A 461,373-nucleotide genomic window follows, 5' to 3' on the forward strand; every position below is an offset into this window, starting at 1 on the left:
GTGCCCAGCCACAGGCCGCCCCAGAACCATTGCGGCATCCCGGCGCCGGCCACGGCCAGCACCCCGATGGTGACCACGACCGAGAAGCCGACGATGCCGAGCAGCGGGTTGGGGAATCCGAACAGTGCGGCCTGCTCCGTCTCCATCACCGACCCGCAGGAGAGGATCGGGTTGATGCTGCACGAAGGGGTGTATCCGGGGTCGGTGAAGAGCTTGAACCGCTCGACGGTCAGGACGAACGAGGCGATCCAGCCACCGAGCCCGGCCAGGAGCAGCACCCAGGCCGCTCGCACGGGTGCCGCGATCATTCGGTCGCAGCCTCGATGACCGATCGCAGCCCGCCCTCGGTGAACAGCGCCGTCTGATCGACCTTCTGATCGTTGACGAACACCGTCGGCGTCGACTCCACGCCGCTGCCCAGCACATCCCGGGTGGTGTCGGCGATGAACTGCTCGTACGGCTTGTCGTTGATGCAGGTTGCCACCGCCGGGTCGGTGTAGCCGGCTTCCCGGGCGATCTCGATGAGCTCGTCGTTGCTGAGTCCGGCGGTGCCCTCGGCCGGCTGCTGCTCGAACATCGAGGTCAGCCAGTTCTGGTAGTTCGCCGGATCGGACTCCGCGACGCAGTAGGCGGCGTTCGCGGCCCGCGACGAGTACTGCGTGCTCGACGCGCCGTCCAGGAAGGAGATCACCTGATATTCGATCACTGCGCTGCCGTCCGCCGCGGCGTCGGCCAGGGCCTCGCCGTTGGCGGCCTCGAAGGCCTTGCAGCCCGGGCATTGCAGATCCTCGATCACCCGCACCTTCACCGGCGCCTCCGGATTGCCGACCAGGACCGAGCCGGATTCGGTGACCGCACCGGTCACTGCGGGGCGGGCACCACCGGTGCCGCTGTCGGAATTGCGCATCGCGATCCACACCCCGATGGCCGCGATCAGGATGATCAGCACACCCGCGACGGCGACCTGGGTGAGCAGCTTGCGCCGGCGGTCGGCTGCCTCGGCCGCCTTCAGGGGGTTCTTCGGGGTGGCCATCTGTAGTTCAACCCTTTCGGTGTCCGGCTACTCTTCGCCCGCGGGCGGGTTTTCCGAATGACATCATGCGCGGCGATCCTGAGAGTTTCCACAGCGCGTGCATCGCCTCGGCGCGTCCCGGCGTCAGGCGGTATCCAGTCGCCGCAGTTGTTCTGCCACATCGAACCGGGCCACGGGCCATTTCAGGTCCAGCCGGTCCAGTGCGTCGATCAGCAATTCGGTGACCGCCAGCCTGGCATACCACTTCCGGTCGGCCGGTATCACGTACCACGGTGCGTATTCGGTGTCGGTGCGGTCCAGCACGGCCTGATAGGCCTCCAGGTAGGCGGTCCAGTAGGCGCGCTCGTCGATATCGGCGGGACTGAACTTCCAATGCTTGTCGGGGCGTTCCAACCGTTCCCGCAGCCGCTGCTGCTGTTCGTCCAGCGAGATGAACATCGCGACCTTCACCACGGTGGTTCCGGCCTCGGTCAGTTCCTTCTCGAATTCGTTGATCCGGTCGTAGCGCGGTTCCCATACGCTCGGCGGTACCAAGTTGTGTACCCGGGCGACCAGCACATCCTCGTAGTGGGATCGGTCGAAGACGCCGAGTTGCCCGGCCCGGGGCAACTGTTTGCGGATCCGCCACAGGAAATCGTGCTGCTGCTCCTCCTCGGTCGGAACGCCGAACGAGGCGTGATCGACGCCCTGCGGGTCCACCGAGCCGATCACATGCCGGACGATGCCGCCCTTACCGGCGGTGTCCATACCCTGCAGGATCAGCAGCACGCTGCGGTCGTCGCCGGTGCGGCCACCGGCGAAGAGCTTCTCCTGCAACTCGGAGAGCACGTCGCCGCGTTCGGCGAGTAGTTCCTTGCCCGCCGCTTTGTCGCCGCTGAAGCCGGGCGTGCTGGACGTGTCCAGTTCGGCCACCCGAATCCCCTCGGCCTGCAATGCGTGCCGAGCCGGCTGGTCCCAGTGTTTGCCCATGCTCAATCCTTACACCCGATCGGTGGGAGCGGCCGCCTTCTCGGGCTGCCAGCAGGTCACTCCGGCCGGGTCGGCGATTTCGCTGCGATGCACGTACACCGGGTCGCGCCCGGCCCGCTTCTGTTCCTGGTAGTCGCGGAGCAGCCGGAAGGCGATCGTCCCGAGCGGAATGATGGCGACCAGGTTCACCAGCGCCATCACCCCCATGAAAACGTCGGCCAGGTTCCAGACCAGGCTCACCGAACCCAGCGCGCCACCGAAGACGGCCAGCAGAACCGCGATCCGGAATGCGGTGAGCACCTGTGGTCGCCCGGTCAGGAATTCGACATTCGATCGGCCGTAGTAGAAGTTCCCGATCATCGAGCTGAATGCGAGCATGAACACGATGAAGGTCAGCGCATGCCCCGCCCAGGTGCCCAGGGTGATCTCCAGCGAGCTCTGGGTCAGGTCGGCGCCGTGCCGTTCGGAGAGGTCCGGGTCGGTGCTCAGCACGATGAAGGCGGTCATCGAACAGATCAGCAGGGTGTCGAAGAAGACGCCGAGCGCCTGGACCAGGCCCTGCTTCACCGGATGGGAGACCTCGGCGGCGGCACCGGCGTTCGGGGAGGAACCCAGCCCTGCCTCGTTGGAGAACATGCCGCGCCGCACGCCCTGCTGGATCGCCATGCCGATCGCACCACCGGCGACCTCCCGGAAGCCGAACGCTCCGCCGACGATATCGGCCAGGACGGTCGGCAGCTGTTCGGCATTGAGCACCAGCACCGCGAGCCCCAGCAGAATGTAGAGCACCGCCATCAGCGGGACGAGGCGTTCGGTGACCCAGGCGATGCGGCGCACCCCGCCGAAGATCACCGCGGCCAGCAATCCGGCCAGCAGCATGCCCAGCAGCGGCGCGAACCAGGAACCGTCCGGATCGCCGAGCGACCCCTGGGTGGTGACCACGATGGTGTTCGCCTGCACCGCATTGAACACCAGCCCGAAGGTGACCGTGATGACCACCGCGAAGATCGCACCCTGCCAGCGGCGGCCGAGGCCGCGCTCCATGTAGTACGCCGGACCGCCCCGGTAGGTGCCGGGCTCGCGTTCGGGCACCTTGTACAACTGGGCCAGGGTGGATTCGACGAATGCGGAGGATGCGCCGAGCACCGCCATCGCCCACATCCAGAACACCGCACCGGGACCGCCGAGGGTGATCGCTGTGGCGACGCCGGCGATATTGCCGGTGCCGACCCGGGCGGCCGCCGAAATGGTGAACGCGCCGAACGCCGATACCGACCGCTTGCCGTCCGCCGCCGGCTTGCCGCGCTCGGTCACCGCCCGCAGCATCTCGGGGAACAGGCGCAATTGGACGACCCCGGTACGCACCGTGAAGTAGACGCCGGCGGCCACCACCAACGGGATCAGCAACCATGTCCAGAACAGATCGTTGACATCGACGATGAACGAGTTCAGGGTGTCCACCTCGGCAGGCTACCGCCGGGAAATGGGTTTCCGCGCTCAGTCGGGGCGGGTCGCGCTCACATATTGCATGAACCGGTGGATCTGCTGATCCACCTCGGTCAACCCGGCCGCCGCGAACAACTCCGGGAAGGTGCTCGCATCGAACAGCCGCAGCCCGCCGAGCCCGCCTGCGTATCTGCTCACGGTGCCGACCGGGCCGGGCACGGCGTAGCTGGTGCTGATCGCGATCCGGCCACCCGGGGCGAGCACCCGGATCATCTCCCGGGTGGCCGCTTCCGGATCCGGAATCAGGTACAGGGCGCCGAAACAGCACACCGCATCGAAGGTCGCATCGGCGAACGGCAGCCGCCGGGCGTCGCCGCGCACATATCCGACCCGCGGGCCGGAGTTGTCCCGGCGGGCCCGGTCCAGCATCGGTTCCGAATAGTCCAGGCCCACCACCCGGCCGGCGCCGCCGAGTTCCTCGCTCAGGTACCGGGCGAAGTTGCCCGGCCCGCAGGCCAGGTCGAGCACTTTCGCATTACCGCCGAGCCGCAGCTCGTGGACCGCATCCCGGCGGTCCCGGTCCGTGCTGCGGCCGCTGGCGAGGTAGAACAGCGCCGGCCGCCAGGCGCGCTCGTACACCGCGGCCAGGGCCGGTGCGTTCATGGTCCGCCGGGCGAGATTCATCGGCGCCCTTCGGGTGCCCGCTCCACCTCGATCGTCATCCCGGCGGCGCGCAGTCGTTCGGTGAGCGGCTCACCCATCGCGGTCGCCGGGGTGAGTACGCCCGCCGCCTGCGGCAGCCGTTCGCCGTCGAAGGCCAGGCACAGGCCGCTCTCGCCGAGCAGGACGGCGGTCGCCTGGTAGCCCGGATCGCCCTGACCGGCGAAGGTGGCGACATACTTCGCCCCGGAACTGGTGTGCGCGAAGGTCTTCATGGTGAACCAGCCGCTGCGCCGGGACTCCTCGCTGGGGCCGGTGCCGGGCTTCGGCAGTACCCGGTCCAGCAACCGGCGGCCGAACGAGACCCGCGAGAGCACCGCGCCGGTGGCCAGCCCGGCCACGATGCCGCCTGCGACCCCGGCCGCGACCAGCGGTGCGGCGGCCGACGATCCGGCGTTCATCACCTCCCGGTACCGGAACTGTTTTCCGTAGGCCCAGCCCAGCAGGGCATTGCTGCGGCGCACGATGCGGGTGTTGTGCGCGGCCATCACGAAGGTGGTGACCCAGCCGTGCAGGCTCGGGTCGATGTTCTCGGCGCGGGTCAGGGTCTGGTCGGATTGCCGGCCCACATCGGGTTCCAGGCTGCGGTCCGGGCTGAGCGTGTACGGGTGGGCCAGCAGTCGGGCACGGGCCGGGTCGGCGGCGGTGTCCTCCATCAGGGCCCGGCCGGAATCGATGGTGCCGCCACTCATTCCGCCCTTGAGGTAGGCGACCAGGGTGGTGTCGGTGAGTTCGCCGGTGTCGTCGGCGAGGCTGCGCCGGTAGATCTCGTAGACGCTCAGGTCCGACGGAATCGAGTCGTAGCCACAGGAGTTAACGATCCGGGCGCCGGATTCGACGGCGGTCTCCTGGTATTCGTCGATCGCATCGCGGATGAACAGTGGTTCGCCGGTCAGGTCGGCGTAATGGGTACCGGCCGCCGCGCACGCACCCAGCAGGGCCTTGCCGTAGCGCAGGTACGGGCCGACGGTGGTGACCACCACGCGGGTCCGGGCGGCCAGCGCGGCCAGCGATTCGGGATCGTTCGAATCCGCCTGGACCAGTTCCCAGTTCGCGGCGCCGGCGCCGAGCTCGGTGCGCACCGCGGCCAGCTTCTCCGGGGAACGCCCGGCCAGGGCGATGCGGGCGCCGTCGGGTGCCGCATCGACCAGGTATTCGGCGGTGAGTTTGCCGACGAAACCGGTCGCGCCGAAGAGGATCAGGTCGAATTCACGTGTATCGGACATCAGGTTCTTTCGTCGAGGGTCACGGCTTGGCGGTCTTGCGGGCGCGGGCCAGCGCCCGGGCGGCCTTCGGATGTCGCTCGGTCAGCCATCGGTGGTGGGCGCGGCCCAGTTCGGTGACCGGCGGGTCACCGTAGAGCCATTCCCGGGCGATGCGATGCCAATTCGCAGTGGCGCCGAGTTGGCCCAGCATGCCGAAGGTGAGAAAGTCCGCGCGCCGGGAGAACAGGTGCTCCGGCGGCAGGTTCTGCTGTTTCATCCCGGTGAACTCGGCGGCCCGCGGGTCCACCGCGAGCAGGAAGGCGCCGCTGGCCAATTCGGGAGTGATGGTCAGCTCTTCGTCGACCAGACACCATTCCGATGCCGAGAGGACGTATTCGAGGCATTCCTCGGCGCCGACCTGTTCCGCCGATTCGATCACCCCGCGCTGGATCATCAGTTGCTGCAGGTCTTCGGCCCGGTCCTCGGCGGCGGCTCGCAGGCAGGTCGCCTCGAACTGCACGTGTTTGGGGTCCATCCGGGTGAAGAGCCCGAAATCCAAGAAGGCCACCCGGCCGTCGTCGGCCAGCAATACGTTGCCGGGATGCGGATCGCCGCAGAATTCGTCGAAGGTGAACAGCGAACCCACATAGAAGCGGTAGATGATCTCCCCGAGCCGGTCGCGGTCGGCGGCCGGCAGCTGCTGTACCTGTTCGAAGCCGATGCCTTCGACGTACTCGCTGACCAGGACCCGGGTACTGGAGAACTCCGGTATGGACCGGGGCACCCGGATGAACGGATGCCCGTCGTAGAGTTCGGCGATCGCCAGCTGGGTGGCGGCCTCGGCCTGGTAGTCGAGTTCGGCCTCCATGTTCAGCCGCAGTTCGTCCAGGACCGCGGGGGTGATCCACGGCATGGCCGAGGTCAGGATCCGGCGCAGCATCGTCAGGTTCTTCAGATCGGCGCGCACTGCGACATCGATCCCGGGGTACTGCACCTTCACCGCCACCCGTCGGCCGTCGCGCAGGGTCGCCAGGTACACCTGGCCGATCGAGGCCGCCGCCACCGGCTCCGGATCGAATTCGGTGAAGACCGTGGTCAGATCGCCGCCGAAGTCCTCCTCGATCACCGCTTTCATCGCCTCGAAGGTCACCGTCGGGGCGGCATTGCGCAGCACGGCCAGCCGCTGCTGGAACCGTTCCCGGTGGTCCTCGGGAACCAGGTCGAGATCGAGTACCGACATCATCTGGCCGAGCTTCATGGCCACGCCCTTCATGGTGCCCAGCACCATGACGATGTGTTCGGTGGTGCGCAGCATCGACTCCTCGGCCATCTGCGCGCGCACCGCCTCGGATCTGCCGCGCATCGACAGCCGGGTGCGCTGCTTGCGCAGCATCGAACCGGCTGCCACCGCGCCCAGTTTGGTGCCGCGAGCGAGCCGAGAAGTCGGCACGTGCTTGGCCATCGAGGTACCTCCGTTGGTGCCGACGCGCGACTGGCCGTGGAGCTGCCCGCAACCGGTCGTTACGGGTGACTCATCACACAGCCATCGTGTGGGACTCAGCGTAGCCAACGAAGCCCGGATGTCGAAGGGGCCGGTACCCGTGAGTAGCTCAAGCCGGGGGCGGCTCCGGATCGGGCATCGCGTGCGACTTGGCGTTGAACAGGTCGGGGGAGCCGCCGTGCCGGACGATGCCCTCGATGGCGCTCCAGGTCATCATCGTGAGGTAGTCGATGACGGTCTCGCGGGACATCGTCTTGGTGGTGGTCCACCAGTGCGTGGCCAGCTGGATCCCGCCGACCACCACATACGACCAGAGCATCGCGCCGTCGGTCTGCACGCCCCGCGCACCCGCCCGGTCGACCATGGCAACGGTGACCACCTCGGCGAACAGCCGCTCGAACTCGGCCAGCGAGGACTGGTCGCCGGCAGAGTTGTTCATGATGAAGCGGTAGATCTCCGGATCGTCGTCGACGGTGCCGACATATTCGGTCAGCGCGGCGCGCACCAGCTGGTACTCGTCGGCGTCCAGGGTGATCGCGCCGTAGATCCGGGGCATCAGGGTGGTCTCGATGAACCGTTCCATGGTGGCGTGCACCAGGTCGTTCTTGTCCGCGAAGTAGCGGTAGAGCACGGTCTTGGAGACGCCGATCTCGGCGGCGATCTCATCCATTCCGGCCTGGCTGCCGCGGGCCCGGATGGCATTGAGCGTGCCGTCGACCAGCTCCTCGCGCCGGTCGATCTTGTGCTGGCGCCACCGGCGTTTGCGGCCGTCGACCGCGCCGCCACGCACCGGCGCCGCGCGTTCGGTGCGCTCGCCGATCTCGACAAGGTCTTCGGTGGACAGCGTGGGCCCCCTCGGTCGATCGGTTCGGGTCGGTCTCCAGCTTAAGCGGGTGATGGGTGTCGATGCCCACGTTTCGCCCAGGGTGCGGCATTTACCACATTTTCACCTTACGCGCTGGTTATCGGAAACGAACGATTCGGTGGCGTCCGGTGGGGAGCTCGACGGCGTGCCGGACGTGTCGCGGCGGACCGTTGCGGGGCACAGCAGAATGGGGCCATGGAGAAAGCTCCCGGCAACACGTCGGTCCTGCCGCCGCGCCCCGCGCCCGTCGCGGCGACCGGCTTCGCGATGCTGACCGACGAAGCCGCCAAACGGCGTGACCTGTGGAAGATGAAGGCCCTGGCCACCGGGCTGCTGCTGCTGGCCTCGGCGATCTATCTGTACTGCCGCTGGCTGGAGACCCGCGGTGGTGCCGGGGCCTGGGTCGGTTATGTGCGGGCGGCCTCGGAAGCGGGGATGGTCGGCGCCCTGGCCGACTGGTTCGCGGTGACGGCGCTGTTCCGGCATCCGCTGGGGCTGCCGATTCCGCATACGGCGATCATTCGGAAGAAGAAGGATCAGCTCGGCGCGAGCCTCGGCGATTTCGTCGGGGCCAACTTCCTCGCGCCCGATGTGGTGTCGGCGAAACTCGCGTCCGCGCAGATCTCCTGGCGGGTGGGCCGGTGGATGGCCGAACCGCGCAATGCGGCGCGGGTGGCGCAGGAGAGTTCGACGCTGCTGCGCGCGGTGGTCGGGGTGCTGCGCGACGAGGATGTCGAGCAGGTCATCGACAACACCATCGTCAAGCGGATCGCCGAACCGCAGTGGGGGCCGCCGATCGGCCGGGTGCTCAGCGAGCTGATCGCCGACAACCGGCAGCTGCCGCTGCTGGACCTGCTGGCCGAGCGGGCTCATCAGTGGGCGCTGGGCAGTCAGGAGACGATCGACCGGATCGTGCTGCGGGATGCGCCGCAGTGGGCGCCCAAATTCGTCAACGTGCTGCTCGCCGAGCGGATCTACCGGGAGCTGGTCGAGTTCACCTGGAAGGTGCGCTCGAACCCGGACCACGAGGTGCGGCTGGCGGCCAACCGGTTCCTGGAGGATTTCGCCGACGATCTGCAGCACGACGAGGCGATGATCGCGAAGGCCGAGAAGGTCAAGGCCGAGATCATGGGCCGGGACGAGATCACCGGCCTGGCCGAGGCGACCTGGCGGGCCGCCAAGCGGCTGATCCTGGAATCGGCCGACGATCCGGACAGCACGCTGCGCCGCAAGGTGGCCGAGAACGTGCAACAGCTCGGCGAGCGGCTGCGCGACGACCCGGAGATGCGGTCCAAGGTGGACGGCTGGATCGATCGGGGTGCCCGGTACCTGGTCGGCAACTACTCCGCGGAGATCACCACGCTGGTCACCGACACGGTGGCGCGCTGGGATGCCGAGGAGGCCAGCAAGAAGATCGAACTGCAGGTCGGGCGCGATCTGCAGTTCATCCGGATCAACGGGACCGTGGTGGGTTCGCTGGCCGGGCTGACCATCTACACCGTCTCCGATCTGCTGTTCCACTAGTTCGGTTGCCGAACGAGCGCTAACAAAAGTGCTTGCAATAGTTAGCACGCTGTCCTAGCATCGAATCCGTACAAGCCAGAAGGTGAGTGATGGCAGACCATTCCGAGGTTTCCGCTCAGCACCCCGAGCCTGCCGTGGACCCGTCCACGGAGGCCGGAGACAAGGCGGGCCGCGTCGTGCACGCGGCGCAGGACATCGGCGGTTTCATCCGAGCTCAGCGGGAATCCGCGCAGGTGTCCCTCCGTCAGCTCGCCGCTCTGGCGGGGGTGAGCAATCCGTACCTGAGCCAGATCGAACGCGGATTGCGCAACCCATCGGCCGAAGTGCTCACGCAGATCGCCAAGGCGCTGCGGGTGTCCTCGGAGGTCTTGTACGTACGAGCCGGATATCTCGAGCAGCGTCCGCACAGCCCGGTCCGGGATGCTCTGCTGGCCGACACCTCGGTGACGGAACGGCAGAAGCAGGTGCTGCTGGAGATCTACGAATCGTTCCGCAGGGAGAACGACGAAACCGGTTCAGGGGGGAACGTCCGGGACAGTGCAGTCCCGGGGCCGGGGTCCGCCTCGGACACGCCAGCAGACACTCCGTCACGCCAGGAGAACGAAGACACATGACCGAAAAGAACGCGACCGTCACCAAGTCGCTGTACGCCACCGTCGGTGCGGGTGACGCGCTGTACGCCGCCGTCAACGATGTGGTCGCCGAGGTGCGCGGCCGGGTCGGTGCCGCCGATGTGAACGCCCGGGTGGACGAGGCCCGCGAGCGCATCGCCGCGGTGCCCTCCGATGTCCAGACCCAGTTCGACTCGCTGCGCGAGCGGCTGTCCGGCCTGCCCTCGGAACTGCCCGAGGACCTCGCCGAGCTGCGCGAGAAGTTCACCACCGAGGAGCTGCGCAAGCTGGCCGACCAGTACTACCGCCAGGTCGTCGACATGTACTCCGACCTCGCCGAGCGTGGCGAGGAGACGGTGGAGCGGCTGCGCGCCAACCACCTCGTCGAGGAGCAGATCGACCGGGTCGAGGGGCTCTACAAGGACGCGTCCTCGCGGGCCGAGGAAGTGCTGGGCCGCTTCGGTGACCTGATCGGCCGCGCCGAGCAGGTCGAGGCCGATGCGGCTGCCGAACCGGTGGTGGAGGCCGAGGTCGTGGCCGTGACCACCGAGCCGGAGGCGCCGAAGACCGCAGCCAAGCCGGCCGCGAAGAAGCCTGCGGCCAAGAAGACCGCCGCCAAGAAGGCGCCGGCCAAGAAGGCTGCGCCGAAGAAGGCCTGATTCGCAGACTTCGAAACAGCGACCCCCGCACATGAGTCATGTGCGGGGGTCGCTGCTTCTACCATGGAGAAGTGACGTCTGTACTCATGCTGACCGGAACCATCTACTTCGTGCTGTGGGTGGTGGCCCTGGGGGCCGTCGTCTTCGCGTTGATCCACGCGATCCGGCAGCGTCCCGACGCCTTCACCGCGGTGGACAAGCTGACCAAGCCGATCTGGCTGGCGATCCTCGCCGGTGCGCTGCTGTTCCTGATCCTCACCCCCGGCCGGCTGGGGTTGTTCGCGTTCATCTCGATCATTGCCACCGGTATCTATCTGGCCGATGTGCGCCCGAAGGTGGACGAGGTGCAGCGCGGTCCGCGGTGGTAGCCGAACCGGATCGACCCTTGGCTTTGGTGTAAATCGGAGTTACCGTATCGGGTAGTAACACAAAGGAGTGTCCCGATGCGCGCAACGCTGCCGCCGGCCCTGTCGAAACTCACCGGCAAGGTCAAGACCGTGCTCGCGGCCCACCGAGCCGACCTGCGGACCCGTACCTACGCGACCGCAGCGTTCAACAAGCCGGCCGTGACGCCCGACGAGATCGCGGTGACCACTGCCGACGGCGCCCGGCTGCGCGTGCACGCCTACGGCCCGAAGGACGCTCCCGTGCTGGTCCTGGTGCACGGCTGGGCCTGCGCCATCGAGTACTGGAATCCGCAGATCAACGCCTTCGCCGGGGAATACCGCGTGGTCGCCTACGACCAGCGCGGCCACGGCGAGAGCCGGCACGGATACGCCGCACCCAGCATGAACGTCCTCGCCGACGATCTCGCCGATGTCCTCGATGCGGTGCTGCTGCCGGGCCAGCAGGCCGTGCTCGCCGGGCACAGCATGGGCGGGATGACCCTGCTGTCCTGGGCCGCCCGCTACCCCGAACAGGTCGAGCGGCAGGCAGCGGCGGTACTGCTGACCAACACCGCCGCACACAGCACCGTCGAGGTGTCCACCATGGTCCCCGGCTTCAACAAACCGCTGTCCTGGCTCGGTGGCCGTTCGGTACCGGCGCCGGAGTGGCTGGCCCGCGCCATCGTCGGGGCGCCGGTTGCGCTGGCGCCGATCGCGCCGGTGAAATGGCTGTTCGCCCGGCAGGTCGAAACCCTCGACGCTCCGCCGGACGTGCTGGAATTCGGGCTGAACATCATCCGTTCCTGCCCCGTGCTGATCCGGTCCCGGTACGGACTGTTGATGACCGAGCTCGCCCTCGGCGATGCGGCCCGGCAGCTCACGGTACCGACGGTCGTCCTGGCCGGTGCGCACGACGACCTGCTGCCCCCGCTGCATTCCGAGCGCCTCGCCGCCCTGCTCTACGACACCGGCGCCCTGGTGCGCCACCGTATCTTCCCGACCGGCCACCTCGGCAATGTGGAACGGCGCGACCTGTTCGACGCCGAACTCGCCGACCTGCTGGCCACCGCGCACGGGCGGCAGCGCGAGCTCGCCTACGCTTGATTCCGGACTGTCGGTACCGGCTCCGGGGACATGGCCATCGGCGAGCATGAGCTTCCCGGGCCGGAACCGCCCGCCGGTGCGCGCCACAACAACAACCGCAAGTGGCTCCCGGCGACCTTCCGGGAGCGCGCAGCCGACGATGCGGGGCCGACCGGGTGCCACGAGATCTCCGCCGGGGCCGATCTCGTCCACCGGCCGATCCATCGGCCGTCGCCGCGCGTGCGATCTGATCGGATATCGATGTGAAACAGGGCTGGGCTACCTGGCCGGCCGACTCGCCGAGTCGGCGACGGTGCGCTGCGGCCCCCGGTGCCGGTCCGTCGACGCCGAGTACGACCTGCGAGGATGTGCTTCATGAGTGCTCCATCCCCCGACGACCGCCGGATCGTGCTCACGCTGGGCTGCCCGGACCGGCCGGGCATCATCGCCCGGATCACCTCGTTCATCGCCGGATTCGGCGGCTCGATCGTCGAGGCGGGATACCACTCCGACTCCGACACCGGCTGGTTCTTCACCCGCCAGGCGATCAGTGCCGCCACCGTGCCGTTCGGGCTGGACGAGCTGCGCACCCGGTTCGCCGAGGTGGCGGCGGATTTCGGGCCGGAGACGGAATGGGATCTGCTGGATTCCGGCGCCCCGCGCCGGGTGGTGCTGCTGGTGAGCAAGGACGGGCACTGCCTGCACGATCTGCTCGGCCGGGCCGCGGCTGGGGAGCTGCCGGCGACCATCGAGGCGGTGATCGGCAATCACCCCGACCTGGCGGCGATCACCGAGGCGCACGGCGTGAAATTCCACCATGTTCCGTTCCCGAAGGATCCGGCCGAACGCGGGCCCGCATTCGAGCAGGTGCGCGAGCTGGTCGATGCGCACGATCCGGATGCCGTGGTGCTGGCCCGGTTCATGCAGGTGCTACCGGCCGCGTTGTGTGAACACTGGGCCGGCCGGGCGATCAATATTCATCACAGCTTCCTGCCGTCCTTCGTCGGTGCCCGGCCGTATCACCAGGCCTACGCCCGCGGGGTCAAACTCATCGGCGCCACCTGCCACTACGTGACCGCGGAGCTGGATGCGGGCCCGATCATCGAACAGGACGTGATCCGGGTCGACCACGCCGACGAGGTGCGCGACATGGTGCGGCAGGGCCGCGATATCGAACGCGTCGTGCTCGCCCGCGGCCTGCGCTGGCACCTGGAGGGCCGGGTCCTGGTGCACGGCCGCCGCACCGTCGTCTTCGAATAGCCGACCGCCCGAGAACCTTGCATCGAACTGTGTGGTCGTGCACCGCCGGCGATGCACGACCACACAATCCGATGCACCGCCGTGGCCGGCCGCTCGCCGTATGCGAATCAGCCCAGGTCGTAGAACGGTTGGGCGTAGCGGAACGAACCGGTGATCTGGGGCTCGTATCCGGAGAACGGGCGAATCTGGAAGTACGGCGCCCAGTCCGCGACATCGGGTGCGATGCCGAGCCGCTCGCCGGGCGCGAACCCGAATCGCCGGTAATACTCGGGCTCCCCGACCAAGCCGACCAGCGGTTCGTCCAGCGCATCCCCGGCACCGAGTGCGGCGTGCAGCAACGCCGAGCCCACTCCGTTGCCCTGGGCTTCGGCGACCACTCCGACCGGCCCGAGCGCGAGCACCGGGAACGGCCCGACCGAGGCGCGGGTCAGGCAGACGTGCCCCACCACCGCATCGTGTTCGACGGCCACCAGCGACAGCGTGGGAATCCATGCCTCATCGCTGCGCAGCCGGTGCACCAGCGCGACCTCCGGCGGCTCCCCGATCGCCGGATCGGCGGCGTAGTGTGCGGCGAACGCACTGCGGTGCACGGCGTCGATGGCCGCGACGTCCGCGGTGTTCTCGCGCCGGATCAGCACGGCAGCGGAGCCGTGGCAGGCGCCTCGGCGGGAGACAAGCGGTATCGGGTGGGCACCACATCAGTGTGCGGTAAGCCGCGACCGGGGGGCAATGCAATTCGCGGTAACCGGCCCGTAGGGTGCATTCCGTGAGCGAAACCGCAGCGCAGTCGCATCCGGAACGTACTCGGCAGGACGTGGCCGACCTGATCGATCACACCCTGTTGGCGCCGCAGGCGCAGCCCGCCGAGGTGGCTGCCTTGATCGCCGAGGCCCGCGAACTGGGCGTCTACGCGGTCTGCGTCTCGCCGTCGATGCTGCCGGTGCGGGCGCCCGGCCTGGTGGTGGCCACCGTGGCCGGCTTCCCGTCCGGTAAGCACCACTCCCTGGTCAAGGGGGCCGAGGCGCGGCTGGCCGTCGATCAGGGTGCCGCCGAGGTGGACATGGTGATCGATATCGGCGCGGCGCTGGCCGGGGACGAATCGGCCGTGGTCGCCGATATCGTCACGGTGCGGGAGGCGATCGGTGATCGGGCGGTGCTGAAGGTGATCATCGAATCCGCGGCCCTGCCCGACGAGGCGATCGTGCTGGCCTGCCGGGCGGCGATGCGGGCGGGCGCGGACTTCGTGAAGACCTCCACCGGCTTCCATCCGGCCGGTGGCGCGAGTGTCGAGGCGGTGCGGTTGATGGCCGAAACCGTCGAGGGGCGGCTGGGTGTCAAAGCGAGCGGCGGCATCCGTACCGCCGAACAGGCGGTGGCACTCCTCGATGCGGGCGCTACCCGGCTGGGGCTGTCGAAGTCCCGGGAAGTTCTGGCAGGTTGGGACTGAATCCGGGTTCGGCCCGGCGGGCCGGTGCTGCCGTCCCCACGGAATCTTCCGGTCAGCAGCGGAAGTCGGTTCCGGCGTTCGGGTCGGCGGCCAGTTCGGTGCGGCCTCCGGTCAGCTCGACCTCGATGCCGTCGTCGGTGACCTGGATCGAGGTGGGCTGCAGTCCCAGGGGGTAGCTCTGCAGGCTTTCGGTGAAGGTTTCGACGATGCTCTGGACGAGATCGGTGGGCAGGCCGATCCCGAGCAGGTGGGCCGATTCGGTCTCCACCGTGACATTGCCGTTCTCGATCACCGGCCGGACCTCCAGCTGGGCCAGTCCGCCGAGCACATCCAGGGTGAGCAGGCCGGTACCGGCCGAGGACGCGACTCCGCTGACCATACCGCCCAGCGTGCGGGTGATCCCGTCGTTGTCCCAGGTCACGTCGGCATGTGAACTGCCGATCGAACCACCGCCGCGACCCTGGTCGGCGACCTCGATGTCCTCGAATTCGGCATGCACCACCATGCCGACGGCGGGACCGAACCGGTTGTCCTCGCTGTCCACGGTGACCGAGTCGATCCGGCCGTCGAAATAGGTCAGCAGCATCGGTTTGGCGCCGAAGCCCACATCGATGCTGGACCCCATCTCCTGTTCGAACTGTCCGCTGATACAGCGGGAGATCTGCTGGCGCGCGTAGGCTTCCGCACCGACCAGGACGGTCACGATCAACAGGACGACCACTCCGGTCAGTGCGAGCAGCAGGGTGCGGCGGCCGACCGGCTTGCGGGCTGGGGTCTGCGTGCTCATGCCGACCGATTCTTCCGCAGCTTTCTGAGCGAGCTATGAGGGGCCGGTGAAAGCTCTCGGGCAGCAATTGTGACCTGAGGCACAGTCGGGCGCGTATTCTGGTCGGCATGGCTGGCGAGGCAGCACGCCGGGTTACGGGGACAGCGGACCACCGGTGGCGGGTACTGCTGCGGATGGCGGGCCGGCACTCCGGTTTCTTCACCACTCGGCAGGTGCTGCGGACCGGATGTGAGCACCGGGTCCGCGCCGGGCTGGACGACGGATCGATCGCCCGGGCCGGGGTGGGCATGCTGCGGTTGGCCGACTGGCCCGACGGACCACTCGACGAGCTGGCCATGTGGGCGGCCTGGTTCGACGGCGCCGCGGCGGTATCGCACCAGAGCGCCGCCGAGCTGCACGGGATCGGCCGCCTGCAGCCCCGGTTCCTGCATCTGTCGGTACACGCCGGCCGGGCTCCGGTGACGCCGCGGCTGGTGCTGGCCCGCCGCCGGTTGCCGGAACGGGAGGTCGAATCGGCAGGCCCGTTTCTGGTGACCACCCCGGTGCGCACGGTGCTGGACCTGGCCGAGAGCGAGATCGCCCAGATCGCGCTGGACGAGGTGGTGGCCGATGCCGTCGCCATCCACCGCTGTGCGGGCGCAGATCTGCGCGGTGCGTGCACGACCCTGCCACCCTGGGCGGCTGCCCGGCTACGGCGGGCCCTCGCCGAGAGCTGACTACCGTTCGGCGGGCGCTACGGCCGACCAGGGCACCGACAGCACGTTGTCGCGCATCCGACGCCGGTAGTGGTGGACGGGTAGTCCTTCGGCCCGTAGTTGGTCGGCGGCGGCCCGCCAGCGGATGCGGGGGCCGTACGGGGCCAGGGGTGCGGCGTGCGCCCAGGCGCGGTCGGCCGCGGTGAGCAGGTGATGGATGCGCTCGCCGGGGACATTGCGGTGGATCAGCGCCTTCGGCAGGCGCTCGGCGAGGTCCGACGGGGTGTCGACGGTGAACGGATCCCAGGCAAGGGTGAGCGACCGCGGCCCGGCGCGATCCAGCAGCACCCAGGCGCAGCGCCGGCCGAGCTCGTCACAGGTGCCGTCGACCAGCAGCCCGTCCGGCGCCAGATTGCCGAGCACGGTCCGCCAGGCCTGCGGCACCGCATCCTCCGGATACTGGCGCAGCACGTTGAACGCACGCACCAGTGTGGGCCGCAGCCCGGCCAGTTCGAATCCGCCGCGGGCGAAGCGCACCCCGTCCCGGTCCGGCACCACCCGCCCGGGATCGATCTCCAGGCCGACAACGCGAACATCCGGCCGGACCCGGCGCAGCCGCCCGGCCAGTTCCACGGTCGTCCACGGCGCCGCCCCATACCCCAGATCCACCACCAGCGGATCGGCCGCGGCACCCAGCCGCCCGGCGACGACATCGTCGTGCATCAGCCACCGATCACTACGCCGCAGCCGATTGACCCCGGTGGTCCCCCGGGTGATCGTTCCGACAGGTCTGCCCGCCCCGGTGCCCGGGTGTTCGGTTACCGGGCGCGTCCGGGACATTCTCTCGACCATCGAGGGGATCGTAGCGACCTGTGCACCGAGTGGGTTTCCGGTCGGTCGAACCACCCCACCGGGTGAGTACGCTCTGATCGTGGGGTCCCGAAACGTCATCTTGCTCGAACTCGTTGTTGTCGCGGCGAAACTCGCGATCGTGTCGATCGTGCTGCTGGGCCTGACCGTGCTGATTCGTCGGCTCGTGCACCGGATTCCTGCCGGTGCCGGTGAGACGGACAGGGAGGTGATCCTGTATGAGCAGTGGATGGTGAAGCCGGACAGTCGTACCTGGCAGGCCCGGCGGGCGCATCTGATTTCGTCATCACGGCAGGCGGTTTTCCGGAGTCGGTGATCCCGGTCGCCCGCCACCAGGACCCGGAGCGGGTGGCGCACATCATCCGGCGGCGCGCCGAACGCGTGGGTGCCGCAGTGGTCTGACCGAGGTCAGTTGCTTTCGGCCTGCGTTTCGCGGGCCAGCCACTTCTCGGTCTCCTCCTGTTCGGCGCGGAACAGATCGACCAGGTTGACCAGCATCAGCTGTTCCAGGCGGGGGCCGACCATGGGGATGTAGACCTTGGCCTCGGGGGAGAAGCGCATGGTGGCGCCGGTGTCGGTGCCGAACAGGCTGATGGTGCCGCGCAGGCTGCCGGGGCCGGCCGGGATCGAGGCGGAGAACTCGCCCTCGGTGTCGTCGCCCTCGTAGGGGCCCCAGCTCTCCTTGCGGGTGATCACCATGTCCTTGCGGATCACCGTCTGCGCGATCTCGGGCAGCATCTCCCGGGGCAGCACATGGTTCAGTACGACCTCGATACCGTCGTCGCTCACCTCATGGGTGACGATCTCGTTGTCGGGGGTGTACTTGCGCATCTCCGCGACGCGCGCCTCCCAGTAGTCCCGGTCGGTCAGCGCCGCGTACAGCTCTTCGGTGGTGTGCAGCGGGTACCGAGCGGAGTAGTCCAGTCGACGTGCCATGTCCGCACACGTTACCGGGGCGCCCGGAAGGAACTCCCCGGGACGGGGCAAACCGGGCGGCCCGATCGCCCCGGATCAGGAGGCGCGGTCGCTGAGCCAGCGGTCGGTGAACTCGGCCTCGCGGGCCAGCAGCTCCAGCAGATGTTCGGCCACCACGGCCTCGATCTTGGCCCCGAACAGGGGGATCTTCACCTCGATCGAACCGTCCACGGTGCCGACACTGGTGTCGCCGTCCGCGGTCAGCGTGACGGTGCCGCGAACCGTCGCGGGCGCACCCTCGACGCGGGCTTCGAACGACCCCGAGCTGCCGGAGAAGGTCTCAGTGCGGGGGATCACCAGGTCGCCCGGCCGGACCGCGGTGACCTGCGGAGGAAGCTGATCGGCGGGGATCGCCTGCACGACCTGCACCGTGACCTCGGTGCCGTCGGAGGCGAACGAATCGATGCGGGCGCCGGGGCCGCCCACTTCGGCGATGCGCGCCTTCCAGTACTGCTCGTCGGCGATCGCCGCGCGCACGGCATCGGCGGAATGGGCGTAGCGTGCCGTGAACGCCAGAGGTGTAGCCATGGGGCATACGCTACCGCCTGATCCCGGTGGGCCGGAGGCGGCAGCGGAGTGTGACCACGGAGGCACTCGGGGGTCAGGTGCATCGGGCACCGCCTGATCCCGGTGGGCCGGAGGCGGTGGCCGGGTACCGGTAGCGTGTGCAGGCGTGCGAACTTCACGGGTGGTTTCCACCGATCGGCTGTGCGAGTTGCTGGCAGGGACCGGCGCGACGGTCCGGGCCGCGGTGCCGCTGGCCGAGCTGACCACGCTGCGGGTCGGTGGCCCGGCCCCGGTTGCCGAGTGCACCGACACGGAGACCTTGGTCGAGACGGTGCGGGCGCTGGACGGTGCCGGTGTACCGGTGCTGTTGCTGGCCGGGGGATCGAACCTGTTGATCGGCGATGCCGGGTTCGACGGTGTAGTGGTGCGAATAGTCACCGACGGGGTCGAGATCGGTGCCGATACCGTGCTGGCCGATGCCGGTGCGAACTGGGATGCCGTGGTAGCGGCCACGGTCGCCGCCGGGCTGGGCGGTCTGGAATGCCTGTCCGGGATTCCGGGGTCGGCGGGTGCGACACCGGTGCAGAATGTCGGCGCCTACGGGGTGGAGATCGCCGGCCTGCTGCGCCGGGTACGACTGTACGACCGGGCGTCCGGCCGGGTCGAGTGGGTGGGGCCGGAGGCACTCGGCTTCGGTTACCGCACCAGCGTACTCAAGCACAGTGACGCCGCCGTGGTGCTGGCGGTCGAGTTCGCGCTGGATCCGAGTGGGGTGAGCGCGCCGCTGCGGTACGGCGAACTCGCCCGCGCGCTGGGCGCCGCCGAGGGGGATACTCGGCCGGCCGCGCAGGTGCGCGAGGCGGTGCTGCGCCTGCGGGCCGGTAAGGGCATGGTCCTCGACGCCGCCGATCACGACACCTGGAGCGCCGGATCCTTCTTCACCAACCCGGTGGTCGCGGCCGAGCGGGTCCCGGAAGTGCTGGCCGCGATCGCCGCACACGTCGGTGATGTGCCGGTGCCGACCTATCCGGCGCCGGACGGCACGAAACTCTCCGCGGGCTGGCTGATCGAACGCGCCGGGTTCCCGAAGGGGTTCCCGGGCGCCGACGCCCCGGCGCGGTTGTCCACCAAGCACACGCTGGCGTTGACCAACCGGGGCGCGGCAACCGCCGCGGACCTGGCGGCCCTGGCGGCGACGGTCCGGGACGGGGTCCGGGACCGATTCGGGGTACTGCTGGAACCGGAGCCGGTGAGCGTCGGCGTGCGGTGGTGACCGGGCCGCGGATTATCCGGCCGGCTGCCAGGGCGGCGTCTGCCCCCACTGCCAGACCGGCACGTCGGCGGCGTCGATCGGCGGTGGGTTCTCGCCCGAATAGATCAGTGCCATTCGGGTGCCCCATTCGATGTAGTAGGTGAACACCGCCCGGAATTCCGGATCGCTCGGCAGTCCCACCTCGTCGGCGGCGTCCTGCAGTAGTTCGACCCAGCGGCGTCGCTGCTGCTCGGTGATGCCGCGGCCGAGATGTTTGCGCGCCATCTGCGGATGACCGCCACGGTGCCGGGAGTACTCGGCGGGGCCGCCGAACACCTCACCCAGCCACTGCGCCACATGATGCGGATGCTTGTCGTCCATCTCGGCGAATACCGGTGCCAGGATCGGATCGACCCGGACCTGTCCGTAGAACACCTCGGTCAGCCTGGCCAGGGCCGGTTCGCCGCCTGCCCACTCGTACAGGCTGGGCGGCTCGGCGCCGCCGGAGGGTGCGCCACCGCTTCCGCCGATATCGGTGCTGCGGTAGTGCTGCATCTCCTCGATCGCCTCGATGTACGGCCGGATCTCGGCCAGGAACGGCGGGAACTGCGGTCCGGTGCGAAAGCCCTGCAGATGGTCCTCGGTCGAGGTCCAGCGGATCCGCAGGATGTACCGGTCCGGTTCCTCCTCACACTGCGTCAGCTCGTAGTCGACGCATTCCGGAGCCGCGGCCAGCGACTCGGCGGCCCGGCGATAGGCGTCCTCGAACGCGTCCCGCCGATCCGGAGCGATCCGATAGCGGATGTACTCGACCGTTGTCATTACCGAGCCCCTTTACAGTTGTAACAGTGTAATCATCTGCCAGTGTGCCCCGAACCGGCCGGTGCCGCAGCGTAATTTCGCAACGGCACCGGCACGCAGGGGTGATACCGGGTTCAACCGGCGAGTACGGCGGAAGACCGGGTCGGCCACCGCCGGTGGTTGCGGTCGATGACGAATACGTGGGTGTGCTGGTAACGCCCGGGGCTCACCTCGACGGCATCGGTGAGGATCGCCGGGTCGACGGCGCCGGCCTCGTGGATGTGGGTGATCTCGGCTGGATCGTGGCGCGGCCAGAGGAGCAGTGCGGCGGCGCCGCCGAGTCCGGCGAGCGTGGCGAGGGCAAGCCAGGTGCTGGTGAATCCTGCCGTGGTGGCCAGCCACCCGGTGAGTGGGTAGGTGATCAGCCAGGCGACATGGGACAGCGAGAACTGGGCGGCGAACAGGGCCGGGCGGTCCGCGTCCCGGGCGGACCGGCGCAGTACCCGGCCGGTAGGGGTCAGGACGATGCCGGTGCCCGCGCCGATCAGGGCCCATACCGTGAGTGCGGCCGCCCAGCTACCGGGCGTGGCGCCGGCGGCGGTGGTGGACAGCACGACCGCGGCAATCAGGCCGGTGACCAGGATCCCGGCGCCGGTCACCATGACCTGACGTTCGCTGCGCCGGTCCAGAATCCGGGGCAGGGCCAGGACGGCGAGCATGGTGCCGAACCCGTTGGCCGCCAGCAGCAGGGCGACGCCGGACTGGCTGCCGTCCAGCACATCGCGGACGTAGTTGACGGTATTGACCATGATCACCGACCCGGCGGCGGCGACCACCAGATTCAGGCCGAGCAGGCCGCGCAGCCGCGGCGTTGCGGCGAACAGGCGCAGTCCGGCGACGAGGCGTTCGGTGACGGCGCCCTCGGCAGCGACGGCATTCGGGATCCGGGTGGCCAGTACCAGGCCGGCGGACACGGCGAAGCCGATACCGGTACCGACGAACAGCCAGTGGAAGCTGATCAGGCCGAGCGCGAGCGCCGCCAGCATCGGGCTGAGCAGGGTCTCCATCGTGGCCGCTAGCTGTGCCGCCGACAGGGCGCGGGTGTAGTCGCGTTCCTTGGTCAGGATGTCCGGCAGCACCGCCTGATAGGTCGGGGTGAAGGCGGCCGAGGCGGTCTGCAGGAGGGTGATCAGGACGTAGATCTGCCAGATCTGGTCGACGAAGGGGAGTGCCAGTACGATCCCGCCGCGGATGGCGTTGAGCGCCATCAGGAACTGCCGGCGCGGCAGCCGGCCGGCGTAGGCGCCGGCGATCGGTGCCACGGTCACGTACGCGACCATTTTGAGGGTCAGCGCGGTGCCCAGCACCAGGGCGGCGTCACCGCCCGCCAGCTCGTAAGCGAGCAGCCCCAGGGCGACGGTGGTGAGGCCGGTGCCGAACAGTGCGGTGACCTGCGCGGTGAACAGCAGCCGGTAATCGCGGTGGGCGAACAGTGAGGTGGACAGCGGCGAGGTGAGCATCGGCACGGCCTTCCCGGTCTGCGTAGACTAATATCTTAGTATGAATGCAGATAACCGGGAAGTGCGGCCGGTTGTTCCCGACGACCAGATCGCGCTGGTGGTCGAGGTCTTCCGGATGCTCGCCGACCCGACGCGGGTGCAGATCCTCTGGGCGCTGACCGGTGGGGAGTGGTCGGTGAACGAACTCGCACACCGGCTGAACAAGCCCGCCGCCTCGGTCTCTCAGCACTTGGCCAAGCTACGGATGGCGCGTCTGGTCCGGACCCGCCGGGACGGCACCACCATCCACTACCGCCTGGAGAACGAGCACATTCGCCAGCTGGTCACCGATGCCGTGCACAATGCCGAACACGCGGGCCCGGGGGTGCCACCGCACCATCGCCCCGACCCCGCGGTCCGTTCGATCAGTCATCGGCTGCCGGGGGAATCCGGCTGATCGGCGAGGCCCGGCTGTGCGGATCGTCCGGGACGATGACCGGCCCCGTCCGGGCCGGCTGCGGGCAGTGGGAGCGGCGCTGCCCGCCCGCCGTCGACCGGTCCGGCCACGCGTCCCGCCGGCCGGGCGGGTACTCAGGACCGCCGGGCGACCCGGGTCGGTTCGGCCTGATCCCGCGGCTTGACGACGATGGTGTCGAGGTCGACGTGCGGCGGCCGGCTCGCCACGAAGCCGACCACCTCGGCGATGTCCTGCGCGTAGAGCGGTTCCATCCCCGCGTAGACCGCCGCGGCCCGCTCTTCGTCGCCGTCGAAACGCACCAGCGAGAACTCGGTCTCCACCGCTCCGGGGGCGATCTCGGTGAGCCGAACCGGCTTGCCGAGCAGTTCACCGCGCAGGGTGCGGTGCAGTACCGCCTGGGCATGTTTGGCCGAGGTGTAGCCGGATCCGTTGTCGTAGGCGTAGAACGCGGCGATCGAGGTGACCGTGACGATCAGGCCGTCGCCGGACGCGATGAGCTTCGGCAGCAGCGCCTTGGTGATCCGCAGGGTGCCCAGGACGTTCGTTTCCCACATCCACCGCCAGTCGTCCAGATCGGCCTCCGCGACCGGAGCCAGGCCCTTGGCGCCGCCGGCATTGTTGACCAGCACGTCCACCCGTTCGATCGCATCGGTGAACGCCCGCACCGACTCCTCGGAAGTGACGTCGAGCGCCAGCGCCGTACCGCCGATCTCGTCGGCGAGCCGCTGGATCCGGTCGAAGCGGCGCGCGCCCACGTAGACGTGGTAGCCCTGCTTCGCGAGTTCGCGGGCGGTGGCTTCGCCGATGCCCGAGCTGGCTCCGGTGACGACGGCAGTGCGAGTGCTCATAGGGGCGATCCTACGGCCGGGTGGCTAGCCTGATCCCATGGCCATTCGTGATGCTGTCAGCGCCGACGGAACCAGGATCGTCTACCGGGTGACCGGCCCGGAGTCGGGTCGTCCACTCGTCCTCTTGCACGGGTGGGCCGAGGACCTGCGCTGCTGGGGTGCCGCGGCCGAGGAGCTGGCCGAGCGGTATCGGGTCGTCGCGGTGGATCTGCGCGGCCACGGATACTCCGATGTGCCGGAAACCGGCTACGACGACCCGAAGAACTGGGCCGCCGATGTCGCCGCCGTGCTGGCCGCCGAGCGCATCGAATCCGGGGCGGTGCTGCTCGGCTGGTCCTACGGCGGCATCGTGCAGACCGACTATGTCGCGGCCTTCGGTACCTCGGCGATCGCAGGTCTGATCTACTGCGGTTCGCTGGCCCATATCGGCCGGGATGTGCCCGGCGCCGAACAGGGCACCGCCATGCAGAAGGCGATTCCGGGGGTGTTCGAGGAGAGCGCCGGCCGGGCCGTACGTGCCTTCGCGGTGTTCGGCAATGCCAATACCGGTCCCGGGCCGGACAAGGGTGTCGATGCCCAGCGGCTGTTCGGGGCGAGTCTGGCCACGCCGCCGGCCGTTCGGAAGGCGCTCTTCTACCGGACGGTGGACAACACCGAGACACTGCGTTCGCTGGATGTCCCGGTGCTCGTCCTGCACGGCACCGACGATCCGGTGGTCCCGGTCGCCAACGGCCGATACATCGCCGACAACGTCCCGGACTCGCGCAGCTCCTTCTGGGAAGGCGCCCAGCACGGGTTGTTCATCGAGGACCGGGAACGGTTCCTCGCCGAAGTGGACGGGTTCCTCGGCCGACTCGGGTGAGCCGCCACACCCGGGGCTGTGACTACTGTCACTGCGCCCGGTGGCAGCGTCGTCGGCGGATATCGGCCGTGCACTATAGAAGGTGTGAGTCAGCGTAGCTCGGAGTCGCGGGGTAGCTCGGAATCTCGGCCTCGTCGGATAGCGGTGTTGTCGGTGCACACCTCACCGCTGGCGCAGCCGGGTACCGGGGATGCGGGCGGTATGAACGTCTACGTCCTGCAGACCGCGCTGGAGCTGGCCAAACGGGGCACCGAGGTGGAGATCTTCACCCGGGCCACCTCGTCGGAGCAGCCGCCGATCCAGGAAGCCGCACCGGGTGTGCTGGTCCGGCATGTGGTGGCCGGGCCGTTCGAGGGCCTGGACAAACAGGACCTGCCGACGCAGCTGTGCCCGTTCACCGCGGAGGTGCTGCGGCAGGAGGCCCGACGCCTGCCCGGACACTACGACCTGATCCACTCGCACTACTGGCTGTCCGGCCAGGTGGGCTGGCTGGCCCGGGACCGGTGGCGGGTCCCGCTGGTGCACACCGCGCACACCCTGGCGGCGGTGAAGAACGCGGCGCTCGCGGACGGCGACACCCCGGAACCGGAGACCCGGGTGATCGGAGAGAAACAGGTGATCGCCGAGGCCGACCGGCTGGTCGCCAACACCGAGGACGAGGCCACCCAGCTGGTCGAGCTGTACGGGGCGCAACCGGCACGGATCGATATCGCACCGCCCGGCGCCGATCTCACCCGGTACCGGCCCGGAGACCGGCCGGCCGCCCGGCGGGAACTCGGCGTGCGCGCCGATGAACAGGTGGTCGCCTTCGTCGGCCGGATCCAGCCGTTGAAGGCACCGGATGTGCTGGTGCGCGCGGCCGCCGAGCTGGTGCGGCGCGACCCGAACCGGGCGCTGCGGGTCCTGATCGTCGGCGGTCCCTCCGGCACGGGCCTGGCCCGGCCCGATGCGCTCATCGAGCAGGCCGCCGAACTCGGGATCAGCGACCGGGTGACCTTCCTGCCGCCGCAGTCGCCGCAACGGCTGGTGCAGGTGTATCGGGCGGCGGATCTGGTGGCGGTGCCCAGCTACAACGAATCCTTCGGCCTGGTTGCCCTGGAAGCCCAGGCCAGCGGGACCCCGGTGGTGGCCGCCGATGTCGGCGGGCTCGGCACGGCGGTGCAGCATCGGCGCACCGGGCTGCTGGTGCCCGGGCATCGCACCCCGGACTGGGCGGACGCGCTCGGGCAGTTGCTGGACGATCCGGTCCGGCTGCGCGAGATGCGGCAGCATGCGGTGGCGCATGCGGGTGCCTTCTCCTGGGCGCACACCGCCGAGCGGTTGCTGGACAGCTACGGTGCCGCCACCGCGGGTCTGCGCGCCGAACGGCGCGCCGGCAGCTACGGCGACGGAGGCCAGGCCAGATCGCGGGCGCTGTTCCGGCGCCGGACGGGAGTACGCAAGTGAACGAGGTGCAGCAGACCGCGCAGGTGATCGACGACACCCTGCGCGACCGGGAGATCGAGTACACGCGGCACGGTGCGAACACCTTTGTGGTGGTGCTGCCGGGTGAGCGCAAGCTGAAGACGACCGTGATGCTCACCCTCGGCAAGCACGGGATGCGGATCGAATCGTTCGTCTGCCGCAAACCGGACGAGAACTTCGAGGGCGTCTACAAGTACCTGCTGCGGCGCAACCGCCGTCTCTACGCGGTGGCCTACACCCTCGACAACGTCGGCGACATCTACCTCGTCGGCCGGTTCGCTGCCGAATCCGTGACCCCCGACGAGCTGGACCGGGTGTTCGGGCAGATCCTGGAGGCCGTCGACAACGACTTCAACGTGCTGCTGGAACTCGGCTTCGCCGAATCCATCCGCAAGGAATGGAAGTGGCGGGTGGACCGCGGCGAATCCTTGAAGAACCTGCGCGCGTTCGAGCATCTCATCGAGGCCGAATCCGACCGGAGCTGATCGGCGATGGTGGTGCTGGCCCTGGATATCGGGGCCACCAAACTGGCCGCCGGAATCGCCGGAGCCGACGGCGCCGTGGCAGGAATACGGCAGGTGCCGGTGCCTGCCGAACAGGTGTGGCCGGCCTGCCGCGACCTGCTCCGGCAGGTGGCGGCGGGGGAGCAGGTCACCGCGGTCGGCATCGGCGCGGCGGGACCGGTCGATATCGCCGCCGGGACGATCGGTCCGCTCAACATGCCGGAATGGCGGGATGGCTTTCCGATCGCCGATCGGGTGGCCGAACTGTTCGGCGGCGCGGCGGTCCGGCTCGCAATCGACGGCGCCTGCCTGGCCCTGGCCGAACACCGTATCGGTGGACTGCGCGGCGTCGCCGACGGGCTGGCCATGACGGTGTCCTCCGGTATCGGGGGCGGTATCGTCTCCGGTGGCCGGGTGCTGTTCGGCCGGACCGGGAACGCCGGGCATATCGGCCATATCGTCGTCCCCGGCGACGACACCCCGTGTGGCTGTGGTGGCTCCGGTTGTGTGGAGGCGGTCGCGAGCGGCATGTCCGCCGCCCGCTGGGCCCGGCTCCAGGGCTGGCGCGGGCAGACCGGCGCCGAGCTCGCCGCCGATGCCCAGCGTGGCGACCCGATCGCCACCGCGGCCCTGCACCGCGCCGGAACCGCCCTCGGCGCCGCGGTGGCCTCGGCCGCCGCCCTGCTCGATATCGACCGGGTGGTGATCGGCGGGGGCTTCGCCGGGTCGGGCGAACCGCTGTGGAGACCACTGCGTGCGGCGGTCTCCCGGCATGCCCGGCTGCGCTTCATCGACGCACTCGAGGTGGCGCCGTCGCGGTTGGCTGCCGGTGCGACCTTGACCGGGGCCGCAATCCTCGCCGCCGGGCCGGATAGCGGTACGCGTGGTGCGTTTTCCAACTGAACCAACCGGCCCGCCGTGGCGTAGTCGCACGGTTGCCGAGTGGGCCTGATCGGCGGATCCCCCGAGGTGCGGCGCCGTACGTTCGTGCCAGAATAAGCGCATGACGTACACCCTCGTGCTGCTGCGCCACGGCGAGAGCGAATGGAATGCCCTGAACCTGTTCACCGGCTGGGTGGACGTGCATCTGACCGATAAGGGCATCGCCGAGGGCAAGCGCGCCGGTGAACTGCTGAAGGAGCACGATATCGCCCCCGATATCGTCTACACCTCGCTGCTGCGCCGCGCGATCAGCACCGCCAACAACGCGCTCGACGCTGCGGACCGGCACTGGATCCCGGTCGTGCGCGACTGGCGGCTCAACGAGCGTCACTACGGTGACCTGCAGGGCAAGAACAAGGAGCAGGTCCGCGAGCAGTACGGGCAGGACCAGTTCATGCAGTGGCGGCGCAGCTACGACACCCCGCCGCCGCCGATCGCCGGTGACAACGAGTACACCCAGGAAGGCGATCCGCGCTATGCGGGCATCGAGGTCCCCAAGACCGAATGCCTGAAGGACGTCGTCGAGCGGATGGTCCCGTACTGGGAGAACACCATCTCCAAGGATCTGGTCGCCGGTAAGACGGTCCTGGTCGCCGCGCACGGCAACTCGCTGCGGGCGCTGGTCAAGCATCTCGACCAGATCTCCGACGCCGATATCACCGGCCTGAACATCCCCACCGGTATCCCGCTGCGCTACGAGCTCGACGAGAACCTGCGCCCGGTCCGGCCGTCCGAATACCTCGACCCGGAGGCCGCCGCTGCCGGTGCCGCCGCGGTGGCGAGCCAGGGCGGCAAGTAGCCGATACGAAAGGGGACGGGGTCCCGGCCGCGGCCGGGACCCCGTCCCCTTTTCTGGATCACGCCTCCAGCTTGTATCCCAGGCCGCGGACGGTGACCAGGTGTTCCGGCTTCGCCGGATCCGATTCGATCTTCGACCGCAGCCGCTTGACGTGCACGTCCAGGGTCTTGGTGTCGCCGACGTAGTCGGCGCCCCAGACCCGGTCGATCAGCTGGCCGCGGGTCAGCACCCGGCCGGAGTTGCGCAGCAGGTACTCCAGCAGGTCGAACTCCTTCAGCGGCAGCGTCACCTGGTCGCCGTTGACGTGCACCGTGTGCCGGTCGACGTCCATCCGCACCGGACCGGCCTCGAGCACGCCGTTCTCCGCGCCGGTATCCATCTCGTCCCCGGCGCCGCGCCGCAGTACCGCCCGGATGCGGGCGATCAGTTCGCGCGCCGAATAGGGCTTGGTGACGTAGTCGTCGGCGCCCAGCTCCAGGCCGACGACCTTGTCGATCTCGCTGTCCCGGGCGGTCACCATGATCACCGGTACGCCGCTGCGGGTGCGCAGCTGCTTGCAGACATCGGTTCCGCTCATGCCCGGCAACATCAGATCCAGCAGCACGATATCGGCGCCGGATCGGTCGAACTCGGCGAGTGCGGACGGCCCGTCACCGACCACCGTGACCTCGAAGCCTTCCTTGCGCAGCAGGAACGCGAGCGGATCGGCCAGCGACTCCTCATCTTCGACGATCAACACACTCGTCATCTGCGTGCCTCCACACCGTTCGTTCTGCCCTCGGCGGTGATGCGCGGGGCGATGGTTTCCTTGATGGTCTCGCTGCCGGTGCCGGTCGACGCGGTGTCCTCCGGACCGGATTCGAGGTGGGCCGGGATACGCAGGGTGAACGTGGACCCCGTACCCAGCTTGCTCCACAGGGTGATCTCCCCGTTGTGGTTGGCCGCCACGTGTTTCACGATGGCCAGGCCCAGCCCGGTGCCGCCGGTGGACCGGGACCGCGCCTTGTCGGAGCGGAAGAACCGCTCGAACACCCGCTCCTGGTCCTCCTTGGCGATGCCGATCCCGCGGTCGGTGACCGCCATGGCCACATGCTCACCGCGCAGCGATCGGCTCACCGAGACGTGCGAACCGCTCGGCGAATAGGCGATCGCGTTCTCGACCAGATTGGACAGTGCGGTCACCAGCAGGGTCTCGTCGCCGAGGATCTCCAGGCCGCTGGGCCGATCGGTGCTCACCGTGATCCCGGCGGCCTCGGCGGCGGTGCGGGACCGTTCCACGGCCTGCTGCACCACCGAATCGACGTCGACGACGGCCAGGTCCGGGAGCTTCTCCGCGCCCTGCAGCCGGGACAGCGCGATCAGTTCGGTCACCATCTTGCCGAGCCGGCGGGATTCGGCCATCACCCGCCCGCCGAAGTGCCGGACCGCATCGGGGTCGTCCGCCGATTCCAGCATCGCCTCGGCGAGCAGGCTCATCGCGCCGACCGGGGTCTTGAGCTCGTGGCTGACGTTGGCGACGAAATCGCGGCGCGTCGCCTCCATCCTGGCCTGTTCGGAGTCGTCGTCGGCGAACAGCACGATGAAGCTGGTCTCTTCGCGGGACAGCCGCCGGGCCACGCCGCGCACCGCGATCCGGCTGCGGCCGGGCACCGGGTTCTTGGCGGTGAGGTCGAACTCGGTGGACTCACCGGAGGCCAGCGCCTTCTCCACCGCCGCCCAGGCCCGCTCGTCGAGCAGCCGGTTGCGCACCAAGCCGAGTTCCTCGGCCCGCGGGTTCACCAGCACCACGTCCCGGTACTCGTCGACCACGGCGATACCGCTCTCCGAGGCGAGCACGATCAGGTCCAGTACCTGCGACATCGTCAGCCCGCTCTCGTCCTGGCGGCGGGCCGCCTGGCGGGCGTTCACGTAGGGAATGAGCAGCCCGCCGACCGCCAGACCCACGACAGCCGCGAGGACTGCCATCAGCACGGCCTGCGGAACACTCACACTTGAATCGTACGAGGACGAACGGATGCACAAACGCCGGGTGGGTGAAGTTTCACGCAGGTCATCGTGCTTTGGCGTGACGTTGGCCGCCCGTTCACCCAGGTGTTGCTTCCCTCACCCCCGACTCCGCAACACCCGATCCGGTCCGGCGTGTCGTCCCTGGCCGGGACCGTTGCCCGCCCCTCGCACCGGCCGTCGGCCACCGGTCATGCTGCCGCGGTGAGCATCCCCGCGGCAGCGACCGGCGCAAGGTAGCGCAGTGGAACGGCAGGCTCGCCCCCGGCCGTCTCGGCGAGCCCCAGCGGCGTCCATGAGCCCGCGGCACGCTGTACTCCGTCAGTGGTCGACGACGAACGAAACCACGCGATCCGCGGTCTGCCGGGGCCACCCACTCAGGCGGCGAAGAATTCGTCGAGGTCGGTGGCGGTGAAGATGCGTTCGGCCCAGGTCCGCCGACGGTCGCCGTCCGCTGCCAGGACGGTCTCTTCGGTGCCGGTGGGCACGGGGGACCAGGGTACCCAGCGCATCTCGGGCCGGGGCGTCCAGATCGATGAGGTCCGCCAGATCCATGGCGGACCGCCACCGCCGCCCGTCGGTTCCGGCGTGCACGACCAGCGGAACCACTGCCGGCAGGGTCCGGGATTGCTTGTTGTCGCCGAGGTAGCGGCTCCAGATCAGCACCACGTACTCGAGTAGCCGGAATGCCATCAGCGGGTCGTTGCAGCTCTGGTGCTCGACGAGCACGAAGATGAACGCCTCACGACCGTCCACCCGTGTTCGGTACAGCACATCGGTGAATCGAGACCGGAGTTCGGCGGAGACCAGGCTTCCGGACACCAGTTCCAGCGAGTCCCAGTCGACCCGGCTGGTGAACGAGTCGGGCAGTTCCGACCGGATCTCGCCGACCACGTTCTCCCTGATCGACAGCACCCCACGGAAATACGGGTCGTGCGCATTGTTCGGCTTGTCGTCGGCCACGGCCGGTCTCAGCAGGCTCGGTAGAAGGCTTCGGTGCGCACCGCGAGGTCTTCGCCGACGGCGGGGTCGAGGTCCGGGGTGCCGGTCTCGCGCAGTCGGTCCGCCGCGGTCCGGTACTGATCGGCGAGATCGAGTGCGGTGGTGCGAACGGCGCCTTCGGACATGCGCTCGGCGCCGGTGCGGATGATCTGTTCGGCGGCGGCGTAGTCGTCGGCGATGCGGCCGGACAGTTCGGCGGGGTCGGTGTCGTCGCGCCGGTCGAACTGCTCGAGCAGACGGACGTGCACCGTACTGAGCTCGGTGTCGATCTCGGCCGCGACGGTGCAGTCCGTGGCGCCGGATGCGGCGATCGGGGCGGCCGGCGCCACGGACGGCACGGTCGGCGGCGTGGGCTCCGCCGCGTCCGGCTCGACGCCGATGCGGGCCGTGGTGACCGGCTCGGATGCGGCGGGCGGCGTCGTGGTGCGCGCAGGTGCGGCCTCGGCGACGGGAGCCGCAGTGTCGGTGTCGGTGCACCCGGACAAGCCGAGGCCGGTCAGCGCAACGGCGAGTACGGCGATCGAGAACGTGCCGATACGGATACTGCGACGGCGCACGGTGTCCCCCTGGACATTCGGTGACGGAAGGGTTCAGTCACCGGCATTGCGCTGGGCGTGGACCGTGGCGGGGTGGACCGCGACGATCCCGAGGCCTTCCCGGCGCCGGCAGTGCCGGGCCAGCTCCTCGTATGCCGGTGCGCCGAGTAATTCGGAGAGCTCCGGGCCATAGGATTGCCATACCGGCTTACTGCCGGTGTGCGCGTCGGGGGACCCGGAGCAGTACCAGTCCAGATCGAGGCCGCCCGGCCCCCAGCCGCGCCGGTCGTATTCGGTGATCACGGTGCGCAGGATCTCCACGCCGTCCGGCCGCTCCACCCATTCCTGGGTGCGCCGGATGGGCAGCTGCCAGCACACGTCCGGCTTCACTTCCAGTGGCTCGATCCCGCGGCGCATCGCCATCAGATGCAGCGCGCAGCCGGCGCCGCCCGGAAAGCCCGGCCGGTTCAGGAAGATGCACGCCCCGTCGTAGCGTCGGGTGCGCAGGGCCGGCTCGTCCTCGAGTTCGTCGACCTCGAGATAGCCGCGTTTGACGACCTTGCCCTGCTCGGAGGCCTCGTCCATCAGCTGCCAGTCCTCGGGTGTGAGCAGCTTCACCGCCTTGTTGAGGCGCTTGCGGTCGTCGGAATCGGAGAGGAACGCACCGTGCGAGCAACAGCCGTCGTCGGGCCGGTCGGCGAGGATGCCCTGACAAGCGGGCGTCCCGAAGACGCAGGTCCAGCGGGAAAGCAGCCAGGTCAGATCGGCGACGATCTGATGCTCGTCGTTTGCCGGATCGGTGAACTCGATCCACTCGCGTGGGAAATCCAGGTCGACCTCGGGGCTCGGATCCAGCTTCTTCCCAGGTCGGGGCCCGGTCTGTGGAGTCGCGCCTGCACTTGCGGTCACACCCCGAAACGTTAACAGTTCGCCTCTCCCGCTCTGCAGCGACCGGGCACCCAGTACCGTATTCATGTGCGGCTAGGTGTTCTCGACGTCGGAAGCAATACCGTTCATCTCCTGGTGGTGGACGCGCATCGTGGTGGGCACCCGCTGCCGATGAGCTCCACCAAGGCCACCCTCCGCCTGTCCGAGAACATGGATGCCGACGGGCGGATCACCGAAGTCGGCGCCGAGCGGCTGATCGGCACCGTCGCCGAGTTCGCCGATCTGGCCACCAAGTCGGGCTGCGAGGAGCTGATGCCGTTCGCCACCTCGGCGGTGCGGGAGGCGACCAACTCCGAGGAGGTACTCACCCGGGTGCTCGCCGAGACCGGGGTGGAGTTACGGGTGCTGACCGGCGTAGACGAGGCGCGGCTGACCTTTCTCGCGGTGCGCCGCTGGTACGGCTGGAGCGCGGGCCGGATCCTGAACCTCGACATCGGCGGCGGATCGCTGGAGATCTCCAACGGCGGCGACGAGGAGCCCGATGTGGCACTGTCGCTGCAGCTGGGGGCGGGCCGGCTGACCCGCGAGTGGCTGCACGACGACCCACCGGGGAAGCGCCGGGTGGCGGTGCTGCGGGACTGGCTGGAGGCCGAACTCGCGCCCCCGGCGAAACAGCTACGCGAGGCCGGTAAACCGGATCTCGCGGTCGGTACCTCGAAGACGTTCCGGTCCCTGGCCCGGCTGACCGGTGCCGCGCCCTCGGGGGCGGGCCCCCGGGTGCGCCGGACGCTGACCGCGTCCGGGCTGCGGCAGCTGATCGCGTTCATCTCCCGGATGACCGCCTCGGACCGGGCAGAATTGGAAGGCGTCAGTTCGGATCGGTCCCAGCAGTTGGTGGCCGGTGCCCTGGTTGCGGAGGCGAGCATGCGTGCACTGTCGCTGGACAGCATCGAGATCTGCCCATGGGCGCTGCGAGAGGGGCTGATCCTGCGCAAACTCGATATCGAAGCCAACGGTGAACGGCTGGTGCCGGCCGAGGCGCCGCCCGGGGTATCGGCGAACGGACGGAGAACGGTGTCGTCATGAGTGAGGACGCCAAACAGCTCTCGGTCGCCGAACTGCTCGCCCGCAACGGCCGGGAAGGCGGTTCGTCGAGTGGCCGGCGGCGCCGCGGTGGCCGCGGCGTCTCGGTGGCCGACCTGACGGGCGATATCCCGGCCGTCCCGAGCCCCGGTCATTCGCACGCGGCGCCGGAAGCGCCGGCCGAGCCGGCGGCCTATCCGCCGCCGGGCCCGGCCGAGCCCGACCAGTCGCCGATGTCGGGCCCGATCACCCGGTTCGACCCGCATGCCGAGCCGGCGGCGGGGGTCCCCGGTGATCCGTTCGGTCCGTACCGGGCCGAGGCACGCAGCGCCGAATCGCTCGGCTTGGATCCGGCCGCGGATTCGGGCTCCCGCTCGCGGCGGCGCCGGTCCGGCCGGCTCGGCGCGCCCGGCGAGGCAACCGGACCGCAGCCGGTCGATCCGGTGCTTGCCGGGCTGCTCGGGTCGGGCACCGGCCGGGGCGGCCGGCGACGTAAACCCGATCCGGTCGAGGACGCGCCCCCGCAGCCGGCGGTCCCGGAACCGGACGCGTCGAATGCGATGCCCAGCGGCCGGGCCGCCCGGCGGCGCGCCGCCGAGGCCGCCGAAGAAGCTCGGGCGGCGGAGGAAGCCCGGGCGGCGCAGGTCGCCGAGGACGCCCGCGCCGCCGAGGAAGCGCGTACCGCCGAAGCATTCCGGATCGCCGAGCAGGCCCGGGCCGAGGCCGCCCGCGCGGCCGATGCCGCGGCACCGGCGGCCTGGGCAGCACCCGCGTTCGGCGCACCGGCGGCCGATCCGGCGCCCGCCGATCCCCGTCCACCACTGGAACGCCGGGGGGCCGGTGGTGGCGGCCTGCCCGCGTGGTCCGCGCGCCGCCGCCGGCCGCCGGCCGATGCCGGGCCACCGGCGGGCGGATTCGCCACCCCTGCGTGGCCACCGCCGCCGGAACCTGTCGCGCCGCCCTTCCCGCCGCCGGGCCCGGCTTATCCGCCGCCCGGGCCGGAATCCGGTCCGCTGCCGCCGGTGGCCGAAGCCCATGGCAACACCGATGCGCGGACCGAGGTGTACCGCCCGATGCCGGGGCCGGGGCAGGACACGGAGCTGCTCGCCCGGCCGTCGGGGCAACCGGAGTTCCAGCCCGGCTACGGTGACCCGCAATCCGGTGATGCGGAGTATCCGGACTATCCGGAGTACGACTCCGGTGACTATCCGGTCGACGACTACGACGATTACGACGGCGATCGACCGGACGGATACGCCGATGATCCGGTCGGCTACGCGGATATGGATACCGATCCGGTCCGCCGGTCGCGCCGTGGGTTCGCCGGCCGGGCCGGGGGCACATTGCACCGGGGCCGGGCCGCCACCCGGACGGCGGGGCGCCGGGCGGCGGCGAAGCTCTCCGGTAGCCGGTCGGGTGCCCGCCGGGGCCGGGACCGGTCCGGGGCCGAGCCGGCCGAATCCGGTGCCGGGGGCCGATTGGCTCGCCTGACCGAGGCGATCGGCGGCGATTCGAACCGGGCGCAGTGGCTGATGCTCGCCGGGCAGGCGGTCGCCGCCGCGGTCGCCGGTATGTTGCTGTTCAAGGGGTTCGAAAAGCTCTGGGAGACGCTGCAACTGGTGGCGCTGTTCCTGTCGATGGCGGTGATCCTGGGCCTGGTCGCCCTTGTCCGGGTGCTGCGTCGGACCGACGACATGTTCAGTACCGCGATCGCGGTGGCGGTGGGCGTCTTCGTGACGCTGGGACCGCTAGCCTTTCTACTCAGTACCGGCTGAGTTCAGGGAGTGGCAGTGGGGAACATCGGACGCACGGACATATGTGTGGGGTTGTCGACGGCGTCGGTGTATCCCGAGAATGCCGAGGCGGCGTTCCGGTATGCCGCCGAGCTGGGCTACGACGGTATCGAGCTGATGGTCTGGGCCGAGCCGCTCAGCCAGGACATGGATGCGGTGGGTGAGCTGGTCCGGCAGTACGACCTGCCGGTGCTGGCCGTGCATGCGCCCTGCCTGCTGATCTCGCAGCGGGTGTGGGGCGCCGATCCGGTGGCGAAATTGGCCCGCAGCGTGCGCGCGGCCGAGATATTGGGCGCCGACACGGTCGTGGTGCATCCGCCGTTCCGGTGGCAGCGCCGCTATGCCGACGGCTTCGCCGGCCAGGTTGCGGAGCTGGAGGCGAACAGCCGGGTGCGGATCGCGGTGGAGAACATGTTTCCGATGCGGGCGGACACGTTGTTCGGCCGGCGGGATCGGGATGTGCGGCGGCTGGAACGGCGCGGTGGCCCCGGCCTGGCGGTGAGCGCATTCAGCCCGTCCTACGATCCGACCGATACCGGCTTCGCCCACTACACGCTCGACCTCTCGCATACCGCCACCGCCGGGGCCGATCCGCTGGAGCTGGCCGAGCGGATGGGTGCGGGCCTGGTGCATCTGCACCTGGCCGACGGCCGGGGCGCCGCGCACGACGAACATCTGATTCCCGGCACCGGCAGCCAGCCGTGCGTGCAGCTGTGCGAGCAGCTGGTGCGGACCGGATTCAGCGGCCATGTGGTGGCCGAGATCAATACCCAGACCGCCCGGACCACCGGTGCCCGGGCGACGATGCTGGCGCGGACCCTCGAGTTCGCCCGTACCCATCTGAACGGGGTGCCGCCGCGACCGCAGCCGCAGTCGTCGCCGGCCGATCTGTCGTAACGATCACACGTCCGAGACGGCCCGCGCGCCCGGCTTGTACGCTGTACGAAACCTTCTTCAGCGGACGAGCAGGAGTGACATGACCCAGGAGCTTTCCGTCGCTGCGGCTCCGGACGCCGCGGTGGACGCCCCGTTCGGCCGCGTGTGCGCGATGACCGAGCTGACCACCACCGACGCCACCACCGGCCGCTACGCCGGCGTGATCGATCCGATCTGGACCATCGGTTCGAAGGTGCACGGTGGCACGATGGTCGCGGCCAGTGCGGCGGCGGCCACCGCGTGGCTGGCCGAGCTCGCGCCGGCGACCGCGGATATGGCCCCGATCGCCGCGAGCTCCGACTTCCTCGGCGCACCCGACCCGGGCGAGGTGGAGTACGCGGTCCGGGTGCGCAAACAGGGCCGGCAGATCTGCCTGGCCGACGCCGAACTGATCCAGGGTGACCGCGTGCTGGTACGTACCGCCTTCACCTTCGGCCGCCCGGAGGACGCTGGGCCCCGGTGGGCCGAGCCGGGGCCCGACCTGCCGGTCGAGCCGGCCGCCGACGCGGTCGGCTACGGCGCGGACTCACCGATGGGCAGCGTCGTACACGTCGGGCAGGGCGCCCGGGTGTTCCTCGACGCGACGAATGCGGCCTTCCTGCGCGGGCAGACCGCCGATCCGGCGCTGCGGATGTGGATGCGTCCGTTCGACGGGGACGAAGTCGATCCGCGCACCCGGATGTACTTCGCCATGATGGCGGCCGATATGAGCCCGCCGGTACCGATCAACCTGGGCAAGTTCGGATGGGCCCCGACCGTGCAGATGACCACCTATCTGCGCCGCATCCCGGCGCCGGGCTGGCTGCGGATCATCGCCTCCTCGCGGACCGTGGGGGAGCGGATGTTCGACGAGGACCAGCTGGTACTGGACAGCACCGGCGCGGTGGTCGCGCAGAGCAGGCAGCTGGCGCTGATCCCGGCAGGATAGCCTTTTCTTCCATGACGAGAATTGCGGTGATCGGTGGTGGCCGGATCGGTGAGGCATTGCTCGCCGGTCTGCTGGAAGCAGGCCGGGAGCGCCGGGATCTGACGGTCGTCGAAACGGTGCCGGAGCGCGCCGAACATCTCGCCGAGCGGTTCGGTATCCGGGTGACCGGCGATATCGGCACCGGGATCGCCGGTGTCGATGTGGTGGTCGTCGCGGTGAAACCCGGCGATGTCGATGCGGTGCTCACCGAACTCGGCAAGGCGGAACAGGCCGAGGAGCGCGATCAGGTGGTGGTGTCACTGGCCGCGGGAGTGTCGACGGGCCGGCTGGAGACGAAACTGCCCGCCGGATCCGCGGTCGTCCGGGTGATGCCGAACACCCCGATGCTGGTCGGTCAGGGGATGAGCGTGATCACCCCGGGCCGGTACGCCACCGACGACCAGCTCGAGCTGGTCGCCGACCTGCTGGCCGGGGTCGGCCGGGTGACCACGGTGACCGAGGCGCAGATGGATGCGGTGACCGCGGTTTCCGGTTCCGGACCGGCGTATTTCTTCCTGGTGGCCGAGGCGATGATCGACGCCGGTGTCAGCATGGGCCTGACCCGGGACGTGTCGACCCAGCTGGTGGTTCAGACCATGATCGGGTCGTCGGCGCTGCTCGACGAATCCGGGCAGAGCGCCGTCGACCTGCGGGCCGCGGTCACCTCGCCGGCCGGTACCACCGCGGCGGCGCTGCGCGAGCTGGAACGGGCCGGACTGCGTTCGGCCTTCATGGAGGCGCTGCATGCCGCCAGGCAACGCTCGGTGGAACAGGGCGCATCCGATCAGTAACGGCCCGGCGGCCGGTCGGAGACGGGATTTCTCACACCCGTCGCAGTAACCCCACTGGTCCCGCTAAGCTCGATAGGAGCACGTGCGTGTCTGTTCCGCCGGTGGGGAAGCCGGCGGCGCGGACGTGCCGGAGGTCGATGGTGCTATGTCTTCGAACAGAATGTCTGCGAGTACAGGTTCGCAGGGACAACCGATGATCGGCGGTGGCACCCAGTTTCTGACGGTTGCCGAAGTCGCCGAGCTGATGCGGGTGTCGAAGATGACGGTGTACCGGCTGGTGCATTCGGGCGAACTGCCCGCGGTGCGCGTCGGCCGGTCGTTCCGGGTGCATGCCAAGGCGGTGCACGACTACCTGGAGACGTCCTACTTCGACGCCGGCTGACCCTGGTGGGCCGGAGGCGGTAGCGAAGTGTGACACCGCCTGAGCAAACAACGGTTGCTGCTGGATTCGGACAGTCGACACCGGCTGTCCGGGATGATCGACGTCCCGGTAACATGAACCTTCGGTTCGTGTCCGCCTGCCGGTGTCGGCCGCCACGCTGTGGCGCCGGGCAGCGACCGCATGACGATGCACGCGAAAGCGTGTGCCACTGCCGAGTAGAGAGAACGCGAGGAAACCCGATGGGTTCTGTGATCAAGAAGCGCCGCAAGCGCATGTCGAAGAAGAAGCACCGCAAGCTGCTTCGCCGTACACGGGTTCAGCGGCGCAAACTCGGCAAGTGAGCGGCACGCCTCGATTCTGCAGCGACTGAGCATCGCGGCGTTGCGTGTGCGACGGCCCGTCACCCCGGATACGGGGGGCGGGCCGTTTTCTTTTGCGGTCTGTCGGCGATCGGTTCTGCGCCCGGCAGTTCTCGGGATATTCTTGGTGGAACACACAACAAAGGGGGCTTTGCGTGGGGTCCGGTCCTATCGGTGGTGAGGCACGAGTGCGGCACACTCCGAAGGTTGCGCTGGTGACGGGTGCCTGCCGCTTCTTCGGTGCGAATGTCGCGGCTCGTCTCGCCCGGGAGCCCGGCGTCGAGCGGGTGCTCGCCGTGGACACCATGACCCCCGGCCGGGAACTGCGCCGGCGGCTCGGGAACGCCGAGTTCATCCGGGCCGATATCCGCAACCCGCTGATCCGGAAGGTGATCGACGGCAACGAGGTCGACACCGTCGTGCACGCCGCGGTGCTCGCCCGGCCGCCGGCCGGCGGCGGCCGGGCGGTGATGAAGGACCTCAACGTACTGGGGGCGATGCAACTGCTCGCCGCCTGCCAGAAGTCGGAGACGGTGCGCCGGGTGGTGGTCCGTTCCTCCACCGCGGTCTACGGCTGCAGTGCGAAGGATCCGGCCAAGTTCACCGAGGAGATGAGTGCGCGGCGCCCGCCCGGCGGCGCCTTCGCGCGCGATCTGATCGAGATCGAGGCGCTGGTCCGCGGCACCGCCCGGCGGCGCCCCGATGTGTCCGCCGCGATCCTGCGGCTGGCGCCGCTGGTCGGTCCCCGCCTCGCCGACCGCGGCGTGCAGTATCTGCGCTCCCCGGTCACGCCGACGGTGCTGGGCCGGGACGCGCGGATGCAGCTGCTACACGAGGAGGACGCGATCGCGGCGCTGACCACCGCCGCACTGCAGGCCCCGGGCGGCACGTTCAACATCGCCGGCGACGGGGCGCTGTCGCTGGCACAGGCGGTGCGCCGGTCCGGACGGATCGTCGTCCCCGTTCCACATCTGGTTTTCCGGTCCGTCGGGCGTACGCTGATGGGACCGGTGATGCGGGAGTTCAGCGGTGAACAACCCGATTATTTCCATTTCGGCTGTGGCCTGGACACCACGCGGATGCGGACCGAACTGGGTTTCGAGCCGCGCTGGACAACGGTACAGGCGTTCGACGACTTCATCGCGGGCGCAGCGTTGCGACCCGTCTTCGATCCGGCATGGATCGATGCCGCAGAACACAAACTGCTCGGCCTCGTCGGGGCCGGTACGGGAGCGCATTCATGAACGAGGGAGCGAAAGTCATCCGTCTCGACGATGTGAACGTCGAGACCCGGCAACGAATCGCACCCCGGCGTTGGCCGGAACCCGCACCGGGCGCCCGGCCGGCCACACCGGTGACCGATCTGCATGCCCGGCGGCCGGGGGCGGCGCCGATGCCGTCGGAGAGGGCGCTGTCCGATGTGCTGCGTTCGGCGCTCGGCCGGCAGATCGAACGCACCGCGGAGTTCGCCCGGCGCCGGCTCACCGGCGACTACCGCGTCGACGACTTCGGCTTCGATCCGCATCTGCTGGAATCGGTGATCCTGCCCGCCCTGCGTCCGCTGTCCGACTACTGGTTCCGGGTCGAGGTGTCCGGACTGGACAACATTCCGGCCACGGGCGGTGCGCTCCTGGTGTCGAACCACGCGGGCACGGTGCCGCTGGACGGCTTGATGCTGCAGCTGGCGATTCACGACCGGCATCCGGCGCACCGGGCGCTGCGGCTGCTGGCCGCCGACCTGATCTTCGAGATGCCGGCGCTGGGGGTGCTGGCCCGTAAGGCCGGGCACACCTTGGCCTGCCGTGCCGACGCCGAGCGCCTGCTCCGCTCCGGCGAGCTGACCGGGGTGTTCCCGGAGGGGTTCAAGGGCGTCGGTAAGAACTACGCCGACCGCTACAAGCTGCAGCGGTTCGGTCGCGGCGGATTCGTGGCGGCGGCCGTCCGCACCGGCGTCCCGATCATCCCCTGCTCGATCGTCGGTTCCGAGGAGATCTACCCCAAGGTTGCCGACCTCAAGCCGCTGGCTCGGTTGCTCGGACTGCCGTACTTCCCGGTCACGCCGCTGTTCCCGCATCTGGGTCCGCTCGGCGCGATCCCGCTGCCCTCGAAGTGGTACATCGAATTCGGCGACCCGATCCCGACCAGCGGCTACGACCCGGAGGCCGCCGACGACCCGATGACCATGTTCGACGTCACCGACCAGGTGCGCGAGACCATCCAGCACACCCTCTACAAGCTGTTGACCAAGCGCCGCAACGTCGTGATGGGCTGAGCGGGGCGGGTTGATTCTCGTAGGCAGGCTCAGCCTTCGTGTTTGCGGGTCACCGCCGCGGCCACCGCGCCGCCCGCGGCGCCCAGGGCCAGGGCGGTCGGGACACCGATCTTGGCGGCCTTGCGGCCGGTCCGGAAGTCACGGATCTCCCAACCACGGTTCTTCGCGACCTCGCGCAGGTCGGAATCCGGGTTGATCGCCACCGCGGTGCCGACGAGCGAAAGCATCGGAACGTCGTTGTGGCTGTCGGAGTAGGCGGTGCAGCGTTTCAGGTTGAGCCCCTCCCGGACGGCGAGGGTGCGTACGGCATGCGCCTTACCCAGCCCATGCAGGATGTCACCGACCAGCCGGCCGGTGAATCGGCCGTCCACGCTTTCGGCGACGGTGCCCAGCGCACCGGTGAGACCGAGCCGCTTGGCGATCACCTGGGCCAGCTCCACCGGCGTCGCGGTGACCAGCCACACCTGCTGACCGGCGTCCAGATGCATCTGGGCCAGGGCCCGGGTGCCCGGCCAGATCTTGTCGGCGATGATCTCGTCGTAGATCTCCTCGCCCAGTTCGGCCAGTTCGGCGGTGGGGCGTCCGGCGATGAAGGACAGGGCCTTCTCCTTACCGGAGGCCATATCGGAGGAGTTCTCCTTGCCGGTGACCCGGAACTTCACCTGCTTCCAGGCGACATCGGCCAGGTCGGAGGTCTTGAAGTACTTGCGCGCCGCGAGGCCACGGGCGAAATGCACGATCGATGCGCCCTGCACCATCGTGTTGTCGACATCGAAGAAGGCGGCGGCGGTGAGGTCGCGCGGCACCTCCGGTCCGGCCTCCGCGGCACCGGCGGCCAGTTCGGCATCGTGCAGGGTGAGTGCGGCGTCGGCGCTCGCCTCACCGGCCAGGTTGGCGCGCAGTTCCTCTTCGCTCGGACCGAACGGGCTGCGCGGGAACCGGGCCAGGCCGGACTGCCAGCGCACGGGCAGCTCGCCGAATCGCCCCGCGACGAACCCGGCCCTCGTCCCCTTCGATCGTTCCGGCACCAGTAGTACCCTCCGCTAGACCCATCGCTAGTCGCGCGAACCATGTCCACAGTAACCGGATTCGCCGACACTCTGCGTCCGCCCGGGAGAATGAATATCCGTCATGACGAATAACACACATACGGTGACCCTGTTGACGCGTGCCGGTTGCGGAATGTGCACCGTCGCATATGAGCAATTACTGACGATCTGCGGTGATTTCGGTCTCGAGGTGAGCACCGTGGATGTCGACGAAGCCGCAGCCGGCGACCCCGGCCTGCGGGCCGAGTACGGCGACCGGTTGCCGGTGGTGCTGCTGGACGGCCGGGAACACAGCTATTTCGATGTCGACGAGGCGCGGCTGCGGGCCGATCTGGGCGGCTGAGTCGTGGTGAATATCGTCCGATTCCGTCGCAGTGCTGGTCGCAGCGGAAAATGAGGCCAATTTCACCGACTTTGTGAACGCCTGCACAAGCGGTTACGGTGGGTGTCACGCAATCCGAACACCATGCATCCGATACCCGTACCCCGGCACCGGTGAGGTTCCGCTGCCGGTGGCCGACCGAGGGACCGGACCGCATCCTGGCCCGGAACGAGGAGCCGACGACGTGACAGAGCAGCAAGAGACGCCGGGTGGCGTCTCCATGGCTCTGCAGCGGGACCGGATCAAGGACATCCCGCAGGCCACGGTGACCCGGCTGGCCACCTATCTACGTGTCCTCGCCGGGTTCGCCGACGACGGTGTAGCCATCGTATCGAGTGAGGAGTTGGCTGTCGCGGCGGGTGTCAATTCCGCGAAGCTGCGCAAGGATCTGTCCTTCCTCGGTTCCAACGGTGTCCGGGGTGTCGGCTATGACGTGGTCCGCCTGCGCACCAGGATCGAGGATGTGCTCGGGCTCTCACAGGGACATCGGGTGGTGCTGGTCGGCGCCGGCAATCTGGGCCGGGCGCTGGTCGGTTACGGCGGTTTCCGGGCCCGCGGATTCACGGTCGTCGGGATCTTCGACAACGATCCGGGCGTGATCGGACTGTCCTGCGGCGGGCTCGTCGTCCGGGATGTCGCGGCGCTGGCCGAACAGGTCGAAGTCCTCGCGCCGACCATCGGGGTGCTGGCCGTTCCGGACGATGCCGCGCAGGAGGCCTGCGATCGGCTCGTTGCCGCCGGTCTCGTCTCGATCCTGAGCTTCGCTCCCGGTCGGCTGCACGCGCCCGACGGAGTCGAGGTCCGCCGGGTCGACCTGGCGCTGGAACTGCAGATGCTCTCGTTCGAAGCGGCGCGCCAGACGGCGGTGCTGCCGGACGTGGCCGCGCCCGTACCCGGCCGGGTCGGGCGCCGGTCGGCGCAGGCGCATCCGGCCCTCAAACATTCCGCGTCGGCCGAGCCTGCGCATCCCGCCCGGCGGCGCCGGGTACACCCGGAGTCGGAGTCGAGCACCAAGGGATCGGTGATCACCCCATGAGTGTCCTTCTGGTCGGAATCTCGCACCGCAGCGCGCCGGTCGCAGTGCTGGAGAAGGTCGCCGTCAGTGACGCCGACCGGCCGAAGCTGATCGATCGGCTGCTCGCCTCGACGCATGTCTCCGAGGCGATGATCGTCTCGACCTGCAACCGGGTCGAGGTCTATGCGGTGGTCGACGCCTTCCACGGCGGCCTGGGCGTGGTCAGCGAGCTGCTGACCGGACACTCCGGGATGGATCTGGCCGAGCTGAGCAAACATGCCTACGTCCGCTACAGCGAGGCCGCGGCCGAGCACCTGTTCGCGGTGGCCAGCGGCCTGGACTCGATGGTGGTCGGCGAACAGCAGGTACTCAGCCAGATCCGCAGCGCATATGCCTGCGCCGACGGTCGGCAGGCGGTCGGGCGCACGCTGCACGAGCTGGCGCAACACGGCCTCCGGGTCGGCAAGCGGGTGCACTCCGAGACCGGGATCGACCGGGCCGGGGCCTCGGTGGTGTCGGTGGCGCTGGACCGAGCCCGCGGCGTGCTCGACGACCTGGCGGGCCGCAATGCGGTGGTGCTCGGTGCCGGGGCGATGGGCGGCCTGGCCGTGGCGCATCTCGCCCGGGCCGGGATCGGCCGGATCACCGTGGTGAACCGGACCCAGGAGCGGGCCCAGCGGCTCGCCGAGACCGCGCGGACCATCCACGGTGCCGACGCCGAAGCGGTGCCGTTCGACGAACTGACCGCGGCGATGGCGAATGCCGATGTCGTGCTGACCTGCACCGGTGCCGTCGGTGCGGTGGTCAACCTCGCCGACACCCACCGGGCGCTGGCGCAGCGGGCCCGGACCGAGCTGGCCGAGGCACCGCTGGTGTTCTGCGACCTGGGGCTGCCGCGGGATGTGGAGCATGCGGTCGCCGGACTGCCCGGCGTGGTGCTGATCGACATCGAATCGCTGCAGCGGGATCCGGGTGCCGGAGCGGCCGCCGACGATACGGCCGCCGCCCGCAGCATCGTCGCCGACGAACTCGCCAAGTATCTGGCCGGACAGCGGATGGCCGAGGTCACCCCGACCGTGGCCGCACTGCGGCAACGGGCCGCCGAGGTGGTCGAGGCGGAACTGCTGCGGCTCGACTCGCGCCTGCCCGACCTGGCCGACCCGGCCCGGGACGAGGTGGGCCGGACGGTGCGCCGGGTGGTCGACAAGCTGTTGCACGCCCCGACCGTGCGGGTGAAGCAGCTGGCATCCACCCCGGGCGGCGACAGCTATGCCGAGGCATTGCGGGAGCTGTTCGAACTCACTCCGGGCGCGGTACAGGCGGTGGCCGCGCCGATGGAGGTCAGTGCGGTGGGCGAGCCCAGTCCGGACGGCCACCTCGCCTTCGGCGGCGAGATCATGCTCGCCGACGATTTCACCGCCGGACACCGTGGCGGACAGCCGCGCAGTGACGACCAGGGACAGGAATCATGACCGCAGTGCAGGAAGAGGCCACCGTGACCGGATCCGGCAGCCGCGCGCCGTGGCGAATCGGGACCCGCGGCAGTGTGCTCGCGCTGACCCAGGCCGGGACCGTCCGCGACGCGTTGATCGCGGCCGGGCAGCCGGCCGAGCTCGTCGTGGTCAAGACTCCGGGTGACCTGTCCTCCGACCCCGTGCAGAAGATCGGCGTCGGCGTGTTCACCTCGGCGCTGCGCGACGAGCTGGCCGCGGGCACGATCGACATCGCCGTGCACTCGTACAAGGACCTGCCGACCGAGCAGGACCCACGTTTCACCATCGCCGCCGTACCGCCGCGCGAGGATCCGCGGGATGCGCTGGTCGCGCGGGACGGCTTGGTGCTGGGCGAACTGCCCGCGGGTTCGGTGGTCGGTACCTCGGCGCCCCGCCGGGCCGCCCAGTTGCGCGCCCTCGGTCTCGGTCTGGAGATCGTCCCGCTGCGCGGCAATATCGACACCCGGATCGGCAAGGTAGCTGCCGGTGAACTGGATGCGATCGTGATCGCCCGGGCCGGGCTGTCCCGGGTGGACCGGCTCGACGAGGTGACCGAGGCCCTGGAGCCGGTGCAGATGCTGCCCGCGCCCGCCCAGGGTGCGCTCGCGGTGGAATGCCGCAGCGATGAACCAGACCTGATCGAGGTACTCGCCGGCCTCGACGACGCTCCGACCCGCGCCGCCGTGCTCGCCGAACGCACGCTGCTCGCGGAGCTGGAAGCCGGCTGTACCGCCCCGATCGGAGCCCTCGCGGAGGTGGTCGAGTCGCTCGACGACGACGGCCGCGTCATCGAGGAGCTGTCGCTGCGCGCGTGCGCCGCGGCGATCGACGGGTCCGACGTGTTGCGTGCCTCCACCGTGGGCGCGCCGCGGGACGCCGCGGAGCTCGGCCGGGCGTTGGCCCGCGAGCTGCTGGACCTGGGTGCTCGCGAGTTGCTGAGCGCCGCGGATCCGGCCGACGATGAACCGGGAACCGGTTCCCCTTCCCCGGCGGTGACCGCCCCCGCCGAAGACTTCACCAATCCCAGCCCGATGGAGAACAGCCGATGAGCAGCCGAGCCACCAAGAAGCAACCCGGTCGGATCCTTTTCGTCGGATCCGGCCCCGGCGACCCGGCCCTGCTGACGGTACGGGCGCGGGAGGCCCTGGCGAAGGCCACGCTGGCGTTCACCGATCCCGATGTCGACAAGGGGGTCCTGGCGCTGATCGGGACCGCGGTGGAGCCCGGCCCCGACGGGGAACGCCCGGTCGAGGTGCGGCCGGCCCTGGGCGAGCCGAACGAGGTCGCCAAGACCCTGACCGCCGAGGCCCGCAGCACCGGCCGGGATGTGGTGCGCGTGGTCGCGGGCGACCCGCTCACCACCGATTCGGTGATCGCCGAGGTCAACACCGTGACCCGGTCGCACCTGGTGTTCGAGGTGCTGCCCGGGTTGCCCACCGGATCTGCGGTGCCGAGCTATGCGGGTATCGCGCTGGGATCGGGGCATACCGAGGCCGATGTGCGAGGTGAGGTCGACTGGGCCGCGCTGGCGGCCGCGCCGAGTCCGCTGGTGCTGCACGCCACCTCCGGGCATCTGGCCGAGACCGCCAGCGCGCTGGTGGAGCACGGGATGGCCCCGCAGACCCCGGTCGCGGTGACCGTGCGCGGCACCACCCGGCAGCAGCGCACCATCGAGGCCACCCTGGCCACCCTGAACAGTGCGGCCTCCGAACTGGTCGGCCCGCTGGTGGTGACGGTCGGCAAGCAGGTGGACAAGCGTTCGAAGATGTCGTGGTGGGAGTCGCGGGCCCTGTACGGCTGGACCGTACTGGTGCCGCGGACCAAGGACCAGGCCGGCGAGATGAGCGAGCGGCTGGTCACGCACGGCGCCATCCCGATGGAGGTACCGACCATCGCGGTCGAACCGCCGCGCAGCCCCGCGCAGATGGAACGTGCCGTGAAGGGGCTCGTCGACGGCCGCTACCAGTGGGTGGTGTTCACCTCCACCAATGCGGTGCGGGCCGTCTGGGAGAAGTTCGGTGAGTTCGGGCTGGACGCGCGGGCCTTCTCCGGTGTGAAGATCGCCTGTGTCGGCGAGGCTACCGCGGACAAGGTGCGTTCCTTCGGGATCCGTCCCGAACTGCTGCCCAGCGGGGACCAGTCCTCCGAGGGCCTGCTCGCCGACTTCCCGCCGTACGACGACGTGTTCGACCCGGTCAACCGGGTGCTGCTGCCGCGCGCCGATATCGCCACCGAGACCCTGGCCGAAGGGCTCCGGGAACGTGGCTGGGAGATCGACGACGTCACCGCCTACCGGACTGTACGGGCATCCCCGCCGCCCGCCGAGACCCGCGAGATGATCAAGACCGGCGGCTTCGACGCGGTCCTGTTCACCTCGTCCTCGACCGTCCGCAACCTGGTCGGCATCGCGGGCAAGCCGCATGCGCGCACTATCGTCGCCTGCATCGGGCCGAAGACCGCCGAAACCGCGGTGGAGTTCGGCCTGCGCGTCGATGTGCAGCCCGAGACCGCCCAGGTGGGGCCGCTGGTAGAGGCGCTGGCCGAACATGCCGCCCGGCTGCGCGCCGAGGGCCTGCTGCCGCCGCCGCGGAAGAAGAGCCGTCGGCGCAGCAGCAGCACCGGCTAGGTGCCGCGGCACCGTCAGCTGCGGCTGTAGCGCAGCAGGCGGCGGACCAACCGGCAGGTGACGTCGGAGGGCGGTCGCAGCTCGATCTGCTCCGCGGTGCGGCGGATGGTGCCGTTGGTCGCCTGGCTCGGCAGGTACACACCGGAATCGAGCAGGGCGATGGTCAGGCGCATCGCCTTCAACCGGCGGTTGTGCATGACGTACCAGCTGCGCGGCCGGCCTGCCGGCAGGCGCTGCTTGGTGAGCGGTGCGTACGACTCGATGAACGAGCCGGGCCGGTCCAGGGGGCGGGGCCGGGGCCGGTCGGTGCGCGCCCGGCCGGACCGCTGCGGGTCATGGGATTGCGGGTCGAGGGCTCGGAGTTCGTTGTGCATATGCGTCCTCCCGTCGCAGTCGAGGCCGATCCGCCTCTTAGAACACGCTTTCGATTCTAACGGTGGGTACCGACAGAAAAACGGGTCGGCGTATCGTGCGGGTATGACCGCATTCGACCGCCCGCGGCGGTTGCGCCGGACTCCGGCACTGCGCCGGCTCGTCGCCGAAACCACCGTGCAGCCAAGGCATCTCGTACTGCCCATGTTCGTCGCCGACGGGCTGGACGAACCCCGTCCGATCGGGTCGATGCCCGGGGTGTATCAGCACACCATGGACTCGCTGCGCAAAGCCGCGGTCGAAGCGGTCACCGCCGGCGTCGGCGGGTTGATGCTGTTCGGGGTGCCGCGCCCCGAGGACAAGGATCCCACCGGCAGCCTGGCCAGCGATCCGGACGGCATTCTCAACCGCGGTCTGCAGGCGCTGTCGCACGAGGTCGGCGACGCCACGGTGGTGATGGCGGATACCTGCCTGGACGAGTTCACTGACCACGGGCACTGCGGAGTGCTCGGATCCGACGGTTCCGTCGACAACGACGCGACCCTGCACCGCTATGTCGACATGGCGCTCGCCCAGGCCGAATCCGGTGCCGACCTGCTCGGCACCAGCGGCATGATGGACGGCCAGGTCGGCGCGATCCGGCGCGGCCTCGACGCGGTCGGCCGCACCGATACCGGCATCCTCGCCTACGCGGCCAAGTACTCGTCGGCCTTCTATGGACCCTTCCGGGAGGCGGTCGGTTCCTCGCTGCAGGGGGACCGGCGGACCTACCAGCAGGATCCGGCCAATCGGCGGGAATCGCTGCGCGAACTGGAACTCGATCTCGCCGAGGGCGCCGATATCGTCATGGTGAAACCGGCCATGTCGTATCTGGACATCCTGCGCGAGGTCGCCGACCACGCCACTGTTCCGGTTGCGGCCTACCAGATCTCCGGCGAATACGCGATGATCACCGCCGCCGCCGAACGCGGCCTGATCGACCGACGCGCGGCCATTCTGGAATCGCTGACCGGGATCCGTCGTGCCGGCGCGGACATCGTCCTGACCTACTGGGCGAGTGAGGCGGCGCACTGGCTGTCGTAACGGCGAGCCGGTGACGATACCTTGGCCTGGTGAGCGAACCGCACGGAACCGGAAATACGGCACAGTTGTCCACCCCGGTGGACGTCGGCACCGCACGTCAACTCTGGTGGGGTGTGGCCGGTCTCGGCATCGTGCAGCTGATCGCCGCCGTTCCGCAGGTGCTTGCCGAGCGTCCCGATTTCACCCGGCAGATGCTCGATCGGATGCGCGAGCAGGATCCGGAATTCCCCCGGGCGGCGGCCGATGCGGCCGTCTGGTTCGCGCTCGGCTTCGCGGCGCTGCTCTGGGTCGGGCTGCTCGCGCTGACTGTGTTGTTCGCGCATCTGCTCACCAAGGGCAAGTACTGGGCCCGGGTGGTGCTGACCGTGATCGCCGCCTGGCTGATCCTCGGGGCGGTGGGTGCGCTCTTCGCGGTCGGCTCGGTGGGCGGGGTGGCCGATATCGTGTCCGGCGCCACCTCGATCGTGCAGGGGGTATCGGCCGCCGGTGCCGTCTTTCTGAGTCACCGTGCCGATGCCAACCGGTTCTTCCTGCAGAAACGTCGTTGACTCGGTGATTCGGCAGGGGCGGTTTTCGCTCCGTACTACCGCCGGGTATGGTGAGGGCTGTCACAACGGGCGGGTGGTCCGGGGGATCGGAGGCATTGATGCGAGTCGTTATCCAGCAACCGCACACCGTGCGGCGCGACCTCACGGTCATCGGCCTGCTGATCCTGTTCGCCGTAGCTACGGTTGCGGTGCTGCTGCTGACCGCAGTGGCCGCCTGATCGCACCGGTACCGGTTTGCGCGTGACCCGCATGGGCGGGGCTGTGAACGATTCCGATCTGCTGTTCGAAGAGCCGGGTGCCCGCTGGCGTTCGGTCGCCTACGGCCCGTTGCTCTGTGTGCTGGTGGCCTTGCTCGCCGAACCACAACACTGGATCGGCCTGGGCATCTGCGGCGCCCTCATCGCCGGATTCCGCGCCGTGCAGGTCTACGCCGGCCGTACCCACGCCACCGTCGAGCTCACCGGCGAGACCTTGCGGACCGGCGCCGAGGAACTGCCGGTCGCCCGGATCGCCGAGGTCGTCGCCGATCCCACGGTGACCGAGGAGGAGTCGGCCCGACTGCTGGGCGAGCTGTCCGATATTCCGCGCGGCAGGCACCCGATCGTCCTGCGGTTGCGGGACGACACCCTCGTCACCGCGTGGGCGCGCCGGCATCGCCAGTTGTCCGCCGAACTCGGCGCGCTGGTGAGCTGACGGTGCGGTATGCGCGGTACCGCGCCCCGGGTCTCCTAGGCTGAGCCGGGTGGAGCAGCGGGTGAAGCGATGGGTCGTGGCGGGCGTCGAGACAGCGGTCGCGGGACTGTGCCTGATCGGCACGGTGCGCAGCTGGGCCGCCGGCAGCCGGGTCACCGAGTTCGCCGCCGTCGGCGAACAACCCGCCTACGAGGCCGTGCGTTACGTGCCGTCGTGGCTGGTGCTCGCCTTCGTGCTGGCGGCCGTCGCCGGACTGCTGTCGATCGACGCCGTCACCCGGCTGGTGCGCGGCCGCAGATCCGCCGATCGCACTGCGGAACACACCGACCCCGCCCTAGGATCGGCGGCACCACCCGGGGCGACCGGGTGATCGGAGGTCATGGAATGCACAAGTTCGCGCTCGCCGCAGTCGCCGCCGCCTCGGCCGCACTGATCGTCGCCGCTCCGGCTCAGGCTGCGGCTCCGCAGGCTGCCGCGCCGGACCGGGCCGCCATCGTCCCGGTCGCCGGCCTGGTCCCGGAAACCGGCTCCGCGGGAATCCTCAACGGTCTCTTCTGCTCCCTGCAGTCGCTGTCCGCGGAGCTGCCCTGCCGCCACACCTGAGCGCATTCGGTCGGGCGTCGGCGTCGATTTGCGGCGTGTCGCCGGTGCGTCGCTGCGGTTCGGGTCACTCCACTACACCCTGTCGTCGGGCGCTTCGGGCGGTGCTGCGACACTGTGATACGTGAGTTCTTCTCCGCACGTGACCAGGGAATCGGTGCCGGCGTCGACGCAGCTCTTCGAACGGGCGGCCACGGTGATCCCCGGCGGCGTCAACTCCCCGGTGCGGGCGTTCCACTCGGTGGGCGGCACCCCGCGATTCATCGCCTCCGCGAACGGCTGCACGCTGGTCGATGCCGACGGGCACGACTACGTCGATCTGGTGTGCTCCTGGGGGCCGATGATCCTGGGACATGCGTATCCGGCGGTCGTCGAGGCCGTACAGCGGGCCGCGACCGGTGGGCTCTCCTTCGGTGCGCCGACCGAGGCCGAGATCGAGCTGGCCGAGGCGATCGCCGCGCGGGTGGCGCCGGTCGAGCGGGTCCGGCTGGTCAACTCCGGTACCGAGGCCACCATGAGTGCGGTGCGGCTGGCCCGCGGCTACACCGGTCGGAGCAAGGTGGTGAAGTTCGCCGGCTGCTACCACGGCCACGTCGACGCGCTGCTCGCCGACGCCGGTTCCGGGGTCGCGACCCTGGGCCTGCCCACCTCGCCCGGTGTCACCGGCGCCCAGGCCGCCGACACCATCGTGCTGCCGTACAACGACTTGGATGCGGTCGCCGCCGCCTTCGCCGAACACCCGGGTGAGATCGCCTGCGTGATCACCGAGGCCGCCGCCGGGAACATGGGCGCGGTCGCACCGCAGCCCGGCTTCAACGCGGGACTGCGCCGGCTCACCGCCGAGCACGACGCGCTGCTGATCATGGACGAGGTGATGACCGGCTTCCGGGTCAGCGCCGCCGGCTGGTTCGGCCGCGACGGCGTCGCCGGTGACCTGTACACCTTCGGGAAGGTGATGAGCGGCGGTCTGCCCGCCGCGGCCTTCGGCGGCCGGGCCGAGGTGATGAACCACCTGGCTCCGCTCGGCCCGGTGTATCAGGCCGGAACGCTGTCCGGGAACCCGGTCGCCGTCGCCGCCGGGCTGGCAACGCTGCGCGCGGCCGACGACTCGGTGTACGCGGCCTTGGACCGCAACGCGGAGCGGCTCGGCGAACTGCTCGGATCGGCCCTCACCGCGGCCGGGGTCGAGCATCAGGTGCAGTTCGCAGGCAATATGGTGAGCGTGTTCTTCGCCGATGCCCCGGTGACCGACTATGCCGCCGCCAAGGCCTGCGCCACCTGGCGTTACCCCGCTTTCTTCCACGCCCTGCTCGATGCGGGCGTGTACGCGCCGCCGAGCGCATTCGAGGCATGGTTCGTCTCCGCGGCGCTCGACGACGACGCGTTCGACCGAATCGCCACAGCTCTGCCCGGCGCCGCGGCTGCGGCGGCGGCAGCGACCGGAGAAGGATCCCGCGCGTGAGTTCCGACCACTCAGACCAGCAGCTTCCGGGCTCGTCGCTCAGCGACGACGAGCCGGTGGAAACGATCATCCATGTGCTTCGCCACGGTGAGGTGCACAATCCGAACGGCATCCTGTACGGCCGCCTGCCCGGGTTCTCCCTGTCGGTGACCGGCCGGTCGCAGGCAGGTGCGGTGGCTCGTTCGCTGCGCGATCACGACCTCGCCGCCGTGATCGCCTCGCCGCTGCAGCGTGCCCAGGAGACCGCCGCCCCGATCGCCGGTGCGCACGGCCTGATCGTCCAGACCGACGAGAACCTGATCGAGGCCGGTAACACCTTCGAGGGGCTGCGGGTATCGGTCGGCGACGGCGCACTGCGCAAACCGCGGCACTGGTGGAAGCTGCGGGATCCGTTCACCCCGTCCTGGGGCGAGCCCTATCTGCAGATCGCGCACCGGATGCTGGCCGCGGTGAACAAGGCCCGGGTCGAGGCCGCCGGCCAGGAGGCCGTCCTGGTCTCGCATCAGCTGCCGGTGTGGACGTTGCGCCGGTTCCTGCAGGGGCAGCGGCTGTGGCACGATCCGCGCCACCGGCAGTGCTCGCTGGCGTCGCTGACCTCCCTGGTCTACCAGGGGGACACCCTGGTAGACATCGTCTACTCCGAGCCCGCCGGGGCGTCGGATCCGGCGGTGCACGGCGCATGAAAAGGCGCTCGACCATCGGCAGCCGGGGCCGCGGGCTCCGGACGCTGGCGGCGCTGTGCGCCGGAATCGCCGTCCTGGTCACCGCGGGTTGCGCGACCGGCAGCGATGCGGTGGCGACCGGCGGTGGCAGTTTCGAATTCGTCTCGCCCGGCGGACAGACCGACATCTTCTACGATCCGCCGGCCGAGCGCGGCACCATCGGTGCTCTGTCCGGTCCCGACCTGATGACCGACGAGACCATCTCGCTGGATGATTTCGCCGGACAGGTCGTGGTGATCAATCTGTGGGGGCAGTGGTGCGGCCCGTGCCGTGCCGAGGCACCCGCCCTGGAGCAGGTCTACGAGCAGACCCGTGACTCCGGGGTCGCGTTCCTGGGGATCAACGTCCGCGACAATCAGCGCGACAAAGCCCAGGACTTCGTGGTGGACAACCAGGTCGGCTATCCGTCGATCTACGACCCGCCGATGCGCACGCTGCTGGCGCTCGGCGGCAACTTTCCCACCAGTGTCATCCCGACCACGCTGATCCTGGATCGTCACCATCGGGTCGCCGCGGTCTTCCTGCGTGCACTGCTGGCCGAGGACCTTCAGCCGGTGGTCGAGAGAATCGCTGACGAGGAGAAGATGTGAGCCGTCGCCGCCCCGGAAACCTGACCGCATGTCGTCCTCGGCGGGGTGCTCGCCGCGTGGGCGGCGCCTGGACCGTCGACGACCGATGGGCGGGCATCGCCACGGTGCCGCGCAGCGTCGCCGCCGAATCGTTGCTGGACCCGGACCGGTCGGCGGCCGAGAACTCCGGAACCGAGCGCACGCTGGATCGGCCCGGAACCGACGAGGAGCAGGTGTGAGAAAGCAGTACCGGGTGATCGCGTGATGGTGCAGGCCGCGGTGGGGGACACGTTTCAACAGACTGCGGCCACCGGGCCGTTGCTGCTCGCCCTGGGCGCCTGCCTGCTCGCCGGGCTGGTGTCGTTCGCCTCGCCCTGCGTCGTCCCGCTGGTTCCCGGATACCTCTCGTACCTGGCCGGGCTGGTCGGCGCCGAGGCACCACCGGCCACCGCGACCCAGGCATCCGGTGGATCCGGCGACACGCTCACAGCGGTACGGGCCGACAAGATGCGCGTCGCGGGAGCCGCGGCCTTGTTCGTCGCCGGATTCACCGTGGTGTTCGTGCTGGCCACCGCAACCGTGTTCGGCCTGATCCAGACGCTGAACGTGAACCGCGAGCTGCTGCAGCGCGTCGGCGGCGTGGTCACCATCGTGATGGGCCTGGTGTTCCTCGGCCTGGTCCCGGCCCTGCAGCGCGATACCCGGATGGAGCCGCGCCGGCTCACCAGCATCCTGGGCGCACCGTTGCTCGGCGGCGTCTTCGCCCTGGGCTGGACCCCGTGCCTGGGGCCGACGCTGTCCGGCGTGATGGCGGTCGCCGCCGGTACCGAGGGCACCACCGCGGCCCGCGGTGTCGTCCTGATCGTCGCCTACTGCCTGGGCCTGGGCCTGCCGTTCGTGATCCTGGCGTTCGGTTCGGCGCGCGCGCTGCGCGGCGTCGGCTGGTTGCGCCGCAATGCCCGCACCATCCAGATCATCGGCGGCCTGATGATGGTCGCTGTCGGCATCGCGCTGGTCACCGGGGCGTGGGACGTCTTCGTGTCCTGGGTGCGTGATGCCTTCGTCTCCGACACCACATTGCCCATCTGATGACCGTCACCGAAACTCCCGCCGCCCCCGCACCACGGCCACCGCACCGGCAGTCGCTGCCCGGCCGGGCGTGGGCGCTGATCCGCAACACCTGGCGTGGCCTGACCAGCATGCGCACCGCGCTGATGCTGCTGTTCCTGCTCGCCCTGGCCGCGATTCCGGGCGCCCTGCTCCCGCAGCGCAACCTGAACACCCAGAAGGTCGACGAGTACATCGCCGACCGGCCCACCCTGGGGCCCTGGATGGACCGGCTGCAGCTGTTCGACGTGTTCGCCAGTACCTGGTTCACCGCGATCTACGTGCTGCTGTTCATCTCGCTGGTCGGTTGCATCCTGCCGCGCACCTGGGACCATTTCCGCGCCATGCGGGTCCCGCCGGTGGCTGCGCCGCGCAATCTGGGGCGGCTGCCGCATCACCACAGCGAGACCGTCTCGGCGAGTCCGGCGGCTGCCCTCGACCGGGCCCGCGGCCGGCTGCGCGGCTGGCGGATCGCCGAACGCCCGGGCAAACGGGACGGGGAGCTGACCCTTTCCGCGGAGAAGGGCTATCTGCGCGAGTTCGGCAACCTGGTGTTCCATCTGGCGCTGGTCGGGCTGCTGGTCTCGATCGCCGTCGGCCGGCTGTTCGGTTACGAGGGCAATGTCATTGTGATCGCGAACAACGGGCCCGGGTTCTGCACCACCTCACCGGCGGTGTTCGATTCGTTCCGGACCGGCAACGTCAACGACGGCACCGGGATGACGCCGCTGTGCATCCGGGTCGAGGACTTCCGGGCCGACTACCTGCCGAACGGGCAGGCGGAGATGTTCACCTCCAATATCGACTACCAGGCCGGCGCCGATCTGGCGGACGGCACTTGGCGGGATGCGAAATTGCAGGTCAATCATCCGCTGCGGGTCGGTGGTGACCGCGTCTATCTGCAGGGGCACGGCTTCGCTCCCACCTTCACGGTGACCTTCCCGAACGGTGAGCAGCGCACCGAGACGCTGCAGTGGCGCCCCGACGATGCCACCACCTTCCTGTCCAGCGGGGCGATGCGGTTCGATCCGCCCGGCGGTCTGTACGCGACCGACGAGGAGCGGCAGGACAACCAGATCGCGATCGAGGGCCTGTTCGCGCCCACCGCGCGGTTCGAGGGCAGCCTGCTGACCTCGTCCTTCCCGACGATGGACGATCCGGCTGTCGCGGTCGACATCTACCGCGGCAACACCGGCCTGGACACCGGGCGCTCGCAGTCGCTGTTCGCGCTGGATCCGGAGATGATCCGGCAGGAGCGACTGGTCAAGGAAGCGCGGGTGAACCTGCGGCCCGGTGAGTCGGAGACCCTGTCCAACGGCACCGTGGTCACCTTCGACGGCGCCGAGGAGTTCGTGAACCTGCAGGTCTCGCACGATCCGGCCCAGCAGTGGGTGCTGATCAGCGCGCTGACCATGATGGCGGGCCTGCTGGTCTCGCTACTGGTCAAGCGGCGGCGGATCTGGATCCGGGCGTACCCGGCGCCGGAGCAGCCGGGTACCGTGGATCAACGACAAACCGTAGTAGAGATGGGTGGGCTCGCCCGCACCGACCAGGCCGGCTGGGGTGCCGAGTTCGACCGGCTACGGAAACGCCTGCTGGATGCGGGAACGGGAGACGACTAGATGGCCATCGACGAGACCCTGGCGGGATACAGCGATCTCGCCTTCAAAACCGCGATCGTGGTGTACGCCCTGGCGACGGTGCTGCTGCTGGTCCAATACGCATCGGCACGCACGAAACAGGTGGTGGACCGCGAACTCGTAACGGCCGGTGGTCCGGCGCCCGCCGAACCCGGCCGGGTCGTCCCGCCGCCTGCCCGGGATCGGGCCGAGCGGTACGGCAACATGGCCTACGCGGTGCTCGTCGTCGGCGTCGTGGTGCATGTGCTCTCGATCGTGCTGCGCGGTTTCGCCACCCACCGCTTCCCGCTCGGCAACATGTTCGAGTTCGTGAGCATGGCCGCCGCGGCTGCCGTCGCGATCGGCCTGTACTTCCTGCGGGAGCAGCGATACCGCGGCATGTGGGTGTTCCTGCTGGTGCCGGTGCTGATCCTGATGTTCCTGGCCGGCACGGTCCTCTACGCCGATGCCGCGCCGGTGGTGCCGGCCCTCAAGTCGTTCTGGTTGCCGGTGCACGTCACCATCGTCAGCGTCGGCAGCGGCGTGTTCCTGGTCTCCGGTGTGGCGAGCCTGCTGTTCCTGTTCCGGATGCGCCAGCCCGAAGGCCACGAGTCCGCCAATGCGCTGGGCGCCGTCGCCCGCCGCCTCCCGGACGCCCGCACCCTCGACCGCCTCGCCTACAAGACCACCATCATCGGCTTCCCGCTCTTCGGCGCCGGCGTCATCCTCGGCGCCATCTGGGCCGAGGCCGCCTGGGGCCGCTTCTGGGGCTGGGACCCCAAGGAAACTTGCTCCTTCATCGCCTGGGTCCTCTACGCCGCCTACCTGCACGCCCGCGCCACCTCCGGCTGGCGCGACACCAAGGCCGCCTGGATCAACATCGCCGGCTTCGTCGCCATGCTGTTCAACCTGTTCATCATCAACATGGTGATCAGCGGATTGCACAGCTACGCCGGACTGAACTGACGGCCCCGGCAGGTGGCTCGGACGCACATGTGGACCGCTGTCGGCTGGTTCAGGCGGTCCAGGTGCCGGTGGCGATGAACTTCTCCAGGACTGCTGAGGGGGCGGTCAGATCGAGGTGCTGGGCGGCGACCCAGTCGTCGTCGAAGTAGGTGCCGGCGTAGCGGTCGCCGCCGTCGCAGATCAGGGTGACCACGCTGCCGGAGCGGCCGGTGGCGAGCATCTCGGCGATCAGAGCGAAGGCGCCCCACAGGTTGGTCCCGGTGGATCCGCCGACGCGGCGGCCGAGTGCCGCGCTGACATGGCGTGCGGTGGCGATCGAGGCGGCGTCGGGGACGGCGATCATCCGGTCCACCACCTGGCCGATGAACGAGGGTTCCACCCGGGGGCGGCCGATGCCCTCGATGCGGGACGGCATGCCCGTCTGATAGCCGGCGTCGCCGGTTTCGTAGCCGCCGTAGAATGCCGAACCCTCGGGGTCGACCACGGCCAGTTCGGTGGCGTGCCGCCGATAGCGGATATAGCGGCCGATGGTGGCGCTGGTACCGCCGGTGCCCGCGCCCACCACGATCCAATCGGGTACCGGGTGGGTTTCCATGGCCAGCTGGTGGAAGATCGATTCGGCGATGTTGTTGTTGCCCCGCCAGTCGGTGGCCCGTTCGGCGTGGGTGAACTGGTCCATGAAATGGCCGTCGCATTCGGCGGCCAGCCGGGCGGCTTCGGTGTACATGTCCGGTGGCCGTTGCACGAAATGGCAGCGGCCGCCCTGTGCCTCGATGAGAGCGACTTTCTGCGGGGAGGTGCTCGCCGGCATGACCGCGACGAAGTCCAGCCCCAGCAGCTTCGCGAAGTATGCCTCGCTGACCGCCGTGGAGCCCGACGACGCCTCGACCACGGTGGTGTCCTCGGTGACCCAGCCGTTGCAGATCGCGTACAGGAACAGCGACCGGGCCAGCCGGTGCTTCAGGCTGCCGGTGATGTGGGTGGATTCGTCCTTGAGGTAGAGCTGGACGGGCCATTGCGCCGGCAGCGGGTAGCGCAGCAGGTGGGTGTCGGCGGAGCGCTGGGTGTCGGCATCGATCAGCCGGACGGCGTTGTCCACCCAATCGCGCGGGGCACTGCGGTCACAGAACCTGGTGCCGGAGGTCATGGCTGGTCGTCGGCGTCGGATTCGCCGCGCAACCGGGCACGTAGCTGCGCCTTGTCCTGGCGGCGGCGCGCATCGACGACCGCGATGTCCTCGTTGACCTTGGTACGCAGCTTCTTGAACAGGGTCAGCGACAGCGGCATCGCCACCAGAAGGGCGAACAGTGCCGCCACGACCAGCGGGATCTCCACGCCGATGAGGTTGAAGACCACCATGATCACCGCGGTGATGAGGGCGACCAGCGCGATCCGTGCGAGGGTGTACAGCACGAGATTGATCGCCAACCGGCGGCCGGCGCCGGACGAGTCCGGGGCGGTGGATCCTTGCTGGCCAGATGCGTCACTCACGCTTCCAGCCTAGGACAACGTGCCACGTTCCGGATCGCCGCGGTGGCCCCGGCGCCTACCGAACGGTCCGTTTTGTCGATTACCTCCTCTTTACCAACAGTAGGTGGTTCGACTAGGTGGGGGTGGCAGTGCAACGATGGCGCAATCTGATGAGGGAACTGTCGAGAACGGAGAGGTTAGCTATGACTGCGATCACCGTCGGCGGCCAGGACACTCTGCTGACACCCGGCCAAGTGGCCGCCCTGTTCCACGTAGATCCCAAGACCGTCACCCGGTGGGCACATGCCGGGCGGCTCGGTTCCCTGCGCACCCCGGGCGGGCATCGCCGGTTTCGTGAGTCCGAGGTGATGCAGCTGCTCAAGTCGCTCACGACCGAGGCGACGGTGCACTGACCCCGGGGCGGGGTGCGGGGCCGGGACGGCTCGCACCCCAACCGGCTCGAAGGCGACTGACGAACTGCGCTCACCCGGCTACCCTCGAAGGTAGGAGGTGAGCGACGTGACGTATTTGTTGGCACTCATCGCAATCGTGACCGTAGCGGTGCTGTGCTGGAAGGCGTTCGGTCCCGTGAAGAGCAGTGGATCGGCGCCCAGTTCACCCCAGCGCAGGCGAATCATGGGTCCGGATGACGACCCGGAATTTCTCTGGCGGATTTCGCGAGAGCAGCATCGACACGGGGACGAGTCCGGCCCGACCGACCGCTGACCGTCGACGGGGTGGCATATACCACACCCCCCGGGGTGTGCTGAAAATCCGGAATTTGTAACCTTTTCCGGTGATCACCGAGGCGCAGCAGACATCTGTCCCGACCACCTGGCGCGCGGCCGACGGCGGCGCCGTGACATTCTCCGAGGCCCGGTCGGCATGGACTGCGGCCGCCCGTGAGGTGCTGACCGAGACCGCCGGTGGATTCAACCGGTTCGTGGTCAACACCGAGCTCGCCGAACAGATCCAGGAACGGTCCGGTGTGCACACCCGGGTCAAATGGCAGCACTGGCTCGGCGTGGTCCTCGACCGCGTCACCGAACAGTGCCACAAGGACGGGGAACCACCGCTGAGCGCGCTCTGCGTGCGCCGCAACCAGACCGTCACGCCCAACTACCGCTACATCCTCGAGGTGGCCGGCCTGCCGGTGCCCGACGATCTGGAGATGCATGCCGCCGCCGCCCGGTGGCAGTGCTACCAGCGGCATGCCGAGGACATCCCCGCCGACGGCGGTCTGCCGACGCTGACCCCCAAGGTGGCCGCGGTGCGTGCCCGCACCACCCAGGATCTCGCCACCACCGAAGCGGCCGAGGCAGCCGAAGCGGCGGCTCGCCCCGAACCGGCGAAGAAATCCCGCCGGTCGACCGGCACCCCGAAACCGGAATCGGTCCGCAAGCCGGTCTGCCACACCTGTTTCGTGGAACTCCCGGCCAACGGCCACTGCTTCTACTGCGGTTGACGAGACGGTCGTGTCTTCGGCGCGATTTCGGGCTGCGGCACGCCTAGCATGAACGCATGCAGCTTGTGATTCGGTTGGTCATCAATGCGGTCGCCATCTGGGCGGCCGTGGCGTGGATCGACAAGATCGAGGTACTGACCCCGGCGGATTCCGGGAACTGGGGCAAGGCGCTGGTCCTGCTCATCGTGGCGGCGGTGTTCACCGCGGTGAACGCGGTGATCAAGCCGATCGTGAAGCTGCTTTCGCTGCCGTTCGTGATCCTGACCCTGGGATTGTTCCTGCTGGTGGTCAACGCGTTCATGCTGTGGCTGACCGCGAAGATCACCGAGCTGAGCGATTACGGCCTGCGCGTCGACGGCTTCTGGGCGGCGTTCTGGGGTGGTGTTGTCATCGCGCTGGTGAACTGGGCGCTGGGGTTGCTGGTCCCGGACGACAAGGACTGACGGGTTTCCCGGGCTCGTTCAGCCGAGCGCGACCGCTAGCCCGCTGAGTGCCGACCACGCGAGCAGGGCGAGTCCGGAATCGCGCAGCGAGGGAATCAGTTCCAGTCCGCCCCTACCGGCCCGGACGGGTGCGTTGGCGCGCACCGCCAGCGGTAGCGCCAGGAGCGCGACCAGGGCCCACGGGGTGCGGACCGCCAGCGCGAGGCTGATCACGAACGGCACGATCAGCAGGACCTGCTGCAGGGTGCGGGTGCGCGGGTCGCCCAGTTTGACGGCGAGGGTGATCTTCCCGGATTCGGTATCGGTGGGGATATCCCGCAGATTGTTGGCGACGAGGACGGCGCTGGAGAAGGCGCCGACGCCGACCGCCAGCAGCAGTCCCACCCAGTCGACCCGTTCGGCCTGCACGAACTGGGTGCCCAGCACCGCGATCAACCCGAAGAACACGAATACCGCGACTTCGCCGAAGCCGTTGTACCCATACGGTTTGCTGCCACCCGTGTAGAACCAGGCGCCCGCGAGGCAGAGCGCACCGAGCAGCAGCAGCCACCACGCCGTGGTCACCGCCAGCACCAGACCGGCCACGGCGGCCAGCGTGAGGCAGCCGATCGCGGCTGCCCGCACCGCCCCGGGAGTGGCCAGGCCCGAACCGACCAGTCGTAGCGGTCCGACACGTTCGTCGTCGGTACCGCGAATCCCGTCGGAGTAGTCGTTGGCGTAGTTGACGCCGACGATCAGCGCCAGGGAAACGAAAAGCGCCAGCGCCGCTTTCCACCAGACCAGGCCGTCGATCGAAGCGGCGGCGCCGGTCCCCGCGAGCACCGGCGCGATTGCATTCGGCAACGTGCGCGGCCGAGCCCCCTCGATCCACTGTGCAGCTGTAGCCATGATCGTCAGCCTACTGCGGCCGCCGTCGCGCGGCGCCACAGCGGGACGACCGGAGCAAATGAGACCGGGCTGCGGAGTCGGGCGATGTGCCAGGAGACTTCTGTGCCCGCGCAACCCCGTCGGGAGCGAGTCTTACGAGCGACGTTCCGGCCCGCCTCGCGAATCGGTACTCGAAAGCGCATGAGCCGAAGGCTCGAGTCTCGAGTGCCGATTCGCGAGGCAGAAGAGGGCCGGAACACGCGCAGGCGGAGCCTGCGCCGAATTACACAGCGTGCCGCTGCACCAGGTCGCCGACGCGCGGCAGCGCCTCGATCACGTGCTTCTTGGCGGAGCCACGCATCGAGTTGTACACCTTCTGCAGGGCCGGCCGGGTGGACGCCTCGGCACGGGCGTCGGTGACGGCGAGCAGGGCCTCGGCGACCTCGTCGGACTTGGCGGTGAGCAGGTCACCGAACTTGCCGGAACCGGAGGCGGTGTACTCCTGCCAGAACGGCTCGAGCTGGGCGAGCAGCTTGGGGGCCAGCGACTCCAGGGCGTCCGGGACGATCGAGGGGCCGATCTTCTTGACGGCCGCGTAGCCACCCTTCACTGCCAGGCCGGACGCACCGCCTTTGTCCGAGACCTCGGCGTCGAGAACCTCGACGGCATCGGCGAGAAACGCCGGGCGCTTGGCGTCGTCGAGCAGGGATTCAGACAGGGCTGCAACCACTTTCAGGTTCCTCCGGATCGATTCGTTGAACGAGCAGCCGTCACTATACGCATGGGTGTGAAGTTGCACGCAGGTGTGTCCTGGGTGACACCGGCGCAGCCGGGCTGTCTCGCATTGGCAATAATCGAGGCGTGACGTTCAATCCGAAGCTGTGGCGGCCCGTCTCGGGATTCGAGAATCTGACCGACATCACCTATCACCGCCATATCGAACAGGGCACCGTCCGCGTGGCGTTCGACCGGCCGGAGGTCCGCAATGCCTTCCGGCCGAACACGGTCGACGAGCTGTACCGGGTGCTCGATCATGCCCGGATGTCCTCGGATGTCGGCGCGGTGCTGCTGACCGGGAACGGGCCCAGCCCGAAGGACGGCGGCTGGGCATTCTGTTCCGGCGGTGATCAGCGGATCCGGGGCCGGAGCGGCTATCAGTACGCGAGCGGGGAAACCGCCGAGACGGTGGATCCAGCGCGGTCCGGGCGGCTGCACATCCTCGAGGTGCAGCGGTTGATCCGGTTCATGCCGAAGGTGGTCATCGCGCTGGTGAACGGCTGGGCGGCCGGTGGTGGTCACAGTCTGCACGTGGTGTGCGATCTGACCCTGGCCAGCCGGGAACACGCCCGTTTCAAACAGACCGACGCGGATGTGGGCAGCTTCGACGGCGGCTACGGCAGCGCGTATCTGGCCAAGCTGGTGGGCCAGAAGTTCGCGCGGGAGATCTTCTTCCTGGGCCGTACCTATACCGGCGAGGAGATGCACCGGATGGGCGCGGTGAATGCGGTCGTCGATCACGACCGGCTCGAGGACGAGGCGCTGGAATGGGCTGCCGACATCAACGGCAAGTCGCCGCAGGCGCAGCGGATGCTCAAGTACGCCTTCAACCTGGCCGACGACGGCCTGGTGGGGCAGCAGTTGTTCGCCGGTGAGGCGACCCGGCTGGCGTACCTGACCGACGAGGCGGTGGAGGGCCGCGACGCGTTCCTGGAGAAGCGGGATCCGGACTGGGCCCCGTACCCCTGGCACTACTGAGATGGGACCGAGATGGACATTCTGAGCAGCCGGATCATCCTCCGGCCGGCCGATTACCGCCGCACCCTCGAGTTCTACCGGGACGGCCTGGGGCTGGCGGTGGCGCGGGAGTACCCGGGCGGCACCGTGTTCTTCGCCGGGCAGTCGCTGATCGAGGTGGCCGGGCACGGTTCGGCGGACTCTTCGGCGTTCGGCGGGGCGATCTGGCTGCAGGTACGGGATGTCCAGGACTCGGCGGCCGAGCTCGCGGAGCGCGGCATCGCGATCGAGCGGGGGCCGGTACTCGAACCGTGGGGACTCTGGGAAATGTGGCTTCGTGACCCGGACGGCGTGGCGATCGTACTGGTGCAGGTTCCGGCCGATCATCCGATTCGGCGGGATTCGCGCTGGTCACCGGAGTGATCGGGGCGGTCGGGCGGGGGCCGACTTGCCCGGCGGGGCCGAGGCGAGCACGATGACATTCGAGCAAGCGACCGACCGCCGATGCCCGGACCGCTGTGCTGTGCGTCCTGTCCCACGAGTGAATCGCAGTAACGATGCTTGGTAATTCGGCGAATGCCCGGTCCTGCCCACCGACCCGTTCCATGGTGCCCGTTACGGGCATGACACGATCGAACGCGTGAGGGAGCACAGCTTGCGGGTCGGATGGTCGATTCCGGCGCGGGGCGAGGCTCTGGGTTTTTCGGGTGAGGTGACCTTGTGACCAGGACTCTGCGAACCCTGCCGATGCCGACCGGCTCCGGCGTGAGCGAAGTGCTACCGCACCTGCGGCAGGCGCTGTACGACAACGGCCCCGCCTGGCTGCCGCTGCCGACAGCCGATCGGCGGGAGGCGCGCCGGCTGCGGGATTCGCTGGCGCCCGGAGACCCCATCGACGACGAGGTGGCACTGGTGGTGACCACCTCCGGCACCACGGGTATCCCGAAGGGTGCCATGTTGACCGCCGCATCGCTGCGCGCCAGCGGAACCGCCACGCATGCCCGGCTCGGTGGCCCGGGCAGCTGGCTGCTCGCCCTGCCGACGCATCACATCGCCGGTATCCAGGTGTTGTTGCGCAGCATCCTGGCCGACACCGAGCCGACGGTGCTCGACGTGTCCGGCGGGTTTCTGCCGGAGGCCCTCGCAGGTGCGGTGTCGGCGATGCCCGGCCCGCGACGTTATACCGCCCTGGTGCCCACGCAGTTGATCAAGGCGCTGGAGTCGCCCGTCGCGGCGGCGGCACTGGCCGAATTGGATGCGGTGCTGGTCGGTGGCGCGGCCACCCCGATCCCGGTCTACGAGCGGGCACATGCCGCCGGAATCAACGTGGTCCGGACCTACGGGATGAGCGAGACCTGCGGGGGTTGCGTCTACGAGGGCGTTCCGCTGGACGGTACCGAGGTGCGGATCGAGGACGGCCGGGTGCTGCTCGGCGGTGCGACCATCGCGCACGGCTACCGCAATCTCCCCGATCATCCGGCGTTCGCCGAGCCGGGCTGGTTCCGGACCGAGGACGCGGGCGTGTTCACCGACGGCGTGTTGTCGATCAGCGGCCGGTTGGACGAGGCCATCACCACCGGGGGTCTGCTGGTGATTCCACAGGTCGTGGAGGCCGTTCTGGCCACGCATCCGGGGGTCCGGGAGTGCGTGGTGCTGGGCCTGCCCGATGAACGCCTGGGACAGCGGGTCGCCGTTGCGGTGGTGCCCGCGGCGGAGGAACCGCCCACGCTGGACGAACTGCGCGATCATGTCGTGGCCGAACTGGACTCGATCGCCGCACCGCGCGAGCTGGCCGTGCTGGCGGAGCTGCCGCTGCGCGGCCCCGGTAAGCCGGATCGGGCGCAGTTGCGCGAGCACTGGCTCGCCGACTCCCGGCACTGACTCTTCGCGGCAGCCTTATCGCGGCGTCTTTCCGGCGCCGCGGTGCTGTCGTGTCCGTTGTTGCGTGCTGATCGCTCCACTACCGAGCCGGTTCTGCGGGCTGTTGAGTCGTTTACGTGATGTACACGAATCCGGTTGTCCCTGGATGCGCCCGGACAGGCGGTGTGCCGAATGTTTGCCGAATTTCCCTAGGTAGATAGCCAGCTATGCGCTGACGCTAATGTGATGCGGCTGACAAACGCGGTTAACATGCGGAAACATCCAGTTATCCAACTATTCATGGTGATGATCGCCACTCGGAAGAAATTGGAAATTCGGCCGTCGCATCGATTAGCTTTCGAAACGTCGGCAGGCACAACAGCACTCGCCTAGTGCATCGCCGGACCGCAATACCGCGTTACCAGCCTGTGATTCACAGGCCGAAAGGAATTCGATCCCATGACTCGCAAGACTCTCGCTGTCGCCGGTGCCGTCGCCCTCGCCCTGGTGGGCCCTGCTGCCGTTGCCAACGCCGTCACCGGTTCGGCCACCGGTTCGGCCGCCCTGGGCGCGACCGGTTCCGCCGCCCTCGGTGCCACCGGTTCCGCTGGTGCCGGTGCTGCCGGCGCCGGTGCCACCGGCTCCGCTGCCGCTGCCCCTGCCGTGACCACCCTGGCCGCCACCGGTTCCGCCGGGTTGGGTGCGCTGTCCACCGGTTCCGCCGCGGCGCTCGCCGGGCTGGATCTGCTGGACACCGGTAGCTCCGCCTTCGAGGCGGGCACCGGTGCCGGTGTGAACATCATCGACATTCTGCTCGGCACCCAGGAGCTCAACGCTCCGGCCGAGTAATTCGACAGTCGAATCTGTCCGGCCGAACCCCCTCAGGCCGCACTGGAATGCGGTGGCATGCATATGCATGCCACCGCATTTCTTTTTGTTCCTTTCGGGTAATTCGTGAATCAAGATTTGCCGGTGTGATTGCGGCACGATTACTTGATCTTGTTTACGACGTACGAACGGAGTGATTTCCGTTGTGGCGGGCGGTATCTCGGGTTCGTGGCCCGCTGAGTGGGTGCTGGGCGCCGGAACGGGTGGTGCGGTTAACAGGGGTCGGCGCGAGCTCACCGGGACGGAGTCTGTCACGCTGGAGAGCGTGAATCCGTCAACAGCGCAGGCCGGGGTCGTGGTCGACGAACTCGTGCGCGGGGGAGTGCAGGAAGTCGTGCTCTGCCCCGGATCGCGCAATGCGCCCCTGGCGTTCGCGTTACAGGCCGCCGATGCGGCCGGCCGGCTCCGGCTGCACATGCGGATCGATGAGCGAACGGCCGGGTTCCTCGCGATCGGTCTGGCGGTGGCCGCCGGGCGGCCGGTTCCGGTGGTGATGACCTCGGGTACCGCCGTCGCCAATCTCGGTCCGGCGGTACTGGAAGCGAACTATGCGCGGGTCCCGCTGATCGTGCTCAGCGCCAACCGCCCCTACGAGATGCTCGGCACCGGTGCGAATCAGACCGTGGAACAGCTGGGCATGTTCGGCAGCCAGGTGCGGGCCACCATCAGTCTCGGGCTCGCCGAGGACGAAGCCGGTCAGCCGCCCTATCAGCGGCAGAACAGTGTGTGGCGGTCGGCGGTCTGCCGGGTACTGGCCGCGGCCCGCGGCACCCGCTCCGGCAATGCCGGTCCGGTGCAGTTCGACATCCCGCTGCGGGAACCGCTGGTCCCGGATCCGGTGGACGGCCCGGTACCGGCCGGCCGGCCCGGCACCCGCCCGTGGACCGCTACCCAATACGCCACCCTGGATGTCCCGCTGGATATCGATCTGTCCCCGGACACAGTGGTGATCTCCGGCCACGGTGCGGGACTGCGCCCCGAGCTCGCCGAACTGCCCACCGTCGCGGAGCCGACTGCGCCGATGCACGGCCCGGCGCTGCACCCGCTGGCGCTGCCGCTGCTGCGGCCGAAACAGGCGATCATCACCGGCCGGCCGACCCTGCACCGGCAGGTGTCCAAGGTGCTCGCCGACCCGGAAGTGACGGTGTTCGCCCTGACCACCGGGCCACGCTGGCCGGACGTGTCCGGCAACGTGGTCGGAACCGGGACCCGCGCGGTCACCACCGGCGCGCCGCGGCCCGAATGGCTGCAGCACTGTGCCGACCTGAACCGGCACGCGAGCGCGGCGGTGCGCGCCGAACTGTCCGGGCATCCGAAGGCCACCGGCCTGCATGTGGCGGCCGTGGTGATGGACGCCCTGCACGACGGCGATCAGCTGTTGCTCGGTGCTTCCAACCCGGTCCGCGATGCCGCTCTCGTCGCCTCGCCACGCCCCGGCGTCGCGGTCCGGTCCAACCGGGGCGTCGCCGGTATCGACGGCACCGTATCCGGTGCGGTCGGCGCGGCCCTGGCCCATCCGGGCCGAACGATCGCGCTGATGGGCGATCTGACCTTCCTGCACGACGCCTCGGGGCTGCTCATCGGCCGCGGCGAACCGCGGCCGGAGGACCTGACCATCGTGGTCGCCAACGACGACGGTGGCGGCATCTTCGAGCTGCTCGAACAGGGCGACCCGCAGTATGCCGGGGTTTTCGAGCGGGTCTTCGGCACCCCGCACGGTATGGACCTGGCGGCCCTGTGTGCCGCCTATCGGGTCCCGCACCAGCAGCTGACGACCGGGCAGCTGGCCGATGCACTGCGGGTACGCGGGCACGGGGTCCGGGTGCTCGAGGTGCTCACCGAACGGTCCGGGCTCCGTGAACTGCATGCCGCGGTTCGCGCCGGCATCGGGCCCGGCTACTCCTCTTCGGCGCCGCGCTCGTCGTCGTAGGGAATCTCGATCGCCTGCTCGACCACATCGGCGGGGTTCGCGCTGAAGGCGTCCCGGTCCACTGCTTCGGCCAGATCGCGGTCGGAGCCCGGGACCGAGGTGTCCTCTTCCGGGTAGACGTCGGCGGTCTGTTCGGCGTAGTCGGCCTCGGGGACCTCGTCCAGCGGTCGTGCCGATTCGTAGTCGATCATCCGGTGCTCCTTACTCGCGAGAGCCTGGGGACAACGGGCCTATATCGAGCTTGCGCCGTCCCGGCGTAATCGGCAAGCGCCGCCCGGATCAGAACTGTTCGATGCGGCAGCTGTCGTCGATCGGCCGGGTGATCGACCAGAGCGGGCGGAACCGGCAGGTGGCGATCTTCCATTCGCCGTCCTCGATGCGGTATTCGTCCTCGTACTCGCCGGTCGAGACGGTCTCGGTGTTCTCGATCAGGTTCACCTGGCGGAAGGCGAGCGTCCATTGGCCGGTGGCGGTGGTCGCGTCGGTGCCGAGGGTGATGTTCGGGTGCAGGCCGTGATGCATGTCGAGGATCACGTGTTTCCCGTCGACCCGCCGCAGCGCGATGGATTCGAAGACTGCGGCCATGCCGTCCGCGTCGGAGACGCCGAGCGTGCCGTAGTCCAGTACCGAACCCGAAGCGACGAAACAGGCCCGGAATCCGGTGGGGTCCTTGGCGTCGCAGGCCCGGAAGTAGCGATGTTTCAGGGCCCGGATCGATTCCAGTGCCACCAGCCGCGCCGGGCCGTCTACCAGGGACATCCTGCCTCCTCGATGCAGTCGCCGGCGGCGGATGTGCACTGGCCGCCGTCCGGCGACGGTAACGCGAAGCCGCGGAGCCGGCCGCCGGTGTCCCGGTCAGTGGAACACCGGGACGACCGATGAGTTCGGCCGGGTCGCGTCGTCGTAACCGGTGACGTCGGCGGCACAGCGGCGCCGGAACCTGCGGCGCCCCGGCAATCCAATGAGGAGAGTGGCATGCAACCCCAGTTCGACTTCGGATCCGCAGCGAAGGTGATGGCCGACGTGGTGGCGGGCATCGACGCCGATCGACTCACCGATCCGACCCCGTGCGCCGGGCTGACCGTCCGCGATGTACTCGCACATGTGGTCGGTCTGACCGAGGCGTTCCGGCAGTCGGCCACCAAGGAGTCGGTCGGGGTGTCGGCCGCACCGCAGACCGGCCCCGACACCCCGCTCCCGGAGGACTGGCGCACCCGGATCCCGGCGCAGCTGGAAGCGCTGACCACGGCCTGGGCCGATCCGGCCGCCTGGGACGGCGACACCGAGGCGGGTGGTGTGACCGCACCCGCCGCGGTGATGGCGGTCGTCGCCCTGGACGAGGTGACCATCCACGCATGGGACCTGGCCGTGGCCACCGGCCGGAAGATCGAACCCGCCCCGGAGGTGCTCGAGGTGCTGCACGAATTCCTCCGCGAGAACGACCCGGAGGGCACCCCCGGCCTCTTCGGTCCGGTCCTGGAGGTCGCCGCCGACGCCCCGCTCCTGCACCGCGTTCTCGCGCTGACCGGCCGCGATCCGGACTGGGCCGGCGCGAACTGACCGAGGTGCCGGATATCGACGCCGGTCGGTGCCTTCGCCCGATACGTCGGCTGCCGAAACGGCCGGCGGCCGATGTGGCGCCTCGTTCGTGGGGTCAGTCGGACATGGTCGTGGCGAAGTGCCCCGCCCGGGCGGCGGTGGCTGCGGCGGCCGCGGCGGTATCGGCGGCGTGTTCGTCGATGGTGTCGGCGGTGGTGAGCAGGCGGTAGTACAGCGGGGCCGATACTGCGGACAGGGTGGCCCGCGGGTCGGTGGCTGCCGGGAGTTCCCCCCGGGTGACGGCGGACTCGACGCAGGGTGCCCACTCGGTGATGCGGGTGTCGTAGAACCGGTGTAAGGCGGCAGCGGCCCGGTCGTCACAGGTCGCAGCGGCAATGAGGGCGCGGAAAAGGGATCCCTGGCGTGGGTCGGCGAGGGTGCGGGCCACGAGCCGGGCATTGGCCCGCAGGTCGGCGTCGAGGGAACCGGTATCGGTGCGCGGCAAGGACGTTTCGGCCATCTCGGTGAGCAGGTCGGCAACCAGGCCGGCGGGGGTGCGCCAGCGTCGGTAGACGGTGGTCTTGCCGACCTCGGCACGAGCGGCGACTTCGCCGAGGTCGAGCCCGGCGAACCCGCGTTCGGCGAGCAGGTCGCCGGCCGCCCGCAGTACCGCTGCCCGCACTCGAGCGGTGCGGCCGCCGGGGCGCTGTGCACCCGGGAGGGTGTTCCCAGTCATAACGGTCCTCCAGTTCCGTTAACTTGCCGATCAGTGTATCGTCGGCGAAGGTAATGAAACTACAGTTCCATTAGGAGTAGTGATGGAGTATCGGCGACTGGGTGATTCGGGGCTGCTCGTGCCCGCACTGAGCTTCGGGGCCGGCACCTTCGGCGGCCGTGGTGAGCTGTTCTCGGCTTGGGGGGATACAGATGTGGCGCAGGCTCGCAAGCTCGTCGACATCAGCCTCGAAGCGGGTGTCACGCTGTTCGACACAGCCGATGTGTATTCCGACGGTGCCTCCGAGGAGATCCTGGGCGCTGCGATTCGTGGCCGCCGCGATCAGGTGCTGCTGTCGACCAAATCGAGCCTGCCCACCGGTCCCGGGCCCAATGATGGAGGCTCCGGCCGGGCCCGGCTGATCCGCGCCGTGGAGGATTCGCTACGTCGGCTGGGCACCGACTACCTCGATCTGTTCCAGCTGCATGCCTACGACGCCGCCACGCCGGTGGACGAGACGCTCCGGGCGCTGGACGACCTGGTCCGCGCCGGCAAGATCCGCTACCTCGGTGTCTCCAACTTCGCCGGCTGGCAGCTCATGAAATCCCTCGCGGCCGCCGACCGACACGGGCTCACCCGGTACGTGGCACACCAGGTGTACTACTCGCTGGTCGGGCGGGACTACGAGTGGGAACTGATGCCGCTGGGCGTGGACCAGGGGGTCGGGGCGCTGGTGTGGAGCCCGCTCGGCTGGGGCCGGCTGACCGGTCGGATCCGGCGCGGGCAACCACTTCCGTCGGGTAGCCGGTTGCATCGCACCGCTGAGGCCGGGCCGCCCGTCGACGACGAGCACCTCTACGACATCGTGGACGTGCTCGACGAGATCGCCGCCGAAACCGGCCGTGCCGTCCCGCAGATTGCGCTGAACTGGCTGCTGACCCGGCCCACGGTCGCCAGTGTCCTGGTCGGGGCTCGCAATGAGGAGCAGCTGCGCCAGAACCTGGGCGCGGTCGGTTGGCAGCTCGATCCCGAACACCTGGCGCGGCTGGATGCGGTCAGCTCCCGGACACCGCCGTACCCGTACTACCCGTACCATCGGCTGCCCGACTTCGCCCGGTTGAATCCGCCGCTGGTGAGCCGGTAGGCCCCGGCGCGGATGGCGAGCCGGCCGGAACCCGGTGGTTAGGCTGGGCTGATCATGCTTGGTCTGCTGATCGTCCTCGCCGGGTTCGCGTTCCTGGATTCCCTGGACGTGCTGCTGGTGGGTGTCACCACGGCGATCGTGGTGGACAGCAGGCTGGGCCGGCGGTCGCCGCTTCCGGGCGGGTTGAGCTTCCTCGGCGGCGTGTTCCTGATCACCACCACCTTCGGTCTCTGCACCGTGCTGGGCATCGGATTCATCACCGACTACATCGATCTCGAGCTGACGCCGAAACTGCGCACCTGGGGTGAACTCGTCATCGGTGCCGTGCTGATCGCGGTCGCCTGCCTCCCCGCCGGCATCAAGGCCGAACCACCGGCCTGGACCGTGCGGGTACGTCGGCAGCCGTGGCTGCTCGCGGTGCTGGGGATGGCGATCGGGCTCGCTCAGGCGCCGACCGCCCTGCCCTACCTCGCTGGGTTGGCGATGCTGGCGACCCGGAACCCGCTACCGCCGCTGTGGCCGGCGATCATCGTGGTCTACTGCGTCATCGCACTGCTGCCGCCACTGCTCGTGCTGGCCGTGGCAACCCGGACGGGTGCCCGGGCCCGGCGGATTTATCGGGCGGTGGTGCGGGGGATGGCGAAATACGGGCCGGTGTCGGTGCGGATCATCTTCTTCGCACTGGGCATCGCGCTGCTGGCCGATGCGGCGATACACCACAGCCGGTTGTGAGAGTCAGTACACGTCGCGAACGTAGCGCTTCTCGGCGATCAGCTGCTTCTTGAACGCCAGCGCGCCGTCCTCGTCCAGATTCCCGTGGACCCGGGCAATGGTGAGCAGCGCCTCGTCGACGTCTCGAGCCATCCGGGCGGCATCACCGCAGACGTAGAAGTACCCACCGTCGCGCAGCCAGGTCCACAGTTCCGCGCCGTGCTCCACCATCCGGTGCTGCACATAGATTCGTTCGCGCTGATCACGGGAGAAAGCCAGATCCAGCCGAGTCAGGAATCCGGACCGGAACATGTCCTCGAGTTCGGCGCGGTAGTAGAAGTTCTGTGCGGCATGCTGGTCGCCGAAGAACAGCCAGTTGCGGCCGGTCGCGCCCTGGGCGCGACGTTCCTGCAGGAACCCGCGGAACGGGGCGATCCCGGTGCCGGGGCCGACCATGATCATCGGCGCCGTCGGGTCCAGCGGCGGCCGGAAGTGTGGCGCCCGCTGCAGGAAGATCGGGACCGATGCGTCGGCCCGGTCGGCCAGGAACGTCGAGCACACACCGCCCCGCCGGGGCGAGCCGTAGCGGACCACGCCGACCGTCAACTGAATCTCGTGCGGATCGACCAGCGGGCTGGACGAGATCGAGTACTGCCGGGGCTGCAGCTTCGGCAGCACATCCAGCCATTCCACCAGGTCTGCGGGCGCCGGGAAGTCGCGCAGCACATCCGCGGCCTGCCGATCCCAGAGATAGCCGGCCAGTTCGTTGCGGTTGTCCCGCCGCAGCAGTTTGGCCAGCTGTGGGTTCGGGTTGCGCTCGGCGATGAAGCCGAGCAGCTTCTGGCTCACCTTGGTGATGTCGTAATGGGTGCGCAGTGCCTCCGCGAGCGGCAGCTCACAACCGTTCAGCGCGACCGGCCGCTGCCCGTCCAGGCCGGTTGCGGCCAGCCATTCGGCCACCACCGCCGGGTCATTGCACGGGTACACCCCCAGCGAATCGCCCGCCTCGTAGCGCACCCCGTGGTCGGTGAGGTCGAACCCGAGGCGGCGCACTTCCTTGGCGCCGCCGGTGCTCAGCAGCTCGTTGCGGTGCAGGGTGGTAGGCAGCGGAGCGCGCCGGGTGAATCGTTCGGCCGGCGCGGCCGAGTCCGGCCGGGGGCGTTCCAGCACCACGGTGCCGGTCGCCGAGTGCGGCCGCAGCGCGGTTCCGGCGCCCGCGCCGGTTCGGGCGCCGGGCCCGGCGCCCGAACCCGGTTCGGTGCCGGCGGGCCGGGTGACCGGATCCGGTCCGGAAGCTGCCTGGCCGGACAGATCCGGTGCGTCGGGACCGGCTCCGGCACCCGATCCGGAACCGCCGAGCGCATCGAGCACGTCGTCGAGCCACCGTTCGGCGTCGTCGGCATAATCCGGCTCACAGTCGATGCGGGGCAGTAGCCGCTCGGCGCCGCGATCGGCCAGGGCGAGATCCAGGCGGCGGCCGTGCCCGCAGAAATCGTCATAGGCGGAGTCGCCCAAGGCGAGCACCGCATATCGGACCCCGGCGAAACGGTCGGCGCTGTCGGTGAGCCGGGACCAGAAATCCGCGCCGTTGTCCGGCGGTCCGCCGTCGCCGAACGTACTGGTGATCACGAGGACATCCCCGCGCAGCGCGGTCAACTCGGCGGAATCCATATCCAGCACGGTGGGTGCGAATCCGGAGTCGGACAGGCGGGCAGCGGCACCGGCGGCCAATTCCTCGGCATTACCGGTCTGCGAGGCCCACAGCACGGTCACCGGCGGGGCCGCGGCGGTCGCGGCCGGTTCGACAGCAGCGGCACGCGAGTACATGCCCGCCAGCAGCCCGTCCACCCACAGCCGCGTCGCCGACGACATCGGCGCGGTTTCCGGCAGCACCGGCCGGCCGGTCACCGGCACGGCCTGCAGCGCGGCGAGGTAGCCGCCGAGGTAGATGCGCTCGGATTCGCTGAGCGTCGGTGCCGTGCCCGCGTCCAGGCCCAGCACGGCGGCCAGCGGATGGGCGTCGACCGCGGTCGCCGGTACCGCCGCCGGGGGTGAGGGATTCGGCACCGCCACCCGGCGCAGCGCCACCGCGCATGCCTTGAACTCCGGCTGCAACGATTCCGGGTCGACGGCATCGCTGGTCACCGCGTTGACGGTCAGGTATTCGCCCTGCTCGTCGTTCCAATGGAACGGCGCGAAACAGTCGCCCGGCCGCACCCGGTCGCTGATCTGCACCGGCAGCACCGCCCGGCCCCGTCGGGAGGTGACCTCCAGCTGGTCCCGGGGCCGCAGACCGAGTCGTTCCGCATCCCGGGGATGCACCTCGACGAAGGGGGCACCGGTCAGTTTGGTGAGCTTCGCCACCCGGCCCGTCTTGGTCATCGTGTGCCACTGGTGCTGCAGCCGGCCGGTGTTCAACAGGAACGGGAAGTCGTCGTCGGGCAGCTCGGCGGCCGGTAGGAACGGACGCGCGAAGAACCGGGCCCGGCCGCTCGGGGTAGGAAAGGCCAGCCGCGGCACCCGGCCGTCGGCCTCGACCCGTTGCGGGCGGTGCGCACCGTCGTTGCGATACCGGATCGGGTTTCGCGGCTGCCCCGGTTCGGCACACGGCCACTGCATCGGCCCGTCACGCAGCTGGTCGTAGCTCATCCCGCGCAGGTCGTAGCCGGTGGCCGGGTTGGCGAAGCGCTGCAGTTCGGCGAATACCTCGGCACTGGATTCGAACTCGAAACCGGGAAACCCCATGGCGCGGGCCACCTGCGCGATCAGCAGCCAATCCGGGCGGGCGTCGCCGTGCGGCTCCGTCGACCGGTTCAGCAGCGTCACATTGCGTTCCGAATTCACCATCACCCCGTCCGCCTCGGACCACAAGGTGGCCGGCAGCAGCAGGTCGGCATAGGTGTTGGTGGCGGTCTCGGTATACGCGTCCTGGGTGACGACCAGTTCCGCCGCCTCCAGCCCGTCGATGACCGTGCGGCGATTGGCCACGCTCGCCACCGGGTTGGTGCAGATGATCCAGGCCGCCTTGATCCGGCCGTCGGACAGGCTGCGGAACATCTCGATCGTGCCCGGTCCGGCCTCGTCGCGCAGCGTGCCCGGGGCGAGCTGCCATTCGGTCTCCACGAACGTCCGGTCGTCCGGATCGAGCACGCTGCGCTGGCCCGGCAGGCCCGGGCCCATGTATCCCATCTCCCGGCCGCCCATCGCATTGGGCTGCCCGGTCAGCGAGAACGGGCCGCTGCCGGTGCGGCAGATCGCCCCGGTGGCCAGGTGCAGGTTGATCAGGGCGTTGGTGTTCCAGGTGCCGTGGGTGGACTGGTTCAGGCCCATCGTCCACAACGACATCCAGTTCCCGGCGGCCGCGATCATCTCCGCGGCCGTCCGGATGTCGGCCTCCGCCAGCCCGGTGATCTCGGCGACCCGGTCCGGTGGATAGTCGGCCAGGAAGGTGGGCATGCCGTCCCAGCCCTCGGTGTGCTCGGCGATGAACTCGGAATCGATGGCGCCGTTCGCCACCAGCAGATGCAGCAGGCCGTTCAGCAGCGCCACATCGGTGCCGGGCGCGATCTGCAGGAACAGATCGGCGCGCGCGGCCGTTTCGGTGCGGCGCGGATCCACCACGATCAGTTTCGCACCCTGCTTCAGCCGGTCCGCCATCCGCAGGAACAGGATCGGGTGACAGTCCGCCATATTGGCGCCGCTGACGAAGAACAGATCGGCATGGTCGAGGTCGTCGTAGGAGCCCGGTGGCCCGTCGGCGCCCAGCGACTGCTTGTATCCGGTGCCCGCGCTGGCCATGCACAGCCGGGAATTGGCCTCGATGTGCACGGTACGCAGGTACCCCTTGGCCAGCTTCGTCGCCAGGTACTGCGCCTCCAGCGACATCTGACCGGAGACATAGAGGGCGATCGCATCCGGGCCGTGCTCGTCCAGGATCGCCCGCAACCGGGTGGCCGCCTCGTGCACCGCCTCGTCGACCGGCAACGGCACCGGCACCTGGCCCCGTTCCGGCCGCCGATAGGCGGTCGCCATCCGGCCGGGCGCCGCCATCAGGTCGGCATGGGTGGCGCCCTTGGTGCACAGCCGGCCGGCATTCGCCGGGTGCAGCTTGTCGCCGCTGACCTTCGCGATCACCGGTGTGCCGGACTCGCTGCGGGTGGAAACGCTGATCCCACAGCCCACGCCGCAGTACGAGCACTGGGTGCGCACCGTGCCCGCGCCTGGTGTTCCCTCTGCTGCGGTCATGTCACCGATGATCCGCAGTCGGCGTTGCGCCGGGTTTACCCCGCGTTATCGTCAGATGACAAAGCACCTCACCGGCGGAAATTTTCCCGGTGAGCTGAGATATCCGCAGGTAGTCGACATGTCCGGCGCTGCCGGGTGTGATCGATGCGACTCGGTTCAGTCCAGTTTGTAGGCCCGGTGCAACGCCACGATGCCCCCGGTGAGGTTGCGCCAGCGCACCGCCGACCACCCGTTCGCCGCGATTCGGCGGGCCAGCCGGCGCTGGTTCGGCCAGGCGCGGATCGACTCGGCCAGATACACGTATGCATCCGGATTGCTGCTGACGGCGCGGGCCACGGCGGGCAGCGCCCGCATCAGGTACTCCATGTACAAGGTGCGCAGCGGTCCGAACACCGGGGTGGAGAACTCGGCGACCACCAGCCGGCCGCCCGGTTTCGTCACCCGGTACATCTCCCGCAACGCGGCATCGATATCGACCACATTGCGCAGGCCGTAGGCGATGGTCACCGCATCGAACGAATCGTCGGCGAACGGCAGCGCCGTCGCGTCCCCCGCCACCATCGGTACCTGCCGGAACCGGCCGGCGGCCAGCATTCCCCGGGAGAAGTCGGTCGCCACACACCAGGCACCCGACTTCGCGAGGTCCGTGGTCGACACACCGGTACCGGCGGCCAGATCGAGCACTCGTTCCCCGACCCGCAGATCCAGCGCCCGCCGGGTCGCCCACCGCCAATAGCGGTCCTGTCCCGCCGAGATCACCGTGTTGGTCAGGTCGTACCGCTTCGCCACGCCGTCGAACATCGACGCGACCTCGGCCGGTTCCTTCTCCAGAGTGGCCCGGCCCGGTTCCCGCTGCTCAATCGTCACGGAAGGTAGTTTACGGCGCAGGCCGGGCTACGCGGTGTCGGCGAGGTGCGCAGGAACTCCGATGACGGCGGCGTAGTGGTCCATGAGTTCGGCGCAGATCGCCGGCCAGGTGCGATGCCGGACCGATTTCCGGGCGGCGGCGCAGAAGCGAGCGCGGACCTGCGGATCCCGCAGGGATTGCACTGCGCTGGGCAGCAGTTCGGTGAATCGCTCCACCGGCAGCAGATAGCCGTTGCGGCAATGGGCGATCAGATCCCGCGGCCCACCGGCGTCGGGGCCGATCACGGGGACACCGGAGGCCAGGGCCTCCTGTATGCCCTGGCAGAACGTCTCGTGTTCGCCCGGATGCACCATGACATCCAGGCTCGCGTACGCGCGGGCCAGTTCCGCCCCGCCCAGTTCGCCGGTGAACACCGCATCCGGCAGCAGCCGGGCCAGCCGCTCCCGTTCCGGCCCGCCGCCGACGATCACCAGCGCGATATCGGGCCGGCCGGCCAGCGCGGCCAGCCGCTCCACATGCTTCTCCGGGGCCAGCCGGCCGACGAAGCCGACGACCAGCCGGTCCGGTCCCGCCCACTCGGCATGCCGGGCGCGATCCCGGGCGGCCGGGGTGAACCGGGCGATGTCCACGCCCCGGCCCCAGCGATGGATCCGCGGGATGCCGTGGTCGGCCAGATCCTGGGCGGCCGCCGAGGACGGTGCCAGGGTCCGGGTCGCCCCCTCGTGGATGCGGCGGGTCCAGGCCCAGGCGGCCCGGGTGGCCAGGCCCAGCCCGTAACTCTTGGCGAACCCGGCCACATCGGTCTGGTAGACCGCCACCGACGGCAGATCCAGCCGGGTCGCCGCGCCGAGCCCGCCGGCGCCGAGCAGGAAGGGGGAGGCCAGATGCACCACATCGGGATCGAAGCCCGCGATCGCCGCGGTGATACCGGGCTGCGGCAGGCCCACCGGCAGCGAACTGACCTTCGGCACCATCATCGCCGGCACTCGGTGGATCGGGAACCGGCCGTGCGCCCGGGGGGCGGGCGGCTGCCCGGCCACCGTATCCGGGGCGACGATCAGGGCATCGTGCCCGTGCTGATCCAAATGGTCGAGAACCCGCAGCACGGAATTAACGACACCGTTCATGTTCGGTAGGAAGGACTCCGCAACGATGGCTACCCGCACCCTCCCAGCCTGCGGTCCGCGTCCCACCGCCGGATCACACCGACATGAAGGTGCGGCAAAGTTCCGGCGAAGAGTCACCCGGCGGGCCGCGCCGCCCGCCGCCGCAGCAGCCACACCGTCGGCAGGGCCAGCAGCCAGGCCGCCACGATCACCGACAGCACCGGGACGATCGCCACACTGGCATCGCGTCCGGCCACCCGCACCAGATCCGGTTCGGACCGGCTGTATTCGACATTGATCCGCTGACCGGCGGTCAGTTCGGTGGGGTAGAGGATGCCGACCTTCGGATTGTGCACACCGTCCGGCGTCACGTACATCACCGCCGAGCGCAGCCGCCCGGCCGAGAGCACCTCGCCCGAGGTGACGCCCATATCGGATTCGATCAGCCGATCGTTGCGCCAGGCCGCCGCGAGCAGCAGTCCCATCAGCAGGCTCACCGCGGTGGCGACGCTCAGCACCGCGATACCGGTCCGCCGTAAGCGCATCGACCGCCCATCCGACTGACTGGTTTCCGACACGGCAACAGGCTACCCATCCGCTCCGCTAACCTGGGCGGCCATGTCCCGTAAATTCAGCTTCACCGTGCCATATACCGTCCCGGTCGAAGAGCTTCACCGGGCACTGGTCGACGATGCGGTGTGGCAGGCGCGATTCGCCGACGCCAGCACCGCCACCCTGGAACTCGCCCATCCGGCCGGCCCGGATTCGATCCGCATTCAGATGACCGAGAAACCCGGCCCCGACAAGATCCCGGGGCTGGTCCGCAAGGTACTCAAGAGCGATCTGGTGCTGGAACGCACCGACGATTGGGGTCCGCTGGCCGGTGAGGTGGCCAAGGGCACGTTCGAGGGACGCACCGGCGGGATCACCACCGCCATGTCGGGCAGCTACGAAATGCGCTCGACCGCCGAGGGCAGCGAGATCGAGGTCGTCGGCACCGTCTCGGTGAAGGTTCCGCTGGTCGGCGGTGCGATCGAGCCGCTGGCCGAACAGTTGCACCAGCGGGTGCTCAACAGCGAACGGAAGTTCATCGAGGGCTGGTTCGCGGCGCAGGCCTCCTGACTCCTGCCGCGCGGCGGATGCGGGCCGGTCCGGTTGGCGAAGGTCCGGACCGGCCGGCGTCCTCAGGCGAAGGCGGCCGGGCGGCGCGGCCGGGCCGGTCATGTGAAGGGCGGCCGATCGTCGAGCCGCAGCGAGCCGCGGCCTGCCGTCCGCCACAGCCGGGCGGTGAGGTCGCTGTCGGCGTCGGTGACCAGATTGCCCATCACCCGCACCGCGGTTCGTTGCAGCAGTTTCGACCGCATCACCGGCGGCCCGCCGGCCGGGACCACACCGGGCCGGGTGGCCAGGCCGGCCAGGCGGCGCGCCACCGAGAAGGTGCGGCCGTAGCGGTTCCGCAGCAGCTGCGGCCACACCTCGGAGAGATCCGGTTCGGCCAGCAGTTCGGCCAGCGCATGGCCGGACTCCAGGCCGTAGTCGATGCCTTCGCCGTTCAACGGGTTCACGCACCCGGCCGCATCGCCGATCAGGACCCAGTTCGGTCCGGCCACATTCGACACGGCGCCGCCCATCGGCAGCAGGGCCGACGCCACCGCCCGCAGTTCGCCGGTGAACTCCCATTCCGCCCGGCGCAGCCGCGTGTAGTGCTCCAGCAGCGGCTTCAGAGCGATATGCGCCGGTCGTTGTGCGGTCGCCAGCGAGCCCACGCCGATATTGACCTCGCCGTTGCCCAGCGGAAAGATCCAGCCGTACCCGGGCACCAGCTCGCCGTCGGCATTGCGCAGCTCCAAATGCGAGCTGATCCACTGATCGTCGCTGCGGCCGGACCGGATGTAGGCCCGGGCGGCGGTGCCGTAGGCGAACTGCCGGTGCCACTGCCGGCCGAGCAGCTTGCCGATCGGCGAACGGACACCGTCGGCCACCACCAGGGTCCGGCAGCGCACCTCCCGCGTCGTATCGCCGGTACGCACCCGGACCGCGGAGACCCGTTCGCCGTCGCGCAGCACCTCGACGACCTTGGCGCCGTCGACCGCGGCCGCACCCGCCTTCACGGCCGTCTCCCGCAGCTTGTCGTCCAGTTCGGTGCGCGCCACCGCGCTGCCGTAGGTGGGGAACGACCCGCCCGGCCAGGGCAGCAGCGCCTCCCGCCCGAAGCCGGCCATCCGCAGCCCGTGGTTCACGGTGTGCGCCCGCAGCCAGCCGCCGAGCCCCAGCTGTTCCAGTTCGGCCGTCGCCCGGGGGGTGAGACCGTCGCCACAGGTCTTGTCCCGCGGGAACACGGCGGAATCGAGCAGCAGCACCTCGTGCCCGGCGCGCGCCGCCCACGTCGCCGCCGCCGAACCGGCCGGGCCGGCGCCGACGACCAGCACTTCGGTTCCGGTGGGGAGCACGCCCCGATCGACTGCGGTGGCATCCGGTGAACCCATGCCTCAATACTGGCATTGCCGCCATCCGGCCGGTGCAACAGTGACGGTGTTCATCGGCAGCTCGGCGTCGACACGATAGGTTCTACCCATCGCGACGCACGTTGCCGGGCCCGGAACCGGGGGCCGGTTGCGGTGGACGGGCTCCGGGCCCGTGCGACGGTGCCCGAAGAAACGGTGGGAGAAGAAAGATGAGCACATCTGCTGTGAGCGATGAGAGCACGGTGGTGGCCGGAGTCGATCTCGGTGACCCCGAGCTCGCCGCGACGGTGCGGGACGGTCTGGCCGCGGTGGAACAGCTGCTCGTCGATGAACTGTCCGACGGCGAGACCTTCCTGCAGGAAGCCGCGCTGCATCTGGCCAGGGCGGGCGGCAAGCGGTTCCGACCGCTGTTCACGATCCTCACCGGCCAGCTCGGCCCCAACCCGGGGGACCCGGCGCTGATCACCGCCGGCACCGTGGTGGAGCTGGTGCATCTGGCCACCCTGTACCACGACGACGTCATGGACGAGGCACAGATGCGGCGCGGTGCGACCAGCGTGAACGCGCGCTGGGGCAACAACATCGCGATCCTCGCGGGCGACTACCTGTTCGCCCACGCCTCCCGGCTGACCTCCACGCTCGGCCCGGATGCGGTCCGCATCATCGCCGAGACCTTCGCCGAACTGGTCACCGGGCAGATGCGCGAGACGATGGGCGCCCAGCAGTCCCAGGACCCGGTGCAGCACTACCTGCGGGTGGTCTGGGAGAAGACCGGTTCGCTGATCGCCGCCTCGGGCCGGTTCGGCGGCACCTTCTCCGGCGCCGATACCGACCACATCGAACGGCTGGCCCGCCTCGGCGACGCGGTCGGCACCGCCTTCCAGATCTCCGACGACATCATCGACATCTCCTCGGCGGCCGAACAGTCCGGTAAGACCCCCGGCACCGACCTGCGCGAAGGCGTCCACACCCTGCCGGTCCTGTACGCGCTGCGCGAGGAGGGCGCGGTCGGCGACCGCCTGCGCACCCTGCTGGCCCGCCCCCTGGAGACCGACGCCGAGGTCACCGAGGCCCTCGACCTGCTCGGCCGCTCCCGCGGCATGGTCCAGGCCAAGGAGAAACTCCAGGAATACGCCGACCTCGCCGACACCGAACTCGCCGCCCTCCCCCCGGGCCCCGCCAACGACGCCCTCACCCGCCTGGTCCGCTACACCATCGAACGCGTCGGGTAACGACAAACACACCTCCGCCCCGGACCCACGCCCCGGCCCCAGGAACCCATTCGCGGCACCGGACGTTGTAGGTGCGTACCTCACTGGAACGGATGACACCGACACCTGAGGTGGCGACACCAGCAGTCACCGAAAAGGCATGCCGAGGCGACAACTGATCTCGTAAGAACATGGGTAACTCACCGGGTACGCCCAAAACGTTCGTCGCCACTTGGGTAGGACCTGTGACCAACCGATCACGGGACCGACTCGTATGGCCTGAATACGCGGAGAGGCGGGAAGGCGTGAATGGGGTCAAGACCTTCGGGCTGATGGTGGGGCTGTCGGCCCTCATCGTGTTCGCGGGCGCGATGTTCCGCAGCCCCACGATTCTGGTCATCGCCATCCTGCTGGCCGTAGGCATGAATGCCTACGCCTACTTCAACAGCGACAAGCTCGCATTGCGGGCGATGCACGCGCAGCCGGTCAGCGAACTGGAAGCGCCGGCCATGTACCGGATCGTCCGGGAACTGGCCACTACCGCCCGGCAGCCGATGCCGCGGCTCTACATCAGCCCCACCGCCTCGCCGAACGCCTTCGCCACCGGCCGCAATCCGCGGCATGCGGCGGTCTGCTGCACCAGCGGAATCCTGCAGCTGCTGAACGAGCGGGAGTTACGTGCGGTGCTGGGGCACGAGTTGTCGCACGTCTACAACCGCGACATCCTGATCTCCTCGGTGGCCGGCGCGCTCGCCTCGGTGATTTCCGGTCTGGCCAATCTGGCCTTCTTCGCCACCGCATTCGGCGGCCGGGGCGAGAACGGGCCGAACATCTTCGGTGTGCTGCTGGTCTCGCTGCTCGGGCCGATCGCCGCCACGCTGATCAAGCTGGCCGTCTCCCGGTCCCGGGAGTATCAGGCCGACCAGTCCGGCGCCGAGCTCACCGGCGACCCACTGGCGCTGGCCTCCGCACTCCGCAAGATCGAGCGCGGGGTGCAGGCGGCACCGTTGGCACCGGAACCGCAGATCGCCAGCGAATCGCATCTGATGATCGCCAACCCGTTCCGGCCGGGCGAGCGGATGGCGCGCTGGTTCGCCACCCACCCGCCGATGGCCGACCGGATCCGGCGCCTCGAGGAGATGGCCGGTCAGCGATAGTTCACGAACTGCAGGGCGATACCGAAGTCCTCGCCTTTGAGCAGTGCGATGACGGTCTGCAGGTCGTCGCGCTTCTTGCTGGTCACCCGCAGTTCGTCGCCCTGGATCTGCGCCTTGACGCCCTTGGGGCCCTCGTCCCGGATCGTCTTGGAGATCTTCTTCGCCTTCTCGGCGTCGATGCCCTGCACCAGGGTTCCGGTGATCTTGTGCACCTTCCCGGAAGCCTGCGGTTCACCGGCGTCGAACGCCTTCAACGAGATATCGCGGCGGATGAGCTTCTCCTTGAAGACCTCCAGGGCGGCCTTCACCCGCTCCTCCGACTCCGCCGTCAGCACGATCCGCTCTTCGCCGGACCATTCGATGCCCGCGCCGGTGCCCTTGAAGTCGTACCGGGAGTTCAGCTCCTTCTCCGCCTGGTGCAGCGCGTTGTCCACCTCCTGGCGGTCGACTTTGCTCACCACGTCGAACGACGAATCTGCCACCCTGGCTCCTAGGTCTGTGTTGGATTGCCGAGCTCCGCTCGGTGGAACGTCGCTCGTGAGACTCACTCCGGGCGGGGCGCTGCGGCGCGGATATTGCGTGTCGTATTCAACACTGCCGGGTCGGGGCAGGCTTCGGCAACCCGGGTGGCGGGAGCGGTGCCGGGCCGGTCGGTGCGCGCGGCGAGATCGCGGCACCCGGCGCTCGAAGATCGCGGCGCAGGGCTCTCACCAGCCGGTTTGCATCCGAGGGGCGGGTTCGTTGTATTCTCTTCATCGCGTCGGAGACGGTGCAACGGCAGGTTGTCCGAGCGGCCAAAGGAAGCAGACTGTAAATCTGTCGGTGAAAGCCTACGTAGGTTCGAATCCTACACCTGCCACACCGAGACCCCCGCGGATCAGATCCGCGGGGGTCATTTTTTTGTGTCGGCCACGCGACGGTCGCCGACTCCGCGGTCCGCGCGTCGTTCCGGTGTGGTCCGAGCCGAAAAAAAGGGCCGTCTACCTGCCGATTTGGCTGTTGTAGGTTGCTGTGTGTAATCTCGTTCAGGACGCCGGAGCACGGAGTCGCCAGTGATCGGGGCACCGATCCGGGCACTGTGCCTCCCAGTCATGCCCCCTTAGCTCAGTCGGCAGAGCGTTTCCATGGTAAGGAAAAGGTCAACGGTTCGATTCCGTTAGGGGGCTCGCCGGATTGCCGGTGGTGACCGACTCGGCATCGCTCCCGTCAGCGCGGAGCTGGGCGCGGTTTCCACCGCGTTTGTCCGCGTGGCGGTGTAGCTCAGTCGGTAGAGCAAACGACTCATAATCGTTGTGTCGCCGGTTCAAGTCCGGCCATCGCTACCAAAACCGATTAAGCCCAGACCGGAAAGAAGGCATATCGTGGCCGCGAAGTCCACCGATGTCCGGCCAAAGATCACCTTGGCCTGCGAAGAGTGCAAGCACCGCAACTACATCACCAAGAAGAACCGGCGTAACGACCCGGACCGTCTGGAGCTGAAGAAGTTCTGCCCGAACTGCGGAACGCACCGGGCGCACCGCGAGTCGCGCTGAGACAGGCTTTCCCGAAACCGGGGTCGGACATCGGTCCGGCCCCGGTTTCGTCGTTCCGGGACAGACGGTTCGAGCGAGGGGAGTTCGCCCCGGTCATCGTCGGGGTCGGTACAGTCGCCCCTGTGACGATCAACACCGGAACTGACGAAGCGGTTGCCGCCGGCGACACCGAGCCCTTCGATCCCGCCGAGCATGCGGCCGCCATGGTGGGCCACCACTATCGCGTCGACGACTACTACGAAGTCGGGCGGGAGAAGGTGCGGGAGTACGCCCGCGCGGTGCAGGACTACCACCCGGTGCACTGGGAGGAAGAAATCGCCCGGGAGTACGGCTACCGCGGCCTGGTGGCCCCGCTGACGTTCATCTCCCTGGTCGGCATCCTGGCCCAGCGCAAGCTGTTCGAAGAGGTCGTCACCGGCTACGACCTGAGCCAGATCATGCAGACCGACCAGGTGCTGGAATTCGCCCGGCCGATCGTGGCCGGTGACCAGCTCACCTGCGATGTGTATCTGCATTCCTTCCGGCGCGCTTTCGGCGGCGACATGATGGTGACCAAGAACATCGTCACCGACCAGAACAACGAGCTGGTGCTCACCACCTACACGTCGCTGGTCGGGCGCAGCGGTGGTGATATCGATCCGAACATGTCGGCTGCGGTGCGGCAGGTGCTGATGCACGGCCTGGGCGACGAGGAGCCCAAGCACCGCGCACCGGCCGAGGTGCCGGCCGGGCCGCCGCCCGTCCCCGAGGTCACCCAGCCGGAGCCGCAGCACAGCGGCCGCGCCCTGGCATTCGACAGTGTGACCGCCGGCGACGAGCTGCCCACCCGGGTGGTCCGGCTCACCCGTGGTGATCTGGTCAACTATGCGGGCGTCTCCGGCGATGCCAACCCGATCCACTGGAGCGCCGAGGTGGCGAAGCTGGTGGGTCTGGACGATGTGGTCGCGCACGGCATGCTCACGATGGGCCTCGGCGGTGGCTTCGTGACCTCGTGGCTGGGCGATCCGGGCGCGGTCAAGGAATACAACGTGCGGTTCACCAGCCCGGTCTTCGTCGGCTACGACGCGCCGGCCGAGGTCGAGTACAGCGGTAAGGTGAAGTCGGTGGATCCGGAGACGCGGACGGCCGTCGTCGCCATCGTGGCGAAGGCGGGCGGTAAGCGGATCTTCGGCCGCGCCACCGCGACCGTTCAGCTGTCCTGACCGTGCGGATCGGGCCGATTGGCACAATCCGCGGTCGGTAACGTACACTCGGGTTCTCTGGGGTCACCAGCTGCTGCGCGCTGCTTCTCTTCTGCGCTGTCGGAGAGGACGCGGCGCGCATGTTGTGTGATGCCCAGGGCCCGGGTAGCTGGGTAGCTGGATACAACTGAATACCGACTGTGGTCGGACTTCCGGTTCGCGCGAACCGGTTTCGCGGTCCGACCGAAGGGGCGTAGCTCAATTGGCAGAGCAGCGGTCTCCAAAACCGCAGGTTGCAGGTTCAAGTCCTGTCGCCCCTGCCCTGAATGCCAGCGATGAGAGCGAGGAGACGGCGTGAGTGACGAGCGGGACACTCGCAACGGTGACGACGCCGCCCGGCCGAGTGGCAAGCGGTCCACCCGCCGGGCGCGTACCGCGTCGAGCTCCACGCCGGCCGATACCGGGTCGGTCGCCACGATCGACCGTTCCTCGGCGCGTAAGGCGGACAAGACCGGGCCGGCCGGGACGGGTAACCCGTTCAAGCGGCTGATCAAGTTCCTGCGAGAGGTCATCGCGGAACTGAAAAAGGTGATCTGGCCGAACAAGAAGCAGATGGTCACCTATACAACTGTTGTTCTGGTGTTCGTGATCTTCATGGTCGCGTTCATCGCCGGGTTGGATATGGCGTTCATCAAGGGTGTCGACTGGTTGTTCGGCTGAGTCCGACGCCACTGACGCCGGTTACCGATCCCGGGCGCCGATGACGGGTGATCCGTCACCCCCGGCCGGGCACCAGAGGATGTACGTGACGACACAGGAAGCGAGTGCCGCAGTGAGCACCCCGGAGAACGACACAGACAACGAGTTCCCGGTCGACGACGCCGTGGCGGCGGAGACCGCTGTCGACGAGGTCGAGGACACCGCGGCAGCTGCAGCGCAGGACGCCGAGCCCGTCGAGGAGCCGGAAGAGGTCGACCCCGTCGCCGCGATGAAGGCCGCCCTCCGCCGCGCCCCCGGTGACTGGTACGTCGTGCATTCCTACGCCGGCTACGAGAACAAGGTGAAGACCAACCTCGAGACCCGCGTGCAGAACCTGGGCCTGGAGGACTACATCTTCCAGGTCGAGGTGCCGACCGAAGAGGTCACCGAGATCAAGAACGGCCAGCGTAAGAACGTCAACCGCAAGGTGCTGCCCGGCTACATCCTGGTCCGGATGGATCTGAACAACGAGTCCTGGGGCGCGGTGCGCAACACCCCCGGTGTCACCGGTTTCGTCGGAATGACCGGTGGCAGCATGAGCGCCAAGCCCACCCCGCTCACCATCGGTGAAGTGGTGAAATTCCTGCTGCCGGCCGCCGAGCAGCAGAAGAAGCCGGCCGCCGCATCCGGTGCTGCCGCCGCAGCCACTCCGGAGGCCCCGGCCGGCGCCGCGCCGAAGCCGGTCATCGAGGTCGACTTCGAGGTCGGCGAATCGGTCACCGTCATGGACGGCCCGTTCGCCACGCTGCCCGCCAGCATCAGCGAGGTCAACGCCGAGCAGCAGAAGCTCAAGGTCCTGGTGTCGATCTTCGGTCGCGAGACGCCGGTCGAACTGAACTTCACCCAGGTCTCCAAGATCTAGCGCTCCGCGGCGGCCCGCTCGGCGGCACAGTCTTACGGCAACCGTAAGGAACACAAAACCCAAGGAAGAAAGATGCCCCCCAAGAAGAAGAAGCTCGCCGGGATCATCAAACTGCAGATCCAGGCCGGCCAGGCGAACCCGGCTCCGCCGGTCGGCCCGGCGCTCGGTCAGCACGGCGTCAACATCATGGAGTTCTGCAAGGCGTACAACGCCGCGACCGAGTCGCAGCGTGGCAACGTCGTGCCGGTCGAGATCTCGGTCTACGAGGATCGGTCGTTCGACTTCAAGCTGAAGACCCCGCCCGCGGCCAAGCTGCTGCTCAAGGCGGCCGGTGTGCAGAAGGGCTCGGCCGAGCCGCACCGCAACAAGGTCGCCAAGGTCTCCATGGACCAGGTCCGCGAGATCGCCAAGACCAAGCAGGCCGACCTGAACGCCAACGACCTCGATCAGGCCGCGAAGATCATCGCCGGCACTGCGCGGTCGATGGGTATCACGGTCGAGCGCTGAGCAGAACTCCAGGTGGGAGGGCCGGCCAGGCCCGGAAACCACATCTGAACCACGAATAAGGAACAGCGAAACATGGCAAAGCGAAGCAAGGCGTACCTCGCCGCGGCCGAGAAGGTCGATCGCGACAAGCTCTACTCCCCGCTGGCCGCCGCGCGGCTGGCCAAGGAGACCGCCAGCACCAAGACCGATGCGACCGTCGAGGTCGCCGTCCGGCTCGGCGTGGATCCCCGCAAGGCCGACCAGATGGTCCGTGGCACCGTGAACCTGCCGCACGGCACCGGTAAGACCGCCCGTGTGATCGTGTTCGCCGCCGGTGAGAAGGCCGCCGAGGCCGAGGCCGCCGGCGCCGACGCCGTGGGCGCCGAGGATCTGATCGAGCGGATCCAGGGCGGCTGGCTCGATTTCGACGCCGCGATCGCCACCCCGGATCAGATGGCCAAGGTCGGCCGGATCGCGCGCGTCCTGGGCCCGCGTGGTCTGATGCCGAACCCGAAGACCGGCACTGTCACCAACGACGTGACCAAGGCCGTGAACGAGATCAAGGGCGGCAAGATCAACTTCCGCGTCGACAAGCAGGCCAACCTGCACTTCGTCATCGGCAAGGCATCCTTCGCCGACAACGCGCTGGTGGAGAACTACGGCGCCGCCCTGGAGGAAGTCCTGCGGCTCAAGCCGTCGACCGCCAAGGGCCGCTACGTCAAGAAGGTCACGGTTTCGACCAACACCGGACCGGGCATCCCGGTGGACCCGAACCGCACCCGCAACCTCACCGAAGAGGACGCATGATCTTCGACAGGTAGCACCTGAACAACCGTGAGGGCGGGAACGCAACAGCGTTCCCGCCCTCACGGCGTTTCTGCGGCCGGAATCAGCTGCCGGTCGGGTCCGAATCGTTCTTACGCCAGCCGAGCAGGACGGATTCGCTGTGTTGCCGGCCCCAGGGCAGGAACAGGGCGACGACGACGGCGCAGGCCAGGACCGCGAGGGTGGCGACGAGGGAGGCGGCGTGGGCGCCTGCCATGGTGGCGATCTTCATATCGGTGATCAGGTTCTCCCGGGCCGGTTCCAGGAAGGGCGGCAGATCGGAGGCGCGGATCTCCAGGACGCTGATCGGGCTGGCCAGAACCAGGCTCTTCTGGTCGTCGTCCATGATTCCGCCGGGCACGTTCTCCAGGATCGGGGCGACGCGGGTGGTGTAGAAGGACGCGACGATGGAGCCGAGGACGGCGACGCCGAGGGTGCCGCCGACCTCGCGGGTGGTGTCGTTGACCGCCGATCCGGCACCCGCCTCGTTCAGCGGCAGCGAGGACATGATCGATTCGGTCGACGGGCCCTGCACGATGGCCATGCCGAGCGCCATGGCGACCATCGACGGCAGCACATCGGTCAGATAGGCGCTCTCGACGGTGACATGCCGGACCAGATACAGGCCGAGTCCGGTGAGCAGCAACCCGAACACGATCACGGGCGTGCTGCCGAAACGCTGCGCCAGCAGGGTGGCGACCGGAGCGCCGATGGCGACCGATACCGCGAACGGCAATGACGCGATACCGAATTCGAGCGGCGTGTATTCCCGGACGCCCTGGAAGTATTGGGTGATCAGGAACAGGAAGCCGAACATCGAGAAGTAGGCGACAGCGATTGCCAGCGCGGGAAACGAGAATCGCCGGTTCCGGAACAAACGCATATCGAGAATCGGTGTGCGCGTGCGCAATTCCCAGAGAACGAAACCGGTGAGCAACACGGCGCCGATCGCCCCGGTGCCGAGCGTGGTCGCCGAGGTCCAGCCGTTGTGTGGTGCTTCGATGATGGCCCAGACCAGCAGGGTGATACCGGCGACGGACAATCCGATGCCGGGCAGATCCAGCCGGCCGACCTCGGTGGAGCGGGATTCCGGCACCCAGGCCAGGGTGGCGGCGAAGGCGATCACTGCGACCGGCACATTGATCCAGAACACCGAATGCCAGCTGAAGTGCTCGAGCAGCCAGCCGCCGGTCACCGGGCCGATGGCGATGGCGAACCCGGCCATGGCGGTCCACGCGGCGATGGCCAGGGCGCGTTCGCGCCGGTCGGTGAAGATGTTGATGATCAGGGCGAGGGTGGCGGGAAACACCGCGGCTGCGAACACACCCATGGCGGCTCGTGCCGCGATCACCTCGGTCATCGAACCGGCGAGGGCGCCGCCGATCGACATGACGGCGATCCCGGCGAGACCGATCAGCATGATCCGGCGGCGGCCGTACCGGTCGCCCAGATTGCCGAAGGCGAGCAGCAGACCCGCGAAGGTCAACGTGTAGGCGTCGACGACCCATTGCAGGCCGCTGACGCCGGTGTGCAGCTGGACGCCGATGGAGGGCAGCGCCACGTTGACGATCGTGTTGTCCAGTACGACCAGCAGTTCGGCCAGGCAGATGACGGCCAGGGCGAGAAACCGCAACGGTCGCCGGTCCAGCGTCTTCGGTGGAGCGACTTCGATGGTGGTCATGGTCGATAGTGAAACAGATTACTGTCACCGAACGTAACAGTCAGAATTGTCTTTCTGGTCACTTCGAAGCATATGGTGTGGTATGTGTCACGAAACTGGTACTCCCGGCTGTTGATCTGTACCCCGTTTTGGCAGTTCGCCGCCGGTGCAGGTACATTGGACCTCGGTCGTCGACGAGTTCGACTGCCACCCGATTTCGTTCTACCGAAGACCGTTGGTCGTCGATCCCGTTCGCGGGTTCGATCGAAGGTCCGGCGACATTGCCGGCGGCCCACGCAGGGAGGACCGAGGCATCGGAACCTACGCGCCGCCATGGCGTCGCGATCATGTTCTTCTGCGCCCCGGAACGCTCTGCGTCCGGGGCGTTCGTTTTGTCGCCGGCCGTCTGATCGGTAGTTCGGTACCCGAACCGACATCAGAGAGGAGGCGAAGTATGGCAAATCCCGAGAAGGTCGCCGCGGTTGCGGAGATCAAGGAGCAGTTCGAGACCTCCACGGCCACCGTGGTCACGGAATACCGTGGTCTGTCCGTCGGTGCGATCACCGAACTGCGCCGTGCGCTCGGTGCCGGCGCCACGTACTCCGTCGCCAAGAACACCCTGGTCAAGCGGGCGGCCGCGGAAGCGGGCGTCGAGGGCCTGGACGAGCTGTTCGTCGGCCCGACCGCCATCACCTTCATCAAGGGTGAGCCGGTCGACGCTGCCAAGGCGCTGAAGAACTTCGGCAAGGAGCACAAGGCACTCGTCATCAAGGGCGGGTACATGGACGGCGCTGCGCTGTCCGTGTCCGAGGTCGAGAAGCTCGCCGACCTGGAGTCCCGCGAGGTCCTGCTGTCCAAGCTGGCCGGTGCGATGAAGGGCAACATGTCGAAGGCCGCGGCGCTGTTCCAGGCTCCCGCCTCGCAGGTGGCCCGGCTGTCTGCCGCCCTGCAGGACAAGAAGCAGGCCGAAGGCGCTGCCGAGTAATACCCGTCCGGCGCGAGCGCCGACGTAGACATTCGATTACCGAAAGGAAACAACAATGGCCAAGCTGTCCCAGGATGAGCTGCTCGACGTCTTCTCGGAGATGACCCTGCTCGAGCTGTCCGAGTTCGTGAAGGCGTTCGAGGAGAAGTTCGACGTCACCGCCGCTGCTCCGGCTGCCGCCGTGGTCGCCGCTGCTCCGGGTGCCGCTGCCCCGGCCGAGGAGGAGAAGGACGAGTTCGACGTCATCCTCGAGGGTGCCGGCGACAAGAAGATCCAGGTCATCAAGGTGGTCCGTGAGGTCGTCTCCGGCCTGGGCCTGAAGGAGGCCAAGGAGCTCGTCGAGGGTGCCCCGAAGGCGCTGCTCGAGGGTGTCGACAAGGAGGCCGCCGAGGCCGCCAAGACCAAGCTGGAAGAGGCCGGTGCCAAGGTCTCGCTGAAGTAATTCACTTCCGGCATTGTGCGAACGGGTGGTCCCCTATGGGGGCCGCCCGTTCCTCGTTTTCCGGGACATGCGACTGTTGTGGGGAGCAGAACAAAACGGATGAGGTTACTCTTCGGTCATGTAGGGGTGTGCCCTGTCTCACCGATGGGTTACAGTGACCGGACCCACTGTGACGTGACGCACCGCCGGAAAACGCGCGCGGTACGCGGGGTGGGCTGCTCGCAGGGAAGCAATGGAGGTTGGCGTGGGCGTCGAGGTCAGGACCGAAAGCGTAACGAAGTCGTTCGGTTCCCAGCGGATTTGGCAGGACGTCTCCCTGACTCTGCCCTCCGGCGAGGTGAGCGCGCTGCTCGGCCCGTCCGGTACCGGTAAGTCGGTGTTCCTGAAGTCGTTGATCGGCCTGCTGCGCCCGGAGCGCGGGTCCATCTACATCGACGGCACCGATATCACCACCTGCTCCAACAAGGAGCTCTACGAGATTCGCAAGCTGTTCGGCGTGCTCTTCCAGGACGGCGCGCTGTTCGGTTCGATGAATCTGTTCGACAATGTCGCCTTCCCGCTCCGTGAGCACACGAAGAAGTCGGAGAGCGAGATCCGGCAGATCGTGATGGAGAAGCTGGAGCTGACCGGTCTGCTCGGCGCCGAGGGCAAACTGCCCGGCGAGATCTCCGGCGGTATGCGCAAGCGCGCCGGCCTGGCCCGCGCGCTGGTGCTGGATCCGCAGATCATTCTGGTCGACGAGCCGGACTCCGGTCTGGACCCGGTGCGTACCTCGTACCTGGCGCAGTTGCTGATCAACATCAACGCGCAGATCGACGCCACGATCCTGATCGTGACGCACAACATCAACCTGGCCCGGACCGTGCCGGACAACATCGGCATGCTGTTCCGCCGGCAGCTGGTCATGTTCGGTCCGCGTGAGGTGCTGCTGACCTCGGAAGAGCCGGTCGTCAAGCAGTTCCTCAACGGCCGGATGATCGGCCCGATCGGCATGTCCGAGGAGAAGGACGAAGCCCAGATGGCCCGCGAGCAGGCGCTGGTCGACGCCGGTCACCATCATGGCGGCGCCGAGGAGATCGAGGGGATCATCCCGCAGATGCGGGCGGAGCCGGGGATGCCGGTCCGGCAGGCGGTCATCCGCCGCCAGGCCCGGGTGCGCGAGATCATGCACACCCTGCCGCATGCCGCGCAGGTGGCGATCCAGGACTCGCTGGCCGATTCGGATTCCGAGGCCACCCAGGTGCTGCCCGCCTACTCGGAGGCGACCTTCGACAAGACCGTTCCGAACGGCCCGGTCAACGGCTGAATCTCCGGCAGATCGGATCGGGCCCCGGCGACCGCGCCGGGGCCCGATCCGTGTCCGGACCGTCCCGGCCCGGGCGGCTCGTCCGGGTGGTCCGGGGCGCCGGGTGCAGCCCGCGTAGCGGTGAGTTGCCTTCTGCCCGCCGGGGTCCGAGCACTTGACGCGGACTGCCGGATTCCGTCACTCTTGTCACAGCAGGGGTGTCCGGAGGCGGTTGCCCCCAGTGTTCGGACAGCGGCGCGGCCAGCGTCTGTCGGGTTCGGCGCGTTTGCCACGCGGAACACCGTGTGGATGGTATGTTGACACGCCCTTCTATAAGGGTGTAAGTTTGGACGTTGCGCTGGCTGCCTCCTGTCCATACCTCGATCTGCACACGTGAGTTCCACCTTCCGGTGTTACTTCCGCTGCTGCCTGTTCGGGTCTCGATCAGGTCGTGACCAGCAAGAATCTCAACGTAGCAGGCAAGCGACGGTCGCGGACCACCACGCGACGCGCGTGAGGTGCTGGAAGGACGCATCTTGGCAGTCTCCACCCAGACCAAGGCTGGAATCCCGGGGGCCCCGAAGCGGGTTTCCTTCGCGAAGATCCGAGAGCCTCTCGAGGTGCCCGGACTTCTCGACCTACAAACGGACTCGTTCGCCTGGTTGGTCGGTTCGCCCGATTGGCGCGAGCGCGTCGCGGCCCGCGGCGAAGCGGGCCTGGCGGGCGGACTGGAGGAGGTGCTCGAGGAGCTCTCGCCGATCGAGGACTTCTCCGGCTCCATGTCCCTGTCCTTCTCCGATCCGCGCTTCGAAGAGGTCAAGGCCTCCATCGAGGAGTGCAAGGAAAAGGACATGACCTACGCGGCGCCGTTGTTCGTCACCGCGGAGTTCATCAACAACAACACCGGCGAGATCAAGTCGCAGACGGTGTTCATGGGCGACTTCCCGATGATGACCGACAAGGGCACGTTCATCATCAACGGCACCGAGCGTGTCGTGGTTTCGCAGCTGGTCCGGTCCCCGGGCGTGTACTTCGATCACTCGATCGACAAGACCACCGAAAAGGACCTGCACAGCGTCCGCGTCATCCCGAGCCGTGGCGCCTGGCTGGAATTCGACGTGGACAAGCGCGACACCGTGGGTGTGCGCATCGACCGCAAGCGCCGGCAGCCGGTCACCGTGCTGCTGAAGGCACTGGGCCTGACCACCGAGGAGATCGTCGAGCGCTTCGGCTTCTCCGAGATCATGATGTCCACCCTGGAGAAGGACAGCACCCCGGGGCAGGACGAGGCGCTGCTGGACATCTACCGCAAGCTGCGTCCGGGTGAGCCGCCGACCAAGGAGTCCGCGCAGACTCTGCTGGAGAACCTTTTCTTCAAGGAGAAGCGCTACGACCTGGCCCGCGTCGGCCGCTACAAGATCAACAAGAAGCTGGGCATCCACGTCGGTGAGCCGGTCACCAGCTCGGTGCTGACCAAGGAAGACATCGTCACCACCATCGAGTACCTGGTGCGCCTGCACGCCGGGGACACCAGCATGACCGCGCCCGGTGGTCAGGAAGTGCCGGTCGAGGTCGACGACATCGACCACTTCGGCAACCGCCGCCTGCGCACCGTGGGTGAGCTGATCCAGAACCAGATCCGGGTCGGCCTGTCCCGGATGGAGCGGGTCGTCCGCGAGCGGATGACCACCCAGGACGTCGAGGCGATCACGCCGCAGACCCTGATCAACATCCGCCCGGTGGTCGCCGCGATCAAGGAGTTCTTCGGAACCTCCCAGCTGTCGCAGTTCATGGACCAGAACAACCCGCTGTCCGGCCTGACCCACAAGCGCCGCCTGTCGGCGCTGGGCCCCGGCGGTCTGTCCCGGGAACGCGCCGGCCTGGAAGTCCGTGACGTGCACCCCTCGCACTACGGCCGGATGTGCCCGATCGAGACCCCGGAAGGCCCGAACATCGGCCTGATCGGTTCGCTGTCGGTGTACGCGCGGGTCAACCCGTTCGGGTTCATCGAGACCCCGTACCGCAAGGTCGTCGAGGGCCGGGTCACCGACGAGGTGGTCTACCTGACCGCCGACGAGGAGGACCGGCACGTCCGCGCCCAGGCCAACTCGCCGCTGGACGCCGACGGCCGTTTCGTCGACGACCGCGTGCTGGTGCGCCGGGCCGGTGAAGAGGTCGAATTCGCCTCGCCGACCGAGGTCGACTTCATGGACGTCTCGCCGCGCCAGATGGTGTCGGTCGCGACCGCGATGATTCCGTTCCTCGAGCACGACGACGCCAACCGTGCCCTGATGGGCGCGAACATGCAGCGTCAGGCCGTGCCGCTGATCCGTTCCGAGTCCCCCGTGGTGGGCACCGGTATGGAGCTGCGGGCCGCGGTCGACGCCGGCGATGTGGTCGTCAACGACCTGGCCGGTGTGGTCGAGGAGGTCTCCGCCGACTACGTCACGGTGATGGCCGACGACGGCAGCCGCAAGTCCTACCGGCTGCGCAAGTTCAACCGCTCCAACCAGGGCACCTGCTCCAACCAGCGTCCGATCGTGGACGAGGGCCAGCGGGTCGAACAGGGCCAGGTCCTCGCCGACGGCCCCTGCACCGAGAACGGTGAGATGGCGCTCGGCAAGAACCTGCTCGTGGCGATCATGCCGTGGGAAGGCCACAACTACGAGGACGCGATCATCCTCAGCCAGCGGCTGATCGAGGACGACACCCTCACCTCGATCCACATCGAGGAGCACGAGATCGATGCCCGCGACACCAAGCTGGGCGCCGAGGAGATCACCCGGGATATCCCGAACGTCTCCGACGAGGTCCTCGCCGACCTGGACGAGCGCGGCATCATCCGGATCGGTGCCGAGGTCCGCGACGGCGACATCCTGGTCGGCAAGGTCACCCCGAAGGGCGAGACCGAGCTGACCCCCGAGGAGCGGCTGCTGCGCGCGATCTTCGGTGAGAAGGCGCGCGAGGTCCGCGACACCTCGCTGAAGGTGCCGCACGGCGAGTCCGGCAAGGTCATCGGCATCCGGGTGTTCTCCCGCGAGGACGACGACGACCTGCCTCCGGGCGTGAACGAGCTTGTCCGGGTGTACGTGGCACAGAAGCGCAAGATCCAGGTCGGCGACAAGCTGGCCGGCCGCCACGGCAACAAGGGCGTCATCGGCAAGGTGCTGCCGACCGAGGACATGCCGTTCCTGCCGGACGGCACCCCGGTGGACATCATCCTGAACACCCACGGTGTGCCGCGTCGTATGAACGTCGGCCAGGTGCTGGAAACCCATCTGGGCTGGATCGGCAAGGCCGGTTGGCAGGTTCAGATCGCCGGCGACGGCAGCCGGCCGGACTGGGCGCAGACGCTGCCGGAGGAGATGCTGGGTGCCCCGGCGGACTCCAATATCGCGACGCCGGTCTTCGACGGTGCCCGCGACGACGAGCTGGCCGGTCTGCTCGGCTCGACCCTGCCGAACCGCGACGGCGAGCGCATGGTCGACGAGAACGGCAAGGCGACCCTGCTCGACGGCCGCTCCGGCGAGCCGTTCCCGTTCCCGGTCGCGGTCGGTTACATGTACATCCTGAAGCTGCACCACCTGGTCGACGACAAGATCCACGCCCGTTCGACCGGCCCGTACTCGATGATCACCCAGCAGCCGCTGGGTGGTAAGGCGCAGTTCGGTGGTCAGCGTTTCGGTGAGATGGAGTGCTGGGCCATGCAGGCCTACGGTGCGGCGTACACGCTGCAGGAACTCCTGACCATCAAGTCCGACGACGTGGTGGGCCGAGTGAAGGTCTACGAGGCGATCGTCAAGGGCGAGAACATTCCGGAGCCGGGCATTCCGGAATCGTTCAAGGTGCTCCTGAAGGAACTCCAGTCGCTGTGCCTCAATGTCGAGGTGCTGTCGTCGGACGGCGCGGCCATCGCGATGTCCGACGGCGACGACGAGGACCTGGAGCGCGCGGCGGCCAACCTGGGCATCAACCTGTCCCGGAACGAAGCGGCCACCGTCGACGATCTGGCGAACTAGGCGTAGCGGCCGGGCCGGTACCCACCGGCCCGGCCACTCGCGCTCGACCTACTAGTGAACTTTTGCTCGTATCGGACCCGAACAGGGGAAAGGAAGTTACGTGCTAGACGTCAACTTCTTCGATGAACTCAAGATCGGCCTGGCCACCGCCGAGGACATCCGTAACTGGTCCTACGGTGAGGTGAAGAAGCCGGAGACGATCAACTACCGCACGCTCAAGCCGGAGAAGGACGGCCTGTTCTGCGAGAAGATCTTCGGGCCCACCCGGGACTGGGAGTGCTACTGCGGTAAGTACAAGCGTGTCCGCTTCAAGGGCATCATCTGTGAGCGCTGTGGCGTCGAGGTCACCCGCGCCAAGGTGCGTCGCGAGCGGATGGGTCATATCGAGCTGGCCGCGCCGGTCACCCACATCTGGTACTTCAAGGGCGTCCCCTCGCGCCTGGGTTACCTGCTGGACCTGGCGCCGAAGGATCTCGAGAAGATCATCTACTTCGCCGCGTACGTGATCGTCGCGGTGGACGAGGAGCTGCGGCACAACGAACTCTCCACCCTCGAGGCGGAGATGGAGGTCGAGAAGAAGGCCGTCGCCGATCAGCGCGACGCCGACCTCGAGGCCCGCGCGCAGAAGCTGGAAGCCGATATCGCCGAGCTGGAGGCCGAGGGCGCCAAGTCCGACGTCCGCCGCAAGGTGAAGGACGGCGGCGAGCGTGAGATGCGCCAGATCCGGGACCGGGCCCAGCGTGAGCTGGATCGCCTGGAGGAGATCTGGACCACCTTCACCAAGCTGTCGGTCAAGCAGCTGATCGTCGACGAGGTGCTCTACCGTGAGCTCGTCGACCGTTACGGTGAGTACTTCACCGGCGCGATGGGTGCGGAGTCCATCCAGAAGCTGATGGAGGGCTTCGATATCGAGGCCGAGGCCGAGTCGCTGCGCGAGACCATCCGCACCGGCAAGGGCCAGAAGAAGCTGCGTGCGCTCAAGCGGCTCAAGGTCGTCGCGGCGTTCCAGAACAACAACAACTCGCCGATGGGCATGGTCCTGGACGCGGTGCCGGTGATCCCGCCGGAACTGCGGCCGATGGTTCAGCTCGACGGTGGCCGTTTCGCCACCTCCGACCTGAACGACCTGTACCGCCGCGTGATCAACCGCAACAACCGCCTCAAGCGACTGATCGACCTCGGTGCGCCCGAGATCATCGTCAACAACGAGAAGCGGATGCTGCAGGAGTCGGTGGACGCGCTGTTCGACAACGGCCGTCGTGGCCGGCCGGTGACCGGTCCCGGTAACCGCCCGCTCAAGTCGCTGTCGGATCTGCTCAAGGGCAAGCAGGGCCGGTTCCGGCAGAACCTGCTCGGTAAGCGTGTCGACTACTCCGGCCGTTCGGTCATCGTCGTCGGCCCGCAGCTGAAGCTGCACCAGTGCGGTCTGCCCAAGCTGATGGCCCTGGAGCTGTTCAAGCCGTTCGTGATGAAGCGCCTGGTCGACCTGAACCACGCGCAGAACATCAAGTCCGCCAAGCGGATGGTGGAGCGGCAGCGGCCGCAGGTGTGGGACGTCCTCGAAGAGGTCATCGGCGAGCATCCGGTGATGCTGAACCGTGCGCCCACGCTGCACCGCCTCGGCATCCAGGCCTTCGAACCGCAGCTGGTCGAGGGCAAGGCCATCGAGCTGCACCCGCTGGTGTGTGAGGCCTTCAACGCCGACTTCGACGGTGACCAGATGGCCGTGCACCTGCCGCTGTCGGCGGAGGCGCAGGCCGAGGCCCGCATCCTGATGCTGTCCTCGAACAACATCCTGTCGCCGGCGTCCGGCCGCCCGCTGGCTATGCCGCGTCTGGACATGGTCACCGGTCTGTACTTCCTGACCCGGATCGACGAGGACGCGCCCGGCACCTACCGGGCCGCCGAAGGCGACGAGCCCGAGGTCGGCGTGTTCTCTTCGCCGGCCGAGGCGCAGATGGCGGTGGACCGTGGTGAGCTGACCATGCGGTCGCTGATCAAGGTGCGGCTGACCGACCAGCGTCCGCCGAAGGAGATCGAGGCCGAGCTGTTCCCCGAGGGCTGGCAGCCCGGCGACGCCTGGCTCGCCGAGACCACCCTGGGCCGGGTGCTGTTCAACGAGCTGCTGCCGCCGGACTACGCGTTCATCAACGAGCAGATGCCGAAGAAGCGGCAGGCCACGATCATCAACGATCTGGCCGAGCGCTACCCGATGATCGTGGTCGCGCAGACCGTCGACAAGATGAAGGACGCCGGTTTCTACTGGGCCACCCGGTCCGGTGTCACCGTCTCCATGTCCGACGTGCTGGTGCCGCCGAACAAGGCGGAGATCATGGAGCGCTACGAGGCGCAGTCCGATCAGATCGAGAAGAAGTACCAGCGTGGTGCGCTCGATCACCAGGAGCGCAACAACGCCCTGGTCAAGATCTGGCAGGAGGCGACCGAAGAGGTCGGTAAGGCGCTGCGGGATCACTACCCCGCCGACAACCCGATCATCACGATCGTCGACTCGGGTGCGACCGGTAACTTCACCCAGACCCGTACCCTCGCCGGGATGAAGGGTCTGGTGACGAACCCGAAGGGTGAGTTCATCCCGCGCCCGATCAAGTCCTCGTTCCGTGAGGGCCTGACCGTGCTCGAGTACTTCATCAACACCCACGGTGCGCGTAAGGGTCTGGCCGACACCGCGCTGCGTACCGCGGACTCGGGCTACCTGACCCGTCGTCTGGTGGACGTCTCGCAGGACGTCATCGTGCGCGAGAACGACTGTGGCACCGAACGCGGCATCACCGTGCCGATCGCGGAGAAGCAGGCCGACGGCACGCTGATCCGGGACGCGCACGTGGAGACCTCCGCGTACGCCCGGACGCTGGCCGCCGACGCCCTCGACGAGCAGGGCAACGTGGTCGTCGCCAAGGGTGCCGACCTGGGCGATCCGGCGATCGAGGCGCTGCTCGAGGCCGGTATCACCGACGTCAAGGTTCGCTCCGTGCTGACCTGTGCCACCGGCACCGGCGTCTGCGCCGTCTGCTACGGCCGTTCGATGGCGACCGGCAAGCTGGTCGACATCGGTGAGGCCGTCGGTATCGTCGCCGCCCAGTCCATCGGTGAGCCCGGTACCCAGCTGACCATGCGTACCTTCCACCAGGGTGGTGTCGCCGGCGACGACATCACCGGTGGTCTGCCGCGTGTCCAGGAGCTGTTCGAGGCCCGGGTCCCCAAGGGCAAGGCCCCGATCGCCGAGGTCTCCGGCCGGGTCCGGCTGGAGGACGACGACCGCTTCTACAAGATCACCATCATTCCGGACGACGGTTCCGACGATGTGGTCTACGACAAGCTGTCGAAGCGTCAGCGGCTGCGCGTGTTCAAGCACGACGACGGCACCGAACGGCTGCTCTCCGACGGCGACCACGTCGAGGTCGGCCAGCAGCTGCTCGAGGGTGCTGCCGATCCGCACGAGGTGCTGCGCGTCATGGGCCCGCGTCAGGTGCAGGTGCACCTGGTCCACGAGGTCCAGGAGGTGTACCGGTCGCAGGGTGTGTCCATCCACGACAAGCACATCGAGACGATCGTCCGGCAGATGCTGCGCCGGGTGACCATCATCGATTCGGGTGCCACCGAATTCCTGCCCGGCTCGCTCACCGAGCGCGCCGACTTCGAGGCAGCGAACCGCCGGGTGGTGGCCGAGGGCGGCGAGCCGGCTTCCGGCCGTCCGGTGCTGATGGGTATCACCAAGGCCTCGCTGGCCACGGATTCGTGGCTGTCGGCGGCGTCCTTCCAGGAGACCACTCGCGTGCTGACGGATGCGGCGATCAACACCCGCTCCGACAAGCTGATCGGTCTCAAGGAGAACGTCATCATCGGTAAGCTCATCCCGGCCGGTACCGGTATCAACCGTTACCGCAACATCCAGGTGCAGCCGACCGAGGAGGCCCGGGCCGCCGCGTACGCGGTGCCGTCCTACGACGACACCTACTACAGCCCGGAGGGCTTCGGTACCACCACCGGTGCCGCGGTCCCGCTGGACGACTACGGATTCAGCGACTACCGGTAATCCGGTAGCGCTCTCCTCGACTGTGGCCCCCGCTCTTCGAGCGGGGGCCACAGTTGTGTCCGCAGGCCGTAGCCTGGAAGGTATGGCAGGCAAGGAAATCGACCGGACCCGGGCGCGTGCCGCGTGGGCGACGGTCAAGCAGAGTCCGTTCATCACTGCGGTGGCCGCCGCACCGTTCGTGCTGGTGCTGGTGGGAGTCTGGTGGCTGCTGGGCGGGTTCGCCGCCTTCGTGCTGCTGCTTGTGATGGCGGGGGTGGTCGTGGTCGGCGGCAAGCTACTGCGCTGACCGGTTGATCGTCGGTGGTCGGTCGAGGGGCGGCCGCTCGGCTCGACGTCCTGGGGGGCAGCGCGGTACGCTCCAAATATACGGTTCCGTATATTTGGAGGTCGGTATGACGTTGCCACCGGGACAACGTGCGGTCGAGGGATTTCCGCGATTCGGCACCCATCTGCACCATCCGCCACCGCCGGTTCCGGCCGATCCGGTGCTCGAGATCATCGGCCCGGACGGGGAAGAGTTCACGCTGCCGCTGACCGAGGTCACCGAATCGACGCGGTGCCAGGTCACGGCCGACTTCCACTGTGTCGCCGGGTGGTCGGCGACCGGACTGCGCTGGGCCGGGGTGCCGTTCGAGGCATTCTTCCAGGACCTGGTGGCGCCGCGACTCACCGCACCGGAATCGATCACCCACGTCGAATGCGCAGGGGCGGACGGGGTCCGGTCGATCGCGCTGCTCGACGATCTCCGCGCCGAGGACGTCCTGATCGCCGACCGGTTGAACGGCCGGCCCCTGGACGGCGACCACGGCGCTCCGGTGCGGCTGGTCAGCCCGGGGCAGTACGGTTTCGTCAACATCAAGCATCTGTGCCGCGTCGAGTTCCACGCCGGCACCCCGCCGGTTCCCGACCGCTGGTCACCGCTGGCGTCGCATGCGCGCGCCCGGGTGTGGGAGGAGGAACGCCACCGGGTGCTGCCGGGCCGGGTGGTCCGGCCGGTCTACCGGATGCTGATCGGGCCGATTCGCGCATTGAGCGCCCGCGGTAGCCGCTGAGCGCGCTGCACCGGTCTCGGGTGCGCGGAGGTGGGTGGTCAGCGATCGCCCATGTCGAGCCGCGTGGGACGCAGCACCACGATGCCGGGGATGGTGGCCACGTACTCGCCCAGCGGCTGGTCCACCACCCGGTCGTATCGGTCCAGCGAGGAGGCGTTGCGGAACATCGGGCCATCGGGCGTCTGCCGCACGATGCCGACGTGGGTCACGTCCAGCCCGGCCGCGGGGGAGTAGGCGCCGAGGTAATCGCCGGTGCGCAGGGTGCCGAGCAGGTCGGCATCGACCGCTTCGGCCGGGATGAAGGTGATGTCCCGGGCTGTAACCGGCAGCCCGGGCAGATAGCGGCCGCCGTCGGGCTTCACGTTCAGCTGCTTGCCGACGGTGACCGCCGCGGGGCTCAGCTCGGCCGTGACATCGGTGGCGGCCGAGCCGGCGTAGGCCCAGTCGGTGAAGAAATGCCGGCGGTGCTGGAAACCGACCAGCCCGTTCCGATAGCGGGTGCGGACCACGGCGGATACGAATTCGTCGCGGGTGCGCGCCTCGGTGAGGGCATGGACGTAGTCGAGGTAGGTGAAACAGTCCAGGCCGCGGAAGTCGATCACCAGCTGTTCGTCCCGGGTGGCCGAGCCGACCAGCATGCCCGCCCGGTACGGGCGGCCCAGGAACAGCTCCGACAGGGTATCGATCAGTTCGGCCCGATCGGCGGTCCCCGCTTCCGCGCGCAGCGCCAGTGCCTCGTCCAGCAGCGCGGCGGTGGATTCGTCGAGCGGAACCCGATCGGGCCGGGCCTGCGCCGCCGCGGGCAGGGATCCACCGGCGAGCACCAGCACGATCAGCAGGAGGCGAACGATCAGGCGCACGGCGATCTCCTCACTCGGTCCGGGACGGCCACCAGCCTAGCGGCGGCGTCCACCGGGCCGGGGCGGGATCAGCGGCCCGGCCCGATCGGCGTCGTCGTGGCCACGGCATCCGGTGGTGGTACCCGCCGGACGCCCGGACAGGTCTTGCCGACCAGATGGCATTTCGCCTCGAAGCCCTGCGGGAGCCAGCTGCCCGCCCGGTACACCGGGTGCTCCGGGAAGTGCTTGTGGGCGGCCAGGACGAACAGCAGCACCGCCCACCGGGTGCGGATCAGCAATTGGTGCAGGGTGCCCTGACGATCCCGGATCCGGCAGCAGAATCCGGTCGGGTCGTGCAGGTCGACGGTATCCAGATCCCGCCAGTACAGCGAGAACGAGTGCACCGGGTTACCCAGGTGGATCCGCTGCTCGGAGATCATCACCCGGCCGGGATGGTCGGCGACCCAATGCGGTTGCGCGGCAGCGGTCGGCAACCACCACATCGGACTGGTCACGGTGCGGGTGTACGTCGGCGGCGGCAGGACGGCGGCCGGATTGCCGCCGGTGCGCCACCGATACCAGGTCGCCGAACCGTCACCGAGGCAGACCTCACCCGGATGCAACCGAGCGCGGGTGGGATGCGAACGCAGAACTCCCATCCGCCCGTTGCGCAGCAGATCGAGGATGCCGCTGGTGTACAGCAGGTGATCGTCGAACCAGCCCCAGCCGACCTGCGCCGCCAGTGCCCGATCGATATCGGCCAGCGGGTTCTCCATCGGCCCCTCCCACAGATCGTCGATGCCGCGCTCACCTTACCGGCGGCCGGCATCGACGACCGGTGCGGTCATGAGGAGCTCGATGCTGTGGATTCCGCCGGCCGGGGCCGAGCCGGTGCGGTGCGGCCGTGCGTGGTGTACAGGGTGAGGCCGACAAAGGTGAGACCGCCGACCAGATTTCCGAGCACGGTCGGGATCTCGTTCCAGATCAGGTAGTCGCTCACCGAGAAGTCGCCGCCGAGTAGCAGCCCGGAGGGGAACAGGAACATGTTGACGATGGAGTGCTCGAAACCCATGTAGAAGAACAGCATGATCGGCATCCACATGGCGATCACCTTGCCGGACACCGAGGTCGACATCATGGCTGCTACGACACCGGTGGAAACCATCCAGTTGCACAGGACGGCGCGGATGAACAGCGTCAGCATGCCGGCGGCCCCGTGGTCGGCGTAGCCGACGGTCCGGGATTCACCGATCGCCCCGAGTCGTTGCCCGACCTCGTTGGGATCCATATCGAATCCCATGGTGACGATGATGGCCATCATCACTGCGACGGTGAAGGCACCGGCGAAGTTCCCGATGAACACCAGACCCCAGTTGCGTAGCATCGCCCGGACAGTCACTCCGCGCCGCTTATCGATCAGGGCCAGCGGAACCAACGTGAAAACACCGGTGAGCAGGTCGAATCCGAGTAGGTACAACATACAGAAGCCGACCGGGAACAACACGGCTCCCAGCAACGGTTCACCGGTCTGCACCGTGATCGTGACGGCGAACGCGGCCGCCAGGGCGAGGATGGCGCCCGCCATGTAGGCGCGGATCACCGTGTCCCGAGTCGACATGAAAGCCTTCGCCTCGCCGGCGTCGACCATCTTGCCGACGAAGTCGGCGGGTTGCAGGTACGACATGGCACATTCCTTCCTCGAGTTCGAGCGCAGTCTGCGACATGCGCATGTCCCCTCGGTGACGTAGCGGATGCGCCCATGTTTCGGCCGAGTTCGCGTCCGCGCACCGAAAGTGCATGCCGAGTGTGTTGCACTGCGGTCACTTTCGGTGCCGTTTGTGAGGTCTGGGTTAACACCTGCGGCTCGGGGCGCGGAGGGTGCCCCTGCGGTGCGAGGCTGTCCGGTGAATCCGACCGGAGGAGTGCCGATGCAACCGATCATGAGCAGAACTGTCGCCGCGGATCTCGTCGTGGCGGCGCGGATCCGGAAGGGGCTGAGCTGGGCCGAGATCGCCGAGAAGATCGGGGCGCCCCTGGTGTGGACCACCGCGGCGCTGCTCGGTCAGCATCCGATGACCGCTGAGCAGGCAGCGTCGGTCTGCGGGTTGCTCGAACTCGACGAGGCCGTCGCCGAGGCATTGCGGCACCAGCCGGTCCGCGGCACCTCGGCCGCGGTGCAGGCGGACCCGGTGATCTATCGCTTCACCGAAGCGCTGGCGGTCTACGGCCCCGCACTGAAGGAACTGATCCACGAGGAATTCGGCGACGGCATCATGAGTGCGATCAACTTCAAGGTCGACTTCGCTCGCCGGCCAGATCCGGACGGGGACCGGGTGGTGGTCACCTTCGACGGCAAATTCCTCGACTACCGCTGGTGACCACCTACTACGCCGATCAGGGGGCTCCGGTGGCGTAGGCGATCGCGGCATCGATCGCGGGCTGTCCGCCGGCGGCGGCATACGCTGCCATCGCGCCGATGGCGGCGCCGGCCACGGTGGCCAGCGGGACGGTGATGAAGTCCAGGACGAACAGGCCGAGCGGGAAGCCGAGCACGAAACCGATGGCGCCGCCGATCACGGCGCCGGTGGTGATCTCCGGCTGCAGCCGTTCGGTCTCGGCGAAGAACCGGTCCGCGGCGCTGATATCGCGCAACGGTGCATCGGTGGCGCCGTCCGGGGTCAGCGTGAGCTCGGTGCCGGTCTCGTCGATCTCCGGGATCAGCGCCACCTCGTGCTCCTCCGCCCGCACCAGCATCGGCAGGGCGGCGACGATCTCGCCGTCCGCATCGGTGACGGCGACGATCTCACCGTCTTCGATCAGTTCGAAGCGCCCGGCATCCAGGATCGCCGACACTCCGTGCCGGTCCTCGGTCAGGCCCACCTCGTAGCCGACTCCGTCCACCACGCCCGTCAATTCGGGTGCCGTCGTCGCGGCCGGTTCCGGTGCGGGCCGGGCATGTGCGGTGGCAGGTCCGGCGGCGACGAGTGCCGCACTGACCAGTGCGACAGCGGTGAATCCGGAGAAACGCATCATCCTCTTCCTGTTCGGTGACCGACGCGGCTGCCACCGGGAAACGGCAGCACGGTCCGCGTCGCCGCGCGACCGGCACGGCGACTCGCGAACAAGATACCGGGGCCGGCCGAGATCCGATGCGCTCCGCCCGGATTCCGGCACCTGTGACAAAAACGTTGGGTGGTCAGCCGGGTGTGGTGAGGCGGCGGCGCCGCGGTTTCAGTTGCAGCGGCGGCAGCGGGGGCGCCGGAATGCGCTGCTCCGGCGGGTGTCCGGCGATATCGCCGAACCGGGTGGTGTCGTGCTCGGCCCAGGCGGTGCGGGCGGCGACGATCTCGGCATGGCTGCGGGCGACGAAGTTCCACCACATCACCAGTTCCTCGCCGAACGGTGCACCGCCGATGAGCACGGCGTGCGCGCCCGGTGCGCTGGTGATGGTCAGCTCGGCTCGGTCGCTGCCCAGGTAGAGCAGCGGGCCCGGGGTGAGCTCGTCGCCGGTGACCCGTACGGAGCCGTCGATCACCAGCAGGGCGTGCTCGAAGCCCGGGTCGAGCGGCACCGTGACGACTGCGCCGGGCGCCAGATGCAGGTCGGCACCGATGATCGGGGTGTAGGCGGTGGCCGGTGAGGTCACGCCGGCGAACGTGCCGATCAGCACCACGGCACGCAGCCCGTCGCGCCGGAAGGTCGGCAGGTTCCGGTGCTGTTCGAAGTGCGGTGCGATGCCGGTCCGGTCTCCGGGCAACGCGATCCACAACTGCAGGCCGTGCCCGGCCGGGGCCTGCCGGTCCGCGTATTCGGAATGTGCGATGCCGCGGCCGGAGGTCATCAGATTCAACTGGCCCGGCTCGATCAGCACATCCGAACCGACCGAATCCCGATGCCGGACGCGGCCCTCGAACGGCCAGGTCACCGTCTGCAACCCGATATGCGGGTGCGGATCGATATCCGGCGGGGCACCGGTCCTGGTCACCTTCGGGGAACCGAAATGATCGAGGAAACACCAGGCGCCCACGGTCGGCAGATCCCGCTGCGGCAGCACCCGCTCCACGAACACCCCGCGCACCCCGCCCAGCGGAACCTCGCGCGCCGGATAACGGCAGGTCACCGGACCTGGACCGGGCGCAGGACGGCACAGCGACTCACCCGGATTCGCCTCCAGATCGCTCACGGGTCACCTCGCTCCGCTCGGCGCCCCGTGCGCGAGGCGCGCTGTGCTGGTCGGTTCGCTCGCAGGCTCGCTCACGGGTCACCTCGCTCCGCTCGGCGCCCCGTGCGCGAGGCGCGCTGTGCTGGTCGGTTCGCTCACCGGACCACGCCTTTGCCCAGTACATGTGGATCCAGTTCGGGGTGCTTCTCCAGGTAGCGCACGATGAACGGGCAGTGCGCCTGGATCACCCGGCCGCGAGCGATCACATCGGCCAGTGCGGCGTCGGCGAGGGCACCGGCAAGGCCCTTTCCGGCGAAGGCATCGTCGACCTCGGTGTGGACGAAGTCGGTGATGTCGTCGCGTTCCACGTATTCGGTGAACCCGGCGAGTTCGCCCTGGTAGTGCACCTCGTACCGGTTCCGGTCGGCATTGTGGACGATCTCGACCCCGGGGATGTTTCCGGCCACGGCGGATTCCTTTCCGGATGCGACAGCGACACCCCGAATGCTACTGCGTGGCACACCCGGCGCCGGGCTACGTGACCCGCCGGGGTGGGGCGGGAATCCGTCCTCAGCCGGCGTTCCGCAGCTGCCGCGCCTGGAACGGCTCCTGGAGCAGGGCATCGGCGACGGCCAGGAAACGTTCCAGATGCGGGGCGCGCAGGTTCGCCTCCCATGCTCCGGTGTCCGTCCACTCCTCGAGCAGAGCGATCCGGGTCGGATCGTGCGGATCCTGGTACAGCTCGTAGGCCAGGCAGCCGGTGGCGGCGCGGGTGGGTTCGATGAGCCGTTCGAGCTCGTCGCGCAGTTCATCGGCTCGGTCCGGCCGGGCAGTGAAGCGCACGTTGAGCGTCAGGGTGGCGGCCGTGTCCGAGGTCGGCTCCGCACCGGAGTAGGCGGCGATCTTGTAGTCCAGGACTGCGACGGTCTGTTGCAGCCCGGCGATCTTGGCCAGGACATCGGACCGGGTCTGCCGGAACATCTCCAGCCGTTCCGGGAACGTCGACTCGCCCGCCCGCACCAGTTCCGCGTAGCGGACCATATCGGCGACCGGCATGCCGGTCCGACGGAGCTTGCCGATCAGGTCCAGCCAGTCCAGGTCCTGATCACTGAACCGGCGCTGACCGCTGTGGTCGCGGCCGACATAGTCCATCAGCCCGATCCGCTCGTACCAGCGGAGGGTGTCCCGGCTCAGGCCGGACCGCTCCGCTGCCTCGCCGATCGAATAGCGGGGGCGGTTCCGGTCGTCGACCCGAGTGGCTGTTTCGTTCATGCGCCTGACGCTAGCGACCTGGAGCGCACTCCGAGCAAGCCGATCGGGCGCCGATGTCGATCAGCGTGGGATGTGGAAGGTGCGCAGGTCGCCGGTGCCCGGGCCGATCTCCGCCCACGGCCGGTCGAACTGCAGGACGGCCAGCGCCGAGGTGGGGAACCTCCGGCTGAGTTCGACGGCGGCATCGCTGTCGTGGTCGGCGGTCAGGTCCCAGGCCGTCCAGGGCATGCCGGGGGAGTGCCCGACCACCAGCAGGGTGCCGACGGCGGCATCGGTGAGCTGCACCAACTCGATCAGGACGTCCGGCTCGGCGCCGTAGATCTCGTCGCAGTACTCGACGGGAGCCGTGATGCCGGTCGCGGTCAGCGTCTCCCGGGTACGGGTGGCCGTCGAACACCGCACGGCATCGATATCTGGATGGTGGGCGCGTAGCCAATCCCCGGCCAGCCCGGCCTGCCGGTGGCCGCGGGGCGCCAGCGGGCGGCCGTGGTCACCCACGCCTTCCGGATAGGCCGATTTGCCGTGCCGCATCAGGATCAGGGTCCGCACCATGGCTCCACAGTAGAAAACTGCAGCGGAATCGCCACCGCTGCCGCCCGGGTCGGTCACCTGCGGTCGAACACCCTCCGGTTTGCTGAGGCGGGACTCACACTCGAGGCAGACTGGGGGGTGCGTCACACTGGTGATGAGCCGCGCGACGTCAACAGCCCACAGATAGTTCGAGGATCAGCACACTATGGCCTACGTCATCACGCAGCGTTGTTGCAACGACGCCAGCTGCGTTCCCGAGTGCCCGGTCGATTGCATCCGGCCCACCCCGGACCAGCCCGAGTTCGCGACCGCGGAGATGCTGCACATCGATCCGGACACCTGCATCGACTGCGGTGCCTGCGTCGATGCCTGCCCGGTCGACGCCATCTTCTCCGAGGACGATCTGACCGCCTCGTTGGCGCGCTACCGCGATATCAACGCCGCCTACTTCGAGCGGCATCCGCTGGAAGCCGACTTCGACGCCCTGACCACGCCACCCCGGCCACCCAAGGAGCTGGGCACGCTGCGAGTGGCGATCGTCGGCGCCGGTCCGGCGGCCTGTTACGCCGCCGACGAACTGCTCCGCCGCAGTGACTGCGAGGTCGAGATGTTCGACCGGCTGCCCACCCCGTACGGGTTGGTGCGCGCCGGTGTCGCACCGGACCATCAGGGCACCAAGGGCGTATCCGGCATGTTCGAATCGGCGTTCCGGCGCGACACCCTGCAGTTCTATCTGAACGTGGCGGTGGGGGAGCACATCTCGCATGCCGAACTGCTGCAGCATCACCACGCGGTGATCTATGCCGTCGGAGCGAGCGACGATCGGCATCTGAACGTGCCCGGGGAGGAGCTGCCCGGCAGCCATTCCGCGACCGAGTTCGTGGCCTGGTACAACGGTCACCCCGACTATGCCGACCGGGAGTTCGATCTGTCCGGCGAGCGGGCGGTGATCGTCGGCAACGGCAACGTCGCGCTGGACGTGGCGCGGGTGCTCACCACCGACCCGGACGACCTGGCGAAGACCGATATCGCCGACCATGCCCTGGACGCGCTGCGCCGCAGCAATATCCGGGAAGTGGTGGTCCTCGGCCGGCGTGGACCGCTGCAGGCCGCCTACACCTCGCCGGAATTCCTGGCGCTGGCCCACCTCGACAGCGTGGACATCGTCGTCGACGAGGCCGACCTGGAACTGGATCCGGGCAGCCGGGCACAGCTCGACGATCCGGAGGCCGAGCCCGCCCTGAAATTGAAGTACACCCTGGCCGAGGAGTACGCGGCGGCGCCGCGCGACCCGGCTCACCGGCGGATCGTCTTCAGGTATCTGGCCTCCCCGGCCGCGCTGCACGGCACCGACCGGGTCACCGGGATCGAGTTCGTGCACAACGAGCTGGTGGAATCCGACGGACGGCTGGTGGCCCGGGCCACCGACCGCACCGAAACCCTGGACACCGGCCTGGTGCTGCGGTCGATCGGCTACCGCGGTGCGCCGGTGCCGGACCTGCCGTTCGAGGAGCGGGCCGGGACGGTGCCGAACGAGGCCGGCCGGGTGCTCGGCGAGGGCGGCACACCGCTGCCCGGTGTGTACGTCTCGGGCTGGATCAAGCGTGGTCCGCGCGGTGTGATCGGCTCGAACCGGGTGGATGCCGAACAGACTGTGGAACAGTTGATCGCCGACTTCACCGCCGGTGCGCTGGCTGCCCCCACCGCGGATCGGGCCGCGCTGCGCACGCTGCTGGAACAGCGGCAGCCCGACCTGGTGGACCGCCAAGGCTGGAAGAACATCGACGCTGCGGAGAAGGCCGCCGGGAAGGCGGCCGGTCGGCCGCGGGTCAAGTTCACCAGCCGGGACGACCTGATCAAGGCGGCCCGGGAGTAACGGACGGGTCCTGCCCCTGCCGGGTTACTCCGGCAGGGGCATGAGCCGCACCACGGTTGTCGTGATGCCGCCGACGACGAACCAGAGCCGCAGTACCGGATGGCCGTTGCGGTCGCCCGGTTCGTAGCGGCTGCGTACGCTCACGTGCTCGCGGGCCAGTACCGGCGCGACGTATTCGATGACGGCGCGATGCGGCCCGGCGACCAGCTTCGGGTAGTCGACCAGGTACTGCTCCACGGCCTGCCAGTAGCAGGCGTTGTTCACATGGTTGTACTGATCGATATCGGTGGCCCGCACCGGGAACGGCAGATCGGTATCGGATTCGGGCGGCGCCGGATCGGTGAGGTACGGCCGCCAGCGCAGCCGGTGCTCGCTGGTGGTCTGGGCCAGGTAGGCCAGGCCCTCGTCGCTGATCCGCGCGGGCAGGTTGTTGGCCTCGCTGATGTTGATCCAGAAACCCTCGGTCTCGATCAGCCCGCCGCTGTCGCTGGTGATCCGCACCCGCATGTTGGCCCAGCGGGTCGACATGCTGGCGCACCAGCGGCGCAGCTGCACCTGGTCCGGCCAGCTCACCGGCCGGATCACGTCGATGACGGTGCGGCGCACGATCCAGTTGGGGTCGGTGCGGTGCAGCATCGAATGATGCAGGTTGTCCCAGGCGATATCCTGCAGATAACGCGCTACGGCGTCGAGACGGAGGCGGTGGTACGGATCCACGTCGCCAGCCCGGACCGGCCACGCCGTGGCGAAGCCGATGCCCTCCTGGGGAAGCGGGGCGAGTGGCTGATCGAGTGACACTTGTGCTCCTCGCGCTGCACGCTCTGTGCGCGACTTCTTGCATGTTCTTCCGACCACGACTTTACGGGGCGTAGGTCACACTTGTTGCGGTGAGTCTCGAGAAGCAGGTCAACGGGTTGTGATCGGCGACAGCTCGCCGGTGCGGCCGGTACCCTGCTGGAATGGCCGGGCGGGATATGTCGGGCACCCGGTTCGGGTGCTACGAGCTGCGCCGACTGCTGGGTGTCGGCGGGATGGGCGAGGTCTACGAGGCCTTCGACGTGGACAAGCAGCGCCTCGTGGCGGTGAAGATCCTGAGCCGTGCGCTGGCCGCCGATCCGACGTATGTGGAGCGATTCCGCCGGGAGTCGTTCGCGATGGCCGGGGTATCGGAACCCCATGTCATCCCGGTACACGACTGGGGCGAATACGACGGGATCCTCTATATCGACATGCGGCTCGTCCGGGGCCGGGATCTGCGCGCGCTACTGCAGGAACGCGGCCGGCTGACCCCGGCGGAGGCCGTTTCGGTGGTCGAACAGATCGCCGCCGCACTGGACGCCGCACATGAGCAGAACCTGATCCACCGCGATGTGAAACCGGCCAACATCCTGCTCACCGGCGAATTGTTCGCTTACCTGGTCGATTTCGGAATCGCTCGTTCGGTCGAAGATCCCGCGCTGACCGGTACCGGCAATGCCGTCGGCTCGATGCCGTATATGGCGCCGGAACGGTTCGAGAACGTCCCGATGACCGGTGCGGTGGACACCTACGCCCTGGGCTGCGTGCTGTACGAGAGCCTGACCGGACGGGTCCCCTTCCCGGTGGACAGTCTGGCCGGGGTCATCGGGGCGCACCAGCTCGCGCCCCCGCCTGCGCCCGGCGCCGTATCCGCCGAGCTCGCCGCCTTCGACCCGGTGATCGCGCACGGGCTGGCCAAGGCGCCCGCCGATCGGTACCGCAGCCCGGGGGAACTCGCCCGGGCTGCCCGGGCGGCGCTGGCCCGGTCACAGCGTGCGGCGCCGCCGACCACCGCATACGCCCCCGCCGAGCCGCCCGGCACGCACCGTCCGGAGCACTGGCCGCAGGCATCGGCCCAGACACCTGCTGTCGGTGCCCCGCCCGCGCCGCCCGGCGCGAGCGGCGGGGCGGACGACCCCGCGCCCGGCGCTGCTGCTTCGGGCAGTATGCCGCCGGTCGAGCCACCCGGCCGCCGGTCCAGCGCGAATGCCTCGTCACCTGGTCACCGGTACCCTGGCTCGGCAGCCACACCGGCTGTCGACGCCCCGGCCCGGCACGCCGCCGATGGTGCCGGACAGCCGGGGCGGGCGGCGCCGCCGGCGGCCGCCGGGACGAACCGGGCGGCCGGGCCCGGAGAACCAGGCACCGGAGCACTACCCCGACCCGGTGCGAGCCAGGGTGCCGGTGGCGGTCGCGGGGTGTTGGCGCCGACTCGGGTGGAGCGGCCGGGCGTGGCGGGATCGGCGCCGCGGCGGTCGCTCGGGCTGTGGGCCGGGGCGGCCGGCGTACTCGCGGTGCTGCTGGTGGCCGGAGCCGTGGGCTGGGTCGTCCTGGACCGTGGGGGCGATACCGGGCGGCAGGCGGCGACGACCACGCGGGTGCTGCCGCCGCCGGTTCCGGGTTCGCCGGTCGATACGGACGTCGAGCCGGCGCCGGATCCGCCCTACGCCGACCCCACCGAGCGGGTGACGACCGGGCAGGACGCACCGGACCGCGGCCCGGCGCCCGCACCGGTGCCGGATCTGCCGCCGCTCACCGGTGCGGTCGACGGCGCCGACGGCCGGGGATTCGTCGGTGCCGGACCACGCTGCAATGCCGAAGATCCGGCGATGACCATCGCACGCACCACCGCATCCCAGGTGGTGATCTGCCGAACCGGAGTGGGCCGCTACTACTACAAGGGCGTCCGCGCCCGCGACGGGCTCGGCCTGGAGGTGGACGATCCGGTGCCCGGTAACAGCGGTGGTTTCATCGCCACCAATCCGACCGACGGCACCGAATACCGGCTGTCCGGTGCATCGCTGACGATCGTCCGCGACGGTGAGATCCTCGCCGCCGAGCCGGTTCTCGAATTCGCCTACCGCTGACCGCGCTGCAGCGATTTCGACCCGGCAGGGTGTCCACCGCCCTGGACGACCGGGTTTGCTGGTGCGAATCACCCTGATGCGCGACACGATTCACCTGGTCACCTGCCCGCGATGCGGTGCGGATCGCCCCGCATATCCAGCCGGAACCGGGAGCGCGCGGTACCGCCGAGGCCGCAGCGGTTCTCGAATTCCTGGAACCGGATGCCGAGCGGCGCATCGAACTGCTGACGCCGGGCGCGGATCTGCGCCCTGAGCGGTCCCGCGGCCGCCGCATCCGCACCGGTAGCCCGATGCGCGTCGCCGCCGAGGTCGGCGTCGGTGTGCCATTTCGGGCGGCGGCCGGGCGATCGACCGGGCTACCGGTGCGGGTGCCGATACGCGGGAGCCTTGGCGGTGCCCGCCGGGGTGACGGTGTGCAGCAGCGGCAGGGTGCGGTGCGGAATGACCGTGGACAGCACGATCACGCTGTGCGAGCGGGTGACCGAGCTGGTCCGGTCGATCTCCAGCAGTACCGCCTGCAGGCCCGCATGCGAATCGGCGCCGATCCGGCACAGCACGTCACCGGAACCGGTGGTGGCGTACGCCTCCAGGACGCCCGGGATGGTGTCGAGTTCGGCGGTGACGGTGTCCAGGGCGCCCTGGGCGATCTCCAGTGTCACGAAGGCCTGCACATCGAATCCGGCGGCGGTGACATCGATCTGCGGATCGTAGGAGGCGATCACACCGGCTGCTTCCATCCGGGCGATCCGGGCCTGCACCGTCGCCCGCGCGACCCGGGTGCGGCGGGACAGCTCCAGGATGCCTGCCTTCTGGTACTCGTGCATCGCGGTCAGGATGGCCAGGTCCAGTTCGTCGAGCTTCGCGGGTGTGCGGGTCATCGAGGGCTCCTCTGCCGGGCGGAGGTGAGCGGACGCTGTTCGAATTGTCCAGCATTTTCCTACCGTGCTGGGCGAGTGGCGCGGAGATTCGTCCGGCAGCTCGTCACGGTGTCCGGTATAGGTGATTCCTTCCGTTGTCGTCGCCGCCGGGCTAGGTTGGTGGCGACCGGGACGAGGTCCGAATCCGAACAGAGAGGTCGGCGGGATGCGCGCAGCACAGGTCAGCAAGCTGGCGGGACCGGAGGCGATCGAGGTCGTCGAGCTGGACGAGCCCACGCCCTATCCCGGCGGGGTGGTGATCGAGGTGGCCGCGGCGGGCGTGGCGTTCCCGGATGTGCTGATGACCCGTGGTCTGTACCAGATGAAGCCCGAACTGCCGTTCATCGTCGGCGGGGAAGCGGCCGGGGTGGTCCGGTCGGCGCCGGCGGGCTCGGACCTGTCTCCGGGCGACCGGGTGGTGGCGCTGACCATGCTGGGCAATGCGATCGCCGAGGTGGCCGTCGCGCCCGCCGAGGCGGTGTTCCGGCTGCCGGACAACATCTCCCTCGAGGCCGGTGCGGGCATCCTGTTCAACGACCTCACGGTGCACTTCTGCCTGCGCAACCGGGGCCGGCTCGCCGAGGGGGAGACCGTGCTGGTGCACGGCGCGGCCGGCGGGATCGGCACCTCGACCCTGCGGATGGCGCGCGCTCTCGGCGCCGGGCGGGTCGTAGCCGTGGTCAGCACCGAGGAGAAGGCCGAGGTCGCGCGCGCCAACGGCGCCACCGATGTGGTCCTGACCGACGGCTGGCTCGCCGCGGTGAAGGAGCTGACCGGCGGGCGCGGTGTGGATATCGTGCTCGACCCGGTCGGCGGCGACCGATTCACCGACAGCATCCGCTCCCTGGCCCCCGGCGGCCGGCTGCTGGTGGTGGGTTTCACGGCCGGGGAGATCCCCACCGTGAAGGTCAACCGGCTGCTGCTGAACAACGTCGAGGTGGTCGGCGCAGCCTGGGGCGAATGGGTGATGCGGAACCCGGGCTATCTGGCCGAACAGTGGGCCGAAGTCGCGCCCCTGCTGGCCTCCGGGGCGATCGCCCCGCCGGAACCGGTGCTCTTCCCGCTGGACCGGGTGGCCGAGGCCGTCGCTTCGCTGGACAACCGCACCGCCACCGGCAAAGTGGTAGTACAGGTGTCGTGAGGTGGCGCCGCCCGCTGCTGGTCGGATTGACCAGGAACGGGCCCGGTCTGCCGGTCGATGACGCCACCTTGTGCAGTGCGAGGTGAGCCGGTTGCCTCGGCTCGGCGGTGGCGTTTCCCTGGGGTATGACCATCGAGCAGGCAAGGGCCGCCGGACGGGTGACGAGCGACGCACTGCGTGAAGCGAGGCCGTCGAATGCCGAGCTGCGTACTCTCGTCGGTCTGGTGGACCACGACGACAGTGCCGATCCGTTCCCGGTGCTCGGCTGGGACGCCCTGGTGTGGGTGGTGGGTAACGCCACTCAGACGGCGCACTATTTCGAATCGGCGTTCGGGATGCGGCTGGAGGCCTACTCCGGTCCGGAGACCGGCAACCGCGATCACAAGGCGTTCGTGCTGCGCAGCGGCGCCGCCCGGTTCGTCGTGCAGGGCGCGGTGGACCCGGACAGCCCGCTGGTGGCGCACCACGACAGGCACGGTGACGGGGTGGTCGACATCGGTCTCGAGGTGCCGGATGTGGACCGCTGCGTGGCCTGGGCCCGCGCGCACGGGGCGCGGGTGCTGGTGGAACCGCACGACGAGTCCGACGAGTTCGGGACCGTCCGCTCGGCCGCATTGGCCACCTACGGCGACACCCGGCACACCCTGGTCGACCGGTCCCGCTACGACGGCCCGTACCTGCCCGGTTATATCGCCCGGCACAGCAGCTATCAGCCGCGGTCGGCCCGGCTGTTCCAGGCCATCGATCACGTGGTCGGCAATGTGGAACTGGGCCGGATGGACGAGTGGGTCGCCTTCTACCACCGGGTCATGGGCTTCACCAATATGGCCGAATTCGTCGGTGACGACATCGCCACCGAATACTCGGCGCTGATGAGCAAGGTGGTGGCGAACGGCAATCACCGGGTCAAATTCCCGCTCAACGAACCGGCCGTCGGCCGCAAGCGCTCCCAGATCGACGAGTACCTGGAGTTCTACCGGGGCCCGGGCGTCCAGCACATCGCACTGGCCACCGGCGACATCCTGGCCGCGGTGGACGCGCTGCGCCGGGAAGGGGTCGAGTTCCTGGCCACCCCGGACACCTACTACTCCGATCCGGAACTGCGGTCCCGGATCGGCCGGGTCCGGGTGCCGGTGGGCGAACTGCAGCGCCGCGGCATCCTGGTGGACCGGGACGAGGACGGCTATCTGCTGCAGATCTTCTGCAAACCGATCACCGACCGGCCCACCGTCTTCTTCGAACTGATCGAACGGCACGGATCGCTCGGCTTCGGCAAGGGCAACTTCAAGGCGCTGTTCCAGGCCATCGAGCGGGAACAGGCCACCCGCGGCAACCTGTGACCCTCAGGCGCCGGCCCGGCGGCGTACCGCATCGTCGGCCAGCGCCTTACCGGCCTCGCCGTAGAGGTGGAACACCTCGTCCGCGCCCCGCTCACGCAACTCGTCGATCTCCTCGGCATGGGTGACGACACCGGCGATCACCGCCTTGCAGTGGTCCTTGCGGACACTGTCCAGGGCGGCCAGATTGCCGCGCTGGTGCGGCATGGCCAGCACGATGAGTTCCACAGCGTCGGAGAGGTTGAGCCGCTCCCAGAAATCCGAGTCCGAAGCATCGCCGTGCACCACCCGGTAGCCCGCGGCGCACAGCTCGGCGACCACGGCGGGATCCTGTTCCACCCCGACAACGTCCATATCGTGTTCGGCGCGCAACCGGTCGTAGCTGCCGCGCCCGACCCGGCCCATGCCGAGTACCACCGCATGGGCGCCCTCGACGTGGATCGGGCGGTCGGTGTCGAGCAGGTCGGTGCGCTGCAGCCGGCGCAGCCGGGCCGAGTACCGGCGGTACAGGTCTTCGGCCCGGGAGTTCAGCACGGCCGATGCGGTGAAACTCATCGCGACCGTCAATGCGATCACGACCAGCCAGTCCTCCGACAGCCGGCCACTCGATACCGCGAGTGCGCCGACGATCAGGCCGAACTCGGAGAAGTTGCTCAGCGAGAGCCCCGCCAGCACGGCGGTCCGAGCGCGTAGCCGGGCACCCAGCAACAGCGCGGTGAACAGGGCACCCTTCAACGGGACCACCAGTAGCAGGGTTGAAGCGATGACGACGGCTTCGACGGTCGGCAGCGCGGTCAACCCGATGCTGAGGAAGAAGCCGACCAGGAACAGCTCCTTCACCGAGAACAGTGATTTCGCGAGCGGTGCCGCATTCGCCGCGGGTGCGATGAGCATGCCGAGCAGCAGGGCGCCCAGATCGCCCTTGACCCCCACCAGATCGAACAGGGCATAGCCGAGGCCGAGTGCGGCGAGAATGCCGAACAGCACCTGCATCTCGCCGTGACCGATCCGGTCCAGCACCCGGTGCAGCAGCGGGGCCGCCGGGATCAGCAACAGCAGCAGCAGGGCCCACAGGCTGGGGTAGTGGCCGGTCGAGGCGGTGATGTAGACGACCGCGAAGATGTCCTGCATGACCAGGATGCCGATGGCGATCCGGCCGTAGAGCGAGGCCGCCTCACCGCGTTCCTCCAGCACCTTCATCGCGAAAACCGTGCTGGAGAACGAGAGTGCGAATCCGAGCACCAGCAGATCGGACCAGCCGGTGCCGGCCAGCACCGACAGCCCGGTCAGCTTCAGCGCCCCGATCAGCGTGGCGATCGCCAGCGTCGACACGATCATGTGCGCGGTCGCCGAGCCCCAGATCTCCCGCCGGACCAGCGACCGGACATCCAGCTTCAGCCCGATCGTGAACAGCAGCAGGGTCACCCCGAGATCGGCGACGGTCTCCAGTTCCGGGGTGAGGCGATAGCCGAGGACGTTGAGGACGAATCCCGCGGCGAGAAACCCGACCAGCGGTGGCAGCCGGATCGCCATGGCGGTGATTCCGCCCACGAATGCGGCTACGACGAATGCGATTTCCATGTTCCCCCGTGGGTTGCGAGCTTCACCTGGAGAATATCGGGCGTACCGGCGGTTCGCCCGACCACACCGGATGCCGGCCCGGGCGGTTCCGACGGTCTGTGTGGCCGGTCGCACGAGCGGCGGCGGTAGTCGCCGAGCCAGTAGAGTTCATGGCATGCGGATCCCAACGGCGATCATCACCGGCCTGGTGCTGGTGGTCGCGCTGTCGTCGTGCGGGTCGGGGGGCGACTCCGATTCGGCCGAACAGTCGCTGCGGCCGCCGCCCAAGGTGGCTGCGCTCGGCCCGTTCGTCGGCGAGTGCGGTCACGTCACCGACGACGAGGTGGGCGAGATCGTCGGTGCTCCGGTCTGGTCCAGCATCAAGAACTCGACGGGCTGCCGCTTCCTGGCCGGCGGGTCGGATGTCACCTTCGCCAGCTACCGCGGCAGCCCGATCGACCGGGAGCGGGCCTGGGTGTCGAATGTCGGCCGCGCCCCGGACTCGATCGAGGTGGGAGGCCACCCCGGGTTCCAAGGCGCGAGCGTTCTGTCGGGCTCCGCAGTGTGTGATCTGGCGGTACAGCTCGACGACGACTTCTTCGAGTGGTCCCATGCCGGGGGATCGCCCGGTGATCCCTGTGGCAAGGCCAGGGAGCTGGCCGAACTGACCGTCCAGCGGCTGCAATGAGGGGGTCGACGATGCCGAAGGCGGCGCGCCTCGCGCTGGTGCTGGGCAGCTGTCTGCTGGCGGTCACGGCGACCGGCTGCGGCCGCACGATCGACGGAGTCGCGGTGCCCGCGGGCAGCTCGCAGCAGGTGGACATGAACTTCGACAAGCTGATGCGGGAGTGCGAGGTGGTACCGGCGGCCACCATCGGCGAGGTGGTGGCCGGCGTGCCCACCGCGTCGCCCGAGTTCAACGGGGCGGTGTGCATGTGGCAGGTCAACAATGCCCTGGTCACCTTGAACTGGTACGAGAACGGCACACTGAGCAACGAGAAGATCACCTACAAGAAACTGGGGTATCCGGCCACCAGCGTCGAGGTGGGCAGTTCGCGCGGGCTGCAGATCCGCCGGCCGGGCGATCCGGACTCGTGCGGGGTCACTGCCAGCGCACCGGATTCCGGGGTGGTCGGGTGGTGGGTGAACTATCTGCCGGGTACGTCGCATCCGGATCCCTGTGAGCCGGTGAAGAAATTGGTCGAGCTGACGCTGAACCGGGCGCGGTGAGCCGGGCGGCAGCACCCCGCTTTGCCGTTCCCGCAGCGTGCGGGTATCGTGGATCGCTGTGCCCGGGAAGTATCGGGCTCCGATCGTGCGTGAACGTAGGCCAGCGAGAGCGGCTGAACGTTCCAGCGTGCCCAGAAAAAGGGCCCTGACCTGCGTGCGACACGCCCGACCTCGGGACGAGAGGAACGTGGCCGGACGTGCGAGTGAAAGCTCGATGAACACAGTGTCAGCTCGTCGAATTTCGACGTGGCTGCGCGATGTTCATGAACCACACCTGAACCCAATTGAGGAAAGCCGGTCTATGCCAACCATCAACCAGCTGGTCCGCAAGGGTCGCCGCGACAAGGTCGCCAAGACCAAGACTGCGGCCCTGAAGGGGAGCCCGCAGCGTCGTGGCGTGTGCACGCGTGTGTACACCACGACCCCGAAGAAGCCGAACTCCGCGCTGCGTAAGGTCGCGCGTGTTCGCCTGACCAGCGCGGTCGAGGTCACGGCGTACATCCCGGGCGAGGGCCACAACCTGCAGGAGCACTCGATGGTGCTCGTCCGCGGTGGTCGTGTGAAGGACCTTCCCGGCGTGCGCTACAAGATCATCCGTGGTTCGCTCGACACCCAGGGTGTCAAGAACCGCAAGCAGGCTCGCAGCCGTTACGGCGCCAAGAAGGAGAAGAGCTGATATGCCGCGCAAGGGCCCCGCACCCAAGCGTCCGCTGATCAACGACCCGGTCTACGGGTCGCCGCTGGTCACCCAGCTGGTCAACAAGATCCTGCTGGACGGCAAGAAGTCCACCGCCGAGCGCATCGTGTACGGCGCGATGGAGCAGGCGCGCGAGAAGACCGGTACCGACCCGGTCGTCACCCTGAAGCGCGCGCTGGACAACGTCAAGCCGGCGCTCGAGGTGAAGCCTCGCCGTGTCGGTGGTGCCACCTACCAGGTCCCGGTCGAGGTTCGCCCGGGCCGCGCCAACACGCTGGCGCTGCGGTGGCTGGTCAACTTCTCGCGGCAGCGCCGGGAGAAGACCATGGTCGAGCGGCTGGCCAACGAACTTCTCGACGCCAGCAACGGCCTCGGTGCTTCGGTGAAGCGTCGCGAGGACACCCACAAGATGGCCGAGTCCAACCGGGCGTTCGCGCACTACCGCTGGTGATTGCCGACCGACCCGTCTCTTAAGAGGGAGATTTCCGTGGCACAGGACGTGCTCACCGACCTGAACAAGGTCCGCAACATCGGCATCATGGCCCACATCGATGCGGGCAAGACCACCACAACCGAACGAATCCTGTTCTACACCGGTGTGAACTACAAGATCGGTGAAACCCACGACGGTGCATCGACCACCGACTGGATGGAACAGGAACAGGAACGCGGCATCACCATCACCTCGGCGGCGGTGACGTGTTTCTGGAACGGCAACCAGATCAACATCATCGACACCCCGGGCCACGTCGACTTCACCGTCGAGGTGGAGCGTTCGCTGCGCGTGCTCGACGGTGCCGTCGCAGTGTTCGACGGCAAGGAAGGTGTCGAGCCGCAGTCCGAGCAGGTGTGGCGGCAGGCCGACAAGTACGACGTGCCGCGGATCTGCTTCGTCAACAAGATGGACAAGCTCGGCGCGGACTTCTACTTCACCGTGCAGACCATCAAGGACCGCCTCGGTGCCAAGCCGCTGGTCATCCAGCTGCCGATCGGTGCCGAGGACAACTTCGAGGGCGTCGTCGACCTGATCGAGATGAACGCGAAGGTCTGGACCGGCGAGACCAAGCTGGGCGAGAAGTACGAGGTCCAGGAGATCCCGGCCGATCTGCAGGAGAAGGCCGAGCAGTACCGCCAGGAACTGGTCGAGACCGTCGCCGAGTCGGACGAGGCGCTGCTGGAGAAGTTCTTCGGCGGTGAAGAGCTCACGATCGACGAGATCAAGGGCGCCATCCGCAAGATGACCGTCGCCTCCGAGCTGTACCCGGTGCTGTGTGGTTCGGCGTTCAAGAACAAGGGCGTGCAGCCCATGCTCGACGCCGTGATCGACTACCTGCCCTCGCCGCTGGACGTCGAGTCCGTGGAAGGCCACGTGCCGGGCAAGGAAGACGAGATCATCACTCGCAAGCCGAGTGCCGACGAGCCGTTCTCCGCGCTGGCGTTCAAGATCGCCGTGCACCCCTTCTTCGGCAAGCTGACCTACACCCGGGTGTACTCGGGCAAGGTCGAGTCCGGCGCCCAGGTCATCAACTCGACCAAGGGCAAGAAGGAGCGGCTGGGCAAGCTGTTCCAGATGCACTCCAACAAGGAGAACCCGGTTCCGACGGCGTCCGCCGGCCACATCTACGCGGTGATCGGCCTCAAGGACACCACCACCGGTGACACCCTGTGCGATCCGCAGAACCAGATCGTGCTGGAGTCGATGACCTTCCCGGACCCGGTCATCGAGGTCTCCATCGAGCCGAAGACCAAGTCCGACCAGGAGAAGCTGGGCACCGCGATCCAGAAGCTCTCCGAAGAGGACCCGACCTTCACCGTGAAGCTGGACGCCGAGACCGGCCAGACCGTCATCGGCGGTATGGGCGAGCTGCACCTCGACATCCTGGTCGACCGGATGAAGCGCGAGTTCAAGGTCGAGGCCAACGTCGGTAAGCCGCAGGTCGCCTACCGCGAGACCATCACCAAGCCGGTCGAGAAGCTGGAGTTCACCCACAAGAAGCAGACGGGTGGCTCGGGTCAGTTCGCCAAGGTGATCATCGCCGTGGAGCCGTTCGTCGGCGAGGACGGCGCGCACTACGAGTTCGAGAACAAGGTCACCGGTGGCCGCGTGCCGCGGGAGTACATCCCGTCGGTCGACGCGGGCGCCCAGGACGCCATGCAGTACGGCGTGCTGGCCGGCTACCCGCTGGTCAACATGAAGGTGACCCTGCTCGACGGCGCCTACCACGACGTCGACTCGTCGGAAATGGCGTTCAAGATCGCCGGTTCGCAGGCGCTGAAGGAAGCGGCCCGCAAGGCCGGTCCGGTCATCCTCGAGCCGATGATGGCTGTCGAGGTCACCACACCCGAGGACTACATGGGTGAAGTGATCGGCGACGTGAACTCCCGCCGTGGTCAGGTTCAGGCCATGGAGGAACGCAGTGGTGCCCGTGTCGTCAAGGCGCTGGTTCCGCTCTCGGAGATGTTCGGTTACATCGGTGACCTGCGGTCGAAGACCCAGGGCCGGGCGAACTACTCCATGGTGTTCGATTCGTACGCGGAGGTTCCGGCCAACGTGTCGAAGGAGATCATCGCCAAGGCGACCGGCGAGTAAAGCCTTCCCCGGGGCAGGTGGCACACTTGCCCCGGGGCAGCCGGGCGTCAGTACGACCCGCGACTTCCCGCAACCCGCGGGAAGAAGCATTTGACATATCCCGCACTGCTGCATCTGCACGCACCAACAAGTCCAGGAGGACATCAAAGTGGCGAAGGCGAAGTTCGAGCGGACGAAGCCGCACGTCAACATCGGCACCATCGGTCACGTCGACCACGGCAAGACCACGCTGACGGCTGCGATCACCAAGGTTCTGCACGACAAGTTCCCGGAGCTCAACGAAAGCTTTGCTTTCGACATGATCGACAAGGCTCCGGAGGAGAAGGCTCGTGGTATCACGATCAACATCTCCCACGTCGAGTACCAGACCGACAAGCGCCACTACGCGCACGTCGACGCCCCGGGTCACGCCGACTACATCAAGAACATGATCACCGGTGCGGCGCAGATGGACGGCGCCATCCTCGTGGTCGCCGCCACCGACGGCCCGATGCCGCAGACCCGTGAGCACGTGCTGCTCGCCCGTCAGGTCGGCGTGCCCTACATCCTGGTCGCGCTGAACAAGGCCGACATGGTCGACGACGAGGAGATCCTCGAGCTCGTCGAGATGGAGGTCCGTGAGCTGCTGGCCTCGCAGGAGTTCGACGAGGAAGCGCCGGTCGTGCGCGTCTCCGGCCTGAAGGCCCTCGAGGGCGACGAGAAGTGGGCCGAGTCGATCGTCGAGCTGATGCAGGCCGTCGACGACTCCATCCCGGACCCGGTGCGCGCCACCGATCAGCCGTTCCTGATGCCGATCGAGGACGTGTTCACCATCACCGGCCGTGGCACCGTTGTCACCGGTCGTGTCGAGCGTGGCGTGATCAACGTCAACGAAGAGGTCGAGATCGTCGGCATCCGGCCGGAGAAGACCAAGACCACCATCACCGGCATCGAGATGTTCCGCAAGCTGCTCGACCAGGGCCAGGCGGGCGACAACGTCGGTCTGCTGGTCCGTGGTATCAAGCGCGAGGACGTGGAGCGCGGCCAGGTCGTCATCAAGCCGGGCACCACCACCCCGCACACCGAGTTCGAGGGCCAGGCGTACATCCTGTCGAAGGACGAGGGCGGCCGCCACACCCCGTTCTTCAACAACTACCGTCCGCAGTTCTACTTCCGTACCACTGACGTGACGGGCGTTGTGACCCTGCCCGAGGGCACCGAGATGGTCATGCCCGGTGACAACACCGAGATGTCCGTCGTGCTGATCCAGCCGGTCGCCATGGACGAGGGCCTGCGGTTCGCGATCCGTGAGGGTGGCCGCACCGTCGGTGCCGGTCGCGTCACCAAGATCATCAAGTGATCTGCTGATCACCGATCACGGACGGCGTCGCTCCTTCGGGAGCGGCGCCGTTCGGCGTTTCCGGGGTGGTTTGCCCGAATCATCCGGTGTGACCTCAGTTACCTCACCGTGCTGCGATATTTCCTTCGGCAAATGTGTAGCGAACAATGGTGTCTTGGCGATCAACAACCAACAGTGGTCGCCGGCAGGGAGGACACGGTTCGGAGATGACAAGCAACGGGGTGTGTGTGGAGTGCGGTCGGGCAGGGATCCCGATCCTGTACGGATTACCGGTGGTGAAGGCGCGCGTGCTCGCCGCGGCCGGGCTGGTGCGATTGGGCGGTTGCGTCGTCGCGGCAACCGACCCGCACTGGGAATGCCCGTCCTGCGGCAACCGGTGGTTCGACCAGGAGGGGGCGAACCTGGCGTTGTACTCGTTGCTCTCCCGTCCGATCCGGGCGACGGCGGTCGCTGCGGCGCCGCTCGCCGCCGGAAGCTGATGGCGAGTACCGCCCACCTTCGTGAACTCGGAAAACAGGTCGAACCGCCGCCAGCAGGATTGTGATGCGTGGTGCGCGCACGGCGGCGGCTGAGTGCGGGGTGCTGCCGGAACGGCCGACGGGCGGGCTCCGGTGGATACAGACCGGCTCATCGAGTCCGATGCTACGGAGCGCTGTCGGATACCCCGGCGTCAGACACTCTCCAGCAGGTCGGCGACCTGGGTCGGGGTGGCGAGTTTGGCGCGGGTCTTCATCACCTTGGCCGTCATACCGGCGCCGACGACGCCGGTGAGGATGCCGTCCCGGGAGTAGTAGGCCAGGAACTTGCGGCCGTCGTCGGAGACAATGGTGACGTCGTCACCGGCGGCGGGGGTGCCCAGGGCCTGGATCTTCACGTCGTATTGGTCGCTCCAGAAGTACGGGACCCGGGCCGCGGTCGGCGCGGCGCCGCCGAGCAGCGCGGTGGCGACGAGCTTGGCCTGTTCACCGGCGCTGGTCCAGTGTTCGACGCGTTTGCGGTCGCCGGTCTCGTGCTGCCAAGCCGCGACATCGCCGACCGTCCACACATCGGGCGTACCCGTACGGCCGGACTCGTCGGCGAGCACGCCACCGCCCGCGGCCGGATCGGCCAGTGCGATACCGGATTCGGCCAGCCACTCGGTGACCGGTTCGGAACCGACACCGACCACGACCAGATCGGCGAGCACCTCGGTGCCGTCGGAGAGCACGGCGCCCCGGACCCGTCCGGCATCATCGGCGAGTAGTTCGGCCACCCCGGTCCCGCACCGCAGATCCACCTGTTCGTCCCGGTGCAGCCGGGCGACGAGGCCACCGACCTGCTCACCCAGCACCCCGGCCAGCGGCGTCGGTTGCGGTTCCACCATGGTCACCGGTACCCCGGCGGCCCGGAAACTGGCCGCCAGCTCGCAACCGATGAAACCGGCGCCGATCACCAGCGCCCGCTGGGCCGCACCGAGCTCCGTGCGTAGGGCGGCGGCGTCGTCATGGGCCCGGAGAACATGAACGCCGTCGAGCCCGACCCATGCGCCGGGGCGGCGTGGGCGTAGTCCGGTGGCGATGATCAGCTGCGCATAGTCCACCGTGCTGCCGTCGGACAGGGCGAGGGTGTGTGCCGCGGTGTCCACCCCGGTCGCGGCGACGCCGAGGCGGAGCTGGATGTCCTTGTCGGCGAAGAACTCCGCGGGCCGCAGGGTGGTGTCGTCGGTTTCGCCGCGGACGAACTGCTTGGACAGCGGCGGCCGGTCGTAGGGCGGCCGGTTTTCGGCGCCGATCAAGATCAGGCCCCCGTCGTAGCCGGCGCGGCGCAATTCCTCGGCGGTCCGCAGACCGGCCAGTCCGGCGCCGACGATCACGATGGGAGCAGGCATTCGGGTTCTCCTTCACAGTCGTTGTCGTTTTTCTACCAGCGGGGTCCGATGTTTTTCCGGTGATCACGGATTTGTGCCGGTGATCACCCGATGGGTCGGGCACCGCGATCGAACTGTGTCCCGCCAGGTATTGATCGGGTGGTCAATCAGGTCTATACCGAGGTCAGTAGCAATTTCGGGTCGAAGGAGGATCCACATGTTCACCGAAAGCCGCGCGCAGGATTTCCTCGCGGTCGTGCTCGGCGCGTTCACCGCGCTGTCGCCACTGTGGGTGGACACCAACACCGGCGCCCGCTGGTCGCTGATCGTGCTCGGTGTACTCATCGCCCTCACCGGCCTCGCGCAGATGATGCGGCCCAGCATGGCGTCCGCCGACTATGCGATGGGCCTGTTCGGCGTCCTGCTGTTCATCTCGCCGTGGGCGATGGACTTCACCGCGCACAGCGGGGCATCCTGGACCGCATGGATCGTCGGGGTGGTCACGGCCGTGGTCGCGGTGGCGGCCCTGCCGGCAATGTCGGAGCGTCTGCACCACATGGCGGCACCACATCACTGAATCCGGTGCCCGCAATCCGTCGCGCCGGGCGTCGGCGCCGCGCCGAAGTGGACGGCGACGCCCGGCAACTCATCCTGGACGCCGCGGAACGCCTGTTCGCGGCGCAGGGCTTCGACGCGACCTCGACGGCCGCGATCGCCCAGGCCGCCGCGGTCCCGAAGGGGCTGGTCTTCTACTATTTCCCGACCAAGGAATCGATCCTGTCCACGTTGATGAGCGAGCGGGTGCCCGCCTACGCGATCGAGGACATCGCACCGATGGTGCATCCGGGCGACCCGGCCGCCAGCCTCGTCGATCTGGATACCGCACTGAACCTGCGGGAGCACCATTCCTCGGTGCTGCGAGTGATCATGTGGCGGGAGGCCGATACCCACCCCGACGTCCGGCGGCAGTTGCGCGCACTGCGTGATCATCTGCTCGAAGTGACCGCCCGGGTGCTGCAGGCCAGCGCGCCCGGACCGGTGCAACCGGGAACACTGCGGGCCTGCGCGACCGCCTGGGTATCGGCGATGTTCGCCGTGGCGGGTACGGATCGACTGCATGCGCTGGACGGGGTTCCGCTGCCGACCGGAGAGGAAATACTCAATATTGCGAAGGTGGTCGCGGCCGGGATGACCGAACTCGGTTGAGTCGCCGAGTCGTTGTCCGGCCGGTGTTTTCGGCACCGCACGATTTGTGAACCGACACCGACCCGCCCGCCGGCCATGGCCCGCCCCGCCGGGTGCCGCCATTCTGATGGCAGCAACCGGAGGGGAGAATGGTGATTCACGTGCGCGCGTCGCACCCGCGTAAACGTACTTCGATATCGGACAATTGGTACTTGCAGCTGGGCACATCGATTCGACGATTCGCCGGCCGAACGACGGTCGGCATCGTGCTGGCCGCGGTACTCACCGGTGCCGGACCGGGCTGGGCCGCGCCACTGTATCCGCACCCCGATCCGGACCCGTTCTTCGCGCAGCCACCCGGCCTGGCCGAAGTCGAACCGGGTGCCGTGCTGGACACCCGGGCACTGCCGCCGCTGCCCACCTTCCCGGGCGCGCGGCTGACCCTGATCAAATTCCGTTCGACGAACTCGCAGGGCGGGCCGATCGCGGCCACCACAACGGTGCTCACCCCCGCCGGGCGCACTCCGAACGGGCCGCTGCTGTCGTATCAGCACATCATCAACGCCCTCGGTACTCGCTGCTCGATCTCCCGGGTGCTGTACTCCACCGATCCGAATGTGCAGGTCCGTGAGGCAGTGGCGCTGAATGCGGCACTGGCCCGCGGTTGGAGCGTCGCACTTCCCGACCATCTCGGCCCGACCTTCGCCTATGGTGCCGCCCGGCTCGGCGGGCAGATCACCCTGGACGGGATCCGCGCGGCCAAGCAGGTGCCGCAGCTCGCGCTCGCCGACAGCCCGACGGTGCTCGCCGGCTACTCCGGCGGCGGGATGGCCACGGCCTGGGCCGCCGCGCTCGCCCCCGACTACGCACCGGAGCTGGACCTTGCCGGCGCCGCAACCGGTGGGGTGCCGATGAACCTGGTGACCATGCTGGAGGCACTGAACTACAACTCCCATCCCGCCTTCGGCCTGGTGCTGGCGGCCGGGATCGGCCTGGAACGCGAATACCCGGACCGCTTCCCGATCAGCGCCTCGATGAACCGGGCGGGCCTGGCAGCCCGGTCGGCGGTGTCCGACGGCTGCACCAACGAGATCCTCGCGACCGGCGCGGGGCGCAGCATCCGCGATTTCGCCAGCAACACCTCACTCGTGGACGACCCGGAGGCCCGGGCCGTGGTGGAGGAGAACAGTCTGGAGCTCTTCGACGGGGTGCCCACGATGCCGATCTTCGAATGGCATTCGCCCACCGACCCGCTGATCCCGATCGCGGCGATCGAGAACGTCAACCGCCGCTACTGCGCCGCGGGCGTATCCCTGTTCGAGTACCACACCTTCTCCCCGGAGCACCTCAGCGCCGCCGTCCTGGGCCTACCGGCAGCCCTGCACTGGATCGATGCGCGCTTCCGCGGGGAACCGGCGCCCGCCAACTGCTGAGCGCACCCCGGCAGACGCCAAGACAGTGCATCGAGATGTGCGGTCGTGCATTGCCGACGATGCACGACCGCACACATCGATGCGCTGTTGGCGTCGTGCGCTCATTGCCGGGGCCAGCCGGGAGACACCGGGTGACGGCCGCCTTATACGGTGGAGCGGTGATCGTCGCGCTCATCGATTCCGGGCTCGGCCTGCTGCCGACGGCAGCATGGTTGCGCAGACTGCGGCCGGATGTGGATTTGTTGCTGCAGTCGGATCCCGAGGGCGCGCCGTGGGGACCGAAACCGGAGCAGTGGGTGGTCGAGCGGGTGCTCGGCGCCGCACGCAGTTCGCTGGCGCACGGGGCGGAGGTGATCGTGCTGCCGTGCAATACCGCCAGCGTCACCGCACTGGATCAGGTGCGGGCCGAAGTCGGCGCCGAGGTGCCGGTGATCGGCACGGTACCGGCCATCAAACCGGCCGCCGCCGTCTGCGCAAAGGTCGCTGTCTGGGCGACCGCGGCTACCACTGCCAGCCGGTACCAGGCCGATCTGATCGCGAAGTTCGGCGGCGACGCCGAGGTGACCGGCGTGGCCTGCCACGGCCTGGCCGATGCCATCGACCGCGGCGATCTGGTCGCCGTCCGGGCGGCCATCGCGGCCGCCGCCGCACACACCCCGGCCGACGTCGAGGGTGTGGTGCTCGGCTGCACCCACTATCCGCTGGTGATCGACGACATCGTGGCCGCGTTGCCCGACGGCGTCCGGCTCTTCGACAGCGCCCAGGCAGTCGCCGCCCAGACCCTGCGCCGGATGGACGCCCTGGACCGGCCCGCCACCGGAACCGGCCGGGTGCGGGTGCTGGCCGGTGGCCGGCCTGCGGACCTGCCGGCAAGTGCGCTGGCATACGAACCTGGGCGGCTGCTCGCCCGGACCGGCGGGTCGTCTGCCTGACCCGGGCCCCGATTCGGGCAGCCGGGGACCTGTCGTCACACCTCGAGGACCTGTGCCGCCTTACCGCAAAGTCTGACCAGATCGTCCACGTCAGAGGTCAGGATCGCGACCGGTCGGGTGGCGCGGAGTGCGGTGGCTGCGACCACGGCGTCGATGGCGTACCTGTCAGAACTCGATGCGCACGTGGTCGGTGACCGGGTGGGCCTGGCAGCCGAGGATGTAGCCGTTCTCGATGTCCTCGGGGTCGAGGATTTCGGCGTTGTCCATTTCGACTTTGCCTTCCAGCACTGTGCAGGCGCAGGAGCCGCATTCGCCTTCCTGGCAGGAGTAGGGCACGTCGAGGCCCTTGTCGAGCATGATGTCGACCAGGGTCTGTTTACGCGGCCAGCTCAGTTCGTGCACTTCGCCGTCGAGTTCGACCGAGACGGTGGCGGCGTCGGCCGCCTCGGCGGCGCTGACCTCGGCCGGCGCATGGTCGGCGAACGGGTCACCGGCCAGCGAGTTGAACACCTCGGCGTGGGTGCGGGTGCGGGGGACGTCCAGGGTGGCCAGGGCCTCGTGCACCCGGTCCATGAACGCCTTCGGCCCGCACATGAAGGCCTCGTAGCCGGTGTACGGGGCGGCCAGGGTGGCCAGGCCCTCGGCGGTGGGCAGGCCCTGCAGCGGTTCCAGCCAGTGGATGACGGTGCAGCGCTGCGGGTACTTGCCGGCCAGCTCGCGCAGCTCCCGGGCGAAGATGACCGACTCGGGGTCCCGGTTCGCGTAGACGAGGACGATCTTGCCGCTGCCGCGGGTCAGCGCCGACTTCATGATCGAAATGATCGGGGTGATCCCGCTGCCGGCGCCGAAGAGCAGCAGGTTCTCGTCCAGGTTCTTGGGGGTGAAGACGCCGGACGGCGGTAGCACCTCCACCTCGTCGCCGGCGGAGATGTTGTCGCACAGCCAGTTCGAGCCGTAGCCGCCCTCGGTGCGCTTCACGGTGACCTTCGGCAGGTCGTCGGTGTACGGCGAGCTGGCCAGCGAGTAGCACCGGGCTACCGAACCGGTCCGGTCGCTGGGGATCCGCAGGGTGAGGAACTGGCCGGGCCGGTAGTCGAACCGGTCCCGGTGCTCGGCGGGCACGTCGAAGACCACCGAGCGCGTGTCGGGCGTCTCGTCGATGACCGCGGATACCCGCAGTACTACCGAGCGCGAGCCGTGCGGAACCTCGATCGTGGTCATGTCGTCCTCTCGGGGCAAAACTAGAACGTGTTTCAGTTTGATGGTATGCCCGGTTCCTGCTGCCGGGCAAGCTGCACCTCCAGGCCGGCCATCAACACGTCCATGCCGAAGTCGTAGGAGTACCTGCCGCGCAGGTCCGCCATGTACCGGGTGGCCCGGGCCACCGCGTCCGGCAGGGTGACATCCGCGGGCGCGGAGCGGTCACGCGGATTCACCCGGCTGCGGCCGAACAGGTAGGTGTGGATGGTCGCATATGCGGCGAGCACATTGCGATCGTCGAATCCGGCATCGAACAGAATGGCCATCACCGCATCGATGAGGTCGAGCTGCTTGCCCAGCATCTGTTCGAGCAGAATGTCGCCGAGTCCGGGGTGGGTACGCAGTTTATCGTCTATCTGGTCGACGAGGTCACGCAGCCGCTGTTGCCACGGCCCGGATTCCGGTGGCGGGGTGCGCACATCTGCCAATGCGGCGCCCGCGACCAGGTCGAGGAGTTCCCGTTTGTCGGCGACGTAGTAGTACGGCGCCATCGGGGAGACGCCGAGTTCCCGGGAGAGCCGGCGCATCGACAGCTTCTCGACGCCGTCGGCGCGCACCACGCGCAGTGCCGCCGCCACGATCTCCGCCTCCGACAGCGTGCTGCCGCCGCCCCCGTTCGCGTGCATCCGCCCGACTCCCATGCCACCTCTACCGCCGCCGGACCCCGTGGCCCGTGTCGTTCCCGATCCACCTCTGCTCCCGGCAGTCTAGAGCGCCGCCGCGAGCCGTGGCCCGGGAAGCGTCGTCGCGGTGTTTGCGGAAATCCCTTCTTTTTGTCGGTCACTGACGTTATGGTGTGACCGCGGCAACACCCGCCGCCTGCGACCCTTCGTGGAGGTAGTCATGTCCGAATCGGAAATTCCCGTACCCGTCGAGGCGAACACCGCCGCATCGGCCGACGGCGCCGACCTGGTCGACGAGACGTTGATCGAAGAGGTCAGCATCGACGGCATGTGCGGCGTCTACTGATCGGGGCCGGCAGATGCTGGATCTGAATACCCGCTGGGCCCTGCACCCGAGAGTCGAACTGCGCGGTGAGCCGTTCGGGGCACTGCTGTACCACTTCGGCACCCGCCGCCTGTCGTTCCTCAAGAACCGGCGGCTCGTGGACCTGGTACGGGCCCTGCCCGAGCATCCCGATACGCGGTCGGCGCTGAGCGCACACGGCCTGGAATCGGCACCGGCCTTCCGCAAGGCGCTCACCCAGCTGGCCGATACCGACATGATCGTGCCCGCCACCGGTCCGGCACCGGCAGTGGCTCCGGTTCCGGCCGCTCCGGCTCCGGCCGGTCCGCCGGTGGCGCCGGGCACCACGCTGGTCGAGCATTTCGAGTCCGGGCTGGCCGCCCCGATCTGCCTGACCTGGGAGCTGACCTACGCCTGCAATCTCTCCTGCGTGCACTGCCTGTCCTCCTCGGGCCGGCGTGATCCCCGGGAGCTGAGCACCGCGGAATGCAAGGCGCTCATCGACGAGTTCGAGCGGATGAAGGTGTTCTACGTGAACATCGGCGGCGGCGAACCCACGGTGCGGCCGGACTTCTGGGAGCTGGTCGACTACGCCACCGCCCACCACGTCGGCGTGAAGTTCTCCACCAATGGTGTCCGGATCGACGAGCGGGCCGCCGCCCGACTGGCCGCGTCCGACTACGTCGATGTGCAGATCTCGCTGGACGGCGCAGATGCCGCGGTCAACGATGCGGTGCGGGGTCCCGGGTCGTACGACACTGCGATCCGGGCGCTGGAGAACCTGTCGGCCGCGGGTTTCCGGGACGCCAAACTCTCCGTGGTGGCCACCCGGCACAACATCGGCCAGCTGGATCAGTTCCGGGAACTGGCCGAACGATACGGCGCCACCCTGCGGCTGACCCGGCTGCGACCGTCCGGCCGCGGCGCCGACGTGTGGGACGATCTGCACCCGCTCCCGGAACAGCAGCGCGAGCTCTACGACTGGCTGGTGCGCAACGGTGAAGGAGTGCTCACCGGTGATTCGTTCTTCCACCTGTCCGCCTTCGGCAGTGCGCTGCCCGGACTGAACATGTGTGGCGCGGGCCGGGTGGTGTGCCTGGTCGACCCGGTCGGCGACGTCTACGCCTGCCCGTTCGCCATCCACGACACGTTCCGGGCCGGGAACATCCGGACCGACGGCGGATTCGCCGGGGTGTGGGAGAACGCTCCGTTGTTCGCGCAGCTGCGCGAACCGTCCGGTGGCGGTGCCTGTTCCGGCTGTGCGCACTACGACAGCTGCCGGGGCGGTTGTATGGCGGCGAAGTTCTTCACCGGGCTCCCGGCCGACGGACCCGACCCCGAATGCGTCCAGGGTTACGGCGAGGCGGCATTGGCGGCGCCGGGACGGGTGATCCCGCGTCCGGCGGTCGACCACTCCCGTCCGTCCCGGCGCAGCGGACCGGTCCCGCTCACGTTGTCGCCCGCCCGCCCGCCGGCTCGCGCATGCAATACGGGTGTTTGACCGGCGGTCCATCCTCCGGTCCGGGACGGGGATTGCCGGAGGTGTGCCGATGGCCGGCCGGGTGGCTCCCGGCCGGTCCGGCGGCGCCCGGCCGTGGCATTTCGACGGAAGGCGAATCCTTTTTTCTGCACCGATGATGTCTGTCCGCGCGGCAGCGCCTAGCATTCCTGAAATGCGCCATGATCGTCTGCCCGACGGCTTCGGGGTTCGGATCGATCCACGGGTACGCGCATACTCCGGGGGACGCATCCTCGTCGGCGGGACACCCGCCAGGTTGCTGCGGCTTGCCCCGGAGGCCGCCGAGATGATCGGCGACGGGTACCTGGAGGTGACCGGCCCGAAGTCGGCCGTCGTTGCTCGCCGCCTGCTGGACTCGGGCGTCGCGAACCCGCGTCCGCGGCTGCTGCCCGAACCGGAGGATGTCACCGTCGTCGTGCCACTGCACAACAACGTCGCGGGACTGACCCGGTTGCTCGCCGCACTGCGCGGCGCGAATGTGATCGTCGTCGACGACGGATCCGACGAGCCGGTATCGGCGCCGGCCGGCACCGGCTGCCGCGGCCGGGTGACGGTGCTGCGGCACGAACGGCAGCGTGGACCGGCCGCGGCGCGGAATACCGGGTTGCGGGCGGCGACAACGGACTTCGTCGCCTTCCTGGATTCCGATGTGGTCCCGCGCACCGGCTGGCTCGAGGTGATGCTGGGCCATTTCAGCGATCCGCAGGTCGCCCTCGTCGCGCCCCGGATCGTGGCGCTGGATCCGGAGTCGGGGGTGCTGGCCCGGTACGAGCACTCCCGTTCGTCGCTGGATCTGGGCCGCAAGGAGGCCGCGGTGCACTCCCGCGGTGCGGTGTCCTACGTACCGAGCGCGGCACTGCTGGTGCGGCGAGCGGCGCTGCTGGGCGCCGACGGGTTCGACGAGTCGATGACCGTCGCCGAGGACGTCGACCTGTGCTGGCGGCTGGAACGCGCGGGCTGGCGGCTGCGCTACGAACCGGCGGCCCGGGTCGCGCACGATCACCGGGTGGTGTTCGGCTCCTGGTTCGGCCGGAAGATGTTCTACGGCACCGGCGCGGCACCGCTGAGCAAGCGGCACGCCGGTATGGTTTCGCCGCTGGCCGTCCCGGCGTGGACGGTGCTGGCGAGCGTGCTGTTCGCCACGATGTCGAAATGGGGGGCGCTGGCCGGGTTGCTCACCGCCGGGCGGGCGCTGGTGCGGTTGCGGCGGGTCTTCGCCGACCTGGACAACCCGACCCGGATCGCTGCGATCTACCTGTCCCGGGGATTCTTCGCCAGTCTGTGGCGACTGGTTTCGGCGATGTGCCGGGACTACTGGCCGGTGACCCTGCTCGCGGCACTGACCTCCCGGCGGATCCGCCGGACCGCGTTGACCCTGGCGGTCGCCGACGGACTCGCCGACTGGTTCACCCATCGGGAGCCCGGTGGTCTGGATCCGGCCCGCTACGTGGTGATCAAACGCCTCGACGACCTCGCCTACGGCACCGGCCTGTGGCTGGGGGTCTGGCGGGAACGCAGCCTGACCGCGCTCAAACCCACTCCGCCGCCGGGTTAGCGGACCCACCACCGGATCGCGCAGGGCCCAGCAGCCGGGCATTCGCCAGATCGGCGGGCCGATTGTGCCGATGGTGGCGGTGTCCCCGGGGAGACGGCCCGACCGACCGGCGCGGGGAGCGGAACAGCGGTGCGGCAGAAACGAGGCGGTGTCGGCAATGCGCGGAGAACAACACGCCGACACCCTGATCGTCGGTGCCGGTTCGGCCGGTTGTGTTTTCGCTGCCCGGCTCACCGAGGACCCGGCGCATACGGTCCACGTCCTGGAGGCGGGACGGATGTGGCGGAGTCCGGCGGAACTACCGGCCGAACTGCTGGACCCGAGTGTGCTGCCGATCGGTCCGGCTGCCGAACATGTCCGGAGGTACGGCACCGAGCTGGTGCGCGGCAAGGTCGCCGGCGGTTCCGGCGCGATCAACGGCAGCTATTTCGTGCGTCCGCCCGCTGCCGATTTCGCTACCTGGAGCGCGTCGGCGGGCAGCGACGACTGGTCCTTCGACAAGGTGCTACCGGCCTTCGTGCGGCTGGAACGGGACTTGGACTACGGCACGGACCCGGGGCACGGCCGCGCCGGGCCGATCCCGGTGTGCCGAGTCCGGGAACCGGCACCGATCAGCGTTGAGTTCGCGGCCGGTGCTGCCGCACTGGGCTTTTCCGAGATCGCCGATCTCAACGCGCTGCCGGAGAGTGCGCCCGCGGCCGGATTCGGCCGGGTGCCCTGTGCGATGATGCCCGGCCGGCGGGCCGGTCCCGCGATCACCCACCTTTTCCCGGCACTGCACCGGCCGAACCTGCGGGTCACCGGCGACACGCAGGTCACCGGGCTGCGCTGGCGCCGCGGCGCGGTGGTGGGCGTCGACTGGGTTCGCGACGGGCGCCGCGGTACCGCATGGGCCGATCGGGTGGTGCTGTGTGCCGGTGCGATCGAATCAGCTGCGCTGCTGCTGCGTTCCGGTGTCGGACCGCCGGAACAATTGGGTGCGCTCGGCGTGCCGGTGGTCAGTCCGGTACCGGTGGGACGCTGGTGTACCGATCATCCGGAGGTCGGGCTGAGTTGGCCGGGCAGCTACGGCCGAGCGCCCACGGTGCCCCTGGAGTGTGTACTGGTGGCCGACGATGTGGAGTTACGTCCGTACACCACCGATTTCGGTGGTCCGGCGCGGCGCCTGGGCGTCGCCCTGATGCGGCCGGAGTCCGCCGGGACGCTCACCCTGGTACCGGCGGGCACCGGCGGGCCGGGGGCCGCCGATATCCGGATCGAGCAGCAGGCGGTGACCTCCGCTGCGGACCGGGCCCGGCTGCGGGACGGGGTGCGCACCGCGGTCGAACTGATTCGCTCCACCGGTGCGGAGGTACCCGGCGCCGAACCCGGCACCACCTTCGACGATGCCTGGCTGCGGGCCCGGCTGGGCACCTCGCAGCATCTTTCCGGCACCTGCCGGATGGGCCCGGCATCCGATGAGCATGCGGTGGTCGATCCGGCCGGGCGGGTGTACGGGGTATCCGGGTTGACGGTGGTGGATCTGTCCATCGTTCCGGTGCCCCTCGGCCGCGGTCCGCAGGCGACCGTGGCGATGCTGGCCGACCATCTGGCGCCGATATCGGGTCGCTGAGGCGCCAGCACATCGGCTGCCGTTGCGCGGCGTTTCGGGTCCGGTAGCGGGACGGATCACATCTCGGCGGGCCACTACCACGGTGTGACCTGGAGGACAAACCAGGACTTCCGCCATGTTGTGCCAAAAGTCGCCGGTACAGTCGGTAACGGAAAGAAAGGCAAATGGTCAGCAATCTCGCAGGCGGGCGGCCCGCTCGGCACGGTGGGGAGTCGGGAACCCAGCTCGGCGCCCTCGAAGACTACGCCGCACAGGCCCACGGTTATCTCTGTGCCGGTGGGGATCAGCTCACGCAGCTGGCCGGCCTGTTGCGGCCATTGGTGCTGGAATCATGGCTGCGCAGCGTGCGTGGCGGTATCGACCCGATGGAACCGCTGGACGGTCGCGGGCTCCGTGGCACCGATCTGGCGCGATACCGCGATGCGCACGCGATGGCCGGTCTGATGCCGCTGATCGACAAGCTGCTCGTGCAGGACGCAGCGCAATCCGGACTCATCGTGACCGTCGCCGACCAGTTCGGCCGGGTGTTGTCGGTACACGGTAAGGCGGATCAGCTGGCGGCGGCCGCCGAGACCGGTGTCCTCGCGGGTAATGATCTGAGCGAACGGCGGATCGGCACCAATGCGGTCGGCCTGGTGGTTCGGACCGGTCGGGCCACCTGGATCCACGGTCCCGAGCACTATCTGCACCGGATGCATCAGATCACCGGGGCAGCGGCGCCGGTGCACGAACCGGACGGCCGGCTGGTCGGGGTGCTGATGATCGCCGGTGGGGTCCGGGTCGCCAAACCGGAGATCCTCGCCCTGGTCAAGGCGGCAGCGACTGCGGTCGAGATGGAACTGGTGCTGCGGACGATGCGGGCCGGCCGTGACGGCGCCGGCCCGGCCGCATCCCGTTCCGATGACCGAGTCGAGCAACCGGCCCGGCTCGGTCTGGAGGTGCTCGGCCTGGGCCAGCCGCAACTGAGCGTCGCCGGGGAGCGGGTGGCGCTCTCCCAGCGGCACGCGGAGATCCTGTTGTTGCTCACCGAGCATCCGGAGGGGCTCGGCGCCGACCATCTGGCCCTGCTGCTCGATGACACCGACCTGGACAACGGCACCATCCGGGCGGCGATGTCGCGGCTGCGGTCGGTGGTGGGTCCGACCGTGTTCGGTTCCCGCCCATACCGTCTGCGGACGCACATCGCAACCGATGTGGAGGCGCTGCGGGCAGCGCTCGACTCCGGTGATATCGAATCTGCATTACGGTTGTACGCTGGCCCGGTGTTGCCCCGCTCCTCGGCGCCGGGCATCTGCGACCTCCGCGACGAGCTCCGGGTCCGGCTGCGGACCGCGGTGCTGGCATCCGGCGATTCCGGGGTGCTCCGCCGGTGGACGGCCGGTCCGGAGGGTCGTGACGATGCCGGCGCCTGGGCTGCGTACCGGGAGACGGTGGATCGTGATTCGCCGCTGTATGCGCAGATCGAGGCCAAGATCCGGGTGCTCGATCGCCGCCTGGGTGCGGATGCAACGCAGATGCAACGTTTCGGCTCATAGTCTCCCCGCCGTATAGTGCGGTAGCTCACAACGCGGCCATGATGTGGTCGCGGTTACTCGGCTGGGCGGGTCGTGCCCGCCGCCTGTGCCTTCCTGGACAATCGTCCGAACTTTTTAGAGGAAAAAGTTTCTTTTTATTAACTGAACGCCTAGTGTTCCCCATGCATGGAACGCAAGCCATGTGATGTACATGACAGCACTGCGGCGATCCGTTCGGGTCGCGGCCGTCGAGTTGGAGGCACCATCTAGAGCTGGACTACCCGCGCCGGGCGTCGTGGCCCGCCGCGTGGCGCCGGCGTCGATCCGGCGCCGATGTCGAACACACGATCTGTCGGGGATCTCACGCGTGTGGGGCGCTCGCCCGCCGCGTACCTGCCGAAACTTCCCTGGGTGCGGTGCACCCGCAGCCTGTTTTGTGCTGCCCGGAAAACCTTCGGCTGTTTGTTCTTTCGCGAAACGAGGAGGCTCTGGTGCACGGTACGGAGTTGGGTGGGTCCAGCGCGGATACGCAGATGAGCGGACACACCGCCACATCCGGCGCGGAGGTCGCGGCACCGGCGGCGACACCGTTTCCGCTCGCACCGGCGCAGCTCGGCGTCTGGTATGCCCAGCAGCTCGAGCCCGATGTGCCGATCAACATCGCCCAGTACGTCGACGTCTCCGGCGATCTCGATCCGGCGCTGCTGGAGGCGGTCGGTAACGAAGCCGCCCGGGACTTCGCCTCCCCGCTGCTGCGGATCGGCGAACGCGACGGAGTTCCGTATCAGTGGATCGACCGTGCCATCCATCTCGATCTGCCCGTCGTCGACCTGCGCGACCACGCCGATCCCGAGGCCGCAGCGCACGAGTGGATGCGCACCGACCTCGGTGCCCCGATCGATCTGTGCCGCGACGAACTGACCGCGGGCGCCCTGCTGCGGGTGGCCGACCGGCGCTGGTTCTGGTTCCTGCGCGCGCACCACATCGTGCTGGACGGCTACGGATCGCTGATCCTGGTCCGCCGGATGGCGGAGCTCTACACCGCCCGGGTCCAGGATCGGCCCGCACCCGAGTTCACCCCCGGTGAGCTGCCGGCACTGGTGGAAGCCGAATACCGCTACCGTGACAGCAGTCGTTTCGCCGCCGACCGGGAGCACTGGCTGCAGCGGATCGCCGATCTGGACGGGCCGACCAGCCTGGAATCGCGCACCGCACCGCGCGCCGCGACCAATCTGGTGGTCGGGGAGGCGCTGCCGGAATGGCTGGTGCGGCAACTGGAAACCCTGGCATCGGCACAGGATTCGACCTTCGCCGCGGTCCTGGTGGCCGCCTTCGCCGGTTATCTCGGCCGGTTCAACGACCGCGCCGATGCGGTGCTCAGCCTGCCGGTCACCGCCCGGACCACCGCGGCGATGCGGCGTTCCGGCGGCATGCTGGCCAATATCGTGCCGTTGCGGCTGCCCTCCGGCGCCGCCGACGACACCACCACCTGGGGTGATCTGTTGCGCGCCGCCCGGGTCGAGATGCTCGGAGCCCTGCGGCATCAGCGCTACCGGAACGAGGACCTGCGCCGGGACGCCGAGAACGACGGCCGACCGGCCCGGCGGGCGCTGTTCGGCCCGATGGCGAACTTCATGATGTTCAACACCGATCTGGCGCTCGGTGACACCACCGCCCACCACTATGTGCTGTCGACCGGCCCGGTCGAGGACCTCAGCCTGAACACCTACTACGGCGACCGGGGCCGGGTGCACCTGGACTTCGAGGCGAACCCGAATCTGTATGCCGCCGACGACCTCTCCCGGCATCACACCCGCTTCCTGCGGTACCTGGAACGCCTGGTGCAGGCCCATCCGTCCCGGCCGATGGCGTCGATCGAGCTGGCCACCGAGCTGGAACACGAAGTCAGTACCCGGATCTGGAATGCCACCGGGTTCGATGTGGCGGCGGCGGTCGCCACCCGGGGTGCCGCCGCGGCAACCCTGCCGGCCTTGTTCGAAGCCCAGTTGCTGCGCACTCCGGCGGCACTCGCCCTCCGTACCGCCGGATCCGGCCCCGCGGGTGACCTGACCTACCGGGAACTCGCCGAGCGCAGCAACCGGCTGGCCCGCCGGCTCATCGCGGCCGGTATCGGACCGGAAACCCTGGTGGCGCTGCATATGCGCCGCGGCACCGATCTGGTGGTGGCGATGTATGCCGTACTCGCCGCCGGCGCCGCCTACCTGCCCGTCGACCCGGACCACCCGGCCGAGCGCACCGCGCACATCCTGGCCACCGCCCGCCCCGGCTGCGTACTGGCCACCGGCACGGCGCTGCCCGACGACGCTCTCGCGGACCGGATACCGGTGCACGTGGTCGACCGGATGGACCTGTCCGGCACCGCCGCCGACCCGGTGTCCGATGCGGAACGGACCCGGCCGCTGCGCCCGGAGCATCCGGCCTACGTGATCTTCACCTCCGGCTCCACCGGGCTGCCCAAGGGCGTCGTCGTGGCCCATGCGGCGATCGTCAACCGACTGCTGTGGATGCAGGACACCTACCGGCTCGAGCCGGCCGATGTGGTCCTGCAGAAGACGCCGTTCACCTTCGACGTCTCGGTGTGGGAGTTCTTCTGGCCGCTGCAGATCGGTGCCACGCTGCTGCTCGCCGAGCCGGACGGACACCGGGACCCGGCCTACCTGCGGGCCGTAATCGCCGAATACGGCGTCACCGTAGCCCATTTCGTGCCGTCGATGCTGGAGGCGTTCCTGGCGCAGCAGGAGATCGCCACCCGGAGCTCGTTGCGGGCCGTCTTCGCCTCCGGTGAGGCACTGCCCGCAGCGCCGGCCCAGCGGCTGCGGCTGCTGACCGGCGCACGGCTGCACAATCTCTACGGCCCCACCGAGGCGGCCGTGGACGTCACCTACCACGAGGTGACCGATGCCGACCGGGTCGGTGTGCCGATCGGCGCGCCGGTGTACAACACCCGGCTCCAGGTGCTCGACGCCCGGCTGCGGCCGGTACCGGTCGGGGCCACGGGTGAGCTGTATCTGTCGGGGGTACAGCTCGCCCGGGGCTATCTGGCCCGGCCGGAACTGACCGCGGGCCGCTTCCTCGCCGACCCGTTCGGTCCTCCCGGCACCCGGATGTACCGCACCGGCGATCTGGTCCGCTGGACCACCAACGGGGAACTGGAGTACCTGGGCCGCACCGACTTCCAGGTGAAGCTGCGCGGTCTGCGGATCGAACTGGGCGAGATCGAGGCGGTGCTGGCGCAGGTCGACTCGGTGGTGCGCGCCGTGGTGCTGGTCCGCGACGACGACGGCCTGGGCGAGCAGCTGGTGGCCTATATCGTGGAAGCCGAACCCGGCACGGTCGGGGTCGATCAGCTGCGCGGCGCCGCGTTGCAGCACCTGCCCGCCTATATGGTGCCGGCCGCCTTCGTACTGCTCGACCGGCTGCCGGTGAATGCCTCCGGCAAACTGGACCGGGCCGCTCTACCGGCGCCCGTCCGGGCGACCGTGGCCTATACCGCACCGGCCACCCCGGTCGAGGAGGCCGTCGCGAGGGTGTTCGGCGAGGTGCTGGGCCGCGAACAGGTGGGCCGGGACGACGACTTCTTCGAACTCGGCGGCAACAGCCTGGTCGCGACCCGGGTGGCGGCGCGGCTGGGTGCCGAACTGGGCTGCCGGATCGGGGTACGCGAGCTGTTCGGGGCGCCCTCGGTGGCCCGGCTGGCCGAGCTGATCGAGGCGGCGGTACCGGCCGACACCGCGGAACTCCCGGTCCTGGTGGCCCGGCCGCGGCCGGACCGGGTGCCGCTGTCGCCGGCCCAGCAGCGGATCTGGTTCCTGAACCGATTCGATCCCGCCGCCGCCGACTACAACATGCCGTTCACCGTACGGTTGAGCGGTGCGGTGGACCTCGCGGCCCTGGCTGCCGCGCTCACCGATGTCGTCGACCGGCACGAGGTGCTGCGCACCGTGTTCCCGGCGGTGTCGGAGCAGTCCTCGGAATCGCCCGCCCACCAGGTGATCGCGGATACCGCACCGCTGTTCGGCCCGGCCGAGCCGATCCGGGCCGGCGAACTGGACCGTGCCTCGGCGGCCTTCGCCGCCCGCGGTTTCGACCTGGAACGGGAAGAGGCGATCCGGGCCAGGATCTTCGCGGTCGACGACGGCACGGTGGCCCTGGTCGTGGTCCTGCACCACATCGCCGCCGACGGCGTATCCCTGCGGGTGCTGGCCGCTGACGTGCTCACCGCCTATTCGGCCCGCCGCACCGGGGCCGCGCCCGGCTGGGCCCCGCTGCCGGTGCAGTACGCCGACTACAGCATCTGGCAGCGGGAACTGCTCGGATCACCCGGCGATCCGGACGCACCGCTGGCCCGCCAGCTCGCCTTCTGGACCGCCGAACTGGCCGGTGCGCCGGACCTGCTGGAACTTCCCGCGGACCGGCCCCGGCCGCCGGTCGCCAGCGGCCGGGGCGCGGTGTACCGGTTCACCGTGCCGGCCGAGCTGACCGCCGCCGTCACCGAGCTGTCCCGGGCGGAGGGGGTATCGGTGTTCATGGTGTGGCATGCCGCGCTGGCCGCCGTGCTGGCCCGGGTGTCGGCCGGCACCGACATCGTGATCGGCACCCCCGTGGCGGGCCGCGGCGCCCGCGACCTCGACGATCTGATCGGCATGTTCGTCAACACCTTGGCTTTGCGCACCGAGGTCGACCTCGCCGCCGGTTTCGACACACTGCTGGCCGGGGTCCGTGATACCGACTTGGCCGCGTTCGCGCATGCCGAGCTGCCCTTTGAACAGCTGGTGGAGGCGCTGGACCCGGCCCGCTCCACCGCCCGGCATCCGCTGTTCCAGGTGCTGCTGTCGTTCGACAATCTCGGCGAGGTGTCGGTCGAACTGCCCGGGGCGCAGGCCCGGGCCACCGCGCTGGATACCGGGCTGACCAAATTCGACCTGCAGCTGACCGTCACCGAGCCGGGGGTCGGCGGGACCGCCGGGGCGGGTCCGGGTATGCAGGCCGAGTTCACCTATGCCACCGACCTGTTCGACGAGCCGACGGTCGCCGCGCTCGCCGGCGCCCTGATCCGGCTGCTCACCGCCGCCACCGCGGCACCGGAGGTACCGGTCGGCGATCTGCCGCTGCTGGATCGGGCCGGCCGGCAACGGGTGCTGACCGCCTCCTGGTCGTCGGTGCCGGCCGCCGCCCCCGCGCCGGTGTTCGCGGCGTTCACCGAACAGGTGCGGCGCACTCCGGCGGCGGTGGCGCTGGTCGACGGCGACCGCAGCTACACCTACGCCGAACTGTCCGCCGAGATCAACCGGCTGGCCCGGGTGCTGATCGCGGCCGGGATCGGGCCCGAGACGGCACCGGCCGGCCCGGTGCCCGGTACGGCGCCGACCTGCGGTCCGGTTGCGCTCGGCATGCGCCGGTCGGCTGAATTCGTGATCGCGGCCTATGCCGTGCTCACCGCCGGTGGCACCTACGTTCCGGTCGATCCGGATCAGCCGGCCGCTCGGCGCGAGCACATCCTGTCCGCTGCCCGGGTGAGTTGCGTACTGACCCGGTCGGTCGACGGCTGGGACGGTACCGCCGACGTTCCGGTGATCGCGGTCGACACCATCGCGCGGGCAGCCTGGGCGAGTGAACCGGTCCGGGACAGCGAGCGGCTGCTGCCGCTGCATTCGGCGCATCTGGCGTACATCATCTTCACCTCCGGCTCCACCGGCCGCCCCAAGGGTGTCGCGGTACCGCATGCGGCGGTGGTCAACCAGATCGACTGGATCGCCCGCGAATACCGGATCGGCGCCGACGACGTGGTGCTGTTCAAGACTCCCGCGACCTTCGATGTGTCGGTCTGGGAGCTGTTCGCACCGCTGGCCCGGGGTGCCCGCCTGATCGTCGCCGAGCACGACGGACATCGCGACCCCGACTATCTCGCCGCCACCATCGCCGCACACCGGGTCACGATGACCTCGTTCGTGCCGTCGATGCTGTCGGTGTTCGCCGCCGCGGCCGATCCGGCGGCGCTGACCACGCTGCGGACCGTGCTCGTCGCCGGTGAGGCGATGACCGGTGCGGCCGCAGCGGCGTTCGCGCAGGTGTCCGCGGCACGGCTGCACAATCTGTACGGGCCCACCGAATTCACCGTGCACGCCACGCACGCTCCGGTCCCGCCGGGGCAGCAGGGCGCGGTGCCGATCGGGACCCCGGTGGCGGGTGCCGCCGCGCTGGTCCTGGACGAACGGTTGCGGCCGGTACCGGAGAACGTGGTCGGTGAACTGTATCTGGCCGGGGCTCAGCTGGCGCGGGGCTACCACGGCCGGTCCGATCTGAGCGCGCAGCGGTTCGTAGCCGATCCGTACGGTCCGGCCGGCAGCCGGATGTACCGCACCGGCGACCTGGTCCGCCGCAACCGGGTCGGCGATCTGGAATACCTGGGCCGCAGCGATTTCCAGGTGAAACTGCGTGGTCAGCGAATCGAGCTCGGCGAGATCGAGGCGGCGCTGCTGTCGGTGCCCGGGGTGCGGGCCGCGGCCGTGCAGGTGCACCGCCCGGCCACCGGTGACCTGCTGGTGGCCTATGTCGTCGGCACGGTGGCCCCGGCTGATCTGCAGGCCCGGTTGCGGGCCGAGCTGCCCTCGTACATGCTGCCCGGCGCCTACGTGCCGCTGGCCGAGCTGCCGTTGACCGCGTCCGGGAAACTGGACCGGCGGGCGCTGCCGGAACCGGCAGCAGTGACGGCCGAGTACCGGGCACCGCGGACCTGCGCCGAGCGGGCTGTTGCGGCGGTGTTCGCACAGGTGCTCGAGGCTGAGCGGGTGGGCCTGGACGACGACTTCTTCGCCCTCGGCGGCAATTCACTGGTGGCCACCCGCATCGTCCGCCGGCTCGGCAGTGAGCTGGGTATCGATGTCGGGGTCCGGCTGTTGTTCGAGCATCCGGGTGTCGCGGAGCTGGCGGCCCGACTGCCGGCGGCCGCTGCCGCTCGCCCGGCGCTGGTGGCGGGCCCCCGCCCGGACCGGATCCCGCTCTCGTACGCCCAGCAGCGGATGTGGTTCCTGAACCGGTTCGATGTCGGTTCGGCGGCGAACAACCTGACCGCAGCGGTCCGGCTGACCGGCGATCTCGACCGTGCGGCGCTGGCCGCGGCCCTCGACGATGTGATCGCCCGGCACGAGGCGCTGCGCACCGTGTACCCGGCCGTGGACGGCATCGGTCACCAGCGGATTCTCCCGCCCGCCGAGGCCGGGATCCGGCTGCTGGAAGATCGGGTGGCCCCCGGTGAGCTCGCCGCCCGGATCCGGGCGGAGGCCGCGGTGCCGTTCGCGGTCGCCGAGCGGGTCCCGGTCCGGGTGCTGCTGCTGCAGGTCGGCGCCGCACGGATCCCGGCGGACCCGGCAGCCGCGGCGGGCGGCACCGTCGGCGCCCCGGCCGGTGACGAGCATGTCCTGGTGGTTTCGCTGCACCACATCGCCGGTGACGGCTGGTCGATTGCGCCGCTGACCCGGGATCTGATGCTGGCCTACGCCGCCCGGCGCGGCGGTGTCGCGCCGCAGTGGCCTGCGCTGCCGGTCCAGTACGCCGACTACACGCTGTGGCAGCGGGCGGTGCTCGGCGCCGAAGACGACCCGGAATCGCTGCTCGCCGAGCAGATCCGGTTCTGGGAGGCCGAGCTGCGCGGTCTGCCGGATCTGCTGGAACTGCCCACCGACCGGCCGCGGCCGGCCGTCGCCTCGGGCTCCGGCGCCCGGTATGCGTTCACCCTCGGGGCGGCCGATCTCGCCGCCCTCACCGAGTTGGCCACCACCACCGGCACCACCGTGTTCATGGTGCTGCACACCGCCTTCGCCGTATTGCTCGCCCGGCTGTCCGGTTCCGGGGATATCGCGATCGGCACACCGGTGGCCGGCCGGGGCGAGGCCGAACTCGACGATCTGGTCGGGATGTTCGTCAACACGCTGGTGCTGCGCACCCGGGTGGCCGAGGACCGCACCTTCGCGCAGTTGCTCGCCGAGGTCCGCGATACCGATCTGCGTGCCTTCGGGCAGGCCGATGTGCCGTTCGAACGGCTCGTCGAGGTTCTGGACCCGCCGCGTACCGCGGCCCGCCACCCGCTGTTCCAGGTGATGCTGGACTACCGCAACACCATGAGCACCGGACTGGCGCTGGCCGGGCTACAGGCCGAGGCTCTCGACGCCGATACCGGCACGGCGAAGTTCGATCTACAGCTCTCCCTGGTAGAAGGCGGCGATGCCGCCGGTGCTCCGGTCCTCGACGCGGTCTTCGAATACGCCACCGACCTCTTCGACGCCGGCACGATCGCCGGATTCGCCGACCGGCTGCAGCGCATTCTGGCCGCGGTCTCGGCCGATCCGGATCGGCCGGTCGCCGGAATCGAGATCCTCGGTCCCGCGGAGCGGACCCGGCTGCTGCACGATCACAACCGGACCAGGCAGGAGTTGCCGTCGGGACGAACCCTGGTATCGCAGTTCGAAGCCCAGGCCGCCCGCACCCCGGACGCACCCGCACTCACCGTGGCGGGACACACCGTCGGCTATCGGGAGCTCGCCGGGCGGATCAATCGGCTCGCGCGGTTGCTGATCGCCCGCGGGGTCGGCCCGGGCAGCACGGTAGCGGTGGGGGTCCGCCGCTCCGAGGACCTGATCGTCGCCCTGTACGCGGTGATCACCGCGGGCGGTGCCTATGTGCCGCTCGACCCCGCGCATCCGGCCGAGCGCACCGAGCATGTGCTCGACGTCGCGGCACCGGCGTGCATCCTGACCCGGACCGGCGACGGACTCGACGCCGTCGCCCGGCCCGGGCGGCCGGTACTCGCCCTCGACCTGCTGGACCTGTCCGGTTACGCCGATACCGCGGTGCGCGACACCGATCGGCTCGCACCGCTGCGCACCGACGACCTGGCCTACGTGATCTTCACCTCCGGATCCACCGGCCGGCCCAAGGGTGTGGCGGTCACGCACCGGGCGATCGACAACCGGCTGGCCTGGATGCAGGAGACCTACCGGCTGACCGGCGCCGACGTAGTGCTGCAGAAGACCCCCGCCACCTTCGACGTCTCGGTGTGGGAGTTCTTCTGGCCGTTGCAGACCGGTGCCCGGCTGGTCGTCGCCGAGCCGGACGGGCACCGTGATCCGGTCTACCTGATCGGGCTGATCCGGACCGAGCGGGTCACGGTCACCCACTTCGTCCCGTCGATGCTGGCCGTCTTCGTCCGGGCCCTGGCCGATTCCGAAACGGGTGCCGGTCATTCGCTGCGTGCGGTGTTCTGCTCCGGGGAGGCATTGCCGGCCGCGCCCGCCCAGCAGTTGCGGGAACTGAGCGGTGCGGCTGTGCACAACCTGTACGGGCCCACGGAAGCCGCGGTGGATGTCACCTTCCACGAGGTGACCGACGCCGATACCGACACCGTGCCGATCGGTAGGCCGGTCTTCAACACGCGGGTGTACGTGCTGGATGCCCGGCTGCGGCCGGTTCCGGCGGGCGTCGCGGGTGAGCTGTATCTGGCCGGGCCGCAGCTGGCCCGCGGATATCTCGGCCGCCCGGCGCTGACCGCCGACCGGTTCGTCGCCGATCCATTCACACCCGGCGAGCGGCTCTACCGGACCGGCGACCTGGTGAAATGGCGCAACGACGGGTCGGCATCCGGTGTGCTCGAATATCTGGGCCGCACCGACTTCCAGGTGAAGCTGCGTGGTCTGCGGATCGAACTGGGCGAGATCGAGGCGGCGCTGACCGGCTTCGACGGCGTGGCCCAGGCCGTGGTGGTGCTGCGGTCCGACGAACGGCTGGGCGACCGGCTGGTCGGCTATCTGGTTCCGGTCGGGGCCGCAGTCGATCTCGGCGAGATCCGCACCGCCCTCGAGGCCGTCCTGCCCGGGTACATGGTGCCCGCCGCCTTCGTGGTGCTGGATTCCTTCCCGGTGAACGCCTCCGGGAAACTGGACCGGGCGGCGCTGCCGGCCCCGGCGGCCGAGGTCGCCGCCTACCGGGAGCCGGTCGGACCGGCCGAGGAGCAGGTCGCCGCCACCTTCGCCGAAATCCTCGGGGTGACCCGGATCGGCCGGGACGACGACTTCTTCGCGCTGGGTGGTAACTCGCTGACCGCGACCCGGGTGGTCGCCCGGCTGGAAGGCACCTTCGGCACCGAACTGCCGCTGCGCCTGCTGTTCGACCGGCCCACCGTGGCGGCCCTGGCGGCGGCCGCCGCCGACCGGCCGGGCGCCGCGCCCCGCGCGCCGTTGACCGCCGGGCCACGGCCGGAACGGATCCCGCTCACCCCGGCCCAGGAACGCATGTGGTTCCTGAACCGCTTCCTCGGCGACGCCGGTACCGAGGGTGCGGTGGCAGGGCCGGGTGCGGCAGCCGACAACATTCCGTTGGCGCTGCGCCTGACCGGCGCACTGGACGTCACGGCACTGCGGGCGGCCCTCGCCGATGTGATCGACCGGCACGAGGTCCTGCGCACCGTGTATCCGGACAGCGCGGACGGTGCCCGGCAGCTGATCCGCCCCGCCGCGACCGCGCTACCGGAACTGCCGGTGCAGTCGCTGTCCGAACCGGAACTGGCTGCGCAGCTGGCTGCCCTCGCCGCGACCACATTCGATCTGACCACCGACACACCGGTGCGGGCCGGGTTGTTCGCGATCTCCGCGGAGAACACCGCGCAGCGCCCGGCAGCCGACGCCGTCGAGCACGTACTCGTCCTGGTGCTGCACCACATCTGTGCCGACGGCTTCTCGCTCGGGCCGCTGGCCGCCGACCTGCTGGCCGCCTACACCGCCCGGCGGGCCGGCAGCACCCCGGACCGGCCGCCGCTGCCGGTGCAGTACGCCGATTACGCCCTATGGCTGGCGGAGAATTCGCGGGCGGCGACACAGCTCGGCTACTGGCGGGAGCGCCTGGCCGGGCTGCCCGAGGAGCTGGTACTGCCGTGGGACCGGCCGCGCCCGGCGGTCGCCAGTCTGCGCGGCGCAGCGCACCAGGTGCCGATCGATTCCGATCTGCACAGCGAATTGCAGGAGCTCGCCCGCAAACGCGAGACCACGCTGTTCTCGACCGTGCACGCGGCCCTCGCGGTCCTGCTGGCCCGGCTGTCCGGCACCGACGACATCGCGATCGGCACGCCGATCGCCGGCCGCGGCGAGGCCGCCCTCGACCCGATGGTCGGCATGTTCGTCAACACTCTGGTGCGGCGCAGCCGTATCGATGTCCGGACCCGATTCGAAGCGGTGCTGGATCGGGTCCATGCCGGCGACATCGCCGATCTGTCACACGGTGAGGTGCCGTTCGAACAGCTGGTGGCCGAGCTCGCGCCGGCCCGGGCGCAGAACCGGCATCCGTTGTTCCAAGTGGCGCTGACCTTCCAGAACTTCACGCTGCCGGAGCTGCGGGCGGCCGGAATCACAGTGGGGGAGTATCCCGTCGAGGTCACCGCGGCCAAGTTCGACCTCCAGTTCACCGTGGTGGAGAACACCGACCACGACGGGCGCGCGGACGGGCTGGCCATCGAGATCCGTTATGCGACCGATCTGTTCGATGCGGAGACGATCGAGGTGCTCGGCCGCCGGTTCACCCAGGTGCTGGCGGCGGTCGCGGCCGATCCCACCGTCGTGGTGGGTGATATCCAGCTGCTCAGCGCCGAGGAACAGCACCGGACCCTGCACACCTGGGCCTCGGCCGGTCCGTCGGTGGCAACGGGTGAGGGGACCATCGTGGACCGATTCACCGCGGCCGCCACCGCGTCGCCCACCGCGGTCGCGGTGCGCGACGGTGCCCGCTGCCTCACCTACGCCGAACTCGACACCTGGTCCAACCGATTCGCCCGGCGCCTGGTGGCCGCCGGTGTCGGTCCGGAAACCATGGTCGCGGTGGCACTTCCGCGTACCGTCGAACTCGCCGTCACGCTGCTGGCCGTCCTCAAGGCCGGCGGCGGCTATCTGCCGATCGACCCGAACTACCCGGCCGACCGGATCGAGTACGTCCTCGACGACGCCCGCCCGATCTGTGCCGTCGGAACGCCGGATACCGGCCTGCCCCGCGGTTGGTTCGGCGGACCGGTACTCGAACCCGATCCGGACGGGCTCACCGGCTACCTGCCGACCGGGCTGACCGACGCCGACCGGCGGGCGCCGGTGCGGCCCGAGCATCCCGCCTACGTCATCTACACGTCCGGGTCCACCGGCCGGCCCAAGGGTGTTTCGGTACCGCACCGCAATGTGCTCGAACTGCTGGACAACTCCGACCGGCACTTCGGTTTCGGCCCGGCCGACGTGTGGACGATGTTCCACTCCTACGCCTTCGACTTCTCGGTATGGGAACTGTGGGGTGCGCTGCTCACCGGCGGTTCGGTGGTGCTGGTCGACTACTTCACCTCCCGTTCCCCGGAACAGTTCCGCGAGCTGCTGATCCGCGAACGGGTCACCGTGCTGAACCAGACACCGTCGGCGTTCCATCAGCTGGTCGCCGCCGATGAGGTCGCGATGCCGGACGGCGACCCCGCCGGTCCCGCCGCGGAAGCGGACGACTTTGCCCTCCGGGTGGTGATCTTCGGTGGTGAGGCGCTGGAGCCGCAGCGGTTGTCCGGGTGGTTCGCCCGGCATCCCGGCACTCCGCGGCTGGTGAACATGTACGGCATCACCGAGACCACCGTGCACGTCTCCTACCGGGAGATCGGTCCGGACACCGGTTCGGCGAGCGTGATCGGCCGGGCCCTCACCGGACTGACCGTGCGGGTACTGGATTCGCGGTTGCGGCCGGTCCCGGTCGGCGTGCCGGGCGAGATCTACGTGTCCGGCGCCCAGCTGGCCCGGGGCTATCTGGGCCGGCCCGGTCTGTCGGCGGGCCGCTTCGTCGCCGATCCGTACGGGCCGCCCGGAACCCTGGCCTACCGTTCCGGCGACCTCGCCCGCCGTCGCGCCGACGGCGATCTGGAATACCTCGGCCGGGCCGATCAGCAGGTGAACCTGCACGGATTCCGGATCGAACTCGGCGAGATCGAGGCCGCGCTGCTGGGCAGTGCCGCCGGAGTACGCGAGGCCGCGGTCGCCGTGCGTACCGACCGGGCCGGGGTGTCGCGGATCGTCGGCTACGTGGTCGCCGATCCGGAGTCCTTCGACGCCCACGCGATTCGCGGCAGCCTGGCCCGGCGGTTGCCCGAGCACATGGTGCCCGCGGCGGTGGTTGCGGTCGAACGGATCCCGCTGACCGTCAATGGCAAGCTCGATCGGGCAGCGCTACCCGACCCCGTGTTCGAGGCAGGTGTCTACCGTCGGCCCGCCACCCCTGCCGAGGAACTTATCGCCGGCGTGTACGCCGAGGTACTCGGCCACACCGGCGAATCCCGTCCGGTCGGTGCCGACGACGACTTCTTCGCGCTCGGCGGTACCTCGCTGCTGGCCGCCAAGGCGGCGGCCAGGATCGGCGCCGCGCTGGACCGCCGGATCGGGGTGCGGTCGTTGTTCGAGGCGCCGCGGGTTGCCGAGCTCGCTGCCGAGGTGGACCGCGCGGCCCGGGCGGGCCGGCCGCCACTGGTCGGCCGGGCCCGTCCGGAACGGCTACCGCTGTCTCCGGCCCAGCAGCGGATGTGGTTCCTGAACCGGTTCGACCGGACATCGGTGGCCTACAACATCCCGTTCGCCCTGCGGCTGACCGGAACTCTGGACCAGGCCGCGCTGTTCGCCGCACTGATCGATCTGGTGGCCCGGCACGAATCGCTGCGCACCAGCTACCCAGAAATCGACGGGGAACCGGTGCAGCTCATCCGGCCCGCGGTCGACGCGACCCCGGAGCCGACGGTCGTCCCGGTCACCGAGGACGGATTGCCCGCCGCCATCCGGGAATTCGCGGCGACAACGTTCGACGTCACCACCGAGGTGCCGTTGCGGCTGTGCCTGTTCCGGATCACCGAAGGCACCGCACCCGGTGCCGAGTACGTGCTGGCCGGGGTGCTGCACCATATCGCCGCCGACGGTTCCTCGATCGCGCCGTTCGTCGCCGACCTGATGCGGGCCTACACCGCCCGCCTCGATGATCGGGCGCCGGGCTGGACCCCGCCGGCGGTGCAGTTCGCCGACTACGCGCTCTGGCAGCGGGAACTGCTCGGTGCCGAGGACGATCCCGAATCGGTGTCCGCCCGTCAGATCGCGTACTGGCAGCGTGCCCTGGCCGGGCTGCCGGATCAGCTGGTGCTCCCGGCCGATCATCCGCGTCCGGCCCGGCAGAGCCTGCGCGGTGCCGAAGTGGCCGGCACCGTCGATGCCGAACTGCATGCGGCGCTGCTCGCACTGGGCCGCAACCGGGGCGCGACCCTGTTCATGGTGGTGCATGCGGTCTTCGCCGCGCTGCTGGCCCGGCTGTCCGGCACCGGTGACATCGCCGTCGGAACCCCGAGTGCCGGACGCGGCGAAGCCGAGCTCGACGAGGTCATCGGGATGTTCGTGAACACGCTGGTGCTCCGTACCGCCGTGGACCCCGCCGCACCGTTCAGCGCACTGCTGGATACGGCGAGGGCATGCGATATCGACGCGATATCGCATGCCGATGTGCCCTTCGAACGCCTGGTGGAGTTGCTCAACCCGGAACGGTCCACCGCGCGGCATCCGCTGTTCCAGGTGGGTTATTCCTTCCAGAACCACGACCGAGGCCGGTTGGAACTGCCCGGCCTCGAGGTCGCCGAGCTCGAATTCGACGCCGGTGTCGCCCAGTTCGATCTGCACCTGTTCGCCGTAGACCGCTACGCAGCCGACGGCACCCCCCGCGGTATCGATCTGACCCTGCGCTACGCCACCGATCTGTTCGAGCCGGGCACCGCGGAACGGTTCGCCGAGGCGCTGCAGCGGCTGCTGCGGGCCGTTGTCGACGACCCGCAGACCCCGGTCGGCGATCTGGACCTGCTCGGCGCCGAGCGCGGCCGGCTGCTGCAGGAATGGAACGCGACCGGCCGGCCGGTCGCCGGCACCACCCTGGCGGAACTGGGCGCCCGGCAGGCGGCGCGCACCCCGGCCGCCCCGGCCCTGGTCGACGCCGGTACCGGGGAATCGCTGAGCTACGCCGACTTCGACGCCCGGGTGAACCGGCTGGCCCGGAGGCTGATCGCCACCGGGGTGGGGCCGGAGCGCACCGTGGTACTGGGCCTGCGCCGCAGCCCGGAACTGGTGATCGCGATGCATGCGGTGGTGCGGGCCGGCGGCGCCTACGTGCCGATCGATCCCGACCATCCGGCCGCGCGGATCCGGCACATCGTCGATACCGCCGCCCCGCTGTGCGCCATCGCCGGGGACACCGGTGCGCTGCCCTTCCCGGCGGAGCTGCCGGTGCTCGGGGTGGCCGCCGACCCGGTCCGGTATTCGGCGGCCCCGGTGACCGACGCGGACCGGCTCGCTCCGCTGCGGCCGGCCCATCCGGCCTATATCGTGTTCACTTCCGGCTCGACCGGAAAACCCAAGGGTGTGGCCGTGTCGCACGGCGCAATCGTGAACCAGCTGGCCTGGCTGCGGGAGCGATTCGACCTCGGGGAACGGGACCGGGTGCTGCTGAAGACCCCGGCGACCTTCGATCTGTCGGTGTGGGAATTCTGGTCGCCGCTGGTCACCGGTGGCCGGTTGATCGTCACCGCGCCCGGAACGGAACGCGACCCGGATCGGATGCGGGACGTGCTGGCCGGACACCGGGTGACGGTGTTGCACGCCGTGCCGTCCCTGCTCGGCATGCTGCTCGCTGCGGCAGGCGAGGCCGGGGCGCCGGTACCCGGTTCGCTGCGGGCCGTGCTGGCCATCGGCGAGCCGCTCACCGCGGTCGTGGCCGGCGAGTTCCGGCGGCGCAGCCCGGGCGCCCGGCTGTTCAACCTGTACGGGCCGACCGAGGCCGCGGTCTCGATCACCGAATACGAGGTGGCCGCCGACCCCGGGCACACCGTGCCGATCGGCACCCCGGCCTGGAACAGCCGTACCTACGTGCTGGACGGACGGCTGCAGCCGGTTCCGGTCGGGGTGGCCGGCGAGCTGTACCTGGCCGGCGCGCAGCTGGCCCGCGGATATCACGCCCGGACCGGGCTCACCGCCGGCCGGTTCGTCGCCGATCCGTATGCCGCGGACCCCGGTACCCGGATGTATCGCACCGGCGATATCGTGCGGTACCGCCCGGACGGCGCCCTGGAGTATCTGGAGCGGGTGGACTTCCAGGTGAAGATCGGCGGGTTCCGGATCGAGCTCGGTGAGGTCGAGAGCGCCCTGCTGCGCTGCCCGGGAGTGCGGGCCGCCGTGGCGGTGGCGCATCCGGTCGAATCCGCCGGAACCCGGCTGGTCGGATACGCGGCGGTTCCGGAGGTCGCCGACCCGGGCGCCGAATCCGCGCGGCTGCGTGCCGAACTCGCCGAGGTGCTGCCAGGCTATATGGTGCCGGCCGCGATCGTGGTGACCGAGGCGCTGCCGCACAACGCCAACGGCAAGGTGGATCGCACCCGGCTGCCGGAACCGGTCTTCGCCGAAGCCGAGTTCCGGGCGCCGGTCACCGACCTGGAGATCCGGGTCGCGGCCGCGTTCACCGAGGTGATCGGGGCGGCCCGGGCCGGCCTGGACGACGATTTCTTCGCCCTGGGCGGCAATTCGCTGATGGCGACCCGGCTGGCCGCCCGGCTCGGCGCCGCGCTCGGCACCCAGGTGCCGGTGGCGGCGGTGTTCGAAGCGCCCACCGTCGCCGCACTCGTCGACCGGCTGAGCCGTACCCCCGGCCCGGCCCGGCCGCCGTTGCGCCGCCGTACCGAGACCGGACCCGCTCCGCTCTCGCCGGCCCAGCAGCGGATGTGGGTGCTGCATCAGCTCGGCGGGACGAGCGCCGCCTACCACATCCCGGCCGCCATCCGGCTCCGCGGTGAGCTGGACCAGGCTGCCCTGCAGGCCGCGGCCGACGATCTGGTGACCCGGCACGAACCGTTGCGCACGGTCTACCCCGATCTCGGGGCCGGTCCGGTGCAGCAGGTCCGGCCACCCGGCGACGTGCGGCTGGACCTGACACCGCGTCCGGTGACCGATCCGGAAGCGGCGATCGCCGAACTGATCGCCCGCCCGTTCGACCTCACCACCACGGCCCCGATCCGAGGCGCGCTGCTGCGCCGCAGCGCCACCGATCACATCCTGGTCGTGGTCGTTCACCACATCGGTGCGGACGGCTATTCACTGGCACCGATGACCCGGGACCTGATGCGGGCCTATGCCGACCGGTGCGCCGGCCGAGCGCCGGGCTGGGCGCCGCTGCCGATCCGGTACGCGGACTACAGCGTCTGGCACCGTGAACTGCTGGGCTCCGCCGACGATCCGGACAGTGCGCTCACCACCCAGCTCGGGCATTGGACCACCGAACTGGCCGGGATTCCGGAGCTGCTCGCGCTGCCCACCGACCGGCCCCGGCCGAGCCGCCGGGAGATGCGCGGCGCGGTACTGGAATCGGTGCTGCCGCCCGACCTGGTCGACCGGCTCGGTGCGGTGGCCCGGGAACACGGCACCACGCTGTTCTCGGTGCTGCACAGCGCGTTCGCCGTGCTGCTGGCCAAGCAGTCCGGTACCACCGATATCGCCATCGGCGTGCCGACCGCGGGCCGCGGGGCCGACGAGCTGGAAGACCTGATCGGAATGTTCGTCAACACCGTCGTGCTGCGCACCGAAATCGATTCCCGCGCACCGTTCCACCAGCTCCTCGACCAGGCGACCCGGCGCAACGCCGCCGCCCTGAGCCACGCCGATGTGCCGTTCGAGCAGGTCGTCGAGGCGATGGGCCGCACCGGATCGAACGGCTACACGCCGCTGTTCCAGGTGATGCTCACCTACCAGAACATGCCGCCTGGCAGCATCGAACTACCGGGGCTGCTGGTCGAGCCGCTCGATCCCGGGCTGAACGAGGCGAAGTTCGATCTGCATCTGACCGCACTGCAGCGCTACGACGGCCGCGGCGCGGTCACCGGGCTGGACCTGCGGTTCGGTTATGCGGTCGACATCTTCGACGAGCCGACCGTGCAACTGCTCGCCGACCGGTTGCGGCGGGTTCTGGACGCGATCGCCGCCGATGCCTCGACACCGGTGCGCGCCATCGATATCCGGACCGAGGCCGAACGCACCACCCGGCGCGCGCCCACCATCGCGGATCTGCCGGCACTGGTCGGCTCCGCGGCTCGGATCGCACCCACCGCCGCAGCATTCGTGCACGGCGATCATGCGGTGTCGTACGCCGACCTGGACGCCAAGCTGGCCTCGGTGCGCAAGGCGATGGGTGCGGCCGGGAAACCGGAAGCACTGGTCAATGTGGCACTCGCCGGGCTGGTGCCCGGCGTGCTCGCCGCGCTCGGCGCGGGCGGGCTGTCCGCCGCGCTGCACACGCTGGTGACCGATGCCCAGGCGGTGATTGCCGGGCACTCGGCGGGATCCGACCCGGAAGGAGAACTGTGATGGTGCAGACGGAATCGGCGACCACCCCGCCCTCGACCACCCCGCCCTCGACCACGCCGCCCTCGACCGCGGCATCCCTGCTGCCTGTCGCCGCGCCGTCCGCCCTCGACGATGCGGAACGCGGGCTGCGGAGCTCGCCGACCCTGGTTGCGGAGTTCGCCGCCCGGGCCCGGCAGGATCCGGCGGGCGTCGCGGTGCAGACGGCCACCGGCACCCTGGACTACGGGGAGCTGGATCGCCGGATCGCCGCGCTCGCCGCCCGGATCGCGGCACAGGGCGTCGGCCGGGAATCGACCGTCGCGGTCTCGCTGCGGTATTCCCCGGACCTGGTGGTGGCGGTCCAGGCCGTCTTGCGTGCGGGTGCGGCCTTCGTGCTCGTCGACCCGGATGCCTCGCTCGACCGGATCCGGCGCACCATCGCGCTGACCACACCGGTGTTGCTGGTGACCGCGCGGGACGCCGAACCCGGGGCCGGTGCGGGGATCCCGATGCTGCGTCTCGACGACCCGGCACCGCGGACCGAGGCCGCGGAGGTGTTCGAAGCACCGCATCCGGACGATCCGGCCTGCCTGGTGGTGGGCGACGAGACCGGCCCCGCGGTGATCCTCACCCATCGGTCCCTGCACGCGAGCCTGAGCTGGCAGCGACGGCTGCTGGCGCTGGGCCCGGGTGACGCCGTACCGGCCTTCCGGCACCCTGCGGCCGCAGGCGAACTCGCCGGGCTGTTGCTGCCGCTGCACGCGGGGGCGCAGGTCGTCCCCGTCGAAGGCGTCGTCGAGGCGGCTACGCTGGCCGAACTGATTCCCGTCCACGGCCTCACCGCCGTGCATATCGATCCGGACACGCTGGCTGCCCTGACCACGGTGCCCGACGCGGCAGAACGCTTGGCGACGCTGGACGCCGTGCTGGTCTCCGGTGCCCCGTTGCCACCCGCGGTGGCCGCCGCCTTCCGCGATATCAGCGGGGCCACGCTGCACTACGGGTTCGGTGCGCCCGAACTGGCCGGGTTGGTCACCGCGCACGAGGTGACCGGCGCCGATATCAGTTTCGTGCCGATCGGCACCCCGGCCGACGATATGGAAGCGCTGATCCTGGACGAGTCGCTGCAGCCGGTACCACCGGGTGCTTCCGGCGAGCTGTACGTGTCCGGTGTGCAGTTGGCCCGGGGATATGCGGGCCGCACCGCGGCCACCGCGGCCCACTTCGTCGCCGACCCGGCCGGGCCCGACGCCGAACGGATGTTCCGCACCGGCGCCCGCGCCCGGTTGCGGCCGGGCACCGACGGTGGGCGGGCCGAACTCGAATACCTGGGCCCGATCACTGAACCGGCGGATGCCGCACCCGGTGTCCCGGGCGATCCGGCGGCCTTCGCCGACGAACTGGTGCTCGACGAATTCGAGGCGCAGGCCGCGGCGACCCCGTTCGATCCCGCGCTGGTCTTCGTCCCCGGCGACGGCCGGCCGGCGACCATCCTCACCTACGGTGAACTCGATCGGCGCAGCAATCGGCTGGCCCGGCATCTGATCACCTTCGGCGTCGGTCCCCGGGCGGCAGTGGTGCTGGACCTGCCGCGCTCGGTGCACTGGGTGGTCGCGGTGTACGCGATCCTCAAGGCCGGCGGCGCCTATCTGGCCCTGAACCCGGACGAACCGCTGGTGCCGACCGGGGCAACGGTCCTGCTCACTGCGGGCGCGCGTCGTTCCCGGGTGGAACTGTGCCCGGCCGCCATCGACCTGGACTCGATCGATCTGCTGGCCTACTCCGACGAACCGATTACGCCGAATGAACGCCGCGGCGCGCTGGCGCCGGAACATCCGGCCCGGATCGCCGGTGCCGAAGGAGTCGGGATCTCGCACGCCGCGATCCTGCGCCGGATGGCGACGGTCCGCGCCGACCACGAGTTCCGGGGCCGCGATGTCTATCTCACCACCGTCGACACCACCGGTGACGGTGCGCTGTGGGGCTGCCTGCTGCCGCTGCGGGTCGGGGCCACGGTGCTGCTCGCGGACGGAAACGCGCCGGTCGATCCCGACTACCTGGTCCGGGTGATCGAGGCCTACGGCGTGACCGCGGTGGATCTGCCCGCCGACCGGCTCGGCACCTTCCTGGACTCGGCCGGCGCCGCGGCGCCCCGGGTGGCCTCGATCCGCGACGTCTTCGTCGACGGTGCCCTGTCCGCCGAACTGGCCGAGGCATTCGGACGGGCTGCGGCATTCACCACCCTCAGCGGTGCCCGGTTGCACGAGCGCACGGTCCGGGGCCGGGGTGCCGGGCGGCACGGCGCCAGCATGCGAGCCCGGATCGGCGGCGGGGTCGGCCACCGGATCGCGGAACTGGCCCGGACCTACCGGGTGCCGCCGGCGGCGGTGGTCCGGGCCGGTCTGACCGTGCTGCTCGCCTGGTACTCGCCCGCCGGTACGCCGGCCGCGGGCGAGTGCCTGTCCGATCTGCTCCGCGGGGAACGCCGCCACTGCGGCCGCCCGGTCGATGCCGTGCCACTGCGGTCGGAACTGCTCGGCACGGTGGCCCTGACCTGCCCGGACACCGGAACCGAACCGTTTCCGGTGCCGGGGTTGGAGCTGACTGCCTTCGACGGACCGGTGGGCGCGGCGGATCTGCATTTCATCGTTTCCTCGGGCACCGACACCGACGGTCATCTCGGGGTCGAGATCGAGTACACCTGCGAACGTTTCGACACCTTCGCCGCCGCCACCCTGATGCGCCGGTTCGCTCGGGCGATCGGTCTGCTGGTCGGCGCCCCGGACGTGCCGTGCGGATCGCTCGACCTGCGGTCGCCGGCCGAGTCTCACCGCGCCGCCATGTGAAACAACCCCCACCAGGAAGGCAGGATCCATGGGCAACCCGTTCGACGACGAAACCGCTCAGTTCTACGTGCTGATCAACGAGGAGGGCGAGCATTCGCTATGGCCGACGTTCGCGGCCGTTCCCGGTGGCTGGACCATCGCCTACGGTGCCGCGACCCGGGCGGCCTGCCTGCAGTATGTCGAATCGCATTGGCTGGACATGCGGCCGAATTCCCTGGTGGCGACATCGATCACCGAACGGTGAGCCGGATCAGCCGATCGGGGCCAGCGGCGGCGGTTGCCAGCGGCCGTCGGCCGCCGCCGGTCCCGGTGCGTAGAGCCGCATCGTCAGGGTGACCGCACCGGCCGCCGGGATCGGCAGCCAGTTCTGCGGTGCGAACCGCGGGCCGGGATCGTCGTACTGGACGGCGATCTCGGCACTGCCGTCGGCGGCTGCGGCCACCGGAACGACATGGCCGACGGTCCGGACACCGGCCGGATGGGCGATCAACCGTCCCTCCGCGGTGTAGGCGGTGAGCGACCAGAGCGCGGCGGGTGGCAGTTCGCCGGCGGCGAACCGCAGCCGGTACCGGTCGGCTCGCCCGGTTCCGGGAACGGTGGTGGTCGCAGCCAGCAGGTCGCGTTCCGGTGGTGCGCCGAGCGCATGCGCCGCGAAATATGCCCGGCGCAGGTAGTCGGTCCCGTAGTGGCCCACCTGGTACCGGATCCGCCAGCCGTTGCCGGAACGCTGCGCCGGATCCGAATACTCGTCGATGAGCCGGTTGGCCTGTTCGGCCGCGGATGCCAGCGTGGACATCCGGCCGGTGTCGATCCGCAGTCCCGGGCCGATGCCGAGCCGGGCGAAGCGCTGCACCGCCGGAACGTCGCGGGGCAGTGGGGGATCGCCCGACATCAGCAGATTGACCCGGTCGAAATAGGTCCGGGCGTCCATCGCCCGCACCTGCTGGTCCGGTGGTGCCGTCGAGCGGTCGATCGCCTTGCGCCGCCCGGCGGTACCCGACCGATCGCCGCGCTGCCAGGCGCTCCACGGCACCAGGGCGATGCCGTCCTGGAACCTGCGGACCGCGGCGACATCGTCCGGGCCGTCGACCTGGATGTGCATCAGCAGCCAGGCCGATGCCGTGGGCATGCTCAGCTGCGTGAACCCGGTCGGTGCGGGCCCGGTCCGTTCCGGGCCGGTGAGCAGGTACGTGTACGGCGGCCCCTCGGCGCCCGCGACCACGCGCGGCTCCCGGGATCCGGGGTCGTGCACGGTGTTGGACCAGGCATCGATGAGCTGGAGCAGCCAGTACCGGTCCGGGTCGGTCGTCGGCGGGATTCTCAGCACCAGTGGCTCCGGCCCCAGGTCCAGCCACGACTGGGTGTAGAGCACGTCCCGGCTGAGCGGGACGGCCCCGCGGTCGTCCGGCTCCGCGAGTTCACTGTGATCGAGGGTGTTCACCGGGGCGCTCATCGAGCGCAAGGTGTCCATCGTGACCATCGGGTAGCCGAAGAGGTAGGCGTCGACGGCCGTGCCGAGCGGGTCGAATTCACCGGTCGGCCGACCGGCGCCGGACGGGTCGTCGATGCGGGAACAGGCGGTCATCGCGGTGCCGAGAGCCGCTGCGGCACCGGTGGCCAGGATCCGGCGCCGCGTCCAGGGCCGATCGGGCGGGATATCGGTGGTCATCGCCGGATCGCGTCCAGCAGGACGCTGCGCAGCACCGCGGCCACTCGCTCCCGGCCGGCCACCGGGTCGTCGCCGTAGGCCTGGCCGAATTCGATCACCATCGCGAATGCGGCATGCACCAGGAAGCGGGCCTCGGCCGCGGTGAGCTCCGGGCGGACCGCGCAGACCAGCCGGGCCCATTCCTGCACGCTGAGCCGTTGAATATTGCGCAGCACGGCACGTTCGGGGGCCGGTACGTGGCCGAACTCGGCGAAGTACACGAAGATGAGCGCCCGCTCGGTACGTGCATCGGCAACGAACCGATCGATCAGCAGCATCAGAGCGTGTGCACTGTCCTCGGCGGCCGCCACTGCGGGGCCGATCGCGCCCGAGACCCGCTCGGCGGCGCGCCGGAACGCCGCCGCCAGCAGATCGGATTTGCCGCGATAGAACCGATACACCGCAGATGCGGCGGAAAGCCCTGCTGCGGCGGCGATCTCCTCGACACAGACATTCGGGTAGCCGCGTTCGTGGAACAGTTCGACGGCCCGGCGCAACAGCAGTTCGTGTTTGAAGGAATCCGGAACCTCCGCCGGCGTCGCCGGTTCGGCGGCCGGCGCGGCGGCGGGCAGATCGGTGCCGGCGGCGGCCAGCCCGGCCGTGGTCAGCAGGGCGGTGACCGTACGAGCGGGCAGTGCGGCGTGGTGGTCGGCGAGGCTGAGGACCACACCCAGCTGTGCGGTGGCGAGCAACCGCAGATCGGCTGCGGGCAGTCCCGGGCGGCGACCGGTGAGCCGCGTTGCGAGCGCATCCAGCACCCGGGATCGGTATCCGCACAGCGCGGCCCGGTCGGCGCGGGTCAGATAGCGTCCCTCCCAGCGGATCAGCGCCACCGAAGCCCGGTTGTCCAGGGTCACGGCGACCAGTGCCGACATGACCTCCGCGAGATCGTCGCCGGCGTTTTCGGCCGCCTCGGCGAGCAGTCGTCCGACCCGCAGCACCTCTTCCGCGAACAGGGCGTATTTGCTCGGGTAGTGCCGATACAGTGCGGCCGAACTGATCCCGAGTGCGGCTGCGATGTCCTCCATGCTGACGCCGTGGTAGCCGGCCGCACCGAAGGCCGATGCCGAGATCGCCGCGATCTGTGCGCGCCGGTTCTTCGGCCGGCGTCTGACCCGCGGCGCCGACCCGTCGGGAACTGCAGCACGCTTGGTCCGAGTATCGTCGCCGACAGTCATGCAGACAGGGTATCGGTGCTCATTTCGGTGATCGGGGTCACGGTGTCGGTGTGTTGGTGAGGTCGGCGCCGAGGGCGTCCAGGGTCATTCGATGCAGAACCGGGCGGGCCTTGCCGACCGTCGCGGACGGTGCGCTGTGCGGGGTGGAGTTCATCAGCCCGAATGCGGCATGGGCCTGGATGCGGGCGGTGTCCTCGCCGAGTCCGGGGTCCAGTTCCCGGAGTACGTTCACCCAGACCTCCACGTACTGGCGCTGGGTGCGGCGCAGCCGGCGGCGTTCGGCGGCGGGCACATTGTCGAGGTCGCGATCCTGGATGCGGATGAGTTCGGGCTCGCCCAGGGCGAAGTCGAGATGGAAGTCGATCAGGGCGGCCAGGGCGTGGGCCGGGTCGGGGGCCGCCGCGGCGACGGCGCGGCCACCGTCCAGCAGTCGCTGGCTGACACCGACGAGCAGCTCCACCAGCAGGGCTTCCTTGTTCGGGAAGTGTCGGTACACGGCCGGACCGCTGATCCCGACGGCGGCGCCGAGGTCGTCCAGGCGCACCCCGAAGAAGCCGCGGTCGGCGATGAGTTTCGCCCCTTCGGCGAGGAGCTGGGCGCGGCGCTGCGCCTTGAGCTGCTCCCGGCGGGTGGGTGCGGCTGCTGCGGCATCCGGCACGTGGATTTCCTCCCGGGTCTGGACAAGTTGGTTAGTCAAGATTAACCTGAATTTCAGTTATCGGCGATTAACTCAAATGGCAGGATGGTGACATGTCCGCACCTGGCGAGAACCGGGCCGCGCACCGAGCACTCCTCGACGACCTGCACGACCGGATGGCCACCGCAGCGCTCGGCGGCCCCGCCCGCTCCCGGGAACGGCATATCGCGCGTGGCAAGCTGCTGCCCCGCGAACGGATCGACGAACTGCTCGATCCCGGCAGCCCGTTCCTGGAGATCGCCCCGTTGGCGGCGAACGGAATGTACGACGACGAATGCCCCGGCGCGGGTGTCATCGCCGGTATCGGCCGGGTCGCCGGTCGGGAATGCCTGGTGCTGGCCAACGACCCGACCGTCAAGGGCGGCACCTACTACCCGATGACGGTCAAGAAGCATCTGCGCGCCCAGGAGATCGCCGCGCAGAACCGGTTGCCGTGCATCTACCTGGTGGAATCCGGTGGCGGCTTCCTGCCCCGGCAGGACGAGGTGTTCCCGGACCGGGAGCATTTCGGCCGGATCTTCTACAACCAGGCGAATATGAGTGCCCAGGGCATCGCGCAGATCGCCGCCGTCCTCGGCTCCTGCACCGCCGGTGGCGCCTACGTGCCGGCGATGGCCGACGAAGCGGTCATCGTCCGTGACCAGGGCACCATCTTCCTGGGCGGCCCGCCGTTGGTCAAGGCGGCCACCGGGGAGGAGGTCACCGCTGAGGAGCTCGGAGGCGGCGCGCTGCATTCGCGTACCTCCGGGGTCACCGACCACCTCGCCGAGGACGATCGGGACGCGCTGCGGATCGTGCGCAATATCGTCGCCACGCTGGGGCCCAGTCCGGCGGCGCCGTGGCAGGTACTGCCCGCCGCGGAACCGGCGAAGCCGATCGACGAGCTGTACGACGTGGTGCCGGTGGATCTGCGGACGCCTTATGACGTGCACGAAGTCATCGACCGGATCGTCGACGGTCGAACCGTCTCAACCGGCACCGACGGTCGAACCGTCTCAACCGGCACCGACGGTGGAACGGGGTTCCAGGAGTTCAAGGCCGAGTACGGCAAGACCCTGGTCACCGGCTTCGCCCGGATCCACGGTCACCCGGTCGGCATCGTCGCCAACAACGGTGTGCTGTTCAGCGAATCCGCCATGAAGGGAGCCCATTTCATCGAGCTGTGCGACAAGCGCAAGATCCCGCTGCTGTTCCTGCAGAACATCACCGGGTTCATGGTCGGCCGGGACTACGAGGCGGGCGGTATCGCCAAGCACGGTGCCAAGATGGTCACCGCCGTCGCCTGCGCCCGGGTGCCGAAGCTGACCGTGGTGATCGGCGGATCCTACGGTGCGGGTAACTATTCGATGTGCGGGCGCGCGTATTCGCCCCGCTTCCTGTGGATGTGGCCGAATGCGCGCATCTCGGTGATGGGTGGCGAACAGGCCGCATCGGTGCTGGCCACGGTGCGCGGCGAACAGCTCGAGGGTAAGGGGGAGCCCTGGTCGGAAGCCGAGCAGGAGGAGTTCAAGGCGCCCATCCGGGAGCAGTACGAGACACAGGGCCACCCGTACTACGCGACCGCACGGCTCTGGGACGACGGCATCATCGCCCCGGATCGAACCCGGACCGTGCTCGGCCTGGCCCTGTCGGTGTGCGCACAGGCGCCACTGGAACCTGTCTCCTACGGCGTATTCCGGATGTGATTGCGATGCTGACCGATAACCGTCCCGTCTCCTTCGATACGGTGCTGGTCGCCAACCGTGGCGAGATCGCCGTCCGGGTCATCCGGACCCTGCGGGCCCTGGGCATCCGCTCGGTCGCCGTGTACAGCGACGCCGACCGCGACGCCCGGCATGTGCGGGAAGCCGACACCGCGGTGCGGCTGGGGCCGGCACCGGCCCGGGAGAGCTACCTCGATATCGGCAAGGTGGTCGACGCCGCGCTGCGCACCGGTGCGCAGGCGGTGCACCCCGGCTACGGATTCCTTTCCGAGAACCCGGCCTTCGCGGCCGCGCTGGCGGAAGCGGGTGTCGTCTTCCTCGGTCCGCCGGTCGGCGCGATCGAGGTGATGGGTGACAAGATCGCCGCCAAGAAGGCGGTCACTGCCTTCGGTGTTCCGGTGGTGCCCGGTATCGCCGAACCGGGGCTCACCGATGCGCAGTTGATCGAGGCCGCGGCCGAGGTCGGCTACCCGGTGCTGATCAAACCGTCCGCGGGTGGCGGGGGTAAGGGCATGCGCCGGGTGGTGGACCCGGCCGAACTGCCCGATGCCCTGGTCAGCGCCCGGCGCGAGGCCGCCGCGGCCTTCGGCGACGACACGCTCTTCCTGGAACGTTTCGTCGACCGGCCGCGGCATATCGAGGTGCAGATCCTGGCGGACACCGCCGGGAACGTGGTGCATCTCGGGGAACGCGAGTGCAGCCTGCAGCGCCGGCATCAGAAGGTGATCGAGGAGGCGCCGTCGCCGCTGCTGGACGCCGAGACCCGGGCCCGGATCGGTGCGGCGGCCTGCAATACGGCACGCAGCGTCGACTACGTCGGCGCCGGAACCGTCGAGTTCATCGTCTCCGCGGATCGGCCGGACGAGTTCTTCTTCATGGAGATGAACACCCGGCTGCAGGTGGAGCATCCGGTGACCGAGCTGGTCACCGGCGTCGACCTGGTGGAATGTCAGGTGCGGATCGCCGCCGGTCAGCATATTTCGGCCGCGCAGGACGAGATCGGGCTCACCGGCCATGCCGTCGAGGCCCGGGTGTACGCCGAGGACCCGGGCCGCGGTTTCCTGCCGACCGGCGGCCGGGTGCTGCAACTGCACGAACCGGCCGGCCCGGGTGTGCGGGTCGACTCCGGCCTGGCGGTCGGCAGCACGGTCGGCAGCGACTACGACCCGATGCTGTCGAAGGTGATCGCCGCCGGGCGCACCCGCGCGGACGCACTCGCCGGGCTGGACCGGGCGCTGGCCGAGACCGTCGTCCTCGGTGTCACCACCAATATCGAGTTCCTGCGGTTCCTGATCGCCGATCCGGAGGTGCAGGCCGGCCGGCTGGACACCGCGCTACTGGACCGGCGGGTCGCCGATTTCGAGCCCGCCGGTGCGGGTGACGCCGATTTCGTGGCAGCCGCCGCCCACCACTGGCTGCGCGGCTGGTCCGCCGCAGGAGCCGACCCGTGGTCGGTGCCGAACGGCTGGCGCCTCGGCGCACCCGCCGCCACCGTGCAGCGGCTGGCCGCCGGAACGGATACCCGGCACGTCTACCTGACCGGAACCCCGGACGCCGGCACGGTACGGCTCGACGACGGCGAACCGGTTTCGCTGACCGCCGAACGCGAACCCGATGGGCTCGCCGTCGCCATCGACGGGGTGCGGTTGCGGTACCGGGCCGCCGAATACGACGGCCAGCTGTGGCTGGCAGGTCCGGCCGGGGTCGCGGTACTGCGTGAACTCGTCGAACCGAGCGTGCGCGATGCCGATGAACACCGCGGCGACGCCGAGATCTGCAGTCCGGTGCCGGGATCGGTGATCGCGCTGCCGGTCGGCTCCGGCAGCGAGGTGGCCGCTGGGGATCCGGTGGTGGTCGTCGAAGCGATGAAGATGGAGCACACCCTGACCGCCCCGGTCGCCGGCACCCTCGAGGTGCTGGTGCAGGCGGGTGCGCAGGTGGCCCTGGACCAGCCGCTGGTGCGCATCGCGGCGGCCGACCTCGCAGGCGGCGAAACCGACTCCCGAGCAACCGATCCGGAAGGAACCCCAGCATGATCGAGTATCTGTCCACCGGGTCGCTGCCCGACGAATATCGGGAGCTGGCGCTCACCGTGCGCGACTTCGCGCAGCAGGTGGTCGCCCCGGTGGCGGCGAAACACGATGCCGAGCACAGCTTCCCGTACGAGGTCGTGGCCGGGATGGCCGAGATGGGGTTGTTCGGCCTGCCCTTCCCCGAGGAGTACGGCGGGATGGGCGGCGACTATTTCGCGCTCTGCCTGGCCCTGGAGGAGCTCGGCAAGGTCGACCAGAGCGTCGCGATCACCCTGGAAGGCGGCGTGTCACTGGGGGCCATGCCGGTGTTCCGGTTCGGCACCGAGGACCAGAAGCAGCACTGGCTGCCGCAGCTGACCAGCGGCCGCGCCCTGGCGGCGTTCGGGCTCACCGAACCCGGCGCCGGGTCCGATGCCGGCGGCACCCGCACCACCGCCGTGCTGGACAACGGTGAGTGGGTGATCAACGGCAGCAAGCAGTTCATCACCAATTCCGGCACCGACATCACCCGGCTGGTCACCGTGACCGCGGTGACCGGGCAGACCGGCGGGAAGAAGGAGATCTCCACCATCCTGGTCCCGGCCGACACCCCCGGATTCGTGGCCGAACCCGCCTACAACAAGGTCGGCTGGAACGCCTCCGACACCCATCCGCTCAGCTTCACCGATGTGCGGGTGCCGGAAGGCAATCTGCTGGGTGAACGTGGCCGCGGCTACGCCAACTTCCTGCGCATTCTCGACGAGGGCCGGATCGCGATCGCGGCCCTGGCCGTCGGCGCCGCCCAGGGCTGCGTCGACGAGAGCGTGCGCTATTCCAAGGAGCGGGAGGCGTTCGGCCGCCCGATCGGCGCCAACCAGGCGATCGCGTTCAAGATCGCGCGGATGGAGGCCCGCGCCCACACCGCGCGCACCGCCTACTACGACGCCGCGGCGCTGATGCTGGCCGGGAAGCCGTTCAAGAAGGAGGCCGCCATTGCCAAAATGGTCGCGAGCGAGGCCGCGATGGACAACGCCCGCGATGCGACCCAGGTGTTCGGCGGATACGGGTATATGAACGAATACCCGGTGGCCAGGCACTACCGTGACAGCAAGATCCTGGAAGTCGGCGAGGGCACGACGGAGGTACAGCTGATGCTGATCGGCCGGGAGCTGGGGCTGTGAGCGGGGGCGCATCGCGCCGGGTGGTGCAGCGGGGTCTGTGGTTCGAGGAGTTCGAACTCGGCACCGTCTACGAGCACCGTCCCGGCCGGACCGTCACCGAAGCCGACAATGTCCTGTTCACCACGCTGACCATGAACACCCAGGCGCTGCATCTGGACGCCGCCTTCGCCGATGCGCAACCGCCGTTCGAACAGCGTCTGGTCAATTCGATGTTCACGCTGTCCACCCTGGTCGGGTTGTCGGTCGCCCAGCTCACCCAGGGCACCCTGGTGGCGAATCTGGGCTTCTCCGATATCACCCTGCCGAACCCGATGTTCCACGGTGACACGCTCTATGCGGAAACCCTGATCACCGACAAGCGCGAGTCGAAGTCACGGCCGGGGGAGGGCATCGTCGGGTTCGCGCACACCGGGCGCAATCAACGCGGCGAGATCGTGGTGACGGCAGGCCGGACCGCACTGGTCCGGAAACGCCCGGCGGGTGATGCATGATGTGGCAGCCCCCCGGCCCGGCATGGCTGTTCTGCCCGGCGGACCGGCCGGAACGCTTCGGGAAGGCCGCCGCCGCGGCGGATGTGGTGATCCTCGACCTCGAGGACGGGGTGGCCGCGGCCGACAAGCCCGCCGCCCGGACCGCGCTGGCCGAAACCCTGCTCGACCCGGAGACCACGGTGGTGCGGGTCAACCCGGCCGGCACCGCCGACCACGCCGCGGACCTGGCTGCCCTGGCGGCCACCCCGTACCGGCGGGTGATGCTGCCGAAATGTGAATCCCCGGAGCAGGTGACCGGACTGACCGGCTACCAGGTGATCGTGCTGATCGAATCGCCGCTGGGCGCGCTGCGGGTGGCCGAATCAGTGGCCGCCGGCAATGCCGTCGGCGTGATGTGGGGCGCCGAAGATCTGGTCGCCGGCCTGGGCGGCGCCGCCAGCCGGCACGCCGACGGCGGCTATCGCGACGTCGCCCGGCACGTCCGGTCCACCAGCCTGCTGGCGGCGAAGGCGTACGGCCGGTTCGCCCTGGACTCGGTGTACCTGGACATCCGGGATCTGGAGGGCCTCGCCGTGGAGACCCTGGACGCGGTCGCCGTCGGTTTCGACGCGAAGGTCGCGATCCACCCGTCCCAGGTCCCGGTGATCCGGGAGGGGTTCGCACCGGCGCCCGAGGACATCGCCTGGGCACAGCGATTGCTCGCCGAGGTCCCGAATCATCGCGGGGTGTTCACCTTCGAGGGCGGCATGGTCGACGCCCCCGTCATCCGGCATGCCGAACAGATCGTGCGGCGAGCCGATCCGCTGCGCGCCCCTTCCCATGAGTCAGGACACCGTGCCGGGTAGTGCGCCCGGAGTACCAGTAGGAGGAGAGCCGGTGCAAGCACAGTGGGTGCCGACCGAGCAGGGCATCGCCCGGGCGGCGATCACCGATTTCGCGCGGTTCGCCGGGGCGCGCACCGGCGCCGAATACCACGATTACCAGGCATTGTGGCGGTGGTCGGTGGCGGATCCGGCCGAGTTCTGGCGGTCGGTATGGGACTACTTCGAGCTCGGTGAGATCGCCGGGGACGTCCTGGGCAGCCGGGAGATGCCCGGAGCGCAATGGTTCCCCGGTACCCGGGTGAACTACGTGGACCGGATCGTGGCGCAGGCCCGCACCGATCGGCCCGCGATCCTCGCCGTGCACGAGGATGCGGAGCCGGAGCCGATCTCCTGGACACAATTACTGGCCGACGTGGCCGCCTTCGCCGAAACACTGCGGGAACTCGGTGTCGGCGCCGGTGACCGGGTGATCGGGTATCTACCGAACATTCCCGAGGCGGTGGTCGCGTTCCTGGCGACCGCGAGCCTCGGCGCGGTGTGGAGTGCCTGCGGCCAGGACTATTCGCCGAAGGCGGCGCTGGATCGGCTGGGGCAGCTGGGACCGACCGTGCTGGTGACGGCCGACGGGTACCGGTTCGGCGGGAAGGCCCACGACAAGCGGGCCGATATCGCCGCGCTCCAGGACGGGTTGCCCGGGTTGCGGGCGACCGTCGCCGTTTCCCGGCTCGGCCACCAGGTCGCCGAGGCGATGCCGTGGCAGCAGGCCGTGTCCCGGGTCGCGGACCTGTCCCCGCAGGCGGTGGCCTTCGACCATCCGCTGTGGATCGTTTTCTCCTCCGGCACCACCGGCCTGCCGAAAGGCATCGTGCACGGGCACGGCGGGGTGCTGCTCGAACACCTCAAGGCGATCTCGCTGCAGTCCGACATCGGTCGCGCGGACACCTTCTTCTGGTACACCAGCCCCAGCTGGATGATGTGGAACTTCCAGGTCGCCGGGTTGCTGGCCGGGGCCACCATCGTCACCTACGACGGCAGCCCCACCTATCCGGCCCCGGATGCCCTGTGGCGCATCGCCGCCGACACCGGCAGCACCGTCTTCGGCACCAGCCCCGGCTACGTGCTGGCCTGCATCAAGGCCGGTGCGGTGCCGCGCGCCGAGCACGACCTGTCCGCATTGCGCACCGTCGGCATCACCGGGTCGGCGCTGCCGGTCAGCAGCGCCGAATGGCTGTCCGAGAACGCCGGCGAACGGGTGCAGGTGAACTCGATCAGCGGCGGCACCGATGTGGTGTCCGCGTTCATCGGTGGTGCGCCGACCGTCCCGGTGTGGCCGGGCGAGCTGTCCGCCCCGTACCTGGGCGTCGCCCTGGACGCGTTCGACGAGAACGGCGAACCGGTGCGCGGCGAAGTCGGCGAGCTGGTGGTGACCGCGCCGATGCCGTCGATGCCGGTGTCCTTCTGGCGCGATCCGGACGGGAAGCGGTACCACGACGCCTATTTCGACATGTTCCCGGGCGTATGGCGGCACGGGGACTGGATCACCATCACCGAACGCGGCAGCATCGTCGTGCACGGCCGCTCCGATTCCACCCTGAACCGGCACGGCATCCGGATGGGCAGCGCCGATATCTACCAGGTCGTCGAACAGCTCCCGGAGATCGCCGAGGCCCTGGTGATCGGCGCCGAACAACCCGACGGCGGCTACTGGATGCCCCTGTTCGTGGTGCTCGCCCCCGGCGCCGACCTCACCGACGACCTGAAGACCCGCATCGCGACCGCCGTCCGCACCGAAGTCTCCCCCCGGCACGTCCCCGACGAGATCCTCGCCGCCCCCGCCATCCCGCACACCCGCACCGGCAAGAAACTCGAGGTCCCGATCAAGAAACTCTTCCAAGGCGCCGACCCGGCCCGCGTCGTCGAACGCAGCGCAGTCGACGACCCGGACCTGCTCGACTGGTACGCGAAGGTGCAGCCGAAGCGGTAGGCGGGATCGCCGTGCGCGTTCTCGATCCCGATGTCGGATGTGCGGGCTATTCTCAGGTTCCGGTCGGGGGAAGGACCAATCGTGAGTTCACAGGGCCGCACGATCATGACAGTGCTGTGGACGCTGGTCGGAGTCTGGTCGGCTCTCGTCGTCTCGGTGATGATCTCGGTCGCTTTCGACGAAGAGCTCACGTCTGGTGAATCTACGGTGGATACCGTGGTCGGGACGACGGCCGCCACAGTAATCGCCATCGTGCCTCCGGCGGCGCTGGTCCTTTTGGTGCGCAAGGTATTACTACGTCGGAGCACCGATGAGGCGCCTGCAGTACTCGGGAACGCCGGCAGGTACCGCGCCGGGCAATCACAGGTCGGTGAGATGCCGCCGCGGCTGCAGGATTCCTGGCATCGGCTCCTGGGGGCGTGGGAGGTGCTCGACGAGCTGCGGGCAGACCATTGGGTGGCCGAAGCCGATATCCGCGGTCTGGAACAGTCGATTGCTCGGCTGCATGGCCTCGCGGTGGTCGACGGCCGGACAGACCGTCTGGGCGGGCGGCAGTCGATCGAAGTGGAACAGCAGATCCACCGCCTCGCCGCCCTGATGATCGGCCTGGCCGATGAAGTGGTGGAGCACCGGGCCGTTGTGGAACCCAGGGACCCCGTACCGACCAGATTGGCCGCCGCCGCACAGCGCCTGGCAACCGACCGGATTGCCTACCGCGAACTGATGGAACTCGGTAGCGGCCGAGTCACCTTCTGACCCTTCGCAGCGCGGGTCTCCGGCAGCACACGGGCCAGGGCACTGTTCGCGACAGGCGATCCCTACGCCCTCGACATGCCTTTCGCGTGGAGGTCCTCGGCGGTACCACCCTGGAGGAGGTCCGGGGCGATCATTCGGGGTCCCCGAAGACGTCTTCGATCCTGGAGGCCTCGGCCGCGCGGGCGGTCCATCGGTCCAGTTCGTCCGGGTCGTGGCAAGTGTTGATCCGGTCCGCTGCTTCGGGTGGTGTATCGACCTTTCGGGCGCGGAGGACGAGTTGGAGGGTATGGATCCGGGACCGGAGCCGTTCCTGTGCTTCGCCCTCGGCTCGCGCCTTCGCCCGCAGCGCCTCGGCGGTGTCGCCACGCAGGTCGTCGATGTTGATGTTCATATAGTTACTCCAGATCTCCTTGCCTCGGGTGCGGGTGAGGCCTTGGTCGACGAGGTCGATGTAGAGCTGGGCTGCCTCTCGGTCCGGGGTGCGCAGCATTGCCTCGGACACGGCCTTCAGTATGGCACCGATATCGGGTTCGTCGGCGTGCGTAATCGCTGACAGGGCGGCCAGTGGGAGGTCGTTCAGCGCGGTGTCGACGTCGATGACCGCGGGGACGTTGTGCGGTCCGAGGACCAGCGGGCAGACGACCAGACTCGACCAGGCCGGGTGGCCGAGGTGCAGCGGACCGGTCGCCCACTCGGCCGTTCGCTGTTCCTGGCAGACGACCACGAGCACGGTGGGGAGCCGGTACTTGTTGAGCAGGAATGCGAGGTAGTACGACCAGGCGGCCGGTTTCGACGGTACTTTGCGGCGCTGCGCTTCGATGACGACCAGGAACGGCCCGTCGACGGATTCGACCCGCAGGATCGTGTCGGCATAGCGCTCGACGGGCTTCGTCTCGGTCAGGTCGACCGACAGCAGCGTCACCGCGGTCGGATCCGGAAACGGCATGCCGAGGATCCGGAACATCCGGGAGAACGCGGCCGGATCCTCGCGGAAAATCCAGTGCATTGCCTCGTGGTTGGCGGTCACCATGCCGCCAAGCTACGCCGAGTCGAACTTACGTTCGAAATTCTGCGCAATTCGCCGCAATTCCGCATGTCGGGCGGGGTCGGCGTCGGCTCGACATGCGACCGGAAGTTCGGCGGCGGTGCCGGTGGTGCGGCATAGGCTGAGGTACATGGCATCTCTTACTGACCCTCGGGTGCAGGAGTTCCTGGCGCACGGCACCCGGACCGGCAAGGTGGCGTTCACGGCGGCCGACGGGCGCCCGCTGGTCACGCCGATCTGGTTCGTGGTCGACGGCGACGAGCTGGTTTTCAACACCGGTAAGGACACCGCCAAGGGGCGGGCCTTCGCCCGCGATCCGCGGGTGACGCTGTGCGTCGACCTGGAGGAGCCGCCGTACGCCCTGGTGCAGGTGCAGGGCACGGTGACCCTTTCGGAGGACCCCGCGGAACTGCTGCGCACCGCCACCACCATCGCGGCCCGCTACATGGGTGCGGACCGTGCGGAGGAGTTCGGCAAGCGCAATGCCGTGCCGGGCGAGCTGGTGGTCCGGCTGCGGCCGACCAAGGTGATCGCCTACTTCGATATGACCGGGTAGGGGCGCCCCCTAGACTGCCGGGCATGACAGTGCACTTCATCGGGGCGGGACCGGGGGCGGCGGACCTGCTGACGATGCGGGCGGTGCAGCTGCTGCGGAACAGTCCGGTCTGTCTGTACGCCGGCACCTATCTGGACCCGGAGGTGCTGGCGCACTGCGCGCCGGACGCGGAGCTGGTCGACACCCAGGGCATGAACCTGGATGAGATCGTCGACCGGCTGCGCCGGGCGCATGCCGCTGGACACGATGTGGCCCGGCTCTGTTCCGGTGACCCCTCCGTGTACTCGGCACTCACCGAGCAGGCCCACCGCCTGGACGAACACGGCATCCCCTGGGATGTCACCCCGGGGGTCCCGGCCTATGCCGCCGCGGCAGCCGCGCTCGGGACCGAACTGACCGTCCCGGAGGTCGCCCAGTCGGTGGTGCTCACCCGGGCCCAGGCCCGCTCGACCGTCATGCCGCCGGGGGAGACCCTGGACAATTTCGCCGCCACCGGCGCCACCCTGGTGCTGCACCTGGCGATCACCCGCATCGCGGACCTGGCCGAGCAGCTGATCCCGCGTTACGGCGCGCACTGTCCGGCTGCGGTGGTCTACCGGGCGAGCCAACCGGACGAGCTGATCCTGCGCGGAACGCTGGCCGACCTCCCGGAACAGGTGGCAGCTGCCGGACTCCGCCAAGCCGCCGTCATCCTGGTGGGACCGGCACTCGGCCGGGCGACGAGCTGTGTCCAATCGCACCTCTACCACCCGGACCGCATCCGCGCCTGATCGCCGGTGCGCCACGGCGGGGGACCTCGTCCCGGCCATCCGCGGACGCGGGTACTCGGGCGGACACGACCGTCTGCTATTTCCTATATGTCCGGTTCGCTGCGGCGTCACTCCGTTCGATGCCGAGTCGCGACGGGTGCGCCTCCGGAGTGTGTGTGTCACGGGTCTCACCAGCCGCCACGGCGCGGGCCCAGGGGCGACGTGTGGGGAAGGCGACAGTGTGTGCAGATGCCATCCGTCCTGCTACCTGTATCTATGCGATACATCTATGGCGGAGGTTGGTTGCTCACCGTACGCAACGGTAGATTGGTGCGATGGTTTGTCATGAGGGCTCGGGTCGAGCCGGCGCGATGCGGACGGGCGCGGTCGCTCGGATGTAACGAACAGGGCCTGGCCGGCAGATAGTGCCAATGGACTTTTTTGCCTGATTGATTGTTGTGAAGTGAGCTCGGCGCAGGCGCCACACCGTCTCGGTGGGAGCGCCCGCGTCCGGGTGTCGTCGGGGAGCGCTCGCGTGGTGTTCCGGAAGCGAGGTTACGGTTGAACCGGCTGGATTTCGGCGGAAACGGCGAAACTGGGCGTGAGCGCGAGGACTCGGCGGAGTACTTCCCGCTTTCTCCCGCACAGCTGGGTATCTGGTACGCGCAGCACGTCGACCCGCAGGTGCCGATCAACATCGCCCAGTACGTCGAACTGCGCGGTGACCTCGACGTGGCGGCGCTGGAACGCGCCAGCGCGGCGGCTGCCGCCGATCAGGGGTCCGGCTACATTCGGATCGCCGAGATCGACGGCGAGCCGATGCAGGCGGTCGACACCTCCCTCGACGACACCCTGATCCTGGTCGATCTGCGGGACGCCGACGATCCGGAAGCCGCGGCCGCGGAGTGGATGCGCGCCGAGTACAGCCGCCCGATCGATCTGGTCACCGGCCGGCTGTCGCAGGCCGCTGCGCTGCGACTGGCCGACGACCGCTGGTACTGGTACGCCCGCGTCCACCACATCGTGCTGGACGGTTATGGCGCGAACAACTTCGTCACCCGGGTCGCAGAGCTGTACACGGCCGAGACGACCGGCGCCGAAGCGACCCCGAACAAGGCCACCGACCTCCGGGCGCTCTACGACACCGAGATCTCCTACCGGGACAGCTCCCGGTTCGAATCGGACAAACAGTACTGGGCCGAACGGGTGGCCGGACTGGAGGAGGGCAGCTCCCTCACCGGCCGCTCGGCTCCGCCCGCCGCGGTCAACGGAATCTCCAGCGCCGCCCTGGACGAGGCCCGGGAATCGCTGCTGGCCGCCGCCGAAGCTCGGCACGACATCGCCGCCTCGGCCCTGCTGATCGGCGGCTTCGGCGCCTATCTCGCCCAGCTGACCGGGACCGAGGACGTCATCCTCAGCCTGCCGGTCACCGCGCGGACCACGGCCGCGATGCGCCGTTCGGGCGGTGCCACCTCCAACATCGTCCCGCTGCGCCTGCACGTCGGCTACGGGACCACGGTGGCCGACCTACTCCGGCAGGTGACCACAGCGGTATCCGGTGCGCTGCGCCACCAGCGGTACCGGCACGAGGACATCCGCCGCGATGCGGCCGGTGACGGTGTGGTGACCACGGAGTTCTTCGGTCCGTGGGTCAACATCATGCTGTTCAACAACGAGCTGCGTTTCGGCGACATGGTGGGCACCATCAACGTGCTCTCCACCGGCAGCATCGAAGACCTGGGCGTCAACTTCTACCAGTCGCACGGCGGTCGCTCGCATATCGACTTCGAGACGAACCCGAACCTGTACACCCAGGACGAGGCCGACACCCACCACGGCCGGTTCCTGGAGTTCTTCGACCGGTTCCTGGCCGCGGCCGCCGATCGGCCGGTCTGGGATCTCGAGGTCACCACGGCCGCCGAACGGCAGCGCTCGCTGACCGACTGGAACGATGCGGCGCACGACGTGCCGGTCAGCACCCTTCCCGAGCTGCTGGCCGCCCAGATCGCCCGTACCCCGGACAACATCGCCCTCGTATTCGAAGGCGATACCCCGGCGACCCTCGCCAACCAGACTCCCGGCCACCCCCCAACGACTCGCTCCGCGACCCTGACTTATGCCGAGTTCGGGGCCCGGGTGAACCAGCTGGCCCGGCAGCTGATCGCCGACGGTGTCGGCCCGGAATCGCTGGTCGCCCTCGGTATGCGCCGTTCGCTCGAGCTGGTGATCGGCATGCACGCGGTATTGCAGGCCGGTGGCGCCTACGTGCCGATCGACCCGGACCACCCGGCCGAGCGTACGGCGTACATCCTCGACAGTGCGGCACCGGTGTGCGTGCTCACCACCGCCGCCGACGAACTGGATCTGCCCGCGTCGGTGCGCCGCGTCGAGATCGACTCGCTGGACGTCTCGGCCCACTCCGACGCCCCGATCGAGCCCGGTGAACGCCTGGCCCCCTTGCGCCCGGACAACACCGCCTACGTCATCTACACCTCCGGCTCCACCGGCCGGCCGAAGGGTGTGGCCGTCTCGCACCACGCGATCGTCAACCAAGAGCTGTGGATGCTCGACGAGTACCGGCTGACCGCGGACGACGTGTATCTGCAGAAGACGGCGACCACCTTCGACGTGTCGCTGTGGGGCTACTTCCTGCCGCTGATGGTCGGCGCGAAACTGGTCGTGGCCGACCCGGATGGGCATCGTGATCCGCTGTACGTGGCCGAGACGATCGAGCGGCACGGGGTGACCGTCACCGACTTCGTGCCGTCGATGCTCACGGTGTTCGTTGCGCACGCAACCGCGCAGCAATGTGCCACGCTGCGCGCCGTCTTCGTCATCGGTGAGGCTCTGCCACCGGAGACGGCCGCGACGTTCCGGGAAATCAGTCCGGCAGCCGGTCTGCACAACCTGTACGGCCCGACCGAGGCCGCCGTCTCGGTCACCTACTGGGAGGCCACCGCGGCCGACACCACCACGGTGCCGATCGGTGTCCCCGAATGGAATGTCGACGTCTACGTCCTGGACGCCCGGCTGCGCCCGGCCGCCATCGGTGCCCCGGGTGAGCTGTATCTCGCGGGCCGCCAGCTGGCCCGCTGCTACCGCGGCCGCCCCGATCTGACCTCGGATCGCTTCGTTGCCAACCCGTTCGTCGCCGGTGAGCGCATGTACCGCACCGGTGACCTGGTCCGCTGGGCGGTGCGCGACACCCCGGCCGACGGTGTCCTGGAATATATCGGTCGCACCGACTTCCAGGTGAAGTTCCGCGGCCAGCGCATCGAGCTCGGCGAGATCGAAACGGTGCTGCTGGCGCATCCGACCGTCAGCCAGGCCGCGGTGCTGGTGATGGATACCGCCACCGGCCAGCAGCTGGTCGCCTACCTGGTGCCCACTCCGGGACAGACCGCCGACCCGGAGACGCTGACCCGGTTCGCCGCCGAACAGCTGCCCACCTACATGGTGCCCGCATCGATCATGGTGCTGGCCGCTTTCCCGCTGAACACCAGCGGCAAGCTGGACCGGAAAGCGCTGCCGGAACCGGTGTTCACGGCCGATGCGGCCGGTTTCCGGGCGCCGCGGACACCGGCCGAGGAGATCGTGGCCGGCATCTTCGCCGATGTGCTCGGACAGGAGCGGGTCGGCGCCGACGACAGCTTCTTCGACCTGGGCGGCAACTCCCTGGTCGCCACCCAGGTGGTGGCCCGGGTCGGCGCCGCCTTCGGGATCCAGCTCGGGGTGCGCGCGCTGTTCGAGACCCCGACCGTGTCCGGTCTGGCAGCGCGGGCCGAGAACGCCACACCCGCCGAGGTCACCCGCCCGGCGCTTACCGCCCGGCCACGACCCGATCGGGTGCCGCTGTCGCTGGCGCAGCAGCGGATGTGGTTCATCAACCAGTTCGATCCCACTGCGCCGACCTACAACCTGCCGTTCGTGGTGCGGCTGCGCGGCAATGTGGATGTCGACGCGTTGATCGCGGCGCTGAACGATGTGGTGGCGCGGCAGGAGTCGCTGCGCACGGTGTTCCCGGACGCCGACGGCGGCTTCCAGCAGGTACTCTCGGCCGACGAGGTGGATTTGGGGATCACCGTCGGCGCGATCGATGCGGCCGAACTCGATGCCGAGCTGGCCGAATTCGCGGCCACGGGTTTCGATGTCTCACACGAACTGCCGATCCGGGTGCGGATCTACCGGGTGACCGGTGCCGGAACCAACGGAACCCCGGACTACGCAGTCGTTTTCGTCGTACACCACATCGCCGCGGACGGTTTCTCGTTCGGACCGCTGTCCCGTGATGTCGCCGCCGCCTATCTGGCCCGTGCGGCCGGTGCGGCGCCGGGCTGGTCGGCGCTGCCCGTACAGTACCGCGACTACACGCTCTGGCAGCGCGAGCTGCTCGGCTCCGAATCCGATCCGGAGTCGATCGCCGCCCGGCAGATCGATTTCTGGCGGTCCGCCCTGGACGGCCTGCCCGATCAGCTCGAGCTTCCCACGGATCACCCCCGGCCGCCGGAACAGAGTTTCCGCGGTGCCCGCCTCGCGTTCGAGATCGATCCCGAGCTGCACGCGCGGATGGTCGGGCTCGCCCGCGCCGAGGGCGCGACGCTGTTCATGGTCGTCCATGCGGCCATCGCAGTCCTGCTGGGCCGGTTGTCGAGCTCCGCCGATATCGCGGTCGGGACACCGGTGGCCGGCCGCGGTGAGCAGGCCCTGGACGACCTGATCGGCATGTTCGTCAACACCCTGGTGCTGCGTTCGGATGTGGACCCGGGGCTGTCCTTCGTCCGGTTCCTGGAACAGATCCGGGAATCGGACCTCGCTGCGTTCTCCCACGCCGACGTGCCCTTCGAACGGCTCGTCGACGTGTTGAACCCGGCCAGGTCGCAGGCTCGGCATCCGTTGTTCCAGGTGATGCTCTCGTTCCAGGAGGTCTCGCACGCCACCCTGGAGCTGCCCGGTCTCACGGTCAGCGCCGACGAGCTGGAAGTCGACATCGCCAAGTTCGATCTGCAGTGGACCCTGACGGAGCGCTACAGCAGTGCCGGCGAACTTCAGGGGATCTCGTCCGAGGTCCAGTATGCGACCGATCTTTTCGACGCTGCCACAGTGCAGGGCTTCATCGATCGCCTGATGGTGATCCTGCGGACCGTCACCGCCGATTCGGCGGTCGCGATCGGCGATATCGATCTGCTCGATGCCGAGGAACGACGCAACGTAGCCGAACGCTGGGTCAGCCATACACCGGACAACCGCACCGGCCGTTTCGCCGACCCGGATACGACGCTGGTCGATCTCTTCGATTCGGCCGTGGCGAAATTCGCCGACCGGACCGCAGTCAGGTTCGGTGCCGACTCGTTGACCTACGCCGACCTGGATCGTTCGGTCAACGCGCTGGCCCGGACGCTGATCGCCGAAGGAGTGGGCCCGGAGTCCTTGGTCGCGGTGATTCTGCCTCGGTCGCTGGACCTGGTGGTCGCGCTGCTCGCGGTGGTCAAGACCGGTGCCGGTTATGTGCCGGTGGATCCGACCTACCCGGATGAGCGCATCGCCTATGTGCTGGCGGATTCGCGTCCGGCCGCGGTGATCGTGGATGCCGATGTCGACGTGGAATTGCCGTCCGGCACACCGATGGTCGTATGCGGGGCACAGCACGACACCGATGCCGCTCCGGTCACCGATGCGGATCGCCGGGCGCCGTTGTCGGCGGAGAACGTCGCCTACGTGATCTACACCTCGGGTTCGACGGGGCGGCCGAAGGGCGTGGCGGTCGCGCACCGGAATGTGGTGCGGCTGTTCGCGAATACCGATCACGATTTCGGTTTCGGACCGGATGACGTGTGGACGTTGTTCCACTCGTACGCCTTCGACTTCTCGGTGTGGGAGTTGTGGGGTCCGTTGCTGTTCGGCGGGACTCTTGTGGTGGTGGACTACTACACGTCCCGAGCGCCGGAGCAGTTCCTGGAGCTGTTGCGTACCGAGCAGGTGACGGTCCTGAATCAGACGCCGTCGGCGTTCTACCAGCTGGCGGAGGCGGATCGGAACGCCGCGAGCATGGACGTGGCTCCGCTGGCGTTGCGCTATGTGGTGTTCGGTGGTGAGGCGCTCGAGCTGCGCCGGCTCGCGGATTGGGTGGCGCGGCACGGTGACGGCACCGCACCGGCCGGGAACGGGGCGCCGGCGGGGCCGGTGCTGGTCAACATGTACGGCATCACCGAGACCACGGTGCATGTGTCGTACCGGGCGCTGGATGCGGCGACGATCGAGGCGGCGACCGGTTCCGTGGTGGGTCGCGCGCTCGGCGGGCTGAGCGTATTCGTGCTGGACAACCGGCTGCGGCCGGTGCCGGTCGGGGTTGCGGGGGAGATGTATGTCGCGGGGCCGCAGCTGGCCCGCGGCTATCTGGGGCGGCCGGATCTGAGTGCGGCCCGGTTCGTGGCGAATCCGCTGGCGGGGGCGGATGCTGCGGGTTCACGGCTGTATCGGTCCGGCGACCTGGCGCGGTGGAACCGGTTCGGTGAGCTGGAGTATCTGGGTCGCGCCGACGATCAGGTCAAGGTGCGTGGTTTCCGCATCGAACTCGGTGAGATCGAGTCCGCGGTGCTGGCGCAGCCCGGGGTGGCGCAGGCCGCGGTCGTGGTCCGCGAAGACCAGCCGGGTGGTCAGCGCATCGTCGCCTACCTCGTCGGCGCGGACGCCGCCGATCTCGACATCGACCAGGTGCGCGACGGCGTATCCGAGCAGCTGCCCGCCTACATGGTGCCGTCGGCATTCGTGGCGCTGGCAGCCATTCCGCTGACCGTGAACGGCAAGCTCGACCGCCGGGCGCTGCCCGCACCGGTCTTCGAGATGCGGGAGTTCCGGGCCCCGTCGACCCCGATCGAACAGACCATCGCGCAGGTGTTCGCCGATGTGCTGGACCTGCCGCGGGTCGGCGTCGACGACGACTTCTTCGACCTGGGCGGTAACTCGCTGATCGCCACCCAGGTGGTGTCCCGCATCGGGTCCGCACTGGATACCAGGGTGCCGGTGCGCATTCTGTTCGAAGCGCCTACCGTCGGTGCGCTTGCTGCCCGGGTCGAGAGCCAGGCCGGTGCCGGCGCTCGCCAGGCGCTGGTGGCCCGGCCCCGGCCCGACCATGTGCCGCTGTCGCTGGCACAGCAGCGCATGTGGTTCCTCAACCGTTTCTCGGCGGGGGCCGAGGACGGCTCGGCGGCCGTGAACAACATCCCGGTGGCGATCCGGCTCTCCGGTGACCTCGATGTCGCGGCGTTGCAGGTTGCGGTCATCGATGTGATCGACCGGCACGAGTCGCTGCGCACGGTGTTCCCGGAGACGGGTGGCGGTCCGGCCCAGGTCGTACTGGATGCCGCGCAGATCGTTCCGGACCTGACCCCGTACCGGGTGACCGAGGACAAGCTGGTCGAGCATCTGATCGATCTGGCCTCGATGTCGTTCGACGTCACCTCCGAGGTGCCGTTGCACGCCCGGCTGTTCGAGATCTCCGAGACCGAATTCGTGCTGGGGATGGTGGTGCACCACATCTCTGCCGACGGCTGGAGCATGGCGCCGCTGTCCCGCGACGTGATCGTGGCCTACGACGCGCGGACTTCCTGGGAGGCGCCCACCTGGTCGGAACTGCCGGTGCAGTACGCCGACTATGCGCTGTGGCAACGCGAAATCCTGGGCTCCGAATCGGATCCGAAGTCGCTGATCTCCGCCGAGATCGACTTCTGGAAACGCGAACTCGCCGACCTGCCGGATGAGCTCGTGCTGCCCACCGACCGGCCGCGGCCGTCGATCGCCACGTACCGCGGCGGCACGTACCGGTTCGTGATCTCCGACGAAACCCAGCGCGATCTGATCGAGCTCGGCCGCCGGTACAACGCCTCGCTGTTCATGGTGGTGCACAGCGCGCTGGCGGTGCTGCTCGCCCAGGCCAGCGGCACCTCCGATATCTCGATCGGCACCCCGGTCGCCGGTCGTGGCGAAGCCGCCCTGGACGACCTGATCGGCATGTTCGTCAACACCCTGGTGCTGCGCACCGAAGTCGACGGCAGCCGCAGCTTCGCCGAACTGCTGGATGCGGCCCGGGACACCGACCTGCAGGCGTTCGCGCATGCCGATGTGCCGTTCGAGCGGCTCGTCGAGGTGCTCAACCCGGCTCGTTCGCAGGCGCGGCATCCGCTGTTCCAGGTGATGCTGTCGTTCCAGAACACCAAGCAGGCGGCCCTGCAGCTGCCCGGCCTGTCGGTCAGCGGTGTCGACTACGACGCCGGACTCGCCAAGTTCGATCTGCAGCTCAACCTGACCGAAATCCAGGGCATCGACGGTGCGGCCGGTGGCATGTCCGCCGAGTTCTCCTACGCGCTGGACCTTTTCGACGAGGATACGGTTGCCGCGTTCGCGCGCCGGCTGGACCGGGTGTTCGCGGCGATCATCGCCGATCCGGAAGCGACCGTCGGTGATATCGATCTGCTGTCACCGGAGGAACACGCCCAGGTCCTGGTGGACTGGAACGACACCGTGCACCCGGTGCGGCCGGACACCCTGGTCTCGCTGTTCGACGCCCAGGTGACGGCCACCCCGGATGCTCCGGCGCTGGAGTTCGCCGCCGAGATCCCGGCCCACCCGTCGCCCGACCACCACCCCTCAACGACGCTCGATGAGCGGCTGGCCCACCCGTCGCCCGACCACCACCCCTCAACGACGCTCGATGAGCGGCTGAGTTATCGGGAACTGCAGCAGCGGTCCACCCGTCTGGCCCGGGCGCTGATCGCATCCGGCGTCGGCCCCGGCGACCAGGTGGCGCTGGCGATCCGGCGGTCCACCGAGCTGGTCGTGGCGATGTACGCGGTGCTGCAGTCCGGTGCCGCCTATGTGCCGCTGGACCCGGATCAGCCGGTCGACCGGATCGGCCACATCCTGGAGACGGCTCGCCCGCGACTGGTGCTGACCACGGTGCGCGACGACTTCACCGCCGGAGGTGAAGTCGAGGTGCTGGCCGTAGAGCAGATCGAATCCGCTGCCGGCCATGGAGATCGCGCGGGTACGCCGATCACCGACGTCGAACGGGTCCGCCCGCTGCACCCCGGGCACACCGCCTACGTGATCTTCACCTCCGGGTCCACCGGGCGTCCCAAGGGCGTCGCGGTGAGCCATGCCGCCATCGTCAACCGGTTGCGCTGGATGCAGCACGAGTACCCGATCGATGCGAACGATGCGGTACTGCAGAAGACTCCGGCCACCTTCGACGTGTCGGTGTGGGAGTTCTTCTGGCCGTTGCAGACCGGAGCCCGGCTGGTGGTCGCCAAGCCGGACGGGCACCGGGATCCGGTGTATCTGGCCCAGGTGATCGCCGACCGCGGCATCACCACGGCGCATTTCGTGCCGTCGATGCTTTCGGTGTTCGTGTCGACGCTGGGCGGCGGCAACGGCACCGCAGCCGCCCTGCGGCAGGTGTTCGCCTCGGGTGAGGCGCTGCCCGCGCCGACCGCGCAACGGCTGCGTGAACTGACCGGCGCCCGGCTGCACAACCTGTACGGCCCCACCGAGGCGGCGGTCGATGTCACCTACCACGAGGTGACCGATGCCGATACCGATTCGGTGCCGATCGGGCGCCCGGTGTGGAACACCAAGACTTTCGTGCTGGACGCGCGTCTGCATCCGGTGCCCGCCGGTGTCGCGGGTGAGCTGTATCTGGCGGGCGATCAGCTCGCGATCGGCTACCTGAACCGGGCCGACCTCACCGCCGACCGGTTCGTCGCCAACCCGTACGGTGCCGCCGGTTCCCGGATGTACCGCACCGGTGACTTGGTCACCTGGAGCGAAGCGGGTGAACTCGACTACCTGGGTCGCACCGACTTCCAGGTCAAGCTCCGCGGTCTGCGCATCGAGCTGGGCGATATCGAGGCCGCACTACTGGCGCAGACCGGCATCGCGCAGTCGGTCGTGCTGGTCCGCAGTGACGGGCATGCCGGTGACCAGCTGGTCGGCTACGTGGTTGCCGAGCCGGATGCCGTTGTCGATGTAGCGGCGGTCAAGACCGGGGTGGCCGAGGAACTTCCGGGGTACATGGTGCCCGCCGCCGTGGTCCTGCTCGACGAATTCCCGGTGAATGCGTCCGGCAAGCTGGATCGCAAGGCGCTGCCCGCCCCGGTGTTCGAGGCCGGGCAGTTCCGGGCGCCGGCCACCCCGATCGAGGAGATCGTGGCGGAGATCTTCGCCGAGCTGCTCGGCGCCGAGCGGGTCGGTGTGGACGACGACTTCTTCGCGCTCGGCGGCAACTCGCTGGTCGCCACCCAGGTGGCAGCCCGGCTGTCGGCGGCGCTGGACACCGAGGTCGGGGTGCGTGCACTGTTCGAGGCGCCCACGGTGGGCGGCCTCGCCGCCCGGGTGGAATCGCATACCGGTGGCCCGGCCCGGCCCGTCCTCGCCGCCCGGCACCGGCCGGAGCATCCGCCGTTGTCGCTGGCGCAGCAGCGGATGTGGTTCCTGAACCGGTTCGATCTCGGCACCGACGCCACCACCGATACCGGTACCTACAACATCTCCGTCGCCGTCCGGCTGCAGGGCCTGCTGGACCTGGCTGCGCTGCGCGGCGCGGCGGCCGACGTGGTCGGCCGGCACGAATCGCTGCGCACCATCTACCCCTCGCACGAGGGCGAGGCCTATCAGCAGGTGCTGTCCGCGGCCCGGGCCGTACCGGCGCTGGAGCTGGTGGAGGTCGATGCCGGCGAACTGGCCGGGGCGATCGAGGAATTCACCCGACGCGGCTTCGATGTGACCGCCGAGCCCCCGGTGCGGTTGCGGGTGTTCGAGGTCGGCGAGCGCGAACACGTGCTGGCCATGGTCGTGCATCACATTGCGGCCGACGGTTTCTCGATGCGGCCAATGGTCCGCGATGTGATGACCGCCTATGTGGCCCGGACCGCGCACGACGACCCGGGCTGGGCGCCGCTGGAGATCCAGTACATCGACTACGCGCTGTGGCAGCGCGAAACTCTCGGTGACGAGGCCGATCCGACCTCGCTGATCGCCCAGCAGCTCGACTACTGGCGCGGCGCCCTCGCCGACCTGCCCGACGAACTGCAACTGAGCAACCGGACCCGGCCGGTGGACACCGTGCACCGGGCCGGAACCCACCGTTTCGAGCTGTCCGGTGAGCTGATCACCGCACTCAACCGGGTCGCCCATGCGCACGGCACCACGCTGTTCATGGTGGTGCACAGCGCATTCGCGGCGCTGCTGGCCCGGCTGGCCGACTCCCGGGATGTCGCGGTCGGCACCCCCGTCGCCGGTCGTGGTGCCGCGGCCCTCGACGACCTGGTCGGCATGTTCGTCAACACGCTGGTGCTGCGCAGCCAGGTTGATCCGGCGCAGCCGTTCGAGGAACTGCTCGCCCAGGTACGCGAACACGATCTGCAGGCGTTCGCGCACGCCGATGTGCCGTTCGAGCGGCTCGTCGAGGTGCTCAACCCGGCCCGTTCGCAGGCGCGGCATCCGCTGTTCCAGGTGATGCTCGCCTTCCAGAATCTGGGCCGCACCTCGCTGGAACTGCCCGGCCTGACCGTCACCGAGCTGGATATCGAACAGCAGAGCGCGAAGTTCGATCTGCTGCTCACGCTGAGCGAGCTGCCCGCGGGCACTGCGGGCGACCACGACAACCGGATGGCTGCCGAACTGGTCTTCGACGCGGAACTGTTCGACACCCGGTACGCGGCCGCCTTCGCGACCCGGTTGCAGCGGATGCTGACGGCCGTCGCGGCCGATCCGGCCGTCCCGGTCGGCGATGTCGACCTGCTCGACGCCCGGGAACGCGATCTGGTGCTGAACCGCTGGAACGCCACCGAATTCGGGGTCGATACGGCGCTGGCCGCGCCCGCCGGCAATGCCGCCGCCACGCTGGTCTCGGTATTCGAAGCCCAGGTCGAGCGCACGCCGAAGGCGGTCGCGGTCACCTTCGAGGGCGTCAGCCTTACGTACGCCGAGTTCGCCGACCGGGTGCGCCGCCTGGCGCGCTGGCTGGAACGCGCCGGTGTCGGGCCGGAATCGTATGTCGCACTGGGTATGCGCCGCTCGATCGATCTCGTCGTCGGCATGTACGCGGTCAGCGCGGCCGGTGGCGCCTTCGTTCCGGTCGATCCGGACCACCCGGCCGACCGTATCGAGCACATCCTCGACACCGCCGGTCCGGTGTGCATGCTGACCTCCGGCGCGGATCTGGATACCGACCGGGTCCGGCAGGTGCGGATCGACCGGCTCGACCTGACCGAATTCTCCGGGGAACGGCTCACCGATGCGGACCGCCGCCGCCCGCTGCGGCCGGCCGACACCGCCTACGTGCTGTTCACGTCCGGCTCCACCGGCCGGCCCAAGGGCGTGGCCGTCAGCCACGAATCGATTGTCAACACCCTGGTGTGGACGCACGCCGAATACGGTTTCTCGGCCGACGATGTACTGCTGCAGAAGACCCCGGCCACCTTCGACGCCTCGATCTGGGAATTCTTCCTGCCGTTGCAGATCGGCGCCCGGCTGGTCGTGGCCGAGCACGACGGCCACCGCGACCCGGCCTACCTGGCCCGGGTGATCGCCGCCGAGCAGGTCACCATCGCCCAGTTCGTCCCGTCCCTGCTGGCAATGTTCGCCGCCGAGGACCTGGCCGCCGAATGCCGCTCGCTGCGGCATGTCTTCGTCGGCGGTGAGGAACTGCCGGCCGCGCTGGCGCAGCGGGTCCGGGAGCGGACCGGGGCACGGGTGCACAACCTGTACGGCCCGACCGAGGCGGCCGTCGACGTGACCTTCCACGAGGTCACCGATGCCGACACCGGTGTCGTCCCGATCGGTGCGCCGGTGTTCAACACCCGTGCCTACGTGCTGGATTCGCGGCTGCGGCCGGTGCCCATCGGGGTTTCGGGTGAGCTGTATCTGGCGGGCGCCCAGCTGGCGCACGGTTATGTCGGCCGGCCGATCCTGACCACCGAACGGTTCGTCGCCGATCCGTACGGCTCGGGCACCCGGATGTACCGCACCGGTGACCTGGTGGCCTGGACCGAGAGCGGCGAACTGGAGTACCGGGGTCGGATCGACTTCCAGGTGAAGCTGCGCGGTCTCCGGATCGAGTTGGGCGAGATCGAGAGCGCACTCACCGACCAGGAAGCGATCGATCGTGCCGTCGTGGTGCTGCGCACCGATGAGCACCTCGGCGACCAGCTGGTCGGTTACGTCGTGCCGCAGCCCGGACGCTCCGTCGACGCCGATGCCGCCCGCGACGAACTGCGCCGCCGGCTGCCGCAGTACATGGTGCCGGCCGCCGTCGTCGTGCTGGATGCGTTCCCGCTCAATGCCTCCGGCAAACTCGACCGTGCCGCCCTGCCCGCCCCGGTGCTGGAGGCGCGCGCATTCCGGGCGCCGGTCACCCCGGTGCAGCAGATCGTCGCGGGAGTGTTCGCCGAGGTGCTCGGCATCGACCGAGTCGGTCTCGACGACGACTTCTTCGAACTGGGCGGCAACTCGCTGATCGCCACCCGGGTCGCGGCGCGGCTCGGTGAAGCACTGGACACCCGGGTGCCGTTGCGCACCCTGTTCGAGGCCGCGACGGTCGCCGATCTGGCCGTGCTGGTGGAATCGGAGACCGGCCGCGCGGACCGCGCCGCACTCACCCCGCGCCCGCGGCCCGAGCTGGTCCCGCTGTCCCTGGCCCAGCAGCGGATGTGGTTCCTCAACCGCTTCGACAACGGAAACGCGGTCGACAACATCCCGATCGCGGTGCGGCTCACCGGTGAACTCGACGCCGGTGCCCTGGAGGCCGCCCTGGCCGACGTGCTGGGCCGGCACGAATCGCTGCGCACCGTGTACCCGGATGTGGACGGCACCGGTTACCAGCGGATCCTGCCGGTCGACGTGGTGCGGTTCGCGCTGGAACCGCAGCAGCTCCCCCTCGCCGAACTGCCTGCCCGCATCGCCGAACTCGCCGGCCGCAGCTTCGACGTCACCCGGGAGATCGGGTTCCGCGCCGAACTGCTCCGCACCGATGCGCGTGCCCATGTGCTCGTGCTGGTGCTGCACCACATCAACGGTGACGGTTTCTCGATGTGGCCGCTGCTGCGCGACGTGGTGGCCGCCTATGCCGAACGCACCCGCGGCCAGGTCCCGGCCTGGACGCCGCTGGAGGTGCAGTACGCGGATTACGCGCTGTGGCAGCGCGACGTGCTCGGTGACGACACCGATCCGGAGACCCTGGCCGGTAAACAGGTGGCCTACTGGACCGAGCAGCTGCGCGATCTGCCCGACCAGATCGAGCTGCCCGCGGACCGGCCGCGCCCGGAGACCGCGAGCAACGCCGGTGACCTGTACCGGTTCACGATCGATGCCGAGCTGACCGCGGCACTGAACGAGCTGGCCCGCAGCCGCGGCGTCACGCTGTTCATGGTGCTGCATGCCGCGCTGGCGACCTGGGCGGCCCGGCTGTCCAACAGCACCGATATCGCGATCGGCACCCCGATCGCGGGCCGTGGCGAACGCGCGCTCGACGACCTCGTCGGCATGTTCGTCAACACCCTGGTGCTGCGCAACACCGTGGAACCGGGCACCCACTTCGGGACGCTGCTCGACGAGGTCCGCAAGACCGACCTGGCGGCCTTCGCGCATGCCGATGTGCCGTTCGAGCGGCTGGTCGATGTGCTCAGCCCGACCCGTTCGCAGGCCCACCATCCGCTGTTCCAGGTGGCGCTGACCTTCGAGGCGGCCGGCGCCGCCGAACTGGGCGCGGTCGCCCTGCCCGGCCTGGAACTCGACGTCGTCGATTTCGATCCGGGCACCGCCAAATTCGATGTGCAGCTGACCGTCGCCGAACCCGGCGACGGCACCCTGGCGCTGTCCTGGAACTACGCCACCGATCTGTTCGATGCCGAGACGGTCGTTGCGTTCGCGGAACGGCTGGTGCGGATCCTGCGCGGTGTCACCGAGAACCCGGACACCGTCGTCGGCGACATCGATCTGCTCGGCGAGCACGAACAGCTCGACGTCGCCCGCAACTGGGTGTCCTCCGGCGCCGACGGCGGCACCGGTCTGTTCGCGGCACCGCAGACCACCCTCATCGACCTGTTCGACGCCGCAGTCGCCGCGCATCCGGACCGGGTCGCCGCCAAGTTCGGGATCGAATCGCTGACCTACGCCGAACTGGATCGGCGGGCGAATGTGCTGGCGCGCCGCCTGATCGCCGACGGTGCCGGGCCGGAGTCCTTGGTCGCGGTGATTCTGCCGCGGTCGCTGGACCTGGTGGTCGCGCTGCTGGCGGTGGTCAAGACCGGTGCCGGTTATGTGCCGGTGGATCCGACCTACCCGGATGAGCGCATCGCCTATGTGCTCGCCGACTCCCGGCCGACCAGCGTGGTGCTCGACTCCACCGTCCAGGTCACCGTGCCGCCGGAGCTACCGGCGGTCGTGCTCGACGGATTCGCCGTGGAGACCGGCAATGTGGAGGACGCCGACGATGCGCCGATCACCGATGCCGACCGCCTGGCGCCGCTCACGCCGGACCATGTCGCGTACGTGATCTACACCTCCGGCTCCACCGGCCGCCCGAAGGGCGTCGCGGTGGCACACCGGAATGTGGTGCGGCTGTTCGCGAACACCGACCGGGACTTCGGGTTCGGCCCCGACGACGTGTGGACCCTGTTCCACTCCTACGCTTTCGACTTCTCGGTATGGGAGCTGTGGGGTCCGCTGCTGTACGGCGGCACCCTCGTCGTCGTCGACTACTACATTTCCCGCTCGCCGGAACAGTTCCTGGAACTGCTGCGTACCGAACGGGTCACCGTCCTCAACCAGACCCCCTCGGCCTTCTACCAACTGGCGGAGGCGGATCGGAACGCGACCGGACCCGACGCCGCGCCCTTGGCGTTGCGCTACGTCGTGTTCGGCGGTGAGGCGCTCGAATTGCGGCGGCTCACCGATTGGGTCGCGCGGCACGGCGACGGTCGAACCGTCCTGACCGACACCGACGGTCGAACCGTCCGGTCCGGCACCGACGGTCGAACCGCCGAGTCCACCGGTCCGGTGCTGGTCAACATGTACGGCATTACCGAGACCACGGTGCACGTCTCCTTCCGGGCGCTCGATGCCGCCACCATCGCGGCAGCCTCCGGTTCGGTGGTGGGCCGGGCGATCTCCGGGCTGAGCGTCTACGTGCTGGATGCCCGGCTGCGGCCGGTGCCGGTGGGTGTTGCGGGTGAAATGTATGTTGCGGGCCCGCAGCTGGCCCGCGGCTACCTCGGCCGGCCGGATCTGACCGCGGCCCGGTTCGTTGCGAATCCCCTCGCGGGAACGGATGCGGCCGGCTCGCGGCTGTACCGCTCCGGCGACCTGGCCCGCTGGAACCGGTTCGGGGAACTCGAATACCTGGGTCGTGCCGACGACCAGGTGAAGGTGCGTGGTTTCCGCATCGAACTCGGCGAGATCGAATCCGCGGTGCTGGCCCAGCCGGGTGTCGCACAGGCTGCGGTGATCGTCCGCGAGGATCAGCCCGGTGACCAGCGGATCGTCGCCTACGTGGTGGCCGATTCGGAATCCGGTGACACCGCGCTGGATCTGGATGTGGTGCGCGACGGCGCAGCCGAGCAGCTGCCCGCCTACATGGTGCCCGCTGCTGTGGTCCGGCTCGAATGGATTCCGCTGACTGTCAACGGCAAGCTGGATCGAAAGGCGCTGCCCGCCCCGGCGGTGCAAGCGCGCGCGTTCCGCGCCCCGGTGACCCCCGTGCAGGAGGCTGTCGCGGCGGTCTTCGCCGAGGTGCTGGATCTGCCGCGGGTCGGCATCGACGACGACTTCTTCGATCTGGGCGGCAATTCGCTGATCGCCACCCGGGTGGTGGCCCGGATCGGCGCCGCCCTGGGTGCCTCGGTGCCGGTGCGCACCCTGTTCGAGGCCTCGAGTGTGGCGGCGCTGGCCGCCCGGGTGGAATCGCACACCGGCGTCGACGCCGGCCGCGCACCGCTGGTGGCCCGGCCGCGTACCGAGGGGGAGCTGCTGCCGCTGTCCTTCGCACAGCAGCGGATGTGGTTCCTGAACCAGTACGACACCGCGTCGGCCGCCTACAACATCCCGATCGCGATTCGGCTCACCGGCGCCCTGGACACCGAGGCGCTGGCGCTGGCGCTGGGCGATGTGCTGCGCCGGCACGAGTCGCTGCGCACCCGCTATCCGGAGCACGGCGGTGCGCCGGTGCAGCAGGTGGTTCCCGCCGAGGAGGTGGCGCTCAACCTGCAGCCGGCCACCGTCACCGAGGACGAGATCACCGGGCTGGTCACCGAATTCGTTGCCACCGGGTTCGACGTCGCCGAACAGGTGCCGGTCCGGGCACGGCTGTACCGGGTCTCGGCCGAACAGCACGTCCTGGTCGTGGTTGTGCACCACATCGCCGCCGACGGTTTCTCGGTCGGCCCGCTGACCCGCGATGTGATGCTGGCCTACACCGCACGGGCCGAAGGCACCGCGCCCGGCTGGCAGCCGCTTCCGGTGCAGTACGCCGATTTCGCCTTCTGGCAGCGCGAGGTGCTGGGCAACGAGGACGACCCCGAATCGCTGCTGGCCCAGCAGGTCGGTTACTGGCAGCGGCAGCTGGCCGGTGTGCCGGACGAGCTGGCGCTGCCGTTCGACCGGCCGCGCCCGGCCGTCGCCGCACTGCGCGGTGCGAGCGTGCGCCGCGAACTGCCCGCCGAGCTGATCGCCGCGCTCGACGAGCTGGCCCGGGCGCAGGGCGCCTCGTTGTTCATGGTCATGCACACCGCGCTGGCGGTGCTGTTGGCCCGGCTGTCCGGCACCGACGACATCGCCATCGGCACCCCGGTGGCCGGTCGCGGTGCGGCCGAACTCGACGATCTGGTCGGCATGTTCGTCAACACGCTGGTGCTGCGCACCGGCGTCCCGGCCGGCGAGTCGTTCACCGGCCTGCTGCAACAGAACCGCCGGACCGACCTGGACGCCTACGGCAACGCCGACGTGCCGTTCGAGCGCCTCGTCGAGCTGCTGGCCCCGGAACGGTCCCAGGCCCGCAACCCGCTGTTCCAGGTGATGCTGGCGTTCCAGAACCTGGACCGCACCGAGCTGGAGCTGCCCGGGCTGTCGGTGTCCGCGCTCGACCTGGACGAGAACATCGCCCGGTTCGATCTGCAGTTCACGCTCGCGGAGCAGGCGGGCGGCATGCTGCTCGACCTGAACTACGCCACCGAACTGTTCGACGAGGCCACCGTGGCCGGTATCGCCGAACGCTGGCAGCGGGTGCTCGAGGCCGTCGCCGCCGACGCCTCGGTGACCGCCGGCGGTATCGACGTGCTCGATGCCGCGGAACGTGCAGACCTGGTCGCCCGGCACGGCGCCCCCGCCGTGCCGCCCCGCACCCTGCCCGAGCTGCTGGCCGCGGCCGTCGCGCAGAACCCGGACGGTCCTGCGGTCGTGTTCCAGGGGACGACGGTCTCCTATCGGGAGCTCGACGAGCGGTCGAACCGCCTGGCCCGGCTGCTGATCGCCGAAGGTATCGGTGCCGAAGACCTGGTCGCGGTCGCGGTGCCGCGGTCCGCCGATTCGGTCCTGGCCGAATGGGCGGTCGCCAAAACCGGTGCGGCGTTCGTACCGGTCGACCCGAACTACCCGGCCGAGCGCATTGCGCATATGGTCACCGATTCCGGTTCGCCGGTGGGCCTGACCGTGGGCGCGGTGCAGGACGGGCTGCCCGATTCCTGCCGGTGGCTGGTGCTGGACGAACTGGCGGCCGACGATTTCGACGGCGGCCCGATCGATGCGGCCGAGCTGGTCCGGCCGACCCGGCCGGAGCAGCCCGCCTACGTCATCTACACCTCCGGTTCCACCGGCCTGCCCAAGGGCGTCGTGGTCACCCATACCGGCCTGGCCAACTTCGCCGAGGAACAGGCGCGGCGCTACGACCTGGATTCGGACACGCGGGCACTGCATTTCGCTTCGCCCTCGTTCGACGCCTCGATCCTGGAGCTGCTGCTGGCGCTGGCCCGCGGCGGTGCGCTGGTCGTGGTGCCGCCGGGGGTCTACGGCGGTGAAGAACTCTCCGAGCTGATCCGCGCCGAGCGGGTCACGCACGCGTTCATCACCCCGGCCGCGCTGGCCACCTTCGATCCGAGCGGCCTGGAATCGCTGCGGGTGCTGGTCGCCGGCGGCGAGGCGGTGCCCGCCGATCTGGTCACCAAGTGGGCGGTGCCGCTCGATGGTGGGAATGGGCCGATTCGGTCCTTCCACAACGGTTACGGGCCCACCGAGACCACCATCATGACCAATATCAGCGGCGCGCTGACCCCGGCCGATCGGGTCACCATCGGTGGTCCGACCCGGGGTATGCGTTCGCTGATCCTGGATTCGCGGCTGCAGCCGGTCCCGGTCGGTGTCGCCGGTGAGCTGTACATCTCGGGTATCCAGCTGGCCCGCGGCTACCATGCCCGTCCGGGGTTGACCGCCGACCGGTTCGTCGCCGATTCGTTCGTCGCGGGTGCCCGGATGTATCGCACCGGCGATGTGGTCCGGTGGACGGCCGACGGTGAAGTGGAGTACGTCGGCCGGTCCGACTTCCAGGTCAAGGTGCGTGGTTTCCGCATCGAGCTGGGCGAGATCGACGCCGCGCTGGCCTCGCACGAGACGGTCGACTTCGCGGTCACCGTCGGGCATAAGAGCGCTGCGGGCGCGGTGTCGCTGGTCGCCTACGTGGTGGCCGCCGCCGGCCGGGCGATCGACGTGCCGACGCTGACCGCGCACGTCGCCGACCGGCTGCCCGCCTACATGGTGCCCGCCTCGATCATGGTGATCGACCGGGTGCCGCTCACCCCGGTCGGGAAGCTGGACCGGAAGGCGCTGCCGGAGCCGGTGTTCGCCGCCGAGGCGGGCTTCCGGGCGCCGCGCACTCCGCTCGAGCACACCATCGCCGAGGTATTCGCCGAGGTACTCGGCCTGGACCGGGTGGGTGTGGACGATTCGTTCTTCGCCCTGGGCGGCGATTCGATCGTCTCCATCCAGCTGGTCTCCCGGGCCAAGGCCCGCGGCGTGGTCTTCACCCCGCGCAATGTGTTCGAGGAACGCACCGTCGCCGGGCTGGCGGCGGTCGCCGAGACCACCGAGACCGCGGCGGATGCGCCGGCCGCGCTGGCCGAGCTGCCCGGCGGTGGCGTCGGCGCGATGCCGCTCACCCCGGTGGTGCGGTTCATGGCCGAACGTCCCGGATCGTTCGGCCGGTTCAATCAGACTCTCGCACTGGAACTCCCGGCGGGAATCGACCGCGCCGGTATCGCCGCCACGGTCGGTGCGGTCATCGACCGCCACGACATGCTGCGGGCCCGGCTGTACACCGCGGACGGGCAGTGGCAGGTCGAGACCGCCGCGCCCGGCACCGTGGATGCCGATGCGCTGATCGACCGGACCGAATTCCCCGCGGACGCCACCGACGCCGAACTCGTCGACATCGCGTCGGCCGCCCTGGACGCCACCCTGGACCGGCTCGATCCGGCCGCCGGTGTGGTGATCCGGTTCGTCTGGCTGGCACCGGCCGGAGCCGGTTCCCGCACCGGCCGGCTGGTCGTCGCCGCGCACCACCTGGTCGTCGACGGCGTCTCCTGGCGCGTGCTGGTGCCCGATTTCGTCGCCGCCTGGGGACAGCTGTCCGCCGGGCAGCAGCCGGAGCTGGCCGCACCGGGCACCTCGATGCGGGCCTGGGCGCATGCCCTCGCCGACGAGGCGCGCCGCCCCGAGCGGGTCGCCGAACTCGACTACTGGCGGGCGGTGGCCGAAACCGCCGATCCGCTGCTCACCGAGCGGCCGATGGACCCAGCGGTGGATGTCTCCGGAGTCATCGAGAAACTGCCGGTCGAGGTGTCGCCCGAGGTCACCCGGGCCCTGCTGACCACGGTCCCGGCGCTTTACCACGGTGGCGTGAACGACGGGCTGCTCACCGCGCTGGCGCTGGCGGCCGCTCAGTGGCGTGCCCGGCGGGCCGCGGCCCGGCCGGGGTCCGGCGACGCGCTGCTGCTGCGCCTGGAGGGCCACGGCCGCGAAGAAGAAGTCGTGCCCGGTGCCGACCTGTCCCGCACGGTGGGTTGGTTCACCTCGATCTTCCCGGTGCGGCTGGAACTCGCCGGTATCGACCTCGATGCCGCTCTGGCCGGCGGCCCCGAACTCGGCGCCGCGATCAAGGCGGTCAAGGAGCAGTTGCTCGCCGTGCCGGACAAGGGCATCGGCTACGGCATGCTGCGCTACCTGAACGAGCAGACCGCCGCCGAGCTGCCCGAGCGGCTGCCCGGCCAGATCAGCTTCAACTACCTGGGCCGGGTTTCCGAGGGTGATGTGCCGGAGGCGCTGCAGGGCTTCGGCTGGATTCCGGCGCCCGAACTCGGCGCCCTGGGCGGGGCGTACGACCGCGATATGCCGGCGATGGCGCCCCTGGACGTCAACGCCATCGTGGTCGGCGACAAGCTCAGCGCCAATATCGGCTACCCGAGCACGCTGCTGTCCGATGCCGAGGTGCGCGAATTCGCCGACCTCTGGTTGGCCGCCCTGACAGCCGTCGCCCGGCACGCGGAGACCGCCGGCGCCGGTGGGCACACACCGTCCGATTTCGCCCTGGTGCGCAGCACCCAGCGTGATATCGAGGTGTTCGAACGCCGTTACCCGGCCCTGGTCGACCTGTGGCCGCTGGCCGCGCTGCAGGCCGGTCTGTTCTTCCATGCCCGGCTGGCGGCCACCTCGGTGGACGTCTACACCGCGCAGGCGGTGCTGCATCTGCGCGGGCGCGTCGACGCCGACCGGTTGCACGCCGCCGCGCAGGCCCTGCTGGACCGCTACGACACCCTGCGCACCGCCTTCGTCACCGACCACGACGGAAATGCCGTCCAGGTGGTGCTCGATTCGGTGCGAGTGGCCTGGGCCGAACACGACCGCAGCGAGAGCGGCGAGATCGCCGACCTGATCGAGGCCGACCGCACGGCCCGCTTCGATCTGGCCGCGCCGCCACTGGTCCGGTTCACGCTGATCCGGGTCGCCGCGGACGAGTGGCAGCTCGCCGTCTCCAACCACCACATCCTGCTCGACGGCTGGTCGATGCCGTTGCTGATGCGCGATCTGCTCGCGCTGTACGCGCTGCACGGCGACGCCGCCGCACTCCCCGCGGTGCGGTCCTACCGGCACTTCCTGGACTGGGTGGGCCGGCAGGACCATGCCGCCTCGGTGGCCGCCTGGCGGCAGGCGCTCGCCGGGATCGGCGAACCGACCCTGCTGGCCCGGCCCGACGCCGGCCGCGAGATCACCGATCTGTCCGGTGAGTACCTGTTCGAGCTGGACGAGACCGCCACCGCGCGGCTCACCACGCTCGCCGCCGATCTCGGTGTCACGCCGAACACGGTGCTGCAGGTGGCCTGGGCGATTCTGCTGGGCCGGATGACCGGCCGTGACGATGTGCTGTTCGGTACCACCGTGTCCGGGCGGCCCGCGCAGCTGGCCGGCGTCGAGCAGATGGTCGGCCTGTTCATCAACACCGTGCCGGTCCGGGTGCGTTACCGCGCCGGTGAACCGGTGCGCGAACTGCTCACCCGGACCCAGGGCGAGCAGGCCGATCTGCTCGACCACCACTATGTCGGCCTGGCCGAGATCCAGTCGGCCGCCGGGCTAGGCGCGCTGTTCGATTCGCTGGTGGTCTTCGAGTCCTACCCGGTCGATGCCGACGCGCTCGAGGCGCAGGCCAGCGATATCGACGGTATGGCGGTGACCGGCCTGGATGCGGCCGACGCCACCCACTACCCGCTGACCCTGATCGCCCAGCTGGATTCCCGGTTGCGCATCCGGGCCGGCTATCTGCGCGACCTGTTCGCCGCCGACGATGTGCGCCGCATCGCCGACCGCCTGGTGCGGGTGCTGGATGCGATCACCGCCGGCCCGAACACCCCGGTCGGCGAGATCGACCTGCTCGACGCCGCGGAGCGGGCGCAGGTCGTCACCGAATGGAACGACACCGCACACGAGGTGGACGGCACCGCGACGCTGGTGTCGATGTTCCAGGCGCAGGCCGAGCGCACCCCGGGCGCGGTCGCCCTGCGTTTCGAGGACGAGTCTGTCACCTACCGCGAGTTCGCCGACCGGGTGAATCGCCTGGCCCGCTGGCTGATCGACCGCGGTGTCGGCGCCGATTCGGCGGTCGCGCTGGGCATGCGCCGGTCCATCGACCTGGTGGTCGGCATGTACGCGGTGAGCGTCGCCGGCGGCGCGTATGTGCCGCTGGACCCGGATCACCCGGCCGAACGCACCGAGTACATCCTGGCCACCGCCGACCCGGTGTGCGTGCTGACCTCGGGTGCCGATCTCGATATCGACACCGCGCAGGTGCGGATCGATCTGCTGGATCTGTCCGGCTACGACGAGACCCCGGTGCGCGACAGCGAACGCCGGGCGCCGCTGCGGCCGGCGGATATCGCCTACGTCATCTTCACCTCCGGTTCCACCGGGCGGCCGAAGGGCGTGGCGGTTTCGCATGCCGCGATCGTCAACCGCCTGGTGTGGATGCAGTCGGCGTACCGGCTCACCGAGGCCGATGTGGTGCTGCAGAAGACGCCGTCCACCTTCGATGTGTCGGTGTGGGAGTTCTTCTGGCCGTTGCAGATCGGCGCCCGTCTGGTGGTCGCCAAGCCGGACGGTCACCGGGACCCGGCTTACCTGACCGAACTGATCCGCACCGAAGGTGTCACGGTCACCCACTTCGTGCCGTCGATGCTGGCCGTGTTCGTTGCCGAAGGAACTGCCGCGCAGTGTGATTCGCTGCGCATGGTGTTCGCCTCCGGTGAAGCCCTGCCCGGTGGCCCGGCGCAGCGTCTGCGCGAGCTGACCGGTGCGGCCCTGCACAACCTGTACGGCCCGACCGAGGCCGCGGTCGACGTGACCTTCCACGAGGTCACCGATGCCGATGTCGACAGCGTCGCGATCGGCGCCCCGGTGTACAACACCCAGGTCTACGTCCTGGACGACCGGCTGCGACCGGTTCCGGTGGGTGTCGCGGGTGAGCTGTATCTCGCGGGCGCCCAGCTGGCGCGTGGCTATGTGGCCCGGCCCGATCTGACCGCCGACCGGTTCGTCGCGAACCCCTTCGCGGACAACGGTGTCCGGATGTACCGCACCGGTGACCTGGTCACCTGGACCGCGGCCGGTGAGCTGGAGTACCTGGGCCGCACCGACTTCCAGGTGAAGCTGCGTGGTCTGCGGATCGAACTCGGTGAGATCGAATCGGCCCTGGCCGCACTCGACGAGGTGGATCGGTCGGTGGTCGTGGTCCGGTCGGATCCGCACACCGGCGATCAGCTCGTCGGCTATGTGATCGCCGCGCCCGGCCGCACCGTCGATGTCGAGGACGTCCGCGAAGAACTGGCTCGCAACCTGCCGGCCTACATGGTTCCCGCGGTGCTGATGGTGCTCGACGAGTTCCCGCTGAACGCCTCCGGCAAGCTGGACCGCAAGGCGCTGCCCGCCCCGGTGGTGGCCGCCGCGGAGTTCCGGGCGCCCACCACTCCGGTGGAGGAGATCGTCGCGGACACCTTCGCCGGTGTGCTCGGCGTCGACCGGGTCGGCCTGGACGACGACTTCTTCACCCTCGGCGGCAACTCGCTGACCGCGACCCGGGTCGCGGCCCGGCTCTCCGCGGCCCTGGACACCGACCTCGGGGTGCGCGAGCTGTTCGAGGCGTCCACCGTCGCCGGTCTGGCCGCCCGGGCGGAATCGCGGACCGGCAGCGGCCGGCGCGCCGCGCTGGCTCCGCGGCCGCGTACCGGCCGGATTCCGTTGTCGCTGGCGCAGCAGCGGATGTGGTTCCTGAACCGGTTCGACCCGGATTCCGCGGTCGACAACATCCCGGCCGCGGTGCGGCTGTCCGGCCTGCTGGATCGGCAGGCGCTGCAGATCGCGGTGGCCGACGTGCTGGCCCGACACGAGTCGCTGCGCACCTACTATCCGGAAGTGGACGGCACCGCCCACCAGGTGATCGTGCCCACCGGCCAGGTGATCCCGGATCTGACCCCGGTCGAGACGACCGAGGCCGAACTGCCGCAGCAGGTCGCCGAACTGGCCGGCACCGCCTTCGACGTTGCGGCCGCAGTGCCCTTCCGGGCGCGGCTGTTCGAGGTGAGCCCCACCGAGCATGTGCTCGCGCTGGTGGTGCACCACATCTCGGCCGACGGCTTCTCGATGGGCCCGCTCACCCGGGATGTGATGACCGCCTACAGCGCCCGCGTCGAGGGTGCGGAACCGGCATGGCGCCCCCTGGAGGTGCAGTACGCCGATTTTGCGTCCTGGCAGCGCGAGGTGCTCGGCTCCGAGGACGACCCGTCCTCGGTGATCGCGCAGCAGATCGGGTACTGGTCGCAGCAGTTGCGCGGTCTGCCCGAACAACTCGACCTGCCCGCCGACCGGCCCCGGCCCGCCGTGGCCAGCGGGCGCGGTGCCACGCACACCTTCCACATCGACGGCGAAACCCACGCCGCGCTGGTGGAATTGGCGCGCACCCGGGGCGCCACCACGTTCATGGTGGCGCACACCGCGCTGGCGGTGCTGCTGTCGCGACTGTCCGGCGAGGCCGATATCGCCATCGGCACCCCGGTGGCCGGGCGTGGTGAACGCGCCCTCGACGATCTGATCGGCATGTTCGTCAACACGCTGGTGCTGCGCACCGATGTGGCAGCCGGCCGGACCTTCACCGATCTGCTCGCCCAGGTGCGCACCGACGATATCGCCGCGTTCGGGCACGCCGACCTGCCGTTCGAACGGCTCGTGGAGATCCTGAACCCGGCCCGGTCGCAGGCCCGGCACCCGCTGTTCCAGGTGATGCTGGCCTTCCAGAACACCGGCAATGCGAGCCTGGAACTGCCCGGGCTCACCGTCAGCGCGGTCGACCTGCCCATCGACGTGGCGAAGTTCGATCTGCAGCTGGTGCTCACCGAGGACCAGGAGACGGCAGGGCCCGGTGCCGCCGGTCTCACCGCCGAACTGATCTACGCCACCGATCTCTTCGACGCCGAGACCATGGCCGCGTTCGGCCGCCGGTTCGCCCGCATCCTGGCCGCCGTTTCCGCCCGGCCGGAGACAGCTGTCGGTGATATCGACCTGCTCGACGAGCGCGAGCGGGAACTGGTGACCTCGGTCTGGAACGACACCGGGCTCGTCGGGGCGAGCAGCGTAGCCGGTGAGCTGGTCGCCGTGCCGCCGGAGACCGATTCGACGTTGCTGGATGTTCTCGACCTGGATCCGGCGAACACCGCACCCGCGGTGACGTTCGAGGGCACGACCCTTTCCTACGGTGAACTGGCTGCCCGCGCGAACCGGTTGGCCCGGAAGCTGATCGAGGCCGGTGTCGGCCCGGACACCCTGGTGGCCCTGGGCGTGCGCCGGTCGGCCGACCTGGTGGTCGGCATGCTCGCGACCCTGGCCGCCGGTGGCGGATACGTGCCGCTGGATCTGGATCAGCCCGCCGACCGCATCGGCTACGTACTGACCACCGCAGCGCCGGTCGTTGTCCTGACGAACACCGCCGATGCGTTCACGTCGGCGGTGGCGCCGAGCATCGTGCTCGACGACGTCGACCTGTCCGGATACTCCGATGCCGCACTGACCGACGCCGATCGCCGTGCGCCGCTGCGCGGTTCGAATGCCGCCTACGTCATCTTCACCTCGGGTTCGACCGGCCGCCCGAAGGGCGTGGCCGTTCCGCATGCCGCGGTGGCCAACCAGGTCCGGTGGATCACCGAGCAGTACGGCATCGATGCCGATGACGTCGTGCTGTTCAAGACCCCGCAGACCTTCGACGTGTCGGTCTGGGAACTCTTCGGCACCCTGGCCCGCGGTGCCCGCATGGTGGTCGCCACGCCGGACGGACATCGCGACCCGCAGTACCTGGGTGAGCTGATCGCCGCCGAGGGCGTCACGATGACCTCCTTCGTGCCGTCGATGCTGTCGGTGTTCGCCGGCGCCGTCGACCCGGCACAGCTGACCTCGCTGCGGACCGTGCTCGTCGCAGGTGAGGCATTCACCGGCGATGTGGTCGCGGCGTTCCGCCGGGTATGCGAGGCCGAACTGTTCAACCTGTACGGCCCGACCGAGTTCACCGTGCACGCCACCGCCGGCCCGGTCGGCCGGCAGGTGTCCGGCGCCGTCCCGATCGGCGGCCCGGTGCTGAACTCGCAGGCCTACGTGCTGGATTCGCGGCTGCATCCGGTGGCACCGGGTGTTGCGGGTGAGTTGTATCTGTCGGGCGTCCAGCTGGCGCGGGGCTATGTGGGCCGCGCCGACCTGACGGCCGACCGCTTCGTCGCCGATCCGTTTGCGGCGCCGGGCCGGTCCGCCGGTGCCCGGATGTACCGCACCGGCGACCTGGTGCGCTGGAATTCGGACGGTTCCATCACCTACCTGGGCCGCACCGACTTCCAGGTGAAGCTGCGCGGTCTGCGGATCGAGCTGGGCGAGATCGAGGCCGCGCTGACGGCCCTGGACGAGGTCGCCCAGTCGGTGGCCGTGGTCCGCTCGGACCCGCACACCGGCGACCAGCTGGTCGGCTACCTGGTGCCCGCCGCGGGCGCCCGGGTCGATGTGGACGTCGTCCGCGAAGAGCTGGCCGAGCGGCTGCCGTCGTACATGGTGCCGGCCGCGTTCGTGGTGCTCGACGCACTGCCGCTGAACCCGAACGGCAAGCTCGACCGTAAGGCACTGCCGGAACCGGTCTTCGAGGCCCGCGAATTCCGGGCGCCGCAGACGCCGGTGGAGGAGATCGTCGCCGATGTGTTCGCCGAGGTGCTCGGCCTCGCCGCGGACCGCCCGGTCGGCCGCGACGACGACTTCTTCGACCTGGGCGGCAACTCGCTGATCGCCACCCAGGTGGCGTCCCGGCTCGGCGCCGCCCTGGACAGCCGGGTCCCGGTCCGGGCGCTGTTCGAAGCGCCCACCGTGTCGGCCCTGGCCATCCAGCTGGAGGAAGCCGGCGGTACCGGGCGTCGGCGGGCGCTGGTCGCCGGGCCGCGCCCGGAGCAGATCCCGCTTTCGCTGGCCCAGCAGCGGATGTGGTTCCTGAACCGTTTCGACAACGCCACCGCGGTCAACAACATCCCGCTGGCGGTGCAGTTGACCGGGGAGCTCGATGTCGCAGCGCTGCAGCAGGCCGTCGCCGACGTGCTCGACCGGCACGAGGTGCTGCGCACCGTCTACCCGGAGACCGCCGACGGTCAGGGCGTGCAGGTCGTGCTGCCGTCCGGCGCCCACACCGTCGATCTGACCCCGATCGACGTCCCGGCTGCCGAACTGCACGACCGGATCGGTGCGCTCGTGCTCACCGGGTTCGACGTCACCGCCGAGGTGCCGCTGCGGGCCGAACTGCTGCGTGTCACCACGGACAGCCATGTGCTGGTGTTCGTGGTGCACCACATCTCCGGGGACGGCTGGTCGGTGCGGCCACTGGCCCGCGACGTGATGCTGGCCTACGCGGCTCGCTCCCGTGGCGAGGCTCCGGCCTGGGCGCCGCTGCCGGTGCAGTACGCCGACTTCGCGCTGTGGCAGCGCGAAACCCTCGGCTCCGAGGACGATGCCGATTCGCTGATCGCACAGCAGGTGGCCTATTGGTCGCAGCAGCTCGCCGGGCTGCCCGATCAGCTCGACCTGCCCGCCGACCGGCCCCGCCCCGCGGTGGCCTCCGGCCGGGGCGCGGTGCACGAATTCGGCCTGGACGCGGCGCTGGTGCGCGACCTGGACGCGCTCGCCCGGGGGCGCGGCGCCAGCCTGTTCATGGTGGTGCACGCCGCATTCGCCGCGCTGCTCGCCCGGTTGTCCGGCTCCGACGACATCGCCATCGGCACCGCCGTCGCGGGCCGTGGTGAGGCGGTGCTCGACGACGCGATCGGCATGTTCGTCAACACCCTGGTGCTGCGCAGCAGCGTGGACCCGGCGGACAGCTTCGCCGACCTGCTGGCCCGGACCCGGGAGACCGACCTGGCCGCCTTCGGGCATGCGGATCTGCCGTTCGAGCGGCTCGTGGAGATTCTCAATCCGGTGCGCTCGCAGGCCCGGCATCCGCTGTTCCAGGTGATGATGTCGCTGCAGAACACCGGCACCGCGAGCTTCGAGCTGCCCGGCCTCGCCGTGGCCGGGGTGCCCCTCGATGTGGTCACCGCGAAGTTCGACCTGCACCTGAACCTGGCCGACCGCCTGGACGAATCCGGCGCCGTCGACGGGATGACCGCCGAGTTCGCTTACGCGACCGAACTGTTCGATGCCGACACGGTGGCCGGTCTGGCCGAGCGGCTGGTCCGGATGCTGCGCGGTGTCGTGGCCGACCCGGCCGTCCGGGTCGGCGAGGTCGAGCTGCTCGACCCGGCCGAGTACCACGCGCTGGTGGTGGATCGCAACGACACCGCGTACCCGGTCGATTCCGCAGCTACGCTGGTGTCGCTATTCGGTGAGCAGGTGCGGCGCACCCCGTCGGCGCCTGCGGTCGAGTTCGAGGGTGTCTCGCTTGCTTATGCCGAGTTCGGTGCCCAGGTGAACCGGTTGGCCCGGTACCTGATCGAGCGCGGTGTCGGACCCGACACCCTGGTGGCGCTGGGTATGCGCCGGTCCATCGATCTGGTGGTCGGCATGTATGCGGTGCAGGCCGCGGGTGGTGCGTATGTGCCGCTGGATCCGGATCATCCGGCCGAACGCAACCGCTATGTCCTCGATCTGGCCGAGCCGGTGTGCGTGCTGACCCGGACTGTCGACGAGTTCGACACGGGTGCCACCGAAGCGGTGCATCTCGACGAGCTGGACCTCGACGGCTACCCCGATACCGAGGTCACCGATGCCGACCGGGCCCGCCCGCTGCATCCGGCCGATACCGCGTACGTGATCTTCACGTCGGGTTCGACCGGCCGCCCGAAGGGTGTGGCGGTTGCGCATGCCGCGATCGTCAACCGCCTGGTGTGGATGCAGTCGGCCTACCCCCTGACCGGTGCGGACGCGGTGCTGCAGAAGACCCCGGCCACCTTCGACGTGTCGGTGTGGGAGTTCTTCTGGCCGCTGCAGACCGGTGCGCGCCTGGTCGTGGCGAAGCCGGACGGGCACCGGGACCCGGCCTATCTGGCCGAGATCATCGGATCCGCGGGCATCACCACCGCGCACTTCGTGCCGTCGATGCTGGCGGTGTTCGTCGAAGAGGAACGTGCCGCCGAATGCACCGGCCTGCGTCAGGTGTTCGCCTCCGGTGAGGCGCTGCCGGCGCCGACCGCGCAGCGGTTGCGCGAGCTGACCGGTGCTGCCCTGCACAATCTGTACGGCCCGACCGAGGCCGCGGTCGACGTGACCTTCCACGAGGTCACCGACGCCGACACCGCATCGGTGCCGATCGGTGCGCCGGTGTTCAACACCCGGGTGTACGTGCTGGATTCGCGGCTGCGTCCGGTTCCGGCCGGAGTACCGGGTGAGCTGTACCTGGCCGGCGCCCAGCTGGCGCGTGGCTATGTGGCGCGGCCGGATCTGACCGCGGACCGGTTCGTGGCCGACCCGTTCTCCGCTACGGGGGATCGGATGTACCGGACCGGCGACCTGGTGGCCTGGAACGCTCGTGGTGAGCTGGACTACTTGGGCCGCACCGACTTCCAGGTGAAGCTGCGTGGTCTGCGGATCGAGTTGGGTGAGATCGAATCCGCCCTGACCGGGCAGGAATCCGTCGCGCAGGCGGTGGTCGTGGTGCGCTCCGACGAGCGGCTCGGCGACCAGCTGGTGGGCTATCTGGTTCCGGCGGCCGGTGCCGCTGTCGACCTCGACGCCGTACGCACCGAACTGGGTGCGGCGCTGCCCGCGTACATGGTGCCGACCGCCTTCGTCGTGCTCGACGCCTTCCCGCTGAACGCCTCCGGCAAACTGGACCGCAAGGCGCTGCCCGCCCCGGTGTTCGAGGCCAAGGTGTTCCGGGCGCCGTCCACCCCGATCGAGGAGATCGTCGCCGGGACCTTCGGTGATGTCCTCGGGCTGGCCCGAGTGGGCCTGGACGACGACTTCTTCACCCTCGGCGGCAACTCGCTGCTGGCCACCCAGGTCACCGCCCGGCTGGGCGCCGCGCTGGACACCCATCTCGCGGTGCGCGACCTGTTCGAGGCCTCCACCGTCGCCGCGCTCGCGGCGCGGGCCGAGCACAACGCCGGATCCGGCCGGGCCCGGCCGCGGCTCGGGGTCGCCGAGCGGCCCGAGCAGATCCCGCTCTCGCCGGCCCAGCGTCGGTACTGGTTCCTGAACCAATTCGACACCAGCACCTCCGCGGTGGACAACATCCCCCTCGCGGTCCGGCTCACCGGCGATCTGGACGTCGCCGCCCTCGAACAGGCCATCGGTGATGTGTTCGCCCGGCACGAGGTGCTGCGCACCGTCTACCCGCGCTCCGCGGACGGCCCGCACCAGCGGATCCTGCCGGTCTCGCAGAGCCGGCCCGAGGTGCGGCATATCGAGGTCACCGAGGACGACGTGGTGGGCCGAGTCATCGAGTTCGCGATGACCACCTTCGACGTCACCGAAGAGGTGCCGCTGGCCGTCGCGCTGTTCCGGATCGACCCGGCCGAGCATGTGCTCGCCTTCACCGTGCACCACGTCTCCGCCGACGGTTCCTCGATGGGGCCGCTGGCGCGGGATGTCATGGCCGCCTACGCGGCCCGCGTCCAGGGTGAGGCGCCGCAGTGGGCGCCACTGCCGGTGCAGTACGCCGACTACGCGCTGTGGCAGCGCGAGGTGCTCGGCGACGAACAGGATCCGGAATCCCTGGCGGCTCGGCAGGTCGCCTACTGGACCGGGGCCCTGGCCGGGCTGCCGGACCAGCTGGAGCTGCCCGCCGACCGCCCGCGTCCGCCCGCGCAGTCGTTCCAGGGCAATGCGATCCGGTTCGAGATCGATCCGCAGCGGCATGCCGGCCTGCACGAGCTGGCCCGGGCCAACAATGCCTCGCTGTTCATGGTCGTGCACGCCGCCCTGGCGGTGCTGCTGGCGCGGCTGTCCGGTACCGACGACATCGCGGTCGGCACCCCGATCGCCGGTCGCGGTGAACGTGAACTCGACGACCTGATCGGCATGTTCGTCAACACGCTGGTCTTCCGCACCGCGGTCGACCCGTCCGCGAACTTCGCCGACCTGCTCCGCGAGGTCCGCGAACGTGACCTGGAGGCGTTCGCCAACGCCGATGTGCCGTTCGAGCGCCTGGTCGAGGTGCTCAACCCGGCGCGTTCCACGGCCCGCAATCCGCTGTTCCAGGTGGGCCTGTCCTTCCAGAATCTGGCCGAGACCACCTTCCAGCTGCCGGGGCTGACCGTCGGCGAGGTGGGTTTCGATTCCCAGCTGGCCAAGACCGACCTGCACGTGACCCTCTACGACCGGTACGCCGACGACGGCAGTCCGGCCGAACTGGTCACCGAATTCGGCTACGCCGTCGACCTGTTCGACCGGGAGACGGTGCAGGGCTTCGCCGATCGGTTCGTCCGCGTCCTCGATGCCGCGATCACCGACACCACGGTGCCGGTCGGCGATATCGAACTGCTCGACGCGCCGGAGCGGGCACAGATCCTGGCCGGTTGGAACGACACCGCGCACCCGGTCGACCCGGCCGCGACGCTGGTGTCGCTGCTGGATGCGACCGCCGCCGCGGCGCCCGAGTCGGTCGCCCTGGTCGCCGACGAGGCTGCGGAGACGGGTCTGTCGAGCCTCACCTACGGTGAACTCGATGCCCGGGTGAACCGGCTGGCCCGGCACCTGATCGGGCGCGGTATCGGTGTGGAGGACCGGGTGGGGCTGGCCATCCGGCGCAGCACCGATCTGGTCGTCGCGATGTATGCGGTGGCCCGGACCGGTGCCGCCTATGTGCCGATCGATCCGGATCAGCCGGCCGAACGCACCGGTTACATCCTGTCGACCGCCGCACCGGCAGTGGTGCTGACCACCGATCGGGACGATTTCACGACGGATACGGCCCCGGTGCTCGCCGTGGATACGCTCGATCTCACGGATGTCCCGGCCGGTGCGATCGGTGCGGCGGAACGCCGCGGCACACTCACCCCGGCGAACACCGCATACGTGATCTTCACGTCCGGTTCGACGGGCAAGCCCAAGGGTGTGGCGGTGCCGCACGGCGCGATCGTCAACCAGCTGCTCTGGGAGACCGCAGAATTCGGTCTCGGTGCGGACGACGCGATCCTGCTGAAGACGGCCGCGACCTTCGACCTGTCGGTCTGGGAGTTCTGGACCGCCGCGGCCTGCGGCGGCCGGGTGGTCGTGGCGAGCCCGGACGGTCACCGCGATCCCGGGTATGTGAACGAATTGATCCGCAGCGCCGGTGTCACCACGCTGCATGTGGTTCCGTCGATGCTGGATGCGTTGCTGACCGAGTCCGGTGCCCGGATGCCGGGTACGTTGCGCCGGGTGCTGGCCATCGGTGAGGCACTGCCCGCGGCGACCGCGCAGCGGTTCCGCGCCGGCAACACCGCAGCCCTGTTCAACCTGTACGGACCGACCGAGGCCGCGGTGTCGATCACCAGCCACGAGGTCACCGAGGCCGACCGAGTGACGGTGTCGATCGGTGGCCCGGAGTGGAACAGCCGGGTCTATGTGCTGGACAGCCGGTTGCAGCCGGTTCCGGCGGGCGTCGCGGGTGAGCTGTATCTGGCGGGCGTCCAGCTGGCACGCGGCTACTACGGTCGCGCGGATCTGACCGCCGAGCGGTTCGTCGCCGACCCGTTCTCGACCACCGGCGAGCGGATGTACCGCACCGGTGACCTGGTGGCCTGGAACGGTGCCGGGGAGCTGGACTACCGGGGCCGGACCGACTTCCAGGTGAAGATCCGCGGTTTCCGGATCGAGCTCGGGGAAATCGAGGCGGCACTGCTGCGCCGCCCCGACATCACCGCCGCCGCCGTGGTCGCGCACACCGATCCGGTGCTCGGCGACCGGCTGGTCGCCTACGTGGTGTCCGAGGCCGGGATCGACAACCGGGATCTGCAGGCCGCGCTGGGTGCCGAACTGCCGTCGTACATGGTGCCGTCGGTGTTCACGGCGCTCGATGCGCTGCCGCTCAACGCCAACGGCAAACTCGATCGAAAGGCGCTGCCCGCGCCGACGTTCGAGAAGGCGGTATTCCGGGCGCCGGTCAGCCCGGTCGAACAGACGGTGGCTGCGGTCTTCGCCGGGGTGCTGCGGCTCGATGCGGACAAGCAGCTCGGCCTCGACGACGACTTCTTCGTCTGGGGCGGTAACTCGCTGCTGGCCACCCAGGTCGCCGCCCGCCTCGGTGAGGCGCTGAACACCCGGGTGCCGGTGCGCCTGTTGTTCGAGGCGTCCACCGTCGCCGAGCTGGCGCACCGGGTGGAGCTGCAGGCCGAGACCGGTGGCCGCACCGCGCTCACCGCGCGGCCCCGGCCCGAACACATTCCGCTGTCGCCCGCGCAGCAGCGGATGTGGTTCCTCAACCGGTTCGACACCGATTCGGCCGCCTACAACGTGCCGATCGCGGTACGCCTCACCGGCGATCTGGATGTCGACGCGCTGCGGGCCGCGATCACCGACCTGGTCACCCGGCACGAGATCCTGCGCACCGTCTACCCGCAGACCGAGGGCGGTGCGGCGCAGGTGATCCTGCCCGCCACCCAGGCGGTGCCGCAGCTGCAGCAGCGCACGGTGCCCGCCAACGGTGTGGAAGCCGCTGTGCTGGAATTGATCTCGACGGTGTTCGACGTGACCGTCGAGGTGCCGGTCCGGGTCGCGTTGTTCGAGGTGGTTGCGCAGCGACCGGCGGGCCCGGAGGCGGTAGCGGAGCGTGGCCACGGAGGGCCCTCGGGAGCGAAGCAGTTCGGCACCGCTGCTCCCGGCGAGGCGCGGGAATTCGTGCTGGCGCTGGTGGTCCACCATATCTCCGGTGACGGTTCCTCGGTGGCGCCGCTGACCCGGGACCTGATGACCGCCTACGCGGCACGAGTGTCCGGTGAAGTGCCGAACTGGGCTCCGCTGCCCGTGCAGTACGCCGACTACGCCATCTGGCAGCGCGAACTGCTCGGCGACGAGTCCGACCCGGATTCGGTCGCGGCCAAGCAGGTCGCCTACTGGCAGCGGGCGCTGGCCGAACTGCCGGACCAGCTGGATCTGCCGGCCGATCGGCCCCGCCCGGCGGTGCAGTCCTTCTCGGGCGGCCAGGTGCCGGTCCGCATCGATGCCGAAACCCATCGGGCGCTGGTCGAACTGGCCCGCGCCGAGGGCGCCACCCTGTTCATGGTGGTGCACACCGCGCTCGCGGTGCTGCTGGCCCGGCTGTCCGGTACCGACGACATCGCCATCGGTACCCCGATGGCGGGTCGCGGTGAGGCGGTGCTCGACGACCTGATCGGCATGTTCGTCAACACCCTGGTGTTCCGCACCCGGGTGCACGGCGACGAGGCGTTCACCGACCTGCTGGCCCGCCAGCGGGAGGACGACCTGCAGGCCTTCGCCAATGCCGATGTGCCGTTCGAACGCCTGGTCGAGGTGCTCAACCCGGTCCGTTCCACCGCACGGCACCCGCTGTTCCAGGTGGGCCTGTCCTTCCAGAACATCGGCCGCGGCCGCCTGGATCTGCCCGGGCTCAGCGTCGAGGGGCTCGACGTCGACAGCGGCATCTCCCAGTTCGACCTGCACCTGATCGCCTCCGACACCTACTCCGACGCCGGAACGCCGGAAGGTATCGCCGGCGTGCTGACCTACGCCGACGACCTCTTCGACCGCAGTACGGTGGAAGGCTTCCTGGACCGCTTCGTGCGGCTGCTGCAAGCCGTCGTCGCCGAACCCCGGGTCGCCGTCGGTGAGCTCGAGCTGCTGGAGCCGGCCGAGCGGACCGAGCTGGTGTCCGGTCGTAATGCGACCGCGCACCCGGTGGACGAGTCGGCGACGCTGGTCTCGTTGCTCGATGCGACGGTTGCCGCGGACCCGAAGGAAGTCGCGCTGGTCACCGACGACGGTGCCCAGCTGACCTACGCCGAACTGGACGCCCGGGTGAATCGCCTGGCGCGGCACCTGATCTCGCTCGGTGTCGGGCCGGAGGCGCGGGTCGCGCTGGCGTTGCGCCGGTCGGTGAACCTGGTCGTGGCCATGTACGCGGTCGCCAAGTCCGGTGGTGCCTACGTGCCGGTCGATCCGGATCAGGCCGCCGAGCGCACCGACTACATCCTGTCGACCGCGGCTCCGGTCACGGTGCTGACCGACGCGGACACCGGGTTCGAGACCGCGGTGGCGCCGGTGCTGCGGGTCGACGAACCGGCGCTCGCCGAGCTGCCGGACGGGCCGATCACCGATGCCGAACGCGTGGCCCCGTTGCGGCCGGAGAACACCGCGTACGTGATCTTCACGTCGGGTTCGACCGGCCGTCCGAAGGGCGTCGCCGTGCCGCACGGTGCGATCGCCAACCAGCTGCAGTGGAAGCTGGTGGAATTCGGCCTGGACGCCGCGGACGCGGTGCTGCTGAAGACTGCGGCGACCTTCGACCTGTCGGTATGGGAGTTCTGGTCGGCCGCGGTGTGCGGCGGCCGGCTGGTGATCGCGGCACCGGACGGGCATCGCGATCCGGCCTACCTGAACGAGCTGATCGCCCGGGAATGGGTCACCACCCTGCACGTGGTGCCGTCCATGCTGGACGCGCTGGTCACCGACGGTCTGCCGGATTCGCTGTGGCGGGTGCTGGCGATCGGTGAGGCCCTGCCGGGCCCGCTGGCGCAACGGTTCCGCACCGAACATCCGCGGATCGAGCTGTTCAACCTGTACGGGCCGACCGAGGCCGCGGTGTCGATCACCAGCCACCGGGTGAATGCCGCCGACACCGGTGCGGTGTCGATCGGTGTGCCGGAGTGGAACAGCCGGGTGTACGTCCTCGACGCCCGGCTGCGGCCGGTGCCCGACGGCGTCGCCGGTGAGTTGTACCTGGCCGGCGCCCAGCTGGCGCGCGGCTACTTCGGCCGGGCGGACCTGAGCGCAGACCGGTTCGTGGCCAACCCGTTCACGCCGGGTGAGCGGATGTACCGCACCGGTGACCTGGTGGCCTGGAACCGCAACGGGGAGCTGGACTACCGGGGCCGCACCGATTTCCAGGTGAAGATCCGTGGTTTCCGGATCGAGCTCGGTGAGATCGAGGCTGCGCTGCTGGCGCGGCCGGAGCTCGCGCAGGCCGCGGTGCTGGCCAAGTCCGATCCGCGGATGGGTGACCGGCTGGTCGCTTATGTGGTGCCGCAGCCGGACGCCGAGGTCGAGGTCGCGGCGGTACAGGCCGATCTGGCGGCGGAACTGCCGTCGTACATGGTGCCCGCGGCCTTCGTTGTCCTGGCTGCGCTGCCGCTGAATGTCAACGGCAAGCTGGACCGTAAGGCACTGCCGGAGCCGGAATTCGAGGCGCAGGCCTTCCGGGCGCCGTCGACGCCGATCGAAGAGCTGGTCGCCGGGATCTTCGCCGAGGTGCTCGGCGCCGACCGGGTGGGCGCGGACGACGATTTCTTCGCGCTCGGCGGTAACTCGCTGCTGGCCACCCAGGTTGCCGCCCGGCTCGGTGCGGCCCTGGATGCCCGAGTGCCGGTGCGGTTGTTGTTCGAGGCGTCCACCGTGGCCGCGCTGGCGGTGAAGGTGGAGCAGGGCACCGGTGGCGCCGGCCGCAAGGCTTTGGTGGCCGGTCCGCGCCCGGACCGGGTGCCGTTGTCGCTGGCTCAGCAGCGGATGTGGTTCCTGAACCAGTTCGATACGGGCTCGTCGGTGAACAACATTCCGGTCGCGGTCCGGTTGTCCGGTGAGCTGGATGTCGCCGCACTGCAGGCCGCGGTCGCCGATGTGGTGGCGCGGCACGAATCGTTGCGCACCGTGTACCCCGCCGCCGACGGAACACCGCATCAGGTGATCGTCCCGGCCGCCGACGCGGTGCCGGAACTGTCGCCGCAGGTCGTGCACCCGGATCAGCTGCACGACCGGATCGCGGCCGTCATCTCGGCCGGTTTCGACGTGGTCGGCGAGGTGCCGTTGCGCGCCGAACTGCTGCGCATCGACACCGGTGCCGCCGAACAGGCCGTCGAGCACGTGCTGGTGTTCGTGGCACACCACATCAGCGCCGACGGCTGGTCGATGGCCCCGCTGACCCGCGACGTGATGCTGGCGTATGCGGCCAGGTCGCGGGGTGTGGAGCCCGGCTGGGCACCGCTGCCGGTGCAGTACGCCGATTTCAGCATCTGGCAGCGCGAGGTGCTCGGTGACGAGTCCGATCCGGCGAGCGTGTTGGGCCGCCAGGCCGGTTACTGGAAGCAGACCCTGGCGGGGATCCCCGAAGAGCTGAACCTGCCGACCGACCGGACACGGCCCGCGGTGCAGTCGTACGCAGGTGGCAAGGTGCTGTTCCCGATCGAGACTTCGGTGCACACCGGGCTGAACCGGCTCGCCCGGGAGCAGAACGCGACGATGTTCATGGTCGTGCACACCGCATTGGCGGTGTTCCTGGCGCGTATGTCGGGTACCGACGACATCGTCGTCGGTACGCCGATCGCAGGCCGCGGCGAAGCCGAACTCGACGACCTGATCGGCATGTTCGTGAATACGCTGGCGCTGCGCACCGAGGTGCGGCCGGAGGCGAGCTTCACCGAGGTGCTCGCGGCCGCCAAGGAGGCCGACCTGGGTGCGTTCGCCCACGCCGATATCCCGTTCGAGCGGCTCGTGGAATTGCTGAACCCGGAGCGTTCGACTGCCCGGCATCCGCTGTTCCAGGTGGCCCTGTCATTCGAGAACATGCCCGAGAGTGGTTTCGAACTGCCCGGTCTGCAGGTCTCTGCGGTCGATTTCGATGTCGACACCGCGAAATTCGACCTGATGCTGACCGTCCGGGAAGCCGGAGCGGACCAAGAGGTCGGCGCCTATGCTGAATTCTCTTATGCGACCGACCTGTTCGATGCGGACACGGTGGCCGAGTTCGGTCGCCGCTTCCAGCGGCTGCTGGCCGGTGCCGTAGCAGATCCGCAGCAGCCGATCGGCGACCTGGAAATGCTCGGAGCAGCCGAGCTGGAACAGGAGCTGTACGGCTGGAACGACACCGCGCAGCCGCTGGAACCGGCCACCCTGGTCGCGGAGTTCGAGCGGCAGGCGGTCGCTACCCCGGATGCCGTTGCCCTGGTCGATCCGGCTGTCGGCACGACCGTCCGCTACCACGAGTTCGCGGCACGGGTGCACCGCCTTGCCCGGCATCTGATCGCGGCCGGGGTCGGTCCCGAGTCGCTGGTCGCGCTGGGTATGCGTCGCAGTGTCGATCTGGTGGTCGCGATGTATGCGGTGCAGGCGGCCGGTGGCGGGTATGTACCGCTCGACCTGGACCAGCCCGCCGAGCGGATCGGGCACGTCCTGGAGACGGCCCGGCCGGTGGCGGTACTCACCACCGCGGCGGACGGTTTCGACGGTGGTGAGCTGCCCACCCTGGTGCTGGACACCATCGAGCTGTCCGACTACGCGGATACGCCGGTCACCGATGCCGACCGCCGCCGGCCGTTGCACCCGCAGCATCCGGCCTACGTGATCTTCACCTCCGGTTCGACCGGCCGCCCCAAGGGGGTGGCGGTGCCGCATGCGGCTGTTGTGAACCAGATCCGCTGGATCACGGCCGAATACCGGATCGGTGCCGAAGATGTGGTGCTGTTCAAGACTCCCGCCACGTTCGACGTTTCGGTCTGGGAGTTGTTCGGGCCGTTGAGTGTCGGTGGCCGGATGGTCGTAGCGAGCCCCGATGGTCACCGGGACCCGTACTACCTCGCTGAGGTCATGGCGGCTCAACGGGTGACCATGACCTCGTTCGTGCCCTCGATGCTGACGGTGTTCGCCGGGAGTATCGATTCGGACGCGGCTGCGGGCCTTGCTGCGCTGCGCACCCTCCTGATCGCCGGTGAAGCATTCACCGCCGAGGCCGTCACCGCGGCCCGGCGATTCACCGATGCGGAGCTGCACAACCTGTACGGACCGACCGAGTTCACCGTGCACGCGACCTACGCGCCCGCGCCGGCCGAGGTGTCCGGCGCGGTGCCGATCGGCCGGCCGGTGTGGAATGCGAAGGCGTACGTACTGGATTCCCGTCTGCACCCGGTGGCACCGGGTGCCGCGGGTGAGCTGTACATGTCCGGCAGCCAGCTGGCTCGTGGTTACTTCGGCCGCCCGGATCTCACGGCGGACCGGTTCGTCGCCGATCCGTTCGGTGCCCCGGGTACCCGGATGTATCGCACCGGTGACCTCGTGCGGCGCAGTGCCGACGGCGCGCTGGAGTATCTGGGCCGGACCGACTTCCAGGTGAAGCTGCGTGGTCTGCGGATCGAGCTGGGTGAGATCCAGGCGGCACTCACCGCCCTGGACGATGTGGCCCAGTCGGTCGCTCTGGTGCGGTCGGACCCGAACACCGGTGACCAATTGGTTGCCTACGTCGTTCCCGCGGCCGGGGTCGATGTGGATATCGACGCCATGCGCACGCATCTGGTGGCGCAGCTTCCGTCCTACATGGTTCCGGCGGCCTTCGTGGTCCTGGATTCCCTGCCGCTGAACCCCAACGGCAAGCTGGACCGCAAGGCGCTGCCGGCGCCGGTCTTCGAGGCCGGCGAGTACCGGGCCCCATCCAGCGATGTGGAAGCGATCATCGCCGAGGTGTTCGCCGAAGTGCTCGGCGTGGAGGCGGTCGGTCTGGACGATTCGTTCTTCGCTCTCGGTGGCGACAGCATCGTGTCGATCCAGCTGGTCTCACGTGCGAAGGACCGCGGGGTGCTGTTCCGGCCCCGCGATGTATTCGAGAAGCGCACCGTGGCCGGGCTTGCCGAGGTCGCGGTGTTCGGCGACGACACCGGCGGCGCCGTCCTGGCGGAATTGCCCGGTGGTGGCGTCGGTGAGATCCCGATTCTGCCGATCATGCGGCAGATCCTGGACGGCGGATCCTCGTACCAGCGGTTCTCCCAGTCGGTGGCGCTCCGCCTGCCGAACGGCATCGACGCCGATACGCTGCATGCCACGCTCCGAGCGGTCTTCGACCACCACGATGTGCTGCGGTCACGACTCACCGGATCGGCAGAATCGGGGTGGCTGTTCGAGGCGTTGCCACCAGGTTCGGTCGACGTCGCGGAGCTGGTGCACCGCGTCGTCCTGCCGTCCGAGACAACCGATGAGCAGCTCAGCGCGCGGGCGAGCGCCGAATACGATGCAGCTATGGGCCGCCTCGATCCGGCTGCCGCGATGATGGTGCAATTCGTATGGTTCGCCTTCGAGGCTCCGGGCGCTGATGGCATCTCGGGTCGCCGGGACGTGATGCTCGTCGTGGGGCACCACTTCGTGATCGACGGGGTGTCCTGGCGGATCCTGGTCCCCGACCTCGGTTCGGCCTGGTCCCAGCAGATCGCCGGGCAGCCGATCGAGTTGCCGCCCAACGGCACGTCGATGCGCCGCTGGGCGCACAGCCTGGCCGAGCAGGCCGGAACCGATCAACGGCAGGCGGAGTTGCCGTACTGGCGGGAAGTGTGTGCCACACCGGATCCGCACCTGGGTTCGCGGCCGTTCGATCCGACGGTGGATACCTTCGACACTGTCGATCGAGTCCGGCTGACGCTGACTCCGGAGGTCACCGATGCGGTGCTCACCGCATTGCCGGGCCTGTACCACGGCGGCGTCAACGACGGTCTGCTCGCCGCGCTGGCGATGGCCGTCACTCGGTGGCGCGGTGAGGAATTCGGATCCGCGGCGCTGCTCCGGCTGGAGGGCCACGGCCGCCAGGAAGAGATCGTCGCCGGGGCCGACCTGTCGCGCACGGTCGGGTGGTTCACCACCGCCTACCCGGTGCGGATCGATCTGGCCGGGGCGGACCTGGACGAGGCCTTCGCCGGCGGCGAGGTGCTCGGGGACATCGTGAAGTCGGTGAAGGAACAGCTGCTGGCCGTGCCGGATACCGGCATCGGCTACGGAATGCTCGGCTACCTCGGCGATGAGCCGCATCCCGAGTTGTTCGGTGGTACCGGGGCCGAACCGGTGGGCCAGATCTGTTTCAACTATCTGGGACGGATGTCCGCGGGAGAAATTCCGCCCGAGGTCGCCGATCTCGGCTGGGTTCCGGTAGCAGACCTCGGTCGGCTCGACGCGGATATGGACCGGGACATGCCGGCCAACGCCACTCTCGACATCAACGCGATCGTCGAGGAAGGTGCCGACGGCCCGCAGTTGGGTGCGTCGATCGCCTTCCCGACCGGCTTGCTGGATCGGGACCGGGTACAGCAATTCGCCGATACCTTCGTGGCGGCGCTCACCGCGCTGTGCACTCATGCGAAGCGTCCGGAGGCGGGCGGGTTCACGCCGTCCGATATGCCGCTGGTGCCGGTTACCCAGACCGATCTGACGGCGTGGGAGCAGCGGTACCCGGGGCTGGCCGAGGTATGGCCACTGTCCCCGCTGCAGTCGGGTCTGTTGTTCCACGCCATGGTGAGCACCTCGACGGTCGATGTCTACACCATGCAGGCTGTGATCGACCTGCAAGGTGTCGTGGATTCCGACCGGCTTCGCGATGCCGCGCAGGCCCTGCTGGACCGGTACCCGAACCTGCGGACCGCATTCGTCACCGATTCGGCCGGCCGGCCGGTGCAGGTGATGCTGTCCGAGGTCGAGGTGCCCTGGCGGGACACCGATCTCACGGACCTGGCCGAGGAGCAGCGGATGCCGCGGCTGCGCGAACTGCTCGACGCCGACCGCGCCGAACAGTTCGATATGACCACGCCGCCGCTGATCCGGTTCGGGCTGTACCGCACCCGCGCCGACCAATGGCATCTGGCGATCACCGTGCACCACATCCTGGTCGACGGCTGGTCGATGCCGCTGCTGATGCGGGACCTGATGGTGCTGTACGCGGTGCGCGCCGACCAGAGTTCGCTGCCCCGGGCCGCGTCCTACCGCAACTTCCTGTCCTGGCTGTCCGGCTGGGACCGGGAGGCCTCGCTGCAGACCTGGGGCCGGGCACTGGCCGGGGTCGACGAACCCACCCAGCTGGCCCCGGCGCCGCGCGGTCCGGAGAACTACGAGATCGGCAAGGTCGTCCTCGAGATCGACGCCGAACGCACCCGCGCCCTGGCCAAGTACGCGGGTGAGATCGGGGTCACCGCCAACACGCTGCTGCAGACCGCCTGGGGTATCGTGCTCGGCCGGCTCACCGGCCGCCGCGATGTGGTGTTCGGCGCCACCGTCTCGGGCCGCCCGGCCGAGCTGCCCGGCGTCGAATCGATGGTCGGCCTGTTCATCAACACGTTGCCGGTGCGGATCACCGTCGACGACCACGCCACCGCCGAACAGCTGCCGCAGCGGGTACAGGCCGAACAGGCCGAACTGCTCAGCCACCACTATGTGGGGCTGTCCGATATCCAGCGGGTCGCCGGCGCCGGATCGCAGTTCGACACGCTGCTGGTGTTCGAGTCGTATCCGATGGACAAGGAGGCGGTCACGGCCGCCAGCTCCATCGACGGCATGACCGTGTCCGGGGTCGGGCTCGACGACGCCACCCACTACCCGCTGACGCTGGTGGTGATGATGGAGGCGACGATCGAGATCTCGATGCGGTTCCTGCGCAGCCGGTTCACCGAGGCGGAGGTGCAGACGCTGTCCGAGCGGTTGCTGCGGGTGCTCGACGAACTGCTGGACAATCCGGAGGGCCGGGTCGGCGATATCGACATCCTGGACGCCGAGGAACGGGCGGCGCTGCTCGCCGAATCCGGGGCTGCGGCCGCCGCGCCGACGGCCGAACCGGTCGCCCGCGTCGGCACGCAGACGGTGGCGAAGGTGCTCGGCGAGGTCGTCGAAGCCGATCCGCAGGCACCCGCACTGCTGCGCGGCGATGCCGAGGTGGCCTACAGCGCACTGGATCGCAAGTCCTCGCAGCTGGCCCGGGTGCTGATCGACCGGGGCGCCGGTCCCGGCGACGTGGTGGCGGTCGCGCTGCCACGCAGTGTCGATTCGGTGCTGGCCGCGTGGGCGGTACAGAAGGCCGGCGCCGCCTGCCTGTTCGCCGGTGATCTCACCGGTGTGGAGCTGGCCGCGGCCGGTGTCGGTTTCGGGCTCTGCACCGAACCACCGACCGGTTCCGCCGGCCAGTGGCTGGTGCTCGCCGACCTCGAAGCCGAGATCGCCGCGGCACCGGCCCATCCGGTGTCCTACGCCGACCGGGTCCGTCCGCTCGACGCCGACCACCCGGCCTTCGTACTGGCCGACGGCGCCGCACCGGAATCGATCAGCCAGGCCGAGGCGCTGGCCCTGGCCGAGCGGCTGCGCACCGACCACGGCATCGATTACGAATGCACCACCTACACCGCGCATGCCGCCGGCCGGGCCGCCGTCCAGGAATTCCTGGCCGTCGCCACCGCGGGTGCCCTGTCCGTGCTGCCGGACGGCTCGATCCCCGACGACCTGGCCGACGGCGAGGTCACCCACTGGTTCGTGGTTCCGGGCGAGCCGACGGACGGGGCCGACGGGGAAGTGGATGTGATCGTGGTCGAGTGATAGCTCCGGTGGGCCGGGTCGCCGGCCCACCGGAGCACTATGAGCGTGGCCGCCGGCGGAGTCGGACATTTGGCTCCGGTCTCGCCGTCCCGGTCACGGCGGCCGTGGACGTGGTGCCCTGCTCAGAGCGCGTCGACCACGACGACCTGCATGATCACCTGGATCAACAGCGGGCTGGTCCGGATGACGTTGTAGAAGATCGTGACGCCACCGAGGTCCCACTCGTATGCGTCGGGGATCTCGTCATCGCCGACTCGGAACGGAATCGCCCCGTTCCCCGGCGGCAAGGGGTCATCGAGAAGGTCCAGCAGCGCCAGACGAACATTCAACCGCAATTTCCCCGGTGGTCGTATCTGCTGCTCTGCTCGTGAACCTACTTCGATCAGGACCCTACGGGCGGTCGAAGAGGTCCTCCCGCAGCAAGTCCGCTCGCGTCAGCGTTCGGAATGCGGCGGGGTCGGCTTGGAACTCCTTCAGGCCCGCACGCATCTGCGCGGCGATCCCGCTACGGCGCTGCTCTTCGCGGAGACGCTGGAGTTCGGCACGCGCCTGCTTCAGTTGCTGGTACTCGCTCAGGCTGACGATAACGTCGACAGCACCATCCGGTCCGGTGATCACACGGTGTGGATCTCCTGCAGGCAGTGGACTCGCTGGGGCATTACCTGATGATGGGTGATCCCGCCGACAACAGCAGCCGCGATCGGTGCAGCCGGCCTGCACCCCTCGGCGAGCGCCGAGGGCTGTCAGGTCAGCGGGCCGTCGGCGGCGCGATGTTCCAGTGGTTCTGCAGGGCGGCGGCGATCTCCGGGAGCAGCGTCACCGGGATCCGGGCCGTTCGCAGCAACCCGCGGATCTCGTTGACCTGTTCGCGTTTACGCATGTCGTAGGCGCCCGCGACCGGTCCGGTGACCGGAGGGATAGACAGTAACACCAGCTCACCGTGCGGCTCGGCCCCGTCGGTGAGGTCGAGGGCCAGCGTCCAGCGCCCGTTCTCGTCCAGGCCGAACCGGCCCGCCCGGACCCGCTCCCACGGGATCGTTTCGGTGGTCAACGGGGTGCGCACCTGAATCGCCTGCTCGGTCAGTTCCACCACATCCCGCTGGAAGAGCAGCACCCCGGCGGTGGTCCCGGCGACCAGCCCGATCAGCAGGCCGGTGATCACCCGGGCCGGTCCGAACATGGCAACAACCAGCCCGGTGATGCCGATGCATACCGCCAGCCCCACCGCGCAATAACTCAGGCTGCGCCGCACCGGCACCACCCCGGCCCGCACAACGGCCATCCCCGCCTCCTGCTCGACTCGTCCGGCCCCAACGCTACCGGGCCCGGCGGCATGCTCCCTGTCGAACGGCAGGCTACTCCGGCTCCGGCGCCGCTATGCTGGGATCACGTGGGGGTCCGACACCGAAGGGAGGCGCCGTGACCGCGCAGATCGACCTGCCCATGAGCGGGATCCGTACGCGTGCCGACTTCGACGAGCTACCCGGGGTACCACGGGGCTGGGCCTGGGAGTTGCGATCCGGACGATTGGAGCTGACGTACATGCCGGTGACGGTCTGGCACTTCCGGATCGTGTTCATGGTGCTGGAACACTGGCTGCGCCGAGGCTATGAAATCGCAGGTGAGCAGTACGTAGCCGACAGCGGTTTTGCTCGCGGTGGCACCGGCAAGAACAACTTCGTTGCCGATGGGGTGGTGTTCCGGCAGGACTATCACCCGGACAAGAACAGCAGTACCCACGATGCGGCTGATATCCACGCGGTGATCGAGGCAGTCTCTCAGGACAGTGAAGATCACGATGCGATCGAGAAGCTCCGGGTGTACGCAATGCTGGGGATCCCGCAGTACTGGATCATCCGGGGCGACGTGGAGTCGGCCGATATCGACGGCTTCGTGACCATGTACGAGCTCGTCGACGGCGAGTACAAGCTGACCGGTAGCCGCCTGGTGAGTCAGCTGGGGGGCTGAATCGGTCGGGCCGAGTCGGCCTCCGGCCGGATCGGTACCGCCGGTGGGGCGGTCCGGTGCGGCTCACCTACGTTCGGGCGGATTCGCGCAGCGGTGACTCCGCCGTCCGGGTGCGGCAGCGGAATTTGCCGCACCCGGACGGGCGTGGAAGTCGTATTCCTCTGCGGTGCACGGTGGGCCGGGAAGCTGCCGTGGCCTACCGCTCAGGAACCGAGGGCGACGGCCGCTTCGGCGGTGTAGGCCAGGAAGGTCAGGCTTTCCTGGAAGTACAGCTGCACCGTCTCGGCATCGTGTGAGAGGTAGCCGATGGACAGGTCCTGTCCCAGCTGCAGGTCGAAGTCGCCACCGCGGGTGGTGAGGACGAAGGCGCCGTCGATAGCGGGGGCCCAGATGATCTCGCCCTCCGGCAGCAACCGCTCGATATGGGTGCGGATCGGATGGCCGTGGTCGGAGGTTTCGCTCACCGCCGTGTACAGGTCGGCGCTGAGCAGCACCGAGTACGGACCGTCGACACCGGCCAGGCGCAGCTCGGTCAGCGCCTGGGCGATCGCCTCGGGTGTGGCCAGCACATCGGTGGGGACCTTGATCGGGGCGTTGGATGCCGCCGCGCGCACACCGGTGATGTTCGCCGCCGGATACCCCTCGAAGATGGCGCGGTCCTCGGCGAAGGCGATCTGTTTGGCCGCATCCTTCACCGGATCCAGATCGGCATCCTCGGCGCCGCGTTCGATATCGTCGAGTTCGGCCCGGGACAGGGTGAACGGCACCCGCAGCTCGACCAGCGGCGCCGTCAGCCGCTGCTTCGCCTGGATACCGTCGGCCGGTGCGGCGATCGGGGCGGTCCGCCCCAGGTTGACGGCCGCATACGTGGCACCGTGCGGCCCGGATACGTCGACGACGCGGCGGCCGGCGATATGCCGCTTGAAGGTGCGGGTGGCCTCCTCCTCGATGGCCGCCCAGGCCTCGGTGGTGATCGGCGCGAGGGCGCGATACAGGTTGTTCATCCGTCAGGATCCTTTCATCGTGCCGATTCCGAGTGAGCCGTTCGTTTCGGCCGGTGCCGCGGTGGCTGCGGTGCTCCCGGCCGCACTGCGCTCGACCGGTTCGAACTCGGGGACGGAGACCGGTATTCCGGCGGCGGTGGTGGCCGGTGCGGGCGGTGGATCGTCGAGGAATTCCACGGTCGGGGTGAAGAACAGGGTTCCGGTGACCGCGATGGAGAAGTCCAGGATCCGGTCGTAGGCGGCCTCGTCGGTGCCGACGAACATCCGTGTGAGCATCTCCTCGGTGACGCTGGGTGTCGCCGCGTAGGCGATGTAGTAGGTACCGAACTCGCCGGAGCCGACGCTGCCGAACGGCATATTGGCGCGCACGATCTGGCGTTCGGTGCCGTCCGGGTCCACCAGCGTGTTGACGGCCACATGCGAATTCGCCGGCTTCACGTCATCGGGCAGTTCGTAGTCGCCCAGCTTGGTGCGGCCGATCACCCGCTCCTGTTCCTCGACGGACAATGCCCGCCACTGGTCGAGAGGATGGGTGTACTTCTGCACGATCACGTAGCTGCCCCCGGCGAAATCCGGGTCCTCGTCGCCGACCACCGTCGCTGCCGTGGCCGCCGGGCCCTCCGGGTTCTCCGTCCCGTCCACGAAGCCGAGCAGATCACGCTGTTCGAAGTAACGGAATCCGACGGTCTCGTCGACGACGGTCGCCACGCCGCGCAGCCGTTCCCCGATCGCCATCGCCAGCTCGAAACAGGCGTCCTGGGTTTCGGCCTTGATGTGGAAGAGCAGGTCGCCGGGGGTGGCCGGTGCCGAGTGCACCGCGCCGGAGAACCCCGGGAAATCGTGCAGTTCGGCCGGTTTCGGGCCGTCGAAGAGGCGGTCCCAGGCCTGCGAGCCGATCGAGGTCACGCAGGTCAGGCCCGCGCCGGGTACCCGGAACCCGACCGAGCGACGCAGCCCGGAGAGTTCGGACAGCAGATCGCGCACCGCCGCTTCGCCACCGTCGTCGATGGTGGCGACGAGGAAGATTGCGGCCGGTGTGAGCGGTTCGAGGAACGGCTGCGGCTCACCCATGCGCACCAGAGTAGAGGGCCGCGCCGACAAAATCCGCGCGGCAGGCCGACACTACTTCGCGACGGTGAGCAGGAAGGCGACGTTGTCGATCGCCTTGACACTGTGCCGGGCCCGGGGGACCACGATCAGGTCGCCGGCCGAGCCCTTCCATTCGTCGGTGCCCGCGATGAGCGTCAGCGTCCCGCTGAGCACCTGGATGGTGGCGTCCCCGGCATTGTCGTGCTCGGCGAGGCTCTGCCCCTCGGCGAGGGCGACGACGGTCTGCCGCAGCGCATGGGTGTGACCGCCGACGACCGTCTGGGAACTGCGTCCGCTGCTCGCCCCGGCGGCCAGCTTGAGCTGCTGCCGGGCCAGCGCCGTCAGCGATTTCTTGTCCATGGGGACCACCTTTTCCGCGCGTGTTCACCGGGCGCACCGGGTGAGCTCGCAGCGGCCCCGCCGTGGCCGATGGTGTCCGATTCGTCGGCCACGTCCGGTGGGCTGTACCGGAGCGGGACCGTTCTCTGCCGAGTATGCCCGACTGCCTCGCTCCATTAGGGCATTTCGGTGATCGCTCCGGTGGGGGCGGCGGTGCGGGTGGGCGCGGTCAGGAATTCGCGGGCCGCGGTGCCGGTCGGTTGCCGGCGGCCCGGGTGAAGCGCCGGATGCGGTAGCGCAGGCCGGTTCGCGATTCCGCCCAGGCCGGGTCGTCCGCCTGCCAGCCGCAGTCGAGCTCCGGCGCATAGGCGTCGCCGGACACGTCGGTGTCGATCTCGGTGACCATCAGCTCGGTGGCGTAGGGCAGGGCGGCCCGGTAGATCTCCCCGCCACCGGTGACCCATACGTCCGCTCCGGTGGTGAGCCGCAGTGCCTCGGCCACCGAACCGGCACGCTCGGCGCCGGTTGCCGTCCACTCGGGTTTCCGGGTCACCACGATGTTGCGGCGGCCCGGCAGCGGACGGAATCGTTCCGGCAGCGAATCCCAGGTGCGGCGGCCCATGATCACCGGATGGCCTGCGGTCACCTGTTTGAAATGCGCCATGTCCTCCGGAACCCGCCACGGGATGCCGTTGTCCGAGCCGATCACGCCGGTCGGCGTCTGAGCCCAGATCAGGCCGATCAGGCCGGAGCCCACGCCGTGTTCAGGTGGCCTGAGTGGCGACCCTACGTGCTTACGCTCTGCGGCCTCCTCCGCGCCTTGACCGCTCATACGGCGACCGGTGCCTTGATCGCCGGGTGGTGCCGGTAGTCGTGCAGCACCACGTCCTCGTAGGCGTAGTCGAACAGCGTCGGCGCCGCCCGCAGTTCGAGCTGCGGGAAGGAGTACGGCTCGCGAGTGAGCTGTTCACGCACCTGATCGACATGATTGTCGTAGATGTGCACGTCGCCGCCGGTCCAGACGAAATCGCCGGGCTCCAGTTCGCACTGCTGGGCCACCATCCGGGTCAGCAGTGCGTAGCTGGCGATATTGAACGGAACGCCGAGGAACAGGTCGGCGCTGCGCTGGTAGAGCTGGCAGGACAACCGGCCGTCGGCGACATAGAACTGGAAGAAGGCATGGCACGGGGCGAGCGCCATCCGATCCAGATCGGCCACGTTCCAGGCCGAGACCAGCATCCGCCGGGAATCCGGGTCGGTCCGCAGCGTGTGCAGGACCTGGGAGAGCTGATCGATGTGCAATCCGTCCGGTGTCGGCCAGGACCGCCACTGGACCCCGTAGACGGGGCCGAGGTCGCCGTTCGCATCGGCCCATTCGTCCCAGATGGTCACGCCGTGCTGCTGTAGCCAGCGCACGTTGGAGTCGCCGCGGAGGAACCAGAGCAGTTCGTAGACGATCGACTTGAGGTGGACCCGTTTCGTGGTGATCAGCGGGAAGCCCGCCGACAGGTCGTAGCGCAGCTGATGGCCGAAGATGCTGCGGGTTCCGGTGCCGGTGCGGTCCGCCTTGGGCGTGCCCCGGTCCAGCACCAGCCGGAGCAGGTCTTCGTACTGCGTATCGGTCGCCACGCCTGCCGAGTCTACTGCGCGACCCACCTGGCAAGCTCTCGGCGTATGCGCAAGCTCTACGTGATCGGCATCGGTGCCGGTGACCCCGACCAGGTGACGATGCAGGCAGTGAAGGCCATGCGGCAGGCCGACACCTTCTTCGTCATCGGCAAGGGCGCCGAGAAGCAGGAACTCGTCGATGTGCGGACCGCAATCCTCACCGAGCACGTCCCGGGCCCGCATCGGATCGTCGAGATCGCCGACCCGCCGCGGGACCGGACGCCCGGTGCGGCCTACACCGATGTGGTGCAGGACTGGCACGAGCGCCGGTCGCTGCTCCTGGAGGCTGCGTTCGAGCAGGTCGACGGGGTGGCCGCGATCCTGGTCTGGGGCGATCCGGCGTTGTACGACAGCACGCTGCGAATGGTCGAACGGGTGCTCGAACGCGGCACCGTCCGGTTCGACCACCAGGTGATCCCCGGGGTCACCAGCGTCGCCGCCCTGGCCGCGGCGCACCGGACGGTGTTGCATCGGATCGGTGAGCCGGTGCACATCACCACCGGCCGGCGGCTGCGTGATGAGGGGCTCGGGCCCGGTTCGACGGTGGTGATGCTCGACGGGGAATGTTCGTTCACCGAGATCCCCGCGGCCGGTGTGCACATCTGGTGGGGGGCCTATCTGGGGATGCCGGACGAGGTGTGCATCGCGGGCGAGCTGGGCGAAGTGGCCGATCAGATCGTGGCCCGCCGGGCCGAGCTGCGCGCCGAGAAGGGCTGGATCATGGACGTCTACCTGTTGCGTCCCGCCGACACTGTCGGCGTCTGACGGTACCCTGGGCAGGTGCCCGAGCTGCCGGAGGTGGAAGCGCTGGCGCAGTTCCTGCGGGAACATGCGGTCGGCGCGGTGGTGGGGCGGATCGACGTCGCCGCGCTGAGCGCGATCAAGACCTACGACCCGCCGGTGACGGCGCTGTCCGGACGCGATGTGACCGGTGCGGACCGCTGGGGGAAGTTCCTCGGCCTGGACTGCGGGGGTCTGTGGTTGATCACCCACCTGGCCCGGGGTGGCTGGTTGCGCTGGGTCGACGAGCCGAATCCGGCCCCGCCCAAACCGGGCGGCCGCAGCCCGCTGGCGCTGCGGGTGCATCTGTTCACCCCGGCCGGCGCCACGCCCGCGATCGATCTCACCGAGGCCGGTACCAAGAAGAGTCTCGCGGTGTACGTCGTCACCGACCCGCGGCAGGTACCGGGGATCGCCCGGCTGGGCCCGGATGCGCTCGGCCTGTCCGAACCGGAGTTCGCCGACCTGCTGCGCGGGACCTCGGCGCGGGTGAAGACCGCACTCACCGAGCAGACGCTGCTCGCCGGGATCGGCAACGCCTACTCCGACGAGATTCTGCATGTCGCGAAGTTGTCGCCGTTCGCCACCGCGAAGAATCTCACCGACGACCAGATGTCGGTGTTGTACGCGGCGATGCGGGAAGTGCTGCTGGACGCAGTGCAACGATCGGCCGGGCAGGATGCGGCCCGGCTCAAAGGGGAGAAACGGGCCGGGCTGCGGGTGCACGCCCGTACCGGCCGGCCGTGCCCGGTGTGCGGCGATGTGGTCCGGGAGGTCGCCTTCGCCGACCGGTCCTTCCAGTACTGCCCCACCTGCCAGACCGGCGGCAAGGTGCTTGCGGACCGCCGGATGTCCCGGCTGCTCAAGTAGCTTCCGCGCGAGCCGCCTCCAGCAGTCGTAGCCAGAACTCGCTGACCGCCGGGAACGCCGGAACCGCGTGCCACAGGGTGCTCAGCGGCACCCGGCCCGCGATCGCCACGGTGGCGGCGTGCAACTGTTCGCCGACACCCGGGCCCACGAAGGTCGCGCCCAGTACGGTGCCGGTGGCCGAATCCAGGACCAGTTTCGCGTGCCCGCGGTAGTCGTCCCGGGCCAGGTACGCCCCGGCGACGTCGATATCCACCTCGACCGTTCGTACCCGGTATCCCGCCGCCCGGGCCTGCGCTTCGGTGCGGCCGGCCGACGCCAGTTCCGGTGTCGTGAACACCACCTGCGGTACGCAACCGTGGTCGGCGGAGGCCACGTACCGGCCGTCGGTGAGCGCCCGCCCCTCGGCCCGGGCGGCGATCACATCACCACACACCCGGGCCTGGTATTTACCCATATGCGTGAGCGGTGCCCGGTGGTTCACATCGCCGACCGCGTAGAGCCACCCACCGGGCACACCGGTCACGGCGAGCTGGTCGTCGACCTCGAGATATCCGCCGCCGGGCAGACCGACGGTGTCCAGGCCGAGTTGCCCGGTGGTGGGCGCGCGGCCGGTGGCCACCACGATCTCGTCGGCGGTGAGCTCGTCGCCGGGCAGCGTCACCGTCACCGGACCGCCGTGGATCCGGCCGATGCCGCAGTCGTGTGCCTCCGGTCGGTAGACGGCGGTGGCCGAGGTGCCGAACCGGATATCGACGCCGAGCCGGCGCAGCCCGTCGGCCACCTGCGCGGCGGCGAACGGTTCGGCGCGGGGCAGCAGCCGATCGTCCCGGACCACCATGGTCACCTGTTCGGCGCCGAGCTGGGCCAGCCAGGTGGCCGCCTCGCAGGCCACCACGCCGCCACCGATGAGCACCACCCGGCGGGGCACTACGGTCAGGTTCGTGACATCACGGGAGGTCCACGGCAGCGCGGCGCGCAGACCCGGCAGATCCGGGACGACGGCCCGGGTACCGGTGGCCAGCACGACGGCTTGCCGGGCCTGCAACAGCCGGTCGCCGACCCGGACCAGGCGTTCGCCGGCGAGCCGGCCGGGGCCGCGCAGCACCGTGATGTTCTCGCCCTCGGCCCAGCGCACCTGCCCGGAATCGTCGTGGTCGTGGACGAACCGGTCCCGGCGGGCCAGCACCTCGCCGGTCTGCGGACCGTTCACGGTCAACCCGGTGGCGGCCCGCGCCTCGTCGAGGACGGCGCCGGTCCGGAGCAGTGTCTTGCTGGGAATGCAGGCCCAGTAACTGCATTCGCCGCCGACCAGCTCGTGTTCGATCAGGGCGGCCGTGCGATCACTGCCGGCGATGGCATAGGCGGCGGCATTCTCACCCGCCGGACCGGCGCCGATCACGATCACGTCGAATTCGGCCGGCCGGGGCCGGTCCGGTGCGATCACTGCAGGTATCCCTCGACCTGATTCGGGGTGTTCAGCTGCGCATCGTCGGGGGAGGCGCCGGCGTCCTTGCGAGCGCGGCGCTGCCGCAGCAGATCCCAGCACTGGTCGAGGGTCACCTCCAGCTGGGCCAGCTGCTGCCGTTCGCTGACCGGGTCCATCTCCCCGGCCGTCGCCTTGGCCCGGAGGGCGTGCTCGTCGTCCACGAGTTGTTTGATCCGCGCCAGAATGTCCTGTTCGGTCATGACCCACCACTTCACTGCTCGTCGGTATACGTCCGGGCGTGCATGGAACCGTATGGAATGTTCTCCATGCTAAGGCCGGAGGCCGCCACGGAACGATCACTACCGGGGGCCGGTCGCCGGACCGTGCGGTGCGAGGTACCGCCCGCTCGGACCGCGGGGTCAGCGGTGGTGCCCGGCCAGGATCTCGGCCGCCGATTCGACGGCACCGGGCAGCTGTGCTTGCGGCAGGGCCGTGTATCCGACGGCGATACCGAAGTGGTGCGGTGTCGTCGTGTGATGCCGGGCCAGACCGTCCAGCAGCAGCCCGTGTGCCCGGGCGGCGGCGATCGCCCGGCGTTCCGCCGCGGCCGTGCGAAGCGGCACGACCACATGCGAACCCGCTCGGTCTCCGAGGACGGTGAGCCCGTGCCGGCGCAACGAGCCGACCGTGGCGGCCCGGCGGACCGGGACCAGGCGCCGCAGGCGGCGCAGGTGCCGGGCCAGATCGCCGTGTTCGGCCAGACCGGCCAGCACCCGCTGGCCCGCGGGCGCCGGGGAGGTACCGGTGCCGAGCCGGTGGCCCAGCACGGCGTCGGCGATATCGGGTCGCGCCACCAGCCAGCCGATGCCGAGCGTGGGCGAGAGGATCTTGCTGGTGGTGCCGAGATGCACGACCACATCCGGTGCCACCGCGGCCAGCAACGGCAGCGGGGCGGTGTCGTACCGCAGTTCGCCGTCGTAGTCGTCCTCGATGATCAGCGCATCGTGCCGGCGTGCGAAATCGATCAACGCCATCCGGCGCTCGGCGGGCATCCGGGCACCGAGCGGGTATTGGTGTGCGGGCGTGCAGTAGACGGCGCGGACCGCATCGGGCAAGCGGTCGACCCGGAGCCCGTCGGCGTCCACCGGCACCGGCAGCACGGTCACTCCGGCGGCCCGGAAGGCGCCGACCGCGCGCGGGTAGCCGGGTTCCTCGACGGCCACCCGGTCGCCCGGCCGCAACACCGCCGCGGCCAGCTCGCCGACCGCGGCCGTGGTTCCGGCGGTGGCGAGCACGACGGCCGGGGTATCGGTGCGCAGGCCGCGATGCCGCAACAGATGATCGGTCACGGCGGCCCGGAAGCCCGGTTCGCCGCCGCGGTCCTTGCGGAGGTCGGGCGGCCGGTCGGCGGCCGCTCGCCACGCGCGCCGCCACGCCGCCCGGTCCACCGCATCGAGGCAGGGCGCACCGGGAACCAGATCCAGCAGTCCGCCGGGCGATTCGATCGTCGGCGGGCGCGCCACCGACGCGGCCGGCCCCGGCGGCTCGGTCGTCAGATAGGTGCCGGAGCCGCGCCGGCCGGTCAACCAGCCCTCGGCATGCAGTTGCTCGTAGGCGGTGACCACGACGGTGCGGCTGACACCCAACTGCCCGGCCAGGGTCCGGCTCGCGGGTAGCCGCTCGCCGCGGCGTAGTACCCCGCCGGTGGCGGCCGCGCGCACCGCATCGGCGAGCTGCACCGACAGGGGTACCGCCGAGTCGCGGTCCACGGCGACGGGTAGTTCGTCGAACACTCTGTCTCCCGACGGATCGGCCGGTGGTGTCCGGAGCAACAGCCCGGAATCCGGAATTGGTCTGTCGAAATCAGCCGGAATTGGCGATTCCGGAATGCCATTATGGTTGCCAGGCTGAAACCATGACCGAGCACACCCGTCCTCCGTTGTCCCCGACCCCGCGCAGCACCCTCAATCGGTCGAAGCACCGAGCCCGCACGGACCGGGCGGAACTCGACGCCGTCCTGGACGAGGGAGTGATCTGCCATCTGGGCGTTCGGCTGGGTGATGCGCCGGTCGTACTGCCCACGGCGTACGGCCGCGCCGGTGATGTTCTGTTCCTGCACTGTTCCACCGGGGCGGGCGGGATGCGGGCAGCGCTCGACTCCGAGGTCTCCGTCGCGGTGACCCATGTCGACGGCCTGGTGCTCGCCCGTTCGGCCATGCACTTCTCGATGAACTACCGCAGTGCCGTGGTGCGCGGTCAGGCTGTCGAAGTAGCCGACCCCGAGGCCCGGCTGGCGGCGCTGCGGGTGATCGTCGAACACTCCGCGCCCGGGTCCTGGGATCGGGTCCGGCCGCCGAACCGCAAGGAACTCGCCGCCACCCTGGTCTTCGCGCTGGACCTCACCGAAGCGTCGCTGAAGGTGCGCACCGGCGGCCCGGTCGACGAGGCCGAAGACGTGGCGGCCGGTGGTGTCTGGGCCGGGACCGTACCGTTGCGGCAGGTCTGGGGCGAGCCGGTACCGGCGGCCGACCTGGAGCCGGGGATACCGGTTCCGGAAGGGATCGTGCGGGGCGCCGGTACACCACGATCGGATGCCGAAACGGTGGCCACGGTGCCGTGCTGACGGAAACCGGGCGCGGTGCCGGGTACCGTCGCGGGGATGACCGAGGCCGAGACGAGCGGCGATCCGATTCCCGCCGACCGGGTTGCCGATGCCGCGCTCGCGGTGCTGGACCGGGACGGGCTGCTCGGCCTGACGGTCGCGGCCGTCGCGGACCGGCTGGGCGTGCCGCTCACCGGATTGCCACCCTGGGCGGCCCGCCCCTCCGATATCGAACGGCTCGTGACGACCCGGGTGCTGGAACGAGTTCCGCTGGGGCAGCTCACGGACCCGGGCGTGGAGTGGACCTCCGCGGTCGTCCAGTTCGCCTTGGCGGCGCGAGCTCAGGTGATACCGCATCCCGGCGTGGCGGCACTGCTGTTGACCACCTCGATGGATGATGCGGCGCCCCGCGATATCGGCGAGGCATTGTTCGCCTGCCTCGATCGCGGCGGGGTGCCACGTGCGCTGCAGGCACACGGGGTGTATGCACTACTGGTACAGATCGCCGGCACCCTCGCGATGGACATCGGGGGCCGCGACCGGCCTCCGGTGCCCAGCGAAGCCGACCGCATCCGGCAGCGGCGCGCCGAACTCGACGATCTCGACGGGCACCGATGGCCGCGGCTGACGTCGGCGGCCGACGAGATCGCGGAATGGGTCGGTCTGGACCAGTTCGTCTGGGGAATCCGGATGGTGCTCAACGGGTTGGCGTTGTTCTGATCACCAGTCCCGGAGCCGGATACCGGCGCCGGCAGCGCTGTGCCGGGCGGCCTCGGTCACCGTGGTCGCATCCGCGGTGAGCCCGACCAAGGCCAGCGTGTACTCGCCGCCGGTGCGAACGAGGTAGCCGGACAGGCGGGTCCGCGGTGCGCGGACGGGATCCAGACCCGGATGGATCGCTCGAGCCACCACGCCGGTGCATTCGTGCGGACCGATCCGACGCAGCCGGTCCGGGAGCGCGCCGATATTGGAGCACAGGATGTCTCGCTCCCCGGCGCCCCGGCTGAGTGCGTAGGCGACTCGGTCGGGCACCACCTGCAGGATCTCCTCGGGCAGGCCGGCGGGGGCGGACATCCGGCGTCGGTAAGCGGCCCGCGCTTTCGCGCGCAACCGTGCCGGGGTGTCGTCCCGGGTGATCACCACCTCGGTGACCGCGAGGTCGTTGTCGACGCGCGGCTCCTCCCGGGTGTCCACCGGCACACTGGCGGTGATGCTGTCCGCCGGAAACCCGCACTGCCACAGCGTCTGTGCGGTGAGCCAGAGGAACAGGCTGTTCGCCGAGCCGTCGGTAGCGGCTGCAGCATCGTCCCATTCGGTTGCCGGACAGGTGAATATCTTCCCGAACGGTTCGCATGCCGGCAGCGGGGACGCCGCTCCCGGCCGGGGTGGCCGGGGCAGCCCGCCGCGTAGCGCTCGCAGCGTTCCACCCAGCACCACGCCCCATTGCCGCCGGGCATCCACCCATTCCGATACCGATCGCCGCGGCCCGGGCATGGTGGCCGGTGGGTGCCGGGTGACTGTGCTGTGCGCCGGGCCGATGAGCGCCGAGCCGGGGTCGGTACCGGAGGACAGGTCGCGCAATGCCAGGTCCACGGCGTGGCTGAGGCCGCGCGCGTCGGCGAGGGCATGCGAGCAGGTCAGTGCGACGACGGTCCCGCCATCGGTGCACCATCCGGCCGAAAGCCGCCAGCCCGGACCGTATTCCGGATCCAGCCCGCCGCCCTGTCGATCCGCCCAGGTCAGCACGGTGTAGGGGGAGAGCGGCTCGGGTGCCGTCGCCACCGGGTAGGCCCGGGTGGTGCGCTGCCACCCGCGGCGGGCGCTCGGAATCCGGGCACCCACGACCCGGCGGCCCAGCGGCCCGCTGCGCAGCCGGTCGTGGATCTGCTGCAGCAGTGCGATGTCCATCCGATCGGTGGTCCGCCACAACCCCTGCAGTGCGATCGGCGTCCCCATACCGCGATGGGTGCGCAGGAAGATCTCGTCGACGACGGTGAGTCGATCGATCACGTGAGTTCCCCCGGTGTGTGGCGGTACGGGCCGTGCGCGCGGGCTCGGTGGTGTCGAGTCGACGGGCTGTTCGGGTGCGGCCGATTCCGCGGCTTCGGTCGGTTGTGTGGGGAGCCCGGTGGTGGCTCGGATCGGTTGTGTGGGGTGCGGAGGTCACGGCCCGATGCCGCCTCCGGCAGGTCGGGCACGGCCGGTACGGTCCACCGGGGCACCCAGCGGGTGGGTGGCGCGCAGGTGCCGGCGGTCCGGCACGTCATGGGTGCGCGGCGTTTCCGTGCCGCCCCGCCCCGTCGGCGAAGCGCCGTGCCCCGTCGAGCGCGCCGTCGAGCAGGGCTGCCCGGCCGTGCCGGAACTCGATACCCAGCGCCTCGTCCTCGTCGTGGCCGTACCCCTCGAGTAGTGCGGCACGGTCCGAGCGCAGGCAGGTCTGGGGGAGGGCGGCCAGTTGTGCGGCCAGCTCCTCGGCGGCGTGCCGCGCTTCACCCGGCGGGACCACCCGGGTCACCAGGCCCATCTGCAATGCCTCCGGGGCACTGACGGCGCGTCCGGTGAGGATCATGTCCAGCGCCCGGCCCTCGCCGACGATGCGGGGGAGCCGGACGGTGCCGCCGTCGATCAGCGGTACACCCCAGCGCCGGCAGAACACGCCGAAGGTGGCGTCCTGTTCGGCGATGCGCAGATCGCACCACAGCGCCAGTTCCAGGCCGCCGGCGACGGCATAGCCGGAAACCGCGGCGATCACCGGTTTGGTCAGGCGCATCCGGGTCGGTCCCATCGGTCCGTCGCCGGTCTCTTCGGCGCGGTTGCTGTGCTCGGTGCCGAGTGCTTTCAGGTCGGCACCGGCGCAGAAGGTGCCGTGTTCGCCGTAGAGGACGGCGACGGCCGCATTCGGATCGGCGTCGAAGGCGCGGAATGCGGCCGCGAGGGCCGCCGCGGTCGGTCCGTCCACGGCATTGCGGGCGTGCGGGCGATCCAGGATCACCGTGGTCACCGGACCGGCATGTTCGACTCGCACAGACATGACTCGACGATACTGCCCGGACCATGCTTGCGTGAAGTAGTGAATCAGTGCTTCACTTCTTGGTGTGGTGTACCGCAGAACCCCGGCCGTCCAGGCCCGGCTCGATGCCCAGCGCGAGTTGATCGTGCAGGGTGCCACCCGCGTGCTCGGCAGCGACGGCTTCGCGGGTCTGTCGATGGCCGCGGTCGCCGCGGCCGCGGGCGTGGCCACCGGAACCGTCTACCGGCATTTCGAGAACAAGGCCGCACTGGTCAATGCGGTCTTCGCGGCAGTGGTGGCCCGGGAGGTGGCTGCGGTATCGGCCGCGGTGACGCACGGGACGGCGATCGAACGGGTCACCGCGGCGGTCGAGACCTTCGCGGGCCGCGCCTGCAAGAACCCCAAACTCGCCTACGTCCTGCTGGCCGAACCGGTCGATACCGCCGTCGACGCGCAGCGGCTGCAGTTCCGCCGCGCGTTCGCCACCGCCTTCGAGACCGCGATCGCCACCGGCGTCGCCACCGGTGAGCTGCCCGCACAGGACCCACGCACCGCGGCCGCCGCGCTGGTCGGCGCCATCGGCGAGGTGCTGGTCGGCCCGCTGTCGGCCACCCCGAATGCCGAGACCGTTGTCCCCGAATTGGTCACCTTCGCCGTCCGGGCGCTCGGTGCCTCGCGCACCGCCCGTACGGCCGCGAACTGAGGAGTCCGGCGATGCCGACACACGAAGTCTTCAACCAGGTCCCCGATATCGTCCCGTTCGACTTCGGGCAGAACCCGGCATTGCTGGAGGGGCTGCACCGGGAGGGTGCCGGCTGGGCCGAAGCCGAGGTGCACCATCTCGGCGAGCTCGCCGGTGGCGCCGAAGCCCGGGAGTGGGGCCGGCTCGCCAACGAGCAGCCGCCGGTCCTGCACACCCACGACCGCTGGGGTAACCGGGTCGACGAGGTCGAGTTCCATCCGTACTGGCACGAACTGATGACCGTGGCGGTGGAGCACGGCCTGCACGGCAGTCCGTGGCGGGACGACCGGCAGGGCGCCCACACCGCCCGGGCGGCCAAGTTCTTCACCTGGGGCGCGGCCGACGCCGGCCATATGTGCCCGATCTCGATGACCTACGCCGTGGTCCCCGCGCTGCGGCACAATCCGGAACTGTCCGCGCAGTACGAACCGCTGCTCGCCGCCCGCAGCTACGATTTCGGGCTCCGGGAGCCCAGCGGCAAAACCGGTCTGATCGCAGGCATGTCGATGACCGAGAAGCAGGGTGGTTCGGATGTCCGCGCCAACACCACCACCGCGACGCCGCAACCGGACGGCTCGTACCGGATCGTCGGGCACAAGTGGTTCACCTCCGCGCCCATGTCGGACATGTTCCTGACCCTGGCGCAGGCGCCGGGCGGGCTGTCCTGCTTCCTGCTGCCCCGGGTGCTGCCCGACGGCACCCGCAACCCGATCCGGATCCAGCGGCTCAAGGACAAACTCGGCAACAAGTCCAATGCCTCCTCCGAGATCGAATACGAGAACGCCACCGGCTGGCTGGTGGGCGCCGAGGGTGCGGGGGTCAAGACCATCATCGAGATGGTCAACATGACCCGCCTGGACTGCGTGATCGGATCGGCCACCGGAATGCGGATGGGTGCGGTGCAGGCGATCCATCACGCCCGGCACCGGGACGTGTTCGGCGCCAAGCTGATCGATCAGCCCGCCATGCGCAATGTCCTCGCCGACCTGGTCATCGAATCCGATGCCGCGACCACCGTGATGATGCGGCTCGCCGGTGCCACCGACCGCGCAGGCACCGACCCGGCGGAGGCGGCACTGCGTCGGATCGCCCTCGCGGTCACCAAGTACTGGGTGTGCAAGCGGGCGCCCGCGCATGCGGCCGAGGCGCTGGAATGCCTGGGCGGCAACGGTTACGCCGAGGAGTCCGGGATGCCGCGGCTGTACCGGGAGGCGCCGCTGATGTCGATCTGGGAGGGCTCCGGCAATGTCGCCGCACTCGATGCCCTGCGCGCCATGGGCCGCCAGCCGGAAACCGTCGAGGCCTACTTCGCCGAAGTTAACCTGGCCCGCGGCGCCGACCCCCGCCTCGACCATGCGATCGACCGAGTCGGCAAGGAACTCGCCGATCTCGGAGACATCGAATTCCGCACCCGCCGCGTCATCGAACTGATGGCGTTGGTCCTGCAGGGCGCCCAACTGGTCCGGCACGGCCACGCCGCCGTAGCGGACGCCTTCTGCGCCACCCGCCTCGGCGACGACTGGGGCATCGCCTTCGGCACCCTCCCCACCGGAGTGGACACCGACCCGATCATCCGCCGAGGCTACGTGCATCCCTGACTCCCAATAAGCGTGCCGTCGAGGGAGCGTCGATGGCGGCGTCGGCCGAGTGGCCCCGTCATGAGCGCTCCCTCGACGGCGTTGCGGGGGCGACGGTGTGGGGAGGGAGCTCGGTTGGTCGGGGCGGCTCGTTGGTGATCCGGCGGCGCGTAACGTCGGGATCGGGGGCCGGTCGGGTCGATGATGAGCAGATGGGCGAATCGAACAGGACCGGGTGGAAGCGGACGTTGCGCAATGTCGCCACCGTGGTGTTCGCCGTACTGGTTTTCTACGGGATTCCGGTGGACTGGGACATCGCCGCCCCGGATTGGCCGGGGCGCGTCGTCGGGCTGGCGTTGTTCGTCGCCGGCCTGGCCGGGCTCAGTGTGATGGCATTCCGGCAGGTCGAACGGTATATGCATGCCCCGGAGACGATGCACGGGCGACTGGACGGGATGCTGCTCGTGGTGTGCGTGGCGGTGATGTTCTTCGCGCTGATCTACTACCGACTGCAGGTCGGCGACCCGAGCCAGTTCGACGGTCTGGCCACCCGCACCGACTCGCTGTACTACACCTTGGTGACACTGGCGACGGTCGGCTTCGGCGATGTACATCCCGTCGGCCAACTCTCGCGGGTGGTGACGATGATCCAGATCCTGTTCAACCTGCTGGTGATCGGCACACTCTTGTCGATCGTCACCACCGGTGTCGCCGCCCGCCTGCATCGGGCCACCGGAAAGGGTGCCGAATCCGACGGGTCGTGACGGGTATCGTGCGCGGGCTGCGACCTCGACGAGGCCATCGCCGACCCACTGCCGCGCTGGTCCGGCGCAAACTCAACCGGCGAGGGCGGCATGCTTCCCCTCACCCGGAAGTGCCTTGTAGAGGCCGTCCACGATGTCGCGGATGGCGACCAGCGCCATCGAATTGTCGGCGATCCACTCGAGCGTCGCGGACAAGAGCGATTTCACCTTCGATGCCGCGCTCGCTATCGATGCCATGGCCTGGCTGATGACCAGCGGAGTGGCGGTGCCCGCCGAGATGGCCAATTCGGCCGTCCAAGCCACGAACTTGCCGGCCAGAGCAGCGAGGATGTCGCGAACGGCGGTGCGGATGCCGGCGATCACCTCGCCCATCGACCGCGTCATTTCGGCGATCCCGTGCGCCGCGATGCCCAAGCCGGCGGCCGAGTTGTTCTGGTTTCCCACGTAGACCTGATACGCGTCGGCTGCCAATCCCGCCCAGTTGCCGATCTCGGTATCGACCGCTTGGCCGAGGTCTTCCGATACCGCGAGCATGTGCTCGCCGATGTTGTACCAGGACTTGGCGTACGCCTGAATCATCTCCGGACTGCCGGTGAACATTTCCAGTGCTTCACGGAGCGGCTGAACGTGTTCCATCATCCACGTCGCGATCTGGCCACCGATATATCCGAAGGGGTCGGTGGCCAACGAAAGCATGTCCAAGCCGGCTGCGGCCACGCCCAACATGATCAATCCGCGATCGGCTTCCGCTACTCCGTCACGAATCTCGTTGATGGCCTCGAGTGTGGTCAAGCCGGCGGTGCCGGCGTCCCAGTCTGCGGACCAGTCCCGATCTCGGGTCCAGCCGTCGTATACGTTCTCGCGGTCGGTGCCGGGGTCGATGAGCGTGTTATCGATCGTGGCGTTGGGCGACGGGATCATGGAGCCCTCGCCGTCGAGGATGTTCGGTGGCATCGGTGTACTTTCTGGTGCGGCGGTTCAGACTCGGATATCCACTTCGTCCAAGTCCCTGGCCCGCTCGGTATCCTGGTTCTCGAATTCGGTGGCGCATTTATCCAGTTTTCCGGCTGTATCGTCGAGTGTTTCGCTCGCGGCGCGCAGGGCCCGAGCTGTTGTCTCCTGGAGAACCAGCAGTCCCGCGGCCAGCGGCCGTCCGATCACGCCGTAGCCGTCCTCGAGCATGCTGAGATGCTCGGCGGCGTCTGCGGCGTAGGCGACCCGGCCGCTGCATGCGGTCACCGATCCGCCGTGGGTCCGCAGCTCGTCCGGATCTACTGACACATTCCCTGTCATCGGCTTCCTTCGTGTTCGGCTATGGACTTGGACGCACCGGGTAGTAGATCGGTTCCCTCGGTCGGTTACCGCATCCGGGTCGTGCCCGGGTCTCGGACTACTTGCGGTGTGTAGGGTGCGCTGGGGAGGCGAGGGGAGTCGTTCATGAGTTTGCTGCCTGCGGTGTTGCCCGGTGTCGAGAATCCGGATGAAGTGCCCGAGTTGCAGCGACGCTGGGGCGAGGTGCGCCCGCTGCTCAACGGCATCTTCCTCATCATTCCGGGGATCGTGGTGTTGTTGTACGCCACCTATGCGGCGCCGCTCGGCGGGAAGATCGACGATCGCGCGGTGACGCAGGTGCTCGCCGCTGTCGTCGGGGGTGTGGGTGGGATGGTGCCCGGCTGGGTGTGGTTACGGCGGGTGGGGCTGTCAGACTGGTCGTCCTGGCCGTTGGCGGGCCTGGGCTTCGTCTTTCTGCAGGCCATGATCGCCCATTTTGTCGTTGACGCCGCGGTGCGCTTGCTGGCTGTCGACTACGACGTGTTCGCCGAGGAGGTCGTGCGCTGGCGATGGGTGCCGGTGGTCGGATGTATTGCTCTGGCCCCGGTCGCCGGGTTCGTGGGGGTCATCGCGCGCCGGCGGATGGTTTCACCGCTCACCGGGGAGCTCGGAGCCGTAGCGGTGCCGGTCACGCTCGTCGACGAGTCCGCTTCGAGGAGGGGACATGTGCCTCGTCATCCGTTGGACAGTGTGGCGGTCCACGCCTTGTCCGACCGGCTGAAGATCGTGAGCAGCTATTCCTGGGGGCACGGAACTGCTCCGCCGCCCGAGACATCGTGGATCCGGTATCGCGACATCGTTGCGGTGCAGGCCGTCACGTTGTCGTACGCCGATCGCCAATGCCCGTGGTTCGTGTCGGAGCGGGGGATCCCGTGGTACTTCTCCGGCTCTCGGGCGGTGCGCATCGATTTCATCGATCGATCCCGTGCCGGAACGGTCTATCCGCTGCTGTTGCCGGTGCTGGAGCCCGAGACCGTCGCGCTGTTCCTGACCACTCGGATCCGGCGACTGAGGAACAGTATGCAGTGGCCGAACTGACTTCGGGGCATTGAGACCCTTCTGAGCTGCGTATTCAACTAAGGTGTTGACAATGCCTGTCGCCACCCCTATCGTCTTGTTCAACCAACAAGTTGAGGAATGGACGTGGACGAGAACGACGACCGGCTCGACCGGGTGTTCGCGGCGCTGGCCGACCCCACCCGGCGGGATCTGGTGGCTCGGCTGGCCGGGGCGGATGCGACCGTCGGCGAACTGGCCGAGCCGTACGACATCAGTCTGCAAGCCGTCTCCAAGCACGTGAAGGTGCTCGAGGAGGCCGGACTGGTCACCCGCAGCCGCGACGCCCAGCGGCGGCCGGTTCATCTGGATGCGGAGGTGTTCGACCTGATGACGAAATGGATCGAGCGCTACCGCCGGCAGGCCGAGGAGCGCTACCGGCGCCTCGACGCTCTGCTGGACCGGATGTCCGAGGGTGGCGAACCGACATCGACCGATCGAAACAACCGGAAGGACGCATCATGAGCGAGCGCAGAACCGAAATCCTGGCCGACGAGAAGGTCCCGACGATCGAGATCGTCCGGGAATTCGACGCCGCCCCCGAAAAGGTGTTCCGTGCGCACACCGATCCGGAGTTGTATGCGCAGTGGATCGGCCCGCATTCGATCAGTACCCGTATCACCAAATGGGATGCCCGCACCGGCGGCGAATGGGCGTTCGCCAACGACCGGGACGGCGAGGAACTGGCCTCCTTCTACGGCAGCTTCCACGAGGTGCGGCCGGCCGAGCGGATCGTGTGGACCTTCACCTACGAGGGCGAACCCGACGGCGTCGCGCTGGAGACCTTGACCTTCGAAGCACTCGACGGTGGCCGCACCCGGCTGCGGACGCTGAGCGTGGTGGCGGACTTCGAAACCCGCGACGGCATCCTGTCCAGCGGTATGGACGTCGGGGTCGAAGAGGGCTACGAAAAGCTCGAGCAACTGCTCGCGAAGGGTGCGTGATCATGGACTCGACGCCTGCACAGCGCCACGCCGCGGATGCGGCCGTGTTCACCGACCTGGTCGAATCCGCGGCGCCGGGTGACTGGGCGCGCCCCAGCCCGGTCGCCGAATGGACGGCCGTCGACATCGTGACCCACCTCGTCGAGTGGTCGCGTGGGTTCCTGACCGCCGCGCAGATCGAACTGCCTGCCCTCGATGTCGCCGCCGACCCGGCCGGCGCCTGGAAGCAGCATGTCGCCGATATCCAGGCGATCCTCGACGCTCCCGGCGGCCGGGTGCTCAGCAACCCCCACATCGGGGACGAACCGGTCGAAGATGCGATCGACCAGTTCTATACCGCGGACATCTGGATGCACACCTGGGACCTGGCGAAAGCCCTGGGCCGCGAACCCGACCTGGGTGCGGACCGCTGCCGCGCCGCCCTGGAAGGTATGGCCCGGATCGAGGAGCTGCTCCGTTCCAGCGGCCAGTTCGGTCCCGCTGTCCCGGTACCCGACGACGCCTCCGCCCAGGACAAACTGATGGCGTTCATCGGCCGCGACCCGTCCTGGCGTCCCGACCCCCGCTGACGCCGGATGGCGCTGCCGCCGACGTTCGATACGATGGCAGCGTTGACACCGAGGGGGAATCACCAGATGGTCTTGCTGCCGACCGCCGTCCCGTCCGTCGTGTCGCCCGACGAGGTACCGGAGCTGCAGCGGCGTTGGCGCCGGACCGTGCCGTATCTCTACGGTGCGTTCCTGGTGGTACCGCTGCTGATCGCCGCGGGCTGCGCGGTGCTTGCGCTGCCTCCTGGCGGGGTGACCGGCGGCCGTGATGCCGCGGTGATGTCGGCGGGGGCAGTGGGTGCGCTACTCGGTGCCACAGTCGGTTGGGGCTGGTTGCGTCGCCGCGGCTCGAGGAACTGGTCGCGGTGGGCGATCCCGGCCTTGGGATTCGGTCTCCTGCAGGTCACCATGGGCACGGCTGCCGGCGTGAGCGCGGCCCTGCTGTCGAACGGTTCGGCAAGCATCGAAGCCTGCCGCTGTTGATGATCGGGGGCCTCGGGACACCGTTGCTGGCCGCGGTGGTCGCGGTCTTCGGCTCCCGCCAGATGACTCGCCCCCTGACTCGGGAGTTCGGCGCGGTCGACGTGGAGGTACTGCTGGCCCGGCAGATGGCCTCCGCCACGACGGAACTGGCTCGGGGCGGCAGGAGCCATCGCGTCGATACGGTAGCGACAACGCACCGGCTGGAGATCCAGACGACCGGTAGTCACGGAACAGCGGCGCTACCCGCCCGCACGATTCGCTATACCGAAATCGAGGCAGCACACCCGATCACCTTGTCCGAGCGGGAGAGGGACCGGCCATGGTTCGTCACGCCGGGCGGTGAGCCCTGGACACCGTCGGATGCCAGGGCCGTCCGCATCAACACCGGGCGTCCCGACACTACTATCGCAATCCCGACCTCGGACGCCGACATAGTCGCCCAGATCCTGAATGACCGCATCAGGCGGGCGAAGGGCATCGTTCCCCGGGGCTCGAAGCCCGGTGCCGGTGTCAGGTCGCGAACGTCGGGTCAGAGTTGACGAACGCCGCCAGCGACTTGAACGAGCCGCCGGTCAGATTCGAAGGTACACCGGTCCGAGGCCGAACCCGGCTATTCACTAGGACGCACCCCGTCGCTGTATGGTTCCACTCCGGCTGTCTCGAACCGCCACCGGGCAACTCACCGGTTGGCGCGGTACCACTCGATGAGCGCCTCGGTGGACGGGTCCACGCCGGTGACGGGTTCGTCCCGGGAAGTGAGCAGGGGAGCCAGGGCGAGGGCCTGCTTCTTGCCGAGTTCGACGCCCCACTGGTCGAAGCTGTCGATGCCCCAGATTGCGCCTTCGACGAAGACCTGATGCTCGTAGAGGGCGATGAGCTGGCCGAGGGTGCCGGGGGTGAGCTGGGGGGCGAGGACGATGGTGCTCGGCCGGTTGCCCGGCATCACCTTGTGCGGCACCAGCTTCGGGTCGGTGCCCTCGGCGGCGATCTCCTCGGCCGTCTTGCCGAAGGCGAGCACCTCCGCCTGAGCGAACAGGTTGCTCATCAGCAGGTCGTGCATGCTGCCGGTGCCGTCCCGGGTGGGCAGATCGTCGGTGGGCCGGGCGAAACCGATGAAATCCGCCGGGATCAGCCGGGTGCCCTGGTGCAGCAGCTGATAGAAGGCGTGCTGTCCGTTGGTGCCCGGTTCCCCCCAGAAGATCTCGCCGGTGTCGGTGGTCACCGGGGTGCCGTCGGTGCGGACCGATTTGCCGTTCGACTCCATGGTGAGCTGCTGCAGATACGCCGGGAAACGCGCCATATCGTTCGAATACGGCAGCACGGCCCGTGATTCCGCGCCGAAGAAGTTCGTGTACCAGATGCCCAGCAGGCCCAGCAGGACCGGCGCGTTGCGTTCGAGCGGCTCGGTCGCGAAATGCCGGTCGATGGCGTGCATCCCGGCAAGGAACTCGCCGAACCGTTCCTTGCCGATCGTCACCATCACCGATAGGCCGATCGCCGAATCCACCGAGTACCGGCCGCCCACCCAGTCCCAGAAGCCGAACATATGTGCCGGATCGATCCCGAATTCGGCCACCCTTTCGGCATTCGTCGAGACCGCGACGAAATGCTTTGCGACGGCCTGTTCGCCGAGGGCCGCGACCAGCCACCGGCGGGCCGCCGTGGCATTGGTCAGTGTCTCCAGCGTGCTGAAGGTCTTCGAGGCGACAATGAACAGCGTGGTCGCCGGATCCAGCCCGGACAGTTTCGAAACCAGGTCGGCGGGATCGATATTGGAGACGAACCGGGCCTCGATACCCGGACCGTCCGCGGAACCGGTGTAGTGCCGCAGCGCGTGGTACACCATCTCGGGCCCGAGGTCCGACCCGCCGATGCCGATGTTCACCACCGTGCTGATCGGCTTGCCGGTGCTGCCCCGCCAGTCGCCGGACCGGACCGCGTCGGCGAATTCACCCATCCGCCGCAGCACCCGGTGTACCTCGGCATCGGCATCGGTGCCGTCGATATCGAGGTGGTCGCCGACCGGCAGCCGCAGCGCGATGTGGCCGACCGCGCGGTCTTCGGTCGTGTTGATGTGCGCGCCGGAATACATCGCGTCCCGGCGGCCTTCGATATCGGCCGCGCGCGCGAGATCCACCAGCAGCCGCATCGTTTCGCGAGTGACCAGGTGCTTGCTGTAGTCGATGTGCAGCTCGCCGGCCCGGACGGTCAGCTCCCGGCCCCGTGCCGGGTCGTCGGCGAACAGTTTCCGCAGGCTCGTTCCGGCGAGAATGCGGTGCTCGTCGCGAAGGCTGCGCCACTGCTCGGTGCTGTCGCTGCTCACGAACCCCGAGGGTACAACCAGTGTCAGCGCGACGCACGGCAACATCGGCTACCGAGTCGTACGGTTCCCGGTGCCGGGTACGCGCCCTAGGCTGGAGCCATGGCGACCGAACGCGATGTTCTCCAGTCCGTGCCGAAGGGCCTGTGGATCGGCGGTGCCGAGGTGCCGGCGAGCTCGGGCGCGACCTTCGGCGTGCAGGATCCGGCCACCGGGCAAGAACTCACCCGGGTGGCCGACGCCACCCCGGCCGACGGGCTGCGGGCCCTCGCCGCGGCCGAGGCGGTGCAGGCCGAGTGGGCGGCCACCCCGTCCCGGCAGCGGGGCGAGATCCTGCGGGCGGTGTTCGAGCAGCTCACCGCGCGGGCCGAGGAGTTCGCGCTGCTGATGACCCTGGAAATGGGCAAGGCACTGCCCGAGAGCCGCAACGAGGTCCGCTACGGCGCCGAGTTCTTCCGCTGGTTCAGCGAGGAAGCGGTCCGGGTGCACGGCCGCTACCTGCATGCGCCGTCCGGCGCCGGCCGGATCATGGTGCACAAGCAGCCGGTGGGTCCCTGCCTGGCGATCACCCCGTGGAACTTCCCGCTCGCCATGGGCACCCGCAAGATCGGTCCCGCCCTGGCCGCCGGTTGCACCATGATCGTAAAACCGGCGAGCGCGACGCCACTGACGATGCTGGCGCTCGCCCGGCTGTGCAGCGAGGCCGGGCTGCCCGACGGTGTGCTCTCGGTGCTCACCACCACCGACTCCGGCGGGGTCACCCAGCCGCTGCTCGACGATCCGCGGTTGCGCAAGCTCACCTTCACCGGGTCCACCTCGGTGGGCAAACGGCTGGTGGCCGGCTCGGCGAACCGCCTGCTGCGCACCTCGATGGAGCTGGGCGGCAACGCGCCCTTCGTGGTGTTCGCCGACGCCGACGTGGATGCCGCGGTCGCGGGTGCGATGCAGGCGAAGCTGCGCAACGGTGGCGAGGCGTGCACGGCGGCCAACCGCTTCCACGTGCACAACAGTGTGCGGGCGGAGTTCACCGAGAAGCTGGTCGCTGCGATGGCCGGGGATGTGGTGCTCGGCCCGGGCACCGACCCGAAGTCCACGCTCGGGCCGCTGGTCAGCGCCGAGCAGCGGGAAACGGTGCGGGAACTGGTCGACGATGCGGTGGCCGGTGGGGCGCGGACGCTGCTCGGCGGGACGGTGCCGGAGGGGCCCGGCTGGTTCTATCCGGCGACCGTGCTGGCCGATGTGCCGGGCCGGGCCCGGATCCTGCGCGAGGAGGTGTTCGGCCCGGTCGCCCCGATCGTCGGCTTCGACACCGAGGACGAGGGCCTGGCCGCGGCCAACGACACCGAATACGGCCTGGTCAGCTACGTGTACACCCGTGATCTGGACCGGGCGCTGCGGGTCGCCGAGGGGCTGGCCAGCGGCATGGTCGGGGTGAACCGGGGCGTCATCTCGGATCCGGCGGCGCCGTTCGGCGGGATCAAGGAGTCCGGTTTCGGCCGCGAGGGCGGTGTCGAGGGTATCGAGGAATACCTGTCGACCAAGTACATCGCGCTGACCTGATCCGGCCGGAGAGCTGATACCGCCCCGGGGGAGTCGACACCCGGGGCGGCATTTTCGAAGGCGACGGGCGGACCGCCGCGTGGTTTCGTGGTGCCGAACTACCGGCCGAGCCGACCGCGGCCCAGCCGCAGCAGCAGCATGGCCAGGGTGTGACCTTCCTGACCGAGTTCGCTGAAGCGCTCCAGCACCTTCATCTCGCGGCTGTGCACCAGCCGCGGCCCCCCGGAGGCCATCCGGGTCCGACCGATGATCCGCGAGATCTCGCTGCGGCGTTTGATCGCGGCGAGGATCTCCGCGTCGAGCTGGTCGATCTCCAGGCGCAGCTTGTCGATCTCCGCTTCCGACTGCGGCAGGGCAGACTCGGACTCGGTCGTCGGTGCTTGGGTGCTCATTATCATCTCCTCGTGTCAGAACATCGATCGGTGCAGGCGGGTGGCCCGTTACTCCGATCGGTTCCGTCACCGTGAAAAACTGTCCTGGTGGCAGGCGCGCCGACCCCCTCGAGCCAGTCTGCCACGGCACCGAGGGTAAGCAAAACAGTTGTATTTGTGAATCACCTGTGAAGTTGCTGAACAACGGGTGCCCGGGAGTTCGTCTGTGTCGGTGCCCGCCGGTAGCGTGGATGGACAATGGACACCACGGTCGCGCCCCACTCCGCCAGCCCGTCATCAGGCGAACCCGCAGCGTCGCCCCCTGCTGCCGGGGGCCGGTTGGCGGCCGCGGCCGCCCGGAACAGCGCCGAACAGCAGCAGCGCCGGGCCGAACGGGAACAGCAGCGGGCCGAGCAGATCGACCGGCTGCTGGACGGGCTGAATCCGCAGCAGCGCGCGGCCGTCGTGCACGAGGGCGCTCCGCTGCTGATCGTCGCCGGCGCCGGTTCCGGTAAGACCTCGGTGCTGACCCGGCGGATCGCCTATCTGCTCGCCGCCCGCGGGGTGCACACCGGCCAGATCCTGGCCATCACCTTCACCAACAAGGCCGCCGCCGAGATGCGCGAGCGGGTGACCGGGCTGGTCGGTCCGCGCGCCGCCAACATGTGGGTGTCCACCTTCCACTCCAGCTGCGTGCGGATTCTCCGGATGCAGGCCGCACTGCTGCCCGGGCTGAACTCGAACTTCTCGATCTACGACGCCGACGACTCCCGCCGGCTGCTCACCATGATCAGCCGGGACTTCGAACTGGACACCAAGAAGTACTCGGCCCGCCTGCTGGCCACCGCCATCTCCAATCTGAAGAACGAGCTGATCGGCCCCGCACAGGCCACCGCGGATGCCGAGGCCGACGAGACCGAGCTGCCCGGCATCGTGGCCCGGGTCTACACGGAGTACCAGCGCCGGCTCCGCGCGGCCAACGCCCTGGATTTCGACGATCTGATCGGCGAGACGGTGGCACTGCTGCAGCAGCACCCCGAGGTGGCCGAGTACTACCGGCGCCGGTTCCGGCATGTCCTGGTCGACGAGTACCAGGACACCAACCATGCCCAGTACGTGCTGGTCCGCGAGCTGGTCGGGCACGGTGCGCCGGAACCGGAGGCCGCCGGGGAACCGGCCGTACCGCCGAGCGAACTGTGCGTGGTCGGTGACGCCGACCAGTCCATCTACGCCTTCCGCGGTGCCACCATCCGCAACATCGAGGAGTTCGAACGCGACTTCCCCGATGCCGAGACCATCCTGCTGGAGCAGAACTACCGCTCCACCCAGCACATCCTCAATGCCGCGAATTCGGTGATCTCCCGCAACGAGGGCCGCCGGGAGAAGCGGTTGTGGACCGACTCCGGCGAGGGTGAACTGATCACCGGCTACGTCGCCGACAACGAACACGACGAGGCCTCGTTCGTCGCCCGGGAGATCGACCGGCTGGTCGATGCCGGGGAGGCCGGTTACGGCGATGTGGCGGTCTTCTACCGCACCAACAACAACTCCCGCGCCCTGGAGGAGATCTTCATCCGGATGGGCCTGCCGTACAAGGTGGTCGGCGGGGTGCGCTTCTACGAGCGCAAGGAAGTCCGCGATATCGTCGCCTATCTGCGGGTCCTGGCGAACCCGGACGATGCGGTGAGCCTGCGCCGGATCCTCAACACGCCGCGCCGCGGCATCGGCGACCGGGCCGAGGCCTGTGTCGCCGTGCACGCCGAGACCCACGACATCGGCTTCGCCGCGGCGCTGCGGGATGCCGGTGCGGGCAAGGTGGCGCTGCTCAACACCCGGGCCCAGCGCGCCATCGCCGGGTTCCTCGAGCTGCTCGACGAGATCCGCGCCGCCGGTGTCCGCCCGGATAGCGAATACCCCGACGTCGGCGACATGGTCGAAGCCGTGCTGGACCGCACCGGCTACCGCGGCGAACTGGAGGCCTCCGACGACCCGCAGGACGGCGCCCGGCTGGACAACCTCAACGAGCTGGTGAGCGTCGCCCGTGAGTTCAGCTCCGAGGCGTACAACAATGCCGAGGCCGCCCGGGCCGAGGGCATGGTGCCCGAGGTGGGTGACGGCGAACCGGAACCCGGTTCGCTGGCGGCCTTCCTGGAACGGGTGTCGCTGGTCGCCGACACCGATCAGATTCCCGAGGACGGCTCCGGGGTGGTCACGATGATGACCCTGCACACGGCCAAGGGTCTGGAGTTCCCGGTGGTATTCGTGACCGGCTGGGAAGACGGTCAGTTCCCGCATATGCGCGCCCTCGGCGACGCCGCCGAACTGGCCGAGGAACGCCGGCTGGCCTATGTCGGCATCACCCGGGCCCGGCAGCGGCTGTACCTGAGCCGGGCCGTGGTCCGGTCCGGCTGGGGGCAGCCGGTGGCCAACCCCGAATCCCGCTTCCTCCAGGAGATCCCCGGTCACCTGATGGACTGGCGGCGGCTGGAACCGGTGAAGTCACCCGACCGCGGGATGCGTCGCCGCGGTGGTGACGATGGCTTCGACCGGGATTGGACCCGCGGCGACGGCTGGGACCAGCGCCCCGGCGTCCGCGGCGGCGGTGCCGGTCGCCGCCCGGCCCCCGGCGGCGTGAAGCGCAACAACACCGACCTCGTCCTCGCCGTCGGCGACCGGGTCACCGACGACAAATACGGCCTCGGCCGCGTCGTCGCCGCCGACGGCGTCGGCCCGCTGGCCACCGTCACCATCGACTTCGGCTCCGCCGGCAAGATCCGGCTGATCCCGCAGTTCAGCCGGACATTGGTCAAGCTCTGAGCGCTGTATGTGTCGGCCACTAGGGTTCCCGTATGGTCCGACCCATACAACCGGGGTGTCTCGTGGATGTGCCGAAGCCTGACGTCGTAGTCGGCCGCGACCGGGAATGGCGCCTGCTGACCGACTTCGGAACCGGCGGCGAGACCCCGATGAGGGTTGCCAGCTGCGGAGCGCGTTCGATCTCCCGTATTCACCCTACGTTCGAGGCTTGACGATATGCGGCGTCAAGCCTGACGATATGCGACACCATATGCACCGGCATGCGGACATCTATCTGACGATCAGCGACCTCGTTACCGGAATCTCCGGGATCCTTCGGGGCCATCTGGTGGATGGGTGACGGCTGGAGCCGGTGAAACCGCTCGGGAACGACGCCGTTCTGTCGGGACCCATGCCTACAAGCGCTGTGGGAGCCGGCAACAGGTAGGCATGCCGGCTTCGTCGACAGGGTCGGAAGACCCTCCCGGCCGCGGCTGTGCGCGGTCTAGCGTCACTGCCGTGGAGAACGTGGCACAACACCTGCTCTGGTTCCTGCCGATGATGTGGTTGGGGATGGTCCTGGCGATCTCGTTCCTGGAGGCGCCGCTGAAGTTCCGGGCACCCGGCGTCACGATCCCGATCGGACTGGGGATCGGCCGCCTGGTCTTCCGCGCGCTGAACACCGTGGAGGTGGCCCTGGCGGTCCTGCTGGTGGTGGCCTGCCTGATCGCCGCCCCGGGTGCAACGGTCTGGGGTTGGCTGGTGCTGGTTGCCGCGCTACTGGTCGCCCAGCTGGTCGTGATCCGCCCGCCCCTGAGTCGCCGCTCGGACCGGGTGCTGGCCGGCGAGGACCTACCTCGCTCGACCGCCCACTACTGGTACATCGGCACCGAGATCGCCAAGGTGGTGGCGTTGATCGGACTGGCAATCGTTGCCGCGCCGTAATCGGGATCCGGTCTGCCTCGGACCCGGTGCCGGCGTCGCGTGGTTTCCGCGCTCCGATGCTGCTCACCTCTATTGCGGGCAAGGCCGAGTCAGCGAGTCGTCGAAGAGTCGGCGGGAAGCTGCCCGGTGCCACGAAAACGGGTGCTGTGCAGCAGAGCCCTGCACAGCACCCGTATCGGCATGCCTCAGTGGGCGAAGTGGCGCGCACCCGTCAGGTACAGGGTGACCCCGGCTTCCTTGCACAGCTCCACGGTGTCCTTGTCGCGGATCGACCCACCGGGGTGGACGATGGCTCGGACGCCGGCGGCGACGAGGATCTGCGGGCCGTCGGAGAACGGGAAGAAGGCGTCCGAGGCGGCGACGGAACCCTTGGCGCGGTCGCCGGCGCGTTCGACGGCGAGCTTGCAGGAGTCGACCCGGTTGACCTGGCCCATGCCGACACCGGTGGCTGCGCCGGCGTCGGCGAGCAGGATGGCGTTGGATTTCACGGCACGGCAGGCGCGCCAGGCGAAGGCCAGGTCGGCGAGGGTGGCAGCATCGGCCGGGTCGCCGGCGGCGAGGGTCCAGTTGGCCGGATCGTCGCCTTCGGCGTCGAGGATGTCGCGGTCCTGCAGCAGTGCGCCGCCGCTGATCGGCCGCAGTTCGACGCCCTTGCGCTGCGGCGGTTCGGCGACCAGCACCCGGATGTTCTTCTTGCGCTGCAGCACCTCGACCGCGCCGTCGGCGTAACCCGGGGCCACGATCACCTCGGTGAAGATGTCGGCGACCTGCTCGGCCATCGCCACCGAGACTTCGCGATTGGCGGCGATCACCCCGCCGTAGGCGCTCACCGGGTCGGTGGCGTGCGCTTTGCGATGCGCCTCGGCGATATCGGCGCCCACCGCGATCCCGCACGGGTTGGCGTGCTTGATCACCGCCACCGCGGGCTCGGTGTGGTCGAACGCGGTCCGCCAGGCCGCATCGGCGTCGGTGTAGTTGTTGTACGACATCTCCTTGCCGTGCAACTGCTCGGCCCGGGCGAGGCCGGAACCGCCGCCGCTGTCGGTGTACAGCGCCGCGGCCTGATGCGGGTTCTCGCCGTAGCGCAGCACCGCGGAACGCTCCCAGGTGCCACCGACCCAGCCGGGGAACTGCTCGGTGCCCGCCTCCGGGTTCGCGGCGGGGACGGCGACCCCGGCCATCCAGCTCGCCACCGCCACGTCATAGCTCGCGGTGTGCTGGAACGCCTTGGCCGCCAGGGCGGTCCGCTCGGGCAGGGTGAACCCGCCGCCGCGTACCGCGTTCAGCACGTCGTCGTAGTCGCCGGTGTCGACGACCACTGCCACCGACGGGTGATTCTTCGCCGCGGCCCGCACCATCGACGGTCCGCCGATGTCGATCTGCTCGACGCATTCGTCCACCCCCGAGCCGGAAGCGACGGTTTCGGTGAACGGGTAGAGGTTCACCACCACCAGCTGGAAGGCTTCGACACCGAGCTCGGCGAGCTGATCGACGTGCTCCGTCTTGCGGGTGTCGGCGAGAATTCCGGCGTGCACCCGCGGATGCAGGGTCTTCACCCGGCCGTCGAGGGTTTCCGGGAATCCGGTCAGGTCCTCGACCTTGGTCACCGGGATCCCGGCCCCGGCGATTCTGCCCGCAGTGGAGCCGGTGGACACCAGCTCCACTCCGGCCTCGTGCAGGCCGGTGGCCAGCTCGATGAGCCCGGTCTTGTCGTAGACGCTCACCAGCGCCCTGCGGATCGTCCTGCGTTCACTCACCGGCGTGCTCGCTCACTGGTATCTCTGCCTTTCGTCCATCGGTGACAATGCCTCGGGTGGCGACGGCGGCGATGACTTCCACCAGCAGCCGTCGCTCGACAACCTTGATCCGCTCGTGCAGGGTGGCCTCGTCGTCGTCGGCCAGCACCGGCACCGCCTCCTGCGCCAGAATCGGGCCGGTGTCCACCCCGGAGTCGACCAGATGCACCGTGCTGCCGGTGACCTTCGCCCCGTAGGCCAGGGCGTCGCGCACCCCGTGTGCACCGGGAAACGCGGGCAGCAGTGCCGGATGGGTGTTGATGAACCGGCCGCCGAAATGTTCGAGGAAGGCCGGGCCGACGATCTTCATGAATCCTGCGGAGACCACCAGATCGGGCTCGTGGGCGGCAACCGCCTCGGTCAGCGCCACATCCCAGGCGGCGCGGTCCGGATGCTCGGTCAGGCCGACCCGGAAATGCGGGATGCCCGCGGCCTCGGCATGCTCGGTGGCGCCACACGGCCGGTCCACCCCGACCGCGACCACCCGGGCCGGATAATCGTCGCCGCCGGCCGCGGTCAGCAGCGCCTGCAGCAGTGAGCCGGTGCCGGACGCGAGAACGACCACCCTGGTCGGCGTCGCGGTGGGCTTCCACTGGGCATGCGGGGGTGTCAGCGCTGCCTCCTGCGTTCGTTCGGATCGGTGGCGGGCGGTTCCGCCCGCCCAAGCCTATCGGCCCCGCTCCGCACCACCGTCCGGCAGGTCCGGCTCGACCACCTCGGCATCGACGATGTCGGTGGTGGTTCCGGCGCCCGGGCCGGTCATCGTCACGGGCTCCGGCTCGTCGAGCAGTTCGGCGTCGATCTCGACCGGAGCGTCGGGTGCCTCGGCCGCGGTGTCAGGGTGCGGCTCGTCGTCCGGGGCTCCGGGGTCCGGTGTGCTGCTGTCGGTCTCGTCGTGGCGGAGTTCGTCGTCGAGGAAGTCGTCTGCGTCGTAGTCGTCGACATCGTCCGAACGGTCGGTGCGATCGTAGTAGTCGAACACCGGCGCCAGATAGCGTCGGGCGAACACCATGCCGGCGAATCCGCCGACCCCGAACCAGGTGACGGTCAGCACCAGGAACATCGGCAGATCCAGGCCCACCGGCCCGATTTCACCCAGCTGCCCGCCCCCGGCGACGGCGAGCGCGGCCAGGGCGAGGGTGGCCAGGACCGCCGAGGTGAGCGTCGCCCATGGTGCGCCGGGCCGGTCGTCGGTGATCCGGCCGAGGTCGACCCCGCCCAGCACGCCGACGCCGGCCGGAATCAACAGCAGCACGGCCCACCAGGCGGCCGCCGGACCGGACGGCACCGCATTGAGCACCGGGACGGCGGGAACCGGTCCGCCGAGCACCGCGAACAACCCGATCTCGCCCGACCCGAACTGCACCGTGGATCCGGCCAGGACGCCGACGGTCCCCGCGATCACATTCGGCAGGTAGGCCAGCGAGAGCACGGTCAGTCCCAGAACCCCGCCGACGTCGCCGGCCGCCCGGTAGGTGTCACCGAGCCGGGGCAGTTGCAGCAGGAACACCATCAGCGTGACCACCGCTGCGCAGGCCAGCATGCGCAGCACGGTCCGCCGGGCGCCGGCGAAACCCGCAACCGCCCAGTCCGGCACCCCGGTGGTCGCCACGAACCAGCCACCGCAGCGGCGCAGCACCGCGCCCGCCACCGCCACCGAACAGAGCACCGACACCCAGCCGAAGGCGGCCAGCGGATGCGGCGCCTGCAGCGGCAGCACGCCCGATGCGTCGTCGGCTACGGCCAGGCCGATCGCGGTCACCAGGAGCGGGCCGGCCACCGCCGCGGCCGCCACCCAGGTGAGTTCCACCCGGGTCGGGCGCGCCGGAAGGGCGCGGACGACTTCCCTGCCCACCGCCCACACCAGCAGCGCGGTGGGCAGCAGCGGCAGCAGTCCGAGCGTGGTCCGGCCGATCGGCAAGGGAATCTGATTGGCCCCCAACCAGGTCGCCGCGACCACGGCCGGTGCGGTTGCCAGTCCCTCACCTGCCGCGAGCAGGGTCACCACGACCAGGGCGGCCAACACGGCCAGGGCGATGATCGCCGGCCGGGCCGCAACCAGTGCCAGAGTGCGGCCGCGCTCCGGCGTCAGGGAGAACCAACCGGGTGCCGGATCCGAACCGGATTCCCCGCTCCGGGCGGCCGGTTCCGCGCGCCGTTCGGCGGTCTGACGTACAAGAGCATTACGGGCGCTCATGGAAATTCAGCGTGGCAGCTTCCCCGGCAGCCATGGGGCAGGCGCGCCGCGAGCCCGCGACCGGCGCGGCACCGGGATGAACCGGTGCCGATCCGTCTCGCGGGCTCGCGTGAGCTCCCGGCTGCCGTCTGTCCGGCCGGTATCGGGTGACTTACTTGTTGTCCTCGGGACGGAACGCGGTGGTCGCATCGGCCGCCGGATCCGATGCCTGTTCACCGCCGAACGGCTGCCCCGGCTGGGCGCCGTAGCCACCGAACGGCTGGCCACCGGCATGCTGCGCGGCGGCCGGGTCGCCCTGCGGCTGACCGGGCTGCTGCTGTCCGTAGCCCGGCTGCTGGCCGTAGGCGGACTGCTGCTGTCCGTAGCCGGGCTGCTGGCCGTAGGCCTGCGGCTGGCCCGGCTGCTGGCCGTAAGCCTGCGGCTGGCCCGGCTGCTGCTGCCCGTACTGGCCGGGCTGCGCGGCGGGGTACTGCGACCCGGTGCCGTAACCGGGCTGCTGCCCGAACGCCTGCTGTTGTGCCTGCTGTTGCTGGCCGTAACCGGCCTGCTGCTGCCCGTACTGGCCGTATGCCTGCGGCTGGCCGGGCTGCTGGCCGTACCCGGGCTGCTGTCCGGCACCCGGCTGCTGGGCCGGCTGCCCGGCGGGCAGCTTCACGATGCCGGCGTCGACCAGTAGCGTCACCGCGGTCACCGCGGCCAGCGCGAAGGCCAGCAGCATGACCAGGTAGGCGCCCCACTTCAGCTCGGCGTTCTCCGGCGAACTGAACGCATCCAGCAACAGGCCGACGAAGGCGCCGACCGCCACCGCTGCCGAGGTGCCCATCAACTTCTGGCCCGGCAGCAACGAGATGCCGGCCAATGCCGCCGCGATCAGCAGCATTGCGGCCAGCGCGGCACCGCTGCTGTACTCGAACAGGTTGGCGGACTCGTCGCTGGTGATGGTCGACCCGCCGACCTCGACCGGTGCCGCGCCCAGGAAGGGCGCGAATCCGAGCAGGAACGCGAGCACGCCGATACCGGCGGCAGCCGCTTTCAGAATGAAGGGGAGACCCTTGGCGTCGGCGCCTGCCGAGCCCTGGCCGGCTGCCGGAGCGGCGCCCATGCCGGGCGTAGGCGGTGTCGCGGGCGTGTTGTACCCGGAGCCCCCGGTCGGGTATGACATGTCATCTCCTTGTCGAGTCGTGCGAGCGGTCGACGATGCCGTGACCACCGAGTCAATCCAGACGCTACTGCACTGTGTCTGATGGAGCAGCCCTGTGTTGGATGGAGCAGCTCCGCTGCTCGAGTCGCGGCCCCTGACGGGGCCGCTCCGGCTACCAGCATGCCAAAGGCCGCCCCCGATGTGGGAGCGGCCTCGGGCGTGGGTTCGGGTCAGGCGGAAACCTTGGCCTTCTCCAGGATCTCGCGGGCCAGTGCGGCGGTCTCGGACGGCGTCTTGCCGACCTTCACACCCGCTGCCTCCAGCGCGTCCTTCTTGGCCTGGGCGGTGCCCGCGGAGCCGGAGACGATGGCGCCGGCGTGGCCCATGGTCTTGCCCTCGGGGGCGGTGAAGCCCGCGACGTAGCCGACGACCGGCTTGGTCACGTTCTCCTGGATGTAGGCCGCGGCGCGTTCCTCGGCGTCGCCGCCGATCTCGCCGATCATCACGATGACCTCGGTCTCCGGGTCCTTCTCGAACGCCGCGATGGCGTCGATGTGGGTGGTGCCGATGACCGGGTCGCCGCCGATGCCGATCGCGGTGGAGAAACCGAAATCGCGCAGCTCGTACATCATCTGGTAGGTCAGCGTGCCCGACTTGGAGACCAGGCCGATCGGGCCCTTGCCGGTGATGTTCGCCGGGGTGATGCCGACCAGCGCCTCGCCCGGGGTGATGATGCCGGGGCAGTTCGGGCCGATGATCCGGGTCTTCTCACCCTTGTCGACGTTGTAGGCCCAGGCGTAGGCGGTGTCCTGCACCGGGATGCCTTCGGTGATGACCACCAGCAGCGGGATCTCCGCGTCGATGGCCTCGATGATGGCGTCCTTGGAGAACTTCGGCGGCACGAATGCGATCGAGACGTCGGCGCCGGTCTTCTCCATCGCCTCGGCGACGGTCCCGAACACGGGCAGCTCGACGGCGTTGCCGTCGGCGTCGGTGTGCGAGACGGTGGTGCCGGCCTTGCGTGCGTTCACGCCGCCGACGACCTGGGTACCGGCCTTCAGCATCAGCGCGGTGTGCTTGGTGCCCTCGCCGCCGGTGATGCCCTGGACGATGACCTTGGAGTCCTTGTTCAGGAAGATGGACATTTCTCGTTCCTTACTTGGCAGCAGCCAGCTCGGCGGCCTTGTCGGCGCCTTCGTCCATGGTCTGGGCCAGCGTCACCAGCGGGTTGGCGGCGTCGGCGAGAATCTTGCGGCCCTCCTCGACACGGTTGCCGTCGAGGCGGACGACCAGCGGCTTGGTGGCGGCATCGCCCAGGATCTCCAGGGCCTTCACGATGCCGTTCGCGACCGCGTCGCAGGCGGTGATGCCGCCGAAGACGTTGACGAACACGCTCTTGACCTGCTCGTCACCCAGGATCACGTCGAGACCGTTGGCCATCACCTCGGCGGAGGCGCCGCCACCGATGTCGAGGAAGTTGGCCGGCTTCACGCCGCTGTGCTTCTCACCGGCGTAGGCGACCACGTCCAGGGTCGACATGACCAGACCGGCGCCGTTGCCGATGATGCCGACCTGACCGTCGAGCTTGACGTAGTTGAGGTCGTTCTCCTTGGCCTTCAGTTCGAGCGGGTCGGTCGCCTCCTTGTCGGCGAACGCCTCGTGCTCCGGATGCCGGAAGTCGGCGTTCTCGTCCAGGGTGACCTTGCCGTCGAGAGCCAGGATCTCGTCCTGCGGGGTGCGGACCAGGGGGTTGACCTCCACCAGGGTGGCGTCCTCGGAGACGAACACCTCCCACAGCTTCTGGATGGTCACCGCGGCCGCATCCAGGATCTCGGCGGGCAGGTGGCCCTGCTCGGCGATCGACCGGGCGAACGCCACGTCGACACCCTTGACGGCGTCGACCGGCACCTTGGCCAGGCGCTCGGGCTTGGTCGCGGCGACTTCTTCGATCTCCATGCCGCCCTCGACCGAGCACATGGCCAGGTAGGTGCGGTTGGCGCGGTCCAGCAGGAAGGAGATGTAGTACTCCTCCGCGATGTCCTTGGCCTCGGCGACCAGGAGCTTCTTGACGATGTGGCCCTTGATGTCCAGGCCCAGGATGTTCTGCGCGTGGGTGAACGCGTCCTCCGGGGTGGCCGCGTACTTGACGCCGCCCGCCTTACCGCGGCCGCCCACCTTGACCTGCGCCTTGACCATCACCGGTTTGCCGATCTCGGCGGCGATCGCGCGTGCTTCCTCGGCCGTGTCGCATACCCGGCCCTCGGACGAGGGCACTCCGTGCTTTACGAAGAGCTCCTTCGCCTGATATTCGAAGAGATCCATGTACTCACCGTCTCGTCTGCGTTGTTATGACAACGTCTTTGTTGGCGGCCCGACGTAGGTAGTAGCGGGTCGGCTCGGACTCTAACCAGCCACATGGAGGGCCGATCGGCCACGTTCATCCTAAGTGGCGCAGGTCACGGGGGTGCACTGGAGGTGGATAAAACCGCTGGCCAACGCTACTGGCGAGTAGTTTTCGGTACCGCGGCAGGTGGGGCCGGGTAAACCGGAAACACCGGCCGATCTACTACGTTTCGTCGTCGAGTGACCTCACGAATCGGGCCGGAATCCGGTGAGCCGATGTGCGCGTTGCCGGTGATCAATCTCACAGCGTGCGGTAGATTCCCGGCAGCGCTTGCGGAGCTCGCAATCGCTTCGTTACCGTGATGCGGTCGAGGTCACAACCAGGTCACGACACCAGGTCAGGCTGGAGGAGGACGACGAGCTTGAGGCAGCACAGTCCGATGGATCGGCAGCTCCGATGAGCCTGCACGGCACCTCCCCGTTCCAGGATCGCGCCCACTCGGGCCATCGTTACCGCTACGCGGGGGAGACGGCGTACCCGGAGCATCAGCCCGCACCCGGGCCGGCCGGCTGGCAGCCCGAGCCCTGGGGGCAGGGGACCGCCTGGACCGAACCGGACGAGGCCTATCCCGCCACCGAGACCACCGGCAGCTTCGGCGCCGACGGCTGCTGGGCGCCCGAATCGACCTGGCAGACCGAGGAAGCCGACACCGCTCCGGCTCGGGCGGCGCGTCGTGGCGGTGCGCACCGGGTGCCGGCCCCACCGCATGCCCTCAAGGGGCGCGCCGCGGTCCTCGCGGTGGCCGCCGGTGCCGCCGTTGCCGCCGGACAGGCCGCGCTGGCCGGTCAGGGCGAGAAGTCGTCCAGCACCCTCGATTACGAGGCCGCCGGTGAAGTGCACGAGATCGCGGCCCAATCGATGGCCGTAGCCGATCCGCAGGGCACCCCGACCTCGCCGCAGGTTCTCGACGTCGCCGACATCGCCGATCGCAACCAGTTCGCGGAACTGCTGGAGAACGGTGCCCAGTACGCGGAGGAGATGGCCGCCCGCGAAGCCGCCAAGCTGCGCCCGCTGTTCGCCCAATTCACCACCGGCACGTTCACCTCCGGGTTCGGCGCCCGCTGGGGTGTGCAGCATCTCGGCATCGATGTCGCCGGGCCGATCGGTACGCCGATCTACGCGGTGGCCGACGGTACCGTGATCGACGCCGGTCCGGCCGGTGGGTTCGGTATGTGGGTGCGGCTGATGCACGATGACGGCACCGTCACCGTCTACGGACATATCGACACCGCCACCGTGTACAAGGGGCAGCGGGTGATGGCGGGCGACCAGATCGCCACCATGGGCAACCGGGGTTTCTCCACCGGGCCGCATGTGCACTTCGAGGTGTGGCTCAACGGATCCGACAAGATCGATCCGGTGCCGTGGCTGGCCACCCGCGGCATCAGTATGAACTTCGGCCGGGACTGACCGGACACGCGAAAGCCCCGATATCGCCGGAACCGGCGGATATCGGGGCTTTCGCGTGCTTTCGGTGGCCCTACTTGCTGGTGAACGGCAGCAGGGCCATCTCACGGGCGTTCTTCACTGCCACCGCGACCTGACGCTGCTGCTGCGGGGTCAGGCCGGTGACGCGCCGGCTGCGGATCTTGCCGCGGTCGGAGATGAAGGTGCGCAGCAGATTGACGTCCTTGTAGTCGACGGTCTCGATACCCGCGGCGATCAGGGGGTTCTTCTTCGGGCGGCGGGCCTGCTCGGCGCGGGCCTTCTTGGACGGTCCTCGCTTCACTGCCATATGACGGCTTCCTTCTACGCGATCGGTCGGTGGCTGTGCCCGAGTGGATTCCTCGGCGCGGGCACTGTCGTGGTATTACCAGCTCGATTTGTGCACGCCGGGCAGCTCGCCCCGGTGTGCCATGTCACGCACACGGACGCGGGAGAGACCGAACTTCCGGAGGTGTCCGCGGGGTCGGCCGTCCGCAGCGTCCCGATTGCGCAATCGTACCGGACTGGCATCGCGCGGTTGGCGCCGCAGTTCCGCCTGGGCGGCGGCGCGTTCGGCATCGCTGCTCGCCGGCTTGCGGATGATCTCCTTGAGCTCGGCGCGCCGCTGGGCATACCGGGCGACGACGGCGCGGCGCTGTTCGTTGCGGGCGATCTTGGACTTCTTGGCCATCAGCGCTCCTCGCGGAAATCGACATGCCGGCGGATCACCGGGTCGTACTTGCGCAACACCAGCCGATCCGGGTCGTTGCGCCGGTTCTTGCGGGTGACATAGGTGTAGCCGGTGCCCGCGGTGGACTTCAGTTTGACGATCGGACGTAGTTCGGTGGACTTCGACGCCATGGCTCCCGCCTAGATCTTCTGGCCACGGGCACGCAGCCGGGCCACCACGGCCTCGATCCCGTCCCGATCGATGGTCTTGATGCCCTTGGTGGAGACCTGCAGCGTGATGCGCCGGTCCTCGCTGGGCAGGTAATAGGTCTTGCGCTGGATGTTGGGGTTCCAGCGGCGATTGGTCCGCTTGTGCGAGTGCGAAACCGACTTGCCGAATCCGGGTCCGCGGCCGGTGACCTGGCAGTGCGCCGACATCCGCCCTCCCTCCTGTAGATGATTATCGTTTTCGACAATGCTGGATCGACACTGTACCGTCGGCTCCAAGTAAATGAAAATCATTACCGAAAGGGGTTCCGGGTGCTGGTCCAGTCCGACCGGAGAACGCCCGTCGTGCTGATCGCCGGCCTCGCCGGACCCGCGACGGCGGGCGTCGAACACGTCGCCGCACTGACCCGGACGGGGGCGGGGCCGTCCGACGGCACCGTCGTCGTCCGGCACGATCTCGCCGAGCTCGGTGAAGGCGTGGTCCGGCGAACGGTGAGCAGTGGGGGCGATACGACGACCTCGGTGTTGGAGCTCGCACACGGTTGCGTCTCCTGCACGCTGCGAGCCGATCTGCTGCCCCTGCTGTGCGTCCTCGCAGCCCGGGAGTCGGTGCAGCGCATCGTCCTCGCGCTCGATCCGGCCTTCGAGGCGGAGGCCGTCTGTCATGCGATCGAACATGTAGAGGTCTGCGGGGTCGCGGACCGCGTCGACGGCCCGGCGGGCCGGAATGTCCGCATCGAGGCCGTGCTGACCTGTGTGGACGGCGCCACCTGGCTCGACGATGCGACCGGCGACGAGACCCTCGCCGAGCGATCGATGGCGGTCGCCGACGACGACCGCACCGTAGCGCAGCTGGCGGTCGGCCAGGTCGACTTCGCCGACGCGCTCCTGGTACTCGACGGCGGCGCCGACGCCTGGGAGCGGGAACGGCTGGCCGCGGTGCTGGCCCGATTGAATGCCCAGGCGCCGGTGGCCTGGTGCGGCGAGCTATCCGGGTTCGGTGCGCCGGAGCTGGATTCGCTGCTGGCCCGGATCCCGGCCACGGCGCGGCGCGGCCGGGTCTTCGATGCGCACGCGCCACTGCTGCGCGGGCAGCCGCCGTTGACCACCGATTGCGGTGTCACGCTGATCGAATTCGCCGCGGGCCGGCCGTTCCATCCGGAACGCCTGCACGAGGCCCTGGACGTGTTGTTCGAGGGCGTGGTGACCGCGCGTGGCCGGGTCTGGCTGGCCACCCAGCCGGATGAGGTGGTGTGGCTGGAATCGGCCGGTGGCGGACTCCGGGTCGGCGGCGCAGGCAAGTGGCTCGCCGCAATGAGTCCGGCGGAGCTGGCGCAGGCCGATCCCGAACGCCGGGCCATGGCCGCGCTGCGCTGGGACGACCGATTCGGCGACCGGGACGTATCGCTGGCGATCCTGGCCTGCGATGCCGATCCGGCCGAAATCCGGCACGCACTGCACTGGGCGCTGGTGGAGGACGACGAACTGCGCCTGGTGGACCGGGCGCCGGAGCGGGTGGCCGGGTGGCCGGACCCGTTCGGTGCATGGCACCTCGACCCGTGTGCGGATCAGCCCGGAACGCTCTCCGGGACGGCCGAACTCAACGATCCGAGAGGAGAAGCTCGATGAGAGCAGGAATTCACCCCGACTACCACCCGGTGGTCTTCGAGGATTCGAGCACCGGCAAGCGGTTCCTGACCCGCTCCACCGCCACCAGTGCCCGATCGGTCGAATGGGACGACGGCAATCTGTACCCGCTGATCGTCGTCGATGTGACGTCCGATTCGCATCCGTTCTGGACCGGCGCGAACCGGGTGCTCGACACCCAGGGCCGGGTGGAGCGGTTCGAGCGCAAGTACGGCAAGCGGATTCGTTCCGCCCGTACCGAGGAGGGCTGAGCGATGGCGGTACCGAAGCGGCGGATGTCGCGGTCCAACACTCGCAGCCGGCGTTCGCAGTGGAAGGCGGCCGCACCGGATCTGGTGCCGGTGACGCTCGCGGGCGTGACCTATCGGGTGCCGCGGCGCCTGGTGCCTGCGATCCACCGTGGACTGATCGACCCGGCGCGGCTGTGAATCGGCCTCCGCCGGCCGGTGCGCAGGGCTCGGCCGGCGGAGCTGTTCAGGGGGGTTACGCCGCTGCCGATTTCGGACGCGCGGCCACAGTGGCAACCCTCCGGCTAATGGATGTGTGCTGTGTCACAAGGATTGACGGGCTGGGTTGGCTTGCCGACAGGTTGCTATCCGGTGAACAGCAGGCGACATCGCCGAATCGGCAGGTGCAGAGATATTTCCGAAGAGATGCGCACCGCCCGCTACCTGGGTAGCCTCGTGTGCGAGGGCGGGTTCCTCCGGTTTCCGGAGGAACCCGCTCATCGCCACTTCGGACCGGGTTCCGGTCGGGTGGGGCACCGTTCACCGCTGCGGGCCCGATGATCCGGGCAGTTCCGGCAGCAGTTCTTCCAGACGTTCCAGCAGTGACAGCGGCCACGGCAGCCGGATGGGTGCCGGTTCGTCGACGGCCCGGCGCAATTCCCGGATCTCGGCACGCAGCGCGCTGGTTTCGGCCCGGAGCTCGATGGTCTCGTGTTCCAGGGTGCCGATCCGCTCCAGGGCCGCGGCCAGCCCTTCCACCAGTGTGCGCGGCCGCCCCTGTGCCGTCGAACCGAGCTGCGGCCAACCGGCCAGGCCCGGGCCGCGCAGCTGAATCTGGATATCGCGCAGTACGGCTTCCTGCTCCGGTGTCATATCGGCGTCCTCCCGCACGAAATCCCACTGGCCGAAGTCCTCGGTCTCGGCGACGTTCACCACGCAGAGCACATCGTCTACCACGACCTGACGCAGGGTCTGGTTCAGCTGCCGTCGGGTTTCGATCCCGGCGTCGGTCCGGGCATCGGCCTGCCAGCCCCAGCCCGCCGCCCCGGCGTCCAGTGCGCTCCGCAGGGCGTCGTGCCCGCCGTACACACCGACGTTCTCCCGGCCGAGTACCGCTGCGGCACCGTCCAAGTACTCGTGTACCAGCGGGCGATCCGGCGGATGTGCATCGACGGTGAAGTAGATCGGGCGGTCCGGCCGGCCGCCGCAGCTCAGCACCCGGGCGGCGGCGGTCCGGGCATCGGCACACCCGGCCGCGCGCCCGGATCGCAACTGCGCGGTACTGCTGTCCCAGCGGGAGACGATCGATACGCCGTGGGTGCGTAGGTCATCCGCCTCGGCGAAGCCGAATAACTCCTCGGTGCCGGACAGCGAGCGTACGACGAAGTCGAATCCCGCGGCGCGGATGGCCTTGGCCCGCGGCCTTCCCGCGCCGTATTCCAGCCCGAAACGCATGGCTCCCACTGTAATTGGCGAATCTCACAGTGGGGTAACCGTTCAGGTGGCGGGTTCGGACACCCCGGGCCGGTCCGGCGCCACCAGGACCGCCGTGATCGGGACCGTCAACGCCAATGCGCCGAGGACGAACATCGGGAACACCAGATCGAACAGGCCCAGTCCGGCCGGTTCCAGAGCCGAATCCGAGATGCGGAAATCCAGCGCCAGCAGCCCGACGTAGTACGCCGCTGTGCTGCCCAGGACGAACAGCACGGTGGCAACCGCCCGCAGCAGCAGCGCGGAAAGCTGCTGGAATGCCCACAGCAGCCCGGTGGCGACCACAATCGCCAGCAGTACGGCCGCGCCGATCAGCGGCAGTGTTTCGTCGATCGAACCGCGGATCTGGAGGGCATCCAGGCTCAGATACAGCGAAAGCCCCATACCGAACCCGGCCACGATGCCGCCGGGGACCAGCCGTTGCAGCCGGAACCGGCGGCCGATGATGAACAGACCGGCCAGCGTCCCGACGATCGCGACGACCAGTGCGGCGGCCGACATCGGGGCCGAGGCGTGCAGGCCGTCGTCGGCGACCCGAATCCCGAGCAGGGCGACCGAATTCGCCAGCCAGACGCCGACACCGCCCAGCGCCACCGCTGCCGCGCCCAGCCAGACCGGCCGGAACCGGACCGACTGGATCGAATGCCGGAAGCAGGCGAAAGCCACGATGGTGCCGATCGCCGCCAGTCCGGCGGCCAGCGCGGTGATGCCGAAGCCCATGCCGAGCAGTTCCACTTCCCCGGCCGCGAGCAGCTCAGCCATGCTGTACGGCCTCCTCACCCTGCGGCGGCTTCAGCCGGGAGATGGCGTACTCGGTCACCGCGGCCAGTGCCTGGCGTACCTCCAGGGCATTGCGGGCATCGATGTCCACGATCGGCACGCCTTCGCGCACCGACAGCGCCTCGCGCAGTTCGGCGATCGGGAACCGCGGTGCGTCCGGGAACCGGTTGACCGCGATCAGGAAGGGCAGGCCGCGGGCTTCGAAGAAGTCGACCGCGGCGAAGCTGTCCTCCAGGCGCCGGGTGTCGATCAGCACCACCGCGCCGATCGCGCCCCGGATCAGGTCGTCCCACATGAACCAGAAGCGTTTCTGGCCGGGCGTACCGAACAGGTACAGCACCAGGTTGCCGGGCAGCACGATGCGCCCGAAGTCCATAGCGACGGTGGTGGTCTCCTTCTCCGGGGTATCGGCGAGATCGTCGATACCGTCCGAGAAGTGGGTCACCATCGCTTCGGTCCGCAGCGGAACGATTTCCGATACGGCACCGACGAAGGTCGTCTTCCCGGCCCCGAAACCGCCGGCGACGACGATCTTGGTCGACGCCACCCGGTTGTCGGGTGCCGGGCCGCGGTGTGGTGCGGCGTCCCTAGAGGGCACGGAGTCCACGCAAAGTCCTCTCCATCAGTTCACGGCGTTCGTCGTAGCCGGCCTGCTCGGTCATCGTCGAATGTGCCCGCAGCAGGCCGTCCACCACGAGATCACCGATCATCACCCGGACCATACCCAGCGGGCGGTCCAGATACGCTGCGATTTCGGCGACGGACAGCTGGTGCGTGCCCAGTCGCAGGATCTCGGCGCGCAGATCGCCGGCGGGCCAATCGGTATACGCCGGAAACGAGATCGTCTCGATCACCGCTTCCAGCGCGAGTTCCACCGCCGGCTCGGTGCGGCCGGAGGTCAGTGCATACGGGCGTACTCGGGTGGCAGGCCGGTTGCCGGGTCGATTCTGGCTCGACATCTCACACTCAGACGGCGGTGCGGGCAGTGGCGGTGACCACCGAGCCCACCCGGTCCACGAGCAGCGCCATCTCGTAGCCGATCCGGCCGATGTCGTGGCTCTTGTTCGCCAGCACCGCGAGATGCGAACCGTTGCCCACGCTCATCACCAGCAGGTAGCCGCGCTGCATCTCCACGATCGACTGCATCACCTTGCCGCCGTCGAACAGTTGCGCGGCGCCGGTGGACAGGCTGGCCAGGCCGGCGGTCACCGCGGCCAGCTGTTCGGCCCGATCGCCGGGCAGATGCGGGCTGGTGGCCTGCAGCAGCCCGTCGGCCGACACCAGCACGGCGTGCGAGACACCGGGGACGTCCCGGGTGAAGCGGGCGACCAGCCAGTTCAGATTTTCGTCTGTGGTGTTCGCGTTGCTCATACGTTGCCTCCGTCGTTGTACTGCCTCTCGGCGCGTCCGCTGCGGACGCCGCTGAGATGTCGGGTCAAGTTGCTGCGGATCTCGGCCGGATCGCGAGCGCCCGGGTCCTCGGTGACCGTCACGCCACCCGGCACCAGCTGGGCGCCGGGCTTGCGGATGGGCAGGCCACCGACGGTGGTCGAGGAGGTCGGCGGGTTGTCGATGCGCGCCGCCGCGGTCCAGCCGGCGTCGGCGGCCGGGGACCCCCAGCTGTGACTGTTGTCCTCGGCGCCGCCCGCATCGCCCGGTTCCTCGTCGGTGGTTTCGACCAGCCACTCCGACACCATGCGCTGGTAGATCGGGGTCGGTGCCCCGTTGCCCGGTGCCTCGCCGTCCGGTGCAGGGGACGGGTCGGTGCGCGGCTGTTCGCCGGTGTTCGCCGCGGTCTGCTGTGCGGGCAGCACGGTCGTGGCAGGCCCGGCGGTCTGCCATCCGGCGCCGAGACGCTGGGGCGCGGCCGGTGTGTCCTGCGGCGGTGCGGCCGGCTTACGGACCGGTAGCCCCGACAATCCGGTGACCCGCGGTGGCTCGGGTTCGGCAGCAGCGGGTTCCGCAGCCGCCGGTTCGGGCGCGGCCGGGGCCGGATCGGTGGCCGGGGTGCTCTGCTGCAGCGCCGGTGGTTGCGGCGGCAGTTCGTCCCCGGTGTGTTCGGCCCACAGGCCGGTGGGTGCGTCGTCGACCGGTTCCCGGGGGACCACCGGGGCCGGGCGGTTCGGCTCGGCGACCGGCCGCGTCTCACCGCCGGGGGTGCGCTGCGGCAGCCCGGTCGGGGTCAGCGCCGGCCAGGACGGTTCCGGCTGGGGCCGTTCCGAAACCGGCATCAGCGTCGGTGCCGCGGCAGGCAGCCCCGGGGCGCCGGGCGCCGGATGGGTGAGCAGGGCCGGCTGCGCACCGCCGGCGGGCAGCTGGGGCGGGCTCACCACCGGGTTCGGTCCGGTGGCCGGGCCCGAGTTGTCCGGCGGCGGCGAGACCAGGGCACCGGGCAGATGCACGCTCGCCGTGATCCCGGGCTGCTGCGGCAGCGTCGAGGTGCGGCGCAGATTGACCGTGATGGTGTGCCGCTTGGCCAGCCGGCCGACGACGAACAGGCCCATGCGGCGGGCGGTCTCGATGGTCACCTCACCACCGGAGGCCAGCCGGTCGTTGGTGGACTGCAGATCGTCGGCGGCCATGCCCAGGCCGCGGTCGGTGATCTCGATGAGATACCCGCCGTCCACGGCCCGGCCAACCGTCACCGCCACAGGGGTGCTCGGCGGAGAGTACCGCAGCGCATTGTCGATCAGCTCGGCCATCAGATGCTCGATGTCGACGGCCGATTCACCGGCCACGACGCCCTCGGGCACCGCACCGATCTCCACCCGCTGGTAGTCCTCGACCTGCGATACCGAACTCCAGAGCATATCGGACAACGGCACCGGGGGCAGGTGGCCGCGGCGCAGCGCGGTACCGGCCAGCACCAGCAGGTTGTCACCGTTACGGCGCATCCGGGTCGCCAGGTGGTCGAGCCGGAAAAGGGTCTGCAACCGGGTCGGGTTGTCCTCGTCGTGTTCGAGCTCCTCGATCAGCGAGAGCTGCTGCTCGACCAGCGATTGGCTGCGGCGCGACAGGGTCTCGAACATGTTGCCGATCTGCAGTCGCAGCCGGGCCTGATCGGCGGCCAGGTTGAGCGCCTGTTCGTGGATCTCGTCGACGGCGCGGGCCAGCTGGCCGACCTCGTCGGTGGAGTGCACGCCCACCGGGGTGATCTCCGGGGTGGGTGCGCCGGCCCGGACGACGGCGAGCTCGTCGGGGAGTTTGACGTGGGCGACTTCCAGCGCATCGCGGCGCAACCGGCGGACCGGGACGACCAGGGTGCGGGCGACCGCCAGGGCCAGGGCGAGACCGGCCAGCAGCATGCCGAGCACGATGGTGGTCTCGCGCAGCGCACCGGTCTGCGCCTCGGTCGTCTGGGCGGCGAGGGTGTTGTCGATCGTGTCGATCAGGTCGGTGAACGTGTCCTGGTAGGTGTCGGAACTGACCTGGAGCGACTGTTCGACCGCCGGATTGGCGGTGGGGTCGCCGGTGTTCTGGCCGAACGCACCGATTCGCGTCTGCACCGCGTCCAGCAGCGGCCGCATGCTGCCGGCGTTCTCGGGCAGAATCGACGAGTAGGTCTGGATCATGGTCAGCTCGGCGCCGGAGGCGACGAGCAGATTGGCCCGGACCCCCGGATTGAGGTTCGCCTCGGGCGCACTGACCAGTACCCGCTGCTGGGTGAGCACCCGGCGGGCCGTGTGCAGGGCGCCGAGCTGCAGGAAGTAGCGCTGGACGATGAGGTCCTCGACCGAGGGGGAGAGGGCGAGCGCGTTACCGATCCGGACCGCGATCTCGTCGGCCTGGGTGCCGATCATCGCCGGGGAGCCGTTGCGCAGGCTGTTGCGCAGCCCGGCTCCCGCGGTGGAGGCCGCGGTCAGCTCGTCGGCCACCCGATCGTCGATCCGCGCGACGCGCATGGCGTTCTGCAGATCGGCCAGCGCCTGGTCGAAGGTGGTCAGCGCGGCGTCGGTGGCCGGATCGGCCACGTTGCCCCAGCTGGAGGTCGCCGTGACGGCGAGTTGCTCGGTGGCCGCGCTGAAATCCAGCACCGGCCGGATCACCTCGGTCTGCTCGGTGGCGGCGTCGAGCTGGGTCATGGTGCGCAGTTCGTTGTTGATTCGCAGAACCGCGAAGATGGTGGCCAGCATAACCGGCAGGATCAGCACCACGCCGACCTTGCGGGTGACCGACCAGTTGGACAGACTGAATTGCCAGGATCGCGGTGCAGCTTCCATCCGCTTTCGTTGCCTCCGCTTCACGAGTGACCCCGGCCGCACGCGGGCTGTTGTTCGAGCTGTGAGTCGACCACAGAACCAACTAGAGGTCTTCTTTTAACGCAGGGAAACATACCGTGCCACGTGATCTTCGGCAATCTGGGTGCTCGGTATGATATTGCCTGAATAAGTGCGACGCTGAACGTGATTCAACACCGTAGTGAAGGTTTTGGTGCCGCGCGACCAACTCCGGGTCTCCGGCCCCGGTCGCCGGTGACCGCCGGAGGTGCCGACTCGGTGCCCGGTAGCGGCCGAAATTCAGTGCCTTCTCAGATCCACCGGGCAGACTGTGCACATGCGGATACTGGTAGTCGACGACGATCGCGCCGTGCGGGAGTCGCTGCGCCGATCCCTGAGCTTCAACGGCTACAGCGTGGATCTGGCGGTCGACGGACTCGATGCCCTGGAGAAGGTTGCCGACGCGCGCCCCGACGCTCTGGTGCTGGACGTCATGATGCCCCGGCTGGACGGTCTGGAAGTGTGCCGGCGGCTCCGCAGTACCGGGGACGATCTGCCGATCCTGGTCCTGACCGCGCGGGATTCGGTATCCGAGCGGGTGGCCGGCCTGGATGCCGGCGCCGACGACTACCTGCCGAAGCCGTTCGCGCTGGAGGAACTGCTGGCCCGGCTGCGGGCGCTGCTGCGCCGGCGCGCCGCGGTGCCCGGCGAGGAGTCCGAGGCGATGCGGTTCGCCGATCTGTCCCTCGATCCGGTCACCCGCGAGGTCTCCCGCGGCGAACGCAGTATCAGCCTGACTCGCACCGAGTTCTCGTTGCTGGAGATGCTGATGGCCAATCCGCGTCGGGTGCTCACCCGCAGCCGGATCCTGGAGGAGGTCTGGGGCTACGACTTCCCGACATCGGGAAACGCCCTCGAGGTCTACATCGGATATCTGCGCCGTAAGACCGAAGCTGACGGCGAACCCCGGCTGATCCACACCGTGCGCGGGGTCGGATACGTCCTGCGTGAAACACCTCCGTGATCGGGACCGGGAAAATGGCGCACAATTCCGTTCCGGAACCCACCGTCGCCGCCGTTCCGCAGCGCCGGCCGGGGAATCCGGAGATGCGGCCGCCGATGCCGCTGACCCGTTCGGTGTCGCTGCGCTGGCGGGTCACGCTGCTGGCCGCCTCGGTCGTGCTGATCGCCGTGGCGGTGACCTCGATCGCGGCCTACGCGATGGTGGCGCGCGCCCTGTATGCCGACGTCGATTCCCAGTTGAAGGCGCGGGCGGCGACGATGATCAACAACAACTTCGAGACGCTCGGATTCCAGTCGATCGTGCTGGCCGGGCTGTTCTCCAACGATGTCGGTGTCGCGCTGATCTTTCCGGACCACAACCCGTATATGCCGCCGCAGCGCACCGTGCCGCCGATCGGGGAGCAGGAGCTCGCGGTCACCGACGGCGAGCTGAGTTCGTCCCTGCGCACCGTCGACAATCAGCGCGTGCTGGCCGTGCGTACCGACAGCGGCGCCACCCTGGTGATCTCGCAGCGGCTCGATTCCACCCGCGAGGTGCTCGATCGGCTGGCCTGGTTGCTGTTCGTGGTCGGAGCCTGCGGGGTGGTGCTGGCCGCCGCGGCGGGCACGGCCGTCGGCCGCACCGGACTGCGTCCGATCGCCCGCCTCACCGCCGCCACCGAGCGGATCGCGCGCACCGACGATCTCACCCCGATCCCGGTCACCGGCGATGACGAACTGGCCCGGCTCACCGAGAGCTTCAACACCATGCTGCGGGCCCTGGCCGAATCCCGGGATCGGCAGCGCCGCCTGGTCGCCGACGCCGGGCACGAGCTGAAGACCCCGCTCACCTCGTTGCGGACCAATATGGAGCTGCTCATCGCTGCCGGGCGCCCGGGCGCGCCCGCCGTGCCCGCCGAGGACATGGCCGAGTTGCGGGCCGATGTAGTGGCCCAGATCGAGGAACTGTCCACGCTGGTCGGCGACCTCGTCGATCTGGCCCGGGAAGATGCCCCGGAGACGGTCTACGAGCGCGTCGATCTCGGCGAGGTGGCCGAACGGGCGCTGGAACGGGTGCGGCGCCGGCGCAGCGGGATCCGCTTCGTCGCCGAACTGCAGCCGTGGTTCGTCTACGGCCACGAAGCAGGCCTGGAGCGGGCCGTGCTCAATGTGCTCGACAACGCCGCGAAATGGAGTCCGCCGGACGCCGACGTGACCCTCACGATGCGGCCCTGCGGGCCCGGACTGCTCGAACTGTGCGTCGGCGACGCCGGACCGGGCATCCCGCCGCAGGAACGCGAGCTGGTGTTCGAGCGTTTCTACCGTACGACCGCATCACGATCCATGCCCGGTTCAGGGCTCGGGCTGGCCATTGTGAAGCAGGTCGTGACCAAGCATGGTGGAACCATCGCGGTCGACACCTCCGAGCGCGCCGGAGCACTGATCCGGATCGTGCTGCCGGGAGAGCCGCCGGCTGCGCCACCGGAATCCGATATCGCCTAGAAACACAGCGAGGTCTCAGACGGTTCTCAGTAGCCGGCCGCAGGCTGGTCGGTAGACGCGAGGAGAAAGAGACACCATGACCGACGATCCCCGGAACGCCGCCGGTCCGCAGCCCGGGCCGTACCACCACACCGAGCCGTTCCAGCATCCCGGGCCGTTCCCGCCGCCGAATGCCGGCTTCCCCGGGCCGGGCGACCTGCCGCCGGCCGCGCCACCGGCCCCGCCGCGCCGGCCGGTGCGCACCGGCCTGGTCGCCGGCGCAGCGGCGCTCGCTTTGGTCAGTGGCGGTATCGGCGGAGCCGTCGGCGCATTCGTCGCCGGATCGGACGGCAGCACCGCGCCGGTCACCAACGCTCTCGACGCGCCGAAGCCGAATGTGAACACCGTGTCCAATGCGCCGGCCGGCTCGACCACCGCGGTCGCGGAGAAGGTGGTGCCCAGTGTGGTGATGATCAAGGTCGAGGGACAGCGGGCCCAGGGCGAAGGTTCCGGTGTGGTGCTCTCCTCCGACGGCATGATCCTCACCAACAACCACGTCGCCGCCGGGGCGGGCAGCAATGCCCGGATGGAGGTGGTCTTCGCCGACGGCAGCAGCGCCCCGGCCACGCTGATCGGCGCCGACCCGGTCTCGGACCTGGCGGTGATCAAGGCGTCCGGGAAGACCGATCTGACGCCCATCGAGCTGGGTACCTCGGACGGGCTCGCGGTCGGGCAGCCGGTGATCGCGGTCGGTTCCCCGCTCGGCTTGGCCGGCACCGTCACCACCGGCATCGTTTCGGCGCTGAACCGGCCGGTGTCCACCTCCGGCTCCGGGACGCCGCCCCAGGTGAACCCGGTGATCGACGCGATCCAGACCGATGCGGCGATCAATCCCGGCAATTCCGGCGGCGCCCTGGTCGACGCGTCCGGCAAGCTCATCGGGATCAACACCGCCATCGCCAGCCTCGGCGGCGAGCTCAGCGGTCAGCAGAGCGGTTCGATCGGGCTCGGATTCGCGATTCCGGTCGATCAGGCCCGCCGGGTCGCCGAGGAGCTGATCGAGACCGGTCAGGCGACCTACGCCCAGATCGGTATCAAGCTGCTGCCGCAGGACACCGTCGCCCGGGTACTGGAGGCCACGCCCGGCGGTCCGGCCGACGAGGCCGGGATCCCGGCCGGTGCGATCATCACCCGGGTCGACGACCGGCCGATCGACTCCGGCGACGCGCTGATCGCCGCGGTTCGCTCGTACCAGCCCGGCGACAAGGTTTCGGTCACCTATACCGACGAGCGGGGCGAGAACCCGCAGACCGTCGAGGTCACGCTGACCGCCGCGCCTGCGGAGGGTGGCCGATGACTCGCTCGTCCGTCGCGACACCGGCCACAGGCGCTACGGTGAGACTCATGGAAATCGATGCGCCCGTGGCAGGGCGGGCACTGGTGGTGGTCGTCGACGATCGGACGGCACACGGAGGGGTCGATTCGCTCGGCCCGCTGGTCACCGAGCTGCTCGGGGAGGCCGGCTTCCTGGTCGACGCCTCGGTGACCGTCCAGGCCGAGGAGGTCGAGATCCGCAACGCGCTCAACACCGCCGTCATCGGCGGCGTCGACCTGGTGATCTCGGTCGGCGGTACCGGTATGTCCCCCCGGGACGTGACCCCCGAGGCCACGTCCGAGGTGCTCGACCGGGAACTGCCGGGGATCACCGAGGCGCTGCGGGCCTCGGGCCGGGTGGCCGGGTCGCTGGACGCGGGCCTGTCCCGGGGTGTCGCCGGGATATCCGGCAGCACTCTGGTGGTGAATCTTCCGGGTACCCGGGCAGCGGTCCGGGACGGGATGGCGACCCTCGGGCCGCTGGCGAGCCGAGTGATCGGCGAGCTGTCCGGATTGGACGAATAGATTCCCGGCGACGACCCCACCGACAGCATCCCGGACCCGGCGCGCCGCCGGGCCCGGGATGCCGCGCGGCTGGCGCGGATCTTCGGTGATCCGCTGCCGGACACCACCGGCGACGAACGCGACGACCGGCGGTCGGGCGATTCCGCCGACGACTGGCTGCGCTCCCAGGTCCCCCCACATCACGGCTGAGGAATCGGCCCAGATTCCCGCAGCACGGCCGAGGACGAACCGCCGGCATGTGATTCGCCGCCGATGGTCGGCCGGTGCGTACGGATGCTGCCACTTCCCGGACCGCGGGAACTCTCACCGAAAGTCCGGAAAACCGGTGAATCGGCGTAGCTGACTTGCATGGTCTTCTCGCTGACACTCGGCCCGTCCGAGCCGCACGGTAGGCCGGAACTCTTTCGAATTGCCCGACCTGCATACGTTTGCTGAAGGTTCGCTTTCCTCTCGACTTCTCACCGCTGGTGCTCGACAGCATGTTTTTACGTGCCCTTTCGCGAGTTTCGGAAATATTCGCTACGGCTATTCATGCAGTTCGTCGCATATCGTAATGTGTTGCCGCATAGGTCAACTCGAGGTGAACACTGCGAACTTTTTTGTTGCCCGAGGGGTTGCCGGTCGTTTAATGTTCGCCGTCGGCTCGGTTACGAAAGTTGCTTCGAAATAACAAGCGGTTACGTAGAAGCAACAAATGAGCGACACACTGAGCTGGGCCTGAAGAGGACGCGGGTCCCCTGCGGGCCCGTCGGCCGGCCTCGGTGGTCGAGGACGGCAGTGCAACCTGATGAGGGGAACTATGAGCGAGAACCACACCATCGGTGTGCGTCGCGGCGCCCGTGCCGCGGCCGTCGGCGCTGTTGCCGCGACGGCGATCGGCCTGCTGTCGGCCGGTGCCGCCAGTGCGGACACCTTCGTGCCGTTGCCGGACGGTGAGAAGGCCGGTCCGGGCGTGACGATCACCCGGACCGGGGAGAGCGCATTGATCTCGCCGTCGATGGCGGCGAACGGGGCCGGGCGGGTCGTCTGGGTGTCGGGCACGGCGATCGCCGATGTCACCGTGACCCCCGAGGGCGAGGTCGGGCCGTGGAACGGGCCGACCGGCCGTCCGGGATCGAACAACTCGTCGACGCACGGTGCGTCGCAGCTGAACACCGGCTACATCGTGGGCTGCCAGGTGAGCATCGCCGACGACGCGATCTCGGCCGGAGTCTCCGGCGGCATCACCACCTCCGGTGCGAGTGCCGGTGGATCCATCGGGCTGAACCTCGGGCCCGGTGATGTGGAGTTCGTGCAGATCAGCTCGAAGGACATCCTGAAGCCCGGTGTGTATGCGGTCGAGTACCAGGATGCCGAGATCGAGATCCAGGGTTGTGCGGGTTACGCCCAGGCGCGGGCGTACACGGTGGTCGAGATCATCGGTGACCACTACTCAAAGACCACCCTGTACGGCCAGCCGTTCAGCATCGGCTGACCACTCGTCGACACGAACATTCTTCTCGCTACGGCGAATTCGATCCTCGAGGGGATACACACATGATCAACCGTAAGAACCTGGCGAAGGTGGCCGGCGCAGGGGCGGCGGCCACACTGGCCGTGGGCCTGTTCTCCACCGGTGCTGCCAACGCCGATACCTTCGTACCGCTGCCCGGCGGCGAGATCAGCCGGACCCTGGCCGACGGCACCGTGGTCACGGTGCGGCTCGTCGGCGAATCCGCCCTGATCAGCCCGTCGATGGGCGCCACCCCGGTGCATCGCAATGCCTGGGTCTCCGGCAGTGCACAGGTCGAGGTGTCCGGTGCCGCCGGCGGCAAGATCTACCCGGGCTACACCGTCGGCTGTCAGGTCAATATCGCCGGCGGCGGAGTCGGCGGCGGCGTCGAAGGCTCGGTCCAGGGGGAATCAGGCGACCTCGGCGTCAGCTCCGGTGGTGAACTGTCCCTCGGACCCGGTCAGGCGAGCTCCTTCTACGTGCTCGACATCGAGGCCCCGGACGACTACGGCGACGAGGACCACAAGACCAGCAACAAGTTCCAGGGCACCAGCGGCTCGGTGACCTGGTCGGACGAGACCATCGGCCTCAGCGGCTGCGGCGGGTACGCGCAGGCGCGGGCCTTCGTCAGCGTCGAGGTGGAAACCGACAATGTGATCAGCTGGGTCACCTTGTGGGGCCAGCCGTTCAGCCTCGGCTGAACCGAGGTTCCCGACGGGGCCGGTCGCGGTGGCGACCGGCCCCGTCGCATGTCCGGCGAACGATCGGTAACGGACAATCGAACGGTTTGCTGGACACAGCCTGGCCCGCTCACTAACCTTTGTGCCCGAATGACTGCCAGGCAGTCTGCTCTACCTGATTTCTCGATCCACCCGGCGGAATCGATCCGATTCCGAATTCCGGCGATGTCGCCGTGTACGACTCGTCGTCGCCGGTCCGGGCAGCAGCACCGTAGTTTCGGCCTCGACGGTCGAGGTCGGCATGCGATACCTCGAGGGGAAGTATGAGCAAGAATCGCACCACGCGCCGGCGGTGGAGTGCCGCGGCGGGCGTCGGAACCGTTGCGGCAACGGCGATCGGCCTGTTGTCCGGCGGTGCAGCGAGTGCAGACACCTTCGTGCCGTTGCCGGACGGCGAGAAGGCCGGTCCGGGCGTGACGGTCAGCCGGACCGGCGAGAGCGCCTTGATATCTCCCTCGCTCGCGGCGAACGGCGCGGGGCGGGTCGTCTGGGTCTCCGGACGCGCCGTCGCCGATGTCGCGGTGACCCCGGAAGGTGAAGTCGGTCCGTGGAACGGGCCCAGCGGCCGTCCGGGATCGAACAATTCGTCGACGCACGGTGCGTCGCAGCTCAATACCGGCTATATCGTCGGCTGCCAGGTGAGCATCGCCGACGATGCGATCTCGGCCGGGCTGGCCGGGGGAGTGTCGACCGACGGAGTCACCGCCGGCGGGTCGGTCGGCATCAACCTCGGTCCCGGCGACGTCCGATTCGTGCAGATCAGTTCCAAGGACATCCTGAAGCCCGGTATGTACGCGATCGACTATCAGGATGCCGAGATCGCCATCCAGGGGTGTGCGGGTTACGCCCAGGCGCGGGCGTACACGGTGGTCGAGATCATCGGTGACCACTACTCCAAGACCACCCTGTACGGCCAGCCGTTCAGCATCGGCTGACCGGGCTCGGTTCCGGACCTCTGCTCGCTGAAGCGAATCCACCCTCGAAGGGCGATAACCCAATGACCACTCGCAAGTTCGCCGCGCGCGCCGCCGGTATCGGCGCCGCCACCGCGGTCACGTTCGGCCTGCTGTCCATCGGCGCCGCGAGCGCCGACACCTTCGTCCCGCTGCCCGGTGGCGAGATCACCAAGGTGCTGGCCGACGGCACCCCGGTCACCGTCCGGCTGGTCGGTGAATCGGCCAATATCAACCCGTCCCTCGGCTCCACGCCGGCACACCGCAATGCCTGGGTCTCCGGAAGCGCCCAGGTGGAGGTCGGTGGCAATGCCGTCGGCGGCAAGATCTACCCCGGCTACAAGGTCGGCTGCCAGGTGAACATCTCCGGTGGCGGCGCGACCGGCGGTGTCGACGTCGGTGTCGATTCGGAGGGTACGGGCACGGTCGGTATCGGAACCGGCGGTGAGCTCTCGCTCGGCCCCGGCCAGGCTCGCTCGTTCTACGTTCTCGATCTGGAGCAGCCGGATGACTACGGCAACGAATCGCATTCCGCCCGGAATGTCTTCTCCGGCAACAGCGGCTCGGTGACCTGGGCCGACGAGACCATCGCACTGAACGGTTGCGGCGGCTACGCCCAGGCACGTTCCTTTGTGAGCGTCGAAGTCGAGACTTCGAACGTGATCAGCTGGGTCACCCTCTGGGGTCAGCCGTTCAGTCTCGGCTGATCGAAGGGTAGGCGATCTCGGGCCCGTCGGTGCGCTGACGGGCCCGAGAGCTGTCAGTACTGGTGCTTACCGCCGGGAGCATCCTGATTCTCGGCGAGCAGATCGCGGATCTGGATGAGGACCTCGTTGTCGCTGAGCTTCTCGTCCTCGGGGGAGAAGCGGTTCTTGGCCGCCTTCGCGGGTAGCACCAGTACGAAGTAGAGGATTGCGGCGATCACCACGAAATTGACCGTCGCGGTGATGATCGGGCCGACCTCGACGAAGGTAGCGGGTTTGTCGGCAACCAGCTGGAAACCCAGGCCCAGTTCGTTCTCGCCGCCGAAAACCGCGAGCAACGGATTGATGATCCCGTCGGTGAATGCGGTGACGATGGCGACGAATGCCGTGCCCATGACCACGGCAACGGCCAGGTCGATGACGTTTCCCCGGAGTAGGAACTCTTTGAAGCCCTTGAGCATTGCGGGTACTCCTTCGGATTCGAGGTAGAGGACGCAATGGATCGTGCCGTCGAGGAGATAGTAACCGCGGGATCCGGCAAACTCCCGGTAAAATCGGTGGTCAATGGAAAACGACCGTCAGCGCGCTGTGCAGCGAGGCCCCGGCCACCGCCACAGCATGGGCGCTGTCCATCGCCACCAGGACGATCCGGTCCGGGCGCGCCGGGCCGCCGTCGACCCCGCTGACCAGGACCACGGCGGCATCCGTGGCCAGGGTGCGGGCGGGCGGCGGGCGTCCGGCGCCGCCGTCCACGGTGCCCACCACATCGACGCGGTCGCCCGGCCGCAGCACATCGGCGACCGCGGGATCGGCGAGCCGCACCGGCACGATCCGGGCGTCCTCGGTGCCGGTCGCCACCGCGGCCAGGCGTGGACCGACCACGCGCAGATCGGTGAAGACCTCGCCGGCGCGCATGGCTCCCGCGAGTGTCGCGCCGACCACCGGTTCCGGCTCGGTCACGGCGCCGGCCGGTAGATCCCGGAGCGGTCGTTGTGCCGTGCGGACGTCATCGGAGGTGAGCACCGTGCCGGGGGCGAGGTCGCGGTCGGCCACGAGTACCGGGAGCCGTGCAGCGGACGGGTCGCCACGCAGATACAGCACGACGGCCAGCACCGCCAGGGCGCCGGCCAGCACCCGGCGGGCGAGCAGCGCATCGGCCCAGGCGGGGCGGTCGGCGAGAAGTGTCCGCCACGACTCGGCACGGCCGAGATCGGCGCGGAGGCGAGAGGGAGCGGTACGGCGCGGCATATCCGCAGCCTATGGCCGTTCGATGGCCCTGCCGAGATTAATCGGGCCGTTGTGGACAACCGGCCCGATTGTGGATAACCGGGTGGTCAGCTTGCGGCGGCGGTGCTGCTGCTCTTCTCCGAGGACGAGGTGCTCGAGGAGTTGTTCGACGAGCTGTTCGAGGAGCCGCTGGTCTTCTCGCTCGACGAGGCCGCTTCGCTCGCGGTCGAGGCGCCGCCCCGGCTGTCGGTGCGGTAGAAGCCGCTGCCCTTGAACACGATGCCCACCGAGTTGAACAGCTTGCGCAGCTTGCCCGAGCACTCCGAGCACTCGGTCAGCGCATCGTCGGAGAACGACTGAACGATGTCGAAGCGGTTGTCACACTGGGTGCACGCGTACGAATAGGTTGGCACAGGATCCTCCGCAGGTTTAGTCGATCTAGCACTCTACCGCCGACAGTGCCAACGTCGCCAATCGCGGTGGCATTCCCGCCGTTGGGCGGGGTGTGACGGCTCAGCCGGGGGCCGCTGCGGCGGCCCGGTCGAGCGGCAGCCGGCGCAGCCCGGCGCCGGGCGTCAGCACCCAGCCCATCCGACGATCGTGCGACTCCTCCGGGAGGTGGTCGACGAACTCCTCGTCGCGCACGATCGCGATCAGCCGGGCCGCCGGATCCGCTGCGGCCAGCGTGCGGTCGTAGTACCCGGCACCGCGACCGAGCCGGACCCCAGCCCGGTCCACGGCCAGGGCGGGCACCAGCAGCGTGGTCGCGGTACGGACCGTCTCCGGCGGCAGCGGCGGCCCGTCCGGCTCCGGGATGCCGAACCGGGCCGGGCGCAGTCCGCCGGCACCCGTGTAGCGCGCCCAGGACAGCGGCCCGGGTGGTCCGGAGACCGGGAGCAACACCGTGGCGCCCGTGCTGCGCAGGGCGTCGAGCAGCCCCACCGAGCCCGGTTCGTCCCGGGTCGGCACATAGGCGCAAACGGTCTCGCCGGGCCCCGTCAACCCCGCTGACGCGCTGGTCAGTGCTGCTGCTTCGGCCTCGGCCACCGCCGGGTCCAGCCGGGCGCGGCGGTCCAGGATCCGACGTCGCCATGTGGGTTTGTCGCGCTCACCGGGCATCTGCACAGCAATCACCATAAGCTCTGCTGCACACCGGATCGTTTCGGAGATCGATGGCGGGCGGATCGAGGTCCGGCCCGTGGCTTCTCGGTCTCGCTGCAGGATCCACGGTCCGGTGCAGGCGACGGATAGGGTATGCGTATGACAGCAATGGCCGGACGAACCGGGGACGAGGCGACCGCGGCCGGGTTCCGCACCGCAGTGGTCCCCGCGGCGGGTTTGGGAACGCGATTCCTCCCCGCGACCAAGACGGTACCCAAGGAATTGCTGCCGGTGGTGGATACACCCGGAATCGAACTGGTCGCCGCCGAGGCGGCCGATTCCGGTGCCGACCGGCTGGTCATCGTGACCTCGCCCGGTAAGGACGGGGTGGTCGCGCATTTCGTCGAAGACCTGATGCTGGAGAGCACGCTGGCCGAGCGAGGCAAATTCGCCCTGCTGGAGAAGGTGCGCAAGGCGCCGGGCCTGCTCGACGTGACCTCGGTGGTGCAGGACGAACCGCTGGGGCTCGGGCACGCCGTCGCGCAGGCCGAACGGGCGCTCGACCAGGACGAGGATGCGCTCGCCGTGCTGCTGCCCGACGATCTGGTGCTGCCCTGCGGTGTCCTGGATCGGATGGCCCAGGTGCGCCGGGAGCGTGGCGGTACCGTGCTGTGCGCCATCGACGTTCCCAAGGACCAGGTGAGCGCCTACGGCGTCTTCGATGTCGCCGAGGTGGCCGACGGCGGCCAGGGGGTGCTGCGGGTCAAGGGGATGGTCGAGAAACCCGCCCTGGCCGATGCGCCGTCCACGCTCACCGCCGCCGGCCGATATCTGCTGGACCGCTCGATCTTCGACGCGCTGCGCCGTATCGAACCGGGGGCCGGTGGTGAACTCCAGCTCACCGACGCGATCGCACTGCTGATCGACGAGGGCCATCCGGTGCACGTGGTGGTGCATCGCGGCACCCGGCACGATCTGGGTAATCCGGGCGGCTATCTGCGCGCGGCCGTCGATTTCGCGCTGGAACGCGACGAATACGGCCCGCAGCTGCGCGAGTGGTTGCAGTACCGGCTCAGCCCGGACTGGGATCCACGCTCGCCCGGTGCGTGAAACCTTGCGGTAGAAAGGAACGCGCCCGACAGCACGGAGGTGGCGCAATCAACACAGGAGGCTCGATGCGCTCGGTCGAGGACCAGCTGATCAAGGTGACCGCTGCCGCGGTGGCACCGCGACCGGTCAGGGTGGCGATTTCCGAGGCACAGGGACTGTTGTGTGCAGAAGACGTGGTCACCGAGCGGGCACTGCCCGGGTTCGACCAGGCCGCGATCGACGGATATGCGGTGCGCAGTGTCGATGTCGCGGCGGCCGGCAGCGATATCCGCGACGAATCGGGTGAGCTGATCGACCTGACCCTGCCGGTGGTGGGTGAGGTCGTGGCCGGTTCGCGGCAGCCGATCCGGTTGCAGCCGCGCCAGACCGTCCGGGTGGACACCGGTGCCCCGCTGCCCACCCTCGCCGATGCGGTACTGCCGCTGGACTTCACCGACGGTGGCCGCGCCCGGATCAAGGTGTTCGAGCCGGTGCGCTCCGGTGACTATGTGCGCCGGGTGGGTGACGATGTGCAGCCCGGCGATGTCGCGGTCCGGGCCGGGGCCATCATCGGTGCCGCGCAGGTCGGTCTGCTGGCCGCGGTCGGCCAGGACAAGGTGCTCGTACATCCGCGCCCGCGCCTGTCGGTGATCTCGGTCGGTGGTGAGCTGATCGATATCGACCGGACGCCCGGGCCGGGCCAGGTCTACGACGTGAACTCCTATGCGCTGGCCGCCGCCGCCCGCGATGCCGGGGCCGATGTCAACCGGGTCGGCATCGTCAGCGCCGACCCCCGCCGGTTGCGCGATGTGGTCGAAGGGCAGCTGGTGCGTTCGGAGGTCGTGGTGATCGCCGGGGCCGTCGGCGGCTGGGCCTCCGAGCAGGTGCGGGAGGCCCTGGACGGGCTCGGTGAGCTGGAGGTCGAGCGAATCGCCATGCATCCCGGTTCGGTGCAGGGTTTCGGCCGGCTCGGCCGGGACGAGGTCCCGACCTTCCTGTTGCCGGCCAACCCGGTGAGCGCCCTGGTGGTTTTCGAGGTGATGGTCCGGCCGCTGATCCGGATCGCGCTGGGCCGGCGGCATCCGATGCGCCGGATCGTGCAGGCCCGCACCATCACCCAACTGACCTCGATGCCCGGCCGGAAGGGCTACCTGCGTGCCCAGTTGCTGCGTGACGAGGCCACCGGCGACTATCTGGTGCAGCCGCTGGGCAACGGAAACGGTACTTCGTCACACCTGCTCGCCACGCTCGCCGAGGCGAACAGCCTGATCGTGGTGGAGCCCGACGATACGGAGATTCGCACCGGATCCGAGGTGCAGGTCGCATTTCTGGCGCAGCGCGGCTGAGCCGTGGAGTCGATGAACGTCTTCCGGGCGGCGCAGCACCCGGGTTGGCCGGCGCGGCTGGGGCCGGTGCTCGTGTCCGGCGGGGCGGTCACCCTGCGCCCGGTGCGGCTCCGGGATGCGTCCGCATGGAGCCGGATCCGGCTACGTGACCGAGATCATCTGGAGCCCTGGGAGCCGACCGGGCGCGGCACCTGGGAAGCGCGGAACCATGCATCGAACTGGCCGTCCCTGTGGTCGAGCCTCAAGGCGGAAGCGCGCCGCGGTGCGATGATCCCACTGGTGATCGAGGTCGACGGAGCCTTCAGCGGCCAGCTGACCGTGGGAAACATCGTGCGGGGCGCGCTTCGATCGGCCTGGATCGGGTACTGGGTAGCCAAGGACCTCAGCGGGCAGGGTGTGGCGACGGCAGCCCTCGCGCTGGGGCTGGATCATTGCTTCGGTCCGGTGGGACTGCACCGGGTCGAGGCCACGGTGCGGCCGGAGAATCTGGCAAGTCAGGCGGTATTGCGTAATGTCGGGTTCCGGGAGGAGGGACTGTTGCGGCGCTATCTCGATGTCGACGGGGCGTGGCGGGATCACCAGCTCGTCGGGCTCACCGTCGAGGAGGTGGTGACCACCGTCGTCGATCGGCTGGTACGCGAGGGGCGTGCCACGCGACCGTAAAGCGGGCTATCGACTAGCAGCGAATGACTCGAAAGTTCACGAATTACACGTCAACATGTTACTGATGTGGCAGGTGTGCACGGCGCGCCTGCCGGACGCCCACGCGATGCCGAATTAACCTACGGACGTCGGTGGTGTGTCCTGCGGTGGTCCAGTAGGGGATGGAGGTGATGACCACGATGCCGAGTTCGATCCTGTGGATCGCGCTGGTTGTGCTGTGGGTCCTCGTCCTGTTCCCGATCCTGGCCGACCGTCATCCCCGCATCCGGCGCACCACCGATGCGGCGCTGAACACGCGGGTCCTGCACCGTGGCGGAGTCGGACGGCGTATCCGTACCGGCCCCGCCGGCGGCCACGACAGTGACCCCGACTATCGGCCCCGGGTACTGAGCAAGCGTCCACACCGTGAGGATTCGGAGGATCGCATGACGACCTCGGACGACGAAAACACCACCACCGGGCCCGAACTCGCCGACGACGAGCAGCTGCTTCCCGACGACGCCACCGACCGGGACGACATCGACGCCGGGACAGACCTCGGCGACGACGCTACGGACGACGACCGCACCCCGGGCGAATCCCGTTCGGCAGCCGCCGGCCCCGACGATCCGGAGCCGGTTCCCACTGTGCCGGACCGCGATCCGGAGACTGCGGAGTCGTCTCCCGTCGTCGCGGCCCGGATCCCCCCGGCACCGCCGGCCCGGCTCGACGACATCGTCGGCGACGACGACGGAACCGACGATGCCGAGCCGGAATTCGTACCGAGCCGACGGGGCCGCGGCGGCTACGACCCGGAGGCCGATGCCATTGCCCGGGCCGCCCGCTACGCCTTCCGGCAGCGCGCCGTGCTCGGCCTGATCATCGCGACCGTCCTGTTCGGCGCCTTCGGCCTCGTGCTGTCGCCGATGTTCTGGTGGGCCTGCGGCCTGTCCGCCGTCGTGCTGGTGGCCTATCTGGCCTACCTGCGCAAGCAGGTCCGGATGGAGGAGGAGATCCGCCGCCGCCGCACCGCCCGCCTGGCCCGCAGCCGCCGCACCACCGAATCCGACGCACCTGCCGGTGCCGGTGACCGCGACGCCGATCTGCGGCGCAGCATGGACCGCGAAACCGCCCGGGCGCTGCGCCGCCGCTCCCGCTTACTGGACAGCGACGACGAAGACCCGATATTCGAACACCTGGAAGCCTTCGACCCCGGCGCCGCCCGCGCCGTCCGAACCCGCTTCACCGATCTGCGTCAGGCCGTCGGCGAGTAATCCATAAGCCCAGGTCAGAGACCCGATTCGGAGAAATCCTGACCCGCCTGATACAGTGTCACAGCGCGGTTCGCCAGAGCCGCACCGGGGCTATAGCGCAGTTGGTAGCGCGTCTCGTTCGCATCGAGAAGGTCAGGGGTTCGATTCCCCTTAGCTCCACTTCACTCGCTGGAAGGCTCATGCTCATGGAGGGCATGAGCCTTCGCTCGTTTCGTCGTGTTTTGTGAGGGGCGAAGCCCCCACGCACCCGGCGGGCTTCGTCCCCGGACCCCCAGACCTGGGTCGCCTGCCCGGTGTCCCACCGCTGGACGCCGCCACTGTCCGCCTGCCCTGGAGTTGGGTGGTGGCCGTGGCCGAACCAGGTCGGTCGAACGCTTACTCGCCTCCGACGCGGTCACCTCGGCTGTTGTCGAATTCCATTGGCACACGGTCTATCTGGGCCACTACTGGTAGGCGACTCCGGTCTGTGGGAGCGGCATGCCCGGGCGTACCGCTCCCCCATCGATCACCGACCGGCGAGGGCGGCGACGACCGGGGCGAACCGTTCGGCGAATGCGGCGCCGAACACGAAGTAGGAGAAGCCGATCTCTTCCCGGCGGCGCTGGATCTCTTCGATAGCGGCCGATGGGTCATCCGGGAGGACGGTCAGTGCGTCGGCGGCGCGGAGGGCGGCGGGGTCGGTGTCGGGGGGTGCCATGAACGGTGCGACAGTATCGCCGATGACGGGTATGGCGAGGGCGAGTTCGATATCGGCACGGGTGCGGAAGTCGCGGGTCAAGACCTCGACCTCGGCGCGTGGCTGGTCACCGAGCGCGAAGGTGACCGTATCCGCGACTTCGGCGGCCAATGCACGGGCCTTCGGGCCGGACACGGCCATCGCCACCGGCGTGTGCCGGTCGGGGCCGTCGTAGTCGCGCAGCACACGGATGGTTTCGCGTACCTCGTGCAGCCGTTCGTTCGGCGGTGGAACAGCGAGTACCCCCTTGTCGCGGAGTTCGTCCTCGATCCCGGGTCTGCCGGTGCCGATGCCCATTTCGAAGCGGCCGTCGGTCAGCAGCGACAGTGAGTGTGCTTCCCACGCCGTGAGCCAGGCCGCGCGGAACGGTGAGGCGTATACCCAGGTGCCCACGCGTAGATCGGACAAGGCTGCGGCGGTGGCGAGCATGGGGCCGGGCGCCGGCTGCATCAGCGGGAAGTCCGGCACCAGCAGCGTCGAGTAGCCGCTGTCGGAGATGCGGTGGACGTTGTCACGCCACGTCGGCGGGTCGGTGCGGAGCGGGGCAACCACTCCGAATCGGAACGGTCTGGTCATACCTGGACTCCTGTCGGTCGGCGCATCCACAGGTATCGACGGAGGCTGCCCAGCCAACTCATCGGTGGCGTTGTACCGAAATGTGCGCTGTCCCGAAGTGTGGCCACTCGGTGGTGGTGAGTCGCCGCCCGCACCGTTGGTCGACGGGTGGAGGCCAGCCCGGCGTAACCCGGGAGCCCGGTGTTGCGGACATCCGCCAGGGGCGAGGTGGTCGCGGAGCCGACCTCGGCGCGGTCAGGTCGATTCCCTACAGCCCTGACCGCGCCGGAGCCGCTGGTGTGCCTCGGCTTCGCTGCGTTCCCGGATTCCGGTGATGGTCTCGGTGAGTAACTCTGCGGCGTGGTGGCGGTGATTGACCCGTGGTTTTTGTTCCGGGTCGATGTGGGCCCGGTGGGATACACGCGGTTCGGCCGGGGGTGCATGTGTCGGGTGCGGGGACGGTTCGCCAACCGGTCGATGTGGCACCGACCAGGCTGTGGCAGTGGTCGCAGGCGAGGGTCAGGTTGTTCAGGTCGGTGCGGCCGAGGAACAGCGGGAGGCCGCGTGAGTCGAATACCGCGAGATAAGGGCGGGATCGCTGGGCCATGCGCAGCGCTTCCGGCAGGGGCACTGTTCCGCCGGTGGCGGTGGTGGCGAGGCCGGCGCAGTGTTCGACCTCGGCGACGCTCATCGTGAGGATCGTGGTGACCGGCAGGCCGCGTGACGCACCGAGCCGGGCGGGGTCGACACCGTGCTCCAGCGCCCCGCGGCTTGATCATTCGGGCGAGTCGGCTGCGGCTGTGCAGCCCGGTCCGGATCGGTAACGAACTGATCTTCGATGGAGACATCGGCATAGGGGACATGACCACCCTGGTCCTGCGCCCGGCGTGCGGCCGGTGCGGGGCCGACGATTGCGATGACGGGCCGACAGGCCCGAGGACTGGATCGACTGCTCGATGAAGCTCTCTGTACTACGCACCGCGGCCGCTGTGCGCTTTACGGCCGCGGCCCTCGCTGCGGCTATGACGACCACCGTATTCGGCGGGGTCGCGGCGGCCGAACCGGACCGGGCCCCGGCCATCTCGTCGATCGAGAAGGAGGGGCGGTCCTGGCATCTGCAGGTCTACTCGGCCGCGATGAACAAGGACGTCACCGTCGAGGTGCAGCGCCCGGCCGACGAATCCGTACCGGCCCCGAACCTGTATCTGCTGAGCGGTCTCGACGCGGGCGAGGGTACCGCGAGCTGGCAGGCCGCTACGGATGTGCTGACCTTCCTGGCCGACAAGCAGGCCAATGTCGTCCTGCCGATCGGTGGCCGCGGTAGCTACTACACGGATTGGTATCGGGAGGATCCGCGCCTGGGGTTGAACAAGTGGAAGACCTTCCTCACCGAAGAGCTGCCGCCGCTCCTGGACGAGGCGCTCGGCTCGACCGGCCGGAATTCGCTGGCCGGGCTCTCGACCTCGGGGACCTCGGTGCTGCAGCTCGCGGAGGCGAAGCCGGGTCTGTTCGAATCCGTTGCCGCCTACAGCGGTTGTGCGCAGATCGCCGACCCGATGGGTAAGCAGTTCGTCCGGTTCGCGGTGGAGACCTGGTCGGGCGGCGACACCGTGAATATGTACGGACCGGACGGCGATCCGGCCTGGGCGGCCAATGATCCGGTCCGCAATGCCGAGAAGCTGCGCGGTACGAACCTCTACATCTCCAGCGGCAGCGGCCTCCCTACGCCGGAGGACGTGCGGTACTACACCGAGGGGAACGGGCCGGTGGGGGTCGTGAATCTCGGCCTCGGCGTCGGCATCGAGGCCGCGACCAACCTCTGCTCGCACAACCTGAAGGAGAAGCTGGACTCCCTGGATATCCCGGCGACGTACCAGTTTCATCCGGTCGGCACCCACTACTGGGCCTACTGGGAGGAGGCTCTGCACGATTCGTGGCCGATCCTTGCCGAGGGGATGGGCATCTGAACGGCCTCGATCGTGATCGGCGGCGGATTCGGCAGCGCGGTCCCGGAGTCGGAAAGGGTGCAGCGCCGACACCCTTGAGAAGGTGAGAGAAATAGGTAACAATCTTCTCATCCAACTACCGTGCTCGATCAAGGGAGATCGTGATGACCGCGTCCGCCGCTGTCGACACCCGCACCCGGCCCGAACTGCCACCACGTCACCCTCTCGGACCGGGGACCCGCATGTGGGACGAGACCGGGCTGGTCACCTTCTCGCTGACCGCCGGGTCGGCTTTCCTGCTGCAGACGATGGAACCGACCATCTCGGCGGTGGTCGACGAGCACTCGACGTTCCGGACCGACCCGATGGGCCGCGCGGTGCGCAGCCTCTCCTCGGTGATGATGTGGGTCTACGGCGGCGAAGAAGGGGTGGCCGAGGCCGACCGGCTGCGCACGATGCACGCGACGCTCAACACCACCGATGACAGCGGGTTCAAACACAAGGCGCTGGCGTCCTTCCCGTGGGCGTGGGTCCTGCACACCGGGACCTTCGCCTTCACCAAGAACGCCAAGTACTTCAGCCGCAGGCCGCTCAGCGAGACCGAGAAGCAGGAGTACTACGAGGAAACGCTGCAGCTGATGCGCAACTTCTCGGTCCCGCCGAAGGAGATCCCGGCAGATTACGCCGAGTTCGAGAAGTTCTTCGACCGGGTGGTCGAGAACCATCTCCAGGCCACCGGCACCGCGCGGGACTACCTGCGCACGATTCGTTCCGTTGCGCCACCCCGGGCCGTGCCCCGCCTGCTCCGGCCGGCCTGGAAACTGCTGATGGACCCGATCGGCCGGATGCAGTACTTCGTCACGGTCGGCACCACCCCCGAGCCGGCCCGCCGCAAACTGGGCCTGAGCTGGAGCGCTGCCGACGAGCGCAAACTCCGAATCCTCGGCTGGTTCATCGCCCGCCTGGTACCCCTGCTCCCCGAACGCCTGCGGTACTTCCCGATCGCCTACGAGGCTCGCAAACTCGACCGCGATCGCGCCCGAATGCGCTGGGTGATCCGCAACCGGCCGATCTGATCCGGCACCGCAGTATCGGTGCGGTACGCCCCGGCCCGTCAGTTGGCCGGGCTCGCTTCCAGGTGGGCGCGGTCCCAGTGGGCGGCTTCGGCGGCGGCTTCGTAGGTGGACTGGAAGAAGTCCGAGACGGTGGCCTCGGGGTCGGTGGCGGTGCGGACGGCTTCGTAGGGGAGCAGGAACTCGCCGATTGCGGAGGCGTAGTGGGCTGCGGCGGGGCGGACCGGGGTGTCCCGGTATCCGGCGGGTTCGGGGTAGGTGTAGGCGTAGAAGCTGCCTTCGGCCGAGCCGCCGGGCCAGAAGCCGGCACTGGCCAGTTCATGCGAATAGCCCTCGACCATGACGCGGTCGGGGCAATTCGGGGCGCCGCCGGGATGGCGTGGCGCGGTGCGCCCGGAGAATCGGGTGCAGGCCAGGTCCATGGCACCCCAGAAGAAGTGCACCGGGCTGCACTTGCCGATGAAACGGCTGCGGAAGCGGCTCAGCGCCTGCTCGGCGGCGACCAGCTGACGCCAGAAGGTGTACGCCTGCTCACCGCGGTACTCGGCGTGTTCGGTGTCCTGCGCGAACGGTACGGCATGCTCGACCTCGACCGGCCGGGGGAAGATCCGGACATCGATGTCCAGGGCGTGCAGGGCATTCATGACCTCGTCGTAGAACGTCGCCACCGTCTTCGGCGCCAACGCGACATGCTGCTGCTTCCCGGTGCTCACCCGGATGTTCAGCTGCTGATCGAGGAAGTCGAATTCGATATCGAACACCTCACCGCGGTACGGCATGGCCGAGGTGGTCAGCCCACGAGCCGAGACGTACAGCGGAACCTGCCACCAGTGATTGATCATCGGCGCCTGCGCCAAGCGGATCTTGCCGACGATCTGCGTCCACATGTGCAGCGTGTCCCGGGTGCCGGTCCAGTCGTCCACGCGCAGCGCCGGCCAGCGCTCGCCGTGCGGTACCGCTTGCATGTGTTTCTCCCTTCGGCCGGATCGGCCGGAAACGCGACGGGATGATCGATTCGGTTCGGCTCGTCCGGCGTGCAGCGGAGCGTCGATATTCGGGCCGGGCGGCCGATGGGGTCCCGTCGGTCGTCTCGCGGTCGATGCAGTGGTGAAACCGGTTTGTGGGACCTGTCGGGCGCGGTCCGTTACCTGTCGACGGATGCCGTGGCGGGCGAATACGGCACCGGTGATGCTGCGCTCCAGGGTAGCCGGATCGCAGCCGGTAGGGCCATCGGTGATCGAACCGTTGGTGCGCGGAGCTCGTTGCCGTCGGCCGGTGGATGGTGCCTAGGATCCCGGCGTGACCGTCCTGCGCTCGATTCTGTTGTTCGCCCTGGCCGCGCTCGCCGAGATCGGTGGTGCCTGGCTGGTCTGGCAAGGGGTCCGGGAGAGTCGCGGCTGGGTCTGGATCGGTGCCGGGGTGATCGCGCTCGGTCTCTACGGTTTCGTCGCGACCCTGCAGCCGGATGCCCACTTCGGCCGGATCCTGGCCGCATACGGTGGCGTGTTCGTTGCCGGATCTCTGCTGTGGGGCATGGCGGCTGACGGCTTCCGCCCGGACCGGTGGGACGTGTCGGGGGCACTCATCTGCCTGATCGGCGTAGCGGTCATCATGTACGCCCCGCGTCCGGCCTGAGTTGCGGTGCTGCGCCCGGTGGCGGCACTTTCCGGTGGATGCCGAGAACCCGGGCCACCAGGGCATCGGACATCCTGTCGGGCAGGTGCGCAATCATCGGCAGCGCCCGCGCACCGCGTCCCGCGGGATAGACCGTCCGCGGTCGCCGGGTGGTGATCGCCTGCACCAGTACAGCGGCGATCGAATCCGGCTCTGCGAGAGGCATACTGCCGGTGGCGCGCCGCACGGCGGTGATCATCGGGTCGTAGAGCCGGACCACCTCGGGGTCGGCCGCCGGCGGGCCGAGTCGGCGGCTGCGGCGGCCCGGTCGAAGATCGCGGTGTCGGCGCCGGTGGGCTCGACGATCACCACCCGGATGCCCCACCCGGCCAGCTCACCGCGCAGGGCGACGCTGAGGGACTCGAGCGCGGCCTTGCAGCCGAGATCGGCCCGTTGTAGGGCATGGCCCGCCGGGCGGTGGGTGCCGCGACATTCACTACCCGGCTCTCCCGCGGGTTGCCTGCAAGGCGCAGGAACCGTCCCTGTCGGCCCGGCTCGCCGAGCTGATCGAGCAGGGCGGTCCGGCGCCGACAGGGGTGTCACGCCAGCCCGGCCGCCCGGAAGTCCAGGGGTGATGCGATACCGGTGGCGGCATCGACGACGCCACCGGTGCAGGTGCCCGACCATGCCTGTGGTCGGTCGGGGGCCGGGACCGGGCCGATACCGTCGGTGACGACGACGTTGAACCAGCCGTCCGGGGTGCCGAGGACATGCAGGTCCTCGTGCAGGCGGACGCGGGTGCCCGGGCGCAGGGTCGCGGCCAGGGCCGGGTCGTGGTGGCGGACGTGTGGGGTTCCGGATTCGTGGCGATAGCTCAGGGTGATGCGCCCGGCGTGCGTTGCGGTGACGGTCGCATCGCGCCAGCCCCACGGTGTGCCGCCGACCTGCGCGGCGTGGCCGGGGTGGACTCGGTGGCCCGGCCGGTGGGACGTGCAGGGCGTGCCCGCGCAGGTTTCGAAGATCTCGGTCATGGTGCACCTCGCACTCATGGCGAAGCTCGCGATCGAGCTTGCCCGGCTTGACCACAGCCGGTCGGCTGCAGCCCGGGTCTTCTCTGGTGGGCACCGTGTCGGGCGACGCGGTTGCCGTCCACCCCGGACCAGAGGCTTGGCGGGTGGAACTCTTGACCTCGCGATCCAGGATAGCCGACGGCTGCGGCCCGAAACCGATAAGTGCGATAATAGTTAGTGCACGAACTGTTATGGTGGCAAGTATTCGGCGAGAGGAGTGGCGATGGCTGCCGATGAGGACGATCCGCTGCGGCTGGACCGGCAGGTGTGTTTCGCGCTGGCGCTGGCGAACCGGTCGGTGCTGAGCGTGTACCGGCCGCTGCTGGAACCGATGGGCCTCACCCACCCGCAGTATCTGGTGATGCTGGCGCTGTGGGGTGAGGCCCCGCTGTCGGTCAAGGAGATCGGCGAACTGGTGCAACTCGATTCGCCGACGCTGTCCCCGTTGCTGAAGCGGCTGGAAGCGATCGGGTACCTCACGCGCCACCGCGACCCGGACAACGAACGCAGCCTCGTCGTGGACTTGACCCCGGCGGGGCGGGCACTGCGCGCGGACGCCGAGCGGATTCCGCCGGCCGTGGTGGAGCGACTCGGTGTCGGATTGTCCGACCTCGAGGAACTTCATGCGGTTCTGACCCGGATAAATGCGGCCGCGCGGCGTGCCGGGCTGCCGCATCCGGAAGGAGCCGGCGCATGACCGGGCATCGTCCCGGCCCGATCCGCTGGATCGGCTATGCCTTCGGCCGCCGGCTACCCGATTCCATGCGGGACTGGGTGCGCAACGATCTGACCGGAAAGTACGCGGTGCCCCGGCATCTGGCCCGCGGTATGGTCCCGCTGCTGCCGATCTTCGTCGTCTTCCTGCTGTTCCCCGGCCCATTGTGGCTGCGCGGTGCGATGATCCTGCTGGCCGTCCTGCTCGCGGCGTTCTACATCGTCGCCTACATGCCGATGAACCGGGCCCACCGGCTGGCGAAACACGGCCTCCCGCCCGATCTGCAGAACCCGGCCCGGCAGGCCCGCCGCGCCGCCGAGCGGGCCGCCTACGAAGCGCGGTACGCGAGGTAGGGCGGCGGCGCCTGCTGCCACGGCGCGGAGCGCAGGTCTGCGATGCTCCGCCGGTCCCGCTGCGCGGGCGCAGACTCGGCCGCCGCACCCACGGCGATCATCGACATCACGGTCCATCCTGGGTCCGGGCGCAGCGCTGTGGTGAGTGCCTCGGCGTCGAAAGCCCGGAACTGGTGGCAGGCCAGTCCGAGCGCCTGTGCCTGCACGGTCAGGTGGGCAACCGCCTGCCCCAGGTCGTACTCGGCGAATTCCGAATAGGCCATGGCCGGATCGTCCACGTAGTGCCGGGTCATCGTGACGATCAGCGCTCCGGCGTCGGGGGCCCACCGAGCCGAGCTGGGCGCCAGGTGCTGTTGCAACAGTTCGTGCCCGGGGTCGCCGCGCCGGGCGGGGAAGAAGGCCCACGGCTGCGAGTTGCCGGCCGACGGTGCCCACCGGGCGGCCTCCAACAGCAGCTCGAGGGTGTCGCCGGTCATTCGATGTTCGCGGTCGAATCGATGGGGGCTGAAGCGCTGGGCCAGGAGCGGGTGGAGTCTCGCTCCCGGCGACTGTTCCGATGTCACGGTCCGTTCCAACCGGTCCGGTGCCGTGTATATGCCCGGTCGAGCGCCGGTAGTCGAGGTTTGTCGGCGTTCGCGATCCACCGTTGCTCGATACCGTGGATCGGCGCCGAGATGATGTAGTCGCTCCCGGCCGCGCCGGACCACCAACACCAAGCCGCCTGCCCGAGGCGGTCGAGATGCTGGGTGGCCGACTGCTGGGTCAACCGTTCGAATCCGCGATCCGGTGGTAGGGCGATGTTCATCGGTGCGATGCCGCGCCGACGCGGGCAGGTCTCCTCGGCTCGCGACCATGTCCGGGTGGCCCTGTCGCGGCGGCAGTTGATCCGGTCGGGCGCCGCCGGTGCGCTGGCGGCGCTGGCCGGTACGGGTGCCGCCGGGAGTGCCAGGTTTCCGGCACCGCGGCGCTGGGGTGATCCGTTCTCGCTCGGCATCGCATCGGGCGACCCCACGCCCGACGGTGTGGTGCTGTGGACCAGGCTGGCGCCGGACCCGTTGGCACCCGACGGTTTCGGCGGGATGGGGATGCGGCCGGTGACGGTCGACTACGAGGTGGCCCACGATGCCGCGTTCACCCGGCCGGTGGCGCGCGGGTCCGCCGTCGCCACCCGGGAACTCGGGCATACGGTGCATCCGGAGGTGCACGGCCTGGAGCCGGATCGGTGGTACTACTACCGCTTCCGGGCGGGCGCAGCCGTCTCGCCGGTCGGGCGTACCCGGACCGCGCCGCCGCCCGGCAGCCGGCCCGCCCGGCTGCGTTTCGCGGTCGCGTCCTGCCAGTCCTGGAACGACGGGTTCTTCACCGCCTACGACCACCTGGCCCGTGAGGACCTGGACCTGGTACTGCACCTGGGCGACTACATCTACGAGAACGCCGTCCGCGGGTACGGGCGGGGTGTGGCGGTGCCGTCCTATCTGCAGCACGAAGCCCGTGACCTGGCCGGGTACCGGCTGCGGTATGCCTTGGTGAAACAGGAAGCGCCACTACGCGCCGCGCACGCCGCCTTTCCGTGGCTGACCGTGCCCGACGATCACGAAGTCGACGACAACTGGGCGGGCGACAGTTCGGCGGCACGGTTCGACGCCGACCACTTGCCGGGCGTGTTCCGCCGCCGCCGGTCGGCCGGCTTCCAGGCGATGTACGAGCACCAGCCGCTGCGCCTGGCGCAGTTGCCGGACGGTCCGCATGCGCGACTGTATCGCCGGATCGGATTCGGCGACCTGGCCGAGATCACCCTGCTGGACACCCGGCAGTACCGGACGCCGCAGGCCTGCGGGGGTGGTTTGCACCCGGACTGTTCGGAGCGAGCCGACCCGTACCGCACGATTCTCGGTGCCGAACAGCGGAATTGGCTGATCGACGGGTTGCGTACCGCACCGGCCCGCTGGCAGCTGCTCGGGAACCAGGTGGTGATGGCCGAAACCGACCACGACCCGGGCCCGGGCGCCGTGCATTCCATGGATGCCTGGGATGGCTACCTCGCCGACCGGGACGCGGTGCTGGGTGCCGCCGCCGCGGCCGGCGCCGGTGGACTGGTGGTCTTCGCCGGTGACCGGCACGAGAACTATGCCGCCGATCTGCGCCAGGAACACGCCGATCCCGATTCGCCGGTGGTGGCCGGTGAATTCACCGGCACCTCGATCACCAGCGGTGGCGACGGGTCGGACGATCCCGGCCGGAGCGAACGGCTGCGCGCCGCGGATCCGGATCTGAAATTCGTCGATACGCAGCGCGGCTACCTGCGGGTGGCGGTCACGGAGGAATTCGTGCACAACGATTTTCGTGTCGTGCCCTATGTGCGCCGACCGGGTGCGCCGGTCACCACCCGGGCGACGTACCTGGTGGAACACGGGGTGCCCGGGGTGCAGCGAGTCCGGGAGGCGCCCGCCCGCCGGGCTCGCCCGGCCGATGAGCGGGCCGGGCAGGTGGACGATCTGGCGGACCGGTCCGGACGGCGCCACGGAGATCCGCCCGGATAGCGGTCAGTGCAATTCGGCGTGCCGGTGCTGCCAGCTGCGTTCCGGCGGGCGCCCGGCGAAGCGGCCGAACAGCAGTGCAGCGACAGTGGCCACCACGAAGCCGGGAACGATCTCGTACAGCCCGGTATCGGCGAGTACATCGATTTCGCGCCAGGCGACCACGGTCACCGCGCCGGAGATGATGCCGGCCAGTGCACCGGCCCCGGTCATCCGTGGCCAGTACAGCGACAGGATGATCACCGGACCGAACGCGGCGCCGAACCCGGCCCAGGCATAGGCGACGATGTCGAGTACCCCACCGCCGCCGAGCGCCATCACATAGGCCACTACGGCGACCGCTACGACGGCAGCCCGGCCCACCCACACCAGCACCCGGTCGCCGGCGGTGCGGTTCAGGAATGCGTGGTAGAAGTCCTCGGTCAATGCCGTGGAGGAGACCAGCAGCTGGCTGTCGGCAGTGGACATGATCGCGGCCAGCACCGCGGCCAGCACCAGCCCGGCCAGCCAAGGGGTGAGCAGCTGCTGGGTCAGGGCGATGAACACCGTTTCCGGATTGTCGAGGGGATCGTCCAGGACGGCGATGCCGACCAGGCCGACGGCCACCGCGGCCGCCAGGGTCACCACCACCCAGGAGGTGCCGATCCGGCGGGCCACCGGAATGTCGCGGGTGCTGCGGATACCCATGAACCGGGCCAGCACGTGCGGCTGACCGAAATACCCCAGCCCCCAGGCCAGCAGCGACACGATGCCGACGATGCCGATCGGCGCACCGGAGCTCCAGACCCCGTCTGCATATCGGGCTTCCTCCGTCGCGTCCAGCAGGGCCGGTGATGCGTCGCGCAAGGTGTCCCGCAGTACGCCGAAGCCGCCCAAGGTGAGGATTCCGGCGACCGGCACCACAACCAGCGCGACGAACATCAGCAGGCCCTGCACCACGTCGGTGAAGCTGACCGCGAGGAATCCGCCGAGGAAGGCGTACACCACGATCACCAGCACGGCGACCGTGATCGCCAGTTTCGCGTTCACCCCGAAGACCTGCTCGAACAGCACTCCGCCGGCGACCAGCCCGCTGGCCACGTAGACGGTGAAGAACACCAGGATCACCGCGGCCGAGATGACGCGCAGCAGCCGGGTCCGGTCCTCGAAACGTTCCTCGAAATAGGCCGACAGGCTGACCGCATTGCGGGCCCGCTCGGTGTAGGTGCGCAGCCGGGGCGCGACGAACAGCCAGTTCAGATAGGTGCCGACGGCCAGCCCGACAGCGATCCAGGCGGCGCCGATGCCCGCGGCGTACACGGCGCCCGGCAGTCCGAGCAGCAGCCATCCGGACATGTCGCTGGCCTGCGCCGACAGTGCCGCCGTCGGCGCGTTCAGCTGCCGGCCACCCAGGGCGAAATCCGACAGGGTGCTGGTGCGGCGGTACACCCAGGCGCCGACGGCGATCATCGCCAGCAGATAGACGACGAAGATGGTCAGCGTGAGCGCATCGAGATCGATCATCGCGGTTCTCGCTTCCACGGGATCGGGGAGGATCCGAGGGTAACCGAAGGCCCCCGCGGGACCGGCCGGGACCGCGGAACCGAATCCGATCGGTGATCATCGCCGGCCGGGGCGTGACGCCCGGATCCCCGCCTGCCGAGGGTGGATCGGGATCCGGACGCATAGAGTGGAGTGCCGACGACGACAACAACGATCGGTGGCGCATGCTCTCGGTCGTCCTGTGGAAGGGGGACCCGGTGGACTATCTGCCACTGAACACCGTCGACGGGGAGCGGATCGACTTCCTGATGATGGGGCTCGGCTGGGATCCGGCGCGGCGGAGGATGTTCCGGCACAGTGAGATCGATCTGAATGCGACCGCACTGCTGTTCGGCGGGCCGCAGCTGGTCGATGCCGTGTACCACGAGCAGCTGACCTCCCGGGACGGGTCGGTGCGGCATCTGGGCGACAGCGTCACCGGCGACGGCAAGGGCGACAACGAGGTCATCTCGATCGATTTCACCCGGATCCCCGCCACGGTCGACCGCATCGTGCTGCTGGTCACCTGCTACACCGGGCAGACCTTCGACGAGATCGAGAACCCGTTCTGCCGCCTGGTGGATGCGCGCACCGGGACCGACCTGCTGCGTTACGACCTCAGCCGCTATTCCGGGCACGGTCTGGTGCTCGGGGTGCTGGTGCGCGGTGCGCACGGCTGGGAGCTGCAGGAGGTGGCCGAGACCATCAACGCCCAGCATCCGGTGGAGGCCGTCCCGCAACTCGGCCAGTACCTGGTCTGAGCCGTGGTGCGGTCCTGCTCCGGGCGATGACGTTCATGATCGTGACCTCACCGTGTGCGGTGGTGCCGGCCACGATACCGCCGCCGGCCTCCGTCGCCTGCTGCGGAATTCGATGTGGCTGCGGGCGGCGGCCTAGCCGATCCCGGCGGCGGTGCCGGCCCGGCGCAGCACGTCCGCCAGCATGCCGGGGGTGAGGCGGCCGGTGAAGGTGTTCTGCTGACTCACGTGATAGCAGCCGAACAGGTGCAGCGGGTGTCGTCCGGCGGCCGGTTCCAGGAGGTACTCGGCGCCGTGCCCGAACTTCGGCCGCGGGCGCGGCACCTGCCAGCCGGCCGCCGGGAGGTGTGGTAGCAGCGCCTGCCAGCCGAACCCGCCGAGCACCAGGACGCTGCGCAGGGTCGGGGCGAGCAGGGTGAGTTCGGTGGTCAGCCAGTGCGCGCAGGTATCGCGTTCGGCCGGGGTGGGCCGATTGTCCGGTGGTGCACAGTGCACCGGGGCGGTGATCCGGGTGCCGTACAGGGTCAGGCCGTCGTCGGCGGATACCGCGGTGGGCTGGTTGGCGAGCCCGGCTGCGTGCAGGCCGGCGTAGAGGAAGTCGCCGCTGCGGTCCCCGGTGAACATTCGGCCGGTGCGGTTGGCGCCGTGTGCGGCCGGCGCCAGGCCGACGATGAGCAGGGCGGCATCGGCCGGGCCGAATCCCGGAACCGGCCGGCCCCAGTAGGTCTGGTCACGGAATGCGGCCCGCTTCTCGGTGGCGACCCGTTCGCGCCAGGCCACCAGCCGGGGGCAGTCCCGGCAGTCGACGAGATCGGCGTCCATCGAAGCCAGGTTCGGATAGGGGTCGGACATGCGGCTCCCTGGTACACGCAGTTGTGGACATTCGACCAGTTCAGGACGGGTGTCACCCCCGGAAAACGCCCAGGGTGCGCGCCCGGCCGCCACCGCTTGCTATTGATAGCATGGCGGTTCCGACCGACCGGACGCGGGCGCGTGCTCCCCAGCCGAGCAAGTCCGCGGATTCATTCGAAAGAGCCGTTCAATGCAGTTCGAAATCGTCGAGCGGGACGAGACCTGGGTCGCCGGCTTGCCGGTGCGTAGTCCGAAACGCGCGCTCGGTGAGCTGCGCGACCGTGATCTCGAGGCCGCGTGGGCGGCGGTGCTGCACCACGATCTGGGTGGGCCGCTGGCCAGTGCTTACACCGACTACACCGGGGAGCTGGGCACCTACAACACCCAGATCGTCGGCTACCGGTGCCGGTCCTTCGACGAGGTGACCCGCGGGCATCTCGTCGCGCGCCTGCCGCGCGGCAGCTACGCCCTTTTCTCCTCGGTGGGTAACTTCCCCCAGGTGATGACCGATCTGTGGACCCAGATCGGTTATGCCGAGGAGCACAACCAGATCAAACGTACGTACACCGGCGATTTCGAGTACTACCCGCATGCGTACAAGATCGAGATGTATCTGGCGGTCGATCCACGATGAGCTACACGATTGCAGTGCGCGAAGCGGCCGTCTACGGCGGCCTGGCGGTGCCCCGGGTGCACCCCAGCTTCAAGGTCAGCAACAGTGATCTGATCGAGTTCCTCAAGGACCGGGTGCGGGACCGGCCCGCCGGTTCGGGACCGCTGTACACCGTGTACGTCCCGGATCCCGGCGGTAGCTACAACGCCTTGGTGTGCCGGGAGTTCGGTGCGCCGGCGCTGGTTCCGGTCGGGGACCTGCTGGTGCGGGTGCCCAAGGGCGTGTACGCCCGGTTCGCACCCAACGGCGACTACCACGATCCGGCCGAGGATGTCTGGGCGCAGGTCGACGACGCGACGGCGTCGGCGGAGATCACCCGGGCCTACCGGGAGGAGATCGAGGTCTGGCACGGTCCGAGCGCCGTCGAACTGTTCATTTCGATCAGAGTGCATTAGCTAATGGTTTGCTATCGGTAAACCGGCTGGTCGAGAGGTTGTCGGTGGTCCGATTGCCGGATGGTGTGGCCTGCGCATACGATGCCGCGGGTGATCCGGTGTCGGAAGATTTGCGGGATATCTGGTGAACTCGTTCCGGATGACGGATACTGCCCTGGACGGACCGGCACCGCCCGGCACCCCGGGTGGGGCGGTCCGGGGCACCGAGGACGGCGCACCGATGCGCGAAGCACGAGTAGGGAAACGATGGCTGCCGATACACTGGCCACGCTGCAGGGGCGCTTCCTCGGCCTGATGAAACCTCCCGAGCATGAGAACATGGCACTGGTTCTTCGACCGAGCGCCGCCCCGGCACCTGTGCTGCCGCGGGTACCGGCGCCCGGTGGCAGGAACGACAGCTGAGCAGGATCGGAGACAACGTGCCGCGGCCGACACTCGACTCGCTGGTGACCCAGGTCGCCGGTGAACTGATGGGTGTCGACGCCACGACCATGGTGGCGGCGACCGAACGGGTGCTCGCACTGCTGGTCGAGCACTACGGGGTGGACTTCTGCTATCTGCGCCATACCGATCCGGAGCGCCGCACCTCGGTGCTGGTCGCCGAATGGCCGCACCGCAGCGACGTACCCGATCCGGATCCGTTGCGGGTGGTGGAATTCGAGAACGCCGACGGGGTGTTCCGGCTGCTGGAGAACGCGGTCGAGCCCGTCGTGGTGGGCCGGGATTCCTACGACGACGATTTCCAGGACAGCATCTGCCGCGCCGCCGGCCTGACCGAGGTGTCGATGGCCTGCGTGCCGCTGGTCTCCCGGCAGGTCTCCACCGGGGTACTGGGTTTCGTGCAGTTGACCGACCGGGAGTGGCTCCCCGGCGAGATCGATGTGCTGCGTGCGATCGCCGCGCTGTTCGCTCAGCTGCAGGCCCGGGTGGTTGCCGAGGAGAAGCTGCGCTACATCGCCCTGCACGACGATCTGACCGGCCTGGCGAATCGCCGGGCGCTGCTCGAACACATGGAGTCCCGGTTGCAGCCGGGCAGCGCCGGACCGGTCGCGACCTTCTTCCTCGACCTGGATCGGCTCAAGGCGCTCAACGATTTTCTCGGCCACAACGCCGGCGACAACTTCATCCGTTCGCTGGCCATCCGACTGCAGGAGAATCTCGGCCCGGACGATATGATCGCCCGGCTGGGCGGCGACGAATTCGTGATCGTCCCGGCCGGGCCGCTCGATTCGGTCGCCGCCGAACTGGAGGCCACCCGGATCCAGCAGCTGATCGGCCGCCGGGTCAGCGTCGGCGGCGAATCGGTCAGTCGCGGCGTGAGCGTGGGTGTGGCACTGGGGATCCCGGGGCAGACCTCGGTGGCGGACGTGCTGCGCCGCGCCGACCATGCGCTGTTGTCCGCGAAATCCGGCGGCGGCAACGGGGTCGCGCTGTTCACCGACGCGATGCGTGACCAGTTCGAACTCCAGGACGATGTCGAGCTGAATCTGCGCAGCGCGGTATCCGACGGCTCGCTGCTGCTGCACTATCAGCCCGAAGTGGATCTGCGGACCGGCCGGATCGTGGCGCTGGAGGCACTGGTGCGCTGGCAGCATCCGACCCGGGGCCTGCTGCCGCCCGGGGCGTTCGTCTCGGTGGCCGAGGCCACCAACCTCGCCGGCGAACTGGGCCGGTGGGTGATCCGTTCGGCATGTGCCCAATTCGCCGATTGGCGCCGTCGCGGCCTGGCCACCAATGTGGTGATGCGGATCAACGTATCGCCGGTGCAGCTGGTGAGCGTCGACTTCGTCGAACGCATCGAGGACATCCTGCGCCTGTTCGGTATCGACGGCAGTTCGATCTGCCTGGAAATCACCGAGCATGTGGTGGTGCAGGACCTGGCCCGGACCCAGGTGACCCTGCGCGGCCTCAAGCGGATGGGCGTGCAGATCGCCATCGACGACTTCGGGACCGGGTACAGCTCGCTGTCCCATCTGAAGGCGCTGCCGGTGGATGCGGTGAAGATCGATCGCGGTTTCGTACAGCGGCTCGGCGCCAGTACCGACGACCTGGCGATCGTGAAGTCCATCATCGGCCTGGCCGGATCGTTCGGGCTGGGTGTGGTCGGTGAAGGTGTGGAGACGCCGGTCGCCGCCCGCACGCTCGTCGGGCTGGGGTGCTACCGGGCCCAGGGATTCCTGATCGCCAAACCGATGCCGGGCGCACTGGTGGAAACCCATCTGGCCGACGGCCGGATTCCGCTCGACCTGGATCTGCCGCACGCCGGACGGGGTGCCGCCTCCGGCTGAACCGGGGGAGCTCGGCGTAGTTGTTCGGCCGCTGTTCACCAGGCGTTCGGCGGCCCGGTTCCGGCGGGCACCCGGCCGCCAGCACGATCGGGCGGGTGCGAATCGTTCAGCTCGCCAACTTCTACGGCCCGCGATCGGGCGGGCTGCGCACCGCCCTGCACCACCTCGGCGCCGGATATGCGGCCGCCGGACACGATGTGGTGCTCATCGTTCCCGGGCCACGCCGGCACGAGGAGATCCTGCCCTCCGGGGTGGTACGGATCAGCCTGCCCGCCCCGGCGATCCCGTGGACCGGGGGATACCGGGCGGCGGACCCGCGGCGGGTGGCCGATGTGCTGACCGGATTGCGCCCGGATGTCCTGGAGGTCTCCGACCGGCTGACGCTGCGCGGATTCGGCCGCTGGGCGGCGCGGCACGGCGCGGCCGGGGTGATGATCTCGCACGAACGCCTGGACCGGCTGCTCGGTCAGCTCCTGCCCGCGGGAGTGGCGCGGCGGTGCGCCGATATCGCCAACCGGCGCACCGCCGCCGAATACGACATGGTCGTCTGCACCACCGAGTTCGCGCGCGAGGAGTTCGACCGCATCGCGGCCCGGAATGTCGAGCTGGTGCCGCTCGGTGTCGATCTGGAGCTGTTCAGCCCGGCTCGGCGCGACGACGAATTGCGGGCCCGGCTCGGGATCCCCGGTGTGCCACTGGTGGTGCATTGCGGCCGGCTCTCGGTGGAGAAGCGGGTGGACCGCAGTATCGAGGCCGTCGGTGCGCTGCACCGGGCCGGGGTGCCCGCCCGGCTGGTGGTTGCGGGGGACGGCCCGCGCCGTGAGGCGTTGCAGCGGCGGGCCCGGCAGTTGCCCGAGGTGCCCGGTGGCGGGACCGCGGTGCATTTCACCGGGTTCATCAACGACCGCTCCCAGGTCGCGAAGCTGCTGGCCACCGCGGATGTCTCGCTGGCGCCCGGCCCGCACGAGACCTTCGGGCTGGCGGCGCTGGAGGCCCTGGCCGCCGGGACGCCGGTGGTGGCCAGCCGCTCCTCGGCCTTGGCCGATATTGTCACCACCGAATGCGGCGCGGTCGCCGCGGACCGGCCGCACGCCTTCGCCCGGGCGGTCACCGAGGTGCTGGCGATGTCACCGGATCTCCGGCGGGCGGCGGCCCGCACCCGGGCCGAGCAGTTCACCTGGCCCCGGGCGGTGGCGGGCATGCTCGCGCTGTACTGACCGGTCAGGCCGACGGGCACTCCTGATCGCCCGAACAATTCAGGTGGACGTCGAGGACCCGGGCGCCGGGGCCTTCGGACCCCAGATGGTCGTGCTCGTTGACCAGTTTGCAGCTGCCCAGCGACAGGCAGCCGCAGCCGATGCAGCCGGTGAGGTTGTCGCGCAGCCGGACCAGCTGGGTGATGCGTTCGTCCAGATCGCCGCGCCAGGCGGTGGACAGGGTCTCCCAGTCGCGCCGGGTCGGGGTGCGGCCTTCGGGCAGCCGGTCCAGGGCCTCCCGGATCTCGCTGAGCGGAATCCCCACCCGCTGGGAGATCCGGATGAAGGCGACCCGGCGCAGCGTCTCGCGGGTGTACCGGCGCTGGTTGCCGCTGGTCCGACGACTCGATATGAGACCTTCACGTTCGTAGAAATGCAACGCGGATACTGCAACTCCGCTACGCTCGGAAAGCTGCCCGGGGGTCAGTTCCTTGCTGCGCCAGTCCGTGGCCGTCATGCGCCCTCCTCCACTCACAACCTGAACAATACTTCAGGTTATCTCTGGTGTCCGGGGAATCGCCGGACCGCACTGTCGCCGGTCGCGTCCCGGCCCGGATGCGTGCCAACACCGCGGCGGCGGATTACGGTCGGAGCATGGGAACCGACGCCGCCCGGCCCGCCCCGCCCGAACCGGCCGCCGATGCACAATTGGCTGTCACCTCCGAGGTGGGCAGGCTGCGGACGGTGCTGCTGCACCGGCCGGGCGACGAACTGCGCCGGCTCACCCCCAGCAACAACGACCAGCTGCTCTTCGACGGCATCCCCTGGGTGGAACGCGCCCAGCAGGAGCACGACGAATTCACCACGCTACTCGCCGACCGCGGGGTCGAAGTACTGCTGCTCGCCGATCTGCTCGCCGAAACACTGCAGGTCAGCGGTGCCGCCCGGATCCAGGGCATCGCCGCCGCCGTCGACGCCCGGCGGCTGGGCCACGATCTGGCCGACCGGCTCGCCGCCCATCTGCGCAGCGTCCCGGCCGGTGACCTGGCCGATGTGCTGACGGCCGGGATGACCTTCGACGAACTGCCCTTCGGGCCCGACACCACCTCCCTGGTCCGGCGCATGCACCACGGCGGCGACTTCGTCGTGGATCCGCTGCCGAACCTGCTGTTCACCCGGGATTCCTCGTTCTGGATCGGCCCTAAGGTGGCCATCACCTCGCTGGCCCTGCCGGCCCGGATCCGGGAGACCTCGCTGACCGACCTGGTGTACGCCTTCCACCCGCGGTTCCTCGGAGTCCGGCGCGCCTACGAATCGCACACCGCCCCGATCGAAGGCGGCGATGTGCTGTTGCTGGCGCCCGGCGTGGTGGCCGTCGGCGTCGGCGAACGTACCTCACCGGCCGGGGCCGAGGCGTTGGCGCGCAGTCTCTTCGACGACGATCTGGCCCATACCGTGCTGGTGGTCCCGATCGCCCAGAACCGGGCGACCATGCACCTGGACACCGTGTGCACGATGGTCGACACCGATGCCGTGGTGATGTACCCGGGCGTACGGGAAACCCTGTCCGCGTTCACGATCCGCCGCGCCGACGACTATCCGGTGACCGGCCGGATCGAAATCGGCGGACCGGATCCCTTCCTGCCTGCGGCCGCCGGCGCCATGGGGATCGACAGCATCCGGGTGATCGACACCGGCCGCGACGGTGTCACCGCCGAACGGGAACAGTGGGACGACGGTAACAACACCCTGGCGCTGGCGCCCGGGGTGGTGGTCGCCTACGAACGCAACCAGATGACGAATTCCCGATTGGCCGCGGCGGGTATCGAGGTGCTCACCATCCAGGGGTCCGAACTCGGTTCCGGCCGGGGCGGTCCGCGCTGTATGTCCTGCCCGGTCTCCCGGGCGCCGATCGCGACCGGGCGAGGGTGAGCGGGCCGTGCACGGAATCGATATCGACCAGGAATCGGCCACCCCGCCGTATGCGCAGCTCCGTGCGGCGGTGATCGATCGGGTGCGCACCGGTGTGCTCCCGGCCGGCAGCAAACTGCCGACCGTGCGCGCCCTGGCCGCCGAACTCGGCCTGGCCGCCAACACCGTGGCGCGCGCCTACCGGGAGCTGGAGGCCGACGGAGTGCTGGAGACCCGCGGCCGGCTGGGCACCTTCGTGGCCTCCTCCGGTGATCCCACCCGGGACCTGGCCGGGCGCGCCGCCTCCGAATACGTCGCCACCGTGCGCCGGCTCGGCCTGGACGATGCCGCCGCGCTGGCCTTCGTGCGGGCGGCGCTGAACGGCTGAACCACCGGCGTCAGCGCCAGCTCGGCAGCCACAGATGCTGCTCCCAGCTGGTCTGGCTGATCGGCTGGGCCGTCAGAATCGGCCACAACCAGATGAAGTTGACGATTACCAGCGCCAGATAGATGCAGACGATCAGCAATCCGAGTGAGGCCCGTTCGTCGGTTCGGGCGGGCAGGAAGGTGCCGTCCGGACTGCGCGGTAGCGAGGCCGTCCGGGCGCGGCGGCCGCCGCCGTTGAGGATGTCACCGAGGACCAGCGCCACCCCCATGGCCAGGAACGGTGCCATCACCACCGCATAGAAGTAGTACATCTGGCGGTCCAGCGTGGCGAACCAGGGCAGCCATGCGGCGCCGTAGCCGACCAGGACGGCCGCATAGCGCCAGTCCTGGCGGACCACCGACCGCCACACCATCCAGGCCAGGGCCGGGAAGGCCACCCACCACAGGGCCGGGGTGCCGATCGCCATGACGGCCTTGACGCAGTGCTCACCGGAACACCCGCTGACCGGGCCGTCGACGTAGTAGTACAGCATCGGCCGCAAACCCATCGGCCAGGTCCACGGCTTGGACTCCCAGGGGTGCTGGTTGCCGGCCGAGTTGGTCAATTCGGTGTGGAACTCCATCGACCGGGCGCTGTAGTACCAGAGCGAGCGCAGGGCATCGGGGACGATATGCGACCAGAACCCGCCGGTGCCGATCGGATCCTCGGTGTTGAAGGTGTTTCCGGGCATATGCCGGTAGATGCTGGTCTCATTGACGAACCAGCCCCAGTAACTCGCCAGGTAGGTCAGCAGCGGTATCAGTGTCAGCGCGTAGAGGGCCGGTCCGACATCGCGGATCAGGGTGCCCAGCCACGGCCGCCGCACCCCGTACGCCCGCCGGGCGGCCACATCGAAGGCGACGCTCATCAGGCCGAAGAACATGATGAAGTACAGCCCGGACCATTTCGTGCCGCAGGCCAGGCCGAGCAGTACTCCGGCGCCGAAGCGCCACCAGCGCACACCGAGCCGCGGACCCCAGGCGGTGATCCGGATCCGGCCCTCGAGATCGACCCGGGCCAACCGTTCCCGCACCTGATCGCGGTCCACGATCAGGCAGCCGAAGGCACCGGTGACCAGCACCGCCATGAAGATGTCCAGCATGCCGAGCCGGGAGGACACGAAGGTCAGCCCATCGGCGATGAGCAGGATTCCGGCGAAGGCGCCGATCAGTGTGGACCGCGACATGCGCCGCACGATCCGGATCACCAGCAGCACCAGCAGGGTGCCGGCGACCGCCGCGGAGAACCGCCAGCCCCAGGCGTTGTAGCCGAAGATCGCCTCACTCAGCGCGATGAACTGCTTACCGACCGGTGGATGCACCACCAGGCCGTAGCCGGGGTTGTCCTCGACTCCGCCGCCGGTGAGCATCTGCCAGGCCTGCGGAGCGTAGTGCTTCTCGTCGAAGACCGGGGTGCGGGCGTTGGTGGGGTAGTTCAGATAGGTGAACCGGGTGATCGCGGCGATCGCGGTGAGCACGGCGGTGACCACCCAGCCCCGCGCGGTGTCCAGCGGCCCGAAGTCCGGGGCCGGGCGCAGCGGTGCCGGACTCACCCAGGGCGCGGCCGGGGTACGCGGGCGCGGTTCGGTCACCTGGGTCACGCCTGCGATCGTATGCGGTCGGCGGTACCGGCCGCGCCACCCGGGTCGGGCCCGGCAGCCTCGATGTGACCCGGTGAACCCGGGCGGGGCGTGCTCCGGTGCGGTGTCACAATGGTCGCGCCGCGGGCCGTCGGGCCCCGGCGTGACGGCGAGAGGCGGATTCGCAGGTGGCAGTGGGCAAGCTGATCTTGGCGGCGACGCCGATGGGCGATGTGGACGATGCCTCGCCCCGGTTGCGGGCGGCGCTGGGCAGCGCCGAGGTGATCGCCGCCGAGGACACCCGCCGGACCCGCGCCCTGGCGAAATCCCTCGATGTGACCATTACCGGCCGGGTGGTGAGCTTCTACGACCATGTCGAGACCGCCCGGATTCCGGCGTTGCTCGACGACCTCGCGGCCGGGCGGTCGGTGCTGCTGGTGACCGATGCCGGGATGCCGTCGGTGAGCGACCCCGGTTTCCGGCTGGTCGCCGCCGCTGTCGAGCAAGGCCTGCCGGTGACCTGCCTGCCGGGACCGTCGGCGGTGACGACCGCGTTGGCGCTGTCCGGCCTACCGGTGGAGCGGTTCTGTTTCGACGGTTTCGCACCGCGCAAATCCGGGCAGCGCCGCACCTGGCTACGCAGCCTGGCCACCGAGCCACGGGCCTGTGTGTTCTTCGAATCACCGCACCGGCTGGCGAGTTGTCTCGCCGATGCGGTCGCCGTACTCGGGCCGGACCGGCGGGCCGCGGTCTGCCGTGAACTGACCAAGACCTACGAGGAGGTCCGCCGCGGCACCCTCGGCGAGCTGGCCGAATGGGCTGGTGCCGGAGTGCGTGGCGAGATCACCGTGGTCTTGGCGGGCGCCGCACCGCGGGCCGCCGAACCCGCCGATCTGGTCGGCGAGGTCGACGAGCTGGTGGCCGACGGGATGCGCCTCAAGGAGGCGTGCGCCGAGGTCGCCGCGGCCACCGGGGTGTCACGGCGGGAACTCTACGACGCCGTACTGGTCGCGCGGAACCGCTGAGCGCGTATCGCGTTCGCGGCTGTGCCGACGCCGGCGGTGCGCAGGGGGCCGTGCCGACGCCGACGGTGTGTCAGTCCTCGGGGGCCACGTACCGTGGGAACACCGGGGCCGGGGCGGGCAGATCGGTACCGGGCACCAGCGGGGTCGCCAGATCTGCGAAGGTGCGCCCGTCCTGGGCCAGCAGGTCCAGGATCTTGGCCGCCGAACCCGGCATCACCGGCTGGACCAGGATCGCCACGATCCGGACCACCTCTAGGGTGACGTACAGCACGGTGGCCATCCGGGCCAGATCCTCCGGGGTGCCCGATTTGCGCAGCGCCCACGGCGCCTGGGCGGAGAAGTACCGGTTGGTCTCGCCCAGGGTCAGCCAGATGGCCTCCAGGGCCAGATGCATCTGCTGGCCGTCGAACTCGGTGCGGCAGCGGTCCAGCAGGGCATTCGCCTGCTCCAGCAGTGCGGTGTCCTCGGCGGTGAATTCGCCGGGCTGCGGCACCGCCGCCCCGCAGTTCTTCGCCACCATGGTGAGGCTGCGCTGGACCAGGTTGCCGAATTCGTTGGCCAGGTCGGCGTTGATCCGCGCGGCGATGGCCTCCGGGCTGTAGCTGCCGTCCTGGCCGTAGGAGATCTCCCGCAGCAGGAAGAAGCGCAGTTGGTCCAGGCCGAAGGTCTGCACCAGTTCGAGCGGGTCGACGACGTTGCCGACCGATTTCGACATCTTCTCGCCCTTGTTGTACAGGAAGCCGTGGACGAAGACCCGCTTCGGCAGTTCGACGCCGGCCGACATCAGGAATGCGGGCCAGTACACGGTGTGGAACCGGGTGATGTCCTTGCCGATGATGTGCACATCGGCCGGCCAGAACGTGCCGAATGCCGCCGAATCGGTATCCGGGAAGCCGACACCGGTCAGATAGTTGGTCAGCGCGTCCACCCACACGTACATCACGTGATCGGGATGGCCCGGCACCGGAATACCCCAGTCGAACGTGGTGCGGGAGATGGACAGGTCCTTCAACCCGGCCTTCACATAGCTGACGATCTCGTTGCGCCGGGTGGCGGGCAGGATGAAGTCCGGCTGCTCCTCGTACAGTGCGAGCAGCTTGTCCTGGTAGGCCGAGAGCCGGAAGAAGTAGTTCGACTCCTCGGTCCAGGTGACCGGGGTGTCGGTCTCGGTGGCGACCCGGGTGCCGTCCTCGCGGACCGAGGTCTCCTCCTCGGTGTAGAAGGCCTCGTCGCGGACCGAGTACCAGCCCGAGTAGTTGCCGAGGTAGATATCACCGTTGGCCAGCATCCGCTCCCACAGGGCGACGCTGGCGGCGTGGTGGTCGGCGTCGGTGGTCCGGATGAACCGGTCGTAGGAGATGTCGAGCGCCTTGTCCATCTGCTCGAACACGTTCGAGTTGCGCGCCGCCAGGTCCTGGACCGGGATGCCCTCGGCCGCCGCGGTCTGCTGCATCTTCTGGCCGTGTTCGTCGGTGCCGGTCATGAAGAACACGTCGTAGCCGTCGAGGCGCTTGAACCGGGCGAGTGCATCGGTGGAGATGTACTCGTAGGCGTGCCCGATGTGCGGCGCCCCGTTCGGGTACGCGATGGCGGTGGTGATGTAGAACGCCGGCGCGGCGGCGTCGGCGGTCCGGTCGGCGGCGGGTGCGGTGCGGTCGGCTGCGCTCATGGTGTGTCTACTGTAATGCGCGTGCCGATGCGGGCCGCAGTGAATATCCCCGACCGTGCCGCCGGCGGGCAGCAGCGCCGATGCGAAGGAGACCCCGATGAGCAGTAAACGTCCCGCCCCGCCGCTGCCGGAGCCGCTGGCGCCGATCGTCGATGCGCATACCCACCTGGATGCCTGCGGTGCCACGGATGCCGCATCGATCGGCGAGATCGTCGACCGGGCCGCCTCGGTGGGGGTGGGACAGGTCGTGACCGTCGCCGACGATCTCGCGGCGGCACAGTGGGCGGTGCGCGCCGCGCACGACGATCCGCGGGTGTATGCCGCGGTTGCCCTGCATCCGACCCGGGCCGGGGATCTGGACGCCGCGGCGCGGGCCGAGCTGTCCCGGCTGGCCGCGGATCCGCGGGTGGTGGCGGTGGGCGAGACCGGGCTCGACTACTACTGGCCGGGCAAGCTCGACGGCTGTGCCGATATCGAAACGCAGATCGAAGCTTTCCGCTGGCATATTGATCTTGCCAAGCGGATCGGAAAACCGCTGATGATCCACAACCGGGAGGCCGATCACGATCTGCTGACCGTGCTGCTGGACGAGGGTGCCCCGGAAAAAGTGATCTTCCATTGTTTCTCTTCCGACACCACTATGGCGCAGGCCTGTGTCGCGGAGGGGTATGTGCTCAGTATTTCCGGAACGGTCAGCTTCAAGAATGCGCACGACCTGCGCGAAGCGGTACAGGTGATCCCGGATGAGCAGCTTCTGGTGGAAACCGATGCGCCGTATCTGACGCCGCATCCGTACCGGGGCGCACCGAACGAGCCCTACTGCCTGCCGTATACCGTGCGGGCGCTGGCCGGACTGCGCGGCCAGGATCCGGCCGACCTGGCGAAGATCACTACGGCGAACGCGCGCCGCGTCTACGGGATATGAGCCTCCGCCCGGTCGGGTGAAAGTGCCGATCCCACCTGGTCCGTCGATATCCGATCGTGATCGGAATCTGCCGGTTGTTGCCGAGGTGTTGTAAACGGCGGAATTCGCCGTTATCGTACTGTGACCATGTCCCCCTTTTCGCGGATCAACCAGTCGCGTTCGCCGCTGCTCTACGCTGCGGTGGCCGCATTACTGGTCACCTTGATCGCCGGTGCCGCACTGGCGATCGTGAACCGCAAGACGGTCACCCTGGTCGTCGACAATCGGGTCACCACGGTGTCGACCATGTCGGGTGATGTGCAGGGCGCGCTCGATTCCGCGGAGGTCGAGGTCGGTGACCGGGACCGGGTCCGCCCCGGGCTGGACCGGCCCATCGTCGACGGGGCGCGGATCACCGTCAACCGGGCCCGGCAGGTGGAGTTGACGGTGGACGGCCGCACCGAAGAGGTGTGGACCACCGGGCTCACCGTCGCCCAGGCGCTGGCCGAATTCGGCATCGCCGGCGATACCCATGCGATGCCGGCGCGGACGGCCGACCTGCCGCCCGCCGGGGCCGAGCTGCAGGTGTCCAGTCCGCGCACGGTGACGTTGATCGACGGTGACGCGCCGCCGGTCGAGCTGACCCTGGCCGCGCCGAATGTCGGCGAACTGCTCGCCGTCGCCGGCGTGCCGCTGGTCGAGCAGGACGCCGTGCAGCCGCCGGCCGACACTCCGCTGGCCGACGGGATGCAGGTGGAGGTGACCCGGCAGCGGGTGGTCGAGCAGGTGGAGACGCTGCCGCTGGAGCCGGAGGAGAACGTCGTCGAAGACGTCACGATGAATATGAGCCGGACCGTCGTGGAGGACCCGGGTGTGCCCGGCGAACAGCGGGTCACCTTCGCGGTCACCCTGGTCGACGGCGTCGAAGTCGGCCGGGAACAGGTCGCCGCCGAGGTGTTGGTGCCCGCCCAGCCGAAGACGGTCCGGCAGGGTGCCAAGCCCGGCACCGAGGTGCCGCCGGTACAGGACGGTCACCTCTGGGACGCACTGGCCGAATGCGAGTCCAACGGCAACTGGTCGATCAATACCGGCAACGGGTACTACGGTGGAATTCAGTTCGATCAGAGCACCTGGGAACGGCAGGGCGGGCTGCGCTACGCACCCCGTGCCGATCTGGCCACCCGGGAGGAGCAGATCGCCATCGCCGAGGTCACTCGGGCTCGTCAGGGGTGGGGTGCCTGGCCCGCCTGCACCGGACGGCTGGGGCTGGGCTGAGGCGGTTCCGGCCAGCAGGCCATGGCGGTGTGTGCCACCGTGGTCAGTTCGTCCCGGGTGGCGCCGTCGCAGGCGCCCTGCGACATCCCCTGCAATACCGTGCCGACGTACCGGGCCAGTGCCTGGGCATCGGTTTCGGCAGGTAGCCGGCCGGTGTCGATATCGGCCCGGATCCGGGTGGCGATCGTCGCCACATTCCGGTTGCGCATCGTGCGTAGCAGTTCCGCGACATCGGAGCTGGTCGTATTGATGCCCGCGCTGATCACCAGGCAGCCGTGCGGCCGGCCGGGTCGGGTGTACTCGTCGGCGGCCTCGATCAGCAGCCGGCGAACCGCGGCGCCGGCAGTCGGCTCCTCGGCGAGCGCACGATCGATGAAACCGCCGTACCGGGCCCCGTAGGTCTGCACCACTTCCGCGAACAGCGCCTCTTTCCCGCCGAAGGCCGCATACAGGCTCGGCGGCCGGATGCCCATTTCCTCGGTGAGGTTGCCGATCGAGGTGGCTTCGAAACCGCGCTCCCAGAACAGCCGCAACGCCTTGTCCAGCGCGGCATCGCGATCGAAGGAGCGTGGACGGCCCCGGCGTGGCTCGGTCATGCCACTGATTCTATAGCGGTCGCTAAGAAACGTGCTATGGTCCCGTTCTGTATCGATCACTAAAGAAAGGGTGCGGCATGAGCGCACTGGCAGGGAAGACGGCACTGGTCACCGGCGGCAGCCGGGGGATCGGGCGGGCGATCGCCGAGCGGCTGGGCCGCGACGGTGCCCGGGTCGCCGTGCACTACAACAGCAACGACCAGGCGGCGAAGGAGACGGTCGCCGCGATCGAGGCCGGCGGGGGTTCGGCCTTCGCCCTCCGTGCCGAGCTCGGGGTGCCCGGCGACGCGGCGGCGCTCTGGGCGGCTTTCGATGTGCACGCCGACGGGCTGGACATCCTGGTGAACAACGCCGGCACCGACGGTGTCCGGGAACCGATCGAACGCACCTCCGAGGCCGACTTCGACCGGGTCTTCGCGATCAACACCCGGGCGCCGTTCTTCATCACCAAGCTGGGGCTGGACCGGCTGCGCGACGCCGGCCGGATCGTCAACATCTCGACCGGGCTGACGCGCGGTATGCGCATGCCGGAACTGATGGCCTACACGATGACGAAAGGTGCCGTCGACTCGCTCACCTCGATCCTGGCCAAGCAGGTCGGTGCGCGGGGAATCACCGTCAATGCGGTGGCGCCGGGTGTGGTCGACACCGATATGAACGCGGGATGGCTGCATACGCCCGGAACCGAGGAACAGGTGGCGGGCATGTCACCGCTGCAGCGCATCGCCGAACCTGCCGAGGTGGCCGATATCGTGGGCTTCCTGGCCTCCGGCGATGCGCGCTGGGTCACCGGTCAGTGGATCGACGCGACCGGCGGTGCCCTGCTGTGACGCCGCCCGAGCACCGGGGTTGATAGGTTCTATCGGTGCCCGAACCCGAGAAACCCATCCCGACCGGCGACGATGATCCCGCTCGTGGCCGCGCGGCGCTGCTGGGCCCCGCGGAAGTGCGGACGCTGGCCGAGCGGTTCGGGATCCGCCCGACCAAACAGCTCGGGCAGAACTTCGTGCACGATGCGAACACGGTCCGCCGGATCGTGACGGCGGCCGGGGTCGGCCCGGACGATGTGGTGCTCGAGGTCGGGCCGGGACTGGGCTCGCTGACGCTGGCGCTGCTGGACGTCGTCGATGCGGTGGTCGCGGTGGAGCTGGATCCGGTGCTGGCCGAACAGCTGCCCGGCACGGCCGCCGACCGGGCGCCGGAGCTGGCGGACCGGCTCCGGGTGGTGCACGACGATGCACTCCGGGTCACCGGTGACCGGTTTCCGGAAGCGCCGACCGCGCTGGTGGCGAACCTGCCGTACAACGTCGCGGTGCCGGTGTTGCTGCATCTGCTGGCCGAGCTGCCGAGTATCCGGGTCGCGCTGGTGATGGTGCAGGCCGAGGTGGCCGACCGGCTGGCCGCCGAACCGGGCAACCGGGTGTACGGCGTGCCCAGCGTCAAGGCCGGCTTCTTCGGCACGGTGCGTCGGGCCGGTGCGGTCGGGACGCAGGTCTTCTGGCCGGTGCCGCGGGTCGAGTCCGGCCTGGTGCGCGTCGAGCGGTTCGACGAGCCGCCGTGGCCGACGGATGCCGCACATCGGCAGCGAGTGTTCGAGGTGGTCGATGCGGCCTTTGCGCAGCGGCGCAAGACGCTGCGGGCCGCGCTGTCCGGGTGGGCCGGTTCTCCGGCCGAAGCCGAACGCCGTCTGGTCGCGGCCGGTATCGATCCGCGTGCCCGCGGGGAAACGCTCGATACCGCGGCGTTCGTCCGCCTGGCCGGCGTGCCGCACTCAGCGGCCTGAGCGAGGAGGGCCCCGATCGGCAGCCGCGGATGCGGTGTCGATCGGGGCCCTCGGCACCGATTTCGGGGTCGCCGGTTTCGGTGGATCAGCTCGCGATCTCGTAGCCGGCTTCGTCCACCGCGGCGGCCACATCGCTGTCCGCCAGCGGGCCGGTGCTGTCGACGCGTACCAGGCCGGTGGCCAGGTCGACGTCGACGCTCGTCACGCCGTCGATCTTGCCGATTTCTTCCTTCACCGAGCCGACGCAGTGTCCGCAGGTCATGCCGGTGACGGTGTAGGTGGTGCTGGACATGGCCGCCTCCTTGTTTCACAGTACGGTCCGGGGGTATCTCCGAACAGGTTCGAAGATACCCCCTTGGGGTACCGGATGCAAGGGGTCGGTCAGGTCCGCGCGCGATCGCCGTCGGTGCGCGACCGGCCTTTCCGGAACTGGGGCCGGGAGTCGTCGAGTGCCTCACCGACCATGGTCCGCACCGCACCGCGCCAACCGTAGAGCGGATGGGTGCGCGGCAGGATGTTCGCGCCCGGGTCGTTGCGCAGCTCGGTCATCAACGCCCAGCACAGCGCCAGCATCACCGCCACGAACGGCAATGCCACCAGGATCGTCGCGGTCTGCAGGGCGGCCAGGCCGCCGGCGAACAGCAGGACGGCGGCCACGGTCGCCATCAGCACGCCCCACAGCACAACCAGCCACCGCGGCGGCTGCAGGGCGCCGTTGGCGGTGAGCGAGCCCATCACCAGGGACGCCGAATCCGCGCTGGTGACGAAATAGGTCATCACCAGGATCATCGCGATCCAGGATGTCACGCCCGACAACGGCACCGTGTCCAGCATCCCGAACAGCGACGCCTCGGCATCCGCCGCACCGGCGGCGAGATCCTCGACCCCGGTGAGGGTCACCTCGATCGCGGTACCGCCCATGATCGCGAACCACACCGCGCTCGCCCCGCTGGGCACGAGCAGCACGCCGATCAGGAACTCCCGGATGGTGCGCCCCTTGGAGATGCGCGCGATGAAGGTACCGACGAAGGGTGCCCAGGACAGCCACCAGGCCCAGTAGAAGACGGTCCACGAACCCAGCCAGCTCGAATCGGCGTAGGCGTTGGTCGTGGTCGACATCGGCAGCAGGTTGGACAAGTACGCGCCGACATTGGCGGGCAGGGTGTCCAGGATGTAGACAGTCGGCCCGAACACGAAGATGAACAGCATCAGCAGGGCGGCCAGGAAGACGTTCGAGGTGGACAACCACTTGACGCCACGGTGCAGGCCGGTGAAGGCGGAGACCACGAACGCCGAACCCAGCGCCACGATCACCACCAGTTGGGTGACCTTGCCGCCGTCGACGCCGGCGGTGAGGTGCAGTCCCTCGGCGACCTGGGCGGCGCCCAGGCCGAGGCTGGTGGCGGTGCCGAAGACGGTGGCGAAGACGGCGAGCAGATCGATCGATTTGCCCTGCCAGCCCTGGGCCCGGCGCTCACCGAGCAGCGGAACGAAGGCGGCCGAGAGTCGGTTGCCACGCCCCTTGCGGAACCCGGCGTAGGCCAGTGCGAGTCCGACGATGCCGTAGATGGCCCACGGTGTGAGGGTCCAGTGGAACAGCGTGAACTGCTGGGCGACCTGGGCCGCCTCGGTGGTGCCGGCGGCGACTCCGGTGCGCGGCGGCGGTTCGGCGAAGTGCTGCAGCGGCTCGCCCACGCCGTAGAACATCAGGCCGATGCCCATACCGGCACTGAACATCATGGCGATCCAGGCGAGGGTGCTGAACTCCGGTTTCGAATCGTCCGTGCCCAGCCGGATCCGCCCGAACCGGCTCAATGCGATGTAGACGCACATCACCAGGAAGACGTCGGCGGCCAGCACGAACAGCCAGTCGAAGTTGGCGAGCACCCAGTCCAGGGCGTTGCCCGAGGCGGTGCCGAAGCTGTCCGAGCCGATCGCCGCCCAGGCGACCAGTGCGGCGACGACGACCGCACCGATCCCGATCAGAATCGGGTCCGGTTTCGGGCTTTCCGTGGCTTTGTCCGTTTCAGGAGCGCGCGTCGGCGCATCTGAATCCATCACGATGTCCTTCTCGTTCGACTCGGTGGTCGTTGTGCAATCCATCCACTATGGCCGGTGGTGGGTCATAGTGCCCGACGGCGCGCCGTCGCACCGGGTACCCGGCCCGCTCGTCGAGCGGGCCGGACCCGGTCGCAACCAGTAAGCTTGGGCACCGTGCTGTCAGTTGTGCCCAGCCCGGTCGTGGTGCGTGCGCCGGCCAAGGTGAACCTCCATCTCGGGGTCGGTGATCTGCGCCCCGACGGCTATCACGACCTGACCACGGTGTTCCAGGCCCTGTCGCTGAACGACGAGGTCGAGATCGCGCCGGCCGGTTCCCTGCAGGTGCGGGTCACCGGCGAAGGCGCCGCTCAGGTACCCACCGACCGGACCAACCTGGTGTGGAAGGCGGCGGTGCGGCTGGCGCATCTGGCCGGGCGAGCCCCGCTGGTGGAGTTCACCATAACCAAAGGTATCCCGGTGGCCGGCGGGATGGCCGGGGGGAGTGCCGATGCGGCCGCCGCGCTGATCGGCCTGAACGAGCTGTGGGAGCTGGGCCTGACCCGGGAACGGCTGTTCGAGATCGCCACCGAACTCGGCAGCGATGTGCCGTTCGCCCTGCACGGCGGAACGGCGTTGGGCACCGGCCGCGGTGAACGACTGCTGCCGGTGCTGTCCCGGAATACCTTCCACTGGGTTCTCGCCTTCGCCAAGGGCGGCTTGTCCACACCGGAGGTGTTCCGGGAGCTCGACGAGCTGCGCGAAGCCGGTGATCCGCCCAGGCTCGGTGATCCGCAGCAGCTGATGCAGGCGCTGGCCGGTGGCGACCCGGAAGCCCTCGCGCCGCTGCTCGGCAACGACCTGCAGGCCGCCGCGCTCTCGCTGCGCCCGGATCTGCGCCGCACCCTGCGGGCCGGCGTCGAGGCCGGCGCGCTGGCCGGGCTGGTGTCGGGTTCCGGTCCCACCTGCGCGTTCCTGTGCCCGGATGCCGAATCCGCCGTGTCGGTCGCCGCGGAACTGTCCGGTGCCGGAGTGTGCCGCAGTGTCCGCACGGCCGAGGGGCCGGTCGCGGGCGCCCGGGTGCTCGGCGGCGAAACGGCCGGTCACCGGTAGCGGCTCCCGGCCGCCGCCTGCGCCGGCGAGTCCGCTGAGTAGGCTCGACCGACGGAAACACCCGCCGGACCGGCGGGCAGCAGTGCAGCACCATGCGGAGAGGCGGGCGAGCGGTACCGATGTCCAACCTGATCAATCTCGAGCAGGTCGACAAGAGTTTCGGGATCAAACCGCTGCTCGACGACGTCTCGCTGGGCGTGCACGCCGGTGAGCGGATCGGAGTGGTCGGGCTCAACGGCGGCGGTAAGACCACCCTGCTGGAGGTGCTCACCGGGATCGAGGAACCCGACAGCGGCCGGGTGTCCCGGATGGGCGGCCTGCGCATGGCGGTGGTCACCCAGCGCGGTGTCCTCCCGCGGGGCGCCACGGTGGGGGCGGTGGTGCTGGCCGGATTGGCCGACGACGCCGGGACCACGACCATCGCCGAGCACGAATGGGCCGCCGATCCACGGATCCGGTCGGTCCTCGACGGCATCGGCATCGCCGAGCTGGGGTTCGACACCTCGGTCGACAATCTGTCCGGTGGGGAGCGTCGCCGGGTGGCCCTGGCCGCCGCACTGGTGCGCGACCTCGACCTGCTGGTGCTCGACGAACCGACCAACCACCTCGACGTGGAGGGTGTGCAGTGGCTGGCGCAGCATCTGCTGAACCGGCGCAGTGCCCTGGTGGTGGTCACCCACGACCGCTGGTTCCTGGACACCGTCGCCACCCGTACCTGGGAGGTCGTCGGCGGCAAGGTGGAGACCTACGAGGGCGGCTACGGCGACTGGATCTTCGCCCGGGCCGAACGGGCCCGCCAGGCCGAGGCCAGCGAGGCGCGCCGGCAGAACCTGGCCCGTAAGGAGCTCGCCTGGCTGCGCCGCGGGGCCAAGGCGCGCACCTCGAAACCGCGCTACCGGGTCGAAGCCGCCGAGGCCCTGATCGCCGACGTCCCGCCGCCGCGGGACAGTGTGGCGCTGGCCGCCTTCGCCCGTAAGCGCCTCGGCCGGGTGGTGATCGAACTCGAGGACGTCACCCTGGCCGCCCCGGACGGCCGCGAACTCGTGCGCGACCTCACCTGGCGGCCGGCACCGGGGGAGCGGCTCGGTCTGGTCGGTGTGAACGGTTCGGGTAAGACCACACTGCTGCGGGCCCTGGCCGGCGATGCGGAACCCGCGGCCGGGCGGCGGATCCAGGGACAGACCGTGCAGATCGGCTGGCTGCGGCAGGAGCTCGACGACCTGCCCACCGATATGCGGGTGCTGGAAGCGGTCCAGGCGGTGAAGAACCGCATCACCCTGGGTGACAAGGAGATCTCCGCCGGTCAGCTCGCCGAGCGGCTCGGATTCAGTGCGGCCCGGCAGCGCACCCCGGTGGGCGACCTGTCCGGGGGTGAGCGGCGGCGGCTGCAACTGACCCGGATCCTGATGTCGGAACCGAACGTGCTGCTGCTCGACGAACCGACCAACGACCTGGATATCGACACCCTGCAGCAACTCGAGGATCTGCTGGACAACTGGGCCGGCACCCTCGTGGTGATCAGCCACGATCGTTACCTGATCGAGCGGATCTGCGATTCCACCTGGGCCCTGTTCGGCGACGGCAAGCTCACCAACCTGCCCGGGGGTATCGATCAATACCTGCAGCGACGTGCCGAGCGCGACGCCACACCGGCGGCCCGCACCGGCCCGGCGAAGGCCGCGACCACCGATGCGGCCGCATACCGGGCCGCCCGCAAGGAGCTGGCCCGGCTGGAGCGCACCCTCGACAAGCTGACCGAGCGCGAGGAACGGCTGCACACCGCGCTGGCCGATGCCGCCACCGACCCGGACAAACTGATCAGCCTGAACACCGAGCTCAAGGAGGTGCTCGCCGAGAAGGAGAGCACCGAAATGCGCTGGCTGGAGCTCGCCGAGGACGCGTGAGCGAAATGGCTCAGGCAGTGTGCCCGTTGGCTCAGGCGCCGTGCTCGCCGACCACAACCGGCAGGCAGACCCGCACGAAGTCGCTGCCGAAAGCGGTCAGGCCGACACTGCGGTAGCCGACCTTGGTGCCGAACCCGGCCCGCTTCAGCACCTCCCGCACCTGGCTCTGCGCCTCGATCACCTGGTAGCGGCTGGGGTTGTCCACCGGTTCCCGGAGGAACTCGATCAGGCCCAGCCGGCGCAGGTTGGCCAGGTACTGCGGCACCCGGTTCGGGAAGCGTAGCCCGGCATGTTCACCCAGCACGGTGATCCCGGTGAGAGCCCGGTCCGCGCCGAAGGCGCGCTGCCGACCGGTCCGGATGTCGATCGCCGGCTGCGGACCGTCGATGTGCAGGAAGCGCACCACGCGGGCTTCGTCCGGGGTGAGTTCGGCCAGGATTCCCGGATAGGCGGGATGCGTGTCCGGCGGGACCGCCTGCGTGCTGGCCGACAACCGCAGCAACTGGGCGCCCTGCTCGCGCAGGGTGGTCACCTCCGAATCGGCGGGCTGTGCTGCGCCGGCCGGTAGGCCGAGGGCGTGCCGCAACCGGCCGCGCACCTCGTTCTCGGCCTCGGCGAGCACCTCCTTGGGCGGTGCACCGGCGATGCTGCCGCGCAGCACCGTGACGGTGACGCCGACCGCGGTGTCCAGGGTCCACATCGTCATGCCGGATGCGGCGGTGAGGGCGACCCGGGCGACGCCGGTCGCGGCCCGGACGCCCTGTACCGGGGTGACCGGGGGCCGTGTGGCGGGTGCCGGCGCGGCGCGCCGGGCGAGTTCGGTGGAAGGGGTGTCGTCGCTGGGCGATTCGACGGACGTACTGTCGCCGGGATCGCCGTCTACGGCATCCATGTCTGCGCTACTCCTGTTCCGAAGACCAGAATGTGAGCGTATCCGGCGAGGAGCCCGAGCGCGCCGCCATGGACGAAAAGCAACCATTCGTCCTGTTTGATCGCCGATCGCAGCATCTCTACGAAGTCTTGCGGTGAGAGAGCGGACATTTGCCGGGCGATGTACTCGTTGACCTGTTTGCCCTGACGCTGGTTGAACACCGGGTCGGCGAACGCGATCGGGGCGATCGACATCGCCTCACTGGTGATCGTCGCCTGCAGGCTGTCGTACTCGCGGCTGCCCAGCATGAACTTCACCGCGGGCCGCGCCGGGCCGAGGGCCCGGTCGGCGGCCGGCCGCAGGGTGTCCTCGAGCATCTGCAGCGTCCGGTCCGAGCGCGGGCCGTTCAGCAGTTCGTCGCCGATGTTGGCGACGGTGACCACCTCGGTCGAGACCAGGTCGGCGTAGCCGTCGGTGATCTCGTGCTGGCGCTTGATCAGCAGGCCCTGTCGCCACGGGCACCACCATTTGGGTTCGGCCGGGGCGAAGATCATGCTGAGGCCGACCCAGTTGACCACCCAGCCGATGATCACACCGCCCACCGGCAGCACCACCCAGCTGGTCGCGGCGCCGAGGTAGGGCAGCGCCAGATGCAGTGCGCCCACGAGCAGCAGGCCGCAGGGCGCGCCGAAGTAGAAGCCGAAGTTCTGCATGAACCGCAGTTCTTTGGCGCCCAGGACCTGGAACAGCTGATTGAGCAGCTGCGGGCGGGCCTGGAAGTACCGGATCACCATCTGCTTGACGTCGAGCAGCTGATCGATGTTCTCGCCGAGTTCCCGGGTCAGATCCGCGAGGATCTCCGGCAGCTGTTCGCGGACCCGGGCGTGCACCATCTCGCGCACCTGGGTCGGCAGGTTGTACCAGAGCTGCGGGTGTTCCCGGCGCAGGATGGTCTCGACGATGTCCTTGATCTGCTGGTCGGCGACCTCGGCCAAGTGTTCGGCCAGTTTCTCCGGATCCAGTTCCCGGTAGAAGTCGGATACGCTGCCCAATTTGGCGAGCCCCTTGTCCACCGCGATGCTGGCCATTTTGTCGGCGCGGGAAGGCACGATGCCCTGCCAGCCGATTCGGCCGTCGTAGCTCAGCAACGGCAGGACCTGGATTCGCTTCGGCAGATACGGGAAGAGGGTACGGAGTCCGGGCAGCCGTACCCCGTGGAATTTGATCGGCTGGAACAGCATCAGAATGCCGGTCCAGTTGGTGATATAGCCGATCACCCCTGTGAACAACGGGATGGTCAGAATCTCCAGAAGGATGCTCGGGTGCACCCCGAACACGCTCTCCAACACGACACCCTCCTGCCGAATTCCGGTGATCGCCGCCTCACCGGCACCCCAAGTTAGCACCCCCGCGGCGAGCCGACCCTACTGTGAGGCACGGAACGGGGTCCAGATCGCCGTGTGCGCTGCCACAGGGTAGTGTCTGAGACATCACTCACAGAACCTGTCCGGAATGTCGCAGTCTCCGCTGCGGATCGCAACAATGTCGGCACACGCCGTTTCGTGGTAGGTGACAACGGAAGCGATGCAGGGGATCTGCTTCCCGGTGTGTGCCGACCGGATCGCCGGGCAACGGCGAGGCCGGATGGCAACTGTGGTCGGGCAGGAATCGGTGGGCGGATACGTTCACATGGCGACACTTCGGAGTAGGACGTGACAGACGACAGGACCGGACAGGACCTGACCCGAGCCGGTACCCGTTCCGTCGAGCGCAGCTCGGATGTCGAACAGCGCCGGATCAGCAACGAGGCCCGGCTGATCCGCGGCGTGTTCCGGGCCGCGGGGCTGGCCGCCGGGACCGCGGTACGCGGCGGTCAATGGGCGATGGGGACCACCTACGAGGTGACCAGGGAGATCGCGCAGGCCGCGATCGACGGCGAATCGTCCGCCGATATCGCCGAGCGCACCGGAAACGCGCTGCGTGGCATCGCCCGCAGCGCGCTCGGCGTGACCGAAGGGTCGGTTCGCGAGATCGTCAGCTACGTCCCCACTCCGAACGGCTCCGCCCAGCAGGCCGTCGCGGTCGGCCCGTACCTGCGTTCGGCGACCACCGAGGATCTGCGCCGGCGCGGTGATGCGCTGCTGGCCCGCTCGGCGGACGTCTACTTCACCGAGGATGTGCATCCCGCCTACGACCGGATCCTGGACGAGATCGCGCCGGACGAGGCCCGGATCCTGCGCTTCATGGCGCTCAACGGTCCCCAGCCTTCCGTCGACGTGCGGACCAACCGCCCGCTCGGTATCGGATCGGAACTGGTCCAGGGCGATCTGACCTCGGTGCCGGAACAGGCCGGGGTTCGCTACCCGGACCGGGCCCGGTCCTATCTGATCAACCTCAACCGCCTCGGCCTCACCTTCACCTCCGACGACCCCGTCGTGCTGAGCCGCTATATGGTGCTCGAAGTGCAGCCGGTGGTCGAGGAGGCCCTGAAGAAGGCCGGTCGTGCGCCCAAGATCGTCCGCAAGAGCCTGCGACTCTCGGAGTTCGGCGAGGACTTCTGCCGTACCTGCTTCACGATCGGCTCTTGATCCGATAGCAATCTGATACAGATTCCGCAAATCTTCCCGATCGGGTGGGATTGTGGAAGATATGGATCAGGGGCAGTGGGGACACGGGATCGACAGCGACGAGCGCCTGCCGCGCGAGCCGGCTGCGGTCCTGCCCGGTGCGGACGATCCGGTGGTCGCCGGACCGGGACCGGCGCCCGACACCGCCCCCGAGGCGCCGCCGCGACCCGCCGGGCAATCGGCCGGTCTCGACGATGTGACCCGGATCCAACGGCTGAAATATCGATATCTGCGCGCCTTGGACACCAAATCGTGGGACGAGTTCGCCGACACCATGATTCCCGAGGCGACCGCCACCTACAGTGAATACCTGCAATTCGAATCACGCGATGCGTTCATCGCGTTCATGCACAACACCCTCGGTCCGCATGTGATCACCGAACATCGCTGTGACCACCCCGAAATCGATATCGACGGAGACACCGCCACCGGCACCTGGTATCTCGCCGACACCGTGCTCATCCCCGGGCACAACATGCTGCTGCACGGAGCCGCCTACTACACCGACCGATACGTCCGGTGCGACGACGGGGAATGGCGGATCGCGCACAGCGGCTACGAGCGCACCTACGAGGTGGTCGTCTCGCTCAGCGACCTGCCCAGCCTGCGGCTGACCGCCGGCCGCTGGGGGCTCATCGCCCAGGAGAGCGGCGTCGCCGCGGTGGAACGCGATCCCGGCACCATGCCGGTCCGGCGCGAACCGCCCGCCCCGCCCGCCGGCTGATCGGCGGCCCGCCGGAATCAGCGGTGTTCGATGCGACTGACCTCCGAGGGCCTCCGTGGCCACACTCCGCTACCGCCTCCGGCCCACCGGAATCAGTCGGCAGTCGCGACCAGCGGTTCCAGCGTCAGATCCGGATTCTCCTTCTGGATGTACTGCAGCCGCCACTTGTCGCTGAACAGTGCCAGCAGCACCCCGTCGGAACGGGTGAACACCTCCACACCCCGCTGCCGATCCAATGCCGGCGCGGACTCCGCATCGGTGCGCCGGGCCAGTGAATAGCCGAGGAAGTCCAGCTGGGTCTCGACATTGAACTCCGCCTGCATCCGGGCCGTCACCACCTCGAACTGCATCGGGCCCACCGCCGCCAGCACCGGCGAGGCATCGCCGCGGGCATCGTTGCGCAGCACCTGCACCACACCCTCGGAATCGAGCTGATCGATCGCCTTGCGGAACTGCTTGTACTTGCCCGCGCTCTGCGCGCGCAACGCCGCGAAATGCTCCGGCGCGAAGCTCGGAATCGGCGGGAACTCCACCTTCTTGTCCAGATACAGCGTATGGCCCGGCGCGAGTGCGGTGGCATTGACCAGGCCGACCACATCGCCCGGATAGGCGGTATCGACGGTGGAACGCTCCCGGCCGAAGACGGTCAGCGCGTACTTGGTGGCGAACGGGCGGCCGGTCTGGGCGTGCGTCACCACCATGCCCCGTTCGAACTCGCCCGACACGATCCGCATGAACGCCAGCCGATCCCGATGCGCGGTGTCCATCCCGGCCTGCACCTTGAACACCACCGCACTGAACGGGTCCGAGGTCGCGCGTTCGGCGCCGTCGACAGCGGTGCGGGCGCCGGGCGCCGGTGCCAGCTCGACCAGGGTCTCCAGCAGTTGGCGCACGCCGAAGTTGAGCATCGCCGAGGCATAGATCACCGGTGAGGTCTGGCCGGCCAGGAACATCTCCTGATCGTGGACCTGACCGGTGGCCGTCAGCAGTTCGCTCTCCTCGGCCGCGGTGGACCAGGTGTCGCCCTCCCGGGCCTCGGCCTGTTCCGGGCTGAGGGTTTCCTCGGGAGCGATGGTGGCGCCACCCGCGGTACGGGTGAAATGGATGTAGTCCCGGGGCGCACCGGCCGCATCGCGGCGCAGCAGGCCGCGGAAATCGCCCGCGATCCCGACCGGCAGATACAACGGCGTCGGGGTCAGGCCGATCCGCTCGTCGATCTCGTCCAGTAGTTCCAGCGGCTCGCGGCCGGGCCGGTCCCATTTGTTGATCACGGTGATGACCGGGATACCCCGGTGCCGGCACACCTGGAACAGTTTCAGCGTCTGCGGCTCCAGGCCCTTGGCCGCATCGATCAGCATCACCGCGGCATCGACGGCGGTCAGCACCCGGTAGGTGTCCTCGGAGAAATCCGAGTGACCCGGTGTGTCGACCAGGTTGATCACGTTCTCGACATCGGATCCGGCCGCCCGATAATTGAACTGCAGCGCGGTGGAGCTGACCGAGATGCCGCGCGCCTTCTCCATCTCCATCCAGTCCGACACCGTCGACTTCCGGCCCGCCTTGCCGTGGATCGCGCCGGCCTCCGAAATCACCTGGGCATGCAGCGCCAGCGCCTCGGTGAGTGTCGATTTACCGGCATCCGGGTGGGAGATCACCGCGAAGGTGCGACGGCGGGCGGTTTCGGCCGGTAGGCCGCGCAGTGCAGTGGCCGTGCTCTCGGCAGCGTCGGACAAGGAACGAACTCCGTATCTTTTGGCGCAGGCTCCGCCTGCGCGTGTTCCGGCCCTCTTCTGCCTCGCGAATCGGCACTCGAGACTCGAGCCTTCGGCTCATGCGCTTTCGAGTGCCGATTCGCGAGGCGGGCCGGAACGTCGCTCGTAAGACTCGCTCCCGGCGGGGCCGGGTATTGCAGTAATCCTACGGGACCCGAATGTGCTCTGCCTTCGGTGCCTGGACGGCGGGAAGCTGTCGGTTCGGCGACTCCGCCTGTTCGGCAGCTCTTCGGCTCTCGGGCCGGTCCGCACCGTTTTCCAGGGCGTTTGCTACCGGTTCGGGCACTCGAGGTATGGTTGACGGGTTGTCTCGGCGAGGGTGACCGCAGACTCTGCGCTCACCGTGATCGACGCGGCTCGGCCCGCTGGCCGTCGGCGTCGTTTCCTGCTCGCCGGCGAAGAGACCCACCCCCGCTACGGTGTGTGCCACTTCGTGCGCATGCCGCCGTCGGGAAAACTGTGACCAGCCCGGAAGAGCCGTAGGGAGCGCATTCAGTCATGTCCGAGGTCAACCAGCTCGAAGCCACCGTCCGCACCGAGTTCGGCAAGGGCGCGGCGCGCCGCACCCGTCGGGCCGGCAACGTGCCGGCCGTGCTGTACGGCCACCAGACCGATCCGCAGCACCTGTCGGTGAACGCTCAGGACTTCGCCGCCATCCTGCGTGAGCACGGCACCAACGCCGTCATGAACCTGGTGATCGAGGGCAAGGAGCAGCTGGCGCTCACCAAGTCGGTCGTGGTGCACCCGATCCGCCGCTACATCGAGCACGCCGACCTGCTGATCGTGCAGAAGGGCGAGAAGGTCACCGCCGAGGTTCCGGCCGTCGTCACCGGTATTCCGGCCGCGGGCAGCATGGTCACCCAGGAGGCCACCGTGCTGACCCTGGAGGCCGAGGCGCTGAACGTGCCGGAGTCCGTCGAGGTCTCCATCGAGAACGTCGCACCGGGCACCCGGATTCTGGCCGGCCAGGTGCCGCTGCCCGAGGGTGTCACCCTGGTCGGCGACCCCGAGGGCTTGGTCGTGAACGTGGCCGCAGCCAAGCGTGGCGGCGCCGCTGCCGCCGAGGGCGAGGGCGAGACCGCCGAATAATCGCTCCCGCGATACGGTTCGGCCGATGACCGAATCAATTCCCGGGCCCGCTCTGGTCGTCGGGTTGGGTAATCCCGGCCCGGAGTACGAGCGCACCCGGCACAATGTGGGCTTCCTGGTCGCCGACGTGCTCGCCGAGCGCGTCGGCGGCCGGTTCGCCGTACACAAGAAATCCGGTGCCGACCTGCTGCAGGCCCGTCTGGACGGCCGCCAGGTGCTGATCGCCAAGCCCCGGACGTACATGAACCTGTCCGGCCGGCCGGTGGCCGCCCTGGCCCGCTTCTTCTCCGTACCGCCCACCGAGGTCGTCGTCGTCCACGACGAACTCGACCTGCCGTTCGGCTCGATCAAGCTCAAGCGCGGCGGCGGCGAAGGCGGCCACAACGGTCTGCGGTCGATCTCCCAGGCCCTCACCACCAAGGACTATCTGCGCACCCGGATCGGGATCGGGCGCCCGCCCGGCCGGCAGGACCCGGCCGACTACGTGCTGAAGCCCTTCGCCGCACCGGAACGCAAGGAGGTTCCGGTGCTCGTGGAGCAGGCGGCCGACGCCGTGGAGCTGCTGTTGCGGCACGGCCTGGAGGCCGCGCAGAATCGGCTGCACTAGCGCAGCCGTTCCGCGGTCGCGCTGCGGCGCAGCTTGCCCGAGGACGTCTTCGGCAGCGCACCGGGGCCGAGTACCGCGACGGTCCGCGGGCGCACCCCCACCGCGGCGAACACCGCATGGGCGATCTCCCGCTCGATCCGCCGTACCTGACCCGGGTCGGCATGGTCGTTGGATTCCACCACCACGGCGAAGCTCTCCCGCTTCGCGCCCGCGTCCAGCCGGACCGCCACCGCATTGCCGGGCCGTACCCCGGGCACCCGCAGCGCGGCCCGCTCGACATCGGTGGGGTAGATGTTGCGCCCGGCCATGATGATGACGTCCTTGAGCCGGCCGCACACCACCAGCAGGCCCGTTTCGGTGAAGTAGCCCAGATCGCCGGTATCCAGCCAGCCGTCCGGGTCGAGGGCGGGGCGGAACCCGGCCGCCGTGAGATAGCCCGAGGTCACCGCGGGGCCGCGCAATTCGATCACGCCCACCGAACGGGCCGGCACCGGGTTCCGGTCGGCGTCCACCACCCGCCCGTCCAGGTCGTCGACCAGGTAGCCGAGGGTGGGCAGGCGGCGCCGGCTGCCGTGATGGCCGCCGTCGGCGACCGGAACGGCCAAACCACCGGCCGCGAGCAGATCTGCGTCCACGACATCGAGTACCTGCCCCCGGCCGGGTTCCGGGAGCGACACCGCCAGCGTGGTTTCGGCCATGCCGTACACCGGGGTGAGCGCCGCCGGGTCGAGTCCGAACGGCCGGCCGGCCTCGGCCAGCGCGTCCATGGTGTCCGGATCCACCGGTTCGGCGCCGTTCCACATGTATCGGACGGTGGACAGGTCGAAGCTGCCCGGCGCGGCCTGCCGGAGCCGGCGGGCCAGCAGGGCGTAGGCGAAATTCGGTGCCGCAGTGACGGTCCCGCGGTAGCGGTCGAGGAGCTCCGGCCACAGCAGCGGCCGGGTCAGGAAGTCCAGCGGGGTCACGCACACCACTTCGGCGCCGAACTGCATGGGCACGGCGAGGAAGCCGACCATGCCCATATCGTGGAACAGCGGCAGCCAGCTCACCATGACGTCCGAGGAGAGCCGGAACCGGACCCGGCGGAACATGGCGTGCGCATTGACGTGGAAATTGCCGTGCGTGATCTGCACCGCCTTGGGCGATCCGGTGGACCCGGAGGTCAGCTGCAACAGGGCGATATCGGACTCGGCGGTGGGCAGCGGGTCGGTGTCTGCGCCGCTGCGCAACCGGTCCATGCGCACCACCGGGACGCCGCGGTCGAGCAGGATCGGTTCGGCCGCCTCGAACGGGGGACCGAGCACCACCGCGCGAGCGCCGATCATGTGCAGCACGGTCTCGGTGTCGTGCGCCCACAGTGTCGGATCGGTGCGCGGGGTGGGCTGATGCAGCATGGTGATGCAGGCTCCGCGCAGCCAGATGCCCTGACAGGCCGGTGCGATATCGACCGGCAGACCGGCCAGCACCCCGACCGCATCGCAGGGCCCGATCCCGGCGGCGGCCAGGCCACCGGCCATCTGCCGGGCGATCCGGTGGATCTCGCCCCAGGTCTGCCGCAACGGCGCCGCCGGTTCGCCGGTGACCAGTCCCCGCGGCGTGTCCTGCGCCGTGGCGATCATCTCTTCGGTGAACCTGCTCATCGCCGCTGTTCCTCGTCGCGACCGGTGCCGCCTGCGTCCCTCCATGATCCACCCGAAGTGCATCACCGGGCGAGCGCGGCAGCGTGTTCGGGCGAATCCCGGCGGGGCCTCGTTCCGGCGTACAGCCGACCCGGCTACAGGCTGCGTAACGCGTCGACGAATCGGTCGAGCTCGGAATGCTCCACGAAACAGTGCGGGGAGGCCCGGACCACCGCGGACAGCTGCCGTTCGGTCATGTCCAGCAGGGTGGAACCGGCATGGCTCACCGTGACTGTGATGTCCCGGTCGGCCAGCCGGTCGCGCACCTCGACCGGATCGTGCCCGGCCACCGTGAACGAGACGATGCCGCTGTGCTCGACGCCGAGGTCACGGACGGTCACACCCGGGATGTCCGGCAGGGTCTTGCGCAGATACTCGGCCCGCGCGGCGACCGCCGCGTACACCTGCTCGGGGCCGAGCTCCAACAGGTATCGGACGGCGGCGCCCAGGCCGAGGCGGGCCGCCACATCGCATTCCCAGAACTCGAACCGGGATGCGTCCGGTGCCGGCCGGTACTCGCCGGGCGCCGTCCAGGCGGCGCTGTGCAGATCCAGCCGGGCCGGTTCCATGCTGCGGGCCAGTTCCGGCCGCACATACAGGAACCCGGTGCCACGTGGACCCCGCAGCCACTTGCGGCCGGTCGCGGACAGTGCGTCCACCTCGAGTTCGGTTACGTCCAGCGGTAGCTGCCCGGCGGACTGGCACGCGTCCAGCAGCACCAGCGCCCCGGCGGCGTGCGCGATCCGCGCCGCCTCGGCGACCGGGTTGATCAGACCGCCGTTGGTCGGCGCGTGTTGCAGCGAGACCAGCCGGACCCGTTCGTCGAGCAGCTCGGCCAGGGCAGTGGTGTCGAGCCGGCCGGTGTGATCGCTGGGAATACGCTCGACCACCGCACCGCAGGCTCGTGCCCGTTGCAGCGCCGCGATGGCGTTGCTCGCATAGTCGGCGCCGGAGATCAGGATCCGGTCGCCGGAGGTGAGTGGGACCGAGTAGAAGAAATCCGCCCACGAGCGGGTGGCGCTGTCGCTGAGGGCGATGCTGTCCGGGGTGGCGCCGATCAGCGATGCGATATCGGTCTTCACCGCGGCCAGATCGGCCAGCCGCTCGTTAGCTGCTCGGTAACCGCCGACCTCGGCCTCCCGGCGCAGATGCGCGATCACGGTCTCGGTGACGATCCGGGGCGGCAGTGACGATCCGGCGCTGTCCAGGAATATCCGGCCATCGGCCAGACCCGGCGTGTCGGCGCGGATCAGGGTTTCGTCCAGCATGCCTACCGACAGTAGCGACTGTTCGTTCGCGAACTGTTCGGCTCGAGTGTCGGTGGGCGTGGCTACTCTGGGGACAGTCGCTCGAAAAGCAGGGTGGTGGTACGCATGGCGGTCACACTGGCGGGGCCGGGATCGACGGCGCCGGTACCGGACTCGACGCAGTTGTCCACGCGCGCAGCAGCCGAGGCCTATGTGGGTGGTGTGTGTTTCAAATTGGGGCCACCGGGGCTGATCGGCGCCGAACTGGAATGGCTCACCGCGACCGGTGGGTGTTCGGCAGCCACGCCGTCGGCTGCCCCGCGCCCGACGCCGGCGGAGCTCGCCGAGGCGCTGGGGCCCCATGCTCCGCAATCCATCGCACCCGATTCCCCCGCGATCCCGTTGCCCGGCGGTAGCCGGGTTACCGTCGAGCCCGGTGGCCAGATCGAACTCTCCAGCAGCCCCGCCGTCACCGCCGCAGAGCTCTGCGACAATCTTCGCGCCGATACCAGGCGGCTCCACGAACTACTCGAAACCCGCTGCATTCGGATGGTTTCCGCGGCGGCCGACGCCGAACGCCGCGCCCGGCGGGTGCTGCGGCTGCCACGCTATTCGGCCATGGAACGCTCGTTCACCGGCATCGGCCCGTTCGGCAAACTGATGATGTGCAATACGGCCGCCACCCAGGTGAGCCTGGACGCCGGTGCCGATTGCGCCGAGGTCACCGCCCGCTGGTCGGCGCTGTACGCGGTCGGCCCGCCGCTGGTGGCCGCATTCGCCTGTTCGCCGCAGCTGCACGGGGCGCCCGCGGGCAGCTGGGCCTCCCAGCGGATGCGGACCTGGCTACGGCTGGATCCGGCGCGGACCCGGCCCAGCGTGGCCGACTGGACCGATCCGATCGGTGCATACGGCCGCTGGGCCCTCGACGTGCCGTTGCTGTGCGTGCGGCGGACCGGATCCGGTCCGGGCGACTGGGCGGCACCGCCCGGCGCCACCTTCGCCGACTGGCTGGCCGGTGCGCTGGACGACGAGATCGGCCGCCGCCCGGACCGGAGCGATCTGGACTACCACCTGACCACCCTGTTCCCACCGGTCCGTGCCGCCGGACACCTCGAAGTGCGGTACCTGGACGCACAGCCGGGCGAGGACTGGGTGGTGCCGGTGCGCCTGTTCGAAACGCTGATGTCCACGCCGACCGTGGTCGCGGAGGCCCGTTCCCTGGCCGAACCGGTGGCCGACCGGTGGCAGGAGGCCGCCCGTGACGGGCTCGCCGACCCACAGCTGCGCGAGGTGGCGGTGGACCTGCTCGCGCTGGCCGCCGACCACGCCGACCAGTCCGCCGCGGCCGACTTCGCCGCTGCCGCCGCCCGTTGCCGCGCCGCCTGCACCCCCTACCAATGGTCCCGGCCGGACCCGATCCCACCGGAACACCGGCATCGCCCGCCGACCCACCACACCGCTCACCGCAACGGATCCCCCGACGTTCGGAGTAACTCGTGACCGCAGGCTCCACCGATCACCCCGACGCTCACGGTGCGGCAAACCCCGCCGTCCGCGGTACCTCGCGGTCCAGCGCAGTCGGCGACCACGCCCCGCCCGGTGCCGCACATCGTGCCCTCGCCGATGGTGGTGGTGCAGGTTCCGGTTCTGCCGATGCCCACGGTCCGGGCGTCGCCGTCAGCGGTCGCGTCGATCCGCCCGATGCACAGGTCGACCCCGAGGTCGGCAATCCCGGCGCCTCCGAGGGTGGTGTGGCAGGAGCGCCTCGTGGCGCCGACTCCGGCGATGCCGGTGGCCGAGACCTGGGTGGGTCCGTCGCTGTCCGGGCAGAACGGGGCAGGTACGACGGCATCACGGTGGCGCCGTCGAGCGGGGGCGGCGATGCGCCCGCGCGTAGCGGAGCACACAGCGGTAACGCCGACCGGGGCAGCACCGGTTCCGGTTCTGCCGGTGTGTTCGGACGCGGTGTGGCCGACTCGGGTGCCGTTGCCGCAGGCGGTGGCCTCGGCGTCGGTGGCGGCGTGCACGCGGCCGGTGCGGTAGCCGATACCGATCGGCTGCGGGAACGGATCGCGGATGTGCTGGTGCGGGCCCGGGAGCGGACGGCGGCGCTGACCGATGCGGTCGACGAAGCCGATCTCGTCGCCCAGCATTCGCCGCTGATGAGCCCGCTGGTCTGGGATCTGGCCCATATCGGCAATCAGGAGGAGCTCTGGCTGGTGCGCGATGTCGGTGGCCGCGAGCCGGTGCGCGCCGATATCGACGAGCTCTACGATGCGTTCCGGCACCGGCGGGCGGACCGGCCCGCGCTGCCGTTGCTGGACCCGGGCCAGGCGCGCGGCTATGTGCGCACGGTGCGCACGAAGGTACTCGATGTGCTTGACGCGAGCCCGCTGCGCGGACGGGAGCTGGTCGACGGGGGGTTCGCTTTCGGCATGATCGCCCAGCACGAACAGCAGCACGACGAGACCATGCTGGCGACGCATCAGCTGCGCCAGGGCGCACCGGTCCTGGCCGCGCCACCGGCACCCGCCGCCCGGGTGGCGGCCGAGGGCGAGGCGGTGCTCCCCGGCGGTGAGTTCCTGATGGGCACCTCGGCCGACCCCTGGGCACTGGACAACGAGCGGCCCGCACACCCGGTGCAGGTCCCGGGCTTCGCGATCGAGGTCGCGCCGGTGACCAACGCGCGATACCTGGAATTCATGGCCGACGGCGGCTACCGACGGCCCGAACTGTGGTCCGAGCGCGGCTGGGCGCACCGGCAGCAGGCCGGGCTGACGGCACCCCAGTTCTGGGAGCAGGACGCCGACGGCACCTGGTGGCGGCGGGTGTTCGGGGTGCGGATGCCGGTCCGGCCGCAGCAGCCGGTGGTGCACGTGTGCTGGTTCGAGGCCGAGGCCTTCGCCCGCTGGGCCGGTAAACGGCTGCCGACCGAGGCCGAATGGGAGAAGGCGGCCCGGTTCGACCCCGCCACCGGGGAATCCCGCCGCTATCCGTGGGGCGCGGCCGACCCGGACGAGACGACGGCCAACCTGGGCCAGCGGCATCTGGAACCGGCCGAGGTCGGTGCCTACCCGGCCGGGGCCTCGGCGACCGGGGTGCACCAGCTGATCGGCGATGTGTGGGAGTGGACCGCATCGGGCTTCAGCGGCTATCCGGGGTTCCGTGCCTTCCCGTACCGGGAGTACTCGGAGGTGTTCTTCGGTGGCGATTACCGGATGCTGCGGGGCGGCTCCTTCGGCACCGACCCGGTCGCCTGCCGGGGCACCTTCCGCAACTGGGACCACCCGATCCGCCGGCAGATCTTCGCCGGGTTCCGGCTGGCCCGCGATCTGCGGCCGGGGGAGTGCTGATGTGCCGGCACCTGGCCTATCTCGGCCCACCGGCGCCGGTCGGGGAACTGCTGGTGCGCGGTCCGCATTCGCTGCAGGTGCAGGCGTGGGCGCCGCGGGAGATGCGGGGCGGCGGCACCGTCAACGTCGACGGTTTCGGCGCCGCCTGGTGGCGGCGCGCGGAGGTCGGCACGCACAGCACCCGGCCGGTCGTCACCCGATACCGCAATCCGGCGCCGATCTGGACCGATCCGGCGGTCGAAGAGGTACTGGGGCAGATGGAGTCGTCCGCGGTGCTGGCGGCCGTCCGTTCGGCCACGCCCGGTATGGCGGTACAGCGCGACGCCTGCGCCCCGTTCATCGACGAACACCGCGCGTTCAGCCACAACGGCGTCGTGCCGGACTGGCGCGCGACGCTGAGTGCGGTACTCGCCGATCTGGACGAGGCGGTGGCCGCCCGGGGTGCGCAACCCCCGTTCGGGACTCCCGCCGCGCTGCTCGACGCCGAAGCCCTCACCGATTCGGCCGCCCTGTGGGTGCTGCTGCGGGGACTGCTCACCGTGCCCGGCGCCGACGCCCCCCTGTTCCCGCCGTCCGCGGCGCTGCGCCTGCTGACCGGGGCGGTGCTGGCCCGGCAACCGGAAGCCCGGCTCAACCTGCTGCTGGTGGACGAGACCGGGGCCTGGGCGACGACCTGCTACCACTCCCTGTCGGTGCTGGTCGCCGACGACTACACCGTGCTGGCCTCCGAGCCGTACGACTCCGATCCGCGCTGGCAGCCGGTTCCCGATCGGCAGCTGGTGGCCGCCGGCCCGGGCCGATGCGAGATCACCGCACTCACCGAGAGGGTCACCGCATGACCGAACCCACGCTGGAAATCCACCTGACCGAGGCGGATCTGGCCGAAGCGCTGCGCGACGATGCCCGGCACGGCTTGTCCGGTACGCCGAAATCGCTGCCGCCCAAGTGGTTCTACGATGCGCACGGCAGTGAACTGTTCGAGCGGATCACCGCGCTGCCCGAGTACTACCCGACCCGCACCGAGCGAGCCCTGCTCGACCGGTTCGCCGGTGCGATCGCCGCGGCGCAACCGCAGGTCCTGGTCGAACTGGGGGCCGGCTCGGCCGCGAAGACACGGCTGCTGCTGGACGCCTTCACCGCCACCGGCAGCCTGAAGACATATGTCCCGCAGGATGTCTCGGAATCGGCCCTGCGTGGGGCGGCGCGCGAGATCGCCGCCGGCTACCCGGGCCTGGAGGTACACGGCGTGGTGAGCGACTTCACCGACACGCTGCAGACACTGCCGCGCGGCGGTCGTCGGATGATCGCCTTCCTCGGCGGCACGCTCGGCAATCTGGTCCCCGCCGAACGCGCCGAGTTCCTGGCCGGGGTGCAGGAGGTGCTGGAACCGGGCGAGCATCTGCTGCTCGGCGCGGGGCTGGTCACGGACCCGGCGGTGCTGGTACCCGCCTACGACGATGCCGCCGGGGTCACCGCGGAGTTCAACCGCAACGTTCTCCGGGTACTGAATCGCCGCCTCGCCGCCGATTTCCGGCCCGAGAACTTCGAGCACATCGCCCTGTGGGACGCGGACGACGAATGGATCGAGATGCGGTTGCGGGCGCGGCAGCCGATGACCGTGACCGTGGCCGATCTGGGTCTGACCGTCGAGTTCGCCGCCGGCGAGGAACTGCGCACCGAGATCTCCGCCAAGTTCCGCCCGGCCGGCCTGGCCCGCGAACTGGCCACGGCGGGATTCGAGGTCGCGGACAGCTGGGCCGATCCGGACGACCGGTTCACCCTGGTGCTGGCTCGGCGGATGTGAGTTCCGTCAGGGCTGCTCCAGGGTATCGGACGTTCAGGCGCCGGTCGGCGGTCGGCGCTTCGCTGTCGGGGAAACGCGCTGCGACGTGGGAGTCGGCGACCATACAGGGGCCGCCCTCGCGCCGTGCTGCCTCGAGCGCACCTGCCAGCCGTAGCACCCGGCTGTGCAGCGGGCTCTGGGCCATCAACTGCACGACCCGGCCGTCGACGATCTCTATGTCGCCGAGCTGGTCGGTGGCGCCGTCGGCGTACTCGTCTGCTGTGACATACAGGTCGGTGAACCCGTCCATCGACGCTACAACTCCATCCCGTCGATGGGCTCGCGGTAACCGGCCTCGATCGCGGTGTCGTCGACGATCTCGATCGCCGCCACCTCGGCGGGCCGGTCGTCCTCGGCCAGGTCCTCCCGGCGTTGCCCGCGCCGGGTCCATTCCGCCGCCAGTTCCCGGCCGATCCCGAGATGGCCCCGGTCATCGGCCTCGTGGTCCCGGATCACGTAGTCACGCGGCGGGTCCTCGATATATCTCTCGTACTCGGCGACCTCGTCGGCCTGTTCGTCGTCCCCCATATCCATATCGAGCGGTTCACGAGTCATATACCCAGTAGACCACCAGTCGCGGAATCTGCACCCGGTCGGCACACAGCCGTGTTCACTGGGGTAATGGCGACGCCACGTACCACCGAGGGGCTCCTCGCCCGCGCCGACGAGTTCGCTGCCCGATTCGCAGCCTATGAGCCGTCCGATGCCGACCGGCGAGACCCGGCGGTGCTCGCAGCAGAGCGCGCCGCGGTGACTGTCCGTGCCTAGGCCGAGCGGCGAGTGTCCGACGGCCTCGGCGCCGGATTCACCCGGCCGTGGAAGCAAACGCTCCGACGACCACCAGAATCCCGACCAGGATGAGCGTGAGTCCGACGAGGAAGCCGTTGGCCCCGGCCGCCCAGAGGCCCAGCTTCTCGTCCTTGCGGTGGCCGACAATGCCACATACGAAGCCGGCGGGGCCGAACAGCAGCACCGGCGCCCCGCAGAAGACCAGGCCGCCCAGTACGGCGGCCCCCAGACAGCAGAAGCTGATGATCGACCAGGTCGGGGTCGGATCCGGATAGCCGTGCGGGCCGGGAACTGGATAACCGGGCGGCGGCGACCCCTGATAAGCGAAGTACCCCGGGGGCGCCGGTTGCGGTGGCAGCTCCGATCCCGGGCCGTCGTAGTCGTACCGGCCCGGGTCGCTCGGCGGCGTGCTCATGTCCCCCCATATGGAAATTCTCGGAAGCTCGCCTGCACGGTATCACCCGGTCCGGACACGGATCGGCGGCCCGATCCGAGGTGGACCGGGCCGCCGATGTGGTTGCGGAGCTCTAGGCGTTGCCGTTGAACAGGCCGGTCACCGAGCCGTTCTCGAAGACCTCGCGGATGGTGCGAGCCAGCAGCGGCGCGATGGAGAGCACGGTCAGCGTCGGGAACTTCTTGTCCTCGCTGATCGGCAGGGTGTTGGTGGTCACGACCTCGCGGGCGCCGCAGTTGGCCAGCCGCTCGGCGGCCGGGTCGCTGAACACGCCGTGCGTGCACGCGATGATGACGTCGCCCGCACCGGCTTCCTTCAGCACCTTGACCGCGCCGGCGATGGTGCCGCCGGTGTCGATCATATCGTCGATCAGGATGCAGGTGCGGCCCTCGACGTCACCGACGACGCGGTTGGACTTCACCTCGTTGGGCACCAGCGGGTCGCGGGTCTTGTGCACGAAGGCCAGCGGGGTGCCGCCCAGGGCGTCGGCCCACTTCTCCGCGACCTTCACCCGGCCGGCATCCGGGGACACCACGGCCAGATCGTCGGAGCCGTAGTTGTTGCGGATGTACTCCGACAGCTGCACCAGGGCGTGCATATGATCCACCGGGCCGTCGAAGAAACCCTGGATCTGGTCGGTGTGCAGGTCGACGGTGATGATCCGGTCGGCGCCGGCGGTCTTGAGTAGATCGGCGATCAGGCGGGCGGAGATGGGCTCGCGGCCGCGGTGCTTCTTGTCCTGGCGGGCGTACGGGTAGAACGGCAGCACCGCGGTGATCCGCTTGGCCGAGCCCCGCTTGAGGGCGTCGATCATGATGAGCTGTTCCATCAGCCACTCGTTGAGCGGCGCCGGGAAGCTCTGCAGCACGAAGGCGTCGGAGCCTCGTACCGACTCTTCGAAACGGACGAAGATCTCGCCGTTGGCGAAGCTACGCGCCGTCTGGGGCGTGACCTCGACGTCGAGTTCCTTCGCAACCTGCTCGGCCAGTTCCGGATGGGACCGCCCGGCGAAGAGCATCAAGTTCTTCTGATTGTCGATCGAGAACGCGGTCACTGCTGGTTGCCATCCTTTTGCTCGGTTGCCTGACTCGACATCTCGTGGTCCGCGATGGCTTCCGCCGCCGCGTTCGCCGCAGCGGTTCCGGGACGGTTGCGCTGCACCCAGTTTTCGATATTGCGCTGTGCCCCGCCGGACACTGCGAGGGCGCCCGGAGGGACGTTCCTGCGCAGTACAGTACCCGCTCCCGTATACGCGCCGTCACCCACCGTTACCGGAGCGATGAACATCGTGTCACTTCCGGTTCGCACATGGGAACCCACCACGGTGTGGTGCTTGTTCACCCCGTCGTAGTTCACGAAGACACTGGACGCGCCGATGTTGCTGTACTCGCCGATCGTCGCATCGCCGACATAGGTCAGATGCGGCACCTTGGTGTGCGCGCCGACGGTCGCGTTCTTCGTTTCGACGAAGGCACCGAGCTTGCCGGATTCCCCGACCACGGTGCCCGGCCGCAGGTAGGTGAACGGGCCGATGGTGGCTCCGGCCTCGATCCGCGCACCCTCGCCGTGCGTGCGGACCACCCGGGCGCCCACGCCCACGGTCACATCGGTGAGCGTGCTGTCCGGGCCGATCTCGGCGTCCTCGCCGATCTCGGTGTCACCGAACAGCTGCACCCCGGGGCGGAGCACGACATCGCGGGCGATCTGCACGCCGGCGTCCACCCAGGTGGTGTCGGGGTCGATGACGGTGACCCCGGCCCGCATGTGGCGCTCCAGGATGTAGCGGTTGAGAGCCCGGCCGGCCTGGGAGAGCTGCACCCGGTCGTTGACGCCGGTGACCTTGTTCGCGTCGACCAGCCGGGCGCCGTGCACCGGATGCCCGGCCTCCCGGGCCAGCCGCAGCACATCGGTCAGGTACAGCTCGTGCTGGGCATTGGCGGTGGACAGCCGGCCGACCATGGTGCGCAGCACCTGGGCGTCGAAGACATACACACCCGAATTGACCTCGTGGATCCCCGCCTGCTCGGGGGTGGTGTCGGCGTGCTCGACGATCTCGGTGACCTGGCCGTCCGCATCGCGGACGATCCGGCCGTAGCCGTTCGGATCGGGCGGCACGAAGGTGAGGACGGTCACGGCGGATCGTTCCTGGTAGCTGCGGTGCTCGTCGAGCAGCGCGGACAGGGTGTGGCCGTCGAGCAGCGGCACATCGGCGGAGGTGACCAGCAGATCGCCGGTGAAATCGGCAGGAACGGAGTCGAGCGCACACCGGACCGCATGGCCGGTGCCGAGCTGCTCGGCCTGCAGCGCGGGGACGATCTCGCGGTCGAGCTCGGCGGCCACCGCATCGACGGCGGCCTCGACCTTGTCCCGGTCGTGGCCGACCACGGTGATCAGGTACGTCGGGTCGATCTCGTTCGCGGCGTACAGCGCATGGGCGAGCATGCTCCGGCCCGCGATCCGATGCAGCACCTTCGGAGTCTTCGACCGCATTCGCGTCCCGGCCCCGGCTGCGAGAACGACGACGGCGGTCTGCTGTGGCATGGATCTCCCTCGGCTCCCGGCATGACGCGGGCCAACGATAGTGCAGTGGTTCCGTGAGCTCCGCCGCCAGGACTCGAACCTGAACTATCTGAACCAAAATCAGAGGTGCTGCCATTACACTACGGCGGATCGCCACACCGGTGGACGGATCGGTCCGCGGTGTGTCACGGCACCCCCTGATCCTCGCACACAGTCCGGTCCACCGCCGAATTGCGGAACCGGCAGTTCGGGTCGTTCCGGCGGCACCCACCGGTGCGCTGCTAACGTTCCACCGCGCACGGGTCGTGCCGACCCGGCCGGATGAGGGTCGACGTGACGGGAGGCGGAAGGGCGTGAGTGAACCGCATCGGAGTCCTCGGCCACGGATGACGGGTACGCAGCGCCGGCAGCAGCTGATCGAGATCGGCCGCTCACTGTTCGCCGAACGCGGTTACGACGCGACCTCCATCGAGGAGATCGCGCAGCGGGCCCAGGTGTCCAAGCCGGTGGTCTACGAGCATTTCGGGGGTAAGGAAGGCCTCTACGCGGTGGTGGTCGACCGGGAGATGTCGATGCTGCTGGACATGATCACCTCCTCGCTCACCCAGAACCGCTCCCGGGTGCGGCTGGAACAGGTGGCGCTGGCGCTGCTCACCTACATCGAGGAACGCACCGACGGCTTCCGGATCCTGGTCCGTGACCAGCCGGCCGCGACTGCCGAAGGTCGCTATTCCAGCCTGTTGAACGAGGCGGTCAACCAGGTCGCCCACATTCTGGCGGGTGATTTCGATCGCCGGGATTTCGACACCGGCCTGGCCACCCTGTACGCGCAGGCACTGGTCGGGATGGTGTCCACGGCCGCTACCTGGTGGCTCGATGTCCGGCAGCCGCCGAAAGAAGTGGTCGCGGCGCATCTGGTGAATCTGTGCTGGAACGGTTTGAGTCATTTGGAAGCCGAACCCGTACTCAGCTCCGAATGGCCTACCGGGACAGGAGAGCGGCACAGCAACTGAACTCCTCGCCCGGCGCCGGAGGCGGAATCGGCAGTCGCACTGCCGCAGCCGGATCGGGCGGCCTCGGCACGGCCTGGTGGTACGGTTCATCCAACCTTCAACGGTGCTGCCGGGCGGTAAGTCGATCTACTCGAGATGTCGGTCTACTTCAGGATGGCTGGGTTTTTGGATGACAGGCGGATCTGATGGCTAGGCAAGCGCGCGCGGAGATCACCCGCGATTCCGTCCTTGCCGGTGCTGCCGATGTCTTTCTGCGCTTGGGCTATGCGAACGCGAGCCTGAGCGAGATCATCGCGCAGTCCAATGTGACCAAGGGCGCGTTGTATTTCCACTTCGGGTCGAAGGAGGAGCTCGCCCGCGCGGTGGTCGATCAGGGCAACGAACGCCTGGTCGGCTCCTGCCAGGGCTTCTTCGATTCCCGGGTGCCCGCGCTCGAGGCGTGCATCGGGATCACCTACGTCGTCGCCGATCTGTCGATGAACGATCCGATGGTGGGCGCAATGCTCAAGCTCAATCACCAGATCGGTGACTATCGGGGTGCGCAGGGCGACAATATCGCCAAGACCTGGGGCGATACCTACCGGCTGCTCGCCGAGCGGGCGATCGGCCAGGGTGATCTGCTGCCCGATCTGGACCCCGACGTGGTCGGCCTGCTGCTGCAGGAAGTGACCTCCGGGGTGCATATCGTCGCGGTCGGTACCGAGTCGATCGACCAGATGGCGGTCCGGATGGAGCGTGCCTGGCATTTCCTGCTCCCCGCGATCGTGCCGGAGGAGAAGCTGCCGTACTTCCGCGAGTTCGCTGCTCGGCGGCTGCGGCGCTATGTGATGTGAGCCGGGTGGGGCCGCGGGCCTAGACTGCGCATGCAGGCGTCCAACCCCCTGAGCTCAGGAGTCGTGCATGTCCACCCCCCGTCTGCCCCTCGCGGGGCCGGCCGCGGCCGCTGCGTCCGATGCCGCGCTGCGTACGGTCGCCGATCTGGTCGGCAAGTCCTCGGTAGACCTGGTGGCACCGGGTGCGGTGCGGCCGTTCGTCGCCGAGACCGTGGCCCGGCAGCGGCCCGTGGTGGTGGTCACCGCGACCGGGCGCGAGGCCGATGACCTGACCGTGGAGCTCACCGAGATGCTGGGTGGCACGGTGGCGCTGTTCCCGTCCTGGGAGACGCTGCCGCACGAGCGGCTCTCCCCCGGTGCGGACACCGTCGGGCGGCGGCTGCAGGTGCTGCGCCGGCTGGCGCATCCCGAAGACACGGTGTTCGGGGCGCCGCTGCGGGTGGTGGTGACCACCGTGCGTTCGCTGATGCAGCCGATGGCTGCGGGGCTGGGTGATATCGAGCCGATCGTGCTGCGCGAGGGCGGGGAACACGATTTCGAGCAGCTGCTGGTCCGGCTCACCGAGTTCGCCTACACCCGGGTCGACATGGTCGGCAAGCGCGGTGAATTCGCGGTCCGCGGCGGCATTCTGGATCTGTTCCCGCCGACCGCCGATCATCCGGTGCGAGTGGAATTCTGGGGTGACGAGATCACCGAGCTGCGGGCGTTCTCGGTGGCCGATCAGCGGTCGCTGGCCGATGTGACGGCCGGAACCGTGATCGCGCCGCCCTGCCGGGAGCTGCTGCTCACCGACCGGGTGCGGGAACGGGCCGCCGCGGCGGCCGCCGACCATGCCGCGGATGCGGCGCTGGTCGAGATGCTGGACAAGATCGCCGGCGGGGTTCCGGTGGAGGGTATGGAGGCGCTGCTGCCGGTGCTGGCCCCCGGCGCGCTGAACCTGCTCACCGAGGTGCTGCCGGAGGGCACGCATATGCTGCTGTGCGATCCGGAGAAGATCCGGACCCGGGCGGCCGATCTGGTGCGGACCGGGGAGGAATTCCTGGAGGCGTCCTGGACCGCTGCCTCGTTCGGCGGTACCGCACCGCTGGGGGCGCACGGCCTGGACCTGGCGGCGTCGGGATATCAGAGCCTGCCCGATATCCGGGCGAGCGCCGATCGGCGCGCGCTGCCCTGGTGGACGCTGAGCCCGCTGAGTTCCGGCGACCCCGCCGAGGTGGTCCTGCCGGTGCAGGCCGGTCCGACTGCCCGCGGTTCCGAGGAACTGGTGGCGACCATCTTCGCCTCGCTGCGCGCCCATGTCGGCACCGGCGGCCGGGCCGCGATCGTGGTCACCGGGCACGGTACCGCGCAGCGCACCCTGGAGCGGCTCGCCGACGCCGAGGTGCCCGCCGCCGCCCTGGAACCCGGTGTCGAGCCGCAGTCCGGTGTGGTGGGCGTACTGTGCGGTTCGCTGCACGACGGCGTGATCTTCGACGATGCCGGCCTGGTGCTGGTCGCCGAGTCCGATCTGACCGGGAACCGGGTCACCGCACCGTCCGAGGGCAAGCGGCTGCCGGCCAAACGCCGCAATCAGGTCGACCCGCTGGCCCTGCGGGCCGGTGACATGGTGGTGCACGATCAGCACGGCATCGGCAAGTTCGTCGAGATGATCGAACGCACCGTCGGCGGCGCCCGCCGCGAGTATCTGGTGATCGAATACGCCCCGAGCAAGCGTGGCCAGCCCGGCGACCGGCTGTTCGTCCCGATGGATGCGCTCGATCAGCTGTCCCGCTATGTCGGCGGCGAGATGCCGAGCCTGTCCAAACTGGGCGGCTCCGACTGGGCGAACACGAAACGCAAGGCGCGCAAGGCGGTCCGGGAGATCGCCGGGGAGCTGGTGCAGCTCTATGCCGCCCGGCAGGCCGCGCCCGGCCACGCCTTCGGCCCGGACACACCGTGGCAGCAGGAGATGGAGGACGCCTTCGCCTTCACCGAGACCGTCGACCAGATGACCGCGATCACCGACGTCAAGGCCGATATGGAGAAGCCGGTGCCGATGGACCGGGTGGTCTGCGGCGACGTCGGCTACGGCAAGACCGAGATCGCGGTCCGGGCGGCGTTCAAGGCGGTACAGGACGGCAAGCAGGTGGTGGTGCTGGTGCCGACCACCCTGCTGGCGCAGCAGCATCTGCAGACCTTCACCGAGCGGGTGGCGGGTTTCCCGGTCACGGTGCGCGGCCTGTCCCGGTTCACCGATCCCGCCGAGTCCAAGGAGATCCTCGCCGGGCTGGCCGAGGGCGAGATCGATATCGTCGTCGGCACCCACCGGCTGCTGCAGACCGGGGTGCGTTGGAAGAACCTCGGTCTGGTGATCGTCGACGAGGAGCAGCGCTTCGGCGTCGAGCACAAGGAGCACATCAAGGCGTTGCGCACGCACGTCGATGTGCTGACCATGTCGGCGACGCCGATCCCGCGCACCCTGGAGATGAGCCTGGCCGGTATCCGGGAGATGTCGACGATCCTGACGCCGCCCGAGGAACGCCATCCGGTGCTCACCTATGTCGGTGCTTACAACGACAAACAGGTCACCGCCGCGATCCGGCGCGAGCTGATGCGCGACGGCCAGGTGTTCTACGTGCACAACCGGGTGTCGTCGATCGACAAGGCGGCCAAGCGGATCCGGGATCTGGTACCCGAGGCCCGGGTGGTCGTCGCGCACGGCCAGATGAACGAGGATCAGCTGGAACGCACGGTTCAGGGCTTCTGGCAGCGCGAATTCGATGTGCTGGTGTGCACCACCATCATCGAGACCGGCCTGGACATCTCCAATGCCAACACCCTGCTGGTCGAGCGCGCCGATACGCTCGGCCTGTCCCAGCTGCACCAGCTGCGCGGGCGGGTGGGCCGCAGCCGGGAGCGCGGGTACGCCTATTTCCTGTACCCGCCGGAGAAGCCGCTCACCGAGACCGCCTACGACCGGCTGGCGACGATCGCGCAGAACTCCGATCTGGGTGCCGGGATGGCGGTCGCGATGAAGGACCTGGAGATCCGCGGCGCGGGCAATGTGCTGGGTGCCGAACAGTCCGGGCATGTCGCCGGGGTCGGCTTCGACCTGTACGTACGGCTGGTCGGCGAGGCGGTCGAGGCCTACCGGGCCGCCGCCGACGGCAAGCCGATCAGTACCGAGGAGGTCAAGGAGGTGCGCATCGACCTGCCGGTGGATGCGCACATCCCGCCGGACTACATCGCCAGCGACCGGCTGCGGCTGGAGGCCTACCGCAAACTGGCCGCGGCCCCGGACGAGACCGGTCTGGCCGCCGTCGTCGAGGAACTCGTCGACCGCTACGGCCAGCTGCCGGTCGAGGTGGGCCGGCTGGTGTCGGTGGCGAAGCTGCGGTTGCTGGCCCGCGAATACGGGGTCACCGAGATCGCGGTCACCGGAACCACGTTGAAGATCGCGCCGATGACCTTGCCGGATTCGAAACAGCTGCGGCTCAAGCGGATCTATCCCAGTGCCACCTACCGGGCGGCCAGCGGCCTGGTGCAGCTGCCGCTGCCGCGGATCACCGACAGTGTCGGGGCCGAGCGGTTGCGGGACGTCCCTTTGCTGCAATACGTCGCCGACCTGCTGCTGGCCCTGGACGGCAAACCGCAGGGCACGGCGGAACTGGCGGTGCCGACCGAGGTCACCGCGGTCCGATGAGTACCGGATCGGATCGCATGGACCCGGCTGCCGCCACCGGTCCGGACCGGGCCCGGGCCGTGCTCGCCGCCGGGCTCGCCGATGCCGTCGAGGTGATGGACCGGCTGTGGCATTTCGGCGGATGGGAGACCACCCAGACCCACGAATCGCTGCGCCCCTACCTGCTCGAGGAGACCTACGAGCTCCTGGACGCGATCGGGGAGCGCGATATCGAGACGATCCGGGAGGAGCTGGGCGATCTGCTGCTGCAGGTGCTGTTCCATTCCCGGATCGCCGAAGCCGCCGGGGAATTCACCGTCGACGACGTCGCCGCGGCGCTGGTGCGCAAACTGGTGCACCGGAGTCCGCATCTGGCCGAACCGGATTCGGCGCCGGGCGCTTCCGTGGCGGAGAAGATCGCCGCGCAGGAGCGGGCCTGGGAGGAACGCAAGTCCGCGGAGAAGGCGCGCCGCTCCTGCCTCGACGGCATCGCCACCGCGCTGCCCGCACTGGCGCTGGCGGAGAAGGTCCGGGAACGCAGTGCCCGGGCTGGACTGCCGGATGATCTGGTTCCGGATGCCCTGCGCACCGTCACGCTCGGCGGTCCGGGCAGTGCCGAGGACCGGCTGCGGCGTGCGGTGCTGGATTTCGCGGGCGCCGTGCGGGCCGCCGAGGACGCCGCCGAACGCGCCCGCGGTGGCCGATACGCACTCGCGCCGGAGGACTGGCGCGCGTACTGGCCGAGCACTTCCGCCGGTTGAATCAGGCCAGGCTGCCCATAGTTCGGCGACGGAGCCGATCACGGTGGCCTCCTGAACGGCCGCAGCGTTGTCCGGAATGCCGGAACAGTGCCCCGCGCTGGCGATTTCCGGCATCCCCGGGTGTGCCGTGTCCTGTGGATTCGCTGTGACAGCCCGATCGCCGTCGTACCTTCGTTCTAGACTGGCAGGCGGGCGCGGCACAGCCCGCCGCGCCGGACGACCCACCCACGAGGTGCGGGTTCGTCGTGCAGACGATCGATGAGGTGACGCAGATGGCAGCTCAGACCGATGCCCATCCCGAGCTGGATGTCCTGCCCGACTGGCCGCAGGAGACGATCGCCGTGCTGGTGACCACCGACCCGGCTCCGCATGCGATCCCGGTGTCCTGGCCGGTGCGGGCGGGGGACCGGCGCATCCTGATCAGCCTGAAGTCCGATCGCGGCTCCCTGGCCCGGCTGCGGGAGCGGCCCGAGGTCGCCCTGCTGATCCTGGGCGGCGGCAACGTGGCACTCTGTGCGCGTGGCCGGGCGAAGGTGGTCGCCGAAACCATGCCGACCGCCGACGACTACACCGCGGTGCAGGTGGATGTCGACGTGATCGACGACCATCGGCAGGGCGCCTTCGAGGTGGCCGCCGGGATCGAGCGCACCGTGCTCGACGAGACCGAGCTGCAGGGATTGCGGTCGCGGGTGGACACCCTGCGGTCGTGGGCCCGGGAGCGGAACTGAAAATCACGGAATCGGCGCCGATCGCGCCGGTAGGGAAGGGGACATATGACCATCACGCTCGCCAAGGGCGGCAACGTCTCACTGTCGAAGCAGGCGCCCGATCTGACCAAGGTCGCGGTCGGGCTCGGCTGGGATGTGCGCACCACCACCGGTGCCGACTACGACCTCGACGCCAGCGCCCTGGCGACCGGACCGAACCTGAAGGTGCTCTCCGACCAGCACTTCGTCTTCTACAACAACCTGCGCTCGCCGGAGGGCACCATCGAGCACACCGGTGACAACCTCACCGGTGAGGGCGACGGCGACGACGAGGTGATCAATATCGACCTGTCGGCGACGCCGCAGTCGATCACCAACATCTTCTTCCCGGTGTCGATCCACGATGCCGATGCCCGCGGCCAGTCCTTCGGCCAGATTCGCAACGCCTTCATCCGGGTCGTCGATCAGGTCACCGGCAGCGAACTGGCCCGCTACGACCTCACCGAGGACGCCTCCACCGAGACCGCCATGGTCTTCGGCGAGCTGTACCGGCACAACGGTGAGTGGAAGTTCCGAGCCATCGGCCAGGGCTACGCCTCCGGACTGGCGGGCATCGCCCGCGACTACGGCGTGAACGTCTGACAGCGGTCGTTCCGCCCCCGCAGTCTGCTGCGGGGGCGGACTGCTGCCGGTGCCGTGCACGCCGAGCCCCGCCACTCGGCACCTCGGAGGTCGTCGCAGGCTGTCCGGTTCGAGCTCGCTCGGGACCGGATTCGACCTGCTACTGCGGCTGTGCTGCGGCGAAGAATCGCGCTCGGCAGATCAGGTCGGGGTGCCGGCGCTGCCGGTCGGATCGGGTCCGTTCAGTTCGATCCGGACCGAATCGATCGGCGCCGGTTCCGGCCGTACCTGCTCGGCGCCGGGGTAGCCCGCGTTGCCGAGCACCGAATCGAAGCCGTCGAAGCGACGTTCGCGCATCCGGCGGCGCAGGAGGTAGGCGATGAGGATGAAGACGAGCAGCGGCAGGATCAGGCTGCCAAGGATCAGCAGACCGGTCATCGGTTTCCCCCTCCTATCCGATTTCTCGACCAGCGTAGCGAGATAGCGGGCGGCGAACCAGCGCTGGATCAGCCGGACCAGCGGGCCGCCCAGGCGGGCGTACCAGGCCCGGTTCCGCGAGAAGGCCGCCACCAGGCCGTAGACGGCGCCGTCGGCCTCGTCGTATTCGACGGCGAACAGTTCTTCTCCGGTCTCGGGGTGGCCGGGCAGGGTGCCGTAGGCGAAGCCGCGGCGGTTCGGTTCGTCCAGGACATACACCACCCGGCAGGGGGCGTCGATCCCCAGCGGTCCGATGCCGAGCCGGACATCCAGCCGGGTGCCGGGCCGGGCGGTCGGGCTGCTCGCGGTCCGGAAGATGCCGGTGCCGCGTTGCATCCGGTACGCCAGGATCTCGGCACCGGCGTGTTCGAAACAGGCGCGGCCGGTGCCGATCCGCCGCCGCATCCGGAACCGGTGGTAGCCGGCCGGTGGCACCCCGCGGGTGGCCCCGACCTCCGGATAGGTGAACGGCGGCGAATCGGCTGGTTCGGACATGGTCCGATTATCGGTGGTGGCCGGCTATCCGGTGCCGGTCGCGTGCCCCACCGGCACGGGCTCGCGGTAGTCGGCGCGCGTTCGGTCGACCAGGCCGAAGAACTTGCGCAACATCAACACGGCGGTGGTGGCCAGACCCGCGGTGAGGCCCCACCACACGCCGGCCGGACCGAGCCCGAGCGGAAAGGCGAGCAGCAGCGCGGCCGGTAGACCCACACCCCAGTAGCCGACCAGCGAGAGCCGGAACCCGGCCCGGGTCTCCTTGAGGCCGCGCAGCAGGCCGGTGCCGATGTTCTGGGCGGCGTCGAAGAACTGCAGCACGATGCCGATCAGCAGCAGGGTGTGCGCGACGGCGACGGTGTCGGCGTCACCGAGATCGAGGAACGGGCTGAGCACCGGATCCGGGGCCACCAGATAGATCACCCCGGTGACAGCCGCGACCACCGCGGCCTGCCGCAGCGCCAGCCAGGCCACCGCCTTGGCATGGCTGAACTCGTGCCGGGCCATGGCGTGGCTGACCAGGATGGAAGAGCCGTGCGACAGGCCGATCGCGACCTGGAACACGATGTAGATGATCTGGTACACGACATTGTGCGCGGCCAGCGCGGCCGGGCCGAAACTGCCCATCACCAGCGCGAGGACCGAGAACATCCCGGCCTCGGAACCGTAGGTGAGCGCGATCGGCAGCCCGAGGCGCAGCTCCTCCCGCATCGTCGACACCCGCGCGGGCCAGGGGCGCCGCGGCAGGGTACGGCTCAGCTGCTGATCGCGGCGGACCATCACCCAGAACACGGCGAAGGTGATGAGGAAAACCAGTGAGGTGGCCACGCCGATACCGGTCAGGCCCAGGGCCGGCAGCCCCGCCCAGCCGTGCATGAAGGTCAGTGCCAGCAGCAGGTTCAAGGCAACCGAACCCACGGTGACCAGCAGCAGGGCCTGCGGTCGCTGCATTCCCACGGTGTATTGCCGCAGTACCTGGAACCACAGGCAGGGCAGCAGCCCCGGGGCGAGCGCGATCATCATCGGCCGGGCGTCGGCCAGCACCCCGGCGTCCTGCCCCAGCCATTGCAGCGACCAGCCGAGCCCGATCAGGGCGAGCCCGCCGAGCAGCCCGGCGACGGTCGCAATGACGAAACTGGACCGGACGATATCGCGGACCTCGTCGTCGGCGCGATCACCGCGCTTCCCGGCCGCCGACACCGCACCCGCCACCTGGTTGCCGCTCGCGGTGATCAGGCCGACGCACATGGTGCGGATCTGGTTGAACAACACCAGTGCCAGCCCGCCGGCCGCCACCTGCTGCACACCGAGGGAACCCATCAGCGCGATATTCGTGGTGGACACGGCGACCTGCGCCAGCTGGGTGAGCGCGATCGGGGTCGCCAACGCCGTGAGCCGGCGTCCGTCGGTACGGAAATCGGCCAGGCTCACGTCGCCTCCTCCGGAGCGTGCGTAGCGGCGGCAACCTGCGCTATTCGCACACAACCGGTGCGGATGCCGTCCGAATCGGGGAAACGGTGTCGATTGTGTGCGAATAGCGCGGTGTGGCGTGTGGCACAGGGTCGGCGCCACTCCGTTCCCGCCCGGCGGATCGATGCTGGTGGAGGTGCCGCAGCAGCCCGGGTTCGGTCGGGCGTTGATACGTGGTTCACGGCGCACCGACCAGGTGATCGCGCCGGGCCGCCGGCGCGTAGCGGCCGAGCAGTGCGCCGACCTCTGCCTCGGCGACCGGGTCGAGCAGGTCGCGGGCTCCCATCCAGTCGTCGTCGAACACGGTGTCGAGGTATTTCTCGCCGCCGTCGCACACGATGGTGACGATGGTGGAACCGGCCGGGAACTCCTCCAGCCGGGTTAATGCGTTGTGCACCGATCCGCCGGCCGATCCGCCGATCAGCAGGCCCAGTTCGGCGGCGACCGCGCGGGCGGTGGCGAAGGCATCCACATCGGAGACCTTCACGCCCTCGTCGAGCAGCGAATAGTCGACGGCGGTACCGATGGTCGCGCCGGGTGGGGTGCCGGTTCCGGACTGCCAGTAGGGCCCACCGGGGCCACCGAAGGCGATCGAACCGACCGGTTCCACCCCGATCACCCGCGGGGCGTGGCCGAGTTGCCGCAATCGGGTGGCGGTGCCGAACAACGAACCGCCGGTACCCACCGCGGACAGCAATATATCGACCTGCCCCAGGTCGTCCAGCAACTCTTCGGCGACTGCGTAGTAGCCGACCGCATTGGCGTCGTTGTTGTGCTGTTCGGTGAAGAAGGCGTCGTCGCGTTCGGCCGCCATCGCCTCGGCCAGGTCCTCCCGGGCCGAGGTCGCCAGTTCGTCGTCGCCCTCGTCGGCGACGAAGACGAGGTGGGTACCCATTGCTCGCATGGCGCGCAGTTTGTCCTTACAGGCGTGGTGATCGACCACGGCGGTGAACCGGTAGCCGCGTTCGGCCGCCACCACCGCCAGGCCGAGCCCGGTGTTGCCGGATGTCGACTCGATGATATGCCCGCCAACGCCCAGCAAACCACGACGCTCCGCATCGTCGACCATCGATCGGGCCATTCTGATCTTGGCGGCCCCGGTCGGGTTGAACTGTTCGAGCTTCAGCAGCAGCCGGGTGCCACCCTCGGTGGCGGCGAGTTCGAACAACGGCGTGCGGCCGATCAGGTCGGTCACGCGCGTCACGAGCGGCATGGGTCGGTTCCTCCGTATGTGATGGGGTGTCAGCGGGGGTCGTGGCGCCAGTGCAGCCGATCGCCGGTGTGGTGCAGCACGATCTTCGGCGGGATCGGCAGTTCGTGTAAGGCGGATTCGTTGGAGTCCATCTGGTAGCCGGCGGTGTTCGGGTAGACGAGCAGATCGCCGGGCCGGGCCCGGCGGGGCAACCGGATGCGGCGGCGGCTGAGCAGGTCCGATTCCAGGCAGCTGGCCGCGCCGACGCAGGCCGGGAGCACCGGCTCGTCCGGTTCCGGGTCGCGCATCGGCCACAGCACCGGGTCCGGCAGATACTCGCTGTCGAACCACTGTTCGGACAGGCTCAGGCTGGTGCCGTCGACAGTCAGGATGTCGTACGCTCCGTCGTCCGCCTGCCTGGTCTTGCGGCCCTGGACCCGGAACACCGAGCTACCGGCCCGGTCGAGCAGGGCCCGGCCGGGCTCGACGGCGATCCGGATGCCGTGTTCGCGCAGCTCGGCGCCGAGGCCGCCGTGCGCCAGCACCGCGGCGAGCATGGCGGCCCCCGGTTCCGGGAAGTGGTACGGGTAGAACCCGGCGGGCGCCGGACCCCCGTGGAACCAGCGATCGTCGACCGACTCCCGGAACCGTGCCCAGTCGGCGGCGTCGACGTAGTCGACCCCGAAGCCGCCACCGATGGACAGGATCTCGGCGTCGTGCCCGGCTTCGCGGGCGCGGTGGAATCGGGGCAGCACCGACCGGGCCTGGTCGGCGCGTTCGGTGGCCTCGTAGCCGGACAGGTGGAAGCTGAACCCACACAGCCGGATCGGCCCGTCGGGAGCGAGGGCCCGGATCGCTTCGGCCTGTTCGGCGCCGGTCAGGCCGAATCGGCTGGCGGAACCGTCCGGCAGTACCCGCAGCAGGACCCGGGCCGGTTGCCCGGTGGCGAGCAGCCGGTCCAGCTCGTCGAGGGCATCCACCGCGATCAGGGCGTCGTGCCGGGCGGCCAGCCAGAGCAGGTCATCGGATTTCGCGGGCCCGGTGACCATCAGTTCGGTACCGCGGGTGCCGTGCCCCAGCGCGGACCGCAGCTCGCCGACACTGGCGACGTCCACCCCCACCCCGGCCTCGGTACATGCGCGGACCACGCAGGCGGCCTTGTTCGCCTTCTTGCCGTAGTAGACCGTGCCCGGCACGCCGGTATCGGCGAACACCCGGCGGAAGGCACGGGCATTCGCGGTCACCCGCTCCGGGAACATCACATGGAACGGGCCGCCGACGGCCGCGGCGAGCTCACCCAGCAGGTGCGGGTCGGCGAGCAGGCGCTGCTCCCACGGGTCGGTGCGGGCGGGCAGCGCCGGTGCCGCCGGTGCCGTGACGGTGTCGATTCCTGCAGCAGCGTTCATTCCTGCAGTGGCGGTCAGTCCCACAGTGGCACCTCGGTTCCCCGCCCTTCCGCGATGGCGCGTTCGGCGAGGGCATGCGCGACGGCGATATCGGTCAGCACGATGCCGCTGTTGTAGACGAAGATCCGTTCCTCGTCGGTCCGGCGGCCGGGCGCCAGCCGGGTCAGCACCTGCGGCAGTTCCGCGTCGACGGACCGGAGGGTGCCGTCGGGACCGGCCATATCGGTTCCGGTGAGCGCCATCTGCTGGGCGCTGGTGGCGATGACCCGATCCGCCTCGGTGAGGCAGGAAGGTGCCAGCCCGTAACCCACCAGCACGACCGTCGAGCCGGGGGCGAGATGTTCGGCCTCCAATGCAACTTCGGTGCCGGGACCCGCGGTGGCGAGCACGATATCGGCCCCCGCGGCGGCCGCGTAGGGGTCCTCGACGATATCGAGCAGCGCATGCGGATGATGTTCGGCCAGGTGGCGGCCGACCGCTTCCAGCCCTTCCGGATGGGTTCCGTACACCATCAGCTTGCGCAGCTGCGGATTCGCTGCCAGTAGATGCGGCAGGGCGTTGCGGCCCTGGGTGCCGGTGCCGATCAGCAGCACGCTCTCGGCGCCGCGGCGCATCGTCTCCCGGACCAGTAGTGCCGATACCGCCGGGGTGCGCAGCGCACCGACCCGGGAGCAGTCCATCATCGCGATCGGCATCCCGGTGGTGTCGTCGTAGAGCGTGATGGTCGTGTAGTACCGCTTGGTGCTGCGATCGTGACCCGGATCGAACTTGTAGGAGGTCTTCATCGCCACCACCCGGCGGCGCCCGTCGCGGCCGAGCATCGCGTACGACACCGACCAGCCTTCCGGGTGCGCGACGCTGAGCTTGCGGGGATTGTCCGAATCACCCGCGGCGAAGGCCAGATACGCCTCTTCCACGGCGCGCACCACATCGGCCGGGGTGATCGGGACACCCGCGATATCGCTTCGGCTGAGTACCCGCAGCCCGACGGTCCTGTCACGAAAGTTCAACGGATCCTCGATCATCAGATGCTTCCCGCCCTGTCGCCGGCTGGGGAGCGCCGGTCGGCGCCCGCCCGGGGCCGCCCGCGATCATGCGCCGCCGCCTTCGCCGGTTCCGGGAACGGCTGCCGGACGGAACGGCGCGATCACGTGTTGCCCGTAGCCATTCTCGGTCGCCTCGTCGGCGCGGCGGTGGCGTTCGGGTAGCCGGATGTTGACTCGTTCCAGCCAGCGATCCGTGCCGTCGTAGCGGGCGCGGAACGGGACGCGGCCGTGCACGACGACATCGTTGTCGACCAACAGCAGCTCGCCGGGGGCGAGGGCGGGCTCGCGATGCACCCGGTCGAGTTCTGCACCGAGCCGCGCGTAGGCGGCGCGGTAGTCGGGGGCGGCATCGTCGAGCGGGGTGTAGGCCGGGTCGTAGCGGAGGGTGAGTTCGCCTGCGTCCGGGCCGGTCTCGCGGACCCAGAGGGCGGGTACCGCCGGTGCGCCGCGGTGTTCGTGGGTATCGCCGTAGGACACATCGGGCAGGATCGGCAGTTCGGCGCGTTGCAGCAGCTCGAGTTCCGCTGCGGTGAGATCGATTTCGCGCACCGAGGCTACCGTGGTGGCGATCCGATCCGGATTGCGCAGGCAGCCCAGCATCAGCAGATGCGCGCGGTCCGGATGGAAGGCGTCCTCGGTGTGCGGGCTCAGCAACGTGGAGCTGCTGGCACCGGACTGTTCGTGCTCGTGTCCGGCCGCGGGCACGATGTTGTTCACCAGGCGCCCGTCCTGCTGGCCGGCCCAGCCGAACGGCTCCCCGGCGGCCCGGGCGAGCAGCAGCATCGTGATGTCCAGCCGCAGGGCGCCGGGGCGGGTGTGCCGGGCGGCGGCCTGCCAGTTCTCCGGCGTCGGTCCCAAGTCGTTGTCGTGCAACGGAATACCGCTGATAATCGCCGCGCCGGCGGCGGTCTGTGGTGGTCGCACGGCCGCCCGGAGTTCGCTGGGCAGCTCGGTGACCGTGTGGTCGATCAACTCCAGTAACGGCGGATGGGTGAGTGTGGTGGTGATGCGATGTGCATCACCCCATCGAGTCCAGACGGTGGCCGCGATCTCCCGGGTCGCCTCCTGTAGGACGGCCTGTGCGGTGGTGCTGAGGGTGCGGCGTTCGATCTGGTCCAGGTGAAACGTTGTACGTTCGGCAGGAACGCTTTTCACCACGGAGTCCCTTCTTCGCGTCGGATCGAAAAGCGGGTCGGTGACGATTCGATGAGCGAAGGTAGCCGGTTTCCTCCGCTTAAGCAAGGCTAACCTAAGGAACTGCTCCGGAATAGCGAACAGGCATCACTGTAGTGAGTTCGTTTCGTGACGGTGACGCGTGGGCCCCCGGGCCGCCGCCGGATCTGGATGATGGAGGGGGTGAATGCGAACAAGACCGCCGCGGCCGCGGTCGCGCTCTCGGCGGCGGTGTTGCTCGCCGGGTGTGGTGGCGGCCCCGACATCCCCGACGACCTGCCACCCGGCGCCGGTGCCCCGGTGCCCCCGATCGATATCGACGCGCCGGGCCGGACCGCCGCGCAACTGTCCGGTTGGGCCGGGGAGCAATCGGCCGCGCTCGGAATCCCGGCGACCGCGATGGAGGCCTACGGATATGCCGCCGCGGTGATGACCCGGGCCCGGCCCGACTGCGGGCTGGCCTGGACCACGCTCGCCGGGATCGGCAGCGTGGAAAGTGCGCACGGCACCTACCGTGGCGCCACCGTCGCCCCCGGCGGCGCGGTACACCCGCCGATCATCGGGGTGCCGCTGGACGGCACCGGCGGCAATGCGCTCATCCGCGACACCGACGGCGGGGCCCTGGACGGCGATACCGAATACGATCGCGCCGTCGGGCCGATGCAGTTCATTCCGGAGACCTGGCAGCGCTGGGCGGTCGATGCCAACGGGGACGGGGTCCTCGACCCGCACAGCATCGACGACGCCGCCCTGACCGCCGCCCGCTATCTGTGTGACCGTGGTGGCGACCTCACCTCCCCGGCCGGGTGGCAGCAGGCCCTGTTCGCCTATAACGAGTCGGGCGGCTATCTGCGGGAGGTTCGCTACCGAGCAGCCGCCTACAGCATCGGCGTGCGCACTTGAGCCGGCCGCGGCGCCCCGGCTGCGTGCGGCAGGCCCCGGGTGGTCCGCCGCCGCGCGGCGCCGCTGGGTCGCGGCAGCAGAATCGAGGCGGGCCGCCCGCGGAGTGCCGGTTACTGCCTGCGCCGCCGAGGCGATAGGCTCGCCCTGCACGGGACCCCCGTGAGACCTACCGTGCCCGCAGTCGAAGGAGTCGTTTTCGTGGCCATCATCGAACAGGTCGGAGCTCGCGAGATCCTGGATTCTCGTGGCAACCCCACTGTCGAGGTCGAGATCGCTCTCGACGACGGCACCCTGACCCGCGCCGATGTGCCCTCCGGTGCGTCGACCGGTGAGCACGAGGCCGTCGAGTTGCGTGACGGCGGCGAACGCTACGGCGGCAAGGGTGTGCAGAAGGCCGTGGAGGGCGTGCTCGACGAGATCGCCCCGGCCGTGATCGGCCTGGACGCCGTCGAGCAGCGCACCGTCGACCAGGTGCTGCTGGATCTGGACGGCACCCCGGACAAGTCCCGTCTGGGTGGCAACGCGCTGCTGGGCGTCTCGCTGGCGGTGGCGCGCGCGGCGGCCGAATCCTCCGGTCTGGAGCTGTTCCGCTACCTGGGCGGCCCGAACGCCCATGTGCTGCCGGTGCCGATGATGAACATCCTCAACGGTGGTGCGCACGCCGACACCAGCGTCGATGTCCAGGAGTTCATGATCGCCCCGCTCGGTGCGCCGACCTTCCGGGAGTCGCTGCGCTGGGGTGCCGAGGTGTATCACGCGCTGAAGTCCGAGCTGAAGAGCCGCGGCCTGTCCACCGGTCTGGGTGACGAAGGCGGTTTCGCCCCCGATCTGGCCGGGGGCACCCGGGAGGCCCTGGACGTGATCGTGGCCGCTGTCGAGAAGTCCGGTTACAAGCTGGGCACCGATATCGCGCTGGCCCTGGACGTCGCCGCCACCGAGTTCTTCAGCTCCGGTAAGGGGTACCGGTTCGAGGGCAGCGTGCGCACGGCCGAGGAGATGGGCAAGTTCTACGCCGATCTGCTGGGTTCCTACCCGCTGGTCTCCATCGAGGACCCGCTGTCCGAGGACGACTGGGACGGCTGGGTCGCGCTGACCGACGCCATCGGCGACAAGGTGCAGCTGGTCGGCGACGACCTGTTCGTCACCAACCCGGAGCGCCTGGAAGAGGGCATCGCCAAGGGCGCCGCGAACGCGCTGCTGGTGAAGGTCAACCAGATCGGCACCCTGACCGAGACCCTGGATGCCGTCGACCTGGCCCACCGCAACGGCTACAAGACGATGATGTCGCACCGGTCCGGCGAGACCGAGGACACCACGATCGCCGATCTCGCGGTCGCGGTCGGCAGCGGCCAGATCAAGACCGGCGCCCCGGCGCGCAGCGAGCGGGTCGCCAAGTACAACCAGCTGCTGCGGATCGAGGACGCCCTCGGCGATTCGGCCCGCTACGCCGGTGACGTCGCCTTCCCGCGCTTCACGTTCGAAGGCTGACCGAAGGCGGATACGACACAGGGGTGAGACGCGATGGGTGAGCGGCGTGCGCGGAGTTCCAGCCCGGCCGGCCGGGCGGACCGGCGCGCACCCCGCTCGGCCCGTCGGCGTTCCGGCCCACCGGAGGCCCCCGGCCGGCCCTCCGGTGCGAAACGCACCCAGCGTCGTCGCCCCGAACCGGCCGGCGGCACCGCCCGGCCCGCTGCCCGGGGGCGCCGGGACCGGGCCGAGCACACCGTCCTGGGGCTGTCCACGCCGAAGGCGGTGATCCTGGCCGTGGTGGTGTGCGCGCTCGGGCTCACCCTGGCGGTGCCGATGCGCACCTATTTCGGCCAGCGCGCCGAAGCCGCCGCCCTGGCCGCCGAGCGGGAGCAGCTCGAAGCCGATCTGAAGATCTTGCGGGAACGCCGCGCCCAGCAACAGGACCCGGCCTATATCCGTTCCGAGGCGCGCGACCGGTTGCGGCTGGTGATGCCCGGCGAGACCCCGTACATCGTGCAGGTCCCCGGGATCGAGGCGCCGGCGCCGCCGCGGATCACTCCGCGCCCGAAGGACCCCGACCCCTGGTACACCGAGGTCTGGCGCAGCATCGCCGATCCGGCCGGGGAACGGGCCGATCCGAACGAACCCGCGGGCTCGCTCCCGGCGGCCCCGCCCGCACCGGAAGGAACCAGGTGACCGACCCGACACCGCGCGATCTGGAGATCATCGCCGAGCAGCTGGGCAGGACTCCACGCGGCGTCCTGGCCATCGCCTACCGGACGCCGGATGGGGTGCCGGCCGTGGTCAAGACGGCACCGCGGCTGCCGGACGGCACCCCGTTCCCGACCCTGTACTACCTCACCGATCCGCGGCTGACCGCTGAGGCGAGCCGACTCGAGTCGGCCGGGGTGATGCGGGGCATGACCGAACGGCTGGCCGCCGATACGGAATTGGCCGCTCGCTACCGCGCCGCACACGAGGGCTATCTGGCCGAGCGGGACGCCATCGAATCTCTCGGTACCGACTTCAGCGGCGGCGGCATGCCGGACCGGGTGAAATGCCTGCACGTGCTGATCGCGCACGCCCTGGCCAAGGGGCCGGGCGTGAACCCGCTCGGGGACGAGGCGGTGGCACTGGCCGCGGCGGCCGGTTTGCGCGGTACGGCGATCCCGGCGGACTGGCCGGTGTACGCGCCCGAGACCGAGCAGGAGGCCCCGCAGTGAGCACCGTCGAGGCAGGCGCGCGGATCGCGGCCGTGGATTGCGGCACCAACTCGATCCGCCTGTTGATCGCCAAGGTCGGTGCCGGCGGCGCGTTGACCGATGTGCATCGGGAGATGCGGATCGTGCGCTTGGGCCAGGGGGTCGACGCCACCGGCCGGCTGGCGCCGGAAGCCATCGAACGCACCCGGGCGGCGCTGACCGACTATGCGGCGCTGATGCTGGACAACGAGGTGCACCGGGTCCGGATGGTCGCGACCTCGGCGACCCGTGATGCGGCGAATCGGGACGAGTTCTTCGCCATGACGCGGGAGGTGCTGGGTCCGGTGATGCCGGGCGCGGTGGCCGAGGTGATCACCGGCGACGAGGAGGCCCGACTGTCGTTCGCCGGCGCGGTCGGTGAACTGTCCGGCGATGCCGGGCCGTTCGTCGTGGTCGATCTCGGCGGCGGCTCCACCGAGCTGGTGGTCGGTGACGGCGGCGGTGTGCATGCGGCCTATTCGGCGGATATCGGCTGCGTCCGGATCACCGAGCGGTGCCTGGCCGGCAATCCGCCCAGCGCCGACGAGGTGCGGGCGGCCCGGGAGTTCGCTGCCGAACGGCTGGACGAGGCGTTCGGCCGGGTGCCGGTCGACGGTGCGCACACCTGGGTCGGAGTGGCCGGCACCATGACCACCCTCGCCGCGGTGGCCCTCGATCTCCCCGAATACGACGCCGCACGGGTGCATCTGACCAGGTTGGGGCTGGATCGGGTGCACCAGGTGTGCGACCGGCTGATCGCGATGGATCACGACCAGCGCGCTGCGCTCGGCCCGATGCACCCGGGCCGGGTGGATGTGATCGGTGGCGGAGCCGTGATCACCGAGGTGCTGGCCGACGAGCTGGCCCGGCGGGCCGGGATCACCGAGCTCGTGGTCAGCGAACACGACATCCTGGACGGAATCGCCCTGTCGATCGGGATGTCGTAGTTCGCCGGCCACGCGCCGTCGTCAGTCGATGGTGCAGCCGCCGACCGGCCGGTCGGCGAGCCGGTCGAGCAGGTATTCGACCGCGTTGTCCGGACCGAATCCGTCGATGAGCTGCGGTCCGAAATGGTTCGGCAGCGTCGCTCCGGCCAGGATCGGCGGCAGTTCGTTGGTGCGGAAGGTGACCGTCGCGCCGTGTGCGCACCAGTCCTCGGCGAGCTGCCGGGCCTGGCCGTAGGGGACCGTATCGTCGTGCCGGCCGCTGGTGATGAGCACGGGCGCGCCCGGGGCGCTGGTCCCGATGCGGTGCTCGGCCAGGATCGGTGCGATCTCCGGGATCGAATTCAGGTGTTCGGACAGCGAGCGGTCGTCGGCGGTGAACGCGGAGGTCCGCAGGAACGGGTGCCGCAGGATGATGTCGGCGATGCAGGTGTTGCGCAGCTCGCCGAGCAGGGCCCGGCCCTCCGGCCCGGAGACCCGGTCGAGGACCGGCTGCAGTTCGGGGTAGCGGTCCTGCAGTCCGTTCACGACGTATCCGACCACACCGCCGATGAGCGAACCGTCGACGGTTGCGAGGGTGTCGGCCAGGTCGGCAATGGGCGCGCCCGCCCAGCCGCCCTTCAGGTTCAGTTCCGGTGCGTAGTCGGGCTGCATCTCGGCGGCCGCCGCGACCGCGCCGCCACCCTGCGAATAGCCCCACAGGACGACGGGCGTGTCGGTGCCGGCGTCGGCGAGCCGGTGCGCGGCGCGCGCGGCGTCGAGGACGGCGTGCCCGCTCTCGATCCGGTTGACATAGGTGTGGATACCCGGGGTGCCGAGCCCGATGTAGTCGGTGACCAGCACCCGGGCGCCGAGCGCGGACCAGACCGCCGAGGAGTTCAGTTCCTGATTGGCGGAGATGCCCGGTTCCGGGTCCAGGTAGCCGACCAGGCCGGTGGCGAACGCCTTCGACATCGCGCATTGATCGCCCTGTCCGGAGGTGCCGGGTGCGATGACCACGGTGGGCCGCGGTCCGGGGCCCTGCCAGGGGCCGGCGGCGTCGATGAAGGTGCCGGTCACCGCGACGGGGGAGCCGTCCTGTCGCTTCGAGGTGTACATGACCTGCCGGGCGGCGACCGGCCACCCGTTCTCGGTGGGCGGTGCGGCCAGCAGATCGAACGGCCGGGAGTCGACGATCGCGCCCGGCTCGCCGGGGAGTTGTGGTGGCGGCGCGTAGAAGTCGTCGACCGGGGCGGCGGCTGCCTCCGGGGCGCTCACCGCGACCCCGGTGACGGTCGCGGTGCAGGCCACGGCGAGGGCCAGGGCGATGTCACGGGCCGCGCGGCTCGAGCGGGACAGCCACGATTGCTGAGTCATGTTCACCTCTCCATCGGCGATCTGCCGACAGGAATTCCGGTTGCTGCGCTGCGCGGTGGTGTCCTGTGTCACTGTCCGCGAGTCACGGCACAGTAACACGGTTACTTTGTGGTGGGAACGGGCTATCCGGCCGGGGGCGGGCCGTAGGGGCTCAGTAATGCCGGATCGATTTCGAACGGTTCGGTGCCGCCACTGGGGGTGCGGTGCAGAGAGGGGCGGTTGTCCCCGGTGAGCCGGGCGACGAACCGCTCCAGGGCGGGTAGCACGTCACCGACGGCGATCGACTTGTCGGCGATGCGATGCAGCAGGCCGTAGGTCAGGTTCGTCAGGGCGAAGGCCACATCTGCGGTGTAGTCCGGGTCGAGGTCGGCGAACAGTTCGGTGGCGGCGGGCAGGATTGCCTCGACGCCCTGGGCGTCCAGGCGGTGCCCGGCCGGTCCGGATCGGGCCCGCACATACGCCTCGCACATATGCGGGTTCGCATCCCAGGGCCCGAAGATGTAGCGCAGCAGGCGCATCAGGCCCTCGGGGAAGGTCTCCCCGGATGGTGCCGGCGGCATATCGGCGTACACATTGCGGGCCATCCACTTCTCGACGGCGGTCAGGATCAGTTCGTCGCGGGTGTGGAAGGTCTTGTACACCGTGGCCAGTGAGACTTTGGCGCGGCGGGCCACCACCCGTAGCTGGACGCCGTCGTATCCCTCGGATTCCAGGAGGTCGGAGACGACCTCGAGGATGCGTTCCTCGGTACCACCGTCGAGCGTTCTGGCCACCCGAAGATGCTAGCCAGGGCTCCGGTTCTGCGGCCACCCGGCCGCTACCTGCTCGACGGCGCACTGCTGCCGGGGGCCTGCTGCCGGGGGCCGCCGCCGGCAATCCGTCGATGGCCATTGCCGCAGATTTTCGGAAACCTCTTGCCGCGGCGGACTCGATGCCGTTTACTCGGTGTAAGTAACCACTTACTTACTCGACGGAGGATGTGATGGATCCCGCCGGTCGGTCGACGCGTGAGCGGATCATGATCGAGGCGCTCCGCTTGTTCGGCGTGCAGGGATTCGCGGCGACCTCGGTCGCGCAGATCGAGCAGGCGGCCGGGCTGTCGGGCGGATCGGGGGCGCTGTACCGGCACTTCCGGTCGAAGAACGCACTGCTGGTCGCCGCGGTCGAATGGCGGCTCACCGACCGCGGCGACTGGGCGGCGTTCCTGGAACCCGGGTTCGCCATGGCGCCCCTGCTGCAGCTCGCGGGGGACGATCTGCTCGATCAGCTGGTCGTGCTGTGCCGGATCGGCTTCGAACGGATGGAACACGACCGGGACGTGAACCGGATCCTGTTGCGCGACAGCACTGTCCCGGCCGAACTCCTCGATGTCTTCCGCCGCGAGGAATACGCGGTGGTGATGGGTGTCGTCACCCGGGCGCTCACCGAACTCGCCGGACCCGGCGGTGCCGACCAGGATTGGCGGGGTGCGGCGGCGGTCCTGGTCGCTGCGATCGCGCACTACTGGCTGATCAGCGACACCTTCCACGGTGACCATCCGGCCGATATCGATCTCGACCACTACTTCCGTTCGGTTGCCGAATTGACGGCGGCGCGGCTCGGCTGGCGCGCGCCGGAACGTCCCGGCACCGGACCGTCCGGATAGCGGCCGGTCGGCGCACCGGCCGGCCGAAACAGGGAGGAATCAGATGAACACCCGAATCACGGTGATCGGTGGCGGGCTCGCCGGGCTCACGGCGGCCATCGCCTGCGCGGAAGCCGGTGCCACGGTGCAGTTGCACGAGGCGCATCGGGACCTCGGTGGCCGCGGCCGGGCCACCGCCCCGCCCCATGTCGCACACGAAGGTGCGCACGTCTTCTACGCCGACGGCCCGCACTACACCTGGCTCCGCAAGCGCGGCTTCGTCGCCGGGCTGGGTTGGCCCGGGCCGGTAGCGGCCGGCAAGGCGGCGTTCCGTGTGGACGGCCGGCTGTGCCGGACACCGCCCGCCGGGGTGCTCCGGGCGCAGGCGAGCGCGTGGCTGAAACCGCCGGTGGACCAGGACTTCCGCAGCTGGGCCACGGACCGGTTCGGGCCGCGCACCGCGGAGCGGGTGGCCAACATGATCAGCGTCACCACCTACGACGCCGACACCGGTCGGTTGTCGGCCGCGTTCGTCTGGGAACTGTTCCAGCGGGTCCTGGGCCCGCGGGTGCCCGCGGTGCGGTGGGTACGCGGCGGCTGGCAGCAGGTCGTCGACCGGATGGCCGCTCGCGCTGCCGAACTCGGGGTCACCGTGGCCACCGGTTCCCGGGTGGACGTCCTGCCGGAGGACGGGCCGGTGATCGTGGCGACCGAACTCGCATCCGCCCGGAAGCTGCTCGGGGACGACAGCCTGCACGGCGAATCCGGTCACTGCGTCCTGCTCGATATCGCCGTACGCTCGCACCGCGCCGACCGGACGCTGGTCTTCGACGCGGACGAGGGCGGCTTCCACGAGTCGTACTCGATGCAGGACGATTCGATCGCGCCGACCGGTGAATCGCTGTACCAGCTGCAGCTGCCGGTCCGCTCCGGTGAATCACCGAAACAGGCGCAGCAGCGGCTCGCCCGGTTCGCCGACCAGGTACTTCCCGGTCGCGCCGAACGCACCACCTTCGAACGCACCGCCACCGCCAAGGGCCGGACCGGGGCGCTGGACCTGCCCGGCCGCACCTGGCGGGATCGCCCCGCCGTGCATCGGGGCGACGGGATCTATCTGGCGGGGGACATGGTGGCGGCGCCGGGGATGCGCGGCGAGATCGCCATCAACAGTGCGCTGGCCGCGGCCGCTGCTGCCGTTGCAGCCACCCGCAGTTCCTCGGTCCGGGTACCCGAATGAACTCGCCGGCACACCGCCGGTGTGCTGCGCTCAGGTGCGAGCCGTGATGAGGGCCGCCAGGCGTTCCAGGGACTCCTGGTTGCGGGGGCGCAGCAAGGCGGCCTGCGCGAGATCGGGGACGAGCCGGGCCGGACCGCTGCGGGCGTGTTCGGCCATCCGGACGGTCGTGCTGCCCGGCGCCGATTCGGTCAGCGTGAGCAGGATGCGGGCCGAGCCCACCGACCACAACCGGGCCTCCAGTTCCAGCAGGTTCGGCGGGTCGACGGCGCGGACCTCGGTGACATCGCGGATCAGCACCGGCCAGAGGCCGACGCTGTAGTGGATCCGGCTGCCGACCGCCGGCCAGTCCGGGTCCACCCGGCGAATATGTGAGGCGCCGACCACCCAGCTCGCGTACAGCCACCCGTCGGCCAAGGTGGCGAACGCCCGGTCCGGGTCGACCGGTACGCGCACTTCGGCTTCCAGCATCGGGCAACCGCTTCCTGCTCCTCGGGGCGGACGTTCCGCACCGGTGCCGATTGTTCCGCGCCGAACGGCCCGGCGCTCGCCAAGCGGCGGTTCCTCGCCGTGTCGTCGGCGTATCTGCAGGTCGAACGCTCGATGTCGTGGGATCGTCGGTCCATGACCGTGCGCACCGAACCCGGCCGACGCACCCTGTTCGGGCATCCGATCGGGTTGGCGAACCTGTTCGGAGTGGAGCTGTGGGAGCGATTCTCGTTCTACGGAATGCTCACCATCCTCGGGTACTACCTGTACTACTCGACCACCGACGGCGGGCTCGGGCTGCCGGAGGAGACCGCGCTCGGCATCGTCGGCGCCTACGGCGGCCTGGTGTACCTGTCCACCGTGCTCGGCGGCTGGATCGCCGATCGGCTGCTCGGCATGGAACGCACCGTCTTCTACGGCGGCGTGGTGGTGATGGCCGGGCATATCGCGCTGGCGCTGCTGCCCGGGCTGTCCGGGGTCGGGGTGGGCCTGGTGCTGGTCGCGCTCGGCAGCGGGGCGTTGAAGGCCAACGCCTCCTCGTTGCTCGGCACCCTGTATCCGCACGGGGACGCCCGCGTCGACGGTGGCTTCACGCTGTTCTATCTGGGCATCAATCTCGGTGCGTTCACCGGTCCGCTGCTCACCGGGCTGTTGCAGCGGGAATGGGGTTTCCACGCCGGTTTCGGTGCCGCCGCGGTCGGGATGGCTCTCGGCCTGCTCCAGTACGTGGTCTTCCGGCGCAATCTCGGCGGGCACGGCCGGACGGTGCCGGACCCGCTGCCGCGGAATCAGGTGCTGCCGGTCGCCGCGATCCTGGCGGCCGCGGGCATCGTGGTGACCCTGGTGCTGCTGACCGGGGTGGTGACCTTGGGCAATCTGGCGGACGTGACCACCGGCGTGATCGTCGCGGCTTCCGTACTGTACTTCGCTGTCCTGCTCAGCAGCTCGCAGGTGACGCCGGCCGAACGCGGGCGGGTGCGCGCCTTCATCCCGCTGTTCATCGCCAACGCGGTGTTCTGGTCACTGTTCCAGCAGATCTTCACGGTGCTGGCCGTGTACTCCGATGAGCGGGTCGACTGGACCGTGTTCGGCTGGACCGCGCCGTCGAACTGGATCGGGTCGGCCGAACCGGTGTGGATCATCCTGCTCTCGCCGCTGTTCGCCATCCTGTGGACCCGGCTCGGGGACCGCGCGCCCAGCACGCCGCACAAGTTCGCCATGGGCGTGATCGGGATGGGGCTGGCCTTCTGGCTGTTCGTGCCGCTGGCCGGATACGACGGCCGGACCGTACCGGTGGTGGCGGTGTTCGCGATCCTCGGTGCCTTCGCCGTCTCCGAACTGCTGCTCTCGCCGATCGGCCTGGCCGTCACCACCCAGCTGGCACCGGAGGCCTTCCGGTCGCAGATGATGGCGCTGTACTTCTTCTCGGTCGGTATCGGAACGTCGTTGTCGGGCACGCTCTCCCGGTACTACGACCCGGAACACGAGGTCGCCTATTTCGGCATCGTGGGCGCCGCGGCGGTGGTCGCCGGTCTGATCGTGGTCGCGTGTTCTCCGTGGATCCGGCGACATATGCAAGGTGTGCACTGATAATCTCGCTCCCTCGCGTCCGGCATCGCAGGCAAGGAGTAGACCGTGGCGACCCCCGCTGACCCGGCCCCCCGCGGCCGCGGCATCTTCCGTACCAAGACGGTCGAGCAGTCGATCCGCGATACCGACGAACCCGATGTGCGGCTCCGCAAGGAGCTGACCACCTGGGATCTCATCATCTTCGGCATCGCCGTGGTGATCGGTGCGGGCATCTTCACCATCACCGCCCGCACCGCCGGGAACCTGGCCGGGCCGTCGGTGTCGCTGGCGTTCGTCTTCGCTGCGATCGCCTGCGGGCTGACCGCCGTCTGCTACGCCGAGTTCGCCTCCACCGTGCCGGTCGCGGGCAGCGCCTACACCTACTCGTACGCCACCTTCGGCGAGCTGGCGGCCTGGATCATCGGCTGGGACCTGATCCTGGAGTTCACCCTGACCGCCTCACTGGTGGCCAAGGGCTGGTCGCAGTATCTCGGAACCGTGCTGGGGACCAGCGCCCCGGTGGTGGAGATCGGGTCGTTCACCTTCGACTGGGGCGCCGTACTGCTGCTGGTGGTGCTCGGCGTGTTCCTGGGCCTGGGCACCAAGCTGTCCTCGCGGATATCGGCGATCGCTGTGGCGATCAAGCTCGCGGTGATCCTGCTGGTGCTGGTGGTCGGCGTCCGGTATTTCGATGCCGACAACCTCAGCCCCTACATCCCGCCGGCCGAGGCGGGCGAGGGCGCCGGAACCGGACTGCACCAGACCTTGTTCTCGCTGCTCACCGGCGCCGGGAACAGCACCTTCGGCTGGTACGGGCTGCTCGCCGCCGCCAGCATCGTCTTCTTCGCCTTCCTCGGCTTCGACGTGGTCGCCACCGCCGCCGAGGAGACGAAGAACCCGCAGAAATCCGCTCCCCGCGGCATTCTCGGTTCGCTGCTGATCGTCACCGTGCTGTATGTCGCGGTCACCCTGGTGCTCACCGGCATGGTGCCCTACACCGAGCTCGCCGGTGACGACGCCACCCTCGCCACCGCTTTCGGCCTGCACGGCATCACCTGGGCCGAGCAATTGATCTCCGTCGGTGCGCTCGCCGGCCTCACCACCGTGGTGATGGTGCTGTTCCTCGGGCAGACCCGGGTGCTGTTCGCCATGTCCCGGGACGGGCTGCTGCCGCGCGGTCTGGCCCGCACCGGCAGCCGCGGCACCCCGGTGCGGCTGACCGTCCTGGTCGGCGCGGTGTGCTGTGTACTGGCCGGCTTCGTCCCGATCGACACGCTCACCGAGATGGTCAACATCGGCACCCTGTTCGCCTTCATCCTGGTGTCCGTCGGCGTCATCGTGCTCCGCCGCACCCGCCCCGATCTGCCGCGCGGTTTCCGCGTCCCGTGGGTCCCGCTGATTCCCGCCCTGGCCGTGCTGTCCTGCCTCTGGCTGATGCTCAACCTGTCCGTCGAGACCTGGATCCGGTTCGTCGTCTGGATGGCCCTCGGCTTCGTCATCTACTTCGCCTACAGCCGCCGCCACTCCGTCCTCGGCACCGCCGAACGCGCCGGACGATAGACGGGATAACCCGAGGAACCTTTTTCGACTCCGACCCATCCGCCGGTGGTGCTGTGACGAAATCCCGGCACCACATCGCACGCGGCACCGCGCCGCGGACACGGAGGAGATCGAGGATCATGCGTACCAAGAAGACGATGACTGCGGCGGTCGGACTGCTGGCATCGGCGGCACTGGGCCTGTCGGCCTGTTCGGACGATTCGTCCGACACCTCGGATGCAGCCGACGGGGCCGTGACGAGTACCATTTCGGCGGCCGGCGAAGCCGCTGAGAACATGATGGCCGCACCGGTCGGGCCCGGCTGCGCCGAATATGCCGCCGAGGTGCCCAGCGGTCCGGGCTCGGTCGAGGGTATGGCACAGGATCCGGTGGCGGTGGCGGCCTCGAACAACCCGATGCTCACCACACTGGTTTCGGCGGTCTCGGGTGAACTCAATCCGGATGTGAATCTTGTCGACACGCTCAACGGCGGTGAGTTCACAGTTTTCGCGCCGGTTGACTCGGCGTTCGCCGAGGTCGATCCAGCGACGATCAATTCACTGAAGGCCGATTCCGAGACCCTCACCTCGATTCTCACCTACCACGTGGTACCGGGGCGGCTCGCACCCGACGAAGTCGACGGCACCCACACCACTGTCGAAGGATCCGAGGTCACGGTGACCGGTCCGGCCGACGATCTCGAGGTCGGGTCCGCTTCGGTACTGTGTGGCGGTGTCGATACCGCGAACGCGACGGTGTACATGATCGACGCGGTCCTCATGCCGCCGAGCTCGTAGAACCGGGGCCGGGCAGGAAAAAGTTCACGGGCCGACCCATCCGGCCGCGGAGGCAACGCGAAGTCCTTCGCATGCACGCAGGGGTCAGTAGATGACGAACGAATCCGGTCCGATGCCCATCCGCCTGCGGTCCGGTGGTGAGTCGCGCCGCGCCACCTGCCCACCCGGGCGGTCGGCCGACCGCGCCGCGCAGGACGGATTGCAGCGGTTGCTCGAATCCGTGACCGCAGGTGACCGGATGGCCTTCACCGAGTTCTACCGCGCGACCAGTTCGCGGGTCTTCGGACTGGCGCTACGCGTGGTACGCGGCCGTGCCATCGCCGAAGATGTCACCCAGGAGGTCTATCTCCAGGTCTGGTCGCTTGCCGGCGACTACGATCCGGCCCGATCGAGCCCGATCGGATGGCTGATGATGCTCACCCACCGCCGGGCCGTCGACCGGGTTCGGGCTGAGCAGACATCGATCGATCGCGATGTCGCCTACGGATACACCCATCTCGGGCGGGACCACGATGTGGTGGCCGAGACAGTCGGCCAGCGCCTCGAGGAGCAGTCCGTGATCGACTGTCTGGGGACGATGACCGAGCTGCAGCGCGAAGCGGTGGGTCTGGCCTATTACGCCGGGTGCACTTACCCCGAAGTGGCCGAATCACTGCAGGTGCCGCTACCGACCGTGAAGAGCCGGATTCGGGACGGGCTGAAACGGCTGACGAACTGTCTCGGCGCCGAAGACGCGAAGACGAAGGACGACCGATGAACGACACCGAGAGCACCACCCGTTCCTGGTCGGAGGACGTCTATCAGTATGCGCTCGACGCGCTCACCGAAGCCGACCGGATCGAGCTGGAGCAGCGCGTGGAGCAGAACGGTCCGGTAGCCGCCCGCGATTTCCACCGTGCCGTCGGTCGGGTGCACGACACGTTGGCCGCGATGACGGTCGTCGACGCCGTGTCACCACCATCGCGAGTGGAATCGGCGATCATGTCGGCGCTCGACCGGGAAGGGCTGGGCCGCCGGGGCACAGCCTCGCGCGCCGGCCGGCACGGGTACCGGTGGTGGCCGTTGGCTGCTGCGGCTGCTGCAGCGATCATCGCCTTCGCCACCGCCGGATTACTGCTCCGGGGCCCGGCGACCGAACCGCCTGTTACCGCGCAGGACGTGCTGGTGCAGCAGGACCACACCCGGCACGGCGTGCCGGTCGTCGGCGGCGAACTCGTGGTGGATTCCTCGGCATCGCTGGAGGCAGCGGTAGTTGCGTTGCACGGGTTGGATCCGTTGCCCGCCGACCGCGACTACCAGCTGTGGCTGGTCCCGGCCGACGGCAGTCCGCGGTCGATATCGGTGATCGAAAGCAGTGACGGCGTCGTCGTAGCCGAGTACCACCCAGCCGAAACGGTGGCTCTGACGGTGGAACCAGCCGGCGGATCATCACAACCGACCACCGATCCACTGGTGGCCCTACCACTGGGGTGAACCATGGGGCGTACGTATCGGCAACCGATTCTCGTAGCGGTACTCGCCGCTGCTGCGGTACTCGCCATCGGACATCTGGTGGCCGTGGTGGTCCATCCGAGCGCTTCTCCGTTCTACGTACTCGGTGCCACGGCCGTGGACCTGACGCCGGAATGGTTGAAGTCGTGGGCGATCCGGCAATTCGGCGAGCACGACAAGGCAGTGCTGTTCGCCGTCATGGCGGCGGTGATGCTGCTCGGGGCGGTACTGGTCGGCGTCCTGGCGGTACGCCGGATCCGGGCGGTGGTCGCGCTGGTCGTCCTCGGCGCCGTCGTGGTGGTTGCTGCGCTGGCCCGGCCCACCGCCACCGGTTGGTTTGCCGTGCCGGCGTTGCTGGGAACGCTGGCCGGGTCGATCGTTCTGATGCTGCTATTGCCGGCGGACCCTCCGGACACCGGGGAGCCGTCGCAGTCGCGGCGTCGGTTCCTCGGTTCCACACTGGCTGTCGCCGCGGTGGTAGCCGCTGCCGCGGCTACCGGCCAGTGGCTCGGCGCCAGGTTGCGTGACCTCAGCGCCGATCGAGCGGCCTTCCTGGTGCCCGCTCCCGACACACCGGCACCGCCGGTTCCGGACAGTGCCCGCATCGGAGTCGCTGGCATCACCCCGTTCCTCACGCCCGCCGGAGACTTCTACCGCGTCGATACCGCACTGCAGTTGCCCGCACTGGCTGCTACCGACTGGCGGCTGCGCGTCCATGGAATGGTTGAGCGGGAGCTGTGGTTCGACTTCGACAGGCTCTACCGCCGGCCTGCCGTCGAAACCATCGTCACCCTGAACTGTGTATCCAACGAAGTCGGTGGCGACCTGGCCGGTACCGCCGTATGGACCGGATATCTGCTGGCCGATCTGCTCCGCGAGGCCGGAATCGCTCCGGAGGCCGACATGCTGCTGTCACGCAGCACCGATGGCTTCACCGCCGGCACTCCGCTGGACGTCGTCCTCGACGGCCGGCCGGCGCTACTGGCCGTCGGTATGAACCGCGAGCCGCTGCCGATCGCCAATGGCTACCCGGCACGGCTGATCGTGCCCGGACTGTACGGATACGTTTCGGCTACCAAGTGGGTCGTGGATCTGGAGATCACCCGCTTCGACCGGGCCTCCGCCTACTGGACCGACCGGGGGTGGGCCGAACGAGCGCCAGTGAAGACCGCCTCCCGCATCGACGTGCCGGCTGCCTTCGCCGAACTCCCATCGGGACCGGTGGTCGTCGCCGGTGTCGCCTGGGCACAAGGCCGGGGTATTGCTGCTGTCGAGGTGCAGGTAGATGACGGTCCATGGCGGCGTGCCGAACTCGCCGCGCAATACTCAGCGGTCACCTGGCGCCAGTGGCGACTGATCTGGAACGCCACCGAAGGCACCCATGCCCTTCGCGTGCGCGCCGTCGATGGCGCCGGCACCGTCCAGACCGCCGATCGCACACCCCCTTTCCCGAACGGCGCCACCGGCCATCACTCCCGGGTTGTCCGTATCCTGCCCTGATGTACCGGCAGCTACCGATACGATCCGGCGTGCCGCCCCGGCAGAATTCCGGTACACCCGTACGAGTCGCTACGCTGTCCGGTACGCCCCCATAGCCCAATTGGCAGAGGCACCGGACTTAAAATCCGTCGAGTCTGGGTTCGAGTCCCAGTGGGGGCACTGGGTCGGTGCCGGAGGCGGCGGGGATCGTCGGCGGTGGCGGGGAGTTGCCTGCGGCGCCGGGGTGCGATCTGCGGCGGTCGACTCAGCCGGCGGGGTACTCGATGCAGCCGATGCTGCGGTTGCTCGACCCCATCAGGAGCATCAGGGCGCAAGGCGCGTCGGGAAGCGCCGGGTGGTTCGCCGTGCCGCTGGAGATGGCGTTGCTTCCGGTGATGATCCCCTGACCCGAACCGCTCATGACCAGTTCGTTGAACAGCGGCGCGACGGCGTCGGAGCCGGTCCGTACGTCGGCCACCTCGGTCGGGGCGTGCATGGCGATCGCCGGGCCCGCGGTGAGGAGGGGCGTCGCGGCCAGTGCGGTGTGCCAGGGGTGCAGCGCTCGCTCCGGCCGGCGGTTGCTCCGGCGATTCAGCTCCCCGAAGGTAAGAGGTCGACTCACCGCGGGTCCGTCCTCGATGTCTGCGACGGGGTGCTACCGACGAGTCGGCGGCCGATCCCGATTTCCCCGTGGTGCATCACCGGCCGCAGGATGCCTGCTGTCTGCGGCTGATCAACCCTCGATGCATGGAGTTCGTCCGCGCAGGCGAACGGCTGGGCTAGGACCGATCTGCCCATGGCCGGCTCGTCGAACAAGGCTGTGGCGCGTCGGCTACCTCGGGCGAGCGGGTGCGGTAGTCGCCTGGACCTCGGTGCGTGGGCGTCATACCAGGTGTTCCGAGTCCGAACCCTTGGTTCAGCCAAATTCTGGTTCGGTTTGGCTCAGTATGGGAGATGGGACCAGCGAGTCCACTGCCGGCGTCGGAGCCGACGATGAGCATCGCGCCGGACGCGTCTATTCGTCGGACAAGACGCTCCCGAAGTCCGGCGCCGGCGACCATACGAAGGTGCGGCCGGCTTTGGAGCGAACGAGCAGGCCGTGGTTCTCCAGGTCGGTCAAGTCGTTTCTGGCCGTCTGATCGGAGACTTTGTGGCTCAGCATATGCGACTGGACGGTGTACTCGTTCGCCGAATTCTTCAACGTCGATTCGATGAGCGCGAGCTGGCGGTGGTTGAAATCGTTTCGATGCGACAGAAGGCGGCGAGTCTCTCGTAGTGCTACAGTTTTTCTGGACAAGTATTCGTTCAGGTCGTCCAGTGCGCGCCTGATCACTCCGAGGTGGTAGACCAGGAAATAAGTGAGATCGGCATCGTCCTGCTCGACCAGAACGAATGAACGAACATACTGGGCCGGGGCCTTCTTCAGGATTCTGGATATCGTCAGGAATTCGGTAAGCCAGTAGCCCTGTTTCAACATCATCCAGTAGAACAGGGCTCGGGCGGTTCGTCCGTTTCCATCCTCGAAGTAATGGTCGTACCCGACCATGAAGTGGACAGTGAGTGCGCGTACCAGAGGAGGTATGTAGGTTTTTCCGTCGGACCGCTCATTGGCGAAAGCGCAGAGTGCTGCCATTCGGGATGCCAGCTGGTTCACCGGTGGTGGTACATGCAGAGGCTCATGGTCATCGTTGCGTGCGTACACCTTGACGCGTGCATCCGGGTCCGGGTCACTTTGAATCCTGCCCGCGGATTCGGGATCGTCGAGTGTCCTGTCGGTAACGATTCGGTGTAATTCGAGAATCAGCTCCGGTGTGAGTTCCTCGTCTTTGTGTTCGCTGACGAAGAGCATGGCGTTGTAGTTGTTGACGATCATCTGCTCGCTACGGTCGCGCGGGTCGCGGCCGGATCGGATCATTTCCTTTGCAGCGCGCCGGCTCGTCGAGGCGCCCTCCAATTGGCTCGAGGTGATGGCTTCTTCGATGAGGGAGCTGATGACGTATCGGTTTTTCGTGGCCGAGTTCGTTATCTGTTCCGGGGCGGCAATTTGTCCGCTCGCACGTTTGGTGATCTCGTCGGAGAGTGCGAGAACCTGGTCCGGGAGGGCGTAGGTGAAATGCGTGCCATCCGTGGTGGTGAACGGCAGCGGCCGCTGCATGCTGGTCCGCGACATCTTCACCGCGAGCCACCATTCCGCAGTGGTGAAGCCGTGCGGTGGCGTCTTGTGCCGCAGTTTGTCCCACGGCAGGTATGGATCGGATGGCGAGGTGACGTCTGCGGCGGAGGTCACTACCCCGAGGAGGCGGTCGCGTTCCAAGCCGGCCAGGAGTTCGTGCCGGTCCGGAGGTGGCGCCGGATGCATGCAGACCTCCTGACGGGTCCTGAACGTTGCCCAAAGTCTAACAAAATTTGGTTTTGGGTGGCCGCTCGCTCCAGTGAGCTGCTTCAACCAAATTTTGGTTCAGTTTGGTTGACGTTGGAGATCGGCGGCTCGCACGCGGTTCGGTCTCCGGCCGACCTGCAGGAACCCTGCGCCCGCACCGGTCAGGAATCGAGAAGCATGGGGCGGGGTGTGCTCCCTAACGTCTATGGCATGGACACCATCACTGATCTGAACAGCATCGATGCCATCGTTCTCGAAGTCCCGGACCGGGCGGCGGCCGAGACGTTCTATGCGGCTGCCTTCGGGCTCGGCGACCGCTTGCGGTTGCGCGAGTCGGACGCTCCGACCAGCGGGTTCCGCGGGTTCGTGCTTTCGCTCGTGGTGCCCGGCCCGGGAACGGTCGACAGCTTCGTCGCCTCGGCCGTCGAAGCCGGGGCGACCGTGATCAAGCCCGCCAAGAAGAGTTTCTGGGGGTACGGCGCGGTCCTGCAGGCGCCGGACGGTGCGCTGTGGAAGATCGCATCGTCGGCGAAGAAGGACAAGGAACCGGTCACCCGGAAGGTCGACGACTTCGTGCTGCTGCTCGGCGTCGACGACGTGAAGGCGACCAAGCAGTTCTACCTCGACCGAGGCCTGACGGTCTCGAAGAGCTTCGGCAGCAAGTACGTAGAGTTCGCCGCCCCGCAGACATCGGTCAAGCTGGCGCTGTACGGCCGCAAAGCGGCGGCCAAGGATGCGGGCGTTCCGGCCGAGGGCTCGGGTGCGCACCGCCTCGCCGTGGTGAGCAATGCGGGCTCGTTCACCGACCCGGACGGGTTCGCCTGGGAATCGGTACGGAGGTGAGGCCGACCTGCCCGGCATGTGGGCCGGTCTCGGAACTCTGTGGGCCGCAGGCCGGAGGGTGTACCGCCGGGGTGGTCCCGCGCCGGGGTGTAGGCGGCGCGGGACCACGTGGCTGTCGGTACACGCTCCGACAGCAATGATGGTAGAGCTGATTTTATTGTTCGGGTAGCCGAACTTGTGGGTGTGTCGAGGTCGACCCTCACCGGCCCCCGGCGACCAGCTCGGCGCAGCGTTCGCCGACGAGCATGACGGTGATGTTCGGGTTGACGGTGGTGTGCTCGGGGAAGACCGAGGCGTCTGCGACGCGCAGGCCCTCGATGCCCTTGACCCGGAGCTCCGGGTCAAGGGGGCTCATCGGGTCGTCGGCCGGGCCCATCCGGACCGTGCCGACGGGGTGGTACACGGTGTTGTGGGTGCGGCGGATGTAGTCGGCGAGTTCGGTGTCGGACTGCGTTTCCGGGCCCGGATACAGTTCGCGGGCCACCCAGTCGGACAGGGGTGCGGTGCCGGCGATCTCGCGGGCCTTGCGCAGGCCGGCGATCATCACCCGCAGGTCGTGGCCCTCGGCGTCGGTGAAATAGCGGGGGTCCACGCGCGGCTTGTCGCGGAAGTCGCGGGAGCGCAGGCGCACGGTGCCGCGGGAGCGGGCGTGGGTGACGTTCGGGGTGAGGCAGAAGGTGTTCTCCGCGGTGGGGTAGCCCTGGCGAAGCGTGTGCATATCGAACGGCACGCTGCCGTAGTGCATCATCAGGTCGGGCCGGTCGAGGCCGTCGACGGTGGGGGTGAAGATTCCGGCCTCCCACCACTGGGTGGAGTCGCGCACCATCGGGCGGGTGGTCTCGAATCCGATCACGCCTTCGGGGTGATCCTGCAGGTGCGCTCCGACGCCGGGGGAGTCGACCCGGACCTCGATCCCGTTCTCCCGCAGGTGATCGGCCGGCCCGATTCCGGAGAGCATGAGCAGCTTGGGCGAGTCGATCGCACCGGCCGAGACGATCACCTCGCGCCGGGCGCCGACCCGGGAAGTGCGGCCGAAGGCGTTGTCGGTGTATTCGACGCCGACCGCCCGCCCGTTCTCGACGACGATCTCCTTGGCCCATGCCCCGGTGCGCACGGTGAGGTTCGGCCGGTCCAGATTGGGATGCAGATAGCTCACCGACGACGACGAACGAGTGCCGTCGGGCAGGCTGTTGATCTGGAAGAAGTTGGCCCCGTTCACCACGGTCCGCCCGGAATTGAACTCGGCGCGCGGAATTCCCACGGCCTCGCAGGCATCGAGCAGGGCGACACCGCACGGGTCGTTCGGCGGCACCGTCATGATGTGCACGGGCCCGCGTCGGCCGTGGTGTTCACCCGGTGCGTCGTTGGTCTCGATCCGCGAGTACAGCCGGTACACCGAATCCGCGCCCCAGCCGGTGCAGCCGTGCTCACGCTCCCAGGAGTCGAGATCCTCCCGGGGCGCCCAGAACGCGATGCAGCTGTTGTGCGAGGAACATCCGCCGAGCACCTTGGCCCGGGCATGCCGCATGAACGAATTGCCGTTCTCCTGCGGTTCGATCGGGTAGTCCCAGTCGTAGCCGGATTCCAGCAATTCCATCCAGCGGTCCAGTTGCAGGACGGCCGGATCGTCGACGTCGGACGGGCCGGCTTCGAGCAGGCACACCGTCACCGCCGGATCCGCCGACAGCCGGGCCGCGACCGCCGCACCCGCGGAGCCGCCGCCGACGATCACATAATCGAATTCCGTCACTTCCGCGTTCGTCACTTCTGCTCCCCTCGCTCCGCGAACCAGCCGGTGACACCCGGCCGGAGGTTCTCGTAGATGTGCTTGGTCTCGACGTATTCGTGCAGGCCGGAGGGGCCCAGCTCCCGGCCGATTCCGGAACGTTTGAACCCGCCCCATTCGGCCTGCGGCAGATACGGGCCGAAGTCGTTGACCCAGACCGTGCCGTGCCGCAACCGGCCCGCGATCCGGCGGGCGCGTGCGGCGTCCGCCGACCACACCGCGCCGGACAGGCCGTAGTCGGTGTCGTTGCCGATGGCGACGGCCTCGTCCTCGGTGGTGAAGGTTTCGACGGTGACGGTCGGGCCGAAGGCTTCGTCGTGTACGCAGGCCATGCTCCGGTCGGCGCCGTCGATGACGGTCGGCAGGTAGAAGTAGCCGTCGTCCAGCGAACCGGAACCCCGGTCGCCGGTGGCGAAGGCGCCGCCGGTCCGGATGACGGCCCCGTCGGCCCGGGCCTGTTCGACGTAGGCGTGCACCTTGTCGCGATGTGCGGCCGAGATCAGCGGACCGGTCTCGGTGCCGTCGGCGAACGGCAGGCCGAGCCGGATCTGTTCGGCGCGCCGCACCAGCTCGTCGACGAAGCGGTCGTGCGCCGAGTCCTCGATCACCAATCGGGCACCGGCCGAACACACCTGACCGGAGTGCAGGAACGCCGCGTTCAGGGCGTTGTCGACGGCGGCGGCGAGGCGTTCGTCGGTATCGCAGGCGTCGGCGAAGATCACGTTGGGGTTCTTCCCGCCGAGTTCGAGCGCCACCTTCTTGACCGTCGCGGCCGCCTCCCGGGCGATGACCCGGCCGGTGACCAGCCCGCCGGTGAAGGAGACCAGGTCGACGTCGCGGTGCGCGGAGAGCGGGGCCCCGGCAACGGCGCCGGCACCGAGCACGAGGTTGGCCACGCCCGGCGGCACGTCGAGATCGTGCAGCACCGACATCAGCAGGATCGACGTGTGCGGGGTCAGCTCGGCCGGTTTCAGCACGAACGTATTGCCCGCCGCCAGTGCCGGTGCGACCTTCCACGCGGCCTGCAGGAGCGGGTAGTTCCACGGGGTGATCAGCCCGCACACGCCGACCGGCTCGTAGACGATCCGGGAGTCGACGTCGGGGGAGCCGGCGTCGACCACCCGTCCGGCATTCTCGGCGGCCAGTTTTCCGAAGTACCGGAAGCAGTTCACGATGTCGGACATGTCGATCTCCGACTCGTAGGGCCGCTTGCCGGTGTCCAGCGTTTCGGCGCGGACGAATTCGTCGCGCCGTGAATCGATGTCGTCGGCGACTCGTAACAGCAGGTCGCCGCGTTCCGCCGCCGAGGTCCGGCGCCACGGGCCGTCGTCGAAAGCGCGGCGGGCGGCGGCGATCGCGGCTTCGGTGTCCGCGGCGTCCGCTTCGGCCACCACGCCGACCGTGGAATTGTCGGCCGGGCAGCGGATCTCCCGGGTCGCGCCGGATGCGGCGGGGCGCCAGCCGCCGTCGATGTAGAGGGTGTCACTCATGCGTTGTGGTCCCTTCGGATTCGCTGCCGGTGACTTCGTTCGGCTCGTACTCGTACTGATCGTGTTCGGTCCGCCGCAGGTGCAGGTAGCCGAGGTGGCGTTCGTACTGGTCGAGGATGTCGCCGATGACCTGTTCGCGGCTGTATCCGTTCAGCGAATACCCCTGCGAGCCCTCCGACAGGTACACCTCGCAGCGGAAGTAGCGGTCGTCGGATCGTTGCGCCAGCACCGCATAGTGCGGGGTCGGTGCCGACACCGGCCAGACGCCGTACTCGAACTGCGGTTCGTCGACCTGGTCGACGAGCAGCCGCGGCGAGGGCAGGCCCTCGTTGCTGCCGGATTCGTCGATGGTCGCGGCCACACCCATCCGGTCGAGTTCGTCGGCGACCGACCGCATGGCCGGGACGACGGTGTTGGCGATGAACCGCCGGGTGGCGTTCGGCCCCGGATAGTGGATGGTGCCGAGCAGTCGTCGCCGCCAGCTGCCGTCGCCCGCGGTGCCGCGGCCGGCGGCGATGGCCTTCGGCAGCGACGTCCGGAAGCTGTCGATCTTGTACGACTCGTGCCGCACCGAACGCAGCAGTGCGACACCGATTCCGGCGAGCACGAAGGAGAACGGCAGGCCCATGATGATGGTGGCGTTCTGCAGTGTGGTGATGGAACCGCCGGCGCCGGCGAACAGCATCGACAGCGTCAGCAGGCCGATGGCCAGCGACCAGAAGATGCGAGTGCTACGCGCGCAGTCGGCCATCGGATCCGGCAGCCGGGAGGTGAAGTTCCCCATCACCAGCGATCCCGAGTCGGCGCTGGTCACGTAGAACAGCAGACCGGTCAGCGTGGCGATACCGAGCAGCATCGGCGCCGCCGGGTACTGCTCCAGCAGCGTGTAGAAGCCGACCTCGGCGCGGGCGGCGGTCGTCTCGGCGAACTCCTCGTCCTCGCGGGCGTGCTCGATGGCGCTGTTGCCGAAGATCGAGATCCACAGCACGATGAAGCTGAACGGCACGACCAGCACGCCGAAGATGAACTGCCGGAGGGTCCGGCCCCGCGAGATCCGGGCCAGGAACAGTCCCACGAACGGCGCCCAGGCCACCCACCAGGCCCAGAAGAACAGTGTCCAGCCGTCCAGCCAGGCGGTCGGTTCGTTGGCCGTCTCCGGATTGCGATCCCAGGCGAAGGTGTCCAGGGTGCGGTCCAGGAAGGAGGAGATGTAGTCGCCGACGTTCTGGGTCAGCCCGTTCAGCAGGAAGTCGGTCCGCCCGGCCACCAGGATGTAGACCAGCAGGATGATGGCCAGGACGACGTTGATCTCCGACAGCCGCCGGATGCCGCGGTCGACGCCGGTGGTCGCCGAGATGGTCGCGATGATCACCGACAGCGCGATCAACCCGATCTGCGCGGCCTTGCCCTGCGATATCCCGAACATCTCGTGCAGGCCGTAGTTGAGCTGCACGATGCCGATGCCGAGCGAGGTGGCGATGCCGAAGATGGTGCCGAGCACCGCGGCGACATCGATGGCGTCGCCCCACCGGCCGTGTACTCGCTTGCCGAAGATCGGGTACAGCGCGGCCCGGATGGTCAGCGGCAGGTTGTGCCGGAACGCGAAATAGGCGAGGGCCCCGCCCATCAGGGCGTACATCGCCCAGCCGGTGACGCCGTAGTGGAAGATCGTCCAGGTGGTCGCCTCGCGGGCGGTGGCGTTGGTCTGCGCCGGGCCGGTCGGCGGATACAGGTAGTTGTAGATCGGTTCGGCGACCGAGAAGAACATCAGGTCGATGCCGATCCCGGCGGCGAAGAGCATCGCCGTCCAGGTGAACAGGCTGTATTCGGGGCGGGACTCCTCCGGCCCGAGCCGGTAGCGGCCGTATTTGCTGGCACCGATGAACACCACCAGGCCGACGATCGCCGTCGCGAGGATGAAATACCACCAGCCGAACCAGGTGGAGATGAAGTCCTTCACCTCACCGACCACGGTCTCGGCGCTCTCGGGTGCGGCGAGCGCCCAGATCGCGAACACCAGGACGATCCCGGCGGCGGTGAAGAACACCGGTTTGTTCACCGAACCGCGACCGGCCGCGGGGTGCGATGGCGGTGGTGTCTCGGCGACGGCGTGGGCCTGATCTCCGGCCTTCGCCGCCCCGGGGCCGATGGCGCCCGGGTCGTCGTCGTTTCGAGGACTGTCGTTGCTCCGAGGACCGCTGACACCACTCATAGGTCGCAGGCTAGTCCCGCTGGGCGGCGTTTCGGGGCACCTCGCACCCCCGGCTGTGGCCGTGTCCTGGCCCGGGTCGTGCCGCGCTTCGCGGCCGAAAGGGTCGGCAGCCCGCCGGGCGCGGTGACCGACCCGGACGGTGCCGGGCCCCGGCGCGGGTCGTGCCGGGGCCCGGTCGAGGGAATCAGGCTCCGGGGACGGCGAGCGGCTGATACACCGGAGCCGGTGCCCCCGCCGAACCGGAGTTCCCCGGGCCGGACCCGGTGTGGCCGGATCCGGTGCCGGAACCCGAGTCGCCGGATCCGGTGCCCGAACCCGAGTCGCCGGAGCCGGTGTCGGGCAGGCCGGGGATGTCCCAGTCGGCCGAGCCCGAGGGCAGGATGTCGATGTCCACCGACCCGGTCGAGGCGCTGCCCGTCGGTGGGCCCAGCTCGAACGAGCCGGAGGGCAGGATGTCCCAATCCATCCAGTCGGCCGCGGCCGCGTTGCCGGCGGTACCCAGTGCCGCACCGGCTAGCGCTATCGCGACGACTGTGGCGCGTGCTGCTGACTTTCGTATGGACGACATGGGGAAACCTCCGAACCCATCACTGTGACAGTGCGGCACACAGTATCTGAAATACGAAGATTTCACTGTTGAATGTCTCGAGTGTGCCCCGGGTTTCCGGGGGACGTCAGGCGCCGACCGTCATCTGCAGTTGATAGCGATCGCAGCGATACCAGCTGTGCGTATGTTCGATCGGCAGGTCGCCGCTGAACGACACCCGGTCGAAATGCAGTACCGGCGCGCCCTTCGCGACGCGCAGCAGGGCCGCCGAATCGCCGTCCGCCGCCGCGGCATCGACGGTCTGTTCGGCGCGTTCGATCGGACGGTGATATCGGTCCGCGCACAGCCGGTAGATCGATTCGCGCAGGTCGTTGTCGATCAGCCCGGGCAGGAGTTCGGGGTTGAACCAGCCGTCGTCCACGCTCACCGGTTCGTCGTCGGCCAGGCGCAGCCGCCGCACATGGTAGGCCCGGGAACCCTGCGGCAGCCGCAGTGCCCGGGCGGTCGGTTCGGGGACGATACCGTGTTCGGCGAGCAGCACGATGGTGGTGGGTTCGTGCCCCTGCGCGCGCATCTCCTCGCTGAACGAGGCCAGATGCAGCCGCGAGCGCACCGGATGATGGGCGACGAAGGTGCCCTTCCCGCGCACTCGAACCAGATAGCCCTCGTTGACCAGCTGGCCGATCGCCTCGCGAACTGTGATCCGGCTGACTCCGTAGTCCTGCATGAGGTTGCGTTCGCTGGTCATCAGATCACCCGGCTGCAGCTCCCGGGTGCACTTCTGCAGAAGGATGGCCCGCAGCTGTTCGTGCTTGGGCACGGCGCTGTCGCGCAAGGGGGCTGGCATCGGGCGGCTCCTTCCCTCGTCCGGGCGCCCGGCAGAGGTACTGACTGGTCCGGTCCGGTCGAGGATACGTGACCGTGTCCGGCATCACCAGAGCCGCGCTGGTCAGCGGATTCGGGGTGTCTCCGGATGATTCCCGAGGCAGCCCAGCACGAAGCAGCCCGGCGGCCAGTCCGAAAAGGGCGCCTGCGGTGCCTTGCCGAGGCACTGGGTGAAATTGCACCCGGGATAGGCCATCGGGCCCAGTCCGAAGGCGGCGAAGAAGGCATCCGGTTTCGACATCATCGGGTCGGTGACCGGGATATCCGGCTTCGGCCGATAGGGGCCGGGGTCCGGCAGCCGGGGCTGCCGCAATGCGCCACCTACTGCGCGCAGCACGTCGTGCGTGAAGCCGGCCCACGTGCCCGGCACGGTCAGGCCGGTCCAGGTGAACACCAGCCCCAGGCTCGGCACGATGAAACTGTCCTGCCGCAGCATGCCCGACATCTGCACGGCATCGGCAGGCAGCCCGGGGAGCTGGCGCGCGCATTCCGGACCGCCGTTGACCACGAACAGGAATCCGTAGCAGGGCATGCTCGCCGACGGTGTGGTCGCCTCCCGGAGATACTCCGCGGAGATCAGTTGCCGCCCACCCCAGGCGCCGTGGTCGGCGACCAGCAGACCCAGTTTGACGAAATGATCCGGCGGCAGCAGCAGATGGGCGTGACCGTAGGTGTTACCGCTGCGATCGCGGGCCCAGTGGTAGTCACCGGGCGCGATGCCCAACGGGGTGAACAGTTGCTGCTGTGCGAACTCCTGGAAGTCCATCCCGACCGCCTGCTGCACCACGTACACCAGCAGATCCACGGCCCGCTGGCTGTAGCGGAACTTCGTGCCCGGCGTGGTTTCGATCGGCATGGCCAGGGCCTGCGCGACGACGTTCGGGTCCAGCTGGGTCACGCCGGTCAGCCCTTCGGTGGCGATCGCGATCTCCATCCCGGACGATTCGGTGAGCAGGTTCCGCACCGTGATCGACCGGTGCTCGGCATCGCCGAGTCCGGCCGGCAGATAGTGGCCGATCGGATCGTCCACCCGCAGCAGCCCCCGGTCCACCGCGATGCCGGTGACCAGCGAGACCACACTCTTGGTACCGCTCCACAGATTCCAGGCCACGTCGCCGGACCGGGCGTTCTGCGGGCCGGTGGCGATCAGGCAATTGTTCCGGTACAGCTGCACATTGAATCGGGTCGGTTCGGCCGCCAAGTCCATGGCGTGTTGCAGTGCGTCGGCGTCGAATCCGGCCGCGGCCGGATCGGCGGTCTCCGGCGCCCGGCCGGTGCCGGTCGAACAGTGTGCGGCGATCCCCGTTCCCGGATCGGCCGCCGCCGAACCCGTCGGGAGGCCGACGGTGCCGGCGATCGTCGTGATAATTACTGCGGCAAGTGTTCTCGCTGCCCTGTGCATGGTCCTCCCAGCCGTTCCCACCGACACATCGTCGGCTGGGGGCGTGGCCGTTACGGCGGACTCAGCGGTGCGCGGAGCACACCTCGACGGCATGGTCCTTGGCGGCGTTGAATTGATCGATCACGTTGTTGAGGTCTTCGGTCTCGGCCCGGTTCTCCAGGGTGTCGGCCAGGGTGGCGGTGTTGTCCCGGTACTCGCGCAGCGGCCCGGCGACCTCCTCCGGGACCTCGGCGGTGATCTTGCGGTCCAGGTCCTCGACATTGTTGCGCATGGTGGTCACCGCATGATCGGCCAACGGGTCGGCATCGGGCTCCTGGTTGTTGCTGGCCTCGATGTAGGCGTTGAAGGCGGTGACCGAGCTGCCGTTGGCGAGGTGCAGGCCGTCGCAGGCGGTCTTCGCGGCCCGGGCGATCGCCGCGGCGCGGGCGGAGGATGCGGCGATCGACGAGGAAGTGACCTCCGCCTGATACGCGGACAACTCCGATTCGTCGACCGTTGCGGTGCCCGGCACCTGTTCGGAGCAGGCGGCGACGAACAGCAGCCCGGCCGCGACGGCCGTGGCCGCGGTGCTCAGTCCGATCCGTTCCAGTCGGCGCATCTCGTTCTCCTCCCGCGATCCGCGGTGTTGCGGCATGGTTGCCCGTTCCCTCCATGTAACCCCGAAGGTGGGCGCCGATGCCAGGCGCCGCCGATATCTGTGCCGGATCGGTGCGGTCCTGCGGGATCGTGCTCCGATCAGGAGGTGGCGATGTCCACCACGACGCGGGGCGGGTCGCTCAACCTGCGCACCGAGAAGTCGGGCGTATCGGCGGCGACTCCGATGAACGACTGCGTGACACCCTCGAAGACCTGGGAGCGATACACCCCGGCGATGCCCGGGACACCGGGGTCGGTGACCGGATCCGGGCCCGAATACGGCGCCACGGCCGAGTCGAACGGATAGGCCGATCCGGTGATGCGCACCTCCAGGACCGATTGTCCGGCCACCTCCACCGGCCGCCCGCTGCCGTCCTGTACCGCTCGGTCGGTGTATTCGACCGACCAGCCCGGTGCCCCGGTGCCGCCGAGCTCGTAGACCACCCGGTCGTAGCCCGGATGGGTGCCGATGCGGATATCGGTCACCGTCAGGGCCGAATCGGGGGCGGCCGGTGCGGACTCGGGGGCGGCGTCGCCGGGCCGGTCGCCCGGTGGTTCGGCCGGAGTTCCGGTCGTCGCCTCGGTGGTCCCGGTGGCCGGCTGCGGCGTGGTCTCCCCGGTAGCGCAGCCGGCGATCACGCAGACGGCTGCGACCAGCAACGGTGCCGCGATGTTACGCATGCGGCCGATGGTAGCCGGATCGGCCCGCCGGACGGTGTCGGTCGCGCGCTCGTGTCGTGGCCGCCCGGGGTTTGCCCGCCGCCCGGGATGGTGTCCGGCCACTGTCGGGGCCGGCGGTCGGTGGGGTGTGGATCCGCCGAAGTTCGCTGTGCGGCAACTGGTTAGCGTTGGTCGGCGAATATCGTCCGGACGCAGCGGGTTTCGGATCGCCTGGGGCGTCCGGTCGGAGATTCCGGCCGGTGATACCCGGGGTGGGTGGGCTCGCAGAGCAACGGTCTAGCACACTTGTCCCGTGGGAACTGTCGAGGATGTCTTCGCCCGGATGCGGCGGTATCCGGATGTCGAGGCGCCGAACCTGTATCCGGTCGACGCCGCCGATCGGCTGATCCTCGATGTGGCGGCCGACTCCCTCGATGCCACCGATAGCGGAACGGTTGCCGTCATCGGTGACAGCTACGGAGCGCTCACCCTCGGCGCCGTGACCCGCCACCCGGTGGCACCGGTGCGGGTGCATCAGGACCTGCTCACCGGCGAGCTCGCGCTCGCCGCGAACGCGCGTGCGGCCGGCTGCATCGGCTGCTACACCGCGCATGCGCTGGACGCCGAGCTGCTCACCGGTGTCCGGGTGGTGTTGCTCCGGCTGCCCCGGGTACTGGCCGGTCTGGCCGAGATCGCCGAATCGATCGCCCGGTATGCCGAACCCGGTGTCCAGGTGTTCGCCGGCGGCCGGGACAAATACCTCACTCCGGCGATGAACCAGGTACTTGCGGAATCGTTCGAGCAGGTGTGTGCCAGCCGCGGGCGGCAGAAGTCCCGCGTCCTGATCGCCACCCGGCCCAGACCGGTCGGCGCGCCCCGCTTCCCGGTGCGGGAGCAGCTGCCCGAACTCGGCGGCGATGTGGTGGCGCACGGCGCCGCGTTCTCCGGTGCACGGCTCGATATCGGCACCCGTTTCCTGCTGGGGCACCTGGACCGGATGAAACCGGACGCGCGGGATGCCGTAGATCTGGGCTGCGGCACCGGCATCCTGGCGGTCGCCTTGGCGAAGGCGCGGCCGGCATTGCGGGTGGTCGGCACCGACCAGTCCGCCGCGGCAGTCGCGTCGGCCAGGGCTACTGCGGCCGCCAACCGGGTCGCGGACCGGGTCACCGTTATCCGGGACGATGCGATGTCGGCCACCGCCGACAACAGCGCCGATCTGGTGCTGTGCAACCCGCCGTTCCATGTGGGTGCCGCCGTGCACACCGGTTCGGCGATCAAGATGTTCACCGAAGCCGGCCGTGTGCTGCGCCCCGGTGGTGAGCTGTGGACGGTCTACAACTCCCACCTCAACTATCGCGGGGTGGTGGAACGCCTGGTCGGCAGGACCGAGGTCGTCGGCCGCAATCGAAAATTCACGGTGACGCGGTCCATCCGTGGTGTTCGTGACGTACACAGATAAGCTGACCCCACGTTGTAGAGTCCGATTTGTCCGGCTGTTCGGTTGTTCGCCGAGGTTCACACCTTCGGGAACTCCGTTCGGTCACGATGCGTTGGACCAGGTAGTTGGAGCGCGAGCGCCCGCTCGTCCTGCTCAAGCGGCAACCACTCCACAGAAAGGCACTTCCAGTGCGTAGCAGCTCGAATCCGGTATTCCGGAAACTCCCCCGCCAGGAGGCGGCGGCCGGTGGCTATGCGGGCTTCGGCTCGGGTGTCGCCGGCGCCGGTCAGCTCGGCAACCAGGCCTACGGTGCGCCGGGCCAGTACGGCCAGCAGCCGTACCAGCCTTACCAGCAGGCGCCGGCCCACCGGACGATGACCATCGACGATGTGGTGACCAAGACCGGTATCACCCTCGCCGTGCTGGTCGTCTCCGCGGTCGTCTCGTTCGCGCTGTCCAGCGCGACGCCGGGGCTGGCTCCGCTGTTCGTGATCGGCGGCGGCCTGGTCGGCCTCGGGCTGGTGCTGGTGGCCAGCTTCGGCAACAAGATGGACAATCCGGCCATCGTGCTCTCCTACGCCGTGGCCGAGGGCCTGTTCCTCGGTGCGCTCTCGCTGATGTTCACCGATGTGACCTTCGGTGGTGCGGGCGGTAGCGCGCTGATCGGCCAGGCGGTGCTGGGCACCTTCGGTGTGTTCGCCGGCATGCTCGTCGTCTACAAGACCGGCGCGATCCGGGTCACCCCGCGGTTCACCCGGATGCTGCTCGGCGCCATGGTCGGCGTCGTCGTGCTGATGCTGGGCAACCTGGTCGCGAGCTTCTTCACCGACGGCGGTTTCGGCCTCCGGGACGGTGGCCCGCTGGCGATCATCTTCAGCCTGGTCTGCATCGCCATCGCCGCGTTCAGCTTCCTGCTCGACTTCGACGCGGCCGACCAGCTGATCCGCGCCGGTGCGCCGGAGAAGGCGGCCTGGGGTGTGGCCCTCGGCCTCACCGTCACCCTGGTCTGGCTCTACGTCGAGATCCTGCGGCTGCTGAGTTACTTCCAGAACGACTAGCGGCACCCTGCCGATCCGCCGGCCACGCCTGTTCGACAGGCGTGGCCGGCGTCGTTTCAGGGGTCGTAGCGGGCCCGGAGTGCAGTGGCACGGTCGCGTAGCTGCGCGCGCAGAGCGGGCGGTGCGAGGGCTTCCGCATCGGTGGCGACCTGCCACAGTGCCCATACGGCGTGCTCGGCATCCTGGAAGGAAAGGTCCAGCCGCAGCCACCCGTCCGGGTCGGTGTCCTCGGAGTGGACGGCCACTGCGGTACCCACGAGTTCTTCCCGGCGAGCGGGATCGACGCGTACCCGCACCGCGATCAGATCACCGCCGGTCCGGAACCGGGCGCTGTGGTCCTGCCAGGCCAGGTCCAGGTCGACTCGATCCGGCCGGTGCGCCGGTTCGGTGAGTGCTTCGGCGGCCAGGACCCGGGACAGCCGATAGGTCCGGTCCGCGCCGGCGCGGGTGGCCAGCAGATAGCTGCGGTCCCGGACGACGACCAGGCCGACCGGGTCCACGGTGCGCCATTCCGGTGTTCGGCCGGCGGCCGCGTAGTGGATCCGCAGCCGCACTCCGTCGAAGACTGCCCGCCGGACCTCGGCCGAAACGGAGGCGGGAATGTCCTCGGCGTGCTGCGGCCGGGCCAGCAGATCGGTCTCCGGTTCGATGAGCAGCCGCTCGGCCATATCGGCCGCGGTATCGCGATAAGGCGCCGGTAGCGCATCGACCACCTTGAGCATCGCCGAGGCCAGCGCCGAACCGAGACCGAACGCCTGCGCGCCGCGCCGGGATCCGGCGACCAGCAAGGCGAGCGCTTCCTCGTGACTCAGCCCGGTGAGTTCGGTCCGGAATCCGGGCAGCAGTGCGAATCCGCCGTACCGGCCCCGTTCGGCGAATACCGGGACCCCGGCCGCGGACAGCGCCTCGATATCCCGCAGCACCGTGCGGGTGGATACCTCCAGCTCGGCAGCCAGCTGCGCGGCGGTCGCCCGACCACGTTGGCGCAACAGCAGCACCAGGGAGACCAGCCGGTCGGCGCGCATGCCGGAAAGCGTATCGAATACCTGACACAGGGTGTCGTGATTCGTTGCCAGGCTCGGTACCACGGTGTCCCGACCATGGCCGAGAGCCGGGGACGCCGGTACATCCCGTAATGAATGGAGCTGAAGTGGCAGTGGAACGAACGGCAGTGAACCCGGTGACCTGGTCGATGGAACTGGGATTCGACCAGGGCGTACTGGTCTCCGGACACACCCGGACCCTGTACTGCTCCGGGCAGACCGCGATGAGTGACGACGGCAAGCCGCGGCATCAGGGTGATATGGCGGCGCAACTGGCGCTGAGCCTCGACAACCTGGAAGCGGTGCTCCGGGAAGCCGGTATGTCGGTGGCGAACTTGGTCCGGCTCGACGTCTACACCACCGATGTGGGTCTGCTCTTCGAGCACTACGGGATCCTCGGGGCTCGTCTGGGCGCCGCCGGCGTCGCCCCGGCCACCACGATGCTGGGCGTCACCCGGCTGGCGATTCCCGGACAGCTGGTCGAACTCGAGGGCACCGCGGTCGACTGACGCAGCCGGACAGCGGTACCGCCGGGCACGGAAAAGCCGTGCCCGGCGGCGGTGCGCCCGGCCGGTCGGTATGGCATCGGCACGATCGAGGCGGATCCGAACAGCATCCGGTGGTATCAGCGGGCGATACCGAGGTGCGGGAGGATATCGGTGGCGGCGTGCTCGTCCCCACAGTGCTCGGCGAGCACCGCGACACCCTGCGAGTTCTCCGTGCGCAGCGGCAGAATCGCCCGGTATGCGGGGGAGTCGTACCAGCGCCGGGCCGCGTCGAGATCGGGGAACTCGATCACCACCACATGGCCGTTCGCCGGTCCCTCCATGGCGAGCTGGCGCCCGCCGTGCACGATGAACCGGCCACCGAACGGGGCCAAGGTGGCATCGATGTGCTCCAGATAAGCGACGATCCCGGCGTCGACGTCGACATCGTGCAGATGGGCTACGGCGTAGGCGGTCATTTTCGACTCCTGAGCTGGTGTTCTTCTGGTACCACCCATGCTGCCGCGGGCCCGGCCGGACAGCGATTACCTGACAGGTAATGCCCCGGAACACAGAGAAGGCGGTCACCGAAACGGTGACCGCCTTCTCCGGCTCGAGATCAGCTCAGGCGCTCGACGACCAGGGCCATGCCCTGACCGCCGCCGACGCACATGGTCTCCACGCCGAACTGCTTGTCGTAGGTCTGCAGGTTGTTCAGCAGCGTGGTGGTGATGCGGGCACCGGTCATCCCGAACGGGTGGCCCAGCGCGATCGCCCCGCCGGAGACGTTCAGCTTGTCCTCGTCGATCTTCAGCTCACGGGCCGAGCCGAGCACCTGGACGGCGAACGCCTCGTTGATCTCGAACAGGTCGATATCGGCGACCGACTTGCCGGCGTAGCGCAGCGCGTTCTCGACCGCCTGGATCGGGCCCAGGCCCATGATCTCCGGCGACAGGCCGGACACGCCGGTGGAGACGATCCGGGCCAGCGGGGTCAGGCCCAGCTCCTTGGCGCGGGTGTCGCTCATGATCACCAGTGCCGCGGCGCCGTCGTTGAGCGGGCAGCAGTTACCGGCGGTCACGGTGCCGTCGGGGCGGAACACCGGCTTGAGCTGGCTGACCTTGTCGTAGGTCACGCCGGCGCGCGGGCCGTCGTCCTTGCTGACCACGGTGCCGTCGGGCAGGGTGACCGGCGAGATCTCCCGTTCGAAGAAGCCGTTGGCGATGGCCTCCTCGGCGCGGTTCTGCGAACGCACGCCCCACCGGTCCTGGTCCTCCCGGCTGATGCCGGTCATCGAGGCGACATTCTCGGCGGTCTGGCCCATGGCGATGTAGACATCGGGCAGCAGGCCGTCCTGGCGCGGGTCGTGCCATACGCCGGCACCACCCTCGGCCGCCTTCGCGGTACGGGCCTCGGCCTCGGCGAATTCCGGGTTCTTGGTGTCCGGCCAGCTGTCGGCCGACCCCTTCGGGTAACGGGACACCGTCTCCACACCGGCGGAGATGAACACATCACCCTCACCGGCTTTGATGGCGTGGAAGGCCATCCGGGTGGTCTGCAGCGAGGACGCGCAGTACCGCTGCACCGTGGTGCCGGGCACGGTGTCCAGACCCAGCTGGACCGCGACATTGCGGCCCATACCGAAACCGCCCTCACCGGCCGGCGAGCCGGTGCCCAGGATCAGATCGTCGATCGTGGTCGGGTCGAGGGCGGGCACCTTGTCCAGGGCGGCGCGCACCATCTGCGCGGTGAGGTCGTCCGGGCGCATACCCACCAGGGACCCCTTGGCGGCGCGGCCGATGGGGGAGCGGGCGGTCGAAACGATGACGGCCTCGGGCATGAGGACTCCTTTTCGGACGGAACTAGCGAGCGGACGGTTTTCGGCTATCCGAGCGCATTGGCGGACCGATCAGTTGTAGAACGGTTCGGCCTCGAATCTACGTCGCGGTCCCGGCTATCGGAAGGTCGGGGCGCGAGCGCACCGCCTCGACCAGCACCGGCAGCAGCTGTTGGGCGGCCAGTTCGTAACCGGCCGCCGAAGGGTGGAACCCGTCGGCGGCGAACAGGATCTCCGGCGCCGCGCGGAACTCCGAGGCGACCGGCCGCGCACCCATCGGCACCGGAACGCCACCCGCGACCGTCGTCGCCACCGTCTGGGCTTTGGCCAGCCGGGCGCTCCAGTTCGCGACGACCGTACGCAGCGGCTGCGGGATGGCGCCGACCGTGCCGAGATCGGGACAGGTACCCACCACGACCACCGCATCGGCCTCGCGCAGCCGCGAGACCGCCGCGGCCAGTCGCCGGGCCGAGGCCCGGATCGAATGCTTCTTGGTGATGTCGTTGCCGCCGACCAGGACGACCGCGGCATCCGGGGGCGGCCCGGCCACGAACATCGCATCGACCTGCCCGGCCAGCCCCTTGGACGTGGCACCGCAGATCGCCTTGGTGCTGAGCCGCACGGTCAGGTCACCCGCTTCGGCCAGCCCGCGGGCCAGCCGGACACCCGGCACGTCGAGTGCCCGGGTACAGCCCAGCCCCGCGGCGGTGGAATCACCGAAGATCATCAGGTGCAGGTCGGCGGGTACCCCCGGGCGCCACGGCTGCGGCGTGACCGCACCGGGCGCATAACAGCCGTCGGCCTCGGGAGGTTTGGAAGTGTCGCGGCCGATCACCGCGCGTGCGGCGCCGGCCTGCGCCATCAGGAGTCGATAGGTGGCCCACGACACGGTGCCCGCGCCGGAACCGGCGAGCACCGTGGTGGCACCGGTCACCGCGGCGGTTCGCCAGCTGATTCGAGGTGCGCCCACATCCCCGGATTTTACGTCGCGCGCGGGGTCGGCCGACCGCCGAGAGGCCACCAGGGCGAGTCACCCGGCAACGGTTCTGCAACGATGGAGGTATGCGCATCGCGGATCATGTCGTCGACCTCATCGGCAATACCCCGCTGGTTCGTCTGAACTCGGTGGTCGGGCCCGATGCCGGCCTGGTAGCGGCCAAGATCGAATACCTCAACCCGGGCGGCAGCTCCAAAGACCGGATCGCGGTGAAGATGATCGACGCCGCCGAGGAGGCCGGGCTGCTCCGGCCGGGCGGCACCATTGTGGAACCGACCTCGGGCAATACCGGTGTCGGACTGGCGCTGGTCGCGCAGCAGCGTGGCTACAAGTGCGTTTTCGTCTGCCCGGACAAGGTCAGCGAGGACAAGCGCAACGTGCTGCGCGCCTACGGTGCCGAGGTCGTGGTGTGCCCGACCGCGGTGCCGCCGGAGCACCCGGACAGTTACTACAGCGTCTCCGACCGGCTGGTCCGCGAGATCGAGGGCGCCTGGAAGCCGGACCAGTACTCGAACCCGGGCGGTCCGGAGAGCCACTACGAGACCACCGGCCCGGAGATCTGGCGCGATACCGATGGCAAGGTCACCCACTTCGTGGCGGGTGTCGGCACCGGCGGCACCATCACCGGCACCGGCCGGTACCTGAAGGAGGTGTCCGGTGGGAAGGTGCAGATCATCGGCGCCGATCCGGAGGGCTCGGTGTACTCCGGCGGCACCGGCCGCCCCTATCTGGTCGAGGGGGTCGGCGAGGACTTCTGGCCTTCGGCCTACGACCCGGCGGTGCCGGACGAGATCATCGCGGTCTCCGATGCCGACTCCTTCGAGATGACCCGCCGGCTGGCCCGCGAGGAGGGGCTGCTGGTCGGCGGTTCCTGCGGTATGGCCGTCGTGGCGGCGCTGGAAGTGGCCCGGCGGGATCCGGACGCGGTCGTCGTTGTGCTGCTGCCCGACGGTGGCCGCGGCTATCTGTCCAAGATCTTCAACGACCGCTGGATGAGCTCGTACGGGTTCCTCACCTCCCGTCTCGACGGCAGCCCCGAACCGCTGGTCGGTGACGTGCTCCGGGGCAAGTCCGGGGAACTGCCGGACCTGGTGCACACGCATCCGTCGGAGACGCTTCGCGACGCCATCGAGATCCTGCGCGAATACGGGGTGTCGCAGATGCCGGTGGTCGGCGCCGAGCCGCCCGTGATGGCCGGTGAGGTCGCGGGCAGTGTCACCGAGCGGGATCTGCTCTCGGCCGTATTCGAGGGCCGGGCCCAGCTCACCGATTCGGTGGCCCAGCACATGAGCCCGTCGTTCCCGCTGATCGGCTCGGGTGAAGCGATCTCGGAGGCCACCAAGGCGCTGTCGGACACCGATTGCCTGATGGTGGTCGAGGACGGCAAACCGGTCGGCGTGATCACCCGGCACGATCTGCTCGGCTTCCTGAGTACCGGCAGTATCGGCCACTGAGCCACGCCCCGGCGCGGCCGGTGGACGAAATGGGACAGTTTTTCGGCTGTCCACCGGCGGCGCCCCGTGACAGGATCGGCTACGACCGACCTGTGGGGACATGATGGCTGAAACTGATTCACCGGCAACGATTCCGACGACGATCACCGGCGCCGCCGCGGCGCTCCGGGACGGCACGACCACCGCAATCGAACTCGTCGAGGCGGCACTGGCCGCCGCCGACCGGCACGACGAGACCTACGGGGTATTTCTCACCCGATTCACCGACCGGGCCCGAGCCCGGGCCGCCGAGGTCGACGCGAAGATCGCCGCGGGCGATCCACTGGCGCCGCTCGACGGAATCCCGCTGGGCGTCAAGGATATCTTCGCCCATTCGGCCGGACCCACCACGGCGCAGAGTCTGGTACTCGACCCGCAGTGGGGTAAGGCCGCCGGCGATGCCACTGCCGTCCAGCGGCTGGAGGCGGCCGGTGGGATCGTCACCGGTAAGACCACCACGATGGAATTCGCGGTCGGCACACCGGATCCGGAGAAACCCTTCCCGATCCCGCGGAACCCGTGGGATGTCACGCGCTGGGCCGGTGGCTCCAGCTCCGGTTCGGCCGCAGGTATGCTGACCGGTGCTTTCCTGGGTGCCATCGGCACCGATACCAGTGGCAGTCTGCGTATTCCGACCGCCTACTGCGGAACCACCGGCTGCAAGCCGACTTTCGGTCGGGTGTCGAAGTCGGGTGTCGTGCCGCTGGCCTTCTCCCTGGACACTCCCGGCCCGCTGGCGCGCAGTGCCGCAGACTGTGCCCTGCTGCTTTCGGTACTCGCCGGCCACGATCCGGCCGACCCGTACAGCTCCGAACTGCCGGTACCGGACTACTCCGCCGCGCTCGACGGCGACCTGACCGGGGTGACGATCGGGGTCGACGATCTGACCCGATTCGCCGGCGGCGGCGCCGACCTCGAACAGCCGGAACGGTTCGAGGCCGCGATCGAACAGTTGCGGGCGGCGGGTGCCCGGATCGAACGGCTCGAAGTGCCGATGTACGTCGAGGCCACCGCGACCACCCTGGTCACCATGGCCGCCGAAGCCGCTGCCTATCATCAGCCGACGCTGCGGGAACGGTGGTCCGACTACGCCCGCGGATCCCGGGTGGTGTTCGCCGCCGGTGCTGCCGTGTCCGGAGCCGACTATGTTCAGGCACAGCGGGTCCGCCGGGTGCTGCAGCAGCGCATGGCCGAACTGTTCGAACGGGTGGACCTGGTCGTGACACCGACCGGGCATCTGCCCGCACCCCGGGTGGCCGACCTCGACCAGCTGCACCCGCTGACCGTGCTCGCCTCCCTGCACACCCCGTACTGGAATGCGCTCGGCAACCCCACCCTCGCGCTGCCGATCGGTTTCTCCGCCGACGGGCTGCCGTTGTCGATGTCGATCAGCGGTGCATTGTTCGACGAGGCGGCCGTGCTCCGGGCCGGCGATGCCTACCAGCGACGTACCGATCACCACCTGCTGACGCCGAAAGGTCTGTGAATGAGTACTTCTCCGGAATGGTCCGAATCGGCCGAAGAAAATACGGCCGTCGCCGAACTGGCGGCGGTGGTGAACGGAATGGCCGGGCTGTTGCACACGGTTCCGGACGCCCGGTACGCCGATCCGAGTGGCGGATACACCCCGGGGCGGTAGTCTGGCGGCCCGCACCCGGACGGCTGCCCTTGGTCGCCGTTCCGAGTGCGGGACATGTTCGACAAGTGTTTCACCGCAGGGGGATACGTTCGTGACCGGGACGACTTCGCAGCAGCCGACGACCACCCGATATCCGCTCTACAGTCCCGAGTTCGCGGCCGACCCGCATGCCGCCTACCGTGAACTGCGTCGTCGGCACGGTGCCCTGGTTCCGGTCGACCTGGCGCCGGATACACCCGCCACGCTGGTGGTCGGCTACCGCACCGCGGTGCGGATCCTGCACGATCCGGACCACTTCCAGTCCGATCCGCGCACCTGGCAGCAGACCGTGGCCCCCGAGTGCCCGGTGCTGCCGATGATGGACTGGCATCCGGCCGTACTGCGCAACAGCGGCCCCGAGCACACCCGGCATCGCGGTGCGGTCGTCTCGGCGATGGATTCGATCGACCTGCACCGGTTGCACGCCACCGTGGAGCAGACCGTCGGAATGCTGATTCCGGGCTTCGCGGCCGCCGGAACCGCCGACCTGATCGCCCAGTACGCCGGACCGCTGGCCTTCCTGGTGGTCAACCAGGTGCTCGGGGTACCCGAGGAGATCGGCGGCCGGGCGGCCCAGGCCGCCGCCATGCTGCTCGACACGGTGAACGCGGCCGAGGGCACCCGGATGTTCGACGCCGCGCTGGAAGAACTGATCGCCCTCAAACGTGCCGAACCCGGCGACGACGCCACCACCTGGCTGTTGCAGCATCCGGCCGGGCTCAGCGATCTGGAAGCCCTGGAGAACGTGAAGGTGCTCTACGGTGCCGGGATCGAACCGGTGCAGAACCTGATCGCCAACACCCTGCTGCTGATGATGACCGACACCCGGTTCGGTGGCGGAATCCTCGCCGGCAGCCTGTCCACCCGCGATGCCCTCGACGAGCTGTTGTTCACCGACCCGCCGCTGGCCAATTTCGGCATCACCTATCCGCGTCAGCCGATCCTCGTCGACGACACCTGGCTACCCGCCCACCAGCCGGTGCTGATCAGCATGGCCGCCTGCAACAACGACCCCGCCGTCAACAACGGCAGCCACACCGGTAACCGTTCCCACCTCGCCTGGGGGCGCGGCCCGCACGCCTGCCCCGCCCAGCCGATGGCCTACCTGATCGCTCAGGACGGCATCGATCAACTCCTCGACGCCATCCCGGAACTCGAACTCGCCGTCCCGGCCGAGGAGCTGCAGTGGCGGCCCGGGCCCTTCCACCGCGCACTGGCCTCGCTGCCGGTGAAGTTCCCGGTGCCGCGGAAGATCGAGTGAGCAGCTGCGGCGCCCGTGTCGAGGGCACCGTTCACCGATGCGCCCCGCCGGACCGGCAGCTGGCGGATACCGGTGGGTGCGTGGTCGACAGGATGCCCGCACGTGTTTCCGCCGGCTTGATATCCGCGAGCGGGGTGAGTAGATCGGCGAGTCGACGCTCGTCGGCAGCCCTGCCGTGTTCGACGGCATCGGCCCAGTCGGGTGCGGTGAGTGCTGCACGGCCCAAGGTGACGATCTCGGCGGTGCCGGAAGCGATGACGCCGCGGGCGAGAGATGGTGTGCCGAGACCGCCGTTCGCGAGTACGGCGGTCCCACCGTACTCGCGGGCGAGTTGGGCGAGGCTGTCCGGACTGCTGTCGAAAGCCGGTGCCGTGGCGTCGGGTTCGGTGGTGTGCAGATAGTGCACCCCGGTCCGACCGAGGGTGCCGAAAACGGTTTCGGCATCCGCCTCGCCTCCCGGCCAGCGATGCGCGGCATCGGACACCTTGGTCTGTGAGATCCGGATGCCGACGATCATCTCCGACCCCACGGCTTGCAGGACGGCATCGGTGACCTCGGCAGCCAGCCGGATCCGATTCCCGACGGCACCACCGTAGTGATCGGTGCGCCGGTTGGTGTAGTCGGTGAGGAACTGGTCCAGGAGATATCCGTTGGCACCGTGGATTTCGACGCCGTCGAAACCGGCGGCCGCAGCACGTCGTGCAGCTTCGACGAATCCCACACGGATATCGGCGATCTCGGCCATGGTCAGGGCTCGCGGTGTCGGGAAGTGGCCATCGCCCCGGTAGCCGGTCAGCTGCCCACCGCGCGGTGGAACAGCCGACGGTGCGACGGTGCCGGAGCGGTGGACATTCCCTTGACTCTGGCCCCCTGCGTGCATCAGCTGGGCGATCATCGCGGCTCCCTCGGCGTGTACGGCCTCCACGACTTGCCACCAGGACCGGGCTTGTTCGGCGGTGGCCAGGCCCGGCTGGTGCAGATACCCCTGGCTGTACGCGGTGTCCGGATAGGTGCCCTCGGTAATGATCAGGCCGAAACCGCCGCGGGCGAACCGCGCGTAGTAGTCCGCCATACGAGCGGTGGCCAGCCCCTCCGCAGTGGCACTGATCCGGGTCATCGGTGCAACGGCGAGCCGGTTGGTCAGCTCGAGTCCGCCGAGGGTGGTGGCGGTGAACAGCGGATCCATCAGATCACCGGGCGACCGCGATGGCATCGATCTCGATCAGCCAGTCCGGCTGCGCGAGCCCGGCCACCTGTAGCAGGGTGTCGGCCGGATACGGCTTGCTGAAGTACTCCTCGCGTAGCGCGACGATCGTGTCCAGTCGGCTCATATCGGTGACCATGATGTTCACTTTGACGACGTCGGCGAGACTGCTGCCGGCCTGCTCGAGCACCGTCGACAGATTGCGAAACGCCTGGCGCGCCTGGGTCTCGAAATCCCCGGCACCGACCGTGTTCCCGTCGGCGTCGATCCCGGCTTGACCGGAAACGTAAACCATCCCACTCGCCTTGATGGCCAGCGAGATGCGGTAGGGCTCATACCAGTCGGGGTCGTGTTCCACACGTTCGATCGAAGTCATACGACCAGGTTGGCGGGTATGCGCAGTACTGACAAGTACGGTCTTTTTGTGAATGTACTATCAATTGGTATAGGAATAGAGGTAACGGAGGTGGAACGTGACTTCACGGATCGACGACTTGGCCGAGGAGTGCATGGTCGAATCCGCTCTGGAGGTAATCGGCGGGAAGTGGAAGCTGGTGATCCTGCGCCACCTGTTGGACGGCACCAAGCGTTTCGGTGAACTGCAGCGCGCCCTCATCGGCATCACTCCGCGGATGCTGACGCGTCAGCTCCGGGAGTTGGAGTCCGACGGCGTGATCCTGCGCACCGTCTACCCGCAGGTGCCGCCCAAGGTCGAGTACTCGGTCACCGGCCTCGGGGAGAGCCTGCGCGACATCGTCGACCGGCTGGAGCAATGGGGACGCGCCTATCGGGAGGCCGAGTCTCGACCACACGACGAGGGGTTGCAGGGGGAGGAGCCGCAGGGGCTGCCTGCCGATTCCAGGGGGCACTGATCTCTCCGGCGGCGCCGATCTCGCTCCCGGTGAAGTTCCCGGTCCCGGAGAAGGTCCAGCGCGCAGCCTCGGTCAGCGCCTGGCGCGGTGCCCGCCGATCAACGCTTCTCGCGCCAGCATCAACGCAAACCCCAGCAGGTTCGAGCCGAGCCACTGCTCCGGATCCGCTGCTCGCGGGTCGTCGGCGGTCATGCCGATACCCCAGACCCGGTCCTTGGGGCTGGCCTCCACCAACACTCGATCACCGGTTGTGACGAGATAGTCGCGAAGCTCGGGGTTCCGGGCGAACTTGCCGAGGCTGCCGTCCACCACGATCGAGAACCGCGCCGAAACCCATTCGGACTCATCGAACCCACGCACAGTTCGCCCGATGTGCTTCGCTTCCGCCGGATCAGTGACCGACAGGATCCGTTCCGCGGCGGCCTCATCGCCGAACAGCAGCGCCTTGCGCCACATCATGTAGTGCTCGGCTGTCGGAAACCGGTGGCCGTCGAGTTCGAAAGCTGCCGGCCACCATTGACTCAGGCAGCCACGTCCGGGCCGGCCGTCCGGCTCGGGCCGGTGTCCCCAGAAGTACAGATACTTGGGTTCCTGGCCGCGGGATATGAGTTCCAACAGATCTGTGACCGAGGCGATCGATGGGGCGTGGGTCAACATTCCTCCGTCGATCTGCGGGCCCGGATCCGGTCCGGACCTCCCCGGCGGCTACGGCTGTTCTCGAATTCCACCATGACGCGGACTCGATCGCCAGTCGGTGAACTGGTGGCGACACCGAATCCCGCTACATCCGAGATGCTTTCGGATGTTTGCGGTCAGCGCAGCGTCATGGATGTGACCGCGAATTCTCCAGGATCCGGTGAATCTGCTGTGGCTCGACATTGCTCTGGGGTACAGGAAGTGTCAGACCGCCGACCGAAAATAGTGCACCGATTCAGCAACACTCTCGCAAATAGCCGATTCGGTGCCGCCGGGTGCGGGTATAACCACCCGCACAGCTCCGGTAGCTACCGGACTGACCGACAAGCGAGAGGGACGAAAGTGGATACCACGAGTTTGGCTGTCGACTTTCAGCAGGGCCTGACCGATGCATGGAGCTCGGTGGCTCAGGTGGTGCCCAAGATCGCGGGCTTCCTGGTCATCCTGGTCGTCGGTTGGATCATCGCGAAGGTTGTTGCGACGATTGTCGACAAAGTGCTCGAGAGTGTCGGATTCGACCGGCTGGTCGAACGCGGCGGAATCAAGCGGATGCTGGCGAACAGCAAGTACGACGCGTCCAGCATCCTGGCCAAGATCGCGTACTACGCGATTCTGCTGATCGCCTTGCAGATGGCGTTCGGAGTCTTCGGGCCCAACCCGGTGAGCGACCTGATCGCGGCCATCGTGGGCTGGCTGCCCAAGGCGGCTGTGGCGATCGTCATCGTGGTGATCGCGGGTGCCATCGCGCATGCGGTGAGCGAGATGGTCGGCTCGATGCTGGGCGGGCTCTCCTACGGGCCGATGCTCGGTCGGATCGCGGCCGTGTTCATCTGGGGAATCGGCATCATTGCGGCGCTGAACCAGATCGGGGTCGCGACCTCGGTGACCACGCCGGTGCTGATCGCGGTGCTGGCCACCATCGGCGGCATCCTGGTGGTGGGCGTCGGCGGCGGCCTGGTCCGGCCGATGCAGGACCGCTGGGATCGCTGGCTGAGCAATGTCGAATCGGAACTGCCGGCCATGAAGGGTCATACCGAGGCCTATCAGCGGGGCCGGGAGGATGTGGCCCGCGAACAGGAGCGCACTCATCAGCAGGCCGGTGAGTGGAAGGCCCCGGCCGAATACGGCACCGGGCAGCAGCAGCCGCCGCAGGGCTGATCGCCGCGGTTCCGGTCAGTGGTGGCCCGCTACGTCCTGGTGGCGGGCCACCGTCGGCTGCGGTCCGGCCGCTGCCAGCTGGCAGAGCGCGGCCAGGCGCAGGTGTAGCCAGTGGGCATCGGCCCAGTTCAGGGGCGGCTCGCTGGACCAGCCGGGGATGGCGTTCGCCTGTTCCAGGAGTCCGCGTGCATAGCCGGCCAGCAGGATCGACCGGGGTGTGCCGGCCGCTTCCTCGACGCCGAACTCCAGAATGTCGCGCACTGCGGCCGCCTGCTGGTCGATCCGGGCGCCCAGCGCCGGATGGGCTGCGGTTGCCGCGCGGGCCGGGGCGCCGTAGAGCCGGGTCAGGCGCCGGAGTTCCCGGCGGGCGGACAGCTCGAGCAGGACTGGGGAGAGCGAAAGCACCGTCGGATGTTATCAATCGTCCAGTTGTGATGAAACCCGAACGTTTCTCTGAAACAGTGCTTGATCGAATACTTGTCGACGGGTAATTGCCCAGCTATCGATCTTGAAGATGCGAATTCTGCTCGAGTGATCTCCCAGGTCAGCGGAACGCGTTGGCGTCGGTGAGCGCCTTACCGAGCACCAGCTGGTGCACCTCCGCGGTGCCCTCGTAGGTGAGTACCGACTCCAGGTTGTTGGCATGCCGGAGGACCGGATAGTCCAGGGTGATGCCGTTGGCGCCCAGCAGCGTGCGGCATTCCCGGGCGATCGCGATCGCCTCCCGGGTGCTGTTGAGCTTGCCGGCACTGATCTGCTCGCCGGTGATCTCGCCGCGGTCCTTGAGTCGGCCCAGGTGCAGTGCCAGCAGCTGGCCCTTGCCGAGTTCCAGCGCCATATCGGCGAGCTTGGCCTGGGTCAGCTGGTAGCCGGCCAGGGGCTTGTCGAACACGTCCCGGCTGCGGGTGTAGTCGATGGTGGTGGCCAGGCAGTCCCGGGCGGCACCGAGGGCGCCGAAGACGATGCCGAACCGGGCTTCGCTCAGGCAGGCCAGCGGTGCCGACAACCCGTGCGAGAGCGGCAGTACGGCATCGGCCGGGAGGCGGACGTCGTCGAAGGTCAGCTCGGCGGTGATCGAGGCCCGCAGCGACAGCTTGTTGTGCATTTCGTGCGCGGTGAACCCTGCCGTGCCGGCCGGTACCAGGAAGCCGCGCACCCGCGGGCGGTCGCCGCCCTCGTCGGCGTAGGCCCACACCACCGCGATATCGGCCACCGAGCCGTTGGTGATCCACATCTTGGCTCCGTTGAGCACCCAGTCGTCGCCGTCCCGGACGGCCCGGGTGCGCATCCCGGCCGGATTGGAGCCGAAGTCCGGCTCGGTCAGCCCGAAACAACCGAGCCGGGTGCCCGCGGCCAGCTCCGGCAGCCACTGCTGCTTCTGCTCCTCGGAGCCGAACTTGTGGATCGCGGTCATCGCGAGCGAGCCCTGCACCGACACCATGCTGCGCAGCCCCGAATCGACGGCCTCCAGCTCCTGGCAGGCCAGGCCGTAGGCGGTGGCCGGCAGGCCGGCGCAGCCGTAGCCGTCGAGATGCATGCCGAGCAGGCCGAGCTTGCCCAGTTCCGGAGCCAGTTCGCGGGCCGGGAAGGTGCCCGCCCCGAACCATTCGCCGATCTGCGGGCGCACCCGCCGGTCGGCGAATTGTGCGACGGTGGAACGGATTTCACGTTCCTCGGGGGTGAGCAGCGAGTCGATCGCGAACAGTTCCTCGACGGTGACCATGGGCCCGAGCCTAGCCCGGATGCAGCCACCGAAAACGGAAACCTTAGGCTGCTTGTCTATGAGCGAGCGTAGCGAGCTTGGATTCTCGACCAGGGCAGTGCACGCCGGATACGAGCCCGATCCCCGGACCGGTGCGGTCAATGTGCCCGTCTACGCCAGCTCCACCTTCGCCCAGGACGGAGTGGGCGGCCTGCGCGGTGGCTACGAGTACGCGCGCACCGGCAACCCCACCCGGACCGCGCTGGAGGCCAACCTGGCGGCGCTGGAATCGGGTGCGCACGGCCGGGCCTTCGCCTCCGGGATGGCGGCCACCGACTGTGTGCTGCGGGCCACCCTGCGGCCCGGTGATCACCTGGTGATCCCGGACGACGCCTATGGCGGCACCTTCCGGCTGATCGACAAGGTGTTCAGCCAGTGGGGTATCGAACATTCGCCCGCGCACATCGCCGACCTCGACCAGGTGCGCGCCGCGATCCGGCCGAACACCAAGCTGGTGTGGCTGGAGACGCCGACCAATCCGCTGCTGTCCATCGGTGACATTCCGGCGATCGCAGATATCGCACATACGGCGGGGGCCCAGCTGGTGGTGGACAACACCTTCGCCACCCCGTATCTGCAGCAGCCGCTGCTGCTCGGCGCCGATATCGTGGTCCATTCGACTACCAAGTACCTCGGCGGGCACTCCGATGTGGTCGGCGGCGCGCTGGTGACGAACGATCCCGAACTGGATGCGGCGTTCGCCTTCCTGCAGAACGGCGCGGGTGCGGTACCCGGACCCTTCGATGCCTTCCTCACGCTCCGGGGCACCAAGACGCTCGCGGTGCGGATGGAGAAGCACTGCGACAACGCCGAGACACTCGCCGAGTTCCTGTCCGGGCATCCGGCGGTGACCCAGGTGATCTATCCGGGCCTGCCCACCCACCCCGGCTACGAGATCGCGCAGAAGCAGATGCGCCGACGGGGCGGCATGATCTCGGTCCGGCTCGCCGGCGGACTGGAGGCGGCGCACAAGTTCTGTGCCCGGACGAAGATCTTCACCCTCGCCGAATCGCTCGGTGGTGTGGAATCGCTGATCGAGCATCCCGGTGCCATGACGCACGCCTCCACGGAAGGGTCCGAACTGGAGGTCCCGGCGGATCTGGTCCGGCTCTCCGTGGGGATCGAGGACATCAGCGATCTGCTCGGTGATGTCGAGCAGGCGCTGAGCTGAGCGGGACGGGAAACCACAGACATGACGAAACGGCCGCATCCAGGGAAAGGATGCGGCCGTTCGTGTTCATCGGGTTCGACAGTGGCTCGGCGACCGCGGCCGCCGAGCGGATCAGCCGTGGTAGGGCTCGGCGCTGACCAGCGTCACCTTCATGGTGTTGCCGTTCGGCAGGGTGTACTCGCGGGTCTCACCCACCTTGGCGTCGATCAGCGCGCCGCCCAGCGGCGAACTCGGCGAATAGGTCTCCAGATCGGACCGGCCGAGGCCCTCCTCGCGGGTGGCGATCAGGAACGTCTCGGTATCGGTGTCGTCCCCGTCGTAGTACACGGTGACGACCGAACCGGGCAGCGCGATACCGGACTTGGTCGGCGCGACGCCCACCTTGGCGTTGTTCAGCAGCTCCTGCAGCTGGCGGATGCGCGCCTCCTGCTGGCCCTGCTCCTCCCGCGCGGCATGGTAGCCACCGTTCTCCTTGAGATCGCCCTCTTCACGACGCTCGTTGATCTCGGCGGCAATGACCGGACGGTTGGCGATGAGCGCGTCGAGCTCATCCTTGAGCCTGTCGTGCGACTCCTGGGTCAGCCAAGTCACGTTCGTCTCGGTCATCTCGATCACTCCCTAGTAGTTGGTCCCGGCTGTGCCGGGGTTCCTGAGCACTGCGGCAGCGCCGTCCCGTAGGAAGGCGCGCCTCAGCCGACGACCGGAGCGATCCTGGGGAAGTTCGGCAGAACCCCGACAGGCCTGTTCGGCGGGCGAACCCGAAAGCCCGGAACAGCAACTCCGGCCGTCAATGCAGCAAACACGGCTCCGAAAACTGGGGGAACCCCGGAACCGTGTATCGCACTATTTTAGCATGTCCAACAAAAGTGCAGGTAGAAAGACGATTCGTCGGCGATTCGGCTGATCGGTCCGGTGCCGGACCGGTTCAGCCGAGTTCCAGATAGTCCGGCACCTCGGTGGTGCAGCCGTAGATGTCACCTGCAGCGGCCCGCGATGATGTGCGCACCACGGTCGCAATCTCCACGCTACCGGACGTCGAACCGGGCACCAGCAGCTCCCGGCGGCCCACCTCCGCGCCGTCCCGATCCATGCCCCGCACCAGGCAGGAGACCGGACGTTGCGGATCGTCGCGGGTGACCTTGATCCGCATGTTCAGCGTGGAGTCGTCGACCACGACGTAGCCCAGCTGCTCGGTTTCGATCTCGCGTGGGCCGTACTTCTGGAAGCCGAGATAGGCGACGCCCAGCCCCGCCACCAGCACTCCGACCCCGAGCAGGGCGGCCAACCGCACCCGCCGCACCGGCGGCCGGGTGCCGTAACGCTCGGCGTGTCGGGCGGCGGCCGAGTCGGCAGCCGTCGCGTTGCCGGGGTCGGGTTCACTCATCTGGGCACGCTCCCGGGGGGTAGGTCGGAACAAACGTCGGTCGTTTGGAACTATAGGGAACGAAGACCCGACACCCGCGAGCGAGAGCGACGGTGAACGAGACGTGAGTGGCCTTCGCCTCATGGCGGTTCATGCCCACCCCGACGACGAGTCCAGCAAAGGTGCCGCGACCACGGCGCGGTACGCGGCCGAGGGGCACGACGTACTGGTCGTCACGCTCACCGGTGGGGAGCGCGGCAGCATCCTGAACCCGGCCATGGACACCCCCGGCGTGTTGGACCGGATCGAGGAGGTCCGCCGCGAGGAGATGGCCGCGGCCGCGGCCGCACTGGGGGTGCAGCAGACCTGGCTCGGCTTCGTCGACTCGGGCCTGCCCGAAGGCGACCCGCTGCCGCCGCTGCCGGACGGGTGTTTCGCGCTGGTGCCGCTGGAGGAAGCCACCGAAGCCCTGGTCCGGGTGGTTCGCGAGTTCAAACCGCATGTCATCACCACCTACGACGAGCTGGGTGGCTACCCGCACCCGGACCACATCCGCTGTCACGAGGTGTCCATGGCCGCGTTCGACGCGGCCGGCGACGCGGAGCGCTTCCCGGCGGCCGGAGAGCCGTGGACGCCGCTGAAGCTGTACTACGACCACGGGTTCAGCATGAAGCGCCTGGAGACCTTCGCCGCCGAGTTCGAGGCCAACGGGGAACCGTTCCCGTTGCAGGAATGGCTGGATCGGATGCGGAAATACACCCAGGAGCGCGGTGACGTGATGGCTCGGGTCACCACCCAGGTGGAGTGCTCGAAGTACTTCCCGCAGCGGGACGACGCGCTGCGCGCCCACGCCACCCAGATCGATCCGAACGGCGCCTTCTTCGCGATCCCGCTGGAGATGCAGCAGCGGCTGTGGCCGACCGAGGAGTTCGAATTGGCCAAGACCCGGGTGCGCACCGCCATCCCGGAGACCGACCTGTTCGCCGGTATCGAGGACGACGCCCGGTGATGCTCGAGCTCGTCACCGAAACCCTGATTCTCGCCCAGGACCCCGGTAAGCCCACCGGGCCCGAGTTCGGCAAGGCCTCCCCGGTCGGCCTGGCGCTCATCCTGCTGCTGCTCGTCGGCACGGTGCTGCTGGTGCGGTCGATGAACCGGCACCTCAAGGGTCTGCCGCCGACCTTCGAACCGGAACATCCGGAACCGGACCAGCAGGCCGACGAGGGCACCGACCCGGGCGCTGTCGCCGGCGACGACCGGCCGGATGACGACCACCCGAGCACCGACGGGCCGGGTACCGGCAAAGCCGACCCCGGACCTGCCGCCCGCTGAATTCCGGCAACGGGCGGCGATGGCGCATGTCCGCCGCCCGTACCCGGTACGGCGTGCCGGTGCGTCCGGCGCCGGATCGTCACCAGTCGATGAGATCCAGTTCGTGCAGTCGCTCGAAGACCAGCAGCGACCCCGGCGCCACCAGATCCATCGCGGCGTATTCGCTGCCGGTGAAGTACCGGAACTCGGCGATCTCCCCGGTGGCCTGCGGTTCACCGGTGAGCTCGGCGGTGAAGCAGGTCATGTACAGCGGCGTGCCGCGACCGTGCCCGAACGCCTCCGCCTCGAAGATGCCCAGTTCGGCCACCCCGGTCAGGCCGACCCCCAGCTCTTCCTCGATCTCCCGGTGCAACGCCTGTAGCGGTGTCTCACCGGGATCGAGTTTGCCGCCCGCCATGTAGAAGACGTCCTTACCGGCCGGCCGGGTCTGGATCAGCCGGCGTTCGCGGACGTGGGCGAGAGCGGCGGTTCGGATCATGCCGGTAAACCTAGTAGCCGGCCACGAGCCTGTCTTCCGGCGCCCGGTGTCGACGCGGGTTGTGATATATCTCGCGCCGCCGTGGTCTGGCGTGTCCGCGGCGTCGGTACTTAACGTCCCTTCATCACATGTGCCGGTGAAAATGCCGGTCGCAAAGGGACATTCGAAGTCAGCAGGACGGATCCGGGCAAACCCCGTGCCGGTGCCGCGGTGCCCGAGTTCCCGTCGGACCGCCCTGCGGAGGAGTAGAAACATGGCCGGTTCGATGCACCGTCGGGCATTTCTCTGGGGATCCGTCGTCGCGGTCGCGGGAGTGTTGTCCTGCGCCACGGACGATGCTGCGGCGCACACTGCACACTGGGACTACGACGCCGAGGGGCCGGCCCATTGGCCCGAGCTCGACCGGGACTATCTGACCTGTGGGGACGGCAGGCAACAGTCGCCGATCGACCTGCCCGGCCATGAACGAATCAGCTCGGCAGCAGGCATCACCGTGGAGTACGGTCATGCGGTTCTGGTGCGCCTGCGCAACAACGGCCACACCGTGCAGGCACAGCTGCCCGGCGGCAACGGCAACCGGGTCGTGGTCGACGGAATGCCGTTCGACCTCGAGCAGTTCCACTTCCATCTGCCCAGTGAACACACCGTCGACGGAGACCGTTCGGCGATGGAGCTGCACCTGGTGCACCGCGGCCCCGGTGACCGGGTGGCGGTTGTGGGCGTGCTGCTGCGCTCCGAGCCCGGCGCGTCGCCGATCGACCCGATACTCGCCGACCTGCCCCGCCGCTCGGGCGACGAGATCGGGCCGCTCGCGCCGCTCGATCCGGCATCGCTGTTGCCCGCCGACCGTGACCAGTTCCGCTACCGCGGTTCGCTCACCACGCCGCCCTGCACCGAAGGGGTGAGCTGGACGGTCTTTCACACCCCGGTCGCCGTATCGCCAGGCCGGGTCGATGCCTATCGGTTGCTGTTCGACCACAGCAACCGGCCGACCCAGCCCCGCAACGGCCGTCCGGTGCTGCATACCGGGCGGTGAGGGTTCGGTCGCACAACCCGTCATCCGATGGCCGAACGAATCGGCGGAAACCCCGTCGCGCGGGTGGATCGTCAGTGTCGCGACTAGGCCGGCATTCTGTCTTCCGGTGTCGGGCCGGCCGCCGACGACACCGCCCAGAACTGGGCGTAGCGGCCGCCCCGGCGGAGCAGCTCCGGATGGCTGCCCTGTTCGACGATGCGGCCGTCGGCGAGGAACACGATGTGGTCGGCATCGCGGACGGTGCCGAGGCGGTGGGCGACCAGAACTACCGTCCGACCGGCCATCAGGCGCTCGATTCCGGCTCGGACCGCGTCCTCGTTCGCGGGGTCCAGGGCGGAGGTCACCTCGTCGAGCAGCACGATCGGTGCGTCCTTCAGGAGTGCCCGGGCGATCGACACCCGCTGGCGTTCCCCGCCGGACAGCAGCGCGCCGCCCTCACCGACCTCGGTCGCCCAGCCGCCGGGCAGCCGTTCGATCACCTCGTCGAGCTGCGCGGCCGATGCGGCGGCCCGCACCTCGGCATCGGTGGCATCCGGCCGGCCGAGCCGGATATTCGCTTCGATGGTGCCGTCGAACAGATACACCTCCTGGAAGACGATGGCGATCCGGTCCATCAGCACATCCGGGTCGATCTCCCGCACATCCACGCCACCCACGTCGATCGAACCCGAATCCACGTCGTAGAACCTGGCGATCAGCTGCAACAGGGTGCTCTTACCCGAACCGGAGGGGCCGACCACGGCGAGCCGCCGGCCCGCCGGAACGGTCAGTGACACCTTGTCGAGTACGGTGCGGTCGTCGTGCCGGAAGGTCACCGCGTCGAAGCGCACCGTGTGCCCCGCCGGGGTCTGCGGCGCCGCCGGCACCGGCAGCGGTTCGGTGCGCAGGACGGCCTCGAGCCGGGTCAGCTCCGCTCGCGCGGCGCGCAGCTTGCCGCTCATATCCGCCAGCGCCAGCAGCGGGTCGGCGCAGCGGGCCGCGAGTACCAGGACGGCCAGCAGTTCGGCGGCGCCGACGGTTCCGCCCAGCACCAGGTAGGCGCCCAGCGCCAGGATCGCCGTCAGCACACCCTGGACGGTGAGCGCGGCACCGATCACCCCGGGCAGGGCGGTCAGCACCGACCGGCGGGAGGTGCGCTGCACGTCGGTGAGTGCGTCGTCGAGCAGCCGGAAGCGTGCACCGGTCCGGCCGCCGGTCCGCAGCACCGGTTGTGCCTGGAGATATTCGATGACGCGGTCGGCCGCCTCCTGTTCGCGTTCGTGTCGTTCGGTGTCGGCCGCGGCCATCGACCGATCGGACCGGGCCTGTACCAGCGCCAGCACCGGAACACCGGCCAGCGCGGCCAGCCCCATCCGCCAGTCGAAGGCCAGCATGACGACGACGATGGTCAGCGGGGTCACCGCAGCGGAGATGAACGGCGCCAGCAGATGGGCGATCACGCTCATCGCCTGCAGCACTCCGCGGCCGGCCAGCAGGGAGATCTCGCCCACCCGGCGGGTGTTGTACCACCCGATCGGCAATCGCGCGAGGTGGTCGCCGAGCCGGTAGTACATGCCGTGCAGCAGTGTGGTTCCGGCCCGGAACCCGGACCGGTCGCTCACATAGCGCAGGATCGCGTATCCGGCGACCGCAGCTGCGAAGGCGACGAGCCAGGGCCGGGCGTCGGCGGGGTCGCTGCCGAACAGGGCCCGCAGGATCGGCACCAGCAGGGCATAGGCCGCTCCCTCCGCGATCGCGGTGACGGTCATCAGGGCGACGGTGCGGCGCACCGGTGTGGCGTATTCGGGCCCCAGCACCCGCAACAGCGTTCGGATCATCGGGTTTCGTCTCCTTGCGGTGTGTCGATCCGGGGTGTGAAGCCGGGGCCGTGGCGATGTGCCCGCCGGAACTCGGCGAATCGGCCCTGCTCGGCGAGTAGCCGGTCGGGCGGGCCGGATTCGACGATCTGCCCGTCCACCAGCAGCACCACCGTGTCGGCAGTGGTGAGGGTTTCCGGGCGGTGCGCGATGATCAGCGTGGTCCGGTCGGGCGCTGCCGCGGTGAGCGCGTGGCGCACCGCTTGTTCGGTCAGCGGGTCGGCGAATGCCGTCGCTTCGTCGAGTACCAGCACCGGGGTGTCGGCCAGCAGGGCCCGGGCGATCGAGATCCGTTGTGCCTCACCGCTGGAGAGCCTGGCGTCGATTCCGATCACTGATTCGTAGCCACGCGGCAGATCCAGAATGCGATCGTGGATCCGGGCCAGCCGGGCGGCCCGGACGACTTCCTCACGACTGGCTTCCGGCACGGCCAGGGCGATGTTGTCGGCCACCGAGGCGCGCAGCAACCGAACGTCCTGGAAGACGAAGGAGATCGTCCGGTACAGGTCCTGGTCGCTGAGTTCGCGCAGGTCGGCGCCGCCGAGGGACACCGACCCGTGGGTCGGGTCGAAGAACCGCGGCAACAATTGCACCAGTGTGGATTTCCCGCTGCCGGACGGTCCGGCGACGGCAGTCACGGTTCCCGGTTCGAGCGTCAGATCGATCCCGCGCAGCACCGCACGATCGGTGTCGTACCCGAATCGGACATCCCGGAACTCGACTCGATGGCCTCGTGGCGACACCGGCCGCGCAGGCTCGGGAAGTGGTGCCACCGAGAGGATGCCGGCGATCCGATCGAGCGCGCGGCGCGCGTTCTGCAGATCGTCGAAGCCGTGGCCGAGTGCGGCCACCGGCGCGGTGAGTCCCAGCCCGAGCAGCAGAAACGGCAGCAGATCCGCCGCGGGCAGGCTCCCGTTCGTGATCAGCACCGCACCGCCGGTGAGCACGACCAGCAGGACGAACGGTGGTGACAGCGCCACCTGCATCGCGGCTGCGATACCGGCCAGGCCACGCACCATCCGGAGGAAGGACCCGGCGAATTCGTCCACATTCGTGCGGAATCGCCGATGGGCGCGGTCGGCGCCGCCGAACGCCTTGACCACTGCGATGCCCTGGACGAACTCGACGACGGAGTTCGAGATTCGGCCCATCGCCGCATCGAACTCCTGCTGTTCCCGCAGCCGGGACGGCGTCATCATCAGCGGTACCAGCGCCACCGCCAGGAGCACCGGGATCAGGGTGATCAGGGTGAGCCGCCAGTCCACGGCGAACAGGTAGATCAGCGATACCGCGGGCACCACGAACGCGGCGACCAGTTCACCGGGCGCATGCGCGATGAACGGGTGCACGGCGCCGACATCGTCGCCGACCACTTTGGCGAGTTCACCGGTGCGGCGCCGGGAGAACCAGCCGAGCGGCGCGCGGCCCAGCCGCTCGGCGAGCTGCCGGCGCAGCGCGAGCTGGACCCGGTCGTCGAGCAGATGTCCGATCCCCGAAGAGGCGCCGGTGCACAGCAGTCGCAGGAACAGGCCGGCCGCACCCCCGGCGACAACCAGCCAGACCCGGCCGTGGTCGACCGGCTCGGCGGACAGCAGGATCCGGCCCAGTTCGGCGATCGCCAGCAGCGGCGCGAGCCCGGCGACCGAACCGATGATCTGCAGGACGACGACGGCGGTGAATCCGCGCGCATACGGGCGAAGCAGATCTCCGACGGCCGGTGCTGGTGCGGGCCGGATGAGCACCGGGTCGGCATGCTGGTCCGGTGCAGTGGTGACGGTGCTCATCGGCCACCGGTCTTCGCCGCGGGCGCCTCGACCGCCGATCGATCCGCGCAATCGGCCGGTTGCTCCCACGCCTGCGGCAACGGTTGCCCCGGTGTCGGGGACGGGCTGTCGCCCAAGTGATTCCGGAGAAACGAGATGATCTCGCCCAGTGCGGGCCGGGCCTCCCGGACCAATCCGGGCATGCTCAGGAACGCGTGCGTGGCGCGCGGGTACTCGACCAGCTGCGCCGGAATACCCGCCTCGAGGAGTCGTTCGGAATAGCGGCGCCCCTGGTCGGCCACCGGGTCGATGCCCGGTACCACCACGAGTGCCGGTGCGGTCGCTTCCGGGACGGCGGCGGACAGCGGGGACACGGCGCGGGCCGAAGTACCCGGCGGGACGGCGAGTTCGTGGAAGTAGCGCAGCTGCGCCGGGGTCAGGGTCGGGCAGTGCGGATGCCGCTTGGCCGGTTCCGGATCGTCGGTCAGATCGGTGACCGGGTTGACCAGCACCTGGGCGCGCAGTCCGGGCCCGGCCGTACCGGCCCGCAGGGCGGCCAGGGCGGCGATCAGGGCGCCGGTGCTCTCACCGGCGACCGCGGTCCGGGCCGCATCGATGCCCCAGTCGCCGGCGTTCCGGATGACGTGCAGCAGCGCATCCCAGCCGTCGGCGACCGCGGCCACCAGCGGCGTGCCGGACGCGAGGAGTCGGTGTTCCACCGAGACCACCACCCCCGGGAGCTGCGCGGCGATCCGGCTGTTCGCCCAATCGCACTGCACTGCCGTGCCCTGGAAGCCGCCGCCGTGTACCTGCAGGATCAGCGGTAGCCGGGTGCCTTCGGCCACGTGCTCCGGCCGGTATTCGCGCACCGGTATCCGCCGGTCGGGTAGGTCGATTTCCCGCCACCGGATCGCGACGCCGCGTTCGGGGCGGCCGGTGATCAGCCGGCCGAGCGGGGACGAGACGAGGCGCGCCCGCTTGTCCTGCAAGGCGGTCAGACCCTCGGCCGTCATGGTCGCCCATTCCGGCTCCTGCTGCACCTTGCTCAGCAACCTGACGCCCCACGGCGGCCGTGGCGCCCTTGCGGTCTCGTCCATCTCTCCTCCTCCGCTACGCAACACCGCACGGGCGCCGGAACAACCCGGCTCGGTCGGCGTGCTCTCGATCCGCTGCCAGCATGGGTGGTGCGGTCGGCCGCGGTATTGGAGGAATGTTCCGGACCGGACTAGGGGAGAAGCGTTCGGGCCGTGCCCGGCCAGGCGACGTCGTCCACGGCGAGCCACGGCGACATCGCGATCGCCTTGGGTGTCACTCCGGTGAAGGTGCGGACATCGCGGTGCAGATGGGACTGATCGGCGTACCCGGTCTCCGCCGCCGCGGTGGCTGCGCCGTGGCCGGTGGCCAGCAGATGTGCCGCATGGTCGAATCGCACCAGTTGTGCCGCCCGCTTGGGGGTGAGGCCGAGCTGAGTCCGGAATCGGGACCACAGTCGTTTGCGGCTCCAGCCGAGTTCGTCGGCCAGGCTCTCGACCCGGATCCGCCCTCGGCTGGCCACCAGCTGCCGCCAGGCACCGGTGATCTCCCGATCGACCCGCCGGCCCTGTACGGCCCGCCGGACGAGTTCGGCCTCCGCGAGGGCGAACCGGTCGCTCCAGGAGCGGGTGTCGCGCAGTTGTGCACAGATCCGGTCGGCGTCGGCACCCCAGAGGTCGTCGAGCCGGACCACCGCGCCGTCCAGGTCCGCCGCGCCGTCGAACACCGCATGCGCCATCATGGGCGACAGGCGGATCTGCAGACAGTCGACAGCGTTGCCCTGCACCCGGAATCGGCCCAGCGGGAGCCCGGCGACCACACTCCCGCGCAGGCGATGGGTGCCGGTATCGTCGACCAGCTCCCCGTCGCCGAGGTCGAAGCCCACCGTCACCGCCGGATGCGGCACCACCGGGATGACGAACCGGCCGCTGCCCCGGTTCCGGAATGCGGCCATGTCCATCCCGCCCGGCCCGGTCCGGGCCGGGCGGGTGATCTCCCACAGTTCCGTCGTCGCGACGCGAACCGGCCGGGTGCCGCGCATATCGGCCATGGTACCGAGCGGGTGGGGGCGGCCGCTTCGACAGGAACGCCTGGTCGGCGAAGGTTGCTACCGTGGGAAGCATGCGTTTCGGGGTGCTCGGACCGGTGACGGTATGGGGCGGTGACGGCGCATCGGTCCCGGTTCCGGGGACGAAGGTCCGGGCCCTGCTGGCGGTTCTGTTGATCCGCCCCGGCACCGTCGTGCCCGCCGATACGATCGTGGCCGCCCTGTGGGGTGACCGGCCACCACCGAAGGTCGATGCTGTCCTGAGGTCCAAGGTGTCGCAGCTGCGGCAGGTGCTGCGAGCGGCCGGTGGGGACGCCACGGAGCTGCTGCGCCGCGAGTCCGGCGGCTACCGGCTGATGGTGCCGGTCACCTCGGTGGACGCGGGGCATTTCACCGAGATGCTCGCCGAAGCACACCGGGCGACATCCGCCCGTACCGCGCTGGAACTGCTGGCCGTCGCCGAATCGCACTGGCGGGGTGAACCGTTCGCCGAGTTCCGGGACGAGCAGTTCGTCACCGCGCCCGCCGCCGAACTGGCCGAACAGCGACTCGAGGCCCGGGAACTGTGTACCCGGCTACGGATCGAGGCCGGGCAGGCGCACGCCGTGGTGGCCGAACTCGCCACGCTGGCCGAACTCCATCCGATGCGCGAGCACATCCATGTGCTGCTGATGACCGCGCTGTACCAGACCGGCCGACAGACCGAGGCCATCGCCGTGTACCGGTCGCTCGCCGAGCGGCTGGCCGAGCAGCTCGGTGCCGATCCGGACCCGCGCACCTCGGACACCTACCTGGCGATCCTGCGGCAGGAACAGCCCTTGTACGAGGCTGCGGCCCCGAACCGGGCTGCTGTGCCCCGGCCGGTGTTGCCCGTCGCCGCGACTCCGTTGCTGGCGCGTGCGGAGGAGCTCGCCCGGGTAGCCGACCTGTTGCCGTCCGGCCGACTGGTGACGGTGACGGGTCCGGGTGGCGTCGGCAAGACCCACCTCGCGGTGACCGCTGCGCACGCTGCCGCGGCCGGATTTCCCGGTGGCGTCGGTTTCGCGGATCTGAGCGGGGTGCGTGCTGGCGACCGGGCAGCCGTATGCCAGGTGCTGGCGGACTGCCTGGGGGTGCGCGACGACCTCGGTTCCGCGGCGGCCGACCCGGTGGGTCCGGCCGACCTGTGGTTCCGGTTGGGTTCGGCGGTGCTGACCAAACAGATCCTGCTCGTGCTGGACAACTGCGAACAGGCCCTGGACACCATTGCCGCAGTGTGCTCCGAACTACTGGCCGGGGCGCCCGGCCTGCGCATTCTCGCCACCAGCCGGGAGCCGCTGCGGATTTCCGGTGAACGTGTCGTACCGCTCGGCGCATTGCCTTCACCTCCCGACGGCCGCGCCGCCGGTGATCCGCGACGGTACGGTGCTTTCGCGCTGTTCACCGAGCGGATCGCCGACGCGGGCGGTACCGGGCCGGCCACGCCCGACGAGGTCGAGGTGGCGGCCCGGATCTGCCGTCGGCTCGACGGCCTGCCGCTCGCGCTGGAGCTCGCGGCGCCGCGGGTGCGCACCCTGGGCCTGCTCGAGGTGGAGCGGCGGCTCGAGGACCGGTTCGCCCTGCTCACTTCGGGTGCGCGGACCGCGCCCGGTCGGCACCGGACCCTGGCCGCGGTGATCGACTGGAGCTGGGATCTCGCCTCCGCCGAGCAGCGATGCGCCTTGCGGCGGCTGTCCTGCGCGGCCGCGCCCACCCTGCGGGCCGCCGCGGCGATCATCGGGGAATCCACGTTCGATGTGGCCGAGGTGTTGTCTCGGCTGGTCGAGCAGTCCTTGCTGACGGTCGAACCGGGGTCGGACAGCCCGCGCTACCGCATGCCGGAATCGATTCGAGCCTACGCCCGGGCCCGGCTGGCGGAAGCCGATGAGGAAGCCGCCACGGTGCGGCGCCACCGGGATCACTACCTGTCGGTGGTCGAGGAACAGACGCCGCTGCTGCGCACCGACCGGCAGGATGCGGCGCTGGCGCGCCTGCGGTCCGAATCCGCCGATATCCGCCTGGCCCTGGCGGGCGCCGAGGACGAACTACCGGCGGTGCTCCGGATGATGTGGTTCTGGATGCTGACCGGACGGCTCACCGAGGCGGCCCGCCGGCTGACCACCGCACAGGCGACCGCAGCACCGGGCACCGTCGAGGAGTGGGCCGCGCACTGCTGGGCGCATACGCTGAGCCTGCGCCTCGCCGATCCGCCGGCCCTTCCCGGCGCCGCCCGCACCGCCGCGGACCTCGTTGCGGCGGACCTTCCGGAGGACGGACAGCTACATGCCGAAGCAGCCCTGGCCCGGTGGTACCTCTCCCTCACCCGCACGGCTGTCGGCGAACCCTCGGTGTCTGCCGCCGCCCCGCCGGGCCGGTGGGGCGGCGCCGCTGCTGCGCTCGAACAGGCCCTCGCCGCATTACCGGGCGGGAATTCCGAGCCCACCCGGTCGGCGGCGGAAGCCCTGGCCGGTTTCCGGGAGATCGGCGACCGTTGGGGAATGTTGCAGGCGATCGACGTGCTCGTGCACGCCGCCGGCGAACCATCCGGGCCGGGCGCCGACGAACTGGACCGGTGGGCGCTGAGTATCGCCGAGGATCTCGATCTGCACAGCGATATCTCCCGCATTCTGACCCGGCGCGGGCGGCGGCTGCTGCTCGCCGGTGACCCGCTCGGCGCCCGCGCTCTGTTCCGGCGGGCGCGGGACATCGCCGGTGATCAATGTGACGGCACCGTGAGCGCCGCCGCCGAAGGTGGCCTGCGGGCCGCCGAGAACGCCCTCACCGGCACTGCCGCACAGCGGCGCATCGCCGCCGAATCCGTTGACTATCTTCGCATTCTGCATCGAAGCGATTTCCACGCCGCCGATTCCGGTACGCCGGCGTGACGGCATCGTCCCGGCGCCGTTGTGGACGACCCGGGTCTCGTCGGACTCCGCCGATTCGGCACGATGGTCTCGGTGTATTCGCACGTTCCCGCTTCGAAGGAGTGACCCGATGGCCCCGATACGCACGCTCACCATGCTCGTCTCCGCCGCCGCGCTGCTGCTCGCGAATCCCGCGACAGCCGCAGCCGATCCGGCGGCCGAGGCGATCGGTGGACGCGAACGGATCAAGATCACCGTGACCGGCACCGAATACCCGGTCGGGCACTGCCTGGTCGATCCCGATGCCGACGGCAACACCCAGAGTCTGGCGATGGATCCATCCGGTGTCATGGTCATCGAAAATGTTGCGCCCGGTGCCCGGCGGGTGCTGGTGTGGTGCCCCCAGGGCGGGCAGATCTACCAGGGGCATGTCCAGGTACAGCCGGGCGACCCGATCCTGGATCTGCAGGATCGGCTGTTCGCCGCGGCCGGGAGCAGCGAGCGGGTGACCGATCCCGCGCTGCGCTGATCCGGGAGAAGATCCCCCGGTGTAGGGTGGACCCCGCGCAAGTAGAGGTTGTTCCTCCACTTACAGCTCGGGATTCGAACCTACCGTGTGATCGGTAGCGGGGGCCTTGGGGTGGAGGCGGTTTGCAGGCAGCGCGGCCGCGTCCGGATGCTGCGTGCGAGCCATGAGTTCAGTACACACACCGGTCATCTCTAGGAGAACCACTCGTGTCTGTCTTGCTCTACCGATGGGGGAAGTTCGCGTTCCGCCGGAAGTGGCTGGTCCTGCCGGTCTGGCTGCTGCTCTTCGGGCTGCTGGTCGCTGCCGGTGCGGCGCTGAGCAAACCGATGAGCGACGAATTCACCATGCCGTCGCTGCCGTCGGAACGAGCCACCGAGATCCTGGACCGGCAGTTTCCGGGGATGTCCGGCCGGTTCGGTATCGACGCAGTCGCCGGCGACTACGTCGTCCGGGCCGCCCCGGGCACCGAGCTGACCGACGAGGCGAACCGGGCGGCAATCGACGAACTGATCGCCGACCTGAAGTCCTTGTCGGTCGGCTCGGGTGCCGCGACGCACCGGCTGGTCGCGACGGAAGTGGCTGCGCAGCTGCGGAACCCGGTCACGGTAACCGAGAAGATGGGCTGCCTGGCGGACGCCGACCCGGCCGAATGCTCCGGCGCCCCGCTCAACGTCCTCGACGAGCGAGCCCCGGCCACCGTGGCGGTGCTCACCGTGCCGTTCGACATCGATTCGGCGATGGACATCACCGACGCCGAGCGGGACGCGGCCTACCACGTCGCCGACGCCGCGCGGGCGGCCGGGCTCACCGTCGAGGTCGGCGGTGCCATCGGGATGGAACAGGAACAACCCAGCGGCCGGGCCGAAGCGATCGGCATGGGGGTGGCACTGATCGTGATGATGGTCGCCTTCGGCGCTGTCGTGGCGGCCTTCGTGCCGATCGTCACCGCCGTCGTCGGTCTCGGCGGCGCACTGTCGGTGATCATGCTCGGCACCTCGATCACCGAGGTGCCGAGCTTCACCACCTTCCTGGCTTCGATGATCGGTATCGCACTGTCCATCGACTATGCCCTGTTCATCGTCTCCCGCTACAAGCACGAACTGGCCGTGCAGGACTCGGCCGAAGAGGCGGCCGGCACCGCGCTCGGCACCGCCGGCTCCGCCGTGGTGTTCGCCGGACTCACCGTGATCATCGCACTGTCCGCGCTGGGCATCGTCGGCGTGCGGTTCCTGACCTTCATGGGGCTCGGTGGGGCGGTCGCCGCCGCCTTCGCCGTGCTCACCGCCATCACCCTGATGCCGGCCCTGCTCGGCGTCCTCGGCCGATTCCTGTTCCGGCCGAAGCTGCCCGGCGTCGCCCGGCACGATCCGGAGGACGACAGCTCGCGCACCCTCGGCATGTGGGTGGGCCGGGTGATCGGCAAGGTGCCGTGGGTGGCGCTGCTCGCCGCGGTGGCCGCGCTGGCCGCCCTGGCGGCACCGGCGGTCGGCCTGCAGCTGGGTCTGCCGGGGGAGAACAGTTATCCGGCCGATACGTCGGTCCGCAAGGCCTACGACATCCGCACCGCGGGCTTCGGTGAGGGCAGCAACGGGATTCTCACCGTGGTCGCCGACCTGACGGAGGTACCGGAAGGCGAGCGGGACACCGCGGTTGCCGCACTACGCGACCGGCTCGCCGAATTCCCGGAGATGGACTACGTCACCGCCCCCCGGCTCAGTGACAACGAACTGGGCGTGATCCTCGAAGGTGTACCGGAATCCGGTCCGAACGACCAGGACACCAAGGATCTGGTGCGCGAGGTCCGCGCCGCCGAAGGTGCCCTGGCCGACCGGTACGGCATCGAATACGGCGTCACCGGCACCACCGCGATCTACGCCGATATGGATCATGTGCTGCTCAGCAAGATCCTGCCCTACCTCGCCATCGTGGCCGGGGCGGCCTTCGTCCTGCTGATCCTGGTGTTCCGGTCCATCCTGGTGCCACTCACCGCCGCCCTCGGCTTCCTGCTGTCGATGGCCGCCACCTTCGGCGCCACGGTGGCGATCTTCCAGGAGGGCGCCTTCGATCTGATCGCCGATCCGCAGCCGATCGTCAGTTTTCTCCCGATCATGTTGATCGGCTTGGTCTTCGGGCTGGCAATGGACTACCAGGTGTTCCTGGTGACCCGGATGCGCGAAGAGTACGTGCACGGCAGATCGCCGAAGGAGGCCATGGTTTCGGGCTACCACCACGGCGCCCGGGTGGTGACCGCGGCGGCGATCATCATGATCTCGGTCTTCGGCTCGTTCCTGCTGGAAAGCGATGCCACCGCCCGGATGATGGGGTTCGCCCTCGCTGCCGGGGTGGCGATCGACGCCTTCCTGGTCCGGATGGTGCTGGTTCCGGCCCTGCTGGTGATCATGGGCAGGTGGGCGTGGTGGATGCCGCGCTGGTTGGACCGGATCCTGCCCGATATCGATGTGGAGGGCAGCCGGCTGCGTGAACGGCAGCAGCGCTTTCGTGGTGGGCAGCAACCCGAGCCTGTGGCGCCGGAACCAGTTCTCGGCGCCGAGCCCACATCGGTATCGGCGACGGACCCTGCGGCAGCGGCGGTGGATGCGTTCGGTGAGTCCGATGAGCCGGTCGGCGCCCAGCCGGTACTCGCCGCCATGGGTGGCCCGAACGTGGCAACGGACACCACCGGAACGTACCGGGCACCGGCGACGGCGCCCGGTGCGGACGTTGCCCCGGTGGGTGACCGGACGATCGGTGGCCACATCCGCCGCGCGGACGAGTACCCGGTGCCGGATGCGGTGCTGACCCTCGTCGATCCGCGCGGGCATCAGGTGTCCCGGGCGGTCGGCGACGGCAACGGCGATTACGCCATCGAACCGCCTGCGCCGGGTGACTACGTCCTGATCGTCGCGGCGAGTGGGCATCAGCCGGCCGCGATGAACATCTGGGCCGGCGACCGGCCGCAGCGGGTGGACCTCACCCTGCAGGGCGCCGGTGAACTGTCGGGTGTGGTGCGTACCGCCGGGCGGGAACCGGTGGCCGGGGCCACGGTCACCGTGACCGATCTGCGGGGTGAGGTCGTCGGTGCCGCGGTGACCGCGGCGGATGGCGGCTACTCCTGCCAGGGTGTGGTGGCCGGGACCTACACCTTGGTCGCGGTCGCGGCGGGGCGGCGGCCCACCGCGACCACGCTGACCGTGCCCGAGAACGGCCGGTTGCGCTTCGACGTCGAGATCGCCTCGATGGCGGTGCTGTCCGGAACCGTGCGCGCCGACGGCCGGGCCGTATACGGCGCGCAGGTCACCGTGCTCGACCACACCGGAGCCGCCGTCGGCGCCGCCCGTACCGACGAGGACGGCCGCTACACCATGGGTGATCTGCCCGAGGGCGAATACACCGTCGTGGCGCGCGGCTATCCGCCGGTGTCCGCCCGGGTGGCCGTCACCGACAGCGAGATCGACCACGATATGCAGCTCGGTTTCGACGCCGTGCCGTCGTCGTGATCAATGGTCCTCGGCTCACGTCACATCATCGACATCTGTGATGGGACTATACTTCTGAGAAGTACAGTCCCATCATGTCGGAGGACGTATGCAGAAGCCAACGGAAATGTTCGATCGCGATCATGAGTGGCGCGCGCTGTGCCGGTTCGTCCGAGACGAACGGGCAGAAGCCATGCTGGGGGTGGTCTCCGGACGTCGACGACAGGGCAAGACCTTCCTCCTGCGGGCCCTTTGCCAGGCGGCGGGTGGCTTCTACTTCGGTGCGACCGAAAGCACCGATGCCGAGTCGCTACGCATGATCGGGGATGCGCTCACCCGGCATTCGGACCTGCGTGTCCCGTTCCGCCCTGCCGACTGGACCGAGGTGGTGGACCTTCTGCTGGCGCTCGGACGAGACCGGCCGATGCCCGTCGTGATCGACGAGTTTCCCTACCTGGTGCGCGCCAACCCTGCTCTGCCCTCCATCATCCAGCAGGCGCTGGCACCGCTGCGTGCGGAACGGACGGCATCGCGGTCCAGACTGCTGCTGTGTGGTTCGGCGATGTCGTTCATGGGCGGGTTGCTGGGCGGTGGCGCGCCACTGCGTGGGCGAGCCGGGCTCGAACTCATCGTGCGGCCTCTGCAATACCCGCTCGCGGCGCAGTTCTGGGACATCACCGATCCACGGCTGGCCTTGCGGGTGAATGCCGTCGTCGGCGGTACGCCGGCCTACCGACGCGAGTTCGTCCGCGATGACGTCCCCGCCGGCCTCACCGATTTCGACAGCTGGATCACTCGCGCAGTGTTGAACCCGGAGAGCCCGCTGTTCCGCGAGGCCCGCTACCTGCTGTCCGACGAACCGGAGATCCGCGATCCCGGCCTCTACCACGCGGTCCTGGCCGCTGTCGCCGACGGCAATGCGTCTCGTGGGGGTATCGCCGGCTACATCGGGCGGAAGAACGCCGATATCGCCCACCCGCTGAATGTGCTCGAGGATGCCGGACTGCTGACCAGGGAAGCCGACGTCTTCCGCGACAATCGCACCTACTATCGCATCGCAGAGCCGCTGATCACCTTCTACTACAGCGTCATGCGCCCCGTCTGGAGTCAGTTGGAGCTTCCTGGGTCGGCCGAACGGGTGTGGCCGACCAGGCACCGTCAGTTCGTCAGCAACGTGTTGGGTCCGCGGTTCGAAACTCTCTGTCGAGAGTGGGCGATGTTCCATGCCCCGTCCAGTACCTTTGCCGAGCTTCCGGCGCGAGTCGGTGGCGGCGTTGTGACCGACCCGGAACGGCGGACAACGCACGAAGTCGACGTCGCCGTGATCGGTCCGGCCGACGGTAACAAGCCGCCGGTGCTGTCGATCGGTGAGTGCAAACTCCGTGAACCGATGGGCATTCCGCACCTGGAACGCCTACGGCGCATTCGCGAACTGTTGCACCGTGGCGGGCGATACGACACCACCGGAACCAGCCTTGCCTGCTATGCCGCAGGTGGGTTCACAGAGGAGCTCCGCCGAGTCGCCGATCGGTCCGGCGATGTCCTACTGGTGGGACTCGACGACCTGTACCGGTGAACCGTGACGCGGGATAGAGGCGTGCACCGCTGAACCCGTCGGGTGAACCCCCTGTTCGGATTCGGCTGCCCGCGACACGTACCCGACGGTTTCGCGCCGTCGCCGTGAGCGGGCACCCGGTCACCACGACTCGATCAGCGCCGCGTCGTGTCCGTGCTGCTGCCATTGTTCGGTGAGCCGGGTCAACCGCTGCGGTGCGGCGACAGCGTACAGATCCGCGATCTTGTCGTCGCGGATCTCCAGCACGGCGACCCCCAGGACCCGGCCGTCGAGGGTGAAGAGCATGGCCGGGCAGCCGTTCACCACAGCGGAGTGCACCGAGGGTGAGCCACCGGCCAGTTTCCGTTTGGCTGCCGACGGCCTGAAGCCGGCCCGCATCGCTTCGGCCAGCCGGTGCGGCGTCGCGTACCGGATCAGCTTCGTGGCCAGGCCCATGGCGCCGTCCGAGACTCCGGCCGCGTCGTCGGTCAGCAAGGCGACGAGCCGTTCGGTGCGGCCCGAGGAGGCGGCAGCAACGAAAGCCTCGACGATGCGCCGGGCGGCGGCGGGATCGAAACCGGTGGCACCGTGCCGGGTGGCTATCCGGCGCCGGGCTCGGTGGGCGTGTTGCTGGCTGGCGGATTCGGTGATGTCGAGGATTCCGGCGATCTCGGCGTGGCTGTAGGCGAAGGCTTCCCGTAGCACGTACACGGCTCGCTCGACCGGCGAAAGCCGTTCCATGAGGGTGAGTACCGCAAAGCTGACCGATTCGCGTTGTTCGACCGTATGGGCGGGGCCGAGCATCGGGTCGCCGTCGAGGAGCGGTTCCGGCATCCAGGCGCCGGCCGCACGTTCGTGCCGCACCGCGGCCGACCGGAGCCGGTCGAGCGCCAGATTGGTGACGATCTTGGTCAGCCAGGCCTCGGGCGCCTCGATGTAGGCCCGGTCGGCCGCCTGCCACCGCAGGAAAGCGTCCTGCACCGTGTCCTCGGCATCGGCGGCCGAACCGAGCAGCCGATAGGCCAGCGAGGCCAGCCGATTCCGGCTGGCCTCGAAGCGTTCCACAGTGGCGGCGTCCATGGGGCCGACTCTAGGTGGCGACCACGTCGAGCGTGCGAAGCTACCGGGCGACCGGTTGCGGGACGTGCCCGGCGGTGTCGACCAGGCGGTACCGGTGACCCGGCTTTCCGAAGGTCGGGTGACCTGGTGCCCAGCCACTGACCGCGACGATGGCCGCTTTGACCCGGGCGGCCGAGCGTCCGCGCAGCGCCCCGGTCTTGGCGTTGCCCTCCTTGTCGACCAACTGGAAGAGGCCGTCCTTGCGGCCGAGGCTGATGTGGTTGCCGACGTAGGAAAGGCCGACTGTTTTGATCTTGCGACCGGTCCGGTCGCCGATGATCGTGGCAATCGCCTGCTGACTGGTGTAGCCCGCAGACGCACACGACATGGGCAGTGGTCGCCCGTTCTCACCGATGACGAAGAGGCTGTCACCAGCGGCGTAGACATCCGGGTGCGAGATCGACCGCATCTGCCGGTCGACGGTGATCCGGCCGTCGGGTTCGGTCTGCAGGCCCGCGGCAGCGGCAATCGGATGCACGGCGAACCCGGCGGTCCACACGGTCGCGTCGGAAGCGAAGACCGCGCCGTCGGCGGCGACAGCTTTCCCCGCATCCACGCGTTCGACGGCGGTGTGCTCGTGGACCGTGATGCCGAGCCGGTCGAAGGTGCGCAGCAGATGCGTGCGGGCCTTCGGGCCGAGCCAGCCGCCCAGTTCGCCGCGGGTGACGAGGTCGACCTGCAGTCCCGGCCGGGCTTCGGCGATCTCGGTGGCGGCCTCGATGGCGGTGAGGTTGCCGCCGACCACCACCACGGTCCCGTTCCCGCCCAGCTCGTCGAGGCGTTCGCGCAGCCGCAGCGCGGCCGGGCGTGAGGCCACGTGGAAGGCGTGCTCGGCGACACCCGGTACGCCGTGGTCGGCGATGGTGCTGCCGAGTGCGTACAGCAGCGTGTCGTACCGCAACCGGTCGACGCCGTTGTCGTCGGCAACGGTGACAGTGTGCGCATCGACATCGACGCCGGTCACCCGCGCCACCCGCAACCGGATGCCGGTGCCCGCGAAGACCTTTTCCAGGGGCCGGTGCGGAAGGTCGTGTCCGGCGGCGAGCTGATGCAGGCGCAGGCGCTCGACGAAATCGGGTTCGGCGTTGACGACGGTGATTTCGAATTCGCCGGCGTGCAGTCGGCGGGCCAGGTAGCCGGCGGAGAAGGCTCCGGCGTATCCGGCTCCGAGGACGACGATGCGGTGCTTCATGGTTCGCTCCTGTCTGGTTCGCGTAACCCCTGAACGAGACGGCCCACGAATCCCTGACAGGCCCCTGATGTGATCTAGGTCACTGAATGTCAGAATCTCCGGACCGCCGGTGTCTTGTGCTCGAGCCCCTCGGAGCGAAGGAGACACCATGACCAAGAACATCGACGTGATCGTGATCGGTGGCGGATACGCCGGGGTGATGGCGGCCAATCGCCTGACCGGGCGCGACGACGTGCAGGTGACCGTGATCAATCCGCGGTCGGTCTTCGTGCCCCGGCTGCGGCTGCACCAGCTGGTGGGTGGCACCCACGACGCGGTCGTCGACTACCCGGAGGTACTGGCCGACCGGGTGCGGCTGGTCGCCGGCAGCGTGACGCGGATCGATGCGGCCGAGCGCAGCGTGACCCTGGCCGACGGCAGCACGATCGGCTACGACTACCTGGTCTATGCGGTCGGCAGCCGCGGTTCCGAGCCGCAGGTGCCCGGTGCGGCCGAGTTCGCCTATCCGGTCGCGACATTGGAGGCGGCGCAGCGGCTGCGCTCGGCCCTGTTCGATGCCCGGCCGAAGGCGGCGGTGACGGTGACCGGCGGCGGACCGACCGGGATCGAGACCGCCGCGGAGCTGGCCCAGCAGGGGCGGGCGGTCACCCTGATCAGCGGTGGGGTGCTCGGTCCCTACCTGCACCCGCGGGCCCGGCGCACGGCGCACCGGTATCTCGCCGAGCTCGGGGTGACCGTGCTCGAAGGGGCCGATGCGCATGTCACCGCGGTGACCCGGACGGCCGTCGAACTCGGTGACGGCCGGACCGTGGCGAGTGACATCACCATATGGACTGCCGGCTTCGGGGTACCGGACCTGGCCGCCCGCAGCGGGCTGCGCACCGACGCCGTCGGCCGCCTGCTCACTGACGAAACCCTGACCAGCATCGACGACGAACGCATCGTCGGGGCGGGGGATGCTTCGGCACCGTCGGATCTGCCGTTCCGGATGAGCGCCTACACCGCATACGCACTGGGTGCCCACGCCGCCGACACGCTCCTGCACCGGATCGCCGGTGAACCGCCGACGCCGATCGACCTGTCCTTCCCCGCCATGTGCCTCAGCTTCGGCCGGGATGCCGGGATCTACCAGATCGGCCGCAAGGACGAGACCGCCAGGGGGCTGTACCTGCGCGGCTTCCTGGGCAAGAAACTGAAGGAGTTCGCCTGCGAAGCAGGCATCAAACATCTGGCCACCGAAGCCCGTAAGCCCGGCTCCCACCGCTGGTTCGGTGACGGAAAGCACCGGCCGATGCTGCTGCAGGCCGGTCAGGGCAACACATCGGAACCGGTTGCCTAGGACATCGCAAGCATGCCGACCGATTCGGGGCGACCGGAGGCAGCGGGTGCGGCAGGTGGCGGCGGGCGCGGTGGACCGTGCGTGATGGTGGCCGGGTGTGGGAGGCTCGAAGGGTGAATCGTTTGGTCGATGCCACCTCGCCCTACCTGCGCCAGCATGCCGACAATCCGGTGCACTGGCGGGAATGGGATGCCGACGCGCTGGCCCAGGCGCGGGAACGGGATGTGCCGATCCTGCTCTCCGTCGGATACGCGTCCTGCCACTGGTGCCATGTGATGGCGCACGAGTCGTTCGAGGACGCGGCGACTGCCGAGCTGATGAACGCGGAGTTCGTCTGCGTGAAGGTGGATCGGGAGGAACGGCCCGATATCGACGCGGTCTACATGAACGCGACGATCGCGATGACCGGGCAGGGCGGCTGGCCGATGACCTGCTTCCTCACCCCGGCCGGGGAGCCGTTCTACTGCGGCACGTACTACCCGAAGGTCCCGCGGGGCGGGATGCCGTCGTTCACGCAACTGCTGACCGCGGTTGCGGACACCTGGCACAACCGGCGGCCCGAGGTGGATCAGGCGGCCGCCCAGGTCGCGGAGGGGCTGCGCGCCCAGGCCGGTGGGCTGCCCGGCGCCGATTTCGCGATCGGCCCGGAGTTGCTCGCGCACGCCGTGGCCACGGTGACCCAGGACGAGGACCGGGAGCACGGTGGTTTCGGCGGGGCGCCGAAGTTCCCGCCGTCGGCGCTGCTGGAGGGGCTGCTCCGGCATGCCGAGCGCACCGGTGACCCCGCGGCTGCCGAGGTGGTCGAGCGGGCGGCCACGGCGATGGCGCGCGGCGGCATCTACGACCAGCTGGGCGGCGGGTTCGCCCGGTATGCGGTCGACACCGCCTGGGTGGTACCGCATTTCGAGAAGATGCTGTACGACAACGCGCTGCTGCTGCGGGTGTATGCGCATCTGGCCCGGCGGCATCCGGAATCGATCGCGCCGCGGATCACCCGCGAAACGGCCGGTTTCCTGCTCGCCGATCTCGGCACCGCCACCGGCGGATTCGCCTCCGCCCTGGACGCGGATACCCAGCTGGAACCGGGCGGCCCCGGCGTCGAAGGTGCCACCTACGTCTGGACTCCGGCCGAACTGACCGGCGTGCTCGGTGCCATCGACGGCGCCTGGGCGGCCGACGTCTTCGGGGTGAGCGCCGGCGGGAATTTCGAACAGGGCACCTCGGTGCTCACCCGGTACCGGGATCCCGACGACGAGGCGCGCCTCGATCGGGTGCGCGGCATCCTCCGGCAGGCCCGCGACCGGCGCCCCCAGCCGGCCCGCGACGACAAGGTGGTGACGGCCTGGAACGGCATGGCGATCACCGCCCTCTCCGAGGCCGGTGCCGCACTCGCACAACCCGATTGGGTCGACGCCGCGGCCCGCTGTGCGCGCTTCCTGCTCGATGTCCACGTCGTGGACGGGCGGCTGCGCCGGGCCTCGCTGGATGGTGTGGTGGGTGCCCCCACCGGGGTGCTGGAGGATCATGCGTGGCTGGTCACCGGCCTGCTCGCGCTATACCAGGCCACCAGTGCGGCGAGCTGGCAGGATGCCGCGCACGAACTGCTCGACACCGCCCTGCGGCACTTCGCCGACGCGGCCGAGCCCGGTAGCTGGTTCGATACCGCTGACGACGCCGAAACCCTGGTCGCCCGCCCCCGTGACCCGCTGGACGGCGCCACTCCCGCCGGTGCCTCCGCCCTGGCCGAGGCCCTGCTCACCGCCTCCGCGCTGGCCGATCCCGACCGCGCTGTCCGCTACCGCGACCTCGCCGAGCAGACCCTGCATCGCGGTGCGGTCCTGCTGGCGAAGGCGCCGCGCACCGCCGGCCACTGGCTGGCCGTCGCGGAAGCCGCAGTCCAGGGGCCGCTGCAGATCGCCGTCGCCACCGATACCGGGTCGTCCGACCTGACCGCAACCGCCCGGACTGCCGCACCTGGTGGCTCGGTGATCCTGGCAGGCGCCCCCGACTCCGCCCCGCTGCTCGCCGAACGCGCCCTGGTCGACGGTGCTCCGGCGGCCTACGTCTGCCGCGGCTCCGTCTGCGACCTGCCGGTCACGACCGAAGCGGCACTACGGGCGGCGCTACTCGGCGAGTAGGCCGACCGGAGCCGAGTTGCCGGCCGGTCGAACCCGGCAGACACGGATTTTCCGAGTGCGGGCCGCACGAGGCGGAGCCGACGGGCCCGGTCGGCCGCAGCGGCCGGTCGCGATGGCCTGTTGCATCAGTTGTGATGCAGGTATGATGCAGGTATGCGCACAACGGTTGATCTGCCCCCCGCGGTGCATTGCCGCGCGATGAGACTCGCCAAGGCCCGGCGGCAGTCGTTGTCGGCTACGGTCGCCGAACTTGCTGCACGAGGCTTGAGTCAGCTGGACGAACCACTGCGTATCGGCACCGATGATCGGTCCGGCTTTCCAGTCGTGAGCGTTGGTCGCAGAGTCACCAGTGAGGACGTTGCCGCCGCCCTGGATGACGAATGACGACGTTCCTGTTGGATGCCAATGTCTTGATCGCACTGACTGTCAGTGAACATGAGCATCATGAGCGGGCATCGCAATGGGCCGGTCGGCTCGAACGATTCGCGGTATGTCCAGTGGTGGAGGGATCGCTCGTCCGGTTCCTCGTCCGGCTCGGCGAAAGCAGTGCTACGGCCGTCGAAGTCCTCCGTGCGGTGCACAAGCTTCCCGGATGCGAGGTCTGGCCGGATTCCCTTTCCTATGCCGATATCGACCTCGATCACGTGCACGGACACCGCCAGGTGACCGATGCGTACCTGGCGGCGTTGGCGAAGGCGAACGGGGCAATCCTGGCCACATTCGACCAAGCCTTGGCTGCGGCTGTGCCGGAAACGGTGATGCTGGTGTCGGCGGACGACTGACCGGCCCGGAGAGTCGTGTGGCAACCCGGCCGGCCGAGAGTCAGCCGACCGGAGTCAAAGCGACGACCGGGAAATCGCGGTCGGTCTTGGTGCGGTATCGGGCGAATCCGGAGTACATTGCATCCAGCTTCGGCCACAGCGCGGCGCGTTCATCCCCAGTGATTTCGGCGGCGGTGACGTCGATGGCGTCGCCGCCGACCTCGATGGTGGTTTCCGGGGCCGCGCGCAGATTCAGCCACCAGGCCGGATCGGTGGGGGCCCCGGCGTGTGAGGCGACGACGACGTAGCGCTCCCCGTCCTTCAGGTACAGCAGCGGAGTCGTCCGTGCCTTCCCGGTCTTACGCCCCACGGTGTTCAGCAACAGCACCGGTGCGCCGCCGAAGCGGCCGCCCAGCTTGCCGTTGCTCGCCCGATAGACCGCGGCGTTCAGCTTGGTGAACAGCTTCTCCATGGTGTTGGCAACCGATCCCATGGCCGAAGCGTAGTCGCCGGCACCGACATGGGCAGCCCGAGCGAACCGATCTGGGTGCCACACCTTTCGACTGCGCCGGAGGACAGCCGGTGAAACGGGCGGATGCCGTCGCCGCGGATCGGTTGCCGAGTCGGGCGTAGTACCGACGATGCCGTCGGAACGGTCCGGGCAGTCGACTGCGGTACGGGATACCCGGAACACTCGGAGAAGGTGGCAGGCGAAGCCGGGATCTCAGGTGCGCGAAGCGAAACTGCTCGATGCCGTGGCATCGAGTTCGGTATCGGTCCAGCAGGTGACGGGGTCGTCGATACCGCGTAGCCGCAGCTCCCCGTAGTGCTGCCAGTGGGCGCGTTCGGTGGCGTCGGCGGCCCGCAGCACGTCGTCACCGACCAGGAGTCGGCGGGGTACCTGTTTGGCGGCCTCGGTGAGGCGGGCGGCTTCGTTGACGGCCTCACCGATCACGGTGAACTCCATGCGGGTGTCGCTGCCGATGTCACCGGCGAAGACCCGGCCGCGCGCGACGCCGATGCCGATGTCCACCTCGCCCGCGGCGGACACCTCGTCGCGGATCTGCCGGGCCGCCCGTAGCGCCGGAGAGGCGTTGTCGGCCAATGCCAGCGGCGTTCCGAAGACGCACAGCGCGGCATCGCCGACGAACTTGTTGACCAGGCCGCCGTTGGTCTCGGTCGCGGTGACCACGGTGGTCAGCAGCCGGTTCAGGGTGGCCACGAATTCCTGCGGCGGCCGTTCGGCGGCCAGCTGTACCGAGCCGGTGACGTCGACGAACAGTGCCGAGACGACCCGGATCTCGCCGGTCAGGTCGGTACCGCCGGCCAGGGCCCGTTCGGCGACCCCGGGGCCGACGTGCCGGCCGAACACGTCCTGGGTGCGCATCCGTTCCCGCAGCGAGACGGCGAGCTCGTTCACCGAGTTCTCCAGCCGGCCGATCTCGGAGGTACTGCGCATCGGCACCCGGACGTCGAGATCGCCCTCGGTGATCCGGTCCAGGGCCCGGCGCAGCTTGCGGATCGGCGTCGCCACCGAACGGGCCAGGACTCCGGTGGCCAGTACCCCGGTGATCAGGCCGATCACCGAGAAGAGCAGCGCGGCCCGCACCCGGGCACCGGCATCGGAGGAGGTGTCGCTGAGCACCACGATGACGATGGAGAACGGCAGCGCACCCGACACCAGGAAGGTGATGACGACCCGGACCATGACCGAGGAGCTCCAGTGCATGGCGGAGCCGAGCACCGCCGTGACCACCGGAACCGTCGGCCGCAGCAGCCGATCCACGATGAGGAAGGTCCACCCGGCCGATTCCAGTGCACCCAGCACCAAGCCGGAGGTGAGCACCGCGACATTGCGGTAGTCGGTGAGGTGTACGACCAGGACCACCGCCAGCAGCATGCCGGGCAGCCAGAGCGCCAGCGCCCGGGCCGCCACCGCAACGGGCAGCCGGAGCAGGCGTTTCGCCTCGGCGGGCGTGGGGCGCCGACCCCGGTCGAGCCAGCCCAGGTAGACGGTGCGGTCGCGGAGGGCGAACCCGATTCCGGCGATCGACGCCACCGCCGGGTAGATCGCGGTCAGCACCAGGGCCCGCTGCCAGTCGTCACCGATCCGGGTGAAGATGCCGCCGGCCCACATGACCAGGAAGATGGCGACCACACCGGCGAAGTTCGCGGCGATGACGACCGCTGCCAGCCCCCAGCGCGCATGCAGGGCCCAGCGGGCCGGGTCGATCACCGCGCGGGGTTTTCAGAGACGGACGTCACGTCGGTCGAGCATAGAGATCAGAACCGCAGCACGACCACCCATACGGCCGCATAGTGGCATATTGCCGCGATCACAGTTGCCGCATGGAAGAACTCGTGATGCCCGAAAACGCCCGGCCAGGGCTCCGGCCAGCGGGTCGCGTAGAGAATCGCACCGCCGCTGTAGATCAGCCCGCCGATCAGCAGCAGGAGCAGTGGTGCCACGCCCACCTGATGCAGCAGTTCGGGGGCGACCGGCACAATGGCCCAGCCGAGCAGCAGATAGAGCGGTACGCCGACCCAGCGCGGTGCGGCCGGCCAGGCCAGTTTGAGGGTGACCCCGGCGAGCGCGCCCGCCCAGACCACGGCCAGCAGAATGCGTCCGGTCGTTCCGGGCAGGCCGAGGAGTGCGAACGGGGTGTAGCTGCCAGCGATGAACAGGAAGATCATCGAATGGTCGGCCCGTTTCATCCGGGTCCGGGTCCGGTCCGACTGCCAGGTCACCCGGTGATACACCGCGCTGATCCCGAACAGGGCGCAGATACTCACCGCATAGACCAGCGTCGCCCATCCGGCGGTCGCCGACCGTTCGGCGGCAACCGTCACCAGTGCGAGCATGGCGACGGCGGCGATGCCGACCGCCCAGGTGTGAATCCAGCCCCGCAGCCGCGGTTTCACCGGGAGCGGCACCATATCGGACGCCGGTAGCTGCTGTGCGCTGTCGACCACGTCACCTCCTCGAACCTACGCGACCGTAAGTTTGCACCTACGGTACCGTAGGTTTTTGTCGATTCGGGCCGGGTGAGTTCCTCGGCACAGTGGACCCGATCACACCCGCCCTCGCAACCACAACCGACCCCGCGCGTAGGCTTGGGCTCCGTGAAGTTTCCTGGGCAGGTGCGCGGGCTGCCGTATCGCGTCTACGAGGCCAGGCTGTCCAAGCAGCTGGCCGGTAAGCAGCACCCCCGCCATGTGGCGGTGATGTGCGACGGCAACCGGCGCTGGGCGCGTGAGAACGGTTTCACCGATGTCAGTCACGGGCATCGGGTGGGCGCGCTCAAGATCGCCGAACTGGTCGGCTGGTGCTCCGACCAGGGCATCGAGATGGTCACCGTCTATCTGCTCTCCACCGAGAACCTGCGGCGCGACCCCGACGAGCTGGAGACGCTGTTCGAGGTGATCACCGACGTCGTCGAGGAATTGTCGGCCCCCGAACAGGACTGGAGTGTGCGGCTGGTCGGGTCCCTGGACGGGTTCCCGGAACCGATCGCCGCCCGTCTCCGGGCCGCGGCCGGGCGGACCGAGGGCCGCGGCGGTGTGCACGTCAACGTGGCGGTCGGATACGGCGGGCGGCAGGAGATCACCGATGCGGTCCGTTCGCTGGTGCGGCAGGAGATCGCGGCCGGTGAGTCCGGTGAGGACCTGGTCCAGTCGATCACCGTGAACGCGATCGGCCAGCACCTCTACACCTCCGGTCAGCCGGATCCGGATCTGGTCATCCGCACCTCCGGGGAGCAACGGCTGTCCGGGTTCCTGTTGTGGCAGAGCGCCTACTCGGAGATCTGGTTCACCGAGGCGTACTGGCCCGAGTTCCGCCGCGTCGACTTCCTGCGCGCGCTACGCGACTTCGCTGCCCGGCATCGGCGATTCGGTGTCTGATCACGGCGTAGCAGACACAGCTGTTCGCGTACCGTCGGGTCCGTGGAACCGGACTTGGTGGACTCGTCGCAGCACTCCTACATCAGCTATGAGGAATTCGGCAGGCGCTTCCTGGAGTATGCGGTCTCCGAGGAACGCATCGCCGCGGCCTTCGGTGAACTGACCGGCGCCGCCTTCGATTTCGGCCCGATCGGGGTGGGGCCCGGCCGATTGGCCAAGGTCACCGCCGGGGTGGAGCTGGGGCAGCCGCGCATCGACCGCTATATCGACACGCTGATCTCGTTCGAACTCACCATTCCGCTGCATGTCGACCTGGTCGTCGATCTCGCCGTGGACCGGTCCCGGTTCCGGGTCGACGGGACCGTGCATCTGCATCTGACCGCCCGGACCGCCGATCCGCTCCGGGTGGTCATCGATATCGCGGAACCGCGCGCGAGCGATGTCCGGGTGAACGTGGCCAGTGCCACCAAACGCGGCCAGTTGCTGCGCATCCTGGCCAGCGTGGACCACGAGATCCGCCGGTTCGTGGCACGCTACATCCGCACCGAGATCCGCAAACCCGAGATCGCCGCCGTCCGCAATATCGACGTGGCGACCCGGCTGGACGCCGCCTGGAAGCTGTAGCAGCTACCGTCAGAGCTTCCGCAGCCGCAGCCGGTTGATGCTGTGGTCGGCGTCCTTGCGAAGTACCAGCGTGGCGCGCGGCCGGGTCGGCAGGATGTTCTCCACCAGGTTGGGCCGGTTGGTGGAGTTCCAGATGTCCCGGGCGGCCGCGGTGGCCTGTTCGTCGGTGAAGGCGGCGTAGTGGTGGAAATGCGCCTCCGGATCCGCGAACGCGGTCTTACGCAGGGCGAGAAAGCGCTGCACGTACCAGTTCTCGATGTCCTCGATACGCGCATCGACGTAGATCGAGAAGTCGAACAGGTCCGAGACCATCAGCCGCGGGCCGGTCTGCAGCACATTGAGGCCCTCGACGATCAGGATGTCCGGCTGCCGGACGCAGTGCATCTCGTCGGGCACGATGTCGTAGGAGATGTGCGAGTACACCGGGGCACACACCTCGGCGGCGCCGGACTTGACCTCGGTGACGAAGCGCAGCAGCTTGCGCCGGTCGTAGCTCTCCGGGAACCCCTTGCGGTGCATGATGCCGCGCCGGTTCAACTCCGCCGTCGAGTGGAGGAATCCGTCGGTGGTGACCAGATCCACCCGCGGATGATGGTCCCAGCGGGCGAGCAGGGCCTGCAGGACGCGGGCCGTGGTCGACTTGCCGACGGCGACGCTGCCGGCCACCCCGATCACGAACGGCACCTGCCGGTCGGGGTGCTGCTCGCCGAGGAACGTGGCCGTGGCGGCGAACAGGCGCTGTTTGGCGGCCACCTGCAGATGGATCAACCGGGCCAGCGGCAGGTAAACCTCCGCGACCTCTTCCAGATCGATCTGCTCACCGAGACCGCGCAGCCCGATCAGCTCTTCTTCGGTCAGGATCAGTGGCGTGGACTTGCGTAGCGTCCGCCACTGCGACCGATCGAACTCCACATACGGACTGGGCTCACTCATCCGTGCCACTTACCCGCTGCCCGATCCGGGGAAACACGCACAGAGCGGGTGTCCGGGCAGTGAGCCCGCGACAGCCTGAGGAACTTCGACCGCATGCTCTCCGATTGTGCTCCGCATCTCGGCAGACCGTGCGGCGGGGTGGTTCTACCCGCCGGTAGGCAGCTCGGCCGCTAGGGTCGGCTGTCATGGAAGCGCATCCGCTCGTCACCGAATATCTGCGGCTCGGCCTGGCATTCGACCGGATCGAAGAGGGGTTCGTCGACGCCTACACCGGCGACCCGGCGCTGCGCCGGGAGGTGGCGGATGCGGCGCCACCGGAACCGCGCGTGCTGGCCCGGCGAGCGGCCGCGCTCCGCGCCGAGCTGCCCGATGCGGGGTTGTCCGGGCAGCGCACCGAGTTCCTGGATGTGCATCTGCGGGCGATGGAGTGCTCGGCCCGCAAGTTCGCCGGCGACGACATCGGCTTCGTCGACGAGGTGCGGGCGTATTTCGACGTCGACATCGCCCCCGGCGACCCCGACGAGTACCGGGAAGCGCATCGTCGGATGGACGAGGTCCTCGGCGGTTCCGGGCCGCTCGGCGAACGGCTGGCCGCGCATCGCCGCGCCGAGGAGGTTCCGCCGGAGCGGCTGCGCGAATGCGTCGACGCCTTCTCCGGTGCGCTGCGCGAACGGGTCCGGCAGCGCTATCCGCTGCCCGACCACGAACAGGTGACCTACGAGGTGGTCGGCGACAAGCCCTGGTCCGGTTTCAACTACTACCTGGGCGACTACCGCTCCACCGTCGCGATCAACTCCGACCTCAAACAGCAGATGGCGCATCTGCCGGCGCTGATAGCGCACGAGGCCTATCCGGGGCACCACACCGAGCACTGCCGCAAAGAGGCCGGTCTGGTGGCGGGCGGACAGGCCGAGCAGACGCTGTTCCTGGTCAACACCCCGCAGTGCCTGATGGCCGAGGGCCTGGCCGACCTCGCGTTGCGGTCGATCGTCGGCCCGGGCTGGGGCAAATGGGCGGAGGAGATCTACGCCGACCTCGGGCTCCGTTTCGACGGCGACCGCGCCGAACGGCTCTCCGAGGCCGGGGCGAACCTGCTGCCGGTGCGGCAGGATGCGGCGCTGCTGCTGCACGACCGGCACCGCAGCGCCGACGAGGTCGCCGAATTCCTGCAGACCTGGCTGCTGCTCACCCCGGAGCGGGCCCGGCAGTCGCTGCGCTTCCTGTCCTCGCCGCTGTGGCGGGCCTACATCAGCACCTACGTGGAGGGGTACCGGTTGCTGGGCGGCTGGCTGGACCGGGCCGTCGACGCCGACGACCGGGCCGACCGCTTCCGCCGGTTGCTGGACGAGCCGCTCACCCCGGGCGCGGTCCGGGCGATGTGATCACCCGGCCGGGGTGGGGCTCACGTCCGGTGGCGCGGTCTACTGGATGACCATGCAGCCTTCGCCGGACGAGATCGTGCATGCCGCCTGGGCCAGGGCGAGCAGCAGTGCGTCGACCGGGTTGTCGGGGACGACCCGGTGGGCCGGACGAGCGATCGGTGCGGACATGGCGACCTTCTCTCCTGCGGTCGGACACGGACAGTTGTGATGTCGGTCTCCGCCGGTGCGGCGTTACGGTGATCGATTGCGCCTCGCCGCGTCCGGTGGCAGTGGTGCAGCTCACTCGGCCGGTCCCGCGGCGAACCCGCTGCTGGGCGATGCGCCGTCGGCCCATAGACTGAGGGTCGTGACGCAGACGACCGCTTCGGTGAATACCCAGTCTCTCGGTGAGCTCGACCCCGAGTTGGCCGCCGCGATGGCGGGCGAGCTCGCTCGCGAACGCGACACCCTCGAGATGATCGCCTCGGAGAACTTCGTGCCGCGCGCCGTGCTGCAGGCGCAGGGCAGCGTGCTCACCAACAAGTACGCCGAGGGGTACCCGGGCCGCCGCTACTACGGCGGCTGTGAAGCCGTCGACGTGGTCGAGAACCTGGCCCGGGAGCGGGCCAAGGAGCTCTTCGGCGCTGAGTTCGCCAATGTGCAGCCGCATTCCGGTGCGCAGGCCAACGCCGCGGTGCTGATGGCACTGATGAACCCGGGCGAAACGCTGCTGGGTCTGGACCTGGCGCACGGCGGTCACCTCACCCACGGCATGCGGCTGAACTTCTCCGGCAAGCTGTACGACGTGCACTCCTACGGGGTCAGCAAGGAAGACCACCGTATCGACATGGACGAGGTGCGCGAGATCGCGCTCGCGGCGAAGCCGAAGGTGATCGTCGCCGGCTGGTCGGCCTATCCGCGTCAGCAGGATTTCGCGAAGTTCCGGGAGATCGCCGACGAGGTCGGCGCCTACCTGTGGGTGGACATGGCGCACTTCGCCGGTCTGGTCGCGGCCGGCCTGCACCCCTCGCCGGTGCCGTACGCCGATGTGGTCTCCTCGACCGTGCACAAGACGCTGGGCGGTCCGCGCTCCGGCCTGATCCTGGCCAAGAAGGAATTCGCCAAGAAGCTCAACAGCGCGGTGTTCCCCGGCCAGCAGGGCGGGCCGCTGATGCATGTCATCGCCGCCAAGGCCGCCGCGTTCAAGATCGCCGGCACCGACGAGTTCAAGGACCGCCAGCAGCGCACCCTGTCCGGTGCCCGGATCCTGGCCGAGCGCCTGACCGGCGCCGACGTCAAGGACAAGGGTGTCAGCGTGCTGACCGGCGGTACCGATGTGCACCTGGTCCTGGTCGACCTGCGCAACTCCGAACTCGACGGCCAGCAGGCCGAGGACCTGCTGCACGAGGTCGGCATCACGGTCAACCGCAACGCCGTCCCGTTCGACCCGCGCCCCCCGATGGTCACCTCCGGTCTGCGGATCGGCACCGCCGCCCTCGCCACCCGCGGCTTCGGCGACGCCGAGTTCACCGAGGTCGCCGACATCATCGCCGCCACCCTCGCCGGCACCGCCGACCTCGAAACCCTGCGCGGCCGCGTATCCAAGCTGGCCCAGAGCGTGCCGCTCTACCAGGGCTTGGAGGACTGGCGCCTGCTCGGCTGAGTCGATGGTTTTCGCGACCGCCCTGCCTGCCGGTGGGGCGGTCGCTGCTGTGTCAAGTGGCTTGCGCCTCGGTATTCGCCGCATCGTTGCGCTGGGACCGGCGTCCGGAGGTCCGTACGCCGCCGGATTGGTGCGAACCGGGGGCCTGCAGTTCGGGACGACCGGATTCCGGAGCGGGCGAGCTGCGCCGATAGTGCGCGTGCAGAGAAAGTGGCTGCTCTGTGCCGTCGGGCAGCCTAGGCTCATCTCATGGACGCTGAGTCGGAGAAGCCGGACGTACCGGAACTGCCCGAGGACCCGATCACCGTGGTGCACGAGTTCTTCGGGGCGCTCGAGCTCGGTGCGGTGCCGGAGGCGCTGGAACTGGTCGATCCGGGGATAGTCTGGAAGAACACTTCGCTGCCGGATGTGCGCGGGTACGACCGGGTGGCGATGGTGTTGCGCGGGTTGAACGGGGACCGATTCGGGTTCTCGGCGGATATGCATCACATCGCGGCGGACGGGAATGTGGTGCTCACCGACCGCACCGACCATCTGCGGATGGGTCCGCTGCGGATCAGCTTCTGGGTGACCGGGACGTTCGAGCTGCGGGACGGCCGGATCGTGTTGTGGCACGACCACTTCAGCTGGGAGAACTTCCTGCGCGGGCTCGTCACCGGCGCGGTGCGGGCGGTACTGCGCCGCTGATCGGCCGCTGCGGCAACGCCCGCTGGTAGCTCGGTGCGGGTCCTTCGCCCCGCCACATCCCGCTGCCGGCCCGGATCGCCGGTGTTGCGACGGGTATGCGGCCAGGCAAATCGCTCAGCTGCGGGCGTGCTCCTGCAGATAGTTCAGGTACATCGGCCGCAGCACGTCGGCGACCCGGCCGTCGCCGGCGTGGATGTAGTCGTCCAGCATCGGCAGCACGTACTTGATATCGGCTTCGCTCTCGCCGATCTTCCCGGCTGCGGCTTCGGCGGCCGGGATGGACTTCAGCAGATTCCACAACCACCTCACGTCCCCGCGCCGTACCGCGAGCTTCACCGCGCGGTCGTGCAGTTCCTTGGACGACAGCTTCTGCAGGTCTTCCGTTCCGGCCATATTCCGAGCGTAACCGTCCGGCCGTCCGGTGTGGCGGATCTGTGCCGCAAGCTCTGCATCTGCTGCAATACCGGTATGGACACGGCACCGGATATCGCAGTGAAACGGGTATACGACACGGCGTCGCCGGACGACGGCACCCGGGTGCTGGTGGACCGCCTGTGGCCTCGGGGCGTCCGCAAGGACGAGGCCCATATCGACGAGTGGGCCAAGGAGATCACCCCGTCCACCGAGCTGCGGCACTGGCTGCACGCCGACCCGGCGGGCCGCGAGCCGGAATTCGCCGAGCGGTTCCGTGCGGAGCTGGCCACCCCCGCCGCCCGGCGCGAACTCGACCGCCTGCGGGCTCTCGCCACCCGCGGCCGGGTCACCCTGATCACCGCGGTCAAGGAAGCGAACATGCCGGATTCGCACATCCCGGTGCTGCTGGCGGAGCTGCGTGATCACCCCGCGGGAGCTGGGGGTTAACGACAAATTCACGCAACACAGTGGTCGAGCGGCAGCGCGGACGGCCGATCGCCGGTAGCGTCGTGGATGCGAGTCGCGTCGGTGTGATTCGTACGGGAGGTCCTGACCGTGACTGAGAAATTCAGTACGAGGGGGCCGGCACCCGGCCCTCGGGGCAGTTGACGTAGTCGCAGCCCGAAGGACGGACCGGTCCAGCGAGACCGTTCACGCGGGTGCCGCGTGAACGACTAAGGAGCCCACCGTGACTGTTGCACGCTCCGTTTCCGCTCCAGCCGCGACCTCGATTCCGGGGGCCGAGCCCTCGCCCGAAGGTCGCAAGACCTTCGTCATCGACACCTCCGTACTGCTTTCGGACCCCTGGGCCGTATCCCGCTTCGGTGAGCATCGGGTGGTGTTACCGCTGGTCGTGATCAGTGAGCTGGAAGCCAAGCGCCACCACCACGAACTGGGCTGGTTCGCCCGCGAAGCATTGCGCATGCTCGACGATCTCCGGCTGCAGCACGGCCGGCTGGATCAGCCGCTGCCGATCGGCACCGAGGGTGGCACCCTGCAGGTGGAACTGAACCACACAGATCCGTCGGTGCTGCCGGCCGGCTTCCGTACCGAGACCAACGATTCGCGGATTCTGGCCTGCGCCCTGAACCTGGCCGCCGAGGGCGCCCCGGTGGTACTGGTGTCCAAGGACATTCCGCTGCGGGTGAAGGCCAGCGCGGTGGGTCTGCGGGCCGACGAATACCACGCCCAGGATGTGGTGGCCTCCGGCTGGACCGGAATGGCCGAACTCGACGTCGCCAGCGCGCAGATCGACGACCTGTTCGCCGAGTCGGTGATCGACCTGGACGAGGCGCGGGAGCTGCCCTGCCACACCGGCATCCGGCTGCTCGGTGGCAGCTCGTCGGCACTGGGCCGGGTCACCGCAGACAAGCGGGTGCAGCTGGTCCGGGAGCGGGAGGCGTTCGGCCTGCACGGCCGGTCGGCCGAGCAGCGGATCGCGCTGGACCTGCTGTTGGACGAGAGCGTCGGCATCATTTCACTGGGCGGCCGGGCCGGCACCGGTAAGTCGGCGCTGGCGCTGACCGCGGGCCTGGAGGCCGTGCTGGAGCGGCGGTCGCAGCGCAAGGTGGTGGTGTTCCGGCCGCTGTACGCGGTGGGCGGCCAGGAACTCGGCTATCTGCCCGGCACTGAGAACGAGAAGATGGGGCCGTGGGCGCAGGCGGTCTTCGACACGCTCGACGGGCTGGCCAGCCGCGAGGTGATGGAGGAAGTGCTCAGCCGCGACATGCTGGAAGTGCTGCCGCTGACGCATATCCGGGGTCGCTCACTGCACGATTCGTTCGTGATCGTCGACGAGGCCCAGTCGCTGGAACGCAATGTGCTGCTCACGGTGCTGAGCCGGCTGGGTACCGGATCGCGGGTGGTGCTCACCCACGATGTCGCGCAGCGGGACAACTTGCGGGTGGGCCGGCACGACGGCGTCGCCGCCGTGATCGAGAAGCTCAAGGGGCACCCGCTTTTCGCGCATGTGACGCTGACCCGGAGTGAGCGATCACCGATCGCTGCATTGGTGACCGAGATGCTGGAGGAGTACGGGCCGAATTCCTGAGTCTCGCTAATCGTCGGCGAGCCGGGCCGTAGGGCCTTCCATCTGCTCGAAAAATAGGTAGTATCCGCCGCGGTACCCCACCTGGCAACGGTGTGGCGAACTGTGATGTTTCACTTTCGCCGCACCGTTGCCGGTCATCGCCTCGGTTTCACCGAAGTGCCTCCTTCGGGGAAACCGCCTTCGAGAGGATGGATATGCACCACTTCGCTCGGCGTTCGACTGGAATTCTCGCGGCAGCTGCCGCAGCTGCCCTGGTACTCGGTGCCGCCGGTTGCGGCGACGACAACGACGATGTGAGCGACACCATCGGGTCGGTCACCTCCCAGGCCAAGGACAAGGCCGGTTCGGCCACCTCCGTGGTGTCCTCGGTGATGCAGTCACCGGGGGAGGAGACCACCGGTGCCGATGGGAGCCCGACCGCCGCTCCCGGCGGCGGCGATATGGACGATCCCGAAGCCGCCGGATCCACCACGATCGACACGCCGAACGGCGAGATCGAGATCTCCGGCAATGTCTACGAGAAGTATGTCGCCGAAGGCGGCGCGGACAGCCCGCTCGGCATGCCCGAAGAGCCGCAGGAAGCCGGCCCGAACGGCGGCGAGTACCAGGACTTCGAGGGCGGCACCATCTACTGGAGCGAGGAGACCGGCGCTCACATCGTCTGGGGTGACATCCGCGAGGCCTGGGAGGCCGAGGGCGGCGCCGACGGCGAACTCGGCTACCCGACCTCCGACGAGACCGACACCGCCGACGGCGGCAAGATGAGCGAGTTCAGTGGCGGCACCATCACCTGGATGGACGGCGAGACCACCGTCACGATGAACTGAGTCCTCCGCGGTGCGGAGCCCGACATGCGGGAGGAGGCTCCGCACCGCGCCGGGAGGGGCTAGGTTGTCCTGGTGCAGAAACTCTTGACCGACCGGGAGCTGTTGGATCAGCTCGCCGACGTGGTGGAACAGAACCTGACCAGGCATGTCGCCGCCGCGCCCGAGTGGCAGCCACACGAATACGTGCCGTGGTCGGACGGACGGAACTTCCAGTTCCTGGGCGGCACCGACTGGGATCCCGAACAGTCCGAACTCGGCGAGGTTGCCGAACTGGCGCTGACGGTGAGCGTGCTGATTGCCGACAATCTGCCCTCCTATCACCGGGAACTCGGCAAGTACCTGCGGACCGGCCCCTGGTGGCGCTGGGTCGGTCGGTGGACCGCCGAGGAGAACCGGCACGAGATCCTCATCCGCAACTATCTGATGGTGACCCGGGCCGTCGACCCGGTGCAGCTCGAACGCGCCCGGATGGCGCATATGACCGCCGGGTTCCGGCGGCCCGCCCTGCATCTGCTGGACGTGCTGGCCAACAGCGCCTTCGAGGAGGCCGCGGCCGCTGTCCGGCACCGCAACACCGCCGCGCTGGGGGAGAACCCGATCGTCACCGCGATCGCCGAGCGGATCGCCGCCGACGACGAATTGCACGCCGAATTCTTCGCCGAGCTGGTGTCGGCCGCGCTCGATCTGGTACCCGACCAGACCATGCGGGCGATCGCCGACCGCGTCTCCGGGTTCACCGTGCCCTCCGTCGAATTGCCCGGCGGCGGCACCAGCGATGCTCCGCTTGCCGCGGCCGGCATCTACGACCGGGCCCGCGAGGGTGAGCTGGTATTCGCCCCGCTGCTGGCCCGGTGGAACGTCTTCACCCGCGAAGATCTCGGCCCGGAGGGCGAACTGGCCCGCACCGAGTTGGGGCACCTGCGCGGCTGACCTGCCCGGCCGGTGTCCGGGCGGCCCGGATGCGTGGGCGGTTCGGTGCGACCGGACCGGCCTGCCCGTGCGGCCGGTCCAGCCCGGCCCGGCCTCGAGTTCCGGTCCGGGCCCGCCGGTTCGGTGCGACCTGACCGGCCTGCCCGTTCGGTCGGTCGAGCCCGGCCCGGCATCGGGTCCAAGGCGCACCGCCGAGGTGGCCCCGATGTGGGGCCGGCTCGTTGCGGGGTCCTGTGTCCGATGCCGGCATCGATCGGCTCCGCGCCCGGACGAAAGTGCAGCCGGTGGGTGCGGTCCTGGTCGAGACTGCACCGCGCTCGGACACTCACCGAACTCGAACGCCTCGGACCGGCCGCGGTCGACCCCGCGGCAGCCGACGCCGTGGTGGACCGGGGTCCCGGCGATCAGGAGTCGCTGTCGGTCTCGGTCATCGCCAGTACATCCAGTCGCCGGTCCAGTTCTTCGACGGAGAGATCCTCCCCGATCAGTCCCCGGTCGATCACCGTCTGCCGGATCGTCTTCTTCTCCCGCAACGCCTCCTTGGCGACCGCCGCGGCTTCTTCGTAGCCGATCGCCGAATTCAGCGGAGTCACAATGGACGGCGAGGATTCCGCCAGCGTCCGCAGCCGCTCCTCGTCGGCGGTCAGGCCGTCGATGCACCGGTCCGCGAACAGCCGGGACACATTGGCCAGCAGCCGAATCGATTCGAGGAGGTTGCGCGCCAGCACCGGGATGTAGACATTCAGTTCGAACGCGCCGCCCGCACCCCCGAAGGCGATCGCGGCATCGTTGCCGACCACCTGAGCCGCCACCTGGGTGACCGCTTCCGGCAGTACCGGATTGACCTTGCCCGGCATGATCGAGCTGCCCGGCTGCAGATCCGGCAGCTGGAGTTCGGCGAGACCGGTCAGCGGCCCGGACCCCATCCAGCGGATATCGTTCGCGATCTTGGTCAGGCTGACCGCGACGGTGCGCAGCGCCCCGGACGCCTCGACCAGGCCGTCCCGCGCGGCCTGCGCCTCGAAGTGATCGCGCGCCTCCCGCAGGGCGTCGATACCCGTGGTGCGCACCAGTTCCGCCACCACCCGCGCACCGAAACCGGCCGGAGCGTTCAGCCCCGTGCCGACCGCGGTGCCGCCGATCGCCAGCTCCCCGAGCCGAGGCAGCGTGGCCAGCATCCGCTCCACCCCGGCCGCGATCTGCCGGGTGTACCCGCCGAATTCCTGGCCGAGGGTCACCGGGACGGCGTCCATCAGGTGTGTGCGCCCCGACTTGACCACGGTCCGCCACTGCCCGGCCTTGTCCTGCAGCGCCAGCCGCAGATGGTCCAGCGCCGGAATCAGTTCGGTCACCACGGCCTCGGTGGCCGCCAGATGCGTCGCCGTCGGGAAGGTGTCGTTCGACGACTGCGACATGTTGACATCGTCGTTCGGGTGCACCGTCACCCCGTTGCGAGCCGCGATCGAGGCGATCACCTCGTTGGCGTTCATATTCGAACTGGTGCCCGACCCCGTCTGGAACACATCGATCGGGAACTGATCGTCGTGGCGCCCCGCCGCGATCTCGTTCGCCGCCGCGATGATCGCATCCGCCTTGGTCTCCGCCAACAGCCCCAGGTCCTTGTTGACCTGCGCACACGCCGCCTTCAACAATCCCAGCGCCCGAATCTGCGCCCGCTCCAGCCCCCGCCCGCTGATCGGAAAATTCTCCACCGCTCGCTGAGTCTGCGCCCGCCACAGCGCGTCGACAGGAACGCGGACCTCGCCCATGGTGTCGTGTTCGATGCGGTAGTCCTTGTTCTCACTGGTCAAGGCCACTTTTCTCGTCCTCTCGAAGGGGTGGATTTCGGTCGAAGTGTCACTTCGGTGTCATTTTCCGCTGCCGGCGGTCCAGGTGGGTGCGCTGCCTGCGGTAGCGGGTCGGGGTCCACGTGCGTGACTGGTGCAGCCCTTCGGCATGTCCGAGCTGGGCGCTGGCCCGCCAGTCCTCACCGGTCTCGACCGCGACGACGGTCGCGACGGTGTCGCGGAGGTTGCTCCATGAAAACCATTCGTACTCGTCTTCACGGAACGCTTCCACTGCCTTCTGGGTGGTTTGATAACGATGCCTTCGTCGTTACTGCCTCCGGTGGCTCCCTGCCGATCCCACCAACCAGCTAAGCATGGGAAGCTAATCGAGGGCCGAAGGAGGGCAGACCGTGACGAAGACAACGAAGGTGCTATTGGGCGTAGTTTCGGCTGCGCTTGCCCTCACAGGTGTCATACTTCTGAACACCACGGGTCACGCACAGCCAGCCCTGTCCGACACTCTGAAAGAGGGGCCTGTGAACACTGAACCCGCCAATGACCCAACTGGCGACGAAGACGAACAGGAGCGAGCCCTACTCGAGGTGGAAGAACCCGTTGTCGATGGGGATCCGCCGGAGTCCGCGGCCGACATCTACGAGGACTCAACCGATATCAAGTCGCACGAAGCCGTCAGCGAGAACTCGGTATCCGGCGAGGGATGGACCGCCTCCATCCCTGAGAATTGACCCATCGAGAATGCTGCGGCGTGTCGACAGTGCTGTCAGGCAACAGTCTCGTCACTTGTCCTAGCAGGCTGTTGTCGTCGTGCGCGGCCCGGTGCCGGCCCGGTGGGTGATGCGTTCGCGAACGACCGGGGTCGCGGCGGTGTACTGGATGATGTGGAGCTCTGCGTACTCGCACAGTGGGGTCAAGTTGGGCCGCCACAGCTTGTCCTGGAAGGCCGCCTCGGCTACAGCGCTGACACCGGACCGGGCGAGCGCGCCGAGTACGTCGAAGAACGTGGTGAGCACGGGGATGTTCAGCGCATCCCATCCCGCACCAGGTGGCTGTCCGGCGGCGAGGACCATGCCTTGTTTGATCCGTGGGGCATTCTGGCATCCGAGTCATGGCCGGTTCCGGTGCACGGAAGCGGTAGAGTCCTGTCAAGATGGGCTCTATGACGGGAAGGTGCTGCGGTCGAGCTTTTCTCACAACCGCACTACTGCTGCTGCCGATTTATATGATCGGATGTGGTGACGAGCCGAAGGTTTATCCTGGGCCTGCCGAGTCGGAATTCGATTCACATCGCCCCAACTTCGATGCCGCTGTCGACCGCCTGTACTCCGAACCCGGGCGGACCTACGAAAGCAACCTCGAGTTCGGGAGCATAAAAATATCGCGGGCTTTCGACAATAGTCACGGAGAGGTCTTCTTTTTTCGGGAACCGCGAGGCGGTACACGTATCGGGTGGAATCCTGGATGGGTGTACTCCCCTCACGGGGTTCCGGGCGGTTTCGGTACCGATGAGATGGAAAGTATTGGTGACGGATGGTATCAATTCACGAATGTGACATTCGGCGACTAAGTTCGCAAGCTGCCGTTCGAACCGGTAGTCGACACAGCCACCGGCATCAGCCCACGCTCGGCTGGTCGACGTGGGTATCTTCGACGAACATGCCCTAAACTAAATTGCGTCACTTGGTATTGTTAGGGCGCCGATGCTGGGCGTCGAATGGGTCGCGTTCCACGCCGGAATGGCTTTGATGTGTGATGTGTGATGTGCATATTCTGGCGGTATGCGAACGGACCTCGGTATCGATCCTCGCCCGCTCGCCACGGCGCGGGAGCGAGTCAGCGCCGGGCAGAATAGGAGTCTCGGTGAGGCTGTGTCGGCGCCGGCCTCGGCCGGGCCGGCCGCAGAATCGTCTCCGGATGGTGGTACGGGCGGTCTCGTGCTCCTGCCGGCGGAGCCCGGGCAGATCATCACCGACGAGATGGTCGGGGAAGCGCTGTACCATGACTGAACTTCCCCATGGTGCGGCGCTGCGGAATCCCGTCGATGTACATCGCCGATCGGCGCAGGTTGGTTCGCTGCGGTCGAGTGGTTCGCGACCACGCCGACCACCTCGTTGAGATCATTGCGGTCGCACGAACATGCGGAGTTCTGTTTGCACGACGGTATCCTGCGCCGAATCGCAGGTGGAACTGCGTGGACTGCGCTGGGCCGACAGGACCAACAGATCGCTCGTGTGCGCGTATGGCCGCACCTCGTCTGCACGCCTGGACGGCCCACTGCTGCGCGTATAGACGGATCGAAGGCCCATGGTCACCGAGGAAGTGTGCGGTATGTGAGATATGGATTTTCGTCGCGAGACCGCCCTCCAGTGGGCGGGTTCACGGGGCTCAGGGCGGTGGTGCCGGGTCGGCGTTCCACCGCAATCCATCGATGGTCGGCTCCGGCCGGTATTCGGTGTCGAAGCGAGTCCCGTCGGCGAGGCTGGTGGCGAGATCGGCGATCATGGCACTCAACGAAATCCACTTCGGTGGATATGCGTCGGCGGTGTCTTTGCCGAACTCGGTGATACAGCCTTGGAGTGGGCCGGGGCGGACGTCGCAGACCAGCATCGTCGAGTCGCGCTCGGCAATCGGGATGAACTCCGGTAGGAACAGGCCTGCTTCGGAGCCTGCCGGTGCTTGTGCGTAGTCGGCGAGTGTCCGGACCTCGGTGCGGCCGGGATCGGCCGAGGCGATGTCAGTCCAGATTGCCTGCTGCATCTCGTGTATCCGGATCACCTGGTCCAGTTCGAGGATCGTCCGATCGGGCAGCAGGTCGATGGTGCCGCCGCCGTTGTGGAGTGTGAACCAGTCGCGGAGCTCGTTCGGCCAGGCGACGCCGCTACGCCGCTCGGCGGTGGTGATGGCCTCCGGTCCCGCACCGGGATGTACGAGATCGAGCCACAGGCGGTCATTTGCGCGCTCGATGGTGTTGCGAATGCGTTGCCACTGCTCGGGTAGAGAACCGGAACAAGTCGGTGAAACCGGAGTTCGCGCCGGCGGTCCGGCGGCGGGTGCTCGTGCGGTGACCTTCGTACCGGCCGGGTCGGCGTGCCGTGTTCTCGCAGGCAGGTTTCGCCGGATCCGGTAGACCTGATCCCGCTCGTATTCGTGCACGTCGAACGTGTCATCGTGTTTGATCTGAGTAATCGGCATCCGGTCCACGGTCGGCCACAGCTGGATCAGGATCGCGACATCATTGCGGTCACGGTCCCGCCCGCGGGCGCTCACCCGGACACGGTGCAATCCAGCCGGCAGCGGTATCAACTGATCGATCTCCGGGGGCCGGATATGTGACAGGGTGGTCCGTGTCAGCATCGCGGTGGCGCCGAAGTCGATCACGCCCTCTTCGACCGTCTCCCACTGGTCCAGAGCGACCATGTCCGGCTCGGTGGCGGCCGCGTCGATTCCGAGGTCGATCAGCCCGTGTGTCCAGCCCACCCAGATGTGGGCGGTCTCGTTGCCGTGCATGTCACAAGTGATGCTGAGTAGCGACCCGGGGTTGCGGGTGTCGATCATCGGCGGCCACTGGTACTCGGCAGGTTCGATGTAGAGCGCAGCCTCGCTGAGTTCGATGGTCTGCCACTGCGGCATGGGGAATCCCACCGTCCTGACGTTCTGTGGTGTCGCGCCCCCCGGGTCCGAGTGTAGGAGTGCACGTGTAGTTGCAGGGGTGCCACGCCGGTGGCGTCGGTGCCCCCGGTTCGGAACGGTTGCCCCGAGACTTCGCACGGCATGGTTGTGCCGCATTCTTGCTGGCAGAATCGTCCGGTGAGCAAACTTTCGCCGAATGGCGACGGCTGGTGAGGAGTGCGAAGTGAGCGAGGCGTTCTACCTGCCGGACCCGGAGCAGCCGGGCCGATACCTGTCCACCGAACTCACGCGCGGGCCGTGGTCGCCGGATGCGCAGCATGCCGGGCCGCCGTCGGCATTGCTCGGGCATGTGATCGAGCGGTGCGAGCCGCGCGAGGGGTTCCGGGTGGGGCGGGTCGCGGTGGAGATCCTCGGGCCGGTCCCGCTGGAACCGCTCACGGCCGAAGCGCGGGTCACCCGGCCGGGACGGAATGTCGAACTGCTGGAGGCGACGCTGTCGACCGAGCGCGGGCCGGTGATGAAGGCCAATGCGTGGCGATTCCGGTCGGCCGAACCGGAACTGGAGTTGCCCGGGCAGTTCCGGCCCGCCGGTACGCGGCCCGGACCCGAGAATGCGCCGGCGCCGCGCCCGTTCCCGTCCACGCAGGCGGTCGGGTTCCACACCGCGATCGAGTACCGCTTCGTCAGCGGCTCCTTCACCGAACCAGGTCCCGCGATCTGCTGGATCCGGTTGAAGTACCCGATCGTCGCGGGCGCCGCCCCGAGCCCGCTGGAACGCACCCTGGCCGCCGCCGATTCCGGCAACGGGGTGAGCGCAGTCCTGGACTGGGAGCGTTACCTGTTCATCAATACCGATCTCACCGTCACCCTGCACCGGCAGCCGGTGGGCGAGTGGGTGTGCCTGGACGCTGCAACCTATCCGCAATCACACGGGATCGGGATGGCCGAATCGGCGTTGTTCGACGAGAAGGGGCCGTTGGGGCGCAGCACCCAGACGCTCTACCTCGCGCGCCGGTGATCTGCCGACCGGCTCACGCAAGAGCGGCGGCTACCGCACGTGGATCGTCTGTTCGCACCCGGGCCCCGAGCTGCCGGATCCCGCCGGGACGACGACTCGCACCTGCAGTGGCCCCGGTTCGAGCGGGCCGAGTGCCAGCGAGGCATGTCCTGCATCGCGCATCGCGATCGGCAACAGAGTCCGCATCCCGACGGACGGCACCTCGACATATGACCCCGGCCCGTAGTTCATCGCCACGTCCACCAGCAACACGGTGTCCACACCGGCCCGGGGCTCGACCGGAAGTCGGAACCCGAGCCAGTCCTGGACGGCCAGTCCTCGCGCGCAGTTCCCATTGACCACACCCATTCCGAGGTACTGCATCTCCGGTGCCGGTGCGGCGTGCCCCGGCGCAGCCACCGCTGCAAACAGTCCGGTGGCCGCGGCGGCGGTGAGAATACTACGACGGAACAGGCGGCGGAACTTCATGAATGGGAATCCTTCCTGGCGGTGACTAACGTTGCGACGCTAGTGGATTCGTCAGCTATCCGCTACTTGTTCGCGGTGGGGTGCGGACAGGGTGAGCTGTTGGTCGGCGGTTGCTGCAAGTCTTGCCGGAAGGCACCCGATGGTCTGCAATGGTTGCGTGGCTGATCAACAGAATATGGCTCGGGTGGTCCTGGCGGGGTCTTCGGTGGTCGTCGCGGCCTGTGCGCTGGCGGTGACGGTGAAGGTGCTGGGGGCCGATATCGGCCGAGCCGACCCGCCGCGGGTCCTGGACCAGGCGGCGGTGGAGGATTCGGTGGCGAAAGCGCTGCAGGGCGTTCGTGAAGAGGCCGATATTCGCGCGAGGTGTCCCGGTTCCGTCGTTGTCGAGGCCGGCAACCGGTTCGATTGCCAGGTGTACGGCTGGCGTTCCGGTAGTGAGACCGTGACGGTCGAGGTCACCGACGATCAGGGTTCGCTGTCTGTGGATCCGTCCTGATGGTCCGGCCGCGGAAGTCGGCGGGACCGGGTCGCCGGCCGGTGCAACGTCGGCGACCCGGGTTACCTCAGCGGAAGTAGCCCGCGATCCCGTCGGTGATCTGCGTGGGGTCCGGATGATCGGCGGCCCAGGCGATGTATCCGTCGGGACGCACCAGGACCGGCGGTTGTTCCGGGTCGGCGGCGCGGACGATGTCGACGTGCGCGCCGGCGCCGTTCAAGGTGACCGCGTCGGGGTCGGGGGCGGTCAGCACGAACCGCCCGGGGCGCAGCGCCTCGTACAGGCGGGCCGGTTCGCCGGTGAGGGCGATATCGAGGGCCCGCTGCCCGACCAGGTGATGTGCCCCGTTCGGTCGCGGATACCGGAAGCCGAGCCCGGAAACCGAGCCCGCGACGCGGTGCCCGACCGGTGGCAGCGACAGCGCCGCCCCGGCACCGGCATTGCGCAGCATCCGGCCGACCCGGCTGCCGATCATCGCCGCCCGGATGATGGCGCCGCTGCTGCGCAGCACCTCCTCGCCGACCGGATGACGTTCGGCGTGGTAGGTGTCCAGCAGCCCCTCGGGTGCCCAGCCCTGGACGGCCGCGGCCAGCTTCCAGCCCAGGTTCGCGGCGTCCTGCAAGCCGGTGTTCATGCCCTGACCACCCGCAGGGGAGTGCACGTGTGCGGCGTCGCCGGCCAGGAACACCCGGCCGACGCGGTATTCGGGCACCTGCCGTTCGTCGCTGTGGAATCGCGACATCCAGCGCGGATCGTGCATGCCGAAATCGGTACCCAGCGCCCGGCGGGCCACATCGCGCAGTTCGTCGAGGTCGACCGGTGCGGTATCCGGTAGTTGGTTGTCGCGGTTCCAGGCGAAGATCCGGTAATAGCCGTCGCCGAACGGTGCGATGAAGGCGAACGCATCGCCGACACCGTTGACGGTCAGCACATCGTCGGGTGGGTCGGCCAGCCGGACATCGGCCAGCATGATGGACCGGAGCACCGAGTCGCCGGGGAACGGCAGCCCGAGTTCGGTGCGGACCGTGCTGCGGTGGCCGTCCGCGCCGACCAGGTACCGGGCAGTGACCCGGGTTGTCTTGCCGTCGTGGTCGATCCGGGCTTCGACGTGGTCGTCGGTGGCGGTCGAGTCGATCAGTTCGGCACCGGCGACGAGGTTCGCGCCCAGTTCCCGGGCGCGGTGCCGCAGCACGTCTTCGACATGCGTCTGCGGGGTGATCAGCAGGTACCGGAACCGGCCGTCGAGGAGGTGTCCGAGATCGACCGCCACGTCCCCGAAGATCCGCAGCCGGTCGACGGTCTTGCCGACGCTGAGCACCGCACCGTCGATGCCCCGGGCGTCGAACTGCTCCAGGGTGCGGGCATGCACGCCGAACGCCCGGGTCAGGTCGGAGCCGTGCGCATGCTTCTCCACCAGCGTGGTTTCCACACCGGCGCGGGCGAGGTCACCGGCGAGCAGTAGCCCGGTCGGGCCGCCGCCGACGATCAGAACATCGGTCTGTTCGGGAATCATGTTGCCCTCCAAGGAATCACCAGGCCAACGGGCGTTTGCCAACGTCTGTTGACCAAATATACGGCCCCGGTCCGGGGTGGGTCAACAGATGTTGGCAAACGGGGTGATCCTGGGCGTGTGCAACACCACGGATGTGCCATCACCGGTGCAGCACGATCCGATCGGAACCGCACAATCCTGACGCGGTGCTGTCCGATGTAGGCGGCCCCGGATCAGCTGGAGCAGGTTCGGTTGCGGAACGCCTCGGCAAAGGGGCGAGCCGCCCGAACGGTGACTTGCCGGCGCTCCTGGCTGTGTCGAATCTTTCGCACCGGGGTCCCTGCAGCGCCGGTGAAGGCGGCGGTGATGGCCAGCAGAATCACCGGTGTGCCCAATCCGATGACGAACGCCAGCGCGACAGTGATTTCCCGGTAGCCCAACTGGGCAGCTCCGTACAGTCCGATCACTGTGCACATCGCAGCGAAGACGAGGAAGAGGAAGACGGATTCGCGGGCGCGGATCCGCAACCGGCAACGTCGGCAGATCGGCCACTCTGCATGGACCACTGTGTCTGCTTCGGTCTGCACGACTGCGGATCTGCGCAGTCCATTGGTGAAGTACTGCCTCGTGTAATCCGACAGTCGGGTCCACAGTGTGTGTCGTACAGCGCCGTCGAACTGGATGGGTACCGGGTACACGCCGACCGCGGCGCGTCCATGCGTGATGCATACCGGGGGCAGCGCATCGACGACCGAGTAGTGTCGCGGCGACCGTGGATCGAACGCGTTCTCCTCTGCTGGACTACGAAGGATGCGCAGCGACACGTCGATATGGCGGCCCGAACCAGGTGGGTTTCTCATCGGCTATTCGAGCCAGCCACGTTGCTGTCGATCCCGGAAATACCGATCATCCTCATCGTCGTCATCCGGTGTGACAACAAGCTCCCGGTTCGGTTTTCGGGTGCCGGGGATCACTCGGCTCGAGGAGGTTTCGAACCTTGGCGGGGTTGCCGGTTCGGAGGAAGGGGCGGGCGTTGGTGGCTCGGGGGTCGCTGCGGGTCGCGTCTGCTCCAAAGGGCCCGGCGGAGGCGTCGGTGATTCGCGGTACCGGGCGAGCTCGGCGCGGCCCTGTTCGGTCAGTCGTTCGCGTTCTTCGTCCGGAAGCTTCGAGAGTTCTTCCATTGCGGTCGGAAGTACGCCGTCGAGTACTCGGTTGAAGGGCTCGGCACCGGCCAGTTCCCGCACGCTTCCGCGGCCGGCGAGAATTTCGCCGATTTGGTGCTTCAGTACGTCATCTCGTGAGTTCGCTGCGACAATGCGCAGTGCGGCCGCCACCTGCCGCGATACGCCGATGTCACCACGTGCAACGTCCAGCATCGGTTGGTCCTCATTGGGCGGATATCCAGCGTTAGTGCTCATCGGACCCCCGGGTGATCATAAGTGTCCCCGCTCAATTCGGGGATATCAGTGGAACTGATCGTCGCAACAGCGCCTAGAACCAAGCCCGCAGCTGCCTCGGCTGCAAAAACCCACTTGGTGAACTCACAGAGTACCTCGGCCCATCCCTCTACTATCTGCGCTACCTCGTATACGGCGGACGCGGTGGTGAACACCGAGCCAACAGCGCCGACGCCGGTGGTTGCCATTGCAGCTGCTGCGGCCTCTTTGACTGCCAGAATGATTGCCGCGTCGTATATGTCTTGAATCCTTCCGCAGATGAACTGCGCCATGGAATAGGACGACAACGCGTATTCGTCGATCGTGTACTCGACATCGTTCAGAGTGCTCGCCTGCGTGTTCAGAGCATCCGTCAGCTTGTTGAAGTAGTCGTCAGCGGCGGCGGCAGCATTGCCCTGCCAGCTGTTCTGAACCTGGCGGTTTTCGCCGGAGATAGCTGTGGAGTAAGTACGGAGATAGTCCGACAGGTTGCCCAGCGCTGTTCCGGCCTGCTGCAGTGCCTGCCAGTCTCCCGCGATCTTGTTGGTTGTGTAAGTCAACGGATCGAGACCGAGTGTCTTGTTCAGGACATAGTTGATCCAGTAACTGGGCGACACGACGTTGCCGTTGATGACCAGCTCGACCAGATCTGGAATCGGATCGTCCGGTTGTGGATCGGTGAGGTGTTCGGTCGGCGTCTTTATAGGCGTGGCGGTCACTCGGCTTCTCCGACGTAGGTCTTGTCGAGCGCAGCTGCGGTCGCGCGGTCGGTGGTCCGGTACATCTGAGCTGCCTTGGTCAGCTCTGTAGCCGAACTCGCTGTGACTGAACCGAGTTTGTTCAGATTCGACTCCATATCCCGTAGGATCTGATGCAGGGTGTCGACAACGCTGGTCAGGAACACCCCACCGGCATTGTTGTCGACGTTCACCCATTGCTGGACGTACGGGATAGCCTGAGGGTGATCGGCAGCCAGCGTCTTCAACGTTCCGGCAAATGTGTCCAGGTCATCCGGCTCGACATTCAGTTCGTCGGTCAATTTCTACAGGTTCCTTCCAGGCTCACGACTCGCGGGCAGCTACCCACCTACCTCACTAGACGCGCGGCAGAGCCGGCCGGTTCCGTGAAGTTTGCTCGAATCCGGGACCGTCGGGTGCAGAACGCTGCCGTGAGATGACGATCAGGCTGCTGTACGGCGCCCGATCGTCATCTCATGTGTTCCCCCGCCGGTCAGGGCAGGGGCGGGGTGGCGAATTCGTCGCCGTCGAAGTCGACGGAGGAGTATTCGCGGAGCTTGGTGAGGCGGTGGTAGGCGTCGATCATGCGGACCGTGCCGGACTTGGAACGCATGACGATGGACTGGGTTTCGGCGCCGCCGCCGAAGTAGCGGACCCCGCGCAGCAGGTCGCCGTCGGTGACGCCGGTGGCGCAGAAGAAGACGTTCTCACCGGAGACCAGGTCCTCGGTGGACAGAACCCGGTCCAGGTCGTGGCCGGCGTCGATGGCCTTCTGCCGCTCTTCGTCGTCCTTGGGGGCGAGCATGCCCTGCAGGCTGCCGCCCATGCAGCGCATTGCGGCGGCGGCGATGATGCCCTCGGGGGTGCCGCCGATGCCGACCAGGATGTCGGTGCCGGAGTTGGTCCGGGCCGCGGCGATGGCGCCGGCGACGTCACCGTCGGAGATCAGCCGGATCCGGGCGCCGGCGTCGCGGACCTCCTGGATCAGCTGGGCATGCCGGGGCCGATCCAGGATGCAGACGGTCAGATCGGACTTCGCCATCCGCTTCGCCTTGGCGACCCGACGAATGTTCTCGCCGATCGGAACCGAGATATCGATCACATCGGCGGCGTCCGGGCCGACGGCGATCTTGTGCATGTAGAACACCGCGGACGGGTCGAACATGGCGCCGCGCTCGGCGACGGCCAGCACCGAGATGGCGCCCGGCGAGCCCTTCGACATCAGCGTGGTCCCGTCGATCGGGTCGACGGCGAAGTCCACCTCCGGGCCGGAGCCGTCGCCGACGGCCTCGCCGTTGTACAGCATCGGCGCTTCGTCCTTCTCGCCCTCGCCGATGACGACGATGCCGCGCATCGACACCGAGCTGACCAGCTGGCGCATCGCATCGACGGCCGCACCGTCGCCGCCCTCCTTGTCACCGCGGCCGACCCAGCGGCCGGCGGCCATCGCACCGGCTTCGGTGACGCGGACCAGCTCGAGCGCGAGGTTACGGTCGGGTGCCTCGCGGCGGCTCGGAGCGGGCGAAGATGCCGTCATTGCGGGGTGCCTCCTTGGCGTCGATGTACGGCGACCATTGTCTCATTTGCTCCGATCCGGACAGTGCCGATACCCCTACGGGCAGGTCCCGGCGCACCGAGTGGATACTTGGAGGAGTGTCGTACCAAAAGCCACGCATCATGAACGACTACCGGGATCTGTTCTGGTCGTTGATTCCGCTCGTGCTGATCGCGGTGGTGCTGGCGGGTGCGGCGAGCCAGTGCACGTTCTCGGCGAGCGGTCCGACCCAGGGGCCGATCCCGGACTTCGACGCCGATACCGCACTCACCCAGGATGCCCGGACGCTGCCCTTCCCGATCCGCAACCCGGATCTGCCCGACGGCTGGACACCCAACTCGGGCAGCCGCGAGCCGCTGGCCGACGGCTCGGTCAGCACCGTCGGCTACATCACCCCGCAGGGCACCTATATGCGGATGTCGCAGTCGGACGCCACCGAGACCGAACTGGCCCGGCACGACCTGGGCTCCCGGTACGCGTCCGGGACGACCGACGTCGACGGCCGCACCTGGGTGGTCTATGCCGAACCGACCGAGGAATCCGCCTGGATCACCGATTTCGGGGACGCCCGGGTCCTGATCACCGGTGCCGGCGACGAAGCGGCCTTCACCACGCTGGCCGAGGCGATCGGCGCGGCCACCCCGATCGCCGGCTGACGGCCGTCAGTCGGCCGAATCGCCGTCGGTGCGGGCGAGTGCGTCTTCGACGCGTTGCCGGGCACCGGCCAGGTGTTCCTCGCAGCGCCGGGCGAGGGCTTCACCGCGTTCCCACAGGGCCAGCGAGTCGTCGAGGTCCATACCACCTTGTTCGAGCATCTTCACCACGTTGACCAGCTCGTCGCGGGCCCGTTCGTAGCCGAAGCCGGCGATCTCGTCGGCCTCGGTGCCGTCGGTATCGGCCACGCTCAGTTCCCCTTCCGGTCGGATTCGGCGGTCGCGCCGACGATCCGCTGGACACCCAGCGCCGCCGCGGTGACGGCACCGTCGGCGACCCGGATCCGCAGCTGGCTACCCGGCGGGGCATCGTCGACCGAGTGGATCACGTGCCGCTGGTGGCCTTCGACGCGCTGCACGACAGCGTAGCCGCGGGCCATGGTGGCGGCTGGGCCCACCGCGGTCAGCTTCTCGCGGAGGTGCCGGGTGGTGGTGGTCTCGGCCTGCACCAGATGCCCGACGGTGCGGCGAGCCGTGCTGCGCAACCGTTCCACCTCGTCGTGCCGGTGCCCCAGTTCACGCAGCGGATCGGCTAGTACCGGGCGGGACCGCAGCTGAGCGAGGCTGTGTGTCTCCCGCTGCACCCAGCCGCGCAGGGCCGCGGCGGACCGCGCGCGCAGTTCCCGCACCCCGGTGAGTTCGGCGGCGGCGTCGGGAACGATCCGCTTGGCCGCGTCGGTCGGTGTCGCGGCCCGCAGATCGGCCACCAGATCGCTGAGCGGACTGTCCGGTTCGTGGCCGATCGCGCTGACCACCGGTGTGGTCGCGGCGCTGATCGCTCGGCACAGCGTCTCGTCGGAGAAGGGCAGCAGGTCCTCGACACTGCCGCCGCCGCGGGCCAGCACGATCACATCGACCTGTGGATCCCGGTCGAGTTCGTCGAGCGCCGCCACCACCTGCGGTACCGCCGTGGGGCCCTGGACCGCAGTGTTGCGGACCACGAAACGCACTGCCGGCCAGCGGTCGCGGGCGACGGTCAGCACATCGTGTTCGGCGGCGCTGGCCCGGCCGGTGATCAGGCCGACCGTGCCGGGCAGGAACGGAACCGGGCGTTTGCGGCGTTCGTCGAACAACCCCTCCGCGCCCAGCAATGCCTTCAACCGTTCGATCCGGGCGAGGAGTTCACCGATTCCGACCGCGCGGATCTCGGTAATCCGCAGCGATACCGTGCCGCGCCCCGTGAAGAACGAAAGCTTGCCGTAGACGATCACCCGGCTGCCTTCGGTGAGTGGTACCGGACTACGTCGCAGCAGCTCCGGATCGCAGGTCACCGACAGCGACATGTCCGCCGCCGTATCGCGCAGTACCAGGAATGCCGTGCGGGAGCCGGGCCGCTGGTTGATCTGGGTCAGCTGCCCCTCGACCCAGATGCTGCCGAGCCGGTCGATCCACTGGGCGACCTTGATCGCGACCGTCCGCACCGGCCACGGCTGTTCGGGCGAACTGGCCGCGGCGCGCGGGGTGGTGCCGCCGGGCTCGGTGCTGCCGTCGCGAGTCATAGGACAGGTATACGTGGTGCCACCGACATTCGAGAACCGGGCACCACGAGATGCTTCACACGGCGACGGCCGGCCGCGCTGCCGCGCGGCCGGCCGTCGAAGGGCGAGTTACTGCTTGGCGGTGACGGTGGCGATCCGGTTGGTCAGCATGGTGACGAACGGCGCTCGCGCACCGGTCTGCTTCTCGAACTCGAGCAGCTGGCGCAGCTCCTCGACCGTCAGCATCCGCAGCCGGGCGCGCAGCTGAGCGAGCGTCATGTTCGGGTAGTCGTAGCGCACGGCGACCTCCGGCGCGATGACCTCGCCGACCGGCTCCGGTTCGGGTTCCGGTTCGGTCTCGCGCTCGGTCTCGACAGCCACCAGCGTGGCTGCGGCACGACCGTTGCTGCTGCCGTTGCTGCTGGGTTCCGGTGTGTCGGCGCCGACCAGGTCGAATCGGCTGACCCGGCGCTCGGTGACCGGCTCGGTGGGCAGATCCTCGTCGAAGGTTGCCCATTCCGGCTGGTCCGCGGTGCCGCCGATCCGTTCGAAGACCGCGTCGCCCTTGAGCGCCAGGCTGGTCACGAACTGCTGCACGTGCATGGTGGTCTGCAACACCCGGCTGATCGCGGTGATCGGGAAATGCACGGCCGCCGTGGGCAGCCGCCGGGTCTCTTCGATGGCATAGACAGCTGCCCCGGCGGCGACCCGGGCCAGGAAGGGAGGTCGAAACATGGGTCTCAGCCTGCCCGATACACGGTGTTCTGCAAAGACGTCGAAGGCCGGATGTGACCAACTGCCCCGTCCGGTCGGGTGCCCGCCGGGCCGCGCACGTAAGGTGGGGGCATGACCTCGGCCATTCCCCTGAACGTCGGAATCGCCGGTTCGGCCGGCTCGTCGCCCGCCGGTGGCAAGCGAGTCCTGCTGGCCGAACCGCGTGGCTACTGCGCCGGTGTCGACCGGGCCGTCGAAACCGTGGAGAAGGCACTCGAGAAGCACGGCGCACCGATCTACGTCCGCAAGGAAATCGTGCACAACCGGCACGTCGTCGAGACGCTGCGGGAGCGTGGCGTGATCTTCGTCGACGAAACCGACGAGGTGCCCGAGGGTGAACTCGTGGTGTTCTCCGCACACGGCGTCGCGCCGGCCGTGCACGAGACCGCCGCCGCCCGCAACCTGCGCACCATCGACGCCACCTGCCCGCTGGTGACCAAGGTGCACCAGGAAGCCAAGCGATTCGCCCGGGACGACTACGACATCCTGCTCATCGGACATGTCGGCCACGAGGAAGTGGAGGGCACCTCGGGCGAGGCGCCCAGCCATGTCCAGGTGGTGGACGGCCCCGATGCCGTCGACGATGTGGTGGTGCGCGACGAGAACAAGGTGATCTGGCTGTCGCAGACCACCCTCAGCGTCGACGAGACGATGGAGACCGTGCAGCGGCTGCGGGACCGGTTCCCGGCGTTGCAGGACCCGCCGAGCGACGACATCTGCTACGCCACCCAGAACCGGCAGGTCGCGGTCAAGGCGATGGCCCCGGAATGCGATCTGGTGATCGTGGTCGGCTCGCGCAACTCGTCGAACTCGGTGCGGCTCGTGGAAGTGGCGCTGGGTGCGGGTGCGAAGGCCGCCCACCTGGTCGACTACGCCCGCGAAGTGGACCCCGCCTGGCTCGACGGCGTCCGGACGGTGGGCATCACCTCCGGCGCCTCGGTACCCGAGATCCTGGTGACCGGGGTCCTCGAACTGCTCGCCGAGCACGGCTTCGGCCAGGTGCAGTCGGTGACCACCGCCAACGAGACCCTGGTCTTCGCGCTGCCCAGGGAACTGCGCACACCGCGCCGCTGAACCCGGCCCCGGTGGACCCTGGCCCGAGGCGCCTGTTGGAGGGACGGGACGGCCAGTCGGTCCGAGACAGCCAATGCCGGGTGGACAACCGGCCGGGCGAGGAAGACCGAGCATGCCACCGGTCCGAACTACCGTTTTTTCCGCCCACCTATGAGCGACAGCTCACCTGCCGGGATGGCCTGCACAGAGTTGTCGCTCATAGGTGGGCGGTTCGATCGGGCACCCGGCTCTCGAATGGTTCGGCTCAGGCGCCGCCGCGTCGGCGCGGGGTCCGGCCGGAGTCGCGATCGCGGTAACGCACATTGGGCTGCGGGTGCGGTGGGGGCTCGCCGCGTCGGCCGCCGCTTCGGGCGGATGGGGCGGGCTGTGGCTCGCGCCCACGGGCCGGTTCCGGCTTCCGGCGGGCCGGGCTCTTCATATCGACAGCGGTTGCCGGGTCGTCGACGGCTGCGCCGCCGCGCCGGGGTGGCCGTGCCGGTTGGGTGTTGCCCCGCTGGGAACCCCGCTGCTTCGGCGGGGGGTCGGATTCCCTGCGGCGTCCTCGGCCGGCGGTCGGCGTCTCCGGGGTTCGCTGCCGGCCGGTGCCGGACCCGCGCTTGGACGAACGCTCTCCCCGTCCCGAAGCCGATCCACGATCGGCCCCCCGGCTCCCGGCGGAACCACGCTCGGGCCGGTCGGTACCCGATCCACGGCCGGTGCCGGACCTGCGGCCGGTACCCGACCCGAACCCGCGGGCGCCGCCGGACCCCCGGCCCGAACCGTCACCGCGGCCGGTCCGGGCGGTAGACGGCCTGGTCCGGCCACCTCCGGTCCGGCCGTCGCCATCGGGCCGCCGACGCCGGGAGCTGCGGCCGGGCTCGGCACCGAGCGCCGCTGCCGGACCCGGCGCGTTCCGGTGCAGCAGGATCCGGATGCCGCCGATGGCCAGCGCCAGCACGGTGCCGAGCAACATCACCGGGAACCGCTGAACCAGCGGGATGGCCAGGGTGAAAAGCACATCCTTCAGCGAGGACGAGCCACCACCGTCGAGGATCTGCGAGACCACCGGGACCGAGACGAACAACAGCAGCGGTGGCAGGACCATCGTGATGAACAGGCCGCGATAGCGCACCGCGAGCACGGCCAGCACACAACCCAGCACGTAGCACGCGTCGAAACTTCCGGTCGGCTCGGTTTCCCCGCCGACCAGGTCGATCAGGAAACCGACCAGTGTGGCGCCGACCGCGATCAGCACGGCGACGCCGGCGGACACGCCCGGCACCGTCGGCAGGATGGAACGTTGCGGCGCGGGGACCCGGGATCGCGCACGTTGGGAAGCAGCCACCCCATGACATTAACCGGCTTACCGCTTCGTGCGCGCCAGGGCACGTCCGAAGTCCGGACCGGCCGACTGTGCGATCGCCGGGCCCGTCCGGCTCCGGTCGCCGCTCAGCCGGTGCCCTCGGCCTCGGCGAAGGCCACCGAGCGGGGCCGGGTGTCGGCGGGCTGCAGCAATGGAAGGTCCTGGTCACCGATGCCGAGTTCGTGCATCCGCCGGGCGCTGACCAGCAACCGGGACTCCATGGAACCCACGGTGGCATTGAAGGCCGTCACCGCCCGGTTCAGGTGTGTTCCGAGCTCGTCCAGGTGGCCGGCGACCTTGCCGAGGCGGCTGTACAGCTCCTGGCCGAGCCGCCGGACCGTCGCCATATCCTGGGACAACGCCTCCTGCCGCCAGCCGAAGGCCACCGTCCGCAACAACGCGATGAGGGTCGTGGGCGTGGCGAGTACGACATTGCGGCCGAAGGCGTACTCCAGCAGATCCGGGTCGGTGCCGAGGGCCGCATCGAGGAACGGGTCGCCGGGCACGAACAGCACCACGAACTCGGGTGCGGGGTCGAACGCCGTCCAGTAGGACTTGTCGGCGAGCTGGTCGATATGGCTGCGCAGGTGTTTGGCATGCCGGGTGAGCAGCTCTGCCCGGGCACCGGGCCGGTCGGTGGTGCACGCCTCCAGATACGCGGTGAACGGCACCTTGGCATCGACGACGATGTGCCGGCCGCCGGCGAGCCGGACCACCAGATCCGGACGGACCACCCGTTCGTCGTCGAGTCCGGCTCGCCGGGTGACCTGGGTGTCGAAATCACAGTGCCGGCTCATCCCGGCCAGTTCCACGACGCGTTCCAGCTGGATCTCACCCCACCGCCCCCGGACCTGCGGTGCCCGCAGCGCGCTGACCAGCTGACCGGTCTGGCCGGCGAGTTGCTGCGAGGTGTGCTGCATGCCCGCCACCTGCTCCCGCAGGCTCGAATAGGCGTCCACTCGCTGATGCTCCACCTTCCGCAGGTTCTCGGTCAGGGCACCCACTGCGTCGCGCAGCGGATCGACCAGGGCGCCGACCGCCTGCGCGTGCCGGCGGGCCGCGTCGTCGTTCGCGGCCTGCAGCGATTGCCGTAGCAACCGCTCGTTGTCGTGGGCGGCGGCCAGCCGCGCCTCGGCGGCCGTGGCACGGTGACCACCGCGGGCGGTATGGGTGAGCCAGCCGAGACCGAACCCGGCGGCGAACACCAGCAGGAGCGCGACGAGCGTCGATGCGGTCATGTCCGGATGGTGCCCGACGGCACCGACAAGTCCGCAACCGTCCGGCAACGCCCGGCGCGTCGCGGCATATTGAAAGTTGTCGGTGCGGTGTCCTACGGTTTCGCGACATGCGGATCCTGCACACCTCCGATTGGCATATCGGCCGCACCTTCCACGGTGTCGATCTGCTCGCCGATCAGGAGCGGGTGCTTGCGGCGATCGCCGATCTGGTCGCCGCGGAATCGGTCGACGCCGTGGTGGTTCCGGGCGATGTCTACGACCGATCCATCCCGAGCGCGGATGCGATCGCGGTGTGTCAGCGCGGGCTGGCCGCGATCCGCGCGGCCGGCGCCGAACTCGTGGTCACCTCGGGTAACCACGATTCGCCGGTGCGATTGGGCGCGGGAGCCGATTTCGCCGCCGCCGGTGGCCTGCACCTGCGCACCCGGGTGGCCGACGCGCACCGGCCGGTGCTGCGTGCCGACGAACACGGTCCGGTCGCGTTCTACGGCATCCCCTACCTGGAACCGGAGATCACCCGCGCCGAGCTCGGGGTGCCGCGGGCCCGGTCGCATGCGGAAATCCTCGACGCGGCCATGGCGCGGATCCGCGCGGACCTGGCGGGTCGGTCCGGGGTGCGCTCGGTGGTGCTGGCCCATGCGTTCGTGGTCGGCGGGGAGGCGACCGGATCGGAACGGTCCATCTCGGTGGGTGGCGTGGAGACGGTGCCGCTGCGGGCCTTCGACGGGATCGACTATGTGGCGCTGGGGCACTTGCATTCGCCGCAGACCCTGGCGGAGCCGGTCCGGTACTCCGGTTCGCCGCTGCCGTACTCGTTCGCGGAGAGCTCCCACCGCAAGGCCGTGTGGATCGTCGATCTGGATGCCGCCGGGCTCGCCGGAGTGACCCGGCACGACCTCCCGCTCGCCCGCGGCCTGAGCCGGCTCACCGGCACCCTGGACGAGCTGCTCACCTCGGCCGAATACAGCGAGGCCGAGCAGCATTACGTCTCCGTGACGCTGACCGACAACGCCCGCCCCGTGGACCCGATGCGCAAGCTGCGGGATCGGTTCCCGCATGCGGTGCATGTCGAATGGGAACGGCCGGGCGGCAACCCGGAACTGCACTACCGCGAACGCGTGCACGGGCGGCGCGACGCCGAAGTGGCGGTGGGCTTCCTCACCGATGTGCGTGGTGCGCCCAGCGCCGCCGAGGTCGACTGGGTGGAACAGGCACTGACCGCGGCGGTGGCGGTGCGCCGGGACGAGCACGCTCCGGCATACGGAACCGAACCAGGGGAGGTCGCATGACCCGGTCCACGGCGGATGTGGCCGGATGAGGCTGCACCGGCTGGAGATGACCGCGTTCGGGCCGTTCGCCGATACGACCGTCGTCGATTTCGACGAACTCGGCGCCGACGGGCTGTTCCTACTGCACGGGCACACCGGCGCCGGCAAGACCACGGTGCTCGACGCGATCGCCTTCGCGCTCTACGGCCGGGTTCCGGGGGCCCGGGGGGAGAGCAAGCGGCTGCACTCCGACCATGCGCCCGCGCAGACACCCCCGAAAGTGGCGCTGGAGGCCACCGTCGGCGGCCGGCGGATCCGGTTGACCAGGATTCCGGAGTTCGAGCGGCCGAAGCTGCGTGGGACGGGTACCCGGGTGGATCCGCCCAAGGCCACGCTGACCTGGCTGGACGGTTCGGGTGAGAACCTCGCCCGGATCACCGATATCGGCGACGAGGTGCTGCGCCTGCTCGGAATGAGTGCGGATCAGTTCTTCCAGGTGGTCCTGCTGCCGCAGGGAGATTTCGCCCGATTCCTGCGGGCCGACAACGAGGACCGCGAGAAGCTGCTGGAAAAGCTCTTCGACACCGAACGATTCGGCACCGCCGAACAGTGGCTGGCCGATCGGCGCCGATCCGCCGCGGCCGATCTGGCGGAGCGGAAACAGGGGATCGACCGGCTGATCACCCGGATCGGGATGGCGGCCGGGGTCACCGCCACCGAATCGGTGGAAGTGGCCGAAGCGGTGCAGTGGTCGCAAGAGTTGCTCGATACCGCGCGAACCGAGCTGGCCGAGGCGATGCGCATCGCCGAAAGCCGCAAGAGCACGGCCGAGCAGATCCGCAGGCATGGCGAGGAGCAGCGGCGGATCGGGGAGCTGCAGCGGCGTGGCCGGGCCGCGCGCGCGGAATTGGCCGAGTTCGCCGCAGGTGCCGACCGGCGGGCACGGATGGCCGCCGAGCTCGACCGAGCCCGGCAGGCGCTGCCGGTGGTGCAGGCACTGGACGAGGCCCGCCCGGTGGTTCGCACCTATCGGGGCGCCGAGGCCGGGCGAAACCGGCACGCCGCCGCGATGGCGCAATTGCTCGCCGACGCGGCCGCGGCCGATCTGCCCGGTGCCGAGCTACTGCCGTTGTCCCGTGACGAGTCCGGCAGCACCGTGGTCACCGACGGCGATCCGGCTGCTGCGGCCGCGGTCTGGCAAACCGCACTCGGCGCACTGGGAGAGGTACGGTCCGACGCCGAGACGGTTACCGAGCTGGACACCGAACTGGCCGGTCTCCGGGCCACCGAAAACGAGCTCACCACCCGCGCACGGGAGTTGACGACCCGGGCCGCCGAATTACCCGATGCGCTGGTGGCCGCCGAGACCCGGGTCCGGGAGACCAACGAGGCCGCCGCCGCCCTGCCGGGGCTGCGGGCGGAGCTCGGGCGGCTCCAGGACGCCGCGGCGGCGGCGGTCGAACTGTCGCGCAGCCGCACCGGACTCGACCGCGCCCGAGTGGCCTACGAGTCGGCCCGCGGCACCTACAACGACGCCCGGGACACCGTGCTCGACCTCCGGGAGCGTCGGCTCGCCGGAATGGCCGCCGAACTCGCCGGCCGGCTGGCGAGCGGGACCCCGTGCGCGGTATGCGGATCGGCCGAGCATCCGCATCCGGCCCGGCCCACCGAGGACGCGGTGTCCGAGCAGGCCGAGGCGGCCGCGGTGGCCGCCGAACGGACCGCCGAGGCAGCGCGGGATCGAGCCGGTGAGCGGGTCAACGCCTTGGAACGCGAGATCGAAGCGCTGCTCGCCCGGGGCGGCGATACCGATCCGGTGCAGCTCGCGGCCGAGGTCGGGGCCGCCGCCGACCGGGTCGACGATGCCCAGGAGACCGCCGATCGCCACGACGCGGCGACGACGGCCCTGACCGCGCTGCGCACCGAGCAGGATCGGCTGCACGAGCAGGTCCGCGATACCGAGACCCGGCTCGGAACGGTCACGGCTCGGATCGCCGACGCAACGGATCGCCGAGACGAACTCGCCGTGAAACTACGTGCGGCGGCCGGCGCCGACCAAACCGTCGATCGCCGCGCTGCCCGATTGCGGAACCTGATCGAAGCCGCCGAATCACTGCGCACCGCTCGCGCCGAGGTGGACTCGGCCGCCGCCGCGGTCCGCGCCGCCGCCGACCGGGTCGCCGCCCGGAGCTACGCCGCGGATTTCGTCCCCGCCGGGTTCGCGGACCGCTGCCGCCCGCAGGTGACAACACGTCCGGACGCAGACCACGCTGCCGGTGCCGGCGACCCGGGCGCCCGGGGCCGATCGGCCTCCGGAAGTCCGGATGGGTCGACAACCGCATCAGACGCCGCCGGCCCTCGCGAATCCGCCACCATCCCGGCCCGGGTATCCGCCGGGCCGGATGTCGGGACCGACCGGATCGACGGTCGTCCGTCGAACGAGTCCGGGCAGGAACCGGGCATGCGAACGAGCCGGAGCACCGGGGCGGATGCCGCGCCGGTCGACCCCGCCGTGGTTTCCGCCTCACTCGTGGATACCGAGCCGACGCTGTTCGATCTCTTCGAGCCCGAGCCCGAGCCCGAGCCCGAGCCGGAGTCGAGGCACGAACCGGAGCCGGAGCCGGAGCCGGAGTCCGAGCCGGGGCCGGCGCCGGTGGTGGACCGGGACCCGGCGCCCGGTGATCCGCAGCCCGCCGACCGGACCAGGAACGAATCCCCGGACCAGGACATCGCGCTGCTGAAGGCATGCGCCGAACTGGTGGCGGAGGTCGTTCGCAGTCCCGACCAGCTGGAACGCATCGAGCAGGAGCTCATCCACGCCGACCGGGAACGTGCGCACGCCGAGGCGGTGCTCGCCGAACCGGATATCCGGGCGGCTGCCGACCTCGAAGTCGCCGATATCGCGGATCTCGACCGGCAGTACGCCGCGGCCCGGGCGGCGCAGGACGACGCCGTCGCGGCGCATTCGGCCGCGGTCACCCGGGTCGGGCAGCTGGAGGAGTTGGGCGCGCAACTGTGGGCCGAAGTGGAGCGGATCGCGCCGATCCAGTCGTCCTTCGACGAACTGGCCGGTCTCGCGGATGTGGTGGCCGGGCGCGGGGAGAACAACCGCCGGATGTCGCTGCGTTCGTACGTGCTGGCGGCTCGGCTCGAAGAGGTCGCGGTGGCCGGGTCGATCCGGCTGCGCCGGATGTCGCAGGGCCGCTACGAATTCGTGCACACCGACCGGGCCGGGCCCAGGGGCCGCCGCGGCGGGCTCGGCCTGGACATCCGCGACGACTACACCGGCGCGATCCGCCCCGCCAAGACCCTCTCGGGCGGCGAAACTTTCATGGCATCCCTGGCATTGGCGCTCGGTCTGGCCGATATCGTCGCCGCCGAAACCGGCGGCCTGGTCCTGGACACCCTGTTCATCGACGAGGGTTTCGGCAGCCTGGACGGTGACACCCTCGACGCCGTCATGGGTGTGCTCGACGAACTGCGGGCCGGCGGCCGGGTGGTCGGCGTGGTCAGCCACGTCGACGAGATGCGGCAGCGTATCCCGAGTCGCTTGCACGTGGTCCGCGGCCGGGACGGTTCCCGGCTGCAGGCCACTGTCGCGTGAATCCCGCCTCCGGGCCACCGCGATCAGCCGGTGTTGAATTGGGCTGACCCGCGAGGCCCTGCGTGGTTACGCTTCGCTTCCGCCTCCGGGCCACCGCGATCAGCCGGTGTTCCGCTCAGGCGGCGCGTTCGTGTTCGAGCAGCCAGCGTTTCGCGTCCAGCCCCCAGCGGAACCCGCCCAGATTGCCGCCGATGCGCAGCACCCGGTGGCACGGCACGAACAGGGCCGCGGCATTACGGGCACAGGCGTTGGCGGCGGCGCGAGTGGCGGCCGGGCGACCGGCGGAGGCCGCGAATTCGGTATAGGTGACCGGGGCGCCCGCCGGGACGGTGCG

Annotated in this window: 397 protein-coding genes, 7 tRNA genes, 2 pseudogenes and 1 riboswitch (2 of these 407 cut by a window edge); of the genes and pseudogenes, 231 read left to right on the forward strand and 175 right to left on the reverse strand. The window is 69.1% G+C overall.

The window, feature by feature from the left end; all coding sequences use genetic code 11:
• From AC1HFH_RS03945 to AC1HFH_RS03980, 8 genes are all read right to left on the reverse strand, one after another.
• On the reverse strand, positions 1–308 hold the 5' portion of the coding sequence (locus AC1HFH_RS03945) for a vitamin K epoxide reductase family protein (protein ID WP_480246073.1). Its footprint begins 259 nt before the window's first position; 308 of the gene's 567 nt are visible here — the first part of the coding sequence; it begins with the start codon at positions 306–308; its stop codon lies beyond the left edge, outside the window.
• Positions 305–1,033: a DsbA family protein gene (locus AC1HFH_RS03950; RefSeq protein ID WP_480246074.1), complete on the reverse strand. Its 729-nt coding sequence runs from the start codon at positions 1,031–1,033 to the stop codon at positions 305–307. The genes AC1HFH_RS03945 and AC1HFH_RS03950 overlap by 4 nt, the downstream gene beginning before the upstream one ends.
• A gap of 123 nt (positions 1,034–1,156) precedes the next feature.
• On the reverse strand, positions 1,157–2,002 hold the full coding sequence (locus tag AC1HFH_RS03955; protein WP_480246075.1) for a polyphosphate kinase 2 family protein: 846 nt from the start codon (positions 2,000–2,002) through the stop codon (positions 1,157–1,159).
• A gap of 9 nt (positions 2,003–2,011) precedes the next feature.
• Positions 2,012–3,463: an alanine/glycine:cation symporter family protein gene (locus AC1HFH_RS03960; protein WP_480246076.1), complete on the reverse strand. Its 1,452-nt coding sequence runs from the start codon at positions 3,461–3,463 to the stop codon at positions 2,012–2,014.
• Between the two features lie 36 nt (positions 3,464–3,499).
• Complete coding sequence (locus AC1HFH_RS03965; RefSeq protein WP_480246077.1) at positions 3,500–4,132, reverse strand: class I SAM-dependent methyltransferase; 633 nt, start codon at positions 4,130–4,132, stop codon at positions 3,500–3,502.
• Complete coding sequence (locus tag AC1HFH_RS03970; protein WP_480246078.1) at positions 4,129–5,394, reverse strand: saccharopine dehydrogenase family protein; 1,266 nt, start codon at positions 5,392–5,394, stop codon at positions 4,129–4,131. The genes AC1HFH_RS03965 and AC1HFH_RS03970 overlap by 4 nt, the downstream gene beginning before the upstream one ends.
• 19 nt (positions 5,395–5,413) lie before the next feature.
• On the reverse strand, positions 5,414–6,835 hold the full coding sequence (locus AC1HFH_RS03975; protein ID WP_480246079.1) for an ABC1 kinase family protein: 1,422 nt from the start codon (positions 6,833–6,835) through the stop codon (positions 5,414–5,416).
• A gap of 148 nt (positions 6,836–6,983) precedes the next feature.
• Positions 6,984–7,664 carry a TetR/AcrR family transcriptional regulator gene (locus AC1HFH_RS03980; RefSeq protein ID WP_480246080.1) on the reverse strand — a complete coding sequence of 227 codons (681 nt, stop codon included), beginning with the start codon at positions 7,662–7,664 and terminating at the stop codon, positions 6,984–6,986.
• A 270-nt stretch (positions 7,665–7,934) separates the two neighbouring features.
• On the opposite strand from AC1HFH_RS03980, the gene AC1HFH_RS03985 reads away from it, so the two are divergent.
• The 6 genes from AC1HFH_RS03985 (at position 7,935) to purU (ending at position 13,262) form a co-directional block, all read left to right on the forward strand.
• Positions 7,935–9,263: a DUF445 domain-containing protein gene (locus AC1HFH_RS03985; RefSeq protein ID WP_480246081.1), complete on the forward strand. Its 1,329-nt coding sequence runs from the start codon at positions 7,935–7,937 to the stop codon at positions 9,261–9,263.
• An 89-nt stretch (positions 9,264–9,352) separates the two neighbouring features.
• Positions 9,353–9,877, forward strand: coding sequence for a helix-turn-helix domain-containing protein (locus AC1HFH_RS03990; RefSeq protein ID WP_480246082.1), 525 nt, complete (start codon positions 9,353–9,355; stop codon positions 9,875–9,877).
• The gene (locus tag AC1HFH_RS03995) at positions 9,874–10,533 is read left to right on the forward strand and encodes a heparin-binding hemagglutinin (RefSeq protein WP_480246083.1); all 660 of its coding nucleotides are present in this window, start codon (positions 9,874–9,876) and stop codon (positions 10,531–10,533) included. Before AC1HFH_RS03990 ends, AC1HFH_RS03995 begins: the two co-directional genes overlap by 4 nt.
• Positions 10,534–10,604: 71 nt before the next feature.
• Positions 10,605–10,901 carry a DUF2516 family protein gene (locus AC1HFH_RS04000; protein WP_480246084.1) on the forward strand — a complete coding sequence of 99 codons (297 nt, stop codon included), beginning with the start codon at positions 10,605–10,607 and terminating at the stop codon, positions 10,899–10,901.
• Positions 10,902–10,976: 75 nt separating this feature from the next.
• Positions 10,977–12,023, forward strand: coding sequence for an alpha/beta fold hydrolase (locus AC1HFH_RS04005; protein ID WP_480246085.1), 1,047 nt, complete (start codon positions 10,977–10,979; stop codon positions 12,021–12,023).
• A gap of 354 nt (positions 12,024–12,377) precedes the next feature.
• Entirely contained in the window at positions 12,378–13,262 is an 885-nt protein-coding gene (gene purU / locus AC1HFH_RS04010; protein ID WP_480246086.1) for a formyltetrahydrofolate deformylase, read from the forward strand.
• 107 nt (positions 13,263–13,369) lie between these two features.
• Here the strand turns inward: purU and AC1HFH_RS04015 are convergent, their stop codons facing one another.
• Positions 13,370–13,900, reverse strand: coding sequence for a GNAT family N-acetyltransferase (locus AC1HFH_RS04015; protein WP_480246087.1), 531 nt, complete (start codon positions 13,898–13,900; stop codon positions 13,370–13,372).
• 128 nt (positions 13,901–14,028) lie between these two features.
• On the opposite strand from AC1HFH_RS04015, the gene deoC reads away from it, so the two are divergent.
• Complete coding sequence (gene deoC / locus AC1HFH_RS04020) at positions 14,029–14,709, forward strand: deoxyribose-phosphate aldolase (protein ID WP_480246088.1); 681 nt, start codon at positions 14,029–14,031, stop codon at positions 14,707–14,709.
• Positions 14,710–14,761: 52 nt separating this feature from the next.
• Here deoC and AC1HFH_RS04025 read toward each other — a convergent pair whose 3' ends face one another.
• Positions 14,762–15,496, reverse strand: a complete 735-nt coding sequence (locus tag AC1HFH_RS04025) for an LmeA family phospholipid-binding protein (RefSeq protein WP_480246089.1) — start codon at positions 15,494–15,496, stop codon at positions 14,762–14,764.
• A 107-nt stretch (positions 15,497–15,603) separates the two neighbouring features.
• On the opposite strand from AC1HFH_RS04025, the gene AC1HFH_RS04030 reads away from it, so the two are divergent.
• The gene (locus AC1HFH_RS04030) at positions 15,604–16,212 is read left to right on the forward strand and encodes a hypothetical protein (RefSeq protein WP_480246090.1); all 609 of its coding nucleotides are present in this window, start codon (positions 15,604–15,606) and stop codon (positions 16,210–16,212) included.
• Here the strand turns inward: AC1HFH_RS04030 and AC1HFH_RS04035 are convergent, their stop codons facing one another.
• A complete protein-coding gene (locus tag AC1HFH_RS04035) occupies positions 16,213–17,031 on the reverse strand; it encodes a class I SAM-dependent methyltransferase (protein ID WP_480247693.1) in 819 nt (272 codons plus the stop codon). It lies immediately after the preceding gene.
• Positions 17,032–17,122: 91 nt separating this feature from the next.
• Between AC1HFH_RS04035 and AC1HFH_RS04040 the strand changes: the two genes are divergently transcribed.
• Positions 17,123–17,377, forward strand: coding sequence for a hypothetical protein (locus tag AC1HFH_RS04040; protein ID WP_480246091.1), 255 nt, complete (start codon positions 17,123–17,125; stop codon positions 17,375–17,377).
• A gap of 92 nt (positions 17,378–17,469) precedes the next feature.
• On the opposite strand, the gene AC1HFH_RS04045 is transcribed toward AC1HFH_RS04040, so the two are convergent.
• Both AC1HFH_RS04045 and AC1HFH_RS04050 read right to left on the reverse strand, forming a co-directional pair.
• Positions 17,470–17,997 (reverse strand): DUF2505 domain-containing protein, encoded by a 528-nt coding sequence (locus tag AC1HFH_RS04045; protein ID WP_480246092.1) that lies wholly within the window; start codon positions 17,995–17,997, stop codon positions 17,470–17,472.
• A 75-nt stretch (positions 17,998–18,072) separates the two neighbouring features.
• On the reverse strand, positions 18,073–18,564 hold the full coding sequence (locus tag AC1HFH_RS04050; RefSeq protein ID WP_480246093.1) for a DUF2505 domain-containing protein: 492 nt from the start codon (positions 18,562–18,564) through the stop codon (positions 18,073–18,075).
• 178 nt (positions 18,565–18,742) lie between these two features.
• Between AC1HFH_RS04050 and AC1HFH_RS04055 the strand changes: the two genes are divergently transcribed.
• Entirely contained in the window at positions 18,743–19,816 is a 1,074-nt protein-coding gene (locus AC1HFH_RS04055) for a UDP-N-acetylmuramate dehydrogenase (protein WP_480247694.1), read from the forward strand.
• A gap of 12 nt (positions 19,817–19,828) precedes the next feature.
• Here the strand turns inward: AC1HFH_RS04055 and AC1HFH_RS04060 are convergent, their stop codons facing one another.
• Both AC1HFH_RS04060 and AC1HFH_RS04065 read right to left on the reverse strand, forming a co-directional pair.
• Complete coding sequence (locus AC1HFH_RS04060) at positions 19,829–20,617, reverse strand: globin domain-containing protein (RefSeq protein ID WP_480246094.1); 789 nt, start codon at positions 20,615–20,617, stop codon at positions 19,829–19,831.
• A gap of 113 nt (positions 20,618–20,730) precedes the next feature.
• Positions 20,731–22,116 (reverse strand): MFS transporter, encoded by a 1,386-nt coding sequence (locus tag AC1HFH_RS04065; protein ID WP_480246095.1) that lies wholly within the window; start codon positions 22,114–22,116, stop codon positions 20,731–20,733.
• Between the two features lie 40 nt (positions 22,117–22,156).
• Here AC1HFH_RS04065 and AC1HFH_RS04070 point away from each other — a divergent pair, with 40 nt between their 5' ends.
• On the forward strand, positions 22,157–22,552 hold the full coding sequence (locus AC1HFH_RS04070) for an ArsR/SmtB family transcription factor (RefSeq protein WP_480246096.1): 396 nt from the start codon (positions 22,157–22,159) through the stop codon (positions 22,550–22,552).
• Positions 22,553–22,686: 134 nt separating this feature from the next.
• Here AC1HFH_RS04070 and AC1HFH_RS04075 read toward each other — a convergent pair whose 3' ends face one another.
• Positions 22,687–23,421, reverse strand: a complete 735-nt coding sequence (locus tag AC1HFH_RS04075; protein ID WP_480246097.1) for an SDR family NAD(P)-dependent oxidoreductase — start codon at positions 23,419–23,421, stop codon at positions 22,687–22,689.
• A gap of 37 nt (positions 23,422–23,458) precedes the next feature.
• Here AC1HFH_RS04075 and AC1HFH_RS04080 point away from each other — a divergent pair, with 37 nt between their 5' ends.
• From AC1HFH_RS04080 to AC1HFH_RS04100, 5 genes are all read left to right on the forward strand, one after another.
• Complete coding sequence (locus AC1HFH_RS04080; RefSeq protein WP_480246098.1) at positions 23,459–24,283, forward strand: alpha/beta fold hydrolase; 825 nt, start codon at positions 23,459–23,461, stop codon at positions 24,281–24,283.
• 75 nt (positions 24,284–24,358) lie between these two features.
• Positions 24,359–25,729, forward strand: coding sequence for a D-inositol-3-phosphate glycosyltransferase (mshA, locus tag AC1HFH_RS04085; protein ID WP_480247695.1), 1,371 nt, complete (start codon positions 24,359–24,361; stop codon positions 25,727–25,729).
• Positions 25,730–25,734: 5 nt separating this feature from the next.
• Positions 25,735–26,232 carry a type III secretion system chaperone family protein gene (locus AC1HFH_RS04090; RefSeq protein WP_480247696.1) on the forward strand — a complete coding sequence of 166 codons (498 nt, stop codon included), beginning with the start codon at positions 25,735–25,737 and terminating at the stop codon, positions 26,230–26,232.
• Between the two features lie 6 nt (positions 26,233–26,238).
• Positions 26,239–27,153 (forward strand): ROK family protein, encoded by a 915-nt coding sequence (locus AC1HFH_RS04095; RefSeq protein ID WP_480246099.1) that lies wholly within the window; start codon positions 26,239–26,241, stop codon positions 27,151–27,153.
• Between the two features lie 100 nt (positions 27,154–27,253).
• A complete protein-coding gene (locus AC1HFH_RS04100; protein WP_480246100.1) occupies positions 27,254–27,991 on the forward strand; it encodes a phosphoglyceromutase in 738 nt (245 codons plus the stop codon).
• Between the two features lie 58 nt (positions 27,992–28,049).
• Here the strand turns inward: AC1HFH_RS04100 and AC1HFH_RS04105 are convergent, their stop codons facing one another.
• The 5 genes from AC1HFH_RS04105 to AC1HFH_RS04125 all read right to left on the reverse strand — a co-directional run bounded on the left by AC1HFH_RS04105 (position 28,050) and on the right by AC1HFH_RS04125 (position 32,388).
• Entirely contained in the window at positions 28,050–28,739 is a 690-nt protein-coding gene (locus AC1HFH_RS04105; RefSeq protein WP_480246101.1) for a response regulator, read from the reverse strand.
• On the reverse strand, positions 28,736–29,980 hold the full coding sequence (locus AC1HFH_RS04110) for a sensor histidine kinase (protein WP_480246102.1): 1,245 nt from the start codon (positions 29,978–29,980) through the stop codon (positions 28,736–28,738). Before AC1HFH_RS04110 ends, AC1HFH_RS04105 begins: the two co-directional genes overlap by 4 nt.
• Positions 29,981–30,316: 336 nt before the next feature.
• Positions 30,317–30,958 carry an Rpn family recombination-promoting nuclease/putative transposase gene (locus tag AC1HFH_RS04115; protein WP_480246103.1) on the reverse strand — a complete coding sequence of 214 codons (642 nt, stop codon included), beginning with the start codon at positions 30,956–30,958 and terminating at the stop codon, positions 30,317–30,319.
• Between the two features lie 8 nt (positions 30,959–30,966).
• The gene (locus tag AC1HFH_RS04120) at positions 30,967–31,554 is read right to left on the reverse strand and encodes a hypothetical protein (protein ID WP_480246104.1); all 588 of its coding nucleotides are present in this window, start codon (positions 31,552–31,554) and stop codon (positions 30,967–30,969) included.
• 33 nt (positions 31,555–31,587) lie between these two features.
• Complete coding sequence (locus AC1HFH_RS04125; protein ID WP_480247697.1) at positions 31,588–32,388, reverse strand: DUF3109 family protein; 801 nt, start codon at positions 32,386–32,388, stop codon at positions 31,588–31,590.
• Positions 32,389–32,508: 120 nt separating this feature from the next.
• Here AC1HFH_RS04125 and AC1HFH_RS04130 point away from each other — a divergent pair, with 120 nt between their 5' ends.
• From AC1HFH_RS04130 to AC1HFH_RS04170, 9 genes are all read left to right on the forward strand, one after another.
• Complete coding sequence (locus AC1HFH_RS04130) at positions 32,509–33,507, forward strand: Ppx/GppA family phosphatase (protein ID WP_480246105.1); 999 nt, start codon at positions 32,509–32,511, stop codon at positions 33,505–33,507.
• Positions 33,504–35,279 (forward strand): hypothetical protein, encoded by a 1,776-nt coding sequence (locus AC1HFH_RS04135; RefSeq protein ID WP_480246106.1) that lies wholly within the window; start codon positions 33,504–33,506, stop codon positions 35,277–35,279. Before AC1HFH_RS04130 ends, AC1HFH_RS04135 begins: the two co-directional genes overlap by 4 nt.
• A 45-nt stretch (positions 35,280–35,324) precedes the next feature.
• Complete coding sequence (locus tag AC1HFH_RS04140) at positions 35,325–36,194, forward strand: sugar phosphate isomerase/epimerase family protein (protein WP_480246107.1); 870 nt, start codon at positions 35,325–35,327, stop codon at positions 36,192–36,194.
• Positions 36,195–36,273: 79 nt separating this feature from the next.
• Positions 36,274–37,161: a thioesterase family protein gene (locus AC1HFH_RS04145; RefSeq protein WP_480246108.1), complete on the forward strand. Its 888-nt coding sequence runs from the start codon at positions 36,274–36,276 to the stop codon at positions 37,159–37,161.
• A gap of 11 nt (positions 37,162–37,172) precedes the next feature.
• Positions 37,173–37,991, forward strand: coding sequence for a pyrroline-5-carboxylate reductase (gene proC / locus AC1HFH_RS04150; RefSeq protein ID WP_480246109.1), 819 nt, complete (start codon positions 37,173–37,175; stop codon positions 37,989–37,991).
• Between the two features lie 160 nt (positions 37,992–38,151).
• Positions 38,152–38,373, forward strand: coding sequence for a helix-turn-helix domain-containing protein (locus AC1HFH_RS04155; RefSeq protein WP_480246110.1), 222 nt, complete (start codon positions 38,152–38,154; stop codon positions 38,371–38,373).
• Positions 38,374–38,612: 239 nt separating this feature from the next.
• Positions 38,613–38,714, forward strand: coding sequence for a 30S ribosomal protein bS22 (locus tag AC1HFH_RS04160; protein WP_003402602.1), 102 nt, complete (start codon positions 38,613–38,615; stop codon positions 38,712–38,714).
• A 233-nt stretch (positions 38,715–38,947) separates the two neighbouring features.
• A complete protein-coding gene (locus AC1HFH_RS04165) occupies positions 38,948–39,976 on the forward strand; it encodes an NAD-dependent epimerase/dehydratase family protein (protein WP_480246111.1) in 1,029 nt (342 codons plus the stop codon).
• Positions 39,973–41,004 carry a lysophospholipid acyltransferase family protein gene (locus AC1HFH_RS04170; RefSeq protein WP_480246112.1) on the forward strand — a complete coding sequence of 344 codons (1,032 nt, stop codon included), beginning with the start codon at positions 39,973–39,975 and terminating at the stop codon, positions 41,002–41,004. The genes AC1HFH_RS04165 and AC1HFH_RS04170 overlap by 4 nt, the downstream gene beginning before the upstream one ends.
• A gap of 29 nt (positions 41,005–41,033) precedes the next feature.
• On the opposite strand, the gene AC1HFH_RS04175 is transcribed toward AC1HFH_RS04170, so the two are convergent.
• Entirely contained in the window at positions 41,034–42,032 is a 999-nt protein-coding gene (locus AC1HFH_RS04175) for an HAD family hydrolase (RefSeq protein WP_480246113.1), read from the reverse strand.
• Positions 42,033–42,135: 103 nt separating this feature from the next.
• Here AC1HFH_RS04175 and AC1HFH_RS04180 point away from each other — a divergent pair, with 103 nt between their 5' ends.
• The 5 genes from AC1HFH_RS04180 (at position 42,136) to AC1HFH_RS04200 (ending at position 47,569) form a co-directional block, all read left to right on the forward strand.
• The gene (locus AC1HFH_RS04180; RefSeq protein WP_480246114.1) at positions 42,136–42,396 is read left to right on the forward strand and encodes a glutaredoxin family protein; all 261 of its coding nucleotides are present in this window, start codon (positions 42,136–42,138) and stop codon (positions 42,394–42,396) included.
• 223 nt (positions 42,397–42,619) lie between these two features.
• On the forward strand, positions 42,620–43,471 hold the full coding sequence (locus tag AC1HFH_RS04185) for a redox-sensing transcriptional repressor Rex (RefSeq protein ID WP_480246115.1): 852 nt from the start codon (positions 42,620–42,622) through the stop codon (positions 43,469–43,471).
• The gene (locus AC1HFH_RS04190; protein ID WP_480246116.1) at positions 43,468–44,922 is read left to right on the forward strand and encodes a glutamyl-tRNA reductase; all 1,455 of its coding nucleotides are present in this window, start codon (positions 43,468–43,470) and stop codon (positions 44,920–44,922) included. The genes AC1HFH_RS04185 and AC1HFH_RS04190 overlap by 4 nt, the downstream gene beginning before the upstream one ends.
• On the forward strand, positions 44,919–45,992 hold the full coding sequence (gene hemC, locus AC1HFH_RS04195) for a hydroxymethylbilane synthase (protein ID WP_480246117.1): 1,074 nt from the start codon (positions 44,919–44,921) through the stop codon (positions 45,990–45,992). The genes AC1HFH_RS04190 and hemC overlap by 4 nt, the downstream gene beginning before the upstream one ends.
• Positions 45,989–47,569 (forward strand): bifunctional uroporphyrinogen-III C-methyltransferase/uroporphyrinogen-III synthase, encoded by a 1,581-nt coding sequence (locus AC1HFH_RS04200; protein ID WP_480246118.1) that lies wholly within the window; start codon positions 45,989–45,991, stop codon positions 47,567–47,569. The genes hemC and AC1HFH_RS04200 overlap by 4 nt, the downstream gene beginning before the upstream one ends.
• 14 nt (positions 47,570–47,583) lie before the next feature.
• Here AC1HFH_RS04200 and AC1HFH_RS04205 read toward each other — a convergent pair whose 3' ends face one another.
• On the reverse strand, positions 47,584–47,943 hold the full coding sequence (locus AC1HFH_RS04205; protein ID WP_480246119.1) for a hypothetical protein: 360 nt from the start codon (positions 47,941–47,943) through the stop codon (positions 47,584–47,586).
• A 103-nt stretch (positions 47,944–48,046) separates the two neighbouring features.
• Here AC1HFH_RS04205 and hemB point away from each other — a divergent pair, with 103 nt between their 5' ends.
• From hemB to ccsB, 12 genes are all read left to right on the forward strand, one after another.
• Entirely contained in the window at positions 48,047–49,024 is a 978-nt protein-coding gene (gene hemB / locus AC1HFH_RS04210; protein ID WP_480246120.1) for a porphobilinogen synthase, read from the forward strand.
• Between the two features lie 29 nt (positions 49,025–49,053).
• Positions 49,054–49,572 carry a hypothetical protein gene (locus AC1HFH_RS04215; RefSeq protein ID WP_480246121.1) on the forward strand — a complete coding sequence of 173 codons (519 nt, stop codon included), beginning with the start codon at positions 49,054–49,056 and terminating at the stop codon, positions 49,570–49,572.
• A gap of 261 nt (positions 49,573–49,833) precedes the next feature.
• A complete protein-coding gene (locus AC1HFH_RS04220; protein WP_480246122.1) occupies positions 49,834–50,265 on the forward strand; it encodes a hypothetical protein in 432 nt (143 codons plus the stop codon).
• A 61-nt stretch (positions 50,266–50,326) separates the two neighbouring features.
• Complete coding sequence (locus AC1HFH_RS04225; protein WP_480246123.1) at positions 50,327–50,635, forward strand: hypothetical protein; 309 nt, start codon at positions 50,327–50,329, stop codon at positions 50,633–50,635.
• Between the two features lie 14 nt (positions 50,636–50,649).
• Positions 50,650–50,868, forward strand: a complete 219-nt coding sequence (locus AC1HFH_RS04230) for a hypothetical protein (RefSeq protein WP_480246124.1) — start codon at positions 50,650–50,652, stop codon at positions 50,866–50,868.
• A gap of 121 nt (positions 50,869–50,989) precedes the next feature.
• Positions 50,990–52,327: a glutamate-1-semialdehyde 2,1-aminomutase gene (hemL, locus tag AC1HFH_RS04235; protein WP_480246125.1), complete on the forward strand. Its 1,338-nt coding sequence runs from the start codon at positions 50,990–50,992 to the stop codon at positions 52,325–52,327.
• A 56-nt stretch (positions 52,328–52,383) separates the two neighbouring features.
• On the forward strand, positions 52,384–53,010 hold the full coding sequence (locus AC1HFH_RS04240) for a histidine phosphatase family protein (protein WP_480247698.1): 627 nt from the start codon (positions 52,384–52,386) through the stop codon (positions 53,008–53,010).
• On the forward strand, positions 53,007–53,639 hold the full coding sequence (locus tag AC1HFH_RS04245) for a TlpA disulfide reductase family protein (protein WP_480246126.1): 633 nt from the start codon (positions 53,007–53,009) through the stop codon (positions 53,637–53,639). Before AC1HFH_RS04240 ends, AC1HFH_RS04245 begins: the two co-directional genes overlap by 4 nt.
• Complete coding sequence (locus tag AC1HFH_RS04250) at positions 53,636–53,857, forward strand: hypothetical protein (protein WP_480246127.1); 222 nt, start codon at positions 53,636–53,638, stop codon at positions 53,855–53,857. The genes AC1HFH_RS04245 and AC1HFH_RS04250 overlap by 4 nt, the downstream gene beginning before the upstream one ends.
• A 25-nt stretch (positions 53,858–53,882) precedes the next feature.
• Positions 53,883–54,707, forward strand: coding sequence for a cytochrome c biogenesis CcdA family protein (locus tag AC1HFH_RS04255; protein WP_480247699.1), 825 nt, complete (start codon positions 53,883–53,885; stop codon positions 54,705–54,707).
• Positions 54,707–56,347, forward strand: a complete 1,641-nt coding sequence (gene resB, locus AC1HFH_RS04260; RefSeq protein WP_480246128.1) for a cytochrome c biogenesis protein ResB — start codon at positions 54,707–54,709, stop codon at positions 56,345–56,347. Before AC1HFH_RS04255 ends, resB begins: the two co-directional genes overlap by 1 nt.
• Positions 56,348–57,310 carry a c-type cytochrome biogenesis protein CcsB gene (gene ccsB / locus AC1HFH_RS04265; protein WP_480246129.1) on the forward strand — a complete coding sequence of 321 codons (963 nt, stop codon included), beginning with the start codon at positions 56,348–56,350 and terminating at the stop codon, positions 57,308–57,310. It begins immediately after the preceding gene.
• Positions 57,311–57,359: 49 nt separating this feature from the next.
• Here ccsB and cds1 read toward each other — a convergent pair whose 3' ends face one another.
• Positions 57,360–58,457, reverse strand: a complete 1,098-nt coding sequence (gene cds1, locus AC1HFH_RS04270) for an L-cysteine desulfhydrase Cds1 (RefSeq protein ID WP_480246130.1) — start codon at positions 58,455–58,457, stop codon at positions 57,360–57,362.
• Positions 58,454–58,801 carry a DUF4229 domain-containing protein gene (locus AC1HFH_RS04275; RefSeq protein ID WP_480246131.1) on the reverse strand — a complete coding sequence of 116 codons (348 nt, stop codon included), beginning with the start codon at positions 58,799–58,801 and terminating at the stop codon, positions 58,454–58,456. Before AC1HFH_RS04275 ends, cds1 begins: the two co-directional genes overlap by 4 nt.
• A 182-nt stretch (positions 58,802–58,983) precedes the next feature.
• Between AC1HFH_RS04275 and AC1HFH_RS04280 the strand changes: the two genes are divergently transcribed.
• From AC1HFH_RS04280 to AC1HFH_RS04295, 4 genes are all read left to right on the forward strand, one after another.
• On the forward strand, positions 58,984–59,193 hold the full coding sequence (locus tag AC1HFH_RS04280) for a BldC family transcriptional regulator (protein ID WP_480246132.1): 210 nt from the start codon (positions 58,984–58,986) through the stop codon (positions 59,191–59,193).
• A gap of 106 nt (positions 59,194–59,299) precedes the next feature.
• Complete coding sequence (locus AC1HFH_RS04285) at positions 59,300–59,506, forward strand: hypothetical protein (RefSeq protein ID WP_480247700.1); 207 nt, start codon at positions 59,300–59,302, stop codon at positions 59,504–59,506.
• 70 nt (positions 59,507–59,576) lie between these two features.
• Positions 59,577–60,245, forward strand: a complete 669-nt coding sequence (locus AC1HFH_RS04290; protein WP_480246133.1) for a hypothetical protein — start codon at positions 59,577–59,579, stop codon at positions 60,243–60,245.
• A gap of 56 nt (positions 60,246–60,301) precedes the next feature.
• Complete coding sequence (locus tag AC1HFH_RS04295; RefSeq protein ID WP_480246134.1) at positions 60,302–60,688, forward strand: phage holin family protein; 387 nt, start codon at positions 60,302–60,304, stop codon at positions 60,686–60,688.
• Between the two features lie 18 nt (positions 60,689–60,706).
• Here AC1HFH_RS04295 and AC1HFH_RS04300 read toward each other — a convergent pair whose 3' ends face one another.
• Together AC1HFH_RS04300 and AC1HFH_RS04305 are read right to left on the reverse strand one after the other, a co-directional pair.
• Complete coding sequence (locus tag AC1HFH_RS04300) at positions 60,707–61,576, reverse strand: 1,4-dihydroxy-2-naphthoate polyprenyltransferase (RefSeq protein ID WP_480246135.1); 870 nt, start codon at positions 61,574–61,576, stop codon at positions 60,707–60,709.
• 262 nt (positions 61,577–61,838) lie between these two features.
• Positions 61,839–62,285 carry a DUF6918 family protein gene (locus AC1HFH_RS04305; RefSeq protein ID WP_480246136.1) on the reverse strand — a complete coding sequence of 149 codons (447 nt, stop codon included), beginning with the start codon at positions 62,283–62,285 and terminating at the stop codon, positions 61,839–61,841.
• 131 nt (positions 62,286–62,416) lie between these two features.
• On the opposite strand from AC1HFH_RS04305, the gene AC1HFH_RS04310 reads away from it, so the two are divergent.
• The 5 genes from AC1HFH_RS04310 (at position 62,417) to menD (ending at position 67,967) form a co-directional block, all read left to right on the forward strand.
• Positions 62,417–63,310, forward strand: a complete 894-nt coding sequence (locus AC1HFH_RS04310; protein ID WP_480246137.1) for a 1,4-dihydroxy-2-naphthoyl-CoA synthase — start codon at positions 62,417–62,419, stop codon at positions 63,308–63,310.
• Positions 63,311–63,322: 12 nt separating this feature from the next.
• Positions 63,323–63,712 carry a VOC family protein gene (locus AC1HFH_RS04315; RefSeq protein WP_480246138.1) on the forward strand — a complete coding sequence of 130 codons (390 nt, stop codon included), beginning with the start codon at positions 63,323–63,325 and terminating at the stop codon, positions 63,710–63,712.
• A 324-nt stretch (positions 63,713–64,036) separates the two neighbouring features.
• A complete protein-coding gene (gene menE / locus AC1HFH_RS04320; protein WP_480247701.1) occupies positions 64,037–65,170 on the forward strand; it encodes an o-succinylbenzoate--CoA ligase in 1,134 nt (377 codons plus the stop codon).
• A gap of 438 nt (positions 65,171–65,608) precedes the next feature.
• The gene (locus AC1HFH_RS04325) at positions 65,609–65,998 is read left to right on the forward strand and encodes a hypothetical protein (RefSeq protein WP_480246139.1); all 390 of its coding nucleotides are present in this window, start codon (positions 65,609–65,611) and stop codon (positions 65,996–65,998) included.
• Between the two features lie 304 nt (positions 65,999–66,302).
• The gene (gene menD, locus AC1HFH_RS04330) at positions 66,303–67,967 is read left to right on the forward strand and encodes a 2-succinyl-5-enolpyruvyl-6-hydroxy-3-cyclohexene-1-carboxylic-acid synthase (RefSeq protein WP_480246140.1); all 1,665 of its coding nucleotides are present in this window, start codon (positions 66,303–66,305) and stop codon (positions 67,965–67,967) included.
• Here menD and AC1HFH_RS04335 read toward each other — a convergent pair.
• Together AC1HFH_RS04335 and AC1HFH_RS04340 are read right to left on the reverse strand one after the other, a co-directional pair.
• Positions 67,934–68,158, reverse strand: coding sequence for a hypothetical protein (locus tag AC1HFH_RS04335; RefSeq protein ID WP_480246141.1), 225 nt, complete (start codon positions 68,156–68,158; stop codon positions 67,934–67,936). The two genes, menD and AC1HFH_RS04335, sit on opposite strands and share 34 nt — an antisense overlap.
• 88 nt (positions 68,159–68,246) lie before the next feature.
• Entirely contained in the window at positions 68,247–68,726 is a 480-nt protein-coding gene (locus AC1HFH_RS04340; RefSeq protein WP_480246142.1) for a nuclear transport factor 2 family protein, read from the reverse strand.
• Between the two features lie 216 nt (positions 68,727–68,942).
• Between AC1HFH_RS04340 and AC1HFH_RS04345 the strand changes: the two genes are divergently transcribed.
• The gene (locus AC1HFH_RS04345) at positions 68,943–69,527 is read left to right on the forward strand and encodes a TIGR03086 family metal-binding protein (RefSeq protein WP_480246143.1); all 585 of its coding nucleotides are present in this window, start codon (positions 68,943–68,945) and stop codon (positions 69,525–69,527) included.
• Between the two features lie 94 nt (positions 69,528–69,621).
• Here the strand turns inward: AC1HFH_RS04345 and AC1HFH_RS04350 are convergent, their stop codons facing one another.
• Complete coding sequence (locus AC1HFH_RS04350; RefSeq protein WP_480246144.1) at positions 69,622–70,242, reverse strand: TetR/AcrR family transcriptional regulator; 621 nt, start codon at positions 70,240–70,242, stop codon at positions 69,622–69,624.
• A gap of 82 nt (positions 70,243–70,324) precedes the next feature.
• Between AC1HFH_RS04350 and AC1HFH_RS04355 the strand changes: the two genes are divergently transcribed.
• Both AC1HFH_RS04355 and AC1HFH_RS04360 read left to right on the forward strand, forming a co-directional pair.
• Positions 70,325–71,365, forward strand: coding sequence for an aldo/keto reductase (locus tag AC1HFH_RS04355; protein WP_480246145.1), 1,041 nt, complete (start codon positions 70,325–70,327; stop codon positions 71,363–71,365).
• A gap of 54 nt (positions 71,366–71,419) precedes the next feature.
• Complete coding sequence (locus AC1HFH_RS04360; protein WP_480246146.1) at positions 71,420–72,097, forward strand: GAP family protein; 678 nt, start codon at positions 71,420–71,422, stop codon at positions 72,095–72,097.
• A gap of 3 nt (positions 72,098–72,100) precedes the next feature.
• Here AC1HFH_RS04360 and AC1HFH_RS04365 read toward each other — a convergent pair whose 3' ends face one another.
• The 4 genes from AC1HFH_RS04365 to AC1HFH_RS04380 form a co-directional block, all read right to left on the reverse strand.
• The gene (locus AC1HFH_RS04365; RefSeq protein ID WP_480246147.1) at positions 72,101–76,321 is read right to left on the reverse strand and encodes a bifunctional nitrate reductase/sulfite reductase flavoprotein subunit alpha; all 4,221 of its coding nucleotides are present in this window, start codon (positions 76,319–76,321) and stop codon (positions 72,101–72,103) included.
• 156 nt (positions 76,322–76,477) lie between these two features.
• Positions 76,478–77,122: a demethylmenaquinone methyltransferase gene (locus tag AC1HFH_RS04370; RefSeq protein ID WP_480247702.1), complete on the reverse strand. Its 645-nt coding sequence runs from the start codon at positions 77,120–77,122 to the stop codon at positions 76,478–76,480.
• A gap of 93 nt (positions 77,123–77,215) precedes the next feature.
• Positions 77,216–78,355, reverse strand: a complete 1,140-nt coding sequence (locus tag AC1HFH_RS04375; RefSeq protein ID WP_480246148.1) for a glycosyltransferase family 4 protein — start codon at positions 78,353–78,355, stop codon at positions 77,216–77,218.
• A 74-nt stretch (positions 78,356–78,429) separates the two neighbouring features.
• Positions 78,430–78,840, reverse strand: a complete 411-nt coding sequence (locus AC1HFH_RS04380; protein ID WP_480247703.1) for a DUF3592 domain-containing protein — start codon at positions 78,838–78,840, stop codon at positions 78,430–78,432.
• A 73-nt stretch (positions 78,841–78,913) separates the two neighbouring features.
• Between AC1HFH_RS04380 and AC1HFH_RS04385 the strand changes: the two genes are divergently transcribed.
• Complete coding sequence (locus tag AC1HFH_RS04385; RefSeq protein ID WP_480246149.1) at positions 78,914–79,417, forward strand: DUF2505 domain-containing protein; 504 nt, start codon at positions 78,914–78,916, stop codon at positions 79,415–79,417.
• 98 nt (positions 79,418–79,515) lie between these two features.
• Here AC1HFH_RS04385 and AC1HFH_RS04390 read toward each other — a convergent pair whose 3' ends face one another.
• Positions 79,516–80,781 (reverse strand): geranylgeranyl reductase family protein, encoded by a 1,266-nt coding sequence (locus tag AC1HFH_RS04390; protein WP_480246150.1) that lies wholly within the window; start codon positions 80,779–80,781, stop codon positions 79,516–79,518.
• Between the two features lie 188 nt (positions 80,782–80,969).
• On the opposite strand from AC1HFH_RS04390, the gene AC1HFH_RS04395 reads away from it, so the two are divergent.
• Positions 80,970–81,992 (forward strand): polyprenyl synthetase family protein, encoded by a 1,023-nt coding sequence (locus AC1HFH_RS04395; protein ID WP_480246151.1) that lies wholly within the window; start codon positions 80,970–80,972, stop codon positions 81,990–81,992.
• Between the two features lie 311 nt (positions 81,993–82,303).
• Positions 82,304–83,128 (forward strand): zinc metalloprotease HtpX, encoded by an 825-nt coding sequence (gene htpX, locus AC1HFH_RS04400; RefSeq protein WP_480247704.1) that lies wholly within the window; start codon positions 82,304–82,306, stop codon positions 83,126–83,128.
• Here the strand turns inward: htpX and AC1HFH_RS04405 are convergent.
• Positions 83,119–83,610: a YajQ family cyclic di-GMP-binding protein gene (locus AC1HFH_RS04405; RefSeq protein WP_480246152.1), complete on the reverse strand. Its 492-nt coding sequence runs from the start codon at positions 83,608–83,610 to the stop codon at positions 83,119–83,121. The genes htpX and AC1HFH_RS04405 overlap by 10 nt on opposite strands.
• A gap of 294 nt (positions 83,611–83,904) precedes the next feature.
• On the opposite strand from AC1HFH_RS04405, the gene AC1HFH_RS04410 reads away from it, so the two are divergent.
• The 10 genes from AC1HFH_RS04410 (at position 83,905) to rplA (ending at position 88,755) form a co-directional block, all read left to right on the forward strand.
• Positions 83,905–83,987 (forward strand) — tRNA-Tyr (locus tag AC1HFH_RS04410).
• A gap of 234 nt (positions 83,988–84,221) precedes the next feature.
• A tRNA-Thr gene (locus AC1HFH_RS04415) sits at positions 84,222–84,294 on the forward strand.
• 83 nt (positions 84,295–84,377) lie between these two features.
• Positions 84,378–84,453 (forward strand) — tRNA-Met (locus AC1HFH_RS04420).
• Between the two features lie 36 nt (positions 84,454–84,489).
• Positions 84,490–84,660: a 50S ribosomal protein L33 gene (gene rpmG, locus AC1HFH_RS04425; protein WP_019049401.1), complete on the forward strand. Its 171-nt coding sequence runs from the start codon at positions 84,490–84,492 to the stop codon at positions 84,658–84,660.
• A 128-nt stretch (positions 84,661–84,788) separates the two neighbouring features.
• Positions 84,789–85,862, forward strand: a complete 1,074-nt coding sequence (locus AC1HFH_RS04430; RefSeq protein WP_480247705.1) for a fused (3R)-hydroxyacyl-ACP dehydratase subunits HadA/HadB — start codon at positions 84,789–84,791, stop codon at positions 85,860–85,862.
• 226 nt (positions 85,863–86,088) lie between these two features.
• A tRNA-Trp gene (locus tag AC1HFH_RS04435) sits at positions 86,089–86,161 on the forward strand.
• A 34-nt stretch (positions 86,162–86,195) separates the two neighbouring features.
• The gene (gene secE, locus AC1HFH_RS04440; protein WP_480246153.1) at positions 86,196–86,561 is read left to right on the forward strand and encodes a preprotein translocase subunit SecE; all 366 of its coding nucleotides are present in this window, start codon (positions 86,196–86,198) and stop codon (positions 86,559–86,561) included.
• Positions 86,562–86,673: 112 nt separating this feature from the next.
• The gene (nusG, locus tag AC1HFH_RS04445) at positions 86,674–87,462 is read left to right on the forward strand and encodes a transcription termination/antitermination protein NusG (protein ID WP_480247706.1); all 789 of its coding nucleotides are present in this window, start codon (positions 86,674–86,676) and stop codon (positions 87,460–87,462) included.
• 72 nt (positions 87,463–87,534) lie between these two features.
• Positions 87,535–87,969: a 50S ribosomal protein L11 gene (rplK, locus tag AC1HFH_RS04450; RefSeq protein ID WP_480246154.1), complete on the forward strand. Its 435-nt coding sequence runs from the start codon at positions 87,535–87,537 to the stop codon at positions 87,967–87,969.
• Positions 87,970–88,041: 72 nt separating this feature from the next.
• A complete protein-coding gene (gene rplA, locus AC1HFH_RS04455) occupies positions 88,042–88,755 on the forward strand; it encodes a 50S ribosomal protein L1 (protein WP_480246155.1) in 714 nt (237 codons plus the stop codon).
• An 82-nt stretch (positions 88,756–88,837) separates the two neighbouring features.
• On the opposite strand, the gene AC1HFH_RS04460 is transcribed toward rplA, so the two are convergent.
• On the reverse strand, positions 88,838–90,454 hold the full coding sequence (locus AC1HFH_RS04460) for an MFS transporter (protein ID WP_480246156.1): 1,617 nt from the start codon (positions 90,452–90,454) through the stop codon (positions 88,838–88,840).
• Positions 90,455–90,887: 433 nt separating this feature from the next.
• Between AC1HFH_RS04460 and rplJ the strand changes: the two genes are divergently transcribed.
• The 7 genes from rplJ to AC1HFH_RS04495 all read left to right on the forward strand — a co-directional run bounded on the left by rplJ (position 90,888) and on the right by AC1HFH_RS04495 (position 102,270).
• Positions 90,888–91,418: a 50S ribosomal protein L10 gene (gene rplJ / locus AC1HFH_RS04465; protein WP_480246157.1), complete on the forward strand. Its 531-nt coding sequence runs from the start codon at positions 90,888–90,890 to the stop codon at positions 91,416–91,418.
• A 55-nt stretch (positions 91,419–91,473) separates the two neighbouring features.
• Positions 91,474–91,860, forward strand: a complete 387-nt coding sequence (rplL, locus tag AC1HFH_RS04470) for a 50S ribosomal protein L7/L12 (RefSeq protein WP_480246158.1) — start codon at positions 91,474–91,476, stop codon at positions 91,858–91,860.
• 232 nt (positions 91,861–92,092) lie between these two features.
• A complete protein-coding gene (locus tag AC1HFH_RS04475; RefSeq protein WP_480246159.1) occupies positions 92,093–93,166 on the forward strand; it encodes an ABC transporter ATP-binding protein in 1,074 nt (357 codons plus the stop codon).
• A gap of 497 nt (positions 93,167–93,663) precedes the next feature.
• Positions 93,664–97,164 carry a DNA-directed RNA polymerase subunit beta gene (rpoB, locus tag AC1HFH_RS04480; protein ID WP_480246160.1) on the forward strand — a complete coding sequence of 1,167 codons (3,501 nt, stop codon included), beginning with the start codon at positions 93,664–93,666 and terminating at the stop codon, positions 97,162–97,164.
• Positions 97,165–97,264: 100 nt separating this feature from the next.
• Entirely contained in the window at positions 97,265–101,218 is a 3,954-nt protein-coding gene (locus AC1HFH_RS04485) for a DNA-directed RNA polymerase subunit beta' (protein WP_480246161.1), read from the forward strand.
• Between the two features lie 82 nt (positions 101,219–101,300).
• Positions 101,301–101,504, forward strand: coding sequence for a hypothetical protein (locus AC1HFH_RS04490; protein ID WP_480246162.1), 204 nt, complete (start codon positions 101,301–101,303; stop codon positions 101,502–101,504).
• A gap of 106 nt (positions 101,505–101,610) precedes the next feature.
• On the forward strand, positions 101,611–102,270 hold the full coding sequence (locus AC1HFH_RS04495) for a molybdopterin-dependent oxidoreductase (RefSeq protein WP_480246163.1): 660 nt from the start codon (positions 101,611–101,613) through the stop codon (positions 102,268–102,270).
• A 38-nt stretch (positions 102,271–102,308) separates the two neighbouring features.
• Here the strand turns inward: AC1HFH_RS04495 and AC1HFH_RS04500 are convergent, their stop codons facing one another.
• The 3 genes from AC1HFH_RS04500 to AC1HFH_RS04510 all read right to left on the reverse strand — a co-directional run bounded on the left by AC1HFH_RS04500 (position 102,309) and on the right by AC1HFH_RS04510 (position 104,793).
• A complete protein-coding gene (locus AC1HFH_RS04500; protein WP_480246164.1) occupies positions 102,309–103,130 on the reverse strand; it encodes a DUF1460 domain-containing protein in 822 nt (273 codons plus the stop codon).
• 68 nt (positions 103,131–103,198) lie between these two features.
• A complete protein-coding gene (locus AC1HFH_RS04505; protein ID WP_480246165.1) occupies positions 103,199–103,885 on the reverse strand; it encodes a hypothetical protein in 687 nt (228 codons plus the stop codon).
• 68 nt (positions 103,886–103,953) lie between these two features.
• On the reverse strand, positions 103,954–104,793 hold the full coding sequence (locus tag AC1HFH_RS04510) for a formate/nitrite transporter family protein (protein WP_480246166.1): 840 nt from the start codon (positions 104,791–104,793) through the stop codon (positions 103,954–103,956).
• Positions 104,794–105,037: 244 nt separating this feature from the next.
• Between AC1HFH_RS04510 and cynS the strand changes: the two genes are divergently transcribed.
• A complete protein-coding gene (gene cynS / locus AC1HFH_RS04515) occupies positions 105,038–105,487 on the forward strand; it encodes a cyanase (protein ID WP_480246167.1) in 450 nt (149 codons plus the stop codon).
• Positions 105,488–105,503: 16 nt separating this feature from the next.
• Here cynS and AC1HFH_RS04520 read toward each other — a convergent pair whose 3' ends face one another.
• From AC1HFH_RS04520 to AC1HFH_RS04540, 5 genes are all read right to left on the reverse strand, one after another.
• Positions 105,504–106,139 (reverse strand): DUF8020 domain-containing protein, encoded by a 636-nt coding sequence (locus AC1HFH_RS04520; protein WP_480246168.1) that lies wholly within the window; start codon positions 106,137–106,139, stop codon positions 105,504–105,506.
• Between the two features lie 166 nt (positions 106,140–106,305).
• Positions 106,306–107,292, reverse strand: a complete 987-nt coding sequence (locus AC1HFH_RS04525) for a pirin family protein (RefSeq protein WP_480246169.1) — start codon at positions 107,290–107,292, stop codon at positions 106,306–106,308.
• A gap of 134 nt (positions 107,293–107,426) precedes the next feature.
• Positions 107,427–107,738, reverse strand: a complete 312-nt coding sequence (locus tag AC1HFH_RS04530; protein WP_480246170.1) for a GNAT family N-acetyltransferase — start codon at positions 107,736–107,738, stop codon at positions 107,427–107,429.
• A gap of 103 nt (positions 107,739–107,841) precedes the next feature.
• The gene (locus AC1HFH_RS04535) at positions 107,842–108,543 is read right to left on the reverse strand and encodes an antibiotic biosynthesis monooxygenase (RefSeq protein ID WP_480246171.1); all 702 of its coding nucleotides are present in this window, start codon (positions 108,541–108,543) and stop codon (positions 107,842–107,844) included.
• 60 nt (positions 108,544–108,603) lie between these two features.
• The gene (locus AC1HFH_RS04540) at positions 108,604–109,095 is read right to left on the reverse strand and encodes a SixA phosphatase family protein (RefSeq protein ID WP_480246172.1); all 492 of its coding nucleotides are present in this window, start codon (positions 109,093–109,095) and stop codon (positions 108,604–108,606) included.
• A gap of 184 nt (positions 109,096–109,279) precedes the next feature.
• Between AC1HFH_RS04540 and AC1HFH_RS04545 the strand changes: the two genes are divergently transcribed.
• Positions 109,280–110,950 carry an FAD-dependent oxidoreductase gene (locus AC1HFH_RS04545; RefSeq protein WP_480246173.1) on the forward strand — a complete coding sequence of 557 codons (1,671 nt, stop codon included), beginning with the start codon at positions 109,280–109,282 and terminating at the stop codon, positions 110,948–110,950.
• Positions 110,951–110,974: 24 nt separating this feature from the next.
• Here AC1HFH_RS04545 and AC1HFH_RS04550 read toward each other — a convergent pair whose 3' ends face one another.
• A complete protein-coding gene (locus AC1HFH_RS04550) occupies positions 110,975–111,748 on the reverse strand; it encodes an acyl-[acyl-carrier-protein] thioesterase (RefSeq protein WP_480246174.1) in 774 nt (257 codons plus the stop codon).
• Between the two features lie 161 nt (positions 111,749–111,909).
• Here AC1HFH_RS04550 and AC1HFH_RS04555 point away from each other — a divergent pair, with 161 nt between their 5' ends.
• Positions 111,910–113,835, forward strand: a complete 1,926-nt coding sequence (locus AC1HFH_RS04555; protein ID WP_480246175.1) for a serine/threonine-protein kinase — start codon at positions 111,910–111,912, stop codon at positions 113,833–113,835.
• Between the two features lie 356 nt (positions 113,836–114,191).
• On the opposite strand, the gene AC1HFH_RS04560 is transcribed toward AC1HFH_RS04555, so the two are convergent.
• A complete protein-coding gene (locus AC1HFH_RS04560) occupies positions 114,192–114,713 on the reverse strand; it encodes an Lrp/AsnC family transcriptional regulator (RefSeq protein WP_480246176.1) in 522 nt (173 codons plus the stop codon).
• A gap of 205 nt (positions 114,714–114,918) precedes the next feature.
• On the opposite strand from AC1HFH_RS04560, the gene AC1HFH_RS04565 reads away from it, so the two are divergent.
• Together AC1HFH_RS04565 and hppD are read left to right on the forward strand one after the other, a co-directional pair.
• Positions 114,919–115,893: an NADPH:quinone oxidoreductase family protein gene (locus tag AC1HFH_RS04565; RefSeq protein WP_480246177.1), complete on the forward strand. Its 975-nt coding sequence runs from the start codon at positions 114,919–114,921 to the stop codon at positions 115,891–115,893.
• Between the two features lie 125 nt (positions 115,894–116,018).
• Positions 116,019–117,233, forward strand: coding sequence for a 4-hydroxyphenylpyruvate dioxygenase (gene hppD / locus AC1HFH_RS04570; protein ID WP_480246178.1), 1,215 nt, complete (start codon positions 116,019–116,021; stop codon positions 117,231–117,233).
• A gap of 3 nt (positions 117,234–117,236) precedes the next feature.
• On the opposite strand, the gene AC1HFH_RS04575 is transcribed toward hppD, so the two are convergent.
• The gene (locus tag AC1HFH_RS04575) at positions 117,237–118,811 is read right to left on the reverse strand and encodes a cation:proton antiporter domain-containing protein (RefSeq protein WP_480246179.1); all 1,575 of its coding nucleotides are present in this window, start codon (positions 118,809–118,811) and stop codon (positions 117,237–117,239) included.
• Between the two features lie 154 nt (positions 118,812–118,965).
• Here AC1HFH_RS04575 and AC1HFH_RS04580 point away from each other — a divergent pair, with 154 nt between their 5' ends.
• The 7 genes from AC1HFH_RS04580 to AC1HFH_RS04610 all read left to right on the forward strand — a co-directional run bounded on the left by AC1HFH_RS04580 (position 118,966) and on the right by AC1HFH_RS04610 (position 125,125).
• A complete protein-coding gene (locus tag AC1HFH_RS04580) occupies positions 118,966–119,478 on the forward strand; it encodes a DUF3558 domain-containing protein (RefSeq protein ID WP_480246180.1) in 513 nt (170 codons plus the stop codon).
• An 11-nt stretch (positions 119,479–119,489) separates the two neighbouring features.
• Complete coding sequence (locus AC1HFH_RS04585) at positions 119,490–120,020, forward strand: DUF3558 domain-containing protein (RefSeq protein WP_480246181.1); 531 nt, start codon at positions 119,490–119,492, stop codon at positions 120,018–120,020.
• Positions 120,021–120,321: 301 nt separating this feature from the next.
• Complete coding sequence (gene rpsL / locus AC1HFH_RS04590; protein ID WP_014353064.1) at positions 120,322–120,696, forward strand: 30S ribosomal protein S12; 375 nt, start codon at positions 120,322–120,324, stop codon at positions 120,694–120,696.
• 1 nt (position 120,697) lies between these two features.
• Positions 120,698–121,168 carry a 30S ribosomal protein S7 gene (gene rpsG, locus AC1HFH_RS04595; protein WP_480246182.1) on the forward strand — a complete coding sequence of 157 codons (471 nt, stop codon included), beginning with the start codon at positions 120,698–120,700 and terminating at the stop codon, positions 121,166–121,168.
• Between the two features lie 36 nt (positions 121,169–121,204).
• The gene (gene fusA, locus AC1HFH_RS04600) at positions 121,205–123,307 is read left to right on the forward strand and encodes an elongation factor G (RefSeq protein WP_480246183.1); all 2,103 of its coding nucleotides are present in this window, start codon (positions 121,205–121,207) and stop codon (positions 123,305–123,307) included.
• Positions 123,308–123,455: 148 nt separating this feature from the next.
• Positions 123,456–124,646, forward strand: a complete 1,191-nt coding sequence (tuf, locus tag AC1HFH_RS04605; RefSeq protein ID WP_480246184.1) for an elongation factor Tu — start codon at positions 123,456–123,458, stop codon at positions 124,644–124,646.
• A gap of 272 nt (positions 124,647–124,918) precedes the next feature.
• Positions 124,919–125,125 (forward strand): hypothetical protein, encoded by a 207-nt coding sequence (locus tag AC1HFH_RS04610; protein ID WP_480246185.1) that lies wholly within the window; start codon positions 124,919–124,921, stop codon positions 125,123–125,125.
• A gap of 191 nt (positions 125,126–125,316) precedes the next feature.
• Here the strand turns inward: AC1HFH_RS04610 and AC1HFH_RS04615 are convergent, their stop codons facing one another.
• On the reverse strand, positions 125,317–126,513 hold the full coding sequence (locus AC1HFH_RS04615) for an NAD(P)/FAD-dependent oxidoreductase (protein ID WP_480246186.1): 1,197 nt from the start codon (positions 126,511–126,513) through the stop codon (positions 125,317–125,319).
• 196 nt (positions 126,514–126,709) lie between these two features.
• On the opposite strand from AC1HFH_RS04615, the gene AC1HFH_RS04620 reads away from it, so the two are divergent.
• From AC1HFH_RS04620 to AC1HFH_RS04635, 4 genes are all read left to right on the forward strand, one after another.
• The gene (locus AC1HFH_RS04620; protein ID WP_480246187.1) at positions 126,710–127,069 is read left to right on the forward strand and encodes an SPW repeat domain-containing protein; all 360 of its coding nucleotides are present in this window, start codon (positions 126,710–126,712) and stop codon (positions 127,067–127,069) included.
• Between the two features lie 5 nt (positions 127,070–127,074).
• The gene (locus AC1HFH_RS04625) at positions 127,075–127,698 is read left to right on the forward strand and encodes a TetR/AcrR family transcriptional regulator (RefSeq protein ID WP_480246188.1); all 624 of its coding nucleotides are present in this window, start codon (positions 127,075–127,077) and stop codon (positions 127,696–127,698) included.
• Between the two features lie 197 nt (positions 127,699–127,895).
• Entirely contained in the window at positions 127,896–129,110 is a 1,215-nt protein-coding gene (locus tag AC1HFH_RS04630; RefSeq protein ID WP_480247707.1) for a lipase family protein, read from the forward strand.
• 158 nt (positions 129,111–129,268) lie between these two features.
• Positions 129,269–130,042, forward strand: a complete 774-nt coding sequence (locus tag AC1HFH_RS04635; RefSeq protein ID WP_480246189.1) for a glutamate racemase — start codon at positions 129,269–129,271, stop codon at positions 130,040–130,042.
• Positions 130,043–130,207: 165 nt separating this feature from the next.
• Here the strand turns inward: AC1HFH_RS04635 and AC1HFH_RS04640 are convergent, their stop codons facing one another.
• Positions 130,208–131,263, reverse strand: coding sequence for a 2Fe-2S iron-sulfur cluster-binding protein (locus AC1HFH_RS04640; RefSeq protein ID WP_480246190.1), 1,056 nt, complete (start codon positions 131,261–131,263; stop codon positions 130,208–130,210).
• 32 nt (positions 131,264–131,295) lie between these two features.
• Positions 131,296–131,928, reverse strand: coding sequence for a mycofactocin system transcriptional regulator MftR2 (gene mftR2 / locus AC1HFH_RS04645; RefSeq protein WP_480246191.1), 633 nt, complete (start codon positions 131,926–131,928; stop codon positions 131,296–131,298).
• Positions 131,929–132,145: 217 nt separating this feature from the next.
• Here mftR2 and mftA point away from each other — a divergent pair, with 217 nt between their 5' ends.
• The 8 genes from mftA to AC1HFH_RS04685 all read left to right on the forward strand — a co-directional run bounded on the left by mftA (position 132,146) and on the right by AC1HFH_RS04685 (position 159,983).
• The gene (gene mftA / locus AC1HFH_RS04650; RefSeq protein ID WP_480246192.1) at positions 132,146–132,271 is read left to right on the forward strand and encodes a mycofactocin precursor MftA; all 126 of its coding nucleotides are present in this window, start codon (positions 132,146–132,148) and stop codon (positions 132,269–132,271) included.
• 13 nt (positions 132,272–132,284) lie between these two features.
• Positions 132,285–133,769, forward strand: coding sequence for a mycofactocin radical SAM maturase (gene mftC / locus AC1HFH_RS04655; protein WP_480246193.1), 1,485 nt, complete (start codon positions 132,285–132,287; stop codon positions 133,767–133,769).
• 172 nt (positions 133,770–133,941) lie between these two features.
• The gene (gene mftF / locus AC1HFH_RS04660) at positions 133,942–135,342 is read left to right on the forward strand and encodes a mycofactocin biosynthesis glycosyltransferase MftF (protein ID WP_480246194.1); all 1,401 of its coding nucleotides are present in this window, start codon (positions 133,942–133,944) and stop codon (positions 135,340–135,342) included.
• A gap of 157 nt (positions 135,343–135,499) precedes the next feature.
• Positions 135,500–136,954, forward strand: a complete 1,455-nt coding sequence (gene mftG, locus AC1HFH_RS04665; protein ID WP_480246195.1) for a mycofactocin dehydrogenase MftG — start codon at positions 135,500–135,502, stop codon at positions 136,952–136,954.
• A 164-nt stretch (positions 136,955–137,118) separates the two neighbouring features.
• Entirely contained in the window at positions 137,119–138,489 is a 1,371-nt protein-coding gene (locus AC1HFH_RS04670) for a GAF domain-containing protein (RefSeq protein WP_480246196.1), read from the forward strand.
• A gap of 512 nt (positions 138,490–139,001) precedes the next feature.
• A complete protein-coding gene (locus AC1HFH_RS04675) occupies positions 139,002–156,914 on the forward strand; it encodes a non-ribosomal peptide synthase/polyketide synthase (protein WP_480246197.1) in 17,913 nt (5,970 codons plus the stop codon).
• Positions 156,914–159,739, forward strand: coding sequence for an AMP-binding protein (locus AC1HFH_RS04680; RefSeq protein ID WP_480246198.1), 2,826 nt, complete (start codon positions 156,914–156,916; stop codon positions 159,737–159,739). Before AC1HFH_RS04675 ends, AC1HFH_RS04680 begins: the two co-directional genes overlap by 1 nt.
• 28 nt (positions 159,740–159,767) lie before the next feature.
• Positions 159,768–159,983 carry an MbtH family protein gene (locus AC1HFH_RS04685; RefSeq protein ID WP_480246199.1) on the forward strand — a complete coding sequence of 72 codons (216 nt, stop codon included), beginning with the start codon at positions 159,768–159,770 and terminating at the stop codon, positions 159,981–159,983.
• A gap of 6 nt (positions 159,984–159,989) precedes the next feature.
• Here AC1HFH_RS04685 and AC1HFH_RS04690 read toward each other — a convergent pair whose 3' ends face one another.
• From AC1HFH_RS04690 to AC1HFH_RS04700, 3 genes are read right to left on the reverse strand one after another with little or no spacing between them, the layout of a single operon-like run.
• Positions 159,990–161,408, reverse strand: a complete 1,419-nt coding sequence (locus AC1HFH_RS04690) for a DUF1254 domain-containing protein (RefSeq protein WP_480246200.1) — start codon at positions 161,406–161,408, stop codon at positions 159,990–159,992.
• Positions 161,405–162,625 (reverse strand): TetR/AcrR family transcriptional regulator, encoded by a 1,221-nt coding sequence (locus AC1HFH_RS04695; protein ID WP_480246201.1) that lies wholly within the window; start codon positions 162,623–162,625, stop codon positions 161,405–161,407. The genes AC1HFH_RS04690 and AC1HFH_RS04695 overlap by 4 nt, the downstream gene beginning before the upstream one ends.
• 37 nt (positions 162,626–162,662) lie before the next feature.
• A complete protein-coding gene (locus tag AC1HFH_RS04700) occupies positions 162,663–163,283 on the reverse strand; it encodes an SACE_7040 family transcriptional regulator (protein WP_480247708.1) in 621 nt (206 codons plus the stop codon).
• A 92-nt stretch (positions 163,284–163,375) separates the two neighbouring features.
• Here AC1HFH_RS04700 and AC1HFH_RS04705 point away from each other — a divergent pair, with 92 nt between their 5' ends.
• The 7 genes from AC1HFH_RS04705 (at position 163,376) to AC1HFH_RS04735 (ending at position 172,273) form a co-directional block, all read left to right on the forward strand.
• The gene (locus AC1HFH_RS04705) at positions 163,376–165,007 is read left to right on the forward strand and encodes a carboxyl transferase domain-containing protein (RefSeq protein ID WP_480246202.1); all 1,632 of its coding nucleotides are present in this window, start codon (positions 163,376–163,378) and stop codon (positions 165,005–165,007) included.
• Between the two features lie 5 nt (positions 165,008–165,012).
• Positions 165,013–167,061, forward strand: coding sequence for an acetyl/propionyl/methylcrotonyl-CoA carboxylase subunit alpha (locus AC1HFH_RS04710; protein WP_480246203.1), 2,049 nt, complete (start codon positions 165,013–165,015; stop codon positions 167,059–167,061).
• The gene (locus AC1HFH_RS04715; RefSeq protein WP_480246204.1) at positions 167,058–168,218 is read left to right on the forward strand and encodes an acyl-CoA dehydrogenase family protein; all 1,161 of its coding nucleotides are present in this window, start codon (positions 167,058–167,060) and stop codon (positions 168,216–168,218) included. Before AC1HFH_RS04710 ends, AC1HFH_RS04715 begins: the two co-directional genes overlap by 4 nt.
• Positions 168,215–168,709 carry a MaoC family dehydratase gene (locus tag AC1HFH_RS04720; RefSeq protein ID WP_480246205.1) on the forward strand — a complete coding sequence of 165 codons (495 nt, stop codon included), beginning with the start codon at positions 168,215–168,217 and terminating at the stop codon, positions 168,707–168,709. The genes AC1HFH_RS04715 and AC1HFH_RS04720 overlap by 4 nt, the downstream gene beginning before the upstream one ends.
• Positions 168,706–169,554 (forward strand): HpcH/HpaI aldolase/citrate lyase family protein, encoded by an 849-nt coding sequence (locus AC1HFH_RS04725; protein WP_480246206.1) that lies wholly within the window; start codon positions 168,706–168,708, stop codon positions 169,552–169,554. Before AC1HFH_RS04720 ends, AC1HFH_RS04725 begins: the two co-directional genes overlap by 4 nt.
• 31 nt (positions 169,555–169,585) lie before the next feature.
• Positions 169,586–171,517: an acetoacetate--CoA ligase gene (locus AC1HFH_RS04730; protein ID WP_480246207.1), complete on the forward strand. Its 1,932-nt coding sequence runs from the start codon at positions 169,586–169,588 to the stop codon at positions 171,515–171,517.
• A gap of 81 nt (positions 171,518–171,598) precedes the next feature.
• Positions 171,599–172,273, forward strand: coding sequence for a hypothetical protein (locus AC1HFH_RS04735; RefSeq protein WP_480246208.1), 675 nt, complete (start codon positions 171,599–171,601; stop codon positions 172,271–172,273).
• Between the two features lie 130 nt (positions 172,274–172,403).
• Here the strand turns inward: AC1HFH_RS04735 and AC1HFH_RS04740 are convergent, their stop codons facing one another.
• Entirely contained in the window at positions 172,404–173,303 is a 900-nt protein-coding gene (locus tag AC1HFH_RS04740) for a hypothetical protein (RefSeq protein ID WP_480246209.1), read from the reverse strand.
• A 145-nt stretch (positions 173,304–173,448) separates the two neighbouring features.
• Between AC1HFH_RS04740 and AC1HFH_RS04745 the strand changes: the two genes are divergently transcribed.
• The 3 genes from AC1HFH_RS04745 (at position 173,449) to AC1HFH_RS04755 (ending at position 219,182) form a co-directional block, all read left to right on the forward strand.
• On the forward strand, positions 173,449–173,874 hold the full coding sequence (locus AC1HFH_RS04745) for a PPOX class F420-dependent oxidoreductase (RefSeq protein WP_480246210.1): 426 nt from the start codon (positions 173,449–173,451) through the stop codon (positions 173,872–173,874).
• 23 nt (positions 173,875–173,897) lie between these two features.
• Positions 173,898–174,644, forward strand: a complete 747-nt coding sequence (gene cobM, locus AC1HFH_RS04750) for a precorrin-4 C(11)-methyltransferase (RefSeq protein ID WP_480246211.1) — start codon at positions 173,898–173,900, stop codon at positions 174,642–174,644.
• Positions 174,645–175,184: 540 nt separating this feature from the next.
• Complete coding sequence (locus AC1HFH_RS04755; RefSeq protein WP_480246212.1) at positions 175,185–219,182, forward strand: non-ribosomal peptide synthase/polyketide synthase; 43,998 nt, start codon at positions 175,185–175,187, stop codon at positions 219,180–219,182.
• Positions 219,183–219,304: 122 nt separating this feature from the next.
• Here AC1HFH_RS04755 and AC1HFH_RS04760 read toward each other — a convergent pair whose 3' ends face one another.
• From AC1HFH_RS04760 to AC1HFH_RS04770, 3 genes are all read right to left on the reverse strand, one after another.
• Complete coding sequence (locus tag AC1HFH_RS04760) at positions 219,305–219,511, reverse strand: hypothetical protein (RefSeq protein WP_480246213.1); 207 nt, start codon at positions 219,509–219,511, stop codon at positions 219,305–219,307.
• Positions 219,512–219,572: 61 nt separating this feature from the next.
• On the reverse strand, positions 219,573–219,800 hold the full coding sequence (locus AC1HFH_RS04765; protein ID WP_480246214.1) for a hypothetical protein: 228 nt from the start codon (positions 219,798–219,800) through the stop codon (positions 219,573–219,575).
• Positions 219,801–219,930: 130 nt separating this feature from the next.
• Positions 219,931–220,464 carry a PH domain-containing protein gene (locus AC1HFH_RS04770; protein ID WP_480246215.1) on the reverse strand — a complete coding sequence of 178 codons (534 nt, stop codon included), beginning with the start codon at positions 220,462–220,464 and terminating at the stop codon, positions 219,931–219,933.
• A 137-nt stretch (positions 220,465–220,601) separates the two neighbouring features.
• Between AC1HFH_RS04770 and AC1HFH_RS04775 the strand changes: the two genes are divergently transcribed.
• Positions 220,602–221,150, forward strand: a complete 549-nt coding sequence (locus AC1HFH_RS04775; RefSeq protein WP_480246216.1) for a Uma2 family endonuclease — start codon at positions 220,602–220,604, stop codon at positions 221,148–221,150.
• 203 nt (positions 221,151–221,353) lie between these two features.
• Here the strand turns inward: AC1HFH_RS04775 and AC1HFH_RS04780 are convergent, their stop codons facing one another.
• The 5 genes from AC1HFH_RS04780 to AC1HFH_RS04800 all read right to left on the reverse strand — a co-directional run bounded on the left by AC1HFH_RS04780 (position 221,354) and on the right by AC1HFH_RS04800 (position 225,211).
• A complete protein-coding gene (locus AC1HFH_RS04780; protein WP_480246217.1) occupies positions 221,354–222,154 on the reverse strand; it encodes a family 1 encapsulin nanocompartment shell protein in 801 nt (266 codons plus the stop codon).
• Between the two features lie 3 nt (positions 222,155–222,157).
• Entirely contained in the window at positions 222,158–223,225 is a 1,068-nt protein-coding gene (locus AC1HFH_RS04785; protein ID WP_480246218.1) for a Dyp-type peroxidase, read from the reverse strand.
• Positions 223,226–223,276: 51 nt separating this feature from the next.
• Positions 223,277–223,603: a cupin domain-containing protein gene (locus AC1HFH_RS04790; protein ID WP_480246219.1), complete on the reverse strand. Its 327-nt coding sequence runs from the start codon at positions 223,601–223,603 to the stop codon at positions 223,277–223,279.
• A gap of 208 nt (positions 223,604–223,811) precedes the next feature.
• Complete coding sequence (locus AC1HFH_RS04795) at positions 223,812–224,339, reverse strand: dihydrofolate reductase (RefSeq protein ID WP_480246220.1); 528 nt, start codon at positions 224,337–224,339, stop codon at positions 223,812–223,814.
• Between the two features lie 71 nt (positions 224,340–224,410).
• Positions 224,411–225,211, reverse strand: coding sequence for a thymidylate synthase (locus tag AC1HFH_RS04800; RefSeq protein ID WP_480246221.1), 801 nt, complete (start codon positions 225,209–225,211; stop codon positions 224,411–224,413).
• 45 nt (positions 225,212–225,256) lie between these two features.
• Here AC1HFH_RS04800 and cobF point away from each other — a divergent pair, with 45 nt between their 5' ends.
• Both cobF and AC1HFH_RS04810 read left to right on the forward strand, forming a co-directional pair.
• Positions 225,257–226,015, forward strand: a complete 759-nt coding sequence (gene cobF / locus AC1HFH_RS04805; RefSeq protein ID WP_480246222.1) for a precorrin-6A synthase (deacetylating) — start codon at positions 225,257–225,259, stop codon at positions 226,013–226,015.
• Positions 226,016–226,030: 15 nt separating this feature from the next.
• The gene (locus tag AC1HFH_RS04810; protein WP_480246223.1) at positions 226,031–226,900 is read left to right on the forward strand and encodes an Fpg/Nei family DNA glycosylase; all 870 of its coding nucleotides are present in this window, start codon (positions 226,031–226,033) and stop codon (positions 226,898–226,900) included.
• Here the strand turns inward: AC1HFH_RS04810 and AC1HFH_RS04815 are convergent.
• The 3 genes from AC1HFH_RS04815 to pdxR all read right to left on the reverse strand — a co-directional run bounded on the left by AC1HFH_RS04815 (position 226,893) and on the right by pdxR (position 230,119).
• Positions 226,893–228,344, reverse strand: a complete 1,452-nt coding sequence (locus AC1HFH_RS04815) for a dihydrolipoyl dehydrogenase family protein (protein ID WP_480246224.1) — start codon at positions 228,342–228,344, stop codon at positions 226,893–226,895. The two genes, AC1HFH_RS04810 and AC1HFH_RS04815, sit on opposite strands and share 8 nt — an antisense overlap.
• Positions 228,341–228,586, reverse strand: coding sequence for a DUF2630 family protein (locus tag AC1HFH_RS04820; RefSeq protein WP_480246225.1), 246 nt, complete (start codon positions 228,584–228,586; stop codon positions 228,341–228,343). The genes AC1HFH_RS04815 and AC1HFH_RS04820 overlap by 4 nt, the downstream gene beginning before the upstream one ends.
• A gap of 159 nt (positions 228,587–228,745) precedes the next feature.
• Positions 228,746–230,119 carry a MocR-like pyridoxine biosynthesis transcription factor PdxR gene (gene pdxR, locus AC1HFH_RS04825; protein WP_480246226.1) on the reverse strand — a complete coding sequence of 458 codons (1,374 nt, stop codon included), beginning with the start codon at positions 230,117–230,119 and terminating at the stop codon, positions 228,746–228,748.
• Positions 230,120–230,241: 122 nt separating this feature from the next.
• Between pdxR and AC1HFH_RS04830 the strand changes: the two genes are divergently transcribed.
• Positions 230,242–230,949: a pyridoxamine 5'-phosphate oxidase family protein gene (locus AC1HFH_RS04830; protein ID WP_480246227.1), complete on the forward strand. Its 708-nt coding sequence runs from the start codon at positions 230,242–230,244 to the stop codon at positions 230,947–230,949.
• A 36-nt stretch (positions 230,950–230,985) separates the two neighbouring features.
• Positions 230,986–231,648, forward strand: coding sequence for a hypothetical protein (locus AC1HFH_RS04835; RefSeq protein WP_480246228.1), 663 nt, complete (start codon positions 230,986–230,988; stop codon positions 231,646–231,648).
• On the opposite strand, the gene AC1HFH_RS04840 is transcribed toward AC1HFH_RS04835, so the two are convergent.
• Entirely contained in the window at positions 231,649–232,938 is a 1,290-nt protein-coding gene (locus AC1HFH_RS04840) for a hypothetical protein (RefSeq protein ID WP_480246229.1), read from the reverse strand.
• Positions 232,939–233,191: 253 nt separating this feature from the next.
• Positions 233,192–233,959, reverse strand: coding sequence for a crotonase/enoyl-CoA hydratase family protein (locus AC1HFH_RS04845; RefSeq protein ID WP_480246230.1), 768 nt, complete (start codon positions 233,957–233,959; stop codon positions 233,192–233,194).
• Positions 233,960–234,023: 64 nt separating this feature from the next.
• On the opposite strand from AC1HFH_RS04845, the gene AC1HFH_RS04850 reads away from it, so the two are divergent.
• From AC1HFH_RS04850 to AC1HFH_RS04860, 3 genes are all read left to right on the forward strand, one after another.
• Positions 234,024–234,641, forward strand: a complete 618-nt coding sequence (locus AC1HFH_RS04850; protein ID WP_480246231.1) for a TetR family transcriptional regulator — start codon at positions 234,024–234,026, stop codon at positions 234,639–234,641.
• An 11-nt stretch (positions 234,642–234,652) separates the two neighbouring features.
• Positions 234,653–236,278 (forward strand): acyl-CoA dehydrogenase family protein, encoded by a 1,626-nt coding sequence (locus AC1HFH_RS04855; RefSeq protein WP_480246232.1) that lies wholly within the window; start codon positions 234,653–234,655, stop codon positions 236,276–236,278.
• A 191-nt stretch (positions 236,279–236,469) separates the two neighbouring features.
• Positions 236,470–237,021, forward strand: a complete 552-nt coding sequence (locus AC1HFH_RS04860) for a potassium channel family protein (protein WP_480246233.1) — start codon at positions 236,470–236,472, stop codon at positions 237,019–237,021.
• Between the two features lie 72 nt (positions 237,022–237,093).
• Here AC1HFH_RS04860 and AC1HFH_RS04865 read toward each other — a convergent pair whose 3' ends face one another.
• Positions 237,094–237,975, reverse strand: coding sequence for a WXG100 family type VII secretion target (locus AC1HFH_RS04865; protein WP_480246234.1), 882 nt, complete (start codon positions 237,973–237,975; stop codon positions 237,094–237,096).
• Between the two features lie 24 nt (positions 237,976–237,999).
• Positions 238,000–238,314 (reverse strand): type VII secretion target, encoded by a 315-nt coding sequence (locus AC1HFH_RS04870; protein ID WP_480246235.1) that lies wholly within the window; start codon positions 238,312–238,314, stop codon positions 238,000–238,002.
• A gap of 222 nt (positions 238,315–238,536) precedes the next feature.
• On the opposite strand from AC1HFH_RS04870, the gene AC1HFH_RS04875 reads away from it, so the two are divergent.
• From AC1HFH_RS04875 to AC1HFH_RS04900, 6 genes are all read left to right on the forward strand, one after another.
• Positions 238,537–239,391, forward strand: a complete 855-nt coding sequence (locus AC1HFH_RS04875; protein ID WP_480246236.1) for a hypothetical protein — start codon at positions 238,537–238,539, stop codon at positions 239,389–239,391.
• 105 nt (positions 239,392–239,496) lie between these two features.
• Entirely contained in the window at positions 239,497–239,874 is a 378-nt protein-coding gene (locus AC1HFH_RS04880) for an ArsR/SmtB family transcription factor (protein ID WP_480246237.1), read from the forward strand.
• Entirely contained in the window at positions 239,871–240,353 is a 483-nt protein-coding gene (locus AC1HFH_RS04885) for an SRPBCC family protein (RefSeq protein ID WP_480246238.1), read from the forward strand. Before AC1HFH_RS04880 ends, AC1HFH_RS04885 begins: the two co-directional genes overlap by 4 nt.
• Positions 240,354–240,355: 2 nt before the next feature.
• On the forward strand, positions 240,356–240,922 hold the full coding sequence (locus AC1HFH_RS04890; RefSeq protein WP_480246239.1) for a TIGR03086 family metal-binding protein: 567 nt from the start codon (positions 240,356–240,358) through the stop codon (positions 240,920–240,922).
• Between the two features lie 66 nt (positions 240,923–240,988).
• Positions 240,989–241,384: a hypothetical protein gene (locus AC1HFH_RS04895; protein WP_480246240.1), complete on the forward strand. Its 396-nt coding sequence runs from the start codon at positions 240,989–240,991 to the stop codon at positions 241,382–241,384.
• 62 nt (positions 241,385–241,446) lie between these two features.
• Positions 241,447–241,923, forward strand: a complete 477-nt coding sequence (locus AC1HFH_RS04900; protein WP_480246241.1) for a hypothetical protein — start codon at positions 241,447–241,449, stop codon at positions 241,921–241,923.
• 140 nt (positions 241,924–242,063) lie between these two features.
• Here the strand turns inward: AC1HFH_RS04900 and pgi are convergent, their stop codons facing one another.
• Positions 242,064–243,707 carry a glucose-6-phosphate isomerase gene (gene pgi, locus AC1HFH_RS04905; RefSeq protein WP_480246242.1) on the reverse strand — a complete coding sequence of 548 codons (1,644 nt, stop codon included), beginning with the start codon at positions 243,705–243,707 and terminating at the stop codon, positions 242,064–242,066.
• A gap of 99 nt (positions 243,708–243,806) precedes the next feature.
• On the opposite strand from pgi, the gene AC1HFH_RS04910 reads away from it, so the two are divergent.
• Entirely contained in the window at positions 243,807–245,264 is a 1,458-nt protein-coding gene (locus AC1HFH_RS04910) for an NAD-dependent succinate-semialdehyde dehydrogenase (protein ID WP_480246243.1), read from the forward strand.
• 98 nt (positions 245,265–245,362) lie between these two features.
• On the opposite strand, the gene AC1HFH_RS04915 is transcribed toward AC1HFH_RS04910, so the two are convergent.
• Positions 245,363–245,656 carry a chorismate mutase gene (locus AC1HFH_RS04915; protein WP_480246244.1) on the reverse strand — a complete coding sequence of 98 codons (294 nt, stop codon included), beginning with the start codon at positions 245,654–245,656 and terminating at the stop codon, positions 245,363–245,365.
• Between the two features lie 237 nt (positions 245,657–245,893).
• Here AC1HFH_RS04915 and AC1HFH_RS04920 point away from each other — a divergent pair, with 237 nt between their 5' ends.
• Positions 245,894–248,452, forward strand: coding sequence for a UvrD-helicase domain-containing protein (locus AC1HFH_RS04920; protein ID WP_480246245.1), 2,559 nt, complete (start codon positions 245,894–245,896; stop codon positions 248,450–248,452).
• Between the two features lie 498 nt (positions 248,453–248,950).
• Positions 248,951–249,376 (forward strand): hypothetical protein, encoded by a 426-nt coding sequence (locus AC1HFH_RS04925; RefSeq protein ID WP_480246246.1) that lies wholly within the window; start codon positions 248,951–248,953, stop codon positions 249,374–249,376.
• A gap of 185 nt (positions 249,377–249,561) precedes the next feature.
• Here AC1HFH_RS04925 and purH read toward each other — a convergent pair whose 3' ends face one another.
• The 6 genes from purH to sucC all read right to left on the reverse strand — a co-directional run bounded on the left by purH (position 249,562) and on the right by sucC (position 256,832).
• A complete protein-coding gene (purH, locus tag AC1HFH_RS04930; protein WP_480246247.1) occupies positions 249,562–251,133 on the reverse strand; it encodes a bifunctional phosphoribosylaminoimidazolecarboxamide formyltransferase/IMP cyclohydrolase in 1,572 nt (523 codons plus the stop codon).
• Positions 251,126–251,785 (reverse strand): phosphoribosylglycinamide formyltransferase, encoded by a 660-nt coding sequence (purN, locus tag AC1HFH_RS04935; RefSeq protein ID WP_480247709.1) that lies wholly within the window; start codon positions 251,783–251,785, stop codon positions 251,126–251,128. The genes purH and purN overlap by 8 nt, the downstream gene beginning before the upstream one ends.
• Before the next feature lie 54 nt (positions 251,786–251,839).
• Positions 251,840–253,369 (reverse strand): cell division protein PerM, encoded by a 1,530-nt coding sequence (locus tag AC1HFH_RS04940; RefSeq protein ID WP_480246248.1) that lies wholly within the window; start codon positions 253,367–253,369, stop codon positions 251,840–251,842.
• Between the two features lie 151 nt (positions 253,370–253,520).
• Positions 253,521–254,531 carry a DUF5336 domain-containing protein gene (locus tag AC1HFH_RS04945; RefSeq protein ID WP_480246249.1) on the reverse strand — a complete coding sequence of 337 codons (1,011 nt, stop codon included), beginning with the start codon at positions 254,529–254,531 and terminating at the stop codon, positions 253,521–253,523.
• 209 nt (positions 254,532–254,740) lie between these two features.
• A complete protein-coding gene (gene sucD / locus AC1HFH_RS04950; protein ID WP_480246250.1) occupies positions 254,741–255,655 on the reverse strand; it encodes a succinate--CoA ligase subunit alpha in 915 nt (304 codons plus the stop codon).
• A 10-nt stretch (positions 255,656–255,665) separates the two neighbouring features.
• Positions 255,666–256,832: an ADP-forming succinate--CoA ligase subunit beta gene (gene sucC / locus AC1HFH_RS04955; RefSeq protein WP_480246251.1), complete on the reverse strand. Its 1,167-nt coding sequence runs from the start codon at positions 256,830–256,832 to the stop codon at positions 255,666–255,668.
• Between the two features lie 478 nt (positions 256,833–257,310).
• On the opposite strand from sucC, the gene AC1HFH_RS04960 reads away from it, so the two are divergent.
• Complete coding sequence (locus AC1HFH_RS04960; protein ID WP_480246252.1) at positions 257,311–258,324, forward strand: M23 family metallopeptidase; 1,014 nt, start codon at positions 257,311–257,313, stop codon at positions 258,322–258,324.
• Positions 258,325–258,394: 70 nt separating this feature from the next.
• On the opposite strand, the gene rpsR is transcribed toward AC1HFH_RS04960, so the two are convergent.
• The 4 genes from rpsR to rpmB form a co-directional block, all read right to left on the reverse strand.
• Entirely contained in the window at positions 258,395–258,649 is a 255-nt protein-coding gene (gene rpsR, locus AC1HFH_RS04965) for a 30S ribosomal protein S18 (RefSeq protein WP_480246253.1), read from the reverse strand.
• A gap of 75 nt (positions 258,650–258,724) precedes the next feature.
• Positions 258,725–259,030, reverse strand: coding sequence for a 30S ribosomal protein S14 (gene rpsN, locus AC1HFH_RS04970; protein WP_480246254.1), 306 nt, complete (start codon positions 259,028–259,030; stop codon positions 258,725–258,727).
• Positions 259,030–259,200, reverse strand: coding sequence for a 50S ribosomal protein L33 (gene rpmG, locus AC1HFH_RS04975; protein ID WP_480246255.1), 171 nt, complete (start codon positions 259,198–259,200; stop codon positions 259,030–259,032). Before rpmG (AC1HFH_RS04975) ends, rpsN begins: the two co-directional genes overlap by 1 nt.
• A gap of 9 nt (positions 259,201–259,209) precedes the next feature.
• The gene (gene rpmB / locus AC1HFH_RS04980; protein WP_480246256.1) at positions 259,210–259,446 is read right to left on the reverse strand and encodes a 50S ribosomal protein L28; all 237 of its coding nucleotides are present in this window, start codon (positions 259,444–259,446) and stop codon (positions 259,210–259,212) included.
• Between the two features lie 102 nt (positions 259,447–259,548).
• Between rpmB and mrf the strand changes: the two genes are divergently transcribed.
• Genes mrf through rpmF form a run of 3 tightly spaced genes read left to right on the forward strand, consistent with a single transcriptional unit; the run spans position 259,549 to position 261,311 of the window.
• Positions 259,549–260,865, forward strand: coding sequence for a ribosome hibernation factor-recruiting GTPase MRF (mrf, locus tag AC1HFH_RS04985; RefSeq protein WP_480246257.1), 1,317 nt, complete (start codon positions 259,549–259,551; stop codon positions 260,863–260,865).
• Entirely contained in the window at positions 260,862–261,134 is a 273-nt protein-coding gene (locus AC1HFH_RS04990; protein ID WP_480246258.1) for a type B 50S ribosomal protein L31, read from the forward strand. Before mrf ends, AC1HFH_RS04990 begins: the two co-directional genes overlap by 4 nt.
• A gap of 3 nt (positions 261,135–261,137) precedes the next feature.
• The gene (rpmF, locus tag AC1HFH_RS04995; protein ID WP_480246259.1) at positions 261,138–261,311 is read left to right on the forward strand and encodes a 50S ribosomal protein L32; all 174 of its coding nucleotides are present in this window, start codon (positions 261,138–261,140) and stop codon (positions 261,309–261,311) included.
• 339 nt (positions 261,312–261,650) lie between these two features.
• Here the strand turns inward: rpmF and AC1HFH_RS05000 are convergent, their stop codons facing one another.
• Genes AC1HFH_RS05000 through AC1HFH_RS05025 form a run of 6 tightly spaced genes read right to left on the reverse strand, consistent with a single transcriptional unit; the run spans position 261,651 to position 267,604 of the window.
• Positions 261,651–262,565 (reverse strand): glycoside hydrolase domain-containing protein, encoded by a 915-nt coding sequence (locus AC1HFH_RS05000; protein WP_480246260.1) that lies wholly within the window; start codon positions 262,563–262,565, stop codon positions 261,651–261,653.
• 42 nt (positions 262,566–262,607) lie between these two features.
• The gene (locus AC1HFH_RS05005) at positions 262,608–263,366 is read right to left on the reverse strand and encodes an MHYT domain-containing protein (RefSeq protein ID WP_480246261.1); all 759 of its coding nucleotides are present in this window, start codon (positions 263,364–263,366) and stop codon (positions 262,608–262,610) included.
• Positions 263,359–263,931 (reverse strand): GTP-binding protein, encoded by a 573-nt coding sequence (locus tag AC1HFH_RS05010; protein ID WP_480247710.1) that lies wholly within the window; start codon positions 263,929–263,931, stop codon positions 263,359–263,361. Before AC1HFH_RS05010 ends, AC1HFH_RS05005 begins: the two co-directional genes overlap by 8 nt.
• Positions 263,932–263,971: 40 nt before the next feature.
• Entirely contained in the window at positions 263,972–264,343 is a 372-nt protein-coding gene (locus AC1HFH_RS05015) for a DUF742 domain-containing protein (protein WP_480246262.1), read from the reverse strand.
• 7 nt (positions 264,344–264,350) lie between these two features.
• Positions 264,351–264,755, reverse strand: coding sequence for a roadblock/LC7 domain-containing protein (locus tag AC1HFH_RS05020; RefSeq protein WP_480246263.1), 405 nt, complete (start codon positions 264,753–264,755; stop codon positions 264,351–264,353).
• Positions 264,752–267,604, reverse strand: coding sequence for an ATP-binding protein (locus AC1HFH_RS05025; RefSeq protein WP_480246264.1), 2,853 nt, complete (start codon positions 267,602–267,604; stop codon positions 264,752–264,754). The genes AC1HFH_RS05020 and AC1HFH_RS05025 overlap by 4 nt, the downstream gene beginning before the upstream one ends.
• A gap of 334 nt (positions 267,605–267,938) precedes the next feature.
• On the opposite strand from AC1HFH_RS05025, the gene AC1HFH_RS05030 reads away from it, so the two are divergent.
• The 8 genes from AC1HFH_RS05030 to AC1HFH_RS05065 all read left to right on the forward strand — a co-directional run bounded on the left by AC1HFH_RS05030 (position 267,939) and on the right by AC1HFH_RS05065 (position 275,876).
• Positions 267,939–268,625 carry a response regulator transcription factor gene (locus AC1HFH_RS05030; RefSeq protein WP_480246265.1) on the forward strand — a complete coding sequence of 229 codons (687 nt, stop codon included), beginning with the start codon at positions 267,939–267,941 and terminating at the stop codon, positions 268,623–268,625.
• A gap of 14 nt (positions 268,626–268,639) precedes the next feature.
• Complete coding sequence (locus AC1HFH_RS05035) at positions 268,640–270,106, forward strand: sensor histidine kinase (RefSeq protein WP_480246266.1); 1,467 nt, start codon at positions 268,640–268,642, stop codon at positions 270,104–270,106.
• 76 nt (positions 270,107–270,182) lie between these two features.
• Complete coding sequence (locus AC1HFH_RS05040) at positions 270,183–271,442, forward strand: S1C family serine protease (protein ID WP_480246267.1); 1,260 nt, start codon at positions 270,183–270,185, stop codon at positions 271,440–271,442.
• A 47-nt stretch (positions 271,443–271,489) separates the two neighbouring features.
• Entirely contained in the window at positions 271,490–271,984 is a 495-nt protein-coding gene (locus AC1HFH_RS05045) for a MogA/MoaB family molybdenum cofactor biosynthesis protein (RefSeq protein WP_480246268.1), read from the forward strand.
• 799 nt (positions 271,985–272,783) lie between these two features.
• Complete coding sequence (locus AC1HFH_RS05050) at positions 272,784–273,458, forward strand: MspA family porin (protein WP_480246269.1); 675 nt, start codon at positions 272,784–272,786, stop codon at positions 273,456–273,458.
• Positions 273,459–273,520: 62 nt separating this feature from the next.
• On the forward strand, positions 273,521–274,177 hold the full coding sequence (locus tag AC1HFH_RS05055; protein WP_480246270.1) for an MspA family porin: 657 nt from the start codon (positions 273,521–273,523) through the stop codon (positions 274,175–274,177).
• A 302-nt stretch (positions 274,178–274,479) separates the two neighbouring features.
• Positions 274,480–275,151 carry an MspA family porin gene (locus AC1HFH_RS05060; protein ID WP_480246271.1) on the forward strand — a complete coding sequence of 224 codons (672 nt, stop codon included), beginning with the start codon at positions 274,480–274,482 and terminating at the stop codon, positions 275,149–275,151.
• Between the two features lie 62 nt (positions 275,152–275,213).
• The gene (locus AC1HFH_RS05065; protein ID WP_480246272.1) at positions 275,214–275,876 is read left to right on the forward strand and encodes an MspA family porin; all 663 of its coding nucleotides are present in this window, start codon (positions 275,214–275,216) and stop codon (positions 275,874–275,876) included.
• 53 nt (positions 275,877–275,929) lie between these two features.
• Here the strand turns inward: AC1HFH_RS05065 and mscL are convergent, their stop codons facing one another.
• The 4 genes from mscL to AC1HFH_RS05085 all read right to left on the reverse strand — a co-directional run bounded on the left by mscL (position 275,930) and on the right by AC1HFH_RS05085 (position 278,219).
• Positions 275,930–276,334 (reverse strand): large conductance mechanosensitive channel protein MscL, encoded by a 405-nt coding sequence (gene mscL / locus AC1HFH_RS05070; RefSeq protein WP_480246273.1) that lies wholly within the window; start codon positions 276,332–276,334, stop codon positions 275,930–275,932.
• 100 nt (positions 276,335–276,434) lie between these two features.
• Positions 276,435–277,121: an SAF domain-containing protein gene (locus AC1HFH_RS05075; protein WP_480246274.1), complete on the reverse strand. Its 687-nt coding sequence runs from the start codon at positions 277,119–277,121 to the stop codon at positions 276,435–276,437.
• A gap of 86 nt (positions 277,122–277,207) precedes the next feature.
• On the reverse strand, positions 277,208–277,513 hold the full coding sequence (locus tag AC1HFH_RS05080; protein ID WP_480246275.1) for an FmdB family zinc ribbon protein: 306 nt from the start codon (positions 277,511–277,513) through the stop codon (positions 277,208–277,210).
• Between the two features lie 100 nt (positions 277,514–277,613).
• Complete coding sequence (locus AC1HFH_RS05085; protein WP_480247711.1) at positions 277,614–278,219, reverse strand: 5-formyltetrahydrofolate cyclo-ligase; 606 nt, start codon at positions 278,217–278,219, stop codon at positions 277,614–277,616.
• A gap of 141 nt (positions 278,220–278,360) precedes the next feature.
• Between AC1HFH_RS05085 and AC1HFH_RS05090 the strand changes: the two genes are divergently transcribed.
• The 5 genes from AC1HFH_RS05090 to AC1HFH_RS05110 all read left to right on the forward strand — a co-directional run bounded on the left by AC1HFH_RS05090 (position 278,361) and on the right by AC1HFH_RS05110 (position 282,711).
• Positions 278,361–279,311, forward strand: coding sequence for a UTP--glucose-1-phosphate uridylyltransferase (locus tag AC1HFH_RS05090; protein ID WP_480247712.1), 951 nt, complete (start codon positions 278,361–278,363; stop codon positions 279,309–279,311).
• Positions 279,312–279,376: 65 nt separating this feature from the next.
• Positions 279,377–280,636, forward strand: coding sequence for a molybdotransferase-like divisome protein Glp (gene glp / locus AC1HFH_RS05095; protein WP_480246276.1), 1,260 nt, complete (start codon positions 279,377–279,379; stop codon positions 280,634–280,636).
• Between the two features lie 12 nt (positions 280,637–280,648).
• Positions 280,649–281,299 (forward strand): GNAT family N-acetyltransferase, encoded by a 651-nt coding sequence (locus tag AC1HFH_RS05100; protein ID WP_480246277.1) that lies wholly within the window; start codon positions 280,649–280,651, stop codon positions 281,297–281,299.
• A gap of 170 nt (positions 281,300–281,469) precedes the next feature.
• Positions 281,470–282,552, forward strand: coding sequence for a divisome protein SepX/GlpR (sepX, locus tag AC1HFH_RS05105; RefSeq protein WP_480246278.1), 1,083 nt, complete (start codon positions 281,470–281,472; stop codon positions 282,550–282,552).
• Between the two features lie 86 nt (positions 282,553–282,638).
• Positions 282,639–282,711 (forward strand) — tRNA-Ala (locus AC1HFH_RS05110).
• Positions 282,712–283,057: 346 nt separating this feature from the next.
• Here the strand turns inward: AC1HFH_RS05110 and AC1HFH_RS05115 are convergent.
• A complete protein-coding gene (locus tag AC1HFH_RS05115; protein ID WP_480246279.1) occupies positions 283,058–283,864 on the reverse strand; it encodes an LLM class flavin-dependent oxidoreductase in 807 nt (268 codons plus the stop codon).
• A 935-nt stretch (positions 283,865–284,799) separates the two neighbouring features.
• Between AC1HFH_RS05115 and AC1HFH_RS05120 the strand changes: the two genes are divergently transcribed.
• Together AC1HFH_RS05120 and AC1HFH_RS05125 are read left to right on the forward strand one after the other, a co-directional pair.
• Positions 284,800–285,810, forward strand: a complete 1,011-nt coding sequence (locus AC1HFH_RS05120; RefSeq protein WP_480246280.1) for an alpha/beta hydrolase — start codon at positions 284,800–284,802, stop codon at positions 285,808–285,810.
• Positions 285,811–285,953: 143 nt separating this feature from the next.
• Positions 285,954–286,865 carry an oxygenase MpaB family protein gene (locus tag AC1HFH_RS05125; protein WP_480246281.1) on the forward strand — a complete coding sequence of 304 codons (912 nt, stop codon included), beginning with the start codon at positions 285,954–285,956 and terminating at the stop codon, positions 286,863–286,865.
• 38 nt (positions 286,866–286,903) lie between these two features.
• On the opposite strand, the gene AC1HFH_RS05130 is transcribed toward AC1HFH_RS05125, so the two are convergent.
• A complete protein-coding gene (locus AC1HFH_RS05130) occupies positions 286,904–287,827 on the reverse strand; it encodes a DUF5996 family protein (protein ID WP_480246282.1) in 924 nt (307 codons plus the stop codon).
• A 334-nt stretch (positions 287,828–288,161) separates the two neighbouring features.
• On the opposite strand from AC1HFH_RS05130, the gene AC1HFH_RS05135 reads away from it, so the two are divergent.
• Positions 288,162–288,497 carry a YnfA family protein gene (locus AC1HFH_RS05135; RefSeq protein WP_480246283.1) on the forward strand — a complete coding sequence of 112 codons (336 nt, stop codon included), beginning with the start codon at positions 288,162–288,164 and terminating at the stop codon, positions 288,495–288,497.
• A gap of 578 nt (positions 288,498–289,075) precedes the next feature.
• Here AC1HFH_RS05135 and AC1HFH_RS05140 read toward each other — a convergent pair.
• The gene (locus AC1HFH_RS05140; RefSeq protein WP_480246284.1) at positions 289,076–289,507 is read right to left on the reverse strand and encodes a hypothetical protein; all 432 of its coding nucleotides are present in this window, start codon (positions 289,505–289,507) and stop codon (positions 289,076–289,078) included.
• Between the two features lie 38 nt (positions 289,508–289,545).
• Positions 289,546–289,665: riboswitch (SAM riboswitch) on the reverse strand.
• A 104-nt stretch (positions 289,666–289,769) separates the two neighbouring features.
• Here AC1HFH_RS05140 and AC1HFH_RS05145 point away from each other — a divergent pair.
• Positions 289,770–290,243 (forward strand): MarR family winged helix-turn-helix transcriptional regulator, encoded by a 474-nt coding sequence (locus AC1HFH_RS05145; protein ID WP_480246285.1) that lies wholly within the window; start codon positions 289,770–289,772, stop codon positions 290,241–290,243.
• Entirely contained in the window at positions 290,240–290,614 is a 375-nt protein-coding gene (locus tag AC1HFH_RS05150; protein WP_480246286.1) for a DUF5313 family protein, read from the forward strand. Before AC1HFH_RS05145 ends, AC1HFH_RS05150 begins: the two co-directional genes overlap by 4 nt.
• Here the strand turns inward: AC1HFH_RS05150 and AC1HFH_RS05155 are convergent.
• Positions 290,590–291,090 (reverse strand): nitroreductase family protein, encoded by a 501-nt coding sequence (locus AC1HFH_RS05155; RefSeq protein WP_480246287.1) that lies wholly within the window; start codon positions 291,088–291,090, stop codon positions 290,590–290,592. The genes AC1HFH_RS05150 and AC1HFH_RS05155 overlap by 25 nt on opposite strands.
• A 336-nt stretch (positions 291,091–291,426) precedes the next feature.
• Here AC1HFH_RS05155 and AC1HFH_RS05160 point away from each other — a divergent pair, with 336 nt between their 5' ends.
• Positions 291,427–293,154 carry an alkaline phosphatase D family protein gene (locus AC1HFH_RS05160; RefSeq protein WP_480247713.1) on the forward strand — a complete coding sequence of 576 codons (1,728 nt, stop codon included), beginning with the start codon at positions 291,427–291,429 and terminating at the stop codon, positions 293,152–293,154.
• Positions 293,155–293,157: 3 nt separating this feature from the next.
• Here the strand turns inward: AC1HFH_RS05160 and putP are convergent, their stop codons facing one another.
• Complete coding sequence (gene putP / locus AC1HFH_RS05165; protein WP_480246288.1) at positions 293,158–294,672, reverse strand: sodium/proline symporter PutP; 1,515 nt, start codon at positions 294,670–294,672, stop codon at positions 293,158–293,160.
• Positions 294,673–294,857: 185 nt separating this feature from the next.
• Between putP and AC1HFH_RS05170 the strand changes: the two genes are divergently transcribed.
• Together AC1HFH_RS05170 and AC1HFH_RS05175 are read left to right on the forward strand one after the other, a co-directional pair.
• A complete protein-coding gene (locus AC1HFH_RS05170; protein ID WP_480246289.1) occupies positions 294,858–295,433 on the forward strand; it encodes a TerD family protein in 576 nt (191 codons plus the stop codon).
• An 11-nt stretch (positions 295,434–295,444) separates the two neighbouring features.
• A pseudogene (locus AC1HFH_RS05175) lies at positions 295,445–295,516 on the forward strand (hypothetical protein); the annotation flags it as partial.
• Between the two features lie 49 nt (positions 295,517–295,565).
• Here AC1HFH_RS05175 and AC1HFH_RS05180 read toward each other — a convergent pair.
• On the reverse strand, positions 295,566–296,282 hold the full coding sequence (locus AC1HFH_RS05180) for a uracil-DNA glycosylase (protein WP_480246290.1): 717 nt from the start codon (positions 296,280–296,282) through the stop codon (positions 295,566–295,568).
• Between the two features lie 190 nt (positions 296,283–296,472).
• Here AC1HFH_RS05180 and AC1HFH_RS05185 point away from each other — a divergent pair, with 190 nt between their 5' ends.
• The 4 genes from AC1HFH_RS05185 (at position 296,473) to AC1HFH_RS05200 (ending at position 300,855) form a co-directional block, all read left to right on the forward strand.
• Positions 296,473–296,916: a GyrI-like domain-containing protein gene (locus AC1HFH_RS05185; RefSeq protein ID WP_480246291.1), complete on the forward strand. Its 444-nt coding sequence runs from the start codon at positions 296,473–296,475 to the stop codon at positions 296,914–296,916.
• Positions 296,913–297,350: an AraC family transcriptional regulator gene (locus AC1HFH_RS05190; protein WP_480246292.1), complete on the forward strand. Its 438-nt coding sequence runs from the start codon at positions 296,913–296,915 to the stop codon at positions 297,348–297,350. Before AC1HFH_RS05185 ends, AC1HFH_RS05190 begins: the two co-directional genes overlap by 4 nt.
• 470 nt (positions 297,351–297,820) lie before the next feature.
• Positions 297,821–299,638 carry a putative bifunctional diguanylate cyclase/phosphodiesterase gene (locus tag AC1HFH_RS05195; protein WP_480247714.1) on the forward strand — a complete coding sequence of 606 codons (1,818 nt, stop codon included), beginning with the start codon at positions 297,821–297,823 and terminating at the stop codon, positions 299,636–299,638.
• A gap of 95 nt (positions 299,639–299,733) precedes the next feature.
• Positions 299,734–300,855: a glycosyltransferase gene (locus tag AC1HFH_RS05200; protein WP_480246293.1), complete on the forward strand. Its 1,122-nt coding sequence runs from the start codon at positions 299,734–299,736 to the stop codon at positions 300,853–300,855.
• Between the two features lie 4 nt (positions 300,856–300,859).
• On the opposite strand, the gene soxR is transcribed toward AC1HFH_RS05200, so the two are convergent.
• The gene (gene soxR, locus AC1HFH_RS05205) at positions 300,860–301,351 is read right to left on the reverse strand and encodes a redox-sensitive transcriptional activator SoxR (RefSeq protein WP_480246294.1); all 492 of its coding nucleotides are present in this window, start codon (positions 301,349–301,351) and stop codon (positions 300,860–300,862) included.
• A gap of 137 nt (positions 301,352–301,488) precedes the next feature.
• Between soxR and arcA the strand changes: the two genes are divergently transcribed.
• Together arcA and AC1HFH_RS05215 are read left to right on the forward strand one after the other, a co-directional pair.
• Positions 301,489–302,766 (forward strand): arginine deiminase, encoded by a 1,278-nt coding sequence (arcA, locus tag AC1HFH_RS05210; RefSeq protein WP_480246295.1) that lies wholly within the window; start codon positions 301,489–301,491, stop codon positions 302,764–302,766.
• Positions 302,767–302,773: 7 nt separating this feature from the next.
• Positions 302,774–303,133 carry a GntR family transcriptional regulator gene (locus AC1HFH_RS05215; RefSeq protein ID WP_480246296.1) on the forward strand — a complete coding sequence of 120 codons (360 nt, stop codon included), beginning with the start codon at positions 302,774–302,776 and terminating at the stop codon, positions 303,131–303,133.
• 10 nt (positions 303,134–303,143) lie between these two features.
• Here the strand turns inward: AC1HFH_RS05215 and AC1HFH_RS05220 are convergent, their stop codons facing one another.
• The gene (locus AC1HFH_RS05220; protein WP_480246297.1) at positions 303,144–304,772 is read right to left on the reverse strand and encodes a dolichyl-phosphate-mannose--protein mannosyltransferase; all 1,629 of its coding nucleotides are present in this window, start codon (positions 304,770–304,772) and stop codon (positions 303,144–303,146) included.
• A gap of 203 nt (positions 304,773–304,975) precedes the next feature.
• Here AC1HFH_RS05220 and rsmI point away from each other — a divergent pair, with 203 nt between their 5' ends.
• Entirely contained in the window at positions 304,976–305,776 is an 801-nt protein-coding gene (gene rsmI, locus AC1HFH_RS05225) for a 16S rRNA (cytidine(1402)-2'-O)-methyltransferase (protein WP_480247715.1), read from the forward strand.
• Positions 305,777–305,846: 70 nt separating this feature from the next.
• On the opposite strand, the gene metG is transcribed toward rsmI, so the two are convergent.
• Complete coding sequence (metG, locus tag AC1HFH_RS05230) at positions 305,847–307,445, reverse strand: methionine--tRNA ligase (protein WP_480246298.1); 1,599 nt, start codon at positions 307,443–307,445, stop codon at positions 305,847–305,849.
• Between the two features lie 97 nt (positions 307,446–307,542).
• Here metG and AC1HFH_RS05235 point away from each other — a divergent pair, with 97 nt between their 5' ends.
• Positions 307,543–308,370 (forward strand): TatD family hydrolase, encoded by an 828-nt coding sequence (locus AC1HFH_RS05235; protein WP_480246299.1) that lies wholly within the window; start codon positions 307,543–307,545, stop codon positions 308,368–308,370.
• Between the two features lie 126 nt (positions 308,371–308,496).
• The gene (locus AC1HFH_RS05240) at positions 308,497–309,624 is read left to right on the forward strand and encodes a transglycosylase family protein (protein WP_480246300.1); all 1,128 of its coding nucleotides are present in this window, start codon (positions 308,497–308,499) and stop codon (positions 309,622–309,624) included.
• On the opposite strand, the gene AC1HFH_RS05245 is transcribed toward AC1HFH_RS05240, so the two are convergent.
• On the reverse strand, positions 309,573–310,220 hold the full coding sequence (locus AC1HFH_RS05245; RefSeq protein ID WP_480246301.1) for a TetR/AcrR family transcriptional regulator: 648 nt from the start codon (positions 310,218–310,220) through the stop codon (positions 309,573–309,575). The two genes, AC1HFH_RS05240 and AC1HFH_RS05245, sit on opposite strands and share 52 nt — an antisense overlap.
• Before the next feature lie 77 nt (positions 310,221–310,297).
• Here AC1HFH_RS05245 and AC1HFH_RS05250 point away from each other — a divergent pair, with 77 nt between their 5' ends.
• Both AC1HFH_RS05250 and rsmA read left to right on the forward strand, forming a co-directional pair.
• A complete protein-coding gene (locus AC1HFH_RS05250) occupies positions 310,298–311,050 on the forward strand; it encodes an SDR family oxidoreductase (protein ID WP_480246302.1) in 753 nt (250 codons plus the stop codon).
• A gap of 56 nt (positions 311,051–311,106) precedes the next feature.
• Positions 311,107–312,003: a 16S rRNA (adenine(1518)-N(6)/adenine(1519)-N(6))-dimethyltransferase RsmA gene (gene rsmA, locus AC1HFH_RS05255; RefSeq protein WP_480247716.1), complete on the forward strand. Its 897-nt coding sequence runs from the start codon at positions 311,107–311,109 to the stop codon at positions 312,001–312,003.
• An 85-nt stretch (positions 312,004–312,088) separates the two neighbouring features.
• Here the strand turns inward: rsmA and AC1HFH_RS05260 are convergent, their stop codons facing one another.
• Together AC1HFH_RS05260 and AC1HFH_RS05265 are read right to left on the reverse strand one after the other, a co-directional pair.
• Positions 312,089–312,295, reverse strand: coding sequence for a heavy-metal-associated domain-containing protein (locus AC1HFH_RS05260; protein WP_480246303.1), 207 nt, complete (start codon positions 312,293–312,295; stop codon positions 312,089–312,091).
• An 89-nt stretch (positions 312,296–312,384) separates the two neighbouring features.
• Entirely contained in the window at positions 312,385–314,061 is a 1,677-nt protein-coding gene (locus AC1HFH_RS05265) for a BCCT family transporter (protein WP_480246304.1), read from the reverse strand.
• Positions 314,062–314,217: 156 nt separating this feature from the next.
• Between AC1HFH_RS05265 and AC1HFH_RS05270 the strand changes: the two genes are divergently transcribed.
• Together AC1HFH_RS05270 and AC1HFH_RS05275 are read left to right on the forward strand one after the other, a co-directional pair.
• Entirely contained in the window at positions 314,218–315,153 is a 936-nt protein-coding gene (locus AC1HFH_RS05270; RefSeq protein ID WP_480246305.1) for a 4-(cytidine 5'-diphospho)-2-C-methyl-D-erythritol kinase, read from the forward strand.
• 119 nt (positions 315,154–315,272) lie between these two features.
• Positions 315,273–317,057, forward strand: a complete 1,785-nt coding sequence (locus AC1HFH_RS05275) for an ABC-F family ATP-binding cassette domain-containing protein (protein WP_480246306.1) — start codon at positions 315,273–315,275, stop codon at positions 317,055–317,057.
• Between the two features lie 31 nt (positions 317,058–317,088).
• Here the strand turns inward: AC1HFH_RS05275 and AC1HFH_RS05280 are convergent, their stop codons facing one another.
• Both AC1HFH_RS05280 and AC1HFH_RS05285 read right to left on the reverse strand, forming a co-directional pair.
• Positions 317,089–317,949: an Abi-alpha family protein gene (locus AC1HFH_RS05280; RefSeq protein WP_480246307.1), complete on the reverse strand. Its 861-nt coding sequence runs from the start codon at positions 317,947–317,949 to the stop codon at positions 317,089–317,091.
• The gene (locus AC1HFH_RS05285) at positions 317,937–319,277 is read right to left on the reverse strand and encodes a hypothetical protein (protein WP_480246308.1); all 1,341 of its coding nucleotides are present in this window, start codon (positions 319,275–319,277) and stop codon (positions 317,937–317,939) included. The genes AC1HFH_RS05280 and AC1HFH_RS05285 overlap by 13 nt, the downstream gene beginning before the upstream one ends.
• Positions 319,278–319,640: 363 nt before the next feature.
• Between AC1HFH_RS05285 and AC1HFH_RS05290 the strand changes: the two genes are divergently transcribed.
• Both AC1HFH_RS05290 and AC1HFH_RS05295 read left to right on the forward strand, forming a co-directional pair.
• The gene (locus AC1HFH_RS05290; RefSeq protein ID WP_480246309.1) at positions 319,641–320,516 is read left to right on the forward strand and encodes an Abi-alpha family protein; all 876 of its coding nucleotides are present in this window, start codon (positions 319,641–319,643) and stop codon (positions 320,514–320,516) included.
• Positions 320,517–320,751: 235 nt separating this feature from the next.
• Entirely contained in the window at positions 320,752–321,279 is a 528-nt protein-coding gene (locus tag AC1HFH_RS05295; protein WP_480247717.1) for a nuclear transport factor 2 family protein, read from the forward strand.
• Between the two features lie 92 nt (positions 321,280–321,371).
• On the opposite strand, the gene AC1HFH_RS05300 is transcribed toward AC1HFH_RS05295, so the two are convergent.
• Complete coding sequence (locus AC1HFH_RS05300) at positions 321,372–323,012, reverse strand: peptide chain release factor 3 (protein WP_480246310.1); 1,641 nt, start codon at positions 323,010–323,012, stop codon at positions 321,372–321,374.
• Between the two features lie 537 nt (positions 323,013–323,549).
• On the opposite strand from AC1HFH_RS05300, the gene AC1HFH_RS05305 reads away from it, so the two are divergent.
• Together AC1HFH_RS05305 and pth are read left to right on the forward strand one after the other, a co-directional pair.
• A complete protein-coding gene (locus tag AC1HFH_RS05305) occupies positions 323,550–324,140 on the forward strand; it encodes a 50S ribosomal protein L25/general stress protein Ctc (RefSeq protein WP_480246311.1) in 591 nt (196 codons plus the stop codon).
• A 25-nt stretch (positions 324,141–324,165) separates the two neighbouring features.
• Complete coding sequence (gene pth / locus AC1HFH_RS05310) at positions 324,166–324,747, forward strand: aminoacyl-tRNA hydrolase (protein WP_480246312.1); 582 nt, start codon at positions 324,166–324,168, stop codon at positions 324,745–324,747.
• Here pth and AC1HFH_RS05315 read toward each other — a convergent pair.
• Together AC1HFH_RS05315 and AC1HFH_RS05320 are read right to left on the reverse strand one after the other, a co-directional pair.
• Positions 324,744–326,387: a fatty acyl-AMP ligase gene (locus tag AC1HFH_RS05315; RefSeq protein WP_480246313.1), complete on the reverse strand. Its 1,644-nt coding sequence runs from the start codon at positions 326,385–326,387 to the stop codon at positions 324,744–324,746. The genes pth and AC1HFH_RS05315 overlap by 4 nt on opposite strands.
• Before the next feature lie 134 nt (positions 326,388–326,521).
• The gene (locus tag AC1HFH_RS05320; RefSeq protein WP_480246314.1) at positions 326,522–327,694 is read right to left on the reverse strand and encodes an aminotransferase class V-fold PLP-dependent enzyme; all 1,173 of its coding nucleotides are present in this window, start codon (positions 327,692–327,694) and stop codon (positions 326,522–326,524) included.
• A 105-nt stretch (positions 327,695–327,799) separates the two neighbouring features.
• Here AC1HFH_RS05320 and egtA point away from each other — a divergent pair, with 105 nt between their 5' ends.
• From egtA to egtD, 4 genes are all read left to right on the forward strand, one after another.
• Positions 327,800–329,173 (forward strand): ergothioneine biosynthesis glutamate--cysteine ligase EgtA, encoded by a 1,374-nt coding sequence (gene egtA / locus AC1HFH_RS05325; protein WP_480246315.1) that lies wholly within the window; start codon positions 327,800–327,802, stop codon positions 329,171–329,173.
• A gap of 521 nt (positions 329,174–329,694) precedes the next feature.
• Positions 329,695–331,026: an ergothioneine biosynthesis protein EgtB gene (egtB, locus tag AC1HFH_RS05330; RefSeq protein ID WP_480247718.1), complete on the forward strand. Its 1,332-nt coding sequence runs from the start codon at positions 329,695–329,697 to the stop codon at positions 331,024–331,026.
• Positions 331,026–331,865, forward strand: coding sequence for an ergothioneine biosynthesis protein EgtC (egtC, locus tag AC1HFH_RS05335; protein ID WP_480246316.1), 840 nt, complete (start codon positions 331,026–331,028; stop codon positions 331,863–331,865). The genes egtB and egtC overlap by 1 nt, the downstream gene beginning before the upstream one ends.
• On the forward strand, positions 331,862–332,830 hold the full coding sequence (egtD, locus tag AC1HFH_RS05340) for an L-histidine N(alpha)-methyltransferase (protein ID WP_480246317.1): 969 nt from the start codon (positions 331,862–331,864) through the stop codon (positions 332,828–332,830). Before egtC ends, egtD begins: the two co-directional genes overlap by 4 nt.
• Here the strand turns inward: egtD and AC1HFH_RS05345 are convergent.
• Complete coding sequence (locus tag AC1HFH_RS05345; protein WP_480246318.1) at positions 332,802–333,119, reverse strand: PDDEXK family nuclease; 318 nt, start codon at positions 333,117–333,119, stop codon at positions 332,802–332,804. The genes egtD and AC1HFH_RS05345 overlap by 29 nt on opposite strands.
• A gap of 5 nt (positions 333,120–333,124) precedes the next feature.
• The gene (locus AC1HFH_RS05350) at positions 333,125–333,424 is read right to left on the reverse strand and encodes a hypothetical protein (protein WP_480246319.1); all 300 of its coding nucleotides are present in this window, start codon (positions 333,422–333,424) and stop codon (positions 333,125–333,127) included.
• Positions 333,425–333,490: 66 nt separating this feature from the next.
• Between AC1HFH_RS05350 and AC1HFH_RS05355 the strand changes: the two genes are divergently transcribed.
• Positions 333,491–333,637: a hypothetical protein gene (locus tag AC1HFH_RS05355; protein ID WP_480246320.1), complete on the forward strand. Its 147-nt coding sequence runs from the start codon at positions 333,491–333,493 to the stop codon at positions 333,635–333,637.
• 37 nt (positions 333,638–333,674) lie between these two features.
• Here AC1HFH_RS05355 and AC1HFH_RS05360 read toward each other — a convergent pair whose 3' ends face one another.
• The 4 genes from AC1HFH_RS05360 to AC1HFH_RS05375 form a co-directional block, all read right to left on the reverse strand.
• The gene (locus tag AC1HFH_RS05360) at positions 333,675–334,073 is read right to left on the reverse strand and encodes a hypothetical protein (RefSeq protein WP_480246321.1); all 399 of its coding nucleotides are present in this window, start codon (positions 334,071–334,073) and stop codon (positions 333,675–333,677) included.
• Between the two features lie 112 nt (positions 334,074–334,185).
• Positions 334,186–335,130, reverse strand: coding sequence for a ribose-phosphate diphosphokinase (locus AC1HFH_RS05365; RefSeq protein ID WP_480247719.1), 945 nt, complete (start codon positions 335,128–335,130; stop codon positions 334,186–334,188).
• Positions 335,131–335,162: 32 nt separating this feature from the next.
• Entirely contained in the window at positions 335,163–336,653 is a 1,491-nt protein-coding gene (gene glmU / locus AC1HFH_RS05370; protein WP_480246322.1) for a bifunctional UDP-N-acetylglucosamine diphosphorylase/glucosamine-1-phosphate N-acetyltransferase GlmU, read from the reverse strand.
• A gap of 58 nt (positions 336,654–336,711) precedes the next feature.
• Positions 336,712–336,782 (reverse strand) — tRNA-Gln (locus AC1HFH_RS05375).
• A gap of 236 nt (positions 336,783–337,018) precedes the next feature.
• Here AC1HFH_RS05375 and AC1HFH_RS05380 point away from each other — a divergent pair.
• From AC1HFH_RS05380 to AC1HFH_RS05405, 6 genes are all read left to right on the forward strand, one after another.
• The gene (locus AC1HFH_RS05380) at positions 337,019–337,645 is read left to right on the forward strand and encodes a TetR/AcrR family transcriptional regulator (protein WP_480246323.1); all 627 of its coding nucleotides are present in this window, start codon (positions 337,019–337,021) and stop codon (positions 337,643–337,645) included.
• Between the two features lie 185 nt (positions 337,646–337,830).
• A complete protein-coding gene (locus AC1HFH_RS05385) occupies positions 337,831–338,478 on the forward strand; it encodes a TetR family transcriptional regulator (protein ID WP_480246324.1) in 648 nt (215 codons plus the stop codon).
• 67 nt (positions 338,479–338,545) lie between these two features.
• Positions 338,546–342,160, forward strand: coding sequence for a transcription-repair coupling factor (mfd, locus tag AC1HFH_RS05390; protein WP_480246325.1), 3,615 nt, complete (start codon positions 338,546–338,548; stop codon positions 342,158–342,160).
• Positions 342,157–342,900, forward strand: a complete 744-nt coding sequence (locus AC1HFH_RS05395) for a nucleoside triphosphate pyrophosphohydrolase (RefSeq protein ID WP_480246326.1) — start codon at positions 342,157–342,159, stop codon at positions 342,898–342,900. The genes mfd and AC1HFH_RS05395 overlap by 4 nt, the downstream gene beginning before the upstream one ends.
• A 272-nt stretch (positions 342,901–343,172) precedes the next feature.
• A complete protein-coding gene (locus AC1HFH_RS05400) occupies positions 343,173–343,628 on the forward strand; it encodes a hypothetical protein (protein WP_480246327.1) in 456 nt (151 codons plus the stop codon).
• Between the two features lie 45 nt (positions 343,629–343,673).
• Complete coding sequence (locus AC1HFH_RS05405; RefSeq protein ID WP_480246328.1) at positions 343,674–344,249, forward strand: TerD family protein; 576 nt, start codon at positions 343,674–343,676, stop codon at positions 344,247–344,249.
• A 180-nt stretch (positions 344,250–344,429) separates the two neighbouring features.
• On the opposite strand, the gene AC1HFH_RS05410 is transcribed toward AC1HFH_RS05405, so the two are convergent.
• From AC1HFH_RS05410 to AC1HFH_RS05435, 6 genes are all read right to left on the reverse strand, one after another.
• On the reverse strand, positions 344,430–345,200 hold the full coding sequence (locus tag AC1HFH_RS05410; RefSeq protein WP_480246329.1) for a DUF1990 family protein: 771 nt from the start codon (positions 345,198–345,200) through the stop codon (positions 344,430–344,432).
• 24 nt (positions 345,201–345,224) lie between these two features.
• Positions 345,225–346,631 carry an MATE family efflux transporter gene (locus AC1HFH_RS05415; RefSeq protein WP_480246330.1) on the reverse strand — a complete coding sequence of 469 codons (1,407 nt, stop codon included), beginning with the start codon at positions 346,629–346,631 and terminating at the stop codon, positions 345,225–345,227.
• Positions 346,632–346,848: 217 nt separating this feature from the next.
• Positions 346,849–347,883, reverse strand: coding sequence for a PLP-dependent cysteine synthase family protein (locus tag AC1HFH_RS05420; RefSeq protein ID WP_480246331.1), 1,035 nt, complete (start codon positions 347,881–347,883; stop codon positions 346,849–346,851).
• Between the two features lie 29 nt (positions 347,884–347,912).
• Positions 347,913–349,268, reverse strand: a complete 1,356-nt coding sequence (locus AC1HFH_RS05425; RefSeq protein WP_480246332.1) for an alanine racemase — start codon at positions 349,266–349,268, stop codon at positions 347,913–347,915.
• Between the two features lie 14 nt (positions 349,269–349,282).
• Positions 349,283–350,293 carry an ornithine cyclodeaminase family protein gene (locus AC1HFH_RS05430; protein WP_480246333.1) on the reverse strand — a complete coding sequence of 337 codons (1,011 nt, stop codon included), beginning with the start codon at positions 350,291–350,293 and terminating at the stop codon, positions 349,283–349,285.
• A 66-nt stretch (positions 350,294–350,359) separates the two neighbouring features.
• Positions 350,360–351,469, reverse strand: coding sequence for a TauD/TfdA family dioxygenase (locus AC1HFH_RS05435; RefSeq protein ID WP_480246334.1), 1,110 nt, complete (start codon positions 351,467–351,469; stop codon positions 350,360–350,362).
• Positions 351,470–351,658: 189 nt separating this feature from the next.
• Here AC1HFH_RS05435 and AC1HFH_RS05440 point away from each other — a divergent pair, with 189 nt between their 5' ends.
• From AC1HFH_RS05440 to AC1HFH_RS05460, 5 genes are all read left to right on the forward strand, one after another.
• On the forward strand, positions 351,659–352,390 hold the full coding sequence (locus AC1HFH_RS05440; RefSeq protein WP_480247720.1) for a lytic transglycosylase domain-containing protein: 732 nt from the start codon (positions 351,659–351,661) through the stop codon (positions 352,388–352,390).
• Positions 352,391–352,588: 198 nt separating this feature from the next.
• Positions 352,589–353,878: a phosphopyruvate hydratase gene (gene eno, locus AC1HFH_RS05445; protein WP_480246335.1), complete on the forward strand. Its 1,290-nt coding sequence runs from the start codon at positions 352,589–352,591 to the stop codon at positions 353,876–353,878.
• 33 nt (positions 353,879–353,911) lie between these two features.
• Positions 353,912–354,556 (forward strand): FtsB family cell division protein, encoded by a 645-nt coding sequence (locus tag AC1HFH_RS05450; protein ID WP_480246336.1) that lies wholly within the window; start codon positions 353,912–353,914, stop codon positions 354,554–354,556.
• Positions 354,553–355,083: a DUF501 domain-containing protein gene (locus AC1HFH_RS05455; protein WP_480246337.1), complete on the forward strand. Its 531-nt coding sequence runs from the start codon at positions 354,553–354,555 to the stop codon at positions 355,081–355,083. Before AC1HFH_RS05450 ends, AC1HFH_RS05455 begins: the two co-directional genes overlap by 4 nt.
• Positions 355,080–356,048: a Ppx/GppA phosphatase family protein gene (locus AC1HFH_RS05460; protein WP_480246338.1), complete on the forward strand. Its 969-nt coding sequence runs from the start codon at positions 355,080–355,082 to the stop codon at positions 356,046–356,048. The genes AC1HFH_RS05455 and AC1HFH_RS05460 overlap by 4 nt, the downstream gene beginning before the upstream one ends.
• Positions 356,049–356,069: 21 nt before the next feature.
• Here AC1HFH_RS05460 and AC1HFH_RS05465 read toward each other — a convergent pair whose 3' ends face one another.
• Positions 356,070–357,401 carry an alpha/beta fold hydrolase gene (locus AC1HFH_RS05465; protein ID WP_480246339.1) on the reverse strand — a complete coding sequence of 444 codons (1,332 nt, stop codon included), beginning with the start codon at positions 357,399–357,401 and terminating at the stop codon, positions 356,070–356,072.
• 122 nt (positions 357,402–357,523) lie between these two features.
• Positions 357,524–358,174 (reverse strand): TetR/AcrR family transcriptional regulator, encoded by a 651-nt coding sequence (locus AC1HFH_RS05470; RefSeq protein WP_480246340.1) that lies wholly within the window; start codon positions 358,172–358,174, stop codon positions 357,524–357,526.
• A gap of 209 nt (positions 358,175–358,383) precedes the next feature.
• Between AC1HFH_RS05470 and AC1HFH_RS05475 the strand changes: the two genes are divergently transcribed.
• The gene (locus AC1HFH_RS05475) at positions 358,384–359,046 is read left to right on the forward strand and encodes a TetR/AcrR family transcriptional regulator (RefSeq protein WP_480246341.1); all 663 of its coding nucleotides are present in this window, start codon (positions 358,384–358,386) and stop codon (positions 359,044–359,046) included.
• 43 nt (positions 359,047–359,089) lie between these two features.
• The gene (locus AC1HFH_RS05480; protein ID WP_480246342.1) at positions 359,090–360,262 is read left to right on the forward strand and encodes an FAD-dependent oxidoreductase; all 1,173 of its coding nucleotides are present in this window, start codon (positions 359,090–359,092) and stop codon (positions 360,260–360,262) included.
• Positions 360,263–360,292: 30 nt separating this feature from the next.
• Here AC1HFH_RS05480 and AC1HFH_RS05485 read toward each other — a convergent pair whose 3' ends face one another.
• Positions 360,293–360,730 (reverse strand): SRPBCC family protein, encoded by a 438-nt coding sequence (locus AC1HFH_RS05485; protein ID WP_480246343.1) that lies wholly within the window; start codon positions 360,728–360,730, stop codon positions 360,293–360,295.
• 153 nt (positions 360,731–360,883) lie between these two features.
• Here AC1HFH_RS05485 and AC1HFH_RS05490 point away from each other — a divergent pair, with 153 nt between their 5' ends.
• From AC1HFH_RS05490 to AC1HFH_RS05520, 7 genes are all read left to right on the forward strand, one after another.
• Complete coding sequence (locus AC1HFH_RS05490; RefSeq protein WP_480246344.1) at positions 360,884–362,338, forward strand: peptide MFS transporter; 1,455 nt, start codon at positions 360,884–360,886, stop codon at positions 362,336–362,338.
• 45 nt (positions 362,339–362,383) lie between these two features.
• Positions 362,384–363,877 (forward strand): amino acid permease, encoded by a 1,494-nt coding sequence (locus AC1HFH_RS05495; RefSeq protein WP_480246345.1) that lies wholly within the window; start codon positions 362,384–362,386, stop codon positions 363,875–363,877.
• Positions 363,878–363,996: 119 nt separating this feature from the next.
• Positions 363,997–364,653: a fasciclin domain-containing protein gene (locus AC1HFH_RS05500; protein WP_480246346.1), complete on the forward strand. Its 657-nt coding sequence runs from the start codon at positions 363,997–363,999 to the stop codon at positions 364,651–364,653.
• 91 nt (positions 364,654–364,744) lie between these two features.
• Positions 364,745–365,410 carry an ECF RNA polymerase sigma factor SigK gene (sigK, locus tag AC1HFH_RS05505; RefSeq protein WP_480246347.1) on the forward strand — a complete coding sequence of 222 codons (666 nt, stop codon included), beginning with the start codon at positions 364,745–364,747 and terminating at the stop codon, positions 365,408–365,410.
• Positions 365,407–366,126: an anti-sigma factor gene (locus AC1HFH_RS05510; RefSeq protein ID WP_480246348.1), complete on the forward strand. Its 720-nt coding sequence runs from the start codon at positions 365,407–365,409 to the stop codon at positions 366,124–366,126. Before sigK ends, AC1HFH_RS05510 begins: the two co-directional genes overlap by 4 nt.
• A gap of 3 nt (positions 366,127–366,129) precedes the next feature.
• The gene (locus AC1HFH_RS05515; protein WP_480246349.1) at positions 366,130–367,644 is read left to right on the forward strand and encodes a molybdopterin-dependent oxidoreductase; all 1,515 of its coding nucleotides are present in this window, start codon (positions 366,130–366,132) and stop codon (positions 367,642–367,644) included.
• Positions 367,645–367,729: 85 nt separating this feature from the next.
• A tRNA-Leu gene (locus tag AC1HFH_RS05520) sits at positions 367,730–367,803 on the forward strand.
• 85 nt (positions 367,804–367,888) lie between these two features.
• Here the strand turns inward: AC1HFH_RS05520 and AC1HFH_RS05525 are convergent.
• Together AC1HFH_RS05525 and AC1HFH_RS05530 are read right to left on the reverse strand one after the other, a co-directional pair.
• Positions 367,889–368,245, reverse strand: a complete 357-nt coding sequence (locus AC1HFH_RS05525; RefSeq protein WP_480246350.1) for a hypothetical protein — start codon at positions 368,243–368,245, stop codon at positions 367,889–367,891.
• A 393-nt stretch (positions 368,246–368,638) separates the two neighbouring features.
• A complete protein-coding gene (locus tag AC1HFH_RS05530; RefSeq protein WP_480246351.1) occupies positions 368,639–369,982 on the reverse strand; it encodes a Fic family protein in 1,344 nt (447 codons plus the stop codon).
• A gap of 231 nt (positions 369,983–370,213) precedes the next feature.
• Here AC1HFH_RS05530 and AC1HFH_RS05535 point away from each other — a divergent pair, with 231 nt between their 5' ends.
• A complete protein-coding gene (locus AC1HFH_RS05535) occupies positions 370,214–370,846 on the forward strand; it encodes a VOC family protein (protein ID WP_480246352.1) in 633 nt (210 codons plus the stop codon).
• 199 nt (positions 370,847–371,045) lie between these two features.
• Here the strand turns inward: AC1HFH_RS05535 and AC1HFH_RS05540 are convergent, their stop codons facing one another.
• The 8 genes from AC1HFH_RS05540 to AC1HFH_RS05575 form a co-directional block, all read right to left on the reverse strand.
• Entirely contained in the window at positions 371,046–372,596 is a 1,551-nt protein-coding gene (locus AC1HFH_RS05540; RefSeq protein ID WP_480247721.1) for a GMC family oxidoreductase, read from the reverse strand.
• Positions 372,597–372,607: 11 nt separating this feature from the next.
• Positions 372,608–374,122 carry an aldehyde dehydrogenase family protein gene (locus AC1HFH_RS05545; RefSeq protein ID WP_480246353.1) on the reverse strand — a complete coding sequence of 505 codons (1,515 nt, stop codon included), beginning with the start codon at positions 374,120–374,122 and terminating at the stop codon, positions 372,608–372,610.
• A complete protein-coding gene (gene betT / locus AC1HFH_RS05550; protein WP_480246354.1) occupies positions 374,115–376,334 on the reverse strand; it encodes a choline BCCT transporter BetT in 2,220 nt (739 codons plus the stop codon). Before betT ends, AC1HFH_RS05545 begins: the two co-directional genes overlap by 8 nt.
• Before the next feature lie 184 nt (positions 376,335–376,518).
• The gene (locus AC1HFH_RS05555) at positions 376,519–376,902 is read right to left on the reverse strand and encodes a hypothetical protein (protein WP_480246355.1); all 384 of its coding nucleotides are present in this window, start codon (positions 376,900–376,902) and stop codon (positions 376,519–376,521) included.
• A gap of 106 nt (positions 376,903–377,008) precedes the next feature.
• Positions 377,009–377,728, reverse strand: a complete 720-nt coding sequence (locus AC1HFH_RS05560; RefSeq protein WP_480246356.1) for a GntR family transcriptional regulator — start codon at positions 377,726–377,728, stop codon at positions 377,009–377,011.
• Between the two features lie 102 nt (positions 377,729–377,830).
• Entirely contained in the window at positions 377,831–379,168 is a 1,338-nt protein-coding gene (locus AC1HFH_RS05565; RefSeq protein WP_480246357.1) for a serine hydrolase domain-containing protein, read from the reverse strand.
• A gap of 61 nt (positions 379,169–379,229) precedes the next feature.
• Entirely contained in the window at positions 379,230–379,766 is a 537-nt protein-coding gene (locus AC1HFH_RS05570; protein WP_480246358.1) for a hypothetical protein, read from the reverse strand.
• A gap of 137 nt (positions 379,767–379,903) precedes the next feature.
• The gene (locus AC1HFH_RS05575) at positions 379,904–380,485 is read right to left on the reverse strand and encodes an AMIN-like domain-containing (lipo)protein (RefSeq protein ID WP_480246359.1); all 582 of its coding nucleotides are present in this window, start codon (positions 380,483–380,485) and stop codon (positions 379,904–379,906) included.
• A gap of 292 nt (positions 380,486–380,777) precedes the next feature.
• On the opposite strand from AC1HFH_RS05575, the gene AC1HFH_RS05580 reads away from it, so the two are divergent.
• The gene (locus AC1HFH_RS05580) at positions 380,778–381,926 is read left to right on the forward strand and encodes a class I SAM-dependent methyltransferase (protein WP_480246360.1); all 1,149 of its coding nucleotides are present in this window, start codon (positions 380,778–380,780) and stop codon (positions 381,924–381,926) included.
• Between the two features lie 167 nt (positions 381,927–382,093).
• On the forward strand, positions 382,094–382,963 hold the full coding sequence (locus AC1HFH_RS05585; RefSeq protein ID WP_480246361.1) for a Bax inhibitor-1/YccA family protein: 870 nt from the start codon (positions 382,094–382,096) through the stop codon (positions 382,961–382,963).
• A gap of 56 nt (positions 382,964–383,019) precedes the next feature.
• Here AC1HFH_RS05585 and AC1HFH_RS05590 read toward each other — a convergent pair whose 3' ends face one another.
• Entirely contained in the window at positions 383,020–383,988 is a 969-nt protein-coding gene (locus tag AC1HFH_RS05590) for a helix-turn-helix transcriptional regulator (protein ID WP_480246362.1), read from the reverse strand.
• Positions 383,989–384,119: 131 nt separating this feature from the next.
• Here AC1HFH_RS05590 and AC1HFH_RS05595 point away from each other — a divergent pair, with 131 nt between their 5' ends.
• On the forward strand, positions 384,120–384,515 hold the full coding sequence (locus AC1HFH_RS05595; RefSeq protein ID WP_480247722.1) for a RidA family protein: 396 nt from the start codon (positions 384,120–384,122) through the stop codon (positions 384,513–384,515).
• Positions 384,516–384,631: 116 nt separating this feature from the next.
• Here AC1HFH_RS05595 and AC1HFH_RS05600 read toward each other — a convergent pair whose 3' ends face one another.
• The 3 genes from AC1HFH_RS05600 to AC1HFH_RS05610 form a co-directional block, all read right to left on the reverse strand.
• On the reverse strand, positions 384,632–384,970 hold the full coding sequence (locus AC1HFH_RS05600) for a DUF1330 domain-containing protein (RefSeq protein WP_480246363.1): 339 nt from the start codon (positions 384,968–384,970) through the stop codon (positions 384,632–384,634).
• A gap of 140 nt (positions 384,971–385,110) precedes the next feature.
• Positions 385,111–386,331, reverse strand: coding sequence for an acetyl-CoA C-acetyltransferase (locus tag AC1HFH_RS05605; RefSeq protein WP_480246364.1), 1,221 nt, complete (start codon positions 386,329–386,331; stop codon positions 385,111–385,113).
• 97 nt (positions 386,332–386,428) lie between these two features.
• Positions 386,429–387,298 (reverse strand): SGNH/GDSL hydrolase family protein, encoded by an 870-nt coding sequence (locus tag AC1HFH_RS05610; RefSeq protein ID WP_480246365.1) that lies wholly within the window; start codon positions 387,296–387,298, stop codon positions 386,429–386,431.
• 92 nt (positions 387,299–387,390) lie between these two features.
• On the opposite strand from AC1HFH_RS05610, the gene AC1HFH_RS05615 reads away from it, so the two are divergent.
• From AC1HFH_RS05615 to AC1HFH_RS05630, 4 genes are all read left to right on the forward strand, one after another.
• Positions 387,391–388,779 (forward strand): cystathionine beta-synthase, encoded by a 1,389-nt coding sequence (locus tag AC1HFH_RS05615; protein WP_480246366.1) that lies wholly within the window; start codon positions 387,391–387,393, stop codon positions 388,777–388,779.
• 103 nt (positions 388,780–388,882) lie between these two features.
• Positions 388,883–390,304, forward strand: a complete 1,422-nt coding sequence (locus AC1HFH_RS05620; RefSeq protein WP_480246367.1) for an amidase — start codon at positions 388,883–388,885, stop codon at positions 390,302–390,304.
• Positions 390,305–390,457 carry a hypothetical protein gene (locus AC1HFH_RS05625; RefSeq protein ID WP_480246368.1) on the forward strand — a complete coding sequence of 51 codons (153 nt, stop codon included), beginning with the start codon at positions 390,305–390,307 and terminating at the stop codon, positions 390,455–390,457.
• A gap of 91 nt (positions 390,458–390,548) precedes the next feature.
• Positions 390,549–391,757 carry a cytochrome P450 family protein gene (locus AC1HFH_RS05630; RefSeq protein WP_480246369.1) on the forward strand — a complete coding sequence of 403 codons (1,209 nt, stop codon included), beginning with the start codon at positions 390,549–390,551 and terminating at the stop codon, positions 391,755–391,757.
• A gap of 31 nt (positions 391,758–391,788) precedes the next feature.
• Here AC1HFH_RS05630 and AC1HFH_RS05635 read toward each other — a convergent pair whose 3' ends face one another.
• Together AC1HFH_RS05635 and AC1HFH_RS05640 are read right to left on the reverse strand one after the other, a co-directional pair.
• Positions 391,789–392,970 (reverse strand): oxidoreductase, encoded by a 1,182-nt coding sequence (locus tag AC1HFH_RS05635; protein ID WP_480246370.1) that lies wholly within the window; start codon positions 392,968–392,970, stop codon positions 391,789–391,791.
• Positions 392,948–393,337: a RidA family protein gene (locus AC1HFH_RS05640; protein ID WP_480246371.1), complete on the reverse strand. Its 390-nt coding sequence runs from the start codon at positions 393,335–393,337 to the stop codon at positions 392,948–392,950. Before AC1HFH_RS05640 ends, AC1HFH_RS05635 begins: the two co-directional genes overlap by 23 nt.
• Positions 393,338–393,434: 97 nt before the next feature.
• Here AC1HFH_RS05640 and AC1HFH_RS05645 point away from each other — a divergent pair, with 97 nt between their 5' ends.
• Complete coding sequence (locus AC1HFH_RS05645) at positions 393,435–393,833, forward strand: winged helix-turn-helix transcriptional regulator (protein ID WP_480246372.1); 399 nt, start codon at positions 393,435–393,437, stop codon at positions 393,831–393,833.
• Positions 393,834–393,905: 72 nt separating this feature from the next.
• On the opposite strand, the gene AC1HFH_RS05650 is transcribed toward AC1HFH_RS05645, so the two are convergent.
• Positions 393,906–394,490 carry an NADAR family protein gene (locus AC1HFH_RS05650; RefSeq protein ID WP_480246373.1) on the reverse strand — a complete coding sequence of 195 codons (585 nt, stop codon included), beginning with the start codon at positions 394,488–394,490 and terminating at the stop codon, positions 393,906–393,908.
• Positions 394,491–394,886: 396 nt separating this feature from the next.
• On the opposite strand from AC1HFH_RS05650, the gene AC1HFH_RS05655 reads away from it, so the two are divergent.
• Positions 394,887–395,687, forward strand: a complete 801-nt coding sequence (locus AC1HFH_RS05655) for a membrane protein (protein WP_480246374.1) — start codon at positions 394,887–394,889, stop codon at positions 395,685–395,687.
• 15 nt (positions 395,688–395,702) lie between these two features.
• Here AC1HFH_RS05655 and AC1HFH_RS05660 read toward each other — a convergent pair whose 3' ends face one another.
• Together AC1HFH_RS05660 and AC1HFH_RS05665 are read right to left on the reverse strand one after the other, a co-directional pair.
• Positions 395,703–396,092, reverse strand: a complete 390-nt coding sequence (locus AC1HFH_RS05660) for a DUF6401 family natural product biosynthesis protein (RefSeq protein ID WP_480246375.1) — start codon at positions 396,090–396,092, stop codon at positions 395,703–395,705.
• A gap of 139 nt (positions 396,093–396,231) precedes the next feature.
• A complete protein-coding gene (locus tag AC1HFH_RS05665; RefSeq protein ID WP_480246376.1) occupies positions 396,232–397,410 on the reverse strand; it encodes an acyl-CoA dehydrogenase family protein in 1,179 nt (392 codons plus the stop codon).
• A 58-nt stretch (positions 397,411–397,468) separates the two neighbouring features.
• On the opposite strand from AC1HFH_RS05665, the gene AC1HFH_RS05670 reads away from it, so the two are divergent.
• Entirely contained in the window at positions 397,469–398,620 is a 1,152-nt protein-coding gene (locus AC1HFH_RS05670) for a cystathionine gamma-synthase (protein ID WP_480246377.1), read from the forward strand.
• Positions 398,621–398,731: 111 nt separating this feature from the next.
• On the opposite strand, the gene greA is transcribed toward AC1HFH_RS05670, so the two are convergent.
• Together greA and AC1HFH_RS05680 are read right to left on the reverse strand one after the other, a co-directional pair.
• A complete protein-coding gene (gene greA / locus AC1HFH_RS05675) occupies positions 398,732–399,226 on the reverse strand; it encodes a transcription elongation factor GreA (RefSeq protein ID WP_480246378.1) in 495 nt (164 codons plus the stop codon).
• Between the two features lie 319 nt (positions 399,227–399,545).
• Positions 399,546–400,004 (reverse strand): DUF4307 domain-containing protein, encoded by a 459-nt coding sequence (locus AC1HFH_RS05680; protein ID WP_480246379.1) that lies wholly within the window; start codon positions 400,002–400,004, stop codon positions 399,546–399,548.
• A gap of 121 nt (positions 400,005–400,125) precedes the next feature.
• Here AC1HFH_RS05680 and mca point away from each other — a divergent pair, with 121 nt between their 5' ends.
• The gene (gene mca / locus AC1HFH_RS05685; RefSeq protein ID WP_480246380.1) at positions 400,126–400,992 is read left to right on the forward strand and encodes a mycothiol conjugate amidase Mca; all 867 of its coding nucleotides are present in this window, start codon (positions 400,126–400,128) and stop codon (positions 400,990–400,992) included.
• The gene (locus AC1HFH_RS05690; RefSeq protein ID WP_480247723.1) at positions 400,992–401,315 is read left to right on the forward strand and encodes a hypothetical protein; all 324 of its coding nucleotides are present in this window, start codon (positions 400,992–400,994) and stop codon (positions 401,313–401,315) included. The genes mca and AC1HFH_RS05690 overlap by 1 nt, the downstream gene beginning before the upstream one ends.
• Positions 401,316–401,394: 79 nt before the next feature.
• Here AC1HFH_RS05690 and AC1HFH_RS05695 read toward each other — a convergent pair whose 3' ends face one another.
• Complete coding sequence (locus tag AC1HFH_RS05695; protein ID WP_480246381.1) at positions 401,395–401,793, reverse strand: NUDIX hydrolase; 399 nt, start codon at positions 401,791–401,793, stop codon at positions 401,395–401,397.
• Between the two features lie 253 nt (positions 401,794–402,046).
• On the opposite strand from AC1HFH_RS05695, the gene AC1HFH_RS05700 reads away from it, so the two are divergent.
• Positions 402,047–402,829 carry a carbonic anhydrase gene (locus tag AC1HFH_RS05700; protein ID WP_480246382.1) on the forward strand — a complete coding sequence of 261 codons (783 nt, stop codon included), beginning with the start codon at positions 402,047–402,049 and terminating at the stop codon, positions 402,827–402,829.
• A gap of 83 nt (positions 402,830–402,912) precedes the next feature.
• On the opposite strand, the gene AC1HFH_RS05705 is transcribed toward AC1HFH_RS05700, so the two are convergent.
• From AC1HFH_RS05705 to AC1HFH_RS05720, 4 genes are all read right to left on the reverse strand, one after another.
• Positions 402,913–404,646, reverse strand: a complete 1,734-nt coding sequence (locus AC1HFH_RS05705; RefSeq protein ID WP_480246383.1) for an ABC transporter ATP-binding protein — start codon at positions 404,644–404,646, stop codon at positions 402,913–402,915.
• Positions 404,643–406,469, reverse strand: coding sequence for an ABC transporter ATP-binding protein (locus AC1HFH_RS05710; RefSeq protein ID WP_480246384.1), 1,827 nt, complete (start codon positions 406,467–406,469; stop codon positions 404,643–404,645). Before AC1HFH_RS05710 ends, AC1HFH_RS05705 begins: the two co-directional genes overlap by 4 nt.
• A complete protein-coding gene (locus AC1HFH_RS05715) occupies positions 406,466–407,545 on the reverse strand; it encodes an alpha/beta hydrolase (protein WP_480246385.1) in 1,080 nt (359 codons plus the stop codon). The genes AC1HFH_RS05710 and AC1HFH_RS05715 overlap by 4 nt, the downstream gene beginning before the upstream one ends.
• A gap of 128 nt (positions 407,546–407,673) precedes the next feature.
• A complete protein-coding gene (locus AC1HFH_RS05720; RefSeq protein WP_480246386.1) occupies positions 407,674–408,522 on the reverse strand; it encodes a helix-turn-helix domain-containing protein in 849 nt (282 codons plus the stop codon).
• 80 nt (positions 408,523–408,602) lie between these two features.
• Between AC1HFH_RS05720 and AC1HFH_RS05725 the strand changes: the two genes are divergently transcribed.
• The 5 genes and pseudogenes from AC1HFH_RS05725 (at position 408,603) to AC1HFH_RS05745 (ending at position 416,991) form a co-directional block, all read left to right on the forward strand.
• Positions 408,603–411,431, forward strand: a complete 2,829-nt coding sequence (locus AC1HFH_RS05725; protein ID WP_480247724.1) for an ATP-binding protein — start codon at positions 408,603–408,605, stop codon at positions 411,429–411,431.
• A 109-nt stretch (positions 411,432–411,540) separates the two neighbouring features.
• Entirely contained in the window at positions 411,541–411,939 is a 399-nt protein-coding gene (locus AC1HFH_RS05730; RefSeq protein ID WP_480246387.1) for a hypothetical protein, read from the forward strand.
• A gap of 206 nt (positions 411,940–412,145) precedes the next feature.
• Positions 412,146–414,467 (forward strand): annotated as a pseudogene (locus AC1HFH_RS05735) (MMPL family transporter); the annotation flags it as partial.
• 120 nt (positions 414,468–414,587) lie between these two features.
• Positions 414,588–415,436: an MSCRAMM family protein gene (locus AC1HFH_RS05740; RefSeq protein ID WP_480247725.1), complete on the forward strand. Its 849-nt coding sequence runs from the start codon at positions 414,588–414,590 to the stop codon at positions 415,434–415,436.
• An 88-nt stretch (positions 415,437–415,524) separates the two neighbouring features.
• Positions 415,525–416,991 carry an AAA family ATPase gene (locus tag AC1HFH_RS05745; RefSeq protein ID WP_480246388.1) on the forward strand — a complete coding sequence of 489 codons (1,467 nt, stop codon included), beginning with the start codon at positions 415,525–415,527 and terminating at the stop codon, positions 416,989–416,991.
• 120 nt (positions 416,992–417,111) lie between these two features.
• On the opposite strand, the gene AC1HFH_RS05750 is transcribed toward AC1HFH_RS05745, so the two are convergent.
• Together AC1HFH_RS05750 and AC1HFH_RS05755 are read right to left on the reverse strand one after the other, a co-directional pair.
• Positions 417,112–418,050, reverse strand: a complete 939-nt coding sequence (locus AC1HFH_RS05750; protein ID WP_480246389.1) for a sigma-70 family RNA polymerase sigma factor — start codon at positions 418,048–418,050, stop codon at positions 417,112–417,114.
• Between the two features lie 40 nt (positions 418,051–418,090).
• Positions 418,091–419,281, reverse strand: coding sequence for an NAD(P)/FAD-dependent oxidoreductase (locus AC1HFH_RS05755; protein ID WP_480246390.1), 1,191 nt, complete (start codon positions 419,279–419,281; stop codon positions 418,091–418,093).
• Between the two features lie 148 nt (positions 419,282–419,429).
• Between AC1HFH_RS05755 and AC1HFH_RS05760 the strand changes: the two genes are divergently transcribed.
• From AC1HFH_RS05760 to AC1HFH_RS05775, 4 genes are all read left to right on the forward strand, one after another.
• Positions 419,430–420,620 carry an NAD(P)/FAD-dependent oxidoreductase gene (locus tag AC1HFH_RS05760; RefSeq protein WP_480246391.1) on the forward strand — a complete coding sequence of 397 codons (1,191 nt, stop codon included), beginning with the start codon at positions 419,430–419,432 and terminating at the stop codon, positions 420,618–420,620.
• A gap of 113 nt (positions 420,621–420,733) precedes the next feature.
• Complete coding sequence (locus AC1HFH_RS05765; RefSeq protein WP_480246392.1) at positions 420,734–422,758, forward strand: thioredoxin domain-containing protein; 2,025 nt, start codon at positions 420,734–420,736, stop codon at positions 422,756–422,758.
• A 153-nt stretch (positions 422,759–422,911) separates the two neighbouring features.
• Positions 422,912–423,142, forward strand: coding sequence for an antitoxin (locus AC1HFH_RS05770; protein WP_480246393.1), 231 nt, complete (start codon positions 422,912–422,914; stop codon positions 423,140–423,142).
• Positions 423,139–423,540 (forward strand): TA system VapC family ribonuclease toxin, encoded by a 402-nt coding sequence (locus AC1HFH_RS05775; RefSeq protein ID WP_480246394.1) that lies wholly within the window; start codon positions 423,139–423,141, stop codon positions 423,538–423,540. Before AC1HFH_RS05770 ends, AC1HFH_RS05775 begins: the two co-directional genes overlap by 4 nt.
• A gap of 40 nt (positions 423,541–423,580) precedes the next feature.
• On the opposite strand, the gene AC1HFH_RS05780 is transcribed toward AC1HFH_RS05775, so the two are convergent.
• From AC1HFH_RS05780 to trhA, 3 genes are all read right to left on the reverse strand, one after another.
• Positions 423,581–424,012: a nitroreductase family deazaflavin-dependent oxidoreductase gene (locus AC1HFH_RS05780; protein WP_480246395.1), complete on the reverse strand. Its 432-nt coding sequence runs from the start codon at positions 424,010–424,012 to the stop codon at positions 423,581–423,583.
• Between the two features lie 231 nt (positions 424,013–424,243).
• Positions 424,244–425,755 (reverse strand): adenylate/guanylate cyclase domain-containing protein, encoded by a 1,512-nt coding sequence (locus AC1HFH_RS05785; protein WP_480246396.1) that lies wholly within the window; start codon positions 425,753–425,755, stop codon positions 424,244–424,246.
• A gap of 47 nt (positions 425,756–425,802) precedes the next feature.
• Positions 425,803–426,456, reverse strand: a complete 654-nt coding sequence (gene trhA, locus AC1HFH_RS05790) for a PAQR family membrane homeostasis protein TrhA (RefSeq protein ID WP_480247726.1) — start codon at positions 426,454–426,456, stop codon at positions 425,803–425,805.
• Between the two features lie 177 nt (positions 426,457–426,633).
• Between trhA and AC1HFH_RS05795 the strand changes: the two genes are divergently transcribed.
• On the forward strand, positions 426,634–427,422 hold the full coding sequence (locus tag AC1HFH_RS05795) for an isoprenyl transferase (protein ID WP_480246397.1): 789 nt from the start codon (positions 426,634–426,636) through the stop codon (positions 427,420–427,422).
• Positions 427,423–427,464: 42 nt separating this feature from the next.
• Positions 427,465–428,046: a hypothetical protein gene (locus AC1HFH_RS05800; RefSeq protein WP_480246398.1), complete on the forward strand. Its 582-nt coding sequence runs from the start codon at positions 427,465–427,467 to the stop codon at positions 428,044–428,046.
• A 9-nt stretch (positions 428,047–428,055) separates the two neighbouring features.
• Here AC1HFH_RS05800 and coaA read toward each other — a convergent pair whose 3' ends face one another.
• Positions 428,056–428,988: a type I pantothenate kinase gene (gene coaA / locus AC1HFH_RS05805; RefSeq protein WP_480246399.1), complete on the reverse strand. Its 933-nt coding sequence runs from the start codon at positions 428,986–428,988 to the stop codon at positions 428,056–428,058.
• A 176-nt stretch (positions 428,989–429,164) separates the two neighbouring features.
• On the opposite strand from coaA, the gene AC1HFH_RS05810 reads away from it, so the two are divergent.
• On the forward strand, positions 429,165–430,361 hold the full coding sequence (locus AC1HFH_RS05810) for a DUF885 domain-containing protein (protein WP_480246400.1): 1,197 nt from the start codon (positions 429,165–429,167) through the stop codon (positions 430,359–430,361).
• Positions 430,362–430,400: 39 nt separating this feature from the next.
• Here the strand turns inward: AC1HFH_RS05810 and AC1HFH_RS05815 are convergent, their stop codons facing one another.
• On the reverse strand, positions 430,401–430,529 hold the full coding sequence (locus AC1HFH_RS05815; RefSeq protein ID WP_480246401.1) for a hypothetical protein: 129 nt from the start codon (positions 430,527–430,529) through the stop codon (positions 430,401–430,403).
• A gap of 247 nt (positions 430,530–430,776) precedes the next feature.
• Between AC1HFH_RS05815 and glyA the strand changes: the two genes are divergently transcribed.
• Positions 430,777–432,003 carry a serine hydroxymethyltransferase gene (glyA, locus tag AC1HFH_RS05820; RefSeq protein WP_480247727.1) on the forward strand — a complete coding sequence of 409 codons (1,227 nt, stop codon included), beginning with the start codon at positions 430,777–430,779 and terminating at the stop codon, positions 432,001–432,003.
• 249 nt (positions 432,004–432,252) lie between these two features.
• Positions 432,253–432,690, forward strand: a complete 438-nt coding sequence (locus AC1HFH_RS05825) for a limonene-1,2-epoxide hydrolase family protein (protein WP_480246402.1) — start codon at positions 432,253–432,255, stop codon at positions 432,688–432,690.
• Between the two features lie 114 nt (positions 432,691–432,804).
• Here the strand turns inward: AC1HFH_RS05825 and AC1HFH_RS05830 are convergent, their stop codons facing one another.
• Positions 432,805–433,083, reverse strand: a complete 279-nt coding sequence (locus AC1HFH_RS05830; protein ID WP_480246403.1) for a hypothetical protein — start codon at positions 433,081–433,083, stop codon at positions 432,805–432,807.
• 75 nt (positions 433,084–433,158) lie between these two features.
• On the opposite strand from AC1HFH_RS05830, the gene AC1HFH_RS05835 reads away from it, so the two are divergent.
• The 4 genes from AC1HFH_RS05835 to AC1HFH_RS05850 all read left to right on the forward strand — a co-directional run bounded on the left by AC1HFH_RS05835 (position 433,159) and on the right by AC1HFH_RS05850 (position 436,911).
• Positions 433,159–433,551, forward strand: a complete 393-nt coding sequence (locus AC1HFH_RS05835) for a DUF488 domain-containing protein (RefSeq protein WP_480246404.1) — start codon at positions 433,159–433,161, stop codon at positions 433,549–433,551.
• Positions 433,552–433,792: 241 nt separating this feature from the next.
• Positions 433,793–435,154, forward strand: coding sequence for a PhoH family protein (locus AC1HFH_RS05840; protein ID WP_480246405.1), 1,362 nt, complete (start codon positions 433,793–433,795; stop codon positions 435,152–435,154).
• 194 nt (positions 435,155–435,348) lie between these two features.
• On the forward strand, positions 435,349–435,981 hold the full coding sequence (locus AC1HFH_RS05845; RefSeq protein ID WP_480246406.1) for an LGFP repeat-containing protein: 633 nt from the start codon (positions 435,349–435,351) through the stop codon (positions 435,979–435,981).
• 72 nt (positions 435,982–436,053) lie between these two features.
• Positions 436,054–436,911, forward strand: a complete 858-nt coding sequence (locus AC1HFH_RS05850) for an acyl-ACP desaturase (protein ID WP_480246407.1) — start codon at positions 436,054–436,056, stop codon at positions 436,909–436,911.
• A 404-nt stretch (positions 436,912–437,315) separates the two neighbouring features.
• Here AC1HFH_RS05850 and AC1HFH_RS05855 read toward each other — a convergent pair whose 3' ends face one another.
• Both AC1HFH_RS05855 and AC1HFH_RS05860 read right to left on the reverse strand, forming a co-directional pair.
• The gene (locus tag AC1HFH_RS05855; protein ID WP_480247728.1) at positions 437,316–438,680 is read right to left on the reverse strand and encodes a class II fumarate hydratase; all 1,365 of its coding nucleotides are present in this window, start codon (positions 438,678–438,680) and stop codon (positions 437,316–437,318) included.
• 88 nt (positions 438,681–438,768) lie between these two features.
• Positions 438,769–438,990, reverse strand: coding sequence for a hypothetical protein (locus tag AC1HFH_RS05860; RefSeq protein ID WP_480246408.1), 222 nt, complete (start codon positions 438,988–438,990; stop codon positions 438,769–438,771).
• Positions 438,991–439,108: 118 nt separating this feature from the next.
• Here AC1HFH_RS05860 and AC1HFH_RS05865 point away from each other — a divergent pair, with 118 nt between their 5' ends.
• Positions 439,109–439,444: a hypothetical protein gene (locus tag AC1HFH_RS05865; RefSeq protein ID WP_480246409.1), complete on the forward strand. Its 336-nt coding sequence runs from the start codon at positions 439,109–439,111 to the stop codon at positions 439,442–439,444.
• Between the two features lie 60 nt (positions 439,445–439,504).
• Here the strand turns inward: AC1HFH_RS05865 and AC1HFH_RS05870 are convergent, their stop codons facing one another.
• Positions 439,505–439,786 (reverse strand): hypothetical protein, encoded by a 282-nt coding sequence (locus AC1HFH_RS05870; protein ID WP_480246410.1) that lies wholly within the window; start codon positions 439,784–439,786, stop codon positions 439,505–439,507.
• A gap of 1,315 nt (positions 439,787–441,101) precedes the next feature.
• Positions 441,102–442,346, reverse strand: a complete 1,245-nt coding sequence (locus AC1HFH_RS05875; protein WP_480246411.1) for an SMI1/KNR4 family protein — start codon at positions 442,344–442,346, stop codon at positions 441,102–441,104.
• Between the two features lie 223 nt (positions 442,347–442,569).
• Between AC1HFH_RS05875 and AC1HFH_RS05880 the strand changes: the two genes are divergently transcribed.
• Positions 442,570–443,364, forward strand: coding sequence for a thioesterase family protein (locus AC1HFH_RS05880; protein ID WP_480246412.1), 795 nt, complete (start codon positions 442,570–442,572; stop codon positions 443,362–443,364).
• Positions 443,365–443,394: 30 nt separating this feature from the next.
• On the opposite strand, the gene AC1HFH_RS05885 is transcribed toward AC1HFH_RS05880, so the two are convergent.
• Positions 443,395–443,832 (reverse strand): hypothetical protein, encoded by a 438-nt coding sequence (locus AC1HFH_RS05885; RefSeq protein ID WP_480246413.1) that lies wholly within the window; start codon positions 443,830–443,832, stop codon positions 443,395–443,397.
• Positions 443,833–443,989: 157 nt separating this feature from the next.
• On the opposite strand from AC1HFH_RS05885, the gene AC1HFH_RS05890 reads away from it, so the two are divergent.
• Positions 443,990–444,328, forward strand: coding sequence for a DUF4333 domain-containing protein (locus AC1HFH_RS05890; protein ID WP_480246414.1), 339 nt, complete (start codon positions 443,990–443,992; stop codon positions 444,326–444,328).
• Positions 444,329–444,395: 67 nt separating this feature from the next.
• On the opposite strand, the gene AC1HFH_RS05895 is transcribed toward AC1HFH_RS05890, so the two are convergent.
• The 6 genes from AC1HFH_RS05895 to glpX all read right to left on the reverse strand — a co-directional run bounded on the left by AC1HFH_RS05895 (position 444,396) and on the right by glpX (position 449,530).
• Positions 444,396–445,841 carry an FAD-dependent monooxygenase gene (locus AC1HFH_RS05895; protein ID WP_480246415.1) on the reverse strand — a complete coding sequence of 482 codons (1,446 nt, stop codon included), beginning with the start codon at positions 445,839–445,841 and terminating at the stop codon, positions 444,396–444,398.
• Positions 445,842–446,053: 212 nt separating this feature from the next.
• Positions 446,054–446,644 (reverse strand): hypothetical protein, encoded by a 591-nt coding sequence (locus tag AC1HFH_RS05900; protein WP_480246416.1) that lies wholly within the window; start codon positions 446,642–446,644, stop codon positions 446,054–446,056.
• A 39-nt stretch (positions 446,645–446,683) separates the two neighbouring features.
• Positions 446,684–447,196 carry a hypothetical protein gene (locus AC1HFH_RS05905; protein WP_480246417.1) on the reverse strand — a complete coding sequence of 171 codons (513 nt, stop codon included), beginning with the start codon at positions 447,194–447,196 and terminating at the stop codon, positions 446,684–446,686.
• A 38-nt stretch (positions 447,197–447,234) separates the two neighbouring features.
• Complete coding sequence (locus tag AC1HFH_RS05910; protein WP_480246418.1) at positions 447,235–447,975, reverse strand: WXG100 family type VII secretion target; 741 nt, start codon at positions 447,973–447,975, stop codon at positions 447,235–447,237.
• Positions 447,972–448,295 carry a type VII secretion target gene (locus AC1HFH_RS05915; protein ID WP_480246419.1) on the reverse strand — a complete coding sequence of 108 codons (324 nt, stop codon included), beginning with the start codon at positions 448,293–448,295 and terminating at the stop codon, positions 447,972–447,974. Before AC1HFH_RS05915 ends, AC1HFH_RS05910 begins: the two co-directional genes overlap by 4 nt.
• A 191-nt stretch (positions 448,296–448,486) precedes the next feature.
• The gene (gene glpX, locus AC1HFH_RS05920; protein WP_480246420.1) at positions 448,487–449,530 is read right to left on the reverse strand and encodes a class II fructose-bisphosphatase; all 1,044 of its coding nucleotides are present in this window, start codon (positions 449,528–449,530) and stop codon (positions 448,487–448,489) included.
• 116 nt (positions 449,531–449,646) lie between these two features.
• Here glpX and AC1HFH_RS05925 point away from each other — a divergent pair, with 116 nt between their 5' ends.
• Positions 449,647–450,204, forward strand: a complete 558-nt coding sequence (locus AC1HFH_RS05925; RefSeq protein WP_480246421.1) for a DUF4245 domain-containing protein — start codon at positions 449,647–449,649, stop codon at positions 450,202–450,204.
• A gap of 6 nt (positions 450,205–450,210) precedes the next feature.
• Here the strand turns inward: AC1HFH_RS05925 and AC1HFH_RS05930 are convergent, their stop codons facing one another.
• From AC1HFH_RS05930 to AC1HFH_RS05940, 3 genes are all read right to left on the reverse strand, one after another.
• The gene (locus AC1HFH_RS05930; protein ID WP_480247729.1) at positions 450,211–450,456 is read right to left on the reverse strand and encodes an exodeoxyribonuclease VII small subunit; all 246 of its coding nucleotides are present in this window, start codon (positions 450,454–450,456) and stop codon (positions 450,211–450,213) included.
• On the reverse strand, positions 450,453–451,760 hold the full coding sequence (xseA, locus tag AC1HFH_RS05935) for an exodeoxyribonuclease VII large subunit (RefSeq protein ID WP_480246422.1): 1,308 nt from the start codon (positions 451,758–451,760) through the stop codon (positions 450,453–450,455). The genes AC1HFH_RS05930 and xseA overlap by 4 nt, the downstream gene beginning before the upstream one ends.
• Before the next feature lie 108 nt (positions 451,761–451,868).
• Complete coding sequence (locus AC1HFH_RS05940; RefSeq protein ID WP_480246423.1) at positions 451,869–452,474, reverse strand: lipid droplet-associated protein; 606 nt, start codon at positions 452,472–452,474, stop codon at positions 451,869–451,871.
• Between the two features lie 111 nt (positions 452,475–452,585).
• Here AC1HFH_RS05940 and AC1HFH_RS05945 point away from each other — a divergent pair, with 111 nt between their 5' ends.
• On the forward strand, positions 452,586–453,587 hold the full coding sequence (locus AC1HFH_RS05945) for a 4-hydroxy-3-methylbut-2-enyl diphosphate reductase (protein ID WP_480246424.1): 1,002 nt from the start codon (positions 452,586–452,588) through the stop codon (positions 453,585–453,587).
• Positions 453,588–453,831: 244 nt separating this feature from the next.
• On the opposite strand, the gene AC1HFH_RS05950 is transcribed toward AC1HFH_RS05945, so the two are convergent.
• Together AC1HFH_RS05950 and AC1HFH_RS05955 are read right to left on the reverse strand one after the other, a co-directional pair.
• On the reverse strand, positions 453,832–454,911 hold the full coding sequence (locus AC1HFH_RS05950; RefSeq protein ID WP_480246425.1) for a DUF6542 domain-containing protein: 1,080 nt from the start codon (positions 454,909–454,911) through the stop codon (positions 453,832–453,834).
• A 104-nt stretch (positions 454,912–455,015) separates the two neighbouring features.
• On the reverse strand, positions 455,016–456,167 hold the full coding sequence (locus AC1HFH_RS05955) for a DNA recombination protein RmuC (protein WP_480246426.1): 1,152 nt from the start codon (positions 456,165–456,167) through the stop codon (positions 455,016–455,018).
• A 107-nt stretch (positions 456,168–456,274) separates the two neighbouring features.
• On the opposite strand from AC1HFH_RS05955, the gene AC1HFH_RS05960 reads away from it, so the two are divergent.
• Positions 456,275–457,456 carry an exonuclease SbcCD subunit D gene (locus tag AC1HFH_RS05960; protein ID WP_480246427.1) on the forward strand — a complete coding sequence of 394 codons (1,182 nt, stop codon included), beginning with the start codon at positions 456,275–456,277 and terminating at the stop codon, positions 457,454–457,456.
• A 25-nt stretch (positions 457,457–457,481) separates the two neighbouring features.
• A complete protein-coding gene (locus AC1HFH_RS05965) occupies positions 457,482–461,039 on the forward strand; it encodes an AAA family ATPase (protein ID WP_480246428.1) in 3,558 nt (1,185 codons plus the stop codon).
• A gap of 115 nt (positions 461,040–461,154) precedes the next feature.
• On the opposite strand, the gene AC1HFH_RS05970 is transcribed toward AC1HFH_RS05965, so the two are convergent.
• On the reverse strand, positions 461,155–461,373 hold the 3' portion of the coding sequence (locus tag AC1HFH_RS05970) for a methylated-DNA--[protein]-cysteine S-methyltransferase (RefSeq protein WP_480246429.1). Its footprint extends 312 nt past the window's final position; the window shows 219 of its 531 coding nt (coding positions 313–531); its start codon lies beyond the right edge, outside the window — the gene reads right to left on this strand; the stop codon is at positions 461,155–461,157.

This window comes from Nocardia sp. KT25-26 (assembly GCF_056627695.1).

Excerpts from the sequence above, each read along its gene's own strand:
- AC1HFH_RS04070 (WP_480246096.1), top strand. The coding sequence starts at position 22,157 with ATGAATGCAGATAACCGGGAAGTGCGGCCGGTTGTTCCCGACGACCAG.
- AC1HFH_RS04490 (WP_480246162.1), top strand. The coding sequence starts at position 101,301 with ATGGCAGGCAAGGAAATCGACCGGACCCGGGCGCGTGCCGCGTGGGCG.
- AC1HFH_RS05260 (WP_480246303.1), bottom strand. The coding sequence starts at position 312,295 with ATGTCCAGCACCACCTACACCGTCACCGGCATGACCTGCGGACACTGC.
- AC1HFH_RS03965 (WP_480246077.1), bottom strand. The coding sequence starts at position 4,132 with ATGAATCTCGCCCGGCGGACCATGAACGCACCGGCCCTGGCCGCGGTG.
- AC1HFH_RS05405 (WP_480246328.1), top strand. The coding sequence starts at position 343,674 with ATGACCATCACGCTCGCCAAGGGCGGCAACGTCTCACTGTCGAAGCAG.
- AC1HFH_RS04770 (WP_480246215.1), bottom strand. The coding sequence starts at position 220,464 with ATGGCCGTTGTGCGGGCCGGGGTGGTGCCGGTGCGGCGCAGCCTGAGT.
- AC1HFH_RS05600 (WP_480246363.1), bottom strand. The coding sequence starts at position 384,970 with ATGACCGCCTACGCCGTAGCCCATCTGCACGATGTCGACGTCGACGCC.
- AC1HFH_RS03950 (WP_480246074.1), bottom strand. The coding sequence starts at position 1,033 with ATGGCCACCCCGAAGAACCCCCTGAAGGCGGCCGAGGCAGCCGACCGC.
- AC1HFH_RS05680 (WP_480246379.1), bottom strand. The coding sequence starts at position 400,004 with ATGAGTGAACCCGACCCCGGCAACGCGACGGCTGCCGACTCGGCCGCC.
- AC1HFH_RS05465 (WP_480246339.1), bottom strand. The coding sequence starts at position 357,401 with ATGACTCAGCAATCGTGGCTGTCCCGCTCGAGCCGCGCGGCCCGTGAC.
- AC1HFH_RS04740 (WP_480246209.1), bottom strand. The coding sequence starts at position 173,303 with ATGGTGACCGCCAACCACGAGGCAATGCACTGGATTTTCCGCGAGGAT.
- AC1HFH_RS04100 (WP_480246100.1), top strand. The coding sequence starts at position 27,254 with ATGACGTACACCCTCGTGCTGCTGCGCCACGGCGAGAGCGAATGGAAT.
- AC1HFH_RS05250 (WP_480246302.1), top strand. The coding sequence starts at position 310,298 with ATGAGCGCACTGGCAGGGAAGACGGCACTGGTCACCGGCGGCAGCCGG.
- AC1HFH_RS05045 (WP_480246268.1), top strand. The coding sequence starts at position 271,490 with ATGGAAATCGATGCGCCCGTGGCAGGGCGGGCACTGGTGGTGGTCGTC.
- AC1HFH_RS03955 (WP_480246075.1), bottom strand. The coding sequence starts at position 2,002 with ATGGGCAAACACTGGGACCAGCCGGCTCGGCACGCATTGCAGGCCGAG.
- glp (WP_480246276.1), top strand. The coding sequence starts at position 279,377 with ATGCGCTCGGTCGAGGACCAGCTGATCAAGGTGACCGCTGCCGCGGTG.
- AC1HFH_RS04715 (WP_480246204.1), top strand. The coding sequence starts at position 167,058 with ATGATCGAGTATCTGTCCACCGGGTCGCTGCCCGACGAATATCGGGAG.
- AC1HFH_RS05835 (WP_480246404.1), top strand. The coding sequence starts at position 433,159 with ATGGACACGGCACCGGATATCGCAGTGAAACGGGTATACGACACGGCG.
- AC1HFH_RS05500 (WP_480246346.1), top strand. The coding sequence starts at position 363,997 with ATGCGTACCAAGAAGACGATGACTGCGGCGGTCGGACTGCTGGCATCG.
- AC1HFH_RS05590 (WP_480246362.1), bottom strand. The coding sequence starts at position 383,988 with ATGCGCGCCGACCGGCTGGTCTCCCTGGTGCTGCTGTTGCGCCAACGT.
- rpsN (WP_480246254.1), bottom strand. The coding sequence starts at position 259,030 with ATGGCCAAGAAGTCCAAGATCGCCCGCAACGAACAGCGCCGCGCCGTC.
- AC1HFH_RS05755 (WP_480246390.1), bottom strand. The coding sequence starts at position 419,281 with ATGAAGCACCGCATCGTCGTCCTCGGAGCCGGATACGCCGGAGCCTTC.
- AC1HFH_RS04580 (WP_480246180.1), top strand. The coding sequence starts at position 118,966 with ATGCGGATCCCAACGGCGATCATCACCGGCCTGGTGCTGGTGGTCGCG.
- AC1HFH_RS05040 (WP_480246267.1), top strand. The coding sequence starts at position 270,183 with ATGACCGACGATCCCCGGAACGCCGCCGGTCCGCAGCCCGGGCCGTAC.
- AC1HFH_RS04045 (WP_480246092.1), bottom strand. The coding sequence starts at position 17,997 with ATGGCACGTCGACTGGACTACTCCGCTCGGTACCCGCTGCACACCACC.
- mftG (WP_480246195.1), top strand. The coding sequence starts at position 135,500 with ATGCGCGGAGAACAACACGCCGACACCCTGATCGTCGGTGCCGGTTCG.
- AC1HFH_RS04915 (WP_480246244.1), bottom strand. The coding sequence starts at position 245,656 with ATGAGCACCCAAGCACCGACGACCGAGTCCGAGTCTGCCCTGCCGCAG.
- AC1HFH_RS05615 (WP_480246366.1), top strand. The coding sequence starts at position 387,391 with ATGCGCATCGCGGATCATGTCGTCGACCTCATCGGCAATACCCCGCTG.
- AC1HFH_RS05305 (WP_480246311.1), top strand. The coding sequence starts at position 323,550 with ATGTCCGAGGTCAACCAGCTCGAAGCCACCGTCCGCACCGAGTTCGGC.
- htpX (WP_480247704.1), top strand. The coding sequence starts at position 82,304 with ATGGTGGGGCTGTCGGCCCTCATCGTGTTCGCGGGCGCGATGTTCCGC.
- AC1HFH_RS03975 (WP_480246079.1), bottom strand. The coding sequence starts at position 6,835 with ATGGCCAAGCACGTGCCGACTTCTCGGCTCGCTCGCGGCACCAAACTG.
- AC1HFH_RS04300 (WP_480246135.1), bottom strand. The coding sequence starts at position 61,576 with ATGGCTACAGCTGCACAGTGGATCGAGGGGGCTCGGCCGCGCACGTTG.
- AC1HFH_RS04885 (WP_480246238.1), top strand. The coding sequence starts at position 239,871 with ATGAGCGAGCGCAGAACCGAAATCCTGGCCGACGAGAAGGTCCCGACG.
- AC1HFH_RS04890 (WP_480246239.1), top strand. The coding sequence starts at position 240,356 with ATGGACTCGACGCCTGCACAGCGCCACGCCGCGGATGCGGCCGTGTTC.
- AC1HFH_RS04360 (WP_480246146.1), top strand. The coding sequence starts at position 71,420 with ATGCTTGGTCTGCTGATCGTCCTCGCCGGGTTCGCGTTCCTGGATTCC.
- AC1HFH_RS04170 (WP_480246112.1), top strand. The coding sequence starts at position 39,973 with ATGAACGAGGGAGCGAAAGTCATCCGTCTCGACGATGTGAACGTCGAG.
- AC1HFH_RS04620 (WP_480246187.1), top strand. The coding sequence starts at position 126,710 with ATGTTCACCGAAAGCCGCGCGCAGGATTTCCTCGCGGTCGTGCTCGGC.
- AC1HFH_RS05320 (WP_480246314.1), bottom strand. The coding sequence starts at position 327,694 with ATGCTGGACGAAACCCTGATCCGCGCCGACACGCCGGGTCTGGCCGAT.
- AC1HFH_RS04050 (WP_480246093.1), bottom strand. The coding sequence starts at position 18,564 with ATGGCTACACCTCTGGCGTTCACGGCACGCTACGCCCATTCCGCCGAT.
- AC1HFH_RS05005 (WP_480246261.1), bottom strand. The coding sequence starts at position 263,366 with ATGGCTGAGCTGCTCGCGGCCGGGGAAGTGGAACTGCTCGGCATGGGC.
- AC1HFH_RS04940 (WP_480246248.1), bottom strand. The coding sequence starts at position 253,369 with ATGAGCGCCCGTAATGCTCTTGTACGTCAGACCGCCGAACGGCGCGCG.
- AC1HFH_RS05895 (WP_480246415.1), bottom strand. The coding sequence starts at position 445,841 with ATGATTCCCGAACAGACCGATGTTCTGATCGTCGGCGGCGGCCCGACC.
- AC1HFH_RS04060 (WP_480246094.1), bottom strand. The coding sequence starts at position 20,617 with ATGACAACGGTCGAGTACATCCGCTATCGGATCGCTCCGGATCGGCGG.
- AC1HFH_RS05565 (WP_480246357.1), bottom strand. The coding sequence starts at position 379,168 with ATGCACAGGGCAGCGAGAACACTTGCCGCAGTAATTATCACGACGATC.
- AC1HFH_RS04510 (WP_480246166.1), bottom strand. The coding sequence starts at position 104,793 with ATGTCGTACCTGCAACCCGCCGACTTCGTCGGCAAGATGGTCGACGCC.
- egtA (WP_480246315.1), top strand. The coding sequence starts at position 327,800 with ATGGCGGTCACACTGGCGGGGCCGGGATCGACGGCGCCGGTACCGGAC.
- AC1HFH_RS04155 (WP_480246110.1), top strand. The coding sequence starts at position 38,152 with ATGTCTGCGAGTACAGGTTCGCAGGGACAACCGATGATCGGCGGTGGC.
- AC1HFH_RS04790 (WP_480246219.1), bottom strand. The coding sequence starts at position 223,603 with ATGGACAAGAAATCGCTGACGGCGCTGGCCCGGCAGCAGCTCAAGCTG.
- AC1HFH_RS04255 (WP_480247699.1), top strand. The coding sequence starts at position 53,883 with ATGGTGCAGGCCGCGGTGGGGGACACGTTTCAACAGACTGCGGCCACC.
- rpmB (WP_480246256.1), bottom strand. The coding sequence starts at position 259,446 with ATGTCGGCGCACTGCCAGGTCACCGGCCGCGGACCCGGATTCGGCAAG.
- cds1 (WP_480246130.1), bottom strand. The coding sequence starts at position 58,457 with ATGACCTCCGGCACCAGGTTCTGTGACCGCAGTGCCCCGCGCGATTGG.
- rpmF (WP_480246259.1), top strand. The coding sequence starts at position 261,138 with ATGGCGGTACCGAAGCGGCGGATGTCGCGGTCCAACACTCGCAGCCGG.
- AC1HFH_RS04845 (WP_480246230.1), bottom strand. The coding sequence starts at position 233,959 with ATGTCTGTGCGAGTCGAACATGCCGGTCCGGTGACCACGGTGATCCTG.
- AC1HFH_RS04575 (WP_480246179.1), bottom strand. The coding sequence starts at position 118,811 with ATGGAAATCGCATTCGTCGTAGCCGCATTCGTGGGCGGAATCACCGCC.
- AC1HFH_RS05725 (WP_480247724.1), top strand. The coding sequence starts at position 408,603 with ATGCGTTTCGGGGTGCTCGGACCGGTGACGGTATGGGGCGGTGACGGC.
- AC1HFH_RS05180 (WP_480246290.1), bottom strand. The coding sequence starts at position 296,282 with ATGTCCGACCCCTATCCGAACCTGGCTTCGATGGACGCCGATCTCGTC.
- AC1HFH_RS05185 (WP_480246291.1), top strand. The coding sequence starts at position 296,473 with ATGCAGTTCGAAATCGTCGAGCGGGACGAGACCTGGGTCGCCGGCTTG.
- AC1HFH_RS05170 (WP_480246289.1), top strand. The coding sequence starts at position 294,858 with ATGCTCTCGGTCGTCCTGTGGAAGGGGGACCCGGTGGACTATCTGCCA.
- AC1HFH_RS05120 (WP_480246280.1), top strand. The coding sequence starts at position 284,800 with ATGAAGCTCTCTGTACTACGCACCGCGGCCGCTGTGCGCTTTACGGCC.
- cynS (WP_480246167.1), top strand. The coding sequence starts at position 105,038 with ATGCAACCGATCATGAGCAGAACTGTCGCCGCGGATCTCGTCGTGGCG.
- AC1HFH_RS04075 (WP_480246097.1), bottom strand. The coding sequence starts at position 23,421 with ATGAGCACTCGCACTGCCGTCGTCACCGGAGCCAGCTCGGGCATCGGC.
- AC1HFH_RS04370 (WP_480247702.1), bottom strand. The coding sequence starts at position 77,122 with ATGTTCGACGGCGTGGCGAAGCGGTACGACCTGACCAACACGGTGATC.
- AC1HFH_RS03995 (WP_480246083.1), top strand. The coding sequence starts at position 9,874 with ATGACCGAAAAGAACGCGACCGTCACCAAGTCGCTGTACGCCACCGTC.
- AC1HFH_RS04180 (WP_480246114.1), top strand. The coding sequence starts at position 42,136 with ATGACGAATAACACACATACGGTGACCCTGTTGACGCGTGCCGGTTGC.
- AC1HFH_RS04900 (WP_480246241.1), top strand. The coding sequence starts at position 241,447 with ATGACTCGCCCCCTGACTCGGGAGTTCGGCGCGGTCGACGTGGAGGTA.
- arcA (WP_480246295.1), top strand. The coding sequence starts at position 301,489 with ATGGGAACCGACGCCGCCCGGCCCGCCCCGCCCGAACCGGCCGCCGAT.
- AC1HFH_RS04245 (WP_480246126.1), top strand. The coding sequence starts at position 53,007 with ATGAAAAGGCGCTCGACCATCGGCAGCCGGGGCCGCGGGCTCCGGACG.
- AC1HFH_RS05815 (WP_480246401.1), bottom strand. The coding sequence starts at position 430,529 with ATGTCCGCACCGATCGCTCGTCCGGCCCACCGGGTCGTCCCCGACAAC.
- AC1HFH_RS04640 (WP_480246190.1), bottom strand. The coding sequence starts at position 131,263 with ATGACCACGATCGAGGTTCCGCACGGCTCGCGCTCGGTAGTACTGCGG.
- resB (WP_480246128.1), top strand. The coding sequence starts at position 54,707 with ATGACCGTCACCGAAACTCCCGCCGCCCCCGCACCACGGCCACCGCAC.
- AC1HFH_RS04725 (WP_480246206.1), top strand. The coding sequence starts at position 168,706 with ATGATGTGGCAGCCCCCCGGCCCGGCATGGCTGTTCTGCCCGGCGGAC.
- AC1HFH_RS04820 (WP_480246225.1), bottom strand. The coding sequence starts at position 228,586 with ATGACCGAACAGGACATTCTGGCGCGGATCAAACAACTCGTGGACGAC.
- AC1HFH_RS04855 (WP_480246232.1), top strand. The coding sequence starts at position 234,653 with ATGCCGACACACGAAGTCTTCAACCAGGTCCCCGATATCGTCCCGTTC.
- metG (WP_480246298.1), bottom strand. The coding sequence starts at position 307,445 with ATGAGCGCAGCCGACCGCACCGCACCCGCCGCCGACCGGACCGCCGAC.
- AC1HFH_RS05235 (WP_480246299.1), top strand. The coding sequence starts at position 307,543 with ATGAGCAGTAAACGTCCCGCCCCGCCGCTGCCGGAGCCGCTGGCGCCG.
- AC1HFH_RS05190 (WP_480246292.1), top strand. The coding sequence starts at position 296,913 with ATGAGCTACACGATTGCAGTGCGCGAAGCGGCCGTCTACGGCGGCCTG.
- AC1HFH_RS04680 (WP_480246198.1), top strand. The coding sequence starts at position 156,914 with ATGGTGCAGACGGAATCGGCGACCACCCCGCCCTCGACCACCCCGCCC.
- AC1HFH_RS04895 (WP_480246240.1), top strand. The coding sequence starts at position 240,989 with ATGGTCTTGCTGCCGACCGCCGTCCCGTCCGTCGTGTCGCCCGACGAG.
- mftR2 (WP_480246191.1), bottom strand. The coding sequence starts at position 131,928 with ATGCACGCGAACGGGGGCGGCGGCAGCACGCTGTCGGAGGCGGAGATC.
- mftF (WP_480246194.1), top strand. The coding sequence starts at position 133,942 with ATGCGCCATGATCGTCTGCCCGACGGCTTCGGGGTTCGGATCGATCCA.
- sepX (WP_480246278.1), top strand. The coding sequence starts at position 281,470 with ATGACCACGATGCCGAGTTCGATCCTGTGGATCGCGCTGGTTGTGCTG.
- AC1HFH_RS05140 (WP_480246284.1), bottom strand. The coding sequence starts at position 289,507 with ATGACCGAGATCTTCGAAACCTGCGCGGGCACGCCCTGCACGTCCCAC.
- AC1HFH_RS04585 (WP_480246181.1), top strand. The coding sequence starts at position 119,490 with ATGCCGAAGGCGGCGCGCCTCGCGCTGGTGCTGGGCAGCTGTCTGCTG.
- AC1HFH_RS04095 (WP_480246099.1), top strand. The coding sequence starts at position 26,239 with ATGGTGGTGCTGGCCCTGGATATCGGGGCCACCAAACTGGCCGCCGGA.
- AC1HFH_RS04325 (WP_480246139.1), top strand. The coding sequence starts at position 65,609 with ATGACTCGCAAGACTCTCGCTGTCGCCGGTGCCGTCGCCCTCGCCCTG.
- sigK (WP_480246347.1), top strand. The coding sequence starts at position 364,745 with ATGACGAACGAATCCGGTCCGATGCCCATCCGCCTGCGGTCCGGTGGT.
- AC1HFH_RS05605 (WP_480246364.1), bottom strand. The coding sequence starts at position 386,331 with ATGCCCGAGGCCGTCATCGTTTCGACCGCCCGCTCCCCCATCGGCCGC.
- AC1HFH_RS05560 (WP_480246356.1), bottom strand. The coding sequence starts at position 377,728 with ATGCCAGCCCCCTTGCGCGACAGCGCCGTGCCCAAGCACGAACAGCTG.
- AC1HFH_RS05145 (WP_480246285.1), top strand. The coding sequence starts at position 289,770 with ATGGCTGCCGATGAGGACGATCCGCTGCGGCTGGACCGGCAGGTGTGT.
- AC1HFH_RS05315 (WP_480246313.1), bottom strand. The coding sequence starts at position 326,387 with ATGAGCAGGTTCACCGAAGAGATGATCGCCACGGCGCAGGACACGCCG.
- AC1HFH_RS05870 (WP_480246410.1), bottom strand. The coding sequence starts at position 439,786 with ATGGTCCTCGCCGCCGGACAGCCACCTGGTGCGGGATGGGATGCGCTG.
- AC1HFH_RS04025 (WP_480246089.1), bottom strand. The coding sequence starts at position 15,496 with ATGAGCACGCAGACCCCAGCCCGCAAGCCGGTCGGCCGCCGCACCCTG.
- AC1HFH_RS04460 (WP_480246156.1), bottom strand. The coding sequence starts at position 90,454 with ATGACCACCATCGAAGTCGCTCCACCGAAGACGCTGGACCGGCGACCG.
- mftC (WP_480246193.1), top strand. The coding sequence starts at position 132,285 with ATGCTGGATCTGAATACCCGCTGGGCCCTGCACCCGAGAGTCGAACTG.
- AC1HFH_RS04545 (WP_480246173.1), top strand. The coding sequence starts at position 109,280 with ATGGCCTACGTCATCACGCAGCGTTGTTGCAACGACGCCAGCTGCGTT.
- purU (WP_480246086.1), top strand. The coding sequence starts at position 12,378 with ATGAGTGCTCCATCCCCCGACGACCGCCGGATCGTGCTCACGCTGGGC.
- AC1HFH_RS05065 (WP_480246272.1), top strand. The coding sequence starts at position 275,214 with ATGACCACTCGCAAGTTCGCCGCGCGCGCCGCCGGTATCGGCGCCGCC.
- AC1HFH_RS05365 (WP_480247719.1), bottom strand. The coding sequence starts at position 335,130 with ATGCTCTTCGCCGGGCGGTCCCATCCGGAACTGGCCGAGCAGGTTGCG.
- AC1HFH_RS05430 (WP_480246333.1), bottom strand. The coding sequence starts at position 350,293 with ATGATCGAGGATCCGTTGAACTTTCGTGACAGGACCGTCGGGCTGCGG.
- AC1HFH_RS05450 (WP_480246336.1), top strand. The coding sequence starts at position 353,912 with ATGGGTGAGCGGCGTGCGCGGAGTTCCAGCCCGGCCGGCCGGGCGGAC.
- glmU (WP_480246322.1), bottom strand. The coding sequence starts at position 336,653 with ATGCCACAGCAGACCGCCGTCGTCGTTCTCGCAGCCGGGGCCGGGACG.
- AC1HFH_RS04780 (WP_480246217.1), bottom strand. The coding sequence starts at position 222,154 with ATGAACAACCTGTATCGCGCCCTCGCGCCGATCACCACCGAGGCCTGG.
- AC1HFH_RS05350 (WP_480246319.1), bottom strand. The coding sequence starts at position 333,424 with ATGACTCGTGAACCGCTCGATATGGATATGGGGGACGACGAACAGGCC.
- AC1HFH_RS05620 (WP_480246367.1), top strand. The coding sequence starts at position 388,883 with ATGGCTGAAACTGATTCACCGGCAACGATTCCGACGACGATCACCGGC.
- AC1HFH_RS05060 (WP_480246271.1), top strand. The coding sequence starts at position 274,480 with ATGAGCAAGAATCGCACCACGCGCCGGCGGTGGAGTGCCGCGGCGGGC.
- AC1HFH_RS04830 (WP_480246227.1), top strand. The coding sequence starts at position 230,242 with ATGACCGAGCACACCCGTCCTCCGTTGTCCCCGACCCCGCGCAGCACC.
- AC1HFH_RS04295 (WP_480246134.1), top strand. The coding sequence starts at position 60,302 with ATGCAGCTTGTGATTCGGTTGGTCATCAATGCGGTCGCCATCTGGGCG.
- AC1HFH_RS05150 (WP_480246286.1), top strand. The coding sequence starts at position 290,240 with ATGACCGGGCATCGTCCCGGCCCGATCCGCTGGATCGGCTATGCCTTC.
- AC1HFH_RS05035 (WP_480246266.1), top strand. The coding sequence starts at position 268,640 with ATGGCGCACAATTCCGTTCCGGAACCCACCGTCGCCGCCGTTCCGCAG.
- AC1HFH_RS05240 (WP_480246300.1), top strand. The coding sequence starts at position 308,497 with ATGTCCCCCTTTTCGCGGATCAACCAGTCGCGTTCGCCGCTGCTCTAC.
- AC1HFH_RS04615 (WP_480246186.1), bottom strand. The coding sequence starts at position 126,513 with ATGCCTGCTCCCATCGTGATCGTCGGCGCCGGACTGGCCGGTCTGCGG.
- AC1HFH_RS04835 (WP_480246228.1), top strand. The coding sequence starts at position 230,986 with ATGACCGAGGCCGAGACGAGCGGCGATCCGATTCCCGCCGACCGGGTT.
- AC1HFH_RS05245 (WP_480246301.1), bottom strand. The coding sequence starts at position 310,220 with ATGACCGAGCCACGCCGGGGCCGTCCACGCTCCTTCGATCGCGATGCC.
- AC1HFH_RS05665 (WP_480246376.1), bottom strand. The coding sequence starts at position 397,410 with ATGGTCACCGTCGAGGAACTGTTCGCGATCGACTCGCTGCTCACCCCC.
- AC1HFH_RS04910 (WP_480246243.1), top strand. The coding sequence starts at position 243,807 with ATGGCGACCGAACGCGATGTTCTCCAGTCCGTGCCGAAGGGCCTGTGG.
- cobF (WP_480246222.1), top strand. The coding sequence starts at position 225,257 with ATGCGCAAGCTCTACGTGATCGGCATCGGTGCCGGTGACCCCGACCAG.
- AC1HFH_RS04745 (WP_480246210.1), top strand. The coding sequence starts at position 173,449 with ATGGCATCTCTTACTGACCCTCGGGTGCAGGAGTTCCTGGCGCACGGC.
- AC1HFH_RS04345 (WP_480246143.1), top strand. The coding sequence starts at position 68,943 with ATGCAACCCCAGTTCGACTTCGGATCCGCAGCGAAGGTGATGGCCGAC.
- AC1HFH_RS05555 (WP_480246355.1), bottom strand. The coding sequence starts at position 376,902 with ATGTCGTCCATACGAAAGTCAGCAGCACGCGCCACAGTCGTCGCGATA.
- AC1HFH_RS05875 (WP_480246411.1), bottom strand. The coding sequence starts at position 442,346 with ATGCCGCAGTGGCAGACCATCGAACTCAGCGAGGCTGCGCTCTACATC.
- betT (WP_480246354.1), bottom strand. The coding sequence starts at position 376,334 with ATGAGTGGTGTCAGCGGTCCTCGGAGCAACGACAGTCCTCGAAACGAC.
- AC1HFH_RS04705 (WP_480246202.1), top strand. The coding sequence starts at position 163,376 with ATGTCCGCACCTGGCGAGAACCGGGCCGCGCACCGAGCACTCCTCGAC.
- AC1HFH_RS04135 (WP_480246106.1), top strand. The coding sequence starts at position 33,504 with ATGAGTGAGGACGCCAAACAGCTCTCGGTCGCCGAACTGCTCGCCCGC.
- AC1HFH_RS05965 (WP_480246428.1), top strand. The coding sequence starts at position 457,482 with ATGAGGCTGCACCGGCTGGAGATGACCGCGTTCGGGCCGTTCGCCGAT.
- sucD (WP_480246250.1), bottom strand. The coding sequence starts at position 255,655 with ATGTCCATCTTCCTGAACAAGGACTCCAAGGTCATCGTCCAGGGCATC.
- AC1HFH_RS04675 (WP_480246197.1), top strand. The coding sequence starts at position 139,002 with ATGAGCGGACACACCGCCACATCCGGCGCGGAGGTCGCGGCACCGGCG.
- trhA (WP_480247726.1), bottom strand. The coding sequence starts at position 426,456 with ATGGTGCCGCTCCCGGTGAAACCGCGGCTGCGGGGCTGGATTCACACC.
- AC1HFH_RS05275 (WP_480246306.1), top strand. The coding sequence starts at position 315,273 with ATGTCCAACCTGATCAATCTCGAGCAGGTCGACAAGAGTTTCGGGATC.
- AC1HFH_RS04005 (WP_480246085.1), top strand. The coding sequence starts at position 10,977 with ATGCGCGCAACGCTGCCGCCGGCCCTGTCGAAACTCACCGGCAAGGTC.
- AC1HFH_RS04080 (WP_480246098.1), top strand. The coding sequence starts at position 23,459 with ATGGCCATTCGTGATGCTGTCAGCGCCGACGGAACCAGGATCGTCTAC.
- hppD (WP_480246178.1), top strand. The coding sequence starts at position 116,019 with ATGACCATCGAGCAGGCAAGGGCCGCCGGACGGGTGACGAGCGACGCA.
- AC1HFH_RS04685 (WP_480246199.1), top strand. The coding sequence starts at position 159,768 with ATGGGCAACCCGTTCGACGACGAAACCGCTCAGTTCTACGTGCTGATC.
- AC1HFH_RS05125 (WP_480246281.1), top strand. The coding sequence starts at position 285,954 with ATGACCGCGTCCGCCGCTGTCGACACCCGCACCCGGCCCGAACTGCCA.
- AC1HFH_RS04870 (WP_480246235.1), bottom strand. The coding sequence starts at position 238,314 with ATGACAGGGAATGTGTCAGTAGATCCGGACGAGCTGCGGACCCACGGC.
- AC1HFH_RS04365 (WP_480246147.1), bottom strand. The coding sequence starts at position 76,321 with ATGACCGCAGCAGAGGGAACACCAGGCGCGGGCACGGTGCGCACCCAG.
- AC1HFH_RS05090 (WP_480247712.1), top strand. The coding sequence starts at position 278,361 with ATGACAGCAATGGCCGGACGAACCGGGGACGAGGCGACCGCGGCCGGG.
- AC1HFH_RS04205 (WP_480246119.1), bottom strand. The coding sequence starts at position 47,943 with ATGCACAACGAACTCCGAGCCCTCGACCCGCAATCCCATGACCCGCAG.
- AC1HFH_RS04350 (WP_480246144.1), bottom strand. The coding sequence starts at position 70,242 with ATGACTGGGAACACCCTCCCGGGTGCACAGCGCCCCGGCGGCCGCACC.
- AC1HFH_RS04690 (WP_480246200.1), bottom strand. The coding sequence starts at position 161,408 with ATGACCACCGATATCCCGCCCGATCGGCCCTGGACGCGGCGCCGGATC.
- AC1HFH_RS05960 (WP_480246427.1), top strand. The coding sequence starts at position 456,275 with ATGCGGATCCTGCACACCTCCGATTGGCATATCGGCCGCACCTTCCAC.
- AC1HFH_RS05845 (WP_480246406.1), top strand. The coding sequence starts at position 435,349 with ATGCACCACTTCGCTCGGCGTTCGACTGGAATTCTCGCGGCAGCTGCC.
- AC1HFH_RS05710 (WP_480246384.1), bottom strand. The coding sequence starts at position 406,469 with ATGAGCACCGTCACCACTGCACCGGACCAGCATGCCGACCCGGTGCTC.
- AC1HFH_RS05650 (WP_480246373.1), bottom strand. The coding sequence starts at position 394,490 with ATGTTGACCCACGCCCCATCGATCGCCTCGGTCACAGATCTGTTGGAA.
- AC1HFH_RS05760 (WP_480246391.1), top strand. The coding sequence starts at position 419,430 with ATGACCAAGAACATCGACGTGATCGTGATCGGTGGCGGATACGCCGGG.
- rpmG (WP_480246255.1), bottom strand. The coding sequence starts at position 259,200 with ATGGCGTCGAAGTCCACCGAACTACGTCCGATCGTCAAACTGAAGTCC.
- AC1HFH_RS05635 (WP_480246370.1), bottom strand. The coding sequence starts at position 392,970 with ATGCCATCGCGGTCGCCCGGTGATCTGATGGATCCGCTGTTCACCGCC.
- AC1HFH_RS05640 (WP_480246371.1), bottom strand. The coding sequence starts at position 393,337 with ATGACTTCGATCGAACGTGTGGAACACGACCCCGACTGGTATGAGCCC.
- AC1HFH_RS05050 (WP_480246269.1), top strand. The coding sequence starts at position 272,784 with ATGAGCGAGAACCACACCATCGGTGTGCGTCGCGGCGCCCGTGCCGCG.
- AC1HFH_RS05440 (WP_480247720.1), top strand. The coding sequence starts at position 351,659 with ATGATGGAGGGGGTGAATGCGAACAAGACCGCCGCGGCCGCGGTCGCG.
- pth (WP_480246312.1), top strand. The coding sequence starts at position 324,166 with ATGACCGAATCAATTCCCGGGCCCGCTCTGGTCGTCGGGTTGGGTAAT.
- rplL (WP_480246158.1), top strand. The coding sequence starts at position 91,474 with ATGGCCAAGCTGTCCCAGGATGAGCTGCTCGACGTCTTCTCGGAGATG.
- hemB (WP_480246120.1), top strand. The coding sequence starts at position 48,047 with ATGACCGCATTCGACCGCCCGCGGCGGTTGCGCCGGACTCCGGCACTG.
- AC1HFH_RS05825 (WP_480246402.1), top strand. The coding sequence starts at position 432,253 with ATGGACGCTGAGTCGGAGAAGCCGGACGTACCGGAACTGCCCGAGGAC.
- AC1HFH_RS05625 (WP_480246368.1), top strand. The coding sequence starts at position 390,305 with ATGAGTACTTCTCCGGAATGGTCCGAATCGGCCGAAGAAAATACGGCC.
- AC1HFH_RS03970 (WP_480246078.1), bottom strand. The coding sequence starts at position 5,394 with ATGTCCGATACACGTGAATTCGACCTGATCCTCTTCGGCGCGACCGGT.
- AC1HFH_RS05385 (WP_480246324.1), top strand. The coding sequence starts at position 337,831 with ATGGCTAGGCAAGCGCGCGCGGAGATCACCCGCGATTCCGTCCTTGCC.
- glyA (WP_480247727.1), top strand. The coding sequence starts at position 430,777 with ATGGCGGGCGAGCTCGCTCGCGAACGCGACACCCTCGAGATGATCGCC.
- AC1HFH_RS05475 (WP_480246341.1), top strand. The coding sequence starts at position 358,384 with ATGGATCCCGCCGGTCGGTCGACGCGTGAGCGGATCATGATCGAGGCG.
- AC1HFH_RS05085 (WP_480247711.1), bottom strand. The coding sequence starts at position 278,219 with ATGCCCGGTGAGCGCGACAAACCCACATGGCGACGTCGGATCCTGGAC.
- AC1HFH_RS05015 (WP_480246262.1), bottom strand. The coding sequence starts at position 264,343 with ATGTCGAGCCAGAATCGACCCGGCAACCGGCCTGCCACCCGAGTACGC.
- mscL (WP_480246273.1), bottom strand. The coding sequence starts at position 276,334 with ATGCTCAAGGGCTTCAAAGAGTTCCTACTCCGGGGAAACGTCATCGAC.
- AC1HFH_RS05355 (WP_480246320.1), top strand. The coding sequence starts at position 333,491 with ATGGCGACGCCACGTACCACCGAGGGGCTCCTCGCCCGCGCCGACGAG.
- rsmI (WP_480247715.1), top strand. The coding sequence starts at position 304,976 with ATGGGCGATGTGGACGATGCCTCGCCCCGGTTGCGGGCGGCGCTGGGC.
- AC1HFH_RS05410 (WP_480246329.1), bottom strand. The coding sequence starts at position 345,200 with ATGTCCGAACCAGCCGATTCGCCGCCGTTCACCTATCCGGAGGTCGGG.
- xseA (WP_480246422.1), bottom strand. The coding sequence starts at position 451,760 with ATGACTCGCGACGGCAGCACCGAGCCCGGCGGCACCACCCCGCGCGCC.
- AC1HFH_RS05545 (WP_480246353.1), bottom strand. The coding sequence starts at position 374,122 with ATGAGTGACACCCTCTACATCGACGGCGGCTGGCGCCCCGCCGCATCC.
- AC1HFH_RS04065 (WP_480246095.1), bottom strand. The coding sequence starts at position 22,116 with ATGCTCACCTCGCCGCTGTCCACCTCACTGTTCGCCCACCGCGATTAC.
- AC1HFH_RS05770 (WP_480246393.1), top strand. The coding sequence starts at position 422,912 with ATGCGCACAACGGTTGATCTGCCCCCCGCGGTGCATTGCCGCGCGATG.
- cobM (WP_480246211.1), top strand. The coding sequence starts at position 173,898 with ATGACAGTGCACTTCATCGGGGCGGGACCGGGGGCGGCGGACCTGCTG.
- AC1HFH_RS05905 (WP_480246417.1), bottom strand. The coding sequence starts at position 447,196 with ATGCTGGACGTTGCACGTGGTGACATCGGCGTATCGCGGCAGGTGGCG.
- AC1HFH_RS05670 (WP_480246377.1), top strand. The coding sequence starts at position 397,469 with ATGAGCGAGCGTAGCGAGCTTGGATTCTCGACCAGGGCAGTGCACGCC.
- AC1HFH_RS05855 (WP_480247728.1), bottom strand. The coding sequence starts at position 438,680 with ATGGGCGAGGTCCGCGTTCCTGTCGACGCGCTGTGGCGGGCGCAGACT.
- AC1HFH_RS05030 (WP_480246265.1), top strand. The coding sequence starts at position 267,939 with ATGCGGATACTGGTAGTCGACGACGATCGCGCCGTGCGGGAGTCGCTG.
- AC1HFH_RS05780 (WP_480246395.1), bottom strand. The coding sequence starts at position 424,012 with ATGGGATCGGTTGCCAACACCATGGAGAAGCTGTTCACCAAGCTGAAC.
- AC1HFH_RS04230 (WP_480246124.1), top strand. The coding sequence starts at position 50,650 with ATGCACAAGTTCGCGCTCGCCGCAGTCGCCGCCGCCTCGGCCGCACTG.
- egtC (WP_480246316.1), top strand. The coding sequence starts at position 331,026 with ATGTGCCGGCACCTGGCCTATCTCGGCCCACCGGCGCCGGTCGGGGAA.
- AC1HFH_RS04380 (WP_480247703.1), bottom strand. The coding sequence starts at position 78,840 with ATGCGCTTACGGCGGACCGGTATCGCGGTGCTGAGCGTCGCCACCGCG.
- rplK (WP_480246154.1), top strand. The coding sequence starts at position 87,535 with ATGCCCCCCAAGAAGAAGAAGCTCGCCGGGATCATCAAACTGCAGATC.
- AC1HFH_RS05775 (WP_480246394.1), top strand. The coding sequence starts at position 423,139 with ATGACGACGTTCCTGTTGGATGCCAATGTCTTGATCGCACTGACTGTC.
- AC1HFH_RS04495 (WP_480246163.1), top strand. The coding sequence starts at position 101,611 with ATGACGTTGCCACCGGGACAACGTGCGGTCGAGGGATTTCCGCGATTC.
- AC1HFH_RS05380 (WP_480246323.1), top strand. The coding sequence starts at position 337,019 with ATGACGGGTACGCAGCGCCGGCAGCAGCTGATCGAGATCGGCCGCTCA.
- AC1HFH_RS04030 (WP_480246090.1), top strand. The coding sequence starts at position 15,604 with ATGGCTGGCGAGGCAGCACGCCGGGTTACGGGGACAGCGGACCACCGG.
- egtD (WP_480246317.1), top strand. The coding sequence starts at position 331,862 with ATGACCGAACCCACGCTGGAAATCCACCTGACCGAGGCGGATCTGGCC.
- AC1HFH_RS05400 (WP_480246327.1), top strand. The coding sequence starts at position 343,173 with ATGGCAGCTCAGACCGATGCCCATCCCGAGCTGGATGTCCTGCCCGAC.
- AC1HFH_RS05530 (WP_480246351.1), bottom strand. The coding sequence starts at position 369,982 with ATGCATCCGGCGCCACCTCCGGACCGGCACGAACTCCTGGCCGGCTTG.
- AC1HFH_RS05570 (WP_480246358.1), bottom strand. The coding sequence starts at position 379,766 with ATGCGCCGACTGGAACGGATCGGACTGAGCACCGCGGCCACGGCCGTC.
- AC1HFH_RS04560 (WP_480246176.1), bottom strand. The coding sequence starts at position 114,713 with ATGACCCGCACACCCGCGAAGCTCGACGAACTGGACCTGGCCATCCTG.
- rpsR (WP_480246253.1), bottom strand. The coding sequence starts at position 258,649 with ATGGCAGTGAAGCGAGGACCGTCCAAGAAGGCCCGCGCCGAGCAGGCC.
- AC1HFH_RS03985 (WP_480246081.1), top strand. The coding sequence starts at position 7,935 with ATGGAGAAAGCTCCCGGCAACACGTCGGTCCTGCCGCCGCGCCCCGCG.
- AC1HFH_RS05155 (WP_480246287.1), bottom strand. The coding sequence starts at position 291,090 with ATGACCGGCGACACCCTCGAGCTGCTGTTGGAGGCCGCCCGGTGGGCA.
- greA (WP_480246378.1), bottom strand. The coding sequence starts at position 399,226 with ATGACCGAGACGAACGTGACTTGGCTGACCCAGGAGTCGCACGACAGG.
- AC1HFH_RS04555 (WP_480246175.1), top strand. The coding sequence starts at position 111,910 with ATGGCCGGGCGGGATATGTCGGGCACCCGGTTCGGGTGCTACGAGCTG.
- AC1HFH_RS04990 (WP_480246258.1), top strand. The coding sequence starts at position 260,862 with ATGAGAGCAGGAATTCACCCCGACTACCACCCGGTGGTCTTCGAGGAT.
- mftA (WP_480246192.1), top strand. The coding sequence starts at position 132,146 with ATGTCCGAATCGGAAATTCCCGTACCCGTCGAGGCGAACACCGCCGCA.
- AC1HFH_RS05695 (WP_480246381.1), bottom strand. The coding sequence starts at position 401,793 with ATGATCCGAACCGCCGCTCTCGCCCACGTCCGCGAACGCCGGCTGATC.
- AC1HFH_RS04315 (WP_480246138.1), top strand. The coding sequence starts at position 63,323 with ATGGACATTCTGAGCAGCCGGATCATCCTCCGGCCGGCCGATTACCGC.
- sucC (WP_480246251.1), bottom strand. The coding sequence starts at position 256,832 with ATGGATCTCTTCGAATATCAGGCGAAGGAGCTCTTCGTAAAGCACGGA.
- AC1HFH_RS04860 (WP_480246233.1), top strand. The coding sequence starts at position 236,470 with ATGGGCGAATCGAACAGGACCGGGTGGAAGCGGACGTTGCGCAATGTC.
- AC1HFH_RS04535 (WP_480246171.1), bottom strand. The coding sequence starts at position 108,543 with ATGAACGAAACAGCCACTCGGGTCGACGACCGGAACCGCCCCCGCTAT.
- mca (WP_480246380.1), top strand. The coding sequence starts at position 400,126 with ATGGCGGTTCATGCCCACCCCGACGACGAGTCCAGCAAAGGTGCCGCG.
- rpsL (WP_014353064.1), top strand. The coding sequence starts at position 120,322 with ATGCCAACCATCAACCAGCTGGTCCGCAAGGGTCGCCGCGACAAGGTC.
- AC1HFH_RS05000 (WP_480246260.1), bottom strand. The coding sequence starts at position 262,565 with ATGCGTTTCGGGCTGGAATACGGCGCGGGAAGGCCGCGGGCCAAGGCC.
- AC1HFH_RS04340 (WP_480246142.1), bottom strand. The coding sequence starts at position 68,726 with ATGTCCCTGGTAGACGGCCCGGCGCGGCTGGTGGCACTGGAATCGATC.
- rplJ (WP_480246157.1), top strand. The coding sequence starts at position 90,888 with ATGGCAAATCCCGAGAAGGTCGCCGCGGTTGCGGAGATCAAGGAGCAG.
- AC1HFH_RS04945 (WP_480246249.1), bottom strand. The coding sequence starts at position 254,531 with ATGTCATACCCGACCGGGGGCTCCGGGTACAACACGCCCGCGACACCG.
- AC1HFH_RS05395 (WP_480246326.1), top strand. The coding sequence starts at position 342,157 with ATGAGTACCGGATCGGATCGCATGGACCCGGCTGCCGCCACCGGTCCG.
- AC1HFH_RS04695 (WP_480246201.1), bottom strand. The coding sequence starts at position 162,625 with ATGACTGTCGGCGACGATACTCGGACCAAGCGTGCTGCAGTTCCCGAC.
- AC1HFH_RS05100 (WP_480246277.1), top strand. The coding sequence starts at position 280,649 with ATGAACGTCTTCCGGGCGGCGCAGCACCCGGGTTGGCCGGCGCGGCTG.
- AC1HFH_RS05025 (WP_480246264.1), bottom strand. The coding sequence starts at position 267,604 with ATGGAAGCTGCACCGCGATCCTGGCAATTCAGTCTGTCCAACTGGTCG.
- AC1HFH_RS05510 (WP_480246348.1), top strand. The coding sequence starts at position 365,407 with ATGAACGACACCGAGAGCACCACCCGTTCCTGGTCGGAGGACGTCTAT.
- mfd (WP_480246325.1), top strand. The coding sequence starts at position 338,546 with ATGTCCACCCCCCGTCTGCCCCTCGCGGGGCCGGCCGCGGCCGCTGCG.
- AC1HFH_RS04105 (WP_480246101.1), bottom strand. The coding sequence starts at position 28,739 with ATGACGAGTGTGTTGATCGTCGAAGATGAGGAGTCGCTGGCCGATCCG.
- AC1HFH_RS05425 (WP_480246332.1), bottom strand. The coding sequence starts at position 349,268 with ATGAACGCTGCTGCAGGAATCGACACCGTCACGGCACCGGCGGCACCG.
- AC1HFH_RS05715 (WP_480246385.1), bottom strand. The coding sequence starts at position 407,545 with ATGGACGAGACCGCAAGGGCGCCACGGCCGCCGTGGGGCGTCAGGTTG.
- AC1HFH_RS04280 (WP_480246132.1), top strand. The coding sequence starts at position 58,984 with ATGACTGCGATCACCGTCGGCGGCCAGGACACTCTGCTGACACCCGGC.
- rpsG (WP_480246182.1), top strand. The coding sequence starts at position 120,698 with ATGCCGCGCAAGGGCCCCGCACCCAAGCGTCCGCTGATCAACGACCCG.
- AC1HFH_RS04710 (WP_480246203.1), top strand. The coding sequence starts at position 165,013 with ATGCTGACCGATAACCGTCCCGTCTCCTTCGATACGGTGCTGGTCGCC.
- AC1HFH_RS05690 (WP_480247723.1), top strand. The coding sequence starts at position 400,992 with ATGCTCGAGCTCGTCACCGAAACCCTGATTCTCGCCCAGGACCCCGGT.
- AC1HFH_RS05115 (WP_480246279.1), bottom strand. The coding sequence starts at position 283,864 with ATGACCAGACCGTTCCGATTCGGAGTGGTTGCCCCGCTCCGCACCGAC.
- AC1HFH_RS04540 (WP_480246172.1), bottom strand. The coding sequence starts at position 109,095 with ATGGTGCGGACCCTGATCCTGATGCGGCACGGCAAATCGGCCTATCCG.
- AC1HFH_RS05885 (WP_480246413.1), bottom strand. The coding sequence starts at position 443,832 with ATGAAGTTCCGCCGCCTGTTCCGTCGTAGTATTCTCACCGCCGCCGCG.
- glpX (WP_480246420.1), bottom strand. The coding sequence starts at position 449,530 with ATGACGGCATCTTCGCCCGCTCCGAGCCGCCGCGAGGCACCCGACCGT.
- hemC (WP_480246117.1), top strand. The coding sequence starts at position 44,919 with ATGACCGCAGTGCAGGAAGAGGCCACCGTGACCGGATCCGGCAGCCGC.
- AC1HFH_RS05480 (WP_480246342.1), top strand. The coding sequence starts at position 359,090 with ATGAACACCCGAATCACGGTGATCGGTGGCGGGCTCGCCGGGCTCACG.
- AC1HFH_RS05130 (WP_480246282.1), bottom strand. The coding sequence starts at position 287,827 with ATGCAAGCGGTACCGCACGGCGAGCGCTGGCCGGCGCTGCGCGTGGAC.
- AC1HFH_RS05830 (WP_480246403.1), bottom strand. The coding sequence starts at position 433,083 with ATGGCCGGAACGGAAGACCTGCAGAAGCTGTCGTCCAAGGAACTGCAC.
- AC1HFH_RS05075 (WP_480246274.1), bottom strand. The coding sequence starts at position 277,121 with ATGCCGCGCCGTACCGCTCCCTCTCGCCTCCGCGCCGATCTCGGCCGT.
- AC1HFH_RS04670 (WP_480246196.1), top strand. The coding sequence starts at position 137,119 with ATGGTCAGCAATCTCGCAGGCGGGCGGCCCGCTCGGCACGGTGGGGAG.
- AC1HFH_RS04335 (WP_480246141.1), bottom strand. The coding sequence starts at position 68,158 with ATGATCGACTACGAATCGGCACGACCGCTGGACGAGGTCCCCGAGGCC.
- AC1HFH_RS04385 (WP_480246149.1), top strand. The coding sequence starts at position 78,914 with ATGTCCCGTAAATTCAGCTTCACCGTGCCATATACCGTCCCGGTCGAA.
- AC1HFH_RS04190 (WP_480246116.1), top strand. The coding sequence starts at position 43,468 with ATGAGTGTCCTTCTGGTCGGAATCTCGCACCGCAGCGCGCCGGTCGCA.
- AC1HFH_RS05160 (WP_480247713.1), top strand. The coding sequence starts at position 291,427 with ATGCCGCGCCGACGCGGGCAGGTCTCCTCGGCTCGCGACCATGTCCGG.
- AC1HFH_RS04160 (WP_003402602.1), top strand. The coding sequence starts at position 38,613 with ATGGGTTCTGTGATCAAGAAGCGCCGCAAGCGCATGTCGAAGAAGAAG.
- AC1HFH_RS04520 (WP_480246168.1), bottom strand. The coding sequence starts at position 106,139 with ATGCGTTTCTCCGGATTCACCGCTGTCGCACTGGTCAGTGCGGCACTC.
- AC1HFH_RS05195 (WP_480247714.1), top strand. The coding sequence starts at position 297,821 with ATGGGTGTCGACGCCACGACCATGGTGGCGGCGACCGAACGGGTGCTC.
- AC1HFH_RS04390 (WP_480246150.1), bottom strand. The coding sequence starts at position 80,781 with ATGGGTTCACCGGATGCCACCGCAGTCGATCGGGGCGTGCTCCCCACC.
- AC1HFH_RS03990 (WP_480246082.1), top strand. The coding sequence starts at position 9,353 with ATGGCAGACCATTCCGAGGTTTCCGCTCAGCACCCCGAGCCTGCCGTG.
- AC1HFH_RS04865 (WP_480246234.1), bottom strand. The coding sequence starts at position 237,975 with ATGCCACCGAACATCCTCGACGGCGAGGGCTCCATGATCCCGTCGCCC.
- AC1HFH_RS05360 (WP_480246321.1), bottom strand. The coding sequence starts at position 334,073 with ATGAGCACGCCGCCGAGCGACCCGGGCCGGTACGACTACGACGGCCCG.
- AC1HFH_RS05745 (WP_480246388.1), top strand. The coding sequence starts at position 415,525 with ATGCAGAAGCCAACGGAAATGTTCGATCGCGATCATGAGTGGCGCGCG.
- AC1HFH_RS04505 (WP_480246165.1), bottom strand. The coding sequence starts at position 103,885 with ATGGAGAACCCGCTGGCCGATATCGATCGGGCACTGGCGGCGCAGGTC.
- AC1HFH_RS05490 (WP_480246344.1), top strand. The coding sequence starts at position 360,884 with ATGACCGTGCGCACCGAACCCGGCCGACGCACCCTGTTCGGGCATCCG.
- AC1HFH_RS05485 (WP_480246343.1), bottom strand. The coding sequence starts at position 360,730 with ATGCTGGAAGCCGAAGTGCGCGTACCGGTCGACCCGGACCGGGCGTTC.
- rplA (WP_480246155.1), top strand. The coding sequence starts at position 88,042 with ATGGCAAAGCGAAGCAAGGCGTACCTCGCCGCGGCCGAGAAGGTCGAT.
- AC1HFH_RS04785 (WP_480246218.1), bottom strand. The coding sequence starts at position 223,225 with ATGGGTGAGCCGCAGCCGTTCCTCGAACCGCTCACACCGGCCGCAATC.
- AC1HFH_RS04145 (WP_480246108.1), top strand. The coding sequence starts at position 36,274 with ATGACCCAGGAGCTTTCCGTCGCTGCGGCTCCGGACGCCGCGGTGGAC.
- AC1HFH_RS05535 (WP_480246352.1), top strand. The coding sequence starts at position 370,214 with ATGGACACCATCACTGATCTGAACAGCATCGATGCCATCGTTCTCGAA.
- AC1HFH_RS05575 (WP_480246359.1), bottom strand. The coding sequence starts at position 380,485 with ATGCGTAACATCGCGGCACCGTTGCTGGTCGCAGCCGTCTGCGTGATC.
- AC1HFH_RS04960 (WP_480246252.1), top strand. The coding sequence starts at position 257,311 with ATGAGCCTGCACGGCACCTCCCCGTTCCAGGATCGCGCCCACTCGGGC.
- AC1HFH_RS05750 (WP_480246389.1), bottom strand. The coding sequence starts at position 418,050 with ATGGACGCCGCCACTGTGGAACGCTTCGAGGCCAGCCGGAATCGGCTG.
- AC1HFH_RS04565 (WP_480246177.1), top strand. The coding sequence starts at position 114,919 with ATGCGCGCAGCACAGGTCAGCAAGCTGGCGGGACCGGAGGCGATCGAG.
- AC1HFH_RS05515 (WP_480246349.1), top strand. The coding sequence starts at position 366,130 with ATGGGGCGTACGTATCGGCAACCGATTCTCGTAGCGGTACTCGCCGCT.
- AC1HFH_RS05055 (WP_480246270.1), top strand. The coding sequence starts at position 273,521 with ATGATCAACCGTAAGAACCTGGCGAAGGTGGCCGGCGCAGGGGCGGCG.
- AC1HFH_RS05720 (WP_480246386.1), bottom strand. The coding sequence starts at position 408,522 with ATGCGCGGCACCCGGCCGGTTCGCGTCGCGACGACGGAACTGTGGGAG.
- AC1HFH_RS05280 (WP_480246307.1), bottom strand. The coding sequence starts at position 317,949 with ATGGATGCCGTAGACGGCGATCCCGGCGACAGTACGTCCGTCGAATCG.
- soxR (WP_480246294.1), bottom strand. The coding sequence starts at position 301,351 with ATGACGGCCACGGACTGGCGCAGCAAGGAACTGACCCCCGGGCAGCTT.
- AC1HFH_RS05955 (WP_480246426.1), bottom strand. The coding sequence starts at position 456,167 with ATGACCGCATCGACGCTCGTCGCGCTCCTGCTGGTGTTCGCCGCCGGG.
- ccsB (WP_480246129.1), top strand. The coding sequence starts at position 56,348 with ATGGCCATCGACGAGACCCTGGCGGGATACAGCGATCTCGCCTTCAAA.
- AC1HFH_RS04355 (WP_480246145.1), top strand. The coding sequence starts at position 70,325 with ATGGAGTATCGGCGACTGGGTGATTCGGGGCTGCTCGTGCCCGCACTG.
- AC1HFH_RS04475 (WP_480246159.1), top strand. The coding sequence starts at position 92,093 with ATGGAGGTTGGCGTGGGCGTCGAGGTCAGGACCGAAAGCGTAACGAAG.
- menE (WP_480247701.1), top strand. The coding sequence starts at position 64,037 with ATGCCGACCGGCTCCGGCGTGAGCGAAGTGCTACCGCACCTGCGGCAG.
- AC1HFH_RS05730 (WP_480246387.1), top strand. The coding sequence starts at position 411,541 with ATGGCCCCGATACGCACGCTCACCATGCTCGTCTCCGCCGCCGCGCTG.
- AC1HFH_RS05705 (WP_480246383.1), bottom strand. The coding sequence starts at position 404,646 with ATGATCCGAACGCTGTTGCGGGTGCTGGGGCCCGAATACGCCACACCG.
- AC1HFH_RS04395 (WP_480246151.1), top strand. The coding sequence starts at position 80,970 with ATGAGCACATCTGCTGTGAGCGATGAGAGCACGGTGGTGGCCGGAGTC.
- proC (WP_480246109.1), top strand. The coding sequence starts at position 37,173 with ATGACGAGAATTGCGGTGATCGGTGGTGGCCGGATCGGTGAGGCATTG.
- AC1HFH_RS05020 (WP_480246263.1), bottom strand. The coding sequence starts at position 264,755 with ATGAGCAACGCGAACACCACAGACGAAAATCTGAACTGGCTGGTCGCC.
- AC1HFH_RS05265 (WP_480246304.1), bottom strand. The coding sequence starts at position 314,061 with ATGGATTCAGATGCGCCGACGCGCGCTCCTGAAACGGACAAAGCCACG.
- AC1HFH_RS04200 (WP_480246118.1), top strand. The coding sequence starts at position 45,989 with ATGAGCAGCCGAGCCACCAAGAAGCAACCCGGTCGGATCCTTTTCGTC.
- AC1HFH_RS05940 (WP_480246423.1), bottom strand. The coding sequence starts at position 452,474 with ATGTTTCGACCTCCCTTCCTGGCCCGGGTCGCCGCCGGGGCAGCTGTC.
- AC1HFH_RS05945 (WP_480246424.1), top strand. The coding sequence starts at position 452,586 with ATGACCTCGGCCATTCCCCTGAACGTCGGAATCGCCGGTTCGGCCGGC.
- AC1HFH_RS04920 (WP_480246245.1), top strand. The coding sequence starts at position 245,894 with ATGGACACCACGGTCGCGCCCCACTCCGCCAGCCCGTCATCAGGCGAA.
- AC1HFH_RS04035 (WP_480247693.1), bottom strand. The coding sequence starts at position 17,031 with ATGTCCCGGACGCGCCCGGTAACCGAACACCCGGGCACCGGGGCGGGC.
- AC1HFH_RS05345 (WP_480246318.1), bottom strand. The coding sequence starts at position 333,119 with ATGGACGGGTTCACCGACCTGTATGTCACAGCAGACGAGTACGCCGAC.
- AC1HFH_RS05740 (WP_480247725.1), top strand. The coding sequence starts at position 414,588 with ATGGGTGGCCCGAACGTGGCAACGGACACCACCGGAACGTACCGGGCA.
- AC1HFH_RS05810 (WP_480246400.1), top strand. The coding sequence starts at position 429,165 with ATGGAAGCGCATCCGCTCGTCACCGAATATCTGCGGCTCGGCCTGGCA.
- AC1HFH_RS05700 (WP_480246382.1), top strand. The coding sequence starts at position 402,047 with ATGGCCGGTTCGATGCACCGTCGGGCATTTCTCTGGGGATCCGTCGTC.
- AC1HFH_RS05420 (WP_480246331.1), bottom strand. The coding sequence starts at position 347,883 with ATGCCGCTCGTGACGCGCGTGACCGACCTGATCGGCCGCACGCCGTTG.